This is a genomic window from Bacillus sp. FSL R5-0560, assembly GCF_037966305.1.
GTDB classification, from domain to species: Bacteria; Bacillota; Bacilli; order Bacillales; family Bacillaceae; genus Bacillus; species Bacillus mojavensis.
Genome location: NZ_CP150195.1, coordinates 3,648,759 through 4,110,131, shown reverse-complemented (window position 1 = coordinate 4,110,131; position 461,373 = coordinate 3,648,759). Strand labels below are relative to the sequence as shown.

450 protein-coding genes, 17 pseudogenes, 4 riboswitches and 3 other annotated features (1 of these 474 cut by a window edge) are annotated in these 461,373 nt (G+C 44.3%); of the genes and pseudogenes, 311 read left to right on the top strand and 156 right to left on the bottom strand.

Annotation, left to right across the window (positions count from 1 at the left end):
• The 3 genes in view from gntP to gntR are tightly spaced (at most 28 nt apart) and all read right to left on the bottom strand, a layout consistent with a single transcriptional unit that may run on beyond the window.
• On the bottom strand, positions 1 to 1,011 hold the 5' portion of the coding sequence (gene gntP, locus NST56_RS21435; protein WP_168749245.1) for a gluconate permease GntP. The gene continues 336 nt to the left of window position 1, outside the view; the window shows 1,011 of its 1,347 coding nt (coding positions 1-1,011); its start codon is at positions 1,009 to 1,011; its stop codon lies beyond the left edge, outside the window.
• A gap of 28 nt (positions 1,012 to 1,039) precedes the next feature.
• On the bottom strand, positions 1,040 to 2,581 hold the full coding sequence (gene gntK / locus NST56_RS21430; RefSeq protein ID WP_326204241.1) for a gluconokinase: 1,542 nt from the start codon (positions 2,579 to 2,581) through the stop codon (positions 1,040 to 1,042).
• Positions 2,574 to 3,305 carry a gluconate operon transcriptional repressor GntR gene (gntR, locus tag NST56_RS21425; RefSeq protein ID WP_010332563.1) on the bottom strand — a complete coding sequence of 244 codons (732 nt, stop codon included), beginning with the start codon at positions 3,303 to 3,305 and terminating at the stop codon, positions 2,574 to 2,576. Before gntR ends, gntK begins: the two co-directional genes overlap by 8 nt.
• A 193-nt stretch (positions 3,306 to 3,498) precedes the next feature.
• On the opposite strand from gntR, the gene NST56_RS21420 reads away from it, so the two are divergent.
• Both NST56_RS21420 and NST56_RS21415 read left to right on the top strand, forming a co-directional pair.
• Positions 3,499 to 4,647 carry a glycerate kinase gene (locus NST56_RS21420; protein WP_339179067.1) on the top strand — a complete coding sequence of 383 codons (1,149 nt, stop codon included), beginning with the start codon at positions 3,499 to 3,501 and terminating at the stop codon, positions 4,645 to 4,647.
• A gap of 88 nt (positions 4,648 to 4,735) precedes the next feature.
• Positions 4,736 to 5,767, top strand: a complete 1,032-nt coding sequence (locus tag NST56_RS21415) for a polysaccharide pyruvyl transferase family protein (protein WP_339179066.1) — start codon at positions 4,736 to 4,738, stop codon at positions 5,765 to 5,767.
• A gap of 146 nt (positions 5,768 to 5,913) precedes the next feature.
• Here NST56_RS21415 and NST56_RS21410 read toward each other — a convergent pair whose 3' ends face one another.
• Positions 5,914 to 6,324: a hypothetical protein gene (locus NST56_RS21410; RefSeq protein ID WP_010332560.1), complete on the bottom strand. Its 411-nt coding sequence runs from the start codon at positions 6,322 to 6,324 to the stop codon at positions 5,914 to 5,916.
• Positions 6,325 to 6,338: 14 nt separating this feature from the next.
• Positions 6,339 to 7,799 (bottom strand): lipase, encoded by a 1,461-nt coding sequence (locus tag NST56_RS21405; RefSeq protein ID WP_339179064.1) that lies wholly within the window; start codon positions 7,797 to 7,799, stop codon positions 6,339 to 6,341.
• A 60-nt stretch (positions 7,800 to 7,859) separates the two neighbouring features.
• Here NST56_RS21405 and NST56_RS21400 point away from each other — a divergent pair, with 60 nt between their 5' ends.
• Both NST56_RS21400 and NST56_RS21395 read left to right on the top strand, forming a co-directional pair.
• Entirely contained in the window at positions 7,860 to 8,378 is a 519-nt protein-coding gene (locus tag NST56_RS21400) for a DUF1433 domain-containing protein (protein ID WP_010332558.1), read from the top strand.
• Between the two features lie 194 nt (positions 8,379 to 8,572).
• A pseudogene (locus NST56_RS21395) lies at positions 8,573 to 8,800 on the top strand (MarR family transcriptional regulator); the annotation flags it as partial.
• Between the two features lie 66 nt (positions 8,801 to 8,866).
• Here the strand turns inward: NST56_RS21395 and NST56_RS21390 are convergent.
• Positions 8,867 to 9,937 carry an SDR family oxidoreductase gene (locus NST56_RS21390; protein ID WP_339179062.1) on the bottom strand — a complete coding sequence of 357 codons (1,071 nt, stop codon included), beginning with the start codon at positions 9,935 to 9,937 and terminating at the stop codon, positions 8,867 to 8,869.
• Positions 9,938 to 10,068: 131 nt separating this feature from the next.
• Here NST56_RS21390 and yxaF point away from each other — a divergent pair, with 131 nt between their 5' ends.
• From yxaF to NST56_RS21375, 3 genes are all read left to right on the top strand, one after another.
• Complete coding sequence (gene yxaF, locus NST56_RS21385) at positions 10,069 to 10,644, top strand: transcriptional regulator YxaF (RefSeq protein WP_010332554.1); 576 nt, start codon at positions 10,069 to 10,071, stop codon at positions 10,642 to 10,644.
• Positions 10,645 to 10,733: 89 nt separating this feature from the next.
• Positions 10,734 to 11,747 (top strand): quercetin 2,3-dioxygenase, encoded by a 1,014-nt coding sequence (locus NST56_RS21380; RefSeq protein WP_339179057.1) that lies wholly within the window; start codon positions 10,734 to 10,736, stop codon positions 11,745 to 11,747.
• Between the two features lie 147 nt (positions 11,748 to 11,894).
• Positions 11,895 to 13,097, top strand: coding sequence for a DUF418 domain-containing protein (locus NST56_RS21375; RefSeq protein ID WP_286059224.1), 1,203 nt, complete (start codon positions 11,895 to 11,897; stop codon positions 13,095 to 13,097).
• Between the two features lie 52 nt (positions 13,098 to 13,149).
• Here the strand turns inward: NST56_RS21375 and NST56_RS21370 are convergent, their stop codons facing one another.
• Positions 13,150 to 13,605, bottom strand: coding sequence for an RDD family protein (locus tag NST56_RS21370; RefSeq protein ID WP_010332551.1), 456 nt, complete (start codon positions 13,603 to 13,605; stop codon positions 13,150 to 13,152).
• Positions 13,606 to 13,762: 157 nt separating this feature from the next.
• Between NST56_RS21370 and NST56_RS21365 the strand changes: the two genes are divergently transcribed.
• Complete coding sequence (locus NST56_RS21365) at positions 13,763 to 13,915, top strand: hypothetical protein (protein ID WP_286059225.1); 153 nt, start codon at positions 13,763 to 13,765, stop codon at positions 13,913 to 13,915.
• Positions 13,916 to 14,147: 232 nt separating this feature from the next.
• Positions 14,148 to 14,573, top strand: coding sequence for a DUF5391 family protein (locus NST56_RS21360; protein ID WP_339179054.1), 426 nt, complete (start codon positions 14,148 to 14,150; stop codon positions 14,571 to 14,573).
• 123 nt (positions 14,574 to 14,696) lie between these two features.
• Here the strand turns inward: NST56_RS21360 and NST56_RS21355 are convergent, their stop codons facing one another.
• Positions 14,697 to 16,034 carry an aldehyde dehydrogenase family protein gene (locus tag NST56_RS21355; RefSeq protein WP_339179052.1) on the bottom strand — a complete coding sequence of 446 codons (1,338 nt, stop codon included), beginning with the start codon at positions 16,032 to 16,034 and terminating at the stop codon, positions 14,697 to 14,699.
• Positions 16,035 to 16,175: 141 nt separating this feature from the next.
• On the opposite strand from NST56_RS21355, the gene NST56_RS21350 reads away from it, so the two are divergent.
• Positions 16,176 to 17,336 (top strand): TetR/AcrR family transcriptional regulator, encoded by a 1,161-nt coding sequence (locus tag NST56_RS21350; RefSeq protein ID WP_339179050.1) that lies wholly within the window; start codon positions 16,176 to 16,178, stop codon positions 17,334 to 17,336.
• Between the two features lie 34 nt (positions 17,337 to 17,370).
• On the opposite strand, the gene NST56_RS21345 is transcribed toward NST56_RS21350, so the two are convergent.
• The 6 genes from NST56_RS21345 to NST56_RS21320 form a co-directional block, all read right to left on the bottom strand.
• On the bottom strand, positions 17,371 to 17,559 hold the full coding sequence (locus NST56_RS21345; RefSeq protein WP_339179048.1) for a hypothetical protein: 189 nt from the start codon (positions 17,557 to 17,559) through the stop codon (positions 17,371 to 17,373).
• A 100-nt stretch (positions 17,560 to 17,659) separates the two neighbouring features.
• Positions 17,660 to 19,129 carry an HlyD family efflux transporter periplasmic adaptor subunit gene (locus tag NST56_RS21340; protein WP_339179047.1) on the bottom strand — a complete coding sequence of 490 codons (1,470 nt, stop codon included), beginning with the start codon at positions 19,127 to 19,129 and terminating at the stop codon, positions 17,660 to 17,662.
• Between the two features lie 2 nt (positions 19,130 to 19,131).
• Positions 19,132 to 21,324, bottom strand: coding sequence for a peptide cleavage/export ABC transporter (locus tag NST56_RS21335; RefSeq protein WP_010332543.1), 2,193 nt, complete (start codon positions 21,322 to 21,324; stop codon positions 19,132 to 19,134).
• A 367-nt stretch (positions 21,325 to 21,691) separates the two neighbouring features.
• Complete coding sequence (locus NST56_RS21330; RefSeq protein ID WP_010332541.1) at positions 21,692 to 21,940, bottom strand: Blp family class II bacteriocin; 249 nt, start codon at positions 21,938 to 21,940, stop codon at positions 21,692 to 21,694.
• A gap of 39 nt (positions 21,941 to 21,979) precedes the next feature.
• Positions 21,980 to 22,210, bottom strand: a complete 231-nt coding sequence (locus NST56_RS21325) for a Blp family class II bacteriocin (RefSeq protein ID WP_010332540.1) — start codon at positions 22,208 to 22,210, stop codon at positions 21,980 to 21,982.
• Positions 22,211 to 22,566: 356 nt separating this feature from the next.
• Positions 22,567 to 23,385, bottom strand: coding sequence for an SDR family oxidoreductase (locus NST56_RS21320; protein ID WP_339179043.1), 819 nt, complete (start codon positions 23,383 to 23,385; stop codon positions 22,567 to 22,569).
• Positions 23,386 to 23,501: 116 nt separating this feature from the next.
• On the opposite strand from NST56_RS21320, the gene NST56_RS21315 reads away from it, so the two are divergent.
• Both NST56_RS21315 and htpG read left to right on the top strand, forming a co-directional pair.
• On the top strand, positions 23,502 to 23,753 hold the full coding sequence (locus NST56_RS21315) for a hypothetical protein (RefSeq protein ID WP_168749226.1): 252 nt from the start codon (positions 23,502 to 23,504) through the stop codon (positions 23,751 to 23,753).
• Positions 23,754 to 23,942: 189 nt separating this feature from the next.
• The gene (gene htpG / locus NST56_RS21310) at positions 23,943 to 25,823 is read left to right on the top strand and encodes a molecular chaperone HtpG (protein ID WP_339179040.1); all 1,881 of its coding nucleotides are present in this window, start codon (positions 23,943 to 23,945) and stop codon (positions 25,821 to 25,823) included.
• Positions 25,824 to 25,867: 44 nt separating this feature from the next.
• Here htpG and NST56_RS21305 read toward each other — a convergent pair whose 3' ends face one another.
• From NST56_RS21305 to iolR, 7 genes are all read right to left on the bottom strand, one after another.
• Positions 25,868 to 27,253, bottom strand: a complete 1,386-nt coding sequence (locus NST56_RS21305; RefSeq protein ID WP_326218681.1) for a sugar porter family MFS transporter — start codon at positions 27,251 to 27,253, stop codon at positions 25,868 to 25,870.
• A gap of 128 nt (positions 27,254 to 27,381) precedes the next feature.
• Positions 27,382 to 27,870 carry an HPP family protein gene (locus tag NST56_RS21300; RefSeq protein WP_167319242.1) on the bottom strand — a complete coding sequence of 163 codons (489 nt, stop codon included), beginning with the start codon at positions 27,868 to 27,870 and terminating at the stop codon, positions 27,382 to 27,384.
• A 140-nt stretch (positions 27,871 to 28,010) separates the two neighbouring features.
• Positions 28,011 to 28,574: a CGNR zinc finger domain-containing protein gene (locus NST56_RS21295; protein ID WP_339179036.1), complete on the bottom strand. Its 564-nt coding sequence runs from the start codon at positions 28,572 to 28,574 to the stop codon at positions 28,011 to 28,013.
• A gap of 184 nt (positions 28,575 to 28,758) precedes the next feature.
• Positions 28,759 to 29,067, bottom strand: coding sequence for a DUF2653 family protein (locus NST56_RS21290; RefSeq protein ID WP_326191363.1), 309 nt, complete (start codon positions 29,065 to 29,067; stop codon positions 28,759 to 28,761).
• A 3-nt stretch (positions 29,068 to 29,070) separates the two neighbouring features.
• Positions 29,071 to 29,721: a hypothetical protein gene (locus NST56_RS21285; RefSeq protein ID WP_326204256.1), complete on the bottom strand. Its 651-nt coding sequence runs from the start codon at positions 29,719 to 29,721 to the stop codon at positions 29,071 to 29,073.
• A 264-nt stretch (positions 29,722 to 29,985) separates the two neighbouring features.
• The gene (locus tag NST56_RS21280; protein ID WP_010332531.1) at positions 29,986 to 30,918 is read right to left on the bottom strand and encodes an aldo/keto reductase; all 933 of its coding nucleotides are present in this window, start codon (positions 30,916 to 30,918) and stop codon (positions 29,986 to 29,988) included.
• Between the two features lie 53 nt (positions 30,919 to 30,971).
• On the bottom strand, positions 30,972 to 31,727 hold the full coding sequence (iolR, locus tag NST56_RS21275; protein ID WP_010332530.1) for a myo-inositol utilization transcriptional regulator IolR: 756 nt from the start codon (positions 31,725 to 31,727) through the stop codon (positions 30,972 to 30,974).
• A gap of 408 nt (positions 31,728 to 32,135) precedes the next feature.
• Here iolR and iolA point away from each other — a divergent pair, with 408 nt between their 5' ends.
• From iolA to NST56_RS21200, 15 genes are all read left to right on the top strand, one after another.
• Positions 32,136 to 33,599: a methylmalonate-semialdehyde dehydrogenase gene (iolA, locus tag NST56_RS21270; protein ID WP_339179030.1), complete on the top strand. Its 1,464-nt coding sequence runs from the start codon at positions 32,136 to 32,138 to the stop codon at positions 33,597 to 33,599.
• Between the two features lie 74 nt (positions 33,600 to 33,673).
• Positions 33,674 to 34,489, top strand: coding sequence for a 5-deoxy-glucuronate isomerase (gene iolB, locus NST56_RS21265; protein WP_286059233.1), 816 nt, complete (start codon positions 33,674 to 33,676; stop codon positions 34,487 to 34,489).
• Positions 34,490 to 34,512: 23 nt separating this feature from the next.
• Positions 34,513 to 35,490, top strand: coding sequence for a 5-dehydro-2-deoxygluconokinase (gene iolC, locus NST56_RS21260; protein ID WP_010332527.1), 978 nt, complete (start codon positions 34,513 to 34,515; stop codon positions 35,488 to 35,490).
• 32 nt (positions 35,491 to 35,522) lie between these two features.
• Positions 35,523 to 37,436 (top strand): 3D-(3,5/4)-trihydroxycyclohexane-1,2-dione acylhydrolase (decyclizing), encoded by a 1,914-nt coding sequence (gene iolD, locus NST56_RS21255; protein WP_326331384.1) that lies wholly within the window; start codon positions 35,523 to 35,525, stop codon positions 37,434 to 37,436.
• Positions 37,437 to 37,451: 15 nt separating this feature from the next.
• A complete protein-coding gene (gene iolE / locus NST56_RS21250; protein ID WP_339182341.1) occupies positions 37,452 to 38,348 on the top strand; it encodes a myo-inosose-2 dehydratase in 897 nt (298 codons plus the stop codon).
• Positions 38,349 to 38,367: 19 nt separating this feature from the next.
• On the top strand, positions 38,368 to 39,684 hold the full coding sequence (gene iolF, locus NST56_RS21245) for a myo-inositol transporter IolF (RefSeq protein ID WP_010332524.1): 1,317 nt from the start codon (positions 38,368 to 38,370) through the stop codon (positions 39,682 to 39,684).
• Between the two features lie 22 nt (positions 39,685 to 39,706).
• Positions 39,707 to 40,741 (top strand): bifunctional inositol 2-dehydrogenase/D-chiro-inositol 1-dehydrogenase, encoded by a 1,035-nt coding sequence (iolG, locus tag NST56_RS21240; RefSeq protein ID WP_339179027.1) that lies wholly within the window; start codon positions 39,707 to 39,709, stop codon positions 40,739 to 40,741.
• Positions 40,742 to 40,759: 18 nt separating this feature from the next.
• The gene (locus tag NST56_RS21235; protein ID WP_339179024.1) at positions 40,760 to 41,629 is read left to right on the top strand and encodes a sugar phosphate isomerase/epimerase; all 870 of its coding nucleotides are present in this window, start codon (positions 40,760 to 40,762) and stop codon (positions 41,627 to 41,629) included.
• 87 nt (positions 41,630 to 41,716) lie between these two features.
• On the top strand, positions 41,717 to 42,553 hold the full coding sequence (gene iolI / locus NST56_RS21230) for a 2-keto-myo-inositol isomerase (RefSeq protein WP_326331388.1): 837 nt from the start codon (positions 41,717 to 41,719) through the stop codon (positions 42,551 to 42,553).
• Between the two features lie 20 nt (positions 42,554 to 42,573).
• On the top strand, positions 42,574 to 43,446 hold the full coding sequence (gene iolJ, locus NST56_RS21225; RefSeq protein ID WP_268504227.1) for a 6-phospho-5-dehydro-2-deoxy-D-gluconate aldolase: 873 nt from the start codon (positions 42,574 to 42,576) through the stop codon (positions 43,444 to 43,446).
• A 107-nt stretch (positions 43,447 to 43,553) separates the two neighbouring features.
• Positions 43,554 to 44,243, top strand: coding sequence for a two-component system response regulator YxdJ (yxdJ, locus tag NST56_RS21220; RefSeq protein ID WP_339179021.1), 690 nt, complete (start codon positions 43,554 to 43,556; stop codon positions 44,241 to 44,243).
• Positions 44,240 to 45,217 carry a two-component system sensor histidine kinase YxdK gene (yxdK, locus tag NST56_RS21215; protein WP_339179018.1) on the top strand — a complete coding sequence of 326 codons (978 nt, stop codon included), beginning with the start codon at positions 44,240 to 44,242 and terminating at the stop codon, positions 45,215 to 45,217. The genes yxdJ and yxdK overlap by 4 nt, the downstream gene beginning before the upstream one ends.
• A gap of 144 nt (positions 45,218 to 45,361) precedes the next feature.
• Positions 45,362 to 46,135 (top strand): ABC transporter ATP-binding protein YxdL, encoded by a 774-nt coding sequence (gene yxdL / locus NST56_RS21210; protein WP_010332517.1) that lies wholly within the window; start codon positions 45,362 to 45,364, stop codon positions 46,133 to 46,135.
• On the top strand, positions 46,110 to 47,978 hold the full coding sequence (yxdM, locus tag NST56_RS21205; RefSeq protein WP_339179013.1) for an ABC transporter permease YxdM: 1,869 nt from the start codon (positions 46,110 to 46,112) through the stop codon (positions 47,976 to 47,978). Before yxdL ends, yxdM begins: the two co-directional genes overlap by 26 nt.
• A gap of 13 nt (positions 47,979 to 47,991) precedes the next feature.
• Positions 47,992 to 48,339, top strand: coding sequence for a YxeA family protein (locus NST56_RS21200; protein WP_339179011.1), 348 nt, complete (start codon positions 47,992 to 47,994; stop codon positions 48,337 to 48,339).
• A gap of 42 nt (positions 48,340 to 48,381) precedes the next feature.
• Here the strand turns inward: NST56_RS21200 and NST56_RS21195 are convergent, their stop codons facing one another.
• Positions 48,382 to 49,347, bottom strand: a complete 966-nt coding sequence (locus NST56_RS21195; RefSeq protein ID WP_168749207.1) for an iron-hydroxamate ABC transporter substrate-binding protein — start codon at positions 49,345 to 49,347, stop codon at positions 48,382 to 48,384.
• 174 nt (positions 49,348 to 49,521) lie between these two features.
• Between NST56_RS21195 and NST56_RS21190 the strand changes: the two genes are divergently transcribed.
• Complete coding sequence (locus NST56_RS21190) at positions 49,522 to 49,920, top strand: hypothetical protein (RefSeq protein ID WP_286059243.1); 399 nt, start codon at positions 49,522 to 49,524, stop codon at positions 49,918 to 49,920.
• Between the two features lie 43 nt (positions 49,921 to 49,963).
• On the opposite strand, the gene NST56_RS21185 is transcribed toward NST56_RS21190, so the two are convergent.
• Both NST56_RS21185 and cotNE read right to left on the bottom strand, forming a co-directional pair.
• A complete protein-coding gene (locus tag NST56_RS21185; protein WP_326191374.1) occupies positions 49,964 to 50,317 on the bottom strand; it encodes a hypothetical protein in 354 nt (117 codons plus the stop codon).
• 247 nt (positions 50,318 to 50,564) lie between these two features.
• Entirely contained in the window at positions 50,565 to 50,930 is a 366-nt protein-coding gene (gene cotNE / locus NST56_RS21180; protein ID WP_010332511.1) for an inner spore coat protein CotNE, read from the bottom strand.
• Positions 50,931 to 51,034: 104 nt separating this feature from the next.
• On the opposite strand from cotNE, the gene NST56_RS21175 reads away from it, so the two are divergent.
• The 18 genes and pseudogenes from NST56_RS21175 to NST56_RS21090 all read left to right on the top strand — a co-directional run bounded on the left by NST56_RS21175 (position 51,035) and on the right by NST56_RS21090 (position 67,545).
• Complete coding sequence (locus tag NST56_RS21175) at positions 51,035 to 51,457, top strand: DUF3255 family protein (protein WP_168749530.1); 423 nt, start codon at positions 51,035 to 51,037, stop codon at positions 51,455 to 51,457.
• Positions 51,447 to 52,007: a hypothetical protein gene (locus NST56_RS21170; protein ID WP_168749201.1), complete on the top strand. Its 561-nt coding sequence runs from the start codon at positions 51,447 to 51,449 to the stop codon at positions 52,005 to 52,007. Before NST56_RS21175 ends, NST56_RS21170 begins: the two co-directional genes overlap by 11 nt.
• A gap of 39 nt (positions 52,008 to 52,046) precedes the next feature.
• Positions 52,047 to 52,859 carry a sugar-phosphatase gene (gene yidA, locus NST56_RS21165; RefSeq protein ID WP_010332508.1) on the top strand — a complete coding sequence of 271 codons (813 nt, stop codon included), beginning with the start codon at positions 52,047 to 52,049 and terminating at the stop codon, positions 52,857 to 52,859.
• A gap of 151 nt (positions 52,860 to 53,010) precedes the next feature.
• Entirely contained in the window at positions 53,011 to 53,997 is a 987-nt protein-coding gene (gene yxeI, locus NST56_RS21160) for a penicillin V amidase (protein ID WP_339179003.1), read from the top strand.
• Positions 53,984 to 54,202, top strand: a pseudogene (locus NST56_RS21155) (hypothetical protein). Before yxeI ends, NST56_RS21155 begins: the two are co-directional and overlap by 14 nt.
• Positions 54,203 to 54,390: 188 nt before the next feature.
• Entirely contained in the window at positions 54,391 to 55,716 is a 1,326-nt protein-coding gene (locus tag NST56_RS21150; RefSeq protein WP_286059245.1) for an LLM class flavin-dependent oxidoreductase, read from the top strand.
• Between the two features lie 13 nt (positions 55,717 to 55,729).
• Positions 55,730 to 56,227, top strand: coding sequence for a GNAT family N-acetyltransferase (locus NST56_RS21145; protein ID WP_326203849.1), 498 nt, complete (start codon positions 55,730 to 55,732; stop codon positions 56,225 to 56,227).
• A gap of 23 nt (positions 56,228 to 56,250) precedes the next feature.
• Entirely contained in the window at positions 56,251 to 57,045 is a 795-nt protein-coding gene (locus tag NST56_RS21140; RefSeq protein ID WP_339178998.1) for an amino acid ABC transporter substrate-binding protein, read from the top strand.
• 22 nt (positions 57,046 to 57,067) lie between these two features.
• Entirely contained in the window at positions 57,068 to 57,742 is a 675-nt protein-coding gene (locus NST56_RS21135) for an amino acid ABC transporter permease (protein ID WP_268504245.1), read from the top strand.
• Between the two features lie 12 nt (positions 57,743 to 57,754).
• Positions 57,755 to 58,504, top strand: a complete 750-nt coding sequence (locus NST56_RS21130; protein WP_168749192.1) for an amino acid ABC transporter ATP-binding protein — start codon at positions 57,755 to 57,757, stop codon at positions 58,502 to 58,504.
• A 15-nt stretch (positions 58,505 to 58,519) separates the two neighbouring features.
• The gene (locus tag NST56_RS21125; RefSeq protein WP_339178993.1) at positions 58,520 to 59,662 is read left to right on the top strand and encodes a M20 peptidase aminoacylase family protein; all 1,143 of its coding nucleotides are present in this window, start codon (positions 58,520 to 58,522) and stop codon (positions 59,660 to 59,662) included.
• Positions 59,659 to 61,005: an MmgE/PrpD family protein gene (locus tag NST56_RS21120; protein WP_339178990.1), complete on the top strand. Its 1,347-nt coding sequence runs from the start codon at positions 59,659 to 59,661 to the stop codon at positions 61,003 to 61,005. Before NST56_RS21125 ends, NST56_RS21120 begins: the two co-directional genes overlap by 4 nt.
• Positions 61,006 to 61,077: 72 nt before the next feature.
• Positions 61,078 to 62,190 (top strand): ethanolamine utilization protein EutH, encoded by a 1,113-nt coding sequence (gene eutH, locus NST56_RS21115; RefSeq protein ID WP_339178988.1) that lies wholly within the window; start codon positions 61,078 to 61,080, stop codon positions 62,188 to 62,190.
• Between the two features lie 69 nt (positions 62,191 to 62,259).
• Entirely contained in the window at positions 62,260 to 63,090 is an 831-nt protein-coding gene (locus NST56_RS21110; protein WP_229148368.1) for a DUF1206 domain-containing protein, read from the top strand.
• A gap of 132 nt (positions 63,091 to 63,222) precedes the next feature.
• Positions 63,223 to 64,164 carry a DNA-binding transcriptional repressor DeoR gene (gene deoR, locus NST56_RS21105; protein WP_339178985.1) on the top strand — a complete coding sequence of 314 codons (942 nt, stop codon included), beginning with the start codon at positions 63,223 to 63,225 and terminating at the stop codon, positions 64,162 to 64,164.
• A gap of 105 nt (positions 64,165 to 64,269) precedes the next feature.
• Entirely contained in the window at positions 64,270 to 64,941 is a 672-nt protein-coding gene (deoC, locus tag NST56_RS21100) for a deoxyribose-phosphate aldolase (protein WP_339178983.1), read from the top strand.
• 92 nt (positions 64,942 to 65,033) lie between these two features.
• On the top strand, positions 65,034 to 66,215 hold the full coding sequence (nupC, locus tag NST56_RS21095) for a nucleoside permease NupC (RefSeq protein WP_010332495.1): 1,182 nt from the start codon (positions 65,034 to 65,036) through the stop codon (positions 66,213 to 66,215).
• 28 nt (positions 66,216 to 66,243) lie between these two features.
• Positions 66,244 to 67,545, top strand: a complete 1,302-nt coding sequence (locus tag NST56_RS21090) for a pyrimidine-nucleoside phosphorylase (protein WP_010332494.1) — start codon at positions 66,244 to 66,246, stop codon at positions 67,543 to 67,545.
• Positions 67,546 to 67,587: 42 nt separating this feature from the next.
• Here NST56_RS21090 and NST56_RS21085 read toward each other — a convergent pair whose 3' ends face one another.
• The 6 genes from NST56_RS21085 to hutP form a co-directional block, all read right to left on the bottom strand.
• Positions 67,588 to 69,015 (bottom strand): amino acid permease, encoded by a 1,428-nt coding sequence (locus tag NST56_RS21085; protein ID WP_339178980.1) that lies wholly within the window; start codon positions 69,013 to 69,015, stop codon positions 67,588 to 67,590.
• Between the two features lie 75 nt (positions 69,016 to 69,090).
• Positions 69,091 to 70,044, bottom strand: coding sequence for a formimidoylglutamase (hutG, locus tag NST56_RS21080; protein ID WP_339178978.1), 954 nt, complete (start codon positions 70,042 to 70,044; stop codon positions 69,091 to 69,093).
• On the bottom strand, positions 70,037 to 71,302 hold the full coding sequence (hutI, locus tag NST56_RS21075) for an imidazolonepropionase (RefSeq protein WP_339178976.1): 1,266 nt from the start codon (positions 71,300 to 71,302) through the stop codon (positions 70,037 to 70,039). The genes hutG and hutI overlap by 8 nt, the downstream gene beginning before the upstream one ends.
• Positions 71,303 to 71,314: 12 nt before the next feature.
• Positions 71,315 to 72,973: a urocanate hydratase gene (hutU, locus tag NST56_RS21070; protein WP_326331398.1), complete on the bottom strand. Its 1,659-nt coding sequence runs from the start codon at positions 72,971 to 72,973 to the stop codon at positions 71,315 to 71,317.
• Positions 72,970 to 74,496, bottom strand: coding sequence for a histidine ammonia-lyase (hutH, locus tag NST56_RS21065; RefSeq protein WP_268471884.1), 1,527 nt, complete (start codon positions 74,494 to 74,496; stop codon positions 72,970 to 72,972). Before hutH ends, hutU begins: the two co-directional genes overlap by 4 nt.
• A gap of 112 nt (positions 74,497 to 74,608) precedes the next feature.
• On the bottom strand, positions 74,609 to 75,055 hold the full coding sequence (hutP, locus tag NST56_RS21060) for a hut operon transcriptional regulator HutP (protein WP_069838380.1): 447 nt from the start codon (positions 75,053 to 75,055) through the stop codon (positions 74,609 to 74,611).
• A gap of 162 nt (positions 75,056 to 75,217) precedes the next feature.
• Between hutP and NST56_RS21055 the strand changes: the two genes are divergently transcribed.
• The 9 genes and pseudogenes from NST56_RS21055 to NST56_RS21015 form a co-directional block, all read left to right on the top strand.
• Positions 75,218 to 75,700: a hypothetical protein gene (locus NST56_RS21055; protein WP_339178971.1), complete on the top strand. Its 483-nt coding sequence runs from the start codon at positions 75,218 to 75,220 to the stop codon at positions 75,698 to 75,700.
• 72 nt (positions 75,701 to 75,772) lie between these two features.
• The gene (locus NST56_RS21050) at positions 75,773 to 77,191 is read left to right on the top strand and encodes a glycoside hydrolase family 43 protein (RefSeq protein ID WP_268444870.1); all 1,419 of its coding nucleotides are present in this window, start codon (positions 75,773 to 75,775) and stop codon (positions 77,189 to 77,191) included.
• A 347-nt stretch (positions 77,192 to 77,538) separates the two neighbouring features.
• Positions 77,539 to 77,904: a DUF5082 family protein gene (locus NST56_RS21045; protein ID WP_024123405.1), complete on the top strand. Its 366-nt coding sequence runs from the start codon at positions 77,539 to 77,541 to the stop codon at positions 77,902 to 77,904.
• Between the two features lie 11 nt (positions 77,905 to 77,915).
• Positions 77,916 to 78,185, top strand: a complete 270-nt coding sequence (locus NST56_RS21040) for a YwqI/YxiC family protein (RefSeq protein WP_010332483.1) — start codon at positions 77,916 to 77,918, stop codon at positions 78,183 to 78,185.
• 19 nt (positions 78,186 to 78,204) lie between these two features.
• Complete coding sequence (locus NST56_RS21035; protein ID WP_268444867.1) at positions 78,205 to 79,917, top strand: T7SS effector LXG polymorphic toxin; 1,713 nt, start codon at positions 78,205 to 78,207, stop codon at positions 79,915 to 79,917.
• Between the two features lie 19 nt (positions 79,918 to 79,936).
• Positions 79,937 to 80,323: a hypothetical protein gene (locus NST56_RS21030; RefSeq protein ID WP_268444863.1), complete on the top strand. Its 387-nt coding sequence runs from the start codon at positions 79,937 to 79,939 to the stop codon at positions 80,321 to 80,323.
• A 24-nt stretch (positions 80,324 to 80,347) separates the two neighbouring features.
• A pseudogene (locus NST56_RS21025) lies at positions 80,348 to 80,570 on the top strand (hypothetical protein); the annotation flags it as partial.
• An 81-nt stretch (positions 80,571 to 80,651) separates the two neighbouring features.
• A complete protein-coding gene (locus NST56_RS21020; protein ID WP_339178964.1) occupies positions 80,652 to 80,969 on the top strand; it encodes a contact-dependent growth inhibition system immunity protein in 318 nt (105 codons plus the stop codon).
• 19 nt (positions 80,970 to 80,988) lie between these two features.
• Positions 80,989 to 81,188 (top strand): annotated as a pseudogene (locus NST56_RS21015) (universal stress protein); the annotation flags it as partial.
• A 121-nt stretch (positions 81,189 to 81,309) separates the two neighbouring features.
• Here NST56_RS21015 and NST56_RS21010 read toward each other — a convergent pair.
• Positions 81,310 to 82,074, bottom strand: coding sequence for a TerC family protein (locus NST56_RS21010; protein WP_326232277.1), 765 nt, complete (start codon positions 82,072 to 82,074; stop codon positions 81,310 to 81,312).
• Between the two features lie 1,087 nt (positions 82,075 to 83,161).
• On the opposite strand from NST56_RS21010, the gene NST56_RS21005 reads away from it, so the two are divergent.
• From NST56_RS21005 to NST56_RS20930, 16 genes and pseudogenes are all read left to right on the top strand, one after another.
• Positions 83,162 to 84,100: a DMT family transporter gene (locus tag NST56_RS21005; protein ID WP_339182337.1), complete on the top strand. Its 939-nt coding sequence runs from the start codon at positions 83,162 to 83,164 to the stop codon at positions 84,098 to 84,100.
• A 170-nt stretch (positions 84,101 to 84,270) separates the two neighbouring features.
• The gene (locus tag NST56_RS21000; RefSeq protein ID WP_339178959.1) at positions 84,271 to 91,275 is read left to right on the top strand and encodes a DNRLRE domain-containing protein; all 7,005 of its coding nucleotides are present in this window, start codon (positions 84,271 to 84,273) and stop codon (positions 91,273 to 91,275) included.
• A gap of 36 nt (positions 91,276 to 91,311) precedes the next feature.
• Positions 91,312 to 91,671 (top strand): YxiJ family protein, encoded by a 360-nt coding sequence (locus tag NST56_RS20995; RefSeq protein ID WP_121643646.1) that lies wholly within the window; start codon positions 91,312 to 91,314, stop codon positions 91,669 to 91,671.
• Positions 91,672 to 91,789: 118 nt separating this feature from the next.
• Positions 91,790 to 92,653 (top strand): annotated as a pseudogene (locus tag NST56_RS20990) (RHS repeat-associated core domain-containing protein); the annotation flags it as partial.
• A gap of 181 nt (positions 92,654 to 92,834) precedes the next feature.
• Positions 92,835 to 93,323 carry a hypothetical protein gene (locus tag NST56_RS20985; RefSeq protein ID WP_339178954.1) on the top strand — a complete coding sequence of 163 codons (489 nt, stop codon included), beginning with the start codon at positions 92,835 to 92,837 and terminating at the stop codon, positions 93,321 to 93,323.
• Positions 93,316 to 93,504 carry a hypothetical protein gene (locus NST56_RS20980; RefSeq protein WP_339178952.1) on the top strand — a complete coding sequence of 63 codons (189 nt, stop codon included), beginning with the start codon at positions 93,316 to 93,318 and terminating at the stop codon, positions 93,502 to 93,504. The genes NST56_RS20985 and NST56_RS20980 overlap by 8 nt, the downstream gene beginning before the upstream one ends.
• A gap of 303 nt (positions 93,505 to 93,807) precedes the next feature.
• Positions 93,808 to 94,692 (top strand): hypothetical protein, encoded by an 885-nt coding sequence (locus NST56_RS20975; protein ID WP_339178949.1) that lies wholly within the window; start codon positions 93,808 to 93,810, stop codon positions 94,690 to 94,692.
• 50 nt (positions 94,693 to 94,742) lie between these two features.
• Positions 94,743 to 95,069: pseudogene (locus NST56_RS20970) on the top strand (DNA-binding protein); the annotation flags it as partial.
• A 72-nt stretch (positions 95,070 to 95,141) separates the two neighbouring features.
• On the top strand, positions 95,142 to 95,594 hold the full coding sequence (locus NST56_RS20965) for a hypothetical protein (protein ID WP_339182334.1): 453 nt from the start codon (positions 95,142 to 95,144) through the stop codon (positions 95,592 to 95,594).
• 15 nt (positions 95,595 to 95,609) lie between these two features.
• A complete protein-coding gene (locus NST56_RS20960; RefSeq protein WP_339178946.1) occupies positions 95,610 to 96,098 on the top strand; it encodes a DUF2716 domain-containing protein in 489 nt (162 codons plus the stop codon).
• 25 nt (positions 96,099 to 96,123) lie between these two features.
• Positions 96,124 to 96,882, top strand: a complete 759-nt coding sequence (locus NST56_RS20955) for an Imm26 family immunity protein (protein WP_339178943.1) — start codon at positions 96,124 to 96,126, stop codon at positions 96,880 to 96,882.
• 30 nt (positions 96,883 to 96,912) lie between these two features.
• Positions 96,913 to 97,395 (top strand): hypothetical protein, encoded by a 483-nt coding sequence (locus tag NST56_RS20950; protein ID WP_268447930.1) that lies wholly within the window; start codon positions 96,913 to 96,915, stop codon positions 97,393 to 97,395.
• Positions 97,396 to 97,421: 26 nt separating this feature from the next.
• Complete coding sequence (locus NST56_RS20945) at positions 97,422 to 97,751, top strand: hypothetical protein (protein ID WP_339178938.1); 330 nt, start codon at positions 97,422 to 97,424, stop codon at positions 97,749 to 97,751.
• Entirely contained in the window at positions 97,744 to 98,040 is a 297-nt protein-coding gene (locus tag NST56_RS20940; RefSeq protein ID WP_339178935.1) for a YxiJ family protein, read from the top strand. Before NST56_RS20945 ends, NST56_RS20940 begins: the two co-directional genes overlap by 8 nt.
• A 13-nt stretch (positions 98,041 to 98,053) precedes the next feature.
• On the top strand, positions 98,054 to 98,506 hold the full coding sequence (locus NST56_RS20935) for a hypothetical protein (RefSeq protein WP_339178933.1): 453 nt from the start codon (positions 98,054 to 98,056) through the stop codon (positions 98,504 to 98,506).
• A 17-nt stretch (positions 98,507 to 98,523) separates the two neighbouring features.
• Positions 98,524 to 98,652 (top strand): annotated as a pseudogene (locus NST56_RS20930) (hypothetical protein); the annotation flags it as partial.
• A gap of 213 nt (positions 98,653 to 98,865) precedes the next feature.
• Here NST56_RS20930 and NST56_RS20925 read toward each other — a convergent pair.
• On the bottom strand, positions 98,866 to 99,387 hold the full coding sequence (locus NST56_RS20925) for a DUF2812 domain-containing protein (protein ID WP_339178930.1): 522 nt from the start codon (positions 99,385 to 99,387) through the stop codon (positions 98,866 to 98,868).
• Entirely contained in the window at positions 99,384 to 99,725 is a 342-nt protein-coding gene (locus NST56_RS20920; RefSeq protein ID WP_095712674.1) for a helix-turn-helix transcriptional regulator, read from the bottom strand. The genes NST56_RS20925 and NST56_RS20920 overlap by 4 nt, the downstream gene beginning before the upstream one ends.
• 164 nt (positions 99,726 to 99,889) lie before the next feature.
• Here NST56_RS20920 and NST56_RS20915 point away from each other — a divergent pair, with 164 nt between their 5' ends.
• Together NST56_RS20915 and NST56_RS20910 are read left to right on the top strand one after the other, a co-directional pair.
• Entirely contained in the window at positions 99,890 to 101,038 is a 1,149-nt protein-coding gene (locus tag NST56_RS20915) for a GDSL-type esterase/lipase family protein (protein ID WP_339178925.1), read from the top strand.
• A gap of 81 nt (positions 101,039 to 101,119) precedes the next feature.
• Positions 101,120 to 102,559: a DEAD/DEAH box helicase gene (locus tag NST56_RS20910; protein WP_326219002.1), complete on the top strand. Its 1,440-nt coding sequence runs from the start codon at positions 101,120 to 101,122 to the stop codon at positions 102,557 to 102,559.
• An 18-nt stretch (positions 102,560 to 102,577) separates the two neighbouring features.
• Here the strand turns inward: NST56_RS20910 and NST56_RS20905 are convergent, their stop codons facing one another.
• A complete protein-coding gene (locus tag NST56_RS20905) occupies positions 102,578 to 103,861 on the bottom strand; it encodes an MFS transporter (protein WP_326191400.1) in 1,284 nt (427 codons plus the stop codon).
• A 322-nt stretch (positions 103,862 to 104,183) separates the two neighbouring features.
• Here NST56_RS20905 and NST56_RS20900 point away from each other — a divergent pair, with 322 nt between their 5' ends.
• Positions 104,184 to 105,290 (top strand): hypothetical protein, encoded by a 1,107-nt coding sequence (locus tag NST56_RS20900; protein WP_339178920.1) that lies wholly within the window; start codon positions 104,184 to 104,186, stop codon positions 105,288 to 105,290.
• Between the two features lie 44 nt (positions 105,291 to 105,334).
• Here NST56_RS20900 and citH read toward each other — a convergent pair whose 3' ends face one another.
• Entirely contained in the window at positions 105,335 to 106,615 is a 1,281-nt protein-coding gene (citH, locus tag NST56_RS20895; RefSeq protein ID WP_168749144.1) for a citrate transporter CitH, read from the bottom strand.
• A gap of 209 nt (positions 106,616 to 106,824) precedes the next feature.
• On the opposite strand from citH, the gene NST56_RS20890 reads away from it, so the two are divergent.
• From NST56_RS20890 to NST56_RS20880, 3 genes are all read left to right on the top strand, one after another.
• On the top strand, positions 106,825 to 108,885 hold the full coding sequence (locus NST56_RS20890; protein WP_339178916.1) for a catalase: 2,061 nt from the start codon (positions 106,825 to 106,827) through the stop codon (positions 108,883 to 108,885).
• A gap of 50 nt (positions 108,886 to 108,935) precedes the next feature.
• Entirely contained in the window at positions 108,936 to 109,226 is a 291-nt protein-coding gene (locus NST56_RS20885) for a hypothetical protein (protein ID WP_024123376.1), read from the top strand.
• 147 nt (positions 109,227 to 109,373) lie between these two features.
• Positions 109,374 to 110,048, top strand: coding sequence for a DUF3298 and DUF4163 domain-containing protein (locus tag NST56_RS20880; protein ID WP_326203892.1), 675 nt, complete (start codon positions 109,374 to 109,376; stop codon positions 110,046 to 110,048).
• A gap of 42 nt (positions 110,049 to 110,090) precedes the next feature.
• Here the strand turns inward: NST56_RS20880 and NST56_RS20875 are convergent, their stop codons facing one another.
• Complete coding sequence (locus tag NST56_RS20875) at positions 110,091 to 111,284, bottom strand: NupC/NupG family nucleoside CNT transporter (protein WP_010332441.1); 1,194 nt, start codon at positions 111,282 to 111,284, stop codon at positions 110,091 to 110,093.
• A 128-nt stretch (positions 111,285 to 111,412) separates the two neighbouring features.
• Positions 111,413 to 111,514, bottom strand: a riboswitch (purine riboswitch).
• A 703-nt stretch (positions 111,515 to 112,217) separates the two neighbouring features.
• Here NST56_RS20875 and NST56_RS20870 point away from each other — a divergent pair.
• The 6 genes from NST56_RS20870 to NST56_RS20845 all read left to right on the top strand — a co-directional run bounded on the left by NST56_RS20870 (position 112,218) and on the right by NST56_RS20845 (position 118,383).
• Positions 112,218 to 113,060 (top strand): methyltransferase domain-containing protein, encoded by an 843-nt coding sequence (locus tag NST56_RS20870; RefSeq protein WP_268445167.1) that lies wholly within the window; start codon positions 112,218 to 112,220, stop codon positions 113,058 to 113,060.
• A 228-nt stretch (positions 113,061 to 113,288) separates the two neighbouring features.
• Positions 113,289 to 114,728 carry a GntP family permease gene (locus NST56_RS20865; protein WP_339178912.1) on the top strand — a complete coding sequence of 480 codons (1,440 nt, stop codon included), beginning with the start codon at positions 113,289 to 113,291 and terminating at the stop codon, positions 114,726 to 114,728.
• A gap of 24 nt (positions 114,729 to 114,752) precedes the next feature.
• Positions 114,753 to 115,466 (top strand): CoA transferase subunit A, encoded by a 714-nt coding sequence (locus tag NST56_RS20860; RefSeq protein WP_268444819.1) that lies wholly within the window; start codon positions 114,753 to 114,755, stop codon positions 115,464 to 115,466.
• Positions 115,463 to 116,119: a CoA transferase subunit B gene (locus tag NST56_RS20855; RefSeq protein WP_024123370.1), complete on the top strand. Its 657-nt coding sequence runs from the start codon at positions 115,463 to 115,465 to the stop codon at positions 116,117 to 116,119. Before NST56_RS20860 ends, NST56_RS20855 begins: the two co-directional genes overlap by 4 nt.
• Positions 116,120 to 116,136: 17 nt before the next feature.
• The gene (locus NST56_RS20850; RefSeq protein ID WP_268504283.1) at positions 116,137 to 116,910 is read left to right on the top strand and encodes a 3-hydroxybutyrate dehydrogenase; all 774 of its coding nucleotides are present in this window, start codon (positions 116,137 to 116,139) and stop codon (positions 116,908 to 116,910) included.
• Between the two features lie 78 nt (positions 116,911 to 116,988).
• Complete coding sequence (locus NST56_RS20845) at positions 116,989 to 118,383, top strand: sigma 54-interacting transcriptional regulator (protein ID WP_339178907.1); 1,395 nt, start codon at positions 116,989 to 116,991, stop codon at positions 118,381 to 118,383.
• Between the two features lie 46 nt (positions 118,384 to 118,429).
• On the opposite strand, the gene NST56_RS20840 is transcribed toward NST56_RS20845, so the two are convergent.
• The 8 genes and pseudogenes from NST56_RS20840 to NST56_RS20805 form a co-directional block, all read right to left on the bottom strand.
• Positions 118,430 to 119,569, bottom strand: a complete 1,140-nt coding sequence (locus tag NST56_RS20840) for a 5-methyltetrahydropteroyltriglutamate--homocysteine S-methyltransferase (RefSeq protein WP_339178905.1) — start codon at positions 119,567 to 119,569, stop codon at positions 118,430 to 118,432.
• Between the two features lie 78 nt (positions 119,570 to 119,647).
• Positions 119,648 to 119,757: riboswitch (SAM riboswitch) on the bottom strand.
• Positions 119,758 to 119,825: 68 nt separating this feature from the next.
• Positions 119,826 to 120,959 (bottom strand): 5-methyltetrahydropteroyltriglutamate--homocysteine S-methyltransferase, encoded by a 1,134-nt coding sequence (locus tag NST56_RS20835; protein ID WP_339178903.1) that lies wholly within the window; start codon positions 120,957 to 120,959, stop codon positions 119,826 to 119,828.
• Positions 120,960 to 121,043: 84 nt separating this feature from the next.
• Positions 121,044 to 121,150: riboswitch (SAM riboswitch) on the bottom strand.
• Positions 121,151 to 121,216: 66 nt separating this feature from the next.
• A pseudogene (locus NST56_RS20830) lies at positions 121,217 to 121,408 on the bottom strand (hypothetical protein); the annotation flags it as partial.
• 80 nt (positions 121,409 to 121,488) lie between these two features.
• Positions 121,489 to 121,767 (bottom strand): annotated as a pseudogene (locus NST56_RS20825) (hypothetical protein).
• A gap of 277 nt (positions 121,768 to 122,044) precedes the next feature.
• Positions 122,045 to 122,170: a hypothetical protein gene (locus NST56_RS20820; protein WP_010332428.1), complete on the bottom strand. Its 126-nt coding sequence runs from the start codon at positions 122,168 to 122,170 to the stop codon at positions 122,045 to 122,047.
• 106 nt (positions 122,171 to 122,276) lie between these two features.
• Positions 122,277 to 123,509: a peptidase T gene (pepT, locus tag NST56_RS20815; RefSeq protein ID WP_339178902.1), complete on the bottom strand. Its 1,233-nt coding sequence runs from the start codon at positions 123,507 to 123,509 to the stop codon at positions 122,277 to 122,279.
• Positions 123,510 to 123,558: 49 nt separating this feature from the next.
• Positions 123,559 to 124,041, bottom strand: a pseudogene (locus NST56_RS20810) (response regulator transcription factor); the annotation flags it as partial.
• Positions 124,042 to 124,132: 91 nt separating this feature from the next.
• Positions 124,133 to 125,011 carry a LysR family transcriptional regulator gene (locus NST56_RS20805; protein WP_339178901.1) on the bottom strand — a complete coding sequence of 293 codons (879 nt, stop codon included), beginning with the start codon at positions 125,009 to 125,011 and terminating at the stop codon, positions 124,133 to 124,135.
• A 126-nt stretch (positions 125,012 to 125,137) separates the two neighbouring features.
• Between NST56_RS20805 and NST56_RS20800 the strand changes: the two genes are divergently transcribed.
• Both NST56_RS20800 and galE read left to right on the top strand, forming a co-directional pair.
• Positions 125,138 to 125,644, top strand: coding sequence for a YbhB/YbcL family Raf kinase inhibitor-like protein (locus tag NST56_RS20800; RefSeq protein WP_010332425.1), 507 nt, complete (start codon positions 125,138 to 125,140; stop codon positions 125,642 to 125,644).
• A gap of 114 nt (positions 125,645 to 125,758) precedes the next feature.
• Positions 125,759 to 126,778, top strand: coding sequence for a UDP-glucose 4-epimerase GalE (gene galE / locus NST56_RS20795; RefSeq protein WP_010332424.1), 1,020 nt, complete (start codon positions 125,759 to 125,761; stop codon positions 126,776 to 126,778).
• A gap of 73 nt (positions 126,779 to 126,851) precedes the next feature.
• Here galE and NST56_RS20790 read toward each other — a convergent pair whose 3' ends face one another.
• Positions 126,852 to 127,391, bottom strand: coding sequence for a DUF4352 domain-containing protein (locus NST56_RS20790; protein ID WP_168749525.1), 540 nt, complete (start codon positions 127,389 to 127,391; stop codon positions 126,852 to 126,854).
• A gap of 391 nt (positions 127,392 to 127,782) precedes the next feature.
• A riboswitch (guanidine-I (ykkC/yxkD leader) is annotated at positions 127,783 to 127,885 on the top strand.
• Between the two features lie 66 nt (positions 127,886 to 127,951).
• Between NST56_RS20790 and NST56_RS20785 the strand changes: the two genes are divergently transcribed.
• The 5 genes from NST56_RS20785 to NST56_RS20765 all read left to right on the top strand — a co-directional run bounded on the left by NST56_RS20785 (position 127,952) and on the right by NST56_RS20765 (position 132,894).
• Complete coding sequence (locus NST56_RS20785; RefSeq protein WP_168749119.1) at positions 127,952 to 128,788, top strand: YitT family protein; 837 nt, start codon at positions 127,952 to 127,954, stop codon at positions 128,786 to 128,788.
• Between the two features lie 217 nt (positions 128,789 to 129,005).
• Positions 129,006 to 129,899, top strand: coding sequence for a helix-turn-helix domain-containing protein (locus NST56_RS20780; RefSeq protein ID WP_339178896.1), 894 nt, complete (start codon positions 129,006 to 129,008; stop codon positions 129,897 to 129,899).
• Positions 129,900 to 130,018: 119 nt separating this feature from the next.
• On the top strand, positions 130,019 to 131,116 hold the full coding sequence (gene msmX, locus NST56_RS20775; protein ID WP_268444785.1) for a maltodextrin ABC transporter ATP-binding protein MsmX: 1,098 nt from the start codon (positions 130,019 to 130,021) through the stop codon (positions 131,114 to 131,116).
• Positions 131,117 to 131,226: 110 nt separating this feature from the next.
• Complete coding sequence (locus NST56_RS20770; RefSeq protein WP_268447970.1) at positions 131,227 to 131,955, top strand: ZIP family metal transporter; 729 nt, start codon at positions 131,227 to 131,229, stop codon at positions 131,953 to 131,955.
• A gap of 99 nt (positions 131,956 to 132,054) precedes the next feature.
• Entirely contained in the window at positions 132,055 to 132,894 is an 840-nt protein-coding gene (locus NST56_RS20765) for a polysaccharide deacetylase family protein (RefSeq protein ID WP_010332418.1), read from the top strand.
• Positions 132,895 to 132,906: 12 nt separating this feature from the next.
• Here NST56_RS20765 and NST56_RS20760 read toward each other — a convergent pair whose 3' ends face one another.
• From NST56_RS20760 to cimH, 3 genes are all read right to left on the bottom strand, one after another.
• Entirely contained in the window at positions 132,907 to 133,110 is a 204-nt protein-coding gene (locus NST56_RS20760; RefSeq protein WP_026014625.1) for a hypothetical protein, read from the bottom strand.
• A gap of 56 nt (positions 133,111 to 133,166) precedes the next feature.
• The gene (locus NST56_RS20755; protein WP_268447973.1) at positions 133,167 to 134,855 is read right to left on the bottom strand and encodes a M56 family metallopeptidase; all 1,689 of its coding nucleotides are present in this window, start codon (positions 134,853 to 134,855) and stop codon (positions 133,167 to 133,169) included.
• Between the two features lie 123 nt (positions 134,856 to 134,978).
• Entirely contained in the window at positions 134,979 to 136,328 is a 1,350-nt protein-coding gene (gene cimH / locus NST56_RS20750; protein ID WP_010332414.1) for a citrate/malate transporter CimH, read from the bottom strand.
• A gap of 555 nt (positions 136,329 to 136,883) precedes the next feature.
• Between cimH and cydA the strand changes: the two genes are divergently transcribed.
• The 5 genes from cydA to NST56_RS20725 all read left to right on the top strand — a co-directional run bounded on the left by cydA (position 136,884) and on the right by NST56_RS20725 (position 143,634).
• Positions 136,884 to 138,290, top strand: a complete 1,407-nt coding sequence (gene cydA / locus NST56_RS20745) for a cytochrome ubiquinol oxidase subunit I (protein WP_339178891.1) — start codon at positions 136,884 to 136,886, stop codon at positions 138,288 to 138,290.
• Positions 138,274 to 139,290 carry a cytochrome d ubiquinol oxidase subunit II gene (gene cydB, locus NST56_RS20740; protein ID WP_010332412.1) on the top strand — a complete coding sequence of 339 codons (1,017 nt, stop codon included), beginning with the start codon at positions 138,274 to 138,276 and terminating at the stop codon, positions 139,288 to 139,290. The genes cydA and cydB overlap by 17 nt, the downstream gene beginning before the upstream one ends.
• Positions 139,290 to 140,993, top strand: coding sequence for a thiol reductant ABC exporter subunit CydD (gene cydD, locus NST56_RS20735; protein ID WP_339178889.1), 1,704 nt, complete (start codon positions 139,290 to 139,292; stop codon positions 140,991 to 140,993). The genes cydB and cydD overlap by 1 nt, the downstream gene beginning before the upstream one ends.
• Positions 140,990 to 142,717, top strand: coding sequence for a thiol reductant ABC exporter subunit CydC (gene cydC, locus NST56_RS20730; RefSeq protein ID WP_339178887.1), 1,728 nt, complete (start codon positions 140,990 to 140,992; stop codon positions 142,715 to 142,717). The genes cydD and cydC overlap by 4 nt, the downstream gene beginning before the upstream one ends.
• A gap of 86 nt (positions 142,718 to 142,803) precedes the next feature.
• On the top strand, positions 142,804 to 143,634 hold the full coding sequence (locus tag NST56_RS20725; RefSeq protein ID WP_339178885.1) for an NAD(P)H-hydrate dehydratase: 831 nt from the start codon (positions 142,804 to 142,806) through the stop codon (positions 143,632 to 143,634).
• A 12-nt stretch (positions 143,635 to 143,646) separates the two neighbouring features.
• Here the strand turns inward: NST56_RS20725 and NST56_RS20720 are convergent, their stop codons facing one another.
• Positions 143,647 to 145,020: a cytosine permease gene (locus NST56_RS20720; protein ID WP_127696338.1), complete on the bottom strand. Its 1,374-nt coding sequence runs from the start codon at positions 145,018 to 145,020 to the stop codon at positions 143,647 to 143,649.
• A gap of 213 nt (positions 145,021 to 145,233) precedes the next feature.
• On the opposite strand from NST56_RS20720, the gene sigY reads away from it, so the two are divergent.
• The 6 genes from sigY to NST56_RS20690 are packed head-to-tail and all read left to right on the top strand — an operon-like array spanning position 145,234 to position 148,138.
• The gene (gene sigY, locus NST56_RS20715) at positions 145,234 to 145,770 is read left to right on the top strand and encodes an RNA polymerase sigma factor SigY (RefSeq protein WP_229148472.1); all 537 of its coding nucleotides are present in this window, start codon (positions 145,234 to 145,236) and stop codon (positions 145,768 to 145,770) included.
• On the top strand, positions 145,763 to 146,080 hold the full coding sequence (locus NST56_RS20710; protein WP_168749099.1) for a YxlC family protein: 318 nt from the start codon (positions 145,763 to 145,765) through the stop codon (positions 146,078 to 146,080). Before sigY ends, NST56_RS20710 begins: the two co-directional genes overlap by 8 nt.
• Positions 146,080 to 146,283 (top strand): sigma Y negative regulator YxlD, encoded by a 204-nt coding sequence (yxlD, locus tag NST56_RS20705; protein ID WP_268471794.1) that lies wholly within the window; start codon positions 146,080 to 146,082, stop codon positions 146,281 to 146,283. Before NST56_RS20710 ends, yxlD begins: the two co-directional genes overlap by 1 nt.
• Positions 146,283 to 146,471, top strand: a complete 189-nt coding sequence (yxlE, locus tag NST56_RS20700; RefSeq protein ID WP_024123344.1) for a sigma Y negative regulator YxlE — start codon at positions 146,283 to 146,285, stop codon at positions 146,469 to 146,471. Before yxlD ends, yxlE begins: the two co-directional genes overlap by 1 nt.
• A 6-nt stretch (positions 146,472 to 146,477) precedes the next feature.
• Positions 146,478 to 147,365: an ABC transporter ATP-binding protein gene (locus NST56_RS20695; RefSeq protein ID WP_326218614.1), complete on the top strand. Its 888-nt coding sequence runs from the start codon at positions 146,478 to 146,480 to the stop codon at positions 147,363 to 147,365.
• Positions 147,362 to 148,138 carry an ABC transporter permease subunit gene (locus NST56_RS20690; RefSeq protein ID WP_339178876.1) on the top strand — a complete coding sequence of 259 codons (777 nt, stop codon included), beginning with the start codon at positions 147,362 to 147,364 and terminating at the stop codon, positions 148,136 to 148,138. Before NST56_RS20695 ends, NST56_RS20690 begins: the two co-directional genes overlap by 4 nt.
• Here the strand turns inward: NST56_RS20690 and NST56_RS20685 are convergent.
• The gene (locus NST56_RS20685; RefSeq protein WP_268471785.1) at positions 148,135 to 149,337 is read right to left on the bottom strand and encodes an MFS transporter; all 1,203 of its coding nucleotides are present in this window, start codon (positions 149,335 to 149,337) and stop codon (positions 148,135 to 148,137) included. The two genes, NST56_RS20690 and NST56_RS20685, sit on opposite strands and share 4 nt — an antisense overlap.
• A gap of 99 nt (positions 149,338 to 149,436) precedes the next feature.
• On the bottom strand, positions 149,437 to 151,080 hold the full coding sequence (gene katX, locus NST56_RS20680; protein ID WP_339178870.1) for a catalase KatX: 1,644 nt from the start codon (positions 151,078 to 151,080) through the stop codon (positions 149,437 to 149,439).
• Positions 151,081 to 151,207: 127 nt separating this feature from the next.
• Here katX and NST56_RS20675 point away from each other — a divergent pair, with 127 nt between their 5' ends.
• The 7 genes from NST56_RS20675 (at position 151,208) to licH (ending at position 157,563) form a co-directional block, all read left to right on the top strand.
• A complete protein-coding gene (locus tag NST56_RS20675; RefSeq protein WP_010332399.1) occupies positions 151,208 to 151,798 on the top strand; it encodes a DNA-3-methyladenine glycosylase in 591 nt (196 codons plus the stop codon).
• Positions 151,799 to 151,830: 32 nt separating this feature from the next.
• A complete protein-coding gene (locus tag NST56_RS20670; protein ID WP_010332398.1) occupies positions 151,831 to 151,986 on the top strand; it encodes a hypothetical protein in 156 nt (51 codons plus the stop codon).
• A 166-nt stretch (positions 151,987 to 152,152) separates the two neighbouring features.
• Positions 152,153 to 154,072 (top strand): transcriptional regulator LicR, encoded by a 1,920-nt coding sequence (licR, locus tag NST56_RS20665; RefSeq protein WP_339178866.1) that lies wholly within the window; start codon positions 152,153 to 152,155, stop codon positions 154,070 to 154,072.
• Positions 154,073 to 154,205: 133 nt separating this feature from the next.
• A complete protein-coding gene (gene licB, locus NST56_RS20660; protein WP_010332396.1) occupies positions 154,206 to 154,514 on the top strand; it encodes a PTS lichenan transporter subunit IIB in 309 nt (102 codons plus the stop codon).
• A 15-nt stretch (positions 154,515 to 154,529) separates the two neighbouring features.
• Positions 154,530 to 155,888 (top strand): PTS lichenan transporter subunit IIC, encoded by a 1,359-nt coding sequence (gene licC / locus NST56_RS20655; RefSeq protein WP_326196511.1) that lies wholly within the window; start codon positions 154,530 to 154,532, stop codon positions 155,886 to 155,888.
• 17 nt (positions 155,889 to 155,905) lie between these two features.
• A complete protein-coding gene (licA, locus tag NST56_RS20650; protein ID WP_024123334.1) occupies positions 155,906 to 156,238 on the top strand; it encodes a PTS lichenan transporter subunit IIA in 333 nt (110 codons plus the stop codon).
• Positions 156,235 to 157,563, top strand: coding sequence for a 6-phospho-beta-glucosidase LicH (gene licH, locus NST56_RS20645; RefSeq protein WP_326226122.1), 1,329 nt, complete (start codon positions 156,235 to 156,237; stop codon positions 157,561 to 157,563). Before licA ends, licH begins: the two co-directional genes overlap by 4 nt.
• Positions 157,564 to 157,593: 30 nt before the next feature.
• Here licH and NST56_RS20640 read toward each other — a convergent pair whose 3' ends face one another.
• The 7 genes from NST56_RS20640 to NST56_RS20610 form a co-directional block, all read right to left on the bottom strand.
• Positions 157,594 to 158,685, bottom strand: a complete 1,092-nt coding sequence (locus tag NST56_RS20640; protein WP_339178858.1) for a branched-chain amino acid aminotransferase — start codon at positions 158,683 to 158,685, stop codon at positions 157,594 to 157,596.
• Positions 158,686 to 158,825: 140 nt separating this feature from the next.
• On the bottom strand, positions 158,826 to 159,584 hold the full coding sequence (locus NST56_RS20635; protein WP_339178856.1) for an SDR family oxidoreductase: 759 nt from the start codon (positions 159,582 to 159,584) through the stop codon (positions 158,826 to 158,828).
• Positions 159,585 to 159,672: 88 nt separating this feature from the next.
• Positions 159,673 to 160,851, bottom strand: a complete 1,179-nt coding sequence (gene dltD, locus NST56_RS20630; protein WP_010332390.1) for a D-alanyl-lipoteichoic acid biosynthesis protein DltD — start codon at positions 160,849 to 160,851, stop codon at positions 159,673 to 159,675.
• A complete protein-coding gene (gene dltC / locus NST56_RS20625) occupies positions 160,851 to 161,087 on the bottom strand; it encodes a D-alanine--poly(phosphoribitol) ligase subunit DltC (RefSeq protein ID WP_003227325.1) in 237 nt (78 codons plus the stop codon). The genes dltD and dltC overlap by 1 nt, the downstream gene beginning before the upstream one ends.
• 16 nt (positions 161,088 to 161,103) lie before the next feature.
• Positions 161,104 to 162,291, bottom strand: coding sequence for a D-alanyl-lipoteichoic acid biosynthesis protein DltB (gene dltB / locus NST56_RS20620; RefSeq protein ID WP_229148499.1), 1,188 nt, complete (start codon positions 162,289 to 162,291; stop codon positions 161,104 to 161,106).
• Positions 162,288 to 163,796 carry a D-alanine--poly(phosphoribitol) ligase subunit DltA gene (dltA, locus tag NST56_RS20615; RefSeq protein ID WP_268444716.1) on the bottom strand — a complete coding sequence of 503 codons (1,509 nt, stop codon included), beginning with the start codon at positions 163,794 to 163,796 and terminating at the stop codon, positions 162,288 to 162,290. Before dltA ends, dltB begins: the two co-directional genes overlap by 4 nt.
• A 17-nt stretch (positions 163,797 to 163,813) precedes the next feature.
• Positions 163,814 to 163,963, bottom strand: coding sequence for a teichoic acid D-Ala incorporation-associated protein DltX (locus NST56_RS20610; protein ID WP_010332387.1), 150 nt, complete (start codon positions 163,961 to 163,963; stop codon positions 163,814 to 163,816).
• A gap of 448 nt (positions 163,964 to 164,411) precedes the next feature.
• Here NST56_RS20610 and NST56_RS20605 point away from each other — a divergent pair, with 448 nt between their 5' ends.
• Positions 164,412 to 165,347 (top strand): 1,4-dihydroxy-2-naphthoate polyprenyltransferase, encoded by a 936-nt coding sequence (locus NST56_RS20605; RefSeq protein ID WP_010332386.1) that lies wholly within the window; start codon positions 164,412 to 164,414, stop codon positions 165,345 to 165,347.
• 139 nt (positions 165,348 to 165,486) lie between these two features.
• A complete protein-coding gene (ywaC, locus tag NST56_RS20600) occupies positions 165,487 to 166,119 on the top strand; it encodes a GTP pyrophosphokinase YwaC (RefSeq protein WP_010332385.1) in 633 nt (210 codons plus the stop codon).
• Between the two features lie 30 nt (positions 166,120 to 166,149).
• Here ywaC and NST56_RS20595 read toward each other — a convergent pair whose 3' ends face one another.
• From NST56_RS20595 to NST56_RS20585, 3 genes are all read right to left on the bottom strand, one after another.
• On the bottom strand, positions 166,150 to 167,517 hold the full coding sequence (locus NST56_RS20595; RefSeq protein WP_339178849.1) for a M28 family metallopeptidase: 1,368 nt from the start codon (positions 167,515 to 167,517) through the stop codon (positions 166,150 to 166,152).
• A 152-nt stretch (positions 167,518 to 167,669) separates the two neighbouring features.
• The gene (gene tyrS, locus NST56_RS20590) at positions 167,670 to 168,908 is read right to left on the bottom strand and encodes a tyrosine--tRNA ligase (RefSeq protein ID WP_339178847.1); all 1,239 of its coding nucleotides are present in this window, start codon (positions 168,906 to 168,908) and stop codon (positions 167,670 to 167,672) included.
• A 43-nt stretch (positions 168,909 to 168,951) separates the two neighbouring features.
• Positions 168,952 to 169,162: a binding site (T-box leader), on the bottom strand.
• Entirely contained in the window at positions 169,157 to 169,672 is a 516-nt protein-coding gene (locus NST56_RS20585; RefSeq protein ID WP_339178845.1) for a MarR family transcriptional regulator, read from the bottom strand. (Overlaps the previous feature by 6 nt.)
• A gap of 153 nt (positions 169,673 to 169,825) precedes the next feature.
• On the opposite strand from NST56_RS20585, the gene NST56_RS20580 reads away from it, so the two are divergent.
• Positions 169,826 to 170,539 carry a TIGR02206 family membrane protein gene (locus tag NST56_RS20580; RefSeq protein WP_229148507.1) on the top strand — a complete coding sequence of 238 codons (714 nt, stop codon included), beginning with the start codon at positions 169,826 to 169,828 and terminating at the stop codon, positions 170,537 to 170,539.
• 110 nt (positions 170,540 to 170,649) lie between these two features.
• On the top strand, positions 170,650 to 171,510 hold the full coding sequence (locus NST56_RS20575) for a glycosyltransferase family 8 protein (RefSeq protein WP_339178844.1): 861 nt from the start codon (positions 170,650 to 170,652) through the stop codon (positions 171,508 to 171,510).
• A gap of 52 nt (positions 171,511 to 171,562) precedes the next feature.
• Here the strand turns inward: NST56_RS20575 and NST56_RS20570 are convergent, their stop codons facing one another.
• The 3 genes from NST56_RS20570 to NST56_RS20560 all read right to left on the bottom strand — a co-directional run bounded on the left by NST56_RS20570 (position 171,563) and on the right by NST56_RS20560 (position 176,219).
• The gene (locus NST56_RS20570; protein WP_010332379.1) at positions 171,563 to 172,405 is read right to left on the bottom strand and encodes a PRD domain-containing protein; all 843 of its coding nucleotides are present in this window, start codon (positions 172,403 to 172,405) and stop codon (positions 171,563 to 171,565) included.
• A 51-nt stretch (positions 172,406 to 172,456) separates the two neighbouring features.
• The gene (locus NST56_RS20565; protein ID WP_010332378.1) at positions 172,457 to 173,836 is read right to left on the bottom strand and encodes a sucrose-specific PTS transporter subunit IIBC; all 1,380 of its coding nucleotides are present in this window, start codon (positions 173,834 to 173,836) and stop codon (positions 172,457 to 172,459) included.
• Between the two features lie 445 nt (positions 173,837 to 174,281).
• Positions 174,282 to 176,219: a S8 family serine peptidase gene (locus tag NST56_RS20560; protein ID WP_339178842.1), complete on the bottom strand. Its 1,938-nt coding sequence runs from the start codon at positions 176,217 to 176,219 to the stop codon at positions 174,282 to 174,284.
• Positions 176,220 to 176,445: 226 nt separating this feature from the next.
• Here NST56_RS20560 and celB point away from each other — a divergent pair, with 226 nt between their 5' ends.
• Together celB and NST56_RS20550 are read left to right on the top strand one after the other, a co-directional pair.
• Positions 176,446 to 177,780, top strand: a complete 1,335-nt coding sequence (celB, locus tag NST56_RS20555; protein WP_339178840.1) for a PTS cellobiose transporter subunit IIC — start codon at positions 176,446 to 176,448, stop codon at positions 177,778 to 177,780.
• Between the two features lie 87 nt (positions 177,781 to 177,867).
• Positions 177,868 to 178,545 (top strand): DUF2711 family protein, encoded by a 678-nt coding sequence (locus NST56_RS20550; protein ID WP_339178838.1) that lies wholly within the window; start codon positions 177,868 to 177,870, stop codon positions 178,543 to 178,545.
• 38 nt (positions 178,546 to 178,583) lie between these two features.
• Here NST56_RS20550 and glxA read toward each other — a convergent pair whose 3' ends face one another.
• Complete coding sequence (gene glxA, locus NST56_RS20545; protein ID WP_010332375.1) at positions 178,584 to 178,964, bottom strand: glyoxalase GlxA; 381 nt, start codon at positions 178,962 to 178,964, stop codon at positions 178,584 to 178,586.
• Between the two features lie 121 nt (positions 178,965 to 179,085).
• Between glxA and NST56_RS20540 the strand changes: the two genes are divergently transcribed.
• On the top strand, positions 179,086 to 180,273 hold the full coding sequence (locus NST56_RS20540; protein WP_339178836.1) for a class I SAM-dependent rRNA methyltransferase: 1,188 nt from the start codon (positions 179,086 to 179,088) through the stop codon (positions 180,271 to 180,273).
• A gap of 34 nt (positions 180,274 to 180,307) precedes the next feature.
• Here the strand turns inward: NST56_RS20540 and NST56_RS20535 are convergent, their stop codons facing one another.
• From NST56_RS20535 to NST56_RS20520, 4 genes are all read right to left on the bottom strand, one after another.
• A complete protein-coding gene (locus tag NST56_RS20535; RefSeq protein WP_010332373.1) occupies positions 180,308 to 180,505 on the bottom strand; it encodes a YwbE family protein in 198 nt (65 codons plus the stop codon).
• Between the two features lie 34 nt (positions 180,506 to 180,539).
• Positions 180,540 to 181,742 carry a major facilitator superfamily domain-containing protein 6 gene (locus NST56_RS20530; RefSeq protein ID WP_229148517.1) on the bottom strand — a complete coding sequence of 401 codons (1,203 nt, stop codon included), beginning with the start codon at positions 181,740 to 181,742 and terminating at the stop codon, positions 180,540 to 180,542.
• Between the two features lie 106 nt (positions 181,743 to 181,848).
• Complete coding sequence (locus NST56_RS20525) at positions 181,849 to 182,526, bottom strand: CidB/LrgB family autolysis modulator (RefSeq protein WP_010332371.1); 678 nt, start codon at positions 182,524 to 182,526, stop codon at positions 181,849 to 181,851.
• Positions 182,508 to 182,894: a CidA/LrgA family holin-like protein gene (locus NST56_RS20520; protein WP_003227375.1), complete on the bottom strand. Its 387-nt coding sequence runs from the start codon at positions 182,892 to 182,894 to the stop codon at positions 182,508 to 182,510. The genes NST56_RS20525 and NST56_RS20520 overlap by 19 nt, the downstream gene beginning before the upstream one ends.
• Before the next feature lie 105 nt (positions 182,895 to 182,999).
• On the opposite strand from NST56_RS20520, the gene NST56_RS20515 reads away from it, so the two are divergent.
• From NST56_RS20515 to NST56_RS20485, 7 genes are all read left to right on the top strand, one after another.
• Positions 183,000 to 183,908, top strand: a complete 909-nt coding sequence (locus NST56_RS20515; RefSeq protein WP_268444687.1) for a LysR family transcriptional regulator — start codon at positions 183,000 to 183,002, stop codon at positions 183,906 to 183,908.
• A 7-nt stretch (positions 183,909 to 183,915) separates the two neighbouring features.
• Positions 183,916 to 184,734: a hydroxyethylthiazole kinase gene (thiM, locus tag NST56_RS20510; RefSeq protein WP_339178832.1), complete on the top strand. Its 819-nt coding sequence runs from the start codon at positions 183,916 to 183,918 to the stop codon at positions 184,732 to 184,734.
• The gene (gene thiE, locus NST56_RS20505) at positions 184,731 to 185,399 is read left to right on the top strand and encodes a thiamine phosphate synthase (RefSeq protein WP_168749060.1); all 669 of its coding nucleotides are present in this window, start codon (positions 184,731 to 184,733) and stop codon (positions 185,397 to 185,399) included. Before thiM ends, thiE begins: the two co-directional genes overlap by 4 nt.
• A 155-nt stretch (positions 185,400 to 185,554) precedes the next feature.
• Positions 185,555 to 187,000, top strand: coding sequence for an FTR1 family protein (locus tag NST56_RS20500; protein WP_339182330.1), 1,446 nt, complete (start codon positions 185,555 to 185,557; stop codon positions 186,998 to 187,000).
• Positions 186,997 to 188,154, top strand: coding sequence for an iron uptake system protein EfeO (efeO, locus tag NST56_RS20495; RefSeq protein ID WP_339178829.1), 1,158 nt, complete (start codon positions 186,997 to 186,999; stop codon positions 188,152 to 188,154). Before NST56_RS20500 ends, efeO begins: the two co-directional genes overlap by 4 nt.
• A gap of 18 nt (positions 188,155 to 188,172) precedes the next feature.
• Positions 188,173 to 189,423: an iron uptake transporter deferrochelatase/peroxidase subunit gene (efeB, locus tag NST56_RS20490; RefSeq protein ID WP_268448023.1), complete on the top strand. Its 1,251-nt coding sequence runs from the start codon at positions 188,173 to 188,175 to the stop codon at positions 189,421 to 189,423.
• A gap of 89 nt (positions 189,424 to 189,512) precedes the next feature.
• Positions 189,513 to 190,115 (top strand): DsbA family protein, encoded by a 603-nt coding sequence (locus tag NST56_RS20485; RefSeq protein ID WP_168749056.1) that lies wholly within the window; start codon positions 189,513 to 189,515, stop codon positions 190,113 to 190,115.
• Positions 190,116 to 190,159: 44 nt separating this feature from the next.
• Here NST56_RS20485 and NST56_RS20480 read toward each other — a convergent pair whose 3' ends face one another.
• From NST56_RS20480 to NST56_RS20470, 3 genes are all read right to left on the bottom strand, one after another.
• The gene (locus tag NST56_RS20480; protein ID WP_059335200.1) at positions 190,160 to 191,701 is read right to left on the bottom strand and encodes a cation acetate symporter; all 1,542 of its coding nucleotides are present in this window, start codon (positions 191,699 to 191,701) and stop codon (positions 190,160 to 190,162) included.
• Positions 191,698 to 192,012 (bottom strand): DUF485 domain-containing protein, encoded by a 315-nt coding sequence (locus tag NST56_RS20475; protein WP_339178826.1) that lies wholly within the window; start codon positions 192,010 to 192,012, stop codon positions 191,698 to 191,700. The genes NST56_RS20480 and NST56_RS20475 overlap by 4 nt, the downstream gene beginning before the upstream one ends.
• A 422-nt stretch (positions 192,013 to 192,434) precedes the next feature.
• Positions 192,435 to 192,593 (bottom strand): anti-repressor SinI family protein, encoded by a 159-nt coding sequence (locus tag NST56_RS20470; RefSeq protein WP_010332361.1) that lies wholly within the window; start codon positions 192,591 to 192,593, stop codon positions 192,435 to 192,437.
• A 352-nt stretch (positions 192,594 to 192,945) separates the two neighbouring features.
• Between NST56_RS20470 and NST56_RS20465 the strand changes: the two genes are divergently transcribed.
• The 4 genes from NST56_RS20465 (at position 192,946) to galT (ending at position 196,818) form a co-directional block, all read left to right on the top strand.
• The gene (locus NST56_RS20465; RefSeq protein WP_229148540.1) at positions 192,946 to 193,617 is read left to right on the top strand and encodes a helix-turn-helix domain-containing protein; all 672 of its coding nucleotides are present in this window, start codon (positions 192,946 to 192,948) and stop codon (positions 193,615 to 193,617) included.
• Between the two features lie 17 nt (positions 193,618 to 193,634).
• The gene (locus NST56_RS20460; protein WP_010332359.1) at positions 193,635 to 194,018 is read left to right on the top strand and encodes a GtrA family protein; all 384 of its coding nucleotides are present in this window, start codon (positions 193,635 to 193,637) and stop codon (positions 194,016 to 194,018) included.
• Positions 194,019 to 194,100: 82 nt separating this feature from the next.
• Complete coding sequence (locus NST56_RS20455; protein ID WP_339178821.1) at positions 194,101 to 195,273, top strand: galactokinase; 1,173 nt, start codon at positions 194,101 to 194,103, stop codon at positions 195,271 to 195,273.
• A gap of 3 nt (positions 195,274 to 195,276) precedes the next feature.
• Positions 195,277 to 196,818 (top strand): UDP-glucose--hexose-1-phosphate uridylyltransferase, encoded by a 1,542-nt coding sequence (galT, locus tag NST56_RS20450; RefSeq protein ID WP_339178819.1) that lies wholly within the window; start codon positions 195,277 to 195,279, stop codon positions 196,816 to 196,818.
• 63 nt (positions 196,819 to 196,881) lie between these two features.
• Here galT and NST56_RS20445 read toward each other — a convergent pair whose 3' ends face one another.
• Positions 196,882 to 197,127: a GlsB/YeaQ/YmgE family stress response membrane protein gene (locus NST56_RS20445; protein ID WP_010332356.1), complete on the bottom strand. Its 246-nt coding sequence runs from the start codon at positions 197,125 to 197,127 to the stop codon at positions 196,882 to 196,884.
• 514 nt (positions 197,128 to 197,641) lie between these two features.
• On the opposite strand from NST56_RS20445, the gene qoxA reads away from it, so the two are divergent.
• Genes qoxA through qoxD form a run of 4 tightly spaced genes read left to right on the top strand, consistent with a single transcriptional unit; the run spans position 197,642 to position 201,588 of the window.
• On the top strand, positions 197,642 to 198,607 hold the full coding sequence (qoxA, locus tag NST56_RS20440) for a cytochrome aa3 quinol oxidase subunit II (RefSeq protein WP_081720819.1): 966 nt from the start codon (positions 197,642 to 197,644) through the stop codon (positions 198,605 to 198,607).
• A 27-nt stretch (positions 198,608 to 198,634) separates the two neighbouring features.
• Positions 198,635 to 200,584 carry a cytochrome aa3 quinol oxidase subunit I gene (qoxB, locus tag NST56_RS20435; RefSeq protein ID WP_010332354.1) on the top strand — a complete coding sequence of 650 codons (1,950 nt, stop codon included), beginning with the start codon at positions 198,635 to 198,637 and terminating at the stop codon, positions 200,582 to 200,584.
• Positions 200,585 to 200,597: 13 nt separating this feature from the next.
• Positions 200,598 to 201,212, top strand: a complete 615-nt coding sequence (gene qoxC, locus NST56_RS20430; RefSeq protein WP_010332353.1) for a cytochrome aa3 quinol oxidase subunit III — start codon at positions 200,598 to 200,600, stop codon at positions 201,210 to 201,212.
• A gap of 1 nt (position 201,213) precedes the next feature.
• Complete coding sequence (gene qoxD / locus NST56_RS20425; protein WP_024123290.1) at positions 201,214 to 201,588, top strand: cytochrome aa3 quinol oxidase subunit IV; 375 nt, start codon at positions 201,214 to 201,216, stop codon at positions 201,586 to 201,588.
• A 54-nt stretch (positions 201,589 to 201,642) separates the two neighbouring features.
• Here the strand turns inward: qoxD and ywcE are convergent, their stop codons facing one another.
• Positions 201,643 to 201,909, bottom strand: a complete 267-nt coding sequence (gene ywcE / locus NST56_RS20420) for a spore morphogenesis/germination protein YwcE (RefSeq protein WP_081638379.1) — start codon at positions 201,907 to 201,909, stop codon at positions 201,643 to 201,645.
• Between the two features lie 519 nt (positions 201,910 to 202,428).
• Here ywcE and rodA point away from each other — a divergent pair.
• The 3 genes from rodA to NST56_RS20405 all read left to right on the top strand — a co-directional run bounded on the left by rodA (position 202,429) and on the right by NST56_RS20405 (position 205,646).
• The gene (rodA, locus tag NST56_RS20415; RefSeq protein WP_339178815.1) at positions 202,429 to 203,610 is read left to right on the top strand and encodes a cell shape-determining peptidoglycan glycosyltransferase RodA; all 1,182 of its coding nucleotides are present in this window, start codon (positions 202,429 to 202,431) and stop codon (positions 203,608 to 203,610) included.
• A 103-nt stretch (positions 203,611 to 203,713) separates the two neighbouring features.
• On the top strand, positions 203,714 to 204,463 hold the full coding sequence (gene nfsA, locus NST56_RS20410; RefSeq protein WP_268444650.1) for an oxygen-insensitive NADPH nitroreductase: 750 nt from the start codon (positions 203,714 to 203,716) through the stop codon (positions 204,461 to 204,463).
• A gap of 178 nt (positions 204,464 to 204,641) precedes the next feature.
• On the top strand, positions 204,642 to 205,646 hold the full coding sequence (locus NST56_RS20405; protein WP_268448035.1) for an LLM class flavin-dependent oxidoreductase: 1,005 nt from the start codon (positions 204,642 to 204,644) through the stop codon (positions 205,644 to 205,646).
• Positions 205,647 to 205,702: 56 nt separating this feature from the next.
• On the opposite strand, the gene NST56_RS20400 is transcribed toward NST56_RS20405, so the two are convergent.
• On the bottom strand, positions 205,703 to 208,123 hold the full coding sequence (locus NST56_RS20400; protein ID WP_339178809.1) for a S8 family serine peptidase: 2,421 nt from the start codon (positions 208,121 to 208,123) through the stop codon (positions 205,703 to 205,705).
• A 528-nt stretch (positions 208,124 to 208,651) separates the two neighbouring features.
• On the opposite strand from NST56_RS20400, the gene NST56_RS20395 reads away from it, so the two are divergent.
• Positions 208,652 to 208,954, top strand: a complete 303-nt coding sequence (locus tag NST56_RS20395) for a hypothetical protein (protein ID WP_010332348.1) — start codon at positions 208,652 to 208,654, stop codon at positions 208,952 to 208,954.
• 41 nt (positions 208,955 to 208,995) lie between these two features.
• Complete coding sequence (gene sacT / locus NST56_RS20390) at positions 208,996 to 209,826, top strand: sac operon transcriptional antiterminator SacT (protein WP_010332347.1); 831 nt, start codon at positions 208,996 to 208,998, stop codon at positions 209,824 to 209,826.
• 38 nt (positions 209,827 to 209,864) lie between these two features.
• Here the strand turns inward: sacT and NST56_RS20385 are convergent, their stop codons facing one another.
• Complete coding sequence (locus NST56_RS20385) at positions 209,865 to 210,632, bottom strand: formate/nitrite transporter family protein (protein WP_286059320.1); 768 nt, start codon at positions 210,630 to 210,632, stop codon at positions 209,865 to 209,867.
• A 296-nt stretch (positions 210,633 to 210,928) separates the two neighbouring features.
• On the opposite strand from NST56_RS20385, the gene scrA reads away from it, so the two are divergent.
• From scrA to NST56_RS20370, 3 genes are all read left to right on the top strand, one after another.
• A complete protein-coding gene (gene scrA, locus NST56_RS20380; RefSeq protein ID WP_268504350.1) occupies positions 210,929 to 212,311 on the top strand; it encodes a PTS system sucrose transporter subunit IIBC in 1,383 nt (460 codons plus the stop codon).
• Complete coding sequence (gene sacA / locus NST56_RS20375; RefSeq protein ID WP_339178803.1) at positions 212,311 to 213,750, top strand: sucrose-6-phosphate hydrolase; 1,440 nt, start codon at positions 212,311 to 212,313, stop codon at positions 213,748 to 213,750. The genes scrA and sacA overlap by 1 nt, the downstream gene beginning before the upstream one ends.
• A 92-nt stretch (positions 213,751 to 213,842) precedes the next feature.
• Positions 213,843 to 214,091 (top strand): hypothetical protein, encoded by a 249-nt coding sequence (locus tag NST56_RS20370; protein ID WP_168749046.1) that lies wholly within the window; start codon positions 213,843 to 213,845, stop codon positions 214,089 to 214,091.
• A gap of 91 nt (positions 214,092 to 214,182) precedes the next feature.
• Here the strand turns inward: NST56_RS20370 and NST56_RS20365 are convergent, their stop codons facing one another.
• Positions 214,183 to 214,998 (bottom strand): bifunctional hydroxymethylpyrimidine kinase/phosphomethylpyrimidine kinase, encoded by an 816-nt coding sequence (locus NST56_RS20365; protein WP_010332342.1) that lies wholly within the window; start codon positions 214,996 to 214,998, stop codon positions 214,183 to 214,185.
• Between the two features lie 144 nt (positions 214,999 to 215,142).
• On the opposite strand from NST56_RS20365, the gene NST56_RS20360 reads away from it, so the two are divergent.
• The 5 genes from NST56_RS20360 to NST56_RS20340 all read left to right on the top strand — a co-directional run bounded on the left by NST56_RS20360 (position 215,143) and on the right by NST56_RS20340 (position 218,278).
• Entirely contained in the window at positions 215,143 to 215,481 is a 339-nt protein-coding gene (locus NST56_RS20360) for a PadR family transcriptional regulator (protein ID WP_010332341.1), read from the top strand.
• A complete protein-coding gene (locus NST56_RS20355; RefSeq protein WP_229148558.1) occupies positions 215,474 to 216,109 on the top strand; it encodes a permease prefix domain 1-containing protein in 636 nt (211 codons plus the stop codon). The genes NST56_RS20360 and NST56_RS20355 overlap by 8 nt, the downstream gene beginning before the upstream one ends.
• 48 nt (positions 216,110 to 216,157) lie before the next feature.
• Positions 216,158 to 216,685 (top strand): hypothetical protein, encoded by a 528-nt coding sequence (locus tag NST56_RS20350; protein WP_168749044.1) that lies wholly within the window; start codon positions 216,158 to 216,160, stop codon positions 216,683 to 216,685.
• A 95-nt stretch (positions 216,686 to 216,780) separates the two neighbouring features.
• Positions 216,781 to 217,587, top strand: a complete 807-nt coding sequence (locus NST56_RS20345; protein ID WP_168749043.1) for a glycosyltransferase family 2 protein — start codon at positions 216,781 to 216,783, stop codon at positions 217,585 to 217,587.
• A 13-nt stretch (positions 217,588 to 217,600) separates the two neighbouring features.
• Entirely contained in the window at positions 217,601 to 218,278 is a 678-nt protein-coding gene (locus tag NST56_RS20340) for a uracil-DNA glycosylase (protein ID WP_268471588.1), read from the top strand.
• 24 nt (positions 218,279 to 218,302) lie between these two features.
• Here the strand turns inward: NST56_RS20340 and NST56_RS20335 are convergent, their stop codons facing one another.
• Complete coding sequence (locus NST56_RS20335) at positions 218,303 to 219,673, bottom strand: aldehyde dehydrogenase (protein ID WP_339178795.1); 1,371 nt, start codon at positions 219,671 to 219,673, stop codon at positions 218,303 to 218,305.
• 166 nt (positions 219,674 to 219,839) lie between these two features.
• On the opposite strand from NST56_RS20335, the gene NST56_RS20330 reads away from it, so the two are divergent.
• The 3 genes from NST56_RS20330 (at position 219,840) to NST56_RS20320 (ending at position 221,933) form a co-directional block, all read left to right on the top strand.
• Complete coding sequence (locus tag NST56_RS20330; RefSeq protein WP_010332334.1) at positions 219,840 to 220,157, top strand: YwdI family protein; 318 nt, start codon at positions 219,840 to 219,842, stop codon at positions 220,155 to 220,157.
• 19 nt (positions 220,158 to 220,176) lie between these two features.
• Entirely contained in the window at positions 220,177 to 221,499 is a 1,323-nt protein-coding gene (locus tag NST56_RS20325) for a purine/pyrimidine permease (protein ID WP_168749039.1), read from the top strand.
• A gap of 62 nt (positions 221,500 to 221,561) precedes the next feature.
• Entirely contained in the window at positions 221,562 to 221,933 is a 372-nt protein-coding gene (locus NST56_RS20320; RefSeq protein WP_010332332.1) for a DUF423 domain-containing protein, read from the top strand.
• A gap of 47 nt (positions 221,934 to 221,980) precedes the next feature.
• On the opposite strand, the gene gerQ is transcribed toward NST56_RS20320, so the two are convergent.
• Positions 221,981 to 222,538, bottom strand: a complete 558-nt coding sequence (gene gerQ, locus NST56_RS20315) for a spore coat protein GerQ (RefSeq protein WP_339178790.1) — start codon at positions 222,536 to 222,538, stop codon at positions 221,981 to 221,983.
• A 320-nt stretch (positions 222,539 to 222,858) separates the two neighbouring features.
• Here gerQ and spsA point away from each other — a divergent pair, with 320 nt between their 5' ends.
• The 14 genes and pseudogenes from spsA to NST56_RS20245 all read left to right on the top strand — a co-directional run bounded on the left by spsA (position 222,859) and on the right by NST56_RS20245 (position 236,851).
• Entirely contained in the window at positions 222,859 to 223,629 is a 771-nt protein-coding gene (gene spsA / locus NST56_RS20310) for a spore coat dTDP-glycosyltransferase SpsA (protein ID WP_268448051.1), read from the top strand.
• Between the two features lie 4 nt (positions 223,630 to 223,633).
• A complete protein-coding gene (locus tag NST56_RS20305) occupies positions 223,634 to 225,058 on the top strand; it encodes a CDP-glycerol glycerophosphotransferase family protein (RefSeq protein ID WP_339178786.1) in 1,425 nt (474 codons plus the stop codon).
• An 8-nt stretch (positions 225,059 to 225,066) separates the two neighbouring features.
• A pseudogene (locus tag NST56_RS20300) lies at positions 225,067 to 225,406 on the top strand (DegT/DnrJ/EryC1/StrS family aminotransferase); the annotation flags it as partial.
• The gene (locus tag NST56_RS20295) at positions 225,407 to 226,276 is read left to right on the top strand and encodes a GNAT family N-acetyltransferase (RefSeq protein ID WP_168749035.1); all 870 of its coding nucleotides are present in this window, start codon (positions 225,407 to 225,409) and stop codon (positions 226,274 to 226,276) included.
• Positions 226,276 to 226,443 (top strand): annotated as a pseudogene (locus NST56_RS20290) (spore coat protein); the annotation flags it as partial. The gene NST56_RS20295 and the pseudogene NST56_RS20290, both read left to right, overlap by 1 nt.
• A 198-nt stretch (positions 226,444 to 226,641) precedes the next feature.
• Complete coding sequence (locus NST56_RS20285; protein ID WP_168749033.1) at positions 226,642 to 227,379, top strand: sugar phosphate nucleotidyltransferase; 738 nt, start codon at positions 226,642 to 226,644, stop codon at positions 227,377 to 227,379.
• A gap of 2 nt (positions 227,380 to 227,381) precedes the next feature.
• Positions 227,382 to 228,329: a dTDP-glucose 4,6-dehydratase gene (gene rfbB / locus NST56_RS20280; RefSeq protein WP_286059327.1), complete on the top strand. Its 948-nt coding sequence runs from the start codon at positions 227,382 to 227,384 to the stop codon at positions 228,327 to 228,329.
• Between the two features lie 13 nt (positions 228,330 to 228,342).
• Positions 228,343 to 229,194, top strand: coding sequence for a dTDP-4-dehydrorhamnose reductase (gene rfbD / locus NST56_RS20275; protein WP_286059328.1), 852 nt, complete (start codon positions 228,343 to 228,345; stop codon positions 229,192 to 229,194).
• The gene (locus tag NST56_RS20270; RefSeq protein WP_010332322.1) at positions 229,187 to 229,642 is read left to right on the top strand and encodes a dTDP-4-dehydrorhamnose 3,5-epimerase family protein; all 456 of its coding nucleotides are present in this window, start codon (positions 229,187 to 229,189) and stop codon (positions 229,640 to 229,642) included. The genes rfbD and NST56_RS20270 overlap by 8 nt, the downstream gene beginning before the upstream one ends.
• Positions 229,643 to 229,970: 328 nt before the next feature.
• Entirely contained in the window at positions 229,971 to 230,435 is a 465-nt protein-coding gene (bslB, locus tag NST56_RS20265) for a biofilm surface layer hydrophobin BslB (RefSeq protein ID WP_010332321.1), read from the top strand.
• Positions 230,436 to 230,613: 178 nt separating this feature from the next.
• Complete coding sequence (gene rocG, locus NST56_RS20260; RefSeq protein WP_010332320.1) at positions 230,614 to 231,888, top strand: glutamate dehydrogenase; 1,275 nt, start codon at positions 230,614 to 230,616, stop codon at positions 231,886 to 231,888.
• A gap of 231 nt (positions 231,889 to 232,119) precedes the next feature.
• Positions 232,120 to 233,667, top strand: coding sequence for an L-glutamate gamma-semialdehyde dehydrogenase (gene pruA, locus NST56_RS20255; protein ID WP_229148587.1), 1,548 nt, complete (start codon positions 232,120 to 232,122; stop codon positions 233,665 to 233,667).
• A gap of 71 nt (positions 233,668 to 233,738) precedes the next feature.
• A complete protein-coding gene (locus tag NST56_RS20250) occupies positions 233,739 to 235,439 on the top strand; it encodes a M20/M25/M40 family metallo-hydrolase (protein ID WP_339178777.1) in 1,701 nt (566 codons plus the stop codon).
• On the top strand, positions 235,439 to 236,851 hold the full coding sequence (locus tag NST56_RS20245) for an amino acid permease (protein WP_268448061.1): 1,413 nt from the start codon (positions 235,439 to 235,441) through the stop codon (positions 236,849 to 236,851). Before NST56_RS20250 ends, NST56_RS20245 begins: the two co-directional genes overlap by 1 nt.
• 30 nt (positions 236,852 to 236,881) lie before the next feature.
• Here the strand turns inward: NST56_RS20245 and NST56_RS20240 are convergent, their stop codons facing one another.
• On the bottom strand, positions 236,882 to 238,081 hold the full coding sequence (locus NST56_RS20240) for a multidrug effflux MFS transporter (protein WP_339178774.1): 1,200 nt from the start codon (positions 238,079 to 238,081) through the stop codon (positions 236,882 to 236,884).
• Positions 238,082 to 238,300: 219 nt separating this feature from the next.
• Here NST56_RS20240 and NST56_RS20235 point away from each other — a divergent pair, with 219 nt between their 5' ends.
• The 7 genes from NST56_RS20235 to NST56_RS20205 all read left to right on the top strand — a co-directional run bounded on the left by NST56_RS20235 (position 238,301) and on the right by NST56_RS20205 (position 245,606).
• On the top strand, positions 238,301 to 239,539 hold the full coding sequence (locus NST56_RS20235) for an MFS transporter (RefSeq protein ID WP_010332315.1): 1,239 nt from the start codon (positions 238,301 to 238,303) through the stop codon (positions 239,537 to 239,539).
• Positions 239,540 to 239,699: 160 nt separating this feature from the next.
• Positions 239,700 to 240,314: a bacilysin biosynthesis protein BacA gene (locus NST56_RS20230; RefSeq protein ID WP_168749025.1), complete on the top strand. Its 615-nt coding sequence runs from the start codon at positions 239,700 to 239,702 to the stop codon at positions 240,312 to 240,314.
• The gene (locus NST56_RS20225; protein WP_339178770.1) at positions 240,304 to 241,014 is read left to right on the top strand and encodes a cupin domain-containing protein; all 711 of its coding nucleotides are present in this window, start codon (positions 240,304 to 240,306) and stop codon (positions 241,012 to 241,014) included. Before NST56_RS20230 ends, NST56_RS20225 begins: the two co-directional genes overlap by 11 nt.
• Complete coding sequence (bacC, locus tag NST56_RS20220; protein WP_268444577.1) at positions 241,014 to 241,775, top strand: dihydroanticapsin 7-dehydrogenase; 762 nt, start codon at positions 241,014 to 241,016, stop codon at positions 241,773 to 241,775. The genes NST56_RS20225 and bacC overlap by 1 nt, the downstream gene beginning before the upstream one ends.
• Before the next feature lie 22 nt (positions 241,776 to 241,797).
• Positions 241,798 to 243,216: an ATP-grasp domain-containing protein gene (locus NST56_RS20215; protein ID WP_339178765.1), complete on the top strand. Its 1,419-nt coding sequence runs from the start codon at positions 241,798 to 241,800 to the stop codon at positions 243,214 to 243,216.
• A complete protein-coding gene (locus tag NST56_RS20210) occupies positions 243,213 to 244,394 on the top strand; it encodes an MFS transporter (protein WP_339178763.1) in 1,182 nt (393 codons plus the stop codon). Before NST56_RS20215 ends, NST56_RS20210 begins: the two co-directional genes overlap by 4 nt.
• 12 nt (positions 244,395 to 244,406) lie before the next feature.
• On the top strand, positions 244,407 to 245,606 hold the full coding sequence (locus NST56_RS20205) for a pyridoxal phosphate-dependent aminotransferase (RefSeq protein ID WP_339178760.1): 1,200 nt from the start codon (positions 244,407 to 244,409) through the stop codon (positions 245,604 to 245,606).
• Positions 245,607 to 245,619: 13 nt separating this feature from the next.
• Here NST56_RS20205 and bacG read toward each other — a convergent pair whose 3' ends face one another.
• Both bacG and hemQ read right to left on the bottom strand, forming a co-directional pair.
• On the bottom strand, positions 245,620 to 246,399 hold the full coding sequence (bacG, locus tag NST56_RS20200) for an NADPH-dependent reductase BacG (protein ID WP_339178757.1): 780 nt from the start codon (positions 246,397 to 246,399) through the stop codon (positions 245,620 to 245,622).
• A 132-nt stretch (positions 246,400 to 246,531) separates the two neighbouring features.
• On the bottom strand, positions 246,532 to 247,296 hold the full coding sequence (hemQ, locus tag NST56_RS20195) for a hydrogen peroxide-dependent heme synthase (protein WP_003235942.1): 765 nt from the start codon (positions 247,294 to 247,296) through the stop codon (positions 246,532 to 246,534).
• 269 nt (positions 247,297 to 247,565) lie between these two features.
• Between hemQ and pta the strand changes: the two genes are divergently transcribed.
• The 4 genes from pta to NST56_RS20175 all read left to right on the top strand — a co-directional run bounded on the left by pta (position 247,566) and on the right by NST56_RS20175 (position 251,501).
• Positions 247,566 to 248,537: a phosphate acetyltransferase gene (gene pta, locus NST56_RS20190; RefSeq protein ID WP_024123241.1), complete on the top strand. Its 972-nt coding sequence runs from the start codon at positions 247,566 to 247,568 to the stop codon at positions 248,535 to 248,537.
• A 129-nt stretch (positions 248,538 to 248,666) separates the two neighbouring features.
• Positions 248,667 to 249,566, top strand: a complete 900-nt coding sequence (gene cysL, locus NST56_RS20185) for a cysJI operon transcriptional regulator CysL (protein ID WP_168749018.1) — start codon at positions 248,667 to 248,669, stop codon at positions 249,564 to 249,566.
• Positions 249,567 to 249,613: 47 nt separating this feature from the next.
• Positions 249,614 to 250,459 carry a biotin/lipoate A/B protein ligase family protein gene (locus NST56_RS20180; RefSeq protein ID WP_010332305.1) on the top strand — a complete coding sequence of 282 codons (846 nt, stop codon included), beginning with the start codon at positions 249,614 to 249,616 and terminating at the stop codon, positions 250,457 to 250,459.
• 151 nt (positions 250,460 to 250,610) lie between these two features.
• A complete protein-coding gene (locus tag NST56_RS20175) occupies positions 250,611 to 251,501 on the top strand; it encodes a carboxylate/amino acid/amine transporter (RefSeq protein ID WP_268448076.1) in 891 nt (296 codons plus the stop codon).
• A gap of 98 nt (positions 251,502 to 251,599) precedes the next feature.
• On the opposite strand, the gene NST56_RS20170 is transcribed toward NST56_RS20175, so the two are convergent.
• A complete protein-coding gene (locus tag NST56_RS20170) occupies positions 251,600 to 252,376 on the bottom strand; it encodes an RsfA family transcriptional regulator (protein ID WP_010332303.1) in 777 nt (258 codons plus the stop codon).
• A gap of 214 nt (positions 252,377 to 252,590) precedes the next feature.
• Between NST56_RS20170 and NST56_RS20165 the strand changes: the two genes are divergently transcribed.
• The 8 genes and pseudogenes from NST56_RS20165 to NST56_RS20130 all read left to right on the top strand — a co-directional run bounded on the left by NST56_RS20165 (position 252,591) and on the right by NST56_RS20130 (position 260,092).
• Complete coding sequence (locus NST56_RS20165; RefSeq protein ID WP_010332302.1) at positions 252,591 to 252,815, top strand: DUF1450 domain-containing protein; 225 nt, start codon at positions 252,591 to 252,593, stop codon at positions 252,813 to 252,815.
• Positions 252,816 to 252,975: 160 nt separating this feature from the next.
• Entirely contained in the window at positions 252,976 to 254,277 is a 1,302-nt protein-coding gene (locus tag NST56_RS20160; protein WP_326196557.1) for an HD domain-containing protein, read from the top strand.
• Positions 254,278 to 254,313: 36 nt separating this feature from the next.
• A complete protein-coding gene (locus NST56_RS20155) occupies positions 254,314 to 254,814 on the top strand; it encodes a YwgA family protein (RefSeq protein ID WP_326331894.1) in 501 nt (166 codons plus the stop codon).
• Between the two features lie 111 nt (positions 254,815 to 254,925).
• Positions 254,926 to 255,399, top strand: a complete 474-nt coding sequence (locus NST56_RS20150) for an Rrf2 family transcriptional regulator (RefSeq protein ID WP_339178749.1) — start codon at positions 254,926 to 254,928, stop codon at positions 255,397 to 255,399.
• The gene (locus NST56_RS20145; protein WP_339182324.1) at positions 255,396 to 256,793 is read left to right on the top strand and encodes an MFS transporter; all 1,398 of its coding nucleotides are present in this window, start codon (positions 255,396 to 255,398) and stop codon (positions 256,791 to 256,793) included. Before NST56_RS20150 ends, NST56_RS20145 begins: the two co-directional genes overlap by 4 nt.
• Before the next feature lie 77 nt (positions 256,794 to 256,870).
• Positions 256,871 to 257,054 (top strand): annotated as a pseudogene (locus tag NST56_RS20140) (hypothetical protein).
• A gap of 47 nt (positions 257,055 to 257,101) precedes the next feature.
• Positions 257,102 to 257,327: a binding site (T-box leader), on the top strand.
• 32 nt (positions 257,328 to 257,359) lie between these two features.
• Positions 257,360 to 257,584: a binding site (T-box leader), on the top strand.
• Positions 257,585 to 257,636: 52 nt separating this feature from the next.
• Complete coding sequence (gene thrS, locus NST56_RS20135; RefSeq protein ID WP_339178747.1) at positions 257,637 to 259,553, top strand: threonine--tRNA ligase; 1,917 nt, start codon at positions 257,637 to 257,639, stop codon at positions 259,551 to 259,553.
• A 119-nt stretch (positions 259,554 to 259,672) separates the two neighbouring features.
• Positions 259,673 to 260,092, top strand: a complete 420-nt coding sequence (locus NST56_RS20130) for a MarR family transcriptional regulator (RefSeq protein WP_326331440.1) — start codon at positions 259,673 to 259,675, stop codon at positions 260,090 to 260,092.
• 42 nt (positions 260,093 to 260,134) lie between these two features.
• Here the strand turns inward: NST56_RS20130 and NST56_RS20125 are convergent, their stop codons facing one another.
• A complete protein-coding gene (locus tag NST56_RS20125; protein ID WP_003222038.1) occupies positions 260,135 to 260,323 on the bottom strand; it encodes a 2-hydroxymuconate tautomerase in 189 nt (62 codons plus the stop codon).
• Positions 260,324 to 260,432: 109 nt separating this feature from the next.
• Between NST56_RS20125 and NST56_RS20120 the strand changes: the two genes are divergently transcribed.
• The 3 genes from NST56_RS20120 (at position 260,433) to NST56_RS20110 (ending at position 262,196) form a co-directional block, all read left to right on the top strand.
• Positions 260,433 to 261,092 carry a site-2 protease family protein gene (locus NST56_RS20120; protein WP_326330012.1) on the top strand — a complete coding sequence of 220 codons (660 nt, stop codon included), beginning with the start codon at positions 260,433 to 260,435 and terminating at the stop codon, positions 261,090 to 261,092.
• A gap of 12 nt (positions 261,093 to 261,104) precedes the next feature.
• On the top strand, positions 261,105 to 261,623 hold the full coding sequence (locus tag NST56_RS20115; RefSeq protein WP_010332295.1) for a YwhD family protein: 519 nt from the start codon (positions 261,105 to 261,107) through the stop codon (positions 261,621 to 261,623).
• A gap of 150 nt (positions 261,624 to 261,773) precedes the next feature.
• Positions 261,774 to 262,196: a hypothetical protein gene (locus NST56_RS20110; protein ID WP_339178743.1), complete on the top strand. Its 423-nt coding sequence runs from the start codon at positions 261,774 to 261,776 to the stop codon at positions 262,194 to 262,196.
• 32 nt (positions 262,197 to 262,228) lie between these two features.
• Here NST56_RS20110 and NST56_RS20105 read toward each other — a convergent pair whose 3' ends face one another.
• Positions 262,229 to 264,304, bottom strand: a complete 2,076-nt coding sequence (locus tag NST56_RS20105) for a transglycosylase domain-containing protein (RefSeq protein WP_168749009.1) — start codon at positions 264,302 to 264,304, stop codon at positions 262,229 to 262,231.
• Positions 264,305 to 264,504: 200 nt separating this feature from the next.
• Between NST56_RS20105 and speE the strand changes: the two genes are divergently transcribed.
• Together speE and speB are read left to right on the top strand one after the other, a co-directional pair.
• The gene (gene speE, locus NST56_RS20100) at positions 264,505 to 265,335 is read left to right on the top strand and encodes a spermidine synthase (RefSeq protein ID WP_229148621.1); all 831 of its coding nucleotides are present in this window, start codon (positions 264,505 to 264,507) and stop codon (positions 265,333 to 265,335) included.
• Positions 265,336 to 265,395: 60 nt separating this feature from the next.
• Complete coding sequence (gene speB / locus NST56_RS20095) at positions 265,396 to 266,268, top strand: agmatinase (protein WP_268446831.1); 873 nt, start codon at positions 265,396 to 265,398, stop codon at positions 266,266 to 266,268.
• 134 nt (positions 266,269 to 266,402) lie between these two features.
• Here speB and NST56_RS20090 read toward each other — a convergent pair whose 3' ends face one another.
• On the bottom strand, positions 266,403 to 266,522 hold the full coding sequence (locus NST56_RS20090; protein WP_010332289.1) for a PhrC/PhrF family phosphatase-inhibitory pheromone: 120 nt from the start codon (positions 266,520 to 266,522) through the stop codon (positions 266,403 to 266,405).
• Complete coding sequence (locus NST56_RS20085) at positions 266,506 to 267,651, bottom strand: tetratricopeptide repeat protein (protein ID WP_010332288.1); 1,146 nt, start codon at positions 267,649 to 267,651, stop codon at positions 266,506 to 266,508. Before NST56_RS20085 ends, NST56_RS20090 begins: the two co-directional genes overlap by 17 nt.
• Positions 267,652 to 267,878: 227 nt before the next feature.
• Between NST56_RS20085 and NST56_RS20080 the strand changes: the two genes are divergently transcribed.
• Both NST56_RS20080 and NST56_RS20075 read left to right on the top strand, forming a co-directional pair.
• On the top strand, positions 267,879 to 269,231 hold the full coding sequence (locus NST56_RS20080) for a YncE family protein (RefSeq protein WP_339178734.1): 1,353 nt from the start codon (positions 267,879 to 267,881) through the stop codon (positions 269,229 to 269,231).
• A gap of 40 nt (positions 269,232 to 269,271) precedes the next feature.
• Positions 269,272 to 270,627: a YncE family protein gene (locus NST56_RS20075; protein ID WP_339178732.1), complete on the top strand. Its 1,356-nt coding sequence runs from the start codon at positions 269,272 to 269,274 to the stop codon at positions 270,625 to 270,627.
• 6 nt (positions 270,628 to 270,633) lie between these two features.
• Here the strand turns inward: NST56_RS20075 and NST56_RS20070 are convergent, their stop codons facing one another.
• From NST56_RS20070 to sboA, 8 genes are all read right to left on the bottom strand, one after another.
• Positions 270,634 to 271,335 carry a bacteriocin biosynthesis protein AlbG gene (locus tag NST56_RS20070; RefSeq protein ID WP_339178730.1) on the bottom strand — a complete coding sequence of 234 codons (702 nt, stop codon included), beginning with the start codon at positions 271,333 to 271,335 and terminating at the stop codon, positions 270,634 to 270,636.
• Positions 271,332 to 272,609, bottom strand: coding sequence for a pitrilysin family protein (locus NST56_RS20065; RefSeq protein WP_339178728.1), 1,278 nt, complete (start codon positions 272,607 to 272,609; stop codon positions 271,332 to 271,334). Before NST56_RS20065 ends, NST56_RS20070 begins: the two co-directional genes overlap by 4 nt.
• Before the next feature lie 5 nt (positions 272,610 to 272,614).
• Positions 272,615 to 273,778 carry an insulinase family protein gene (locus NST56_RS20060; RefSeq protein ID WP_339182321.1) on the bottom strand — a complete coding sequence of 388 codons (1,164 nt, stop codon included), beginning with the start codon at positions 273,776 to 273,778 and terminating at the stop codon, positions 272,615 to 272,617.
• Positions 273,768 to 275,081, bottom strand: a complete 1,314-nt coding sequence (locus tag NST56_RS20055) for a bacteriocin biosynthesis protein AlbD (protein ID WP_339178725.1) — start codon at positions 275,079 to 275,081, stop codon at positions 273,768 to 273,770. The genes NST56_RS20060 and NST56_RS20055 overlap by 11 nt, the downstream gene beginning before the upstream one ends.
• On the bottom strand, positions 275,074 to 275,793 hold the full coding sequence (locus NST56_RS20050) for an ABC transporter ATP-binding protein (protein ID WP_010332280.1): 720 nt from the start codon (positions 275,791 to 275,793) through the stop codon (positions 275,074 to 275,076). The genes NST56_RS20055 and NST56_RS20050 overlap by 8 nt, the downstream gene beginning before the upstream one ends.
• Complete coding sequence (gene albB / locus NST56_RS20045) at positions 275,790 to 275,951, bottom strand: antilisterial bacteriocin subtilosin biosynthesis protein AlbB (protein ID WP_010332279.1); 162 nt, start codon at positions 275,949 to 275,951, stop codon at positions 275,790 to 275,792. Before albB ends, NST56_RS20050 begins: the two co-directional genes overlap by 4 nt.
• A gap of 12 nt (positions 275,952 to 275,963) precedes the next feature.
• Positions 275,964 to 277,310 carry a subtilosin maturase AlbA gene (gene albA / locus NST56_RS20040; protein ID WP_339178719.1) on the bottom strand — a complete coding sequence of 449 codons (1,347 nt, stop codon included), beginning with the start codon at positions 277,308 to 277,310 and terminating at the stop codon, positions 275,964 to 275,966.
• A 134-nt stretch (positions 277,311 to 277,444) separates the two neighbouring features.
• Positions 277,445 to 277,576 (bottom strand): subtilosin A, encoded by a 132-nt coding sequence (sboA, locus tag NST56_RS20035; RefSeq protein ID WP_003222002.1) that lies wholly within the window; start codon positions 277,574 to 277,576, stop codon positions 277,445 to 277,447.
• A 311-nt stretch (positions 277,577 to 277,887) separates the two neighbouring features.
• Between sboA and NST56_RS20030 the strand changes: the two genes are divergently transcribed.
• The 4 genes from NST56_RS20030 (at position 277,888) to NST56_RS20015 (ending at position 282,132) form a co-directional block, all read left to right on the top strand.
• Positions 277,888 to 278,316 (top strand): DUF1934 domain-containing protein, encoded by a 429-nt coding sequence (locus tag NST56_RS20030; RefSeq protein WP_333513467.1) that lies wholly within the window; start codon positions 277,888 to 277,890, stop codon positions 278,314 to 278,316.
• Positions 278,313 to 279,983: an arginine--tRNA ligase gene (gene argS / locus NST56_RS20025; RefSeq protein ID WP_339178711.1), complete on the top strand. Its 1,671-nt coding sequence runs from the start codon at positions 278,313 to 278,315 to the stop codon at positions 279,981 to 279,983. Before NST56_RS20030 ends, argS begins: the two co-directional genes overlap by 4 nt.
• A gap of 134 nt (positions 279,984 to 280,117) precedes the next feature.
• A complete protein-coding gene (locus NST56_RS20020) occupies positions 280,118 to 281,305 on the top strand; it encodes a nitrate/nitrite transporter (RefSeq protein WP_339178708.1) in 1,188 nt (395 codons plus the stop codon).
• 110 nt (positions 281,306 to 281,415) lie between these two features.
• The gene (locus NST56_RS20015; RefSeq protein WP_339178705.1) at positions 281,416 to 282,132 is read left to right on the top strand and encodes a Crp/Fnr family transcriptional regulator; all 717 of its coding nucleotides are present in this window, start codon (positions 281,416 to 281,418) and stop codon (positions 282,130 to 282,132) included.
• Between the two features lie 32 nt (positions 282,133 to 282,164).
• Here the strand turns inward: NST56_RS20015 and NST56_RS20010 are convergent, their stop codons facing one another.
• Complete coding sequence (locus NST56_RS20010) at positions 282,165 to 282,884, bottom strand: YwiC-like family protein (RefSeq protein WP_339178703.1); 720 nt, start codon at positions 282,882 to 282,884, stop codon at positions 282,165 to 282,167.
• Between the two features lie 146 nt (positions 282,885 to 283,030).
• Here NST56_RS20010 and NST56_RS20005 point away from each other — a divergent pair, with 146 nt between their 5' ends.
• From NST56_RS20005 to NST56_RS19965, 9 genes and pseudogenes are all read left to right on the top strand, one after another.
• Complete coding sequence (locus tag NST56_RS20005; protein WP_229148637.1) at positions 283,031 to 283,507, top strand: Crp/Fnr family transcriptional regulator; 477 nt, start codon at positions 283,031 to 283,033, stop codon at positions 283,505 to 283,507.
• A 155-nt stretch (positions 283,508 to 283,662) separates the two neighbouring features.
• The gene (locus NST56_RS20000; protein ID WP_339178696.1) at positions 283,663 to 287,349 is read left to right on the top strand and encodes a nitrate reductase subunit alpha; all 3,687 of its coding nucleotides are present in this window, start codon (positions 283,663 to 283,665) and stop codon (positions 287,347 to 287,349) included.
• A complete protein-coding gene (narH, locus tag NST56_RS19995) occupies positions 287,339 to 288,802 on the top strand; it encodes a nitrate reductase subunit beta (RefSeq protein WP_268446858.1) in 1,464 nt (487 codons plus the stop codon). The genes NST56_RS20000 and narH overlap by 11 nt, the downstream gene beginning before the upstream one ends.
• A 25-nt stretch (positions 288,803 to 288,827) precedes the next feature.
• Positions 288,828 to 289,382, top strand: a complete 555-nt coding sequence (gene narJ, locus NST56_RS19990; protein WP_339178691.1) for a nitrate reductase molybdenum cofactor assembly chaperone — start codon at positions 288,828 to 288,830, stop codon at positions 289,380 to 289,382.
• On the top strand, positions 289,379 to 290,050 hold the full coding sequence (gene narI, locus NST56_RS19985; RefSeq protein WP_168748993.1) for a respiratory nitrate reductase subunit gamma: 672 nt from the start codon (positions 289,379 to 289,381) through the stop codon (positions 290,048 to 290,050). Before narJ ends, narI begins: the two co-directional genes overlap by 4 nt.
• A 153-nt stretch (positions 290,051 to 290,203) precedes the next feature.
• Positions 290,204 to 290,833: a YitT family protein gene (locus NST56_RS19980; protein WP_339178687.1), complete on the top strand. Its 630-nt coding sequence runs from the start codon at positions 290,204 to 290,206 to the stop codon at positions 290,831 to 290,833.
• 104 nt (positions 290,834 to 290,937) lie between these two features.
• Entirely contained in the window at positions 290,938 to 292,440 is a 1,503-nt protein-coding gene (gene cls / locus NST56_RS19975; protein ID WP_339178684.1) for a cardiolipin synthase, read from the top strand.
• An 88-nt stretch (positions 292,441 to 292,528) separates the two neighbouring features.
• Positions 292,529 to 294,256: an ABC transporter ATP-binding protein gene (locus NST56_RS19970; RefSeq protein WP_339178682.1), complete on the top strand. Its 1,728-nt coding sequence runs from the start codon at positions 292,529 to 292,531 to the stop codon at positions 294,254 to 294,256.
• A gap of 2 nt (positions 294,257 to 294,258) precedes the next feature.
• A pseudogene (locus tag NST56_RS19965) lies at positions 294,259 to 294,613 on the top strand (dihydrofolate reductase); the annotation flags it as partial.
• Positions 294,614 to 294,654: 41 nt separating this feature from the next.
• Here the strand turns inward: NST56_RS19965 and NST56_RS19960 are convergent.
• The 3 genes from NST56_RS19960 to cls (NST56_RS19950) all read right to left on the bottom strand — a co-directional run bounded on the left by NST56_RS19960 (position 294,655) and on the right by cls (NST56_RS19950) (position 297,182).
• On the bottom strand, positions 294,655 to 294,927 hold the full coding sequence (locus NST56_RS19960) for a hypothetical protein (protein ID WP_010332264.1): 273 nt from the start codon (positions 294,925 to 294,927) through the stop codon (positions 294,655 to 294,657).
• A gap of 80 nt (positions 294,928 to 295,007) precedes the next feature.
• On the bottom strand, positions 295,008 to 295,970 hold the full coding sequence (uvsE, locus tag NST56_RS19955; protein WP_339178679.1) for a UV DNA damage repair endonuclease UvsE: 963 nt from the start codon (positions 295,968 to 295,970) through the stop codon (positions 295,008 to 295,010).
• A 12-nt stretch (positions 295,971 to 295,982) separates the two neighbouring features.
• Positions 295,983 to 297,182, bottom strand: coding sequence for a cardiolipin synthase (cls, locus tag NST56_RS19950; RefSeq protein WP_339178676.1), 1,200 nt, complete (start codon positions 297,180 to 297,182; stop codon positions 295,983 to 295,985).
• 155 nt (positions 297,183 to 297,337) lie between these two features.
• Here cls (NST56_RS19950) and NST56_RS19945 point away from each other — a divergent pair, with 155 nt between their 5' ends.
• From NST56_RS19945 to pyrG, 4 genes are all read left to right on the top strand, one after another.
• Complete coding sequence (locus tag NST56_RS19945; protein ID WP_339178674.1) at positions 297,338 to 299,455, top strand: heterodisulfide reductase-related iron-sulfur binding cluster; 2,118 nt, start codon at positions 297,338 to 297,340, stop codon at positions 299,453 to 299,455.
• On the top strand, positions 299,452 to 300,591 hold the full coding sequence (gene acdA, locus NST56_RS19940) for an acyl-CoA dehydrogenase AcdA (protein ID WP_168748985.1): 1,140 nt from the start codon (positions 299,452 to 299,454) through the stop codon (positions 300,589 to 300,591). The genes NST56_RS19945 and acdA overlap by 4 nt, the downstream gene beginning before the upstream one ends.
• Before the next feature lie 182 nt (positions 300,592 to 300,773).
• Positions 300,774 to 301,310, top strand: coding sequence for a DNA-directed RNA polymerase subunit delta (gene rpoE / locus NST56_RS19935; RefSeq protein WP_326196588.1), 537 nt, complete (start codon positions 300,774 to 300,776; stop codon positions 301,308 to 301,310).
• A 240-nt stretch (positions 301,311 to 301,550) separates the two neighbouring features.
• Positions 301,551 to 303,158, top strand: a complete 1,608-nt coding sequence (pyrG, locus tag NST56_RS19930) for a CTP synthase (glutamine hydrolyzing) (protein ID WP_010332258.1) — start codon at positions 301,551 to 301,553, stop codon at positions 303,156 to 303,158.
• Between the two features lie 82 nt (positions 303,159 to 303,240).
• On the opposite strand, the gene NST56_RS19925 is transcribed toward pyrG, so the two are convergent.
• Positions 303,241 to 303,762 (bottom strand): DUF2529 domain-containing protein, encoded by a 522-nt coding sequence (locus tag NST56_RS19925; protein WP_268504413.1) that lies wholly within the window; start codon positions 303,760 to 303,762, stop codon positions 303,241 to 303,243.
• A 165-nt stretch (positions 303,763 to 303,927) separates the two neighbouring features.
• On the opposite strand from NST56_RS19925, the gene spo0F reads away from it, so the two are divergent.
• From spo0F to NST56_RS19870, 11 genes are all read left to right on the top strand, one after another.
• Positions 303,928 to 304,302, top strand: a complete 375-nt coding sequence (spo0F, locus tag NST56_RS19920; RefSeq protein WP_003227621.1) for a sporulation initiation phosphotransferase Spo0F — start codon at positions 303,928 to 303,930, stop codon at positions 304,300 to 304,302.
• Positions 304,303 to 304,482: 180 nt separating this feature from the next.
• A complete protein-coding gene (locus tag NST56_RS19915) occupies positions 304,483 to 305,340 on the top strand; it encodes a class II fructose-bisphosphate aldolase (protein WP_003235826.1) in 858 nt (285 codons plus the stop codon).
• A 117-nt stretch (positions 305,341 to 305,457) separates the two neighbouring features.
• Positions 305,458 to 306,096: a fructose-6-phosphate aldolase gene (gene fsa, locus NST56_RS19910; RefSeq protein ID WP_010332256.1), complete on the top strand. Its 639-nt coding sequence runs from the start codon at positions 305,458 to 305,460 to the stop codon at positions 306,094 to 306,096.
• A 376-nt stretch (positions 306,097 to 306,472) separates the two neighbouring features.
• Positions 306,473 to 307,762, top strand: a complete 1,290-nt coding sequence (locus tag NST56_RS19905) for a UDP-N-acetylglucosamine 1-carboxyvinyltransferase (protein ID WP_010332255.1) — start codon at positions 306,473 to 306,475, stop codon at positions 307,760 to 307,762.
• 31 nt (positions 307,763 to 307,793) lie between these two features.
• A complete protein-coding gene (glpX, locus tag NST56_RS19900; protein ID WP_010332254.1) occupies positions 307,794 to 308,759 on the top strand; it encodes a class II fructose-bisphosphatase in 966 nt (321 codons plus the stop codon).
• Between the two features lie 213 nt (positions 308,760 to 308,972).
• The gene (locus NST56_RS19895) at positions 308,973 to 309,134 is read left to right on the top strand and encodes a hypothetical protein (protein WP_032731180.1); all 162 of its coding nucleotides are present in this window, start codon (positions 308,973 to 308,975) and stop codon (positions 309,132 to 309,134) included.
• Positions 309,135 to 309,164: 30 nt separating this feature from the next.
• Positions 309,165 to 310,448, top strand: coding sequence for a transcription termination factor Rho (gene rho / locus NST56_RS19890; protein WP_010332253.1), 1,284 nt, complete (start codon positions 309,165 to 309,167; stop codon positions 310,446 to 310,448).
• Between the two features lie 118 nt (positions 310,449 to 310,566).
• Positions 310,567 to 310,767, top strand: coding sequence for a 50S ribosomal protein L31 (rpmE, locus tag NST56_RS19885; RefSeq protein WP_003151132.1), 201 nt, complete (start codon positions 310,567 to 310,569; stop codon positions 310,765 to 310,767).
• An 88-nt stretch (positions 310,768 to 310,855) separates the two neighbouring features.
• Complete coding sequence (locus NST56_RS19880; protein ID WP_339178665.1) at positions 310,856 to 311,443, top strand: thymidine kinase; 588 nt, start codon at positions 310,856 to 310,858, stop codon at positions 311,441 to 311,443.
• Between the two features lie 288 nt (positions 311,444 to 311,731).
• Complete coding sequence (gene malS, locus NST56_RS19875; protein ID WP_029441290.1) at positions 311,732 to 313,429, top strand: oxaloacetate-decarboxylating malate dehydrogenase; 1,698 nt, start codon at positions 311,732 to 311,734, stop codon at positions 313,427 to 313,429.
• 80 nt (positions 313,430 to 313,509) lie between these two features.
• Complete coding sequence (locus NST56_RS19870) at positions 313,510 to 314,466, top strand: AEC family transporter (RefSeq protein ID WP_010332250.1); 957 nt, start codon at positions 313,510 to 313,512, stop codon at positions 314,464 to 314,466.
• Between the two features lie 35 nt (positions 314,467 to 314,501).
• Here NST56_RS19870 and racA read toward each other — a convergent pair whose 3' ends face one another.
• Both racA and NST56_RS19860 read right to left on the bottom strand, forming a co-directional pair.
• Positions 314,502 to 315,056 carry a chromosome-anchoring protein RacA gene (gene racA, locus NST56_RS19865; RefSeq protein WP_168748979.1) on the bottom strand — a complete coding sequence of 185 codons (555 nt, stop codon included), beginning with the start codon at positions 315,054 to 315,056 and terminating at the stop codon, positions 314,502 to 314,504.
• A 121-nt stretch (positions 315,057 to 315,177) separates the two neighbouring features.
• Positions 315,178 to 315,567 (bottom strand): VOC family protein, encoded by a 390-nt coding sequence (locus NST56_RS19860; protein WP_268448233.1) that lies wholly within the window; start codon positions 315,565 to 315,567, stop codon positions 315,178 to 315,180.
• A 121-nt stretch (positions 315,568 to 315,688) separates the two neighbouring features.
• Between NST56_RS19860 and prfA the strand changes: the two genes are divergently transcribed.
• From prfA to NST56_RS19845, 3 genes are all read left to right on the top strand, one after another.
• The gene (prfA, locus tag NST56_RS19855) at positions 315,689 to 316,759 is read left to right on the top strand and encodes a peptide chain release factor 1 (protein WP_010332247.1); all 1,071 of its coding nucleotides are present in this window, start codon (positions 315,689 to 315,691) and stop codon (positions 316,757 to 316,759) included.
• Position 316,760: 1 nt separating this feature from the next.
• Positions 316,761 to 317,627 carry a peptide chain release factor N(5)-glutamine methyltransferase gene (gene prmC, locus NST56_RS19850; protein WP_268471610.1) on the top strand — a complete coding sequence of 289 codons (867 nt, stop codon included), beginning with the start codon at positions 316,761 to 316,763 and terminating at the stop codon, positions 317,625 to 317,627.
• Positions 317,628 to 317,700: 73 nt separating this feature from the next.
• Positions 317,701 to 317,988 (top strand): DUF5316 family protein, encoded by a 288-nt coding sequence (locus tag NST56_RS19845; protein ID WP_010332245.1) that lies wholly within the window; start codon positions 317,701 to 317,703, stop codon positions 317,986 to 317,988.
• A 15-nt stretch (positions 317,989 to 318,003) separates the two neighbouring features.
• Here NST56_RS19845 and NST56_RS19840 read toward each other — a convergent pair whose 3' ends face one another.
• Complete coding sequence (locus tag NST56_RS19840) at positions 318,004 to 318,369, bottom strand: UPF0715 family protein (RefSeq protein WP_010332244.1); 366 nt, start codon at positions 318,367 to 318,369, stop codon at positions 318,004 to 318,006.
• A gap of 140 nt (positions 318,370 to 318,509) precedes the next feature.
• Here NST56_RS19840 and spoIIR point away from each other — a divergent pair, with 140 nt between their 5' ends.
• From spoIIR to NST56_RS19750, 18 genes are all read left to right on the top strand, one after another.
• Positions 318,510 to 319,184 (top strand): stage II sporulation protein R, encoded by a 675-nt coding sequence (spoIIR, locus tag NST56_RS19835; protein ID WP_010332243.1) that lies wholly within the window; start codon positions 318,510 to 318,512, stop codon positions 319,182 to 319,184.
• 67 nt (positions 319,185 to 319,251) lie between these two features.
• Complete coding sequence (locus NST56_RS19830; RefSeq protein WP_010332242.1) at positions 319,252 to 319,695, top strand: hypothetical protein; 444 nt, start codon at positions 319,252 to 319,254, stop codon at positions 319,693 to 319,695.
• A gap of 156 nt (positions 319,696 to 319,851) precedes the next feature.
• Entirely contained in the window at positions 319,852 to 320,892 is a 1,041-nt protein-coding gene (locus NST56_RS19825) for an L-threonylcarbamoyladenylate synthase (RefSeq protein WP_286059409.1), read from the top strand.
• 77 nt (positions 320,893 to 320,969) lie between these two features.
• Positions 320,970 to 321,527, top strand: coding sequence for a manganese efflux pump MntP family protein (locus NST56_RS19820; protein ID WP_010332240.1), 558 nt, complete (start codon positions 320,970 to 320,972; stop codon positions 321,525 to 321,527).
• A gap of 74 nt (positions 321,528 to 321,601) precedes the next feature.
• A complete protein-coding gene (locus tag NST56_RS19815) occupies positions 321,602 to 322,054 on the top strand; it encodes a low molecular weight protein arginine phosphatase (RefSeq protein ID WP_010332239.1) in 453 nt (150 codons plus the stop codon).
• A gap of 157 nt (positions 322,055 to 322,211) precedes the next feature.
• Positions 322,212 to 322,661 carry a ribose 5-phosphate isomerase B gene (gene rpiB / locus NST56_RS19810; protein ID WP_003221910.1) on the top strand — a complete coding sequence of 150 codons (450 nt, stop codon included), beginning with the start codon at positions 322,212 to 322,214 and terminating at the stop codon, positions 322,659 to 322,661.
• Between the two features lie 12 nt (positions 322,662 to 322,673).
• On the top strand, positions 322,674 to 323,216 hold the full coding sequence (locus tag NST56_RS19805) for a TIGR01440 family protein (protein WP_168748973.1): 543 nt from the start codon (positions 322,674 to 322,676) through the stop codon (positions 323,214 to 323,216).
• Between the two features lie 208 nt (positions 323,217 to 323,424).
• On the top strand, positions 323,425 to 324,672 hold the full coding sequence (gene glyA / locus NST56_RS19800) for a serine hydroxymethyltransferase (protein WP_044159736.1): 1,248 nt from the start codon (positions 323,425 to 323,427) through the stop codon (positions 324,670 to 324,672).
• 134 nt (positions 324,673 to 324,806) lie between these two features.
• Positions 324,807 to 325,436: a uracil phosphoribosyltransferase gene (upp, locus tag NST56_RS19795; protein ID WP_010332236.1), complete on the top strand. Its 630-nt coding sequence runs from the start codon at positions 324,807 to 324,809 to the stop codon at positions 325,434 to 325,436.
• Positions 325,437 to 325,856: 420 nt separating this feature from the next.
• Complete coding sequence (gene atpI / locus NST56_RS19790) at positions 325,857 to 326,240, top strand: ATP synthase subunit I (RefSeq protein WP_010332235.1); 384 nt, start codon at positions 325,857 to 325,859, stop codon at positions 326,238 to 326,240.
• A gap of 7 nt (positions 326,241 to 326,247) precedes the next feature.
• Positions 326,248 to 326,982: a F0F1 ATP synthase subunit A gene (gene atpB, locus NST56_RS19785; protein ID WP_010332234.1), complete on the top strand. Its 735-nt coding sequence runs from the start codon at positions 326,248 to 326,250 to the stop codon at positions 326,980 to 326,982.
• 45 nt (positions 326,983 to 327,027) lie between these two features.
• The gene (gene atpE, locus NST56_RS19780) at positions 327,028 to 327,240 is read left to right on the top strand and encodes a F0F1 ATP synthase subunit C (RefSeq protein WP_003151167.1); all 213 of its coding nucleotides are present in this window, start codon (positions 327,028 to 327,030) and stop codon (positions 327,238 to 327,240) included.
• 162 nt (positions 327,241 to 327,402) lie between these two features.
• On the top strand, positions 327,403 to 327,915 hold the full coding sequence (gene atpF, locus NST56_RS19775) for a F0F1 ATP synthase subunit B (RefSeq protein ID WP_105990810.1): 513 nt from the start codon (positions 327,403 to 327,405) through the stop codon (positions 327,913 to 327,915).
• A complete protein-coding gene (locus NST56_RS19770) occupies positions 327,912 to 328,457 on the top strand; it encodes a F0F1 ATP synthase subunit delta (RefSeq protein ID WP_168748971.1) in 546 nt (181 codons plus the stop codon). Before atpF ends, NST56_RS19770 begins: the two co-directional genes overlap by 4 nt.
• 16 nt (positions 328,458 to 328,473) lie before the next feature.
• Positions 328,474 to 329,982: a F0F1 ATP synthase subunit alpha gene (atpA, locus tag NST56_RS19765; RefSeq protein ID WP_010332231.1), complete on the top strand. Its 1,509-nt coding sequence runs from the start codon at positions 328,474 to 328,476 to the stop codon at positions 329,980 to 329,982.
• Between the two features lie 76 nt (positions 329,983 to 330,058).
• Positions 330,059 to 330,919, top strand: coding sequence for an ATP synthase F1 subunit gamma (gene atpG, locus NST56_RS19760; RefSeq protein WP_010332230.1), 861 nt, complete (start codon positions 330,059 to 330,061; stop codon positions 330,917 to 330,919).
• A gap of 25 nt (positions 330,920 to 330,944) precedes the next feature.
• Positions 330,945 to 332,366 (top strand): F0F1 ATP synthase subunit beta, encoded by a 1,422-nt coding sequence (gene atpD / locus NST56_RS19755; RefSeq protein WP_010332229.1) that lies wholly within the window; start codon positions 330,945 to 330,947, stop codon positions 332,364 to 332,366.
• Positions 332,367 to 332,389: 23 nt separating this feature from the next.
• A complete protein-coding gene (locus NST56_RS19750) occupies positions 332,390 to 332,788 on the top strand; it encodes a F0F1 ATP synthase subunit epsilon (RefSeq protein ID WP_010332228.1) in 399 nt (132 codons plus the stop codon).
• Positions 332,789 to 332,822: 34 nt separating this feature from the next.
• Here NST56_RS19750 and NST56_RS19745 read toward each other — a convergent pair whose 3' ends face one another.
• The gene (locus NST56_RS19745) at positions 332,823 to 333,296 is read right to left on the bottom strand and encodes a hypothetical protein (protein WP_010332227.1); all 474 of its coding nucleotides are present in this window, start codon (positions 333,294 to 333,296) and stop codon (positions 332,823 to 332,825) included.
• A gap of 177 nt (positions 333,297 to 333,473) precedes the next feature.
• Here NST56_RS19745 and NST56_RS19740 point away from each other — a divergent pair, with 177 nt between their 5' ends.
• The 22 genes from NST56_RS19740 (at position 333,474) to NST56_RS19635 (ending at position 352,341) form a co-directional block, all read left to right on the top strand.
• Positions 333,474 to 333,704 (top strand): DUF1146 family protein, encoded by a 231-nt coding sequence (locus NST56_RS19740; protein WP_010332226.1) that lies wholly within the window; start codon positions 333,474 to 333,476, stop codon positions 333,702 to 333,704.
• 142 nt (positions 333,705 to 333,846) lie between these two features.
• Entirely contained in the window at positions 333,847 to 334,587 is a 741-nt protein-coding gene (locus NST56_RS19735) for a YwmB family TATA-box binding protein (protein ID WP_168748969.1), read from the top strand.
• Between the two features lie 33 nt (positions 334,588 to 334,620).
• Positions 334,621 to 335,931, top strand: coding sequence for a UDP-N-acetylglucosamine 1-carboxyvinyltransferase (gene murA / locus NST56_RS19730; protein ID WP_010332224.1), 1,311 nt, complete (start codon positions 334,621 to 334,623; stop codon positions 335,929 to 335,931).
• A 193-nt stretch (positions 335,932 to 336,124) separates the two neighbouring features.
• Positions 336,125 to 337,156, top strand: coding sequence for a stage II sporulation protein D (gene spoIID, locus NST56_RS19725; protein ID WP_010332223.1), 1,032 nt, complete (start codon positions 336,125 to 336,127; stop codon positions 337,154 to 337,156).
• A gap of 423 nt (positions 337,157 to 337,579) precedes the next feature.
• Positions 337,580 to 338,263 (top strand): VWA domain-containing protein, encoded by a 684-nt coding sequence (locus NST56_RS19720; RefSeq protein ID WP_010332222.1) that lies wholly within the window; start codon positions 337,580 to 337,582, stop codon positions 338,261 to 338,263.
• 324 nt (positions 338,264 to 338,587) lie between these two features.
• Positions 338,588 to 339,262 (top strand): VWA domain-containing protein, encoded by a 675-nt coding sequence (locus NST56_RS19715; RefSeq protein ID WP_339178642.1) that lies wholly within the window; start codon positions 338,588 to 338,590, stop codon positions 339,260 to 339,262.
• A gap of 95 nt (positions 339,263 to 339,357) precedes the next feature.
• Positions 339,358 to 339,519, top strand: a complete 162-nt coding sequence (locus tag NST56_RS19710; RefSeq protein WP_010332220.1) for a hypothetical protein — start codon at positions 339,358 to 339,360, stop codon at positions 339,517 to 339,519.
• Between the two features lie 100 nt (positions 339,520 to 339,619).
• A complete protein-coding gene (fdhD, locus tag NST56_RS19705) occupies positions 339,620 to 340,408 on the top strand; it encodes a formate dehydrogenase accessory sulfurtransferase FdhD (RefSeq protein ID WP_326191528.1) in 789 nt (262 codons plus the stop codon).
• 13 nt (positions 340,409 to 340,421) lie between these two features.
• On the top strand, positions 340,422 to 341,447 hold the full coding sequence (moaA, locus tag NST56_RS19700) for a GTP 3',8-cyclase MoaA (RefSeq protein WP_339178641.1): 1,026 nt from the start codon (positions 340,422 to 340,424) through the stop codon (positions 341,445 to 341,447).
• Between the two features lie 203 nt (positions 341,448 to 341,650).
• Entirely contained in the window at positions 341,651 to 342,784 is a 1,134-nt protein-coding gene (locus NST56_RS19695) for a tetratricopeptide repeat protein (protein WP_229149848.1), read from the top strand.
• 180 nt (positions 342,785 to 342,964) lie between these two features.
• On the top strand, positions 342,965 to 343,444 hold the full coding sequence (locus tag NST56_RS19690) for a hypothetical protein (protein WP_168748964.1): 480 nt from the start codon (positions 342,965 to 342,967) through the stop codon (positions 343,442 to 343,444).
• Positions 343,445 to 343,517: 73 nt separating this feature from the next.
• Positions 343,518 to 343,706, top strand: a complete 189-nt coding sequence (locus NST56_RS19685) for a CsbD family protein (protein WP_026014623.1) — start codon at positions 343,518 to 343,520, stop codon at positions 343,704 to 343,706.
• Positions 343,707 to 343,906: 200 nt separating this feature from the next.
• Positions 343,907 to 345,163, top strand: a complete 1,257-nt coding sequence (urtA, locus tag NST56_RS19680) for an urea ABC transporter substrate-binding protein (RefSeq protein ID WP_339178636.1) — start codon at positions 343,907 to 343,909, stop codon at positions 345,161 to 345,163.
• Between the two features lie 32 nt (positions 345,164 to 345,195).
• A complete protein-coding gene (gene urtB, locus NST56_RS19675) occupies positions 345,196 to 346,098 on the top strand; it encodes an urea ABC transporter permease subunit UrtB (RefSeq protein WP_339178633.1) in 903 nt (300 codons plus the stop codon).
• Between the two features lie 10 nt (positions 346,099 to 346,108).
• Positions 346,109 to 347,179 (top strand): urea ABC transporter permease subunit UrtC, encoded by a 1,071-nt coding sequence (urtC, locus tag NST56_RS19670; RefSeq protein ID WP_268448127.1) that lies wholly within the window; start codon positions 346,109 to 346,111, stop codon positions 347,177 to 347,179.
• Positions 347,154 to 347,903 (top strand): urea ABC transporter ATP-binding protein UrtD, encoded by a 750-nt coding sequence (gene urtD / locus NST56_RS19665; protein ID WP_326218525.1) that lies wholly within the window; start codon positions 347,154 to 347,156, stop codon positions 347,901 to 347,903. Before urtC ends, urtD begins: the two co-directional genes overlap by 26 nt.
• Positions 347,900 to 348,601: an urea ABC transporter ATP-binding subunit UrtE gene (urtE, locus tag NST56_RS19660; RefSeq protein WP_339178630.1), complete on the top strand. Its 702-nt coding sequence runs from the start codon at positions 347,900 to 347,902 to the stop codon at positions 348,599 to 348,601. Before urtD ends, urtE begins: the two co-directional genes overlap by 4 nt.
• Positions 348,602 to 348,701: 100 nt before the next feature.
• A complete protein-coding gene (gene ureA / locus NST56_RS19655) occupies positions 348,702 to 349,019 on the top strand; it encodes an urease subunit gamma (RefSeq protein ID WP_010332209.1) in 318 nt (105 codons plus the stop codon).
• Positions 349,016 to 349,390, top strand: coding sequence for an urease subunit beta (ureB, locus tag NST56_RS19650; RefSeq protein WP_010332208.1), 375 nt, complete (start codon positions 349,016 to 349,018; stop codon positions 349,388 to 349,390). Before ureA ends, ureB begins: the two co-directional genes overlap by 4 nt.
• Positions 349,387 to 351,096 (top strand): urease subunit alpha, encoded by a 1,710-nt coding sequence (gene ureC, locus NST56_RS19645; protein ID WP_010332207.1) that lies wholly within the window; start codon positions 349,387 to 349,389, stop codon positions 351,094 to 351,096. The genes ureB and ureC overlap by 4 nt, the downstream gene beginning before the upstream one ends.
• A 133-nt stretch (positions 351,097 to 351,229) precedes the next feature.
• Complete coding sequence (locus tag NST56_RS19640; RefSeq protein ID WP_010332206.1) at positions 351,230 to 351,631, top strand: Rrf2 family transcriptional regulator; 402 nt, start codon at positions 351,230 to 351,232, stop codon at positions 351,629 to 351,631.
• A 68-nt stretch (positions 351,632 to 351,699) separates the two neighbouring features.
• Positions 351,700 to 352,341, top strand: a complete 642-nt coding sequence (locus NST56_RS19635; protein ID WP_268446903.1) for an NAD(P)-dependent oxidoreductase — start codon at positions 351,700 to 351,702, stop codon at positions 352,339 to 352,341.
• Between the two features lie 36 nt (positions 352,342 to 352,377).
• On the opposite strand, the gene NST56_RS19630 is transcribed toward NST56_RS19635, so the two are convergent.
• On the bottom strand, positions 352,378 to 352,767 hold the full coding sequence (locus NST56_RS19630; protein WP_168748956.1) for a DUF5362 family protein: 390 nt from the start codon (positions 352,765 to 352,767) through the stop codon (positions 352,378 to 352,380).
• Positions 352,768 to 352,967: 200 nt separating this feature from the next.
• Complete coding sequence (gene cls, locus NST56_RS19625) at positions 352,968 to 354,416, bottom strand: cardiolipin synthase (protein WP_010332203.1); 1,449 nt, start codon at positions 354,414 to 354,416, stop codon at positions 352,968 to 352,970.
• A gap of 242 nt (positions 354,417 to 354,658) precedes the next feature.
• Here cls (NST56_RS19625) and NST56_RS19620 point away from each other — a divergent pair, with 242 nt between their 5' ends.
• Positions 354,659 to 355,096 carry a DUF5392 family protein gene (locus NST56_RS19620; RefSeq protein ID WP_168748955.1) on the top strand — a complete coding sequence of 146 codons (438 nt, stop codon included), beginning with the start codon at positions 354,659 to 354,661 and terminating at the stop codon, positions 355,094 to 355,096.
• Positions 355,097 to 355,344: 248 nt separating this feature from the next.
• On the opposite strand, the gene pseI is transcribed toward NST56_RS19620, so the two are convergent.
• The 9 genes from pseI to NST56_RS19575 form a co-directional block, all read right to left on the bottom strand.
• Positions 355,345 to 356,394 carry a pseudaminic acid synthase gene (gene pseI, locus NST56_RS19615; protein ID WP_010332201.1) on the bottom strand — a complete coding sequence of 350 codons (1,050 nt, stop codon included), beginning with the start codon at positions 356,392 to 356,394 and terminating at the stop codon, positions 355,345 to 355,347.
• A gap of 84 nt (positions 356,395 to 356,478) precedes the next feature.
• Complete coding sequence (pseH, locus tag NST56_RS19610) at positions 356,479 to 357,063, bottom strand: UDP-4-amino-4,6-dideoxy-N-acetyl-beta-L-altrosamine N-acetyltransferase (protein WP_339178619.1); 585 nt, start codon at positions 357,061 to 357,063, stop codon at positions 356,479 to 356,481.
• A gap of 15 nt (positions 357,064 to 357,078) precedes the next feature.
• A complete protein-coding gene (pseG, locus tag NST56_RS19605) occupies positions 357,079 to 358,170 on the bottom strand; it encodes a UDP-2,4-diacetamido-2,4,6-trideoxy-beta-L-altropyranose hydrolase (RefSeq protein ID WP_339178618.1) in 1,092 nt (363 codons plus the stop codon).
• A 13-nt stretch (positions 358,171 to 358,183) separates the two neighbouring features.
• Positions 358,184 to 358,942: a glycosyltransferase family protein gene (locus NST56_RS19600; RefSeq protein ID WP_326218521.1), complete on the bottom strand. Its 759-nt coding sequence runs from the start codon at positions 358,940 to 358,942 to the stop codon at positions 358,184 to 358,186.
• Positions 358,943 to 358,953: 11 nt separating this feature from the next.
• On the bottom strand, positions 358,954 to 360,150 hold the full coding sequence (pseC, locus tag NST56_RS19595) for a UDP-4-amino-4,6-dideoxy-N-acetyl-beta-L-altrosamine transaminase (protein ID WP_268448142.1): 1,197 nt from the start codon (positions 360,148 to 360,150) through the stop codon (positions 358,954 to 358,956).
• A 13-nt stretch (positions 360,151 to 360,163) separates the two neighbouring features.
• Positions 360,164 to 361,108: a GDP-mannose 4,6-dehydratase gene (locus NST56_RS19590; protein WP_339178611.1), complete on the bottom strand. Its 945-nt coding sequence runs from the start codon at positions 361,106 to 361,108 to the stop codon at positions 360,164 to 360,166.
• Between the two features lie 19 nt (positions 361,109 to 361,127).
• Complete coding sequence (locus tag NST56_RS19585) at positions 361,128 to 362,132, bottom strand: SDR family NAD(P)-dependent oxidoreductase (protein WP_010332195.1); 1,005 nt, start codon at positions 362,130 to 362,132, stop codon at positions 361,128 to 361,130.
• 437 nt (positions 362,133 to 362,569) lie between these two features.
• Positions 362,570 to 363,088 carry a DUF5362 family protein gene (locus NST56_RS19580; RefSeq protein ID WP_339178608.1) on the bottom strand — a complete coding sequence of 173 codons (519 nt, stop codon included), beginning with the start codon at positions 363,086 to 363,088 and terminating at the stop codon, positions 362,570 to 362,572.
• Positions 363,085 to 363,576, bottom strand: coding sequence for a GNAT family N-acetyltransferase (locus NST56_RS19575; protein ID WP_229149865.1), 492 nt, complete (start codon positions 363,574 to 363,576; stop codon positions 363,085 to 363,087). The genes NST56_RS19580 and NST56_RS19575 overlap by 4 nt, the downstream gene beginning before the upstream one ends.
• Positions 363,577 to 363,718: 142 nt before the next feature.
• On the opposite strand from NST56_RS19575, the gene spoIIQ reads away from it, so the two are divergent.
• Both spoIIQ and NST56_RS19565 read left to right on the top strand, forming a co-directional pair.
• Positions 363,719 to 364,591, top strand: a complete 873-nt coding sequence (spoIIQ, locus tag NST56_RS19570; protein WP_010332192.1) for a stage II sporulation protein spoIIQ — start codon at positions 363,719 to 363,721, stop codon at positions 364,589 to 364,591.
• A 110-nt stretch (positions 364,592 to 364,701) separates the two neighbouring features.
• Positions 364,702 to 365,124: a VanZ family protein gene (locus NST56_RS19565; RefSeq protein ID WP_010332191.1), complete on the top strand. Its 423-nt coding sequence runs from the start codon at positions 364,702 to 364,704 to the stop codon at positions 365,122 to 365,124.
• A 35-nt stretch (positions 365,125 to 365,159) separates the two neighbouring features.
• Here NST56_RS19565 and bcrC read toward each other — a convergent pair whose 3' ends face one another.
• From bcrC to amtB, 3 genes are all read right to left on the bottom strand, one after another.
• Complete coding sequence (gene bcrC, locus NST56_RS19560) at positions 365,160 to 365,741, bottom strand: undecaprenyl-diphosphate phosphatase BcrC (RefSeq protein WP_229149818.1); 582 nt, start codon at positions 365,739 to 365,741, stop codon at positions 365,160 to 365,162.
• A 182-nt stretch (positions 365,742 to 365,923) separates the two neighbouring features.
• Positions 365,924 to 366,274 carry a P-II family nitrogen regulator gene (locus NST56_RS19555; protein WP_010332189.1) on the bottom strand — a complete coding sequence of 117 codons (351 nt, stop codon included), beginning with the start codon at positions 366,272 to 366,274 and terminating at the stop codon, positions 365,924 to 365,926.
• A gap of 11 nt (positions 366,275 to 366,285) precedes the next feature.
• Positions 366,286 to 367,500 carry an ammonium transporter AmtB gene (amtB, locus tag NST56_RS19550; protein ID WP_010332188.1) on the bottom strand — a complete coding sequence of 405 codons (1,215 nt, stop codon included), beginning with the start codon at positions 367,498 to 367,500 and terminating at the stop codon, positions 366,286 to 366,288.
• Between the two features lie 282 nt (positions 367,501 to 367,782).
• On the opposite strand from amtB, the gene NST56_RS19545 reads away from it, so the two are divergent.
• The 5 genes from NST56_RS19545 (at position 367,783) to NST56_RS19525 (ending at position 373,518) form a co-directional block, all read left to right on the top strand.
• The gene (locus NST56_RS19545; protein ID WP_010332187.1) at positions 367,783 to 368,244 is read left to right on the top strand and encodes a hypothetical protein; all 462 of its coding nucleotides are present in this window, start codon (positions 367,783 to 367,785) and stop codon (positions 368,242 to 368,244) included.
• Between the two features lie 188 nt (positions 368,245 to 368,432).
• Positions 368,433 to 368,999 (top strand): hydrolase, encoded by a 567-nt coding sequence (locus NST56_RS19540; RefSeq protein ID WP_168748950.1) that lies wholly within the window; start codon positions 368,433 to 368,435, stop codon positions 368,997 to 368,999.
• Complete coding sequence (locus tag NST56_RS19535) at positions 368,996 to 370,357, top strand: MFS transporter (protein ID WP_339178600.1); 1,362 nt, start codon at positions 368,996 to 368,998, stop codon at positions 370,355 to 370,357. The genes NST56_RS19540 and NST56_RS19535 overlap by 4 nt, the downstream gene beginning before the upstream one ends.
• A gap of 179 nt (positions 370,358 to 370,536) precedes the next feature.
• Positions 370,537 to 372,009: an allantoin permease gene (gene pucI / locus NST56_RS19530; protein WP_229149812.1), complete on the top strand. Its 1,473-nt coding sequence runs from the start codon at positions 370,537 to 370,539 to the stop codon at positions 372,007 to 372,009.
• A gap of 99 nt (positions 372,010 to 372,108) precedes the next feature.
• Positions 372,109 to 373,518, top strand: a complete 1,410-nt coding sequence (locus tag NST56_RS19525) for a right-handed parallel beta-helix repeat-containing protein (RefSeq protein ID WP_339178595.1) — start codon at positions 372,109 to 372,111, stop codon at positions 373,516 to 373,518.
• 88 nt (positions 373,519 to 373,606) lie between these two features.
• Here the strand turns inward: NST56_RS19525 and NST56_RS19520 are convergent, their stop codons facing one another.
• Positions 373,607 to 374,803 (bottom strand): MFS transporter, encoded by a 1,197-nt coding sequence (locus NST56_RS19520; protein WP_268504455.1) that lies wholly within the window; start codon positions 374,801 to 374,803, stop codon positions 373,607 to 373,609.
• Between the two features lie 21 nt (positions 374,804 to 374,824).
• On the bottom strand, positions 374,825 to 375,238 hold the full coding sequence (locus NST56_RS19515) for a MarR family transcriptional regulator (protein WP_010332181.1): 414 nt from the start codon (positions 375,236 to 375,238) through the stop codon (positions 374,825 to 374,827).
• A 222-nt stretch (positions 375,239 to 375,460) separates the two neighbouring features.
• Here NST56_RS19515 and NST56_RS19510 point away from each other — a divergent pair, with 222 nt between their 5' ends.
• The 5 genes from NST56_RS19510 (at position 375,461) to NST56_RS19490 (ending at position 378,862) form a co-directional block, all read left to right on the top strand.
• Positions 375,461 to 375,571: a protein usd gene (locus tag NST56_RS19510; protein ID WP_081720816.1), complete on the top strand. Its 111-nt coding sequence runs from the start codon at positions 375,461 to 375,463 to the stop codon at positions 375,569 to 375,571.
• A 14-nt stretch (positions 375,572 to 375,585) separates the two neighbouring features.
• On the top strand, positions 375,586 to 375,867 hold the full coding sequence (spoIIID, locus tag NST56_RS19505; protein ID WP_010332180.1) for a sporulation transcriptional regulator SpoIIID: 282 nt from the start codon (positions 375,586 to 375,588) through the stop codon (positions 375,865 to 375,867).
• Between the two features lie 179 nt (positions 375,868 to 376,046).
• On the top strand, positions 376,047 to 377,048 hold the full coding sequence (gene mbl, locus NST56_RS19500) for a cell shape-determining protein Mbl (RefSeq protein WP_010332179.1): 1,002 nt from the start codon (positions 376,047 to 376,049) through the stop codon (positions 377,046 to 377,048).
• 159 nt (positions 377,049 to 377,207) lie between these two features.
• The gene (locus NST56_RS19495; RefSeq protein WP_010332178.1) at positions 377,208 to 378,020 is read left to right on the top strand and encodes a flagellar hook-basal body protein; all 813 of its coding nucleotides are present in this window, start codon (positions 377,208 to 377,210) and stop codon (positions 378,018 to 378,020) included.
• Between the two features lie 32 nt (positions 378,021 to 378,052).
• Complete coding sequence (locus NST56_RS19490) at positions 378,053 to 378,862, top strand: flagellar hook-basal body protein (protein ID WP_339178587.1); 810 nt, start codon at positions 378,053 to 378,055, stop codon at positions 378,860 to 378,862.
• Between the two features lie 21 nt (positions 378,863 to 378,883).
• On the opposite strand, the gene NST56_RS19485 is transcribed toward NST56_RS19490, so the two are convergent.
• The gene (locus NST56_RS19485) at positions 378,884 to 379,948 is read right to left on the bottom strand and encodes a tetratricopeptide repeat protein (protein ID WP_339178585.1); all 1,065 of its coding nucleotides are present in this window, start codon (positions 379,946 to 379,948) and stop codon (positions 378,884 to 378,886) included.
• 193 nt (positions 379,949 to 380,141) lie between these two features.
• Between NST56_RS19485 and fabZ the strand changes: the two genes are divergently transcribed.
• Together fabZ and mscL are read left to right on the top strand one after the other, a co-directional pair.
• Entirely contained in the window at positions 380,142 to 380,567 is a 426-nt protein-coding gene (gene fabZ / locus NST56_RS19480) for a 3-hydroxyacyl-ACP dehydratase FabZ (RefSeq protein ID WP_010332175.1), read from the top strand.
• Between the two features lie 71 nt (positions 380,568 to 380,638).
• The gene (mscL, locus tag NST56_RS19475) at positions 380,639 to 381,031 is read left to right on the top strand and encodes a large conductance mechanosensitive channel protein MscL (protein ID WP_010332174.1); all 393 of its coding nucleotides are present in this window, start codon (positions 380,639 to 380,641) and stop codon (positions 381,029 to 381,031) included.
• Between the two features lie 59 nt (positions 381,032 to 381,090).
• Here the strand turns inward: mscL and NST56_RS19470 are convergent, their stop codons facing one another.
• Both NST56_RS19470 and NST56_RS19465 read right to left on the bottom strand, forming a co-directional pair.
• Positions 381,091 to 382,071 carry a histidine kinase gene (locus NST56_RS19470; RefSeq protein ID WP_339182314.1) on the bottom strand — a complete coding sequence of 327 codons (981 nt, stop codon included), beginning with the start codon at positions 382,069 to 382,071 and terminating at the stop codon, positions 381,091 to 381,093.
• Positions 382,072 to 382,251: 180 nt separating this feature from the next.
• Positions 382,252 to 383,562 (bottom strand): annotated as a pseudogene (locus NST56_RS19465) (ATP-binding protein); the annotation flags it as partial.
• Positions 383,563 to 384,365: 803 nt separating this feature from the next.
• Here NST56_RS19465 and NST56_RS19460 point away from each other — a divergent pair.
• The 3 genes from NST56_RS19460 (at position 384,366) to NST56_RS19450 (ending at position 392,512) form a co-directional block, all read left to right on the top strand.
• The gene (locus tag NST56_RS19460) at positions 384,366 to 385,442 is read left to right on the top strand and encodes a response regulator (protein ID WP_339178582.1); all 1,077 of its coding nucleotides are present in this window, start codon (positions 384,366 to 384,368) and stop codon (positions 385,440 to 385,442) included.
• Positions 385,443 to 385,776: 334 nt separating this feature from the next.
• Positions 385,777 to 391,758: a SpaA isopeptide-forming pilin-related protein gene (locus NST56_RS19455; protein WP_339178579.1), complete on the top strand. Its 5,982-nt coding sequence runs from the start codon at positions 385,777 to 385,779 to the stop codon at positions 391,756 to 391,758.
• 94 nt (positions 391,759 to 391,852) lie between these two features.
• Positions 391,853 to 392,512, top strand: coding sequence for a class A sortase (locus NST56_RS19450; protein ID WP_339178576.1), 660 nt, complete (start codon positions 391,853 to 391,855; stop codon positions 392,510 to 392,512).
• Between the two features lie 81 nt (positions 392,513 to 392,593).
• Here NST56_RS19450 and blaOXA read toward each other — a convergent pair whose 3' ends face one another.
• Positions 392,594 to 393,397 (bottom strand): class D beta-lactamase, encoded by an 804-nt coding sequence (gene blaOXA, locus NST56_RS19445; protein WP_326218507.1) that lies wholly within the window; start codon positions 393,395 to 393,397, stop codon positions 392,594 to 392,596.
• Between the two features lie 53 nt (positions 393,398 to 393,450).
• On the bottom strand, positions 393,451 to 393,861 hold the full coding sequence (locus NST56_RS19440) for a YwpF-like family protein (RefSeq protein WP_010332168.1): 411 nt from the start codon (positions 393,859 to 393,861) through the stop codon (positions 393,451 to 393,453).
• Between the two features lie 173 nt (positions 393,862 to 394,034).
• Between NST56_RS19440 and NST56_RS19435 the strand changes: the two genes are divergently transcribed.
• The 4 genes from NST56_RS19435 to NST56_RS19420 all read left to right on the top strand — a co-directional run bounded on the left by NST56_RS19435 (position 394,035) and on the right by NST56_RS19420 (position 396,703).
• Entirely contained in the window at positions 394,035 to 394,418 is a 384-nt protein-coding gene (locus tag NST56_RS19435; protein ID WP_010332167.1) for a hypothetical protein, read from the top strand.
• A gap of 77 nt (positions 394,419 to 394,495) precedes the next feature.
• Entirely contained in the window at positions 394,496 to 394,837 is a 342-nt protein-coding gene (ssbB, locus tag NST56_RS19430; protein ID WP_010332166.1) for a single-stranded DNA-binding protein SsbB, read from the top strand.
• A 226-nt stretch (positions 394,838 to 395,063) separates the two neighbouring features.
• Entirely contained in the window at positions 395,064 to 395,840 is a 777-nt protein-coding gene (locus NST56_RS19425; RefSeq protein WP_339178570.1) for a DeoR/GlpR family DNA-binding transcription regulator, read from the top strand.
• A gap of 5 nt (positions 395,841 to 395,845) precedes the next feature.
• Positions 395,846 to 396,703: a Cof-type HAD-IIB family hydrolase gene (locus tag NST56_RS19420; RefSeq protein WP_326191553.1), complete on the top strand. Its 858-nt coding sequence runs from the start codon at positions 395,846 to 395,848 to the stop codon at positions 396,701 to 396,703.
• A 122-nt stretch (positions 396,704 to 396,825) separates the two neighbouring features.
• On the opposite strand, the gene NST56_RS19415 is transcribed toward NST56_RS19420, so the two are convergent.
• Entirely contained in the window at positions 396,826 to 399,600 is a 2,775-nt protein-coding gene (locus tag NST56_RS19415; protein WP_339178564.1) for a DEAD/DEAH box helicase, read from the bottom strand.
• The gene (locus NST56_RS19410; protein WP_339178561.1) at positions 399,587 to 401,197 is read right to left on the bottom strand and encodes an SWIM zinc finger family protein; all 1,611 of its coding nucleotides are present in this window, start codon (positions 401,195 to 401,197) and stop codon (positions 399,587 to 399,589) included. Before NST56_RS19410 ends, NST56_RS19415 begins: the two co-directional genes overlap by 14 nt.
• A gap of 203 nt (positions 401,198 to 401,400) precedes the next feature.
• Here NST56_RS19410 and NST56_RS19405 point away from each other — a divergent pair, with 203 nt between their 5' ends.
• From NST56_RS19405 to NST56_RS19355, 11 genes and pseudogenes are all read left to right on the top strand, one after another.
• Positions 401,401 to 401,544 carry a hypothetical protein gene (locus NST56_RS19405; RefSeq protein WP_010332161.1) on the top strand — a complete coding sequence of 48 codons (144 nt, stop codon included), beginning with the start codon at positions 401,401 to 401,403 and terminating at the stop codon, positions 401,542 to 401,544.
• 221 nt (positions 401,545 to 401,765) lie between these two features.
• Positions 401,766 to 402,512 carry a YveK family protein gene (locus tag NST56_RS19400; protein WP_010332160.1) on the top strand — a complete coding sequence of 249 codons (747 nt, stop codon included), beginning with the start codon at positions 401,766 to 401,768 and terminating at the stop codon, positions 402,510 to 402,512.
• Positions 402,502 to 403,215 carry a CpsD/CapB family tyrosine-protein kinase gene (locus NST56_RS19395; protein ID WP_010332159.1) on the top strand — a complete coding sequence of 238 codons (714 nt, stop codon included), beginning with the start codon at positions 402,502 to 402,504 and terminating at the stop codon, positions 403,213 to 403,215. Before NST56_RS19400 ends, NST56_RS19395 begins: the two co-directional genes overlap by 11 nt.
• A gap of 52 nt (positions 403,216 to 403,267) precedes the next feature.
• Positions 403,268 to 404,032 carry a tyrosine-protein phosphatase gene (locus NST56_RS19390; protein ID WP_010332158.1) on the top strand — a complete coding sequence of 255 codons (765 nt, stop codon included), beginning with the start codon at positions 403,268 to 403,270 and terminating at the stop codon, positions 404,030 to 404,032.
• Positions 404,033 to 404,214: 182 nt separating this feature from the next.
• The gene (locus NST56_RS19385; RefSeq protein ID WP_339178557.1) at positions 404,215 to 405,537 is read left to right on the top strand and encodes a UDP-glucose/GDP-mannose dehydrogenase family protein; all 1,323 of its coding nucleotides are present in this window, start codon (positions 404,215 to 404,217) and stop codon (positions 405,535 to 405,537) included.
• 105 nt (positions 405,538 to 405,642) lie between these two features.
• Positions 405,643 to 405,878 (top strand): annotated as a pseudogene (locus tag NST56_RS19380) (DUF1963 domain-containing protein); the annotation flags it as partial.
• A gap of 586 nt (positions 405,879 to 406,464) precedes the next feature.
• Positions 406,465 to 406,887 (top strand): DUF5082 family protein, encoded by a 423-nt coding sequence (locus NST56_RS19375; protein ID WP_010332155.1) that lies wholly within the window; start codon positions 406,465 to 406,467, stop codon positions 406,885 to 406,887.
• 9 nt (positions 406,888 to 406,896) lie between these two features.
• Positions 406,897 to 407,157, top strand: a complete 261-nt coding sequence (locus tag NST56_RS19370; protein ID WP_010332154.1) for a YwqI/YxiC family protein — start codon at positions 406,897 to 406,899, stop codon at positions 407,155 to 407,157.
• 18 nt (positions 407,158 to 407,175) lie between these two features.
• Entirely contained in the window at positions 407,176 to 408,975 is a 1,800-nt protein-coding gene (locus tag NST56_RS19365; protein ID WP_339178555.1) for a T7SS effector LXG polymorphic toxin, read from the top strand.
• Entirely contained in the window at positions 408,962 to 409,438 is a 477-nt protein-coding gene (locus NST56_RS19360; protein ID WP_339178553.1) for a toxin-antitoxin system YwqK family antitoxin, read from the top strand. Before NST56_RS19365 ends, NST56_RS19360 begins: the two co-directional genes overlap by 14 nt.
• A gap of 527 nt (positions 409,439 to 409,965) precedes the next feature.
• Positions 409,966 to 410,682, top strand: a complete 717-nt coding sequence (locus NST56_RS19355; protein ID WP_268504472.1) for an endonuclease V — start codon at positions 409,966 to 409,968, stop codon at positions 410,680 to 410,682.
• Positions 410,683 to 410,775: 93 nt separating this feature from the next.
• Here the strand turns inward: NST56_RS19355 and NST56_RS19350 are convergent, their stop codons facing one another.
• A complete protein-coding gene (locus NST56_RS19350) occupies positions 410,776 to 410,883 on the bottom strand; it encodes a hypothetical protein (RefSeq protein ID WP_339182311.1) in 108 nt (35 codons plus the stop codon).
• A gap of 353 nt (positions 410,884 to 411,236) precedes the next feature.
• On the opposite strand from NST56_RS19350, the pseudogene NST56_RS19345 reads away from it, so the two are divergent.
• The 6 genes and pseudogenes from NST56_RS19345 to NST56_RS19320 all read left to right on the top strand — a co-directional run.
• Positions 411,237 to 411,698: pseudogene (locus NST56_RS19345) on the top strand (transposase); the annotation flags it as partial.
• A gap of 20 nt (positions 411,699 to 411,718) precedes the next feature.
• Positions 411,719 to 412,222: a hypothetical protein gene (locus NST56_RS19340; protein WP_339178549.1), complete on the top strand. Its 504-nt coding sequence runs from the start codon at positions 411,719 to 411,721 to the stop codon at positions 412,220 to 412,222.
• A 197-nt stretch (positions 412,223 to 412,419) separates the two neighbouring features.
• Complete coding sequence (locus NST56_RS19335; protein WP_339178546.1) at positions 412,420 to 412,815, top strand: hypothetical protein; 396 nt, start codon at positions 412,420 to 412,422, stop codon at positions 412,813 to 412,815.
• Positions 412,816 to 412,856: 41 nt separating this feature from the next.
• Positions 412,857 to 413,408 (top strand): hypothetical protein, encoded by a 552-nt coding sequence (locus NST56_RS19330; RefSeq protein WP_339178544.1) that lies wholly within the window; start codon positions 412,857 to 412,859, stop codon positions 413,406 to 413,408.
• Positions 413,409 to 413,484: 76 nt separating this feature from the next.
• A complete protein-coding gene (locus NST56_RS19325; RefSeq protein ID WP_339178543.1) occupies positions 413,485 to 414,138 on the top strand; it encodes a hypothetical protein in 654 nt (217 codons plus the stop codon).
• A gap of 768 nt (positions 414,139 to 414,906) precedes the next feature.
• Positions 414,907 to 415,056 carry a hypothetical protein gene (locus tag NST56_RS19320; protein ID WP_339182307.1) on the top strand — a complete coding sequence of 50 codons (150 nt, stop codon included), beginning with the start codon at positions 414,907 to 414,909 and terminating at the stop codon, positions 415,054 to 415,056.
• Positions 415,057 to 415,082: 26 nt separating this feature from the next.
• Here NST56_RS19320 and NST56_RS19315 read toward each other — a convergent pair whose 3' ends face one another.
• From NST56_RS19315 to chrS, 3 genes are read right to left on the bottom strand one after another with little or no spacing between them, the layout of a single operon-like run.
• A complete protein-coding gene (locus NST56_RS19315; protein WP_069486818.1) occupies positions 415,083 to 415,619 on the bottom strand; it encodes a chromate transporter in 537 nt (178 codons plus the stop codon).
• The gene (chrB, locus tag NST56_RS19310; protein WP_268448181.1) at positions 415,616 to 416,209 is read right to left on the bottom strand and encodes a chromate efflux transporter subunit ChrB; all 594 of its coding nucleotides are present in this window, start codon (positions 416,207 to 416,209) and stop codon (positions 415,616 to 415,618) included. The genes NST56_RS19315 and chrB overlap by 4 nt, the downstream gene beginning before the upstream one ends.
• 13 nt (positions 416,210 to 416,222) lie before the next feature.
• The gene (chrS, locus tag NST56_RS19305) at positions 416,223 to 416,699 is read right to left on the bottom strand and encodes a chromate efflux transcriptional regulator ChrS (protein WP_339178539.1); all 477 of its coding nucleotides are present in this window, start codon (positions 416,697 to 416,699) and stop codon (positions 416,223 to 416,225) included.
• 213 nt (positions 416,700 to 416,912) lie between these two features.
• Here chrS and ggt point away from each other — a divergent pair, with 213 nt between their 5' ends.
• Positions 416,913 to 418,490 (top strand): gamma-glutamyltransferase, encoded by a 1,578-nt coding sequence (gene ggt / locus NST56_RS19300; protein WP_339178536.1) that lies wholly within the window; start codon positions 416,913 to 416,915, stop codon positions 418,488 to 418,490.
• A 4-nt stretch (positions 418,491 to 418,494) separates the two neighbouring features.
• Here ggt and NST56_RS19295 read toward each other — a convergent pair whose 3' ends face one another.
• The 7 genes from NST56_RS19295 to NST56_RS19265 form a co-directional block, all read right to left on the bottom strand.
• Positions 418,495 to 418,836 (bottom strand): DUF4181 domain-containing protein, encoded by a 342-nt coding sequence (locus NST56_RS19295; protein WP_333513389.1) that lies wholly within the window; start codon positions 418,834 to 418,836, stop codon positions 418,495 to 418,497.
• 74 nt (positions 418,837 to 418,910) lie between these two features.
• Positions 418,911 to 419,609: a D-allulose 6-phosphate 3-epimerase gene (gene alsE / locus NST56_RS19290; RefSeq protein WP_339178533.1), complete on the bottom strand. Its 699-nt coding sequence runs from the start codon at positions 419,607 to 419,609 to the stop codon at positions 418,911 to 418,913.
• Between the two features lie 18 nt (positions 419,610 to 419,627).
• Positions 419,628 to 420,890 (bottom strand): PTS ascorbate transporter subunit IIC, encoded by a 1,263-nt coding sequence (locus NST56_RS19285; protein ID WP_339178530.1) that lies wholly within the window; start codon positions 420,888 to 420,890, stop codon positions 419,628 to 419,630.
• 33 nt (positions 420,891 to 420,923) lie between these two features.
• A complete protein-coding gene (locus NST56_RS19280) occupies positions 420,924 to 421,190 on the bottom strand; it encodes a PTS sugar transporter subunit IIB (protein ID WP_010332137.1) in 267 nt (88 codons plus the stop codon).
• A gap of 11 nt (positions 421,191 to 421,201) precedes the next feature.
• Positions 421,202 to 423,292 (bottom strand): BglG family transcription antiterminator, encoded by a 2,091-nt coding sequence (locus NST56_RS19275; protein ID WP_339178527.1) that lies wholly within the window; start codon positions 423,290 to 423,292, stop codon positions 421,202 to 421,204.
• A gap of 221 nt (positions 423,293 to 423,513) precedes the next feature.
• Positions 423,514 to 424,134 (bottom strand): flavin reductase family protein, encoded by a 621-nt coding sequence (locus NST56_RS19270; RefSeq protein ID WP_010332135.1) that lies wholly within the window; start codon positions 424,132 to 424,134, stop codon positions 423,514 to 423,516.
• 162 nt (positions 424,135 to 424,296) lie between these two features.
• Complete coding sequence (locus tag NST56_RS19265; RefSeq protein WP_168748917.1) at positions 424,297 to 424,908, bottom strand: spore gernimation protein GerQ; 612 nt, start codon at positions 424,906 to 424,908, stop codon at positions 424,297 to 424,299.
• 138 nt (positions 424,909 to 425,046) lie between these two features.
• Between NST56_RS19265 and cotH the strand changes: the two genes are divergently transcribed.
• The 3 genes from cotH to NST56_RS19250 all read left to right on the top strand — a co-directional run bounded on the left by cotH (position 425,047) and on the right by NST56_RS19250 (position 428,329).
• Positions 425,047 to 426,135: a spore coat protein CotH gene (gene cotH / locus NST56_RS19260; RefSeq protein ID WP_010332133.1), complete on the top strand. Its 1,089-nt coding sequence runs from the start codon at positions 425,047 to 425,049 to the stop codon at positions 426,133 to 426,135.
• A gap of 127 nt (positions 426,136 to 426,262) precedes the next feature.
• A complete protein-coding gene (locus NST56_RS19255; protein WP_339178521.1) occupies positions 426,263 to 427,591 on the top strand; it encodes a spore coat protein CotH in 1,329 nt (442 codons plus the stop codon).
• A 63-nt stretch (positions 427,592 to 427,654) separates the two neighbouring features.
• Positions 427,655 to 428,329 (top strand): DUF2642 domain-containing protein, encoded by a 675-nt coding sequence (locus NST56_RS19250; protein WP_168748915.1) that lies wholly within the window; start codon positions 427,655 to 427,657, stop codon positions 428,327 to 428,329.
• Between the two features lie 65 nt (positions 428,330 to 428,394).
• On the opposite strand, the gene NST56_RS19245 is transcribed toward NST56_RS19250, so the two are convergent.
• Complete coding sequence (locus NST56_RS19245) at positions 428,395 to 429,723, bottom strand: arsenic transporter (protein WP_268448198.1); 1,329 nt, start codon at positions 429,721 to 429,723, stop codon at positions 428,395 to 428,397.
• 211 nt (positions 429,724 to 429,934) lie between these two features.
• Positions 429,935 to 430,843 (bottom strand): acetoin biosynthesis transcriptional regulator AlsR, encoded by a 909-nt coding sequence (alsR, locus tag NST56_RS19240; RefSeq protein ID WP_010332129.1) that lies wholly within the window; start codon positions 430,841 to 430,843, stop codon positions 429,935 to 429,937.
• 158 nt (positions 430,844 to 431,001) lie between these two features.
• Here alsR and alsS point away from each other — a divergent pair, with 158 nt between their 5' ends.
• The 3 genes from alsS (at position 431,002) to NST56_RS19225 (ending at position 434,170) form a co-directional block, all read left to right on the top strand.
• The gene (alsS, locus tag NST56_RS19235; RefSeq protein WP_168748913.1) at positions 431,002 to 432,714 is read left to right on the top strand and encodes an acetolactate synthase AlsS; all 1,713 of its coding nucleotides are present in this window, start codon (positions 431,002 to 431,004) and stop codon (positions 432,712 to 432,714) included.
• Between the two features lie 62 nt (positions 432,715 to 432,776).
• Entirely contained in the window at positions 432,777 to 433,544 is a 768-nt protein-coding gene (gene budA, locus NST56_RS19230) for an acetolactate decarboxylase (RefSeq protein ID WP_326192735.1), read from the top strand.
• Positions 433,545 to 433,642: 98 nt separating this feature from the next.
• Complete coding sequence (locus tag NST56_RS19225) at positions 433,643 to 434,170, top strand: NAD(P)H-dependent oxidoreductase (RefSeq protein ID WP_168748912.1); 528 nt, start codon at positions 433,643 to 433,645, stop codon at positions 434,168 to 434,170.
• 40 nt (positions 434,171 to 434,210) lie between these two features.
• Here the strand turns inward: NST56_RS19225 and NST56_RS19220 are convergent, their stop codons facing one another.
• The 8 genes from NST56_RS19220 to NST56_RS19185 all read right to left on the bottom strand — a co-directional run bounded on the left by NST56_RS19220 (position 434,211) and on the right by NST56_RS19185 (position 440,970).
• Entirely contained in the window at positions 434,211 to 434,507 is a 297-nt protein-coding gene (locus NST56_RS19220) for a DUF3892 domain-containing protein (RefSeq protein WP_010332125.1), read from the bottom strand.
• Between the two features lie 165 nt (positions 434,508 to 434,672).
• Complete coding sequence (locus NST56_RS19215; RefSeq protein WP_010332124.1) at positions 434,673 to 435,209, bottom strand: SH3 domain-containing protein; 537 nt, start codon at positions 435,207 to 435,209, stop codon at positions 434,673 to 434,675.
• Positions 435,210 to 435,316: 107 nt separating this feature from the next.
• Positions 435,317 to 436,234 (bottom strand): ribose ABC transporter substrate-binding protein RbsB, encoded by a 918-nt coding sequence (gene rbsB, locus NST56_RS19210; RefSeq protein ID WP_010332123.1) that lies wholly within the window; start codon positions 436,232 to 436,234, stop codon positions 435,317 to 435,319.
• Between the two features lie 11 nt (positions 436,235 to 436,245).
• Entirely contained in the window at positions 436,246 to 437,217 is a 972-nt protein-coding gene (rbsC, locus tag NST56_RS19205) for a ribose ABC transporter permease RbsC (RefSeq protein WP_168748908.1), read from the bottom strand.
• A gap of 1 nt (position 437,218) precedes the next feature.
• Positions 437,219 to 438,700, bottom strand: a complete 1,482-nt coding sequence (locus NST56_RS19200; RefSeq protein WP_326218485.1) for a sugar ABC transporter ATP-binding protein — start codon at positions 438,698 to 438,700, stop codon at positions 437,219 to 437,221.
• A gap of 14 nt (positions 438,701 to 438,714) precedes the next feature.
• A complete protein-coding gene (gene rbsD, locus NST56_RS19195; RefSeq protein ID WP_010332120.1) occupies positions 438,715 to 439,110 on the bottom strand; it encodes a D-ribose pyranase in 396 nt (131 codons plus the stop codon).
• Positions 439,107 to 439,988 carry a ribokinase gene (gene rbsK / locus NST56_RS19190; protein WP_339178506.1) on the bottom strand — a complete coding sequence of 294 codons (882 nt, stop codon included), beginning with the start codon at positions 439,986 to 439,988 and terminating at the stop codon, positions 439,107 to 439,109. Before rbsK ends, rbsD begins: the two co-directional genes overlap by 4 nt.
• On the bottom strand, positions 439,981 to 440,970 hold the full coding sequence (locus NST56_RS19185; protein WP_010332118.1) for a LacI family DNA-binding transcriptional regulator: 990 nt from the start codon (positions 440,968 to 440,970) through the stop codon (positions 439,981 to 439,983). Before NST56_RS19185 ends, rbsK begins: the two co-directional genes overlap by 8 nt.
• Before the next feature lie 798 nt (positions 440,971 to 441,768).
• Between NST56_RS19185 and pgsB the strand changes: the two genes are divergently transcribed.
• The 5 genes from pgsB (at position 441,769) to NST56_RS19160 (ending at position 446,155) form a co-directional block, all read left to right on the top strand.
• Positions 441,769 to 442,950 carry a poly-gamma-glutamate synthase PgsB gene (gene pgsB, locus NST56_RS19180; protein WP_010332117.1) on the top strand — a complete coding sequence of 394 codons (1,182 nt, stop codon included), beginning with the start codon at positions 441,769 to 441,771 and terminating at the stop codon, positions 442,948 to 442,950.
• Between the two features lie 14 nt (positions 442,951 to 442,964).
• Entirely contained in the window at positions 442,965 to 443,414 is a 450-nt protein-coding gene (pgsC, locus tag NST56_RS19175) for a poly-gamma-glutamate biosynthesis protein PgsC (protein WP_010332116.1), read from the top strand.
• A gap of 18 nt (positions 443,415 to 443,432) precedes the next feature.
• Positions 443,433 to 444,575, top strand: a complete 1,143-nt coding sequence (pgsA, locus tag NST56_RS19170) for a capsular polyglutamate synthetase PgsA (protein ID WP_339178504.1) — start codon at positions 443,433 to 443,435, stop codon at positions 444,573 to 444,575.
• A 14-nt stretch (positions 444,576 to 444,589) separates the two neighbouring features.
• Entirely contained in the window at positions 444,590 to 444,757 is a 168-nt protein-coding gene (edmS, locus tag NST56_RS19165) for an extrachromosomal elements maintenance protein EdmS (RefSeq protein ID WP_010332114.1), read from the top strand.
• Between the two features lie 156 nt (positions 444,758 to 444,913).
• Complete coding sequence (locus tag NST56_RS19160; RefSeq protein WP_326196644.1) at positions 444,914 to 446,155, top strand: C40 family peptidase; 1,242 nt, start codon at positions 444,914 to 444,916, stop codon at positions 446,153 to 446,155.
• A gap of 32 nt (positions 446,156 to 446,187) precedes the next feature.
• Here NST56_RS19160 and NST56_RS19155 read toward each other — a convergent pair whose 3' ends face one another.
• Together NST56_RS19155 and NST56_RS19150 are read right to left on the bottom strand one after the other, a co-directional pair.
• Positions 446,188 to 447,048 (bottom strand): Cof-type HAD-IIB family hydrolase, encoded by an 861-nt coding sequence (locus NST56_RS19155; protein WP_010332112.1) that lies wholly within the window; start codon positions 447,046 to 447,048, stop codon positions 446,188 to 446,190.
• A 156-nt stretch (positions 447,049 to 447,204) separates the two neighbouring features.
• Positions 447,205 to 448,191 carry an LCP family protein gene (locus NST56_RS19150; protein WP_339178499.1) on the bottom strand — a complete coding sequence of 329 codons (987 nt, stop codon included), beginning with the start codon at positions 448,189 to 448,191 and terminating at the stop codon, positions 447,205 to 447,207.
• Positions 448,192 to 448,515: 324 nt separating this feature from the next.
• Here NST56_RS19150 and NST56_RS19145 point away from each other — a divergent pair, with 324 nt between their 5' ends.
• Positions 448,516 to 449,895: a sugar porter family MFS transporter gene (locus NST56_RS19145; protein WP_256203214.1), complete on the top strand. Its 1,380-nt coding sequence runs from the start codon at positions 448,516 to 448,518 to the stop codon at positions 449,893 to 449,895.
• A gap of 36 nt (positions 449,896 to 449,931) precedes the next feature.
• Here the strand turns inward: NST56_RS19145 and NST56_RS19140 are convergent, their stop codons facing one another.
• From NST56_RS19140 to NST56_RS19130, 3 genes are read right to left on the bottom strand one after another with little or no spacing between them, the layout of a single operon-like run.
• On the bottom strand, positions 449,932 to 451,056 hold the full coding sequence (locus NST56_RS19140) for a Ger(x)C family spore germination protein (RefSeq protein WP_010332109.1): 1,125 nt from the start codon (positions 451,054 to 451,056) through the stop codon (positions 449,932 to 449,934).
• The gene (locus NST56_RS19135) at positions 451,053 to 452,159 is read right to left on the bottom strand and encodes a spore germination protein (protein WP_339178497.1); all 1,107 of its coding nucleotides are present in this window, start codon (positions 452,157 to 452,159) and stop codon (positions 451,053 to 451,055) included. The genes NST56_RS19140 and NST56_RS19135 overlap by 4 nt, the downstream gene beginning before the upstream one ends.
• A gap of 5 nt (positions 452,160 to 452,164) precedes the next feature.
• Positions 452,165 to 453,616: a spore germination protein gene (locus NST56_RS19130; RefSeq protein WP_286059556.1), complete on the bottom strand. Its 1,452-nt coding sequence runs from the start codon at positions 453,614 to 453,616 to the stop codon at positions 452,165 to 452,167.
• 263 nt (positions 453,617 to 453,879) lie between these two features.
• On the opposite strand from NST56_RS19130, the gene manA reads away from it, so the two are divergent.
• Positions 453,880 to 454,830 carry a mannose-6-phosphate isomerase, class I gene (gene manA, locus NST56_RS19125; RefSeq protein ID WP_286059557.1) on the top strand — a complete coding sequence of 317 codons (951 nt, stop codon included), beginning with the start codon at positions 453,880 to 453,882 and terminating at the stop codon, positions 454,828 to 454,830.
• 131 nt (positions 454,831 to 454,961) lie between these two features.
• Positions 454,962 to 457,604, top strand: a complete 2,643-nt coding sequence (locus tag NST56_RS19120) for an N-acetylglucosaminidase (RefSeq protein WP_339178496.1) — start codon at positions 454,962 to 454,964, stop codon at positions 457,602 to 457,604.
• A 104-nt stretch (positions 457,605 to 457,708) separates the two neighbouring features.
• On the opposite strand, the gene NST56_RS19115 is transcribed toward NST56_RS19120, so the two are convergent.
• From NST56_RS19115 to NST56_RS19105, 3 genes are all read right to left on the bottom strand, one after another.
• The gene (locus tag NST56_RS19115) at positions 457,709 to 459,031 is read right to left on the bottom strand and encodes a teichoic acid biosynthesis protein (protein ID WP_339178494.1); all 1,323 of its coding nucleotides are present in this window, start codon (positions 459,029 to 459,031) and stop codon (positions 457,709 to 457,711) included.
• 126 nt (positions 459,032 to 459,157) lie between these two features.
• Positions 459,158 to 460,300, bottom strand: coding sequence for a CDP-glycerol glycerophosphotransferase family protein (locus tag NST56_RS19110; RefSeq protein WP_339178492.1), 1,143 nt, complete (start codon positions 460,298 to 460,300; stop codon positions 459,158 to 459,160).
• A 31-nt stretch (positions 460,301 to 460,331) separates the two neighbouring features.
• Positions 460,332 to 461,102, bottom strand: a complete 771-nt coding sequence (locus tag NST56_RS19105; RefSeq protein ID WP_010332102.1) for a WecB/TagA/CpsF family glycosyltransferase — start codon at positions 461,100 to 461,102, stop codon at positions 460,332 to 460,334.
• Between the last annotated feature and the right edge of the window lie 271 nt (positions 461,103 to 461,373).

Genomic DNA, 461,373 nt, shown 5'->3' with positions numbered 1-461,373 from the left:
ATCTGCTACGTAGTCGCCGACACCACCGTTGATTAATACTTGTTTAAAGGCGCCGCCTCCCCCGATGATCAACAGCATCATGCCAATTTGCGAGATGGCTGTAGAACAAGAGTCCATGACGGTTTTGATTGGAATGTTGCGTGCGATTCCCATTGTGTAAACAGCAACGAGCAGTGAGATGATCATGGCAGTCGATGCATTCCCGATTAAACGGATGAAAGCCAGGAAACTGTTATCCGCAAATCCTATTGTTTCCTGAAGCAAATCAATGATGGTAGCGATCGACATGATGATAATCGGAAGCATTGCTGTAAATACACTGATTCCAAAGCCTGGTGTTTCTTCAAGCTTGAATGTTTTTTGTGTACCGAGTGACGATATATTTCCGTTTTTCGCAAATGATGCAGGAACGATTTTTTTCGCCAACTTTGTAAATATTGGCCCTGCAATCAGCACTGTCGGAACAGCAACAATGAAGCCGTACAGCAGCACTTCACCGATGTTTGCGCCGTATTCCCCGGCAATCGCTGTTGGTCCCGGGTGCGGCGGCAGGAAACCGTGTGTGACGGATAATGCTGCGACCATCGGTATACCGAGATATAAAATAGAAATCTTCAATTCTCTTGAAATCGCAAATACAATCGGGATTAAGAGAACCAATCCTACCTCAAAGAACAACGCGATTCCGATAATAAATGAAGCAATCACAACAGCCCACTGTATATTTTTCTCGCCGAATTTGTTGACGAGCGTCATTGCTATACGCTGTGCGCCGCCTGAATCAGCAATCAGCTTGCCCAGCATCGCACCGAGTCCGAAGATGAGTGCGATGTGGCCAAGTGTCCCCCCTATACCTTCTTCAATGGAACTGACAACTTTATCAAACGGCATCCCAAGTGCCAGTGCCACGCCGAATGATACGATCAGTAATGAGATAAATGTGTTTAATTTTAAGCCCATAATCAAAATCAGTAAAGCTAGGATCCCAAGTGCAACAATGATTAACGGCATGGTAATGCCCTCCCCTTCATGTCATGTGCTATTTGTGTGTAATTAGGCTTCTTTGATAATTTGCAATTTGGGTATATTGATTTTCTAATGATCTTGATAGATTAATGAAAATCGGCATTAATGTTCTATATTCTTTGGCCGAATCTTCAATTGGCGTATGTCTGTACGTGCTGCCGACCATGTCGGACACGGCATCGAACGAATCGATTGTCCCTGTCGCATACAGGCCTAAAATGCAGGCGCCAAGACATGAACTTTCATAGCTTTCCGGAACGACAACCTCTGATTCAAAGATATCCGACATCATTTGCCGCCAAACCTCTGATCTTGCAAAGCCGCCAGTCGCTTGAATTCGGGTGACCGGTCCGTCCATGCATTCTGTTAGCGCCAGGAACACAGTGTACAGGTTGTAAATGACCCCTTCTAATGCTGCACGTATCATATGTTCTTTTTTATGTGACATGGTCAGGCCGAAAAATGAGCCGCGTACATCCGAGTTCCATAACGGAGCGCGTTCCCCGGCGAGATACGGATGGAACAGCAGGCCGTCAGAACCCGGTCTGACGCGTTCAGCAATCTTCGTCAGCACGTCATACGGGTCAATTCCCAGTCTTGTCGCTGTTTCGATTTCTGATGAAGCAAATTCATCTCTGATCCAGCGAAGAACGATGCCCCCATTGTTCACCGGACCGCCGATAACCCAATGCTTGTCCGTTAACGCGTAGCAGAAAATTCTCCCCTTTTCGTCGGTTTGCGGCTGGTCGATAATGGTTCGGATAGCGCCGCTCGTACCGATCGTAACGGCGATTTCTCCTTTTTTAATGGCATTGACGCCGAGATTGGACAGTACGCCGTCGCTTGCGCCGATGACAAAAGGTGTGTCCGGATTGATTCCCATCTGTATCGCTAATTTCGGGCTGCAGTGCTGAAAGATCTGGGTTGTCGGCACGAGTTTGGATAAGTGATCCGGCGTAATGCCTGCGACCGTCAGTGCTTCCTCGTCCCAATCCAAGCTTTTCAGATTCATCATCCCTGTCGCTGATGCCAATGAGTAATCGATTACATACTCATTAAATAGCTGTTTGAAAATGTACTCTTTGATGCCGATATATTTTTTGGCTTTAGAAGCAATTTCTTTTCGTTCGTTTGTGATCCATGTAATTTTGCTTAACGGTGACATCGGATGAATGGGTGTTCCTGTTCGTTTGTAAACCTCATGCCCATTGAGCTCATCTTTAATCTTATGCGCCCAGCCTTCGCTTCGGTTATCTGCCCACGTGATGCATGGCGTCAGCGGCTGATCATTTTCGTCCATGGCAATGACGCTGTGCATGGCGCTGCTGAAGGAAATAAATGAGATTTGTTTTTCCGGGTGCTGTTTCGTGATTTTTGCTGTTGTATGGATGACAGCCTGAAAAATCTCTTCCGGATTTTGTTCAGCTGTTGAGATGTCCGGTGTATGGAGCGGGTAGCCGATGCTTTCTTTCTGTACCACGTCTCCGTTTTCAGTGAATAATACAGCCTTTGTGCTGGTCGTACCGATATCGATTCCTAACATATAACTAGTCATTTTGGTGTTCAGCTCCTTTTGCCAGCATTTGTTGTGAGAGCCAGAGGTCCTCTACTTTTTCTTGCACATCGTCAAAATTCTGGTGCAGAGACTGAACCATCAGCGCCCTGTCCTTTGTTTTGATTGCTTGAATATATAGCTCATGGTTGTCCAGAATCCTTGAGAAATCTTCGTACTTTTCCTTTAACCGCACCCGCATTGATAAAAGAATAAAGCTTTCCATTACGGGTTTTAGATTGTTCCAGATCATCTGAATGTATGAGTGATCAATGGCGCGGATAATCGTTTCATGGAATAACACATCCTGAAATGAAAACTCGTCCGCGTCCTCGTATTTGATGGAGACTTTCATGATTTCTAGAATCTTGCTGAGATCTTTGACTAAAGGCTCAACGTCGATTTTGACAAGCCGTTCAAAGACAAACGTTTCTAATAATAAACGCACGTCATATATTTCTGCGATTTCCTTTTCAGTTAACCCAATCACAACCGCTCCCATTCGTTCTAAACGAATGATTTTTTCGGAAGCCAGTATTTTTAACGCTTCGCGAACCGGCGAACGGCTTACTGAAAACTCAGCCGCGATTGTATTTTCTGATAGAATGGTACCGCTTTCAATCATGCCTGAAATAATTCGCATTCTCAGCTCGCAAGCAACGCGAACGCCGGTTGACGCTTTTGAAAGCCATTTTGCGGGATATAACAGGTCCTTGGAGTCTAGCATACGCTCACCTTCTTCACTAAGGAGTATACTTGTATACAAGTATGATAACGTGAATGTTTTATTAATGCAAACACTTTCATTTCTAATTTTTAATAAAATTTTTACTGATAAATTGGTATATATCTCCAAAAGTAATTATGGTAAATTGAAGAAAAGACACTGTAAATCATCACTTTTTGAAAGAGGCGATTGGATGAAAATCATTATTGCACCAGATTCTTTTAAGGAAAGCTTATCAGCGTTGGAGGCGGCTCATGCCATAGAAAGAGGCTTCAAAACAGTTTTCCCTAATGCTGAATATCGGAAGCTGCCGATGGCGGACGGCGGTGAGGGAACGGTACAGTCATTAATCGATGCCACAGGCGGAATCATAAAAGAGCAGATGGTTACGGGTCCGCTCGGGGAACCGGTAAAAGCGTTTTTTGGCCTAATGGGAGACGGAAAAACGGCTGTGATTGAGATGGCTGCCGCATCGGGATTGCACCTTGTGCCCGCAGAGAAGAGAAATCCGTTTGCCACTTCTACTAGAGGAACGGGAGAATTAATCGGAGCTGCTCTTGATGCGGGTGCAGAGCATTTGATCATCGGAATCGGCGGAAGCGCCACAAACGATGGCGGAGCCGGGATGGTTCAGGCGCTGGGCGGGAGGCTTCTTGATGAATCAGGCCATGAAATTGGACCCGGAGGCGGTGCGCTTTCTCAGCTTTCTTCAATAGATTTGGCAGGACTTGATCCCAGATTGCGAAATATAAAAATCGAAGTCGCCTGCGACGTGGATAACCCGTTAACAGGGCCAAGAGGGGCTTCCGCTGTTTTCGGTCCTCAAAAAGGCGCCACGCCTGACATGGTGCGTATCCTTGACCAGAATCTGTCCCGCTTTGCGGATGTGGCAGAGAAAACGCTTGAAACAAGCTTCAGGGAAACAGAAGGCGCCGGTGCAGCAGGCGGTCTCGGATGGAGTCTTCTTGCTTTTCTCCGTGCTGATTTGAAGAGAGGCATTGACATCGTCCTCGATGCGGTCCAGTTTGAAAGCGAGGTTCAGGATGCAGATCTTGTGATTACCGGCGAAGGGCGGATTGACAGCCAGACAGTTTACGGGAAGACGCCGATTGGCGTGGCCAAAGCGGCTAAGGCATACGATGTGCCTGTCATTGGACTTGCGGGATCCGTTTCGCGAGACAGTGATGCGGTCTATGCACACGGGATGGATGCCCTTTTTAGCATCGTGCCGGGAGCCGTGCCCCTTGCAGACGCACTTGGGCATGCAGCCGAGAATATGGAAAGAACGGCAAGAAACATTGCGGCATCCTTAAAACTGGCGAAAACGATGTATCTGATATAAAGCCGGGGCAAGCACATGCCCGTGCATATTCACCCTCCTTTCTGGGTACAGACAGGTAACAAGCACAACCTAGAAGGAGGACGCAGACATGGCTATACAAGAAATCAAAGGCAAAAAACTAGGTAAAGGGATCGCGCCGAATGTAAAACCCGAAGCCTTATTAAATGATAAACGAAAAGTATTTTTGTTTGGTTCCCCGAGTTACACAAACATCGGAGACCAAGCGATTGCGTATGCGGAAGAGAAATTTATTAAAAATCGTTTTCCGTACTATGAATATATTGAAATTATGGACTATGCGACGGATGAAGGCATCGAATTAGTGAAGGAAATCATCCGTGAAGACGATATTGTCTGCTTTACCGGCGGAGGAAATTTAGGCAATCTTTATCTCGATATTGAGGAGGACAGAAGGAAGGTCTTTGCAGCGTTTAAAGACTATAAATCCATTTCTCTTCCTCAATCCGTCTATTTTGAAGATACAGAGGACGGAAACAAAGAAAAGAAAAAAACACAGGATGCGTACCATCAAAATCCACATTTAACGATTGCCGCGCGGGAGACGCAGACGCTCGATGTTGTGAAAGAAACCTTTAATTCAGATGTGATCTTTACACCGGATATGGTGCTGTCTTTGGATATCGTACCGAAAGTGCTTGAACGGGACGGCGTTCTTTTTATTTTAAGAGCGGACAAGGAGAAGGTAACCGATGAAGATTTTATTTCACACATGATGAAATGGGCAGAAAAAACAACCTACGCGGAGCGTACAGACACGGTGCTTGATACGGTCGATATGATTGATTACGAGGATCGGGAAAAGCATTTTATGGAGATGCTTGACCGCATCGGTTCAAGTAAATTGGTCATTACCGACCGCCTTCACGCAATGATTTTCTCGATTATCACCAAAACACCATGCCTCGTCTTTGGAAATAGCTACGGCAAAGCTAAACATTCCTACCGGGATTGGCTTGAAAGCTTAAACTTCATTGAATACACAGATAAAAATGATATTGAGGAATTAGAGCAAATGATTGACCGCCTGCTTCAAGCAGAGCCGAATGACGTTGATTTGTCTAAGGATTTTCAGCCGCTGATTGATTTCTTTAGATCGTAATGGGAAAAGCAGACTGGGAACAGTCTGCTTTTTTCTGTGCTAATGATCGTTTTCCAGACGCACAGTTTCATTCGTGATTCGTTCTCGCTGCGCCACTTTGTCGGAGATGATATCTTCCTTATTTTAAGCGATATTGACTCTCTACCTTATAAGCCAATGGAATTGATTACACTCGAAACATCAGAATGAACTTTATCAAATGAAAGGTGATCTTTCATTTTATCAGTGACACTATCTATTGCTTTTCCAGACATATGATGGTTGAGGATTTCTCGTTTTGTCTTTATAGCCTGCTCGGCATCTGTAATGTTTTCAAGGATCGAAGACAAATTCTTACGGTCTTCCTGGAATGCATAGCTTAATTGTTTTTTGATTGAATTCATTAACGCCAATTTTTGTTCTTGTCTCTTCCTCTCTTTGAACGCAGCCAATTGTTCAGGTGTCATTTCAGAGGTATTTACACCAGCATTTGAAAAAATCGAAGTGCTTGAATGCTGACTCGTCATTCTTTGCATAAAACGGTCAGCGTCTGTTGGTTTCTTATTCATAAAATCCATGTTTCTTTCTCTCCTTATGAAATCCCCATTCGACTGGCCGCTGCCAGATCTGCATCATGATACGCATGTCCCATATGTCCGAGATCATCTGCAATCATCTGTAGAAAGTGTTGCAGATTGAGCGCTGCATCTACTGCCTGATCATATTTTTCTTTTGAGTAAAAAAGGTGGTGCGGTTTGTTCATTTTGATCTTATTGATCAGATCATCGACATCGGAAACTGATAATTCATCATAGGCGCCAAAACCAACCATTCGTGCATGCATATTCCTGACATCCTCAATTGAATCCTTTACTTTGTCATCGATTCTTTCAATCTGGCGTATCATTTTTGACCATTCCGTTTCGGCAATATGCTTCAACTGAGTACTTGTATTCATTAATACATGTGATTTGATCAGAATCGAAACACCTGTATTGGCCTTCACATTCGTTGATTTCATTTGCTTAAGCATCGCTAATGCAAAGTCAGGGTTGTTCTTTAAAACATCATCCACAGTTTGGACAGAGCCATCTGAATGGAAGTTGTATCGATCCAAGCCGTGACTTCCCATCAAGGCTTCAGCAAATAGTGTAATATCAAGAGATTGATTGCCATAATGTTTAAGTCCAAGGCCCAGCATTTTCACTTCATCAGGGAGGCTATTATTCTGTACACCATTCGGCAAAGCTTCGTCATACATCACTTTTACTTTGCCTACTTCAGCAGCATCCCGATTCAGCAAGGATAATCCATCATTTAAATTAATATATTCTGTTAAACGGCTGCGAAACTCTCCCTTTAACGCTCGGGCTTTTACATCCTCAGGCAGGTTTTCATATATGTTAGGATTTTCGAAAGTGACACCGCGTTCTATAAAATCATTCATCACTACGACATAGCCTGCATTAGAACCGCCTAATGAGTGACCCGTTACTTGAATGTCAGCATTTTTAAAATTTTGATGTATTGTTTTTGCATATTGATCTGCCTGAATGGCCTGATTATTTGTTCCATCATCAAACGGCTTTTTGCCAACTAGATAACTAGTATCCATGTGAAGCCAATCCTGCAAAATCTCATTTGAATATTCACGAAGCCCTTTTGCTGAATCATAAAAGGAACCATCTTCATCTTCAGGAATGTTGATTCCCTTTTTCTCTACTTCTTTAATAAGCTGTTCCCGCTCATCACGATATTGTTTTATTGTATCTTGGAATTGGCCGGGGCTGATGGGTTCTGATCCACGGTATGCGATGATGGCGTTTTGGATTTTTTCTTTGTCTTTTCCATGGTTGGAAATTTTGTAATCTTTTTCGGATACTAAAGTAAGGGCATCAAGCCCTTTTTTCGTTTTTTTATGATCAACTACATATAACTTTTGTCCATTACTTATCTCAATGTTAGTACCAATACGATAGTTTCTAAGATTATATGCAGCACTTGATGCTTTATTATAATCTTCGTCTGTAAGTGAATTCTTTTTTCTAGACATAACTTCACTCTCCAAAAACTTGTATATATTGTATAATAAATTAAAAAAGGATGAAATACCATGTCATTTGTAAAAAAAATACTTATAATAGGTACGATCGTATTGATTGTTGTATTAGGTATTTCTTACGGAATAGTAAAAAAAATGAATATATCAGATCGAACAACAGAAGAGACTGGAGGTAAACAGACAGTGAAAAAAGAAGAAAAAAGCGATAAAGAAAAAGCAGAAGAATATGTAGAAAAGATGAAACCAAAAATTAAAGAACATCTAAAGGAGGAAGATATTCATAATTTTATTAAAAAAATTACTTTCGAGGATAAAGTTGAAATAAACCCAATGGGAAGAATAATAGTAAATGGATATATAAATGACAATCCAGATAAGTTTTACTTCTCAGCAGATTTAATTTATGATTCCAATAAAGTGGACGGAATGAGTTACCCTGAGGATGTAGGTAATCGTTTTACAGATTGGAGCGAATACACCAAGAAAGAAAAAGAAGAATACATCAAAACCGCTTACCCCGATAAAAAAGAGCGTGAACAATATTTAAGAGATATCGGAGAACTAAAATAAACAGGCCAAAATGCCTGTTTACTTTCGCCGATTCGTATCCCAAAAAAGACTGCCCTCCTCCGGGGCAGTCTTTCTTTATTAAATATGAAACAGCCAGATGACAAGCGGTCCGAAAAATGAGCCGAGAACCGCATAGAGTGTCATGGAGACAGAACTCATGGATACGGCTAGTTCTCCATATTCAAATGCTTTTGAGACAAGCTGCAGCTTTAGAAGCCAAGGAGCTCATCTATCGTTTTACCGATCCTTCCGATAGAAGAGTCAGTCTGTTTACTATTACAAAACTCGGCAAACAAGCATTAAAGGCAGATCAGCAGATGCGCCTAGAACGTTATGAACAGATGCTGAAAGAGTGGTCAATGCATGAAAAAGAGATGTTTGGCGAACTTCTGCAGCGTATGAACAAGGCCTTTGTCGATTAACATCAAAAAACCCATGCATGTTAAATCTGCATGGGTTTTTATGGTGTGCAATCAAATGGGAAGCTCTTATTTGGTGCGTTTAACGGCAGCCCAGACACAAGCAAGCCCGACAGCCGCAGCCGCAGTTACCGCCGGGCGCTTTGTGGCCTTTGCATAATAGCTTCTTGACCGAAGCCACCCTTTATTTGTCCCCCTGTCATGCATGCCGTAGCCCGCATGGTAAAGCGCGCTTTCTTCACGCGGTTTGGACGGTCTTTCCGCATGCTGGCTGTAGTACATGATTTTTTCCATCAGTCTGTCGGTCAGCCGGGGAAAGAGAGCACCCAGCATGGCGATGGCTTTTGCCTGCGAGCCGATGTACATGTCGCGTTTCGGATGTTCAGCGGCAAACAGGATGGCTTCGGCTGCAGCTTCCGGCGGATAGATCATAGAGCGGGAATGAGCCGGCTGTTTGTCCAGGTAGCTTCTGGCGTGTTCGTTGTAGGGTGTGTCGATTCTGCCTGGATGGATGAGTGTGACCGAGACGGGTGCCTGTTCTTTTTCAAGCTCCATTCGAATGCTTTCTGTCCATCCGTGAAGCGCGAATTTCGCAGACGCGTAGGTGGATTGAATGACGGTTCCTCTGTCGCCGAATAGGCTTCCTACATTGATGAGAGCACCCGGACCGCCTCTGCTTGTAAAGTGTTTGACGGCTGCCCTTGTTCCATAGACCGGACCCCAGAAATTGGTGTCAAACACGCGCTTCATGTCTTCGGTGGTCACATCCATGGCGTGTCCGAAAACCGAAACAGCAGCGTTGTTAACCCATGTGTCAAAATGGCCGAATGTACTGATCGCGGTTTCTGCGATGCGGTTGATGTCTTCTTCTTTTCCCACATCCGCTTTTACATAGATGGCTTCGTGCCCTTTTTTCTTTACTTCGTCAACGAGCTCCTGAAGGGTCTCTTCATTTCGGGCTGCTGCGACGACTTTTGCTCCTTTTTCGGCTGCCATTCTCGCGGTGACGAGGCCGATTCCGCTTGTAGCACCGGTAATGACGATGACTTGATCCTTTACTTTTTTCAGTTTGAGCTTCGTTTTCGGGTTTTGCTGTTTTTCAAGCTGTTCAGTATTGGTGACCGTATCATCATTTGGCATCGAGAATCCCCTCCTAGACATGTTTGTCTACATTTACCCCAACCGGGAGGCCACTACCCCTTTTTGACAATCCCAAGGTTCTTTTTTATATTATATAAGTCGCTCTACCATACCTAGGAGGGAATGTTTCAATGACTAGCAGAGGAGATTCACGTGAAAAAATCCTTCACACAGCGTCACGTCTGTTCCAGCTGCAAGGATATCACGCGACGGGCTTAAACCAGATTGTGAAAGAAAGCGGTGCTCCTAAGGGATCGCTTTATCACTTTTTTCCGAATGGCAAAGAAGAATTAGCAATTGAAGCGGTTTCATATACAGGAAAGATCGTTGAACATGTGATACAGCAAAGTATGGATGAATCCTCTGATCCAACAGAAGCGATTCAGCATTTTATCAAAAAAACCGCCAGCCAGTTTGACAATACGGAAAGCATTCAAGGGATTCCAGTCGGCTTGCTGGCGAGTGAAACGGCGTTAATCAGCGAGTCGCTGCGCACGGTTTGCATGAAGGTGTTTAAAAGCTGGGAAGCGGTTTTCGCCAGAAAATTAAAGGAAAACGGATTTGCAGAAGAAGAAGCAAATCAGCTTGGGATGCTGATCAATTCGATGATTGAAGGCGGTATTATGCTTTCGTTAACGAATAAAGACAAAACGCCCCTTCTTCTCATTGCCGAACAAATTCCAGTATTGGTGAGGAAAAAAGGGTAGCAATTTGTTATCCTTTCCCCTACAATTATATAGAACGGTCTAGTTAGAAACCTAAAATATATAGACTGGTCTAAATTGGAGGAAACAACATGAAAACGTTAAGTAAACATTCACTGCCCAAAGAAAAAGTGCCTTACTTGCTCCGCAGCGGAGAGGGAGAGCGCTACTTGTTCGGCAGACAGGTTGCGACAGTGATGGCAAACGGAAAGAGCACGGGAGATTTGTTCGAGATCGTACTGCTTTCTGGGGGAAAAGGGGATGCCTTTCCGCTTCATATTCACAAAAATACGCATGAAGGGCTTCTTGTTCTGGACGGTAAGCTTGAACTGACACTTGATGGTGAACATTATCTTTTAGTAGCTGGTGATTATGCGAATATTCCGGCCGGAACGCCGCACAGCTACCGGATGCATAGCCACAGAACACGGCTGGTGTCTTACACAATGAAAGGGAATGTCGCACATATGTATTCCGTGCTTGGAACGCCGTATGATCATGCTGAACATCCGCCGCACGCAAGCGAAGAGGTATCAAAAGAGCGTTTTGCAAAAGCGATTGAGGTGGCGGACATTATGTTTGCGGAGGATGAAAACCCTGCCGGTGCTCCAAAACTTGTGGAGAATACAGAACTTCCGGATGGCGTTGTTCCATATGTGCTTGAGTCTGGAGAAGGAGACCGTTTGTTGACGGGCGATCAGCTACACCGGATAGTGGCTGCGCAAAAGAATACAGACGGGCAATTTATCGTTGTATCATCTGAAGGCCCTAAAGGCGATCGCATCGTTGATCATTACCATGAGCATCATACAGAAACATTCTATTGTCTTGAAGGGCAAATGACGATGTGGGCCGATGGTGAAGAAATTCAGCTTAATCCAGGAGATTTTCTGCATGTTCCTGCCAACACTGTACACTCCTATCGCTTGGATTCTCACTATACAAAAATGGTGGGGGTATTGGTTCCGGGCTTATTCGAGCCGTTTTTCCGCACGTTAGGAGATCCGTATGAAGGGCATATCTTCCCGAGTGAACCTCAAGCTTTGCGATTCGACCGTGTCTTGCAGAATATCGACACATTAGATTTAAAGGTCATGAAACCATAATATCTCCGGGCTTCCTGTGAAGCCTGGTTTTTTATTGTGAAGGTGACAGGACTGTAAGGTTTTTCCTTTGTGTTGCCATCTAAATCGATGTTTCTTCGCTTCTTTTTTTCATACGCTTGAGGTATAGAAAAAAGGAGCGTGATCCATATGGCTTCATTACAGCCGATTCTGACAAATGAGCGTATTGGTGTGCTTGACGTGTTAAGAGGAATTGCCATTTTCGGCATTCTATTTGTGAATTTGGCGCACTTCAGTTATCCGGATATGTATTTGTCTATGCTTGAAAAGGATAATTTTTTCACGGAAAAGTGGTCTGGTGCCGACTTTGCTGCAGCAGACATATTGAAATTTTTGATTCAAACCAAATGTATTTTACTGTTTTCATTTTTATTTGGGTTTGGCATGGTGGTGATGATGGAGAGAGCGTTAAGCAAAGGAAAACGTTTTGTCCCGCTTTATATCAGAAGATTATTGGCACTCTTCATCTTTGGAACCATTCATGCTTTTTTGATATGGGACGGGGATATCTTAACGGAATACGCCCTGCTTGGCTTGGTTTTCCTTTTGTTCAGAAAAGCAAAGCCGAAAACACTGTTGATATGGGCAGCCTCTTTGTATCTCCTGTTTTCGCTTCCGTTCATTTTGGCAAGCTTTCATCAAGCGAACGGTCAAGAATGGGCACAGGCGGCCAGTCAGCAGGCGAAGCAGGCGCTGCATGCTTACGGAAACGGCACCCTGAAAGACATTGCGGAACAGCGAATCCACGACCGTCTTGTTTATATGTCAATGAATGGCATGCTGACCTATAATCCGCTGAATTTCTTTTTTGCCTCCATCCCATATTTCAGTATGTTTTTACTGGGCGCCGCGGCGGCAAAATCAAGATTGCTGCATCAGCCGGGAAAGCACCGCAAAGCGTTAAAAAGAGTATGGCTGTCTGGTCTGGTCATTGGCATCAGCGCTCATATATTGTACAGTGTGACCGAAAAAGAAGTATGTTTGCTGGTTGGAGCGCCTTTTCTTATGTTTTTCTACGTCACTACGATTGTGTATCTATATCATAAGACAAGACTGGCTAAGCCGCTGCAATACTTTTCTGCAGTCGGGAGAATGGCATTTACCAACTATCTCATGCAATCGATCATCTGTACGTTGATTTTCTATCATTACGGGTTGGGGTTATACGGCAAAGTGTATCCGGCTGCGGGCGTGCTGATCACGATCGCGGTATGTGCCCTTCAAATGATTTTCAGCCACCTGTGGCTTCGGGCATTTCGAATGGGGCCGTTTGAGTGGCTTTGGAGGAGCCTTACGTATATGAAATGGCAGCCGATCTTGAAGAAATCATAGATAAATAAAAGTCTAGACTCATATTGGAGTCTAGACTTTTTCATGTTTTCAATTATTTATATACAACCCGTGTGCGGCAAATGATGTCATGCAGGCCCTTTTTCTCTCCGAATGCCACCATGATAAAACCGATATAAAAGATAATTCCAGATAATATGTACGCAAAGTAACGGCCGATTGCCTGCCCGATAGACACGCGTCCGCCTTGTTCATTGACTACTTTCAGCCCGAGAATTTTCTTGCCGAGCGTGCCTTGCATTTTAGAAGCTGTAAGCAGCCCGTAATATAACACACTGATGACGATCATGATCAGCATGGTTGGCAAAAAGGCAAGCGTTAAGTATTTCACCATATATTCGTCTTTTGTCATGTATGGGTCTGTTGCGATGGATCCAGCGATAAATACAGAATTGATAATAAATAGAATAATATAGCTAGGAACAGATACAATAATGCCATCAATCAAATAAGCTAAAACACGAATCCAAAATCCTGCCGGTTTTTCCATGTATATTTCTCTCTCCTTTGAATTAATCTGGAACAGTATACTTTGTAAAAAAAGCTTTTGCAATATGATATGGTGATAAAATCCTGATATTACTGAAAAATGAGTCTTTTATCCTTTCTTTTCTACTATATAAATATACCAGAGATGATTAAAAAACATGTCTTATACATTATTAGAAGCCATAAAGCAGGGCCAAATGACTGAGGATGCAGTTCGTTATGATGAGAAAATCGGCTTGCTTCTGCCGGATAAACGAAAGGCGAAGGGCATCGGGTGTTTAGTGAGGACGATAAGAAACGACTGCTGTTGATCGACAGACGGGTTGGATGATATGAGCACGAGCTGCAAGCAGGTATGGGAGCTAATTGAAGCGAATCTGGAGAGCGAGGAAGGGTTTGGACCCTCGCATACTGGGTATTTACACCAGGTTTTGGCATAGAACACAACACTGAAATTAAGGTAGAAACACCATCGATTTCTATTAGTTTTTCCTTTACGATAATAAAGGTTAATATTTCTATTTTAGGAGGTATCAATTGATCATGTCCAGAAAAAATCGCGTGGTGATCATGACTGCAATTTCTGCATTCCTTTTTTGCGCTATGATTTTTGCGGCTTCACTTTCTCCGCTGGCAGACACGGGGTCCTCAGCCAATCAGTTCAACTCTATCGGTATGTGGTCGGCAATTGGTATGATACTTGTTTTCTATCTCATTCCCATCCTCATGTACATGCTGGGTGTGGATGCGATGAAATTTGTGATGGCGGCGCTTTGCGGCATGGGTTTGCTGATTCACTTATCTACTGCTGCCATTGTACTGATGGTGAGTGTATTCGGTGACCATCCGCTTTCTGATGTGATTACTGTGATGGGGCTCTGTCTCGCTTCAGCGGCTGTAAACATCATTTGGTTTTTTGCCGCTTTTCGTTCTTCGTCAAAGAAACCTGTCACAAGGAATTTTACATAGTTTTCTATTTTCGCTGATGCATGATTTTTCTGTGAACTACATTTATTCACAAACTGGAAATGACTGAACTGTGGATGATAGAAAAAGAGAATCTGCAAGGGATGCAGATTCTCTGAACCATGTTTATTTAGCTGCTTGAATAAACACACCTTTTTCATGGGAGAACTCTTTAAATCCATATACCCCATGATAGGAGCCGATTCCGCTTGTGTTGACGCCGCCGAATGGCAGGTTGACGTCACTGAAATGAACGACGACATCATTGATCGCTGCATTTCCTGATGTGGTGTGCTGAAGGACGTTGTCGATCAGGTCTTGGTTGTGGCTGAATACATAAAGCGCGAGCGGTTTATCGCGGTCATTTACGTAATCAATGACCTCATCGATTTCTTCATAGTTCATCATCGGCAGGATCGGTGCAAAGATTTCTTCCTGCATGATCTTCATATCTGGCGTAACGTTTTTTAAAACGGTTGGCGAGATCGTACGGTCGCTTGCATCAAATACGCCGCCGAACACGACTTCCGCGCCTTTCTCGATGGCATCGTCGTATAAAGCTTTGACGCGGTTAAAGTTGCGGTCATTGACAATTTGCGTAAATTTTTTTCGATCCGGCGTGTAATCATCTTCCATAAATCCTGCGTTGACAATGGTTTGTAAAATGCCTGCGAACTTGTCCTGCACGTCTTTTTTAATGAAGACATAATCCGGCGCGATGCAGGTTTGACCGGCATTTACGAACTTGCCGACAGCAATTTTTTTCGCTGCGTCCATTAAGTCGTATTCACTGTCGATGATGGTCGGACTCTTGCCGCCAAGCTCAAGCGTGACAGATGCCAAGTGCTTGGCGGCTGCTGTCATGACGATTTTTCCCACATTTGTGCTTCCGGTGAAGAAAATGTGGTCGAACGGCTGATCAAGAAGCTCAGTGGCCACTTCAACCTCTCCTTCAAAAATGGCAACTTCTTTTTCGTCGAAAGCATCTCGGATGACTTTTGCGGCAATGTTGCTCGTGTTCATCGTAAAGTCTGACAGCTTCACAATGGCACTGTTTCCTGCTGCGATAGAAGCGGCAAGCGGCGCCATCGTCAGCATAAACGGGTAGTTCCACGGACCGAGTATAAGCGTAACGCCTTTAGGCTCGTACATGAGGATTCCGTTGGCATCAGAGCTTAAGGATGAACCGACTTCTTTGGGTGTCATCCATGTTTCCAGGTTGTTCATATTATCTCTGATCGCTTTTTTTGTACCTTCGATTTCTGCTTTTTTGACCTCGTGATACGGCTTCCGCACGTCTTTGCGGATCGCTTCAATGATTTCCTCTTCATGTGCGATGACGGAATCCAAAAAGCGCTGAAGCTTTTCTTTGCGCTGTTCCGCTGTTGAAGCACGCAGCACTTTTTGCTGTTTTTTCTGAAGCTGGAAGACGCGCTGAATGTCGTCTTTTACTTGCTGTTCCATTGTAAAATCCCCCTCATTTGCTTTCTGCTTATCTCGGAACTATTATAAAGTGGTATCTTTTCTATAAGAAAGACAACGGAGAATCATCTATACGTTACCGTACATATATCGAACATCTGTCTAAGTTTGGAGGTGACTCTTTTGCCGGAATCTGCTGAGGCTCAAATCAAACAGGCGCTTCTGGATTTATTAGAAAAAAGGGATATTCGACAGATTACAATGAAAGAAATTGCTGAACACGCACAAGTGAGCCGCGGGACACTCTATCTTTATTACGAGGATAAGTTTTCCATCATTGAGGATTTGATGGGTGACATGCAGGAAGGATTGAGCGAAGCGCTCTATGAAGCGTTCAAGCATATGGATACACTTCATCTCAGCCAAAAGCGGCAAACCGTGCATCCGACATTGTCTTTTGTTCATCAGCATCAATCTTTCTTCTCAGCAATGATGGTTAGAGACAACGTACCGTATCAAAATTTCCACCGATTTTTTAAAGATGTGTTTCAGCAGGATGTCATGCTGTCTCCGATTCATGTCAATTTGACGCCCATGGAGCAGGAGATTTACGGACATTACAGGGCTTTGTATACGTATGCGATTATTTTGTACTGGCTGAATGAGGATGCGTCTGCGTCTCCAGAAGCCATCAGCCACAAGGTATGGGAACTTGTTTCTCAGAAACGGTTTTATTGGCTGTTTGGACAGGCTGTTGAAGCGGGGCCGGAGGAGAACAAGCAAATTGACCGTCGTGTTGTCCGCACGAGACAGGCACTGCAGGAGGCGTTGCTGGACGTATTGGCGGAGAAAAAAGACTATGCGGCGGTGACGATTTCGGATATTACCAGAAAAAGCAACATTCGCAGGGCGACCTTTTATGATCACTATGCCAATAAAGATGAGCTGGTACAAGCGATGATTCATCAATCGTGTGCAGATATGATTGACCGGCTGACGGTGAGTGCCAGTCCGGATGAGCTTTCTTTAGCGGAAGCTGAGACGGCGCTTGCCAGCCTGCTTTCTGCGTTATCGGAGCGCTCGCCTATTGTCCGGTTTCTCAATCCTGAATGGGGAATTCCTCATGTGATACCCAGCATGTTCAAAGCGCTGGAATCTTTTTACCTGCATCAGCAGCTTGATATCCGCGCGGGAAAGAAACTTTATGCTTATTATGTTTCCGCTATGATTATCGGTTTGATGTTGTATCGGCTGGATGAGGGAAAGGCGCACGATCCGAGGGTGCTGGCCAGGGAGTTTTTGCAGTTTTTGGATGTGAAGAAGTATAAGGTTGTATTGCTTTGAAGCGGCCCGGAGACTTGACCCGGGCTTTGTGTTGTTAAGATACTTGCTCTTTTGATTTTCTTTCTTTTAAAGTGAGATTGAGAAATAGAAGAGCCAAAAGAATAAAAGCAATATTCACCGTCCAAGACTTCCAGCTTCCAGTGGGGACTAAAATCGTATTGAAGAGCAGGCGAACGCTTGAAGAAAATGAAAAGAGTAAAAATAATAGTTTGTTTTGAGACATGATTCTATACGTCCTATACCTTTCTTATAAAAAATAAAATGCCTCAAAGCAGATTCTCATCTGCTTTTGAGACATATATGAACATTTCTCTAAATGGAAATTAACGTAAGTGTAATACATCTAAAAAATAATCAATATATCTTTTTGAATCAACGATAATTGATACATCTGTCTGCATGCCATTTTTTAAATGTATTTTTGTTCCGTTATCTTTAACAATTTCTTTGCTTTCTATCGTGCTTTCAGCAATATAAAATTTTTGCCCGTTTTGATCACTAATACTGTCTGGACTTATTTTTGTAATGACACCTTTAATGGTTTGATTTGTATTTTCAATATGGAATCTAACCTTATCTTTTTCATTAATATTTGTGATCTCATGACTCGGAATATAAATGTTACCTTTAAGCTTCTCTTTATCAGGGACAATAGTCAAAATAGCAGTGCCTGCTTGTAAATTGTCACCTGGAGATATATTTGTTAATACATTAACATAGCCATCACTTGTTGCTTTTATTTTATATTTTTCTAATTGTAAATCTATCATCTTTAGATCATCTTCTCTTGATTTAAGAGTGGTTTGAAGATCTGTTTGCTTTTGAGATGTTTGATTTAGCAAGTTTGTTTTGAGTTGCTCAATTGAAAGCTTATAATTTGTTTGCTCTGAGTTATCGGAATCACTGTCAAAATCGTTACTTTTCATTGAACTGTTAATCTCATCAAGAGATTGATTTAATTCGTCTTTTTCTTCACTTAGTTTTACTAACATATCTTGTTTTAAACTTTCTAGCTGTCCGTTCAGATTCTCTTTCTGCTGTGAAAAACTGTTTTTATCGAGCTCATCTTTCATCTTCTGTAGATCATCAAGCTGCTGCGCCACATTTTGTTTGTTAGTTTGATAACTATTATAGTAAGAACTATACTTATCATCCTGTTTGGCAAAGGATTTATTGTTTTTAATGGAGTCTTGCAGATCAGAAATTCGTTGAAGCTTTAATTCCACTTTGTTTTTTTTCTTATCGAGACTATTTTTTGCGGTTTTTTTCTGCTTCTCAAGTTTATTCTGTTGAGTTTTTGCATTTTCTTCTGATGACTCTAACAAATTACTCTGTTTTTTGTAAGAGAGATATTGATCTTGATAACCCCAATGATCATCCTCACTGAATAAGTTTTTGTCATTTTCAATACTTTTTTTTAGAGTTTTGTTTAACGCAGCTTGTTCTTTTAAATCTTTGATATCTGCTTTAACCGCCTTTTTCTGCGCTTGAATTTCAGTATTTTCTAGCGTAAGCAGTGTATCTCCCTTTTGTACCTTATCAACTTGTTTAAAAGTAACTGTCTTTACTTTCCCGGCTACTTCGTTTGTTACGTTGCTGTCAGGTATAGTATATTGGATGTCAGCTGTTGTTTTTAGAATCACTTCTTTCTTTCCATAGAAACTAAAAACAATAACAGCTATTAATAAGGCCATGAGTAAATAGACAAAGATTAGACCAATTGGTTTTGGTTTTGATTCATAGAGTTCTCTGCTGTCTTTTAATTCTTCTATATTAAAAAAGTTATATTTCATAACTAATTAGTCACCAACTTTTCTGATGACGTTTGATTATCCCACAAATTAAAATATTTACCTTCTAAGCATATTAATTCCTGGTGATTACCTTGTTCTAAGACTTCTCCGTTTTCAATTACAAAAATTTTGTCGCAATTTTTTACTATACTTAATCTATGAGCAATTATTATAGCGGTAATATCTTTTGAAAGGTTTCTAATAACTTTAGAAATCTCTATCTCAGTTAACGAGTCTAAATTACTTGTCGATTCATCCATTATTAGAATAGAAGGTTTTCTTAGCAATGCCCGTGCAATTGCAAGTCTTTGTTTTTGGCCACCGGACAAATTTGATCCATTTTCTTCAATAACTGTTTCGTAGCGGAAGGGTAGATCATTGATAAAGTCATGAATCATTGTTAATTTACAAATTTTAACTATTTCTTCAAAAGTATAAGACTTTGAAGATCCTAATAATAAATTCTCAATAATTGTTCCATTGAAAAAATAAGGTTCTTGTGGTATGTAACTAATTGCTTCCCTTAAAGTAGTTATACTTATATCTTTTAAATTATTTTCGTTAATTAAAATATCTCCACTTTCTACCTTATAAAAATTCATTAACAGTTTGGCTAGAGTAGACTTACCGGATCCGCTTTCTCCTACAAAAGCAACCTTTTCTCCAGATTTTATATTTAAAGTAACCTCGTTTAATATTTTTCTTTTTAAATCATATTGAAAACTGACTTTATTGAATTGAATAGGCCCTTTTATTAGTTCAGTATTAGTTATTTTAGTTCTAGCATTTTCTGTGTTTATTAGTTCTGGCTCTATCTCTAGAACTTCTTCTAGTCTTTTGGAAGCAACAGTAGCTGATTGGAGTTTAGATTGTAAACCAAGTAAACTTTGCAAAGGATCAAAAAAGTAAACTAGTAAAGCATTATAAGCAATAAGTTGTCCGATTGAAAGGTTGCCTTTCATCACTTGAATTGATCCTATCCAAAGGATAACAATGCCGCTTGTTAAATCAATAAAAACTTTTATCGAATTTTGGAAGTTATCAAGAACTCCATGTTTATATGCTGATCGTAGATATTTTACTAATTTTTTTTCTGTATCAGCAGTTACTTTATATTCGGCATTGTGAGCTTTAATTGTTTCCATGCCCTCTAGATAATCAACAATTGTAGAAGTTAGTTGTGCATTATTCTCCATTTCTTCATCATTTATCCTATGATAGGGTTTTACAAATAAAAGTACCACAAATATATATACAGGGACTATTGCTAAAACAACAAAGAATAAAGTTGAATTCTGCAAAAATAAAAATATTCCAGCTAACAGAAGCATAAATGTATCTAGAAATACAGAAATAGAAACACTTGCAATTGCATCAATTACTTTCGTAGCATCATTAAATCGTGATATAATCTCTCCTATTTTTCTGGTATTGAAAAATTTCATAGGGAGTTTTACTACATGTTTAAAGTATCCAAACATGATTGATATACTCAATTTTTGCCCTAAAATAATCATGAGATATTGCCTGAATGCAGTTAAAACTACTTTAAATAAAAACATTATCAGCATTCCTATAGAAAGGATGTGTAAAGTTCCTACTGAATTGTTAGGCAAGATATCGTCAATTATGTACTGAAAATAAAAAGCCCCCGTAATACCGAGGATTGTTATAATTAATGAAGTTAAAATTGTATGGATTATAAGCGATTTTTGATGTGCTATCAAGCGAAAAATATCTTGCTTTACTGTACTTCTCTCGTTATATTCCTTATAATTTGCTGCAGGGAGCATTAGTAGTAATACTCCAGTCCATATGCTTAAAAATTCTTCTTTTGTATACCTTACTAATCCCCTTCCAGGATCCGCTATAATTATTTCGTTTTTTTTGATTTTATGAATAACAACGTAATGCATTAAATTACCATCAAGAACGACATGAGCAATAGCAGGTAGCCCAAAGGGTTGATCTAAAACTGTATGATCTCCCCTGACCCCTTTGGCGGAAAAACCCAACTTTTCTGCAGCTTTAACTATACCTAAAGCGCTTGTTCCCTCTTGATTTGTGCCAGCAATGTCACGAATTTTCGACAAAGAAATTCGTGATCCATAATGCCTTAAAATTGTAGCTAAACATGCTGCTCCACAATCTTTTTCATCAAGTTGTTTTACACAATGATACTTTTTAAATAGCATTTTTTTCTCCAATAATTACTGAAAGTGAAATATTTATAATGAAAAAATTATATTTTCATAGGTGAAATTTCATTTGCTTTTTAATTGATTTAGTTTTGCCTCAAGAAGTGTATAAAAATATGTTCCTACAAAACACAAAATTGCTATTACGGACAAGTCCATACATGCACCTAAGTAATCATGGGTCCTAAAGTAGGAATAAAAATCTTTATAATGCATGCCGCAAAAAATGAAAAAGAATGGCAAGCCCCATCCAAGTAAATTTAGTTTAAAATCCTTTTTAGTCATTTTCTTCAAATTAAACACCCATCTCATTATTCTTAAATCAAATTATCCCTCTTCGAAGAAGAGAGATAATTTACTATAATTAATGACGAATTGATTTATAGACACCATAGCCTGCACCAATGGCTCCCCCAAGAATCATGCCACCAACTATACTAGAACCTCCGGATACAGGAGCGCCTACCATACCGCGAATAAGTCCTTTACCTGCTCCTGTAATAGCACCACCTACAGCACCACCTACAGCATCACGTGCTACTGTTTTCCAGCCTCCTCCGTCTATTTCTAGTAATTCTTGTTCATTTAGTTCTAAACAATTTAAGTTTTTCAACAATATACCCTCCTATATTATGTTAATATGTATACTTTATCAATCCCCAGTAATCAAATATTTTACTGAGCTTCCGATTGCTCCGAAATGAGCTCCTACAAAAGCGCCTGCAGGGCCAGCAATTAAAGCGCCTGATCCGGCGGAGAAGGCAGTACCTGTTAATAACGTTTTAGCATAACCTTTAGCCGAATACTTACCTCCATCGATATTCATCAGTTCTTTTTCATCTAAAGCAATAAAGTTTGTATTCAGATCTTTTTCAACAGACATTTGAAAAAACCTCCTTTTCATAAATATATCGACGTCGCAAAAAGATTATATAGAAAAAATATACATAAATCAACATTTTATTTCAATTTTATGATCTTATATAACTGTTTATATGTATTTTTATAGACTTAAATACCCCCAAAAAGTTCGTGAGAATTCATCTTTAATAAATATTTAGGATTAAGTTTAGTTTGGATTTTTCAGGTTGCTCAATTATTATAAAGTAGTTAACCCTACATAAAATCACTATGGTTTTTTCTGATTATCTGTACAATTTTATTTACCTTATATTAAATAAGACGAGTCTAAGATTATTAAAATAAGCGTAATAAAAAGAGAGAGGGACATTCCCTCTCTTACTTCTCTTCCTTCCATTTTTCATCAATCAGCATCTTCCCAGGCCATGTATACGCCATGATGCCGCCGTCTGCGGTGATGTCTTCGCCTGTGACGTATGAGCTGTCGTCAGATGCGAGGAACAGTGCCACCGTCGCCATTTCCTTCGGTTTGCCGAGTCGGCCGAGCGGCGTGATCCATTTGTTGGCTTCGCGGAATTTCTCGCCCATTTCCTGTTCTTTGGTGCCGGCTAATTTGTCAATCAGCGGTGTTTCAATCGTACCCGGTGAGATGGAATTGACGCGGATGCCGTTTCTTGCGTAATCAATTGCCATCGCTCTTGTCAGGTTTGTGATACCGCCTTTTGCGGCGTTATAGCCGGAGCGATCAAGGTCCGCAGCCCTGCCTGACATGGAGGAGGTGTTGATGATGGAGCCTCCTTTTTCGAGCATGAGCGGAATCAGGTATTTGCTGCAAAGGAACGTGCCGCGCAGATCGACTGCGATAATGCGGTCAAACAGGTCAACGGGATATTCGTGGACTTTTCCGCCTTCCTGATCGACGCCGGCGTTGTTAAAGAGAATATCAATTGTGCCGTACGCGTCTTTGAGTTGATCAGCAAATTGTTTCACATTTTCTTCATCTGACACATCAAGGTGAAAAGCCTCAGCCTGTCCTCCGTTTTGTCTGATCGCTTCGACTGTCTCTTTCATTTGATCTTCATTAATGTCGCCGACAATCACACGCGCGCCTTCATTGGCAAAAACCTCTGCCGTTGCTTGTCCAATGCCTGTCGCAGCGCCTGTGATCACAGCTATTTTGTTTTCTAATCGTCCCATAACAAGAATCCTCCTTTTTTATTTGTCTTCCCGCTGTGTGCAGTGATAAACATGTGAAAAAAGTAATACCTGCATATGGTAAGATGAATGAGAAATTGTGGGAGGTTTTATGTGTTTTGAAGATACAGCATAAGAAGGAACTCAAATTTTATTGTCTTGTCACGATTCCGGCTGCGTTTGCTGTGCTGACTGTCATCTCTTTTTTATTGCAAGAGATTACGTTTCCGGTTACAGCAAGCGCACTTCTGAATGCTTCATGGCATAATCTATTGTTTCTGATACCGTTCTGTTTGTTTTTCTATCCGGTGCATATTTGGATGAAGCGGGAGTTTGGCCGTTGGAATGATGCAGGACAAAAGAGAGGCTGATCCTCTCTTTTTCTTATCCGATTGTCTAGAAAAAATAGTGAAAACTCACCCAACTAATGTTAAATTGACATATATATGCATCTATCGTTCTTTGATGAAAACCATATTGACAGAAGTCATCATTTGTGATAAATAGATGCTGAAAAGAGTTTACATAACATCACAAAGCATGAAAAAGGAGCGAGCGGAATGGCCAAAAAAGAGTTTAAAGCAGAGTCCAAACGACTGCTGGATATGATGATTAATTCCATTTACACCCAAAAAGAAATTTTTCTGCGCGAGTTAATTTCCAATGCGAGTGACGCGATTGACAAAATCTATTACAAAGCGCTGACGGATGATGCGCTAACCTTCGATAAAGACAATTACTACATAAAAGTTGCGGCTGACAAAGGTGCGCGAACGCTGACGATCACGGATACAGGGATCGGAATGACAAAGGACGAGCTTGAACAGCACCTCGGTACGATCGCGAAAAGCGGCTCTCTTGCGTTTAAAAAAGAAAACGAATTGAAGGACGGTCATGACATCATCGGGCAATTCGGTGTCGGATTTTATGCGGCGTTTATGGTTGCCGACATGGTGACCGTTATCAGTAAGGCGCTCGGCAGCGAAGAAGCGTATAAATGGGAGTCTGCAGGCGCGGACGGCTACACAATTGAGCCGTGTGAAAAGGATTCTGTCGGCACAGACATTATTCTGAAGATCAAAGAGAACACGGAAGATGAGAGCTATGATGAATTTTTAGAAGAATATCGTTTAAAAGCAATCATCAAAAAGTACTCCGACTTCATTCGCTACCCGATCAAAATGGATACAACAGTTAACAAGCCGAAGGAAGGCAGCGAGAATGAATTTGAAGAGGTACAGGAAGAACAGACGGTCAACAGCATGGTGCCGATCTGGAGAAAAAACAAGAGCGAGCTGACAGATGAGGACTATGAAACGTTCTATTCTGAAAAGCATTACGGATTTGATAAACCGCTCACACATGTTCATATCAGTGTGGATGGTGCCGTTCGTTACAACGCGATTCTATTTATTCCTGAAAACATGCCGTTTGACTATTACTCTAAGGAATATGAGAAAGGCTTGGAGCTGTATTCCAACGGCGTGCTGATTATGAACAAATGCGCGGATCTGCTGCCGGACCACTTCAGCTTTGTAAAGGGTATGGTCGATTCTGAGGATCTGTCGCTGAACATTTCCAGAGAAATGCTGCAGCATGACCGCCAGCTGAAGCTGATTGCGAAAAACATCAGCAAAAAGATCAAAAGCGAGCTGCAGAGCCTGCTGAAAAAAGACAGAGAAAAATATGAGACCTTCTACAAATCATTCGGCAGACAGCTGAAGTTCGGCGTGTACAATGATTTTGGCGCGAATAAAGATCAATTGAAGGATCTCTTATTATTCTACTCTTCCAAAGAGAAAAAACTGGTCAGCCTAGACGAGTATGTATCCAGAATGCCTGAAGAGCAGAAATATATTTACTACGCGACCGGTGATTCATACGATCGCATTGAAAAACTGCCGCAAACGGAAATGGTAGCGGACAAAGGCTATGAAATTCTTTACTTTACAGAGGATATTGATGAATTTGCGATCAAGATGCTCGCTTCATATCAAGAAAAAGAGTTTAAATCTGTATCAAGCGGCGACCTTGGCATTGATTCAGATGAGGATCAAAAGCAGTCTGAAGAAGAAGAAAGCAAGTACAAGGATCTGTTTGAGGAAATGAAGAATATTCTGTCCGGCAAAGTGAAAAACGTCAGAGTATCCAAACGCCTCAAATCTCATCCGGTCTGCCTTGCAGCTGACGGTGAAGTGACAATCGAGATGGAAAAAATCTTAAATGCGATGCCGGACAGCCAAAATGTAAAAGCGGACAAAGTGCTGGAAATCAACCCGAATCACGAGGTATTCAAGACGCTGCAGAACGCTTTCGAACAAGATAAAGAGAAACTAAGCCTGTACACATATCTCCTGTACAATCAGGCGCTTCTGATCGAAGGTCTGCCAATTCAGGACCCTGTGGAATTTACGAACAATATGTGCAAAGTAATGGTGTAAGAATAAAAAAGGAATCGTCCAAATGAGACGATTCCTTTTTTTATTTATGACGTCCGTTCATTGAGTACACGGCTTTGTCTGTTGTTCTTTCTTTTAAAACGTTGTTTCAAGCTTGCTTCAATTTCTTCCAAGCTTTTCCCTTTGGTTTCAGGAACCATGTAAAGGGCGAAGAAAAATGAGAGAAGACAAATGACTGAGAAAATCATAAAGACCCATGCGATGCCCATTACGCTGAGCATGAGCGGGAAGACGAGCGACACGATCAGGTTGGCTGCGGATAGCACCAAAGTGGTGAACCCTGTCGCTGCTCCGCGTGCTTTGGACGGGAAGAGCTCAGGCATGAGCACCCAAACCACCGGCCCCCATGTCGCCTGGTAGAATACGATATAAACTCCGAGAAATACGACGGTGAGCCAAGCTGTTGATGTAGAGAGCCCCAGCATCAGGAGCACAGCCGATAGTGCGGCCAAGCTCAGCGTAATGCCGACACTTCCCCAGATCAGAAGCTTTTTGCGGCCGACACGGTCAATTAAGATCATGGCGGTGATACACATGATGACGTTGAGGACACCGATTCCCATTGTGCCGAGTGCAGAAGCTGACGTACCAAGGCCAGCCTTTGTAAAAATGGTCGGCGCATAGTATATCACCGTGTTAATGCCGACAGCCTGCTGGAATATAGCAAGACCGATCCCAATCAAAAGCATGGGACGAATCCATTTGGCTTTTAACACGCCGAGTGTTGTTTCTTTTTTCTCAGCTTCCCCTTGCTTCATCTCCGCCAATTCTATTTCAATATCTTTTGGATCATGAGTGATTTTCATGATTCGTTTTGCTTCATCTTCACGTCCGCGCTTCACGAGCCATCTTGGCGATTCCGGCATAAACGCGATCCCGATTAATAAAAGCACGGCAGGAACCGCAGCCAGCCCCACCATCCAGCGCCATGCTTCAAACGGTGTGAATAGAAAGTTTACGATATATGCAAGTAAAATACCGGTGACAATCATTAGGTTGTTCATCGTGCCGAGTGTTCCGCGGATTTTTGTCGGCGCCATTTCTGAAAGGTAGACAGGCACCAGCGCCGTTGAACCGCCTACGGCTAAACCGAGAATGACCCGAGACATTATTAGCATGGTGACGGTTTGAGAAAACGCACAAGCGAGCGCTCCAATGATAAAAATGATGGAAAGGACAAATACGACTTTTCTCCTGCCCCAGCGATCGGAGCACGTCCCGCTGAATGCGGAACCAAAAATCGCGCCGAGTAGCAGCATGCTGACAACCAATCCTTCTGTCAGTGTTGTTAAAGGGATATCATTGTTGATAAATAGCAGTGCGCCCGAGATGACGCCCGTATCGTAACCGTAAAGCAGCCCCCCTAAAGCGCCGAAAAAGTAGATCAAATATTTCCTTATATTTGTCTTCACAAATGTTCCTCCTCAGTCTTTGAGCCAATGAGTATGTACTATATTTAACAAAGTTAATAGAGTAGTACCCTTTTCCTAATCGATTTGAAACATTTGTTTGAAGAAATCTTGATTTCACAAAAGGAAATTCAAAGCCAAAACGAGGGATATTGGCGGTTTTTACGCAAGTTATTGATCACGATAGCGAGGATCACAATGATGGCAGATCCAATGAAAACAGGAAACAGTAAATAACTCCAAGCATACGCCCCTTGAATGACAACAATGGGATCTGCGCCGGCAGGAGGATGAGTGGTTTTGGTCAGCATCATAAAGAAGATGGCAAGCCCTGTCCCCAATGCAAAAGTCCAGGGATGAGCCCCGAATATATGAAGGACAGCCAGTCCTGTAAGGGCAGATATAAAATGGCCGCCAATCACATTTCTCGGCTGCGATAAAGGTGCATTCCAAGCGCTGAATACCAGTACGCAGCTAGCTCCAAAAGGGGCCATTAACCATGGGCTTGCTGTATAAGAGGTTAATACTGCAAGAGTCAGAATGGTGATGAACCCTCCTAAAAATCCTGTGACGGCATCCTTTCCGTTTACCTGTAAAGGTGTTTTTCCTTTTCCTTTCATTTTCAAAAAGAAGTTATTTTCCACATTTATCCCTCCAGTATGTATAGGATAATAGCTAAAAACTAACCTGTCAATTTTATTTTTAATGGTTAGTTTTTGACTTCAATAAAAAAAACCGTTCTCTGGGGACGGTTTTTTACTCATAATTGATTTTTTTTTTGATGGCGAGAGACTTTTTGCCTGTTACCGCATATCTTCATGGAGCACCATTTTCGTCTTCCTGTTTTATCAAGAAAAAGCAAAATGCACTTTTCGTTTGCGCACCGTTTCAGCTGTTGGATGTCGTTTGTATGAATCAGCCATAAAGCATCGTAAGCGATAAGCGATAAAATGGAATCATCTAGTTTTCCATTTGGAATACGGGCAAGTTTGTCATCTAAGATTTGATAAGAAAAAGGAGCGGCGGCGATTTGATCTTGCAGGAAAGCGATAAAAGCTTGAGAAGGTTCACTGCCTTCGGCAATACTCTCAAAATGTTTTCTCAGCTCCGCGCGGAATTGGTGAATCCGTTGCAATGGTTCTTGGACTTGCTGTAGTGTAAAAGAACTGAGAAAAGGAGCAGTTTCTCCCATTAATTCTAACCATGCCATCAGATCTTTTTCTGACTGGATAAGATCGTGCCGTTTATCATAGCTTATGATTTCAGTATTAACGAGATCGAGAGAAAGGTTTTGTGTGATAAGAGGGAAATGAGCATTTGTCATTGGAATCATTCCTTTCACAATCATTGTAAGCGCCAAAACCTTTTTCACGCAAGGATATGAGTAAAAGGCGGTGCTCATCCCGTTAACGGAAAACAGGCCGTTTCTGTACCTGCATTTCATGGACGGGAGGAAAAAACATAAAAAAACCTTACTCGCCCGGAGTAAGGTTTTAATTAGGACATTTTTATGCTTCTCCCTCGTTGACGAAAACCAAGGCGGAGAATCCTTTTTTCTTATCAAACTGCAATTCAACGACGGTAACGTCTGGATTGAAGTTATGGTACTCCTCTAAGAACTGAATAATGCCTTCTGAAATGTCATCTGACTCAAGCTGCTTGTAATGCAGGCCATATTTGGCTTCAGCGAAGAATCCTGTACGCTTGTTGTAAGACAGCTCTTTTACTTCAACGTCTTCAGGGTAAATCTCTTCTTCATTAGAAATATACACACAAATCCCGTCTACAATTTCTTGCTCGTTTAATACCAATTTCATTACCTAAAAGCTCCTTCTGTATGTCTTCGGTGTTTTAAATGCGCGAATGATTGCAATGACAATGATTAATATAATGATCAAAGCAATGACATCAACGATCCAGGCAATAGGCGAAGCGCCATAAGAAACATAGCCTGGGCCCCCGACTGGATGATAGGTGTAACCCCAAGGGTGCAACATGCTGATCATGAACATGCTCGTTGTGAATCCGCTATAATAGCCAAACCATCCTGATGGCGAGAATCCTGCATTGTAATAATGATTCACTGAAACATAACGTCCGCCAACATAAGCTTTAGATGTTTTTCCGCTGTATGTCTTTCCGCTTACTTTTGATGTGGCGCCGGAAAACGTGCCTGACGATGTTTTAGAGCTTGATGAGCTTGTCTTATCGGAAGATTTCTTTTTCAGCGAAATCGATGATGATGAATCATCAGACGTTTTGGAGTTTTTGCTTGAAGAGCTTGATCCTGAACTGTAGCTTGATTTCGGGCTGGATTTATAGCTTCCGCTGTATGACGAGCTTGAACTTCGGCTGCTGTGACTGGATGATGAGCGGCCACTAAAACTTTTTGCATGAGAAATGGTTGATGGCAGCAGTACACCTAAAGCAACGGTTACTGCAACTAAGGCTTTTACATATTTCAGTTTCATTCTGTTTCCTCCATAGGCTGTAACGGCCCGTTATTTCTGGTTTGAATCATCAGCAAAAGTGAAAGAGGGGGTCAGACAGATGAGCTTATTCTAGCGTCATATCAATCTTTCATATCGTATTTAGCTATTTCAATCACTTTCTTTCTGAGATAAACTCCCTTTATTTTATCGGATTCATGGCTCTTTTTGTAAGTTTTACATCAAAATCAAACCAATTTATGGGCAAATAAAAACAGCCTTCCCAATGGAGAAGGCTGTTTTTTCTTATGCGAACAGCTGATCAATAAATGAAATATCCTCTTGAGAAAGCGTCACGTCAGCTGTTTTGATGTTATCCAGCAGCTGATCGGCACGTTTTGCGCCAGGGATTAAAATATCGATTTCCGGTCTTGCCAAATACCAAGCCAATACGATGTGAGGGATGTCCACGTTGTGCTTTTCAGCAATTGGCGCAAGCTTGTTGACCTTTCTGATGTTTTCTTTGAAACGCTCGCCCTTGAAGTGTTCCTGTTCGTTTCGCAGGTCTCCTTCAGGGAACGTTGTATCTTCTGTATACTTTCCTGCCAATAATCCAGACACGAGCGGGAAGTAAGGAATAAATGAAATATTATGCTCCTTTGTATACGGGAAGAATGTGTTTTCCGCTTCACGGTTTAACAGGTTGTATTCGCCTTGCAATACATCTACTAATCCGTCTCTGTTTGCTTCTTTCAATTGCTCTAAAGAGAAATTGGATACACCGATGGAACGGATTTTTCCGGCTTGCTTCATTTCATTCAGTGCGTTAACCGCTTCATCCTTCGGCGTATGTTCATCCGGGAAGTGAATGTAGAACAGATCGATATAGTCAGTTTTCAAACGCTTCAGGCTTTCATCAACCGATTTTTTAAGAAATGCTGGTGAATTATCAAAGACAAAGTCATTTCCTTCTTTTCGGTGTGCAGCTTTCGTGGCGATGACGACATCTTCGCGGTTGAATTCGCGCAGCACCTCACCAATTAATTCTTCGGAACGGCCGATCCCATAAATGTAAGCGGTATCTAACATGGTCACGCCATTGCGAATGGCCTCGCGAACCAATTCTTTTCCGGTTTCTTCATTCAGATTCGGGTAGAGGTTATGTCCTCCTACAGCATTTGTTCCTAATCCGATAGGGAATACCTGCAGGTCTGATTTTCCGAGCGTTGCTTTTTTCATGATCTACCTCCTGGAATAAAATTGATGAAAGACTCTCAATACTATTGTAAACGTTAAGCTAGATGAATGCCGATTTGGTGCTCATGGCAGTACTGCGTGTACTCGTCATCTAACGGCTGAGATGTCACAATACAATGCAGTCTGTCAAAGGGCGCATAGGTCAGCAGCGTTGATTTTCCGAATTTAGAATGATCGGCCAATAAATACACTTCTTTCGCTTTTTCAGAAATCCTCTTTTTAATGTCATACTCGAGCAGATCCGAATTGGTCAATCCGTGTGTCAGTGTTGTTCCGGTTGCAGACATAAAGGCTTTGTTGATATTGTACTTCTCCAAGGTACCGGGATCATCCATGCCGACAAAGGAGCGTGTTTTTCTTTTATAGTTGTTTCCGATGATGATTAAGTTGATATGTTTCAAAGCCGCCGCCGCATTGATAATGTCCAAACTGTTGGTTAAAATGGTGACATTTTTGTTCGGATCAAGCGTATCGAGAATCGATTTGGTCGTTGTTCCTGAGTCAATGAAGATTAAGTCATGGTCTTCAATAAAACGAGAGGCGTAATGGGCAATTTTTGTTTTCTCATCTTGGTGCTGGATGGTGCGATTCTCAAAAGGAACCAATGCGGTTTTCTCAATTGATGTTACGCCGCCGTATACTTTTTCGATGGCACCCTTTTCCGTTAGCTTGTTGATATCGCGTCTGACTGTGTTTTTCGAGACATTGAAAACCTGGCACAGCTCATCTAAGGAAACAGTGCCATGCGATAAAATGTACTCCTCCATTTCCTGTATCCGCATCAGTTTCATACAAAAAACTCCTTCTTGAATCTTAAAGTAATGTAAATATATAATAAAAATCAAAAGTTAATCAATAGTTGCTTAAAAAATGATAACATTGGTATAATTTTTTTTCAAGACTCACCGAACTTCCAGGCGATCTCTTCTATTGTTGAAAGATTAGTATAATAAAAATAATGAGAAAATTTAGTGTTTATGATTGACTTATGGGTAATATACGATTAGAATATAACCAAGAAATGACCAAGAAGTAACCTGACATATGTGATTTCAGTGATGAGATGGTTGCTTGCATAACACATGTATCTAACCATTGATTTTTTTGGTTTTTTTGAAAGCGTTTAATTCTTATCATATGAATCTATCCTGAACCATCCATACAAGTGTATGTGTTTACTAATGAAGGAGGCAATAAGAATGGCAGAAATCAGAAAATTAAAAAACTATATCAACGGTGAATGGGTTGAAAGCAAAACAGATCAATATGAAGACGTTATCAATCCGGCAACGAAAGAAGTGCTGTGCCAAGTGCCGATTTCTACAAAAGAAGACATTGATTACGCGACTCAAACAGCGGCTGAGGCATTTAAAACATGGTCGAAAGTGGCGGTTCCGCGCCGTGCGAGAATTCTATTTACCTTCCAGCAGCTGCTGTCTCAGCATAAAGAAGAACTTGCTCATCTAATCACCATCGAAAACGGCAAAAACACAAAAGAAGCTCTGGGAGAAGTGGGACGAGGGATTGAAAACGTTGAGTTCGCGGCAGGCGCGCCTTCTCTGATGATGGGAGACTCACTTGCATCTATTGCGACGGATGTTGAAGCGGCCAACTACCGCTACCCAATTGGAGTTGTCGGCGGAATCGCACCATTTAACTTCCCGATGATGGTTCCTTGCTGGATGTTCCCAATGGCCATTGCACTCGGCAACACTTTTATTTTAAAACCGTCTGAGCGTACGCCGCTGTTAACGGAGAAATTGGTTGAGCTCTTCGAAAAAGCGGGCCTTCCTAAAGGTGTTTTCAACGTCGTATATGGTGCACATGATGTGGTAAACGGCATTCTGGAGCATCCTGAAATTAAAGCGATTTCATTTGTTGGCTCTAAGCCTGTTGGCGAATACGTCTACAAAAAAGGTAGCGAAAACTTAAAACGTGTCCAATCTCTGACAGGCGCGAAAAACCACACGATTGTCCTGAATGATGCGGATCTCGAAGACACGGTCACAAACATCATCGGAGCAGCCTTCGGTTCAGCCGGAGAACGCTGCATGGCTTGTGCGGTTGTGACAGTTGAAGAAGGTATCGCTGATGAATTCATGGCGAAGCTGCAGGAAAAAGTGGCTGAGATTAAAATCGGAAACGGCCTTGATGACGGCGTGTTTTTAGGACCGGTTATTCGCGAGGACAACAAGAAACGCACGCTCAGCTATATTGAAAAAGGGCTGGAAGAAGGCGCGAGACTCGTTTGTGACGGACGTGAAAACGTATCTGACGACGGCTACTTTGTTGGTCCGACAATCTTCGATAACGTCACGACAGAGATGACGATCTGGAAAGATGAAATTTTCGCTCCGGTCTTATCCGTCATCCGCGTGAAAAACCTGAAAGAAGCCATTGAGATTGCCAACAAGTCTGAGTTTGCGAACGGCGCCTGCTTGTTCACATCGAACTCAAATGCCATCCGCTACTTCCGTGAAAACATTGATGCGGGAATGCTCGGCATCAACCTGGGTGTGCCGGCACCGATGGCGTTCTTCCCATTCTCAGGCTGGAAATCTTCATTCTTTGGAACGCTGCATGCGAACGGTAAAGACAGCGTTGACTTCTACACGCGTAAAAAAGTGGTGACGGCAAGATACCCGGCACCTGATTTCAACTAAACGACGAACAGCCGAACGGCGTGTCTCTGCGCTGTTCGGACTCATTCTTACCATAGAAAGAGGAGGGCTTAACCATGAGTCATTTGTTGCGTAAGCCGCAGTCGAATGAAGTATCAAAAGGCGTCAACCTTGTGCATGACGTAACGAAATCAAACTCAGATCTTACCTATGTAGAGTTTAAAGTGTTAGATCTTACATCCGGTGCAAGCTATGCAGAAGAATTGAGAAAACAAGAAATCTGCATTGTGGCAGTGACGGGAAAAATCACAGTGACGGATCATGAATCTACGTTTGAACATATCGGTACGCGTGAAAGCGTATTTGAGAGAAAACCGACAGATAGCGTCTATATCTCCAATGACCGTGCCTTTGAGATTACGGCAGTGAGTGATGCGAGAGTGGCGCTTTGCTATTCGCCATCAGAGAAACAGCTTCCGACAAAGCTGATCAAGGCGGAAGACAACGGGATTGAACATCGCGGAAAGTTTTCGAACAAACGGACCGTTCACAACATTCTTCCGGATTCAGACCCTTCAGCTAACAGCCTTTTAGTGGTTGAGGTGTATACAGACAGCGGAAACTGGTCCAGCTACCCGCCTCATAAACACGATCAAGACAACCTGCCTGAGGAATCCTTCTTGGAAGAAACCTACTACCATGAATTAGATCCGGGCCAAGGCTTTGTATTTCAGCGCGTATACACTGACGACCGCTCCATTGACGAGACAATGACTGTAGAAAATGAAAACGTTGTCATTGTTCCTGCGGGATATCATCCGGTTGGTGTGCCGGACGGATATACTTCCTACTATTTAAATGTCATGGCAGGGCCGACGCGAAAGTGGAAGTTTCATAATGATCCGGCTCATGAGTGGATTTTAGAACGCTAACAAGTGAGGAGTGGCTGTTTACGATGAAGTATACATTCAATGAAGAGAAGGACTTTGATATTGTTGCCATCGGTCGGGCGTGTATTGATCTGAACGCGGTTGAATACAATCGTCCAATGGAAGAAACAATGACATTTTCGAAATACGTCGGCGGTTCGCCTGCGAATATCGCGATTGGCAGCTCAAAGCTCGGCTTAAAAGCGGGCTTTATCGGCAAAATTCCAGATGACCAGCATGGCAGATTCATAGAGTCCTATATGAGAAACACCGGCGTAGACACAACGCAAATGATCGTTGATAAGGAAGGGCATAAAGCTGGTCTTGCTTTTACTGAGATTCTGAGTCCGGAAGAATGCAGCATCTTAATGTACCGTGATGACGTGGCGGATCTTTATCTTGAGCCATCGGAGGTAAGCGAGGACTATATCGCCAATGCGAAAATGCTGCTCGTTTCCGGTACAGCGCTCGCCAAAAGCCCGTCTCGGGAAGCGGTGATAAAAGCCATTCAATATGCAAAAAAGCATCAGGTAAAAGTCGTATTCGAACTGGATTATCGTCCATACACTTGGCAGTCAGCGGATGAAACAGCGGTTTACTATTCTTTGGTCGCTGAGCAGTCCGATATCGTCATCGGAACACGGGATGAATTCGATGTCATGGAAAACCGCACAGGCGGCAGCAATGAAGAGTCTGTTAATTCTTTATTTGAGCATTCAGCCGATCTCGTCGTCATCAAGCACGGCGTAGAGGGCTCTTACGCATACAGCAAATCGGGCGAAGTCTTCCGCGCCCAAGCGTACAAAACAAACGTGCTGAAAACCTTTGGGGCCGGTGATTCGTATGCTTCGGCCTTTATCTACGGGCTTGTCAGCGGAAAAGACATTGAAACCGCATTGAAATACGGCAGCGCGTCAGCCTCCATTGTTGTCAGCAAGCACAGCTCATCGGAAGCCATGCCGACAGCGGAAGAAATCGTACAGCTTATTGAAGCACAGTCATAATTGAAAAAGATCGAGTAAAGGTGGGATCGTTTGTGGGTAAGAAAATTCGCTTAACAACAGCACAAGCACTGATTAAATTCTTAAACCAGCAGTACATCCATGTTGATGGAAAAGAAGAGCCTTTTGTTGAAGGGATTTTCACGATTTTCGGCCATGGAAATGTATTAGGGATTGGGCAGGCGCTTGAGCAGGATGCAGGCCATTTAAAAGTGTACCAAGGGAAAAATGAACAAGGAATGGCGCATGCCGCAATGGCGTACAGCAAGCAAATGCTGAGAAGAAAAATTTATGCGGTCTCAACATCTGTCGGACCGGGAGCGGCCAACTTAGTGGCGGCAGCCGGCACGGCATTGGCAAACAACATTCCTGTTCTCTTGATTCCGGCAGATACATTTGCGACAAGACAGCCAGATCCTGTACTGCAGCAAATGGAGCAAGAATACAGTGCGGCGGTTACGACAAACGATGCATTGAAACCTGTATCGAGATACTGGGATCGCGTTACACGCCCTGAGCAGCTGATGAGCAGCTTGCTTCGCGCTTTTGAAGTCATGACTGATCCGGCCAAAGCAGGCCCGGCGACCATTTGCATTTCTCAGGATGTCGAAGGTGAAGCGTACGATTTCGATGAGAGTTTCTTCGTCAAACGGGTTCACTATATTGATCGCATGCAGCCGAGCGAGCGCGAGCTTCAAGGTGCGGCGGAGTTGATTAAAGCCAGCAAAAATCCTGTGATCCTCGTCGGCGGAGGCGCAAAATACTCCGGTGCGCGCGATGAATTGGTTGCCATTTCTGAAGCGTATGACATTCCGTTAGTTGAAACGCAGGCAGGAAAATCGACAGTTGAAGCTGATTTTCCGAACAACCTCGGCGGAATGGGCATCACAGGTACACTTGCAGCAAATAAAGCGGCCCGCCAAGCTGATTTGATTATTGGTATCGGCACAAGATATACGGATTTTGCGACATCCTCTAAGACTGCTTTTGATTTTGATAAAGCGAAGTTTCTGAACATCAATGTCAGCCGAATGCAGGCGTATAAACTCGATGCGTTCCAAGTGGTAGCGGATGCAAAAGTGACGCTTGGCAAACTGCACGGCTTGCTTGAAGGCTATAAGAGTGAATTCGGTTCAACGATCAAGGAGCTGAAGGACGAATGGCTCGCTGAACGTGAACGCCTCAGCAAAGTGACGTTTAAACGGGAAGCATTTGATCCGGAAATCAAACATCATTTCTCTCAAGAGGTTCTAAATGAATATGCTGACGCATTGAATACGGAGCTTCCGCAAACAACGGCACTGCTGACGATCAACGAGACCATTCCTGAAGACAGCGTCATTATCTGTTCGGCAGGCTCTCTTCCTGGAGATTTGCAGCGTCTGTGGCATTCTAATGTTCCGAATACGTATCACTTGGAGTACGGATACTCCTGCATGGGCTATGAAGTGTCCGGGACACTGGGGCTTAAATTAGCCCACCCTGATAGAGAAGTGTATTCCATTGTCGGGGACGGCAGCTTCCTGATGCTTCACTCCGAGCTGATTACGGCGATTCAGTACAACAAGAAAATCAATGTGCTGCTTTTTGACAACTCTGGTTTTGGATGTATCAACAACCTGCAAATGGACCACGGAAGCGGCAGCTACTACTGTGAGTTCCGCACAGATGACAACCAAATCTTGAATGTCGATTACGCGAAAGTCGCTGAGGGTTACGGTGCGAAAACGTACCGTGCTAACACAGTGGAAGAGTTAAAAGCGGCGTTAGAGGATGCGAAGAAACAAGACGTTTCAACGTTGATTGAAATGAAAGTGCTGCCAAAAACAATGACGGACGGCTATGACAGCTGGTGGCATGTCGGAGTAGCTGAAGTATCTGAACAAGAAAGCGTTCAAAAAGCATACGAAGCAAAAGAGAAAATGCTCGAATCTGCTAAGCAGTATTAGAGGGGAGGCAACATGATGGGCAAACATGAAATCCTGTGGGGGATCGCTCCCATTGGGTGGCGGAATGATGATATGCCTGAAATTGGAGCGGGAAATACACTTCAGCATTTGTTAAGTGATATTGTCGTCGCACGTTTTCAAGGGACGGAAGTCGGGGGCTTTTTCCCCGAGCCTGCCATCCTCAACAAAGAGCTTAAGCTTCGCAATTTGCGCATTGCCGGAAAATGGTTCAGCAGCTTCATTTTGCGTGACGGACTTGGTGAAGCGGCGAAGGCTTTTACCCTGCATTGTGAGTATTTGCAGCAAGTGAATGCGGATGTCGCAGTTGTCTCTGAACAAACCTACAGTGTGCAAAGCCTTGAGAAAAATGTGTTTACAGAGAAGCCGCATTTTACTGATGAGGAATGGCAACGGCTTTGTGAAGGATTAAATCATCTTGGGAAAATTGCCGCTCAGCAGGGCTTAAAGCTGGTATATCATCACCATCTCGGTACCGGCGTCCAAACAGCGGAAGAAGTGGACCGCCTGATGGAGGGAACAGACCCTGCACATGTGCATCTCCTCTATGATACAGGCCATTCATATATTTCTGACGGCAATTACATGGGCATGCTGGAAAAGCATATTGACCGCATTAAACACGTGCATTTTAAGGACGCCCGTCTGAATGTCATGGAACAATGCAAACTCGAAGGGAAATCGTTTCAGCAATCGTTTTTACAAGGCATGTTTACGGTTCCCGGTGACGGATGCATTGATTTTAAAGAAGTGTATCAGCTTCTGTTAAAGCACAATTATTCCGGGTGGATTGTTGTTGAGGCTGAACAGGATCCCGATATCGCAAACCCGCTGGAGTACGCATTGATCGCCAGAAACTACATTGATAAGCAATTGTTGGGTGTGGCGAAATAACTAGAGGGGGAGTGAATATATGGGCAATACCATTGCAGATTCGGCCCTCAATAAACGGACCATCGCGGCAGCATTGGCCAACTATATTGATGCCGGTTCGATTGTGGCTGGATCTGCTGGTTTATCGTTATGGGTCAGTTACCTGAAACTGTCAGATACCCAAATCGGTCTGCTCGGCGCGTTGAGCGCAAACGCCATTTCTGCCGCTGTCGGCGCTTTGCTCGGCGGATTTCTGGCGGATAGAGTTGGGCGGAAAGCTGTTTACACCAACAGCATGCTCGTTTACGCGCTGGGGATTTGTTTAGTCCTGTTTGGAGTCAATTTCCCCATGTTGTTAAGCGGTTACATGATTATCGGGTTATCGGTTGGCGCTGATATCACCGCATCGTGGACCATTATCGCGGAAAACGCCCCTAAGAAAAACCGGGCCCGCCATTGCGGAGTCGCACAGGTCGCTTGGGCCGCGGGGGCAGTCGTTGTGCTGCTTCTCTCCGTATTGGTCGGTGACTTAGGCCTCTTGGGAAATAAAATCGTGTTTGCCCACCTGCTGGTCATTGCGCTGATTACGTACGTCCTCAGAATCAGACTTCCTGAGTCAGATGCATGGCAGCAGAAAAATCAGCCCGCAGACACACAAACAGAGAAGCCGGCTGTATTAAACAAAACATCGTACTTTGATTTGCTCAAGCCTATGTATCTAAAAAGCATCCTGTTTTTGATGGGTGTGTACCTGGTTTGGAATTTAGCTGCCGGGGTGATGGGCTTTTTTATGCCATACATTTATCAGCAGGTCGGCGGAGTATCTGCCAATATGGCAAATCTTTTGCAAATGGGACTGTTTATCTTTACCGGACTGGGGGTCGCCTTGATCTTCATGCCTTTTGCAGATCAATATAGAAAACGTGTTTTTGGAATCGCAGCTTTTATGGCAGTGATCGGCTGGTCGCTGTTTCTGCTGCCAGTTGAAGGCCTGCCGGTTCTGCTCCTGTTTATTGTCGTGATCGGCATCAATAACGGAGCCGGACAGCAAGCGAACTATCAGTTATGGGCCAGTGAAATCTTTCCTACGCAATATCGTGCTTCTGCACAAGGACTGATGTTTTTCCTCGTCCGTATTTCAATAGGGATTTGGAGTCTGTTTGTCCCAATGATTATGACCAATTTCGGCATTGGAACGATGGCTGCAATTCTCCTCGGATGTGTGACGGCCAGTATGATCATCGGGCTTCTCTTCGCGCCGAATACGTCTGGCAAGTCGCTTGAACAAATTCAAGAGGAACTCTACGGATCGCCTTACAATCACGTAAAGCAAGGCAAAGAAAGCAAAATGATGTAACCAACAGAAGGAGTGGCTGTCAATGAGTTTACGTATTGGTGTTATTGGAACTGGAGCAATCGGAAAAGAACACATTAACCGCATCACAAACAAACTGTCCGGCGCAGAAATTGTGGCTGTAACAGATGTGAATCAAGAAGCCGCACAGAACGTCGTCGAGCACTACCAATTAAATGCAGCAGTATATCCTGATGATGACAGCCTTCTGGCAGCTGAAAATGTAGATGCTGTCCTAGTGACAAGCTGGGGGCCTGCGCATGAATCGAGTGTTTTGAAAGCCATTAAAGCCCAGACATATGTATTCTGTGAAAAACCGCTTGCGACAACTGCTGATGGATGTATGCGTATCGTCGAAGAAGAAATGAAAGTGGGGAAACGCCTCGTTCAAGTCGGCTTTATGCGCCGTTATGACAGCGGTTACGTACAGCTGAAGGAAGCGCTCGACAACAATGTCATCGGCGAGCCGCTGATGATTCACTGCGCGCACCGCAACCCGACTGTAGCGGAAAATTATACGACTGATATGGCAGTTGTTGATACGCTCGTTCATGAAATTGATGTGCTGCACTGGCTCGTCAATGATGACTACGAGTCCGTTCAAGTCATCTATCCGAAAAAATCGAAAAACGCCCTGCCGCACTTAAAAGATCCGCAAATCGTAGTCATTGAAACAAAAGGCGGTATCATCATCAATGCTGAAATCTTTGTGAACTGTAAATACGGCTATGACATTCAATGTGAGATTGTTGGAGAAGATGGCATCATCAAGCTTCCTGAACCATCAAGCATCAGCATGAGAAAAGAAGGGAAATTCAGCGCAAACATTCTGATGGATTGGCAGAGGCGCTTTGTGGATGCGTACGATGTGGAAATCCAAGACTTCATTGATTCGATCCAGAAAAAAGGCGAAGTCAGCGGGCCGACGGCATGGGACGGCTATATTGCTGCCGTTACGACTGACGCGTGTGTAAAAGCCCAGGAATCTGGACAAAAAGAAAAGGTTGAATTGAAGGAAAAACCGGAATTCTATCAATCGTTTACAACAGTAGAAAACTAAAAAAAGAGGAGTGATAATATGAAATTAGCATTAGATCCATCAATGTATCGAGATGATTTAACGTTAGAGGAAATGGTCTATAAAACGGCGGAGCTTGGCTATGAATATATTGAACTGTCGCCGCGCGAGGATTTTTGCCCATTCTATAAATATCCGAAAGTCGATTCAGCAAAAATCAAACAATTAAAGCGGCTTTTAAGGGATACAGGTGTTAAGCTTTCATCACTCCTTCCGCTTTACCACTGGGCGGGTCCTGAAGAAGACCGCCGCCAGGCTGCGGTACGCAACTGGAAAAGAGCGATCGAAATTGCGGTTGATCTTGAAGTGGATTTGATGAACAGTGAATTCAGCGGTTCAAAATATGATTCTTTAACAAGTGAAGAAAAATTCATCAAATCCATGGATGAGCTTCTGCCCGTCTTTGAAAAAGAAGGCATGAAACTCAATCTTCAAGCCCATCCATACGATTTTATCGAAACGCACAAAGGTGCGATGGATATGATCCGCGCGCTTGACAAGGATTGGATCAATCTTGTCTACTCGACTGCCCATACGTTCTTCTATGATGACGGCAAAGGCGACATCGAGACCATGTTTGACGAAGCCGGCGACCGCCTCACACATGTTTTATTTGCGGATACCTTTAATCATAAAGCGGCTCATGGCCTCCGCTACATCGTCAATCCGCCTGACGCGAAAGTAACGGTTCACCAGCATTTGGACATTGGTCAGGGTGAGGTTGATTTTGAGACGATTTTCAGAAAGCTGAGAGAGATGAAGTTCGACGGAATTGCGACGAATGCCGTTTTTGCTTGGATCGATGAAAGAGCGGATGAATCAAGCCGATTTATGCTTAAAAAAATGAAAGAAGAATTAGGTCTGGCATAAGCTGAGCATGGAGTTCGGCGGGATATGGCGAACAGCCTTCCTGCCGAACTCCCTTCATATCTAAAATTGCAGATGGGGGAGTCTGGCATGAAACTTTGTTTTAACGAAGCAACAACATTGGAAAACTCAAATCTTAAACAGGATGTAGAACTATGCGAAAAGCACGGCTATGATTATATTGAAATCCGCACAATGGATAAGCTGCCGGAGTACTTAAAAGATCATTCATTGGATGATCTTGCGAAATATTTTCAAACCCATCACATCAAACCGCTTGCCTTAAACGCACTCGTGTTCTTCAACAACCGTGATGAAAAAGGCCGCAATGAGATCATCGCTGAATTTAAAGACATGATGGAAACGTGCAAAACCCTCGGTGTGAAATATGTCGTAGCCGTACCGCTTGTGACTGAGCAGAAGATTGTAAAAGAAGAAATCAAAAAGAGCAGTGTAGAGGTACTGACTGAGCTTTCAGATATCGCAGAGCCGTATGGCGTAAAAATCGCGCTTGAATTTGTCGGCCACCCGCAATGTACGGTCAATACGTTTGAACAGGCGTACGACATCGTAAACACAGTCGAGCGTGACAATGTCGGGCTTGTCCTTGACAGTTTCCACTTCCACGCCATGGGTTCCAATATCGAAAGCTTAAAGCAAGCGGACGGAAAGAAAATTTTCATCTACCATATCGATGATACAGAAGATTTTCCAATCGGGTTTTTAACAGATGAGGATCGTGTATGGCCGGGCCACGGGGCGATTGACTTAGATGCCCACTTATCGGCTCTGAAGGAAATCGGCTTCTCTGATGTTGTATCGGTTGAGCTCTTCCGGCCTGAATACTATAAGCTGAGTGCTGAGGAAGCCATTCAAACAGCGAAAAAAACAACGGTTGATGTCGTATCAAAATACTTCAACATGTAATGGATAAAGGAGGGGTGGACATGGCTTTTGTATCGATGAAAGAGCTTCTTGAAGATGCAAAGCGGGAGCAATACGCGATCGGCCAGTTTAATATCAACGGTTTGCAGTGGACGAAGGCGATTTTGCAAGCGGCGCAAAAGGAGCAATCACCAGTCATCGCTGCGGCTTCCGATCGTCTTGTCGACTATTTAGGCGGATTTAAAACGATTGCCGCCATGGTCGGCGCGTTAATGGAGGACATGGCGATTACCGTTCCCGTGGTGCTTCATCTTGATCACGGAAGCAGTGCGGAACGCTGCAGACAGGCCATTGATGCCGGATTCAGCTCAGTGATGATTGACGGCTCTCATCAGCCGATTGACGAGAATATCGCGATGACAAAAGAAGTCACCGATTATGCCGCAAAGCACGGCGTGTCAGTAGAAGCCGAAGTCGGCACGGTCGGAGGAATGGAAGACGGGCTGGTCGGCGGGGTCCGCTATGCCGATTTCACGGAATGTGAGCGGATCGTCAAAGAAACCAATATCGACGCGCTAGCCGCTGCCCTCGGCTCTGTACACGGCAAATATCAGGGTGAGCCGAATCTCGGATTTAAGGAAATGGAGGCTATCTCCCGCATGACTGATATTCCCCTCGTTCTTCACGGGGCATCCGGGATTCCGCGGGATCAGATCAAAAAAGCCATCACGCTCGGCCATGCGAAGATCAATATCAATACGGAATGTATGGTAGCCTGGACAAACGAAACACGCCGCATGTTTCAGGAAAACAGCGATCTGTACGAACCGCGCGGCTATATGACACCCGGCATTGAAGCCGTGGAAGAGACAGTGCGAAGCAAAATGAGAGAGTTCGGATCAGCCGGTAAAGCAGCTAAGCAGCAGGTCGGCTGAAGAGACCTGAAACCGCCGAGATGGCGGTTTTTTTGTGCGGTGTTGCGTCCGTACCCCCGAAACGATTATGATGATGGCAGCAGTGTAAGAAACGGGAGTGGTTCAGTTTGAATAAAATCATGATTGTAGAAGACAGTGAAGACATTCGCGGACTATTGCAGAATTACCTTGAAAAATACGGATATCAAACAGTGGTCGCCGCGGATTTCACGACTGTTCTTGATGTCTTTTTGCGAGAAAAGCCTGATGTGGTGCTGCTTGATATCAACCTGCCGTCCTATGACGGCTATTATTGGTGCCGCCAGATCCGCCAGCACTCCACAAGCCCGATCATTTTCATTTCAGCCAGAAGCGGGGAAATGGATCAGGTGATGGCGATTGAAAACGGCGGAGACGATTATATCGAAAAACCCTTTTCCTACGATATTGTGCTGGCGAAAATCAAAAGCCAGATCCGCAGGGCATACGGAGAGTACGCCGCAAAACAGGGGGAGAAAGTGGTTGAATATGCCGGCGTGCAGCTCTTTGTGGAACGGTTTGAACTGCGCTTTCATGACGAAAAAAGCGAGCTTTCTAAAAAAGAAAGCAAGCTTTTGGAAGTGCTGCTTGAGCGGGGAGAAAAGGTGACGAGCCGGGACCGTCTCATGGAAAAGACGTGGGATACCGACATATTCATCGATGATAATACACTTAACGTGTATATCACGCGGCTCAGAAAAAAACTGCGGGAGCTGAATGCGCCTGTTTCTATTGAAGCGGTGCGGGGCGAAGGCTACCAGCTGAGGGCGCAGTCATGAAGCTGTTTCTCCGGTCTCATACAGTGCTGATTCTGCTTTTTCTCCTCCAAGGGCTGTTTGTGTTCTTTTATTACTGGTTTGCGGGTCTTCATTCTTTTTCTCACTTGTTTTACATATTGGGCGTGCAGCTTCTTATTTTGGCGGGCTATCTTGCCTATCGCTGGTACAAAGACCGCGGCGTGTATCATTGGCTCAGCTCGGGGCAGGAAGAGACGGACATCCCGTATCTCGGTTCTTCAGTGTTTTGTTCAGAGCTGTATGAAAAGCAGATGGAGCTGATGCGGCTGCAGCACCAGAAGCTCCATGAGACTGAAGCCAAGCTTGACGCGCGGGTGACATATATGAATCAATGGGTGCACCAAGTAAAGACGCCGCTGTCGGTCATTAATTTAATCATTCAGGAAGAGGATGAGCCCGTTTTTGAACAAATCAAAAAAGAAGTCCGGCAGATTGAATTCGGGCTGGAGACGCTTCTTTATTCTTCAAGGCTGGACCTGTTTGAACGGGATTTTAAAATCGAAGCGGTTTCCCTGTCCGAGCTTCTCCAATCAGTCATTCAAAGCTATAAACGATTTTTTATTCAATACCGCGTTTATCCGAAAATGAACATTTGCGATGATCATCAGATTTACACTGATGCAAAATGGCTTAAATTTGCGATCGGCCAAGTGGTCACAAATGCGGTCAAGTATTCAGCGGGCAAGAGTGACAGACTTGAGCTGAATGTCTCCCGCGATGAAGACAGGACGGTGCTTGAAGTCAAAGATTACGGTGTCGGCATACCCTCGCAAGACATCAAGCGGGTGTTTGACCCTTATTATACTGGTGAAAACGGGCGGCGTTTCCAAGAATCTACGGGAATCGGCCTCCATCTCGTCAAAGAAATTACGGACAAGCTCAATCATACGGTGGACATCAGCTCGTCTCCCGGTGAAGGGACATCGGTTCGATTTTCATTTCTTACAAAAGTGTAAGGCTGCGTTAAGAAAACAACATAGCTCGTTTTGTTTCCCCTTGATAACATGGATTTACGTCAAGGGGAATTTTTATGTCGAACGTCCCGATACTACATGAAAGCAGCCCAGACCAACAAGAATAGAACCATAAGGAGGATTTTCATGGCGAATATGCTTGAAGTCAAACATATAAATAAAACCTATAAAGGACAAGTGTCCTATCAAGCCTTAAAGCAAATTTCATTTTCAATAGAAGAAGGAGGATTCACGGCGGTGATGGGACCGTCCGGTTCCGGAAAAACAACGCTTTTGAATATCATTTCAACGATCGACCGGCCGGATTCAGGCGATATCCTGATTCACGGAGAAAACCCGCACCGGCTGAAGCGGACAAAGCTCGCTCATTTCCGCCGAAAGCAGCTCGGATTTGTGTTTCAGGATTTCAACCTTCTGGACACGCTGACGATTGGTGAAAATATCATGCTGCCGCTAACGCTTGAAAAAGAAGCACCGTCTGTAATGGAAGAAAAACTGCAAGGCATCGCGGCAAAGCTCGGAATCGAAGACCTGCTCAACAAACGGACGTTTGAAGTGTCCGGAGGCCAGCGCCAGCGGGCCGCCATCGCAAGAGCGGTCATTCATAAGCCGTCACTCATCCTGGCCGATGAACCGACGGGAAACCTTGATTCCAAAGCGTCAAAAGACGTCATGGAAACGATGCAGAGCCTGAATCAGGATGATCATGTCACGGCTTTAATGGTGACCCACGATCCTGTTGCGGCAAGCTACTGCAGCCGCGTCATCTTTATAAAAGACGGCGAACTGTTTAATGAGATTTACCGCGGGGAAAACCGCCAAGTATTTTATGAACAAATTCTTGATGTGCTGTCTATGCTGGGGGGAAACGCAAATGACCTTTCTTCAGTTCGCTTATAAAAACGTCACCAGAAACAAAAGGGCCTATCTTGCATTCTTTTTAAGCAGTGCCTTTTCCGTTTTGATTTTCTTTACCTTTGCGATGTTCCTGTTTCATCCGGCATTAAAGGAAGGCTACCTGAATAGCATCGCCAAAAAAGGCTTAACCGCTGCGGAATGGATGATCTTTATTTTTTCTTTCTTATTTGTTCTGTATTCGGTTAATGCATTTTTGAAATCGAGAAATAAAGAATTCGGCATCCTGCTCATGCAGGGCATCACGCCAGGACAGCTAAGAAAGCTCATTACTGCGGAAAATATGATCATCGGCGTCATGTCAATTGCAGCCGGCATTATCGGAGGATTCATTTTTTCAAAGACGTTCTTTACGGTCGGCGCTTATATTTTAGAAATGGACGCGCTGCCTTTGTATATGCCTTGGAAAGCGCTCGGTATTACGGCTGGCGGATTTCTGCTCTTATTTTTCCTTTTATCGCAGTTTACGATCCTTTTTGTCAGATCAAATACGGTTATCAAATTAATAAAGGGCACTGACAAGATTAAGCCGGAGCCAAAGCCGTCCGTGCTACTGTCCTTATTCGGCATCGCCTGTCTGTGCGGCGGGTACGGCATGGTCCTTAAAGGCAATATCCACGGGACCGAACCGTTTATCATTTTACTGCTCACCGTCATCGGAACGTATTTCTTTTTCAGCCAAAGCAGCATCTGGATTCTGCGCGCGCTGAAGAAGTGGAAAACCTTTTATCTGCGCGGGAAAAATATCATTTGGGTTTCTGACCTTGTCTATCGTTTAAAAGACAACGCCCGCCTGTTCTTTATTGTCAGCATTATTTCCGCGGTTGCGTTTACGGCTACGGGCGTGCTCGCGATGTACAAATCGACCGTCGGGGCGGAAGAGTCCGCTTATGAGATGGAGTATATATCTTACAGCGGCAATCCAAAAGAAGAGACTCATTTGAAAAAAATTGACCATGAACTGAAAACACACGGTTTTACGTATAAGAAAGACGAGATAAATGTTTCTTATGTTCGCTATCAGGAAGGAGAAACGGTTCCCCCTGTTTACATGATCAGCGAATCGGATGTATCAAAATACTTCCATGTCAAGCTGAACGGCCTGAAAAATGATGAGGCTATCTTTTTCCCGGGCACGTATGACCGAAATTTCAAAAACGAAGCGCCGGTTCAGCTGAAGCTGCTGAACCAAAAAGGCAAGCCGTCTGACCAAAAACTGACGGTAAAAGAAGTCAAAAAACCGCTGATTTCATTAAATGCCATCATCGCGGTGAACGATCAAACCTTTGATCAGCTCAAATCACTCGGTGAGAATGCGTCATTATACGGCTACAGCTATGATCATTGGAAAGACAGTCTAGGGTTCAGCCAATCCTTGAAAAATGAGATTTACGGCAATTATATCGACGTGCATTCTGATTTTATGGCAAAAGCCGGGACTTACTATGATACGGTGCAGCTGCCGAGCTTAAGTTTATTCATCGGACTGTTTATCGCGATCGTCTTCTTTATCGCGGCAGCAAGTTTCTTATATTTCAGGCTGTTCACCGATTTAGAAGAAGATCGGGAGCGCTACCGTTCGCTGGCCAAAATCGGTTTGAGTGAGCGTGAGATGTCACAAAGCGTGACGATACAATTGGCGATTCTCTTTTTCTTTCCATTTGTCATTGCTGTCATGCATACGCTGTTTGCCTTGAGAACATTGGCCGTGGATGGCTATTCCGTAGTAGCGGGACCGCTCAGTCTCACCATCGGAGGGTTTTTCATTTTTCAGCTTCTGTTCTTCCTCGCGGTGCGGTCGAGCTATTTGAAAAAAATGAACAAGTAAGGGGCGTGCAAAGATGAAAAAAGCATTGGCAATCCTGGCCGTCGTAGCGGCCGCTGCCGCAATATGCGGGCTTCTCTTTTTTCATAACGATGTTACAGACAGGTTTAATCCGTTTATTCACCAGCAAAATGTCTATGTCCAGATTGATCGAGATGGCAGACATCTTAGCCCGGGCGGTACTGAGTATACATTAGACGGATACAATGCATCCGGAAAAAAAGAAGAAGTGACCTTTTTCGCCGGTAAAGACCTTCGAAAGAACGCGTATTTGAAGGTGAAGGCAAAAGGAAAGTATGTCGAGACTTGGGAAGAAGTCAGGTTTGAAGATACGCCGCACTCCGTACAGTCAGCATTAAAGTGAATCATAAAAAAACGGCACAGTGTCATAACTGTGCCATTTTCTTTATTTTTTATTTTCTTCGGCCCGTTTGATCAGCATGTCGGTGATGATATCCACCTGTTTGCTGACAGAAATCGGATCGTACGGGTAGAACGTGTCAAAGTCATTGATAAACACGCGATTATGTTTGACAGCGTCTAGGTTTTTCCAGATAGAGGAGTCCTTCAGCTTGTCGAGTGTTTTGCTTTCGCCTTTCGGATTGTAGTCCGTAATGAACATATAATCTGCGGCATACTCGGGAATGACCTCTTGAGAGAGCTGTTTCATCTCTCCTTTTTTGATGACATCTTGTTCAATTTTTTCAGGCGCTTTTAACCCAAGCGCGTTGTATACAGCTTGGCCGCCGCGACCGCCATTGTCATTGAAGACCCAGAATTCGCCTTTGTCTGTGTTTTCATAAATGCCGAAGGTCGCATCTTGGTCGATGACGCCGGCAATCTTCTTTTTGGCTGCTTCCGCTTTTTTGTTAAAGTCAGCCATAAATGCTTTTGCTTTATCCTTGGCGCCCGCAATATCTCCGAACATTGCAACGGTATCCTCGATGTTTTTTGCGGTGTTATAAGGAACGACAACGGTTGGAGCGATTTTCTTTAATTTATCGACGTTCTCTTCATTCATGACAACAATTAAGTCAGGCTGAAGCTCCATGACTTTCTCGACGCTGATCGGATCACCAACATCCTTTACATCTTTCAGCTTTGATTTTAAAAATGGATTATCAAATGACCATGAGCCCGAGCCGACCACATTCGCCCCGACAGACAGCAATTCCCCAGCATAAAAATCAGTAACGATGCGTTTCGGATGTGCAGGAATGTTGACGTTCCCTTTTGTTGATTTGTATGTTCTCATTTCTGTCTTATCTGAAGCTGAATCACCTGAGCTTCCTTTCGAAGCCGTGCCGCTGCAAGCACTGACAAACACGAGAAGCAGCACCAGCATGCCTGCGAGCAATATGTTCTTTTTCATCAAGAACCCCCCAATATGTATGTTCGTTCATTAGTAATGATTATCATTATCAACTAATAATATAGCAAGAAACCTGTTCTCCGTCTATCACTATTTTAAAGGGAAAAAGTTTTTGTTATACAAGTGACGCGGTATTCATTATCGATTATTATAGGTAAATAGGAGGAGGAGAATATGGAAATCACAAAAAGAGGTGCCGCGTGGGAATGGCTTCATAGCTGGTGGATGCTGTTTATTTTCATGCCTTTTGCCATTACCAGTTTTTTTGCCTTTTTATTTATTGGCATCAAGGTGAGAAATAAAAAGTGGATCATGTACGGAATTATTTATTTTTTGGTATTTGCATTTGCTTTCGTGCTGCCTGACCCGCCCGGACTACTTATTGTGCTCCCGTTGTGGGCTGTGACCATTATTCACGGTTTTAAAGTGCGTCCGCTGTATTTGATTCAGCTGGATGTCTACAAAGACAATGTGGAGGCACGGGCCTTTGCCGAGGCAAGAAGTGAAGCCGAGAGCAGATTTCATGCGCCGAAACAGACTATCCAAGATATACATATTCGCAAAGACCGGTAAGAAAAAAGCTCAACACTAAACATTGTGTTGAGCTTTTTATTTGCTACTGCTGATAGGAATGCTGGTGGAATGGCGTGTTTTGGCCGAATGGAAGTGTAGATACATTTGTATTCATCATACTTGATTGTCCATTGAGTTCCTGCTGCATCTGGTTGCACATGTTGACAACCTGCTGGCATTTTTGAATGGCTGCGTCATGCCCTTGCAGCGCTTGCTGAATGGTATGTGCAGCTTGTTGTTCGTGATTGAGGATCTGCTGCAGCATTTGAATGTTTTGCTGCTCTTGATGAAGCATTTGACGATATTGGTTGCTGCTTTGCTGTGTTTGCTGAATAAGCTGCTGCGCTGTCTGGCGGCATTGGTTCAGCTGCTGCAGACTGTGTTGCGGATTGTGCATGTATAATCCCTCCATGTGTTCAATTGACATTTGTCGGTCTTATCATGCAACCCGAACCAGAAGAAATTCGGCAAAAGGAGAACTACAATTATTTTCCTTGCACCCCTCATCCTTTGAATGACATCGGCAAAAATTGTATACTTGTAAAAACCCTTTTTATGTAAATGTCCCGCCCTGCACATAAGAATAGCGGAAAACGAAACTCCGACATCTGGAGAATCGTATTCCGCTTTTTTCTTTTCTTGCTTCAGAAACCGCCTTCGCCCGCAGTAAATGGGATATTTAATCTGTTTTCTACCGTACGGAGACGCTGATTGAGCCGGTTTAAGCGGCGTGTATGGCGTTCAACAGCCTGGCTTAGCTGATTGACCTGATCGGCCATCCTTGCAATTTCCCGGTTTTGACGGCGATCCTCATTCGACAGACGGGTTAATTCTCTTGTCTGCTGTTCGTTTTGCCGTTCAAGCGCAGCAATTCTTCTTTCCAATGCCGGCTGTCTGTCCGTCTGGTATGGCTGGTATACATCCTGCTGCGGATATGGATTGTATTCATATTGGCTATAGTAAGGTTCCTGCTGAGGGAGCTGCGGGCTGTAATATTGATAAGGGTTCATGTAATCAATCTCCTTAAAAAGAATGTGGGTGAATTCCTTATAATCTATGTAGTCATTGGCACAGTGCCACGGCATTCGCCTAAAAAGGGGCAGAAAGGAAGGTGATGACATTGTGCAGAAAAGGACCTATCATTTTGTTCTTGTCTGCTGTATGTCTCATGCTTACGGGCTGCCAGCAGCCAAAAGAAGAGACGCCGTTTTATTACGGAACGTGGGATGAGGGCATTACCCCCGGTCCCGCGGACGGCGTGAAATCAGCAACGGTCACATTTACCAAAGACAAGGTGCTGGAGACGGAGGTGATTGAAGGGAGAGGAGAGGTGCAGCTACCCTTTATGGAATACAAGGTGATGTCTCAAAGCACTGACGGCTCCATTGAGATCCAGTACCTTGGCTCCTATTATCCGCTCAAAAGCAAACTGAAAAGAGGAAGAGACGGAACGTTGATATGGGAACAAAATGGTCAGGCCAAAACGATGACAAGAATCGAGTCAAAGGCCGGCAAGGAGGAGAAACATGAGAAATAAAAAAGCGGAAAGTCTAGTGGTGACAGGCCTTATTTTACATATCATTCAGTGGATATTCGTATTATGGGCTTTTCTCAAAATCAAACATTTATTTAGTGGCTATACGATCTACAATCCGAATGTCATTAACGGGTCGATGCAGTCGTTATCATTTATGCAAATGCTGCGTTCTATGATGTACTCGGGCGCACTGGTGAATTATGTTCTGTTTTTTGTGATTGTATTGCTTATGTATTGTTTAGTGCTGCATGCGATCATGATTATTCTCGAAATAGCCGCTTATGTGATGATCAGACGGAACCCTTCATCTTCTTGGGCATATTTTTTGACGGCGGCGGGTGTGAAGCTTGCCATCTTCAATATCACGGGTATTCCATTTTTAGCTGCCGGCTTCCTGCTGATGAAACAGAAACAAGCAGAAACCGGCGAAAAGGCTCCAGAAAGAAAACGCAAGCCGCGCACGCGGATCCGGAGACAAGGCAGACGTCTAAACAGAAACAGGAGAAAATCATCTCTTGCGGTTGAATATCAAAAAGAAAAAACGATATGATGGGACTATAGCCTGAAAACGACACGAAGGAGATGCAGAATGTACAAATTAATAGCAATCGATATGGACGGAACACTTTTAAATGATCATCATGAAGTGACGGCGGAGGTCCGTGACGCGCTGCATGCCGCAAAAGCGGAAGGGGTAAAAATTGTCCTTTGCACCGGCCGGCCTATCGGGGGTGTTCGGAGATACTTAGATGAACTCAATTTAATTGAGGAAGGCGACTATGTGATTGCCTATAACGGGGCGCTTGTCCAAAATACGCATACAAAAGAAGTGGTGACGGAATTGTCTCTAGGATATGATGATTTGGCATCATTATATGACCTGAGCTTAGAGCTGGAGACACCGATGCACTTCTTCGACTCAGCCAACCTGTATACGCCTAACCGTGATATCAGCGAATTTACCGTATATGAGTCGTACGTGACACAGGTGCCGCTTCATTACCGCAAAATTGAGGAGATGCCTAAAGACATTCTCATTCCGAAAGTGATGTTTATTGATAAACCAGAGCACTTAAGCCACGTCATTACATCGATACCGAAAGACGTGAGAGAAAAGTATACGATGGTCAGAAGCGCGCCTTTCTTTTACGAAATTCTGCATCCGGAAGCAAGCAAAGGAAATGCTGTGCGTCAGCTGGCGAATCTGCTCGGAATCGAGCAGGCTGAAGTCATGAGCATAGGCGACAACGGCAACGATCTGACAATGATCGAATGGGCCGGCTGCGGTGTTGCCATGGCAAACGCCATTCCGGAAGTGCTTGAGGCCGCAAACTTTCAAACGCGCTCTAATAATGAACATGGCGTTGCACATGCGATTCACGAGCTTGTTTTGGCTAAATAAAAAGTCCAGCCTTCTAAAGGCTGGATTTTTTCGTTTTATTAGATGTAATGTCAATTCTTTGACGAATCGATTTGACTTTCGTTATGCTGATAAAACCAATTCGTTCTCAATATGTATGATATTAATCTGAATTGAAAAGGGGACTGATCAAATGTGCACAAGTCTTACATTGGAAACTGCTGACCGTAAACATGTATTAGCAAGAACAATGGATTTTGCATTTCAGCTGGGGACAGAGGTGATTCTCTATCCGCGCCGTTACAGTTGGAGTAGTGAAGCTGACGGAAAGGCCCATCAGACACAGTACGCTTTTATCGGTATGGGGAGAAAACTTGGGAATATTTTATTTGCAGACGGTGTTAATGAAAACGGTTTATCGTGTGCTGCACTTTATTTTCCGGGCTATGCGGAGTACGAAAAAACGATACGGGAAGACACCGTTCACATTGCCCCGCATGAGTTTGTGACATGGGTGCTGTCAGTCTGTAAGTCTTTGGAAGACGTGAAAGAAAAGATTCGATCTTTAACGATTGTAGAGAAAAAATTAGATCTATTGGATACAGTTTTACCGCTTCACTGGATATTGTCAGACCGGACGGGACGCAGCCTGACGATAGAACCGAGAGCAGACGGCCTCAAAGTCTATGACAATCAACCTGGTGTCATGACGAACAGCCCCGACTTTTTATGGCATGTGACCAATTTGCGGCAATATATTGGAATCAGACCGAAGCAATTAGAGAGCAAGGAGATGGGCGGATTACCGCTGTCCGCTTTTGGCCAAGGCTCTGGGACTGTGGGCCTTCCGGGGGATTATACACCGCCTTCCCGGTTTGTCAGAGCTGTTTATTTGAAAGAACATCTAGAGCCGGCGGCCGATGAAACGAAAGGGGTAACAGCCGCTTTTCAAATTTTGGCGAATATGACGATACCCAAGGGCGCAGTGATAACGGAGGAAGATGAAATCGATTATACGCAATATACTTCCGTGATGTGCAACGACACTGGAAACTATTATTTCCACCACTATGACAATCGGCAAATCCAAAAAGTAAATTTATTTCATGAAGACCTTGACTGCTTAGAGCCTAAAGTGTTTTCTGCTAAAGCAGAAGAAAGTATTCATGAGCTTAATTAATTCACATCAATCAGCTGATTCCGGTTTGAATCCGGAGTCAGCTGTTTTTTTATTAGATAGTTACGATAGGCGGTTTGCAAAAGAGAAGAAAAGGCAAAGGAAATGTTAAAAACTGCATTTCTATAAAATGTTTGGATAGAAACTGAGTCGCTGCTTCATCAGACTCAGTTTCTTTGCCGTTATGGAGGTTGCACTAGTTGAATGAACCAATGTTATTCCATCATGTTCACGCAAGGGTCTCTTCAGCTTGTATAGAAAAAATTGATCTCAACTCATTGACAAACTCGCCATACAAATGTACATTTTGATTTATTCACATTAAACAACTAGGAATATAGGAGTTTATTTTTCGGACTTTTCAGCCTAAAACATGATAAAAGGAGTAGTAACGTCATGACAAGCAAAAAGAAGCAAATCAAATTAGGAGTTTTTCTTGCGGGAACCGGCCATCATGTTGCGTCTTGGCGGCATCCGGACGCGCCTGCGGATGCGAGCATGAACTTGGATTATTTTAAAGAGCTGGCGAGAACAGCAGAGCGGGGCAAGCTGGATATGCTGTTTTTAGCAGACAGCCTGTCAATTGACAGCAAATCGCATCCAAATGTGCTAACAAGGTTTGAGCCATTTACTTTGCTCTCCGCTTTGGCGCAGGTGACATCAAGCATTGGCCTGACTGCGACAGCTTCCACTACTTATAGCGAGCCGTTTCACATTGCCAGACAATTCGCGTCACTGGATCACCTGTCTAACGGCCGTGCCGGATGGAATGTCGTGACCTCATCCATTGAGTCAACGGCACTGAATTTCAGCGGGGAAAAGCATCTCGAACACCACTTGCGCTATCAGCGGGCAGAGGAATTTGTCGAGGTCGTAAAGGGACTCTGGGATTCATGGGAAGAGGACGCCTTTATCCGCAATAAAGAAACAGGTGAATTCTTTCATAAAGAAAAAATGCACGAGCTCAACCACAAAGGAGAGTATTTCTCAGTCCGTGGGCCTCTGAACGTTTCAAGGTCGCCGCAGGGCCAGCCTGTCATGATTCAGGCGGGTTCATCAGGGGACGGGAAAGCGCTGGCTGCCAAAACGGCTGAAGTGATTTTCACGGCACAAAACCATTTGGAATCGGCACAGGAATTTTATGAATCAATTAAAAAGCAGGCAGCCGAGTTTGGCCGCGATCCTGAAAAAATCGCGATCATGCCGGGCATTTTTCCGGTCATCGCGGATACTGAGGAAGAGGCGCGGGCTAAATATCAAGAGCTTCAGGATTTAATCATTCCATCTGTCGGTCTGCAAATCCTTCAGAATTATTTAGGCGGAATTGATTTGTCTGCTTATCCGCTTGACGGGCCGCTGCCAAAGCTTGACGCGGATGCATCCAACGCGGTGAAGAGCCGATTTAAGCTTGTTCAAGAGATGGCTGAACGGGACAATATGACGATACGTGAGCTTTACAAATACGTTGCAGGCTCCAGAGGCCATCACATTTTTGTCGGAACGCCGGAACAGCTTGCCGACAAGATGCAGGAATGGGTGGATCATAAAGCTTGTGACGGATTTAATATCATGCCCCCGCTTCTTCCGGAAGGAATTGAACTGTTCGTTGACAAAGTGGTTCCGATTTTACAGGAGCGCGGCGTGTTCAGAAAAGAATATGAAGGCACAACATTGAGAGAGCATTTCGGTTTAGAAAAACCGGTAAACCGTTATGCGAGGTAAGGAGGAACGCTCGATGAAGACGCAATATCGCCTGGCAACTGAACGTGATGCCGAACAGCTGCTCGAGCTGACAAGGCGCGCCTATGAACCGATTCGAAATCTCGGCATTCGTTTTGCCGCGGCCCAAGCCGATCTAGATCTGGTCTTAAACAATATCCGAAAAAACGCCTGTTACGTCATGGAAGAAGACGGGCGGATCATTGCGACCATCTCCTTAAGAATGCCTTGGGGACAGCAGCCTGGACCGTATGGCGTTCCTCATATCTGGTGGTTCGCTGTTGATCCTGAAACCGGACAAAAGGGAGTCGGGACAAAGCTGCTTCAATGGCTGGAGCAGACCATCCTACGGGATACGTTAAAGGTTCCGTTTGTATCGCTTGGAACAGCGGATAAGCACCCGTGGCTGATTGAGATGTACGAAAGAAAAGGATATGTCCGAGCAGGCCAGCAGGATCTGGGCAAAGGACATATGACAGTCTATATGAAAAAACAACTGCGACATGACCTATAAAAGATAAAAGGCGGGAAAATCAAATGAAAATGAGAAAATGGACTGTGCTGGTAGTTGCTGCGTTATTAGCCGTGCTATCAGCTTGCGGCAATGGGAACAGCAGCAGTAAAGAGGATGACAACGTACTTCATGTGGGTGCGACCGGTCAGAGCTACCCGTTCGCTTATAAAGAAGACGGAAAGCTGACAGGTTTTGATGTAGAAGTAATGGAAGCTGTTGCAAAGAAAATCGGCATGAAACTGGACTGGAAGCTGCTCGAATTCAGCGGTCTGATGGGAGAGCTTCAAACAGGCAAGCTTGACACCATTTCCAATCAGGTAGCGGTGACAGATGAACGAAAGGACATGTACAACTTCACAGAACCGTACTCTTATGCAGGAACACAGATTGTCGTCAAAAAAGACAACAATGACATCAAATCAGCAGACGATTTAAAAGGAAAGACAGTAGCTGCTGTATTAGGTTCAAATCACGCGAAAAATCTTGAAAGCAAAGATCCTGACAAAAAAATAAATATCAAAACATACGAGACACAGGAAGGCACGCTGAAGGATGTCGCATACGGACGTGTGGACGCTTACGTAAACAGCCGAAGTGTGCTGATCGCGCAAATTAAGAAAACAGGCTTGCCGTTGAAGCTTGCCGGAAATCCGATTGTGTACGAACAAGTCGCATTCCCATTTGCCAAGGATGACGCGCACGACAAGACCCGTAAAAAAGTCAATAAAGCGCTCGATGACCTGCGCAAAGACGGAACACTTAAAAAGCTTTCAGAAAAATATTTTAACGAAGATATCACAGTAGAACAGAAGCATTAAGAAACGGCGGTGAACCACCAGAATGAATACGATTGATTGGGAATTCATGATCTCAGCATTCCCGACTTTAATTCAGGCCCTTCCGATTACATTGTTTATGGCTGTAGCAGCCATGGTTTTTGCGATTATCGGCGGACTTATTCTCGCACTCATTACAAAGAATAAAATTCCAGTGCTTCATCAGCTGTCAAAGCTGTATATCTCATTCTTCCGGGGCGTGCCGACACTTGTGCAGCTGTTCTTAATTTATTACGGGCTGCCGCAGCTGTTTCCGGAGATGAGCAAGATGACAGCTCTCACAGCTGCCATTATCGGTTTAAGTTTAAAAAACGCCGCCTATTTGGCAGAAATTTTCCGCGCTGCCCTCAACTCTGTTGATGAAGGTCAGCTGGAGGCGTGCCTGTCTGTCGGTATGACGAAGCTTCAGGCCTACAGACGAATTATCCTTCCGCAGGCAGTCAGAAATGCGATACCGGCAACGGGTAATACATTTATCGGCCTCCTAAAAGAAACCTCATTGGCATTTACTTTGGGTGTCATGGAGATGTTTGCGCAAGGTAAGATGTATGCATCGGGAAATCTGAAGTATTTTGAAACCTATTTGGCGGTTGCGATTGTCTATTGGGTTCTTACAATCATTTACAGCATTCTGCAGGACTTGTTTGAACGCACTATGAGCAAGCCATACCGGACTTAGAGGTGAAATCAGTTGATAAAAGTAAAAAATATACGCAAAGCGTTTAAAGATCTGGTCGTGCTGGACGGAATCGACCTTGAAGTCAAACGCGGAGAAGTGGTGGCAATCATCGGTCCGTCCGGTTCCGGAAAATCAACGCTTCTTCGGTGCTTGAATCTACTGGAGCGTCCCAATCAAGGCATCATTGAAATTGGAGAAGCCAAGCTGAACGCGGAAAAGTTTACACGCAAGGAAGCATACCAGCTCCGTCAGCAAACGGCCATGGTCTTCCAAAATTACAATCTGTTCAAAAATAAAACCGCCCTGCAAAACATTACGGAGGCTTTACTCACGGCTCAAAGAAAATCACGCGATGAAGCGAACCGCATTGGGATGGAGATTCTGAAGCAGGTCGGTTTAGAGCATAAAGCGGACAGCTACCCGATCACAATGTCCGGCGGCCAGCAGCAGCGAATCGGCATCGCGCGGGCACTAGCGGTCAATCCGCATGCGATTTTGCTGGATGAACCGACTTCGGCGCTTGACCCTGAGCTTGTGGCGGGTGTGCTTCAAGTCATCAAATCGATTGCTGAAAAACAAACAACAATGATCATCGTCACGCACGAAATGGCATTTGCAAGAGAGGTTGCAGATAAAGTGATTTTTATGGCGGACGGCCATATTATCGAGCAGGGAACGCCTGAAGAACTGTTTGACCATCCGAAAAACGAACGGACAAAACGATTTATCAAGCAGGTGGGAGAGCCTGCAGAGCTTATTTAGAAGGGAAGAAGAAGAATGGCCGAAGAAACGTTTCGTACACGTTTAATCAATATGCGGCGTGACCTTCATGCACACCCTGAACTGTCATTCCAAGAGTTTGAAACGACAAAAAAAATTCGCCGCTGGCTTGAAGAAGAACATATAGATATTGTTGACGTTCCTCAATTAGAGACTGGCGTGATTGCCGAAATCAAAGGGCAGGAAGACGGTCCCGTTATTGCGATACGAGCGGATATTGATGCGCTCCCGATCCAAGAACAAACGAATCTGCCGTTTGCCTCTAAAATAGACGGCACGATGCATGCGTGCGGGCATGACTTTCATACCGCTTCCATCATCGGCACGGCGATTTTGCTGAATAAAAGAAGAGACAAGCTGAAAGGCACAGTCCGCTTTATCTTTCAGTCTGCGGAAGAAATCGCCGCAGGAGCAAGGAAAGTCATAGAAGCAGGCGTGCTGGATGATGTTTCCGCCATTTTTGGCATGCACAATAAGCCTGATTTGCCTGTCGGCACCATTGGGATAAAGGAAGGTCCGCTCATGGCAAGTGTTGACCGATTTGAGATTGTTGTGAAAGGGAAAGGCGGACATGCCGGTATCCCAAATAACAGTATTGATCCAATCGCTGCAGCAGGACAAATTATCAGCGGCCTGCAATCTGTGGTCAGCCGCAATATCAGCTCATTGCAAAACGCGGTTGTCAGCATCACAAGATTACAGGCAGGCAGTTCATGGAACGTGATTCCGGACCAGGCTGAGATGGAAGGCACCGTTCGCACCTTCCAAAAAGAAGCGAGAAAGGCCGTTCCCGAGCATATGAAACGAGTGGCTGAAGGAATCGCCGCGGGCTACGGGGCACAGGCCGAATTCCGGTGGTTTCCTTATTTGCCGTCCGTTCAGAATGACGGCACATTTTTAAACGCGGCATCCGAAGCTGCGGCACGGCTTGGCTATCAAACGGTGCAAGCGGAGCAATCCCCGGGGGGAGAAGACTTCGCTCTTTATCAAGAAAAAATTCCTGGCCTCTTTGTCTGGATGGGAACAAACGGCACAGAAGAGTGGCATCATCCGGCGTTTACATTGGATGAAGACGCACTGCAAGTTGCATCCAGCTACTTTGCTGAGCTGGCTGTACTTGTATTGGAGTCAACCAAATGATCCGAACAGAACTGACAGCAGGTCTTGCTGAGGCTGTAAGATTATCACAACCTGAGGACGCCATTGACGCGATGCGTGAAGCCAAAAAGGGATTGCTTGATTTTACAGCCGCATCATTCGCAGGAAGAGAAGAAAAAGGCATTCAAAAGCTTTTGCACCTGATCGAAGAGGAAGGCGGCACGCCCCTTGTCCCTGTTATCGGGCAAGGAAAAAAGGCAGCGCCATTACAATCTGCGCTGCTCAATGGATTTATCGCCCATGCTCTGGATTTCGATGATGTCCATTCCGATGTAAGGGGACATCCAAGTGCAGTGATTTTGCCGGCACTCATTGCTTCAGCTGCCGCTCGCGAAAGTGACGAGCGGCTTCTTGGCGCTTATATTGTCGGTGTGGAAGTGATGGCAAGGCTTGGAGAGTCGATTGGCAGCCTGCACTATGAAAAAGGCTGGCACAATACGGGAACGCTCGGAGCCATAGCTGCCGCCTGTGCTGTAGGGTACGCGGAGGAACTCACTCAAGAAGAACTGGAAAAAGCAATCGGTTTTGCCGCAACGCAGTCTGCCGGAATGAGGGTGCAATTCGGTACAGAAATGAAACCGCTGCACGCAGGGCTGGCAGCTCAATCAGGCTTGCTTGCTGTTAAGCTGGCCCAATCTGATGTTGGAGGCACTCGTACGGCATTGGATGGAGAAAAAGGTTTCTTCGGCCTATACGGTGATGTAGACAAGGCGCAAACCACGCTGTTAAGCCATTGGGGCGAACCATGGAGAATCGTGAAGCCAGGGCTATGGTTTAAAATCTATCCATTCTGCTCCGCGGCACACCACGCGGCAGATGCCATTCGCCAGCTTATCTCTCAGGAAGCTATTTCTGCTGACAATACAGAACGGATTGAAGTCGTCTTTCCGCCTGGCGGAGATGCTGCGTTAACGGCAAGATCACCAAAAACAGGAGAGGAAGGCCGCTTTAGCGTTGAATATGTCATTGCCCTTGCCCTGCACGGACAGAAGCTGATTGTTGAACATTTCAACAGCGACCCGATACCAAATCACATGCATGCCGCAATGCGCCATATTCAGCGTGTGTATGACAATCGCATTCAGCCAGCCTCTCAAGCGGTTCCAAAAGGCCGTTTCACCATTGTTCGTGCATTTTTATCAGATGGCCGCATATGTGAAGCGCGTGTGGACTGCCCAAAGGGAGCCCCCGGAAACGGTCTGTCTAAAGAAGATGTAAAAGAAAAATTGAAATCAGCGCTGCCAAGTGATGTGCAAAAAGCAGAGCATATCATAGGAGCCATTGAGCGCGCTGACATGAAAGAATTTTTATCGCATTTAGATTAGAATCCGCCTCCCATCCCCTCCTTCAGATGATATGATAAAGCCAAATCTTACGTTTGAAAAAGGAGAAAGGCCATGACGGTAAATGATGCGGTTGTATGTATTCTGGCCATCTTTTTATTATTGGGAGCAGCCGATTATTGCTTGGGAAACAGGTGGGGGCTTGGCGAGCGGTTTGCGGAAGGCTTTAAGGCCATGGGGCCGCTTGCGCTGTCAATGGTTGGGATAGTGTCGCTTGCGCCAGTGCTTGCGGGAATACTAATTCCCGTCGTGTCCCCGGTCTATGCCGCCATTGGCGCAGATCCATCCTCCTTTGCCAACACCATTCTGGCCATTGATATGGGAGGCTATGCGCTGGCAGCAGAAATGGCGAAAGATCCGGACGCGGGCGTGTTTTCATGGGTATTTCTGGGGACAATGATGGGGCCGACAATCGTGTTCACCATTCCTGTCGCTCTTGGCATGATTGAAAAACAGGATCACCCCTATTTTGCAAAAGGTATTTTAATTGGACTGTGCACTGTACCGATCGGATGCTTCGTAGGTGGAGTAGCTGCGGGTTTTGAGATGGGATTGATCCTGAAAAACATTCTGATTCCCATTCTTTTTTCTGCGGGTATCGCTTTTGGATTATGGCGCTACACCGACAAGACAATCCGTGTATTTCACGTTTTTGGGAAGGCTGTCAGTATTGTTGCGATCATTGGGCTTGTTGCTGTCTCGATTGAAACGATGACAGGCATTTTACTGATACCAGGCCTCGAAAAGATTGAAACAGGCATACAAACCGTAGGCACCATCGCGGTTGTATTAGCGGGCGCTTTTCCGCTGACAGCTTTTATCACAAAAGCTTTTGGTAAACAGCTCCATACTTTGGGCAGAGTATTACACCTAGATCAGGCAGCGACAGCAGGAATGGTTGCTTCTTTGGCACACCATATCCCAATGCTCGCCACCTTAAAAGACATGACGCCGAGAGGAAAGGTTATCAATGTCGCGTTTGCGGTCAGCGCCGCCTTTGTGCTCGGCAGCCACCTCGGCTTTGTGGCGGGAATGAAAAAAGAAATGGCAGCAGCCATGATCATCGGGAAATTAGCTGGCGGTATTACAGCTGTCGCGGCAGCTGCGTGGGCCACGCCCGCCTATTCGGCCGGGCAGCAAAGACAAGACTCTCTTAAACAAAACTGAGGAAGGCTGTTTCAACTCTCCTCATTAGGGAAATGATACAGTAACGATTCCGGAAAGAGGGTTGGGCACATGGATGCGAAGGACCAGTGCATCTCTAAAATAAAACAGGAATCCAAGCCTTGGATAAAGCGGTTCGGAAGGCTTGGTTATTTTACATTCGGCGGTGTTTTTATCTTGCTCGGCATTCTGGCATTGATGACGGCTGCCGGTTCTGGCAGCGGGGCAAAGGATTCAAGCGGGGCACTTCAAACCTTATCACGCATGCCGTTTGGGTCGATTTTGCTTTTCTTCATCGGAGTCGGACTCATCGGGTATGTCATATGGATGGTGCTGAGTGCGGTTAAGGATACAGAGGGCCACGGCACAGGAAGAAGGGGCCTGTCACGAAGAACGGGAAATTTGTTCAGTGCCGCCGTATACGCATCAATTGCGTGGAATGCCCTTCGGTTTGTCTTTGATCATGGGAGCGGCAGCACTTCAGAACAGACGTGGTCTGCTTATATATTGGCGCAGCCGTTTGGGCAGTGGCTGACGGGACTCACAGGAGCGGGCTTTTTCCTATTTGCAGTGGTTCAATTCATAAAAGGTATCCGTGCTTCTTTTATGAAAGAATTCAATACGTCAAAAATGAGCAAAGAAATGATATGTATTGCAAAAAACACAGGACGCGCAGGCAACATCGCCCGTGCTATTATTTTCTCAGCCATCGGCTTCTTTCTCATAAAAACCGCTCTTACTTCTGATCCAGACGACACAAGAGGCTTTGACGGGGCGCTCGCTGAACTCGCGCAGCAGCCGCATGGCAGACTGATTCTGATCTTCTTGGCGTGCGGGCTTGTGTTATATGGAATATACGCCATCATGAAAGGCATTTATCAATATATGAAGTGGGAAAAATAAGCTCTGGGCAGATCTGTGCCAGAGCGTTTTTCAGTTTCTCATAAAACAGGTGGATGAAAGCCGTTGCCAGCCTGTATAATAAAAGCAAATCGAAAGCAGGTTCACCACGAACTGATCCAAGGGAGGTGCGGAATGGATCGGGAAAAACAACAATTAAGCATAGAAGCGGCAAGGCTTTATTATCAGTCTGACTACAGTCAGCAGCAAATCGCAGAGCAGCTCAGCATTTCAAGGCCGACCGTTTCCCGATTGCTGCAATACGCAAAAGAAAAAGGATTTGTCCAAATTCGCGTGATGGACCCTTTTGAAGATTTAGATGCGCTGGGTTCGATGCTGGAAGAGAAATATGGGCTTCTCGAAGCACACGTTGTGTTTTCTCCGACACCGGACTATGCAGCAATCACACATGACTTGAGCCGTTACGGTGCAGAATATATGCATGAAACGGTAAAAGACGGCGACATCGTCGGCGTCAGCTGGGGAACCACCATGTATCAGATCGCGCAAAACATGCAGCCAAAGCAAATTAAGGGTGTAGAGGTCGTCCAGCTGAAAGGCGGCATCAGCCATTCCCGGGTAAACACCTATTCGGCTGAAACGATTCAGCTGTTTGCAGAGGCTTTTCAAACGATGCCGCGCTATCTCCCGCTTCCCGTTGTTTTTGATAACGCCGATGTAAAGCGAATGGTAGAGAAGGATCGCCATATCGCACGCATTATCGAGATGGGCAAGCAGGCCAATATCGCTCTCTTTACAGTTGGTACCGTCCGGGACGAGGCGCTGTTATTCCGGCTCGGCTATTTTAACGAAGAAGAGAAAGCATTGCTGAAACATCAGGCTGTTGGAGATATCTGTTCGCGGTTTTTTGACAGGGAAGGGAATATTTGCAGCACCGCCATCAATGACCGGACCATAGGCGTCGAGCTTGAAGATCTGAGGCTGAAGGAACGCTCTATATTAGTGGCCGGCGGAAGCCGAAAAGTGCCTTCGATCCACGGTGCGTTAACAGGAAAGTATGCCAACGTGTTAATCATTGATCAGCATACCGCAAGGACACTTGTTAATGATTTGTGACACCTTTAGACCGTTCATTGAACAAAATTTCAATTACCAATTTACATATGTTCAAAAGTCGGTTATGCTAAAAAATATCTTAACAAAAAAGGAAGTGTGCGAAGGATGACATTAGCCAATAAAATTGATCATACAGCTTTGAAACCGCATACACAGAAAGCGGATATTCTGAAATTAATAGAAGAAGCGAAAACATACAAATTCGCTTCTGTATGTGTAAACCCGACATGGGTGCAGCTGGCTGCAAAAGAGCTTCAGGGAACAGGAGTTGACGTATGTACAGTCATCGGCTTCCCGCTCGGCGCCAACACAACAGAAACAAAAGCGTTCGAAACGAAGGATGCGATTTCAAAAGGCGCCACTGAAGTGGACATGGTTATTAACATCGCCGCTTTGAAAGATAAAGAAGATGACGCAGTGGAAGCGGATATACGCGGTGTGGTGGAAGCTGCAGCCGGAAAAGCGCTTGTCAAAGTTATTATTGAAACATGCCTGCTGACAGATGAAGAAAAAGAGCGTGCATGCCGTTTAGCAGTTTCTGCGGGAGCGGATTTCGTGAAAACCTCAACAGGTTTTTCAACAGGCGGCGCAACGAAGGAAGATATCGCTTTAATGCGCAAAACAGTAGGTCCTGATATCGGCGTAAAAGCATCCGGGGGTATCAGAACGAAAGAAGATGTAGACACGATGATCGAAGCAGGTGCAAGCCGCATTGGCGCAAGTGCAGGCGTTTCCATTGTAAAAGGAGAGAACGGAGCCGGCGGAGACAATTATTAAGAAGCAGACGGAAGGCAAATTGCTTTCCGTGCCCTGCTTTTCTTTCCGGGGAAATAATAATGTAAGCGAATACAAATAAAGGAGAAACACATATGAAGTATTTGATCGGGATTATCGGTTTAATCGTGTTTTTAGGCCTTGCGTGGATCGCGAGCAGCGGCAAAAAAAGAATTAAGGTCCGCCCAATTATTGTCATGCTCATTTTGCAATTTATTCTCGGTTACATTCTCCTTAATACGGGGATTGGGAATTTTCTCGTAGGCGGATTTGCACAAGGATTCAGCTACCTGCTTGGCTATGCGGCAGAAGGAATCAACTTTGTGTTTGGCGGTTTGGTGAATGCGGATCAATCGACATTCTTTATGAACGTTCTCTTGCCGATTGTATTTATTTCTGCACTCATCGGAATTCTGCAAAAATGGAAGATCCTCCCGTTTATTATTAAATACATCGGCCTTGCCCTCAGCAAGGTAAACGGAATGGGAAGACTTGAGTCGTATAATGCTGTCGCATCTGCAATTTTAGGGCAATCAGAAGTCTTTATCTCCTTAAAGAAAGAACTCGGTTTACTGTCACAGCAGCGTTTGTACACGCTTTGCGCTTCTGCGATGTCAACCGTATCCATGTCAATCGTCGGCGCTTACATGACGATGCTGAAGCCTGAATACGTCGTAACGGCTCTTGTATTGAACTTATTTGGCGGTTTTATCATTGCCTCTATCATTAATCCTTACGAGGTCGCAAAAGATGAGGATATGCTCCGTGTAGAAAATGAAGAAAAACAATCCTTCTTCGAAGTGCTCGGAGAATACATCTTAGATGGTTTCAAAGTAGCGGTTGTTGTCGCAGCAATGCTGATTGGATTTGTCGCGATTATTGCTTTGATCAATGGTATCTTTAACGCTGTACTCGGTATTTCCTTCCAAGACCTGCTTGGATATGTGTTTGCTCCATTCGCTTTTCTTGTTGGTATTCCATGGAATGAAGCGGTTAACGCCGGAAGTATTATGGCAACAAAAATGGTATCGAACGAGTTTGTCGCTATGACGTCTCTTTCGCAAAACGGTTTTCACTTCAGCGGCCGCACAACAGCGATTGTATCAGTATTCCTCGTTTCGTTCGCGAACTTCTCTTCCATCGGTATCATTGCCGGTGCTGTAAAGGGTCTGAATGAAAAGCAAGGAAACGTTGTTGCTCGTTTCGGTCTGAAATTATTATACGGTGCTACGCTTGTCAGCTTTTTAACAGCGGCAGTTGTAGGTCTGATTTACTGAACATAATCGAAAAGGATCGGTGACTAAAATGAGAATGGTAGATATTATCATCAAAAAACAAAACGGAAAAGAACTCACCACAGAAGAAATCCAGTTTTTCGTGAACGGCTATACGGACGGCAGCATTCCTGATTATCAGGCAAGCGCGCTTGCCATGGCGATTTATTTTCAGGATATGAGTGATCGTGAACGGGCGGACTTAACAATGGCTATGGTGAACTCCGGTGAAACGATTGATCTTTCTGCCATCGAGGGAATTAAAGTGGATAAACATTCAACCGGCGGCGTCGGCGACACGACAACACTCGTCCTCGCACCGCTTGTCGCGGCTCTTGATGTGCCGGTTGCCAAAATGTCCGGCCGCGGCCTCGGTCATACGGGCGGAACAATTGATAAATTAGAGGCGATCGACGGGTTTCACGTGGAACTGTCTAAGGACGAATTTATTAAGCTTGTGAACCGCGACAAGGTTGCCGTCATTGGCCAAAGTGGCAACTTAACGCCGGCGGATAAAAAACTGTACGCCCTGCGTGATGTAACGGGTACGGTAAATTCCATCCCGCTTATCGCTAGCTCCATTATGAGCAAAAAAATCGCTGCCGGAGCGGACGCGATCGTGCTTGACGTGAAAACGGGAGCTGGCGCCTTTATGAAAACAGAGGAAGATGCGGCTGAACTCGCGAAAGCAATGGTACGAATCGGCAACAAAGTCGGCCGCCAAACGATGGCTGTCATCTCCGACATGTCCCAGCCGCTCGGCTTTGCGATCGGAAATGCGCTTGAAGTGAAAGAAGCGATAGACACGCTCAAAGGCGAAGGCCCTGAAGACCTGCACGAGCTAGTCTTAACACTCGGCAGCCAAATGGTCGTGCTTGCGAAAAAAGCAGGTACATTAGACGAAGCAAGAGCGAAGCTTGAAGAGGTCATGAAAAACGGAAAAGCGCTAGAGAAATTCAAAGACTTCTTAAAAAACCAAGGCGGTGACAGCTCGATTGTTGACGATCCGTCTAAGCTTCCGCAAGCGGCTTATCACATTGATGTGCCAGCAAAAGAAGCGGGTGTGGTCTCCGAAATCGTCGCGGACGAAATCGGCGTTGCTGCCATGCTGTTAGGAGCCGGACGCGCCACAAAAGAAGACGAAATTGATTTAGCCGTCGGCATCATGCTCCGCAAAAAGGTCGGCGACAAGGTAGAAAAAGGTGAACCACTTGTGACGCTTTACGCCAACCGCGAAAACGTCGATGAAGTCATCGCGAAAGTCTATGACAACATCCGCATCGCAGCGGAAGCGAAGGCGCCGAAGCTGATTCATACATTAATTACGGAATAAAAATAAAGCACATCCCATCCTGAGTGGGGTGTGCTGTTTTGATTACAGGATATGATCAACCTGATAATCCTCTTGTTCGATTTTTTTTGCTTTCGTAAGATTTTTTCTGAAATAGTAGATGAGATAGCATAGGATGATACAAGGAATTCCGCAGAAGAGAGCGATTCTTTGATTGGGATCAAAAGCCAGACCGATACAAGAAGCTGAACATAATAAAAGAGCGGCTATAGGCATAAGAGGATAAAGCGGTGTGCGAAATGTCAGATCTTTTACATTCCCCCCTTTTTTAAGAAATCTCTTTCGGAACAAGAGTTGAGACAGCGCAATGCTCATCCAGACCACAACCCCCGCAAATCCAGCAATCGCTACCATCACCACATATACAGTTCCAGGTGCCACAATACTGGATACGAGAGATAAACAAGATACAGCCATACTGATGATTAAGGCATTGAGTGGAATGCCTTTAGATGTGACTTTTTTAAAACGAGAGCTGATCATGTTTTCATTTGCTAACGACCACAGCATACGGGTTGAGGCATACAGGCCTGAATTGGCCACGGACAGCAAGGCTGTTAATATAACAAAATTCATAATATCTGCGGCGTAAGGGATTCCAATCTCTGCAAACACTGCTACAAAGGGGCTTTCAATTACTCCTGCTTCTTTCCATGAAATCAGTCCGGATAATACGAAGATGGCACCAATGAAAAAAATGACTGTCCTCCATGCGACATTACGGATGGAGCGCGGAATATCCTTTTGAGGATTTGCGGATTCTCCTGCTGTGACGCCGATTAATTCTGTTCCGGAAAAGGCAAAACTCACAGATATCATGGCGATAAATACAGCGAGAAAGCCGTTCGGAAACAATCCTCCATGACCGGTGAAATTTGAAAACATAGGGGCATCAGCCATCCCGTTTAAAGAGATCAAGCCAAACATGGCGGCGCCTCCTAAGATGATAAATAAAATGATGGTGACAATCTTCACGCTCGAAAACCAAAATTCGGTTTCCGCAAATAATTTGACTGAAAATGCGTTGCATACGAAAAGGAGAGCTGCAAAAATCGCGCTCCACATCCATACGCTGCTGTCAGGGAACCAGCGCTGCATGAGAATACCGGATGCGGTAAACTCAGAACCTACCGTCACCACCCAATTCACCCAGTACATGATGCCGACCATAAAACCGGTAGATGGCCCGATGAATGTTGTAGCGTATTTTTGAAAGGAACCGGTCACCGGCATGGCGACTGACAATTCACCCAGACATTGCATGACGAGGTACATCATCAATCCGCCGATTAAATAAGCGAGTATCGTCCCACCGGGCCCGGCTTGGCTTAGCGTATAGCCCGTACTGAGGAAAAGTCCTGTTCCTATGACGCCTCCCAATGAGATCATAAATAAGTGCCTGCTTTTCATTGTCCGTTTCAGCTGATGGCCGCTTTTCTCCTGAAGACCCACCGTCTCGTCCTCCTTTTAGCTGCCGTTTATCAGGCAGATGAGTTTCTTGTTACCAACATACAACCTGCCGGAAGATCACTTGAATCGGGAGCGTTTTATCCCTTTTAATGCGTGTAACAGAACGTGAGCTGCGGCTCTGCTTGTCATATCCCGAAAATCGAGGGTGGGATCAACTTCAACGATTTCGATCCCTGCGACATTGGGCTCTTGTGCGATGTACTTGATTGCTTCGAGTAATTCGTCTGTATAGAGGCCGCCCGGCCCAATCGCTGGACAGCCGGGTGCGTGAGACTGGTCTAAGACATCCATATCAACAGATATAAAAATAAAGTCTGTTTGAACAGCAGGCAGGATTTCTTTAATAGTCGGGATCAGGCCTTTCTCACGAATCATTCCCATCGTGTGGATGTCCACGTGATGATTTTTCGCGTATGTTTCATAAGCCAAGCTGTTGCTGAATTCTCTGATACCCAGTTGAATCAAATGCTGACCTTCTATGATCTCTTCATCCAAAAGGCGGCGGAAGGGGGTGCCGTTTGTCGGCCCCCCGTCCTCCGTGTTCCGCACATCATGATGGGCATCAAATTGAATAACGGCTGTCGTTCCTTTCGTTTGCGCAATCGCTTTTATGGTGGAGTAGCTGATGGAGTTATCTCCCCCGAGTATGAGCGGCACCCAATCTGGATAATCCGAAAGCAGAGCATGCATGGTTTGGAAGATTTGATCATGTGATTTCACGATATCAGTCACATGAATATCGACATCCCCCAGATCATAAAGAAAATCTGATACGACATGTTCCCCAAGCTCAGCAGAATAGGCTGATGAATGTTTTAGAGCCTGGCGTATTGTTCCGGGGGCAAAGGAAGCGCCGGAATGACTGATGGACGATTTTGATAGGGGGACACCTATCAGACCCGGCCCCTTAATGCTTTGGCCGTTCCATTTTTTTATCAGATCGCTCATTTTTGTGACATCCCGGTCTTTAAACGAAGAACCTGCCTCTCTGAGAAAAGGGTATTTATCCAAGAATGGCTCCCTCCCTGTTGACTACAATTGTTCCGTTTTTCATGACTTGGTGTACATGATTGACGCCGTAGTGATACGGAATATACATGTAATTCGAGGCTTGCCAAATGACAAGATCTGCAGAGCGTCCAGCTTTGAGCTGCCCTGCTTCATCACCTTTTCCTATGGCATATGCGGCATTGACTGTGACGGCATGCCATATTTCTTCTGCGGTCATTTTCAGGTGAAGCGCGGCAATCGACATGATCAGCTGAATATTTTCAGTTGGGGAGCTGCCCGGATTAAAGTCCGTTGCCAAGCTGACACGTACCCCCGCATCAATCATGTCTCTTGCTCTGGCATATGTGTGTTTGCCAAGATAAAACGTCGTGCCCGGCAAGAGGACAGCAATGGTTCCTGATTCAGCCATTTGCTGTATGCCTTCATTTGAGGCGCCCACCAAGTGATCGGCTGAGACAGCTCTTAGCTCAGCCGCTAATTCAGCTCCTCCAAGAGGATCAATTTCATCAGCATGGATTTTTAATCCAAATCCCGCCTCAGCCGCTTTTTTTAAGTAACGTCGGGATTGGCTGACTGTAAAAACGCCTGTTTCTGTAAAAATATCTGCAAAGGCTGCGAGCTCTTCCGCTTTTATTTCCGGCAAGAGGGCCAGCATGCGATCTAAAAACTCATCGGGGCGCTCCTTATCTTCAGGAGGAATGGCATGAGCGCCCATGAAAGTGGAGACAAGGTCAATGGGCTGGCTCTCATGCAGTTGTTTCGCGACACGCAATTGTTTCAGCTCTGTATCTTTATCTAAGCCGTAGCCGCTCTTCACTTCAGCCGTGGTCGTGCCATATGACAGCATTCTTTTCAGATGTAAATGGCCTTTTTGCAGCAGCTCTTCCTCCGAGGCAGCCCGGGTGTCTTTGACAGTGGACAAAATCCCGCCGCCCTGCGCCAGAATTTCTAAATAGGAAATGCCCTGAAGCTTTAGATTCATCTCCTTTTCCCGAGATCCGCCAAATACAAGATGGGTATGCGGATCGACGAGGCCCGGCGTTACAAGCCGTCCCGAACAGTCAATGATTTCGTCTGCCTCGTAATCGGCTTCAGCTCCTTTTTTTCCGGCGAACACAATCTTCTGTTCATGGATGCCGACAACAGCGTCTTCGATCACATGAAGATCCTGCATGCTTTTGCCCGCACGGGGGCCGTTGCTTTCCATCGTCAAAAGCTGACCAATGTTGATGAGTATCGTATCAATTTGTTTCGGCATGTCATCACTCCTTTATTTTTGCATCGGCACGATAATGTCTTGTTTTTTCGCTACTTCAACAGCACGTTCATAACCCGCATCCGCATGACGGATAATGCCCATTCCCGGATCGCTCGTTAAGACTCGGGCGAGCCGTTCGTCAGCCAGCTTGCTTCCATCGGCAACTGCGACCATACCGGCATGCAGCGAATAGCCCATTCCAACGCCGCCGCCATGGTGGAAGGAAACCCAGCTCGCACCCGCCGCTGTGTTGACAAGCGCATTTAGCACAGCCCAATCGCCGACAGCGTCACTTCCGTCCTTCATCGCTTCTGTCTCCCGGTTTGGTGAGGCGACAGACCCGCAGTCCAAATGATCTCGTCCAATGACGACTGGTGCTTTTAGCTCCCCGTTTCGAACCAATTCGTTAATGGCAAGCCCCATCTTTTTTCGTTCTCCGTATCCAAGCCAGCAAATACGGGACGGCAAGCCTTGGAAAGCGACTTTTTCCTGAGCCATATCGATCCAGCGGTGAAGGGCTTTATTTGCCGGGAACAGTTCTTTTAATAACGCATCCGTACGGTAAATATCTGCCGGATCACCGGAAAGCGCCGCCCAGCGGAATGGCCCTTTTCCTTCACAGAATAAGGGGCGGATGTAAGCAGGGACAAACCCCGGAAAATCGAAGGCATTCTCCAGGCCTTCATCCTTTGCAACTTGCCGAATATTGTTGCCGTAGTCAAATACAACTGAGCCCTTTTGTTGAAAGGCCAGCATGGCTTCCACATGTTTTTTCATGCTTTGTTTCGCAAGGCGCACGTAAAGGTCTGGATTGTCTTGGCGCAAACGATCAGCTTCATCAAGTGAATAGCCCTCAGGAACATAACCGATTAATGGGTCATGGGCAGACGTCTGATCGGTGACGATATCAATGGTGACGCCGCGGTTCAGAAGAGTATGGTGAACCTCTGCCGCATTTCCAAGGAGAGCGATGGAGAGAGGTTTTCCTGCTAGCTTTGCTTCTTCAGCCCACGCTAAGGCTTCCTCAATCGACGCTGTTTTCCGGTCACAGTATTTTGTTTCCATTCGTTTATCGATACGTTTCTCATCAACCTCGACGGCAATCACAACTCCATCATTCATCGTGACAGACAGCGGCTGGGCGCCTCCCATTCCGCCGAGCCCGGCTGTCAGCGTCAATGTCCCTTTTAAGCTTCCTCCGAAATGCTGTCTCGCGAGCTCAGCGAAGGTTTCATAGGTTCCTTGCAAAATGCCTTGTGAGCCAATGTAAATCCAGCTGCCTGCTGTCATTTGCCCGTACATCATTAACCCTTTTTTCTCAAGCTCGTGGAAATGCTCCCAGTTCGCCCACTTCGGAACAAGCACAGAGTTTGCTAAAAGCACGCGCGGCGCCTGCGGGTGTGTACGGAACATGCCAACGGGCTTTCCGGATTGCACGAGCAATGTCTCATCATGTTTTAGTGTTTTTAAGGATTGCTCAATGGCATGAAAAGCGTCCCAATCCCGTGCGGCTTTGCCAATCCCGCCATATACAATCAGGTCCTCCGGCTTCTCGGCGACTTCCGGATCAAGGTTGTTTCGAAGCATCCGAAGCACCGCCTCTTGCTCCCACCCTAAGCATTCAAGTTCTGTTCCTCTATTGGCACGGATTGATTTTTTTACATCAGTCATATGTTCATCCCCCTTAGTTCTTCTTTCTGATGATTAGGTAATAAAGATTCCTTCTTCAGCCAGACAGTCAAGCGTTCAATGTCATAGGAAAAAACACGGTCCTGCTGAATGGACGGCACGACTTTTCTCATTTCTTGAAAAAGCTGTTTGGTGTAGGAGGCTGCATGTTCTATGCCTCTGTATTCAACAGCCTGCAATGCGCAAATTGCTTCAATCGCAATCACTCTTCTTGTATTCGCGATCACCTGATAAGCATGCCGTGCGGCGATGGTTCCCATGCTGACATGGTCTTCTTGGTTGGCGGATGACGGAATAGAATCAACACTTGCAGGGTGGGCCAGTGTTTTATTTTCAGAAACAAGTGAGGCCGCGGCATACTGCATGATCATTGCACCGGATTGCAGACCGGGATGAGGGCTTAGGAATGGCGGCAGGTCATTCAGCTGCGGGTTTACAAGGCGCTCTATCCTGCGTTCTGCGATATTCGCAAGCTCTGATACTGCGATTTTTAGAAAATCCATGGCAAAGGCGATCGGCTGTCCGTGAAAGTTTCCGCCAGAAATGACTTTGTCCCCGTCATTGAAAATAAGAGGATTGTCCGTAGCTGCATTCATCTCAATCTCTAATTTTTCTTTCACATAGCCTAACGTCTGCCAGGTCGCACCGTGCACTTGCGGAATACAGCGCAATGAATACGCATCCTGAACCCGCAGTTCCCCCTGAGAGGTCGTCAAGCTGCTGTCAGATAGATAAAAACGGATTCGCTCTGCGACATCGATCTGCTCCTGATAGCCGCGGGCGGAGTGAATATCCTCGTCAAACGCATCGATAATTCCGCGGAGCCCTTCAATCGTTAAGCTGGCAATGCGCTCTGTTTGATAGGCTAGTTTTTCCGCTTCAATGTATGCGACCACACCCATAGCAGTCATGGCCTGAGTCCCGTTAATCAAGGCAAGCCCTTCCTTGGATGTCAGTGATACCGGCTGAATGCCGGCTTTTTTCAAGCCTTTCATTGCCGGCATCCTTTCTCCCTCAAAAAAGACTTCTCCTTGCCCGATCAGCGCAAGCGCCAGATGGGAGAGCGGCGCCAGATCCCCGCTTGCGCCAAGTGATCCCTGCTGGGGGATGACAGGATGGACGCGTTTATTTAAAAAGGCAAGCAATTGTTCGATTAGCTCAGCGCGTACACCGGAAAAGCCTTTTAACAGCGCATTGGCGCGCAAAAGCAGCATTGCCCTGGAAACACACTCAGGAAAAGGATCGCCGACTCCGCAGGCATGTGAAAGGATTAAATTCAGCTGCAGCGCCGCCGAGTCTTCTTTTTGAATCAAGACATCACTGAATTTGCCAAATCCGGTTGTGATGCCGTAAATTGTCTTTTCCTCGTGTACAATCCGTTCCACTGCCGCTCTGCTTTTCTTCACGCGTTCCATACTTTCCTCGGAAGCCGCTGCCTCTTCAAAATCAAACAGCACACGAGCAACGTCCACTGTTGTCAATGAAGAACCGTCTAAAGTCACCATAAGCCCAACTCCTTTTTCTTTACTTTGGTAAAGCACCCATACAAAAAGGGGCTATGCTGTGAAAATTTGATTTCACGCATAGCCCCCTATCGTCTAAGATCTATGGGCTGTTTCATATGTGATTGATTCCAACGCCGAATGTTTCATGCTCAAGTCCCTTAATCGGCGCTCCTATTGTTCCGTAAAGCGAGACAGCGATCCAATCGCCTTCCGCTTCACTTTCATAAGGATTTCCCCTCAAAACGGCAAACCTCAAGCCTACCGTCCGAAGCAGCGATCCAAGCAGCATTTCACCTCTGGTCACGCCATGCAAAGCCTCCATCGTCGCATGATAAAGCGCATGTGACTCGCGATAGCCCTCAGATTGAATGACACCGCTCTTTTTGGAAGCGGTTTCAATTGCAGCTACTACTTTATGCGCGTCCATTGATCCTACCTTGCCAAGACAGACCTTCCATCCATCTCGCTCCAGCTCCTCGACCTGTGTACGTTCTTCAGCTTCATTAAGCAGCAGAAGAACAGACAGCCGGCCGATCCGGCGCTCTTTATGCAGTGTCATATGAATCACTCAATTCCTAAAAATTCTGATAACTATTAACTGAGTATTATATTAATTGTTTCAGCAATAGAAGTCAAAAGGTTTTTTACAGTCTTTAACAAGTTAGATTGGTATTGTAATATCGTAACGCAGAAATCTCACATTGCACATCACGCCAGATAGGTGTGTGGATGGCTGCGCACTCTCTTAGACACATGCGCCTATCCGCTCTCGTTCGCAAGGTATTTTCTCACGAGCCAGTCAAATGAAATCCTCAGCACGGCCAAGCCGACTGTAGACGAGCAGTCGGGCGTCATCTTAAAAAACACTGACAACGAAATGGCTGTCATATCGCTGACCATGCGCGCAAAAATGCCAAAAAGGGGAGTAGTCACTGAAGAAAACGGCTTTATCACAGTCGACAACTTTACAAGGCCGGACAAAGCAGTCATTACATACGCCAATGGAAAAACAGAGATGATTGAAGAAGGAGAAACCGCAAAAGGGTTGAACTATGAAGTAGAGGATATGCAAGCAGCAGTCCTGCACCAAACAGGCAGCCAGACCATCAGTCTCTCCCTGGAATGTCAGGAGCATCATGGACAATGTAAGAGACAGTGGGGCATTACCTACCCATTTGAATATGAAAACATCCGGCCTTCATAGCGGGCCAGTGTTTCTTCATAGAAAAATGTAAGCGCTTAAAAATTTGATAAAAAAGTGAGGCGAATTGTTTAGATGTTCAACCGATTGCTCCGTGTATGTTTTCTTGCAGCCCTTATCATGGCCTTCACCGTGCCAAACTCTGTCTATGCGCAAAAGGCAGAAAAACCCGTCTTTAAAGAAGTCAGTGTCCATGATCCTTCCATCATTGAGTCAAACGGCACCTTTTATGTTTTTGGATCTCATCTCGCTTCAGCAAAAACGAATGACCTCATGCAATGGCAGCAGCTGACCACCAGCGTTAGCAACGACAACCCTCTTATTCCCAATGTCTATGAGGAATTAAAAGATACCTTCGAATGGGCGCAATCCAATACCCTGTGGGCGGCTGATGTCGCACAGCTAGCAGACGGCAAATACTATATGTATTACAACGCCTGCCGCGGTGACTCTCCAAGATCTGCCATGGGAGTGGCCGTCGCTGATAACATCGAAGGCCCGTACAAAAACAAGGGCATCTTTTTGAAATCAGGCATGGAAGGCACAAGCAGTGACGGAACACCTTATGACGCAACCAAACACCCAAATGTCGTAGACCCGCACACCTTTTTTGATAAAAACGGCAAGCTGTGGATGGTGTACGGTTCATATTCAGGCGGCATTTTCATTCTGGAAATGAATCCGAAAACGGGCTTCCCGCTTCCTGGACAGGGCTACGGCAAAAAACTGCTCGGCGGCAACCACAGCAGAATCGAAGGCCCATATGTGCTCTACAATCCAGACACCAAGTATTACTACTTATACCTATCATATGGCGGTCTTGACGCAACAGGCGGTTATAACATCCGTGTCGCCCGCTCCAAGAAACCAGACGGCCCGTATTATGATGCAGAGGGTAACCCAATGATTGACGTCCGCGGCAAAGAAGGCACATTCTTCGACGACCGCTCCATCGAACCATACGGCGTCAAACTCATGGGCAGCTATTCATTTGAAACAGAAAATGAAAAAGGAACCGGCTATGTCTCACCGGGCCACAACTCCGCATACTATGACGAAAAAACCGGACGCTCCTATTTAATCTTCCACACCCGCTTCCCGGGCAGGGGTGAAGAACATGAAGTCAGAGTCCATCAAATGTTCATGAATAAAGACGGCTGGCCGGTAGTGGCGCCATATCGTTACGCAGGAGAAATACTGGAAAAAGCAAAACAAAAAGACATCACAGGAACCTACAAGCTCATTCAGCACGGTAAAGACATCTCAGCAGACATCAAAAAAACCATCAACATTCAGCTCAACAAAGACCACACCATTTCCGGGGAAATGACCGGAACGTGGAAGAAAACCGGAAAGAATACAGCTGAACTTACGTTAGCAGGCAAGACGTATTATGGCGTATTTTTACGCCAGTGGGATTCGGTGAGAGAGAAGAACGTGATGACGTTTAGTATATTGAATGGCAGCGGTGAGGCTGTATGGGGATCTAAATAAGATGGAGACGGCGCCTTCTATGGAAAGGCGCTTTTTCCTTTTACATAAGATGACGTTTCCAGATTATAAATGTTTTATCACCTATATTGACGATAAGAAATGGGGAAGGACAGAAAGCGAAAGAGAAAAGGTTAGGGGGAATAAGACCTATTCTTATAGTCCTGTTATGTTGAATGTCACTACTTATTATAGAGGATCAATAGGTTTATAGCGATTTAGACCCTCTACATTTCTGTTTAACACAAACCTTTTTACCTATTTATCCAATATGATCCATCATGTAATATGAAAATAGTCTGTATTGTCAAAGATTAACACAGTTTGATAGAAACACGAGGTGTTGCGGCATGCATAGTGAAATGTTGTTACATTCGGTCAAAGCCGACTTACATGAAAAACAGGAACAGATCCATCAGTTAAAACGAGTGCTGCACGAAATCAGGCAAATCAAACACGAATTTTCCGAGGTCCAGCATCTCATTCATCGGCCTCATCTTAATGGGAATGCATGGAGAGGAACACATGCTGAGCGGTTTGAAGATATTCGTGAAGGAATGAACAAAGCATATCGTCAAATCAAAAGCGAACAAGTCAACGGAATCATCGAAAGTATAGATGAAAAAATTCATTCTCTAGAGGGTGACGTCTATTCCATGAGACGCCAAATCACGAGAATAGAGCATGAAATAGAGAAGGAAAAACATAAAAAGTGAGGTGAGCGCAAATGGCACAGGAAATCAAAATGGTCTATGGAACCGTCAAACAGGGACTTTCTCAGCTTAAGAACTCAGCTGAACTCAAGTCCTCCTTGCCCGGCCATATCTCAGGACGAAACCATTTGAATGTTGTAAAGTCCATCGAGCAATTAAATGAGGACATCAAAGAGCTCACTGAAGCATATGCGTCCGTTCTGGCCAAGCATATCGCACAAACGGAAAGTGCGGTAAACGCCATGAAGGAAACGGACGAAAACATATCATCTTCCATGAAATAAAGCGCGGGAGGACAAGGGATTGAAAACATTAGATGTCCACGCTCTTCACGAGGGCATTCAGCATACGATTGAGAAACTGGACAAGCAAAAACAGCAGCTGGAGAAGCTGGAAAAAAGCGTTGAGCACCTGGCAGGCATGAAGGATGCGCTAAAAGGAAAAGGCGGAGATGCCATCCGTACTTTTTATGAAGAGTGCCATAAACCTTTTCTCCTTTTCTTTGGCATGTTTATCGACGAATACAAAAAAGTGCTGAAGCAAACACAGCATGCGATTTCCTCTGTAGAATCTGACTCCCACGGCATGATTGCGGAGGCTTTTCTCTCACACGATGCCAGACATGGGATCAAGCATGCACGAGAAGTGACAGAGCAGCTCACAGACGCAGTCAATCGTCAGACGTCGGCCATTGATCACATCGTCAACCTGCCGACAGTCAAAGATTCCTTTTTTCGGATGGAAACAGAGGAGGCTGAGCGACTGATTTCGGACACCCTGAATAAGCTCTTTCAATTTGACGGCCAGCAAACCAACGCATTAGAAACGGCAAAATCTGATTTTCAAACGATGAAAAAATACATAGATCAGCTCGAAACGATGTACACCGGGCCAAGAATTGAAATTACGGGCTACAAAAGCGGCTCCATCTTAAAATCACAGGAAGAAGAAAACATCAACCAAACCTTCGGCGCCATCAATCCGCAAATGAAACAGCCGGATGATTCACCGATGGAGATGATGCTGAAGAAACTGGAGAAACATAAGCAATCAAACGTTGATTCTGTGATGATGAATGACGAACAACAGAAGATCGGGCGCGAGATTTATGGTGATGACAGTAACTTGACGGTACTGCAGAAAGAAGCAGCTAAGATATCTCTAAAAGTAGCTGGAGATATTCGAGTGATAAATGGTAAACTTTATAACGTTAAGGGCTGGAAAGTGGTCCAAAGAGTAGATGTTGCTGATGAAACTGTGAGGGATCAAGCAGATATTAACTATATCGGCGGAGTATACAGTATCTACGAAAATGGACAAATCGTTCGGCGATATCTTAAAAATGGTAAACCTAGTATAGAAATTGTTGAAAAGATTCCAGAAGGCAGAAGTGTTGGTGGAGTTAAAAATATTGATGAAGAAGTACCTGGTTTAGGGAAAATAACGGATACAATAGGTGAATTTTTTGTTGTTAATGATGGAATTCGGGCAACAACTGGCGAGGATCCTAAAACTAATAAAAAAGTGTCGGTTGATGAACGAATATTGAGTACTCTTTTTATTATTCCTATTGCTAAGATTGGAAAGTATGTTTTTGTGTGGAGCAAGGGAGAGAAAGCACTAAAGAGAGTTCCGAGTGTAGAAAAAGAAATAGGCAAAATTAATATTCCTTATAAATTTGCAAATCGAAATAAATTAGAAGGACATTTCAAAAAACATGGTAATGAGTTTAAAGGTATTTATAAAAATGCTGAACAATACCTGAAAGGTGCACAATATATAGTTAATAACGGTACAAAAGTTCAGTATCGATATAAACTAAAAGACGGCACGATTGAAATCCGAACAGGTTATGTTAAATTTATGGGAACTACAAGGAAAGGCGCAGCTAAATTCGAATTTGTAGGTACAAATAATCAAGGGTATATCACCACTTATCATGTTGAGAGTGACAAGGACTTTTGGAAGATGTTGAATGGCGACAAGCATATGAAGGTGATTAATCCTATTCATTAACTAAAGAGGTGATACTGTTATGTATAGTGCATATGTAAAGGGATTTAATTCAGATATAGAAGAAGAAGTAATATTAGAAGTAAACGGTGTAGAAATAATAGGTTTCATGCCATTTGGTATTCATTTTGAACCGAAAAGGGGTATCCAGTATCCAATCTCGATGTCTTTAGTTGTTTTGGACGATTTAGATATTCAAGAGGTAAAGGACTTTGAATTTGGGTTCTACCGTATAGATGAAAGTTATTCCTATAAGATCAAGGGTATCTTAAATTGCGAAAAAAAGACTATTAACGCTGGATTTGAGTTAAGCCTTGAAGATGAAATGCTCGAAGACTTGTGGCAATATGATAATAAAAACATCCAAATTAAGGTTGATAGGATTAACATCGAATTTGCAGAAGAATAATAGATGAAACATATAAAGGTTATAGTAAGAGACTTTCGATTGAGAATAAATGATTTTGAATTTTATCCTGAATAAATTAATATTTTTTGAAGGTAGTGAATCGGCATTAATGTCAATTGATTTAAAAGATAACAATGAAAATCCAATTTACTATTATGATATTCAAATTGCAACTTCTCTTACCGAATTTTTAAGAAAAATAGAAGAGAACGATCAGTATTATCTTGATTTATTAGATGATGAATGATTTACACATTATAGCTTTAAAATGAAATATCTAATATGGGATAGTTATCCCATTATCTCTCCCTAAAAGGAGCGAGATGACATGTTATCGATCAGTAAACAAGAGGAACCTGTTTTTCAGTTTTTGGCTGGAACATTCCATCAGGATATTGAATCTCCTGATGACGCTTTACAAGAGTTATTAACAGAGGAAAGTAAGGAATATTTGGAGTATGCTATTGTCTTTTTAACGGATTTTATTGAAAGTGAGCATTCAGATAAGGAGAAAAATGATTACATTCAATCTTGTGCAGATGGCGTGTATTTTCCTGCGTTTAATTTAGATCCAATTGAATGGCTAAAAAATGTAATAGTACAAATAAAGAAGTCTTTAATTAATTTAAACGATGACGATTCTTAAGCTTTTCAAGTTTGTTTAAGCCAAGAACGACGTTCAAGCCGAAATCATTTACACGCAGGGCGAGCCCGCACACGAAATTTTAAATACCGCAAAAGAGAAAGGCGTCAGCCTGATCGTAGTCGGCAGCCGGGGCATCAGCGGCCTGAAGAGCTGATGTTTGGTAGCATCAGCCACAAAGTGTCTCAATTATCGCCTTGTCCTGTATTAATTGTTCGATAGATAAAAATGTACATGTTACCCAAAAGAGGCGCTCCCTTCATCAGTAAGGGGACGCCTCTATCTTGTTTGGCTTCAAATATTAATACGCATATGTTTAAATGACCAATATACTTTTATATCTTTATTTCTCTGTTGATTTATTGGCCGGCGCAAACCAGCCGAATAAAGCAATGGCTACTAATACGCCGTAGAAGATTAGCGTCCAGGTGGTGCTGTGTGGAAAGTGATGATCTAGGATTCCAATGTCTTCATGGGCAAGGGTAATGACCACCAGTTTGACGCCGACCCAGGCCACAATGGCATATGCGGTTGTTTCCAGTGCAGGGCGTTGATTAAGAAGCTTTACAAACCAAGTTGCTGCAAACTTAATTAGGATAAGGCCTGCAATCCCACCTAGGACAACAATAATAAATTGTCCTCCATCCATGCCGCCGAAATCATCAAGTGGTGAATCAGGAAGCCCGAGAGCTAAAGCAACCGCAGCCAGAATCGAATCAATGGCAAAAGCGAGGTCCGCTAAAGCAATTTTTCCGACTGTGGGCCAGAAACCTTTCCCGGCAGCCTCCTCTTTGTCCTCCTCATGAATATTCTTACTTTTTTTCCCGAAACGGGCCTTAATCACATGCTTTAAGCCCAGGTAAAGAAGATACGCTGCTCCTATCGCCTGAATCTGCCAGACGTTTGCGATAAACGAAATGGCAAAAAGCGCCGCAAATCGGAAGGCAAATGCCATTATGATACCATAATTTATCGCTTTCTTTTTCTGATCATTGGGTAAATGCTTGGCGATAACTGCCAGTACAAGAGCATTGTCAGCCGATAGCAGTCCTTCTAATCCGATTAAAATGAACAATGTCCAGACATATTCAAGCCAGATAGACTCCATCCACATCTTTCCTTTCTAAATTGTAAAGTATGCCGTAAACGTTTCAATATCAACAGTATTTCCCTTCTCATTTATAGTTAACTCTAAAGAGTAGTTCGGTATTTAATGGATTTTTCTTTCTTACTAGGAAAAATAACCTGGAACAAGAAAGGAGTCCGGGGCTTTTTTGAAACAGATACAGATGTAAAATGGTCATTTGATCATTTCATCGTGCACCTGAAGCTTGAACCATAATGATCTCTCTCCTTAAAAAACAGGTGAGTTTTTTGGTAAATGTCTGTATGATAAACATATGGAAAATAGAGGATGGGTGGCGATCCTACATGATATTACAAACTATAATATGCAAGCTTATGTAAAATTATCAAAATGAGTAAAAACAGAAAATGGCAAAAAAAGAATGACTAATTACTGGGGCAAATAGAGAAACGGCAATCAGCTTTTCGGCGGTCACATAGTCTTTAGCGGACAGCTTTCGGGTCGATGGAGTAGATATTCAAACAAATAAAAAGTCAGAATTTATAGTAAACAGGAAGAATCAGACTTGTCTGAAGTCCAGCAGGCGGGATCTTTGATGCCAAAGCTTGAAGAAAAGCCAATTACATCCGGATATCTTATTCCACGCAGCAGGAATAAAGGAAATCACCCCTGTTCTAGAATGATCAGCCGCATCATTCAAATAGTCATATACATGATAGCAAGGCTGTGATCTGAGGGGGAAAAGCAAGGTGTATGATTAACATCGCTCTGTGTCCACTTGATGGCAGAGCCTGCGCGGGCTATCTATATGTCTTCCAAGACAAAGTAGCTCGCTATGTTCAAAGGGTATCAGCAATAGCATTTCAACGGGTGTGATCCAAACAGAATTAACGGAAGAATCGTTTCAAGGACGATGAAATGGTTCAGTTATTATAGATAATCATGCCCTCATACGCGAGGGCAGTCAAGTAAAATATCGTTTCTCTATGACGTTAATGCTTCTAATGCGGTTACAGCTCAAACTTAGCCATAGACGGCTGGACGGCTGGCAAGAAACTATAATAAAGGGTACATTTCCATATACATAACTGGAGGTAGAATACGTTTGATGCAGCAAAATCTTTTATTATTACCAAAACAAAAATCAACAGCCGTGCTGAAAATGCTCATCTCTATGGTGATTTTCGGTTCCATCGGCTTTTTCTCTGAGCATACCAATCTGCCGTCGTTTGAATTGGTATTCGTTCGCTGTCTGTGCGCGACATTATTTTTAAGCTTTTGCTGGCTGGCGTCCGGTCAGCATAAAACTGAAAAATGGAGCAAGCGGGAAGTCCTGCAAACATTAGCATGCGGTTTCTTTCTGGTATTCAATTGGGTCTTCTTATTTAAGTCTTTTGAAGAAACCTCCATTACGATCGCTATTTCCGTTTATCACCTTGCACCGGTGCTTGTTCTTCTCCTGGGGAGCATCATCTATAGAGAAAAATTGAATGTCATCTCCGTCAGTTCCATTATGATCTGTTTTCTTGGAACGGGGCTGATTTCCGGCATTAACGGCAATACTTCATTCAGCCAGCTGATGGGATCGGGGATCATTTGGGCAGTTCTCGCCGCACTGTTTTACGCATTCACAACGTTATTAGGAAAGGGCATTCACAATCTGAGCCCCTATACGACAACCTTTTTGCAGACCGGATTAGGTGTCATCATCCTCCTTCCGTTTATTCATTTCGGCGCTTTTGCTGACCTGTCTCAGGGAAACTGGATCATGGTCGTCTCCACTGGTATTATTCATACAGGTATTGTGTATTTGCTGTTTTTTGACAGCTTGCGATTTTTATCAACGAAATTTATTTCGATCATTGTCTTCCTCGACCCCGCTGTCGCGATCGTGCTCGATACCGTGTTTACGGGATTCCGCCCGGATCTTTTTCAGACACTCGGCATTGCAATGATCTTTGCGGGTATGGCTTTGACGCTTGTTAGGAGGCAGGGGAAGGCGGATGCAGCTGCTGAAGAAAAGGATTTAGAACAATTTCAATCATGATAGAAAAAAGTGTAAAGGCCTTAAATGGGCCTTTTTTTGGTTTTTTGGGTCTTTTTGCTCTGTTTAAATCTTAAAATAAGATAAATTTTCTAGAAAAATATTGTAATAATATTTCAGTGACGTTAACATTGTTGAGTAAATATTACTTTTATTACAAAAGGAGAGAGAAAATGAAAAAAAGAAAGAGGCGGAACGTTAAGAGATTCATTGCCGTATGTTTAGTGTTGGCGCTAATGATTTCATTATTGCCAGTAGATGTACTTGCAAAAACTTCAGAAGAAGAGTCCGGAAATCGTGTCGCAACTGCTGATCCGGAAGAAACCCTTCAGAATGATCAAACAGAGAAAGCTGTACCATTTAATGAGAAGGATATAAACAAAGAGGGAGAAATCACCTCAGAAAGAACGGAAAACACAAAGCTTTATTATGAAGGGGACGGTGTTTATAAACAGGAAGTATACCTTGATCCTATTCATACAAAGGAAACATCGAATGCAGACTGGGAGGAGATTTCTCCTGAATTAAAAGAAACGACAAGCAAACAAGTCGAAACTGAAAATGCTGTTTTGAATTCAGATTTTCAAAAGCAAATGAAGAACGGACTTTATGCGACTTTTGAGCACAATGATCACAAGCTTACATATTCACTTGTAGAAGCAAAAGGTCCAAATAAAACTTCACTTACTCCGAAAGATACTCCAGCAGATTATAAGACTGATGGTAATGAGATTGTTTATCCGGATGTTTTTCCGAACATTGATCTTCAGACTTTCACATTCAACGAAAACATAAAAGAAGATTTAGTCCTTCATCAGTATGATGGATACAACACATTTTCATTTCAGGTCAAAACCGATTTGCAGGCAAAAGAACAAGAGGACGGATCAATAGATTTTTCTGATGAAAAAGGAAAAGTTGTTTTTTCTGTGCCTAAACCTTTTATGACTGATTCAAAACTGGATGAGCTTTCCGGTGAGGTGGGACGATCAGAAAAAGTCAGCTATAAGCTGGAAAAGAATGATGAAGGGTATTTGCTTCATCTCACGGCAGACGAGAACTGGCTGAAAGACCCTGAACGCGTGTATCCAGTGTCTATCGACCCGTCAACGTCTTTATCTGTTTCATCAGATACGTTTGTCATGAGTGCCTACCCAACGACCAACTATTCGGCATCTTCACAGAAATGGGATGCTAACCTGAAGGCCTATGTACTGAAAACGGGTTATTACGACAAAACAACAGGCACAAACTATGCGTTCATGAAATTTAACAACCTAAAACCGATTCAAAATATGACTGTCAGCAAAGCTACATTAAAAACATACGTCGCCCATTCCTATTACGGAACAAAGGCAACTGGTCTTTGGCTGGATACAGTCAACAGCAATTATGATCATGCAAAAGTAACATGGAACACCAAACCGGCATCTAAAAATATCGGAAAAGCCGACGTCCATAAAGGACAGTGGGCGAGTTACGATGTGACCGCCGCTGTAAAGGCATGGAACTCCGGCGGGGCCAACTATGGATTCAAGCTTCATGCAAACGGAAACGGTAAGGAATACTGGAAAAAACTAATTTCCTCAGCGAACTCAAACAATAAGCCTTATATTGAAGTGACATACACCATCCCGAAGGCGAGCACACCTGCTGTTAAAGCATACAATAACGGGAACGGCACTGGTTTTTTCAATATCAGCTGGAAAAAGGCCGAGGGTGCAAAAGGCTATAAGGTATGGATTTATAATGGGAAAGAATATCAAGCGATCTCAGTCGGCAACACGACATCCTGGAGCACAAAAGGGAAAAACATTTGGCCGACAAGTGCAGAAATTTCATCCGGTAAGTACAAGCTTCACCTTGATGGCAAAGGCGGTACTGAATTAGCGCTAGATCCATCTCCAGTGTATAAAAACTCCGGCGGAAGCTATGCCACAAGCAAAAACTATTGGATTGGCGTCAGTGCAATCTTTGATCAGGGAGAAGGAGCGATGTCCGCACCGGCAAAGCCTGTTATCCCTAATGTAGGAAAAGCACAAGCACCGTCAACAAAGGGCTTTAATAATGGGAATGCCACAGGATACTTCGATCTTTCTTGGAAAGCTGTATCCGGTGCAACAGGCTATAAAGTCCAAGTGTTCAATGGGAAAGGCTTTGAGACACTTGATCTCGGAAATCAGACGTCTTGGACTACCAAGGGGAAAAAGATCTGGCCGACAAGTGCAGAAATGAAAGCGGGAAAATATGCTCTACACCTAAAGGATGGAAACGGAGCAGAGCTGCCGATCAATCCCGGACCAACCTATAAAAACGCCGGTGGGGATGCAGCCAAAAAAAATTACTCATTTAAAATAATCGCCTATAACAAAGATGGCGAAGCCATTGCATCACCGGCTGCCAACCCGACACTTCCTGATATCGCTAAACCAAAGAACTTATCCGGTTATGTGTATACAAACACAAAATCAAGCCAAACCGGTTATGTGAATTTGATATGGGAAAAGGTTCAAAATGCGAAAGGCTATAAAATTAATATCTATAACGGAAAAGAATATCAGTCCTATGATGTTGGGGACGTGGATCATTGGACAACCCAAAATAAAAACATTTGGCCGACTTCTGAGGAAATAAAAGCCGGAAGCTACAAGCTGCATACAGATGGAAAAGGCCGTGAATTGGCACTTGACCCGTCACCTGTCTATAACAATGCAAATGGAAATTATAAAGGGAAGAAGAATTATTCCTTCACTCTTTCCGCCTATGATGCGAATGGTGAAACGATCCCGACAGCACCCTTTAACCCAACGTTCCATGAAGGCGCAGAATTCCTTGGAACAGAAGAATACTGGTCTATCATTGATATCCCAAGCGGCCAGTTAAACGGTGCGACAGGAAATGTCATTGTGAATGAAGAAGATCTGTCAATTGACGGGCGCGGACCGGGACTGGGCTTATCGAGAACCTACAACAGTCTTGACAGCTCCGATCACTTATTTGGACAAGGCTGGTATGCTGATGCAGAAACATCTGTCATCTCGACGGACGGCGGGGCAATGTATATTGATGAAGACGCTACTACTCATCGCTTTACTAAAAAAGCCGATGGCACGTATCAGCCGCCGACCGGTGTCTATCTTGAATTAACAGAAACAACTGACCAGTTCATATTAAAAACAAAGGATCAAACAAACGCCTATTTCAATAAAAAAGGCGGCAAGCTTCAAAAGATAGTGGATGGCCACAACAATGCAACCGTCTACACTTATAATGACAAGAATCAACTGACAGCCATTACAGATGCATCAGGCCGCAAGCTCACACTCACATATGATGAAAATGGCCATGTGACTTCCATCATCGGGCCTAAGAATAAGAAAGTCACCTACTCATATGAAAATGATTTGCTGAAGAAAGTCACGGATACAGATGGGACTGTCACAAGCTATGAATATGATGGTGAAGGACGCCTTATCAAACAATATTCAGCCAACAGTACCGAAGCAAAGCCTGTCTTTACCGAATATCAGTATAGCGGGCACCGTCTCGATAAAGCGATTAACGCTAAGAAAGAAACATATGTCTATAGCTATGATGCTGATAAAAAGACGCTTCTCATGACACAGCCGAATGGCCGGAAAGTACAGTACGGCTATAATGAAGCGGGAAATCCGATTCAGGTCATTGATGATGCGGAAGGGTTAAAAATTACAACGAATACAAAGTATGAAGGCAACAATGTCGTAGAAGATGTAGATCCAAACGACGTCGGAACAGGAAAAGCAACGGAAAGCTATCAATATGACAAAGATGGCAACGTTACGTCTGTTAAAGACGCATATGGAACTGAGACATACGAATACAACAAAAACAACGATGTCACAAAGATGAAGGATACCGAGGGCAATGTCACGGATATTGCCTATGACGGACTAGATGCTGTATCCGAAACCGATCAGAGCGGAAAATCATCTTCAGCGGCTGTTTATGATAAATACGGAAATCAGATTCAATCCAGCAAAGATTTATCAGCCTCAACCAATATTCTGAAAGATGGAAGCTTTGAAGCGCAAAAATCCGGCTGGAATTTGACTGCATCTAAAGACAGCGGCAAAATCTCAGTGATCGCCGATAAAAGCGGAGTTCTTTCTGGATCAAAGGCATTGGAAGTCTTGAGTCAATCAACGTCTGCCGGAACAGATCACGGGTATTCGTCAGCGACTCAAACAGTTGAACTGGAGCCGAATACAACCTATACATTAAGCGGGAAAATCAAAACAGATCTAGCGAAATCAAGAGCCTACTTTAACATTGATTTGCGAGACAAAGATCAAAAACGAATTCAATGGATTCACAATGAATACAGCGCATTAGCCGGAAAAAATGACTGGACAAAACGGCAAATCACTTTTACGACTCCTGCGAATGCAGGAAAAGCCGTTGTGTATATGGAAGTCGATCATAAAGATAAAGATGGCAAAGGAAAAGCATGGTTTGATGAAGTCCAGCTGGAAAAAGGCGAAGTATCATCAAGCTATAACCCAGTTCAAAACAGCAGTTTCACATCAGCAACGGAAAACTGGAGCGCAAGCGGGGCATCCGTTGATTCTGAAGAAGGCTTTAATGATGATGTATCATTAAAAGCTGCCCGGACCAGTGCGTCCCAAGCCGAATCAGTAACAAAACAAACCGTTGTCTTAGGGCAAAGCGCAAACGACAAACCGGTTTATCTCACGCTGACAGGCATGTCGAAAGCCAGCAGCGTCAAGTTCACAGATGAAAAAGACTATTCTCTGCAGGCGAATGTCACTTACGCGGACGGAAGCACAGGCGTATACAACGCGAAATTCCCTTCTGGAACACAGGAATGGAACCGCGCAGCTGTTGTTATACCAAAAACAAAGCCGATTAATAAAGTCGATATCAGCATACTGTTCCAAAAGAGTGCGACAGGAACAGCGTGGTTTGATGATATCCGTCTGATTGAAGGAAGCCTTTTAACAAAAAGCACGTATGATAGCAATGGAAACTATGTGACCAAGGAAGAAGACGAACTAGGTTACGCTACTTCAACTGATTACGATGAAACGGGTAAGAAAACGGCTGAAACGGATGCAAAAGGTGAAAAAACAACCTATACGTATGATCAGGCAGACCAGTTGACAAACATGACGCTCTCCAACGGCACGTCTATCCTTCACAGCTATGATAAGGAAGGCAATGAGGTAAGCAAAACCATTCGGGCGGGAGCAGATCAAACCTATCAATACGAATATGATGTCATGGGCAAGCTTGTGAAAACAACTGACCCTCTGGGCAATGTGCTAGCAAGTGAATATGATGCCAACAGCAACCTGACCAAAACCATTTCACCGAATGGCAACGAAGTGTCTCTTTCTTATGATGGAACAGACCGGGTGAAATCAAAATCGTATAACGGTACAGAAAAATACAATTTCACATATGACAAAAATGGAAATGAAACTTCGGTCGTTAATAAAGAGCAGAACACCACAAAGAAACGGACATTTGACAACAAAAACCGTTTAACCGAATTGACTGACCGCGGCGGCAGCCAAACTTGGACATATCCTAGTGACTCCGATAAGCTGAAAACCTTCTCATGGAGCCATGGGGACCAAAAAGGAACGAATCAATTTACGTATAACAAACTGGATCAAATGGTTGAGATGAAAGATAGTACATCTTCCTATTCATTTGATTATGATGAAAATGGCAACGTCCAAACCTTTATTACGGGCAACGGCGGCGGAACAAGTTTTTCATATGACGAAAGAAACCTTGTAAGCTCGCTTCATATCGGCGACAAAAATGGCGGAAGCATTCTGACAGAAAGCTATGAATATGATGCCAACGGCAACCGCACAACGATAAACAGCTCAGCAAGCGGCAAGGTGAAATATGAGTATGGAAAGCTGAATCAGCTTGTCAAAGAAACCCACGAAGACGGTACTGTCATTGAATACACATATGACGGATTCGGGAACCGAAAAACTGTTACAACTGTAAAAGACGGTTCAAGCAAAACGGTGAATGCTTCCTTCAACATCATGAACCAGCTGACAAAAGTCAATGATGAAAGCATCTCTTACGATAAAAACGGCAACCGCACATCCGACGGCAAATTCACATATACGTGGGATGCAGAGGATAACCTGACTGCCGTTACAAAAAAAGGCGAAGACAAGCCGTTCGCAACATACAAATATGATGAAAAAGGAAACAGAATCCAAAAAACCGTCAACGGAAACGTCACGAACTACTTCTACGACGGAGACAGCCTGAACGTCTTGTATGAAACGGACGCGGACAACAAAGTCACAAAATCATACACATACGGTGACAGCGGCCAGCTATTATCCTACACAGAAAATGGCAAGAAATATTTCTATCATTACAATGCACACGGAGACGTCATAGCGATCTCAGACAGCGCTGGAAAAACCGTTGCCAAGTATCAATACGACGCATGGGGAAATCCAACAAAAACCGAAGCAAGCGATGAAGTAAAAGACAACCGCTACCGCTACGCAGGCTACCAATACGACGAAGAAACCGGCCTGTACTATCTCATGGCCCGCTACTACGAGCCAAGAAACGGCGTGTTCCTATCGCTCGACCCAGACCCAGGAAGCGATGGAGATTCACTAGATCAAAACGGATATACCTATGGAAACAACAACCCGGTCATGAATGTCGATCCAGACGGCCATTGGGTATGGTTTGTTGTCAATGCAGGATTTGCGGTATATGATGGATACAAAGCTTATAAATCAGGCAAGGGTTGGAAAGGCGTAGCGGTTGCAGCCGCATCAGGATTTGTAGGTGGTGGAAAGTTAAAATTAACAAAAAAAATCGGAAAATGGGCCACCTCAAGACATTGGTATAAAGGAACATTTAAAACTAAAAGAAAGTCATTGGACTATCATCATAATAAACATATTGTGAGAAATGGTAAATCTTACAGTAAAAAGAGATATACAAAAGTTGCTAGAGCATTTTATAGATCTAATAAGCATTTACGCGAAAAAGTAATACTAGCTACTGGAAAAAAAGGTTACAGGATTAAGAATGGAAAAAGAACTGGTTATTACACAAGAAGTGGAAAGGTAGTTACATTTGTGAATAATAAATGGAAGAAAAAGAAAAAGCGTTAATTTTAATTTCTACAATATAGAAGGGCCTGAATATGGATGAAATTTTTTAAAAGATATAATATTGATCAAAAAACATTAGATGAGTTCAAAAAATATTATGTATTATTACATGGTCCGTTTCCAAATGATATGTATGATTTTGAAGAAGAAACAAATACTTCTTTAGATGAATTTTATGAATTTTTTGCCTTAATAACTGGAAGTTTAAATTATATAATTGAAGATAAAAAAATTCCTAGATATCAAAGAGAAATGTTAAAAAAAACGTTCTATGAACATTATCCTCATTTTAGGAATTATAAAAGTGATATTTTAAAATATCAAGAATTAAGTGAATGCTTAGAATTTCATGAAAAAATTAGGATTTTGATTAATAAGCTTATAACAGGAGTATGAATCTTTAAACTAAAATAATAAACAAAAACAGCTGTCAAGTATATTTGACAGCTGTTTTAATTAATTCGGGAAAGACACAATTTATTTTTACAGCGACAGTCTGAATGTGTATACTTTCACAAAAGCATACACATACGGTGATAGTGGACAACTGCTAGCATTCACGCAAAATGGCAAGAAATATTTCTATCACTACAACGCACAAGGTGACGTCATTGCAATCTCAGACAGCACGGGAAAAACCGTTGCCAAGTATCAATATGACGCATGGGGAAATCCAACAAAAACCGAAGCAAGTGATGAAGTAAAAGACAACCGCTACCGCTACGCAGGCTACCAATACGACGAAGAAACCGGCCTGTACTATCTCATGGCCCGCTACTACGAGCCAAGAAACGGCGTGTTCCTATCGCTCGACCCAGACCCGGGCAGCGACGGAGACTCATTGGATCAGAATGGGTATGCTTATGGAAATAATAACCCAGTGATGAATGTTGATCCGGATGGGCATTGGGTATGGATGGTAGCAGGTGCTTTAATTGGAGGAGTCTCTTCTTACAAAGCTGCCAAGGCAAAGGGAGCAAGAGGTTGGAGATTAGTTGGATCTGTAGCCTTAGGTGCTGCTGGCGGAGCAATCGGAGGAAACTATTTACGAGTAGGACGTACTCTATATAAGGCTGGAAAATTATCTAAAACGTATTGGAATGCTAGAAAAGTTGCAAAGGCAAACAAAGGTGTAATTAAAAGGGCTAAAACTAAAAAAGGTTGGGTAGTTACTACTAAAAAACATACAGTAAGGTTAATGGGGAAGAATTCTGGTCAACGAAAGAAACCATACTATAGAATGTCAGTTAGAAATAAAGGTCCTTTAAATGCAAAAGGGCATTTCTCAAATAATCCTTCTGAGACTCATATAAAGTTAAGATGGTCATCATATAGAAATATAAATAAACGCTTGCGCAGTAAGTCACACAGAAGATAATAGTATCAGTGTAATTAAATCTATAAATCAAATGTAAAGATCATTTAGGGGTTAATAATAGCAATTAACATAGTTAGAGATGCAGATGGTTATACAGGTGAATTCTACTTAAGAATTGTCTAAGTTTCCATCTGTATTTACAAACCTTTTTACTTAATTAAAGTGAGGAGAATGTTATAACATGAACAGTATTGAACAATGGATAGACTATATAAATCACGATGTTAATTGCTTTATGTACGATATTAATTTTGAATACTTAGAGAATAGATTAACTCTTTATCTTAAGTTATATGAAGAAGGAGAAAAAGCCACTTTAAAAGAAATTTCATTTAAGGATATAAATGGGATTTATTGCAATTTTAATGTTCATAACAAGTTTGATAAAACTATACCCATTGATACTAATTGGTACCTTGAAGAAATCAGTTATTTCAAAGAAGGAATTGGAAAACTACAAAATGGTATATTAGGTAATCAAGTCTTTAATGCTAATTTTCTTATAGAGATTAACGGGACTTTACTTGCCATAGAATCAAAAAGTGTATCCTTTGATTCTAAAGAATATCAAGTGCTTAATTCTCATGAAAAAACTGAAAAAAACCAAAGAAATCATATAGTGGATGGGATCAAGAAATTTTTTTCAAGGAGGGAGGATTCAAGTGAATAATCCATTACAAAAGTATCTGATTGATTCGGAATTCATCATATTAAAAACAGATTTTCATTTTTTAAAAAAAGAATTTATTCTTTATTTAGAAATGGATACGAAGGGAAAAAAGCAACAGCATCGTATTGAATTCAAAAATGTATCATCATTATTTTTTATGCCGGCAAGGAATCGTCTTTAAAAGAATTTGCTGATGGGGAAAGGTGGATACTAAATTCATTCTCTTACTATCCGCAGGGTATTGGAACATTATATCATCCTTTAATTGAAGATTATGAATCGAATGCAAACGTTTTGATTGGGATTAATCAAGCAGTTTATGCGGTTGAAACTAAAAGGGTTTTCTTTGATTCAACTGAAATATATGCTTCAGTATAAGAAGCGATCGTAAGGATGACAATAAATTTTATCTGTAAAAAAGGCAGAATCAAAAGGGAGTATACTTGATGAGATTTTGTCGATAGCTTCTTGAAAGGTGGCATATATGTCTGATTTACTTTTTAAAAAATCACATAAAGTAACAGAGAAAGGCAAAATTTTATTATCAATGAATGATTCAGAATTCATTGTGCTGAACCAGGAGGAACGAAATGATTATGGACACATAAATCATATAGCTCTTTATTCAAACATTGATGGCCGATTCTTAAACAGCTATAGCGTACAAACCAAAAAGCAAGTTATAAATGTACAAAAAGTTGATGATTCATTTTTATTATTAATTGATAAAGAGTACGAGGATGGAATAAGTAACGTAGAACCCAACATATACGTGTGGAGTCCGCTCAAAGGATTCTATCAATCTTTTTATGGAGGACGATACATTAATTCAATGATGATAGATCAAAATGAGAATCTATGGGTTGGATACGATGAATTGGGCATATTTTCAGGCGTTGATCAGGAAATAAGCGCAAGAGGAATGAATAAATTCATTTTGAAAAATGGAGAATATGAATTGGACTCCGATGATGTTAGTTCATACGTAATTGACCAATATTATTCTACTTTTGTAAGTGAAGATGCCATCTATTTGCATTACAGATCGATGGGAGAGGACTATATACAAAAACTCAAATTATTAGGAGAAACATTAGGACAATATAAGGCTGAAATAGAGTTTCATTCCTGTATCCAAAACGGCTCGTATCTTTACCTATTCATTTGGGATGACTTATATCATATAAAAAAAGCAGTTAAGTCAGATGATATGCAAAGCTTTGCAGAACATAAGATGTTGAATGAAAATACTGGTGAAGATCTATGTTTTGCCCAAGTAGCTGTATATAAAGATAAGTGTGTAGGAATTGATCGTCATCATAATCTTTTTCTGTTAAATAATAAACAGCTTATAAATGTGACCCTTTAAATTTTTGTTCATTTGATATGCAAATTTTTAAAAACCTGGGAGCATAACCAATGAAAAACTTAAAAATGAATAAAATCATCAACACGAATACCCACGATTGTTTTTTCCATGCTGATGCACAAGGACGTGTCTACATTGGAAAAGGTGTGAAAGGTGATCTCACTATTTCAATCTATGATCCTTCTGGTGATGCTCGGGATTTTAAAGTGAAAGAGCAGATTACATGCAGCGATATTCTGTTCTTTCAACAATGTGCAAATGGCTATGTCTTCGTTTATTACGAATCGTATGAGCCGAAGGTAAAGGTTTTTTCAGAAGAGGGAAGAGTGAGAAGTGCTTTTCGTTTGCCTTCAGGGGTTTCCTGCTGTCTTTTGGATGAAAAACAACAGCTTTGGGTCGGTTTATGTGATGAAGGGATTTATCATGATGAGAATCCGAAGGGTGAAAGTGTGTGGTGTTTTACATTAGATGGTAAGCAGAAGGAAATGTATATTGATAGAAAGCTTGAAGAAATGGATGCACCGGCTGTAGATGAATGTTATGGGCTTGCAGAAAAAAACGGATTGATTTATATGTTGTATTACGGAGATGTAGTCATTGCCGCATTTGATGAAACGGTTGTGAGACGGGTGTGGATTCTGTCGGATGAGGCACCTAAATCAGAAGCATTTGATCAGCTCACAGTAGCTAAAGAAGGTTTTTGGATCGGGACGGTCAGCTGTTACAGAGCAGACCTTAAGCCGTCTCTTTATTTGATTTCTACCGATGTGAGTCAAGAGATGGAAGAGATAACTTGCTGTGACTCGAACGGTGAAACCCTAGACATTCAACAGCTGAAACTGACAAGTAACGCTGTTTACGCAGTGACCTCTTCTGGTGTTTATAAGCAGGATATCCAATAAGGTGTTGATGAGATCATGATGAATTGGCGCATTTTAAGTCAGACAAAACAAGACCGCATCTGGTCAGAAGTGAACCAGCTCATAAAATGGAAGCCAGGAAGCAGATGTCATCACATCATCCCGCCTGATCCATATCGAGTGTTTGATATCTCGAGCGCGATGAGCAGTAAATCCGGTCATGATGATGTGAGCGAAGTGCTGAATGATTTAGAGACTTCTATTTTAAAAGCATTTCAATCATGTACTGGAAAGAACGATGTAATGTACGCATTAGATTGGCAGCATGACGGATATATGTTTAGCCCTCATCAGACAATGCCTCAGGATGAATTTGGCGATTGGCCTGTTCCCGTATTTCCGAATGGAGACTATTATTTCTTTTTTTATCAGGATTTTTCTTGGGGGCTTTTGGGTGATCCGTGGAAATGTACAATCACTGTGTTTGGTGAAGAATTATTGAAGGCGATAGATAAATATCCGCCTATCCTGTTTCAAAATAGATGAGTGTTCTGAAAAACGGAGGTGAAACATGGGCTTTTGGGAAGAGAAATATAAGAATAAAAAGATATTCGTAAGTGATGATGGTTTGGATATTTGTCACGACGCCATCGAAGATTTTCACGCTGTGTTCCTTGAACAATTGGATCGCAAGCCTACTCTAAATGAATTTGTTTATACTCTCTTTCAGGTATTAAACTCAGATGGCGATTCATTTTTTAAAGAATTAGAAGGAAAACAAGTCACCGATATCAACCTAAAGATGAAAAAAAGAACTACTTTAAGTGAAGTTAGGCCTGGTGCTGTCATTGAAATCCCTTTACAGCAAATCAATCAGTTTACATATGCATTAGTGGTGAAAGGAAATTTAACTAAAGATAAAAATGATGATCTTCTCATTCAGTATTTTGATACTTTTACAGAGGAACGCTTGAGTAAAAAAGACATTTTTCTCATGATGGCAGAAAAGCAAAGAGCCCTTTTTATTGCGAATACAGGATATACAGGCTTTCTTCAGGGGAACTGGAAGGTTGTTTCCAAGGTGCCGATAGATCTGATGAAGAAATTTGATCAATCTGCTATAACATTTGTTATGTATGAAGATGGAAAATACCTCATTAGCCATAACGATTCACTAGCGGCAGAGAGTGATTTAATAGAAGTTGACGAAAGACACGGGAAGACCTTTAGCAATCCGATTGGACTATTTGGTCATTTGAGTCTTGAGGATGTACTTAATCAATATTTCAAGGGAACCTCGATGGAGGAATTGATCAAGTATGAGTTGTAAAAAGGGACTTTTATTGGGGGCGAGGTACATATGAGCAGGTATTGTCTGGAATATGCGAATTCTGATCTTTTTCTTTTAAATGATTTTTTCAAACAATTCCCTCTCCCTATCACTGAGTATAATTGGGTCATTGGCGATATTTTGAATATGATGGATTTATCCGAGGATAAGAATCATTGGAACGATATCATTGGCGAGCGTGAAGACTATCTTTTTATCACAGGTGAGGAATTTCATCGTATATTAAATGAATTTGAGATTTATGTGATATTTTCTATTTTAACTGCTGTGCCTAAAGAGACGATACCGTACGATTTAACACAAGTTCCGTTTGTTGATGGGAATGCTGACTTTTATGAAGATGACTATATCTCCCCTGTGAAAGAATGTGTTTTTGAGGTCGGTTTTTTTGATTCGTCAGATCTTATTTTTACCGTTAATGAAGAAGGAATAGAAAGGATGTTAAAGGCTGCATTCCCTGATTTGAAGCCTTACTGTGAGTATCGAGTATAGGGAAGCATCAAACGGAGGAATCAAAATTGGCAACTGAATTGAATATTTCTGGAGTTTCTCCAATTTTGTTACAGCATATCAAGAAATGGCGTCTTTATCGAGAAACAGATAGAGATGCCATTTATATGATTGAGTTAGCAGTTATTTATCATTTCCGTTCAATTATTTTTACATTCAAAGACGTTTCAGCCGTTACGATACGAGATTTGGAAACCCTAAAGGACATGTCTGATGTGCTTCTCCGTATAAAACCGCAGCCGCAAGGCATCTACCTTGTGGAAGAATGGGAGGAGCAGACGTTCCGCTTTTATTGCCGGCAATATGAGGTGGCGGAAGGGAGAGGATCGCGTGTTTGAAAAACTGAGAAAAAGACAGCAAGAGCTTGAAGAAACGCCGTATCCTGATGAATTGTACGGCTTTGAAGCGGAAGTGTATGAGTTTTTTATGCTTATTGCCGGCAGTTTGGGTTATGTGCTGGCGAATAAAAGGCTGCCCCGGCATCAGCGGCATTCGTTGCAGAAAAGCTTTTTTGAGCTGTATCCTGACATCCCGCTGGATATGATCAAACACGATAATGATTTGTATCATCACATTCTTTTGTACGAGCAAGTCAGACAAGAGATTTGCGCTGCGCTATCCAACTAATAAGGAGGATTTTATGAAAAAAACCTCTATAAGCAGTATCGGCAATTTGGACATGGTCGAGCTTAAGCCCGACCAAACCGTTACGTCATGCGAACTTGGAGATGCTGAGTCTTTTTATCGTTTTTGGCAGGGGCTTGCCTATGAGCAAATCATGATACAGGTGATAACAGGTGGTTCATTTATAGAAGACCTGTCAGAGTTTTTCAAAGGCTATGCTTACAAAGTGACGAAGCTGGCGAAAAGGCAATTTCATTTCCAATGCGTAGTACATGAAACAGACCGGGGCATTGCAGATTTTCTCTTTCTGTTAGCTTCCATCAATGATGATGTTTTTCTGATCACTGACCCTCAACCGAAAAACTATCTTTCCGAAGGCAAACTCCAGTGCCTAACGGAATCAGGCGAACGGATCATGTGGTTTGAATACGATGCTGCGGAGATCTATATGGTTGGCGATGAAACATAAAAGGAGGAGGAATCCATATGAATATCACACAATACGAGAAAATGAAAAAACATCTTTCTGATGCGGATACAGGTCCATTTACATTAAACGAGTTTACTTTCTATATGAAAGAAGATGATCGTTATATTCATATTCCTGTGTTTGAATTAAAACTATCTGCTCAAACCTGTGACATTCATTTGCGGTTTGAAAACATTAGTGCATCGAAGCTGGATGATCTTGAATCCATCGATTCGGTTGACTTGGAGCTTTTACCGACTGACGACCAATGGGAGAGGCTCCGTTATTATGTGTATGACGAAGAAAACCAAATAAGCTTCTATTGCGGAGGATGGGATGTAATCAAGTGTGACAAGAAGTCACACTGATTTTCCCCACTTTCCCAGCGTTCTTGCTTTTGTTGCCGCATATGTCACGAGAAACGGGATAGTCACAATCAGAAAAAACAAAGGCACCCAATTTGATAATCCGTTTACATAATGGAGTGTAATGGACAAGAGAGTCAGGAAGCTCAAGGTGCAGGTGACATTTCGAATGTCTTTTTCACTTCTTTTATATTTCTCTCTCATGGTGGATTGATCACTGTATATCGGTGAAGTTCCGGGCTCAGCCGAAAAGATATGCATACCTTGTGAAGAGCAAACACGCTCCCATCCGGCCGCTTCAAACATCTCAGTGTATTCCGCCAAGCTTTCATCCCCAACATCATGATAATCAATACTGTAGATCAATTTCCGCGGCTCAGCTTTTCTAAGCTTATATCCTATAAACGCAAAAGAATCGAGCACCCAGCCCTTGCTGGCCATATCACTGAGTTTCTTCATATCTTTTTCTTCTGAAAACGCCAATCCTTCAGACATCATATATTTTTTCTGTTTCATGATGAATCCCCTTTCAATTGTTGAAAAGCGCGTTCGCCGTGTTCCGCCATCATTTTTCTGCGCTGCATTTCTTTTTTGAGTAATTCTTGGCCGTGCAGGGTGGTCTGGTACACTTTGCGGCGCGGGTTGTCGTTGTTGACAAGCTCAATGATCTCTTCCTGCAATAATTTCTTTAACAATGTATATAAGGTAGCCGGGCCGATCGTAAAGGAGGCATCGGTCATGTCTTCAATCTCCTGCATGATCGAATAGCCGTGTTTTGGCTCCAGCAAGGTTAAGACAATATAATAGGCTGGATCGGTGAGCTGATCCATTTCCTGCGGACGTTGCTTTGGCAAGCGGTCACCTCATTTCTTATATCAACTAATGATATATCAATTATTGATATAATAAAATCTTCCTTTTCTTTTGTCAATGCAATTTTTTTCTTCCTTCAGTCATCATAAAGAAACAATCACCGAGTATGCATTAATGAATGCGTTTTCATAGAGGGGGATTCTTAATGAAAAAATGGATAACGGCGGGTTTTGTGATGATGTTGATGTTGTGTTTCAGCGGGGCAGAGAGTTTGAAGGCGTCTGAGCCGAAGGTGTATCAGTTTGACTTTGGGAGCGGTTCGGTTGAGCCTGATTACATTGGGGTAAGGGCGTCTGACCGTTATAACCTATCAAAGGGCTACGGTTTTCAAACGCCGGAACATATGAAGGATGTGGCGGCATCCGGGACGGGCGTGAAAAGTGATGCGGTTCAATTTTTGGCGTATGGGACGAAAAGCGACAACACGTTTAATGTGGATCTTCCGAATGGTCTTTATGAGCTGAAGGTGACGCTGGGCAATACGGCGAGGGCAAGCGTGGCGGCGGAGGGTGTGTATCAGGTCATCAATATGACGGGAGACGGTGCGGAGGATACGTTCCAAATCCCTGTCACCGACGGGCAGCTGAATCTGCTGGTGACTGAAGGCAAGACGGGTACCGCTTTTACGCTCAGCGCGCTAAAAATCAAGAAATTGTCTGATCAGCCGGTGACAAACCGAACGATCTATATCGGCGGCGATTCGACGGTGTGCAATTATTATCCGCTCAACAGCAGCAAGCAGGCGGGCTGGGGACAAATGCTGCCTCACTATGTCGACAAGCGTACCTTTCAAGTGAGAAACATGGCATCAGGCGGGCAGATTGCGAGAGGGTTTCGAAATGACGGACAGCTTGAGGCGATCTTGAAGTACATCAAACCGGGTGATTACTTTATTTTGCAGCTCGGCATTAACGATACAAATCCGAAGCATAATGAATCTGAAGCGGAATTTAAGGAGATTATGCGTGATATGATCCGGCAGGTGAAAGCAAAGGGAGCGGAAGTCATCCTTTCAACACCTCAGGGCCGGGCGACCGATTTCACTTCTGAAGGCATCCATTCGTCTGTAAACCGATGGTACAGGGTATCTATTTTGGCTTTGGCCGAAGAGGAAAAAACACATCTCATTGACTTGAATGTCCTCAGTTCGGCATACTTTACATCGATTGGTCCGGAAAAAACGCTCGCACTTTATATGGATGGCGATACACTGCATCCGAACCGCGCGGGGGCCGATGCACTGGCGCGATTGGCCGTTCAGGAACTAAAAAGACAGGGGATTGATGGCTTCTAAAACGTCATTTTTCGGCAAAACACATACGATGCCGTAAATTAGAGTATAATGAGAACATCTGCAAGAGACAGGAGTTTATACATGAGTCATTTTAAAAACTATCAAATCAGTCATGACATTTTACGAGCATTGGAAGGACTGGGGTATACAGAACCGACCGAGGTGCAGCGAAACGTGATTCCGGCTGCCCTTGAACGAAAAGATCTTGTCGTCAAATCACAGACGGGAAGCGGGAAAACGGCTGCGTTTGGCATTCCTCTTTGCGAGCTGGCGGATTGGGACGAAAATAAACCGCAGGCACTGGTGCTGACACCGACCCGTGAGCTTGCCGTGCAAGTAAAAGAGGATATCACGAACATCGGAAGATTTAAACGAATCAAAGCCACAGCTGTGTTTGGAAAATCATCTTTTGATAAACAAAAAGCCGAGCTGAAGCAAAAAAGCCATATCGTTGTCGGCACACCGGGACGCGTCCTAGATCATATTGAAAAAGGCACGCTGCCGCTGGATCGCCTTTCCTATCTGGTCATTGATGAAGCGGATGAGATGCTGAATATGGGCTTCATCGATCAGGTGGAGGCGATTATCAAGCATCTCCCGACCGAGCGTACGACGATGCTGTTTTCTGCGACACTGCCAGAGGATATTGAGAAATTAAGCCGCCAATATATGCAAAACCCAGAGCATATCGAAATCAAAGCGGCCGGCCTCACCACAAGGAATATTGAACATGCGGTGATTCAAGTCAGAGAAGAGAATAAGTTTTCTTTGCTGAAGGATGTACTCATCACTGAGAACCCGGACAGCTGCATCATTTTTTGCCGGACGAAAGAGCATGTGAATCAGCTGACCGATGAATTGGATGACTTAGGATATCCATGCGATAAAATTCACGGCGGGATGATTCAGGAAGACCGCTTTGACGTTATGAATGAATTTAAAAGAGGCGAGTACCGTTATTTAGTCGCGACAGACGTCGCCGCACGGGGGATCGATATCGAAAATATCGCCCTTGTCATCAACTATGATCTGCCTCTTGAGAAAGAAAGCTACGTACACCGTACAGGACGGACAGGGCGAGCCGGGAATCAGGGAAAAGCGATTTCATTTGTGGCGCCGTTTGAAAAGCGGTTCCTAGCTGAAATAGAAGACTATATCGGATTTGGGATTCAGACATTAGAAGCCCCGTCCCAAGAGGAAATCGCAAAAAAGAAACCGGATTTTCTCGCTAAACTGAAGGACCGTCCGAAAATCAAAAAGGACAAAAGCGAAGAGCTGAATAAAGACATCATGAAGCTGTATTTTAACGGCGGAAAGAAAAAGAAAATCAGAGCCGTTGATTTTGTAGGGACGATTGCCAAAATTGATGGTGTGTCAGCTGATGACATTGGCATCATTACAATCATGGATAACGCCTCGTACGTAGAAATTTTAAACGGAAAAGGCCCTCGTGTTCTCAAAGCCATGAAGGATACAACCGTCAAAGGGAAAAAGCTTAAGGTGAATAAAGCGAATAAATGATGAATGACCTGCTCCCAGTTAAAGGGGCAGGTCATTTTTGTGATGGCTGACATCGGCACTGTTCTCTTCCGGCACAAACGCGAGGATCGCAATTCCGATCACAAACAAAATGATCAGGCTGAACACCGCAGTCGAGGATTTCCCGGTCAGCTGGGCGGTAACGGCAATGAGCAGCGGCCCCATAATCGAGGCGAATTTCCCGAAAATATTGTAGAAGCCGAAGAATTCATTTGCATGGTGTTTCGGGACGAGCTTGGCAAAATAGGAGCGGCTTAATGCTTGAATGCCGCCCTGCGAGGTGGCGACAAGCATGGCTAGAATCCAGAAATCAAGCGTCGTTTCCAGAAAATACGCATATACGCAGACAATCATATATATGACGATGCCAACGTACAGCATTGTTTTCCCTGTGAAGCGTTCCGCCAGTCTTCCGTATAAAATGGCAAACGGCGCGGCGACGACCTGAGTGACAAACAGGATGATCAGGAGACTTGTGGAACTGATACCCAAGTCTGACCCGTAGGACGTCGACATCGTAATAATGGTGCCGACCCCGTCGATATAAAAGAAATAAGCGAGCAGAAAGAAGAACAGCGCCCGGTACTGCCGGATCCGTTTCATCGTTTGCCCGAGGCGTTTAAAGCTGTTGGCTATGATGCGGGGTTCTTTTTTGATGTAATAGCGCTGATGCACGTTTTTCAGCATCGGAATGGTAAACAGCCCCCACCAAGCGGCCGTTATAAAAAAGGACAGCTGGCTTGCGGCAGACACGGACATCGGAATTGTTTCTGCTTGTGCAAGCAGGATGACGGCGATGCTGAGGATAAATGGGATCGTGCTGCCGATATAGCCTAAACCAAAGCCGCGAGCGGAAACAAGATTCATTCGCTCCTCAGGCGTGACGTCAACGAGGAAGGCGTCGTAGAATACATTGGCGCCGGAAAAACCGACAGCCGATATGGTGTAGAACAGCAGCAAAAGAAGCCAATGTTCACTTGGAATAAAGGCAAGCGCCGCGGTGCTGGCGACACCGGCAGACACAAAGAAGCCGAAGAACTTTTTTTTGCAGCCTTCATAGTCGGCGATGGTTCCTAAAATCGGGCCGAGCATGGCGAGAATAAAGGTAGAAATCGCTATCGTATAACCTAAATAAGCAGTTGATTGAGCAGCGCTGACACCGCCTTCCGCAGCGGCTGATTTATAAAACAACGGAAATACCGCGGTTGTGACGACAATGGAATAAGCAGAGTTTGCCCAGTCATATACAACCCAGCTGTTTTCTTGTTTCGTAAAACGTTTCATCTGCAGAGCCCCTCCCCAGTAACGATACTTCTATTGTACGAGAAACCACGTAGAAAAGGATGGAACTGCCGTCAATTTTTACAAAACGTTTAGTCAATGACCGCTACAGCTGCCATTGATCATGACAGAAAACGGGTTAGGCGCTTTCGATAAATTCGAAGCTGCAAGAAAAGCTTTTATTGGTATAAAGAGCTGATGGCTTCGAATGGCAGGCCATTAAATAAATAGAAAAAATAAACAATTCATGAAAAAAATATATTTATGTAAATGATCTGAGTTCCTCGCCGATATGTATAGTATAAAATTGGAAAGGGGTTTGTATATGAAGAACAAAAAAATTGTTTCACTGCCTTTTTTGTGTACTGTGTTGCTTGTTGTTTTTAGTTTAGGTATGAATTCAAATGCTGCCTCAGCGCAAAGTGTGTTAAAAGAAAAAACAATCATGGAGCAGCAGGAAAAACTGAAAAAACAAAAGGAAACTGAGGGTGTTTCATTAAATCAAGCGAAGCAAGTAAGCCTTAAAACAGACAATAAAACAGAAAAGATGAAAGTGAAGAAGCCTTCGAATGAGAATGGTTTTAAAACAAGTTCCATGTACAACTCCGATGACCAGGTTTTCAATACAACCTCTGTCCTTGATGAAAATAATCCTGATGATATGTACTTTTTCAGTACTTCGTCAGATCGAACCCTTATCACAAGAATTCTTTCAAACAACAGCAATTACCATCTGAAATTGTATGTTGTCAATTGGGATACAGGAGAAGCTCAGCCGTCTAATATATCAATGGCAGCAGGGAACTTAGTGCTTTTAAAAGAGCTTCCCGCTGGCGATTATATGATCCGGGTTTACTCTGAAGGATCAACGGGAGATTCATATAACATTCAGTTAAATGCGAAAAACCCTTCAAATTATTCAAGTGTAAAATCGGTAACGTCTAATTTACAAGCCTTTGTTGCTGAGTATGGAGACGGTTCCGTTTATGCGAATGGTACACTGCTGTACAATTCTAATACGAAAACATCTTCATTAAACTGGGAAAGAGTATATTATTTTTCCTATGGTGGCGGGTATAATCAGCGCACCCATTCCATTTCTGATGTGAAGGTTAAAAATATTTCTGACCCTGTCACTTATCGTTCAAGTTATGCAAGTTCAAGCTCAGCCATCATGGTTTACTTAGACACAGGCACGCTTTTTATGCATCATGTATCAGCTTATCAGTCCGGGGTAGGTTATGATGATTCATTCCTTGATACGTTAGGTAAAAAAACACCGAGAAGGCTTGATGCGGATGATCAGAACTATGGGGATCATATATTAATCGTTGATCTAAAAACCGGCAAAGCGGTAGACTTTTTCAGTGTTTTAAATTACTACTATGCTTCAGGTGTTGAAAGCTTGCCTGTCATAAAATATATCAATTAAATGACCAAAAAAGGATTTCCGGCAGCGGAAATCCTTTTCTCACGTTAAAACGAAATAATCCCAATCAGCAGTGCCGCAATCGTCATCACAATGGTTGTTCCCACGGCCCATTTGATCGTGAATTTTTGATGGTCGCCAAAGCTGACGCCCGCCATTCCGACCAATAAATAAGTGGAAGGCACGAGAGGACTGAGCAAATGCACAGGCTGGCCCAGCAAGGAGGCTCTGCCGATTTCTGCGGCATCGATCCCGTAAGCAGCGGCGGCTTCTGTGATGATCGGCAGAACACCGAAGTAAAAGGCATCATTCGACATAAAAAAGGTAAATGGCATGCTGACGATGGCTGTAATCAAGGGCAGGTGCGGGCCCATGGCGTCAGGGATGAGTGATACGAGAGAATGCGCCATGGCGTCTACCATTTTAGTACCCGACAAAATGCCTGTGAAAATACCGGCGGCAAACACCATGGAGACAACGTTTAAGGCATTTCCTGCATGCGCTGAGATTCGCTTTTGCTGCTCTTTTACATTTGGATAGTTCACCATCAAGGCGATAGCAAATGCGATCATAAAAAGAACAGGGAGCGGGAGCAGGCTGGTGATCAAAGCGGCCATCAGCACGACAGTCAGTAGCAGGTTAAACCACTGGAGAGCGGGGCGTTTGAGTGGCGCTGTATCCGGATCGGATGCGTGCTGGTGTTCAATTGAGATGACGCCGAGCCGTTTCCGTTCTTTTTTTCCTAGAATATAGGCTACGGCAAGCACCCAGAGAATGCCGACAATCATAGCAGGAATCAACGGAGTGAAGACCTCTGACGTGTCCAATTTTAAAGAAGCCAAAACCCTTGCAGTAGGCCCTCCCCACGGAATAATATTCATGACTCCCGACCCGAGCATTGCAATTCCCGCCAACACGAGCCGGTTCATGCCGAGCCGTTTGTATAGAGGAAGCATCGCCGCAATGGTAATCATGTACGTTGTTGTCCCATCTCCGTCCAGCGAAATGGTCATCGTCAGTACCGCTGTGCCGACAGCGATTTTTAATGGATCTCCTTTGACAAGGGATAAGATTTTGGCAATGAGCGGATCGAACAAACCTGAATCAATCATGATGCCGAAATACAGGATCGCAAATAATAGCATGATGCCTGTCGGAGCGAGGCCTGTTACACCCTGAAGCATCATATCGCCCAGGTCTTTGCCGAATCCGCTGATCAGGGCAAACACAACAGGAACGACAATTAAAGCAATAAGAGCGGAAAGCCGATTTGACATAATAAGATACATGAAGACAATGATCATCACAAAACCGAGTATCGCAAGCACGATATGACCTCCCCCATTCAACAGCACAATTTTTAGTAAGCGCTTCCACATTTCAGGAAGGCTTATTTCAAATATTTATGACCTCATGTTGACAAGTAGACCTAAAAACCTAGAGAGCAGATGAGCAGTTTATATGCAGGTCGCCAAGGGTAAATGTGCTGTAGAATGTTTATTTTTTGAGATCTGGAATAGGAAAAGGGGGAGCAGACATGAGTGATGATCAAAACAAACGAGTCAATGAACACTCAAAAGACGAGCAGCTCGAACAGTACAGGGTTGATAACAGTGGAAAGAAAATGACGACAAACCAAGGCGTACGGGTGTCTGAGGACGAACATTCGTTAAAAGCCGGAGTTCGCGGCCCGACGTTGATGGAGGATTTTCACTTTCGGGAGAAGATGACCCATTTTGACCATGAGAGAATCCCTGAACGGATCGTGCATGCGCGCGGGTATGGCGTGCATGGCTTTTTTCAGGTGTATGAGCCGATGACAGAATTCACCCGGGCGAAATTTCTTCAGGACCCTTCGGTGAAGACACCGGTATTTGTCCGGTTTTCAACGGTTGCGGGCTCCAAAGGCTCCGCTGACACGGTGCGTGACGCCAGAGGATTTGCGACGAAATTTTATACGGAAGAAGGAAATTATGATCTTGTGGGAAATAACATCCCGGTGTTTTTCATTCAGGATGCGATCAAATTTCCGGATTTGGTTCACGCATTTAAGCCTGAACCTCACAATGAAATGCCTCAGGCCGCGACCGCTCATGATACGTTTTGGGACTTTGTCGCCAATAACCCTGAGTCGGCACACATGGTGATGTGGACGATGTCTGACAGAGGCATCCCCCGCAGCTACCGGATGATGGAGGGCTTTGGCGTTCACACGTTCCGGTTTGTCAATGAACAAGGAAAGGCGCGTTTCGTGAAATTCCATTGGAAGCCGGTGCTCGGCGTGCATTCTCTCGTATGGGATGAAGCGCAGAAAATTGCCGGAAAAGACCCCGACTTCCACCGCCGCGACCTGTGGGAAACAATTGAAAACGGCGGCACGGTTGAATATGAGCTAGGCGTGCAGATGATAGAGGAAGAAGATGAATTCAAATTTGATTTTGATATTCTTGATCCGACGAAGCTTTGGCCGGAAGAGCTTGTGCCGGTGAAGATCATTGGGAAAATGACGCTGAATCGCAATCAGGATAATGTATTTGCGGAAACGGAGCAAGTCGCATTCCACCCGGGAAATGTTGTGCCGGGCATCGACTTCACAAATGATCCGCTCCTGCAGGGACGGCTTTTCTCTTATACGGATACACAGCTGATCCGTCTTGGCGGCCCGAACTTCCACGAGATTCCGATTAACCGCCCGGTATGTCCGTTCCATAATAACCAGTACGACGGTTATCATCGGATGACCATCAATAAGGGGCCGGTCGCTTATCATAAAAACTCTCTGCAGAACAATGACCCGTCTCCTGCGTCAGCCGAAGAAGGCGGTTACGTCCACTATCAGGAGAAAGTAGAGGGCAGAAAAATACGTCAGCGGAGCGACAGTTTTAATGATTATTATTCACAGGCAAAACTGTTCTGGAACAGCATGTCCCCGGTTGAGAAAAAGCACATTATCTCCGCTTTTTGCTTCGAGGTCGGGAAGGTCAAAAGCAAAGATGTGCAGCGGCAGGTCGTCGATGTCTTCAGCAACGTAGATACTGTCCTGGCAGAAGAAATCGCCAAAGGAGTAGGTGTGGCGCCGCCGGCGAAACGCAAAGCATCAAAAGAAATCCTTACCTCACCTGCATTAAGCCAAGCCCGTACAGTGAAAACAGCGTCAACGAGAAAAGTCGCGGTTCTCGCCGGCAATGGTTTTGATGAAAAAGAACTGCAAACAGTGCTGGACGCCTTAAAACAAGAAGGGATCACAGTGGATATCATCAGTCAAACGCTAGGGTACATCACAAGCGGTGCCGGACAGCAGCTTGAGGTCGACGGCACATTCCTGACGACAGACTCCGTTCTATATGACGCCGTCTATACCGCAGGGGGATTTGAACTAAAAGAAGATAAACAAGCGATGGCGTTTATTAGAGAAGCCTACAATCACTATAAGGCGGTCGGTGCGGCAAACGAAGGAATTGGCCTCCTCAAATCAGCTGTCGGCGCAACAGAGGGGCCGGGAATTGTGACAGCAGAAGACGAAGAGGACTACACCGGCTTCAGCAAAGCGTTTATCGAAGCAGTTGCCGCCCACCGCCATTGGGATAGACGAATTTGATTCGCTCCTGTATCGTAGAGGAAGATACTTATGGATAAGGAGCATGACATATGAACGAAAAACAGCTCGCAGAGGCTTACGAGCGCGACGAAAATATGATGATATTAGTATTCGCCCAATGGTGTGTCAACCATGATCTTGATCCGTTGGAGCTGTATGCCAAAGCGTATCCGCAGCAAAAGCTGAATGAAAGCTTGAAAAAAACAGTGGAAGAACTGATCGTGCCGAAGAACGAGTCAGAACACATACCTGACCAGACCGTCATTGCGGTGTTAGAGATGTTTGGAAATATTGATTTGGCACAAGCGGTTCACGAAGTGATTGCTGAGCGTAAACAGTAAAAAAGAGACAGTATGTTGTCTCTTTTTTATTTGGGAAAAAATCGAGCAGATCGACCTAGAAACTTCTTTTCACTTCATCGGTCTATAAAAGTGTGCGCTGCAGAAAAAAGGGAATGATAAACAAAGAAAATCAAAGGAGGAGATTGTATGAAATGGAATAAAATGATGAAATTTGCCGTAGCTGCTGCTGTCCTGCTTTTTAGTGTATTTGCATATGCGGCCCCATCTGTAAAAGCGGTTCAAGCGAAAACGCCGACTGTCAGCAGCCATACGTACAAAAAGATCAAGGAATTAAAGTATCCTCAGGTGCATCACATCGGGAATGCCGCGTTTGAAAAAAACATCAATCAAGAGCTGAAAGCCTACATTGAACAATCGTATCAAGAATACCTGAAAAACAAAAAAGCCGGTGAACAGCAGGGCTTCAAAGCGGAATATCAAACATCCTTCAGCGTCAAATATAATGCGGCGGGCAAGCTCAGCATTCAAACGCTCAATTATATCTATTCAGGCGGCGCCCATGGTTTAACGTCTGTTCAGTCCTTCAACTACGACTTGAACACACACAAGCGGGTGACACTGAATCAGATTCTGAATACCAAAACTAAAGTCAGCAAAACGAAAGATTACCTATACAGCTATATCAAAAAACATGACACGCTGTTTTTCCCTGATGTAAAGAAAGAGGATATTATCCTTAACCAAGACACAATGTTTTACTTTACAAAAAACGGGATCGCCATCGTCTTCGGCCAGTATGACTTGGGACCTTATGCAGCTGGAATCCGTGATGTACAGGTGCCTTCCTCTGTTTATCAATAATCAAAAAAGCCATATCCTTAAAAGGGATATGGCTCCATTTTTCTACCACACAAACAGACCGACAATCGCAGCACTTAGTAAAGATACCGCAATTCCGCTGACGAGCAGTTTCCACACGTTTTTCCCGATGACCGTTGACTTTTCGCCGTCAAGGATCGAGTTGTACGTTCCGTAAATCATGCCGACAGTACTGAAGTTGGCAAATGACGTCAGGAATGTCGTCGCTACCGCAACTGTGTGAGGGGGCAGTGTTTTAAGATTGTTTTTCAAGTCAAGCATCGCAACAAACTCGTTCGTTGCCAATTTCATTCCCATCAGCTGCGCAACATACATCGCATCGTGTACCGGCAGCCCAAGCAGGAATGCGAACGGACTGAAGAGATAAGCAAAAATCGTCTGAATGGTCAGGCCGTGTACGAAAACACCAAGAATGCCATTGACTGCTGACGTTAATGCCACATATCCGATGACCATTGCCAAAATAACGATCACCATGTTCATGCCGACAAGCATACTGTTAGAAATTGTAGAGAAAAAGTCTTTCTTCTCTTCTTTAGGCGGCGTATAGATGATGTCTTCATCCTCCGGCACATGCACAGGGTTCAGCAGGTTTGCGATAATCAAGGCGTTTAAGCAGTTTAATGGAATGGCTGTAAACACGTATGTCGCCGGCACCATTGACAGGTAAGATCCGATAATAGAACCGCTGATGCTGCTCATGCTCATTAAGCCGAATGTGAGCAGGCGGTTGTTGTTTAATACTGTGAGCTGCTGGCGGATGACTGCCAGAGCTTCTGTATTTCCCAAAAACATCATTTGAATAGAGAAAAAGCTCTCTAATTTCGGCAAGCGGGAAGCCTTTGAGATCACCCAGCCGATTTTATCAATCAGCCATGGCAAAATGCCGAAATATGTTAAAATGTCAAAGAATGTGACGATGAAAATAATTGGAAGAAGTGCGCTGAAGAAAAAGTCTACCGTTTCATTTGCCATCACAGAAGGGAAGGCAAAGGCGATCCCGTCACTGGCACAAGCAATCAGCCAAGTGAAGAAATTTCCAATTTGTCCGATGGCCCAGCTGCCAATTTTTGTCCCCAGCATAAACCATGTAATCAAAAGCTCCAGAACAATTAACGTAATGATCGGACGCCACTGGATTTTCTTTTTCTGCGGGGAGCATAGGAACACAACTGCCATAATCACAATGAGGCCGACAAGGTTTAATAAAAAGTACATGATAGCAACTCCTATGAGGTTTATTATGGAAATGAAAAAAAGCCCTTATTCTTCACAAATTCTGGAAGTTCAGAAAGCGTGAAAAATAAGAGCAAACAGAAAAGAACTTGTCCTTTTCAACTCGTTCAAATTTATTCAAACTTTCTTGTAGTCTAGTTTTTTACGGTTACTAGGTAGAAACAATCAGACCATATTACTGATCATATACAAGAATGTCTTTTTTCTAAGATGATAGCAGTATTTTATCCTTTCACTTTTTGAAAATCAACCTTTTTAACTATTTTCAAAATAATAAATTTATATTTCGAAGTCGAGAAAATAAAGGAAAATCATATTGGATTGCTATGCTGAAATTGTGATCAGGAGGAAAAAACAAAGCATATCACCATCACAGGCACGCCAATACATGCGGACCATCGGATTTACTGTATTTCAAGACAGAATAATCAAAAGCTGATCGACTTGGATAGCAGTGATTTGAGAGATAGCCACGGGATCGAGGCGCTCTTTGATGATTTGTTTCAGCACATCAGCCTTGATACGGAGCCGGAAGCGTTTATGTAATCAATAATGCTGGTGTACTGGCTCCATTGGGCCGATCGAACAACAAAACGGAGGAGCTGAAGAAACAGCCCGCTTATTAATTGATCTTTTAAACAGTGAGGAGTACCGCCTGTCGCTGAGAATCTCGTTCCTATTCCTGGATGATTGTTGTATCATAATAGCGGGGAAACCCTCTATGCAGCAAAAAGGAGTTCTTTTTTATGATTATTCAATTCATTCGTTATAGATAATGACAGGTATAGACGACTTTCCAGGCCTGGCCAAAAAGTTAGATAGGCCCAGGTTTATTTGTCTATGCCTTTTTCATTTATTTAAAAACGAATGAATGAGGTGTTTTTTGTGTCAAACATAAAGAAGCATGCTGCTTATATGAATCAATTTGTCTCTCTATTTCGATGCCCGATTTGCGATTCTTCAATGAAGGTCACATCTTGGAAAAGTTTGGTTTGTTTCAAGAGCGGGCATACGTTTGATATATCCCGGCATGGGTACGTAAATTTCCTGACAAAGCCGGTCAAAAGCAGCTATCGGGCGGGGCTTTTCGAAGCAAGAAGCCGGCTGATGGCAGAATATCACTTTTTTGCACCGCTTCATCAGGCATTAGCTGACTTGATCAGTGACCGGAAGTCTGAAAAAGAGACGTTAACCATTTTAGATTGCGGATGCGGTGAGGGGACCCACTTGAAAGCGGTTTGCGAGCTGCTTCAAGAGAAGAAAACAGTGCACGGCATTGGGATTGATATTGCCAAGGATGGCATATTACGAGCGGCAAAAAATATTGGCGGGAAGCTGTGGGCCGTAGCTGATGTAGCTAATGCGCCCTTTCAAGACCGGCAATTTGATGTCATTCAATCGATTTTCTCACCTTCAAATTATGCAGAGTTCCACAGACTGCTGAAAAAAGATGGTTTGGTTATAAAGGTTGTCCCTCAAAAGGATTACTTAACAGAACTAAGGCAGGTTTTATATGCAGATTCAGAAAGACGAACCTATTCCAATGCACCTGCAATTGAGCGCTTTACCACACATTTTCAGCTCGATCATCTGATGAGGCTGCGTTATACCAAAACGCTTCATCAGCAAGGCATAGAATGGCTTCTGAACATGACACCGTTAGCCTGGTCCGCATCGGCTGAAAAAATCAACCAGTTTAGAGAAATGAAATCGGCTCAGCTGACAGTTGATGTTGATATATTAATCGGAAAGAAATGAGTGAAAGAGGAAAGCTCCCATAAAGAGCTTTCCTTTTGTTTTCCGCAAAAACGGAATTTTCCACTGGATTGGAATAGTTATCGCTCATTTTCCGTAAATATGGAAGAGGAAAGGCTTGAAATGGTATTCTGGTGACTGGCACAGAACTTGCATTAGAAATGACGGAAAGGGAGGGGATATTTTGTAAACGCTTTCCTTTTCTCAGACAAGCGGAAAAGAGGGATGTTTGTGGACATTATGATTATTCTTTTGGCTTTGGGTTTGCTGATGTTTGTCGCCTATCGGGGGTTTTCTGTCATTTTGTTTGCTCCGATTTGCGCCTTATTTGCTGTGCTGCTGACAGATCCAAGCTTTGTGCTTCCTTTTTTCTCAACCATATTCATGGAGAAGATGGCAGGCTTTATTAAGCTGTACTTTCCAGTATTTCTGCTTGGCGCCATTTTCGGAAAGGTCGTCGAGATGTCCGGTTTGGCGGCTTCCATTGCGAAGACTATTGTCAGATTGGTCGGGGCGAAACGAGCGACACTCGCTATCGTATTGATGGGCGCTATTTTAACGTATAGCGGAGTCAGCCTGTTTGTTGTCGTCTTTGCTGTATACCCCTTTGCGAAAAATCTGTTTAAAGAAGCTGACATCCCGAAGCGCCTCATACCGGGAACGATTGCTCTCGGGGCATTTACTTTTACGATGGACGCACTGCCGGGTACACCGCAAATCCAAAATGTAATTCCTACGACGTTATTCAAAACAGACATTTATGCCGCCCCTTGGCTTGGTATGATCGGCGCGGTATTTGTGCTGGCGGCGGGTATGTTCTACTTGGAATCGAGGTGCAAAAAAGCAGAAAAAACAGGAGAAGGCTACGCCGGTTTTCGATCGGAGATTTCTGCCGCGCGTGAGCCAACTGATCTTGCCCCGGAACAAAGCTCACCGGCCTTAGAGCCTGACACAAGCAAGGTCCGGCACGCACTCGCTTTTGTCCCTCTTATTCTCGTTGGTGTGATGAACAAATGTTTCACCACGATCCTCCCCAAGTGGTATCCGAATGAATTCGATTTTACCGCCATAGGATTGGGAGAGTTCGGGAAACTTGATATCTCCTCCGCGGTTGCCATTTGGTCAGTGGAGCTGGCCCTCCTGATCGGAATCATCGCAACCATTTTGTTTGATTGGAGAAAAGTGTTTGGACAGCTAAAGGAAGGGCTGAATGAAGGGATCGGCGGTGCCCTGCTGGCATCAATGAATACAGGTGCCGAGTACGGTTTCGGCGGCATTATTGCTGCGCTGCCGGGGTTTCATAAGCTGAGCAGCGGCATTTCACATACGTTTACGGATCCGCTTGTAAACGGAGCGGTAACGACAACAACGCTGGCAGGGATCACCGGATCGGCTTCAGGGGGAATGGGAATCGCGTTAAGCGCGATGTCTGATCAATATGTGAAAGCGATCCAGACCTACAACATACCGCCTGAAGTGATGCACCGGGTCATTTCGATGGCGTCAGGAGGCATGGATACGCTTCCGCATAATGGGGCGGTGATCACCCTGCTGGCTGTGACGGGTTTGACTCATCGCCAATCGTATCGGGATATTTTTGCGATTACTCTCATCAAAACCGCCGCCGTATTTGTGATTATCGCGATTTACAGTTTGACTGGCCTTGTATAGGACAAAACGAAAGGGGAATCAGATATGGGAAAAGTGCTGTCATCGAGTAAGGAAGCCGCGGAACTCATTCGGGAGGGGGATACACTGATCGCGGGCGGATTCGGCCTGTGCGGAATTCCCGAGCAGCTCATTCTGGCGATAAGGGATAAAGGGGTAAAAGATTTAACCGTCGTCAGCAATAATTGCGGAGTTGATGATTGGGGGCTCGGTCTGCTGCTGGCAAACAAGCAAATCAAAAAAATGATCGCTTCCTACGTCGGAGAAAACAAAATTTTTGAAAAGCAATTTTTAAGCGGAGAATTGGAAGTGGAATTGGTTCCCCAAGGGACCCTCGCTGAAAGAATCCGAGCCGGAGGAGCGGGTATACCGGGATTTTACACAGCCACAGGCGTCGGAACATCTATCGCTGACGGGAAAGAGCATAAAACCTTTGACGGACGCACTTATGTGTTAGAAAAAGGGATTACTGGGGATGTCGCCATTGTAAAAGCATGGAGAGCGGACACCATGGGGAATTTAGTTTTTCGGAAAACGGCAAGAAATTTCAATCCGGTTGCCGCCATGGCGGGAAAGATCACAATTGCCGAGGCAGAAGAAATTGTTGAGGCGGGAGAGCTCGATCCCGACCACATCCATACGCCTGGTATTTACGTACAGCATGTTGTGCTCGGCACATATGAAAAGCGGATTGAAAAACGAACTGTTCAGCAAGCGGAAGGAAAGGAGGCGGCACAATGAAGGAAGCCAGAAAACGAATGGTCAAACGTGCTGTAAAGGAAATAAAAGACGGTATGAACGTCAATCTTGGGATAGGGATGCCGACACTTGTCGCAAATGAAATACCGGAGGGCGTTCATGTGATGCTTCAATCAGAAAACGGTTTGCTTGGGATAGGCCCGTATCCGCTGGAAGGAACGGAAGACCCGGATTTGATCAATGCGGGGAAAGAAACGATCACCGCCGTAACAGGCGCATCCTATTTTGACAGCGCAGAATCCTTTGCGATGATACGAGGCGGTCATATCGACCTGGCTATCCTCGGGGGCATGGAGGTTTCTGAGCAAGGGGATTTGGCGAACTGGATGATCCCGGGGAAAATGGTGAAGGGAATGGGCGGCGCTATGGATTTGGTCAACGGGGCTAAGCGAATCGTTGTCATCATGGAGCACGTCAATAAACATGGGGAATCGAAGGTGAAAAAACAATGCTCCCTCCCGCTGACAGGACAGAAAGTCGTTCATCGGCTGATCACTGATCTGGCTGTTTTTGATTTTGATAACGGCCATATGACACTGACTGAGCTCCAGGACGGCGTCACGCTGGAAGAGGTATATGAGAAAACTGAAGCTGACTTCGCCGTAAGCCAGTCAGTCATCCGGCAAAAATCTTAAGCAGGAAGGTGTATGACATGAAAACACAAGTCGCTCTTGTGACAGGCGCAGCCGGCGGAATCGGATTTGAAATCGCAAAGGAATTCGCCCGGGAAGGCGCCGAAGTCATTATTTCAGATGTAAATCAAAAAGCGTGCGGGGAGGCCGCCGCCAAGCTGAACGAGGAAGGCTTTAATATCACGGGCATTCCATGTGACGTAACAAAGGAAGAGCAAATCGCTGATATCGTCCATACTATCAAGACCCGATACGGACGTTTGGATACTTTGGTGAATAACGCAGGCATGCAGCATGTCGCGCCGATTGAAGAGTTTCCGACAGAACGGTTTGAACAGCTTATTCGCGTCATGCTGACCGCGCCATTCATCGCGATGAAGCATGTCTTTCCCCTTATGAAAAAACAGCAGTTCGGCAGGATCATCAATATCGCGTCTGTGAACGGACTGGTGGGGTTTGCGGGAAAAGCCGCTTATAATAGCGCAAAGCATGGCGTCATTGGGCTGACAAAGGTGGGGGCGCTGGAAGGCGCGCCCCACGGGATTACGGTGAATGCACTCTGCCCGGGATATGTGGACACACAGCTTGTCCGCAATCAGCTGAGTGATCTTTCTAAAACAAGAAATGTTCCCTATGAATCGGTTCTGGAAGAGGTGATTTTTCCGCTTGTGCCGCAAAAACGTCTTCTATCGGTGAAAGAAATTGCTGATTATGCTGTATTTTTGGTGAGTGAAAAGGCGAAAGGCGTCACAGGGCAGGCGGTCGTGCTGGATGGAGGCTACACAGCTCAATAATAGATTCTTGTATTCATAGGAGGCTCTCGTTTATCATAAGGTTGAAAGCGATTACACATTGACGGGAGCGACAGGGAGATGAAACATTCTATTAAAAGATTACCCTATGAATGGCTGGATGAAATCATCAACCTTGCGGCGGAATGTATTGTTGTGGTTGATCATGAGGGGAACATTCTCTATATCAATCCGGCATACTGTGACTTTCTGAAAAAAACAGAGAACGAAGCGATAGGAAAACCCGTTCAGGACGTGATTGAAAATTCGAGAATGCATATCGTGGCGAAGACGGGGCGTACAGAGGCTGCCGCTATTCATCCAATTAACGGCAGTGAAATGATTGCCAACCGGTATCCGCTCTATGTGAACCAGCAGCTTGTCGGAGCGGTCGGAACCGTTATGTTTCGCAATCCGCAGGAATGGATGGATTATTCAAGAAAAATTAAACCCATCCTCAATGAACTCAATTACTATAAAAATAGATACGAAAAAGAGCTTTTCAGTAAATATCACTTTGGCGACTTGATCGGAAACAGCCCTCTCTTTATGGATGCGAAACGGCTGGCTGAACGGGTATCTGACAGCCAATCGGCCGTTTTGCTTTTAGGAGAATCAGGTACGGGAAAAGAGCTGTTCGCCCACGCCATCCATCAGAACAGCCGCCGCCGGTATGCTCCCTTTCTGCGCGTCAACTGCGCTTCGATCCCGGAGCAATTGTTTGAATCAGAAATGTTCGGATACGAAGACGGAGCGTTTACGGGGGCGAAAAAAGGCGGGAAAAAAGGAAAATTTGAACTCGCGCATCAAGGAACCATTTTCCTTGATGAAGTAGGTGATATGCCGCTGCATATGCAAAGCAAAATCCTTCGCGTCCTGCAGGAGAAAGAGATAGAGCGGGTCGGCGCAGGAAGCCCGGTCCCGATAGATGTACGAGTGATTGCGGCGACACACCGAAACCTCGAAAAAATGGTCCGGGAAGGAGACTTCCGGCAAGACCTCTATTACCGATTGAATGTAATCAAAATTCAAATCCCGTCCCTAAGAGAGCGCATAGAGGATGTTGTGCCCATCGCAGGGCTTCTATTAAAAAAACTTGAACGGAAATTTGGATTTGATGGCTTGGAGCTTTCTAAAGAAGCGATTGCAGTGCTTCAGAGCTATTCTTGGCCGGGCAACATACGTGAACTGGAAAACGTCCTAGAACGGGCTGTCAACGTCCTCGAAGGCAAACGAATCGAACCGAAACACCTGAATCTCACTCCTGAAGATCAACCCATCCAAAGAACAATCAAAGTCCGAGAATATCAATCGATACAGCCATTAAAAGAGACAATCGCTGAGGCGGAAAAAAACGCGATCATCGAGGCGCTTGCCGCAGCAGACGGCAATAAAATAAAGGCAGCAAAGCTATTAGGCATAGGAAAAACAAGCTTATATGAAAAATGCAAAGCCTATCAAATTGAGCAGGCATAAAAAACACACTTGTCCCGCCAAGGAATCAAGTGTGTTTTTCTGTTCTTTATTTCCAAACATCGTTAGCGATCTCAACAACATGGCGCAGCTTCGCCCATTGCTGTTCTTCGGTCAGCTTGTTGCCTTCCTCAGTCGAAGCGAACCCGCATTGCGGACTCAGGCATAGCTGGTCTAAGCTGACATAACGTGACGCCTCTTCAATACGGCGTTTCACGTCGTTCGGATCTTCGAGCTCACCGAATTTAGATGTAACTAAACCGAGGACAAGCTGAAGATCAGTGCGTTTCACATAACGGAGCGGTTCGAATCCGCCTGAGCGTGAATCATCATACTCTAAGAAAAGCCCGTCCAGATTCAAGCCGTCAAAAATGGTTTCGGCCGCCGCATCATAACCGCCCTCAGCTGTCCATGTGGACTGAAAGTTGCCGCGGCAGATATGCATGGTGATTGTCATATCATCCGGACGATCAGCAATGGCGTCATTGATCGACTTCGCAAACAGCTGGCGAAGCTCGTCAGGCGTTGTTCCGAATGCTTCCACTTGTTTTAAGCCTTTTTCAGATAAGAAAACAGCCCATGCTGTATCGTCAAGCTGGAGGTAGCGGCAGCCTCTGTCATAAAACGCTTGAATCACTTTCTTATATGCTTTTGATACATCATGCTGGAAAAGAGCATAATCGTTCTTGTAGGCATCCTTTTCCAGTCTCCCCCGGAAAAAGAGCATATTCGGACTCGGAATTGTCATTTTTGGCGTGGCATCACCAGCGATGCCATGTAAAAATGAGTAATCTTCGAGCATCGGGTGGTTTGAGAAATCAATATCGCCCGTCACTTTGATGCCGCGTGCTTTTGTCTGCACATTATGGAACTGGATACCCTGTTCAGGTATAAACGGCTCAACGCCATCCAGATTTTCCAGGAAATCAAAATGCCACCACGCTCTGCGGAATTCTCCGTCTGTCACGACGTTCAGGCCGGTTTCCTTTTGTTTTTCCACAATGCGGATGATTTCATCGTTTTCAATCTGGCGAAGCTGTTCGGCAGTCATTTCGCCGGCCGCCTTTTGCAGGCGCGCTTTTTTGACGGGCTCAGATCTCAGCAGGCTTCCGACTTGATCCGCGCGAAACGGCGGTTTTTTTCTCTGGAGCGATTGTTTTTGTTCTGCGGGTGTTGTTTGCTGTGACATGTTGTTCATTCCTTCTTTCCATTCGAATATAAAAAAGCTCTTCCTCTGGATAAGGAAGAGCTTGCGTGAACAATCTCAACCTTATCTACAAGAGCACAAATCTGCTCTAAAGGATTTAGCACCATTCTGTGTAAAACAGCGGTTGCCGGGTATCGCAGGGCCAGTCCCTCCACCTCTCTTGATAAGGAAAACCTTTTTATGAAATTTTCTGATAGTATCTATTATTCACACATTTTTCGTTTCTGTCAACGATAGATTATTTCCACACATCATTGGCAATGTCGACCACATGACGGAGCTTCGCCCACTGCTGCTCCTCAGTCAAAAGGTTTCCTTCTTCTGTAGAAGCGAAACCGCACTGCGGGCTCAAGCAAAGCTGATCTAAGCTGACAAAGCGCGCAGCTTCATTGATTCGGCGTTTGACATCCTCTGGATCTTCAAGCTCTCCGTATTTTGATGTAATCAAGCCCAAGACAATCTGCAGATCCTTGCGTTTGACAAAGCGAAGCGGGTCAAAGTTTCCGGAACGGTCATCATCGTATTCCAGGAACAAGCCGTCAAGGTCTAAACCGTCAAGAATCGTTTCCGCTACAGCGTCATAGCCTCCTGATGCGGCCCAAGTCGAGCGGAAGTTGCCGCGGCAGATGTGCATCGTAACCGTTAGGTCATCAGGACGGTCCGCCACTGCATCGTTAATTGTTTTGGCAAACAACGCAGGCAATGTTTCCGGATCACCGCCGAGGGCACGGACAACCTCTCTGCCTTTTTCTTCAAAGAAGAGAGACCATGACGTATCATCGAGCTGAAGATAGCGGCAGCCCGCATCATAGAAAGCGGTAATCGCTTTTTTGTACGTCTGGGCCAGGTCATGAAAATATTCCTCCTGATCGGGATATACGCCTTGATCAGCTTTTTCACCGAAAAACAGCATATTCGGACTTGGAATCGTCAATTTTGCTGTCGCATCTCCGGCAATGCTGTGTAAAAATTGATAATCGGCAAGCGCCGGATGGCTTGTGAAATCCAGTTTTCCTGTGACTTTAATGCTGCGGGCTTTTGTTTTCGCATGATGGAATTGAATCCCTTCGGCCGGAATGAAGGGCTCTACACCATCAAGCCCTTCAAGAAAATCGTAATGCCACCAAGAACGGCGGAACTCTCCGTCGGTTACGACGTTTAGGCCGATTTCCTTTTGCTTTTCGACAATGCGGGTGATTTCTTTATTTTCAATATCGCGAAGCTGTTCTGCCGTGATCTCGCCGGCCGTTTGATTTTGCCGCGCCTCTTTTACTGGTGCGGATCGTAATAAACTGCCGACATGATCAGCGCGGAAAGGAGCTTTCTTCTGTTTATCTGATTTCTGTGCTGCAAGGTTTACTTGTTGAGCCATATCATTCGCCTCTTTTCTGAAATGTTTGCTGCATGAAAAAAGCTCTTCCTTTGTGTAAGGAAGAGCTTGAACGATCAAATCTCTGCCTCATCTGCAAGAACGCGATGTTCTTAAGGATTTAGCACCATTCTGTGTAAAACAGCGGTTGCCGGGTATCATAGGGCCAGTCCCTCCACCTCTCTTGATAAGGTAAATCTTCATATTGAGTTTTCAATTATCTTAATATTATTATTTTTGCATGAATTGTCAACAGTTTTTTAGAAGTTTGGCTTATCTTCATCGTCAACCCATACCATATCCAGCACAATCGCGATGGCTGTGCAAATCAGCACATCTTCCCCATGTGCAATCTGCAGGCGATACGTATCACCCCAGCTGAGCCGCTTTTAGCTGACAGACATTCGCCCATTCTGGCCGTCCGTCAGCTAAAATTTGTCCTTCCATCAATCATTCGATCATTACTGAAGTCTAGTTTCAGGAATAACGAAAAGGCTGCATATCTGCAGCCTTTTCATTTATAAGGTATGTCTTAGGAAAGGTGCATCCGGCGTTTTTGGCGGATGGCGTCAAGGTCGATTAGGTTGTTATGATGAGGAACGGGTGCAGGCAGAGGGCTTGTCTTTTGCGGTTTTCGTCTATTGTCTTTGCTGAACGAAAAGAGAAGATAGCCACATAATGCGATGATAATAAATAAGATCATTTTACATACCTCCCAAAAAAAGTTTTGGTATTCTCTATTGTACGGATAAAACGTCTAAAAGTATTCAAAAAATTCCAAATCTAATAAAAATGAATGCGTGTTCCTCAAAATTCCTTTTCGTCGATGACCTGAAAATAGTCTTGCATTAAGCTGGTGTTTTTTCTTTTGATTGGTTCTATAGTTACTATCGACGTTAAAATGAATTCCTTTATATAACTTTTAACCTAAATTTCTGTAATTCAAATTAACTATATATGGATAATGTGTTCTTCTTTGTTTGATATATACCCTATTTTGAGGAATTGAACACAAAAAACCCAAATTACGGAGCATTTGGGCGGGAATTTGGAATGGATGCCTGATTTGAGGGGAGTCCGGGGAAGGGTCAGAAAAAGCGTTTGAACATTCTTCTAATTTTTTTAAATGGGTTTGATCGTTTTGTTTGCATTTTGAGCGGGCGCGAAATCATCCATTTTTTGAACAGGCTTTTTGCGGCAATTGTATTCTTCATCTTTGCATTTCCTCCTCATCCGTCGATAGTTGTTTTACGGACAGAGCTTTTAAAATGTTTCATTTTCACGCAAAAAACCAGTCCTTTTTCGGACTGGTTTTTCAGCTTACGCCTGTTCTTCAAACAGCTTTGCAATTTCAACGATAACATTTACGGCTTTGACCATGTTGTCGGCAGAAATGTATTCAAATTTGCCATGGAAGTTTTCCCCGCCGGTAAAGATGTTCGACGTCGGGAGTCCCATGTAAGAAAGCTGCGAGCCGTCCGTGCCGCCGCGGATTGGAGAGATTTTCGGTTCGATGCCGAGGTTTTCCATTGCTTGTTTGGCAATGTGGACGATTTCGATGACAGGCTCAATTTTTTCTCTCATGTTGTAGTATTGATCGTTCATATCAAGCTGAATGCGATTTTGTCCGTATTCGTTTTGGAGCTCTTCAACGATGCGCTGCATGGTTTCTTTTCTGTTTTGGAAGATGTCTTTGTCAAAGTCTCTGATAATGTAGTTGAGCCTGGTCTCTTCTACGTCTCCCTGAATGGACAGCAGGTGGTAGAAGCCTTCGTAGCCCTCTGTATATTCAGGTGCCTCATCTGCCGGCAGCATGCTGTTCAGCTTCATTGCGATTTTTGCAGAGTTGATCATTTTGCCTTTTGCCGTGCCGGGATGTACATTGTTGCCTTTAATTGTGATTTTCGCCGCGGCAGCATTGAAGCTTTCATATTCAAGCTCACCGAGCGGACCGCCATCAACGGTATAGGCAAAGGAGGCATTGAATCGCTCAACATCAAATTTGTGCGGGCCCCTGCCGATTTCTTCATCAGGTGTAAATGCAACTCTAATGGTGCCATGCTTGATTTCAGGGTGTTTGATGAGATAATCCATGGCAGTCATGATTTCAGCGATGCCAGCCTTATTGTCAGCGCCAAGAAGGGTTGTGCCGTCTGTGGTGATCAGAGTGTGTCCTTTGTAGCCCGACAGCTCAGGGAATTGATCAGGCGATAGGATGACCTGAAGCTTTTCATTGAGCGTGATGTCTTTTCCATCGTAGCTTTCAACGATTTGCGGATTGACATTTTTGCCGGTAAAATCTGTGGCGGTATCGACGTGGGCGAGAAAGCCGATTGTCGGCACATCTTTGTCAGTATTGGAAGGAAGAGTCGCCATGACATAGCCGTTTTCATCAATGGCTGCGTCTTCTATGCCGATTGACTTTAATTCCTCAACAAGCATGTTTCCTAACGTCAATTGGCCGGGTGTGGATGGGCAGGTGTCGACTGATTCATCTGACTGCGTGTCGACCTTTACGTATGTAGTAAACCGTTCAATGATGTCTTCTTTCATTTCCAATCATCTCCTTTGTCTTATTCTATCATGCTGTGATGAGAGATTTCTATTTCACAATGCCGTTTCGAATGGCAAAAACGACTGCCTGTGTCCGGTCTTGGGCATTGCATTTTTGCAGAATTCGATGCACGTGGGTTTTGACGGTGCTTTCGCTGATAAAAAGCTTGTCGGCAATATCCTCATTTCTCAAGCCATAGGCCATTTGCTGAAGAACCTCAAGCTCTCTTTTGGTAAATGGCTCTGCCAGCTCTTCAGCATGAGGCTGTTGCTTTGCGCGGAATGTCTCAGTGATGATTTTAGCGGCTGTGACTGTGCGGAAAATCGCTTTGCCTCTGAAGGCAGCCCGAATGGCGTCTATCAGTTCTTCAGGAAGCGTGTCCTTCAGCAGGTAACCGACAGCGCCGGCGCGGATGCCTTCAAATACGTATTCTTCAGTGTCAAAGGTCGTTAAAATGACGATTTTTGTATCCGGGAGGGCGGACATGATGTCCTTGGCCGCTTCGATGCCTGAGCAGGACGGCATTTGGACTTAACAGCAGCAGCGGGCAGTTTCCCGGGCTTTACAGTTCTTTCTCGGTACATCGATAAAATAAAAGAAAACGTCAACCGGCAGATTGATTTTAGACCTGTTCGGACTGCATGAAGTCCTGCAGCATGGCGTGAAAATGCTGAATGTCCTCGCTATTTCTTTTCCACATCATAAATGTCTGGGACGCCGGCAATTCAAGATGCGGCGGCGTAATTACAGCCATCAGCTTTTTTTCGTCCTCTTCCTGTTTGATGATGTAGGTGGGGAGGAAAGAGGCACCCATTCCCGCTTTTATCATTTGAACAGCCGTATCAGTCTGCCCGACAGCCATCGTTTGAATATGCGGGTAATGTGAACGGATGCGGTCCAAAAAGGCATCCCCATATGACGGATGATCATGTGTTAGCAACCGATAGCGGCTAAAGACAGATGCAGCATCCGCAGGCCTGCTTTTTTGAAAAGGAACAGCCAGACACAGCGTGCCTTCGCATATGTGCTGATAATAAAGAGTGCCGGAGTTCGGGTCTTTTCGAGACAAACCAATATCAGCTTCATTGTGTTCTACCGCTAGTTTGATATCGTCAGATTCAGCTACATGAGTTGAAAGCTCGACATGCGGATGTTTTTGGATATAGGCGGGCAGAAAACGAGGCAATATATAGGACGCGATGTAGGGGTGTACGGCCAGCGTAAGTGCCCGGCTGTACCCCTGCTTCCATTGGCTGACTTTGTGCTTTCCGGCTTGGTATGCATTGATTATTTCTTTGGCATAAGGCAAAAACAGCCTACCTTCGTCAGTCAGGACAACCCTTCTTCCGCTATGCAAAAACAGCTGCATGTCCAGTTCATCTTCCAATTTCCTCATATGTTGAGAAACAGCCGGCTGTGTGAGATAAAGACGCTCAGCCGTTTCCCTGAAGTTTTCTGATTCCGCTGCGGAAATAAAGGTTTGCAGCCATTTTAAATCCATGAAATACCTCCTTCACTGCTAATTGATAACAAATTGTTAATTGAAAATGCGTATTTGCTTATCACTGATTATACTTCCATTCGTTTAGTATACCTATAGAACGAAAAAATGGAGAGAGGGAATCACATGAACATATACGTAGAAGCAAATCCATATTTACATGACAAATACTCAAAATATGCAGATGAAAAATATAAGAGAGACGGGAATCCATTTGTATCCTTTCCGATTCGCTTTGAGGAAGTCCCGCTCGGTGCAAAGACGCTCGCACTGACTTTCATCGACCATGACGCCATTCCCGTATGCGGATTCAGCTGGATTCACTGGATAGCGGCGAACATCCCGGCGCACATCGGAGAGCTTCCTGAACATGCAAGTGAGGAAAGACAGGACTTGATGATACAGGGGCAAAACAGCTTTGCTTCAGCGCTTGCGGGAAGCATCAATCCAAAGGTGATTCACCAGTATTGCGGGCCGACGCCGCCTGACGAGGATCATACATATACGCTGACGGTCTATGCTTTGGATGCTGAACTGAATCTTCAGCAGGGCTTTTATATGAATCAGCTCTATCAAGAAATGAAAGAACGCATTCTCGCTGAAGCCTCTATTGAATTGCTGGCAAGGGTTTAGGGCAGAAAATATGAAGAAACGATTAATAAACGATTAAACTTCATGAAAATGGATGTAGACCAGTTCTAAACACTATATAATAATAGCAGGTCATTTTTTAGGAGGGTTTACATCATGGCAATACTTGTTACAGGCGGCGCCGGATATATCGGAAGTCACACATGTGTGGAGTTATTGAACAGCGGCTATGAGATTGTCGTACTTGATAATCTGTCCAACAGCTCAGCTGAGGCGCTGAATCGCGTCAAGGAGATTACGGGAAAAGAGTTAACGTTCTATGAAGCGGATCTATTGGATCGGGAAGCGGTAGATTCGGTTTTTGCTGAAAATGAAATTGAAGCTGTGATTCATTTTGCGGGATTAAAAGCAGTCGGTGAATCTGTTGCGATTCCGCTCAAATATTACCATAACAACCTCACGGGAACGTTTATATTATGTGAGGTCATGGAGAAATACGGCGTCAAGAAAATCGTGTTCAGTTCATCTGCAACAGTATACGGCGTTCCGGAAACATCACCGATTACGGAGGACTTTCCATTAGGCGCGACAAATCCTTATGGACAGACGAAGCTCATGCTTGAACAAATATTGCGTGACTTGCATACGGCCGACAACGAGTGGAGTGTTGCCCTGCTCCGCTACTTTAATCCGTTCGGCGCACATCCAAGCGGACGAATCGGTGAAGATCCGAATGGCATCCCAAATAACCTCATGCCATATGTGGCGCAGGTAGCCGTCGGCAAGCTGGAGCAATTAAGCGTATTCGGCAATGACTATCCGACAAAAGACGGGACAGGCGTGCGCGATTATATTCACGTCGTCGATCTCGCAGAAGGCCACGTCAAAGCGCTTGAAAAAGTATTGAACTCCACTGGAGCAGATGCATACAACCTCGGAACAGGCACAGGCTACAGTGTGCTTGAAATGGTCAAAGCCTTTGAAAAAGTGTCAGGGAAAGAGGTTCCATACCGTTTTGCGGACCGCCGTCCTGGAGACATCGCCACCTGCTTCGCAGATCCTGCAAAAGCCAAGCAAGAACTGGGCTGGGAAGCAAAACGAGGCCTTGAGGAAATGTGTGCCGATTCTTGGAGATGGCAGTCTTCTAATGTGAATGGGTATAAGAATCAGGAATAAGAATGGAGGCCTTCTCAACAGAGAAGGCCTTTTTCCTAAAAAAGGGTGCCTTCGCAGGCACCCTTTTCAGCTACTATTTGATTTTTACAATAACATCATTACTGAATTTAAGTTTCCAAGTTCCTTTAGAGTAAGCATCCTTGTCCACTTCGAATACTTCAACATTGGTTACTTTAATATTTGGATTTAGATCACTTAAAATTTTTGAATCATCGATTTTTGTTTCTGCCGCATAGTTAGAAGATGCATCTATGTCAGCATCATATGATGTATCAGTGGAATCTACAAGTTTAACAGTAGGAATTGAAAAAGAGCTTATAGGCTTTTTAGACACGTTTTTTACTGTGTATTGTACAGCAACTAAAATACCGCCGTCAGACGCCTTTTTGTTTAGGAACTCGTTACCAACTGAATCTCGTTTTTCTACCTTCGTAACTGTCACTTCAGTTTTCTCAGTCTTAACAGTATCACCGATATTGTATGTTTTTTCAGTTTCTGCTTTGCTGCTGCTTGATGTTTTGGAAGTGGCTTCTGAACCGCCTCCGCCGCCAATGTTAGCAATAATAATGATGACAACAACTGCGAGAATAAACGTAATAATTTTATGTCTCATAAAAAAGTTACGCTGATCCTTACCACAGTTAGGACATTTTTTTACACCTTTTGCAATTTCTTGACCGCAAGCTTTACAAGGGACTAGTTTTCCTGCCATTATATTTCCTCCTATGTCATTAAATACACAAAACATATGTACTATAATGCCTATATTATTTCACTTAGTCAATACAAAATTATGAATTTATTATATTATTTAGCATTCATAGTTATATTTTCTTGTGAAAATACATGCTTATTTTCTTATCGTCTATATCGCACATATGTTAATAGCTAATTTGTATTTTCTTGAATTTTCACTTGTAACTAAATCTCCGCAAATACCCCTTGAACCAATTTGCTCAGTCCCTTATAATGCTAATATTGGAAAGTGAAAAGGATATGCTAAAACATTGGTTTTCTAGGGTTCCGCAATGCATATTGGCCTGTGACCGAGAGAAAACACATAACAGCCTGGCTGTTATGACACGGTGGGATAAAAGCCCAGGAGTTTCTGCTCTTTTGCGAGAGCGTACTCCTGGGTTTTTTTGTTGATACGATCTGAAGGAGGAGTTTGTGATGAAAAAGAAAATGCTTGATGTGCTGATGCTTGTGATTGGCGCTTTTTTCTTCGCGCTTGCTGTGAATTTATTCGCGATTCCCAATGACCTTGGGGAAGGCGGCGTTACGGGGATTACGCTGATTTTGTACTATGTGTTTCAATGGTCTCCCGGGGTGACAAACTTTATATTAAACGCTTTTCTGCTATTGATCGGATATAAATTTCTCGACGGGAAAACTACGGTTTATACGATTATCGCCGTGGCAGCAAACTCGCTTTTTCTGCATTTGACACACGGGTGGAGCACACCGTCTGATGAGCTGATCATTAACACGATTTTCGCAGGCGTGTTTGCGGGTGTCGGGATCGGCATGATCATTCGGGTCGGCGGCACAACAGCCGGTTCCGCCATTCTGGCCAGAATCGCCAATAAATATTTAGATTGGAATATCAGTTACGCGCTGCTCTTTTTTGATTTAATTGTCGTCTTCAGCTCTTATTTTATTATTGGTGTGGAAAACATGATGTTTACGATTGTGATGCTGTATATCGGAACGAAAGTGATGGACTTTATTATTGAAGGACTGAATACAAAAAAAGCAATTACTGTCATTTCGGAAAATAAAGGTGAAATTGCCGAGCAGGTCAATACGCTGATGGACCGGGGCGTCACCATTTTATCAGGTAAGGGAAACTATACCGGCCAGTCAAAAGAGATTTTGTACATCGTCATTAACAAACAGGAGCTTTCTATGCTGAAGAAAATCATCAGAAGCTGTGATAAAAAAGCGTTTGTGATTGTCCATGACGTGCGCGATGTGTTTGGTGAAGGGTTTGTGGATATTTCAAAATAAGGGGGTCCCTCTGCGCATCTGCAGAGGGATTTATTTGTTTAGAACGGATATGTGCGGTATTGTTTCTGCATTCGTCTCAGTTCATGCATATCCTCTATTGCCGTTGAAGCAAGGCTGTAAACGAAAGAGGGCCGTCTTATGTGAAAAAGAAGCTGGAGAACATGTGTATTTCGCCTTATACTGAAAATACATATCCTTACATAGGAGAGGAGACCATATGAAGTCGCTGCTGGCTATTTATCCCGGTTCGATTGTGTCTGACAAGCTTTGTACAATGGAAGACTGTCTATGTTTTTTTGATGAAAACAGTCAGAAATATATCTCGATCCCAAAAACGGAGATCAGCCAAAAGGAGACGTTGCTGCTCCAGTCATTTTTAACGCTAGCGGAAGAGGCAGATCACATGTCGTTCAAATCGCCAGAAGAAAACAAGTGGTTTGCGTTTCTATTCTCGAAAGGAGAAGTGCCCCCGAATATCACTAAGAGGACAAGGTTCATTCATTTTCATTTGATTGGCAAAACAGAACGGGCATCATTTGCGGAAGCGATGCGCCATTTTTGGCCGGTGTCTTTTGTGATCGTTTGGATGCATGAGGACAGAGGCGTGATTGTCGAGCAGGAAAGTGAAGCGGCAGCGGGGAAAGACGAACTGGAGTCGCTCGCCAGGGTTCTTGAAAGTGATTTCTACTTCAGTGTCCGTTTTTACGCCGGAAGGTTTTATGAAACAGATGAGCGCTTACGAAAACATTATGCCCGTGAACAAACGTATTTTCTATTTGCTGAAAAGCGGCTGCCGCAGGTTCAGAGTGTCACGTTTGATATCATGTTCCCTTTTTTATTATTGGAAGAAGAAAAGGGACGGCTGAAATCACTGCTTTGTGAAGAAGCCGAGCTATTATTTGTAAATGAACCTGAGCTGAGAAAAACGATCAAGCTGTTTATTGAAAACAACTCAAACGTGACATTAACAGCGAAAAAACTGCATCTGCACCGCAACAGCCTGCAGTACCGAATTGATAAATTTATCGAGCGGTCAGGAATAGACATTAAAACGTATACAGGCGCTCTGCTTGCGTATTTTATCTGCCTGCAAAGTGAAGGTTCAGAATAAACTGGAAATATGCACGAAAACGGCCGTGTGATTTTATGAATGCTGCCCATTTCAGTGTTGGATAAATGCTGATACACTTGATTTAAGAAAGCGTTTACAATACTAAAGGGGGATGTTAGATGGCTGAATTGCGGATGGAGCACATTTATAAATTTTATGATCAGAAGGAAGCGGCGGTAGACGACTTTAATCTTCACATAGCGGATAAGGAATTTATCGTATTTGTCGGCCCGTCCGGCTGCGGTAAATCAACAACACTGCGGATGGTCGCAGGACTTGAGGAAATTTCGAAAGGTGATTTTTATATTGAAGGAAAACGGGTAAATGATGTGGCGCCAAAGGACAGGGATATCGCGATGGTGTTCCAAAACTACGCGCTCTATCCGCATATGACGGTATACGATAATATCGCCTTCGGGCTGAAGCTCCGCAAAATGCCGAAGCCTGAAATTAAAAAAAGAGTGGAGGAAGCCGCTAAAATTCTCGGGCTGGAAGAATATTTGCACCGCAAGCCAAAAGCGCTCTCAGGCGGGCAGAGACAGCGGGTTGCGCTGGGAAGGGCGATCGTGCGGGATGCAAAGGTATTCCTGATGGATGAGCCTTTGTCGAATCTGGATGCAAAGCTTCGGGTGCAAATGAGAGCCGAAATCATTAAACTCCACCAGAGACTGCAAACCACCACGATTTACGTCACGCATGATCAGACAGAAGCATTGACGATGGCGACTCGAATTGTGGTCATGAAGGACGGCAAAATTCAGCAGATCGGGACGCCGAAGGATGTATACGAATTCCCTGAAAATGTATTCGTTGGCGGTTTTATCGGGTCACCAGCGATGAACTTTTTCAAAGGGAAGCTGTCTGACGGCACAATCAAAATCGGTTCTTCGGTGTTGAGCGTGCCGGAGGGGAAAATGAAGGTGCTTCGTGAAAAAGGCTACATTGGCAAAGAAGTCATTTTCGGCATCCGCCCTGAGGATATTCATGATGAATTGATTGTCGTGGAATCGTATAAGAGCTCTTCAATTAAAGCGAAAATCAATGTTGCGGAGCTGCTGGGGTCTGAGATCATGATTTATTCGCAAATCGATAACCAGGATTTTATTGCGAGGATCGACGCCCGTCTCGATATTCAGTCAGGTGATGAGCTGACAGTTGCGTTTGATATGAATAAAGGCCATTTCTTTGACAGTGAAACTGAAATCAGAATCCGTTAAGCTGGAGAACCGGACATGGTGCGATGTCCGGTTTTTTGCATTCCCTCTCTATCTCAAGGTTTACAGCAAAAACTGCGGCGGGTAGTGGTTTGTAGAAAGGAGAGATCGAGATGTGGAATGCAGCGATGTGGGGCGGGATTTCCGGCTCTGCTGTTTTGCTGGGCGCGCTGGCGTCGATGTTTCTTCCGATTCGCAAGCGTATCATCGGTTATATCATGGCTTTTGGCACAGGGGTATTAATCGGCGCTGCCGCCTATGAACTTCTTGAGGACGCGGTGAAGGATGGCGGAATGGTCTCGACAGGCGCCGGATTTATAGCAGGAGCTGTCGTGTTTACCCTTTTTGACTACGCGGTTTCAAAAAGAGGCGCGTCACAAAGAAAAAGATCGAGACAAGCAGCTGCAGGCGGCGGGGGGATCGCGATTTTTATCGGCACCATCATGGATGCTGTCCCCGAGTCTATTATGATTGGAGCCAGTCTTCTTGAGGAACAATCCGTCAGTTTCCTTTTGGTGGTCGCGATTTTTATCAGCAATATACCTGAAGGGCTGTCCAGCACGGCCGGCATGAAGAACAGCGGATATTCAAAGGCGAAAATCTTGCTGCTTTGGGCGGCGGTACTGATGATTTCTATTTTTGCCTCATGGTCAGGATATTACTTCCTCGATGATGCTCCTGAGGAGATGATGTCGGCAATCGCCGCTTTTGCGGGCGGAGGAATCATCGCAATGATTGCATCCACGATGATGCCCGAGGCATATGAAGACAGCGGTCCGATGACAGGGTTAATTGCTGCTCTTGGTCTTTTAACGTCTTTGATTTTGAATCAGTTTTCCTAATCTGCACCGGACATGGCTACATGTCTGGTTTTTTCACTTGAAAATCCCGCAAATCAACCGATGAAAAGGAGGAAGAAATAGACAGAAAGCAGGAAAACGATGAAACGATTTATCTTAAGCATCTTTCTTTTGGGCAGCTGTTTGTCTCTTGCCGCTTGCGCTGAAAAAGAAGCAAACGCAGAGCAGCAGATGCCAAAAGCGGAACAAAAGAAACCGGAAGAAAAGACAGTACATGTGCAGAAAAAAGAAGATGATACATCCGCATGGATCAAAACAGAGAAACCGGCAAAGCTGCCGATTTTGATGTACCACAGCATCTCTTCGGGCAACAGCCTCCGTGTGCCAAAGAAAGAATTTGAGGCACATATGAAATGGCTGCACGATAACGGCTATCAGACATTAACCCCAAAAGAGGCGTATCTCATGCTGACTCAGGACAAGAAGCCGAGTGAGAAATGTGTGCTGATCACGTTTGATGACGGATACACCGATAATTACAAAGACGCGTATCCGGTATTAAAGAAGTACGGCATGAAGGCGACGATTTTTATGATCGGCAAATCAATTGGACATAAACATCATCTGACAGAGGATCAAATGAAAGAAATGGCGCAGCATGGCATATCGATTGAAAGCCATACGATTGACCACCTTGAGCTGAACGGTTTAACACCAGAACAGCAATATAGCGAAATGGCAGATTCAAAAAAACTGTTTGATAGGATGTTCAATCAGCAAACGGCCATCATCAGCTATCCGGTTGGGCGCTACAACGAAGATACGCTGAAGGCCGCTGAAGAAACCGGTTATCAAATGGGAGTGACGACTGAACCTGGTGCAGCCTCCAGAGATCAGGGGATGTACGCCCTCCATCGCGTACGTGTATCCCCGGGAATGTCAGGGGCGTCCTTTGGGGCGTACATTGAGTCGATGAAATAAAAATGGCGGCGATTAATCGCCGCCGCCCCCTCCGCCGTCACAGCCGGAATCCCCGAAACCTCCGTCACTGCCACATCCATCATGGCGGGAATCACCATCGGAAAATCCGAAAAAACCGCTGTCCGCCCGCTGGCGTCCTTTGGTTTCTGAATCAGATGATCGAGCCGATTGATAAATGACGATCATTCCGAAGATCAAAGCGATAAGAATCACAATCATATGGCTCCCCCCTTAAACAATGATTTTTCATACGTTTTAAAATCTGAAAAGTTTCACTTGAGGGAGACAGATTCTTTCAGCCGATCTCTCAGCCAGCGCTTGACCATGCCGTTTCCTTTGTTCGAAAGCAATGCGCTGACACGCCAATACATAGGCGGATGAGGAGAAAACTGAAAGTCTATGATTCTGAAAAGCCAGCTGTTATCCCGGATGAGAGAGTTCACCTTAACTTCGTCTTCATCTATATCAGAGCTGTAGGTGTTTTGTTTTTGCAGAGCTTCATCCTGACGAACCGCCAGGATCTTTAAGGATTCAGCCATCTGCCTGTATCCGCCCTCCAGCAGTGAAGCGCCAAGGTGATCGGCGCGCACCTCCATCCATTGGGAACAAAATGACTGATAAAGCTGAAATAGAATGATGATTCCCATGATTAGCGCCCAAAGTGCGATTTTGTAAGCGCCGGGATGGGCGATGTAATGCTCAAGTAAAAGAATGATCCCGATGACTGCCCCAAGATAAAGAAAGCGCAACAGTTGCATGGACAGCACATCACGTTTTTTAATATGAACAGCTTCATGGGCAAGAATACCCTCAATGACATGAGGCGGAAGGGTTAATGTAGCGCTTGTCAGAATCACCATTGATCTTCCTACATTCATTCCGACTGCCATGCCGTTATATTCATCACTATCCGTTTCATATATATCCACATGCGAAATGCCTGCTTTTCTAAACATCTTATCTGCCGCTGCCTGAACGTCTGAATTCAGACAAGGCCTGGCATCCATTGCTGTCCGCAGCACCCGGTCAGATAGATACATATTCAAAGCCCAGTACAACATCACGGCACCAGCCATGACCCAAGGTGAAGCGTGTAAGGCATATAAAGCGAGCACCAATATGGCGTAAGCAGATATCCCTTTTACGCTTGCGGCAAAATAAAGTTTACCTAAAAGCCGTTTCACATTTTTCCGATGATAAAGCGGCAGGACAGCAATAACCGTTTCCTCTTTGTTTTCTGTATCTAGAAATTCCCCGAGGATCGCTTTCCATTTTTCTGGTTCCTTCACGGTCAGATATAGTGTTTCGCCGGGAAGAGAGAGCCTTATGACTTGCTGAAAGCTTGTCGTCATATCGAGCCGGGATGAATACATTGTCAAAAGCGGGTGAAGCTTTAATAGATCTGCCGTCGATTCAAGCCGGATGTCTTTCAGGTCTGAAAGCGGGTAGGTGCGGGTTTCATATCGTGAGCTGATATGCCATGTTTCTAAAGATGAAGAATAAAAGACTTTTACACTTAGAAAATTTAATATGCGTTTTACCAGTGCCGCGCCGCCCGAGATGAAACCGAACAGGATCACATATTTTAGAACGCTGGTGTCAGGCCCGTAAATGAAGAAAACAATAGCGCCCGCAAACACAATGACAGTCAGGGCAATGTCCGAGAGGAGTCGTGTGTGGTCTCTTGCAAGCTCAATTTCCTGCCAATCGCCTGATGGCTTTTCAACACGGCTGGGGACAGTCAGATCCAATGCGGTCCAGTAGCTGGTGAACATCAATGCCAGAGAGACGATGCCGTCTATGAAAGACTGTTGAGAGAAGATAAAGCTAGCAGCACCGACCCAAAGAACAATATCAATCCAGAGTTCTAATGCCGGAAGAAGCTTTGCTGCAAGGGCTGATATCAGCTGAATGCCCAGCCCGAGAATGATAAAGAAAAAAAGACTGGTTCCCATAGGCATGCTAGAGTCCTTTCTATCATAATCTTTCCAACTACTACTATAGCATGCGGCGGGAATTTGTAAAAACACGGAAATGCAAAAAAGCAAGCTCTTTCGTCATACGAAGAACTTGCTTTCAGCCTATCAATAAAACTGGTGTAACAGCAATAACGTGAGGGACACTGTGATGGCCCCTCCAATTCTAGTGGACACCTGGGCAAAAGGCATCAGCTCAAGCCTTTCTGCGGCGCTTAATATCGCGACGTCACCGGTGCCTCCTTGCCCTGAATGGCACGCATTAATAATAGCTGTTTCGATCGGGTACATGTTCAGCCATTTTCCCGTGAAAAAGCCGACCGTCATCATTGTCACAACGACAGACAGAATCGTAATAATATTACTGAGATTAAAGGCGGCCACAAGCTTGTCCCATGGCGTCATGGACACGCCGATTGCAAAGAGCAGCGGATAGGTGACTGCCGTTGAAAAGAAGCGGGACACGCCAAACGCGCCGTTTTCAATTGAGGCAGGGACCAGTCTGAACAGCTTGATCAAAACAGCTAACAGCAGCATGGCAACAGGAGCAGGAAAACCGAAAAAGTCGTGGGCGAGCATACCGACCAAATACAAGGAGACGGCAAGAATTCCCCCGGACGCAAACAGAGAAAGGTTGAACATGTGCTGGCCGTTTTGCGATTCCTCCAGCGCAGGTGAATCTTCTGAACGGTCAACTTTACCGTTGCCGGTCCATTCCGGTTTTTTCTTGCCGATTCTGTTGAGCAGGCCCGCTAAAATGATTGCACATAGACTGCCGAGCATGATCGATGGAAGAACAAGTGCAAACGCTTCCCCTTGAGACATCGGCATGATATCGGAATAACCGATGGACAGAGGGATGGCGCCTTCTCCGACGCCGCCAGCCATAATAGGAATCACGACGTACAGAAGGGTGTGCTGAAATCCGAGGCCGAGCAATGTACCGACAGCCAGTCCCACAATGGCGGCCGCGACAGAACCGGCGATAAGCGGTATAAAAATTTTCATAAATGCTTTTACAAGTGTTTCTCTTTTCATGCCGAGGATGCTTCCGACAACAATTCCGGCAATAAACAAATAAAGAAAGTTTGAGTTTTCTGTAAATTCTGTGGTGGATTTGACAATATCATTTGGCAGCAGGTGATAGTAGACGACAGCAGATGGAATAAAAGTAGCAAGGATGGCCGGACCGCCGATAGAGCGCACAATCGGTATCGATTTTCCGATTTGGGCAAAGGTAAATCCGAAAAACGCCATGACGGCAATGGATGTCAAGATGTCGCTTTTTACATCGTGATGCAATACAAAAATAGTAATTAATATAAACAGCAGGGCATAAACAGGAAGCGGTATAATGCCTACTTTTATATTCATAGCCTTCGCAAACCAATTCTCTTTTCGAACCCCTTCGTGAATTGTATCCGTTTGCATTTGCAATTGAGTTTGAAGCTCTCCCATTAAAAAACCTCCCCCTAATCTTGTTGCCAGTGAAATTGTTCACTATGTTAAGTATACTAAAAAATTGAAATTATTAATATATTAAAAATTTACTATTCAAACTTTTCTTTTTTAGGATTCAGATGAAAAGAGACGTTCTGACTAAATTCCGGATGTGCCGGAGTGCCGAGAACCCAGTGCTGATGCCGGTCAAGCATTTTATTCGCAAGGAGCGAAGTGTTGATGTACGATAATAAAGGGTCATTTATCCTAGCGACCGCCATCAATCAGCAACAAAATAGACAATAATCCGTCACATAGCGCAGGACTTTTTAGGTATTTTGGGCTTTATTTTTGAAACAGATCGTTGTAAAGTACTTAATATGAACCATTCAGGGATCGTGCCATTCGTCAGTCTGGCAATCTTGAATCATATTGGACGACTTTTTGATGTATTTGTGAAATATTGAGCATTATTTTTTTTCGTCTATTTTGTGAAATGCTGATCAAAGTTTTGGTTCTGCTTGTGAAGTAGTGAACAATATAACATTTTCAACCGGAAATGGAGGATAAAGCATGAGTGAATTAGTATTAGCCCGCCTTCAATTTGCATCAACAACGTTGTTTCATTTCTTGTTTGTGCCAATGTCAATCGGGCTTGTGTTTATGGTTGCATTGATGGAGACTCTTTATCTTGTGAAGAAAAATGAGCTGTACCTCAAAATGGCGAAGTTTTGGGGACACTTGTTCTTAATAAATTTCGCAGTCGGTGTTGTTACGGGGATTTTGCAAGAATTCCAGTTTGGACTGAACTGGTCTGATTATTCCCGTTTTGTCGGAGATGTATTTGGCGCGCCGCTTGCGATTGAAGCATTATTGGCGTTTTTCATGGAATCGATTTTTATCGGATTGTGGATTTTCGGCTGGGACCGCCTGCCTAAAAAAATTCACGCGCTCTGCATTTGGCTCGTGTCATTCGGAACGATTATGTCGTCCTTCTGGATTTTAACAGCGAACTCCTTTATGCAGGAGCCGGTCGGCTTTACGATCAAAAACGGACGCGCGGAAATGAATGACTTTGGCGCGCTGTTGACAAATCCGCAGCTATGGGTTGAATTCCCGCACGTCATTTTCGGTGCGCTTGCCACCGGGGCCTTCTTTATCGCGGGTGTCAGTGCTTTTAAACTATTAAAGAAAAAAGAAGTGCCATTCTTTAAACAATCTTTCAAACTCGCAATGATTGTGGGTCTTTGTGCAGGCCTTGGCGTTGGCCTGAGCGGCCACATGCAGGCTGAACACTTGATGGAATCACAGCCAATGAAAATGGCTGCCAGTGAAGGGCTTTGGGAAGACAGCGGCGACCCTGCTGCTTGGACGGCCTTTGCCACAATTGATACGAAAAATGAAAAGAGCTCAAATGAAATCAAAGTTCCATACGCATTGAGCTACCTGGCTTACCAAAAATTCAGCGGCAGTGTCAAGGGAATGAAAACACTTCAGGCAGAGTACGAAAAAGTGTATGGAAAAGGCGACTATATTCCGCCTGTCAAAACGACGTTCTGGAGCTTCCGTATTATGGTTGGAGCAGGTGTTGTCATGATTCTTGCTGCGTTAGGCGGCCTTTGGCTGAACCGCCGCAAAAAGCTGGAAAACAGCAAATGGTATTTGCGCATCATGATCGCATTGATTTCCTTCCCGTTTATTGCGAACTCCGCTGGCTGGATTATGACAGAAATCGGGCGTCAGCCTTGGACGGTCATGGGTTTGATGACAACGGCTCAATCCGTGTCGCCTAACGTAACGGCGGGCTCCTTGTTATTCTCAATCATCGCATTCGGTGTGATGTATATGATTTTAGGCGCATTGCTCGTCTTCTTGTTCATCCGTGAAATTAAAAAAGGCGCGGAGCATGATGATCATCATGATGTTCCTGTATCAACAGATCCTTTTAGTCAGGAGGTATACCATGGCATCTCTTCATGATCTTTGGTTTATACTCGTTGCTGTATTGTTTATCGGTTTCTTCTTTTTGGAAGGCTTTGATTTCGGGGTCGGCATGGCGACCCGTTTTCTTGGCCATAATGAATTAGAGCGCAGAGTGCTGATCAACACGATCGGGCCGTTCTGGGACGCGAATGAAGTATGGCTTTTGACTGGTGCGGGTGCTATCTTCGCGGCGTTTCCAAACTGGTATGCAACGATGCTGAGCGGTTATTACATTCCGTTTGTCATTGTGCTGCTTGCATTAATGGGCCGCGGGGTCGCGTTTGAATTCCGCGGCAAGGTTGATCATTTAAAATGGGTAAAGGTTTGGGACTGGGTGGTTTTCTTCGGCAGTCTGATTCCTCCGTTTGTGCTCGGTGTGTTATTTACGACATTATTCCGCGGTATGCCGATTGATGCCGATATGAACATTCACGCGCATTTCTCTGATTATATAAATGTATATTCTGTACTTGGCGGCGTGACCGTAACACTTCTCTGCTTCCTGCATGGATTAATGTTCATCACGCTGCGTACGATTGGTGATTTGCAGCAGCGCGCCCGACAAATGGCGCAAAAGATAATGGGTATTGTTTTTGTGGCAGTGCTTGCTTTTGCGGCTCTTTCTGCTTATGAGACAGACATGTTTACACGCCGCGGCGAGATTACAATACCGCTTGTTGTTTTGATTGTCATCTGCTTTATGCTTGCAGCTTTATTCATCCGTAAGAGTAAAGACGGCTGGACATTTGCGATGACAGGCGCGGGTCTTGCTCTGACCATAGGAATGATTTTCATTTCGCTATTCCCTCGGGTGATGGTCAGCTCGATTCAAAGCGCATTCGATTTAACAGTAGCTAACGCTTCTTCCGGTGATTATTCGCTTAAAGTCATGTCAATTGCAGCATTAACGCTATTGCCGTTTGTCATCGGCAGTCAGATCTGGAGCTATTATGTCTTCCGGAAGCGCGTCAGTCATAAGGAGCCTATGACTTATTAATGGGAAAAGACCTGTTTCGATATAAAGGAATGAAGCGGATTCTCACCGTGATTACTTGCTTAACGCTGATTCAGACAGCCGCTATTATCATGCAGGCAGAGTGGCTGAGTGAAGCTGTAACCGGACTGTTCAACGGGAAGAGCATTGCCTCCCTGTTTCCGGTGATCAGCTTTTTCCTCATCGCTTTTGTCGCGCGGCACGGGGTGACAGTGGCGCGTCAGAAACTCGTCTATCATTATGCCGCCCAGACGGGAGCTGATTTGAGAAAAAGTTTTCTCGATCAGCTGTTCCGTTTAGGCCCCCGCTTTGCAAAGAAAGAGGGGACAGGACAAATGGTGACGCTGGCGATGGAAGGCATCAGCCAGTTCCGCCGCTATCTTGAACTGTTTTTGCCGAAAATGGTCAGCATGGCGATTGTGCCTGCTGCGGTTGTCATCTACGTGTTTTTTCAGGATCGGACGTCGGCGATTATTTTAGTCGTGGCCCTGCCGATTCTGATTATATTTATGATTCTTCTTGGCCTTGTCGCACAGCGAAAAGCGGATCGCCAGTGGAAATCATATCAGACATTGTCCAACCATTTCGTTGATTCTCTTCGCGGATTGGAGACATTGCGTTTTTTAGGATTGAGCAAATCGCATAGCAAAAACATTTTCCACGTCAGTGAGCGGTATCGCAAAGCGACAATGAGTACACTGCGGGTGGCGTTTTTATCTTCATTTGCTCTCGACTTTTTCACGATGCTGTCTGTGGCGACAGTTGCTGTGTTTTTGGGACTGCGTTTGATTGACGGCGATATTTTGCTTGGCCCTGCATTAACGGCGCTTATCCTGGCACCTGAGTATTTTCTGCCGGTGCGGGAAGTGGGGAACGATTATCACGCAACGCTAAACGGGCAGGAGGCAGGCAAAACCATTCAAGAGATTTTGTCGCAGCCTGGCTTTAAAGAAGAGGCGCCTCTTCAGCTTGGGATGTGGTCCGATCAAGATGAGCTGAAGCTGTCAGGTGTGTCAGTTGGCCGGTCGGTGTCTAATATTGATCTGTCATTCAAAGGCAAGAAAAAAATCGGCATTATCGGTGCAAGCGGTGCCGGAAAATCAACATTAATTGATATCCTCGGCGGGTTTTTGGAGCCGGATAGCGGTGTTATTAATGTGAACGGTTCAAGCCGTTCGCACCTGCAGGACGGGAACTGGCAGAAAAACCTTCTCTATATTCCGCAGCATCCTTATATTTTTGATGATACGCTGGCGAACAATATCCGCTTTTATCACCCAAGCGCTTCTGCTGAAGAAACAGCCCGCGCTGCTGCCTCAGCGGGATTGACGGAGTTTGTAAACACTCTTCCTGAAGGATTAGAGGGACGGATCGGAGAAGGCGGCCGGGCGCTCAGCGGCGGTCAGGCTCAGCGTGTCGCGCTTGCCCGCGCTTTTTTGGGAAACCGCCCGATTCTGCTGCTGGATGAGCCGACCGCCCATCTGGATATCGAAACAGAATATGAAATAAAAGAAACGATGCTGGATTTATTTGATGATAAGCTGGTCTTTCTCGCGACACACCGCCTCCATTGGATGCTTGATATGGATGAAATGATCGTGCTGGACGGAGGCAAGGTTGCAGAAATCGGGACTCACGATGAATTGCTGGCGAAAAACGGTGTGTACACCAAACTCGTGAAGGCACAACTGGGGGAAAGAGCATGAAGAAAGAAGAATGGATTCTGCCGTATATCAAGCAAAATGCCCGTCTGTTTGTTCTTGTTGTCTTTTTGGGCGCGGTGACGATTTTTTCCGCTGCTTTTCTCATGTTTACGTCAGGGTTTTTAATTTCAAAAGCGGCGACAAGACCGGAGAACATCCTGCTCATTTATGTCCCGATTGTCGCCGTTCGAACCTTTGGGATTGCCCGGTCTGTGTCACGCTATGTGGAGCGCCTGATCGGCCATCACATCATTTTGAAAATCGTGTCCGACATGCGCGTCCGCCTTTACAACATGCTTGAGCCGGGCGCTTTGATGCTGCGATCCCGTTTTCGCACGGGAGATATGCTCGGCATTTTATCTGAGGATATTGAGCATTTGCAGGATGCCTTCTTAAAAACCATTTTCCCTGCCATCTCAGCCTTGCTTTTGTATGCTGTTTCAGTGATTGCGCTTGGTTTCTTCTCCTGGCCGTTTGCCATTTTGCTGGCGGTGTATCTGTTTGTTCTGGTTGTGCTGTTTCCGGTCGTGTCTTTGCTTGTGACGCGGGCGAAGAATGCCAAGCTGAAAAGCGGGCGGAATGTGCTGTACAGCCGTCTCACAGATGCCGTGATGGGTGTCAGCGACTGGATGTTCAGCGGACGCCGGCATGCTTTTATTGATTCCTATGAAAAAGAAGAAAATACGTGGTTTGAGCTGGAACGAAAAAAACATCGTTTTACTAGATGGCGGGATTTCGCCGCGCAATGCCTTGTCGCCGGTCTCATTTTGCTGATGCTGTTTTGGACGGCGGGGCAGCATGCAAATGGCGAACTCGCCAGAACAATGATTGCAGCCTTTGTGCTTGTTGTGTTTCCGCTGACAGAAGCTTTTCTGCCGCTTTCTGATGCCTTGGGCGAAGTGCCGGGTTATCAGGATTCTATCAAAAGAATGAACAAGGTGGCTCCTCAGCCTGAGTCTTCACAAACAGAGTCTGCGGCTGATAGGCTTGATCTCAAAGATGTCACCTTGGCGTTTCGAGATGTGACGTTTTCTTATGACAACACCAGCCAAGTATTGAACCATTTTTCCTTTATGCTGCGCCAAGGAGAAAAAATGGCACTGCTCGGCCGGAGCGGATCAGGAAAATCAACGTCACTCGCATTAATTGAGGGCGCCTTGAAACCTGACTCAGGCTCGGTAACGTTAAACGGAGTGGAAACGGCGTTTTTAAAGGACCAGATTGCTGATGCGGTGGCTGTGTTAAATCAAAAGCCTCACTTGTTTGATACAAGCATTTTGAATAACATCAGGCTTGGAAACGGAAAGGCGAGTGACGAGGATGTGCGCCGCGCCGCAAAGCAGGTGAAACTGCATGATTACATTGAGTCGCTGCCTGACGGGTATCATACTTCAGTTCAGGAAACCGGAATCCGTTTTTCAGGAGGAGAGCGGCAGCGGATCGCGCTCGCCCGGATTTTGCTGCAGGATACGCCGATCATTATACTTGATGAGCCTACAGTAGGCTTAGACCCTATCACGGAACGCGAACTGATGGAAACCGTGTTTGAGGTGCTGAAAGGTAAAACGATTCTTTGGATTACACATCACTTGGCGGGAGTGGAAGCAGCCGATAAAATCGTCTTTCTGGAAAACGGAAAAACAGAAATGGACGGAACGCACGAGGAACTGCTGGCGACGAACGAACGATATCGCCGTCTTTATCACCTCGACGTTCCTGTAAAATAGAAGACAGCCTTTGGGGCTGTCTTTTTTTGTTTGAAAAGGATGAAGTGCAGGAAAAATAAGAAGAGATAATAAGAGGAGGTATGGATATGAATGTTCCGATTTGGACGGAAGAGCATGTGAGGGCTGCGCTCCCTGAAAGAGATGCAGCGAGCCATAAAGGCACGTACGGTACGGCTTTGCTGCTGGCGGGAAGCGATGACATGCCGGGCGCTGCGCTTTTAGCCGGGCTTGGTGCCATGCGGAGCGGTCTCGGTAAGCTTGTCATCGGCACGTCTGAAAGCGTGATCCCGCTGATTGTTCCGGTTCTGCCGGAGGCCACGTATTGGCGTGACGGCTGGGAAAAAGCGGCGGGCTCTCGGCTTGAAGAGACGTACCGGGCGATTGCGATCGGTTCGGGGCTTCCGCAAACAGAGAGAGTGCAGCAGGCCGTTGATCATGTGCTTGAGATGGACTGCCCTGTTATTTTGGATGCCGGAGCGCTGACAAAGCGCACGTATCCGAAACGGGAGGCGCCCGTCATCCTCACGCCGCATCCAGGTGAGTTTTCCCGAATGACAGGGGTCCCGGTGAAAGACTTACAAAACAAAAGAGCGGAATATGCCAAGGAGTGGGCGGTTCAGCTGCAAACGGTGATCGTGTTAAAAGGAAATCAAACCATCATCGCGTTTCCCGATGGCGACTGCTGGAGCAATCCGACCGGAAACGGGGCACTCGCCAAAGGAGGAACCGGCGACACGCTGACGGGAATGATATTGGGCATGCTTTGCTGCCACAAAGACCCGAAACATGCCGTATTAAATGCTGTATACTTGCACGGTGAATGCGCCGAGCTTTGGACTGACGAACACTCTGCTCATACGCTGCTCGCCCACGAGCTCTCTGACATGTTGCCTCGTGTATGGAAACGATTTGAATGAAAAAAGCTGTCTTCATAGGGAAGACAGCTTTTCTTGATAAGCCGCTCGTTTTTTCAGGCGCGGTTTCATGAGTACATAATATAGAACAGAAGGCACGGCTAAGCCGATAATCCATGCGATATCCCCGCCGCCAAACATTTTTGCCAATGGCCCGATGTAAAAGGATGTATTGATAAACGGAATTTCTAACAAGATGGATAGAATGAAAGCAATCGTTGTGATCCAATTGACTCTTCCATATGGCCCGTTGACATCAAACATCGCTTTGACCTCATAGTTCCCATGGCGGACGAAGTAGTAATCCACTAAATTGATCGCCGTCCATGGAATTAAGAAATAACTGATAAAAAAGATAAAATTCAAAAACAGCTCCATAAAATTGCTTTGCCCGAGAAGGCTTAGGACTGTTCCGACGATTGTGACGCCAAGAATCATGATGATTCTGATTTTCGGTGTGACTTTTAATTTCAGAAACGGCTCAAGCGTAGTCGTCGTGGACATAAAGGCTCCATACAAGTTAAAGACATTAATCGCCATCTGGCCAAATAAAACAATGATCAGCATAATGAACGAGAAGGGGCCGAACAATTGCACAATCTGGGTACCTGAGTTTGTCGTAAAATCAGGAAGTGCTGTGGTCAGCAGCGCGCCGAGCAGCATCATCCAGATGGAGCTGACAGATGTTCCTGCGTAGCTGTACCAAAACGTTTTGGACGCCGGTGTTTTAATGGGCAGATATCTAGAATAATCGGCGACATAAGGCGCATAGGCAAGCTGCCAAGTCGCTACTGCGCTGACTGCCACCAAGAAAACGGGCAAGTCGACCGTTCCGGGCACCCAGCTGCCTGCCGGAATCGGTAATTGGAAAATGAGTATCGTTGCAGCAAAAAATACGGCAAAAGAGGTCCAAGAAAGGATTTTTTGCATTTTATGAATCAAATCATGACCGAAAATGGTGAGTAAAAAACATGCGGCGCTTAAGCCTATAATGCTCCATGATCCCGGGATGGGAACAAAGCTGCTTAAGGTACCGGCCGCCAGAATCGTACTGCTTGCGAAGAAACCAAGGTAGATAAACATGACTAAGAAGAGGGGAAGAATCGCTCCGATTACGCCGAATTGGGCACGGCTTTGAATCATTTGCGGGATGCCGAGCTGAGGTCCTTGCGCGGAATGAGAAGCCATAAATATGGCACCAATTAAGGTTCCGCAAATAATAGCGGCAACACTCCAAAACAGATTAAGTCCCATTGCAACGGGAAGGGTACCGGTTACTAACGTGGTGATATGCATATTGGCCCCGAACCATACGGGAAATAAATCTTTCGCTTTACCATGTCTTTCTTCATTTGGAATATATTCAATCGTTCGCCTTTCTACTTTCAATGCATCGTCCTCCATATATAATGAAATTTTGATATAGACATAAAAACATAGCTTAACAGACTGTACTTCGCTTTACAAATTTTGATGCTCACAAAAACCAATGAGAAGACAGTGAAGTCAATAGATCAAAAGAATTATAAAAAAAATTGAACGCTTTGGAATCCGGTGTCGTCTCATAAGGCAAGATAACATAAAAAGGGGGGATCGCGTGCATTGGATACAAATGAAGAAAAGCAATTGATTCAGCAGGCGAAAGAGGGAAGCGACGAGGCGTTTACAGCTCTTTTTCAGCATTATTATTCTTTTCTATACAAATACTTGTTAAAGCTTTCCCTTCACCCTGACATCAGCGAGGATCTGGTTCAGGAAACCTTTCTGAAAGGGTACGTCCATCTAGGGAGTTTTCAAGGCCGATCCAAATTCTCCACTTGGCTGATCTCTATTGCGTCAAGACTCTACCTTGATCACCAGAAAAAGAGAAAGAGAGAATGGAAACGAAATCAGGCTGTTACAGAGGAAACGATACGCAAGATCAAATGGGACGTGTCAATGAAAGGCTCCGAGTGGAGCGAGACGCTTGATCTCTTTTCTCAGCTTGACCCGAAGCTGCGCACGCCCGTTTTATTAAGGCACTATTACGGCTATACCTATGCGGATATCGGGGTGATGCTGCATATCAAAGAAGGCACGGTAAAGTCCAGAGTCCATAAAGGGCTCCAACAAATCAGAAAGGAGTGGACTGATGAATAAAGAAAAGGGATCTGTTCATTTAAAATCGGAATTGCAGAAAATTGACCAATGCGCCAACCCGAATATACCGAGTCAAAAAGAATTGCTTGATCAGCTGTCACAAATGAAAGCCGAACGAAGAAAAAGCGTGCTGAAAGAAGTTATCTTATTTGTGTTCTCTGCACTGATGGTGGTAAGCGCGGCGATTCTGGCATTTACTCAAGTTCCCGCTGCTTTTGTCGTGCTTCAGGTCTGTGCGCTGGCTGTCCTGCCGATTTTGATTGCAGCTGAGAAAAAACGATACCTTGGCGAACGTGAGGTGAAACACTGATGTCCCAAACAGAATTGACGATTTTTGTGTTTGCTTATCTGATTGTATTGGCACAGGGCATCTTTTTATTCATTGATGCGAAAAAACGGGATCGTCTGGCATGGGTGTGGGGAATTGTCGGACTGATTCAAGCGCCGATGCCTCTGATTTGCTATTACTTTTTTGTGATAAGGCCGGACCGAAAAAATAGGAGGATCAACTAATGAATATTTCTTGGGAAATGATTGTACCGCTGATTGTGTTACAGGCCGTGCTGGCAGTGTTTGCCCTGATCAGCTGTGTGAAAGAAGAGCGGACAAACGGGCCGAAATGGATGTGGGCAGCAGTGATTATATGCATCAATATTATTGGGCCGATTTTATTTTTTACCGTCGGCAGAAAGCAAAGGTGAGCGAGCATGTTATCTATTGAGTCATTATGCAAATCATATCGGCATCATCAAGCTGTACGGGATGTCAGTTTTCAAGTCAAGGAGAACGAGTGTGTCGCTCTATTAGGACCGAATGGGGCTGGTAAGACCACAACGCTTCAAATGCTGTCCGGACTGCTGTCACCTACCTCCGGGACGATCAAGCTGTACGGGGAGCAAAAGGCAGATCGCAGTATGATTGGCTATCTTCCGCAGTACCCGGCTTTTTATTCCTGGATGACGGCTAATGAATTTTTAACCTTTGCCGGGAGACTGTCTGGCCTTTCAAAGAAAAAAAGCCTTGAGAAAATAGGCGAAATGCTGGAGTTTGTCGGTTTGCAGGACGCGGCAAACAAGAAAATCGGCGGTTATTCTGGCGGCATGAAACAAAGGCTCGGCCTGGCTCAGGCTCTGCTTCATAAACCGAAGCTTTTGATTTTGGATGAACCGGTATCTGCCCTGGACCCTTCTGGGCGTATCGAGGTGCTGGATATGATGCGGGAGCTGAAAAAACATATGGCTGTTTTGTTTTCTACTCACGTTTTGCACGATGCGGAGCAGGTGTGTGATCAAGTCGTGATCATGCAAAATGGTGAGATTTCATGGAAAGGCGCTTTACAGCAGCTTAAAGAACAGCATCAAACGAATGTTTTCACTCTTACTGTAAAAGAGAAACTGAAGGGGTGGCTTGAAGAGAGGCCTTATATATCCGATGTTGTCTATAAGAATCCGTCTCAAGCTGTTTTTGAGCTAAGCGATACAGGCTCTGGCAGGACATTGCTGAGTGATTGTATCCAAATGGGATTGACAATCACCTGTTTTGAACAAAAAACCGAGTCTCTCGAAGACGTCTATCTTAAGGTGGTGCACGCATGAATGTCATGATGACGCTATTACAAAAGGAATGGCTGGAAGGCTGGAGAAGCGGCAAGCTGATCTGGCTGCCCATCGCGATGATGATCGTGGGGCTGACGCAGCCGCTGACCATTTATTACATGCCGGAAATCATTGCGCATGGGGGGAGCCTTCCAGACGGTATGAAAATCAGTTTTACCATGCCTTCCGGATCTGAGGTGATGGTGAGCACGCTTTCCCAATTCAACACACTTGGCATGGCGCTGATCATCTTCAGTGTCATGGGCAGTGTGGCGAATGAAAGAAATCAAGGTGTAACGGCACTGATCATGTCACGACCTGTGACGGCAGCCCAGTATATATTGAACAAATGGATCACCCAAAGCATGATCGGAATCGCCTCGTTTGCAGCTGGGTACGGACTTGCTTATTATTACGTCCGGATCTTGTTTGAACACGCATCATTCAGCCGCTTTGCAGCAAGCCTCGGCCTCTACTCTCTTTGGATGACGTTTATTGTTACTGCAGGGCTAGCCGGAAGCGTGATGTTTCGGTCTCTCGGAGCAGCCGCGGCAGCCGGAATTGGGCTGACTGCTGCCGTTTCCTTTGCTGTCTCGCTTTTTCCTGATGGTGCGAAATGGCTGCCGGCTGAGCTTTGCAAGCAGGCGGAGCATATTCTGATTCATGGAGAGCGGGCGGACTTTTTCGGGTGGTCGCTCACATTCTCCATTCTGTGCATCATGCTTCTGGCCATTTTTTCTGTGTGGCGCTTCCGGCAGTATGAAAGCTATTAACCGATCATTTTTCGCTTTGTGGCCAGCATCATCAACAAAGCGGAAAATGCCATCAATCCCGCTCCATAAAATACCTCTGCCAAACCGAAAACCTGTGCGATTTTTCCGGCGAGAAGGGGGCCGATAAAGATGCCCAGCGCATAAAACGATTGATAAAATCCCATGGCTGACATTTTTAAACGAGCTGAGCTGATATCGACGACCCGGCTTAACAATAGGGGAAACACAAAGCCAAGCGCCAGACCGATGAAAGCATGGGTCATGCAAACCGTGGACAATGAAACTGAAAAAGGGACGAACATCAAACAGACTCCAATGACAGCAAAACAGATCAGCATGGTGCCATAGGCGATTCTTCCGGTAAAACGCAAAAACAAAAAGCTCAGGGTAGCCGCTGCATGAGGGAGAAAAAAGGCGCTCATCACCCAAAGCAGTTCGATGTCTCCCATCCCGAGCTGATTTGTATAAAGCGGCGTAAAACCAAACACCGTCATAAATAGCACGGCATGAGCTGTCATAGATAGAATCGTGAAAAGCTTCAGCTTCGGCAGCCGCAATGTTTCTTTGATGTATTGCGTTATACGGAGAGCCTTACGTTGCCCAGGAGAAACGGACGGATCTTTAATAAAGCAGCATATCACAAGGCCGACGCACGAGGCAGCCAGTGCCATCCAAAACGGAACCTGCCTGCCTAAATGCGCTGCTGCAAGCCCGCAGAACACAATGCTGACAAACTGAGGCATGACGGTGAAAAACTGCATAATGCCCATTGCTTTTGACGCACTGCCATCTTTGAAATAATGAGCGTATAGAATCGTTGCCATCACCCACATGGATGCTGTTAACCCCGCGAGAAGCCGGGCGGTCAGGACGAAGAAAAAAGAATCAAACGCAAGAAAAAGCACGCTGCTAAGAATGGAACACCCAAAGCCGGCAATTAACAATGGCTTACGCAGAGAAAAAAGAATTTCTGACAGAACCCCAAGCGGGAACCGCAGCAGGATTTGGGTCACCCCGTAGCTTCCGAGAATCATGCCAATCGCTCCGTATGAAAAGTGCAGATCCTCCAAATACAGGCTGAAAACAGGAACGTAAATATAGCCCGAAAACCAAAAACAAAATACCATGCATAAGAAAACGGCGTGATCTAAAGTGCCGATTGTTTTTTGCTGAGGAATCAGCGGCTGCTGAATTTCCATGCTCTCACCACCTCTTTCCTTCCAGTACAACACAATTTGTGGAAACGTTTCAATAGAGAATTGAAAAAACAGGACTTCAAAAAAGTCCTGTTCTTGGTGTTAATACGGATCAGACGGATGGCTTTCCTGTTCGGCCTGCTCGACGGCTTGAGCCGTTTCTGTCGTGCCAACCGGTCCGTTGCTGTTATTTTCTGAAGCCTTTTTCAGCCCTTCCGCCACGCGTTTTCCGTAGTCCGGATCGGCTTTTGTGAAATTCTCAATCATTTGCTCCTGAATTTCTTTTCTGCAGGTTGAAAGCGTATTGACCAGATTTGTGATGAGTTCAGTACGCTCAAACTCAGTAAATCTCCGGTACGTTTCACCGGCTTGTCCGAAATTGTTCGTTCTGTCAATCGCTTCCCGCTTCAGGTCGCCTTCGACATGCGGGGTATGGTCTTTTGCCTGCTGGTTTGCTTCCTTTAGTCCGCCCATAATAGACGGTTCATAGTTGACGTGCGGATTTTGACCTTCGCCGATATCCACGCGGTATTGCATTTGACCCCCCTGCTGGTTGGTCGCGACGTGTTTTTTCGGTGAGTTGATTGGCAACTGCAGGTAGTTTGCGCCAACTCTGTACCGCTGCGTATCGGAATAGGCAAACGTCCGGCCTTGAAGCAATTTGTCATCAGAAAAATCAAGGCCGTCGACAAGGACCCCTGTACCGAATGAAGCCTGTTCTACTTCAGAATGGTAATTCTCAGGGTTTTTGTTTAACACTAATTTGCCGATCGGCTTCCACGGGAAATCATCCCTATACCACAGCTTAGTCGGATCAAGCGGATCAAAGTCGAGCTCCGGATGCTCGTCATCACTCATGATTTGGGCATACACCTCCCACTCCGGATAATCGCCGTTTTCAATCGCTTCATACAAATCCTGTGTCGCGTGGTTGAAGTTTTTCCCCTGAATCTCTTCCGCTTCCTTCTGTGTCAGGTTGCGGATGCCCTGTTTCGGTTCAAAATGGTATTTTACAAGAACGGCCTTGCCTTCCTCATTCACCCATTTGTAGGCGTGAACGCCTGAACCCTGCATTTGCCGGTAGTTGGCAGGAATGCCCCAAGGCGAAAACAAAAATGTGATCATATGTGTCGCTTCAGGAGATTGAGAAATGAAGTCGAAAATACGTTCACCATCTTGGATATTGGTCACCGGGTCAGGCTGAAACGCGTGTACAAGGTCCGGGAACTTCAGCGGATCTCGAATAAAAAAGATTTTCAGGTTGTTCCCGACCAAATCCCAGTTTCCGTCTTCGGTATAAAGCTTAACGGCAAAACCGCGGGGGTCCCGTAAGGTTTCAGGTGAATGTTTTCCGTGATTGACCGTAGAAAAACGGACAAATGCCGGCGTTTTCTTGCCTTTTTCCTGGAAGAGCTTCGCTCGCGTGTACTTTGAAATCGGCTCGTCTCCAAAACTTCCGTAGGCTTCAAAATAACCGTGTGCGCCTGCGCCCCTGGCATGCACAACACGTTCAGGGATGCGTTCCCGGTCAAAGTGGCTGATCTTTTCAAGAAAATCGTAATTCTCCAGCGTTGTTGGTCCCCTGTTCCCGACTGTTCTCACATTCTGGTTGTCAGTGACGGGATGCCCCTGTCTGTTCGTTAAGGTATCCTCTGACTCGTTTTTCCCGGATGTCTTATGAGAAAGCGCATCCTCACTGCCTTCGACATTTGTGCCGTGATACTCTTTTTGATGATCATCTTTCATTGATGGATCCTCCTTTTTGAACAGTAACAATATTCCCTTGATGGAAGAATTTTAAAACTGAAGTTTTTTTTTAGCTGCTTCGGGAATGGTACAATTACTAAAACGAAAAAAGGAGAGTACGACATCCGTGACCAGAAAAAGAAATCCGCTGCCCATCACGTTTTATCAAAAAACGGCCCTAGAACTTGCTCCCTCTCTTCTCGGCTGTCTTTTGGTAAAAGAAACGGATGAAGGGACAGCTTCAGGTTATATCGTGGAAACAGAGGCCTATATGGGAGCCGGGGACAGAGCAGCCCACAGCTTTAACAACCGCCGGACGAAACGGACTGAGATTATGTTTGCTGAAGCTGGCCGTGTGTATACGTATGTGATGCACACCCATACATTGCTGAACGTCGTTGCCGCCGAAGAGGATGTTCCGCAAGCGGTATTAATCAGGGCGATTGAGCCTCAAGAAGGCCAGCTGTTAATGGAGGAAAGAAGGCCGGGCCGGCGTCCGAGGGAATGGACAAATGGTCCCGGAAAGTTGACGAAAGCGCTTGGCGTCACGATGAATGACTACGGACGCTGGATCACGGAACAGCCGCTTTACATTGAAAGTGGGTACACACCGGAAGAAATATCAACCGGCCCGCGGATCGGCATTGACAACAGCGGAGAGGCGCGCGATTATCCGTGGCGTTTCTGGGTGACGGGAAACAGGTACGTATCGCGTTAGCATGTTTAAGCAAAGGGGAATCTGGGGAATAGTTGAGAAAAAAAGAAGGGAGAATCGGAGTCTTGAAAAAAATGGTCAAAACCGTTATCAAATGGGCGCCGGTCATTTACCCGATTGTTCGAAAAATCATGAAGGACCGCAAGGCTTCTAAACAAAAGAACATGTCCGCATCCCGAACAGCCGGCTGATTCCGGCTGTTTTTTTATGGGTCTGTTTTCCCTCTTGTCCTCCCGATGTTCATTGACTTGCATTTCTCCCCATTATAGAATTTATATACATTTCGCTTTCCCTTCACCACATCCTTTCTGCCTACTTATGTAATTCCTGCATCTATCATGATAGGAGGTTTTTCTCATGCTGCATGGGCGACTTCGTGAAATTCTGCGCTTATTGATGGCGGCAGAAGCTCCGGTGACAAGCTCGGTATTTGCCGCACATTTACATGTGACGACGCGGACGGTCCGCAATGATATAAAGGAACTCCAAGATGTGATAAGCGCCCATGGCGCTTTGGTTCAATCGGTAAGAGGCTCGGGATACAAGCTGCGCATTCATGACGACCAGACCTTTAGAAAGCTGCTGCAAGACGAGTTTCATCAGAAAAAAGGACTGCCGGTAATTCCCGAGGAGAGGATTACATATCTCATGAAACGGCTGCTGCTGGCGGATCATTATCTTAAGCTGGATGAGCTGGCTGAAGAACTATTTATCTCAAAATCCACACTTCAAACCGATTTAAAGGAAGTGAAGAAACGGCTGCTCCCTTACCGCATTGTCATGGAAACACGCCCGAATTACGGTTTCAAGCTGCGCGGAGATGAGGTGCAGATGAGGTATTGTATGGCGGAGTACATTGTCGATGAAAGAGAAACAGAGATCGATTTACTGAATGAAAAGGCTGATATATTGCCGAAGGAACAAATTGATATCATCCATTCTATTATTATGAAAAAGGTCAAAAACGACCGGATTCCTCTGTCTAACCTTGGATTGAATAACCTCATCATTCATATCGCCATCGCCTGTAAGCGGATCAGAACGGAACACTATGTGTCTCTTTTCCCGGAAGATATGGAACACATTCTGCATCAAAAAGAATACCAGACTGCAGAAGCCATTGTGAAAGAACTGGAATCAGCCCTTGACGTCACGTTTCCGGAAAAAGAAACAGCTTATATCGCCATGCATCTTCTCGGCACGAAACGAATGACACAGCCGCAGTGCGGGGACGGCGAATTTTCAATTGATGAAGAAACAGATCGGCTGACTGCCGACATGATCGAAGCGGTCGATCGAGAATTAAAGCTCGGCATCCTGCATGATCAAGAGCTGAAAATCGGCTTGGCACTGCATGTAAAACCCGCGGTCACCCGCAACCGGTATGGTATGAATTTGAGAAATCCGATGCTGTCAGCGATCAAAGAAAATTATCCTCTCGCCTTTGAGGCCGGAATCATCGCCGGAATCGTCATAAAAGAGAAAACGGGCATTGATATCCATGAAAATGAAGTCGGTTATTTAGCTCTGCACTTCGGCGCCGCAATTGAACGGAAGAAAACAGAAAGCCCGCCGAAGCGCTGCATCATCGTTTGTGCATCAGGTGCGGGAAGCGCCCAGCTTCTGAGGGAAAAACTTCGCTCCCATTTCGGCAAACGGATTGATATTCTCGGCACGGCTGAATATTACAGTCTTGACCAGATGTCTTATGAATCGATTGATTTTGTCGTCAGCACCATTCCGATCAAAAAAGAACTCCCTGTGCCTGTACTAAAGGTAAACACCATCTTAGGCGGAACCGATTTTACAAAAATAGAATCCATCCTCAATGATGAGAAAGAAAAAGCGATCAGCTATCTCAAAAAAGATCTCGTTTTTTTCCAGAAGGATCTGCGTTCAAAAGAAGAAGTGATTCAATTTTTAGGTCAGAAAGCAGTGGAAGTCGGCTATGCGAATAAGGAAATCATAGATTCTATATTTGAAAGAGAAGAGATGTCGCCAACGTGCTTCGGCAACCTCGTGGCCATTCCGCACCCGCTCGTCCCGCAGACGCAAACGACATTTTGGGCCGTCTGCACGCTCAAAAAACCGATAGACTGGGAGAATAAACGGGTTCAATTTGTCTGCCTGCTTTGTGTCGAAAAGGAAAACAAGGCGGATTTGCAAAGCATGTATAAACTGCTCGGCAGCATTTTGGATGACCCGGCCGCGGTAAGCCAGCTGTTAAAAAGCCGCACATATCAAGAGCTCTCCGATGTGTTTGACAAAAAACGATAAACTGACAGCCTGGATATACCTTTTTTCCGTTTCCTGCGGAAAAACCTTGAGTGTATATGAAAGCGATTTCATAATATGATGTTATCAACAGCAGGACATACAAATTCTATCAAACTCTTAGGGGGTCTCTTACATGAATATATTACTCGTTTGTGCAGCAGGCATGTCAACAAGCTTACTCGTCAGCAAGATGGAAAAAAGCGCGCAGGAACAAGGAAAAGACTATACCATTTGGGCAGTATCAGGTGATTCTGTACAAAATCATATCGATAAAGCGGATGTATTGCTCCTCGGCCCGCAAGTCCGTTACTTGCTTCCTCAGCTGAAAAAACTAGGTGAATCAAAGGGTGTTCCGGTAGACGTCATTAACACAGTCCATTATGGGACGTGCAACGGAGCGGAAGTGCTGAAATCGGCTGAACAGCTTGGAAACGCGTCATAGAGAGGGGCGGGCTATGTGAATAAAGTCAATCAGTTGTTAGAAGAGAAGGTCATGCCTATAGCAGGAAGAATTGCGGGACAGCGTCATTTGCAGGCGCTCCGTGACGGTATCATTTTAACAATGCCGCTTATTATCATCGGCTCCTTTTTCCTCATCATCGGCAACCTCCCGATTCCCGGATATGCCGATTTTATGGCAAAAACGTTTGGAAGCGCTTGGTCAGAGAAGCTCGCTTACCCGGTTGACGCCACCTTTGAAATTATGGGGCTTGTCGCCGCATTCGGCATCGCCTACAGGCTGGCAGAGAAATACGGGGTTGATGCCTTGTCGGCAGGTGCCATTTCTCTTGCGGCTTTCCTCTTAGCGACACCGTATCAAGTGCCGTTTACACCGGATGGCTCGACAAAAGAGATGATGGTCAGCGGCGGTATTCCGCTATCGCTGATGGGAAGTAAAGGCCTGTTTGTCGCCATGATTATCGCAATGGTGTCAACAGAGATTTACCGTCTCATTATTCAACGCAATATGGTTTTTAAAATGCCGGATGGCGTTCCGCCAGCGGTCAGCAAGTCATTTGTCGCTTTAATCCCCGGCTTTGCCGTCATCTTCCTGATTTGGGGAGCCCGACTGATTGTGGAAGCGACGCCTTTTGAAAGCCTTCATAATGTTGTAAGCGTTTTACTGGGGACGCCGCTCTCCATCCTTGGCGGAAGCCTCGGGGGAAGCCTTATCGCAGAAGCTGTCAAAATGCTTTTATGGGCCTGCGGTCTTCATGGCGCCAACATTGTCGGCGGCGTCATGGCACCGATTTGGTACGGCGCCATGGATGCCAACCGGATCGCCTTCCAAGCCGGTGAGGAACTGCCTAAGATTTTCACCCAGCAATTTTTCGATATCTGGATCAATATCGGCGGAAGCGGTGCCACTCTTGCACTGGTTGTCACGATGTTCCTTCGCGCCCGAAGCAAACAAATGAAGCAGCTCGGAAAGCTTGCGATCGGCCCGGCGGTCTTCAATATTAACGAACCGATCATTTTTGGAATGCCGATCGTCATGAACCCGATGCTCTTAATTCCGTTTATCGTCACGCCGCTCATCACACTGACACTCACATACATCGGAATGAGCACCGGACTTGTCGCCAAACCGGCGGGTATCGCAGTCCCTTGGACCATGCCGCCGATCTTTTCAGGCTATTTGGCGACAGGAGGCAAAATATCGGGCGCGGTCATGCAAGCCATTAATATCACCGTTTCCTTTGTTGTCTACTACCCGTTCTTCAGAATGTGGGATAAACAGAAGCTGAAAGAAGAAAACGAATTAGAGCTCGTTCAAACGCCTGCTGTTTCAGACGACAAAGAGGCAGCTTTGTAAAGAAAGGAGTGAATCGCGTGAATGAGAAAATGGAGCAAATTATTTTTCAAATCATTCTTCACGGGGGAAACGGAAGGAGCTCCGCAATGGAAGCGATCGCCGCCGCGAAAAACGGCGATAGCGAAGAGGCGCGGAGTAAGCTTCAAGAAGCTGCTGATGAATTATCAAAAGCCCATCATTATCAGACAGAACTGATCCAAAGTGAAGCGGGCGGAGAAAAAACAGAAATGACACTGCTGATGGTCCACGCACAGGATCATTTAATGAATGCCATGACAGTCAAGGATTTGGCGGCTGAATTCATTGAGCTATATGAAAAAATCACCGTGCAAGGGGGAGCAAGCATATGACAAAAGGATTGAAAATTGTAACGATTGGCGGAGGTTCAAGCTACACACCGGAGCTCGTGGAAGGTTTAATCAAACGGTACGAAGAGCTGCCCGTACGTGAATTATGGCTCGTTGATATTCCTGAAGGCGAGGAAAAGCTAAACATTGTCGGCACACTCGCCAAGCGGATGGTTGAAAAAGCTGGTGTCCCGATTGACATTCACCTCACTTTGGACAGAAGGGAAGCGCTGAAAGATGCAGACTTTGTGACGACTCAATTTCGGGTCGGATTGCTGCAAGCGAGAGCCAAGGATGAGCGCATTCCATTAAAATACGGCGTCATCGGCCAGGAAACAAACGGCCCGGGAGGACTCTTTAAAGGGTTGCGCACCATCCCGGTCATTTTAGAGATTGCCAAGGACATCGAGGAGCTTTGTCCGAATGCATGGCTCGTTAATTTTACAAACCCTGCAGGTATGGTGACGGAGGCCTTGCTTCGCTACTCCAACCTGAAGAAAGTTGTTGGTCTCTGCAATGTTCCAATCGGCATGAAAATGGGCGTAGCGAAAGCGCTCGATGTAGAGGTTGACCGGGTAGAGGTTCAATTTGCCGGATTGAATCATATGGTGTTCGGAATGGACGTCTTTTTAGATGGCGTCAGCGTGAAGGATCAAGTCATTGAAGCGATGGGTGATCCGAAAAACGCGATGACAATGAAAAACATCTCCGGCGCTGAGTGGGAGCCAGAATTCTTAAAGGCACTCAACATGATCCCTTGCGGCTACCACCGCTACTATTTCAAAACAAAAGAAATGTTGGAGCATGAGCTTGAAGCATCACAAACGGAAGGCACCCGTGCTGAAGTAGTGCAAAAGGTAGAGCAAGAGCTGTTCGAGCTCTATAAAGATCCAAATTTGGCGATCAAACCGCCGCAGCTTGAGAAACGCGGAGGGGCATACTACAGTGACGCAGCGTGTAATCTCATCAGCTCCATTTACAATGATAAACACGACATTCAGCCGGTGAACACGATCAATAACGGTGCGATTGCAAGCATTCCAGATGATTCCGCTGTTGAAGTGAACTGCGTGATGACGAAAAACGGACCTAAGCCAATCGCCGTAGGCGACCTGCCAGTATCTGTCCGCGGCCTTGTCCAGCAAATCAAATCATTTGAGCGTGTTGCGGCAGAAGCGGCTGTCACAGGCGACTACGAAACAGCGCTGCTCGCCATGACGATTAACCCTCTCGTACCATCCGACACAGTGGCCAAACAGATCTTAGATGAAATGCTGGAGGCGCACAAAACACATCTGCCGCAGTTCTTTAACAAAATTGAAGCATAAAAAAACGGCCCGTTTCGGGCCGTTTTTTGTTTATTTGCTTTCAGTGAGCGCTGCGACTTCAGTCGTCCATCCAAATTCATCAGGAACTGTACCCTTCTGAATGCCTGTAATCGTGTCATACAGCTTTTTGGAGATTTCTCCTGTTTCTCCGTTATTGATCATCAGTGTTTCGTCATTCCAGATCAGCTCGCCGACTGGAGAAATAACAGCTGCTGTACCCGTTCCGAAGGCTTCTTCAAGAACACCGTCTTTATGGGCTTGGATGACTTCATCAATGGCGATTCTTCGTTCTGATACCGGAAGCCCCCAATGCTTAAGCAAGGTAATGACGGAATTGCGCGTGATGCCTTCCAGAATGCTGCCGTTCAGCATCGGTGTCACAATTTCACCGTTGATTTTAAAGAAAATGTTCATGCTGCCGACTTCTTCGATGTATTTTTTCTCAATGCCGTCCAGCCAGAGAACCTGAGAAAATCCTTTCTCTTCTGCTACCTGTTGCGCTTTTAAGCTTGACGCGTAGTTTCCTGCGGTTTTCGCATCTCCCGTTCCGCCTTTTACCGCACGGACAAATTCACTTTCCACGGCAATTTTGACAGGCTTAATGCCTTCTTTGTAATATGAGCCGACCGGAGAAAGGATGATAAGAAGCTTATACGTATGAGATGCCGCGACACCAAGGAAAGGTTCGGTTGCGATAATGAATGGACGGATGTAAAGGGACGTGCCCTCCGCATTCGGAATCCAGTCTTTATCAATAGCGATCAGCTGTTTTAAACCTTCAAGAACCTGTTCTTCATCAATTTGCGGAATACAGATGCGGTTATTTGATTTGTTCAGGCGCTCCATGTTTTTTTCCGGTCTGAAAAGCAGAACATGGTCATCATCTGTGACGTAAGCCTTCAAGCCTTCAAACACCGTTTGGCCATAGTGATAAACCATTGCGGCCGGGTCCATTGAAACGGGTTGATAAGGAATGATTCTCGGATCGTACCAGCCTTTATCGGATGCATAGTCCATTACAAACATGTGGTCTGTAAACACTCTTCCGAAAGAAAGCTGATTTGGATCTGGTTTCGGTTTTTTTGCTGATGTTAATTCAACTCGAATCGTTTGTTTAGTCATGGTCAATCTCCCTGTTGTTAAATTGTTTATATTATCAAACTTATTTGAAAATATTTTATATTCTATTGTATACCTTCACCAAATAATCGCAATAGGTTTGCTCAAATTTGTAAAAAATTTATAAGAAAAAGCAGGAGAATTTAATTCTCCTGCGCATTCATTTGTTCAAATACTCTGTCGTAATCGGCACGGACTGCATTCCGCAGACCTTCGACACGTTCATTTGTAATCTCTTGTTTGCCTTCTTTTAAGCCGTCTAAGAAATATTGAACATATTCTTCAGGTGTAATGCCGCGGTACGTCAGACCTTGCTTATCGCGTGATTTTTGATTTAATCCCGTGTCAACCATAGGAGGCGCCATCTCAATCACTTCAACGCTTGTATCGCGAAGCTGGTGTCTGAGCGTGAGTGAGAAGGAGTGGAGCGCCGTTTTTGTTGCACAGTACACCGGATAAACAGCTAACGGGTTAAACGCGAGCCCGGATGTTACCTGAACAATTGCCGCTTCCTGCTGATTCATCAAGTGGGGCGTAAAAAGAGCTGATAAATGGACAGGCGCTTGGAAATTCAGCTCAATTTCATCCCCGTCCACAAAAAGCTCCTCAGTCCCTTTTTTAAAGTCGATTTCCTTTTGAATGCCCGCATTGTTAACGAGAACGTTCAGTGTTGGAAATTCCTTCTGGACCCATTCAAACAATGACTGACGCTGTGTGCGGTCTGAGACATCGCATTGTTTTGTATGGAGGGCTGGGAGCTGTTTTTTTGCTTCTGCAAGACGCGTTTCGCTGCGTCCGCAAATGATCACTTCATTCTCGAGCTCAAGCAGCCGTTTGGCCAGTTCAAGCCCGATGCCTGCTGAACCGCCTGTGATCAAAACCGTATTGCCTGTCATCTTCATTGATGTAACACCTCTTATCAAGCTGGCTGTGATTTCTTTACTATTTCAAATCTTAGCAGGAAATATACAGCCGCGTCCTAATAGATGCTCACGATGAAGTAACCTTTCCGGTTTTATAAAACTCATCAATTGCCTTATCCACATACACCCAGCCTTTCCAGCCGATGTGGATGGTATCTTTCATAAAATAAGGGTCATATTCATGACCAGAAAAATCAGCGACTTGGAAGCCCTTCGCTTTAATCTGTTTATTGACCTTTTCATAATAGTCAGTGCGACCTTTTTTCGGGAAGCCTGTGTAGTCATACCATTTTCCGTTAACAGGGATGGTGACAAACATAGGCTCTGCGCCCGCGTCTTTCAGGATATGAAGCATCAGCTCAAAATCGCCGTATTCCGGTGACTTCGCATACGATCTGCCTTTGTTCTTCCCTTTCAGCTTAGGCACTTTCGGCTTCAGCTTCTTATAAACAGGATTGTCGATGTGAAAATCGTTAGACCCGGAGTGGCGTTTGCCTGATTCATCGGCCAGTTTATTTAATTCCGACCATGACTTATCCTTCACGGATTGTGAGATATAACGCTTTGGTCCTGTGGTTTCCGTCGTTGAATAATAAAGGTCTTTCTTTTCGAGCATCTTGTAATATACTTTTGCCGCCGGCTTCAGCGCGTTCACTTTCCATGTCTGGCCGTTCACCATCGCCTTATAAAGCTCGGAAAGTACAGCATCGTTTTGAACAGCTTTAAAGCGCAGCATGCGCTTCATCATTTTCTTTTTCACGTCAGGATCGATCTGCTCGTTAAATGCCAGATCCAGCCCTTGAAGCGCGGAATAGTTCGGCGCAAAATGCTGTTCATCAGACCCGCGCTTAATAAACCACTGCGGAGAAACGATGAAAACAATTTTTTTGCCCTTCAGCTGATCCATATGGGCAGCGAAGTTTAAAGAATGTATCAATGACTGGGACCCGCCTTTGCCGACAAGGTAAGGCGTAAATCCCTCATTGTTTACTTGAAAATAATTAGATGGGTGGAACTCGTCCAGCCGGGAAAGCTCAGAAGACCCGTAAATCGGAAGATATTTCGGATCATTGAGCATCTGATTTTGTAAATAAAGCCCCTGAAACATACTCGGGTTTAAGGTTGTTGCTGACTCTTCAACCCGTTTATCGGTAATAAAACGAGTCAGCCATGAAGATGGAACTGCGATGGCGCCTGCGAATAGAATAAACGCCAAAATAATTGGACCGAAAAAACGCTTTTTCATTATTTCAACTCAGACAGCTGGTTTACAATGTTATTAGGCGTATTCCATACATCCCGGTCGAATTCAGTGATAGGCACCAGAATATCAAAACGGTTTTCAATCGCAAGCAGCAATTCTACTGTTCCAAAAGAATCAAGCAAACCTTCTTCAAAAATTTCAATATCAGGGTTTTCCTTTACGATGTCATCCTGGCAAACCTCTGCTAAAACGTCTAATACCTCTTGTTTAAAATCCATAGTTTTCTAATCTCCTTTAATGATGGTGATGAAATGGTTTTCCTGAGAAAATATAAAACCCAAAGCAAACAAAATGGAACGTGATCACAATGGCGAGAATCGTTGTCCAGCGGTTGGACGGCAGCCATTTATATTTCTTATTCCACTTCTCGAAAAAGTTGTAACACGTCATCAGGACGGCGTGATAGAGGCCGTAGATGATATATTGCGGCGCAAGGCCGTGCCAAACCCCCATCAGCATAAACAGCAGGAAATACCCGATATTTGAGACGGCCATACGGTTTTTGATCCACTTTTTCTTTGTCATCCAAAATACAAATCTCATAAATACATAGTCTCTGAACCAAAATGACAGAGACATGTGCCAGCGGTTCCAGAAATCTTTAATATTTTTGCTGATAAACGGTTTATTAAAGTTTTCCGGCGATTTAATCCCCATAATATAGCTGACCCCGACGGCAAACATCGTGTAGCCGGCAAAATCAAAGAATAAATACATGCTGTAGCCGTACATGTACAGCAGATTCCCGAGGATCTTATTGTGCGTGATCGCGGGAAGGTTCATGATGAAGTATGTGTTGATTGCATAGCCGATAATGAACTTGTAAAGGAATCCAATGAAAATCTTATGAATCCCCGTATACAGCAGATCGGCATATTCCTCTTTTGTCCAGGCCTTCTGCTCATCCTTGACGAATCTGCGGTACCTGTCAATCGGACCGGAAGAAATCGTCGGGAAAAACAGGATGAAATACAGCAGGCGGTGAAGCGGCAGCTGTTCCTTCAGCAGCCCGTCTCTCGCTTCCATAATCAGCTGAACGCCTTTAAAGGTTAAATACGAAATCCCTAAAAAGCTGATCAGGTTATGCGCCGGATGATGCGGCTGCGGATGAGAAAGAAACGGCCATATTTTTGACAAGAATAAAGGCAGAATAGACGCGATAACAGCCGAGCAAAAGACAAAGCCGCTGTTCGCTTTCTGCCGGTACGCCAGGTAGCCGCTGATCAGGAGCACCTGCCATATGGTAAACAGACACAGGGCGATGACGCCGTGTAAGTCATGCGAGAAAATCAGAGCCAATATAAGAATGGATATAAACATGTTGTATGCTTGGAATCTTTTCCCGTTCAGGCCGAGAATAATGGTCGGCAGAAGAAGAATGCCAAGCAATATAAAGAATAAAAACGAGCTGTAAGGCGTCATACAAGAACCTCTTCGCGGATGCGTTTCCTGTCAATTTTGCCGTTAGCCGTCATTTGAATGTGATCCTGATAAATGAACTTTCTCGGAATCATATAAGCCGGCAGGGAAGCGGCAAGCTCTTTTTTAATCGCACTTGTCAGCTGGAACTCCTTCTGGAATTCATGCTCCTCAGGCACAATTGCAGCTATCAGATATTCAACTGTTCCGTTTGGCTGATACGGAATCACAACAGCTGAGCGCACGTACTGAGACTGTCTCACATGAAACTCAATTTCCTCCAGCTCCATTCGGTACCCGTGAAGTTTAATCTGGAAATCCAAGCGGCCTTGGCAGAAAATCTGACCATCTTGTGTATAACCAGCATCGCCAGTTCGGTATGCCCATTGGCCTTCATAAGAGAAGAACGCTTTATCGGTCAGCTCAGGCTCACCGAGATAGCCGCGGCTTACACTCGGACCTGCAATGACGATTTCGCCTTTTTCTCCATCCGGGAGCTGATTTCCCTGTTCATCCATAATCAAAATGTTCATATCTGGTTTGGCGAAGCCGACTGGCAGAGATTCGTGCCGGCTGATGATGTCATTTGTAATTTCAACGGACGTAACAGCGACTGTCGCCTCAGTCGGACCGTACGTATTAAAGATTCTTGCTTTCGGGAAACGCTCAAGCAGCGATTCGGCTACAGAAACCGGGAGAACCTCTCCGCAAAACATAAATGTGTCCGCCTCAGGAAGCAGATCTTGTGAAAATCCAGGGTCCATCAGGCACATTTGCACAAAGGATGGCGTTGATGTCCATATATTCAGCCCGGACTTTTTGAGCTCTTCGAATAAGATCTTCGGCTTATTCACGGCGTCCTTTGTCACACAGTGTAAAGTACCGCCTGACTGAAGGCACGGATAAAGATCCATGACGGATAAATCAAATGAAAACGGCGCTTGGTTTAAAAACGTTTTGCCTCCGTTGATCGGGAAGTCCGCGCAAATCCAGTCTGTGAAGCTTTGAAGGTTCGCGGCTGAAATCTGCACGCCTTTCGGATTGCCCGTGCTTCCGGAAGTGTAAATAATATAATACGTTTCGTGTCCCGTCACCCATTGATCACGGCTGACAGTGCCTTCGTTTTCCAGCAGTTCTTCCGCTGAAACTGTCTGAATCAGCCCGCTGTCAATATCAACAGGAAGACCAGATACATGAATCAGCAATTCGGCGCCCGAGCTTTCAATAATTTTCGCAATCCGCTCGGATGGAATGGACAAGTCAACCGGGATATAAGGGTGTCCCGCCTTGACGCTTCCTAAAAAGGAGACAATCATGTGCGGCTCCATATGTCCGTACACCAGAACAGGAGAACCCTTTTCTCCGGAAACGCGTTTTTTGATTGCGGCAGCCGCGCGGTCAGACAGTGCCCAAAGTTCCTGATATGTGAGCGACTGGCCTTGAGAGCGGAAGGCTTCGGTTTGCGGATAAGTTTCCGCATGTGTTTGAATAGCATCTAAAAGTTTCATTGTTATTCTCTCTCCAATTAGAAATCGTTATAAATATAAGAACCGGTATTCGCGGTGTGAAAACCATACATAAAAAACAAAACAAGCAGTATCAACAAATAAAAGCCTGTATGACAAGTCCACTTGACAGCGGGTTTTTCATACAGCTGTTTCATCAATTGCAGCATATCTAAATTCCCTTCCCGTTTTTTCGATAATTACATGAGTATATGACGAGCGGATGCGCAAAAAGTTTCATATTTTCCCTAATCTCCCTCAAATTTATATATCGGCTTCTGCCTTCAGAAGTGAATTTTTATCTCAGAAAGAGAGTATGAATGAAGCTTCTCTGACTGATTCATTATAAAGGAAAGATCAAATGTAATGAAGAGAACTTTTTAACTTTTAAAAAGCGAAAATGTATTTAAAAAAATTTTTCCGCTCCTGTTTGTAAAGGCACAGGCAGAACCCTAATGAAATCAGGGCAGAAAGGGTATAATAAGAAGGAAAACGCCCGCTCAAGGTATCTTGTGAAATGGTGGAGAAGTCATTATGATAGATAAGGAAGCAAAACGCAAGTCTCATCAAGTGGCCGGCTGAAATAAAGTAAGCCTTTTAATAGAAAGGAAGAGGAAGATGAACCAAACAAATAAGGGTGAGGGTCAGACAGCGCCGGAAAAAGAAAGTATGGGGCAGATTCTTTGGCAATTAACGCGTCCGCATACATTAACGGCGTCGTTTGTTCCTGTGCTTTTAGGAACAGTTTTGGCGATGTTTTATGTGAAGGTTGATTTGCTGCTGTTTCTGGCTATGCTGTTTTCTTGCTTATGGATCCAGATCGCGACGAACTTATTCAATGAATACTACGATTTTAAACGCGGGTTAGATACAGCTGAATCTGTCGGAATCGGCGGCGCAATTGTTAGACATGGTATGAAGCCCAAAACGATTCTGCAATTAGCTCTCGCTTCATACGGCATTGCCATTTTGCTCGGTGTGTATATTTGCATGAGCAGCAGCTGGTGGCTGGCTGTCATCGGCCTCGTGGGAATGGCGATCGGTTACCTGTATACAGGCGGGCCTCTGCCAATTGCATATACACCGTTCGGTGAGTTATTCTCAGGCATTTGCATGGGTTCGGTATTTGTGCTGATTTCATTTTTTATTCAGACAGATAAGATCAATATGCAAAGCATTTTGATTTCGATTCCGATTGCGATTCTTGTCGGCGCGATTAACCTGTCGAACAACATTCGCGATATCGAAGAGGATAAAAAAGGCGGACGCAAAACATTGGCAATCCTGATGGGGCATAAAGGAGCTGTCACTCTGTTGGCTGCATCTTTTGCTGTGGCGTATATTTGGGTTGTCGGCTTGGTCATTACAGGAGCTGCAAGCCCATGGCTGTTTGTCGTCTTTTTGAGCGTACCTAAACCAGTTCAGGCGGTGAAAGGCTTCGTCAAAAAAGAATTGCCAATGAATATGATTGTAGCGATGAAATCTACAGCGCAAACCAATACATTTTTCGGATTCCTGCTGTCAATTGGATTATTGATCAGTTATTTCCGGTAAGAAAGAAGACCGCTTTTTCTGCGGTCTTTTTTTGTTACATTCGACAGGATTTTGTAAAAAAATTCATAGAACCTAGCAGCAGGCAGGCACGTCTAGTACATGGACAGCGGATAAAGATCCGTTAAAGGAGATGACGAAAATGGATTTATCTGTAACACATATGGACGATTTAAAAACTGTCATGGAAGACTGGAAAAACGAACTGTTGGTTTATAAATTCGCACTTGATGCACTTGATACAAAGTTTTCGATTATCAGTCAGGAATACAATTTAATTCATGGCCACAATCCGATTGAGCATACAAAATCGCGTGTAAAAAGCTTTGAAAGCATCGTAAATAAACTCATGAGAAAGGGCTGCGAGATTACGACACAGGAAATGAAGGAACATATCAACGATATTGCCGGTGTGCGTATCATTTGTTCCTTTATTTCTGATATTTATAATGTCGTGAACGTCCTGAAGCAGCATGAGGATTTGCGGATCGTGAAGGTAAAGGATTATATTCAGAATCCGAAACCGAACGGCTACCGAAGCCTGCATTTGATTATTGAAATGCCTGTGAACTTAACGAACAGAGTGGAATACGTCAAAGCAGAAATTCAAATCCGCACCATCGCCATGGATTTCTGGGCGAGCTTGGAGCATAAAATCTACTATAAATTGAACAACGACGTTCCTAAACATTTAACCGATGAACTGAAGGAAGCGGCGGAGATCGCCCATTATTTAGATGAGAAAATGCTGGGGATTAAGAAAGAAGTGGATTAAAAAAAGACGGCAGCGATGTGCCGTCTTTTTTTATTTCATATCTTCATAAATGTCAGAGGCTTTTACCTTCATTTGTTTCTTATTGGCTTTCGTTTTTTTCTCTTTTTTCACAGCTTCATAGACAGAGGCTGTCACAAGGTCGCCGGCCTGCTGAAGGCGTTCTTTGCTGATATGCTTGATCGAGTCTTCAGGGGTATGATACCAAGGCTCAACCTCTTCGGTTTCCGGATCTCCCCAAATAAAGTTAGCGGAATCTATACCGGCTTCATGGAACGGCACGTGATCGGATGAGCCTCCTTGTGTCAGAGACAGGCTGTCGAATCCAATTTTTTCAGCGGCCGTATGGCTGGATTCCCAAACATAGTTAGATTGTCCATCCAATGTGTTGACATACAGCTCAGACGCATTCTCCCAGCTTGTACCCACCATGTCTAAGTTGAAGTTCACTTCGCTTCGTTTCAACTCTTTTTCTGATAGATGATCTACATAATGAGAGGAGCCGAGCAGGCCGAGCTCTTCAGCGCCAAAAGCGATAAAGCGGATTTCCTTGTCGGAAGGAATGCTTTTCAAGACGCGTGCCATTTCCAGCATGACAGAGGTTCCTGATCCGTTGTCATTTGCGCCGGGCGAGAAAGGAACACTGTCATAATGTGCTGTGACATACACAATATCAGGATTTTTGATGTTCTTTGGTTTTTTGACACCGATGATGTTCTGGGAGGTTTGATTTGAGAGCGCGTTTATTTGTAAGGTTGCTTCTTTTTGCTGGATAAGGGTTTCACCGTCTTCTTTCTTAATTCCGACGACAGGGATGCTGACTGTATTTCCGGATAGATTTGGGGTGACAGGCACAAGGCTTTCTTTGTTGTTATAAATGATGACAGCCTTCGCCCCGGCGTCTTCGGCGTTCTTGGCTTTCTCGTAAAATGTCAGGTCTCCTCTTGAAATCAAGGCGATTTTGCCCTTGGCATCAGCGGTGAAGTCCTTTGGATAGCCTAAGCCGGCATTGTAAAGCGGAGCCGTCAGCCCTTTTTCCTCAGTCGGGGCTGAGCCGGATGCCGCCCGGAGAAGAATGTCGCGTCCTTCTGAAGACAGCGTTCCCTCAAGCCGGTCAGGAATGCCGAATCGTTGAACCTTCACATCAAGCTTTAATTTTCTCAAGGTTGAGGCGATCCATAAGGCACTCTTTTTTTCAGCGGCAGTTCCGGCTATTCTGGGGCCGATTGTTTCACTAAGCTGAGAAATGGTTGAGTACGCACGCTTTGCTTTGAATGGAAGCTCCCGCTGGCTTTCTGATACTTGGACAGCGTGCGCAGCAGGGGTGACACTCTGTGCCGGCAAGAGAACCGTGCCGGCCGTTAAAACGGCCATCGTCATCACAGTCAAAAGCTTTTTCATAAACATGAACCTCCCCTAATGTGTGGATGGGGAATATTTCGGGATGCTAAAGGGTTTTCCTGCAACCTGAAGCGCATTTTTGAAAAGACAGTGCTTTATACCTGCAAAAAAACGCTTATGAAAGCCGATTTCATAAGCGTCAGGACATCAAATTATTGGATTTTTAAAAACTTGCGTTTGCCGACCTGGATGATCATATTCTCTTTTATCTCTGCATCGGCGTGAATGTCTGTTATTTTCTCTCCGTTAATCCGGACACCTCCGTTTTGAATCATGCGGCGCGCCTCGCTTTTCGAAGAGAGAAGATCAAGAGTGACGAGCAGATCGATCATCGCTATTGTTTTCTCGCCTTTCCAGTTCACAGCCGGAATATCCTCAGGCAGGCTGTTTTCCTGAAAGACTGTTTTGAAAGATTGTTCGGCTGCTTCAGCGGCTTCCAATCCGTGGTACATTCGGACAATCGTTTTGGCTAAAAGCATTTTGGCATCCCTTGGATGAACGGCGCCGGTTTCTAAGTCCTTTACGAGCTGTTTTTTTTCTTCAAGCTCAAGGTCCGTTGCCAAATGGATGTATTTTTTCATCAGGCTGTCGGGCAGTGACATCGTTTTCCCGTACATGTCGTTTGGATGGTCGTCAATGCCGATGTAGTTGTTTTTTGATTTCGACATTTTCTCAACACCGTCCAAGCCTTCCAAAAGCGGCATCAGGATGACGACTTGTTTTTCTTTGTTGTATCGTTCTTGGAAATGCCGTCCCATCAGCACATTGAAATGCTGATCTGTTCCGCCTAATTCAATATCGCTTTCCAGAACGACGGAATCGTATCCCTGCATCAACGGGTAAAAGAATTCATGCAGGGAGATCGGTTTTTGCATGGCAATGCGTTCTTCAAAGTCATCGCGTTCCATTAGGCGTGCTACTGTTATTTTGCCTGCCAAGTCAATGACATCCTCCAGATGCAATGTCTTCAGCCATTTCGAGTTGTAGTGAAGCTCGACTTTTTCTGGATCAAGCACTTTCCCGAATTGCTGGAAGTATGTTTTGGCGTTGTGCTTGACTTCTTCATTGGTCAGCTGTTTTCTGGCTGCGGACTTGCCTGTCGGATCACCGATTTTTCCTGTGAAATCGCCAATCAAGAGCTGCACAATGTGGCCGTTTTCTTGAAATTGGCGAAGCTTGTTTAAAACGACCGTATGTCCCAGATGAACATCCGGTGCAGAAGGGTCTAATCCGAGTTTGATTTTTAGTGGTGTGCCTGTCGCAATCGATTTGACAAGCTTAGCCTTTAATTCCTCCGGCGGTATGACTTCTTGGGCGCCTGTCATATATAAATCAAGCTGTCTTTCGACTTCTTTTTGCTGTGCTGCTGTGAGCTGATCAAATGTTTTCATCGTTTTCCTCCTTTTTTAGAAACACAAAAAGAGCCGCATCCCGATAAGGGACGTGGCTCAATGCACGCGGTACCACCCTGGTTGAAGACATTGTCTTCCGCTCATTCGATAACGGTTTCCCGTCCTTTGCTACTAACGTTCACAAAGAAAGCTCGGGGAGGTAATTCGCGTTTGCCTGTGTGCCGGCTCGCACCTTCCGCCGGCTCTCTGAAACAGGGAGACAACCGCTACTGGATTCCCGTCAAAGCTTATGATGTATGAAGATTGTCCGCTACTTTTCTAAGCAGTCCTGTCAGGGTTTTCTGCTCCTCTTTTGTCATGCCCGTAATCAATTCCGTTTCCCCTTTGTGAAACTCGGGGTAGAGTTCTTCGATCGCTTGTTTGCCGGATTCAGTAATTGTGACAAAAACAAGTCGCCGATCTCTGGTATCGATGCTTTTGGAGCAAAAGCCCTTTTTTTCGAGCGTTTTGGTCACGTTGCTTGCTGTAGCTGTTGAAATGCCTGACAGCTCAGCGATTTTTCTCGTTTCGAGTTTGCCCCATACCCATAGATCGTAAAGAATGGAGAAAGCGGTCCAAGATAATTTGTAAGAAGAAAGAACCTCAGTCTCCATTTTGACACGGAGCCTTTGCGCAGACCGATACAGATTCGTCGCGATCGAAATGGCTTCCAGGTTGAGTGACTCAACGGGCATTTGTCTAAGCTTGCTGAGTGTGTCATGCTCTTCTTTGCGAAGCTGCTGCTGTGTATTGAAACGTACCATTTATCAGGCCTGCCTTAAATTATCAGAATCATTAGCTATGAAATGAATTGTAGCAGAGACGATGGTGAACTTCAAGCCTATATTTTTCAGTTGAATAAAAAAAGCCAAAAGAACACCACAATAAAGAAAAATCCGCTAACGAGGGGTGCAGTTGTGCAAAAATATGTTCAAGGCGTGTATAGACACGATCCGTTTCATCTGTTTTCGACAGAGCATGCAGTGACACTAGGCTTGATCGGCGTGCTTGCCATCCTATTGTTTCTGTTCCGCCGGTCAGTGAAGCAGCCTGCATTCAGTCAATTTCTGCGCTATTTATTTGTGTTTCTTTTGCTTGCTTCACAAATTGGTTACCAAATTTGGATGATCGCCACGGGCAGGTGGTCGGTGCGGACTTCTCTGCCTCTTCAGTTGAGTGACCTGTCTGTGTATTTATCAGCGATTATGCTGGTGACAAAGAGCAGAAAGCTGTTTGTGTTTTTGTATTTTGTCGGTATAGGAAGCTCGCTTCAGGCGCTTCTGACCCCAGATCTTGGTATGTTTTCATTTCCGCATGTACGATATATTCTCTTTTTTATTTCGCACGGGTCCGTATTTCTATCCTGTTTGCTTATGGCAGTAATTGGCGCGTACAGACTCAGACAGCGCTCTTTATGGGTGACTGTTTTGATTGTCAATCTGTACGGAGGGATCATTTATCTGGTTGACCGCTGGCTGAATGCGAATTATATGTATTTAACGAAAAAGCCGGGCGGCTCTTCACTTTTGGATGTTCTCGGGCCTTGGCCATGGTATATCGCCTCAGCTGAAGCGATTGCAATCGCGAGCTTTTTCATTCTTTATTGGCTTTATCGCATGTTCAAAAAATAATAGCCTTTTTGTTGTATAGCACATTCTATTAAAAAAAATATTGGAGAATGGTGTTTAATTTTCTGAAAAAGGGAATGTAACTTGTACAACACAAAGGGAGATGAATACCATTGAAGAAAGATGAATTTATGCATATCGTATCATGCGCAGATGATAATTATGCTCGTCATTTAGGTGGGATGTTCGTTTCTTTATTGACAAACATGGACCAGAATAGAAAAGTAAAGCTATATGTGATTGATGGGGGAATTGAGCCTGATAACAAAAAAAGGCTGGAAGAAACGACATTGAAGTTCGGCGTGCCGATTGAGTTCTTAGAAGTGGATGCCAACCAGTATGAACATGCTGTGGAAAGCAGCCACATTACAAAAGCGGCGTATTACCGCATTTCGATTCCTGACTTAATTAAGGATGAGAGCATTAAGCGGATGATTTATGTCGATTGTGATGCACTTGTCCTTGAGGATATTTCGAAACTATGGGACTTGGACATCGCTCCATACACCGTTGCTGCTGTGGAAGATGCGGGGCAGCATGAACGTTTGAAAGAAATGAATATCACGGACACAGGAAAGTATTTTAACTCAGGTATTATGATTATTGATATGGAACCTTGGAGAAAGCAAAACATCACAGAAAAAGTTCTCAACTTTATCAATGAAAACGGTTCTGAAGATTTTCTTGTGTTACATGACCAAGATGCGCTGAACGCGATCTTATATGATAAGTGGTATGAGCTTCATCCGCGCTGGAACGCTCAAACATACATCATGTTAAAACTGAAAACACCACCGACACTGTTAGGGCGGAAGCAATATAATGAAACGAGAGAAGACCCGGCAATCGTCCACTTCTGCGGCGGAGAAAAGCCTTGGAACTCCAATACCAAGCATCCGTACCGCGATGAGTATTTCCATTACATGTCCTATACGAAGTGGAATACGATCGGGAGCCCGGCCATCAACCAATAATCTATATATGAAAAAAACGCTTTTGAGATCATCAAAAGCGTTTTTTTGTTTGTCAGCGCGCCACTGACCGATGATAAAACCGCTCAATATGCATGGCGATGTAGCACAATTCTTTTTCAGGAAACTCAAAGCCATACTCCTTTTTTACAAATGTGCCGATGCTTTTGGCGCATAGGAAAGCATCCTTGAATCTTTCTTTAATGATGGCAATCATCTCTGAATCCAGCTCGTAAATGGTTTCGCCTGCTTTGATATGCTGAATGGCAAAGCGCAAATGGGTTACGAGCCTTTCATAAGAAATGGTATCCTCCACAATGTTGATCGACAGCTGGGTTTCAATAATGTTGATAATGTCACGGATCATCGTTGTTATATCAAGTGTCTGTGTCATGTCGCCGGCGTTGTTTCTGGCTGTGTGAATATGCATGGCGATATTGCCGATTTCATCCTCAGGAATCTCAATGCCCAGCTTCTCTTTAATCAGCGCTCTAGCCCACATGCCGATTTGGAATTCCTTCGGATAAAGAACTTTGATCTCATTCAGCAGCGGATTTTTGATGACCATTCCGTTGCTCAGGCGTTCAATCGCAAATGAGAGGTGGTCTGAAAACGCGACGTGAATCCGTTCATTGATTTTGATGTTCAGTTCTTGTTCAGCATGGGAAATAATTTGCTCGGAGATTTGAATATGGTCTTCCGGCAACGTTTCTAAAATCTCTTCGAATTGTTTATAGTCAGGTGTATCTTTTCTGACGAATGTTTTTTCTATTTTAGACGGATCGACAATATCATTTTTCCTTTTATCGAACGCAATTCCTGCACCCAAGAGAATCTTCTCTTCATTTTGATCCTTTACGACGATTGCATTATGATTTAAGATTCTTTTAATTTTCATAGCTTTTTTCCTTTCATCCCCCGTTTTATGAATGAAATCGAATAAATCCAGTTATTCTGTCTCTTCTTTAAACCCGAGAAACAATGTAGCTATAAAAGCAGAGACGGCCGCGATCAAAAAACCGATCATATAATGAACAAAATTCGCAACGCCAAATGGCAGCACGATTGAAATCATCGGGATGCCGGTCAGTCCGTAGGAATTCGAGACGACGTGTGCCCCAACTACATACGCCCCGCCGAGAGCACCGCCAATAGCGGCTCCGATAAAGGGGCGGATCAGCTTCACATTTACCCCGAACACAATCGGCTCCACAATGCCTAAAAACGCGGTAAGGGAAGCGGGGAGCGCGATTTTCTTCAGGCTGGACTGCTTCGTTTTGAAAAAAACCGCCAGTCCCGCTCCGCCTTGCGCCACATTCGCCATTGACCATATCGGCACCAAAAAGTTTACACCCACATGAGGGTCGGCAAGCAAAGTCGCTTCAATCGCATAAAAGCTATGATGCAAGCCTGATAGAACGATAGTGGAATAGATGCCCCCGAAAAGTGCTCCGGCAGCAATGCCTGCGTGGTGATAAATGTATTCAATCGATTGCGATATGACCTGGCCGATAATAACTGCGGCGGGGTTCATCACAATCAGCGCGAGACACCCTGTCACCATCACAGTGATAAAGGGAATGATCACGACATCAAGTGACTTGGGCACAATCGTTTTTAAAAGCTTCTCAATTTTGCTCATGATATAAACGGAGAGAAGAATCGGTATAATGGCGCCCTGATAGCCCATCAATGGAATATGCAGCCCCCATATGTCCAAGGAAGCGGGGGTTTTGCTGCCGAGCATGGATGGATCAAGCAAATCAGGATGAGTCAGAAGCCCTCCTATCAATGCCCCTAAAAATGGGTTGCTGCCAAATTGTCTGGCGGCACTAAAGCCAACCAAAATCGGCAGCAGAATAAATGCGGTGCTGGATACGAGATCCAGCATTTTGATCCACGGGCTGTCGGCAGAGAACCAGTGAAAAACCTGAATCATGCCGATCAGCCCCATGAGCAACCCGTTTGCTGTTATCGCCGGGATAATCGGCATGAAAATATCGGACAGCGTTTTAGCAAATGTTGTGACGGGGTTCAGTTTGCGGCTGGCATGTTTCTCTTGAACAGCCTCTTCAGAAGGCGATGCCTCCCACACACAAACGACTTCTTTATAAATTTTGTTGACGACACCTGCCCCAAAAATAATTTGGAACAGGCCATATCTGAAAAAGGTGCCCTGCACACCTTGCAGATTTTCAATAGCACGTATGTCGATTTTCGTTTCATCCTTGACTTCGAAACGAAGACGAGTTGTACAGTGGCTGATGCTGTTAATGTTGTTTTTTCCTCCTGCGAGGAGCAATAATTCTTTCGCAATCTCTTTTTGCAAACAATAAAAACCTCCTCTGCTGAAGAAAAGTCGGCTTGTTCATCGTATCAAATGAAAAGTTGACAATCAAAATGAAAAAAGTGAGAAAAACTATAAATCATGCAGAGCCATCAAAAAATGCCCTCGTCGGGTGACGGGGCATTACGAAACATATAAAGCAGAAATGTCCATGGCACCGTTACGAGCCCAACACGAAAAGAAGAGTTAAAATACCTTTCTTTTTCTAGGCACTAATACTCCCTTTGCATCGTTGGGTCTTGCCTGCTTGCCAGTCACAATCCCGCATTATGCAGTTGATATCTGTAATAACGTTCATTTTATGCTGTTCACAGCAGGATAGCAATAGTATGAAAAGCCTGTGAAACAAATGGGAAAAAGGTTGCGTACACAATGTAACAGATGAAAAAACCTTTAAGACGAGCATTACGCCTTAAAGGTTTTTCAATTATTTCTTCGGCTTAACGGCGTTCAGCCGTTTTTGCAGCTTTGTTTTTTCATGGGATGTTTTTAATTGATTTACTGCGGACTGAGCGGCTGTTTTTGATTTTTTTGTCTTGTCTTTTTCCGCTTTTTTCACTTTGGCTTTGGCTGTTTCGACTTTCTTGGCTTCAGCTGCCGCCACTTTTTTCTTCACTTTATCTAACCGTTTTTGCAATGACGTTTTGTCTTTTCCGGACTGAAGTTCATTGACGGCTTTTTGGGCTTTTGCCGCGTTTGCGTCAGTTGATTTCTTTTCCGCTGCGGCGACTGATTGCTGCGCCTTTTTTACATTGCTGCTTTTCACTTTGTTGAGACGCTTCTGCAGGGACGTTTTTTCTGAGCCTGCCGGAAGCTTGCTGACTGCCGATTGAGCGCTGCTGACATCTGTTTTCTTTTTGCTTTTTTCCGCTTTGGCGACTTTGTCCTTTGCTTGCTTTGATGCGATATAGCGCTTGACCTGATCTAAGCGTTTTTGCAGGTTCTTTTTATCCGTACCGTTCGGCAGTTTGTTGATTGCGGCTTGTGCTGTATCAACGGTTTGCTTGGTTTTATACTTTTCTGCCTTTGCCACTTTGTCCTTCGCGTCTTTTACATTTCTGTATGCCTGAACGTTATCTAGTCTTTTTTGCAAAGCTTTTTTTGCGTTGGAATCTGGCAGCTGGCTGACGAGCTTTCTCGCTTTGTCAATATCGGCTTGTGCCTTTGTCTGTTCAGCTTTTTTGACCGCTTGCTCAGCAGCCGCGTACGCTTTATCTGCCTGCTGGGCTTTATACTGGATCAGGCCATAGCCGAATTGCTGATCGCGCCCCATCATTCCGAGATCAACGATGTTTTTCTGCATGAGGGCGCGAAGCTGCACGTTCGTGTTACCAGGATCACGCTGTTTTAATAAAGCAAACATGGCAGCGGCGTGCGGTGTCGCTTGGGATGTGCCGCTTCCCGTCGCGTAATATTGATGTAAATACGTGCTCGTGATGTCTGTTCCCGGTGCTGAAAATTCAACTTCATTTCCTGTTGTCGAAAAGGATGCGAGCTGATTGTGTTGATCTGTTGCTGACACTGCAACGACACTGCTGTATGCCGCAGGGTAATTTACTGGCTTTCCGTTTCCGTCATTTCCGCTTGCGGCAACGAGCAGTACGCCTTTTTCATATGCTTTGTCCATGGCGTCATGAAGAATCTGGCTGTCTGAAGACGTGCCAAGGCTCATATTGACGATATCCATCCCATTCGCTATCGACCAGTCGATCCCTTTGAGAAGGCCTTGAAGATCTCCCGAGCCGTTCTGATCAAGCGCTTTAACCGCATATATTTGTGCTTCCGGTGCGACGCCGTCAATTCCGTAGCCGTTATGCTTAGCGCCGATAATCCCGGCGACATGCGTTCCGTGGCCGTTATCGTCTTTGTAAGAAGAGGTGTAACTGACAGCTGAGTACCCGCCGGAAATCGACAGGTCGTCGTGGGGGGAGATCCCGCTGTCGATGACAGCGATTTTGACGTTTTTCCCTGTCAGCCCTTCCTTCCAAGCTTGTTTGACCTGAATCGGTTCAAGGTTCCATTGTTCGAAGTTGTCAGAGGTGTCGGCGTCCTCTGACAGTATTTTGAGGTCTGTATTGTCCGCTGCGGTGAACGTGACATTGTTTTCGACATACAAAATATCAGGGTCCTGTTTGAATTCTTTTACTGTCTTTTGATCTGCTTTGACCGCTACCGCCGGAAGATGCTTATACTGCTGCTCAACCTCAGCATCACTGTCTAGTACAGTTTCTTTGCCGTCTTTGTTTTTATAGACCACAATGATTTCATTCTGGCTGCTGTTTTCTGCATGTGCAAGTGGCCCTAGGGCGAGAAAACTGAAAAACAGAGTGGCTGATACAACAAGTTTGCAAAACGTGTTTTTCATAGTTCTTCTCCTTTTTCTATGATGTTTGATATATATATCGGAGGATAATGTGATTTTGATAGTAAGAAGGAAAAATTTTTTCATTGATAGGATGGCTCAGAAGAATTCAGATTTTTTCCGCAGGAAGAGGAAATTTTCCACATGAATTTGTAAGCGTTTTCAAAATAAGATAAAGAAAACATTGCAAAGGTTGTTCACAAAGCAATGAGAAAAGGGGGCTTTTCAGATGAGCGCGTTCACTCGGGTGATGGAAGAAAAAATCATGCCTGTCGCTGGGAAAATTGCCGGACAGCGGCATCTCAGCGCATTGCGTGACGGAATTGTTTTGACCATGCCGCTGATTATTATCGGTTCAGTCTTTTTGATTTTAACCAGCCTGCCGATTCCCGGTTATGCTGATTTTATGGCAAGTGTGTTTGGAGAACAGTGGGCGGATAAGCTCGGCTATCCTGTCAATGCTTCATTCGATATTATGGCAATGATTGCGGCTTTCGGGATCGCCTATCGTCTGGCGGAAAGCTACGGTGTTGATGCGCTGTCGGCCGGAGCGATTTCAATTGCAGCCTTCTTATTGGCAACGCCGTTTGAGGTGCCTTTTACGCCGGATGGCTCAACAGAATCAATCATGGTCGGAGGCGGAATTCCCATCACATTGCTCGGCAGCAAGGGACTGTTTGTCGCCATGATCATCGCCTTGTTTTCAACTGAAGTCTATCGGTACATCATTCAAAAAAATATTGTGTTTAACATGCCTGATGGCGTGCCGCCGGCAGTAAGCAAATCATTTGTCGCGCTGATTCCCGGCTTTATCATCGTATTTCTTATATGGCTGGCGCGTCTTTTGGTTGAAATGACGCCTTTTGAAAGCCTGCACAATGTCGTCGGAGACCTGCTCGGCACACCGCTTTCCATCCTTGGCGGTAGCCTCGGCGGGAGTCTGATTGCTGAATTCGTGCAAATGCTGCTTTGGTCGTGCGGCATTCACGGCGCTTCGATCATCGGCGGTATTATGGCGCCGATTTGGTATGGCGCCATGGATGCAAACCGTCTCGCGTTTCAAGCGGGCGAGGCGCTGCCGAGTATTTTTACGACTCAGTTTTTTCAAATTTGGATTAATGTCGGCGGAAGCGGGGCGACGCTGGCACTTGTACTCACTATGCTTGTGCGGTCCCGGAGCAAACAGATGAAGCAGCTCGGCCGCTTAGGCATCGGGCCCGCGCTCTTTAACATCAACGAGCCGATCATTTTCGGCATGCCGATTGTGATGAACCCGCTCCTTATCGTTCCGTTCATTATAGCCCCGCTCCTCACCATTACCGCCACTTATATTGGCATGAGCACCGGACTGGTGGCAAGGCCCGCCGGGATTGCCGTGCCATGGACCATGCCGCCGATCATTTCAGGGTACCTGGCGACAGGCGGAAAAGTATCGGGCGCCGTCATGCAGCTGGTGAACCTGCTCATTACATGTGCTCTCTACTATCCGTTTTTTAGAATTTGGGATCATCAAAAATGGAAGGAAGAGAGTGCGGTTGAATCCGGGGATAAAAATATGTCTTGATGTAATGTTATAGATCATCAGCTGTTAAAGGGCTGATGATCTTCTTTCAACTATAGGTGAATGTTAGAATATGTAAAGGAGGTACGCATGCTAGAATACATATGGTTAGATGACGAATCACCAATCTTAAAACAACTACCAGTTGAATATACATCAGCTGCTATTTTATTTTCTCCTTTTATTCAAATGCCGGAAGGGTGGGAAAAAGCTAAGAGAAAAAATGAGTATGAGCATATTTATCCGAATGATCAAGAAGTAAGAGAAAAAGGAAAAGCAGTTACATGGAAAGAAATCATGTCTTCATGCGGATTCCAAACACATGCAGAGCTGGGGCTGGCTTTGAAGACATCGATATTTGCTTTAAGGGATGAGTACGCGAGAGAGGATTTAGCTGAACGTTTACATGCGAACTTAAAAGGAGATCTCTTTTATCCTAGTGAGGACCATATTTCAAATTTTCATATTCCCGGTTTGGTAAAAGTGCTTCGTTACAACGGGTCCAATCGGTTTTATTACTCAGAACCAATTGTGGAAAACAGCGGCTTTCTGGACACAACTGAGGCTAACTTGCGGATGGTTCTTGATGAAGCCGCCGCAGAGCTCATGTTGACTGATGAGAAAATGGATTTTGTGTTTATGAGTGTATACGACTCATTCATAAATGTTTTTCTTGCGAAAGATGAAAAGATTCATGACATGGTTCAGGGTATGGGCTGGGAAGCCATGTTTTGCGATGAATCAACGTATATCAGTTGGTATAGATAAACAAAGAACGTACATGAAAAATGTACGTTCTTTGATTTTTACCGCTGAAAGAACTCAATCCACTCGCCGTCAGGGCCTTCGATATAAAAATAACGATACCCGTTTGGAAGTGTTGTAATCTCTTCGTCGATAAATTTCGCATTCATTCTTTCCGCTTTTGTATATTCGGCCGCGATGTCATCAGTCAGCAGGGCAATGTGATGCACTTTACCTTCGGCGGGAAGCTCGCTGCTGTAGCCTTGAATCAGTTCGATTTCTGTTTCCGGACCATCTTCAAAGCCAAGAAAAGCAAGCTCGATAATACCGTTCGTATGAGTGATGCGGTCTTTCAATTTCATGCCGAGAACCTCTTCATAAAATGAAATAGACGCGTTAATATCTCTTACCATAATGCCTGTATGGTCAATTCGTTTTGCCATGCTGTTCCTCCTAGAAACTCTTTTTGTCTATCGTAGAAAAACCTTTCCTTTCTGTCAATGCAGACATCTTGGCGTTTTGTGGTACGATAAGAAAAAGCAAACAGAAAGAGGACGAACATATATGAAGCTACTCACCCTAAAGAAAGCACACGCTGCAAAAATCAAAAAAGGCTATCCGCTCATCGAAAAGGAAGCCCTCACCGGCAGTGCGGGGCACGTCAAAGAAGGCGACCTCGTTGATGTCATGTCTGAAAGCGGCGAGTTTCTCGCAAGGGGCTATTACGGCCTGCAAAATAAAGGGGTCGGCTGGACGCTCACACGCAATAAAAATGAACATATCGACCAAACATTTTTCCTCAGCAAATTAACAAAAGCGGTACAAGCGCGTGCAAGTCTTTTCGCGGCGCCTGATACAACGGCTTTCCGAATCTTCAACGGGGAGGGCGACGGCATCGGCGGCGTCACTGTTGATTATTATGACGGGTACCTGCTGCTCCAATGGTACAGCAAAGGCATTTACACCTTTAAAGAAACGCTGATTGCCGCTCTGGATGAACTGGATATTGAATATAAAGCGATTTACGAAAAGAAACGCTTCGATACGGCTGGACAATATGTCGAGGATGATGACTTCGTGAAGGGAGAAAGAGGCGAGTTCCCGCTCATCATTCAAGAAAACGGGATACAATACGCGGTTGATTTAAACGAAGGCGCTATGACAGGCATCTTTTTAGATCAAAGACATGTGCGCAAAGCGATCAGAGACCGCTATGCCAGTGGAAAAAACGTCTTAAACACGTTTTCTTATACAGGTGCGTTCTCAGTGGCGGCAGCGCTTGGCGGAGCGGAGAAAACAACAAGCGTGGACGTGGCAAATCGAAGCCTGGCCAAAACGATCGAGCAATTCAGCGTGAACAAGCTGGATTACGAGGCGCACGATATTAAAGTGATGGATGTTTTTAAATACTTCTCATATGCGGCGAAAAAGGATCTGCGCTTTGATCTAATTGTTCTCGACCCGCCATCCTTTGCCCGCACAAAAAAACGCACCTTCAGCGCGGCCAAGGATTATAAAAATCTGCTGAAGGAAACGATCGCCATTACAGCCGACAAGGGCATCATTGTCGCCTCTACAAACAGCAGCGCCTTCGGAATGAAGAAATTCAAAGGCTTTATCGATGCCGCGTTCAAAGAAACAAATGAAAGCTATACGATTATAGAGGAATTTACATTGCCGGAGGACTTCAAAACGATATCGGCATATCCAGAAGGCAATTACTTAAAAGTTGTCTTTCTGCAGAAAAAATAAAAAGAGAAAAGCTGCCCGGTTCAGGGGCAGCTTTTTATGTAGAAATGATCTGCTGGACGCGTCCGATACGGCCATCTTCAAGACGGACTTTAATGCCGTGCGGATGATAGCTAGATTTCGTTAAAATATCCTTCACTGTACCTCGCGTCAGTTTTCCTGTTTTTTGATCCGCTTTCAATACAATATCGACCTGTAATCCTTTAGAAATGCTGCTCCGTTCTTGCCCGTTCATAGCACACTTCCTTCCTTTTTATTCATTATAGTCGTTATGGTTTAAAAGTAACAGCCGTCTGATGAAGCGAATGCTTATTTTTTTCTGCTTTTATTAAATATAATGTCAGCCCTGCGCCTGCTATGCTAAGAATGGCGAAGAGCAGATAGACTGCGAAAATGGAAACGTAGTCAAAAATGTATCCGCCAACAAACGTACAGAACCAGTTGCCGAATCCGTTGCCGATGGCGGCGTACATGGTTAGCGCTGTCGCCTCCACGTGGCTTGGGGTAATTTTTTTGACGTATTGCAGCGCCGCCGGAATAAATAAACCAATGGAAACGCCCTGGAGACATACCGTCGCATAAATAATCCATAACGAAGGCTCTGTGAAGTAAAGCATCCATCTGAATAATGAAACGCCGCCTGACAGCATAATGACAGTGAGCAATCCCATTTTATCTATGAATTTCTGTGCAAACCTCATAAACGGAATCTCTGAGATCACTCCGATAAAAAATAAAAGGCCAATGGCGGAAAGAGACGCGCCGCTTTTGTCGAGAAACAGACTGAAGTATGTATTGTTCGCTAAATTTGGTGCAAATGACGTAAAGGTGATGATCATAAAGATGAGGAAAGGTTTGTTGCTGATCAGCTCCCGGAACCCTTTGCGGATATTGATCTTTGTTTTGGTTTTCTGCTGTCCCGGCATTTGTGAGGCCAATATGGCTGCCATGCACAGAAAGGCACAGCCAAAGATAAAAATGACGTGAATGGGGTACAGCTGATTCGTCACCTGTCCCATGACAAACACCGCAATGCCGAAGCCGAGAGAACCAAACAGGCGGATTCCGCCGTAGTTTCCGTTTGTTTGTTGTGTGTAGCGTAAAGAAATGCTGTCTGACAATGGAATGATAGTGCTCTGAAAGGCTGCAAAACAGGCCGCAACCAGAATAAACAGCGGAAAGCTTTCAAATAAGATATAGCCGAGCCCGATTACACCCGTTACTGATGTGCAAACCGCAAGCAGGCTTTTTGTTTTTTGCGTATAATCGCTCAGCATACCCCAAAACGGCTGGAAAAAGATCATCACAATCGGGCCGAGTGACATAATCAAGCCGACTTGTGAGCCGCTTACATGCTGTTCCTTTGTTAAATACATGCTGAGCAGCGGAATGATACTGCCTGTGCCCAGGAAAGCAAACAAATAAAATCCTTTTAACGCTGCGTAGTGCCGTTTCACCTGCAAGTTGTGCATGGGGGTGCCTCCTTTGGTATCCACAAATTACATTATATTGTAATTTCTCAGCTTTTCAATGGAAGGAGACATAAAAAAAAACTGCCCTTGCCAGGACAGTTTTTTCTTACATAAATGAAAGTAAAAACGGCGCCGCGCAAAGCGTCATAATCGCAGCTAAGATCATCGACACACTGGAAATCGTGCCGGACACAGAGCTGAGCTCAAATGCTTTAGACGTTCCCGCTCCATGTGCGCTTGTGCCGAGAAGCACGCCTCGCGCAATTTCGTTATCAATGCGGAAATAGCGGATGACTATCGGGCCGATGACGGTGCCGAACAAAGCGGTCAAAATGACAAATATGGCTGTGACCGCAGGCATTCCGCCAATCATTTCAGATACGTTCATGGCGATCGGCGTTGTCACTGATCTTGGAACGAGGCTGTCAATCAAGCCAGTTCCGAGGTGAAGCCATTTCGCAATAAGAGCTGTAGAAATAATCGCGATGCATGAGCCGAAGGCGACGTTCAAAATAATTTCCACTGCGTATTTCTTTAAAACAGGGAAATATTTATAAAGCGGGATCGCAAATGCCACGGTAGCCGGCTGAAGCATATCGGTCAGCACTTCACCGCCGAGATTATATGTCTCGTACGGGACATTCACCAGCAGCAGCAGACCGACTAACACAGCGGGCGTCACCAATAGCGGCGACGTATAGACTCGCGGAAAACGCGAATATACTTTTTTTGCTCCTAAATACACCAAAACCGTTAATAACAAACTTACAATTCCGATGAACACGTATGTTTTTTCTCCTTTCTTTTTGCAATAAGTTGTGTAAGCGTTCCTGTGGACACCATCACGACAAACGTGCTGATGATGACAACAAGCAAAATGCTGACACCGAATTTTGACATAATGTCTCCGTATTCAATCACTCCGACGGCAGACGGGATAAAAAATAAAAGCAGCTCCCCAAGAAGCCACGCCGCGCCAAGCTCTATCCATTCAAGCTTGATGATGTTAAAGTGTAATAATGTGAAAAGAATCACAATCCCAATTATACTGCCGGGAATATTTATATGAAGAAGGGCTGTCACCCAATTGATCAGCCGAGCGAATATAAATAACAGAGCGATTTGAATAACGGTAAGCAACAGTTTTTTCATTTTGATGCCTCCCTTATATTCATATTGTACATGAGGTTACGCTATAGGTAAAATATATATTAAGCATAATAAGTATTCCTTTTGTCTATAGAAAGGGTGAAACAAATGGACATTCGCCATTTAACATATTTTCTGGAGGTCGCCCGTCTGAAAAGTTTTACGAAGGCGTCTCAATCACTTTATGTTTCTCAGCCGACGATATCGAAAATGATCAAAAATTTAGAAGCGGAGCTTGGGATCGAGCTTTTTTACCGAAATGGCAGGCAGGTGGAGCTGACGGACGCCGGTCATAGCATGTATGTACAGGCGCAGGAAATTATTAAATCATTTCAAAACCTGACATCCGAGTTAAATGATATTATGGAGGTCAAGAAAGGGCATGTGCGAATCGGGCTGCCGCCGATGATCGGATCAGGATTTTTCCCGCGAGTGCTCGGCGATTTTCGGGAAAATTATCCGAATGTGACCTTTCAGCTCGTTGAGGACGGCTCTATCAAAGTCCAAGAAGGCGTTGGAGACGGTTCTCTTGACATTGGCGTTGTTGTTCTTCCCGCAAACGAAGACATTTTTCATTCATTTACGATCGTAAAAGAAACATTAATGCTTGTCGTACACCCTTCCCACCGGCTGGCGGGTGAGAAAGAGAGCCGATTACAGGATTTGAAGGAAGAGCCTTTTATTTTCTTCAGGGAGGATTTTGTTCTCCATAATCGAATTATGATGGAATGTATCAAGGCCGGATTCAGACCTCATATCATTTACGAAACCTCACAATGGGATTTTATCAGTGAGATGGTGTCAGCCAACCTGGGGATCGGACTTTTGCCGGAACGCATATGTCTCGGCCTTGACCCGGAAAAGGTCAAAGTCATTCCGCTTGTCGATCCGGTCATCCCTTGGCATCTTGCGATTATATGGAGAAAGGACCGCTATTTGTCCTTTGCGGCAAGAGCCTGGCTTGAACATACGAAATCGTATTTATGGGATCCGAAAAAAAGAGAGAGTAAAGGATGATGCTAACATGGATGCACAATCAGCAGCAAAACGACTAACAGCCGTCCGGAAGCATAGCCCTCTGGTGCACAGCATAACAAACAATGTGGTGACGAATTTTACAGCGAACGGTCTGCTCGCCCTCGGGGCATCTCCCGTAATGGCTTATGCGAAAGAAGAGGTTGCCGATATGGCGAAAATCGCGGGCGCGCTCATTTTAAATATTGGAACGCTAAGCAAGGAAACCGTCGAAGCTATGATCATTGCGGGTAAATCAGCGAATGAACATGGCGTACCCGTCATTCTTGATCCCGTGGGGGCTGGTGCCACACCGTTCCGCACTGAATCGGCGCGTGAGATTATACGTGAGGTGCGCCTCTCTGCAATCAGAGGAAATGCCGCTGAAATTGCACATACCGTGGGTGTTGCGGATTGGATGATTAAAGGAGTCGATGCCGGTGAAGGCGGAGGCGACACTGTCCGTCTGGCTCAACAGGCGGCGCAAAAACTGAACACGGTCATTGCGATTACTGGGGAAGTCGACGTAATTGCCGACGCATCTAACGTATACACTCTTCATAACGGCCACAAGCTGCTGACGAAGGTGACAGGCGCCGGATGTCTTCTGACTTCAGTAGTCGGTGCGTTTTGTGCAGTGGAAAAAAATCCGTTATTCGCTGCCATCGCTGCGATTTCCTCATATAGTGTTGCGGCTCAGCTTGCCGCGCAGCAGACAGCTGACAAAGGTCCGGGGAGCTTTCAGATTGAATTGCTGAACAAGCTGTCTTCTGTCTCTGAACAAGATGTATCAGAGTTAGCGACAATAGAAAGGGTGACAGTCTCATGACACGTATTTCTCGGGAAATGATGAAAGAGCTATTATCTGTTTACTTTATTATGGGTTCAAACAATACAAAAGCCGATCCTCTGGCAGTTGTACAAAACGCATTAAAAGGCGGTGCCACTCTGTACCAGTTTCGCGAAAAGGGCGAAGGCGCACTGACAGGGGAGGAACGGATTGACTTCGCCGCAAAGGTTCAGGCGGCATGCCGTGAAGCCGGAGTCCCTTTCATTGTCAATGATGATGTGGAGCTGGCACTGAAGCTGAAGGCAGACGGTGTGCACATCGGCCAAGAGGATGCGAAAGCAAAAGAGGTACGCGACGCCATTGGCGATATGATCCTTGGCGTGTCCGCCCATACGATGTCTGAGGTAAAGCAAGCCGAGGAAGATGGAGCAGATTATGTCGGTCTCGGGCCGATCTACCCGACGGAAACGAAAAAGGATACAAGAGCTGTGCAGGGTGTGTCTCTCATTGAAGCGGTGAGACGTCAAGGCATCAGCATCCCGATTGTCGGCATCGGCGGTATCACAATAGAAAATGCCGGTCCTGTAATTGAAGCGGGGGCTGACGGTGTCAGTATGATCAGCGCTATCAGTCTGACGGAAGATCCGGAAGAAGCCGCACGCAAATTTTACGATGTTATTCACACATATAAGACCGGCCGATAACCCGATTTTGCTTTCAAGAGGCTGTCCTGTAAAGGGCAGCCTTTTTGCTGTTTTGCCAAGGTTTTCAGACCTTCAAATTTTCATTGACAAAGATCGGGAACTGGCTATGATTATGATATATAATGATAATCATTTTCAATTATAGGAGGAACATGATGGCTCGGGTGCTGGCACTTATATTACTCAGCTTGTTGATATTTTTCGGTTCAGCGGCGCATGCGGAAAATGATCCAATTGCTTCCCTGCTTGAATTAAACAAGCAAATGATTAAATCAGTACAAGATGGAGATATAGAGTCCGCACAGCAAACATTTGAGACCTTCAAAACGGTGTGGAAAAAGGAAGAACCATCTATTAAGAAGGAAAATCTTTCTTCCCACAGCAAAATGGACTCGAATATCGCTATGATTTCTCTTTCTTTCATTAATCAAGACGCGAACAAACTCGAAACACAGCTTGAAGAGCTTTCTTCTCACTTAGAAACCTACCAGCAGGCTGTTGTGCTGAAAAAGACATCCTCGGGTCAATCAAGGACGTCCTTAACAGCCTATATTCAAAGCTTAAAAGAAACAAAACAATTGATAGAAAAAGACCAGCTGGATGAGGCGTCAGCCGCTATCGACAACTTAATCACATCTTGGCTGGCCGTAGAAGGAGACGTCGTATCCCAATCCAAAGAAGCCTATACCACATCGGAGGAAAATCTGGCACTCATGAAGGCTGAAATCGGCAGCCATCCCGATGAGGTATTAAAGCAAATTGACGAAATGATTCAATTGCTTGAGCCGATTGCTTCGAGCAGCTACAGCTGGTGGGACGCGGCATTGATCCCAATTCGAGAAGGAATGGAGGCGCTGCTTGTCATCGGGGCGCTTTTGACCATGACAAAAAAAGCCCGTGTCACCCGTTCTTCTGCTTGGATCTGGGGCGGCGCGTCAGCCGGCATGTTTGTTTCCTTAGCAGCCGGAATCGGCGTCACCCTCCTGTTCTCCTCGAAGGTATTCGGAGAAAACAATTTCTTGCTAGGCGGAATCACCGGTGTGCTGTCCGCTGTCATGCTTTTGTATGTCGGGGTGTGGCTGCATAGGAACGCCTCGATGGACAAGTGGAGAGAAAAAATCAATATCCAGAAATCACAGGCGCTGAAAAAACGAAGCCTGCTTTCCTTTGCGCTCATTGCATTTCTGGCAGTCGTGAGGGAGGGGCTCGAAACAGTCATCTTTTTCATCGGCCTTGTTGGAAAGCTCTCTCTCCCTGAGCTGATCGGCGGGACAGCCGCGGGCCTTGTCGTTCTCATCATTGTCGGTATTCTTATGATAAAGCTCGGAATGCGTATTCCATTGAAGCCGTTTTTTCTGCTGTCAATGGCGGTTGTCCTGTATATGTGCGTGAAATTTCTTGGAACAGGCGTTCACAGCCTGCAACTCGCGGGGATTCTTCCGTCTGACGCAGAAAGCTGGCTTCCGTCTGTATCCGTTCTCGGAATCTACCCGTCCGTGTACAGTACGATTCCGCAATTGCTAATTTTACTATTTTTACTGATTGCGCTTGTCTCAGAAGCGGCAAAACATTTTACAAATGGAAAGGAACTGACAAAATGAATATCACAAAGATTGCTGTAACAGCCGGATGCATCCTTGCACTGTGTGCAGGATGCGGAGCCAATGACACTTCGTCAACTAAAGAAAAAGCTTCATCTGAAAAAAGCGGAGTAAGCAAAGAGATCACGGCTTCGGTCAATAAAATGGAGAACATGATTTCCGAGCTGAATGAATCAGCAGAAAAAGCCAATCAAAAAGAGATTCAAAAGAAGGGGAAAGAATTAAACAGCTACTGGCTTTCTTTTGAAAATGATATTCGCAGCGACTATCCGTTCGAATACACAGAAATCGAAAAGCACCTTCAGCCTATCTATACAGAAGCGCAAAAAGCCAAACCGAATACAGACAAAATCAAGACAGAATCCGAGTCACTGAAAGCGTCCTTAGAAGACCTGACAGAAGCGAAGAAGAGCAGCAAAAAGGCAAGCGATCAGCTGGCAAAAGCGGCAGATGAATATAAAGAATACGTCAAAGAGCAGAGTGATGAGCTTGTGAAGGCGACTGAAGCATTTACAGCTGCCGTGAAGGCCGGCGATATTGAAAAATCAAAGACGTTATATGCGAAAGCGCGTGTCTATTACGAGAGAATTGAACCGATTGCGGAAAGCCTCGGAGATCTTGACCCGAAAATTGATGCCCGTGAAAACGATGTAGAAGAAGGGGACAAGTGGACAGGGTTCCACAAGCTTGAGAAAGCCATTTGGAAGGATAAACATATTTCCGGGGAAAAGGCGACGGCTGACCAGCTTGTCAAGGATGTAAAAGAGCTTGATGGTTCGATTGAATCATTGACATTAACGCCAGAACAAATTGTGGCGGGTGCGATGGAGCTTCTGAACGAAGCAGGTATTTCTAAAATTACGGGTGAAGAGGAGCGCTACTCACGAATCGATTTAGTCGATCTTATGGCAAATGTTGAAGGCTCTGAGGCCGTGTATCAAACTGTGAAAAGCGCGCTCGTAAAAGACCACTCTGACCTGACGGAAAAGCTGGATACCGAATTCAGTGAATTTGAAGTTTTAATGGCAAAATACAAAACAAATGATCAGGCCTATACGTCTTATGATAAATTAAGTGAAGATCAAATCAGAGAGCTGAGCACAAAGCTGACGACTCTTTCTGAAACCATGTCGAAGATTGCGAATGTGCTATAAAAGGAGTTTTGTAACAGCATGAGCGATGAACAAAAAAAGCCAGAACAAATTCACAGACGGGACATTTTAAAATGGGGAGCGATGGCTGGGGCGGCCGTGGCGATTGGCGCCAGCGGCCTCGGCGGTCTTGCTCCGCTTGTTCAGACCGCGGCTAAGTCATCGAAGAAGGACGAAAAAGAGGATGACCAGATTGTGCCATTTTACGGAAAGCATCAGGCCGGAATCACCACTGCCCATCAGACGTACGTGTATTTTGCCGCGCTTGATGTGACGGCGAAGGAGAAAAGCGATATCATCACGTTATTCAGAAACTGGACCAGCCTGACACACATGCTGACGTCAGGCAAAAAAATGTCGAGCGACCAGAAGAATCAATACCTGCCGCCGCAGGATACAGGTGAATCGGCTGATTTACCGCCTTCCAACTTAACGGTTACATTTGGCTTCGGGCCTGACTTTTTCGAAAAAGATGGGAAGGATCGCTTCGGACTGAAAAGCAAGAAACCGAAACACCTTGCTGCCCTTCCGGCTATGCCGAATGACAATCTAGATGCGAAGCAGGGAGGCGGAGACATCTGCATCCAAGTATGCGCAGATGATGAACAGGTGGCGTTTCACGCGCTGCGAAACCTATTGAATCAAGCGGTGGGCACCTGTGAAGTCCGCCTGATAAACAAAGGCTTTTTAAGCGGAGGCAAAAAAGGAGAAACGCCGCGCAATCTATTTGGGTTTAAAGATGGAACAGGAAACCAAAGCACCAAGGATGACACCTTGATGAATTCGATCGTGTGGATTCAGTCCGGCGAGCCTGACTGGATGACCGGCGGAACTTATATGGCTTTTCGGAAAATCAAAATGTTCCTTGAAATTTGGGACCGCTCTTCCCTGAAGGATCAAGAGGATACTTTCGGCCGCAGAAAAAGCTCAGGGGCACCTTTTGGCCAAAAAAAAGAAACAGACCCTGTCAAGCTGAATCAAATCCCGTCAAATTCGCACGTCAGTCTTGCGAAATCTACGGGGAAACAGATTTTGCGAAGAGCCTTTTCTTATACAGAAGGCATTGACTCAAAAACCGGCTATATGGATGCAGGTCTCCTGTTTATCAGCTTTCAAAAAAATCCCGACAATCAGTTCATCCCCATGCTGAAGGCACTTTCGGCAAAGGATGCGTTAAATGAATATACGCAAACGATTGGTTCTGCTTTATATGCAATCCCCGGCGGGTGCAAAAAAGGAGAATATATTGCTCAGCGGTTGCTTGAATCGTAAAGAGAAGCCATGCAGGCTTCTTTTTTAAAAAAACAGTTGTAACTTTTATTGTTACAGTTTAAAATCAACCTATACGAAAGGAGACAATCATGACCGTACAGATAAAAGTTTATTCAGATTACGTCTGCCCATTTTGTTTCATTGGAAAAGCCGCTTTTGAAGAGGCGATAAAAGGAAAGGATGTTGAAGTCGAGTGGATGCCGTTTGAATTGCGTCCAAGTCCTTCACCGCAGCTTGATCCTGTAAACGATCCTTCCAAGAAATATATGTGGCAAACCTCGATCAGACCGATGGCGGAAAAATTGGGAGTCGACATCAAATTTCCAAACGTCTCGCCTCACCCATATACAGATTTGGCTTTTGAAGGCTTTCACTTTGCCAAAGAATACAACAAAGGACATGCATACAATACCCGTGTATTTGCAGCATTTTTCCAAGAGGGCCAAAACATCGGAGAGATTGAAATCTTGACGAAGCTGGCCGAGGAAGTCGGCTTAGACGGAGCATTGTTCAAAGCTGCACTGGAAGCAAGAACATATCAGGATGTGCAGCGGCAAGCTCTGAAGCACGCCTATGAAGAAGCTGACATTACAGCCGTACCAACCTTTGTCATCGGCGACACCGTGATTCCAGGAGCAGCCGGCAAGGAAGTATTTGAAAACGCGATTTCTCAGGAACAACAGAAAACGTAACCTAAGAAAGCTCTCTAAACAAAAATCTGTTTAGAGAGCCTTTTTTAATCCTGATCCATATGAATCCCGGTATGTGCCTTCACCTGTATTTCCGCAAATGTATCTTCATGAGCAGTTTTATCAGAAGACAGAAGCGTTCCAAGCCACGCACCGAGGAAACCTAGCGGAATCGAAATGATGCCCGGATTAGAAAGCGGGATGAGCGGCTCGCCTACAAAAATAGCACCTCCGGCCGGGTCCCACACGCTCGGGCTCATCGACACGAGGACAAGAGCACTGATCAGCCCAGTCAGGCTGCCCCATAATGCGCCTGAGGCATTAAATCTTTTCCAAAACACAGTAAACACAATCAGCGGAAGGTTTGCGCTGGCGGCAACGGCAAATGCCAATGCGACAAGAAATGCAACATTTAAGGATTGTGCAAAAATCGCAAGAATGATAGACAGCACTGACACGGCAACAGATGCCCATCTAGCCGCTTTCATCTGTTCTTTCTCAGTTGCTTCTCCTTTTCTGATAATCTGGCTGTAGATATCATGGGCAAACGCTGAAGCGGCAGAAAGCACCAAGCCTGTCACCACTGCCAAAATCGTGGCAAAGGCGATGGCTGATACAAACGCGAACAGGAAATCCCCTCCGAGTGCTTTTGCCAGAAGCGGCGCCGCCATGTTTCCCGCTGGATCGGCCGCTGTAATCGCGTCAAAACCGACAAACGCGGCCGCGCCAAATCCGAGAAATACCGTCATAATGTAAAACACACCGATGATCCACGTTGCTGAAACAACCGATGCCCGGGCAGTTTTGGCATCCTTAACTGTATAAAAGCGAATTAAGATGTGCGGAAGGCCGGCGGTCCCCAGCACAAGTGCCAAATTCAACGACAGGGTTTCAAGCGGGACCTTGTATTTGTTGCCTGGATTTAAAAAATCAGCGCCAAGCGGAGTAGCCGTTTTCATGTGCTCAAACATTGTATTGAGGTTAAAACCGAATTTAGAAAATACAATGATTGAGATGACGAGGGTGCCGGCCATCAGCAAAACGGCTTTAATAATCTGAACCCAGCTCGTCGCGATCATTCCGCCGAACACGACATAAATGGTCATGAGCACTCCGACAATCAGAACGGCCGCGGTATAATCGAGCCCAAGCAGCAGTTTAATCAGCGCCCCTGCTCCCACGAGCTGAGCGATCATATAAAAGGTAGAGATGGCGATGGTATTGAGAGCGGCGACACCGCGGATCTTCTTTTCTTTAAAACGCGCCGCAATCATGTCCGCCATCGTATACTTTCCGAGATTCCGAAGCGGCTCCGCCACGATATAGAGGACAACGAGATAAGCGACAAGAAAACCGATGCTGTAAAAAAATCCATCGAAACCATATAATGCAATCATTCCGGCAATGCCGAGGAACGACGCGGCAGACATATAGTCGCCGGCAATTGCCAGTCCATTCTGAACACCGGTGAGCCCGCCGCCGGCCGTATAAAACTCACTCGTCGTTTTCGTCTGTTTCGCGGCAAAATACGTAATCACAAGCGTTAGTCCGACAATCGCTACAAATAACAGAAACGCTGTCAGGTTCATGTCTGTTCACCCTTTAGCTCTTCTTTTAAAGCGTTTACAAATTGGTCGTAACGAGCTGCCTTTCGGGAATACACCGTACTGAGTGTCCAGGTCATAGCGAATTGAGCGATGGCAAACAGCCAAGCCCATGAAACAGCACCGACTGCCGGAGTATTCAAAAAGGTGAAATAAGACGTTAAAACAGGGAGTGAAAAATAAAAGACAAAAAAGAAAATCGCAGTTGGAACAACAAAGGCCTGTTTCTGCTTCAAAAAGGCTTGAAAAGACGGAGATCCAGCAATCTTTTGGTAATCAGCTTGCGATCTGTACATGGCTTTCCTCCTTATTATCCTGCTGAAAAATAAGCATAAAGGTACACCAATAGGTATGTACAGAAAGTCTGATTTATTCTTCGGGATCATAAAGGGGATGAAAAAAGCAGGAAACGTGAAGATTAGACGCGGGGGTTATAAAACGGGCGAAGGTTTTCCAGCTGTTTGCTTTCAAAACCTCACCAAATGCAGCTTATGCAAAGCTGCCCTTTTTTCTAAAGTCCGGTTTTATGCTCGCATCACCTCTTTATGACAATGCATGTGCCAAGAGGTGACCGCATCACCAGCTGTCTGTCATATTTTAGGCTGAAACACCGTTTGTCCTCAAAATCCCACAGTATATAAGCTATCGAATAGAGGAAATGGTGAAAACTCAGATCAGATGATAGAAAAGCCAGAGGTAAAAGATCCGCCTGTCCGGATTAGTCTTGGCGGACGGCCTTTTTGTGATTGGTTTTTCTCATCGCTGTTTCAGATTCTAAAAACTGCCTCACATCATGAATGCCCAATCCAATGGATCTAGCTTCTTGAATCAACATATGCCAATCTTTGTCCAAATCTTTTTTAACTTGAGTTTTCATAGTAACCTCCAATTGTATAAAATGTTTTCCTGCAACATCCAGGCAATAAAAGGCAAGCCGGTGTGATGATGAGGCGAGTACAACAAATTTCACACATAGTTGCTCGGTGTTCACAAACTGAAGGAAGAATCACCTACCTATTCCCTAAAAAAATGACTAATATAACCAATGGGCCTTATTTATAATAATAAACAATTAAATACTGACTGGATAGTATGTAAATGAAAATAAATCGTATTGCCTATTAAATATGACCCCTCCACAACCGAATAGCATACCTTTGGAAAGAAATAAATACCGCAAAAGATTGATCCGGTGTAAGATAAGGGTAATCATACGGCTGGAGAAAAATATGAAAAAAAACAAATTTCAAATTAAAAGAGAGCAAACATTTGAAAGGTTTATAGAGGCTGGCCTGAATTTATTGATTGACCGAGCATATGACCCTGTGTCTGTGGAAGAAATCAGCAGAGCTGCCGGGTACAGTAAAGGCGCATTTTATGTTCATTTTGACAACATGGAAGACTTCCTGCAGCATATCTTCGAAAATCATCAAATGAAAAAACAGATTATCATCGGCTACCTGGATGAAATCGAGCGGACATCTGCGAAACCGCTGACTCTTCATGACGCTGCAAAACATGCCGCAGAGCTGCTGTATTCTTACTACAAAAATAAACCATCGTGGGACATCACCTCGTTTGCAATGAATATGCCGACCTTTAAAGTTGTCCAAAAATGCAAGGCTTATGTGGGGCTGTACGAATTGTGGGTGGAAGAAAATACGTCATATATTAATTGGCTGAAGGAGAGAAAGCTGGTTGACGACAGTATTGATCCGGAATATACGGCTAAAATAATATGTGCGGTGCTTGACGGAATCATCAAACAATCGCGTGTATTGGGCCATCCGGCCACATTCCGCAGCTTTTTTGACGCGCTTTCCGTTTTTGTTTCTTTTAACCGCGAATACGCAAAGCTAAGAAATTTGAAAAGTTTTTCAGAAAGCGAGGAACATCAGTGAAGTATAGAGAATTGATTATGTATATCATTATGGGGGTTTTCACGACAATCGTGAATATCGCCAGCTTTTATATATTGGTAGAGATCATGAATGTGGATTATAAAGCTGCAACAGTAGCTGCTTGGATTTTGTCTGTGCTGTTTGCTTACATAACAAATAAAATATATGTGTTTCAGCAGAAAACAGATGACCTGCAAAGCCTGCTGAAAGAGCTCACTGCCTTTTTCAGCGTCCGGGTGCTGTCCCTCGGAATAGACCTTGGCATGATGATCCTCCTTGTGGGACAGTTCCATACCAATGAAACGCTGGCCAAAATACTCGATAATGCGGTAATTGTTGTCGTCAACTATGTCGCAAGCAAATGGCTCGTTTTTAAAAAGACAAAAGAAGAAGGGGTATGACAGGGGCGGCAGCATATGATCTTCCGTTTTCGTTACAGAAAGACCGGGAAACAAAAAATAAAAACCATGAAAGGTGATGCACATGCGGGAAGAATTGAAGGGGATATTTGCAAGTGTATTCGGAGAAAAAGAGGGATTGCGTTTTTTTTTCGCACCGGGAAGAGTGAATCTGATTGGAGAACATACGGATTATAACGGCGGGCACGTGTTTCCGTGCGCGCTGACAATGGGTACATATGCTGCTGTTGCAGAAAGAAATGACGGGCTGGTCAGGATGTATTCGGACAACTTTCAGGAAGCCGGCATAAAGGAATGCAGTCTTGACGGCATCCGTTATCAAAAAGAAGACGACTGGGCCAATTATCCGAAAGGCGTCATATATGAATTTCAACAAAGGGGCTATTCGATTCCGAATGGCTTTGACATCGTGTTTTCAGGGAATATTCCAAACGGGGCAGGGCTCTCGTCTTCCGCTTCCATTGAGCTGCTGATGGCGGTCGTGCTCCAAAGCTATTTTCATCCTCAACTCGATGCGCTGGAGCTTGTCAAAATGGCACAGCATGCGGAAAACACATTTATCGGGGTCAATTGCGGAATTATGGATCAATTCGCAATCGGAATGGGGAAAGAACATCATGCGATGCTTCTGAACTGCGATACGCTGGACTATGAATATAGCAAACTCGATGTCTCCGGGCTTGCGCTGGTTATTGCGAACACGAACAAAAAAAGGACATTGGCGGACTCAAGCTATAATGCGAGACGCCAAGAGTGCAGCGACGCATTGCTGGATCTGCAAAAGGAGCTCGACATTACATCACTTGGCGACATCAAGCCTTCTGTTTTCGACGCATGCTCTGACCTGATCCGAAATGAAACGAACAGACGCCGCGCAAAGCACGCCGTATATGAAAACCACCGCGCCATCAAGACAGCCGACATGTTTAAAGAAAACAACATTCGCGAAATCGGGCGGTTAATGAAGGAATCCCACCTTTCATTAAAGGATGATTATGAGGTGACATGTCCGGAACTTGATGAGCTCGTATTTGCGGCGTGGGAGCAAGAAGGAGTGATCGGCTCAAGAATGACGGGAGCGGGATTCGGCGGCTGCACGATCAGTATTGTAAAGGATGAGTTTGTTGATGACTTTATCCAAAAGGTTGGAGATAGGTATCAAGAAAAAACAGGCCTCAAAGCTGATTTTTATGTCGCTGATATTGGTGAGGGAGCGAGAGAACTAAAGGGGGAATGACACATGAGCATTTTTGAACATCTGGAACAGCTGATCGAGTATGGGCTGGAACGAAAACTGATATCGATCTGGGATCAGGAATATACGAGAAACCGACTTTATGAAGTGCTGGACATCAAACATCCCCAGCCGGTCTCAAGCACACCTATTAAGCAGAGCCAACGTCTTCCTGACTTGCTTTCTCCTATTTACGAGTGGGCGGCAGAAACCGGCCGCATAGAAGCAAATACAGACACCTATCGAGATTTGCTCAGTGCGAAGCTGATGGGCTGTTTTGTCCCGCCTCCCTCTGAGGTCATCCGCAAGTTTGAAGAGACAAAGGCGTTATACGGACCGAAACAGGCGACAAAAGAGTTTTATCAATATGCAGAGGATGTCTATTATATTAGGTCGGACAGAATCGCTAAAAACGTTCATTGGACGGTGCCGACCGAATATGGCGAGCTGGAAATAACAATCAACCTGTCAAAGCCCGAAAAGGATCCGAAAGCGATTGCGGCTGCCAAAGAACAGACGCAGACGAATTATCCGCCTTGTGTGCTTTGTAAGGAAAATGTCGGCTTTGAGGGAAGTGTGAACCATCCGGCCCGGCAGAATCACAGAATCATTCCTGTTATTCTCAGAGACGAGCAATGGTATTTGCAATTCTCGCCATATGTGTATTATCCGGAGCATTGCATCGTTTTAAAGGGTGAGCATGAACCGATGGAGATCAGCAAAAAAACGTTTGAAAGACTGCTCTCATTCCTCGGGCAATATCCGCATTATTTTATCGGATCAAACGCAGACCTGCCGATTGTCGGGGGCAGCATCCTAAGCCACGACCATTTTCAAGGCGGGGCGCACGATTTTCCGATGGCGCGTGCCGAAATGGAGGAGAGATATGAATTGATGGGTCATCCCGGTGTGTCGCTGGGCTTAGTGAAATGGCCAATGTCTGTGCTCAGGCTCCAGGGGGACGATCCAGATAGAGTCGCTGACGCAGCGGACCATATATTCCGTACATGGCAGCAATATTCTGATGAAAAAGCCGGCATAGCCGCCTTTACAGGGGATACGCCGCACAATACGGTCACGCCGATTGCAAGACGCAGGGGAGGCTCGTATGAACTCGACATCGTGCTGAGAAACAATCGGACGGATGAGGAGCATCCATTAGGAATCTTTCATCCTCATCAAGAGGTTCATCATATCAAAAAAGAAAATATCGGTTTGATTGAGGTCATGGGCTTAGCGATATTGCCGGGCCGTTTACAGGAAGAAATGAAAGCAACGGAAGCGGCAATGTGCTCTGCTGATCCGAAAACAGCATTAGAAGAAAATGAGCTGACCGCTAAACATAAAGATTGGGCTCTTCGTCTGATGGAAAGAAGAACCATAACAAAAGGGAATGCGGAACAGGTCATAAAAGAAGAGCTTGGTCATGTATTCGCACGCATTCTTGAACATGCCGGCGTATTTAAACAGACACCCGAAGGAAAACAGGCCTTCAACAGGTTTATCCATTGTTTAGGCGTCAAACAAGGAAAAAGCCTCAACCGTTAAGGGAAGAGGCTTTTTCCTATTAAAAAAGAGCCCAAAACGCTCACGCTTTGGGCTCTGTTGTTTCTATCCTCTTTTTCTTGCTAAGAGGCTTACGAGAAAGACAACAATTGCTGAACCGATAATCGCCGGGATAATGGCAAATCCGGCAAGATGCGGTCCCCATGTTCCAAGCAGCCCGTGCCCGATCCAGGCACCAATAAGACCTGCGATCATCGACCCGATAATTCCTCCGGGCATATCTCCTTTTACAAACAGGCTACCAACCCATCCGATAATAATAGCTACGATAAGTGAAATTATGAAACTCATCATGCAACACATCCTATTTTAGATTTATTTGCTTATATCATTCCTCCTTTTTGTATAGGATAAACAATTGAATGTGCTAATCAAAAAGAGGGAACAGTTCAGAGCATATCGCCGCTCTATTGAGCCTTTTCTTTCAATATGCATTGCGTTAAAATGGTAATCGTGTGAAAAGATGCTAGCCAAGGAAAAATTAATTCCCTTGTAGAAAGTTTAACAAAATGAAATTTTTGATTGACCTAGGTTTTTTATTGTGGTAAACCTTTATTTGTCAGAAATAGTTCTTCATCTTCTTTCTTTACTTATATGCGGAAATAACTAGAAACTTTTCATATTAAGCGATAGATGTGAATAAAGTTGGAGCAAATTTTGTCGATTTTATGACATTTAAGCGAAAATGGGATGAAGTTTATAAAAAAATAAAGCTAATAAGTGAAGTTTTTGATAGCATAACAAAGTAGAGAAAAGATTTTGAGGAAGTATGCACTTCAGATTTATTACATCAATAGGAAGGATGGTGATCTTCTTGTTCAGAGCATTAAAACCGTTACTTGTATTAGCGCTGTTAACTGTGGTTTTTGTCCTTGGGGGATGCAGCAATGCTTCAGTACTAGATCCGAAAGGGCCTGTGGCTGATCAGCAAAGTGATTTAATCCTGTTATCTATCGGATTTATGCTGTTTATCGTCGGGGTCGTCTTTGTTCTTTTTACCATTATTTTAGTAAAATACCGCGACCGTAAAGGCAAAGATAATGGATCTTATAACCCAGAAATTCATGGTAACACGTTCTTAGAAGTAGTCTGGACAGTGATCCCAATTTTAATCGTCATCGCACTTTCTGTGCCAACCGTACAGACGATATATTCGTTAGAAAAAGCTCCTGAAGCAACAAAGGATAAAGAGCCTCTTGTTGTTTATGCTACTTCGGTAGACTGGAAATGGGTATTCAGCTACCCTGAACAGGATATTGAAACGGTCAACTACTTAAACATTCCTGTCGACCGCCCGATCTTGTTTAAAATCTCATCTGCAGATTCAATGGCTTCGCTATGGATTCCTCAGCTTGGAGGACAAAAATACGCGATGGCTGGAATGCTGATGGATCAATACTTACAGGCTGATGAAGTGGGAACTTATGAAGGCCGCAACGCGAACTTCACAGGTGAACATTTTGCCGACCAAGAGTTTGATGTGAATGCTGTAACAGAAAAAGACTTTAACAGCTGGGTGAAAAAGACTCAAAATGAGGCTCCTAAGTTGACAAAAGAGAAGTATGATCAATTGATGCTTCCTGAAAATGTGGACGAATTAACGTTCTCTTCTACTCACTTAAAATACGTTGATCACGGACAAGACGCAGAATACGCGATGGAGGCCCGCAAACGCCTTGGCTACCAAGCCGTTTCACCGCACTCTAAAACAGATCCGTTTGAAAACGTAAAGGAAAATGAATTTAAGAAGTCTGATGATACAGAAGAATGATATTGATCAGGAAAGGAGGAAGCCCGCATGAAATTTAAATGGGATGAATTTTTTGTAACAGGTGACCCATTAATTCTGGGCGCACAAGTTTCCATTGCACTATCTACCATCGCCATCATTGTTGTACTGACCTACTTCAAGAAATGGAAATGGCTCTGGTCTGAATGGATAACAACTGTTGACCACAAAAAACTCGGAATCATGTATATTATATCTGCTGTAATTATGTTATTCCGCGGCGGTGTCGACGGTTTGATGATGCGTGCCCAGCTAGCGCTTCCGAATAACAGTTTTTTAGACTCAAACCACTATAATGAAATTTTTACGACTCACGGTACGATCATGATCATCTTCATGGCGATGCCGTTTTTAATCGGTCTTATTAACGTTGTTGTACCTCTTCAAATCGGTGCTCGCGACGTTGCATTTCCTTACTTGAACAACCTGAGTTTCTGGACGTTCTTCGTAGGGGCTATGCTTTTCAATATTTCTTTCGTTATCGGAGGTTCTCCGAACGCAGGCTGGACAAGTTACATGCCGCTTGCAAGTAACGACATGAGCCCTGGACCGGGTGAGAACTACTACCTCCTCGGACTTCAGATTGCCGGGATCGGTACCCTGATGACAGGGATCAACTTTATGGTCACAATCTTAAAAATGAGAACAAAAGGCATGACACTGATGCGTATGCCAATGTTCACATGGACAACACTGATCACAATGGTTATTATCGTGTTTGCTTTCCCTGTGCTTACAGTAGCTTTAGCACTCTTATCATTTGATCGTTTGTTCGGCGCTCACTTTTTCACACTGGAAGCAGGCGGTATGCCGATGCTTTGGGCCAACCTGTTCTGGATTTGGGGACATCCTGAAGTATATATCGTTATTCTTCCGGCGTTCGGTATTTTCTCAGAAATCATCTCAAGCTTTGCAAGAAAACAATTGTTTGGTTACAAAGCGATGGTTGGTTCGATTATCGCCATCTCCGTATTGAGTTTCTTAGTTTGGACTCACCACTTCTTCACAATGGGGAACAGTGCGTCCGTTAACTCATTCTTCTCAATTACGACAATGGCAATCTCGATTCCGACCGGGGTTAAAATCTTTAACTGGCTCTTTACCATGTATAAAGGCCGAATCAGCTTTACAACGCCTATGCTGTGGGCGCTTGCATTCATTCCTAACTTCGTTATCGGCGGGGTTACAGGGGTTATGCTTGCGATGGCAGCAGCGGATTATCAATACCATAATACGTACTTCCTGGTATCTCACTTCCACTACGTGCTGATCGCGGGTACTGTATTTGCTTGTTTCGCAGGATTTATTTTCTGGTATCCAAAAATGTTCGGCCACAAACTGAACGAAAAAATCGGAAAATGGTTCTTCTGGATCTTTATGATCGGGTTCAATATTTGTTTCTTCCCGCAATATTTCTTGGGGCTTCAAGGTATGCCTCGCCGTATTTACACATACGGACCGAATGATGGCTGGACAACATTGAACTTTATTTCAACAGTCGGAGCTTTCATGATGGGTGTAGGATTCTTAATCCTTTGCTATAACATCTACTACAGCTTCCGTTACTCTACTCGTGAAATCAGCGGAGATTCATGGGGTGTGGGACGTACGCTTGATTGGGCGACTTCATCTGCGATTCCGCCGCACTACAACTTTGCGGTGCTTCCTGAAGTCAAATCCCAAGATGCATTCCTGCACATGAAAGAAGAAAAAACTGAATTATACCCTGAAAGCAAATTCAAGAAAATCCATATGCCAAGCAACTCAGGCAGACCGTTCTTTATGTCTGTTGCCTTTGGTATCGCAGGCTTTGGACTTGTCTTTGAATGGTACTGGATGGGCGTAGTCGGATTAATCGGAGTCCTGCTCTGCATGGTGCTGCGTTCATTCGAATACGACAATGGCTACTACGTTAGTGTTGATGAAATAAAAGAGACGGAAAGAAAGATTTCCGAATAAGGAGGCGTGAGTTATGGAACATGCAGAACACGGCAATTCTAACGCGCCTATGGAATATCAATCTGAAACCGGCAGACTTAATATTCTCGGGTTTTGGATCTTTTTAGGGGCAGAAATTGTGTTGTTCTCAACACTATTTGCAACCTTCTTCGTTCTTCAAAACAGAACAGCAGGAGGTGTCTTACCGGACGAACTGTTTGAAGTGAATCTGGTAATGATTATGACGTTCTTGCTGCTTATCAGCAGCTTTACCTGCGGGATCGCTGTTCATGAAATGCGCCGCGGAAGTTTAAAAGGCGTCGTCATTTGGACAATTATCACTCTTCTTCTCGGCGCCGGCTTCGTCGGTTGTGAGATCAACGAGTTTGTCCATTATGTACATGAAGGAGCATCTCTCGGTACAAGTGCGTTCTGGTCTGGATTCTTTGTTTTACTTGGAACTCACGGAACTCACGTAACAATCGGTATTTTCTGGATTGCAGGCATTCTGATTCAGTTGAAGAAACGCGGCTTAACTCCGCAAACTTCATCTAAAATCTTTATCTCAAGCTTGTACTGGCACTTCTTAGATGTTGTATGGATTTTCATCTTTACAGGTGTCTATCTCATGGGATTGGGGGGTCTGTAAAATGGCAAACAAATCTGCTGAACACAGTCACTTTCCATGGAAGCACATTGTAGGTTTTGCACTTTCTATTGTTTTGACCCTGCTGGCTCTATGGGTTGCAGTGTATACTGAATTGAGTCCATCAGCAAAACTTTGGATCATTTTCGGCTTCGCCTTCATTCAGGCGGCGCTCCAGCTCCTCATGTTCATGCACATGACAGAGAGCGAAAACGGCGGTATCCAAGTCGGAAACACGCTGTTCGGATTCTTCGGCGCGATCGTTATCGTGCTTGGATCCATCTGGATTTTCGCGGCTCACTATCATCACGGTGACCACATGGATGGAAATCCTCCTGGAGGCGCTGAACACTCAGAGCACTCAGGCCACAACGAATAAGCAAAAAACCCTCTTCGTCCAGAAGAGGGTTTTTTTGCTGTTTCAGCTGCTGTTTCAGCTGCTGCTTCGCTTTCTGCGAAGATAAGGAAGGCCATAAATGATAAAAGCCGCAATATGAGCGACAATGACGTTGACGGCAAACAGGATAATCATGAGAGTGTGTCCGAGTGGAGAAAGGCTTTCTGTTGCGTAAAAGAAGAAGAATACCCACATTAAAATAATTGGCGGAATAGCAGAGAGTGCGACTTTTTTGTTATCGAGCCATATAAAGAGGGGAGTAGCACTGGCAACCAATAAATAAGCAAAAAACATGTCCATCATACCCGTCTCCTTTCATTTTGTGACAGCGTTTACAAAAATGAAGTAGAGGAAATGAATTGTGTCTGTTTTGTGGTTGTTTTGTGAACGTTTTGTTACAATTATTATACCATGTTTTCCAGAAATTGATACAGGTAATTGTGGAAATGGTCTGGCACTATTGCCTTATTTTTTATCGCCTATCCGCTAGGAGAATGTATGGAAACCGAGAGAATGGAGCAGTTTGTTTACTTCTGCCTTGGTTTTCTAGCAACTTGCTGTACGAAAGGAACCTTCAATAAATACATATTTAATAAGAGACTGCATGCATGACCCTTTAGAAATAGGGGTTTTTTCATTTGAAAAGTTTTGTGTCAATCGAAACATTTCGGTTTATGATACGTCATATTTCGTGTAGCTGAAAAAGCGCCACAACTGCGCGCAAAAAACAAAAAAGGAAACGAGCTTCACGTGTCATCTTGAACGTGGTTCATGTATAATAAACATTAGTGATTTTCCGATGAAAATGTAAGGCGGGATAGAATGAGTCGATATAAGAAACAGCAAAGCCCCTTTTATCAGGGGGATTTGATTTTTATATTTGGTGTGTTTTTTATCATAAGTGTAGTATCAATTTATGCTGCCGGTCAGTTTGGGCAGTATGGGAATACGGATTGGATACAGCAAATTGTGTTTTATTTTTTGGGCGCTGTTGCTATTACAGTTCTTCTGTACTTTGATTTAGAACAGCTTGAAAAATTAAGTTTATATATTTTTATCATTGGTATTTTATCTTTGATTATTCTTAAAATCAGTCCTGAGTCCATAGCACCTGTTATTAAAGGCGCAAAAAGCTGGTTTAGGATTGGAAAGATAACTATACAGCCGTCAGAGTTCATGAAGGTTGGTTTGATTATGATGATTGCGTCAGTCATTGGAAAGGCCAATCCTAAAGGGGTTCGGACGCTCAGGGATGATATTCACCTTTTATTAAAAATTGCGGGTGTAGCTGTTATCCCTGTTGGTCTTATCCTGATGCAAGATGCTGGGACGGCAGGAATATGTATGTTTATCGTTCTTGTAATGATTTTTATGTCAGGGATAAATTGGAAGCTGATCACGATCATTGCCGGTTCAGGTATTCTATTTATTTCACTCATTTTATTAGTCATGATTAATTTTCCTGACGTTGCTAAATCAGTTGGGATACAGGATTATCAAATTAAGCGGGTCACTTCTTGGGTTTCTGATTCAAGTGAGACGCAGGAAGATGCAAATAGCAGCTGGCAGGTTGATCAAGCTATCATGGCTATAGGATCTGGTGGCATTATAGGAAATGGTATTTCTGATTTGAAGGTTTATGTTCCGGAAAGTACGACTGACTTCATCTTTTCTATAATAGGTGAATCATTTGGCTTTTTAGGCTGTGCCTTTGTTGTTATCATGTTCTTCTTCTTAATCTATAGACTTGTCGTTTTGATTGACAAGATCCATCCATTCAACCGTTTTGCTTCATTCTTTTGCGTAGGTTATACGGCGTTAATTGTTATCCACACATTCCAGAATATCGGGATGAATATCGGTATTATGCCTGTTACCGGGATTCCGCTGCTGTTTGTCAGCTATGGGGGAAGCTCGACGCTTGCCACGTTAATTGGTTTCGGTATTGTGTATAATGCGAGTGTTCAGCTGACGAGATACAGAAGTTATTTGTTTAATTCATAAAATGCAGACAGCCTTTAAGGGCTGTCTCTTTTTTTGTAGAGCATTTCACTTTTGAGTTCGCTTTTTTTCGGATATGATAAAAACAGATAAGGAGGTTCTTGTGATGAACAACACAATTGAAACCATTTTAAACCATCGGTCGATCCGATCATTTACTGATCAGCTTTTGACAGCTGAGGAAATTGATACATTAGTGAAAAGCGCGCAGGCTGCGCCTACGTCCAGCTATGTGCAGGCTTATTCGATTATCGGTGTTTCCGATCCGGAGAAAAAACGTGAGCTGTCTGTGCTTGCGGGGAATCAGCCTTATGTTGAACATAACGGTCACTTTTTTGTGTTTTGCGCGGACTTGTACCGTCATCAAAAACTGGCTGAAGAAAAAGGCGAACATATCTCTGAGCTGCTGGAAAATACGGAAATGTTTATGGTCAGTTTAATTGATGCTGCGCTTGCGGCTCAAAATATGAGCATCGCCGCAGAATCAATGGGGCTTGGCATATGTTATATCGGAGGCATTCGGAATGAACTGGACAAGGTGACAGAGGTGCTGCAAACGCCTGACCATGTGCTCCCGCTTTTTGGCCTGGCTGTAGGACATCCTGCCAACCCATCCGGCAAAAAACCGAGATTGCCGAAGCAGGCTGTATATCATGAAAATACCTATAACGTGAATGACGAGGATTTTCGTAAACATATGAGTGCATATGACAAAACCATTTCTGATTATTATAGAGAAAGAACAAATGGTCAGCGGGTGGAAACGTGGTCTGATCAAATTCTGAACTTTATGAAGCAGAAACCGCGTACGTACTTAAATGAATATGTGAAAGAAAAAGGCTTTAATAAGAACTAAATGTGAAACCTCTCCGCTGGCGGAGAGGTTTTTATGTTTCACGTGTAACATATTCCGACAAATAGAGACAAGTTGACACAAATAAATGACGATTGATCGGGAGACACTGATGAACAGTGTGAGCGGCTTAGAAGAAAAAATAATGGATCAGTGATACGATGAGGACGAGGTGGTAGGGATGTTATCATTAAGTATATTAGATCAATCTCCGGTGTCCGAGGGAAGCTCGGCAGAAACGGCATTACGGGAAACCGTTGAGCTTGCCCAGGCGGCTGAGGGTCTTGGATATAAGAGATTTTGGGTTTCAGAGCATCACTTTTCAAAGCGCCTGGCAGGGTCCAGTCCAGAGGTGCTGATCAGCCACATTGCGGCGAAAACGAACCGGATCAGGGTGGGGTCAGGCGGTGTTATGCTGCCGCACTACAGTGCCTATAAAGTAGCGGAGAATTTTCGTGTGCTGGAAGGCTTGACGCCGGGAAGAATTGATCTCGGCCTAGGCAGAGCGCCGGGAGGAATGCCGATTGCATCTTGGGCGCTCAATGACGGCGGAAAGCGCAATGCTGATCAGTACCCGCAGCAAATCAAGGAACTGACGATGTATTTGCATGATTTGGCGGATGACAAACACCGTTTTCCGAATCTGACGGCTGCGCCTCATATATCCAGCGCACCGGATGTGTGGCTGCTCGGTTCATCCGGAGAAAGTGCCTTGCTTGCCGCTGAATCGGGTGCCGGCTATATGTTTGCCCACTTTATTAATGGCGAGGGCGGAGAGGATACGGTCAGACAATATAAGAGACGATTTAAGCCAACTGTGTTAGGAGAAACGCCTCGGGCGGCAGTTGCTGTTTTTGTTCTATGTGCGGATACAGAGGAGAAAGCGGAACAGCTTGCTGCGGTGCTTGATTTTACTCTCTTGGCGGGGGAGCAGGGCATTCCTTTAGAAGGCGTTCCTGATTATGAAGCTGTCCGGAACAATACGTACTCTCCTTATGAACAAAGACGAATTGCTGATAACAGAAATCGAATGATTGTCGGTACGAAAAAACAGGTCAAGGACCAGCTGATGTCCTTGAGTAAGGCTTATGATACAGAGGAAATCATGGCGGTAACCATTACGAATCGATTTGAGGATAAACTTCATTCTTATCGCCTTTTACAGGAGGCGTTTGCCGAGGCATGAAGCCGTTAAAGCCTGTATGGAAAAGCCCCGCCGATGTTTCTCGGCAGGGCTGCTTTTTATTCAACAGTAAAAGGCTCTTCGGTCAGAACTTGACTTGATTTTCCTTTGTTGGCTGCATAGGCGAGCATATAATATTCACCGGCTGGAAGTGTTGTACCCCCATTAATCGTGCCGTCCCAGTCAAAGTACTGGTAGCCTTTATCTTGATGTTTATAAATACCTGCTTGGCCTGCAAAGTCAAGGTTGCTGTCATAGACAAGGAATGCCAGCTCTTCCGCTCCCGCAGGAAGGTAGGTTTCAATTTCATAGGTGCCTTGCTTAGAGCCCTCATTAACTGATACAGACGTTACCCTCGGATAATCCGGCTCTTTAACGATCAGCAATGTAGGTACCTTGGCGACGGTTTTTCCGCCTTCTCTTACGATGACAGTTCCTTCATAGGTGCCTGCTTTTGTTTTCTTTGTATTGACCTTTACTGTTGCAGTGGCTTTTCCGGTTTTATGAGCCGGAATCACAACACGGCTTGTGCCGGATGTGGAAATACCGCTTCCGTTGAATGAGTATTCCAGGGTGTATGACTTCCTAATGGAAGATTGATTTTCAATTGTAAAGGTTTTTTTCTTCGTTTCGTTTCCTTTTTCCTTCAAAAATGTGCCGTACGAGTAGCTTCCCGGTGAGACGAATGAGTCGGCTTTGATCGCGTTCATGATTCTTGCGCTGCCTGCGCCCTGGGCATTATGCGGATATACTTCTCCATCGCCATCCTTTAATGTGACAGCGGTATTCATGATGGCAGCTTTGATCTGTTCTACGCTCCATTTCGGTTTAGCTTGTTTGATGACGGCAACTGCTCCGGCGATATGAGGTGATGCCATGCTCGTTCCTTGTTTTGACCCGTAGCCATATGGGCTGTCAGGATCATGTGTTGGAATGGTGCTGACGATATTGACGCCTGGCGCGGAAATATCCGGCTTAATCATCCACGTATCCATCACAGGACCGCGGGATGAGAAATCGGCAACCTGTTCACCGAGCGCTTTTGAGACCGTCAACTTGAATGTTGCTTTTGTCTCGCCAGCTTTCATGGCGCTGATGAGCTTTTCACCGTCTTCTAATGAAAGCTTAATCGTTGGCACAGACATGCCAGGCACATTGGCTTCAATTTCCCCAGCTAAATTGTTATACACAACCATGCCGATGGCGCCTGCTTTTTTGGCGTTGTCTGCTTTATCCACAAAAGCAATGCTGCCCCGTTTGACGAGTGCCACTTTGCCTTTCAGATCTTTTCCTTCAAAGTCCTTTTCTTCGCCGAGACCAGCGTCGACAAGCTCGACCTCTTTATTGTGAAGCCCCTTAACGTCATCTTCTTTGTCATAGCCCATGACTTTTGCTGAAGAGTAAGAGCCAAATGAGACAGCGTATTCATTGAGCGGAAGCTGCGTTGCACCGACAGAAATCGCTTCTCTGGATGTGCCAGGCGATCCGACGGTCCAGCCATTCGGTCCGCTGTTGCCATTTGATGTAACGGCGACAACGCCCTCTGACATGGCCCAATCAAGCGCTGTGCTCGTCGCCCAGTCCGGGTTGTTTAATGAGTTTCCGAGAGACAGGTTCATCACATCTGCTCCGTCCTGTACAGCACGTTCCACGCCTGCAATGACGTTTTCTGTTGTGCCGCTTCCTCCCGGTCCGAGAACGCGGTAAGCGAGAAGTGTTGCATCAGGAGCTACGCCTTTAATCGTACCGTTCGCAGCGACAGTTCCGGCCACGTGTGTTCCGTGGTCAGTGGCTTCGCCTCTCGGATCGCCCGTTGGTGTTTCTTTCGGATCGTAATCATTGTCTACAAAATCGTATCCTTTATATTGTCCGAAGTTTTTTTTCAGATCAGGGTGATTGTACTCAACCCCTGTATCAATAACAGCGACTTTGACGCCTTTCCCAGTGTAGCCTAAATCCCAAGCGTCGTTTGCTCCGATATATGGCGCGCTGTCATCCATTTGCGGAGATACAGCGTCCTCGGAGATGGTGACATCTTTCTCCTTTATATTGTCTGTTTTGTAAGTGACGTTCGGGTACACAGCTTTAACGTCATCTACTGCTAGGAGTTTTGGAATTTCATTAGCTGGGAGCTTCATAGAAAATCCAGAGAAAACCTGCTCATATTCCCTTTTTACTTTTCCGTTTTTCACCGCTTTCACAGCTTTGTTTTTTGCTTTTGAGCGGGCGTTTTTGAGCTTGCTTTTCGTTTGGTTTACTCCCGCTTCCTTCGCCTCTGCCAAGGATTTTTCTTTTAATTCCACAATCACCGTTGTTTGTTTGCTTGTTGTCATGTCAATATCACCGAATACCTTGGCTTTTTCCAGGTCTGCCGATCCTTTTGAAGAAACCGGTGCTGCCTGTACCCCTGTCATTCCTGTGGATAACGTAAAGAATAAAACAAGACCTAGAAGCAGAAAGCGAATAATCCCGTTTTTCAATGTGTTTCCCCCTTTGAGTTAAGAAAAAATGTTGAAGATCTAGTATATATTTCTTGAAAATTCAAAAAAATCCTTGTGTCATTTGGACCATTTATTGGATTTTGGTTGTGTATAAGGAAGGAGTTATACACAGAACCCTGTGTATAAGTGAATAAAGCTGTGTATATATATAGTTGGGAATATATGTTCTTATACAAAATATAGATGGGGTTTGTGGACATGTGGATATCTCTTGTGATTAAGTTGTTCTTATCTTTGGGATAACTTGTGTATAAACTTTTTAAAGCGGTTCTCCAATTTTCATTTCATTTCTTTCAGCTTTCAACAAAACTTCTAAAAACTAGTTGGTTTTTTCACTCATATTGTGACAAAGAATTCTCTTTCCACGGTCTATCATAGAGTCATGAGTTTTGCTAGAGCTGCTAGTTTGCGAGAAAAGAAATCGGCCGTCTTTTCCTGTGAGCTGCGGCTGAAAAAACGGGCTGCTAAAAAGGCTGCCTGCCAAAAAGAAGCGGAGGGATGTTTTCTATGAAACGTTTGCTTGTATCTTTACGGGTGTGGATGGTCTTTTTGATGAACTGGGTGGCGCCGGACCGAAAACATGCGGCTGCCGCTATTTATTCGGCTCAGCGTACATATCAAAGAAAAGCGGCGGTGCAAGCCGCAGGACTGGTTTCGTTTTATGAATGGCGGATGGCTGTGAATGACGAAGAAAAACAGAAAGCGAAAGCCGCCGCTCTCTATAAAAGAAGATGTCTGCAAGCCTTCAAGGAATCGCCAAAGCAGGAGAGGGCCGGCCCGCATCTTTACATGGCGGTCAAAAGGAGGTAAAATCCCAGTCATAAAAGCTAATTGGCGGGAGAGAGAGCCTCTTGAAAATCTATAAAGTATTAAACAACAATGCGGCTTTAATTAAAGAGGATGATCAGGAAAAAATTGTGATGGGACCGGGAATCGCTTTTCAAAAAAAGAAAAATGATCTTATCCCTATGAATAAAGTAGAAAAGATATTTGTCGTGCACGACGAGAATGAAAAGTTTAAACAAATCCTGCAAACGCTGCCGGAGGAGCATATTGATATAGCTGAGGATATCATCAGCTATGCGGAAGGGGAGCTCGCGGCGCCGCTGAGCGACCATATTCATATCGCGCTTTCTGACCATTTGTCCTTTGCGATCGAAAGGATTCAAAATGGGCTGCTTGTGCAAAATAAATTATTGCATGAGATAAAGGCGCTCTATAAAAAAGAATACGAGATCGGCCTGTGGGCGATCGGTCATGTAAAAGAGACATTGGGCGTGTCTCTGCCTGAAGATGAAGCGGGTTATATTGCCCTTCACATCCATACGGCAAAGATGGATGCGGAGAGTATGTATTCAGCGCTGAAGCATACGACGATGATAAAAGAAATGATAGAGAAAATAGAAAACTATTTTAATCGAAAGGTGGATGAGAATAGCATTTCCTATCAACGCCTTGTCACGCATTTGCGATACGCGGTCAGCCGGTTGGAATCAAATGAAGCGTTTCATGTCATGGACGAAGAGATGCTTTATTTCATCCAAAAAAAGTATTCATTTGCCTATCAATGTGCGCTGGAGCTGGCGGAGTTTCTGAAAAATGAATATCAATTACATTTGCCGGAGTCCGAGGCCGGCTATATCACGCTGCATGTCCAGCGTCTTCAAGATCTCTCGGAATAACCGCTTTGACTTGCAGGGAGTGATCTCTGGAAGTTTTTTTATTTATCGGCATTCAGCGTGTGATACATCCAGCCCATCATCACAATTCCTGCGGCCAGATTGCCGAGCGTAACAGGAATTAAGTTTCTGACTGCTCCCGCCAGTGTGACTGTATCAGGGTGATCAATCATAAGTGAGATCGCAAATGTGCACATATTGGCAATGCTGTGTTCGAAACCGGAAATAAAAAAGCAGAAAACGAAAAGCATCATGGCAAACAGCTTTGCTCCTTCTCCTTTGAGAGACATCGGAATGAAAAAAGCGAGACATACAAGCCAATTGCACAGCATTCCTCGGAAAAAGAGCTCTGACGCCGGCGGCTCCATCTTATGCTCTGCCAATTGAATCAAAAAGGAATGGGATGCCCCCTCGAAAAGCCCGGTTGCGCTGATAAGAATCGCAAATAAAACGGCTCCGATCAAATTGCCGATATAGCTGAAAGCCCACAGATACACGGTATCGCGCCAGCGGATTCTTTTCCGGAGTGCGGTATAAGTGAAATAAAAGGTGTTGCCGGTGAATAAATCCCCGCCTCCGTATGCAATTAATACAATAGCAGCTCCAAATGTCACAGCGGCAGCCGGTAAGGCAAACGGTGAGTCGGCAATAGAGAAATAGCTGCCTGTTTTGCTTGCGGCTGTAATGCCAAAACCGATAAACATGCTGGCCAAAATGGATCTGAGCAAATAACGGATTTTGCTTGAAACGAATATGTCTTGTTTTCTTAAAGCATACTGTTCAACCTTTTGCAATGCTTGGGTTTCCATTGTCTTTTCCTGCTTTCTTTGATAGATGAGCATAGTATAGCATGATATTGTGAAGTATTTCACAAATAATTTTTACGAATTTTTGTCTACATGATCTATCAAACTTTTTAACTAAAAAACAGTTGACGAAAACGCTGTCATGTTTTATGATGAAAGCGTATTCTCAATCTGAATAAGCGGGATTGTGACTGGTAAAGCAGGCAAGACCTAAAATTTGCGTAAATGAAAAAGGATCGCTGTGTCCTTTTCGTTGGCGAATTTTAGGTCTTTTTTGTTTATAAAAGGGGGAGAAGAAGATGGATTACAAAGAGACTGCAAAACGCCTCATTGAGCTTCTCGGGGGAAAAGAAAACATTATCAGCGCGGCTCATTGTGCGACAAGACTGCGTTTAGTGATTAAGGATGAATCAAAGATAGATCAAGCACAAGTAGAAGAGCTTGAAGGCGTCAAAGGCGCTTTTAGCAGTTCAGGCCAATACCAGATTATTTTTGGAACAGGCCTTGTCAATAAAGTGTATGATGCTTTTTCTAAGGAAGCCGATGTAGAGCGTGAAGAACATGTGAATCACCAGGATGCTGCTAAAGAGAAACTGAATCCTGCGGCGAGATTTGCGAAAACGCTTTCGAATATTTTTGTTCCGATCATTCCAGCCATCGTAGCCAGCGGCCTGTTAATGGGGTTATTGGGAATGATCAATGCCTTTCATTGGATGAGTAAGGACTCTGCGCTGCTGCAGCTCCTTGATATGTTTTCAAGCGCGGCATTCATCTTCCTGCCGATTTTGATCGGGGTCAGCGCTTCAAAAGAGTTTGGAAGCAATCCGTATTTAGGAGCGGTCATCGGGGGAATCATGATACACCCGACGCTTTTGAATCCATGGGGTTTGGCGGAAGCGTCACCTGATTATATGCATCTTTTCGGGGTTGATATCGCGCTTCTCGGTTATCAGGGAACCGTCATCCCTGTCCTGCTGGCAGTTTACGTCATGAGCAAGGTAGAGAAATGGACAAGAAAAGTGGTTCCGCATGCGGTCGATTTGCTGGTTACGCCTTTTGTTACTGTCATTGTCACCGGGTTTGTCGCATTTATTGCCATCGGCCCTTTAGGAAGAGCGCTTGGCTCCGGTATTACTGTTGCTTTAACATATGTGTATGATCATGCCGGTTTTGTCGCAGGCCTTCTTTTTGGAGGCACCTATTCACTGATCGTCCTCACAGGTGTTCATCACAGCTTCCATGCGATTGAGGCGGGGCTTATTTCAGATCTTGGCAGGAACTATTTATTGCCGATTTGGTCTATGGCAAATGTCGCCCAAGGCGGGGCCGGCCTTGCCGTCTTCTTTTTAGCGAAAAAGGCAAAAACGAAGGAAATCGCTCTTCCGGCGGCATTTTCTGCTTTTCTTGGCATTACTGAGCCCGTCATTTTCGGGGTAAACCTTCGCTACCGGAAGCCGTTTATCGCCGCGATGATTGGAGGCGCGTTGGGCGGCGCGTATGTCGTCTTTACACATGTTGCTGCAAACGCTTACGGGTTAACAGGCATTCCGATGATCGCCATTGCAGCACCGTTTGGATTTGGAAATCTAGTAAACTATATGATTGGAATGGTTATTGCAGCAGTATCAGCGTTCATTGCGGCGTTTGTCATGAAAATTAACGAAGATGAGGAGAGGAAATAATGACAGCACATGATCAGGAGCTGCGTCGCCGGGCTTATGAAGAAGTTGTGAAAAAAGAACATATTGCTGACAGCGATCCGCACCGCCAGCACTTTCACATCATGCCCCCGGTTGGTTTGCTGAATGATCCAAATGGCGTGGTGTATTGGAAGGGAGTCTATCATTTGTTTTTTCAGTGGCAGCCGTTTCAGACGGGGCACGGGGCAAAGTTTTGGGGGCATTATACGACATGCGATTTTGTGAGCTGGAAGCGGGAAGAGATTGCGCTGGCTCCGAGTGATTGGTTTGATAAAAACGGCTGCTACTCGGGCAGCGCTGTTGTCAAGGATGACCGGCTCTATTTGTTTTACACAGGAAATGTCAGGGACCAGGATGGGAATCGGGAAACGTATCAGTGCCTTGCTGTATCGGACGATGGGCTGACCTTTGAGAAAAAAGGTGTCGTGGCCCGTCTTCCTGAAGGCTATACAGCTCATTTTCGTGATCCGAAGGTGTGGGAGCATGAAGGAAAATGGTATATGGTGATCGGTGCGCAAACCGAGAACATGAAGGGCCAAGCTGTTTTGTTTACTTCCGATAACTTGACAGAGTGGACGTTTCTCGGCCCGATAACAGGTGCCGGCCTCAACGGACTGAATGATTTCGGATATATGTGGGAGTGCCCTGACCTGTTTTCTCTTCAAGGCTCCGACGTGCTGATTGTCTCGCCCCAAGGACTTGAAGCTGACGGCTATCGTTATCAAAATGTGTATCAATCTGGATATTTTGTAGGCCAGCTTGATTATGAAAAAACGGGGCTGATGCATGCTGCGTTTACGGAGCTTGATCAAGGCTTTGATTTTTACGCGCCGCAGACACTTGAAGACGATCAGGGGCGCCGGATACTGTTTGCGTGGATGGCTGTACCTGATCAGGATGAGAAGTATCATCCGACGAAAGATTATCACTGGATTCACTGTATGACGCTGCCGAGACAGCTGACGCTATCAGGGGAGAAGCTGATACAGCAGCCGCTTCCTGAGCTGAAAGCGATGCGGAAAAATGGGCAGGAAGTTCAAATCAACATGTATGGATCGTCTGGTACGCTGCCAGTTGAAAATCCTGAAAGAGCTGAAATTTTGATTGAAGACATTGATACGGAGTCTGGTTTTGAAATCAATATCCGCGCCACTGCCACATTCTCTTACCGGAAGGAAGAGGGGCTTATCACACTAGAGCGCACAAGCTTTGACGGTACAAAAACAGAAGCGAGACATTGCCGCATCAGCAATCTGCACACAGTGCACATGTTTATCGACGCGTCATCAGTGGAAGTCTTTATCAATCATGGGGAAGAGGTATTCAGCGCAAGATATTTTCCTTTCCCGGGAAATGATCAAGTGACTGCGAGATCAAACGGAAGATCTGAAATGAAAGTCGGAATTTGGACACTTATGTAGAAAATCCTTCTTTTTTCTTATGTGAAATCTGTGCCATCTGTGCTATTCTTCAACGATAACCTACATTTTTTTCTGTAAAAGGAGTTGTTTTCTTGAATATACATGAACAGAAGATAACACCGGAATGTTTAGAAAAGGCTGCGGACCAAGTTGAGGATAAGCGGGAAGAATATAAGGATGTGCTGCTTCAGCTGAAAAAAATGCTACGGGGAACAACACCGCATAGTGAAGCGGCAGAAACCCTTTCACGGGCATATGAACAAATGAAGGAATATGCACTTTTTGTTCAATCCATAGAGATATTTTTGAGGTCATCTGCAAACAATTTAAAGACCAAATAAACAGGCTGCCGATGTGATCGGCAGTTTTTTCTGTGAAAAGTCTCCGAGAATATAAAAAAAGGCTGCCTCTCTGGAAGGCAGCCGATTTTGTTTATGATTGTTTATTCAGGCGCAAAGCAGAATGCTTCGTAGGTCCGACATACTGATTCAGCGGGAAGGACTCTTGAATCGCAGCAGTAATAAATTCTTTCGCCGCGTAAATTGCTTCTTTGACTTCCGCGCCTTTCGCGAGTTCTGCCGTCACCGCTGCGGAGAACGTACAGCCGGCGCCATGTGTATAAGGCGTATCAATCATTTCGCTTTCAAGGACTTCCGCTGTTTCTCCGTCATATAGAACGTCTACAGCTTTTTCGTGCTTCAGCTTGCCTCCGCCTGTAATCACAACATATTGAGCGCCGAGGGCGTGGATTTTTTTCGCGGCTTCTTTCATGTCTTCAATCGTTTTTAATTCGCCCATGCCGCTGAGCTGGCTGGCTTCGAACAGGTTTGGCGTAATCACGGTAGCGAGCGGTGCCAATTGTTCACGCAGGGCTTGCGCGTGCTCCGGATAAAGAACCTCATTTGCCCCTTTGCACACCATAACCGGATCAATCACGACGTTTTGCAGTTGTTTTTCTTTGATCGTTTTCGCCGCAAGCTCGATAATCTCAACGGTTGGCAGCATTCCCGTTTTCATGGCGTCCACACCAATGCCGTCTACAATCGTTGCGAGCTGTGCGCGAATCGTGTCTGGATCGATCGGAAAGACTTGATGATCCCAGCTGTTGTTCGGGTCCATTGCAACGATCACCGTTAAGGCTGTCATCCCATATACGTTTTTTTCTTGAAATGTTTTTAAATCAGCTTGAATTCCCGCGCCGCCGCTGGAATCGGAGCCGGCAATCGTGAGTGCTTTATGCATAGACATGTGTTGAACCTCCATCAATGTTTTATATCTCATTATAGTTAGATTTTCTGCTTATCACAATACGAAAGGTTTATAGGAATCAATTGACAGTTTCAGGGTGATTTCGTACAATGCTACATAAGAAAACTAGGTAGGGGTTTTGTCATGTTAAATCGTGAGCTGATTAAAGGCAGCACTGTGATATTGGTATTAACGCTCCTGAATGAGAGGCCGATGTATGGCTATGAGCTTGTAAAAGAGATGGGAAGCCGCAGCGATAATGAACTGCAGATGAAAGAGGGAACATTGTATCCTTCCCTTCATAAACTTGAACGGCAAGGATATATTTCTTCATATTGGGAGAAGCAGGAGAAAGGCCCGGATCGTAAGTATTATCGGATTACAGAAGACGGCAGAGAGATCCTGGCAGAGCGCACAAAGGAATGGAGCGTGTTTTCAGCTATGATGGACCGAATGCTGAAGCGGGGCGGACAGAATGGATAAAGAGACTTATATATATAAAGTGAAAAACGGGCTTAAAGGGGTTTCTGATAGTGAAGCGATGATCGAAGAGATCGAAAACCATATTGAACACCACTTGTTTCACTCCATTCAAGAGGGGAAGAGTGAGGCAGAAGCCATGGAATGTTTGCTTCGGGAATTTGGCACACCGGATGAGATTGTATCATCCTTTCAGAAAGAACAGCCTGTATCCGCCCGTACGTTTTTATTATTCCATCTATTCTGCAATAGTGCTTTATTTGCAGCAGGTATTACCATTACAGTATTGCATGCATGGTTAGAATCTCCCTTTGTTCATGCAGTGTGGAAAGGCATTTCTGTTTCTGTGTGGCTGATTTTAGCTGCTTATATTCTCTATTGGGTGCTGATTGGGTACCAAGGCGTTAGGGAGTTCGGTCAACGCGGTGAACGGCTTGTTTTACATACGATTCTTATTTCTATGGTGCCGAACGTTATTTTTATGTTTGTTTTTCTGTTTGATCTAGTTCCTGCTGCGCTGTTTCAATCCTTGCTGACACCTTGGTTTATAGGGGCGTGTGCTTGTGCTACGCTGTTATTTCCGGCGTGCGGGCGAATAGGCTGTTATTTTGGCAGGCGCCAGCTTGCCTGATTTTTTAGGTATGTACATAGAAATTCTATGTAATGAAGGGGGATTGTCATGAGACTCGGCTCTTGTTTATATGGTTTTGTTATTCATGTGGCTGTATTTTTGTTTGTGGGTGCATCCATGCTTTTGGTTATGGCCATGTCCGTACCGCTTGTTTTTTTGCTCGATAGGATGCCAGATGTTGTTTTTACTGCTGGTGCAATCGTTTTTCTATTATTATTCTATTCTATTGGCTGGTTTTGGGCACTCTGGATTGCTTGCCACCAACGCATGCGGCTGTTTGATGTTCAATTGGGATCCTTTGTTTTGCTGGCCTTGTTGATTGGTTTGTTCTTGTCAGATGGAACGAGTGTTTCTGAAATTGTGAGAGATTGGGACGATGCAGGCTGTGCTTTTGTTCCGCCGGCATTCACTTTTTTGTGCCTTTCTTACGCATTGGTGCTGCTGCCGGTCTATCAATCTAAGCTATGGCATCTCTTCCTGCCGAATGGCGTCCGCCTGAAAGATGTCGTTCGTGTATGTGGAGAGCTGATGCTGATTATGGTGCTTCTGGTAGGCGTCACTTTGCTGTTTCTGTAGTTTCCATTTCACAGTTCGGTAGGATATTCCCACTGATCTCCCGTCCAATATATGTTTTAATAGTACATGACTATGAAAATGAGAAGGAGAGCATCATGAAGATTTCTATCGTAATTGTGACCTATAATCGGATTCCGGCTTTGTGCGAGTTGTTGGAGTCGATTTCACAGCAGACTATGAAGCCGTATGAAGTCATTATTGTCAATGATGCCGGGGAGTCGGTTGAGCAGGCCAAAGCACTGTATCCGGAGCTGCCGATTGCTGTGATTGATTTAGAAAAGAACTCAGGCCATGTGGAAGCGAGAAATGTGGGTGTCAAAGAGGTATCAGGCGACTGTATCATGCTTTGTGATGATGATGATTTCTTCACGCCGGGCCATCTGGAAAGAATGGCGAAGGAAATGGAAACGGCAGATTTCGTTCATTCTGATGCCGAAATTGTGTCGTTTGAAGAGAGGGAAGGGACAAGATATCCGATTTCGCGGAAGTTATTTGCGTATACCGCTGATTATGAGGATATGAGAGTGTTCTCGACCTACGTGCCGTCGGGCAGCATGTACAGACGTTTCCTGCACGATGAGATCGGGTATTTCGATGCTGATGTGCATAATTATTGGGACTGGGATTTTTACTTGCGTGCAGCGAAGGATTACCGGATCAAGCGTGTGCCTTGTGCCAGTGTGATATATGCATTCAGTGACGCGGGAGACAATCAGTCCGCAGACCTTGGCGCCAAGCGGAAGCAATATTTGGATCGTTTAAGTGAGAAGCACGGACTAGGGGAACTGCCGACGAAAAACTTTGCCGTCCTGCTTGAAGAGCCTGACATGAAGAGGCGGGAAGCACAAAGTGAGATTGTTTGGGATGGCAAACCTGTCTATTCCAGACTTCATCGTTCGTAAGGAGGTTTGCATCTTGAAACAGCTTTTGCAGGACAGCTGGTGGGAACAGCTGAAGGAAGAGTTTGAAAAACCGTATTATCTAGAGCTGAGAGAAATGCTGAAGCGGGAATACATGGAGGAGACGATCTATCCGGACAGCCGCGATATCTTTAATGCGCTGCACTACACGCCGTACGATGATGTCAAGGTGGTTATTCTCGGTCAAGATCCGTATCACGGGCCTGGACAGGCTCAAGGCTTAAGCTTCTCCGTAAAGCCGGGTGTGAAGCAGCCGCCTTCATTGAAAAATATTTTTCTTGAGCTTCAGGATGATATCGGCTGCAGCATACCGAATCACGGGTCGCTCGTCAGCTGGGCGAAGCAGGGGGTTCTTTTGCTGAATACCGTGCTCACAGTGCGGCGCGGACAGGCGAATTCCCATAAGGGAAAAGGCTGGGAGCAGCTGACTGACCGGATAATTGACGTGCTAAATGAAAGAGAGCGGCCGATTATTTTTATACTGTGGGGCCGGCATGCCCAAATGAAAAAAGAACGGATCGACACGTCCAAGCATTTTATTATTGAATCGACGCATCCCAGCCCGTTTTCAGCAAGAAACGGATTTTTTGGCAGCAAGCCATTTTCGCGGGCAAATGCCTACTTGGAGAAAATGGGGGAGGCTCCGATTGATTGGTGTATAAAGGATTTATAAAAAGCGCAGATGACCTGCGCTTTTTTATTTGAGTATTTTCCGTATCAAACGCAGGCCGTTTTTGGATGATGGATAACGGAAAGCGAAGTCGAAGCGGTTCGTTTGCTTGACGACGCTTTTTTTGTGCGTAAATGTGTTAAAACTGTCAAATCCGTGATAGCTGCCGATTCCGCTTTTTCCCACGCCGCCGAATGGCAAATACGGTGTCGCGACATGCATCAACGTATCGTTGACACAGCCGCCGCCAAACGACAGGTTTTCTATTATCTCTCGTTCAATTGTTTGGTTTGTTGTAAACACATACAGGGCAAGCGGCTTGGGACGCGACTTGACTTTCTCAATGACTTCATCGATGCCGCGATATGCAAACAGCGGAAGAATGGGTCCGAAAATTTCCTCTTGCATCACTGGGGAATCATCTGTGACCTGATCGAGAATGGTCGGCGCTATTTTGTGGTGCCGGTGGTCTGCTTGGCCGCCGATTAGCGCGACGCCGTCTTTCAGAAAGCTCAGCAGCCGCTGATAATGGCGTTCACTGACGATTTTGCCATAAGACGGATTCAGTTCGGGCTGCAGTCCGTAAAACTCACCAATGACACGCTTCATTTCTTCCGTAAGCTCTGTTTTGATGTCTTCGTGAACGAGCAAGTAATCCGGTGCGATGCAGGTTTGGCCCGCATTTGTAAATTTCCCAAAAACGATGCGTTTGGCGGCAAGCTTGATGTCAGCATCTTTATGGACGATGCAGGGACTTTTTCCTCCGAGCTCTAAGGTGACGGGAATTAATTGTTTGGCCGCCGCTTCCATGACAACTTTTCCTACGGCCACGCTTCCAGTAAAAAATATGTAGTCAAACGGCTGCTGTAATAGAGCTGTGCTGATGTCCGGCCCGCCTTCCGCCAAAGCGACATAATCACCCGGAAAAACGTCACGGATGAGAGCGGAAAGAACAGCCGAAACAGCTGGCGTATATTCTGAGGGTTTGAGAACGACCGTGTTTCCGGCCGCAATGGCTCCGATCAGCGGAGAAAGCGCCAGCTGCAGGGGATAATTCCATGGCGCAATCACCAAGACGGTGCCATACGGCTCGGGGAAAATAACACTTTTGGAACCGATATGGGTCAATGGCGTTTTGACTCTTTTCGGCTTGGCCCATTTTTTCAGCCGTTTCATCACAAAGCTGATTTCCTCAAGAACAATGCCGATTTCCGTTGTGTACGCTTCTTGTTCAGATTTGTGAAGATCCTGATAGAGAGCGGCTGTGATGTCCGCTTCATACGCTTTGATGGTGTGTTTCAGCTTTTTTAAGACGTCCAGTCTTGAGTCAATTGATTTTGTATGCCCTGCCGCGAAAAATGCTTGATGGCTGCTGACAATCGAGGGGATGCTGTTCATAATCTCTCTCCTTCCTGCAGGTTATGGTGATTCATTATGTGAAAATTGGCTTCTGTTTGTCAAATGCGAGATTCCTGTCAGAAAAAATAACAAACTCATATCTGCGTTTGCGGCAGGAATTTGATAAAATGCAGGGAGACTACATTTTATTTTTGGAGGATTTTTTATGAACATTCATATATCCGCTTTGATTCAGAAGATGGAAGAGGAATTGAAGAAAGCAAAGACGGCCGAACATGATGAGGAGCTGAAGCGCCACGTGGCCGTCGTCCGTTCTTTGTGCGACGTCGTGCTGGATCAGCCGGAGACGGGGAGCACGCCGCGCATTCAGCCGAGTGTTACGGCAAGTCCGTCGGCGCCGCCTTCAACAGACCAGCTGCTGATGGAAAAAATGATGGGCAGCGCCGGATTAAACAAGTATCGGAAGCAGGAAAAAGATAAGCAGGAAGAGGATGGAAACGGAGAGTCTTTATTTGATTTTTAATCAGAAAGGTTGAGCTTACGTGAAATTGGTTCTTGGCGCTCTGCAATGGGCAGCGTTTATGATTGCCGCGGCGATTGTTGTTCCGGTGGCGGTTGCCCAATCGTTTCATCTGGATCATTCAGATTCTGCACGGCTGATTCAAAGCACTTTTTTTGTATTGGGAATTGCCGCAGTTATTCAGTGTTTGAAAGGGCACCGGCTGCCTATAAATGAAAGCCCTGCCGGCTTGTGGTGGGGAGTGTACACAATCTACGGCGGCCTGACCGGAACGGTGTTTGCGACATATGGCGAAACACTGCGCGGCTTGCAGGGGGCGCTTCTTGTAAGCGCTGTATGTTTCTTTTTGTTAAGTGTCTTTAAGGTCATTGATCGGCTTGCTGCCTTGTTTACTCCGGTTGTGACAGGGGTCTATTTGCTGCTGCTCGTCATGCAGCTGAGCCAGCCGATTATAAAAGGGCTTCTTGGCATCGGCTATTTAAAAGACAGCGTGGATGGTCTTGTATTTGGCCTGGCGCTGGTTGTCGTCGCCGCGGCTTTTATCATGTCAAATTCTAATATCGTTTTTTTAAAGCAATATTCTATTTTATTGGCTCTTTTCGGCGGATGGGTGCTGTTTGCGGCTGCGGGTGTTGCAAAACCGATCGAATGGCCAGATCGGCTGTTTCAGCTGCCATCTCTGTTGCCGTTCGGTGCCCCATTATTTAACAGCGGCCTAGCCATCACATCGGTTTTTATTACGATTCTGCTGATCGTTAACATGCTGGCAAGTATGAAGGTTGTGGACATTGCGGTGAAAAAATTCGGGAAACAGACGGATGGGAAGCGTCATGAGCGCCATGCCGGATTTGCGGCTTCATTCAGTCATTTGCTGAGCGGTTTGTCTGGAGCCATTGCACCGGTTCCGATTTCGGGAGCGGCGGGTTTTATTGAAACAACCAAGATGTCTTCTAAAAAGCCGTTTGTTCTCGGCAGTATGCTGGTCGTTTTCATCAGCGTGATTCCGTTTTTTATGAATGCGTTTGCGAGCCTGCCGTCACCCGTTGGGTTTGCGGTAAACTTTGTTGTGTTTTCTGCAATGGTTGGTTTGGCGTTTGCTGAATTTGATTCCTATGAGACATCAGAGCTGAAAAGAGTGCGGGCTGTGATCGGCATTTCACTGCTTACAGGTGTCGGCATTATGTTTGTGCCAGGAAGTGCATTAAAGGATATGCATCCGGTGTTTATTTCTCTGTTAAGCAATGGGCTTGTCTTAGGGACGCTTGCTGCAATAGCGATGGATCAGTTTCAGCTATGGCGCAGGAGAAAATCCGACAATCTCGTGTCATCGGAGAACAAACATTGAATTTTTATACAGGTGCGATATGATAATTGATAGGAGTTTAACGAAAAGGCGGGAGAGAATAGATGAAAGTATTTATCATATTAGGCGCTATTAATGCCATGCTTGCCGTGGGACTCGGGGCATTTGGCGCACACGGATTAGAAGGGAAAATTCCTGATAAATATCTTCAGGTTTGGCACACAGGCGTGCAGTATCATATGTATCACGCGCTGGGACTTTTTGTTGTCGCGTTTCTCGCTGATAAATTATCCGGCATCGGCAGTGTCACAACAGCCGGCTGGCTGATGTTTGCGGGGATTGTGCTGTTTTCCGGAAGCTTATACATCCTCAGCGTGACGCAAATTTCCATTCTTGGCGCAATCACGCCGCTCGGCGGTGTGGCATTCATTATTTCTTGGATCATGATCGTTGTCGCAGCTGTCAAATATCTATAAAGAAAAAAGCCAATCTCTCATATCATGAGGATTGGCTTTTTTTTTCTTTATCTTGGTGAATAGGATGACATCGAGTATGGGTACGTGTATGCAATTTCTTCATCAAAGGTGACGTAATCAAGATAGATCGTCAGCAGAAGGTAGCGGGTTCCTGTTTTCGGATCGCTGATAATAATGTGATCCCGGCCCGCCGCCTCGATGACGCCGCGGAAAATCTTTGATCCCCACTCCTTGCTGTTTTCAAATGTCATATAGATGGTAGCCGTTTTTCCCCTGTTCAGGCGCAGTATATTCTCGATGTATGATTCCTCGACAGGCAGCATGCCGGGAATGTTTTGGCCGCCCGATGGTGTCTGCCCCGATGGAATTTGAAATCCGCCGCCCTGGCCTTGCTGCTGAGTAGGGAATCCGAAGCCTTGCTGCCCCTGCTGCATGGGCATTTGCTGCATTTGTCCCATCGTCTGCATTTGCGGACCTTGCATTGGGCCTTGCATTTGCAGGCCTTGCCCTTGAGGCTGCGGATACGGATTTGCGCCAAATTGAGGAGAATACCCCTGCATATCATATCCCTGCATTTGCTGATATTGGTTTTTTTTCGGTTTCATATCGTTCCTCCTTTTTATGAAAACCATTCAGAACATGTTCCTGATGTATAAATAAACGCTCCGAGATGACTCACCCCCGATGACAAACGATCTTAGTCGCTAGTGCGATTTTTATCTCTTTCACCTTATGAGGCCAAAGCTTGGAATATGCTGAAAAAAAGAACAGTGAGCGTGCCGATTTCTCTGGCCGATCACTGTTTTTTCAATCGATGTACACAATCTTTTCGCATATTAGTCTGTCTTCCTAGCGCAACTTGCGCTTAAGCAACATAAGATAACGTTAGTTTCAGATGTGAAAATTCAAGGAGGAGGTGTAGGATTTGCCGAAAGTCTCAGTGATAATGACGAGCTATAACAAAAGCGATTATGTGGCAAAGTCCATTTCAAGCATACTCTCACAAACTTTTTCTGATTTTGAATTGTTTATTATGGATGACAATTCAAATGAAGAGACGCTGAATGAAATACGTCCCTTTTTGAATGATAACCGTGTGCATTTCTATCAAAGCGATATATCTGGAGTGAAGGAAAGAACGGAAAAAACGAGATACGCGGCGCTGATCAATCAAGCGATTGAGATGGCGGAGGGTGAGTATATCACCTATGCGACGGATGACAACATCTATATGCCGGATCGGCTGTTAAAGATGGTGCGTGAACTCGATGATCACCCGGAAAAGGCTGTGATCTACTCAAGTTCGAAAACCTATCATTTAAACGAGAATCAAGACATTGTAAAAGAAACCGTCAGGCCCGCCAGTCAAGTAACGTGGAACGCCCCGTGCGCAATTGACCATTGCTCGGTGATGCACAGGTATACGGTGCTTGAGAAGGTGAAGGAGGCGTTTGGCTCTTATTGGGATGAAAGCCCGGCGTTTTATCGGATCGGTGATGCCCGGTTCTTTTGGAGAGTCAATCATTTTTATCCGTTTTACCCGCTGGCCGAGGAGCTTGATCTGAACTATATTACAGACCAATCCATTCATTTTCAGCTGTTTGAGTCAGAAAAAAACGAGTTCGTACGGAATCTTCCTCCGCAACGCAACTGCCGCGAACTGCGTGAATCATTAAGAAAGCTTGGAATGGGGTGAGAGTTTGTCGGCCTATTTAAGCAATTATTGGGTGCTGTACCGGAAGTATGCGGAGCTTTTTGACAGGCTTCGCTACAAGGGGATTCCGCTCGGGCTTATCAGTAATTTTTACCAATACATCAGCCCTGAGCTGAGAGTGATGATGGAAGAAGAACCGGAATTATTCGGACCTGCGGAGCAGCATATCGATGAAGGTCAGATTCAGACGTTCTTTGAGGAGAAAAAACAGAGCATTGCCAAAACAAATGACGCGCCCGTTAAGGGAAAAGTGATCTTGCATTTTGATCACCTTCGTTTTGTAAACGATAATTACTACCAATTTGATCCTGAGAAAACTGCTGTTTTGGCAAGATGGAGTAAGCCAAATTATTGCGATTTGCCTGTGATCAGCAAGCCTGAAGTGGCCGCTTCTTGTGAAAAAGGCGATCCGAAGCCGTATCTTGAAAAGGCTTTTTCAATTCTTTCGGCTTATGATGACCACCCGGCATTCGGTGATCAAGCATTTCGAGAGCGGCTTTTCAAGGATATTCCTTTGTTCATGGAGGCCATTGACACAGTAGATGCTTTATTCACGAAAGAGAACATTTCTGCCGTTGTTGTTGGAACGACAGAAGACATTTACAGCAGGGTGCTCGCTCTGACATGTGAAAGGAGAGGGGCCGTGAGTTTCTGCCTTCAGCATGGAGCGCTGATGGGAGATGAAGCCTTCTTGCCCGTTTTTACAACCTATCAGGCTGTTTTTGGCGCGTATGAAGCTGGCTGGTATCAACAAAGAGGCTGCAAACCAGAACAGATTCTCATAACGGGACATCCCCGCTTTGACGACATTTTCAACAGGACACCTATGGACATGTCAGTATTTTATCGAAAGCTGGCCTTTCACCCGTCTAAAAAAATCGTTTTGATCGCGACACAGCCCTTCTCGGAAGAATTTTATTCAAGTGTGTTAGATGAGCTTTCCACGCAAAAACAGCTGCAAATTATCATTAAACCTCACCCTTGGGAAATCGGAAAAAACAAGCTGGATATATATCATGCGGCGGCAAAAAAACATAAAGCATGCAGAATCATCAAAAAAGAGATGGATCTGTACGATATCCTGGCGTATGCTGACGCCGCTGTAACGCAAACCTCAACGGTGGGTCTTGAGGCCATGCTGTTTCAAAAACCCGCACTAATCGGAAAATCGACCGGAAACCGCACGTACCCGTATTACGAGTCTCTTGGCGATTTTATATTTGAAAAGCCGGAGGAATTAGCGCATACCCTGATTGAGGTTCTTCGAAATCCTGCCATGTATCAAAGGGCAGAAGCGGCGCGTCAGTCATTTACGGCTTCCAATTACCCTGTTACTGAGTCGACACTCGCCTTGTTTTCGGCACTGGAAACGAAAACAGGGGTTGATTACAGGCGGAATCATTCTGAATAACATTGCCGCGTTTGTCAGAGCTGATCACGCCGTCTGTTCATAATGAAGGCCGGCATGCCTGGCATGTATATGTCCTGCAAGCCAATGGAAAGCAGGCCGGTGTCACTCGGAATGAAGTGTTTACGGCTTTAAAGGATGAATACAATATCGGCACACAGTGTTCATGTTATCCCAGTGCATATTCCTCCGTATGATCAAAAGCAATTTGGGTTTAAGGAAACAGACTACCCGCGCGCCATGAATAATTACAAACGTACCCTGTCACTCCAGCTGTATCCATCAATGTCTGACGAAGATGTCAACGGCGTGATTGAGGCCGTGCGGGACACCGCAAAAGGGGCTGGTTAGGTGTATACGATAAAAGAGAATGTTTCCCAAGAGGCAATCATGGAATTTCTCCAAAGCAAACAGATGACGCTTGACGGATCGTATCAATTTTCGCTCGGCCTGTTTGAAAACAGTCAGCTTCAAGGCGTGATGCTGTATGAAGACGCCCTTTGGGAAAGCAAAATGCTTCAGAAAAAAGTCATGAACGTAAAGCTTCTCGCGGCCAACAGCACAGGGCAGCTAAAACAGCTGTTTCAGGCCCTGTATTCTGTTCGGCAAATGGATGAAACAGATTTTGTGTTTGTGCGTGTACCGGCAGAGGATATTGGAGCAGTACATGTCATTCAGCAGCAGCCGTCCTCTTATTTTGTCGGCAGTTTGCTTAAACTGGTGAACACGCCGTCTCCATATGAAAAAACGCCGCCATTTTTTGAACTGGTTCAGCCTGAACCTGGAGACACCGAAGAGATTTGCCAGTTAGCCAGCGACGCATTTGCGAAAAGCAGATATTTTCACGATCCTTTTCTTAGCCGTGAGGCGGCGAACAAAATCTTTCAAGAGTGGACACGAAACAATCTGTCGGGGAGAGCAGATATCAATATTGCTGCTAAATATAATGGAGAGATGATTGGCTACCTGCAAGGTTTATCAAAAGGTGATGAGTATGTGCTTGATTTGATGGCTGTGAAGCCGGGGTATGAAGGCAAGCGTGTCGCGTTTCATTTATTGGCGCATCTCATAGAACAACCGGAGACATTGAAGCATAAAACGGTAACAGCGGGGACGCAGCTTCATAATGTAAGAGCGATCCGCCTATATGAAAGAATGGGATTTACCGCTGTTCAATCGTATTATAATTACCACATTTGGCCGGGCAAGAAGGCGAAATAATGGCGGGTTTTCAGATCACGAACAAAACTGTCGGCAAGCACGCTCCCGTTTTTAATAGTTTCGAGACAGGAATTAATCATGACGGAAAATGGGATCAGGCCTTTGCACGGATTGATGCCGTGGCGGAAGCGGGTGCGGATATCATTAAATTTGTTATTCAAATGTTTTAAGTCAACAAAACGGCGGCCGGAAGACTATCACTTGGTCTCAGTCCTCTATCAAAAAGCAGGCGAGCGCCCTGTTGTCTCGGCTGCAGAGTGAATCGGCCTGCCGTCGTAAATGGAAAAGGACTGAACCGGGTATCACCCATCCATTATGATTTGCTTGATGATAAGATATAAAAATGCATGTAAGGAAGTGTTAATGTGAAAGGTGTCATTTTAGCCGGAGGAAACGGCTCACGCCTTATGCCCTTAACCAAAGCCGTCAACAAGCATTTGCTTCCTGTAGGCCCTTATCCGATGATTTACTGGTCGATAATGAAGCTCGAGGAAGCCGGAATTAAAGAGATTTTACTTATCAGCCAAAAAGAGCACATGCCTCAGTTTTATAAGCTGCTGGGAAGCGGAGAGGAGCTTGGCGTCTCCGTCACTTATCAAGTGCAGCCCGCCGCCTCTGGAATTTCAGATGGGTTATCGTATGCAAAACGCTTTACTGGAAAGAACCCTTTCATTTTATTATTAGGTGATAATATATTTGAAGATTCATTAAAGCCTTATACGGAGCGATTTCAACAGCAGGGAAAAGGGGCGAAGGTGCTTCTGAAAGAAGTGGATGATCCAGAACGTTTTGGAATTGCTGAGATTGATGAGAAAAACAAACAAATTCGATCCATTATTGAAAAGCCTGCAAATCCGCCGACCAACCTTTGTGTAACCGGCATTTACATGTATGATGCAGAAGTGTTTTCGTATATTGAACAAATATCACCATCAAAGCGCGGCGAGCTGGAAATCACTGATGTAAATAATTTATACATTGAAAACAGCAAGCTGACGTATGATGTGTTATCGGGCTGGTGGGTCGATGCAGGAACACACGAATCGCTTTATCTCGCCTCCCGGCTGGTACATCAGGCTTTACAGAAAGGACAGGACGAATAGCTATGGCAAAATCATATCTCATTACAGGCGGGGCCGGATTCATAGGGCTCACGTTTACAAAGCTCATGCTGAAGGAAACGGATGCGCGCATTACCGTTTTAGATAAATTAACGTATGCCAGCCACCCGCAGGAAATCGAAAAACTAAAGGGAAACAGCCGTTTTCGGTTTGTAAAAGGGGATATCAGCATTCAAGAGGATATCGACCGGGCGTTTGACGAGACCTATGACGCCGTGATTCATTTCGCCGCGGAATCGCATGTAGACAGAAGCATCTCCCAAGCGGAGCCGTTTATCACAACGAATGTCATGGGCACATACCGTCTGGCTGAGGCAGTCTTACAAGGAAAAGCCAAAAAGCTGATTCATATTTCAACAGACGAGGTGTACGGGGATTTAGAAGCGAATGATCCCGCATTTACGGAAACAACGCCGCTTTCTCCTAACAACCCTTATTCCGCGAGCAAAGCGAGCTCTGACCTACTTGTGCTATCGTATGTGAAAACGCACAAGCTGCCGGCTATTATAACACGCTGCAGCAACAATTACGGCCCATATCAGCATAGTGAAAAAATGATCCCAACGATTATCCGCCATGCAAAACAAGGCTTGCCGGTTCCGCTCTACGGTGACGGGCTTCAGATCAGAGACTGGCTTTTTGCAGAGGACCATTGCCGCGCCATCAAGCTGATTTTAGAAAAAGGAACCGACGGTGAGGTGTATAATATCGGCGGCGGAAATGAACGCACGAATAAAGAGCTGGCGAGTATCATCATGAAACATTTGGGCTGTGAGGAATTGTTTGCTCACGTCGAAGACCGAAAAGGGCATGACCGGCGCTACGCGATCAATGCGTCAAAGCTGAAAAATGAGCTTGGATGGCGGCAGGAAGTGCCGTTTGAAGAAGGTATTGCGCGTACGATTCGCTGGTATACAGACAATGACCGATGAGAAGGTGATCCGATTGACAAAGGTATTGGTGACCGGTGCGAGCGGACAGCTTGGCTTGGAGCTGTGCCGGCAGCTGAAGCAAGCCGGATATGAGGTCATTGCGTTAACAAAGCAGATGATGAACATCGCCGATCAGCGTTCTGTACGGCATTCGTTCGGGCATTATCAGCCGGATATCGTGGTCAATACCGCCGCGTTTACGTCCGTTGACAAATGCGAGACGGAGCTGGATAAAGCATACTTGATCAACGGTATTGGCCCTTACTACACAGCGCTGGAGTCATCCCGCATCGGAGCGCAATATGTTCATATCAGCACGGATTATGTGTTTGACGGGAAGGGGACCCAGCCATACAGGGAAGACGACCACCTCGACCCGAACACCATCTACGGCAAAAGTAAAAAACTCGGAGAAGAGCTGATCCAGTTAGCAAGAACAGACAGCACGATCATCAGAACATCGTGGGTGTACGGACAAAGCGGCAGCAATTTTGTTCATACGATGCTGAAGCTCGCTGAAACAAAACAAGAGCTGCGGGTTGTGAACGATCAAATCGGCTCGCCGACCTATACGAAGGATTTGGCGGAAGCGGTCATCAAGCTGTTCAGCCATCCGCCGGGCATCTACCATGTCAGCAATTCAGGCATATGCAGCTGGTATGAGTTTGCAAAGGCTATTATGGAAGAAAGCGGGCTGAACACAACGATTACACCTGTAACGACAGAAGAATATGGGAATTCGACACCCCGGCCGGCTTACTCTGTGCTGAGCCACAGGGCTATTGAAGAAGCCGGCATACGACCGCGTCATTGGCGTGACGCTTTACGGGAATATTTGCAGGAAAGGAGCAGTGCTTGTGATTGAAGGAGTCAAGGTGAAGAAACTGACAAAGCATTGTGATGACAGAGGTTTTTTTGCTGAACTGGTTCGCGATGATGAGAACCTCCTTGAGCATTTTGGGCAGGCGTCTTGGTCCAAAAGCTATCCGGGTGTGATCAAAGCGTTTCATTATCACGAGAAGCAGGACGATCTCTGGTTCTTCCCGACCGGCCACGCTCAGGTTGTCCTTTACGACCTGCGGGAGGATTCAGAAACAAAAGGAGAAACCGATGTCTATTATATGGGAGAAGACAACCCGATGCTGTTGTTGATTCCAAAAGGCGTCGCTCACGGATACAGAGTGCTGGGCGAAACGCCACTGACAATTATCTATTTTACAACAACCTCGTATAACCCTGATCAGCCCGATGAAAAAAGAATTCCATGGAATGATGAGACAATCGGTTTTAACTGGAATACCGAATTTAAATAGATCATAGAGCAGCTATCCATCGAAGATCATCAGGCATCTTCGACTTTTTTTGTCCTGTTTTGTTATCGGGACAAAAGATAGAAAAAATAGGCGCATATTTTACTAGATACAGGTCGAAAACAGTCTATTAGAATCTTGTGAAAATGGGATGAATTTATTATTTTCATTTAAGTGTTAATATTCCTAAAAAAGCATTTACTTCCATGGAAATTGGTGATAGATTAATTTTTAAGAAAAAGAATTGGTAATTCGCGAATTACGGGTTAAATGCTTTTTCTGCAGAGGACGCTCTGGCCAAATTCAACAGTGATTTGAGGGGGAAATTGTCATGTTAAAAAGAACTTCATTCGTATCTTCATTTTTCATCAGTTCAGCTGTCTTGCTATCAATCTTGCTTCCTTCAGGCCAAGCTCATGCGCAGTCTGCAACAATTGAGGCAAAAACGATAAACAGTACAAAAGAATGGACAACTTCAGATATTGAAGTGACTTATAAACCAAACGCAGTGCTTTCTCTGGGAGCAGTTGAGTTTCAATTTCCTGACGGATTCCACGCGACAACAAGAGATTCTGTAAATGGAAGAACACTGAAAGAAACACAGATTTTAAACGATGGAAAAACGGTCAGACTCCCGCTTACGCTTGATTTGTTAGGCGCAACCGAATTTGACCTCGTGATGGTGCGCAAAACGCTTCCGCGCGCAGGCACTTACACGATTAAAGGCGATGTAGTAAACGGTTTGGGAATCGGCAGTTTAAATGCTGAAACGCAGCTGGTGATTGACCCTCGTTAATAGGAATAGAAATGATCAGGGGCTGATGTGGTATCAGCCTCTTTTTTGTATGTTTTAAAAACTGGTACGAATCTTGCATGTAGATAAGGTGAACCCAGTGAAGAAAGGAATTGATCTATTTCAGTTTTTAAAAGCGCTTACATTTTCCTGAAGATAAAATAATGATGAGGTGAAAAACATGTCAGAAAAACAAATCACAAAGGATGAAGAAAAAGAAGCTCTCAATTTATTTCTGTCTACGCAAGCGATCATAAAGGAAGCCCTGCGGAAACTGGGCTATCCGAGCGGAATGTATGAATTAATGAAAGAGCCGATGAGAATGCTCACTGTACGAATTCCGGTGAAAATGGATAACGGCAGCGTGAAAGTCTTTACGGGCTATCGTTCACAGCACAATGACGCGGTCGGCCCGACAAAAGGGGGCGTGCGTTTTCATCCCGAAGTGAATGAAGAGGAAGTAAAGGCATTATCGATTTGGATGACGCTCAAATGCGGCATCACGAATTTGCCATACGGCGGCGGAAAGGGCGGCATTATTTGTGATCCGCGGACGATGTCATTTGGAGAATTGGAACGGCTGAGCCGGGGGTATGTCCGCGCCATCAGCCAGTTAGTCGGCCCCACAAAGGATATTCCCGCTCCCGATGTGTACACCAATTCGCAAATTATGGCGTGGATGATGGATGAATACAGCCGGCTTCGGGAATTCGATTCTCCGGGTTTTATCACAGGAAAACCGCTCGTTTTAGGCGGATCACAGGGCCGGGAAACAGCAACAGCACAAGGCGTAACCATTTGTATAGAAGAAGCCGTTAAGAAAAAAGGAATCAAGCTGCAAAACGCGCGCATCGTCATACAGGGCTTTGGGAACGCCGGCAGTTTTCTGGCTAAATTTATGCATGATGCCGGCGCAAAGGTTATCGGTATTTCGGATGCCCACGGCGGTCTGTACAACCCGGATGGCCTCGATATTCCTTATTTGCTCGATAAGCGGGACAGTTTCGGAATGGTCACCAATTTATTTACAGATGTCATTACAAATGAAGAGCTGCTCGAACAAGAATGCGATATTTTAGTGCCTGCGGCTATCTCAAATCAAATCACAGCCAAAAATGCCCATAACATTAAGGCCTCAATTGTGGTCGAAGCGGCTAACGGGCCGACGACAATCGACGCGACAAAGATTTTGAATGAAAAAGGGGTACTCCTGGTGCCCGATATACTGGCGAGTGCAGGCGGTGTAACGGTTTCTTATTTTGAATGGGTTCAAAACAACCAAGGGTATTATTGGGCAGAAGAAGAGGTTGCGGAAAAGCTGAGAAACGTGATGGTCAATTCATTTGAAACGATTTATCAGACTGCGGCCACACACAAAGTCGATATGCGCTTGGCGGCTTACATGACGGGCATCAGAAAGTCTGCAGAGGCGTCTCAATTCCGCGGGTGGGTTTAGGTGGGGATAATACCTCCCTTCTCCTGCAAAAACATTTTGCTTTTTTTGTTTGCGTATGGATGAAAATCGCAAAGTGATTTTGCACTTTCTATTCATAGAAGGCAATATGTTTAGATTTCTGACAAATTTCTCTGCGATTCTGCAAGTTTTTTTGTGAAAAGGTGAAGCACTGGTACGAATCTTGCTTTTATCTTTATGAGAAGACATATTACATAACGAGGGGGACTACATATGACCGTTTCATATGCGCACGAACCATTTACTGATTTTAAGGAAGCGAAGCATAAAACAGCCTTTCAAGAATCACTGGCCTTTGTAAATACTCAGCTCGGCAAGCATTATCCGCTTGTCATTAATGGAGAAAAGATCGAAACGGATCGCAAAATTGTTTCGATTAATCCGGCCAATAAAGAAGAAGTGATCGGCTACGCCTCAACGGCTAATCAAGAGCTTGCTGAAAAAGCGATGCAATCGGCGTTACAGGCATTTGAATCGTGGAAAAAACAAAGACCGGAGCATCGCGCGAATATCCTTTTTAAAGCTGCGGCTATTTTACGCAGAAGAAAGCATGAATTTTCAAGCTATCTCGTAAAGGAAGCGGGAAAACCTTGGAAGGAAGCAGATGCTGACACAGCGGAAGCTATAGACTTTTTAGAATACTACGCGCGCCAAATCGTAAAGCTGAAGGACGGGGCTCCGGTAAAGAGCCGGGCAGGCGAGCATAATCAATATCATTATGAAGCGCTTGGCGTCGGCATTGTCATTTCGCCATTTAATTTCCCGCTCGCCATTATGGCAGGAACGGCTGCGGCTGCGATTGTCACGGGGAATACAATTCTGCTGAAGCCGGCAGATGCTGCGCCAGTCGTGGCCGCTAAATTTGTCGAGGTGATGGAGGAAGCGGGTTTGCCAAACGGCGTTCTCAATTACATTCCGGGAGATGGAGCCGAAATTGGCGATTTCTTAGTTGAACACCCTAAAACAAGATTTGTATCATTTACAGGCTCCCGTGCTGTCGGCTGCCGAATTTATGAGCGTGCCGCAAAAGTGCAGCCGGGCCAAAAATGGCTGAAACGCGTGATTGCTGAAATGGGCGGGAAAGATACAGTGCTTGTCGACAAAGATGCTGATTTGGATCTTGCTGCCTCTTCTATCGTTTACTCCGCATTCGGGTACTCAGGGCAAAAATGTTCAGCGGGCTCCCGTGCAGTGATTCATCAGGATGTCTATGATGAAGTCGTAGAAAAAGCAGTTGCGCTGACCAAAACGCTGACAGTCGGAAGTCCGGAAGATCCTGATACGTATATGGGACCTGTCATTCATGAAGCATCCTATAATAAGGTCATGCGCTATATTGAAATCGGCAAGTCTGAAGGCAAGCTTTTGACCGGCGGAGAAGGTGATGATTCTAAAGGCTACTTTATTCAGCCGACGATCTTTGCAGATGTTGATGAACATGCACGCCTCATGCAGGAAGAAATCTTCGGGCCGGTTGCTGCCATCTGCAAAGCGCGTGATTTCGACCATATGCTTGAGATTGCAAATAACACAGACTACGGACTGACAGGCGCTCTGCTGACAAAAAACCGTGCGCACATTGAGCGGGCTCGCGAGGATTTTCATGTCGGAAACTTATACTTTAACAGAGGCTGTACCGGAGCTATTGTCGGCTATCAGCCATTCGGCGGATTTAATATGTCTGGAACAGACTCAAAAGCAGGAGGTCCGGATTATTTAATTCTTCATATGCAGGCGAAAACAACATCCGAAGCGTATTAATTGAGAAAACGGAAATAGTGCGATTGTGTTTAGATCGCACTATTTACATTTTGGGATGAGGGGGATGATGTATGCTCTATACAAAAATCAGTCACATGATGCCGGCTGAACGGATTGAGGCACTGACAAAGTCTCTGGTCAGCCTCAGCAGTGTGAATGGCACCATCGGGGAAGGGACGAAAGCTGATTTTATCAAAGAAGTCATCATGAGCTATCCTTATTTTCAGGAACATCCTTGCCATGTATGGGAGCAGGCTATACCTAACGACCCGTACAACCGGAAAAATATGTTTGCGTTTGTGAAAGGCAGCGGGGAAAGCCGAAATACCGTCATTTATCACGCCCACTTGGATACAGTGGGAATTGAAGATTTTGGACCGCTAAAGGATATCGCTTTTGATTCTGAAAAATTGGCTGAGTATTTCTCCAGCTATGCTTTTGATGAAGACGTTCAGCGGGACGCCAAGTCGGGTGAATGGGTGTTCGGCAGAGGCTCTGTCGACATGCAAAGCGGCATCGCAGTGCATTTGTCCAATCTCCTGCACTTTTCAGAGAACCGCGAAGCATTGCCGGGAAATCTATTATTTATGGCAAATCCGGATGAAGAAAGTCAGCATGCCGGTATTCTCGCCAGTATTTCTGAGCTGAACCGATTAAAAAAGGAGAAACAGATTCAGTATCTGGCTGCTATTAATACCGATTTCATTACGCCGCTATACGATGGTGATTCAACAAGATATATTTACACCGGAGCCGCGGGAAAGCTGCTGCCTTGCTTTTATATATCAGGCCGGGAAGTGCATGTCGGAGATACGCTTGCTGGCATCGATCCAAATCTCATTTCTTCTGAAATCACAAGCCGCATCCACAACAATATTCATTTAGCAGAAAAGATTGAAGGCGAATTGGTTCTGCCCCCATCCTGCTTGTACCAGCGTGATAACAAGGAATCCTATAACGTCCAAACCGCCGTCAGCAGCTATTTGTATTTCAATTATTTTATATATGAAAAAACAGCAAAGGAAGTCATGGACCAGCTTACCCAAGTCGCTGAGGAGGCGTGCCGGAACACAAAACAAAAATTATCTGATTATTATGAAGAATATCTAAAGCGAACAAATCTTCCAAAGAGACATTTGTCTTGGGATATTCAAGTCTTCAGTCTGGATCAGTACATGGAAAAGCTAAGAAGCCGCGGTATCGATCCTGAGCAGTGTATAGAGCAAGCATTCAAAGCCAATGAGCATCTTGAACTGCGCATGAGATGTTTTAATGCAGTTGAAGAACTCCAAAAACTTGATCCCGATCAGGGCGCAAAAGTCATTCTGTTTTATGCTCCTCCTTATTTACCGCATAACTATTTAAAAGAAGAAAGCACAAGAGACCAGCTATTGCAGCATGTGATCAAAGAAGCGGTGGACAAAACCGCCAAAACGACAGGTGAAACCTTTGTTTTCAAAAAGTTTTTCCCTTACTTGGCAGACGGCAGCTTTTTGTCGCTGCACGAAACCGATGACGAAATTGATTCCTTTATCAGAAACTTCCCGGGGTGGGAGATGATTGGAACCATTCCGTTCAAAGACATACGGAAACTGAACATTCCTTCCATTAACATGGGGGTATACGGCAAAGATGGACATAAATGGACTGAAAGAGTATACAAGCCGTACACATTTCATATATTGCCTGATCTGATACAGCAGACCACTGTTCACCTTTTGCAAAGCTATCGGATGAATATCAGCACAAAAGAGCCGAAGGGAGAAGGATGATGCAGGATCATAAAAATGAATTGCAGCGCAGTATGAAAAGCCGGCATTTGTTTATGATTGCCTTGGGCGGCGTCATCGGCACCGGGCTGTTTTTAGGTTCCGGCTTTACGATCAGCCAGGCGGGGCCGCTCGGAGCGATTGTTGCCTATATGATTGGCGGGTTTTTAATGTATCTAGTCATGCTTTGTTTAGGGGAGCTGGCTGTTGCCATGCCGGTCGCCGGATCGTTTCAAGCTTATGCTGCAAAGTTTTTGGGGCCGTCGACAGGTTTTATGATCGGCTGGCTGTATTGGTTCAGCTGGGCGAATACAGTCGGCTTGGAGCTAACGTCAGCGGGCATTTTGATGCAAAGATGGCTGCCCTCCGTGCCAATCTGGATATGGTGCCTCGTTTTCGGTATCATCATCTTTTTAATTAATGTGCTGTCAGTCAGAAGCTTTGCGGAAATGGAATTTTGGTTTTCGAGCATCAAAGTGACAGCGATCATATTATTTATCGTGATCGGCGGGTGCGCTGTGTTTGGCTTGATTGATTTTAAAGGCGGCCAGGAAACGCCTTTTCTATCTCATTTCATGACCGATAAAGGACTGTTTCCAAATGGTGTGCTGGCTGTTATGTTTACGCTGGTTATGGTCAATTTCTCATTTCAGGGGACGGAGCTGGTCGGAATTGCGGCAGGGGAGAGTGAAAGTCCGGAAAAGACACTGCCGAAGTCCATTCGAAATGTCATCTGGCGAACGCTGTTTTTCTTTGTGCTGGCCATGTTCGTCTTGGTCGCCATTCTTCCGTACGAAACAGCGGGGGTGATTGAAAGTCCGTTTGTAGCGGTGCTTGATCAAATCGGCATCCCGTTTGCGGCTGATATGATGAACTTTGTCATATTAACGGCGATTTTATCTGTTGCCAATTCTGGTTTATATGCAGCCTCGCGCATGATGTGGTCGCTTTCAACAAACAAAATGGGCCCGGCTCTTTTAACCAGACTGACCAAAAAAGGGGTGCCGATTAATGCCCTGCTGATTACGATTGGGATTTCCGGCTGTTCGCTGCTGACTAGTGTCATGGCTGCAGAAACCGTGTATTTATGGTGTATATCAATCTCAGGCATGGTGACAGTTGTCGCGTGGATGTCCATTTGCGCCTCGCAATTTTTCTTTCGCAGGCGGTTCCTCGCTGAAGGCGGGAACGTGAACGACCTGGAATTCAGAACTCCTCTTTATCCGTTGGTGCCGATTCTTGGGTTTGTATTATACGGATGCATATTGATAAGCCTTATTTTCATCCCAGATCAAAGAATCGGCTTGTACTGCGGTGTACCACTCATTATTTTCTGCTATGCGTACTATCATCTGAGCATCAAGAAACGCTTACAAAAAGAACCGCTGAAAAAAGAGCAAACAGAAGCGCAATAGAAAAAGCTCTCCGGGAGGCCGGAGAGCTTTTTATGCGTTACGTCTGACAAGAAACACATAGGACAATATCGCGAGCACATCAAAGCCAAATATACTCAGCGCCATCGGCCACGCGCTTTCTTCCCCGGCAACACCGACGAGCGGAGCGGCAATGGCCCCTCCGATAAAGGGCAGAAGCCCAAGGAGCGCCGCGGCGCTGCCCGCCCCTTTTTCCTGCTTTTGCATCGCCAGCGTAAAACCTGTCGTTGTGACGATACCGACACTGGAGACGATAATAAATAAAGATGCGCAGACAGCGAACAGCCCGAGGTCAAAAGTGAACGACAAAAGAAGTGCGGCGCTTCCGATGATGGAGATCAATAGACCAGAGATGAACAGCTTGCGCTCATCAACATTTTTGGCCAGCCGCCCCGTCATCTGTGTAGCCGCAATAATGCCCGCCCCGTTGATGGCAAACAGCATGCTGAACATCTGGGCCGACACACCGTATATGTTTTGCAGGACAAATGGCGAACCGGAAATATAAGCAAACATGCCGGTCATGATAAAGGCCTGGCTGAAAGCAAAACCCATAAACGCCCGGTCGGCAAGCAAGTGCCGAAATGTAGCCAGCGTCTCCCGGAGTCCGCCCTTTGTCCGTTTTTCAGGAGGCAGTGATTCAGGCAATGCGGTAAGAACCGCGACAAAAATAAGACACCCGATCCCGGCCAGCACGATAAACACGGTTGACCAGTCAGTAAATTGAAGGATGAATCCTCCCGTAATCGGGGCTAAAATTGGCGCCGCACCGTTTACGAGCATTAACAATGAGAAAAAAGCGGTCAGGTCTTTGCCTGAGTACATATCGCGGGCAGTGGCGCGGGCGATGACAATCCCCGCCGCTCCGGTAAAGCCCTGGATAAACCTCATGATAATTAAAAACGCGACAGAAGGGCTGAACGCGCATAATAAGGATGAGAGTGTATAAAGCACCATTGATATGATCAGCGGTTTCCGGCGCCCTTTCATATCACTGAGCGGTCCGACGATAATCTGTCCGAGCGCAAGCCCGAGCAGACAGAACGTTAAGCTCAGCTGTGCGAGTGACGCGGTCGTATGCAGGTCGGCAGCGACTTGGGGAAGAGCAGGCAGATACATATCAAGCGACAGCGGCCCGAATGACGCCAGCGTGCCGAGAATGAATACCATGCCGAGCCTGAAACGCGCGGCTGTTGAATAACCTTGATTCATCACATGACCCACCTTAACAAATGATCCTATTACTATAGCATATCCCAGGATATGTTTTTATTTTATTTTAAAATTGAAACAATAAATCTCTTATTCATATTCGAATGTAAATAATAAAAAGAAATTCATTTTCGTTCGAATTGTAAATTGTAAATAAAGGATGCTAAACTATAATTCAACTTTATATTTAAAAGATTCCGGAAGAGGTGTTAAGGGAGAATGAAGAGTAAACAAAACAATCACAGCAAATCAAAACATCATTTTCCGCTATTTCTTGCGTTGGCTTTAACAATGGGCGTATTTGCGGCTGGATCTGAAGAGCTTGTCATTTCACCGCTGCTGCCTGATTTAGCAGATGCCTTCAACTCAGATGTCAGCGTGCTTGCGCTATCTATCAGTATATATGGGATTATGATTTTTATCGGTGCCCCGCTGCTGGTTCCTTTAGGGGATAAATACTCGAGAGAACTGAGTTTAATGTTGGGACTTGTGATCTTTATTATAGGAACCGTGATATGCGCTTTGGCACACAATATCTTTTTCTTCTTTTTAGGCCGGGCGCTTTCAGGATTGGCAGCAGGTGCATTTGTCCCAACCGCTTACGCAGTTGTCGGGGATCGTGTCCCGTATACATATCGAGGCAAAGTGATGGGACTGATCGTATCAAGCTGGTCGCTTGCACTGATTTTCGGTGTGCCGATCGGATCATTTATAGGCGGCGTCTTACATTGGAGATGGACGTTCTGGATTTTCGCCTTGATGGGTGCGCTTGTTGTTTTGCTCATTCTATTTGAAATGCGCCGCCATAACGATAATAAAAACAGCAGCCTCGAGGAAAAAGAGGAGCCGGCGGGGACATTTCGAGACGCGCTTAAAGTGCCGCGTGTTCCCGTTTATATCATAATCACCTTTTGCAATATGATTGGCTTTTACGGTATGTATTCGTTTTTAGGCTCTTACCTTCAGGACGTTTTTGCTGGAGGTAATACGGCTGCCGGCTTATTTATCATGATTTATGGCATCGGATTTTCCATGAGCGTCATTACTGGTAAGATTGCCGACCGTATTGGAAAAATGCGCTCTCTGGTCATTGCGCTGGCGGTCATCAGCGTTCTGCTGGCTTGTATCGCGTATGCGCCTGCATCAATGCCTCTGCTCATCATCAGTCTATTCATCTGGGGATTAATGCAGAGCTTGACGGTGACGCTGCTCAGCACCATTTTGAGTGATTGCTCAGAGCGTCATCGCGGGAAAATTATGGCGTTTTACAGCCTCGCCTCGAATCTTGCCGTGACGTTGGGTTCTGCTTTGATGGGACCGGTATACGTGGGATATGGTTATACAGCTGTCGGGTTCATATGTGCAGGCATTACAGTACTGGGATTGGGACTCAGTATTTTTGCCTACAGAAAGTACGGCATTCATGATCAGAAAGCGGATCATTCATTATATCAATAAACAAAGCTTCTAAATTCCTATAAATAAGCGATGTATAAAACCCTATTTTTAGGGTTTTTTCGTTTGTATAGGGATATTTATCAATATTTCCAAATAATGTTGACAGTCTTATCTCCGCTGGATAAAATTTACTTAAAATTTAAAAGATTGGTTGGTGCTCATGATTATATTGGATAATAGCATTCAGACAAAAAACAAAGCTTATTCAATATCAAAACTGATTACAGTCAACACGCTCGGCCCAGAAGGGACAAGCAGTGAGTACGCAGCAAAACATTTCATCTCCAATTTTACTCTTCTCCAGGGGCTAAACAGTAAATTATCTTTGCATGATACATTTGAATCATGCATCGAAAGGACTCTTCAAAGCCCGCTGGAATACACCATCGTTCCACATGCTTACGACGGCATTAAGCATTTCTACATGAGGCCGGATTTGCAGCTTTTGCAAATCTTCAGGTGCGATACACCGATGTACGGCCTGGCAGTCCGTCCTGATTTCACATTCAGCGACGACATGCTTGACACATCTGTTATTGTTTCACATCCATCACCTATCAATTTAATAAAATATTTTACCCGCAAAGACGTTAGGTTTGAGCTGGTCAATTCAACCAGCGCCGCAGCAAAAAAAGTAAAAGAAGGTCTTTCAGACATTGCTTTAACCAATGAACTGGCAAGGCAAAAATACGGGCTCAAATTTGTTAAGACCTTTAAAAGCATTCCTATGAGCTGGTCATTATTCGGAAAAGGAGACGTTGAGTATGAAAACTGAACAAGATTTGAAGGAGATTTATTTCCCGACACCAAAATTAATAGAGTGGGAGAACGGAGTGAGACAGTATTCCACCGTCCGCGGCGATACTGAAGTGCTAATGTCTTACGTTCCGCCGCATACTAACGTTGAACCGCATCAGCATCAGGAAGTCCAAATCGGCATGGTCGTTTCAGGCGAGCTATCCATGACTGTCGGAGATGTCACAAAAAAAATGACAGCCTTGGAATCGGCATATATCGCGCCGCCGCATGTGCCTCATGGAGCAAGAAATGAAACAGACCAAGAAGTCATTGCCATTGATATTAAACGGTATAAAGCTGATGAAACATATACAAGTCCTGAAGATTATTTTTTGAATATTTTTAAAACAAGAGATTTAATGCCCGGAATGGAAGTCACGTTCTTTGTTGAGGATTGGATAGAAATTATGTTGGCTAAGATTCCTGGAAACGGCGGCGAAATGCCTTTCCATAAACATCGCAATGAACAAATCGGCATCTGCATCGGCGGCGGATATGATATGACCGTTGAAGGCTGCACAGTGGATATGACATTCGGCACTGCCTATTTCTGCGAACCTCGTGAAGACCATGGCGCCATCAACCGTTCTGAAAAAGAATCTCAATCCATTAACATCTTCTTTCCGCCGCGCTATAACAGATCAAAGACGAAAAAGGTAAAGGCGGATGAATCATAATGAACCTCATCGATAAAACCGTCCTTATAACAGGAGGCGCATCAGGCATTGGCTATGCCGCGGTTCAAGCTTTTTTGAACCAGCAGGCAAATGTGGTTGTGGCGGATATTGATGCAGCACAGGGAGAAGCGATGGTCCGGCAAGAAAATCATGACCGGCTGCACTTTGTGCAAACAGACATCACGGACGAAGCGGCCTGCCAGCATGCTGTTCAATCGGCAATCGATACATTCGGAGGATTAGACATTTTAATTAATAATGCGGGGATCGAAATCGTCGCGCCTATTCATGAGATGGAGCTGAGCGATTGGAATAAGGTGCTCCAAGTCAATCTGACGGGCATGTTTTTAATGAGCAAGCACGCACTCAAGCATATGCTGGCTGCCGGCAAGGGCAATATCATTAATACGTGCTCTGTCGGCGGAGTCGTGGCATGGCCTGATATCCCGGCATATAACGCTAGCAAAGGCGGCGTGTTGCAGCTGACAAGGTCAATGGCTGTTGATTACGCCAAACATCAAATCCGCGTTAACTGTGTATGTCCGGGAATTATCGATACGCCGTTAAATGAGAAATCCTTTATTGAAAATAATGAAGGCACACTTGAAGAAATCAAGAAAGAAAAGGCGAAGGTGAATCCGATGCTAAAACTCGGAAAACCTGAAGAAATAGCAAACGTGATGCTGTTTTTAGCCTCTGATTTATCAAGTTACATGACCGGAAGCGCCATCACCGCAGACGGAGGATATACCGCACAATAGAGAGAGAAGGAGTGTTTTACATATGGAGAGAAAAACAGTTTTGGTTATCGCTGATCTAGGAGGCTGCCCGCCGCACATGTTTTATCAAAGCGCTGCTGAAAAATATAACCTGGTCAGCTTTATTCCAAGGCCATTTGCCATTACAGCTTCCCATGCGGCGCTTATTGAAAAATACTCGGTCGCGGTCATAAAGGATAAAGATTATTTTCAGAGCATCGCAGATTTTGAGCATCCCGATTCCATTTACTGGGCGCATGAGGATCATGACAAACCCGAAGAAGAGGTAGTCGAGCAAATCGTCAAGGTTGCTGAAATGTTTGGAGCGGAAGCCATCACAACAAACAATGAATTATTCATCGCTCCGATGGCGAAAGCCTGTGAACGACTCGGCTTAAGAGGAGCTGGTGTACAAGCTGCCGAAAATGCCAGAGATAAAAATAAAATGAGGGCAGCGTTTAATAAAGCCGGGGTCAAAACAATCAAAAACAAACGGGTCACAACCCTTGAAGATTTCCGCGCCGCGCTGAAAGAGATCGGTACACCGCTCATCTTAAAACCGACTTATTTGGCGAGTTCAATCGGCGTGACGCTGATTACGGACACCAACACAGCAGAAGCTGAGTTTAACCGAGTCAATGACTATCTGAAATCCATTAATGTGCCAAAGGCGGTTACGTTTGAAGCCCCGTTTATTGCGGAGGAGTTTTTACAGGGAGAATACCCGGACTGGTATCAAACCGAGGGATACTCCGACTATATCAGCATAGAAGGGATCATGGCAGACGGAGAATATGTTCCAGTCGCGATTCATGACAAAACACCGCAAATCGGATTTACAGAAACGTCGCATATTACGCCGTCCATCTTGGATGATGAAGCGAAAAAGATCATTATTGAAGCGGCCAGAAAGGCAAATGAAGGGCTTGGCCTGGAAAACTGTGCGACACATACAGAAATCAAGTTAATGAAAAATAGAGAAGCCGGTTTAATAGAGTCTGCGGCCAGGTTCGCCGGATGGAATATGATTCCGAATATTAAAAAGGTCTTCGGCGTCGACATGGCGCAATTATTGTTAGATGTTCTCTGTTTCGGAAAAGACGCCGATCTTCCGGATGGATTGCTGGAACAAGAGCCTTGCTATATTGCCGACTGTCATTTGTACCCGGAGCATTTCAAACAAAACGGGCAGCTTCCTGAAGCGGCGGAGGATATGATCATTGAATCCATCAGCATTCCGGACGGGCTGCTGAAGGGAGATACGGAACTTGTTTCTTTCTCGGCTGCGGCACCAGGTACGTCTGTTGATTTGAGCCTGTTTGAAGCCTTCAATTCCATTGCCTCATTTGAACTGAAAGGCAGCAATTCACAGGATGTAGCCGATTCCATTAAACAAATCCAGCAGCATGCGAAGTTGACTGCGAAGTATGTGCTGCCGGTATGAAACAGTTAAAGCCAAATTCTAAATACTTGCTTTACGGGCAGGCGCTTTCGTTTATGGGAGACTATTGTGTTCTCCCGGCCCTGCTCATTTTGTCTACATATTATCACGATTATTGGGTGACGTCGGGAGTCATCGCGGTCAGAAGCATTCCGATGGTGTTTCAGCCATTTTTGGGGGTGCTCGTTGACCGATTGGACAGAATTAAAATTATGCTGTGGACAGATGTCATCAGGGGCGTCATCTTTTTGGGGCTCACCTTTCTCCCAAAAGGCGAGTATCCGCTGATTTTTCTTGCTCTGCTGTTTGTCTCTTACGGGAGCGGCGTGTTTTTTAATCCGGCGCGTCTCGCGGTCATGTCTTCATTGGAATCAGACATTAAAACGATCAATACCTTATTCGCTAAAGCCACAACCATTTCTATCATTGTCGGGGCGGCCGCCGGAGGGTTATTCCTGTTAGCCGGGTCTGTAGAGATGGCTGTTGCCTTTAACGGTGTGACATATCTGGTTTCGGCATTTTTTATCAGGCGAATTAAGCTGCAATTTGTCCCGATTCAGTCTGAAAATGTAAAAGAGGCCTTTCAGTCTTTTAAAGAAGGGCTGAAGGAAATCAAAACCAATTCATTCGTGTTAAACGCCATGTTTACGATGATTACGATGGCGATGCTCTGGGGGATCGTGTACAGCTATTTTCCGATTGTCAGCCGCTTTTTGGGTGACGGGGAGATCGGCAACTTTATCCTTACCTTCTGCATCGGCTTCGGCGGTTTCATCGGAGCGGCGCTTGTCAGCAAATGGGGCTTTAACAACAATAAAGGCTTGATGTACTTTACCATTTTATCAATCGTCTCACTGGCACTGTTTTTATTCACGCCCATTTTCGCTGTATCTGTCATTAGCGCCATCCTCTTTTTCATCGCCATGGAATATGGGGAAGTGCTTGCAAAGGTTAAAGTTCAGGAAAACGCGGCGAACCAGATTCAAGGGCGTATTTTTTCGGTGGCTGAAGCGTCCATTGGCTTGTGCATTTCGGTTGGTTCCATGCTTATCAACGTGTTAGAGGCTCCTGTCATCATGGGGCTGATTGTCATCATGGTAAGCGGTTTGTTTTGGCATACGAAGCTGGTGAACAAGTCTTTTTTGGAACGGGATAAAAAAACTGAGCAAATTCACTTATAAGGAGTCTTTCAGATGGAAATAACACCGTCCGACGTCATCAAGACACTTCCAAGGCAAGAATTTTCTCTCGTTTTTCAAAAGGTAAAAGAAATGGAAAAAACGGGGGCGCAAGTCATTAATCTCGGACAGGGGAACCCTGACCTTCCTACTCCGCCGCATATCGTGCAGGCATTGCAGGAGGCGGCTGTGAACCCTTCTTTTCACGGGTACGGGCCATTCAGAGGTTATCCCTTCCTAAAGGAAGCGATTGCCGCTTACTATAAAAGAGAATACGGAGTGACAATCAATCCTGAAACAGAAGTGGCGCTCTTCGGCGGAGGAAAAGCAGGCTTGTATGTTTTAACACAGTGCCTGCTCAATCCGGGAGATATCGCTCTGGTCCCGAACCCAGGCTATCCTGAATATCTTTCGGGTATTACAATGGCAAGAGCAGAGCTGCACGAAATGCCGCTGCACGCAGAAAACGGCTATCTGCCTGAGTTTGAGAAAATAGATCCCGCTGTGTTACAAAAAGCGAAACTGATGTTTTTGAACTATCCGAATAACCCGACGGGAGCTGTGGTGGATGCGGCTTTTTATGCAAAAGCGGCCGCATTTGCAAAAGAGCACCAGATTCATCTGATTCATGACTTTGCGTACGGCGCATTTGAGTTTGATAAAAAACCGGCCAGCTTCCTGCAGGCGGAGGATGCAAGAACTGTGGGCGCAGAGCTTTATTCATTTTCAAAAACATTTAACATGGCCGGCTGGAGAATGGCGTTTGCCGTCGGGAATGAAAAGATTATACAAGCGGTCAATGAATTTCAGGATCACGTCTTTGTCGGCATGTTTGGCGGTCTGCAGCAGGCCGCCAGTGCGGCGCTATCAGGAGATCAGGACCAAACAGATCGCTTGAAACGCATCTATGCGGAACGGATTGACTTTTTTACGGAGCTATGTGAAAAAGAACTGGGCTGGAAGATAGAAAAACCAAGAGGAACATTTTATGTATGGGCTGAAATTCCAAAAATGTTTGAGTCTTCTCACCAATTCGCTGACTACTTGCTGGAGCAGGCCCATGTTGTCGTAACACCGGGAGAGATTTTCGGCAGCAACGGAAAACGGCATGTCAGAATATCAATGGTATCGAAGCAGGAGGATCTGCGTGAATTTGTCATGCGGATTCAAAAGCTGAACCTGCCGTTTTCCTCATTACAAGAAGTATCCCGCTAAAAAGCGGGATTTTTTATATGCTTTTCATGCTGCCGCCGTCAGCGGAAATTTGCTGTCCTGTGATATAGGAGGCCTCCTCAGAGGCGAGAAACGCGGCGAGCGCTGCGGTTTCTTCGGCTGATCCGACCCGTTTCATCGGAATCCCGGAAGCAATCTGTTCTTCTGCTTCTTGTTTGGATATTCTGTTCTTTTTCATCACATTCTCCACAAATTGATGATAACGGTCTGTCGCGATAAAACCAGGATTCAGGCAGTTGACTGTAATGTTGTGAGGAGCAAGCTGAATGGAAATATTTTTACTGGCGTTAATTAAAGCGGCATTCATCATACTGTTTGTAAACATATTGGCGCCGGGTTCTTTCCACAGATTTCCGACAATGTTGATGATTCTGCCAAACTCGTTTTGTTTCATCAGTGAGGCAGCACGCTTGATAGCGTCAATGTAGGCAACGGTTTTCTGTGTGAACGTGGCCGTCATATCCTCTATATTGCAGTTATCAAATGTGTCAGGCGCGCCGCCCGGAATATTATTAATCAGAACATCAAGGCGTCCGCATTGAGATTCGATTTTTTGAAAAACGTCGGCTCTCGTTTGTTGGTCAGACATATCACCCGCAAGGACAATGATGCTCGCTTCAGGATGCTTGGCCAATATGTCTTCTTTGACTGATTCAATATTGTCCAAGTTTCGCGAATTAATGACGATGGAAAAATGGTGGTCTGCTAGCTTCAGAGCGATTGCTTTTCCAATCCCTTGACTGGCTCCCATAATAAATGCGGTTCGTTTTGACAAATAACTGCACCCCTTTGAAAAAATTGGATTATTATCTACATCGTAAGAAAAAACAGAGAGAATAGCAAATTTTATTTAAATTCTGATAAAGGAGAATCGAAAAACTCCCACCGTTTGCGGCGGGAGGAGATATTATACATATAGGAATTGAGGAAGTGTATCAAGCGAAAGGCGGTTGCCTACAAAGAACGAGCCAAATTCGCCGTAGCGCGCGCTGACTTCGTCAAAACGCATTTCGTATACAAGCTTTTTGAATTGAAGCACATCATCACTGAACAGCGTAACGCCCCATTCGTAATCATCAAAGCCGACTGAACCTGTGATGATCTGTTTCACTTTGCCAGCATAGCTGCGTCCGATTAAGCCGTGGCTTCTCATTAAGTTTCTTCGTTCTTCCATAGAAAGCATGTACCAGTTGTCATTGCCGGATCTTCTTTTATCCATTGGATAGAAGCATACATATTTTGATTCCGGCAGTTCAGGGTAAAGGCGCGCACGTACATGCGGATTTTCATACGGGTCGCCGTCGCCGCTCGCCAAATAGTTGCTCAGTTCAACAACTGACACGTAGGAGTAAGCCGGAATGGTGAACTCAGCAAGTCTTGATTTGTTGAATTCGAGCTCAATTTCATTTAATTCTTCCATTGTAGGGCGAAGAATCATCAGCATAAAATCAGCTTTTTGGCCGACGATGCTGTAAAGGGTTTGCGAGCCTTTCCCTTCTTTTTGGGCGACTCCCCATTTTTCAAGCAATCCTGTAAATTCATGAATGATAGACTGGCGCTCATCACTGGACAGGAGCTTCCAGGAAGTCCAGTCCATTGTGCGGAAATCATGAAGCGCATACCAGCCGTCCAGCGTTTTTGCCGCTTCATTTGTCATTTGCTGTTCACTCATTTATCTTCACTCCTATTATCTTTTCGTTATTGCCTTCACTATATCATAGTTTATCCGATTCTACTGTGGAGAAACCTTGAACATCCGATTCGTATATCTCCTCAAAAATAAGAGAACATATAAGGAAAGAATCAGTTGCTTAAATTAGTTAGAAAAATAAGATTTTTTGATGAAAGCGCTATAATAAAAGTTGGCTGTTTGAATTTCACTGGAAGAAGAGTATGCTAGTAAAAGAAAGCGTTTTTGTAACTTTTTGAGGAGGTTTTATTGTGGCAGATTTATTTTCAACAGTGCAAGAAAAAGTAGCTGGAAAAGGCGTTAAAATTGTATTTCCTGAAGGCTTGGACGAACGTATTTTAGTTGCGGTCAGCAAGCTTGCAGACAATAAAGTGCTGAATCCGATTGTGATCGGCAATGAAAATGAGATCCAAGCAAAAGCAAAAGAACTGAATGTGACGCTTGACGGCGTTGATATTTATGATCCTCATACATATGAAGGCATGGAAGATCTTGTACAGGCATTCGTGGAACGCCGTAAAGGCAAAGCAACAGAAGAACAGGCTCGAAAAGCGCTCTTAGACGAGAACTACTTCGGCACAATGCTTGTGTACAAAGGCCTGGCTGCCGGTCTTGTGAGCGGAGCGGCTCATTCAACTGCCGACACTGTCCGTCCGGCTCTTCAAATCATCAAAACAAAAGAAGGCGTGAAAAAGACTTCCGGCGTCTTCATCATGGCACGCGGCGATGAGCAGTACGTATTCGCGGATTGCGCGATCAACATTGCGCCTGACAGCCAAGATCTTGCGGAAATCGCGATCGAAAGCGCCAATACGGCAAAAATGTTCGACATCGATCCTCGCGTAGCAATGCTCAGCTTCTCTACAAAAGGCTCAGCAAAATCTGATGAAACAGAAAAAGTAGCGGATGCTGTGAAAATCGCGAAAGAAAAAGCGCCTGAATTAACGCTTGACGGCGAATTCCAATTTGATGCTGCGTTCGTTCCATCTGTAGCTGAGAAAAAAGCACCGGACTCCGAGATCAAAGGAGACGCGAACGTATTCGTATTCCCAAGCTTGGAAGCAGGAAACATCGGCTACAAAATTGCTCAGCGTTTAGGCAACTTTGAAGCTGTAGGACCAATCCTGCAAGGCTTAAATATGCCTGTTAACGATCTTTCAAGAGGTTGTAACGCTGAAGATGTTTACAATCTCGCATTAATTACAGCGGCACAAGCACTGTAAGGAAAGCGATAGCAGCTCTCTCGCAGAGGGCTGCTTTTTTTGCGCCTTCTTTACCAGGGCAGATGATATGAGTAAAATAAAGAAAACTGATCATCATCATAAATCTTATTCATGACAGGGGTGGGGCCTTTGTATTACGACGTGCTGAAAACCTTTATCGCGGTGGTGGAAGAAAAAAACTTCACAAAAGCAGCAGAAAAGCTGATGATTTCCCAGCCCAGCGTCAGTCTGCATATCAAAAATCTTGAAAAAGAATTTCAAACAGCTCTGCTGAATCGGTCGCCGAAGCATTTTACGACAACACCGACAGGGGACATTCTGTATCAAAGGGCAAAGCAAATGGTATTTCTCTACGAGCAGGCCAAGGCTGAAATTTACGCGCATCATCATTATGTAAAAGGTGAATTGAAAATAGCCGCCAGCTTTACAATCGGAGAGTATATTCTTCCGCCGCTCCTTGCCCAGCTGCAAAAGCTGTATCCTGAGCTGAATCTGGACGTCATGATTGGCAATACAAAAGAAGTAAGCGAACGTGTCCGAATGCTTCAGGCTGATATCGGGCTGATTGAAGGGCATACCGACGAGAACGAACTGGACATTGAACCGTTCATGGAGGATGAAATGTGCATCGCAGCACCGAACCAGCATCCGCTTGCCGGAAAAAGAGATATTTCAATCAGCGATTTGCAAAATGAAGCGTGGGTGACAAGGGAAAAAGGCTCCGGCACAAGGGAATATCTCGATCATGTGCTGAGCTCGAACGGACTGCGGCCAAAGTCGATGTTCACCATCAGCAGCAATCAAGGTGTAAAAGAAGCGGTAATCAGCGGCATGGGTTTATCGGTCTTATCAAGAAGCGTGCTGCATAAGGATTTGATTCACCGCGACATTTCAATTCTCCACATTAAAGATTTCTCATTAAAGCGCAAGCTGTCTTATATTCATTCTCCTCTCATGGAGAATACAAAAAATAAAGAAATTTTCATTACGATGCTGAAAAGCAATTTTCAATCATCACGGCTGAAATGATATAATAGTTTTCGTTCATAAGCCTAACATGAAAGGGTTTTACATAGATGGCAAACCAACCGATTGATTTACTGATGCAGCCGACATGGAGAGTCATTGACCAATCCAGTCTCGGCCCTTTATTTGATGCGAAGCAATCCTTCGCTATGGATGATACGCTGTGCGCGTCTGTAGGAAAGGGCGTGTCGCCGGCGACAGCACGCTCTTGGGTGCACCACGACACGATTGTCCTCGGTATTCAGGATACACGCCTCCCGTTTTTGCAGGACGGCATTGCCCTGCTGGAAAATGAGGGATACCGTGTCATCGTACGCAATTCCGGCGGTCTGGCTGTTGTTTTGGATGAAGGCGTTTTAAATATTTCTCTCATATTCGAGGACCAAAAGAAGGGCATCGATATAGACAGAGGATACGAAGCAATGGTTGAGCTGATGAAACGGATGCTCAAGCCGTATGGTGCAGAGATTGAAGCCTATGAAATTGAGGGCTCCTATTGTCCAGGCAGCTATGATCTCAGCATTGACGGCAAAAAGTTCGCCGGCATTTCTCAACGACGTCTTCGCGGCGGGGCAGCCGTTCAAATTTATCTCTGTGCAGATAAAAGCGGCAGCGAGAGGGCGGATCTGATCAGACGATTCTATCAAGCCGCCCTGAAGGATAAACAGAACGACAAAAAAGGCATCTACCCGGATATACATCCGGAAACCATGGCATCGTTAAGTGAGCTTCTGCATACCGATATCTCCGTACAGGACTTAATGCTCGCTTTGCTTACGGAATTAAAAGCGTTAAGCACTCACCTCTACTCAGCCGGACTGTCCATTGACGAGGAATTGGAATTTGAGAAAAACCTTGTCCGGATGACAGAACGGAATGAAAAGGTGTTTGGATAAACGTCACTTGCATGTCAGCTGATACGGCTGGCATGCTTTTTTTTTCGCTATCATCTTGTCTTTAGATAAATCTTTCTTATAAACAGAAAACAATTACAGCAAAAAAAGCGATAAAATAACAGCAGCATCTGCATACAAAGGGGAGAGGCAAATGAAAGGTAATGTTTACAGCTTGTTTGTGCTGGTCGCGGCTTTTTTCTGGGGAACAACCGGCACCGTTCAGGCGCTGGCTCCAGAAAGCGCCACTCCGCTGGCATTTGGAGCGGTCAGATTATTGATAGGAGGCAGCGCCATGCTTCTTGTGGTCTGGATCAGCCGTGAGCTTCACGTAAAAAATTGGTCATGGCCGCCCGTGTTTTTAGCAGCGATTTGTATGGCCTGTTATCAGCCGCTTTTTTTCACCGCCGTAAAAGAAACAGGGATTGCGGTCGGGACAGTGATTGCCATCGGCAGTGCGCCTATTATTGCTGGGAGCTTAGAGTGGGCCGTTTTAAAAAAACGGCCGCGAAATTCCTGGTGGATTGCAACTGTATTTGCTTTGGCGGGATGCTGGCTCCTGTTTTCAGACGGCTCCAATGTTCGGGTTGATGTGTCAGGGGTTCTCATGGCGATTGGAGCGGGTGCTTCTTTTGCGGGTTATACCTTGATCAGTAAATCAATGATGAAAACACAGCCGCCGAGAGCGACCTCAGCTGTTGTCTTCATGCTCAGCGCCATATTGCTGACGCCGCTACTGTGGCAGTCGGATCTCTCTTGGATGCTGACCCCAAAAGGATGGGGAACGAGCCTTTACATCGGGTTCATTGCGACATGCGCGGCCTACTTTTTGTTTGCAAAAGGGCTCACCGGAGTGCCGGCTTCGGCAGCAGTTACACTGTCCTTGGCTGAGCCGCTGACCGCCTCATTGCTGGGCGTGTTTTTCATAGGTGAAATGCTTTCTCTTTCCTCATGGCTCGGCATCGTGCTGATGATGTTAGGGCTTCTGGTCATTTCAGGAGCGCCTCGCAAGCAAAAGACAGCTGATGCGGCTCATGTGTCTTAATAGATTAGCATAAGCTTGTGCTCATTTTACAAGACTAACGGAGCCGCCGCAAAAACAGAAAATCCTCTTTTCCAAAAGGAAAAGGGGATTTTTTTAAGCTATTCCGCCATTTTTTCTAAATTTCCGTTCCGGTCCATTTTGAAGGACGGAGAGGCATGTTCGTCTTCTTCGAATAAAACTAGTTTTCTTGCTCTATTCATGATTTTTACCAAGGTTTCATAATCTTCTTGGATCGTTTTTTGATCTTTTTCAAGTTTTTGAACGTCTGCTTCCAGCTGTTCTATTTTGCTTTGTAATTCTTGATTTTCTTTCTTTAAACGCTCATTTTCCATTTTAAAAGCTGAGGATTGCTCATGATTGCCTTCGTAATTCTGCAGGAATCTGATGACATCACCCATCGTCATATCAGGCGCAGACGTTTGAGGAGACAATAAGTGTGATAGACTAGCTAACTCTTCCTTAAAGCTTTCATCCACAAAAGGCATGTGCTCGCCTGACATCAAAACCTGCTTCTCATTTTCGGCAGTCGGGGTTTCAGGCTTTACCTGCTCCTCCTGCACTGCAGTTTCTTGAATTGTTTCAGGATCAACAGCAGGAGGCTGATATAACAGTCTTTTCTTCGCAGGCTGCCCGTTTCCGAGAGCTCTCATGCGCTGTTTTCGCTGCTTTTTTGCAAGCTGAAGCGCTTTTTCATATTGGTGGCGCACTACCGCGTTCCATCTGAATCCGCAGGCTGCGGACGTCCGATTTAATTTATCGCCGACCTCTTCAAAGGCATTCAGCTGAGTGCTGCCTTCTCTTACATGCCGAAGCACAGTTTCGGCTAAAAGCAAATCATTTTCTTCTGACCAAGCGTCCTGTCGCTGTTTTGTCATTTATCTCAACTCCCATTTTTCTTTTCATGATATTAGAATGTCCAGAATGGAAAATATTTATACAAGTTGGCTGAAAGAATAGGAGATACGGAGGCTGGAGCGGCTTGCAGGAACAGTCGAATCCTTGTACAATGAAGAGCGATGTGATTTTTTTGATAAAGCGATTTTAGGTTTAAAACATAGATGAACATAGAAATGAAGGGAAGCGTACGTCATGGCTAATGAATTTCGAGTGTGTGATGATTGCCAAGCCACTAATATCAAAACATTGCTGCCGCGGTTAAAAGAAGTAGACCCGGATGCAAAGGTTGAGATAGGGTGTCAATCTTATTGCGGGCCCGGACGGAAAAAATCGTTTGCTTTTGTGAACAATCGCCCGCTGTCAGCTCCGACAGAGGATGAGCTGATTGACAAAGTAAAAAAGAAATTAAAAAAGTAAAACATATTTTTTCATAGCCTCGGCCCTCTGGTCAGGCTTTTTTGCTTCACATGATGTGTTTTTCGGAAAGATGGAACAAATCGCCGGACAAATTCAAGGATGTTTTCAAAGAATAGAGTCGATATAATAGAAACACGGCTAAAAAAAAGAGGGAATGACGATGGCGTATCCAAATGGAAAATTATCAGAAGAAAAAGTGTTTAAAGATCCGGTGCACCGCTATGTTCATGTGCGGGACAAGCTGATATGGGATCTGATCGGAACCCGCGAATTTCAGCGTCTCCGCAGAATCAAGCAGCTCGGCACGACGTATTTGACGTTCCATGGCGCTGAGCACAGCCGGTTCAACCATTCTCTTGGTGTCTACGAAATTGTCAGGAGAATGGTTGATGATGTCTTTAAAGGCCGTCCTGAATGGGATGACAGTGAGCGCGAACTCTGTTTGTCCGCGGCGCTGCTTCATGATCTCGGGCACGGGCCGTTCTCGCATTCATTTGAGAAAGTCTTTCATCTTGACCACGAAGATTTTACAAGAGATATCATTTTGGGAGACACAGAGGTTAACCAGGTGCTCAGAAAGGTGAGCCCGCGTTTCCCGCAGGATGTTGCTGAAGTCATTGCCAAAACATATAAAAACAAACAAGTGGTCAGCCTGATTTCGAGTCAGATTGACGCGGACCGCATGGATTATCTGCAGCGCGACGCTTACTATACAGGCGTCAGCTACGGCCATTTTGACATGGAGCGGATTCTCCGGGTAATGCGCCCTCGTGAGGATCAGATCGTCATTAAACAAAGCGGAATGCACGCTGTAGAAGACTATATCATGAGCCGCTACCAAATGTACTGGCAGGTCTATTTCCACCCTGTGACGAGAAGCGCGGAGGTTATTTTAACGAAGATTCTCCACAGAGCGAAGCAGCTTCATGATGAAGGTTATGTGTTCACTCATGCTCCGGTTCATTTTTATTCTATTTTTGAAGGGAAACTGACGCTGGAGGATTATTTGAAGCTGGATGAATCTATTATTTTGTATTACTTCCAGGCCTGGGAGGATGAAGAAGACCCGATTTTATCCGATTTGTGCCGCAGATTCATTAACCGCCAGCTGTTCCAATACGTTGAATTTAATCCGAATGAAGAGATGTCGGCCTATTTTGAGCTGACCTCATTATTCAAAGAGGCTGAAATCGATCCGAGCTATTATTTGGTCGTGGATTCTTCTTCAGATCTGCCATACGACTTTTACCGTCCAGGAGAGGAAGAGGAGCGTTTGCCGATCCATCTCTTGACGCAAAACGGTCAAATTAAAGAGCTGTCCAGACAGTCGGCTATTGTGGAATCTATCTCCGGAAAGCGGCGGACGGACCATAAGCTGTACTATCCGAAGGACCTGATTTGTGACGGCTCTGAACACCCGGAAGCGAAAATGAAAATCCGGCAGCTGCTGGGACTGACATAGAAATTGGTAAAGAAGGAAAAAGGAGATGTCGGGAATTTGTTGAAAGAACATGCAAAACTGATGAAGGTGTTCTCGGATTCTGGAGAAATCATCGGGCGAAAGAAGCTGCAAAAAATGATTTATATTGCGAAGAAAATGCAGTTTCCTTTCTATGAGAAATATGATTTTCATTTTTACGGGCCGTATTCGGAGGAACTGACGCTCCAAATTGAAGAGCTGTGCAACCTTGGATTCCTGCATGAGGTAAAGGAAAAAAAGGGCGGCTACTTTCAATACCGTTATTCGCTGACAGAGACGGGCTCCGCGTTTTTAGACCACGCCGATCTTGATATGCCTGATATCAAGCGCTATATTGACAGTGTAAACAGCCGTTCATCACGGTTTTTAGAGCTGGTCTCCACGATTCTATACTTTGACGGGCTTGGGGCCGAGGAAAAGAAAGAAAAAGTATTTACAATCAAAAGCAAGCAAAAGTATACCAATGAAGAATATGACGAAGCGCTTCAATACATAGAAGAGCTGAAGCAGATGTGTTAACCATAACAAGCAAAAGAAACGAAACGTTTCTTTTGCTTTTTTTATTGACAAATCCTGCTAATGGATCTATTGTGGATAATAGTTATCCATAATGAACCAGGGGGGAGCATAATGAAAATGAAATCGGGAATGGAGCAGGGAGTTTCTGTACTGCTGTTACTGTCACGGCTGCCCGTGCAGGCCTCTTTAACATCAGAGGCGATCAGCCAGCGCTTGCACATGTCTCCGTCTTATCTGAAAAAGCTGATGAGAACTTTGGTGCAGGCTGGTTTGGCAGAATCTATACCAGGAACGAAGGGTGGCTTTACGATAACGAAGCCTTTGACGGAGATTACCCTCTATGATGTCTATCTAGCTGTTGAAGGAAGAGGTTCCATGTATCAAGGGAAAGGTCTTTTGCCATCTGTATTTGAGAGCGGAGATCCCTGTGTGCTGGAAACGGTAATGGGGGAGATTGAGCATAAATGGGCTTCGCTCATGAAGGAAGAAACCTTACAGGGTGTCATGAACAGAATCGGGGAGCTTTATGACCTCAAAAAAATCGATGATTGGGTACATCATCAGCTGAAAGGGCAATGGCAATGAAAAACAGCGGGCCTTTACATCAATCAGGATCAACAGGCATCTCAGTGTTAATCGTGCTCGCTCTCGGTTTTCTCATGGCTACGCTTGATGTGACCGTGGTGAATGTTGCTATTGCTGATATGAAAAACGCTCTTTCCCTTTCACTTTCAGGTGTGACGTGGGTTGTAGACGGGTACATGCTTACATTTGCTTCGCTTCTGCTTGCCGGCGGCGCGCTGGCTGATCGTTACGGCTCAAAGAAGATTTATATGCTGGGTTTGGCCGTTTTTGTTCTTGCCTCTTGTCTATGCGCTGTAGCAGCAAATGGCCAAATGCTTATCGCAGGCCGTCTATTGCAGGGACTTGGCGCGGCTTTGTTTATGCCGAGTTCACTCAGCCTTTTGGCTGCCTCTTACCCCGATGAACGGGTGCGGGCCAAAATGTTTGGCTTGTGGGCCGCTCTCGTCTCCGCCGCCTCCGGACTGGGGCCTTTTATCGGCGGTGTTCTGGTGAATGCGGCAGGGTGGCAGAGTATTTTTCTGATCAATGTGCCGTTAGGGGTTGCGGCGCTTATTTGTGCCTATCGAACGCTCAGCAGTATCCCGGGAAAAGGCAGCCGGGTGAATATCACAGGGCATTTGCTTGGAATGGCGGCTCTCGGATTTCTTTCATTTGCGCTGATACAGGGCGCTTCAATAGGCTGGAGTTCGCCCTCCATTCTCGGTGCTTTCGCGGCGGCCGTTTTGGCGTTTGTGCTTTTTATTCTGAGAGAGATTTTTTCAGCAACATCTATTCTGCCTGCGTCATTATATAAAAACGGACGTTTCTCGGCAGCGCAGTTCGTTGGGTTTTTGCTGAATTTTGCTCTTTTCGGCGGCATGTTTATGCTCAGTCTATTTTTGCAGGAAGCAAGAGGCGCAAGTTCCTTTTTAGCTGGAGTTGAACTATTGCCGATGATGGCAGTCTTTGTGGTCGGTAATCTGCTGTTTGCCCGGCTGGCGAACCGTTTTGAAGCGGGGCTTCTTATGTTTGTTTCAATGGCTGTCAGCTGCATCATGGCATTGCTGCTATTTGTCATGGTTTCTCCGGATTTGCCTTACTGGCAGCTTGCGGTTCTGACATCTGCCATGAATCTTGGTGTTGGCATTACGGTTCCTGCCATGACGGCTGTTATTATGAAGACAGCGGGACAGGAGCATGCAAATATCGCAGGAGCAGCTTTAAATGCCAACCGGCAAATCGGGGCATTGGTTGGCGTGGCGGTTTCCGGAATGGTCATTCATCTGTCCGCCACTTGGTACGCCGGAGCTGGGTTTACGTTTTTGATGATGGGCGCGGCATACAGTCTTGCCGCATTCCTTGTGTGGCGGTTTCTGACTTTTCATAAAGAAACATCCGCTTCTGCATCATCTTAAAATCGTCCATTGTCTTTTCAAGGAATTTATAGTAAGATATATGAAATTATTGAAACAGGCACTGATAAGGACATGAGATGCTTTTTACGGTTTCCAGAGAGGGAAGGACCAGCTGAAATCTTCCTAACGCAGAGAAAGCAGCTTACCGCCTTTGAGCCGTATCGGGGAAATCAAGTATCTGATACCGTCATGCTGCGTTACAGCACCGAGCCGACGAACATGTATGTTTGTTGGGAATTTGGGTGGAACCACGAATATTAACACATTCGTCCCTTGCGAGGGATGGATGTGTTTTTTTATATGAGTCAATAAATGCGATGAAAAGGACATGAATGATATTTACGGTTTTCAGAGAGGGAAGAAAAGGTGCGAGCTTCCCAGCTTAGGAATATCATTTACCGCCTTGGAGCAGCGTTGGGGAACAGTCAGTATCCAATGCCGTTTATGCTGCGTTACAGCACCGAGCCGATGAACATGAACGTTCGTTGGGAACTTGGGTGGAACCACGGGTTTAATCACACACTCGTCCCTTACAGAGGGACGGGTGTGTTTTTTTATATAAATATAGAAATGCGATGAAAAGGACATGAATGATATTTACGGTTTTCAGAGAGGGAAGGAAAGGTGCGAGCTTCCCAGCTTAGGGATATCATTTACCGCCTTGGAGCAGTATTGGGGAACAATCAGTATCCAATGCCGTTTATGCTGCGTTATAGCACCGAGCCGATGAACATAAGTGTTCGTTGGGAACTTGGGTGGAACCACGGGTTAATCACACACTCGTCCCTTACAGAGGGACGGGTGTGTTTTTTTATATACAAAAATTAATAAGGAGTGTTTGAAATGAGTAAACATGTAAGTATTCAGCTTCCGGACGGACAGGTAAAGGAATATCCGAAAGGCACTACAGTCAAAGAGGTGGCTGCCTCCATCAGCTCCAGTCTGGAAAAGAAAGCAGCAGCGGGACAGGTTAATGGCCGGCTCGTTGATGTCAGCTTTAAGCTGGAGGAAGATGCTGAGCTTTCAATTATCACACTGGATTCTCCAGAAGGCTTACAGGTGCTTCGCCATACATCAGCGCATGTGCTGGCTCAGGCAGTGAAACGGCTGTACGGCGAAGTGTCCTTGGGAATAGGGCCTGTCATTGAAGACGGATTTTATTATGATATGAAGCTTGATCGGAGTCTGACTTCCGGAGATGTAGAGGCCATCGAAAAAGAGATGAAGCATATTATAAACGAAAATATGAATATCAAGCGAATAGAGGTTTCTTACGAGGAGGCTGAAGCGCTTTTTGCAGGAAAAGGCGAGCCGTTTAAGCTGGAGATTTTGAAAGACATTCCGCGCGGCGAGAACATTACGCTGTATCAGCAGGGAGAATTTGTTGACCTGTGCCGTGGGCCGCATCTTCCTTCAACAGGAATGATCAAGGCGTTCAAATTAACACGGGTGTCAGGTGCTTATTGGCGAGGAGACAGCCAAAATGAAGTCCTTCAGCGGGTGTACGGTATTGCGTTTCAAAAGAAAAAAGATCTTGAGGCGCATCTGCATATGCTGGAAGAAGCAGCGAAACGGGATCACCGCAAGCTGGGAAAACAATTAGAGCTGTTTATGTTCTCGGAAGAAGCGCCGGGAATGCCGTTTTATTTGCCAAAAGGGCAGATTGTCCGCAATGAGCTGGAACGCTTTTCGCGTGAGCTGCAAACAAATGCCGGCTACGCCGAGGTGCGTACGCCGTTTATGATGAATCAGCGGTTATGGGAGCAGTCGGGGCACTGGGACCACTATCGCGACAATATGTATTTTTCAGAAGTAGATCATACTGCATTTGCAATGAAGCCGATGAACTGCCCCGGCCATATGCTCATCTTTAAAAACAGCCTGTACTCTTATCGGGATCTGCCGATTCGTATGGCGGAGTTCGGCCAGGTGCACCGCCATGAATACAGCGGTGCTCTAAACGGAATGCTCCGCGTCCGGACGTTCTGCCAGGATGACGCACATATCTTTGTTCGGGAAGATCAAATCGAGAGTGAAATCAAAGAGGCCATTCGGCTGATTGACGAGGTATACCGCACATTCGGTTTCGAGTATACGGTTGAACTTTCCACTCGCCCTGAGGATTCATCAGGTGAAGACAGCGTGTGGGAAATGTCTGAAAACGCCTTGAAACACGTCCTTGAGGACCTGGATCTTCCTTATGAAGTAAACGCAGGGGATGGAGCGTTTTACGGAGCGAAAATCGATTTTCATATTAAAGACGCTCTGAAACGGAGCCACCAATGCGCCACAATCCAGCTTGATTTTCAAATGCCTGAAAAATTCGATTTAACATATATAAATGAGCACAATGAAAAGGTTCGTCCCGTCGTCATTCACAGGGCGGTATTCGGCTCAATTGACCGTTTCTTCGGCATTTTGATCGAGCATTTTGGCGGAGCTTTCCCAGTCTGGCTTGCGCCGACGCAGGTCCACATTATACCGGTTTCTCACGTTCATATGGACTACTGCAAAAAAGTGCAGAGTGAGCTAAAGCGGCTCGGGATAAGGGCCAATATTGATGAACGCAATGAAAAGCTTGGCTACAAAATCAGAGAATCACAGATGCAGAAAATCCCGTACATGCTGGTGCTTGGGGATCAGGAAGTGAATGAAAAGGCGGTAAACGTCCGTCAGTTCGGACATCAGAAGAGTGAACAAGTTCCTTTTCAGGTATTTAAAGAGAATATTGTCAAACAGGTGAAAAATCGAAGCATGTAGGAGAAAAGTTGCGAATTCGCTGTTTGCTTTTTTGACTTTCCCTGTCTGGTATCAGTAAAATAATAAGTAAATCATATCGTTCGTATGTTATGAATGCATCTCGAAATGGGGAAATCTACATGGACCATGACAAACTGGAAGCAAATTTGCTGGATCACGCACTTACAAAATATTTGAAAAGCACGAAGCAATTAGATGAAGCCACCGTTCCAAAACACGTGAATAATGTAAGAGGATTTATTCTGCGGATCATATACAGACATGGGAGCTGCACCATAAAGGATATTCTGAAGGAGGTCACACTGTCTCCCTCTGCCACCACAACCGCTCTGAATCACTTAGAGCAGGAAGGGTTTATTAAGAGATCCAGAAATAACAATGACCGCCGCACCGTATGGATTACGCTTTCTGAATCGGGGCAGGCAGCGGCTCTTCAAATGATCCAAAACCGCCAGCAGCTGATTGACGGCATGTTTGAACGTTTAACTGCCGAAGAGAAGGCATCGTTTTTAGCCATTATTGAAAAAATGACGAAATAGAGATGAAAAAGCCGGCTTGCGAAGCGCCGGCTTTAAAAAAGATTATTCCATATCGCTGAGGCGTTTGCCTGCGACCGCGTAATGGTCTTTTCTCATTTCTTCTATAAAGACAACAATTTTTTCTTCAGAGGCACCGGTCGTTTCTTTCACGGCTTCTGTTACTTTCTCAACTAGATTGCGTTTCTGCTCGTCTGTACGGCCTTCAAGCATTTTGACGGTTACGTATGGCATAGGTGTGAGTCCTCCTTTATATCGTTTTCCTCTCTTTAGGAAAAGAGGCTTCTTATAGTATACTGAATAAAGTAAATTCTTGCATTTTTAGAAAGAGGGATCATTTCACTTGGACCGTTTTTTATATTATCCGTTGTCTCTAATGCCATATCTGGTCATTACTTTAATTGTTTCGTTTACAATGCATGAGCTCGCTCACGCCTATGTCGCATATAAATTTGGTGACAATACGGCGAAAAGAGAAGGAAGACTGACGCTGAATCCTATCAAACACCTTGATCCGTTCGGAACCATTTTGATCCTGGTGGCCGGCTTTGGATGGGCTCGCCCTGTTCCCGTCAATCGCCGTTTCTTTAAGAAACCTCGTTTGGCCGGCGTACTCGTATCCATTGCCGGGCCGATCAGTAACCTGATTCTTGCGTTTATCGGCTTCTCTTTGTTAGTGTTGATGCATGCTTACGGAATGGAATTGCTTGCGGCATTCAGTACAGGACTGGATCAGTTCTTTTCAATCTGGATACAGCTGAACCTCGTTCTGTTTTTATTTAATCTGCTGCCGCTGCCGCCGCTCGATGGCTATCGTATTATTGAAGATCTCGTCCCGCCGGGGGCGCGTGTTAAGATGACGCAAGCGGAAAGCTACGGCTTTATCGTCTTTTTGGTACTGTTTGTGACACCGCTCGGATCCTACGTGCTTTGGCCACTGCTAAATGCCGGAAGAGATCGGATTTTACAGCTGTTTTCAGCGATATTTCAACCGCTTTTGTAGGAGGTAGAACTCATGGAAGAAAAAAAGAAAAAATCAATCGGGTTTAATATTATCAAAAGTGATCCGACAGACGGACACGGCGGATTCGGCGTAGGGGCACTCAGCCTTGATAACATTTCCCCTGTATTCGTCGATGTAGAGGAAAAAGAAGCGTTCGTTGACATCGGCGCGATGCACGCCCGCAGCGTCGTTGAAAAAGGAATTAAATTTCTGCCTAATAAAGAAGAAGTTCCAAACGGCAAACCATACTGGCTTGTATGGGTGACGATTGACAGAAGAGAAGAGGGCCCTTATTACGCAGGGGTAACAGCCTGTGAAATGACGGTCGACAGAAGCATCAGAAGAGGCTACAAATCGCTGCCGGAGCATGTGAATCTGATGGATAAATCGATGAAACGGAACATTATCATTGATCAAATGGATGACAGCTCGAAGCGAGTGCTTGGCGAATTTCTGAAAAACCATGACCAAGGCCTGTGGGAACGCTCTTCTGATGAATTGAAAAAAGGACTGCTTCCAGAAGAAAATTAGTTTGTGAACTTTCTGTGAACTTTTAGAAAATTTGAATTATTTTCTGTGAACATTGAGTAAACTGGTGATACAGAAATAGGACATGGAAAATCCCGAGCCGAACCAAGACTCGGGGTTTTTCATTTTTTTTTGGCAGATAGGAGAGATATCATGTTTCAAACCATGAGGATTGGTGATTGGGTCATTGAAGCGGACGTGGAGGAAACGAGAAGGCAGTATGCAAAAGATATTAAGGATATGTGCGAATGTCTTCTTTGTGAAAATTACCGGGAAGTAATGAAAACACTGCCGCGTGAGAAGGCGCAAATGTTTGAGGATTTAGGTCTTCAGCCGTTTGTTTGTACCGATATTAATGAATTTGGACAGGAGGGTGACCGTCATCTTTATGTGGCCAGCTATTTTATTGTCGGACGTATTATAGAAGGGAAAAAAGAATGGGATCCGGACCGTAACTGGTATATATCATTTGAAGTGCCGAGAGATGACCACTTTATCCCCGAAGGATTCCCGAAACCGGTTCTCCAGCTTGACTGCGTGACGCTGCTCCCATGGATAATCGAAGAACCATATTAAATAACCCGGCATTCTAGCAGCCGGGTTATTTTTTACTGATTCCGTCCCAGCCATTTGTCCCACCACTTTTTCGGGGAGGCGGGCTTTTCCTTGACTGGATGCTGGTCTTTTGTTTGTTTGACAGGCTCTGAACCGTAGCACACATTCGCTGGCTCTGTGCCTTTCACAAAATACGTGTAATGCTTGGCTGCGCAGCCGGGGCCGGAGGAGTAGCCTGTTGCCGGATCGATGTAGACGCCGGTCACGCCTTTTGGCGGTTTAAAGGCCGTTTCGGGTTCTCCTTTGAGCGCATCCTCCATAAACTCCGCCCAAATGGTTTTGGCATAGTTTTTTTCTTCGACTGAGTCGATGGTGCTGTTTTTGTCATAGCCCGTCCACACACCCGCAGCCAGCTTCGGATTGAAGCCGATCATCCAGCTGTCCGCGCTTGTTGTGCCTGATTTTCCCGCATAGGTTCTAGTCAGGCGGTCCGTGATTGTCCGTCCTGTCACGGATGTATAGCCGTTTAAATCGGTATCAAACATGCCTGTCATCATGTTAGCGGTCACAAAGGCAGCTTTTTCATCAAGCACTTGTTTATGCTGATTCGGGCTTTCGTACAGTACATGGCCGGCCGCATCAGTTACCCTCGTGATAAAGGTTGGTTCAATTTGCTTCCCGCCATTTGCAAGCATAGCGTAAGCATTGACCATCTCAATCGGGCGCACCGGTTCCGTGCCGAGGGCCAAGGATGGCAGCGCTTGGAGCTGCGCGGTGATGCCAAATTCCTTTGCCGCCTGAACGAGCTTGTTCATCCCGAGAAAGAGATGGGTCTTCACAGCGTAAATGTTGTCAGACAGCGCCAGCGCCTGAAGAAGCGTAATCGGTTTGTTTGCGTAATAACCGTTATAGTTGCTTGGAGAATAGGTTTCTCCCTTTGCGTCTATTTGAAACTCGGTTTCTTCGCTTTTCATCAGTGTCACTGGCGTAAACCCGCTCTGGATCGCTTTATAATACAGTAACGGTTTGATTGTCGAAGCGGGCTGGCGTTTCGCCTGTGTCGTCCTGTCAAATGGGCTTTTTTGATAATCTCTACCGCCGACTTGAGCGAGAACATGTCCTGTGCGTGGATCAATGGCTGAAAATCCGACTTGAATGTCAGAACCGGCGTTAACCGTTTCGGTAATGGTTTCCTCGGCAATGCGCTGAAGCCGTTTATTTACGGTTGTATACACATTTAACCCGCTCGTTTCAATTTGCTCCCGCGTCATGCCGAGTTTTTTTTCCAAATCTCTCATCGCATTATCATAGAAATAAGGCGCTTTTCTGCTGATGGCGTGTTTATTCAACGGCTGATAGGAAAGAGGCTCTTTGATCAGCTCGTCCGCTTTTTTGCGGCTGATCATCCGCTGCTTTTCCATCATCCGCACAATTGTTTTTTGGCGATCCTTAGCCTTTGTTTCATTGACATAAGGCGAATAGCCGGAAGGGCCTTTCGGAATACCGGCCAAAAGCGCCGCCTCCGCATCTGTCAGGTTTTTGGCATGCTTGCCGAAATAGAGGCGGGATGCGGCTTCAATGCCATAGGCGCCGTGTCCGTAGTAAATCGTATTTAAATAGCCTTCTAATATCTCGTCCTTAGAATAGTTTTGTTCCAGACGGATTGTATAGAACGCTTCATTCCATTTGCGTTTCCACGTTTTGTCGTGTTCAAGATACAGGTTTCTCGCGTATTGCTGAGTGATGGTGCTGGCGCCCTGAACCTTGGCCAGCGCTTTTAAGTCGGCCAGCGCCGCACCGGCCATGCGTTTATAATCAAAGCCATGGTGATCATAGAAGTTCTGGTCTTCAATTGCCACCGTCGCTTTTACAATCGTCGGATTCATGTCCTTTAAGGGGACCCAATAGCGTTTTTCGCCATAGTTCGTCTCCCCGAGTTTAGAGCCGTCACTTGCAAATAAAATCGTGGATTGCGGCACTTGAACTGAGGGAGCGCCCTGGTATTTAGCTATCAAAATGACAGTCATAAACACAGCAGCTGCCGCTAAGCACGCGAAAGCCCCAAGAAAGATAAAGGCGCGAACGGTTTTGAGCGTCAGTCTCAGCCGTTTATTTGTCATTGCATCCACAATGGTTCCCCCTTTTTTTATGTTTCTACTATTATGAGAAAAAAAGATTGTTTTTAAACATCGCATACAGGACGCATCTTTACTTTTTCCCCGCCATCCTCTATACTTTTTCCTTAGGTGAAAATGCGATTTCAACCGGGAATAAAAGCTGAAAAGACGCTTACAATAAATGAAATACAGCCTTGAAAGGGAGATGACAATTGAGCGAACTTTGGTACACAGAGAAGCAGACGAAAAACTTTGGCATTACATTGAAGGTTAATCAAACATTACATACAGAACAAACTGAGTTTCAGCATTTAGAAATGGTGGAAACAGAAGAGTTCGGCAACATGCTGTTTTTGGACGGTATGGTCATGACGTCAGAAAAAGACGAATTCGTTTATCACGAAATGGTGGCGCATGTGCCATTGTTTACGCACCCGAATCCTGAGCATGTGCTGGTTGTCGGCGGCGGTGACGGCGGCGTCATCAGAGAGATTCTGAAGCATCCGAGCGTGAAAAAAGCGACACTTGTTGATATTGACGGCAAGGTCATCGAATACTCTAAAAAGTTTCTTCCTTCTATTGCAGGAAAACTTGACGATCCGCGTGTTGACGTGCAAGTGGATGACGGATTTATGCACATTGCGAAATCTGAAAATCAATATGACGTCATTATGGTAGATTCAACTGAACCAGTCGGACCTGCTGTTAACCTGTTTACAAAAGGGTTCTATGCCGGAATCGCGAAGGCGCTGAAAGAAGACGGCATTTTCGTCGCTCAGACGGACAACCCATGGTTCACACCGGAATTAATCACAAATGTACAGCGTGACGTGAAGGAAATCTTCCCGATTACAAAGCTGTATACGGCGAACATTCCGACATACCCAAGCGGTTTGTGGACATTTACAATCGGTTCGAAAAAATATGATCCGCTTGAAGTGGAAGACAGCCGTTTCTTTGACATTGACACGAAATATTACACAAAAGATCTTCATAAAGCGGCGTTTGTTCTGCCGAAATTTGTGAGTGACCTGATTAAATAATGAATGTATGGCGCAGGAGCGAATCTTGCGCTTTTTTACAGGAAAGCGAGGGTTTTATAGATGAGATTTGATGAAGCTTATTCAGGAAAAGTATTTATCGCGAGCCGTCCAGAGTGGGAAGAGGCGGACGCCATCCTTTATGGCATGCCGATGGACTGGACAGTGAGCTATCGTCCGGGATCACGCTTCGGCCCGGGAAGAATCCGCGAAGTGTCAATCGGCCTTGAAGAATACAGTCCGTATCTGGACCGTGATCTGGCCGACCTGAACTTCTTTGACGCCGGCGACATTCCGCTGCCATTCGGCAACCCGCAAAAAAGTCTTGATATGATTGAAGAATATGTGGGCAGCATTTTAGAAAAAGGGAAATTCCCAATGGGCATGGGCGGGGAGCACCTCGTGTCATGGCCTGTCATTAAAGCGATGTACAAGAAATACCCAGACCTGGCGATTATCCATTTTGACGCACATACAGATCTTCGCGTTGATTATGAGGGAGAACCGCTTTCTCACTCCACGCCGATCCGCAAAGCGGCAGAATTGATCGGACCGCAAAATGTGTATTCATTCGGAATTCGTTCCGGCATGAAAGAAGAGTTCGAATGGGCAAAGGAAAACGGCATGCACATCTCTAAGTTTGAAGTGCTTGAACCGCTGAAAGAGGTACTTCCGAAGCTGGCAGGCCGTCCGGTATATGTCACAATCGACATTGATGTATTAGACCCTGCACACGCACCGGGAACAGGAACTGTTGACGCCGGCGGCATCACGTCTAAAGAACTGCTTGCATCGGTCCATGAAATCGCGCGCTCAGAAGTAAATGTGAAGGGCGCTGACTTAGTGGAAGTCGCACCAGTGTACGATCACTCAGAACAAACGGCAAACACAGCCAGCAAAATCATCCGTGAAATGCTGCTTGGGTTTGTGAAATAAGAGAAACATCCAGACTCTTGTCTGGATGTTTTTTGTTCCCGTGCTTTGCAAACATCTTATTCAAGGGTCAAGACAGCATGGATGGGGAGACTGGAAAGAGGGGACAAAAAAACCGCCGATGAAGGCGGTTTATCTTAAATCATTCCTCGCTGAGCAACTTCCATTTGATGTGCAGGTGCAGTTGCAATACTTGTTGCGACAAACACTGTGCTTAGGGCCAGACAAGAGAGTAATATTTTAGACTTCAATTTCATACAATTTCACTCCTCCTTGAATAAGCTGTCTTACTTGTTCCACCTTCAGAAAATACGCGGAAGCTTTTTGAAAATTTTCACGTCCATGATAATATTTTGCCACATCAAGCGCAAAATCTTCAAGATCAGCATACATCATTTTACTTTCGAGAAAATCGAAGAATGTTTGAATTGCCTCTTCATCCGGGCCAGATAAGTATAAAGATTTCAAAAATTCAAACTCTGATAAGTAAATGATATCTCCGGCCTCTTTAGAATAAGCAATTCCTTTACTATGATATTCATGAGCTTTATCCATTTTTCCTAATTTATAATGAATTTGTGTAATCAAAAAATAAGCTTGGGGCAGAGAAGGAAGAATGTTAGCTTCTTCAAAAACGGATATGGCTCTTTTGAAATATGTGATTGCTGACTCATACTGCTCTTGGCTGTTTTTGCAAAGCCCAATGTTGTACAGCGTTCTTCCCATTAATTGGGGCTGTTTTTCGGATTCAGCCATTGTATAAGCTTTTTTGAAATGTGATATGGCGTCCTCATATTGCTTGAGATCTAAGAAGTTGGTAGCAAACAAAGAATGGCATTGAAGCAATCTAATATTATATGCCGTGTGCTCTTTGTATATTTCATATGCCTGCCGTGCATAGTCCATGGAAAAATACGTTTGTTTCATATAGTAATAAGATTCAGACATTTTAAAGAAAAACTCAGCTTTTTCTATTCGATCCTTTACAAAAATCAGCTTGCTTTCGGCTTTTTTGAAAAATTTAATAGCAGACAAGTACTCCCGCTGGTCCAGTTCGTACATGCCCCTGAAAAAATTAAAGTAATAATCAAGGACTCCGGTTAAACGAGCCTGTTTTTTATCAATTTCAAGCAGCAAATCGGACAGTCGCGGCTGTTCCTCTATCCGCATTTTTTCTAACGGTTCAAGATACTCAAGCATCAGATTGTGCCGGAATTCCATCAGTGAATAATACAAATGAAGATCCTGGTCTTCTTCTATTTGAGCCAGCTCTTGTTTGATTTCTCTTCGTAAGTATTCCGCATCCGGTATGCTGAATCGGCGTATGTACATGTACCATTCATTAATCTTTTCTCCCACAGAAGAAGAAGATATAACACTTGTCACCTTTGAAAATCCCTCCCTTCACCATTCTATATATGTCATATTTTATCATTTTCATTCAGATCAAAAGCGCAAAAAAACCGCAATTTTTTTTTCGTTACACCGCATGGTGGCCGGAATTTCTTCAAAAACAGCTTTTACCCTCGGCTGTTTGTACAAGCAAACACATTCAATTTCCATATTCTGTTGTATCTGCGTGAGCAGTGTATGTCTGAAAAGGAAGTGATGAAATGAGGAAAAACAAGCTTTCCTTTAAAGAAAAAGCAGAAGCTACACAAGATTGTTTGTGTTTTTGTGAGGAAGAAGTCAGCCGTGAAGCCATGTTTCAAGCGCCGATAGAATTGCCCGAGGGGTTTGTTGTTGATCCGGCTGAGGCTGTTGCAAACGTCACATGGAATGCAGACAGCCTTTCTTGTGTCAGTGAACGCTGTTTAATTCAAACGGGGCCTGAGCCTGATGAGGTCGGTGTTCAATTTGCAGTCCGCCTGCAGGGAACCGTCACGCTTCTTGTTAGTGTCTCACCTGTGCGAAATCAATATGGACAAGGGGAGGGGGCTATTTCTGTCATTCACAATGTAGAGATCGATCAAGTTGTCTATTATTCTGATGAACCGGATGATTGTCCGGATGTCAGTGACATTACGATCGAGAACCTTGTTGTCGTCCCGCCATTTTACGGCAGTCCTTTATCGGTGACGGGAACGATTGTGCTTGTACCGGGACCGGAGCCTGTTTATGCGTTTACAGCGAATCCAGATGATCAGTCGGTTTCTGTGATTGATACCAATACTCATACCGTGGTGACAACGATTGCTCTTCCGTACGAGCCGACAGGTATTGAGATGACCCCGGATAAAAGCTCTGTGTTTGTCTTGCATTTTAACAATAATATGATTTCTGTCATCGATTATGACACATTGACTGTTACTGCATCCATACTGCTAGATCAGCCGCCTGAAACAATTAAATTTGGGCCTGAGCACGATTTCGCTTATGTTCTCGCCGGTAATGCCATTTATGTGATCAGAATAGAAACTTCAACTGTAGAAAGGTCTATTCCTGTTGAAGGGTATGATATTGCAATTGATCCTAATGGGTTGTTCGCCTATGTTCTTGATTTTGGTTTAGTGCAAAAAGTGGATTTATCTACCGGTGACGTTACAGGAACGATTGAACGAGAGCTTATTGTCAATTCTATAGAAACAAAGCCGCCGGAGCGGTATGCCTATGTATTAGAACAAGATCACTTCTTAAATTATTTGACGATTATTGATTTAGATACGTTTACGATCAGTAGCACCCAAGAGCTGGAGTATGAGGGTGAGTATCAAATGTTTAAGAGCGGTTCAGGATTGTATTTGTTTGATGGTTTCACTCACAATCTATATTCCGTCAGTCCAAGTGGTGCAGGCGTAATAGGAAATCTTCCGCAATCGGCAAGAGATTTTGCGTTTACCCCGAATGGCGAATTTCTGTATGCAACTCGTTTTATAGAGCAAAGCATCATTGTTTACAACACGGATGACTATTCTGTGGAAACTGTCATATCGCTTGGCGTTTCACCGAGTGACATTGCGATTTAACCAATTGTATATTGTGCCTTTCTAAAAGGGATGTGAAATCATGAAAAAGAATGACCTTTCTGCTTTACAGGAAAATTGTTTCTGTTTTTGTGATGAAGAAGATAGCCGTGAAGCACCATTTCAAGTTCCTATTGAAGTGCCGCTAGGTTTTACTGTTGATCCGGCTGAGGCAGTTGGGAATGTGACGTGGAATACTGATAATCTTGCATGTATCAGTGAACCTTGTATAACCGAGGCAGGGGTTGTTTATGGCATTCGCCTTCAAGGTACGATTGAATTATTGGTTAGTGTTGAACCCGTACGAAATGAATATGGACAGGGAGAGGCAGCAATCTCAGAGGTTCATACAGCGGAACTTGATCAAATTGTTTATTATTCCGGACAGGCAGAGGACTGTCCGGATCTGAGCCAAGTCACAGTAGAAAATATAGTGATTGTTCCACCTTTTTACGGAAATCCACTGACCGTAACGGGAACAATCATTCTAGTGCCGGAGCAGGAGAAACGTTCTTACGTGTTTACTGCCAATACTGGAGACAGCACGGTTTCAGTTATTGATGCAGAATTAAACACTGTTGTAAAAACGATTCCATTTTCTGCTGTCCCGACTAATTTAGGCGTTACTTTTGATAAAGCATACACGTACGTCCTTCATGGGAATACAAACCTTGTCTCAGTAATTGATAACAACACACTAACGATTATAAATACCATTACTGTTGGAGGAGGGCCTAGAAAGATTGAATTTGATGCAACAGACGAGTTCGCGTATGTGATGGCCGCTGGCTCTATTTATATAATTAACATGGCTTTCCAAACGGTGATTAATGTCTTCCCAGTACCTGGTGCCTCAGATTTTGCCCTAGATCCAAATGGACAGTTTGTCTATATCGCCAATACGAGTGGATGGTCGGTTGATCAATATGATGTGAATACAGGCCAGTTGGTAGCAAGTATTATTAATACATTTGAATATCCAAGCTTAATTCAAACCCCTTACGCTGGTAATTTTGCTTACGTGATGAATAATGAACTGTGGCCGAAAAATGTAACAGAAATCAGTTTGTCACCATTAAGCAGGGGAGGCGACTTTGACCGCCTATTTGACACCCTGAGGACGATTGTATTTTCTGCGGATAGCACTAGAGCTTACTTTTTAGAGACTTATAGTGAACCGTTTCTCATTGACAATTTACATGTCGTTGATACCGCTACACAAAGTATCATTGCAAACGTATCATTTCCTAATGCCTTTGATTTAACAGTCACACCCGACAATCAATACATTTACGCGGCACAGCCCGGCGACAATGCAGTGACCGTGTACCGCACGAGTGATTATACAGCCGTGACGGTCATTCCGGTTGGCGCGGGTCCGTCTGCGATTGCGATGTAGCTTACTTCACAGGTCGAGAGAAGCGGATCTGCGATAAGAGAATTGTTTATAAATAAAAGATCCGATCTGCTGGATGGCAGCTAAGATGATCAGAAACAGCAGTTCACTTATAGTAAAACTGAACATCCACCATATCCCGGCTCCTGTCAGCACACCCACAAGCACTTTTCTGAACAGGCTGCCATGCTGGAATAGCTGCAGCAAGTACGTTCTCATATAAAACAATAAGTACAAAATTAGTAACACTGCTAGCCCCATTGTAACGGCAGGGGGCGTGTGAAAGCTGAAGGGAACGGCTTTAACGATTTCGAACATGCAGCCGAAAACGATGACCTGATATAATACAGCAGCCATCACATATGATTGTCGGATGCCCCTATAGCTGTCGCGCAGCAATTTTACATCGCCGGCATAACGGCTGCACAGCTTGCGATGCTGAAAGTCACAGCAGCTTTGATGAGACTGTGTGAGTTTCTGAAAAGCTGCTGTCATGTTTTTGACAGATTGCGTCACATAGTGAAGATAGAGAAAGGCTGGCAGCATTAGTACGGAAGCGGCACAAGCCAACAGCCCAAGGCGGGCAGCGTCATTTTTAATCAGCTGTACATATCGGCCTGCGGCTTCGGCACCTGAGTCAAACCAGCCGAAGGAATAAGCCGCCATGGCCGCAAGCAGCAATAATAAAGTAAAGACAGTGCTTTTTTTCATTGCCTCATCACTTCTTTCTGGGGTACATGAATGACTGCTTTGTTAGAAGAAACCATTGCTTCAATGAGAGCCAAAAAATCATGAGAATTCATCTGCTGAATGGTGCGGTAAAGGCCGAGAAACGAGCAATCATACTGTTCACACTCTGCCGCCCATTCAAAGCATTTACGGACGTAATCACTGTCATAGATGATCGCGTTGACGAAAGAATCCTTGCCGTATTCAAGCCAGGCTTCGGTACGGTTTTTCTGCTGCGTGATATAGTAAGATGCTACATCAATGTATGCGGAAGAATGTGCCCCTTTACTGTGAAGGATCAAAAAGCCGCCATCCTCTGATAAGTGAACATCCGCTGATAGGCTTTGGATATTCAAGCGGTACGTTTGCCGGATCTCTTGAAAAAACGGCGATTCCATGTGAAACAGGATGCGAGAGGCAATGTCCCAGTACAGCTTCAATGTCAAAAGTCCGTTTTCTCCTGGGAGCGCCCCGATTTGTATTCCGGTCCAAGTGTCTTCCGGCTGCTCCTCATCACCCTTTACGACTTTTTGTGAGAGGGGAGGGCATGCAGGAATGATTTTTCTGTCAGAGCGGCTGCCAGAGCGATTTTCCAGCCTGAGCTGAGAAGGCAAAAGAGTTTCCGCATCTTCTGTGCCGCCGATCAGAAATAGCGTCATCTGATGGGGCTGGTAGGCGGCCGCATAGGCTTCCTGCAGATCACAGACCGTTAGAGCCTCAATGTCTTTTTTTCTGCCCGCGGGGAAGACTGCGGCTGGTGAGGCAGGAGACAGCATCTGGATTAGCTGATAATGGTAATGAAGCTGGTGGTTAAGAAGCGCCGTTTCTATTTCACTTGTAATCACGGCTTTTTCCTGAGCAATGATCTGCTCATCAAACGAGTGGTTCCATAAAGCGTCAAGCAGGATTGGAATGGTTTGTCTAAGCCGATCCGGCAATGAGGTAAACATGAAATTTGTATCAGTGTAAGTAGTGAATGCATTCAACAGCGCTCCGTGTTCAAAAAAATCACTATACAGATTGCGGCCGTTATGCCAAAAGAGGAGGTGTTCTAAAAAGTGCGCTGTGCCATATGGCAGCAGCCTGCCGCCGGTTTCTGACTGTAAGCGGACATCCCGGCTTCCAAAGCCGGTTTTGACATTGCACAGTCTTAAATGGGCGCGGGGGAATTGTAACCTAAATATTTTCATTCCGTTGTCTGCGTATCTGATATCGGTTCGTTCATCCAGCTGTTGAAAAAAGGCTTCCTTTTCCATATCTCTCATCCCCTTACTACATGAGCTCCGATATATGTAAGTTTCTTGATGAATTGCAGCAAATCAAGGCAAGTGACCGCTGAGATGCTGTACAGCAAGTCTTCTTTTTTGCAAGAGAAACGGCGCAGGATTCCCATATAGGCTAAGAGCCCTTCAGGAGAATCAAATTGCAGCAGGATTTCATTGATTAAAAATTGCTTTGCCTTGTTTAATTCGGGTTCATCCGTGTGAAAACCTGATACAGCTTCCAATATTCTTGGAGGAATCTCGTTTTCATAAATCTGGTCGGTGCATAGGGAAACAAGCAGCATATTGCTCATGATGTCATAGCGGGTGATCACATGGTAAACAGCCAAATCTTTTTCGCGAAAATGCCGAAATAAAGCGGAATGGCCGTACTTGCCGAGCAATCCGTCTATCAGCTGGATGGCTAAATAATCGCGGATATCTTTCATGTCTCCGCAGTCAAAGCCAAGTGTCATAACGGACGGTCCCGCTGTACTGCGTGTCTCTGTTTCAAAAATATGCTGATTCACAGGTTTTCTTACAGCAGACACGGCGGACGCCTTTGAGGCATGTCCCTGAACATCACATGACTGTATATTTCCTAATATGTTCAGCTGTTTCTGCTGAGAAAATAAATCAGCGATAAATTCCGACGCATCCAGAAAACGTTTAGGATGCACAGCTATTAGCTTTTCTTTTCGGCCAAACATAGCAGTGCCATACATCGGGTTTCCAAAGGCTTCTTCCGCCAGACGGGCTGCTGAATAGGAGAACGGGTCAGCGAATTTCTTTTCCATTTTCAGCAGCAGTTCGGCTTTTGCCTTTTCCGCTGCGCTGGCAGAAAGAGAAACCGGAAAAGAGGACATGTCAACAAAAGTGTTCAGAACGGTATCTGTTTGAAACCCCTCACCATATAACGGGTGAATCATGCGGGTCCCGTACGTTTTCAGCTGCTGGTCAAAAAAGAGATTTGCTGAATACATGAAGCGGCGGCCGGCGGCATAGCCGAAGGTGTCGATGATATTTTGCTTCTGGTGTGCAGCCGCGCCGTAAAAATAGATTGCTTCCTCCTCAGGTTCCGCCGCGCTTTCGATCGGCTTCAGAAAGCTCGCGGCGATCGAGATGGTTGAAAATTGATCAGTCGTCAGCAGGTTAACTTCCAAGCCGTTCTCTTTTTCCGCTTGTATCAAAGAAACCACCATCCTGTTTTTGCAGTAAATAGACAATGATCAGCCCGGCAATCGGAATGACTGCCAAGGAAATAACAGTGCCTGTTAAAGTTGCTAAAAAAAGAGGAATACAAAATACATAGGAACGGTATTTAGAGAAACCGCTCCAGAGCTGCTGCTCCGTTTGCCAGCTGAAGGACGGCTTTTTTTCATCTGAAATTAACCGAATATAAGCCCCCGCCAGCAGCAATTCCATACACTGCAAAAAAGTCAAAAGTGAAATCGGCCGGCCGCTGATCAAGCCCATTATCATGGCAATCAAAATAAACCCGCCGGCCAATAAACCGGAATAAAAGCGATATTTCGCCCAAAGCATCGTTCTGCGTTTAATCGGAAGCGTGATCAGCAGCATCCGGTCATTTTTTTCAAGAGAATACAATAAAGCAATCGGTGAGCAGATCAGCAGGAGAGCGCTAATTACGATATAGACGACATGCTGATCGGCAATGCCGGTGTTCATCATCTGAAACGAGAAGAAGCCGCTGAATGCCCCCATCACGATATAATTTAACAGCATCGCTTTAGAGGAAATAAACCGGTTCCATTCTCTTTTATAAAACGAAAATTCTGATGACCGCATAAAAGAATGCATCTTGCTCTGCTGCTGAGGCGCCTGCAAAAATGAAGGGAAGTCAATCGCAATAGCCCAGAGCATGTGAATCGTACATAGCGGGATCGTCACGGCAGGCATCAAAGCCGCACTGAAGCACACGCAGGTGAATACCGCCGCATGCAGCAGGAGTGCCGTTCTCCTTTTTTTAACGAAGAGATTGCTTAACAAAACGCCGAAAATAATTGAATAGACAGTAAAAAACGAAAATCTGCCGAGCCAATACAGGGTTTGTGCTCCTGACAGCGTTCCGTTTCCGAATAAGAACAGCGGTAATATGAAAAAGAAGAGCGTCCTTCTCAAGCAAGTATCAACAAACAAAACCACACTCTGAGCGAGCCAGAAGCTCCGGGAAGAGATCGGCAACAGACAGCTCAGCTTCATGTAGGATTCCTTCCATTGGGATGTAACAGAGAGAAATACCATGTATGCATTCATAAACAGAAGCGCGAGTGTGATGTATGTTTTTCCTAAAGTTGATTCATCAATGCCTGCCTGGCGAATCAGCCCGATTTCAAACAAGGCCAGAACGGCAAGCCCTGCGGTGATACGAATGGCGTCTTTTTTTCCTTGGCGGCCGTAAAGCTGCTTGAACAGCAATGACAGAATCGGAAACAGGTTATTCATGGCCGATCACCTCAAAAAATTCACGCCGAAGATCGGTCTCCTCTCCAATCGGAATGACCTTCCGGATCTGTTTGTGATGAAGGATGGCCGCATAATCACAAAATCTCTGCACCACATCGAGCAGATGGGAAGAAAACAAAATCGTTCCGCCTGCCTTGCAATACTCTTTCATTTTCTGATAGAAGACCTCTATTGACTCCACATCCAAGCCGACAAGCGGCTCATCCAAAATAAACAGGGGAGCCCCGAGCAATAGCCCAGTCATCAACACAACCTTTTGCCTGTTGCCGAGGGACAGCTCGGAAATTCTCCGGTTTGTGTATTGGGAAAAGTGAAATTCCTCTGCCAAACTGTTAAACTGCTGCTCTGAGAAATCTTTCTGATACAGAGAATGAACGAAAGAAACATAGTCCTTCGCCGTAATTTCTGTAAAAAGAAGCGGATAATCGGCAGCGAAGTAGCGGCGGATCTTCAGCTCATCTGATGTTTTCTGCGGCATGCCGGCGTTCGCTTCAATACCGCACAGCGTAAAGTGTCCGCTGAAATTGCGGTTAACCCCAGTCAGCGTATTGATCAGCGTTGTTTTTCCGGCGCCGTTTACCCCGAGCAGTCCGTAAACGGCGCCTTTTTCTAAATGTAAATCTACGTTTTCTAAGATAACGTTGTCTTGCTCGTACCACACGGATACATCGTGTATATCCAAAATGCTCATCGCGAGTCAGCCTTCCGCGCGCGCATACCGAAAATAATGGCGATGGCGATAGAAATCAGCGTAAACACATAATCGCTTTTTACGAAGTAGACGACCGCGCCGATGACAAAAATAATTGAAAGGATATACAGTAAAATTTTTCTTTGTGCTGGTGACAAATTGTTTCCCTCCTAAATAAGCTGGACCACATCTTCTAATTGTTCATTTTTGGCCCAGGAGCAGATGTTTTTTCTGTGGTATTTGTTGGAGTTCAGCCCTTTTAAGTAACAGCCTCCGCAATAGCCGCTGAACGGGCATTTGTCTTTCATGCAATGCTCGCTGAACCGCGGCGCCTGCGCTTTCCACAGTTTATGGACAAGAGGGGAGTCAAAGATGCTTTCATATGAATCATGAAATATATTTCCCAATGAAAATTCCTTCGGGAAGAGCGCGCACGGGCGTACTTCTCCGAATGGGCTGATCACAATCGATTTCCAGCCGGCGCCGCAGTTCGCCGCGCGTTTTCTTTCATACGGAATGATCGGGATCAAATCTTTAAATTCATCAATGACATTTTGCTCATACTCCATAAATTTGCGGTGCTGTTCGGCATCTTTCGTCGGATGGACAATATCTCTGCCTCTTCCGAAATCATCAACCCAATTGTAAGAGAACGCTTTCGCACCGAGATCGCGCACCTTTTGGGCCATGTCGTGGATTTCCCACATGTTTTTTTCGAAAACCGACATGGCGACTCTGACAAAAATACCATGATCACTCAACAATTTTATCGTTTTACAGGTTTGGGCAAAAGAGCCTTTTCTCCCTCTAAATGAATCATGCACGTCGGACTGTACGCTATCCAGTGATATGCCAACGATGATTTTTTGCTTATAGGCTTTTAACATCTCCAGGCTTTCTTTTCGCATCAGCGTTCCGTTGGTTAAGACGGCGACCTTTTTGAATTTCTTTAACACATATTCAAGAATTTCATTGGCGTTCGGATGAACGAAAATTTCGCCGCCTGTGATTTCACACGTTAAAACGCCGTTGTCATACAGCATATCAGCTGTTTTCTTAAATTGATCAACGGATACGGTGCCGAGCGCTTCCGGCGAGCTTTCTAAATAGCAGTGAGCGCACTTTAAATTGCAGCGGTGTGTCAGCTCAAAGGTGGCATGCAGCGGCATTGGAAATTCATTGCTTCCGCTGGTGGCGATTTTGTGAAAGCGTGCCCGGTTTTCAAGCTGAATGACCTGCTTATTCAAAAGCATGCTGAGCATGTCATAGTACCAGTCCTTATGGTCTTCCGGCGACTCATCATACTTTGCGCATTGCTCTTCTAAAATCTGTTCAGCCGTTTTTTGACCGTCCATCAGCATACAAAGCTCGTAAGCCGTTTTGTTGAGATCTAAGTATTCAAAATCAGAGATCGAGACGTTATCACGCAAGTAGTCAATTTCCAGCACACCGCCCTCAGGCAACTGGTGGACTCTTACACTTTCATTAATAAATGGAAACATCTGCTCTATAAACAAAATACCATCCCCTATACATATGATTCAAATGTAAAAATCATTGTGTATGTATAACCAAGATGTAGATTTTAGTTAAATTTTGTATTTTAGTTAAAAAGGGCATAGTAAATTACTATGCCCTTTTCCGGAGAACCTTATCCCCAGAGACCGAATAGACCTGTTGCACCGGCAATTTCAAAATCAGGGATAGGGCCGTCCACTAAACAAGCGGCTCCGATTGAGCATGTTGCACAACCTTTGTTTTCTACAATGACAGCTTTTTTCATAATTGAATCCTCCCTTTTTTTGTTTTTCTAGCAGATCTTTGATGTACTTTTATATTAAAACTATCAAATTACCAATTCAATACATATATTTTGAAGAAAATGTGAATTGTAAACGGTAGAATTCGGAAAAATGTAATATTTCCTCAAGGTAATTAGTGGTATGATTTTCTCTTCTATAAAGGAATTGCTTTTTCTGAGGTTTATCTTCAAATCTGATGAGCAATGATGGTAAGATAGAAGCAGTTGAAGTTTACAAACCGAATGATTATACTATTCAAGTCAAAGTGGAAAGATGAAAAGGACGTGTCAGAATGAAGCAAGAGACACCGATAACAATCCATGTGAAATCTGTAGTCGAGGATGACGGAAACGAAGAAGTGATCGAATTCCGCACCACCGGATTTTACTATGTGAAACAGAATAAAGTGTATCTATCTTATTATGAAGAACACGACTTAGGCAAAGTGAAAACGATTGTGAAAGTAAGCGAAGGCGAAGTGCTTGTCATGAGATCAGGCGCTGTCAAAATGAACCAGCGTTTCGTACCTGGAGCTTCCACAATCGCCAAATATAAAATGTCATTTGGTGAGCTTGAGCTGAAAACGAGCACAAAATCGATTCAATCTGATCTCGGCGAAGAACAAGGCCGTATCAGTATCGCATATGATATGCATGTCGGAGACGAGCAGCAGCATTTACATAATATGACGATTACGTATGAGGGAGGAACTCACGCATGAACATTGCGGAACAAATGAAGGACGTGCTGAAAGAGGAAATTAAAGCAGCCGTTCTGAAAGCGGGACTGGCTGAAGAAAGCCAGATTCCTAACGTCGTTTTAGAAACACCGAAGGATAAAACACACGGCGATTATTCAACAAATATGGCGATGCAGCTTGCGAGAATCGCAAAAAAAGCGCCGCGCCAAATCGCTGAGGAGATTGTCACTTCTTTTGATAAAGGAAAGGCTTCTATTGAAAAGCTTGATATCGCCGGTCCTGGTTTTATCAATTTCTATATGGACAATCAATATTTAACGAAGCTGATCCCATCTGTACTGGGAGCAGGGGAAGCATACGGGGAAACGAACATCGGAAACGGTGAACGAGTTCAGGTAGAATTCGTATCAGCGAATCCGACGGGAGACCTTCACCTCGGGCATGCGCGCGGTGCGGCTGTCGGCGATTCCTTGTGCAATGTGCTTGCAAAAGCGGGTTATGATGTGAGCCGCGAATATTACATTAACGATGCCGGAAACCAGATTAACAACCTGGCGCTTTCTGTGGAAGTCCGTTACTTTGAAGCGCTCGGATTGGAAAAACCGATGCCGGAGGACGGCTATCGCGGCGAGGATATCATTGCGATCGGAAAGCGTATCGCTGAGGAATACGGCGACCGTTTCGTCAACGAAGAAGAAAGCGAACGCCTTGCATTTTTCCGTGAGTATGGTTTGAAATACGAGCTGGAAAAGCTTCGCGTAGACTTGGAAAACTTCCGCGTGCCGTTTGACGTGTGGTATTCTGAAACCTCACTGTACCAAAACGGAAAAATTGATAAAGCGCTGGACGCGCTGCGTGAGAAAGGCCATGTCTATGAGGAAGACGGTGCGACATGGTTCCGTTCCACAACGTTCGGTGATGACAAAGACCGCGTACTGATCAAAAAGGACGGCACATACACATACCTGCTTCCTGATATTGCATACCATAAGGACAAGCTTGACCGCGGCTTTGATAAGCTGGTCAATGTATGGGGCGCCGACCATCACGGCTACATCCCGCGTATGAAAGCGGCAATCGAAGCGCTTGGCTATGAAAAAGGAACGTTGGAAGTAGAAATCATTCAGCTCGTGCACCTTTACAAAAACGGCGAGAAAATGAAAATGAGCAAACGGACGGGGAAAGCGGTAACGATGCGCGACCTGATTGACGAAGTTGGCTTGGATGCCGTACGTTATTTCTTCGCGATGCGCAGCGCTGACACGCATATGGATTTTGACTTGGATCTTGCTGTATCAACATCTAACGAAAACCCTGTGTATTATGCGCAATACGCACATGCCCGCATTTGCAGCATGCTTCGCCAAGGGGAAGAACAAGGACTCACACCGGCGGCGGATCTAGATTTCAGCCCTATTCAATCAGAAAAAGAATATGATCTGCTGAAAACAATTGGCGGCTTCCCAGAGGCAGTGGCGGAAGCGGCGGAAAAACGAATTCCGCACCGTGTGACGAATTATATTTATGACTTGGCTTCAGCTCTGCACAGCTTCTATAATGCGGAGAAAGTCATCGACCCTGAAAACGAAGAGAAAAGCCGTGCGCGCTTAGCTTTAATGAAAGCAACGCAAATCACGCTGAACAACGCGCTTCAATTGATCGGCGTATCGGCTCCTGAAAAAATGTAATCATGCTGAAAGGACAAAGCCAGAGGGCTTTGTCCTTTTTTTGTTACAGAATCGTGTGATATAGTTCACAAACTTCTTCACCGAGTTTTTGTATGATAAGGCTGATTATTGAATCAGTGAAAGGGGCAAGCCGAATGATTAACCGTCAACACTTTCAATTATCGCTGCAGTCATTGAGCTTGGTGGCAGGGTTTATGGTTTGGGTGCTGATTTCGTCACTTATCTCCCAGATCACATTAGATATTCATTTGAGCAAAGGCGAAATTTCCTTGGTAACGGCCATACCTGTTATATTAGGTTCGCTTCTCCGCATTCCGTTGGGATATTTGACCAACAGATTTGGCGCGCGGATCATTTTTATGATCAGCTTTATATTGCTTTTATTCCCTGTATTTTGGATCAGTATTGCAGATTCTCTGTTTGATTTAATCGCGGGCGGTTTTTTCTTAGGGATTGGGGGAGCCGTTTTTTCCATTGGGGTTACATCTCTTCCGAAGTACTATCCTAAAGAAAAACATGGCGTTGTAAACGGTATATACGGCGCCGGGAATATCGGAACCGCGATCACTACATTTGCAGCTCCCGTGATTGCACAAGCGGCGGGGTGGAAAAGTACGGTGCAAATGTATATGGTCCTGTTGGCTTTATTTGCTTTGCTGCAATTTTTCTTCGGTGACCGGCATGAGAAGAAAGTGAAGGTGTCCGTAAAGACTCAAATCAAAGCTGTTTACCGAAATCATGTGCTGTGGTTCCTGAGTCTCTTTTATTTTATTACATTTGGCGCTTTTGTCGCGTTTACAATCTATCTGCCAAACTTTCTTGTTGAACAGTTTGATCTGAGTCCTGCGGATGCCGGGCTGAGGACGGCAGGTTTTATTGCTGTATCCACGCTGCTCAGGCCGGCGGGCGGGTGGCTGGCTGATAAAGTGAGTCCGCTCCGCATCCTGATGTTTATCTTTGCCGGCCTGACATTATCGGGCGTGATTCTGTCGTTTTCGCCGACGATCGGCATTTATGCCTTTGGGGCGCTAACGGTTGCGGTGTGCTCAGGGATTGGAAACGGGACGGTTTTTAAACTGGTTCCTTTCTATTTTTCTAAACAAGCGGGAATTGCCAACGGAGTTGTGTCTGCCATGGGCGGATTAGGCGGTTTTTTCCCTCCGCTGATCCTAGCGAGTGTATTTCAGGCGACGGGACAATACGCCATCGGATTTATGGCGCTTTCGGAAGTCGCGTTAGCAAGCTTTGTCATTGTCATATGGATGTATTGGCAGGAAAGAATGAAAACACATACAGAGAGAAGCGGGCACAGCGTAAACTGAAGGGCCGCCAGCGACTGGGGAATTCACGAGATTGTAAGTTTTTTCTGAAAAGCGCAAATGATTTCACGTTACAATAAATACACAACGTGACTTTTCTTCGAGGTGAGCTCATGAACTTTCTCTCTGTTCGAACATCTGATAAGGATCTTATTTCCAGTGATCTTCATCAATTGCTGGAATCCATCAGCACAAAAAGAAAAATCGAAAAACACACATACCTGTTTCGAGAAGGAATGGATGCAGAAGAGCTTTATCTGATTCAGTCAGGACTCATTGAAATCGGGAAACTGACGTCTGACGGCAAAGACCTGACGCTTAGAATCTGCCAAAAAAATGATATTGTCGGTGAATTAACACTTTTCACAGAAGAACCAAGATATATGCTCAGTGCAAAAGTGCTGGAGGATGGCGAAGTGCTTGTCATCAATAAAGGCAGACTTGAAAAGGAACTAATCCACAATGGTGCTTTGACATTTGAATTTATGAAATGGATGAGCACCCATTTGCGCAAAATTCAATCCAAAATCAGAGACCTTCTTCTTCATGGCAAAAAAGGGGCACTCTATTCCACCCTTATCCGCTTGTCAAACAGCTATGGAGTGAACCGGAGTGACGGCATTCTCATTAACATTGCCCTGACAAACCAGGATTTGGCGAAATTTTGCGCGGCGGCAAGAGAGAGCGTCAACCGCATACTGGGTGATCTCCGCAAACAAGGGGTTATTTCAATAGAGGAATCCGGAAAGATTGTACTGCATCAGCGGGACTATTTACGGTGTGAGATTGAATGCGAACATTGCCCGTTAGAGATTTGCAATATTGATTAAGTGGAAACAAGGACAGCAATATGTCCTTGTTTTTATCTTGTTAGCCAAATGCACATGATGGCGAAAAAGAAGCACGCATTGACGATTTCAAGAATGCCGATCGTTTGAACAGGCCACTTCTTTCCGTGAAAAAACCAAGCACGCAAACTGCTGGGGATAAAGGCGAGAACGGCCCAGCCCGCGCCGAAAGCTGCGGAAAGTAAGGGGAGGAGCAGGTGATAGACCCACGACCAGTAGGCAAATCCTCTATTATTCTTCTCCCGGATCACCGACTTCACATAAAATGAACTTCCGATAAAAAACAAAGCAGATTGTGCAAAAATAAACCATGCCCAGCCGTCAAGAGTTTCCGTCCCCAGCCAGCAGCTGGCGAATCCTCCTGCACAAAAGAAAAAGACGCCCGCAAAATCATTCAGCAGCGCTCGTTCATTTTTTCGCCGGGCATAATACACATGAATGAGAAACAGCGGCAGCAAAGAAAAGGCAAGCCAGATAAAAGACGGCTTATGGATGACAGCGGCAAGCAAAAAGCTGCAGGTTGGAACACTGTAATAAAATATCCACTTTTGATAGGCGTTGATTTGTTTCTTTTTTAATGCCAGCGTAACAGGATGAACAGCCAAATAAAGAAACAGCCAGCCTAAAAATAGGGGAATATGCCAAAGAACCGCTCCTCCCTTCACCGTACCGAGGCAAAATGGAATGAGCAGCATGGCCCAAGCGCCGTGCTGCTTCGGAATAAGCGCCTTCATCGAAACACTCCTTTCTTGTTTCATTATAAAAGCGACAATACCGACAATATGTGACATTCATCATTTCATCTGTGAAATACATCACTGCTGTCATGGATCGGCCGGGCTACACTAAAGCTATCCTTAGCACCACAGGAGGCTTCCCTATGAATCAGTGTGACTATTTATTTTTTTTGAAACAACTTCCTATGTTTAATGAAGTGCCTCTACCCATTGTCGAAACATTGCTGAATAACGGGACGTTTATCCGCGGGTCATGTGATCAGGATCCATCTTTTCTCCATTCTCAATCCATTTATATTGTATTAAAAGGCAGTATTCGTTTTATTGACAGCAGGCTGCCTGAAGGGTCGCAAACCGTTGCGCTGTGGGAAAAAGGCGATGTGTTTCCCGTCGATCAAAAAGGCGGGCTGTTCTTATCTCCATTCATTTCAGTCCGCACATCCGAAGACATTCTTATGCTCAATATCCCTTTTTACATATTAAAAAAAATCATGTCCTATTACCCGAAGCTGCAGATGAATTTTCTGGTGATGCTCCAGCAAAATGTCTTTTTCTCTTATGAGCTTTTTTTGCGTTATCTGCATAGATCTCAGGATGAAAACGCTGAACCCGATTCCTAAAAGGAGTCGGGTTTTTTGATCAGTCTTTCCATTCCTTCTTCTTCATGTGAACTTTCTGTGAAAAAAGGGGAGTGTGTGACATAGTTCACAAGGAAATATCCTGCCTCTGTATATAGTGAACTTAGAATACCTGACTCGGAAGGAGTGAAATACTCATGAAAAAAAAGAAAATGAGTCCGTTGTTTAGGAGATTAAACTATTTCTCTCCTATTGAGCATCAATCAAATAAACATAGTCAAACAACCTATGAAGATCGTGATTGGGAGAATGTATACAGAAACAGATGGCAGTACGATAAGGTCGTCCGCTCCACCCACGGCGTTAACTGCACAGGGTCCTGCAGCTGGAATATATACGTGAAAAACGGCATCGTCACGTGGGAAGGGCAAAACCTGAATTATCCGTCAACCGGATCGGATATGCCTGATTTCGAACCGAGAGGCTGTCCGCGAGGGGCCAGTTTTTCATGGTATATCTACAGCCCGCTCCGTGTGAAATATCCATACGTGCGCGGTGTGCTGATCAATTTGTGGCGTGAAGCATTGCAGGCTCATCAAAACCCTTTGGAAGCATGGAAATCGATTGTTGAAAATCCGGATAAAACGAAGTCCTATAAACAGGCGCGGGGAAAAGGCGGTTTTGTGCGCGCTGAATGGCCGGAGGTACTGAAGCTGATTTCAGCCTCTCTGCTCTATACAGTCATGAAATACGGGCCTGACCGGAATGTCGGGTTTTCCCCGATTCCGGCCATGTCCATGATCAGCCACGCGTCAGGCTCGCGGTTTATGTCTTTGATTGGCGGCCCTATGCTCAGTTTCTATGATTGGTATGCGGATCTTCCGCCGGCATCCCCGCAAATCTGGGGCGATCAGACAGACGTCCCGGAAAGCAGTGATTGGTACAACTCAGGCTATATCATCACATGGGGCTCCAATGTCCCGCTCACAAGGACGCCTGATGCGCACTTTTTGGCAGAAGCCCGCTATAAAGGGGCAAAAGTCATCTCAATCAGCCCGGATTTCGCGGAATCCTCAACATTTGCGGATGACTGGCTGAGCATTCGCCAAGGAACAGACGGCGCGCTTGCGATGGCGATGGGGCATGTGATCTTGCAGGAGTTTTACGTTAATCAGAAGACAGAGCGTTTCATAAAGTACGCAAAGCAATACACGGATTTCCCGTTCTTTGTCACTCTAACTAAAGAGGATGGCGTGTATACAGCCGGGCGTTTTCTTCATGCAAAGGACATCGGGCGGCAGACGGGGCATGATCAGTGGAAGCCTGCGGTGTGGAATGAACGTACAAGCGCATTCGCGATCCCGCAAGGAACAATGGGCTCCCGCTGGGACGGCCAAAAGAAATGGAACCTGCACATGATAGATGAAGAAACAGGCGAACCGATTGAACCTCGGCTCTCAGTGCACGGCATAGAGGACGAGATCGGCACGGTTCGAATCCCTTATTTCTCACATGAGGGAAACAGAGTGCTTGAGCGAGACCTGCCTATTAAAAAACTGGCCATGGACAATGAAGATGTGTATGTCACAACCGTGTTTGACTTGATTTTGGCTAACTACGGCGTGAATCGGGGGATCGGGGAGAAATCAGCCTGCTCGTATGACGATCCTGAACCGTTTACGCCAGCCTGGCAGGAGCAGGTGACAGGGATCAAAAAAGAAGCCGTCATTAAGATAGCTAGAGAGTTTGCCCAAAATGCGATCGATACAGACGGCCGATCCATGATTATTGTAGGGGCGGGGATCAACCACTGGTTCAACTCTGACACGATCTACCGGGCAGTATTAAATCTCGTATTACTGGTAGGCGCCCAAGGCGTAAACGGCGGAGGCTGGGCTCATTATGTCGGTCAGGAAAAACTCCGCCCTGCTGAAGGCTGGCAGACAATTGCAAATGCAAAGGACTGGGAGGGCGTGCCCAAGCTGCAAAACGGCACCTCATTTTTCTACTTTGCGACAGATCAGTGGCGCTACGAGGATCAGCCGGTCAGTGACTTGGCATCACCGATCGCTGGGTCATCCCGCTACAAGCATCACGCTGACTACAATGTGCTGGCAGCAAGACTCGGATGGCTTCCGTCTTATCCGACATTTGATAAAAACGGAATTGACCTGTACAAAGAAGCTGAAAAAGCGGGGGCAACAACACCTGAAGACGTTGGTGGGTACGTGGCCTCACAGCTTCAAGAGAAAAAGCTGAAATTCGCCATTGAAGATCCTGACAATGAAGTGAATTTCCCAAGAAATCTCTTTGTATGGCGGGCGAATCTGATTTCCAGTTCGGGAAAAGGACATGAATATTTTCTCAAGCATCTCTTGGGAACGACGAACGGCTTGATGAATGACGACAGCGACAGCATCCGTCCTGAAGAAATCAAATGGAGGGAGCAGGCTCCGGAAGGAAAGCTCGATTTGTTAATCAATCTTGATTTCCGAATGGCCGGTACCGCGCTGTATTCCGATATCGTGCTACCAGCGGCGACATGGTATGAAAAACACGATCTCAGCAGCACCGATATGCACCCGTTCATTCATCCTTTTGCTCCGGCGATCTCAGCTCCGTGGGAATCGAAGGCAGACTGGGATATTTTCAAGGCGCTGTCTAAAGCCGTTTCTGATCTGGCAGAAGAAGTCGATATGGACCCGGTGAAAGAAGTAGTCGCGACGCCGCTCCTTCACGACACCATGCAGGAATTGGCCCAGCCGTTCGGCAAAATCAATGACTGGAGCAAAGGCGAATGTGAAGCCGTTCCGGGGAAAACGATGCCGAACATTCAAGTCGTTGAAAGGGACTACAAGCAAATCTTTCATAAAATGACTGCGCTCGGCCCAAACGCCGCCTTAAAACCGAGCGGAACAAAAGGCATGAGCTGGTCGATAGCCGATGAATATGAATCACTCAAAAAGAGATTGGGAGAAATCACCTCGGACAGCGTTGCAAAGGGGTGTCCGAATATAAGTGAAGCAAAGCAGGCGGCAGAAGCAATTTTAACCCTATCGTCCACTTCTAATGGGAAAGTTGCCGTAAAAGCATGGGAATCGCTTGAAAACATCACAAACCTGGAGCTGAAAGACCTGGCGGAAGAACGGGAGGAAGAATGCTTTACGTTTGAACAAATTACAGCCCAGCCGAAAACGGTCATTACCTCTCCGGCATTTACCGGCTCTGAAAAAGGCGGGCGCAGGTATTCACCGTTTACGACGAACGTAGAAAAATTAATTCCGTGGCGAACACTGACAGGCAGACAATCCTATTATGTCGATCATGAACTGATGATGGAATTCGGGGAAACGATGGCGACCTTTAAACCGATCCTCCAGCATCGTCCGTTTCTAAGCAAGCGGCCTGATCAAGAGGGCAAAGAAATTGTCCTCAATTATTTGACGCCGCATAATAAATGGTCCGTGCACAGCATGTATTTTGATTCCTTGCCGATGCTTACGCTATTTCGCGGCGGGCCTACGGTATGGATGAATAAAGATGATGCGGGGGATGCGGATATCAAAGACAACGATTGGATTGAATGCTTTAACAGAAATGGGGTTGTCGTAGCGAGAGCGGTGCTGTCTCACCGGATACCAAAAGGAATGGCGTTTATGCATCATGCCCAAGACCGACATATCAACGTGCCCGGCACAAAACTGACCAATAACCGCGGAGGCACCCATAACAGTCCGACAAGAATTCACGTCAAGCCGACACAGATGATCGGCGGCTATGCCCAGCTCAGCTACGGCTTTAACTACTACGGACCTACGGGGAATCAGCGCGATCTGAATGTGGTCATCCGCAAGCTGAAGGAGGTCGATTGGCTTGAAGATTAAAGCGCAAATCGGAATGGTCATGAACTTAGATAAATGCATCGGCTGCCACACGTGCAGCGTAACCTGCAAAAACACATGGACAAATCGTTCCGGTGCCGAATATATGTATTTCAATAATGTAGAAACAAAGCCGGGTATCGGCTACCCGAAGCAATGGGAGGATCAGGACAAATATAAAGGCGGCTGGACTTTAAAAAAAGGAAAGCTCGAGCTGAAATCAGGCCCGAAAACCAACCGCCTTGCAAATCTTTTCTATAATCCGAATCAGCCAACCATTGATGATTACTACGAGCCTTGGAACTATGATTATGAAACGCTGACTAACAGTCCGCAGAAAAAACACCAGCCTGTAGCGCGGCCAAAATCGTCGCTGACGGGAGATTTTATGAATATTGAATGGGGGCCGAACTGGGAGGATGATCTGGCGGGCGGCCACATTACGGGGCTTGAAGATCCAAACGTTCAAAAGATGGAGGAGTCTATTAAAACGGAATTCGATGAAGTTTTTATGATGTATCTTCCGCGCATCTGCGAGCATTGCATCAACCCGGCGTGCGTGTCCTCTTGTCCATCCGGTGCCATGTACAAACGCGAGGAAGACGGTATTGTACTCGTGGATCAAAACGCATGCCGTTCATGGAGATACTGTGTTTCATCCTGCCCTTATAAAAAAGTATATTTTAACTGGCAAACGAACAAAGCCGAAAAATGCACACTCTGCTTTCCGCGTTTGGAGGCGGGACTGCCGACCATCTGCTCTGAGACATGCGTGGGGAGAATCCGTTATTTGGGCGTCATGCTGTATGACGCGGATAAGGTGGAGGAAGCGGCATCTGCTGAAAATGAAAAGGATCTCTATCATTCTCAATTAGAAGTGTTTCTTGATCCGAATGATCCCGAGGTTGCTAAACAAGCAAAAGAACAGGGCATCCCGACAGAATGGATAGAGGCTGCACAGCAATCGCCCATTTATAAGATGATCATCGAATGGAAGATTGCGCTGCCGCTTCATCCTGAGTACCGTACGCTGCCGATGGTTTGGTACATTCCACCTTTGAGCCCGATCATGAATGTTTTTGAAGGAGAGGGAAGCCGGCAAACAGCGGAAGACATTTTTCCGGCTATTGACCAAATGAGAATTCCGATTGACTATTTGGCGCAGCTATTAACGGCAGGTGATACAGATCATATTCGGTCGACATTAAAGAAAATGTCTGTCATGCGCCAGTATATGAGGGCGGTCCAGACGAATAAATCCATCGACCCGGCACTGATCTCCAGCGTCGGCTTAACAGCACAGCAAATTGAAGACATGTATCGGCTGCTTGCGATCGCCAAATATGATGACCGCTTTGTGATTCCGAGCAGCCACCGTGAAAACATTTCTGATTTATACACTGAACAAGGGAGCTGCGGCTTATCATTTTCCGGCGGCCCGGGCTCTTGTTTCTAACTTTTGATAAATGAGGTGTAAACAGATGAACACCACAGATCGGCAAATCGCATTCTCTGCTCTTTCCTGTCTTCTTTCGTATCCGGATGAAGAGTGGAAAGCTGAGCTTCCCGATTGGAAGGCTCTGATTCATGAAATTGGCAATCGGCAAATCCGTGAGAAGCTGCTGCGCTTTTTAGAGGCGTTAGCCTGTTTTTCACCAGAAGCGCTGATTGACCACTATGTCTATACGTTTGACTTCGGGAAAAAAACGAATATGTACGTCACTTACTTTCATTCAGGTGAGCAAAGAGAACGCGGCGTTGAATTGCTGCATTTAAAAAACACATACCAGCAATCAGGCTTCCTACAGACTGACAAAGAGCTGCCTGATTACCTGCCGCTTATGCTGGAATTTGCAGCGGTTGCGGAGATGGAAGCAGCGAGAAGCGTGTTTGAGAAATATAGGTCCAATGTGAGGGAACTGGCATCCCGCCTCGAAAAAAATAAGAGCATATATGCTGAGCTGCTGCACGTGCTGCTGGCCGCGCTGGAAAACATCGGCGTGTGTGAAAGCGTTGAAGGGGCTGTTCAGGCATGAGCGGGCAGATCCTGTGGGGCGTAATGCCATACATTGTTTTAACGATCTTTATCGGCGGCCATATTTACCGCTACCAGCATGACCAATTTGGCTGGACGGCGAAATCAAGCGAGCTGTTAGAAAAGAAAAAACTCGCGGCGGGCAGCATACTTTTTCACTGGGGCATGCTGTGCGTTATCGGCGGGCATCTAATGGGAATTTTGATGCCGGAAGCCTTGTACACCTCCATTGGCATTTCAGAGCATGTTTATCACAAAATGGCGATTGGCGCAGGCCTGCCGGCTGGGGTTGCGGCATGTACCGGACTTTTCATTCTGACGTACAGAAGGCTGTTTGACAAAAGAATCCGCAAAACCAGTTCGCCATCGGATATCCTTATTCTCATCCTGCTGCTGTTCATGATGTTGACAGGCGTTGCCGCCACGTTTCTCAACATTGATTCGAGAGGATTTGATTATCGGACAACAATCGGGCCGTGGTTCAGGGAGATCTTTTTGTTCAGGCCTGACGCCTCCTTGATGGAGAGTGTCCCCCTATGGTTTAAGCTTCATATCATGATAGGATACATCGTTTTTATCCTGTGGCCATTTACGAGATTAGTTCACGTGTTCAGTCTGCCGCTCAAGTATTTGACACGAAGCTATGTCGTGTATCGGAAACGCTTGTAAAAACCCCCCCCTCAAAGAGGGGGATTTTTTATGATAAATCGTTTGATGAAAAAATAAAAACATAAGATATTTTCTGCCAAGGTAATGGCTGGGCAGTCAGGAATCCTGTTATGTTTGTATTTGGACATAACATGTGAAAAAGGAGATTGAAGAATGAAGCTGATGTTACTCATTTTCACTGCTTGTCTTATGACAGGCGCCGGGGTCCTGACACTCAGACATTCTCACGTATTAACCGGCGGGACAGCCGGATTGTCACTAAGCCTGACATACTTGTCTCACTCCTCGTTTGCCATAATCTTCTTTCTGATCAATATCCCGTTTTATGTATTTTCTCTCATCAGAATGGGCGTCAAATTCACCCTATCCACTGTATTTGCAGTCGCAGCGCTGACTCTGTTTACAAGCGTTGATCACTGGCTGCCGTCTGTCTCTTTTTCACCGTTTGCCGGCGCGATTTGCGGCGGAGCATTAATCGGGTTCGGCCTGTCGCTCATGTTTTATCATCAGGCATCCCTTGGCGGTGCTAATATTCTCGCTTTATTTTTGCAAAAGCGCTATGGCTGGAATCCGGGTACGGTGAATTTCCTCTTCGATTTTGGCGTAGTGCTGGTCGGCATTGTCTCCGTCGGATTGCTGAAAGGGCTCTTCTCTTTAGTGTCGATTGCGGTCACGGGCCTGATCGTCAGCTTCTTCAAAAATAAAATCAAAAGCAGCTACTCCCTCAATCCGGCTTTGCTCCAGAACATCACACCCGGCCAAACACAGGAAGCATCATCATAAGCCTTTCCGCCCCGTGTGCGGAGAGGCTTTTTTCATAGAAAGGTTTAAAGGTTAGAAATAAGAGGAAATACGAAGGTAATCGGATCGGATTGGAGAGGGGACAAATGCTGAAAAGGAGACTGGAGTTTTTCTTTTTATATATCATGCTCATTGGGGCATACATCATATGGGTTTTTCCGGTTTCCAGACTTGAGTTTTACGGAGGATTGCTTTGCTATGCCGGTATTATTTTGTTCAGCATTTATTCGTTAATCCTTGAAAATCGAACATCACAGCACACGCTGTTATGGATACATATTCTTGTCTTTTTTCCGATCGCGGGCTACATGTTTTATCTGTTTTCCGGTCAGCTGTATGTAAAAGGAAAGCTGTTTAAAACAAAACGAATGTACAACAGGGAGAAGCTTCGGAAGCAGTTTGACATGGAGGAAACGCCTGAAGTGACCGGATTGAAGGACAATCAAGAAAGGTTTTTTACCTATTCCATCAGGGCTTCACATATGAATATCAACACGAAAAGCAAGGTAAAGGTTTTGAAAAACGGGGAAGAAACCTTTCCTGATATTTTCAAAGCAATGCGGAAAGCAAAATCTTATCTGCATATCGAATACTATATGTTCAAATCGGACATGCTTGGCCGCGGCATGATGGAGATTATGATGGAGAAGGCGCGTCAGGGTGTCGAGGTACGTTTTTTGTATGACGCTGCGGGCAGCATCAAATTGGCAAGTAGAGATATTATGAAAATGAGAAAAGCGGGTGTGGACATCATTCCTTTTTCTCCGCTGAAATACGGGTTCTTCAATCAGAAATTAAATTTTCGAAATCACCGTAAAATCGTGATCATAGACGGGAAAATTGGCTTTGTCGGCGGATTGAATGTCGGGAAGGAATATATCAGCAGAGACCCGGGCATCGGTTTTTGGAGAGACACTCATCTGCGGCTGGAAGGAGAAATTGTGCAAACGCTTCACGCTATCTTTATGCTGGATTGGGAATATGTCTCTAATGAAGTGTTAATTGATCAAAACGAATACAATACGCCAGTTCCCGTGGAGGGAGGAGGCATTTATCAAATCGTCGCGACAGGGCCTGACATGAAGGAGAGCATGAGTGACCTCTACTATGAAATGATCTCTACAGCGCAGAAATCTGTGTGGATTGCCACACCTTATTTTGTCCCAAATGAATCCATCCGCACGGCTTTGAAAGCCGCGGCGACAAAAGGGGTCCAGGTGCGGGTTATGGTGCCGGAGACGAATGACAGCTTTTTAACGCAATACGCGTCGAGATCGTATTTCCCTGAGCTGCTTCTAGAGGGGATTGAGGTATATTCATATCAAAAAGGCTTCATGCATCAAAAAGTGATAATCATTGACGGCGATATCGCCTCAGTCGGAACCGCAAACATGGATATGCGCAGCTTTCAGCTCAATTTTGAGGTGAATGTTTTTTTCACGGATGCCGAAGCAATCCGCACCCTAGAAGACCATTTCGAAGAGGATATGATGGAAAGTGAGAAACTTAGTCCTGTCGGTTTTTATAAAAGAGGAATGGCTGATCGGACAAAGGAGTCAGTTGCCCGACTCTTTTCAAGCGTTCTGTAAGAAAAAAGTAATACTGTCTTTTCATACAGCCCGTGTATAGTATAATTGAGAAATCTTATCAGTTATTGATGCATTGGGGGAAGATAGAGTGCTGCGGCAATTTTTTGCGTATTATAAACCATATAAAACATTGTTCTTTCTCGACTTTTTCTCGGCGATTGCAGGAGGCTTAATGGAGCTGAGTTTTCCTTTGATCGTCAACTATTTCATTGATACCTTGCTTCCGGGGAGAGACTGGGGCCTGATCATCGCGACCTCAATCGGATTGTTTGTCGTTTACGCGCTCAGCTCGGCTCTCCAATATGTCGTCACGTATTGGGGGCATATGCTCGGAATCAATATCGAAACCGATATGAGAAAATCGCTATTTGACCATCTGCAAAAGCTGTCCTTCAAATTTTACGACAACAACAAGACGGGAACGTTAATGTCGAAGCTGACGAACGATTTAATGTACATCGGCGAAGTCGCCCATCACGGTCCAGAAGATTTGTTCATCGCCATTATGACGATTCTCGGGGCGTTCGGGGTTATGCTGTTTATTAACTGGCAGCTGGCATTGCTGACGTTTATTATCATGCCGATTGTCATTTGGCTGGCGCTTTACTTCAACAAAAAAATGACCAAAGCGTTTACGACGCTGAACAAGGATATCGGAGACTTCAGCGCGCGGGTAGAAAATAATATCGGCGGCATCCGGCTCGTTCAGGCGTTCGGCAATGAATCGTTTGAAAAAGAGCGCTTTGCTGTCAACAATCAGCGGTTCCGGATCACTAAGCTGTCATCCTATAAAATTATGGCGAAAAACGGTTCCATCAGCTATATGCTGACACGGTTTGTCACGCTGTTTGTCCTCTTATGCGGAACATGGTTTGTGATTCGCGGCTCCTTGTCATACGGAGAATTTGTAGCGTTTGTGCTGTTAACTAATGTCCTGTTTCGGCCGATTGACAAAATTAACGCCATTATTGAAATGTATCCGAGGGGAATTGCCGGCTTTAAAAGCTACATGGAGCTGATGGAGACAGAGCCGGATATTCAGGATTCTCCTGAGGCGAGAGACGTTTCCGGGCTGAAAGGCGATATCCGCTATCAGCATGTTTCGTTTGGCTATGATGAGAATCAACATGTCCTTCATGACATTAACCTGACCATTCGGGCGGGGGAAACGGTAGCGTTTGTCGGACCGTCCGGAGCGGGGAAATCAACGCTTTGCAGTCTGCTTCCGCGCTTTTATGAAGCATCGGAGGGCGACATTACCATTGATGGCGTCAGCATTCAAGACATGACGCTGTCTTCCTTGCGCGAGCAGATTGGCGTTGTGCAGCAGGACGTTTTCTTATTCTCGGGCACACTGAGAGAGAATATTGCATATGGCCGTTTGGGCGCATCAGAAGAGGAAATCTGGCAAGCTGTAAAGCAGGCTCACTTAGAAGAACTTGTCAATAACATGCCGGATGGATTGGACACCGTCATCGGAGAGCGCGGCGTAAAGCTTTCCGGCGGGCAAAAGCAGCGCCTTTCAATTGCGAGGATGTTCTTGAAAAATCCATCTATCCTAATTCTCGATGAAGCAACTTCTGCTCTTGATACAGAAACAGAAGCGGCGATCCAAAAGGCGCTTCAAGAATTGTCGGCGGGGCGCACGACGCTGGTGATCGCCCACAGACTGGCGACGATAAAACATGCGGACAGAATTGTCGTCGTGACAAAAAACGGTATTGAGGAACAGGGGCGGCATCAGGAACTGATCGAAGCCAGCGGTATTTACAGCAGACTGCATCAAGCACAGTTTGGAGAGATGGTGCAGCAATAGGAGGAAAGGGTGATAACGGGTACAGTGAATTTTATCAGACCGTTGGTACTGTCATATTAGGACGGAACACATATGAACATATTAATATTCTCACACCCAATATTCCGTACGGGGAGCGTTTTACGGGAACGTCCGACACTATCATGATGAACACGTGATGCTTATCAGCGAAGACGTCAGGCATTCACGGCCGCTTAACATCTTTGAAAGAGGACGTCATCGACGATTTCAACATCACTGTTATTCCCGTTGTATTAGGGAGCGGATCCCGCTGTTTCATGAACAAAATACCGAAACAAAGCTGGGTTTACCGAACGATTTGGACAGGCGGCGCAGCTCCATCATAAACGAGCATAAGGAAAAGGATAGACATCACTGTCTATCCTTTTTTATGTAAGTTAGAGCGCTTCTCTCTCAGCGGGCTCGATCATATTCTGAAACTTTTCAACCAGCTGAGATGCTTTTGTCCCTTCAACCACAATCAGATATTCCTTTTCATTATGAGCCATGCGGAATGTCTCCAGCTCGATTAAGCTTTTGATTTTGCACATCGTTTTCTTTGAGTAAATATAAACCTCGTGGCTTCCGGAATGGCACATTTTATAAAGATGAATCAAATTTCTTAAAGTGAATGCCTGTGCGGCTACCTTTAGAGACTTGATGTTTTTCATGTTCTTTCTCCTCCATCGATTCTTGTCTTATATAGCGTATGTTCCCAATGTGTACAAACTGTAAACCTTTTTTTTTATACTTATGTTTTCCATTGCAGAGCGCCGCCGCCAATCCGTTTCACGCCGCGGATTGAGCTCAATTCATCCATCAGCCGGAGAAGCGCCTTGTCCTTCTGTTTCGCCTCGATCATGAAATCAATATTGGTTCCCCATTGCCTGAAGCGCTCCAAAAGCGGCAGCAAAAAGTTGGCATCTACATAATCCGCATGGCTGCGCACCGCTTGCTCCGACTTTGGGGAGGAAAGATGGACCTTCGGCTGCAATCCGATCCGCTGCCATGTGTTGATCATTCGCGGAAGTGCTTCATTCAGGTCCGCATGATCATCCGAGTTGGCGTAAAAATGGTGAAAATCAAAGACAAACGGAACATTCTCTAGCTCACAGACCTGAAGCGTCTCTTCCGTGGTATACGTCTTATCGTCATTTTCCAGCGTCATCCGCTGCTTGATCTCTTCCGGCAGCAGTTTTATGTTTTGATGAAATTGTTTCAGAGCGTTTTCTTTGTTTCCGTAAGCGCCGCCGATATGGATGTTGATAATCGAGCGGTCTGCAATCCCCATTGCTTCAAACATGCGGTAGTGATAAGCCATATCGGTTACTGCATTTTTTGTAATAGATTCCTTAGGGCTCGTAAACAAGGTAAATTGGTTAGGATGAAAGCTTGTGCGCAGATTGTATTTTTTCACAAGCTCCCCAATCTCACGGAACTCCTTGCGAAATGGCGTCACAAAGTCCCACATTACGTCAGGATGAGTGGCCAGCGGCACAATTGAGCTGGAAAAACGGTACAATGGAATATCGTGGCCGATGATGTAGTGAAGGGTTCTCATTGTATTGCGCAAGTTAGCTTTTGTCGCAGCCAAAAGGGCTTCTTTTCTCTCATCCTCGGACAGCTTTGAATAACGGGCGAATGTCAGTGTTTTGGCGGGAGACGCATCCCAAAGGCTCATCGCATTTGAGACGAACCCGAATCTGAAAATCATAGGAACTCTCCTTTATAAAAAATAAGATAATGCTTTACCGAGCCATTCCGCCGGGCGCTGCCTGAACGTGCGCTTTTTGAAATTTTCTGTTGTCAGCAGGTCCGACTTTTTAATATCCTCTTCAATCGTGGCATAGACTTCTTTTGTAAATGCAGCATCATCGATTTCAACGTTTACCTCTTCATTTAAAAACAGGCTTCGCTGATCAAAATTGGCTGTGCCGATTATGCTGAAGTGATCGTCAATGATCAAGGCTTTCACATGATAAAACCCTTGGTAAAAACGGTAGATGAGACAGCCGGCATCAAGCAGCTCCGAATAATATGTAAAAGCAGCCTCTCTGACCAGAGGGTGATCAGATTTCATGGGCACAATCAACGTAACGTCCACACCGTTTTTTCTTGCTTTGACCAAAGCCTGCTGAAGCGGTTTAGTCGGAATATAATAAGGCGTGCAAATCGTAATACGCTTTTTCGCCCTTGCGATATTTGCCAAATACGTTTTTTCAAGAGCATAGCCGTCAGTCGCATAAATCTTATGAGGGATATTCCCTTGCGGAAGTTCGGGCCAAACATCCGGACCGAGTTCGGCTGATCCGGTATTTCGTTTCAGGTCGGCTGTAAAAAGCGTTTGCAGATCGTGGACACCTTCGCCCGTCATACGCAGATGATAATCCTCCCAATTGCCGAACTTCGCCTTCTTGCCAAGGTATTCCTCCCCAATGTTAAACCCGCCGACATAGCCGACTTTTCCGTCTATCACAGCAATTTTCCGATGATTTCGTTTTTGTATATGAAAAAAGAAATAAGGGAAACGAGGCCGGTTCAGAAAATGAACGTGAACGCCGGCGTTTTTCATCGTCTCCAGCGCCGGTTTTTTAATTTTTTGGCTGCCCGACCAATCCAGAAGCAAATAAACCGAAACACCGGCCTGGGCTTTTGTTTTCAGCAGTGTAAACATATTGTGGCTGACCTCATCGTTTTTCATAATAAAAAACATCACGTGAACAGAAGAGACGGCATCGCGTATATCTTGCATCATCCGTTCAACAAGGTCAGCGCCGCAGTGAATTAATTCGATATCACTTTTCTTTTTTGAAAAAACAGGCTCGTACGCTCTCTTTCTGTAAGCGGCGCGGCCTATAAAGATATCCAGCAGGATTATAGCCAATAGTATGATGACAATAATGAGAATCACGAAAAATACCTTCATCCCGGCACTCCTTTCCGTAGTAGTAGATATTGTGCCCGAACAGCGGGAATTTAATTATTGACTGAACACTCATTCATTATTTATCATAAAGATAACCTTATACAGATTCTGGGGCAGGGGATCACGGTTTTCATCAGTAAAAAGGGGGAATTGGAATGAGCGGCTTTCTTATTGTCAATGCATTATTATTTCTGATTGTAACCGCTTACGCTGTTTATTTGTTTGTTTATTTGGTCAAAACAAGGGTTGCTTACATCAGGCTTGGCCAAAAGGAACAATTCGATAAGCGGATCAAGGAACGGCTTCAGGCCATATGGGTGAATGTATTCGGACAGAAAAAACTGCTCAAGGATAAGAAAAGCGGGATCATTCACGTCATGTTTTTCTACGGCTTTATATTGGTTCAGTTCGGAGCGATTGATTTTATCATCAAAGGGCTGGTCCCGGATCAAAATCTGCCGCTTGGCCCAATCTATCCCGCCTTCACTTTTTTTCAGGAAATCGTTACGTTTCTGATCTTAGTTGCGGTTGGCTGGGCATTTTACAGACGGTATATCGAAAAGCTCGTCAGGCTGAAACGAGGCTTTAAAGCTGGACTTGTTCTCATTTTTATCGGCGGTTTAATGCTAACGGTTTTACTAGGGAACGCAATGAATCTGATCTGGCATGATCACGGGCTTTCTTGGAGCGAGCCAATTGCCTCAGGAATCGCTTTTCTGCTTGGCGGCATCGGGGAGACGGGTGCTGCGGTGATTTTCTATATCGCATGGTGGATGCACCTCCTGTTTTTACTGAGCTTTTTAGTGTATGTGCCGCAGTCAAAGCACGCTCATTTAATTGCCGGTCCTGCCAACGTCTTTTTCAGCAGACTTGAAGCGTCCGGAAAGCTCGAAAAAATTGATTTCACTGACGAAACAAAAGAAAGCTACGGAGCAGGAAAAATTGAGGATTTCAGGCAGTCCCAGCTGATTGATCTGTATGCGTGTGTCGAGTGCGGCCGCTGTACCAATATGTGCCCTGCGACAGGCACCGGAAAAATGCTGTCGCCGATGGATTTAATTTTACGCCTCAGGGACCACCTCACAGAAAAAGGTGCTGCCGTCACTTCGCGCTCGCCATGGGTGCCGGCTGCAGCATTCAGCCATACGAGAGGGAACCAGCTGGCAGCGGCAGCCTCAGGGAGCGGATCGCGGGAAGCCGCCGCCGCGCTTGATTACAATCCGAGCTTGATCGGCGACGTCATTACCGAAGAAGAAATTTGGGCCTGCACCACTTGCCGAAACTGTGAGGATCAGTGCCCCGTCATGAACGAGCATGTTGATAAAATTATTGATCTCCGCCGCTATCTCGTGCTGACTGAAGGAAAAATGGACAGTGACGCACAGCGGGCAATGACGAGTATTGAGCGACAGGGCAATCCGTGGGGCCTCAACCGCAAGGAACGTGAAAATTGGCGCGACGCAGCTCCAGATGCCGAGATTCCGACAGTAAAAGAAGTAAAAAAAGAGGAAAAAGAATTCGAATACCTTTTCTGGGTCGGTTCCATGGGTTCGTACGACAACAGAAGCCAAAAGATCGCCATCTCCTTTGCTAGACTGCTGAACCAAGCAGGTGTGACCTTTGCGATCCTCGGCAACAAAGAAAAAAATTCAGGGGACACCCCGCGCCGCCTCGGAAATGAATTTTTATTTCAAGAACTGGCCGAAAAGAATATCTCAGAATTCGAAAAAAATAATGTGAAAAAAATCGTTACGATTGACCCGCACGCATACAATTTATTTAAAAACGAATATCCAGATTTCGGCTTTGAAGGCGAAGTATATCATCATACGGAAGTGCTGGCTGAACTGGTAAAGAGAGGGGAATTAAAACCGCAGCACCCAGTTCATGAAACGATCACCTTCCACGACTCGTGCTATTTGGGACGGTACAACGAAGTCTATGATCCGCCGAGAGAGATTCTAAAAGCCATTCCGGGCGTGCAGCTTATTGAAATGGAGAGAAACCGGGAAACCGGCATGTGCTGCGGAGCTGGCGGTGGCTTAATGTGGATGGAGGAAGAGTCAGGAAACAGGATTAATGTCGCCAGAACAGAGCAAGCGCTGGCAGTCAATCCGTCGGTAATCAGCTCCGGCTGTCCGTACTGCCTCACGATGCTTGGGGACGGCACAAAGGCAAAAGAAGCGGAAGATCGTGTCAAAACGTATGATGTCGCGGAGCTTCTGGCTCAATCTGTCTTGGGCGCTGATATGACAATGGGGGAAAAGCGATGAATTTTTCATTAACAGAAGAACACGAAATGATTCGGAAATTGGTTCGTGATTTTGCGAAGCATGAGGTTGCACCGACAGCGGCAGAACGTGACGAACAAGAACGCTTCGATCGTGACCTGTTTCGGGAAATGGCGGATTTAGGATTAACAGGGATTCCGTGGCCTGAAGCTTACGGCGGAATCGGAAGTGACTATCTGGCATACGTCATAGCGGTGGAGGAACTGTCAAAAGTCTGCGCCTCCACCGGCGTGACGCTTTCCGCCCATATATCGCTTTGCGGCTGGCCGCTGTTTGCATTTGGCACAGAAGAACAAAAGTCAGAATACTTAACACAGCTGGCGCTTGGGCAGAAAATCGGGGCTTTCGCTTTGACTGAAGCAGGCTCCGGTTCAGATGCCGGCGGGATGAAAACAACTGCTGAGCGAATCGGTGATGACTATGTATTAAACGGATCAAAAGTGTTTATCACAAACGGCGGCGCCGCTGATATTTATATTGTATTTGCAGTCACTGACGCTGAAAAAAAGAAAAAAGGCATTTCTGCTTTTATTGTTGAAAAGGATTTTGAAGGATTTTTGACAGGCAAGAAAGAAAAGAAACTAGGCATCCGTTCTTCTCCGACAACAGAAATCATCTTCGAAGACTGTGTCGTTCCCGCAGAAAATCTTCTCGGTGAAGAAGGAGAAGGCTTCAAAATCGCGATGAAGACGCTGGACGGGGGAAGAAACGGCATCGCGGCACAGGCTGTTGGCATCGCCCAGGGAGCGCTTGATGCGGCGCTTCAATACGCAAAAGAAAGAAAACAGTTCGGCAAATCGATCGCCGAGCAGCAGGGCATAGCTTTTAAACTTGCAGATATGGCGACAATGATAGAAGCTTCAAGGCTATTGACCTACCAAGCGGCATGGCTGGAATCGTCAGGCCTTCCGTATGGAAAAGCCTCCGCCATGTCCAAACTGCTGGCAGGGGATACGGCGATGAAGGTCACGACCGAAGCTGTACAGATTTTCGGCGGCTATGGCTATACGAAGGATTATCCGGTAGAACGCTATATGCGCGACGCGAAAATTACGCAAATCTACGAAGGCACCCAAGAAATTCAAAGGCTGGTTATCTCCAGAATGCTCGCAGAATAAGGCAAAATATCTATCAGTCGGATCACTCTTGTAAATTTATTTAAATTAACGCTGTTAAGGGTAGCATATTCTGTTTTATTTTGTTTATAATGAGAGGTATGGTTTGTATAAGAACGATACAATATCGCTTTCATTATTGATAAAACAGATACATATAAGTAATAGAAAGGGAGTGTCCGACCTTGGGTATCAAACAATATTCACAGGAACAGCTAAAGGAAATGGCTTTAGTTGAAATCGCTCACGAATTATTTGAAGATCATAAAAAACCAGTTCCTTTTCAGGAGCTTTTAAATGAAATTGCATCATTGCTCGGCGTGAAAAAAGAAGAGTTAGGAGACCGCGTCGCACAATTTTATACAGATTTAAACATTGACGGCCGTTTCTTGGCGCTCTCTGACCAGAATTGGGGTCTTCGCAGCTGGTATCCGTACGATCAGCTTGATGAAGAAACACAGCCGACAGTTAAGGCGAAAAAGAAAAAAGCCAAAAAAGCCGTCGAAGAAGATCTTGATCTTGATGAATTTGAAGTGGTTGACGAAGACGACCTCGATTTAGCTGAGGTTGAGGAAGAACTTGATCTCGATGCTGATGAGTTTGACGATATCGATGAAGACGACGATGACGAGCTCGAAATTGACGAGGATCTCATTGATGACGATGAAGAAGAAGAAGATGATGATGACTATGATGAAGGCGATGAGGATAAAAAATCGTAAAAGAATTTCATCCCCAAATCGATCTTGACTTTCATAGTCGAACTAGGTAGTATGTATTTTGGGCTCTTCAAAAACGAAGAGAGAACATAGAACGTTATGCTCCCTTTCAAGAAATTGAAAGGGAGCTTTCTTATTTTCACCCCTCATTTTTCTTATAAATCATTTAAAAGGCTAAATGATTTTTTATAAAACGGTACATTTTAAGAAATGTAGCTTAGAGCGAAGAGAGGAGCAAACGAAATGACGAAATATATTTTTGTAACTGGGGGAGTCGTATCCTCACTTGGAAAGGGTATTGTAGCAGCTTCATTAGGGCGTTTGCTGAAAAACCGCGGACTGAACGTCACAATTCAAAAATTCGACCCATACATCAACGTTGATCCGGGAACGATGAGCCCGTACCAGCACGGTGAAGTATTCGTAACAGATGACGGCGCTGAAACAGACTTAGATCTGGGGCACTATGAGCGTTTTATCGACATCAACCTGAATAAATTCAGCAACGTAACAACAGGAAAAATCTATTCAACAGTTCTTAAAAAAGAACGTCGCGGAGATTACCTCGGCGGAACAGTGCAGGTTATTCCGCACATCACAAACGAACTGAAAGACCGCGTATACCGTGCGGGTAAAGAAACAAACGCGGATGTCGTGATTACAGAAATCGGCGGTACTGTAGGAGACATCGAATCCCTGCCATTCCTTGAAGCCATCCGCCAAATGAAGAGTGACATCGGCCGTGAAAACGTGATGTACATCCACTGTACACTTGTGCCTTACATTAAAGCTGCCGGTGAACTGAAAACGAAACCGACACAGCACAGCGTAAAAGAATTAAGAAGCCTGGGCATTCAGCCAAACATTATCGTTGTTCGTACAGAAATGCCGATTTCTCAAGATATGAAGGACAAAATCGCTTTATTCTGCGACATCGATACAAAAGCGGTTATTGAATGTGAAGATGCGGACAACCTCTATGCCATTCCGCTTGAGCTTCAAAAACAAGGACTTGATAAGCTTGTTTGCGAGCACATGCAATTGGCATGCAAAGAGGCGGAAATGTCCGAGTGGAAAGAGCTTGTGAACAAGGTCAGCAACCTGTCTCAAACAATCACAATCGGACTTGTCGGAAAATATGTTGAGCTTCCTGACGCTTATATCTCTGTCGTTGAATCACTTCGTCACGCGGGCTACGCGTTTGACACAGATGTAAAAGTGAAATGGATTAACGCTGAGGAAGTAACAGAAAGCAACATCGGAGAGCTTACTAGCGGCACAGACGGTATTATCGTACCGGGCGGCTTCGGAGACCGCGGTGTTGAAGGTAAAATCATTGCGACACAATATGCGCGTGAAAACAACATTCCGTTCCTGGGCATTTGCTTAGGTATGCAGGTTGCATCTATTGAGTATGCCCGAAATGTATTAGGCTTAAAAGGCGCTCACTCTGCTGAGATTGATCCGTCAACTCAATACCCGATTATCGACCTTCTTCCTGAACAGAAGGATGTTGAAGATCTTGGAGGAACACTTCGCCTCGGCCTTTACCCTTGTAAGCTTGAAGAGGGCACGAAAGCATTTGAAGTGTATCAGGATGAAGTGGTGTACGAGCGTCACCGCCACCGTTATGAATTCAACAACGAATTCAGACAGCAAATGGAAGACCAAGGCTTCGTATTCTCAGGCACCAGCCCGGACGGACGCCTTGTTGAAATTATCGAGCTGAAAGACCATCCTTGGTTCGTGGCTTCTCAGTTCCACCCAGAGTTCAAGTCTAGACCGACAAGACCTCAGCCATTATTCAAAGGCTTTATCGGAGCGTCTGTTGAAGCTGCAAATCAGAAATAATAAAAAAAGACTTGCCGTTTGTCAAAAGCGGACAAGTCTTTTTTATTTGTTTCCGGCAAGATACAGCATGTACAATAAGTGATTATGCATACTCTTGCAGAATTTCTTTTAATGTAAATGATAGAGCATGGTAGACATACAATGCTGTCATTAATGAAGGGAAGCCATAGCGGGTGCCGTCTTCATCGGGAACAAGCGGCATTTTCAGCTTTGAATCAATATGCACATCGCAATATTGTTCGATTCCGGCGCTGTCTTTGGATGCCGGTGATATGCAGACGACCCCCGCGCCTTTTTCATAAAGCTCTTTCGCGAGCGCTTGTTCTTCATCTGTACCTGTCCCTGAGCAAAACATCAGCACCCTGTCGCTTTCTGTCACATCATCAGCGTTAGCGGGAAACGCTTTGACGGAAGGAAGCGGTTCTTTGCTTTCGGTTGCCTCATGTAAGATGCCCTGAAGCTCATTAGCCCCGTATATATAGATGGAATGCCCGCTGATCACCGCTTGAGCGAGCAATCGCGCCCCATCTTCAATCGCGTCAGATTCCTTATCCTGAATGCGGGAAAAAATACCTGTTAACTGTGTTGTAAATATTTTCAACATAAGTGAATCCTCCTTTATAACGTACAATAACAGTATACAACAAAAGAGAAAATGCTCAGAAAATGTCGTAAAGTAGACTATTATAATTAAAGGAAATAGGAAAATCAAACAGAATACATAAACTACTGCTTACTTTTGACGAAAATCATAATATTGGGGTGTAAAATGATGAATGAAAAAATTTTAATCGTTGATGATCAATACGGAATACGTATTTTGCTTAACGAAGTGTTCAATAAAGAGGGCTATCAGACATTTCAGGCTGCGAACGGCCTTCAAGCGCTTGATATCGTGACAAAAGAACGCCCGGACCTTGTCCTTCTGGATATGAAAATTCCGGGTATGGACGGAATCGAAATTTTAAAACGGATGAAGGTCATTGATGAAAACATACGCGTGATCATCATGACGGCTTACGGAGAACTCGATATGATCCAAGAATCAAAGGAACTGGGCGCATTGACGCACTTTGCGAAGCCGTTTGACATCGACGAAATCAGAGACGCCGTCAAAAAATATCTGCCCCTGAAGTCTAACTGACAAAAAGAAGAAACAATTGAATGAGGTCATTGTGTTGCCGATTTGTCGAAAAGTTGGTATTCTAGTTATGGAGAAAAAGCGATCTGTGTATTTACATATGACAGCAAATTATGGGTCATGCTAGGGTGGAAAGCTTTTTTCGCTAGAAGACAATCAGGCTACATAAGGAGGACATTCGACATGCCTTTAGTTTCAATGACGGAAATGTTGAATACAGCTAAAGAAAAAGGTTATGCTGTAGGACAATTTAACTTAAACAACCTTGAGTTTACTCAAGCGATTTTACAAGCAGCTGAAGAAGAAAAATCTCCAGTGATCCTTGGTGTTTCCGAAGGTGCGGGACGCTACATGGGCGGCTTCAAAACAGTCGTAGCTATGGTAAAAGCACTAATGGAAGAGTACAAAGTGACAGTTCCTGTTGCGATCCACTTAGACCACGGTTCAAGCTTTGAATCTTGTGCGAAAGCGATTCATGCAGGTTTCACATCTGTAATGATCGACGCTTCTCACCATCCATTTGAAGAAAACGTAGCAACAACTTCTAAAGTTGTTGAGCTTGCTCATTTCCACGGAGTATCTGTAGAAGCTGAGCTTGGAACAGTCGGCGGACAAGAAGACGACGTTATCGCTGAAGGCGTAATCTACGCTGATCCTAAAGAGTGCCAAGAGCTTGTTGAGCGCACTGGCATCGACTGCCTTGCACCTGCATTAGGTTCTGTTCACGGCCCTTACAAAGGTGAGCCAAACCTTGGTTTCAAAGAAATGGAAGAGATCGGAAAGTCTACTGGTCTTCCGCTCGTTCTTCACGGCGGTACTGGAATTCCGACTGCTGACATCAAAAAATCAATCTCACTTGGTACAGCTAAAATCAACGTAAATACTGAAAACCAAATTTCTTCTGCAAAAGCTGTTCGCGAAACATTGGCAGCTAAGCCTGACGAGTACGATCCACGTAAATACCTTGGACCTGCTCGCGAAGCGATTAAAGAAACTGTTATCGGTAAAATGCGTGAATTTGGTTCTTCAAACCAAGCTTAATTCAATTGGAACTTTTTATAGCCGCCTGACAGCTTGACAGGCGGTTTTCCGTCTATCTTTAGAAAGCGCAATCATATTCACAGTTCTGAAAATTCTTACTCTGGGAGGCTTTTGTAAATGTTATTTTTTATTGATACAGCCAATATCGATGAGATTAAAGAAGCGTATGAATTAGGAATCCTTGCCGGTGTAACAACGAATCCTAGTTTAGTAGCAAAAGAAGCTAACGTATCGTTCCATGACCGTCTTCGTGAAATCACAGAAGTTGTTCCGGGCTCTGTAAGTGCCGAGGTTATTTCTCTGAAAGCTGAGGAAATGATCGAGGAAGGAAAAGAACTGGCGAAAATCGCTCCGAACATCACGGTGAAAATCCCGATGACGGCTGACGGTTTAAAAGCCGTAAAAGCACTTACTGACTTAAACATTAAAACAAATGTTACATTGATCTTCAATGCAAACCAAGCGCTTCTTGCTGCAAGAGCGGGTGCTACCTATGTATCACCATTCTTGGGGCGCTTAGATGATATCGGCCATAACGGGCTTGACCTGATTTCAGAAGTTAAGCAGATTTTTGATATCCACGGGCTTGATACGCAAATCATTGCGGCGTCAATCCGCCATCCTCAGCATGTAACTGAAGCTGCATTAAGAGGGGCTCATATCGGCACAATGCCGCTTAAAGTCATTTATCAGCTGACAAAGCACCCGTTAACAGACAAAGGAATCGAACAGTTCCTGGCAGATTGGAACAAGTAATTTAAGCGGTGGCAAACAGAGTGTATGCCTGTTTGCCGCGGCCTTTGTTTTTCACCATCCTGATACAGCGGACCTTCAGATGCATGCCGCTTACAGAGCAGGAATCATTGGGCTGCAGAAGCTGATATCGGAATGAGGGTTGCGTGCTGCTTTTGCCGGATGACGAAGATGTCTCTATAGCCGGCGGGTCTCTGTCGATTTTTTGAAACCTATGCCCCCCGCAAAGCTTCGCTATTTTCTTCCTGATATTTTACAATGTATTGTATTCTTTCTCTTCGAATTGGCTAGATTTTGGACATGAGCTTTATTTGCAGAGACAGAATAAAATGCCATTTTATTTAGCTCCGCAGCTATCTTCTTATGGAAGGAGACTATCATGGAAAAGTTGAATATTGCCGGCGGTGACTCGTTAAACGGTACAGTACACATCAGCGGCGCTAAAAACAGTGCTGTTGCATTAATACCAGCAACCATTTTGGCAAATTCCGAGGTGACAATAGAAGGGCTTCCTGAGATTTCAGATATTGAAACGCTGCGTGACCTGTTACAGGAAATCGGCGGCAATGTGCATTTTGAGAATGGGGAAATGATTGTCGACCCCACATCAATGATCAGCATGCCGCTTCCTAACGGAAAAGTGAAAAAACTGCGCGCGTCTTATTATTTAATGGGGGCGATGCTCGGCCGCTTTAAACAGGCCGTCATCGGATTGCCTGGCGGCTGCCACCTGGGCCCCCGTCCGATTGACCAGCACATCAAGGGTTTCGAAGCGCTCGGAGCTGAAGTGACCAATGAACAGGGCGCGATTTATTTGCGCGCTGAAAGGCTGAGAGGCGCACGTATTTATTTAGATGTCGTAAGCGTCGGGGCAACGATTAACATTATGCTTGCGGCTGTTTTGGCAGAAGGAAAAACCATCATCGAAAACGCTGCGAAAGAGCCGGAGATTATTGATGTCGCGACATTGCTGACCAGCATGGGCGCAAAAATCAAAGGTGCTGGAACCAACGTCATCCGAATCGATGGCGTAAAGGAACTGCACGGCTGCAAACATACGATCATTCCGGACAGAATTGAAGCCGGAACATTTATGATTGCAGGAGCTGCGATGGGCAAAGAGGTCATCATTGATAATGTCATCCCGACTCACCTTGAGTCCTTAACAGCAAAACTGAGAGAAATGGGCTTTCACATTGAGACAAGCGACGACCAGCTGCTCATTGTCGGAGGGCAGAAAAATCTTAAGCCGGTTGATGTAAAAACCCTAGTATACCCGGGCTTTCCGACTGATTTGCAGCAGCCGATGACGGCGCTTTTGACGAGAGCAAAAGGGACAAGCGTCGTGACTGACACCATCTATTCTGCGAGATTCAAACATATTGATGAACTGAGACGAATGGGCGCTAATATGAAAGTAGAGGGCAGATCTGCAATCATTACGGGTCCTGTCGAGCTTCAAGGCGCTAAGGTGAAGGCAAGCGATCTGCGGGCCGGAGCCTGTTTAGTGGTTGCCGGGCTGATGGCCGACGGTGTCACAGAAATTACAGGTCTTGAGCATATTGATCGCGGATACAGCAGCCTAGAGAAGAAACTAGAGGGTTTGGGAGCCACAATCTGGCGCGAGAGAATGACTGATGAAGAGATAGAACAGATGCAAAATTCTTAATTGGTTATTTGCGAGAGGAGATCGTGTTGAGATGGAAAGAAGTTTATCAATGGAATTGGTTCGTGTGACTGAAGCTGCGGCATTAGCATCTGCAAGATGGATGGGCAGGGGAAAGAAAGACGAGGCTGATGAAGCGGCAACAAGCGCAATGAGAGACGTTTTTGATACAGTCCCGATGAAAGGAACTGTTGTGATCGGAGAAGGAGAAATGGACGAAGCGCCGATGCTTTATATTGGGGAAAAACTCGGAAACGGGTACGGTCCGCGCGTCGATGTCGCTGTTGATCCTCTCGAAGGCACAAACATCTTAGCAAGCGGCGGCTGGAACGCGCTGACTGTTATTGCAGTTGCTGACCACGGCACGCTTTTAAATGCTCCAGATATGTATATGCAGAAAATCGCGGTCGGTCCGGAAGCGGTGGGCTGCATTGATATTGAAGCTCCAGTCATTGATAACCTTAGAGCGGTAGCAAAAGCGAAAAACAAAGACGTCGAGGACGTCGTTGCTACCATTTTAAACCGCGATCGACACGAAAAAATCATTTCTGAGCTTCGTGAGGCCGGCGCCAGAATCAAACTGATCAATGATGGGGATGTCGCAGGCGCCATTAACACGGCTTTCGACCACACAGGCGTAGACATCCTGTTCGGATCAGGAGGAGCTCCTGAAGGCGTCCTATCTGCTGTCGCGTTAAAAGCGCTAGGCGGAGAAATTATCGGTAAACTTCTTCCGCAAAGCGAGGAAGAAATCATACGCTGCAACAAAATGGGACTTGATTTGAGCAAAGTGCTGCGTATGGAAGACCTTGTGAGAGGCGATGACGCTATTTTTGCGGCTACCGGCGTAACTGACGGGGAGCTGTTAAAAGGCGTTCAATTCAAAGGGTCTGTCGGCACGACTGAAAGCTTGGTCATCCGTGCGAAATCAGGCACCGTCCGTTTTGTTGACGGCAGACACAGCCTGAAGAAAAAACCAAATCTCGTAATCCGTCCATAACAAAGAGAAAAAGCGGGTGTTGACCCGCTTTTCTTTTGCAAATAAGAGACAACCCTATCAATTGCGTGTCAAAACCTTATTTCAGTTGAATAATTTTTTGAAATAAGGTAAAAATAAAGAGTGCTGCGATTTTTAACTGCGTAATTCCTTCTTTTAAGCACTAGGAAAGTTTCAATTTCTACCGCATCAGACGATATAAGTATTGATCTTCTCATGTTTTTGTCCTCGCTTCCTTCAAAACTCATTAAGACAATCCTTTTAACAAAAGCGCCGATCATGGGTGGAAGTGTTACCGATAGAAGTTCCTTTATGTTAAAAAAAGAATGTGCTTTGGCGGATGTTGTGCAAAAGCAGCAGATTACATGTGTAAAGTAAGATATTGACTATGAAAAGCGTGGTGTTTTTATGAAAGACGTATCTATTTCCTCTTTGGAAAATATGAAATTGAAAGAGCTATATGAACTTGCAAGACATTATAAAATCTCCTACTACAGCAAACTGACAAAAAAAGAACTGATTTTCGCTATTCTGAAAGCGAATGCAGAACAGGAAGATCTTTTGTTTATGGAAGGTGTTCTTGAGATCATCCAATCAGAGGGATTTGGCTTCCTGAGACCGATCAACTATTCTCCAAGCTCTGAAGACATTTACATCTCAGCTTCACAAATCCGCCGCTTCGATTTGCGGAATGGAGACAAAGTATCAGGTAAGGTTCGCCCGCCAAAAGAAAATGAGCGTTATTATGGACTTTTGCACGTTGAAGCAGTAAATGGAGATGATCCGGAATCCGCAAAAGAGCGTGTTCACTTCCCAGCCCTTACTCCACTTTATCCAGACCGCCATATGGTGCTCGAAACAAAACCGAATTTCTTGTCTACAAGAATTATGGACATGATGGCGCCGGTAGGCTTTGGCCAGCGCGGCTTGATTGTAGCGCCGCCGAAAGCCGGGAAAACGATGCTGCTGAAGGAAATCGCCAACAGCATTACAGCGAACCAGCCTGAAGCAGAGCTGATTGTCCTATTGATCGACGAAAGACCGGAAGAGGTTACGGACATTGAGCGTTCTGTTGCGGGGGATGTCGTCAGCTCAACGTTTGATGAAGTGCCGGAAAACCATATCAAAGTAGCCGAGCTTGTGCTTGAACGCGCTATGCGCCTCGTTGAGCACAAGAAAGACGTTATTATCCTGATGGACAGTATCACACGCCTTGCCCGTGCCTACAACCTAGTGATTCCGCCGAGCGGAAGAACACTGTCCGGAGGGATTGACCCGGCAGCGTTCCACCGTCCGAAGCGTTTCTTCGGGGCAGCGAGAAATATCGAAGAAGGCGGAAGCTTAACGATCCTCGCCACTGCTCTTGTTGATACAGGATCTCGTATGGATGATGTAATCTATGAAGAATTCAAGGGAACGGGCAACATGGAGCTTCATCTTGACCGCTCTCTGGCAGAACGCCGCATCTTCCCTGCAATCGATATTCGCCGTTCTGGAACGCGTAAGGAAGAGCTGCTTGTGCCTAAAGAGCATCTTGACCGTTTATGGTCTATCCGCAAAACGATGTCAGATTCGCCTGATTTCGCGGAAAAATTCATGAGAAAAATGAAAAAAACCAAAACAAACCAGGAATTTTTCGATATTCTCAATCAAGAATGGAAGCAAGCAAATCTATCATCAGCCAGACGATAAAATCTATTTGCAAAAGAAGTAAATCACTGATATAATTTTCTCATATGCGTTTCGGACATTGCTCCGAAATAATAACTCTGTTTCCACACGGGATTCAGGGCGGAAGGAGATGGATACAATGAAAGCAGGAATTCATCCTAATTTCAAAAAAGCAACAGTTAAATGCGCTTGCGGAAATGAATTTGAAACAGGCTCAGTAAAAGAAGAGGTACGCGTTGAGATTTGCTCTGAATGCCACCCATTCTACACTGGCCGTCAAAAATTCGCTTCTGCTGATGGTCGTGTTGATCGCTTTAATAAAAAATACGGTCTTAAGTAATAATAGATTTTTCAACAGGCAAGAAGCAGTTCTTGCCTGTTTTTTGTATGTCAAAAACACAGCTGACAGAGAGAGGGGAGCAGAGCCAATGTACATAATGAAGCAAAGCGGGTGGCTTGAGCTGATTTGCGGCAGTATGTTCTCGGGGAAATCTGAAGAGCTGATCAGAAGAGTGAAGAGAGCAACTTACGCCAAGCAGGAGGTCAGGGTCTTTAAACCTGTGATTGATAATCGATACAGCGAAGATGCTGTTGTCTCCCATAATGGAACATCTATGACGAGCTATGCCATTTCTTCGGCTGCGGACATTTGGGATCATATCAGTGAGAGCACGGATGTGATCGCAGTTGACGAGGTTCAATTCTTCGATCGGGGTATCATTGATGTTTTATCAGCACTTGCCGATAAAGGATATCGTGTGATCGCAGCAGGTCTTGATATGGATTTCAGAGGAGAGCCGTTCGGCGTTGTGCCGGATATTATGGCCATCGCTGAAAGTGTGACGAAGCTGCAGGCTGTCTGTTCCGTCTGCGGATCACCGGCAAGCAGAACACAGCGGCTCATTGACGGAAAGCCGGCTTCTTATGATGATCCGGTCATTCTGGTGGGTGCGTCTGAATCCTATGAAGCAAGATGCAGACACCACCACGAAGTTCCGGGAAAATCTAAAAACTAATGCAAAACATGGGTAAAAAGATAGAATGCACCGGCCGAAAAGCTGGTGTTTTTTTATATATTCTGACAACAATCAATTAAAAAATTTAAATAAGTGTATTAAAAAATTAAGTAATTTTCTTCCCTTGAATTTTGATTTTGACAGGCATAAAATAACTAACGTAATGTAAATAGTTTTGAGACATTGTTCGAATAATTGTCACAAAGTCGCATAAAGATCATGATCGGTTATTTTTAGATGAGTTATTACTTAACCTGGTTAACTATTTCAAGAAAGAAGGAGATTTGCTTGAATAACATAAAAAAAACTAAGGAAGGCCATTTAGAAACAACATTAAGAGGAAAAGAAGTTTTGTCTATTCCTACTTTAAACAAAGGTGTTGCTTTTACGTTAGAAGAAAGACAAGAACTTGGCTTAGAAGGACTTCTTCCGCCAACTGTACTTTCTCTTGATCAACAAGCAAAACGCGCATACGAGCAATTTAAAGCTCAGCCAGACCGCCTTCGTCAAAATGTTTACTTAAATGATCTTGCTAACCGCAATGAAGTTCTTTTCTATAAATTGCTGCAAAATCACCTGCGTGAAATGCTTCCTGTTGTATACACACCAACAGTTGGTGAAGCAATTCAAGAATACAGCCATGAATACAGAAGACCTCAAGGTATCTACTTGTCAATCGACAACATTGACGGTATTGAAAAGGCTTTTGAAAACCTTCATGCGACAGCAGGCGATATTGATCTTATCGTTGCAACTGACTCTGAAAGTATCCTTGGTATCGGTGACTGGGGAGTAGGCGGTATTAACATCGCTATCGGTAAATTGGCTGTTTACACTGCTGCAGCTGGTATTGACCCTAGCCGTGTTATTCCTGTAGTGCTTGATGTCGGTACAAACAACGAAAAACTTTTAAATGATCCTTTATACATTGGTAACCATCATGAACGTATCTCTGATGAACGTTACGAAGAATTCGTTGATGCGTATGTAAAAGCTGCGCTTAAATTCTTCCCTAAAGCGCTTCTTCACTGGGAAGACTTTGGTAACAAAAACGCGCGCAATATCATGAAAAAATACAACAACGAAATCCTGACATTCAACGATGATATTCAAGGTACAGGCGCAATTACACTAGCTGGTGTGCTTGCTGCTATGAAGAAAACAGGCGCTTCTATTAAAGATCAGCGTGTAGTTGTCTTCGGTGCAGGTTCAGCTGGTATCGGTATTGCTGACCAGATCCGTGACACAATGGTGCTTGCTGGATTATCTGAAGAAGAAGCAAACAAAGCGTTCTTCACACTTGATTACAGAGGCCTGTTAACAGACGATATGGAAGGCATCCTTGATTTCCAAAAACCTTACCTTCGCAGTGCAGCAGAAGTGAAAGACTGGAAACGCGATGAAAAAGGCCAAATTCCATTCGATGAAGTGGTTCGCCAAGCGAAACCAACGATCTTAATCGGAACTTCAGGGGTTTCAGGAGCGTTCACAGAGGAAATTGTGAAAGAGATGGCATCTCACGTAGACCGTCCGGTGATCATGCCGATGTCTAACCCGACTCACCTTGCAGAAGCTGTTCCTGAAGATCTGTTCAAATGGACTGACGGAAAAGTGCTTGTAGCAACAGGAAGCCCATTTGACAATGTAGAGTACAATGGCGTTTCTTATGAAATCGGACAATCTAACAACGCATTCGCATTCCCTGGTCTTGGCCTTGGTTCAATCGTAGCTGAAGCGCGTGTTATTACACCTGCTATGTTTGCTGCAACAGCTGATGCGATTGCTGAAATGGTTGATTTTGAAACACCTGGAGCTGGATTGCTTCCAAGCATCGACAAGCTTCAAGAAGTATCTATTCAAGTTGCCATTGCTGTAGCTGAAGCAGCGATTAAAGATGGCGTAGCAAATCGTCAGCCTGAAGATGTAAAACAAGCTGTTCTTGATGCAATGTGGACACCTGAATACAAAAAAGTCATCGCAAAATAATAAGCGTGTAATTTTTCTGTCCGAGGGAAAGCTTTGTATAAAGCTAAAGTATACGGACATAGGATTTGGAGGAGAATATTTTGAGCATCTTAGATATCTTAATCCTCCTGGCACCGATCTTCTTTGTTATCGTGCTGGGTTGGTTTGCAGGACATTTCGGAAGTTATGATGCCAAGTCAGCAAAAGGGGTAAGTACGTTAGTAACGAAATACGCACTTCCAGCTCACTTTATCGCTGGTATTTTGACAACTTCCAGAAGTGAATTTTTATCACAAGTTCCATTAATGGTTTCTTTACTTATCGGGATTGTTGGTTTCTATATCATCATTTTATTGGTTTGCAGATTTGTCTTTAAGTATGATTTAACGAACTCATCCGTGTTTTCTTTGAACTCTGCACAGCCGACATTCGCATTTATGGGTATTCCTGTATTGGGAAGCTTGTTCGGTGCGCAAGAGGTTGCGATTCCGATCGCTGTAACAGGTATCGTTGTTAACGCGATTCTTGATCCGCTTGCGATTATTATAGCTACAGTGGGTGAGTCTTCTAAGAAAAACGGAGAGAGCGGCGACAGTTTTTGGAAGATGACAGGGAAATCCATTCTGCATGGTCTTTCCGAGCCTCTTGCAGCAGCTCCTTTAATCAGTATGATTCTAGTGCTTTGCGGTGTCACTCTTCCTGAGCTGGGTGTTAAGATGCTTGATCAGCTTGGTAGTACAACATCTGGTGTTGCTCTCTTTGCTGTCGGTGTTACCGTTGGTATTCGTAAGATTAAACTCAGTCTGCCGGCTATCGGTATTGCGTTACTCAAAGTTGCGGTTCAGCCTGCGTTAATGTTCCTGATTGCTCTTGCAGTCGGACTTCCAGCTGACCAAACAACAAAAGCAATCCTTCTTGTTGCATTCCCTGGTTCTGCCGTTGCAGCCATGATTGCGACTCGTTTCGAGAAACAAGAGGAAGAAACTGCGACTGCGTTTGTGATCAGTGCGATTCTGTCATTGATTTCACTTCCAATTATTATTGCGCTTACTGCGTAATCAAAAAAGCTCCCTTTACGGGGAGCTTTTTTACTTTACGTTTGAAATTTAAACAGTGACAGCAGCGGTTTTTTTCTTGTTTTTATTTTTTCGGATGAAGCAGCAGTCTCAGGGGTCGGCTGAGCGGTGAATTCTTTCATTTGTGAGGTCATTGATTGCAGGTCGGCAAGAATGTCATCGATTTCTCTTCTGTGCTGCAGAAGCTGATAGGATACGCCTTCATCGGCTTTTTGTTTAAGCTGGCGTTCCAATTCCTCAATTCTTGCCAGCAGCCCGTTTTCTTCCTGTTTTTGCTGTAATAAGGTGTCCAGCTTTTGTTCGAGCTGTTCGATTCTTTTCTCTGTGTCACTGTTTGTTTTTTGGACAAGGAAGCCTGTGCGCTTCTTATTGCTCCGCGGCACATTAATATCCTGAAGCGCCGTGCCTTCAGAAATTTGTTTTTGAACAGATTTCAGGATTTGCACATCTTCAGCCGTAAACGAATAGTGTCCGAGCTCGTTCCGTTCAGCCGGAAGGTTCAGCTGCTTCACCCACCGCTGCACTGTTTTTGCGGAGACGCCGAGTTCACTTGCTACCATATTTGTATTCATGATCCCATACCTCCTTTTTAGCTAGGTATTCGACCATGGGGAGCGGTTCCCTTCCCATTAGACAAAACAAGAAAAGATTCGGCAAAGAAAGTGGGCATCCCCCTTTTTTCCTCAAAAACCATTATTGCTCATACAGCTCTAACGGAAGTTGATCGGGATCAAAAAAGAAGGTGAACCGCTTGCCTGTCAGCGGGTCTGTCCTAATCGGCTCTGTCTCGATTCCTTTTTCGTGAAGCTCCTGAACAGCCTGATCTAAGCTGCTGACCGTAAAGGCAAGATGTCGGAGCCCTGCACCTTCAGGCCGGGTTTGACGTGCGGGCGGATCAGGGAACGAAAACAGCTCAATGACGTACGAGCCGTTAAGCGACAAATCTAGCTTATAGGAGTCGCGCTCTTCTCGGTATGTTTCTTGTATCACCTGAAAACCGAGCTTATGTACGTAAAAAGCTTTCGACTTTTCATAATCCGAGCATATGATTGCAATATGATGTATAGATGTAAACAATACGATCCCTCCTCTTTTTCAGTATAGCAGAGGAGGCTTTTTTAACTGGGATTGAAATGCTTTTGACTGGCGATAGTCCCTATACTATAATGAGAATGTTACGCACAGGAAAACAGAGGTGAAGACCGTGTTAGACCGTTTAAAGTCAATCGAAGAACGATATGAAAAATTAAATGAGCTTTTAAGCGATCCAGAAGTTGTCAACGATCCCAAAAAGCTTAGAGAATATTCGAAAGAGCAATCTGATATACAAGAAACAGTTGACGTATATAGACAATACAGAGATGCGTCAGAACAGCTGGCTGATGCAAAAGCGATGCTTGAGGATAAGCTTGATGCTGAGATGCGCGACATGGTGAAGGAAGAGATTTCTGAACTCCAGAAAGAAACGGAAACACTGTCAGAACGTCTGAAGGTGCTCCTGATTCCGAAAGATCCTAATGATGATAAAAACGTTATCATGGAGATCCGCGGAGCGGCAGGCGGAGAGGAAGCCGCTTTATTTGCAGGCAACCTGTACAGAATGTATTCCCGCTATGCCGAGCTTCAAGGCTGGAAAACCGAGGTCATGGAAGCAAGTGTAACCGGAACGGGCGGCTACAAAGAGATCATCTTTATGATTACGGGCAGCGGCGCATATTCTAAGCTCAAGTATGAAAACGGCGCTCACCGTGTTCAGCGTGTTCCGGAAACAGAATCAGGCGGCCGTATCCATACATCTACTGCAACAGTAGCATGTCTTCCTGAGGCCGAAGAGGTAGAGGTTGACATTCATGAGAAGGATATCCGTGTTGATACGTTTGCTTCTAGCGGACCGGGCGGACAAAGCGTGAACACGACAATGTCTGCCGTTCGTCTGACGCATTTGCCGACAGGCGTTGTCGTATCATGTCAGGATGAAAAATCTCAAATCAAGAACAAAGAAAAAGCGATGAAGGTTCTCCGCGCCAGAATCTATGATAAATTTCAGCAGGAAGCACAGGCTGAATATGATCAGACACGGAAATCGGCTGTCGGATCAGGTGACCGCTCTGAGCGTATCCGCACATACAACTTCCCGCAAAACCGTGTGACGGATCACAGAATCGGCCTGACCATTCAAAAGCTTGATCAGATTCTTGAAGGAAAACTGGACGAAGTGGTTGAAGCACTGATCGTAGAAGATCAGGCAAGCAAGCTTCAGCAGGCGGATAGTTAAGATGAAGACAATATTTGAAGCCCTGAAATGGGCTTCTTCTTATTTAACGGAAGCGGGAAGAGAAGAAAATGCAGCTGAGCTGCTTTTGCTTTATGATACCGGAATGGATAGAAGCAAGCTGCTCGCCAGCTTACAGGAACCGATCGGCGAAGATGAACTGTATCGCTTTGAACGCCACGTCGATATGCACAAAGAGGGCGTACCGGTTCAGTACATTATCGGAAGAGAGTTTTTTTACGGCCGTGAATTTATAGTAAATGATGACGTGCTGATCCCGCGCCCGGAAACGGAAGAGGTTGTCTACCATCTTCTTGAGAAATATAGAAGTGTCTTTTCTGAAGGAGAACAGCTCGATGTGGTAGATGTCGGCACGGGAAGCGGCGCAATAGCCGTCACGCTTGCACTGGAAAACAAAAACTTTTCTGTCTCAGCGATTGATATCTCCAAAGAAGCGCTGGACGTTGCTTCAGCCAACGCTGAAAAGCTCGGAGCGGAGGTGCATTTTCTTCAAGGCGACCTGCTTGAACCCTTTATTAAGGCAGGAAAAAAAGCTGATATTATCGTCTCAAACCCTCCGTATATTTCTGAAGAAGAAATGGCCGATTTATCTGAGATTGTCCGTTTCCATGAACCTTTGCATGCTCTCACTGACGGCGGAAACGGGCTGAAATTTTATAAGCGGTTTATGGAAGCCATTCCGCTGGTGATGAAGAATACCGCGCTTGTCGTCTTTGAAATCGGGTGGAAGCAGGGCGCAGCTGTAAAAGAGCTGATTCTGCATGCGTTTAAGGATGCGGAAGTTGAAGTCCTGAAGGATATTAACGGAAAAGACAGAACCATATGCGCGGTAATTCATAAGAATAAATAAGCAGCTTGCTGGTGAGTTGAGATAAGAACGGGACCATCAAGCTGTTTTAACACCAGCAAAGGGGATGTAAAAGATGAAAAAGGCCCTGACAGCAGGAATTTTACTTATTGCCATTGAAAGTATGGTGGGTTCGATTTTTGCGCATGCGATTTCTTATGAATTCATTTTCGGCATTGCATCTCTTGTTTTGATCGGGCTTGCCATTGTGACATCGGGTTTGGCTGTAAGCGGAAGCGACCAGCGGGCAAATTATCATTCAGAAACCAAAGAAGGCCGGACAGCCCGTTTGAAAATATCAGCTGCTTTCTTTGTTGCTGCCATACCTTCTATTCTATGTTATCTATTGACCGTTTTGATCTAATGAAAAAGGAAGCCCTTAAGAGGCTTCCTTTTTTTGCAGCAAAACAGAATCCCATATCCAGTAGACAACAGCTGTTAATACAGCGAAGATGTAAAAAGCTGTATTTTGAAGAAGGGATTGCCCGGAAGGCTGCAGCACGCCAAAGATGATCGCGTTGGCGATAAACGCCGCGGCAAGATAATACAGCAAGTACAAAGGGCTGAACCGTTTCGGCTTTTTATTCATCATGATTTGAAGCGGCAGCGCGAATAGTAGGTAAGGAAATAAGAAATAAAAGGCCATCGTTACGAGAGCAGCTATAATAAAGGAATGAATGTAAATAATCGAATAAAGAACTGACATCGTGAACGCTGACAGCAGCACTGTGTAATGATATTTCATTTTAAACCTCCTAAAACACTATCGTACCATAAATTAGATTCAAAGCTTGCTAGATTTTTTTGCCGCTGCAGGTTTACTCCATACGTTCCTTGTCCATAATAGGGCTAGATACAAAGCACGGAGAGGAACGGTGGGGACCGATGAAAAAAACAGTTATCATTTGTATATATATGTTTCTTTTATTATCTGGGGCACTCGTAGGGTTGGCGAAAGAAGAGACGGCACAGCAATCTGAAAATGAGCCGGTTGTCATTCCGGACGAGGCGATTCGCCTGAGAATATTGGCAAACAGCGATCGTGACGAGGACCAAGAATTAAAGCGTCGTATCAGAGACGCCGTCAATAAAGAAATCACAACATGGGTTAAGGATATTACTTCTATTGAAGAAGCGCGGCGTTTGATCCGCTCAAAGCTGCCTGAGATCAAGGAAATTGCAAAAGAAACCATGGAAAAAGAAGGCGCCAGCCAATCGATATCTGTTGATTTTGACAAAATCTCATTTCCGACAAAGCTTTACGGCAGCATGGTATATCCTGCTGGAGAATACGAAGCCATCCTGATCACGCTTGGTAACGGTGAAGGCGCGAATTGGTGGTGTGTATTATTCCCGCCGCTCTGCTTTCTTGATTTTTCAAACGGAGAAGCCGTAAAAGAACAAGAAGATAAAGAAGCCTCAAAAAAACAAACGGAAAAAGCTCTTGAGGACTTAACAGCCAAAGCGGAAAAAGCTGAAAAAGAAGATGAGAAAGAGAAAGAAGACGATACAGAAGTGAAATTCTTCGTTGTAGAATGGTTTTCCGATCTTTTTTCTTAATCACCAGGTCTAAAAATAGATTTGCCTCATAGATTGGAAGAAAGAACGCTGAAAACGGGGTGAACGAATGTTTTATCAACTGCGGGTGGCAAGGGAAAAGGACGGAGACATACTTGAGGAATTTTTAAAACAGGCCAAAACGAATCATGAGGGCGTAAGGGAAGGGTTCACGCAGTTTCTGATGCTGGAGGACAGCGAGAAGAACATAGCCGGCTGTCTAGGTATCGAAAAAATCAGCTGCGATCAAGCCCTGCTTCGCTCACTTGTGATATCGGACAAGCTTCACCAAGGTCATATTGTGTCGCTCTTTCAAAGCATGGAGGTGCTTTGTGAAAAGCATGAGATCAAAACGGTATATTTGGTAGCCAATCAGCATTCTTCAGCTGATTTCCTGGGGGCGATGGGATTTGAACGGGCGGAGAGTGTGCCGGAAGAGCTGTTTGCCTCGGATCATTTCTGTGAATCAAGGCAAGCGGAAGGGGCCGTCTTAATGAAAAAAGCATCTGGATAAGTGAGATTTATGCACAAACTTATCCACTTCTTTATATGCGTTGTCCACAATTTGTGGATAACGCTTGTTTTATTACAGGACATCTTTTATACTTTCAAAAGGATTACACGCGTAAAACGATCGTTTTATTGTTGTGAATAAGGAGTTTGGTCAGAAATGAAAACGAAAAGATGGTTTGTGGATGTAACTGGGGAGTTATCCACAAATGATCCACAAATTACACAAGCAGCCGCTTTGCTCCGAGAAAATGAGGTTGTCGCCTTTCCAACAGAAACTGTATATGGTCTCGGCGCAAATGCGAAAAGCACAGATGCTGTCAAAAAAATATATGAAGCGAAAGGGCGGCCGAGTGATAATCCCCTGATTGTCCACATTGCGGATATCAGCCAGCTTGACGGCTTAACCGGTCCGGCGCCAGAAAAAGCGAAAATATTAATGAAGCGCTTTTGGCCAGGGGCGCTTACACTTATTTTACCTTGTACACCTGGTGCGCTGTCACCCCGTGTAACCGCAGGACTGGATACAGTGGCCGTCAGAATGCCTGATCATCCTCTGGCTCTGGCACTCATCCGTGCCGCGGGTCTCCCGATTGCAGCGCCGAGTGCTAATTTATCGGGCAAACCAAGCCCGACAAAGGCTGAACACGTGGCTCACGACTTGGAGGGCCGCATAGCGGGAATAATGGATGGGGGAGCTACTGGAATCGGTGTCGAATCAACCGTACTTTCATGTGCAGGAGACATTCCTGTGCTCCTTCGTCCGGGCGGCATTACAAAAGAACAAATAGAAGCTGAAATCGGACCGATTCTTGTGGATAAAGGGCTTGCCGATCAAAATGAGAAGCCGATTTCTCCGGGAATGAAATATACACATTACGCGCCGTCAGCGCCGCTTGTTATTTCTGAAGGCAGCCCTGAGCGCATTCAAACGCTCATTCAAGAATATCAGCGGGGCGGAAAACGGGTCGGCGTCCTGACGACAGAAGAAAACGCAGATTTTTATTCAGCTGACTATGTGAAGAGCTGCGGCAGAAGAGATCAGCTTGAAACAGTCGCGGCAGCTCTTTATGATGCTCTGCGCAGTTTTGATGAAGAGAAGGTTGATTTTATTATTGCAGAATCGTTTCCTGACACAGGCGTCGGACTTGCTATTATGAACAGGCTGATGAAAGCAGCCGGAGGAAGAGTGATTCGCTGATACAGTCAGAAGTTCTAACCCTTTTTGGACATGCATAGGCTAAAAAAGCGGGCGTGTCCAAGGGGGTTATGTATGTGATGTCGGAAATGTTTATAGGCGAACTGATTACCTTAAGCATCATGGCGTTTGCTTTAGGAATGGATGCTTTTTCTGTGGGCCTGGGAATGGGTATGGTCAAACTCAGAAAAAAGCAGATATTCTATATTGGATTCATTATCGGTCTCTTTCACGTCATCATGCCTCTCGGAGGGATGGCGGCGGGAACTATGCTGTCAGGGCTCCTCGGTATGGTAGCTGTATATATCGGGGGTTCACTGCTGTTTGTTCTCGGTGTTCAAATGGTGATCGCATCTTTTAAACAGTCAGAAGAACGTTTGATGTCGCCGGCTGGGCCTGGCTTATTGTTATTTGCAGTCGGCGTCAGCCTCGATAGTTTCTCCGTCGGTCTGAGCCTAGGAATATATGGCTCGCACCCGCTTCTCACCATTACCCTGTTTGGGCTTTTCAGCATGATGTTGACTTGGCTGGGCCTGCTGATCGGAAAACAAGTGCAGTCCTGGCTCGGCTCATACAGTGAAGCGCTCGGAGGAACCATATTAATCGTATTTGGCCTCAAGCTGCTTTTGCCAATTTAATATACCAATAAAAGAAACGATGTCGCCGTTTCTTTTTTCTTCATATATAATAGAAAAAACAAGGGGTGACTGACATGAACATCATTTTTGTCTGTACTGGAAATACGTGCCGCAGTCCAATGGCTGAGGCGCTTTTTAAATCAATCGCTGAAACGGAAGGGCTGGATGTCAGCGTCCGCTCGGCAGGCGTATTTGCCTCACCTAACGGAAAAGCGTCGCCTCACGCGGTCGAAGCGCTTTTTGAAAAACGCATTGCCCTTAATCATGTTTCTTCGCCATTAACTGAAGAACATATGGAATCGGCAGATTTGGTTCTGGCAATGACCCACCAGCACAAACAGGTCATCGTCAGCCAATTCGAACGTTATCGTGATAAAGTGTTTACGCTAAAAGAATACGTGACAGGCAGCCGAGGCGATATTATAGACCCGTTTGGCGGCACCATTGAGATCTATAAAAAAACGAGAGATGAGCTTGAAGCGCTTCTTCAGCAGCTTGCAGAACAATTGAAAAATGACGGTAAATAACTTGTCAGAGAATCTGCAAACAGGTCATTTGCAAATCCTGCGTGAAGGAGTAGAATATAGTGAAAAGCACATCGATATGGTGTGAATCAAAGAGCGGACAGGCTGCGCGGTCAACAAAGCGGGCGGGCCGCATTACATACGCTGGGAGGAAAAGCTGATGAAAGTAGCCATAGCATCGGATCATGGCGGCGTCCATATTCGAAACGAAATCAAAGAACTAATGGACGAATTGCAAATTGAGTATATTGATATGGGCTGTGACTGCGGCAGCGGATCTGTCGATTATCCGGACTACGCTTTTCCGGTGGCCGAGAAAGTAGTAAGCGGTGAAGTGGACAGAGGGATTTTAATTTGCGGGACAGGCATTGGCATGAGTATTTCCGCCAATAAAGTCAAAGGCATCCGCTGTGCGCTGGCACATGATACATTCAGTGCAAAGGCGACGAGAGAACATAATGATACAAATATCCTCGCGATGGGCGAACGCGTGATTGGACCCGGTCTGGCACGGGAAATTGCGAAAATCTGGCTGACCACTGAATTTACTGGCGGAAGACATCAGACCCGCATCGGAAAAATCTCGGACTATGAAGAGAAAAACCTGTAGGGGTGCTGTTCTATGAGTGAGATCACACAAACATGGAAGACGATGCTGTCAGAGTTTCAGGACAAAGCGGGATTGAGAGAAAATCAGATATTTGTCCTTGGGTGCAGCACAAGTGAAGTGGCCGGCAGCCATATCGGCACATCAGGCAGTACAGACATCGCGGCAAGCATCTACAGCGGACTTGCAGAGCTGAAGGAACAAACGGGAATCCATCTGGCGTTTCAATGCTGCGAGCATTTAAACAGAGCGCTTGTAGTGGAGGAAGAAACGGCCGAGCTGTTTAGGCTTCCGGCCGTTTCCGCAGTGCCTGTGCCAAAAGCCGGCGGGGCGATGGCTTCTTATGCGTTTAAGCAGATGAAGTCTCCTGTTCTGGTAGAAACCATTCAGGCAGATGCCGGAATAGATATAGGCGACACGTTTATCGGCATGCACTTAAAGCCGGTAGCTGTTCCTGTACGCATCTCTCAGAACAGTCTCGGTGCAGCCCATGTGACATTGGCGCGGACACGGCCAAAGCTGATCGGCGGAATGCGGGCAGTTTATGAGTGTGAATGAGAAAGGACTGCATGGGCCAGTCTTTTCTTTAATTTGCGCGGCTAAAATAAATTCCGAACTTTAAATTAAATTTAAGTAATAAATATTCGTTTTTGCCAATAAAATTTTTGTTTTTTTGAAAATAATCTTTTACATGGGGCTAAAAAACCATGTACAATAGTGGTGGTAAAAACAAAGAACAGGATACGGATAGGAGAGGATCTCGCTGATGAAACATTTACCTGCGCAAGACGAACAGGTGTTTAACGCCATTAAAAATGAGCGTGAACGCCAACAGACGAAAATCGAATTGATTGCTTCTGAAAACTTTGTAAGTGAAGCGGTTATGGAAGCACAAGGTTCTGTTTTAACAAACAAATACGCTGAAGGATATCCTGGCAAACGCTATTATGGCGGATGTGAGCACGTCGATGTCGTTGAAGATATCGCTCGTGACCGCGCGAAGGAAATCTTTGGAGCGGAGCATGTAAACGTTCAGCCTCATTCAGGCGCACAAGCAAACATGGCTGTCTATTTCACGATTTTGGAACAAGGCGATACTGTACTTGGGATGAACCTCTCCCACGGCGGTCATTTAACACACGGAAGTCCAGTTAACTTCAGCGGTGTTCAATATAACTTTGTTGAGTACGGCGTAGATAAAGAAACTCAACATATTGATTACGATGACGTGCGTGAAAAAGCCCTCGCTCACAAGCCTAAGCTAATTGTGGCAGGAGCAAGTGCGTATCCTCGTACAATTGACTTTAAGAAATTCCGTGAAATTGCTGATGAAGTCGGCGCTTACTTTATGGTGGATATGGCGCATATCGCAGGACTTGTTGCGGCAGGCCTCCATCCAAACCCGGTTCCTTACGCTGATTTCGTTACAACAACGACACATAAAACACTTCGCGGACCTCGCGGCGGTATGATCCTTTGCCGTGAAGAGTTCGGAAAGAAAATTGATAAGTCCATCTTCCCTGGCATTCAAGGCGGCCCGCTGATGCATGTAATTGCCGCAAAAGCTGTTTCATTCGGCGAAGTATTGCGTGATGATTTCAAAACGTACGCACAAAACGTGATTTCAAATGCAAAGCGTCTTGCAGAATCATTAACAAAAGAGGGCATTCAGCTCGTTTCAGGCGGAACTGACAACCACCTCATCCTGGTTGATCTTCGTTCTCTCGGACTGACAGGTAAGGTTGCAGAGCATGTGCTTGATGAAATCGGGATTACATCAAACAAAAACGCGATTCCATACGATCCTGAAAAACCGTTCGTAACAAGCGGTATCCGTCTCGGAACAGCTGCTGTGACAAGCCGCGGTTTTGACGGAGAGGCATTGGATGAAGTCGGTGCCATCATTGCGCTTGCATTGAAAAACCACGAAGATGAAGGAAAACTTGAAGAAGCAAGACAGCGCGTAGCTGCTCTGACTGGCAAGTTCCCTCTATATAAAGAATTAGATTACTAAGATTGAAAAACCCGCTCGGGCTTATGCCCGGCGGGTTTTTTGACGATGTTCTTGAAACTCAATGTCTTTTTTTGTAGAATCAATAGAAGTGTGAAATTGTCGATGGGACAATAAAAAAGGAGCTGAAACACAGTATGGGAAAGGTTTATGTATTTGATCATCCTTTAATTCAGCACAAGCTGACATATATTCGGAATGTAGAGACAGGCACGAAGGATTTTAGAGAGCTTGTAGACGAAGTAGCCACGCTTATGGCGTTTGAAATTACCCGTGATCTCCCTCTAGAGGAAGTGGATATCAACACACCGGTTCAGGCTGCAAAATCGAAAGTCATCTCAGGGAAAAAACTGGGGGTAGTTCCTATTCTCAGAGCAGGTTTAGGAATGGTTGAAGGCATCTTAAAACTGATCCCTGCTGCAAAAGTGGGACATGTCGGTCTGTACCGTGATCCTGAAACCTTAAAACCCGTGGAATACTATGTGAAGCTTCCTTCTGACGTGGAAGAGCGTGAATTCATCGTGGTTGACCCGATGCTAGCTACAGGCGGTTCCGCAGTTGAAGCGATTAACAGCCTCAAAAAACGCGGTGCGAAAAACATCCGTTTCATGTGTCTCGTAGCTGCTCCTGAAGGTGTGGAAGAATTGCAGAAGCATCATTCTGACGTGGATATTTACATAGCGGCGCTTGATGAAAAATTAAATGAAAAAGGTTATATTGTTCCGGGTCTCGGAGATGCAGGAGACCGTATGTTCGGAACAAAATAAAAAAGAAAACCCGCCAACGGGTTTTCTTTTTTATTATCCAGTTTTTTGCTATTCGGTGAATCTCTATACAATTATAGGTGAAAATGTGAACATTCTGTGGAGGCTTACAGTATAAAAAGTTTTTTAACTTTAAACAGATTGACACATGTTAGGGGCTATTGTATGCTAAACGAGGGTATTATGAGAAGGTTTTCATAGCTTTCATTATAGTCCTCATCCCCAATGTAAATCCTCCCAGAAAACCCGTTTTATGAGGATTTATTCAAGCGAATGAAACAGCATCCCTGCAAGGCTTGCGGATGAATGATTTTTTCGAACAGGCCCGTTTTGCCGGACAAAAAAGGTCTTCTACTAGGGTTAACCGCTGATTTTGCCGTATCCAAGAAATACATTATTTTTTCATCAGGAGACAGATAGTTGATGGACGATCCCAAGCTACAATTTAGCAGACAACGAAAATATCTATTGTTCATTTTAGCAGCGTATGTACTGGGTTATGGTTTAACAGCGTATAAAACCGTTTTTTTAGGCCTTATTCTGGGAACTGTTTTCAGTTTGTTTAATTTTTTACTGCTCGTCAGAAGAATGAATGCTTTTGACAGGGCCGTTGCGAAAGGCAAGTCCATACGATCCCTTGGGAGCGCAGCGCGGTGGTGCAATGCGATTCTTGCTGCGGCTGTTGCCTATAAATATCCCGAGCATTTTCATATGGCAAGCACAGTTATTGGATTAATGACAATTTATCCTGTCATTATGATAGATTCTTTTATCCAGCTTAAACGTTCATCAATGGAAGAGAGGTGAAAACCCTTTGAATCATGAATACAGAACTATTGAATTACTAGGTCTTACTTTTAATCTGACAAACATTCTGATGATTACTGTGGCGAGTGTGATCGTGTTATTGATTGCCATCCTTACCACAAGAACGCTTTCGATCCGTCCGGGAAAAGCCCAGAACTTTATGGAATGGATTGTTGATTTTGTCCGCAATATTATCGGCAGTACAATGGATTTGAAAACAGGGGCTAACTTCTTGGCACTTGGTGTCACATTGCTGATGTACATATTTGTGTCGAATATGCTGGGGCTGCCGTTCTCTGTGACAATCGGACATGAGCTCTGGTGGAAATCTCCGACAGCCGATCCTGCCATTACATTAACGCTTGCCGTAATGGTTGTCGCTTTAACCCATTATTATGGTGTGAAGATGAAAGGGCTCAAGGAATATTCCAAGGAGTATTTGAGACCTGTTCCGTTCATGCTCCCGATGAAAATCATAGAAGAGTTTGCAAATACGCTGACTCTCGGTTTGCGGCTTTATGGTAACATCTTCGCCGGTGAGATTCTTCTCGGCCTGCTTGCGGGATTAGCGACAAGCTTCTATTCGCAAAGCGTGGTTCTCGGACTTGTCGGTACAATCGGCGCCATTCTGCCGATGCTGGCATGGCAGGCATTCAGTTTATTTATAGGTGCCATCCAGGCGTTTATCTTTACGATGCTGACGATGGTGTACATGTCTCATAAAATCAGTAATGATCATTAAAACATTATATCCAAACGGATAACATTTTAAAGGAGGAACTTTTTCATGAATTTAATAGCAGCTGCGATTGCAATTGGTTTAGGCGCACTTGGTGCAGGTATTGGTAACGGTTTGATTGTTTCACGTACGGTAGAGGGGATTGCCCGTCAGCCGGAGGCAGGTAAAGAACTTAGAACTCTTATGTTCATGGGTATCGCATTAGTTGAGGCCCTTCCTATTATCGCTGTCGTTATCGCATTCTTAGCGTTCTTTGGCTAAGCATAAAAGCCTTATATGAACTAAAAATGGCGAAGATCATTCCAAGAGAACCTTCGCCATTGCTTTATGTCTGATAAGCATCCCGCCTTGCCGGCTGAAAAGAGACAAGTGCGGCTGCTGGATCAGCAAAGAAAAACCTGCAGAAGGGAGTTGCCGTAGTAGATGTCTCAATTACCACTTGAACTAGGACTGTCGTTTAACGGCGGAGATATCCTGTTCCAACTGTTAGCTATGTTAATTTTATTAGCGCTTCTGAAGAAATACGCTTTAGGGCCGCTATTAAACATAATGAAACAGCGTGAAGATCATATCGCTGGAGAAATTACGTCTGCTGAAGAAAAAAATAAAGAAGCGCAGCAGCTGATTGATGAGCAGCGCGCTCTGTTAAAAGAAGCAAGACAGGAATCCCAAACGCTTATCGAAAATGCGAAGAAACTGGGAGAGAACCAAAAAGAAGAGATTATTCAGGCTGCGCGTGCAGAATCTGAACGTCTGAAAGAAGCAGCCAGAACTGAAATCGTGAAGGAAAAAGAACAGGCGGTTTCTGCTCTCCGTGAGCAAGTAGCGTCTCTTTCTGTCATGATTGCGTCGAAAGTAATCGAAAAAGAACTGGATGAACAAGCTCAAGAGAAATTGATCCAGGACTATCTTAAAGAGGTAGGAGAAAGCCGATGAGTGGATCAGCTGTCTCTAAACGATATGCATCAGCTCTTTTCGATATTGCCAATGAGTCCTCTCAGCTCAATCAGGTAGAAGAAGAGCTAAAAGTTGTAAAAGAAGTATTTCAAAATGAAAAAGCGCTAAATGATGTGTTAAACCATCCGAAGGTGCCGGGCACAAAGAAAAAAGAGCTCATCCAAAATGCTTTTGGATCTTTATCACAGTCCGTGCTCCATACGATTTTTCTTTTGATTGACCGTCATCGGGCAACAATTGTGCCTGATCTCACAGATGAGTTTGTGAAACTCGCAAATGAGGCCCGTCAAACAGAAGACGCAATTGTATATTCAGTTAAACCACTGACGGATGCGGAAATTTCTTCATTATCACAAGTGTTTGCAAAAAAAGCCGGAGTCGCTTCACTGAGAATCAGAAATGAAGTGCAGACGGATTTAATAGGCGGCATTAAAGTCCGCATTGGAAACCGGATTTTTGACGGCAGCGTAAGCGGAAAGCTTCATCGCATTGAACGTCAACTTGCCGGGGAAAATCGATAGAAGGGGTGAAACCTAAGTGAGCATCAAAGCTGAAGAGATTAGCACGCTGATAAAACAGCAAATACAAAATTATCAATCTGAAATTGAAGTTCATGACGTAGGTACAGTCATCCAAGTCGGTGACGGTATTGCTCGTGTACACGGTCTTGACAACTGTATGGCCGGTGAACTTGTTGAGTTTTCAAACGGCGTTTTGGGTATGGCTCAAAACCTTGAAGAATCAAACGTAGGTATCGTTATCTTAGGACCTTACACAGAGATCCGTGAAGGGGACGAAGTAAAAAGAACAGGCCGCATCATGGAGGTTCCTGTCGGTGAAGAGTTAATCGGCCGTATTGTGAACCCGTTAGGTCAGCCGGTAGACGGTCTTGGCCCGATCCTCACAAGCAAAACACGTCCGATCGAAAGCCAGGCACCTGGTGTTATGGACCGTAAATCCGTTCATGAACCGCTTCAAACTGGTATTAAAGCAATTGATGCACTGATTCCAATCGGCCGCGGCCAGCGTGAGCTGATCATCGGTGACCGTCAAACAGGTAAAACATCTGTTGCGATCGATTCGATCTTAAACCAAAAAGGCCAAGACATGATCTGCGTTTATGTAGCGATCGGTCAAAAAGAATCTACAGTCCGCGGCGTAGTTGAAACATTGCGTAAGCACGGCGCGCTTGATTATACAATTGTCGTAACGGCGTCTGCGTCACAGCCGGCACCGCTTCTGTACCTTGCTCCGTATGCAGGGGTTACAATGGCAGAAGAATTTATGTACAATGGCAAGCACGTTCTTGTTGTATACGATGATCTTTCTAAACAAGCGGCTGCTTATCGTGAGCTGTCCTTGCTTCTTCGCCGTCCGCCAGGCCGTGAAGCGTTCCCGGGGGATGTATTCTATCTTCATTCCCGTCTGCTTGAGCGTGCAGCAAAGCTTAGCGACGCGAAAGGCGCAGGATCAATTACAGCTCTGCCGTTCGTAGAAACTCAAGCCGGAGATATCTCAGCGTATATCCCGACAAACGTTATTTCCATCACTGACGGACAGATCTTCCTGCAATCTGATTTGTTCTTCTCAGGCGTACGCCCAGCGATCAACGCCGGATTGTCTGTATCACGTGTCGGCGGTTCCGCGCAAATCAAAGCGATGAAAAAAGTATCAGGAACATTGCGTCTTGATCTTGCATCATACCGTGAGCTGGAAGCATTCGCTCAATTCGGATCTGACCTCGACCAAGCGACTCAGGCGAAACTGAACCGCGGTGCGCGTACAGTTGAAGTGCTGAAGCAGGATCTGAACAAGCCGCTTCCGGTTGAAAAACAGGTAGCCATTCTTTATGCGCTGACAAAAGGATATCTTGATGATATTCCTGTAGCGGACATCAGACGTTTTGAAGAAGAGTACTACATGTACCTTGACCAAAACCATAAAGAACTGCTTGACGGAATTGCAAAAACAGGGAACCTTCCTGCTGATGAAGACTTCGCAGCTGCAATCGAAGGCTTCAAACGCACATTTGCACCAAGCAACTAACTCGAATGCTGATGAGAGAAAAAGGTTCTCTTTTTCTCTCTTTTTACGCAAATGAAGAGAAAAGGTGGTGAAATCTTTGGCCTCATTACGCGATATTAAGTCAAGGATCACGTCAACGAAAAAAACGAGCCAGATTACAAAAGCCATGCAGATGGTATCTGCAGCTAAGCTGAATCGTGCTGAAAACAACGCAAAATCATTTGTGCCATATATGGATAAGATCCAAGAGGTTGTATCAAATGTCGGAAAAGTATCCGGCAGCGCGAAACATCCGATGCTTCTCAGCAGAGAAGTGAAAAAGACGGCATACCTCGTCATTACATCTGACCGCGGTCTTGCTGGCGCTTTTAACAGTTCGGTTTTACGAAGTGCTTATCAGGCCATTCAAGAACGTCATCAGTCTAAGGATGAGTATGCAGTGATCGTTATCGGACGAGTGGGCCGTGATTTCTTTAAAAAACGCGATATTCCGATCATTTCCGAGTTAACAGGACTTGGAGACGAAGTGTCGTTTTCAGAAATTAAGGACCTTGCCCGTCAAACGATTCAAATGTTTATAGATGGTGCATTTGATGAATTGCATCTTGTATATAACCATTATGTCAGCGCCATTTCTCAAGAAGTGACGGAGAAAAAACTTCTGCCGCTATCTGATTTGGGCGGCGGCGGAAAAAGAACGGCGTCTTATGAATTTGAACCGTCTGAAGAGGAGGTTCTGGAGGTTTTGCTTCCTCAATACGCAGAAAGCTTAATCTTCGGTGCGCTTCTTGACAGTAAAGCAAGTGAACATGCTGCGAGAATGACGGCGATGAAAAACGCGACAGACAATGCGAAGGATCTTATCGATTCACTTTCGCTTTCTTACAACCGCGCTCGCCAAGCAGCGATCACGCAAGAAATTACGGAAATTGTCGGCGGAGCAGCCGCTTTAGAATAGAAAGATTTTGTCAGGAGGGATAGCGATGAAGAAAGGACGCGTTAGCCAGGTATTAGGGCCAGTTGTCGACGTACGTTTTGAAGATGGTCACTTACCTGAAATATATAATGCGATTAAAATTTCACAGCCGGCTGGAAGTGAAAACGAAGTAGGTATTGATTTGACGCTTGAGGTCGCTCTTCATTTAGGCGATGACACAGTCCGTACAATCGCAATGGCATCTACGGATGGTGTGCAGCGCGGAATGGAAGCTGTCGATACGGGAGCGCCGATTTCAGTTCCGGTTGGTAATGTGACACTCGGCCGTGTATTTAACGTACTCGGAGAAAATATTGATTTAAATGAGCCGGTTCCTGCGGATGCGAAGAAGGATCCGATTCACAGACAGGCTCCTTCATTTGATCAGCTTTCAACAGAAGTTGAAATCCTTGAAACAGGAATTAAAGTTGTTGACTTGCTTGCTCCATACATCAAGGGCGGTAAGATCGGATTGTTCGGCGGTGCCGGTGTAGGTAAAACCGTATTAATCCAGGAATTGATCAACAACATCGCGCAAGAGCACGGCGGTATCTCTGTATTCGCCGGCGTAGGAGAGCGTACTCGTGAAGGGAACGACCTTTTCTACGAGATGAGCGATTCAGGCGTAATCAACAAAACAGCCATGGTATTCGGACAAATGAACGAGCCGCCGGGCGCACGTATGCGTGTTGCACTGACAGGTCTTACAATGGCTGAGCATTTCCGTGATGAGCAAGGACAGGACGTACTGTTCTTCATCGATAACATCTTCCGTTTCACACAAGCGGGTTCAGAGGTTTCTGCCCTTCTCGGCCGTATGCCTTCTGCGGTTGGTTATCAGCCGACGCTTGCAACTGAAATGGGTCAGCTTCAAGAGCGTATCACGTCTACAAACGTTGGGTCCGTTACATCTATTCAGGCGATCTACGTGCCTGCCGATGACTACACTGACCCGGCGCCGGCAACGACGTTCGCTCACTTGGATGCGACAACAAACCTTGAGCGTAAGTTAACTGAAATGGGTATCTACCCTGCGGTTGATCCGTTGGCTTCTACATCACGCGCCCTTGCTCCAGAAATTGTCGGAGAAGAGCATTATGCGGTTGCCCGTGAAGTTCAATCAACGCTTCAGCGTTACAAAGAGCTTCAGGATATCATTGCGATTCTCGGTATGGATGAATTGAGTGACGAAGATAAACTTATCGTTCAACGCGCACGCCGCATTCAGTTCTTCCTTTCTCAAAACTTCCACGTGGCTGAACAGTTCACTGGCCAAAAAGGTTCTTACGTGCCTGTAAAAGAAACGGTTCAAGGTTTCAAAGAAATCTTAGCCGGCAAATACGACCATCTTCCTGAAGATGCGTTCCGTCTTGTAGGCCGTATCGAAGAAGTTATTGAGAAAGCAAAAGAAATGGGTGTAGAAGTTTAAACTGGTCCTAGGAGGGTAAAAGCATGAAGACCGTTCAAGTCAATATCGTTACTCCCGACGGCCCAGTATACGATGCGAATATCGAAATGGTGAGTGTGAGAGCCGAAAGCGGCGATCTCGGTATTTTGCCAGGTCATATTCCAACCGTGGCTCCTCTTAAAATCGGTGCTGTTCGTCTGAAAAAAGACGGACAGACTGAATTGGTTGCCGTCAGCGGCGGATTTATAGAAGTCCGTCCTGATCAGGTGACCATCCTTGCCCAAACTGCTGAGACAGCGGAAGGCATCGATAAAGAGCGCGCTGAAGCTGCACGTCAGCGGGCGCAGGAGCGTTTGAATTCTCAATCAGATGATACTGACATTCGTCGGGCTGAGCTTGCATTACAGCGGGCTTTGAACAGATTGGATGTAGCAGGGAAATAATAAAAAATCCTTCTCTTAATGAGAAGGATTTTTTTTATGACTGCACAAGAGAATCAAACAGTGACAGCAGCGGCTGACTCTCTTTTTGACGCAAGTATAACCTGTCACAGCAATTCACGGTATGCCATGATTTACGGTTTCTTCTAAAGCCCATTGTATAAGCCCCGTCTGTATACGGATAAGGCTTTACGATCCATTCAGCATCTTCGTGGTGGGCAATCACACAATCTATAAGATAAACACTGATCATCTTCTCGAATTCTTCAATAGGAAGATTCCAATCAGCAAGCAAAAGCTCTTGTATACTTTGAAAATAAAGATTTTCAAGCTCTTCTAGGCTTTCTCTCGTATGGGTGAGAGAAATGTTATAAAACTGACACAATTCATTCAGTTCTTCAATCTGTGACTGTCTATAATCATAATAGAATGCAATTGCTTCCCATTCCTGCTCAAATACAGGCAAGTCCTCACCATATTGCTTTTCAGGCTGAAAAAAAGAATGATTCATAATTGCCAGCTCCTTTCCAAAAAAGTATACCATGCAAAAGAGCCGCTGTTTAAGCGGAGATTAGCCCTAGTTTTGGATGAATATTCCGTTCTGTATAAAATGTATCATCTTTATCTCTTCTTCTTATATAATAAGAAAGGGTATAAAGCGGAGAATGGATGAAAGGAGTGCGGATAGATGAGCGTATTGGGACAGCAGGCTGCAATTGGCATTATCGTTCACTTGATTTTTATCGCGGTTACTTGGTGGGCGCTGCAAGCCGTCAATATTGATCCGTTAATCAGAAAAGGCAAAGTCGTGCAGGCAAGACTCCTGATGATTTTGCTGACCATTGCAATCGGAACGACTGTCGGAAACTTCTTTTTAGATTACCTTAATTATTCACAGCAGCTTCCCTATTTATTTTGATAGGTTTTGATTGCCGAAAACATGGGAATGGCTGGGGAAGCGGGTTAAAATGCTTCCTGGAATAACGCGAGTTTTGACGAAGATTTCCACGTATGGCGCCCCTTGCCTCCGGTAAAACTGGAGATTAGGGGGAGAGACCATAATGAAGAAAAAACAAGTAAGCCATGCTATTATTGTATCTGTTGTGTTAAGCTTCGTCATTGCTGTTTTCCATACGATTCATGCGAGTGAGTTAACGCCATTAGCTCAAATTGCACAGGGAATGGAACGCCAGAATGTGTCAATTGATAAGTGGACATTGCATGCAAAACAAAATATGTCTCTGAACGAAAAAGAATTTTATAAAAAAGTGCAACGTTTAAAATCAGAGTATCGTCAATATAATTGGGCACTTGCACAGGAAGATTCAATAGTAAAGGCCATTGGCACGTATACTGACAAAAAAAATCATACTTCTTTTAAACTGCAGCTTGTCACAACCCTCAAAAAACACAACCCAACTTCGTATTTATTATATGAGCAAATGAGTCTTGAGACACCGATTAGCTGGAATGATACATATGAACAGTTTGAACGGCAGGCACTCGGGATATTCCAAGAAAAAGTAGTTATTTTTACTTGTCTAAATGGTCACTTAGATGATAATATGAATATTGTTTTGCAAAAAAAAGCAAATCAGTTATTAAATGAATTTCAAGCAAGATCTGTTGAACATGTAGTCGAGCCAAGTTTCGTTTCTATTTCTGCGTATACAGATGAGTGGAAAGAGTCTATCATGACCTCAAAACATAAAATGAATTTGCAAATTGCACTTAGAAGTGCAGGAATGGGCGGAAAACATATCGTTACGGTTGGCACACCAATCGTTACGACTGAATATTAATATAGAGAATTTAGGGACGCGGAGGGGAATACCTTGGAAAAAATCATCGTCCGCGGCGGTCAAAAGTTAAACGGCACAGTCAAAGTTGAAGGCGCTAAAAATGCTGTTTTACCAGTTATCGCTGCATCTTTATTAGCAAGTGAAGAAAAAAGCGTAATTTGTGATGTACCTACGCTCTCCGATGTATATACAATTAATGAAGTGTTGCGTCATTTAGGAGCAGATGTGCATTTTGAGAATAATGAAGTCACTGTAGATGCTTCATACGCTTTGCAAACTGAAGCACCTTTTGAATATGTGCGTAAAATGCGTGCGTCTGTGCTTGTCATGGGACCGCTTCTAGCGCGTACAGGTCATGCAAGAGTAGCGCTTCCGGGCGGATGCGCAATTGGATCTAGACCAATAGACCAGCATTTAAAAGGTTTTGAAGCAATGGGCGCAGAAATTAAAGTCGGTAATGGCTTCATTGAAGCTGAAGTAAAAGGCCGTCTGCAAGGCGCAAAGATCTATCTGGATTTCCCAAGTGTGGGAGCAACAGAAAACCTGATTATGGCAGCTGCTTTAGCTGAAGGAACAACAACGCTTGAGAACGTGGCGAAAGAGCCTGAAATCGTTGATTTAGCAAACTATATCAACGGCATGGGCGGAAAAATCCGCGGAGCGGGCACCGGCACCATCAAAATTGAAGGAGTCGATAAGCTTCACGGCGTAAGACACCATATTATACCTGACCGTATTGAAGCGGGCACATTTATGGTTGCCGCTGCAATCACTGAAGGAAATGTTTTAGTTAAAGGAGCAGTACCTGAACATCTCACTTCTTTAATCGCAAAAATGGAAGAAATGGGTGTTACGATTAAGGATGAAGGAGAAGGCCTTCGTGTAATCGGTCCGAAAGAATTGAAACCGATTGACATTAAAACAATGCCTCATCCGGGATTCCCGACTGATATGCAATCACAAATGATGGCGCTTCTGCTTCGTGCAAGCGGCACAAGCATGATTACAGAAACTGTTTTTGAAAACCGTTTTATGCACGCGGAAGAATTCCGCCGTATGAATGGTGATATCAAGATTGAAGGACGTTCTGTGATTATTAACGGCCCTGTACAGCTTCAAGGAGCTGAAGTTGCAGCTACTGACTTGCGTGCAGGCGCAGCGTTGATTCTTGCGGGGTTAGTGGCTGAAGGTCATACACGTGTTACTGAACTGAAACACTTAGACCGCGGTTATGTTGATTTCCATCAGAAGCTTGCCGGTCTTGGCGCAGACATCGAACGTGTAAACGATGAGTCTGCTTCTGAGCAAGAAAGCAAAGAAGTAGTCTCAGACTTAAACGCATAAAGGATTAAAAATCAGTATGTCAATCTGGCATACTGGTTTTTTATTTTTAGTGTATTATCATCATTATGCGCAAAATAGCAAAAAAGAATACGTAAATGACAAATAAAGTTTCTGTCCAAAAGGAGAGTCATATTAGCTTGTCCCTGCCCATAGACTAGACTAGAGTCGAATCCCGAGCAGGAGGCAGCTAAATATGAAACAATTCGCAATCACACTATCCATACTATGTGCATTGATTCTCTTGGTCCCCACACTCTTAGTGATTCCGTTTCAGCATAATAAGGAAGCGGGGGCCAGAGGAGAATCAGGAAAGACAGCAGTCAATACGATACAAGAATCTAAAGGAGCGGAAACATTGAAAGCTTCGCCTGTTTCTATCCCAGTCTATCGAACCGCCAATCAATCCGTAGAAGATATTCCGCTTGAAGAGTATGTCATCGGAGTCGTCGCCTCCGAAATGCCGGCTACCTTTGAACCTGAAGCGCTGAAGGCTCAGGCTCTCGCCGCAAGAACGTTTATTGTCAGGCTGATGGTCTCAAATTCCGCAGTAGAGGCCCCTAAAGGCTCGCTGGTCGATGATACTCAGATGTTCCAGGTGTACAAAAGCAAACCGGAGCTGAAGAAACAGTGGGGCGCGGATTATGAAGCAAAGCTGAAAAGAATCACAGATGCGGTTGCCAGTACGCAAGGCAAAATCTTAACGTACAACAACCAGCCGATTGAAGCCTCCTTTTTCTCCACAAGCAACGGTTATACAGAAAATGCGGAAGCATATTGGACAAGTGCCATTCCTTATTTAAAAAGCGTCAAAAGCTCTTGGGATAAAAAATCTCCGAAGTATAAGGCCACCAGAACCTTTACAGTGGCACAATTTGAACAAAAGCTTGGCGTCCAGCTGAATGGGTCAAATACTGTCGGAGAGATCACCGGAGAAACACCGGGCCATCAGGTGGCAACAGCCGTCATTAACGGCAAGAAGCTGAAAGGAAGGGACATACGCGAAAAGCTTGGCCTTAATTCAGCTGATTTTGAATGGAAACGAAATGGAGACACCATTACCATTACCACGAAAGGCTTTGGCCACGGTGTGGGAATGAGCCAGTATGGAGCTAATTTTATGGCCAAAGAGGGCAAAACAGTTGATGAGATTGTGAAGTATTATTATCAAGGAACACAGATTTCAACCGCTGATTCGTTTTTGAATAAATATATGGCGAAGAAATAAAAGGACGCTTCATAAAGCGTCTTTTTTGCCGTTTATAAGCGCATATTCTGTTCCTAAGCCCTTTTTATTTAAAAGCGGCTAAAGACCGCCTAAAGGCCTTCTGCGTATTTTATAGTCTATATGAGGATGAGGGAATCAGTTCCTTTTTCATATTTGCTGGCACTGAGCTTGTGGTAAAGAAATCCACATTGATCGACTGACTTCGACAGACTCATATAACGAAAGGCGAAAGGCTGACAATCATGATTTTTCATCCTGCTGTTAGGCGGAAATCACTAATAAAAACAAAGATTTCTATGCAAAAGTAAACAGAGGCAATGGGGAAGCCCGCCCTATTTATTTCTCTGTTTTTGTCGATTACGATTAGTTATGTTCAGCGTTGAACATCTGCACGCAGAAACAAACTTGAAAAGGGGCAAGAACATGAAAAAAAGATTTTCACTGATCATGATGACAGGATTGCTATTTGGACTGACGTCACCTGCTTTTGCTGCTGAAAAAACAGAACCGAAGGCTGAAGCTCCGGCAAGCGTGGCGGTTTTGCTTGATGCCAGCGGAAGCATGGCGAAAAGAATAGACGGTGTATCTAAATTTAATTCAGCCAAAAAAGAAATTTCAAAGTTTGCAAGCTCACTGCCTGCAGACACTCAAGTGAAAATGAGTGTGTTTGGTTCAGAAGGAAACAATAAGAATTCCGGAAAAGTTCAATCATGCGAAGCGATTCGCAACGTATACGGCTTCCAAAGCTTTAACGAACAGAGCTTCCTCAATTCTCTTAACACAATCGGGCCGACTGGCTGGACACCGATCGCAAAAGCGCTGAACGAGGCGAAATCTTCTTTCGATCAGCTTGATGCAAAAGGAGAAAAAGTCGTTTATCTGCTAACAGACGGTGAGGAAACATGCGGCGGCAACCCGATCAAAACAGCAAGAGAACTTCATAAAGACAACATCACAGTAAATGTAATTGGATTTGACTATAAAGAAGGGTATAAAGGCCAGCTGAACGCAATTGCGAAAGTAGGCGGCGGTGAATACTTCCCTGCTTATACTCAAAAAGATGTTGAGAAAATTTTCACTCAGCAATCTCTGATGTTATCTAAATAAGAACAAAGAAGAGGCTGAAAGGTCAGCCTCTTTTTTGTTTTTAACAAAACGTTCAAAAGTAAGCAGCTGCCCGCCTGTAGCATAGTAGCAGATTTCAGCTTTTCTCTTCTGATCACGGAGAAAAAAGAATGAACGGTGTCACATTCTTTCTATATTTTTTGGGTGGAAATGGCTAAAAACGATTGAGGTTCCCACCGATTTTGAATAGAGAGTAAAAGGGAGATAAAAGGCAGCTTGCCCTATATCAATTTGAGGTTTCATATTCTAGCATTAAGAAGAATCCAACAAGACGTTGGAAAATATGATAAAGAAAGGAAGTTGAACATGAAAAAATTACTGACTGCAAGTATGATTGGACTGTTGACTGTCTCCATTGCGTCCCCGTCTTTTGCCGCTGAGAAAAAAGTCGACACGAATGTAGCTGTCCTGTTTGATGGAAGCGGAAGTATGGTTCAAAAAACAGGAGGAGAACGAAAGATAGACATTGCCAAAAAATCTGTAAAGTCTTTTGCCGAGCTGCTTCCTGAGGATACAAATCTGATGCTTCGTGTCTTTGGACATGCCGGAAACAATAAACTTTCCGGAAAGGCTCTTTCATGCAGCACAACAGAAACGATTTACGGCCTCCATCCATATGAAGGAACGCTCTTTGACCATTCATTAAGCGGCATCAAACCGACCGGCTGGACGCCAATTGCCAAAGCGCTTTCTGATACTAGAAAAGAATTTGAAGCGTTTGATGCAGACGGGAAAAACGTGGTGTATTTAATTACTGACGGCGAAGAAACATGCGGCGGAAATCCTGCTGATGAAATTGAAAAGCTTCGTGAAGCAAATGTAGATACGATTGTAAACATTATCGGCTTCAACTTTGATGTGAAAGGAAACGCGGAAATGAAACAGGCGGCTGTTGCTGGAGGCGGAGAATATATTTCAGCAGACAGTGCGGAAGAATTCGAGCAGGCCTGGGAAAAAGAAGCACAAAAATTTACGGATTAACCCAATGAAAAGGCGCTGCCCCAGGCGCCTTTTTCTATTGGTTTAGTTTAAAAACAGTGCCTGCGGGAATGATACCGGTAAAAGGGGTTGAAAACATGAGATTGTTAGGATTGATATTTCTTATAGCGGCCGTGGTTTTCATATTGCTCGGTGTTTTTCTGAAACTGGCAGCTTTCTTTTTTGTCAGCATGCTCACTTTGATCGCAGCTCTTGTGCTGTTTATGATCCTGAAAAAGAATCAGCATAACCAAACGTAGAGTCCTTTAGAATGGGCTCTTTTTTTTATAACAGGATTCGACAAAATCTGAGGAGTGTGAAAAAATATAAAGGCAGGAACATTGCGGAGGGGAAGAGACATTGAATGATAAAGTAACTGCGGTCAGGGAGATATGGCGTTATGAACAAGGGGAAATGAGCAGGCAAACCGACCGGATGGTGACGGAATATCCGTTGACGGTGATGGTGAACGGCAGTGAGTTTGTCACGCTCGTTTGCACGCCGGAGCATATCAAAGAGCTCGTCATCGGATTTCTCGCATCTGAGGGCGTTATTCGATTTCAAAAAGAGATTAAAAGGTTTACAATAGATGAAAGTCTCGGTTTTGTGTATGTCGATCTTGTTCATCCTGGGACATTGGATCAACAGGAATATACGAAACGGGTGATCGGCTCGTGCTGCGGAAAGGGTCGCCATTTTTATTTTCAGCAGGATGTCAAAACCGCCAAGACGGCTGTCAGCCAAATCAAGATTTCGCCTGAAACTTGTTTGGCGCTTATGAAGGATATGCAAAAAGAAAGCGGGACGTTTCAGGAGACGGGAGGCGTGCATAACGCGGCGCTTTGCGATACGGAGAAAGTGCTTTTGATGCGCACAGATATCGGCCGTCACAACGCGCTTGATAAATTATACGGACATTGTCTGCTGAATGGGATCTCCGTCCGCGATAAACTGATTGTCTTCAGCGGGAGAATCTCATCAGAAGTGCTGTTAAAAGCGGCAAAAATCGGCGTGTCGATTGTGATTTCAAAATCGGCTCCGACAGAGCTTGCGATTCAAATGGCAGAAGAATTAAATATCACAGCGATCGGTTTTGTGAGAAACGGATCTTTTAATGTATATACACATCCCGAAAGAATTGGGGGATAGGAGGGGCTGCGCAATGAATACAGAATCTCGCCAGATGTTAGATAAAAGGAACAGACCGCTCAGAGATCTTCGCATTTCTGTTACAGACCGCTGCAACTTCCGATGCACGTACTGTATGCCAGCCGAATTATTTGGCCCGGATTATCCTTTTTTAAAGAAAGAAGAGCTGCTTTCATTTGAGGAATTGGAACGGCTTGCGACGCTGTTTGTCACCAGGTTTGGGGTGGAAAAAATCCGCTTGACCGGCGGAGAACCGCTTATGAGAAAAGACATGCCTGAATTAATCAAAAAACTGGCCCGCATTCCGGGTCTCCGTGATATTGCGATGACGACAAACGGGTCGCTGCTGCCTGTTTATGCTGAGAAACTCAAAGAAGCCGGCTTGAAAAGGGTTACCATCAGCCTTGATTCATTAGAGGACGAACGCTTTAAAATGATCAACGGGCGAGGGGTTTCTGTCAGTAAGGTGCTTGAAGGCATTGAAGCGGCGAAACAAGCGGGGCTCGGCGTTAAAATCAACATGGTTGTCCAAAGGGGCGTCAATGAAAAAGATATACTGCCTATGGCGCGCTATTTTAAAGAAAATGGGCATATCCTGAGATTCATCGAATTTATGGACGTTGGCAACACCAACCAATGGGAAAAGAAAGATGTCATGACAAAGGCGGAAATCATTGATGTAATCAATGAACACATGCCGGTTGAACCGATTAAGCCTAACTATAAAGGGGAAGTTGCTTCAAGATTCCGCTACTTGGACGGCTCTGGTGAAATCGGTGTGATTTCTTCTGTATCTGATGCGTTCTGCGGCTCGTGTAACAGGGCCCGCCTGTCTGCGCGCGGTGAGTTGTTTACTTGCCTATTCGCTTCAAGCGGATATGACCTCAGAGCGCCGGTTCGGCAGGGATTAAGTGATGGCGAGCTGACAGAGATGATCGGCACAGTATGGCAGAATCGGATAGACCAATATTCAGTTGACCGGACGCTTTCAAAAACAGCGGGGAAAAAGAAAGTGGAAATGTCTTATATCGGCGGTTAATATGATAAAAGCTTATCGGCTAAGTCCGGTAAGCTTTTTTTGTGTCAAAAACTGTAATGCGCAAAAAAGTGCAAAAAATCCATTCATAAACCGAAAGATATAAGGATAGGCAAAAAGAAGGAATCACTGGAAGGAATTTTAATTCCAAAGCCATACAATATGATAAAATATAACCACTAGTTCATAGAAAGGGTTGGAGAGGCATGGCCGCTTACGAGATCCCGTCATCTCAAGTAGGAGTTAAAATCAATCAGTGGTATAAGCACATTTTAGCATTTCAAGTGGCTGATGCCGTTCAGCTGAAGGAAGAGATTGATCATGATATAGAACATATGGAAGAGGATCAGCTGCTTCTGTTGTACTATCAGCTGATCAGCTACCGTCATCAAATTATGCTTGATTATGTAAAGCCCGACCTGCACGAGGAATCTCAGCTCCAATATCGTGAATTAATCGAGAGGCTGGAAAGCAGCAAGGACAGCATCTCGGGATTATCTGAGTATTATTTTCATTTGTTCAGAGGGATGTATGAATTTGAACAGAACAATTACATCTCAGCCATATCTTTCTATCGAAAAGCTGAGAAAATGCTTGCGTTTGTAGAGGATGATATTGAAAGAGCGGAATTTCATTTTAAAGTAGCGGAAGTATTTTATATTATGAAGCAGACCCACTTTTCTATGAATCATGCGATACAGGCGCTTGAGACCTACAAGGCTCATGATTTTTACAGGGTGAGAAGAATTCAATGCCACTTTGTCATTTCTGGAAACTATATAGACTACAGAAATTATGAAAAAGCGCTTGAGCATCTCGATGACGCTTATCGTTTGGCTTTATTGGAAGGACAGCCCCGCTTGATCGGATCAGCCCTCTACAACATGGGGAACTGTTATGATGAAAAAGGAGAGCTGGATCAGGCGGCTGCCTACTTTGAAAAAGCGCTGCCCGTCTTTGAGGAACATCAGCTGGAGCAGCTCCCGAAAGCGCTGTTCAGCTTAACGCGTGTTCTCTTCAAAAAACAAGCTGAACAAGCGGCTATGCATTATTATGAAAAAGGGATTGCCATCGCCCGAAAACGAAACGACAGCTTTAGTCTGGAAAAATATAAATTTCTGCAGGCTCTATATGTGGAATCCGTTAACATGGGTATGATTCAAGAGGTATTTGATTATATGGAGGCCAAGTCCCTGTATGTGTATATTGAGGAATTTGCTCTGGATGCAGCTGCATATTCCAGCCTTCACGAAAACTATCAAGATGCGGTGTTTTTCTATGAAAAAGCGGTCAGCATGAGAGCGCTGATCCAGAAGGAAGACTGTTTATATCAAGTGTAAAAACCATCTGACGCCAGATGGTTTTTTTTATATACAAAAAAAGGGGAGCATCGGGACGTTTATTTCCGTGGAGAACAGGAAAAATCGCTACATACTGTTTTGGAACACAAACGGATGGTTAGCCGCGATTTTGTGAAATGGGAAATGGCGTTGTTTATGACAAGCGTGAGGGGGAATTCAATGTTTGGATTTGATGATATGGTGAAATTTCTGTGGTCTTTCCTCATCGTTCTGCCGCTTGTATCTATTATACATGTTGCCGGGCACAGTTTTATGGCTTTTATTTTTGGCGGGAAGGGTTCATTGGATATCGGGATGGGCAAAAAGCTGTTCAGGATCGGGCCAATACAGGTCAGAACCATTTATTTTATGGATTCGTTTTGCCGGTACGGCGAACTGAAGATCGACAACCGATTCACACACGCACTTGTTTATGCCGGAGGCTGCCTGTTTAACTTAATCACCATTTTCGCAGTGAATTTGCTCATTATACACAGTGTATTGAAGCCAAATGTGTTTTTTTATCAGTTTGTCTACTTTTCTACGTATTATGTGTTTTTTGCCCTGCTGCCGGTCCGTTACTCAGAAAATAAATCATCTGACGGGCTGGCGCTCTACAAGGTGCTCCGTTACGGAGAGCGTTATGAAATCGATAAATAATATTCAAATGTTTACCGCTGCTCAGATCGGGAAGGTAACAAGTACACACATAAATGAAGGGAGAGAATTACACATGGGTAACGATAGTGTAAAAGATAAAATGAAAGGCGGCTTAAATAAAGCCAAGGGAGAAGTGAAGGATAAAGTTGGAGATATGACCGACAAAACGGATATGAAGGCTGAAGGCAAAAAAGATAAGGCAAAAGGCGAGGTCCAAAAAGATATCGGTAAAGCGAAGGATACATTCACAGATAAAAATTAATCAGAGCGGCAAGGCAAGAAACAATGTTTTTTGCCTTTTTTTTATGTGAATAAATATGACAAAAAAGACAATCGATTTGGTTAAAGTATCTAAATTTTTTAAATATTCTTTAAAGTAATGCGTCTGTTCTATATAATAAATGACATAAGTTGTTAACTTTTATAACATCAGTTGACTCAATCAGACAAAGGAGGTTGTGCATGAAAAGCAAAGGGGTTAGAATACTGGCTTTCTTTCTGATGGTTTTTATCACGATTCTGATCACGGGATGTGCGGCGCCGAAAAAAGTGTCGGAAGCCAGCGTGGATGCGAAAAAAACAGTTGATATTGACACAAGCGGGGATGCAGTGAAGATTGGGATTCTTCACTCATTAAGCGGGACAATGGCAATCAGCGAGGTATCCGTTCATGATGCAGAGCTGCTGGCTATTCATGAAATCAACCAAAAAGGCGGCGTTCTCGGCAAAAAGCTTGAACCTGTTGTGGAGGACGGGGCTTCTGACTGGCCCACATATGCCGAAAAAATGAGAAAGCTGCTTCAGCAGGACAAAGCGGCGGCTGTTTTCGGAGGATGGACATCAGCGAGCCGCAAAGCGATGCTCCCGGTTGTGGAGCAAAATAACGGGCTGCTGTTTTATCCGGTGCAATACGAAGGCATGGAGTCATCACCGAATATTTTTTATACCGGAGCAACGACAAATCAGCAAATCGTGCCGGCTGTCGATTGGCTGCTGAAGAATAAAGGCAAGACATTCTTTCTGATCGGCTCTGATTATGTGTTTCCGAGAACAGCCAATAAAATCATTAAAGCGCAAGTGAAAGCCGCTGGGGGAGAAATTGTCGGTGAAGAGTATACGCCGCTCGGCCACACGAATTACAGTACGCTGGTCAGCAAAATCAATGAAAAGCAGCCGGATGTTATTTTTAACACATTAAACGGCGACAGCAATGTGGCATTTTTTAAGCAGCTGATAGATGCGGGTGTGACAGCTGATGAAATTCCTGTCATGTCGGCGAGTGTCGCAGAGGAAGAAATTCGGGGGATCGGTCCTGATGTGCTAAAAGGGCATTATGCGGTGTGGAATTACTTCCAGACAACCAATACAAACGAAAATCAGACATTCGTGAAGCATTATAAAAAGATGAACGGCGATAGCCGGGTGACGAGCGATCCGATTGAAGCCGGTTATAATGCGGTGTATCTCTGGGCAGCGGCTGTTGAAAAAGCCAAGTCCTTTGATATCGATAAAGTGAAGAAAGCGGCTGACGGGATTGCATTCAAGGCCCCGGGCGGCACGGTGAAAATCGATGGGGAAACACAGCATCTTTACAAAACAGTTAGAATCGGGCAAATCACGGGGGATGGACAGTTTAAAGAAGTATGGAACTCAGGTGATCCGGTAAAACCTGATCCGTATTTAAAAACGTACGACTGGGCAAAGGGGTTATCTAAATAATTCAAAGCCGTTTGCGGGAGAGGAGGCGGAAAATGTCTGTCATCGTAACGCAATTGTTTAACGGAATCAGTCTCGGTTCTATTTTGATTCTCATTGCGATTGGATTGGCCGTTACATTCGGGTTGATGAACATTATCAATATGGCGCACGGTGAGCTGATAATGGCGGGGGCATATACGACATATGTCGTTCAGCAGCTGTTTTTAAGCTATTTGCCGGCTTCTTTGTTTTCTTACTATTTTTTAATTGCTGTTATCATGGCATTTGCGGTTGCGGCGTTTATTGGAATTGTTATTGAAAAGGTGATTGTCAGGCGGTTGTATGACCGTCCGCTCGACAGCCTTTTGGCAACATGGGGGCTAAGCTTGATCCTGCAGCAGGCGGCCAGATCGACTTTTGGCGCACCAAATGTGGCTGTCAAGTCTCCTGAATGGCTGACGGGAGGAGTAACACTGTTTTCCGTTACCTTTCCGTATAAAAGGCTGTTTATTTTGGCGCTCGTTCTTTTTACACTGGCGCTGCTCGGATTCTATTTGTATAAAACCTCTGCGGGGCGGCGGATGCAGGCTGTTACGCTGAATCGGAGCATGGCATCATGTCTTGGTGTATCTGTGAGAAAAACAGATACATTGGCTTTCGCGCTCGGAAGCGGGCTGGCCGGTATTGCGGGGAGCTCACTCACATTGCTGGGGTCAATCGGGCCTACTCTCGGTTCGTCCTATCTGGTTGATGCTTTTATGATTGTCATTTTAGGAGGTATCGGAAAATTAAAAGGGACGATTATTGGGGCTGTGCTGGTGGGATTACTCAGTACATTTGTGGAGTATTCGGCAAGCGCCACCATAGCCAAGGTTGTGGTGTTTGCGTTTATTATTCTCTTTCTGCAATGGCGGCCTTCGGGTCTCGCAAGCGTCAGAACGAGATTACTTGATTAGGGGGTGCCGGATGAAGCAGTTTTCGCAATTCAGTCCGTATCTTGTGATGTTTGCCCTTTTTATCGCCGCTCCGTTCTTTCTTCAGGAGTTTCGATTGGGGCTGTTGGCGAAGTTTTTATGCTTTGCGATTGTAGCGGTCGGCATTTGCCTCATTTGGGGATATACAGGCATTTTGAGCTTGGGGCACGGCGTCTTTTTCGGATTGGGTGCCTACTGCATGGCGATGTATTTAAAAATAGAAGCCTCACCATCCGGTATTCCTGATTTTATGGAGTGGACGGGAGTCAGCGAACTGCCGTGGATCTGGGCTTTGTTCAGGCATCCTTTTGCTGCAATTGCGGCGGCTGTGGCTGTGCCTGTGCTACTGGCGTTTTTGCTCGGCTATTTTACGTTCCGCAACAATATAAAGGGAGTATATTTTTCATTGATATCACAGGCAGTCGTCGTTGTGGTGGTCACACTGTTCATCGGCAGCCAAGAAATCACCGGCGGTACCAATGGACTTACCAACTTCTATACGATTTTTCAATATTCTTTGGCTGATCCTGCGTTGAAGCGGATCCTGTATTTTACCACAGTCTTTTTTCTCGGCCTTACTGTTGTAATCGCTTTGTTTCTTACGAGAAGCCGCTTTGGCCGGCTTTTGCAGGCGGTTCGCGAAGGAGAAAACAGGGTGCGTTTTTTTGGTTATCATTCCACTGTTTTTAAAGTGTTTATTTACTGTGTGTCCGCTGCGATGGCGGGAATTGCCGGGATGCTGTTTGTGCTTCAGGACGGGATGATCTCGCCGGAAATGATGGGCATCATCCCTTCAGTGGAAATGGTGCTGTGGGTGGCGATCGGCGGCAGGCACTCTATTTTCGGAGCTGTGCTGGGCGCGCTGTTAACAAACGGCATGAAAAGCTATTTAAGCGAATATTATCCTGACATTTGGCTGTATTTCCTCGGTGCGCTGTTTATGATCGTCGTGCTTTATTTGCCAAAAGGGATTGTCGGACTGTTTGAGAAGCTTGGAACCCGGCTTTCTTTCTCGAAAAAGAAAGGAGCTGCTGCATATGAAACCGATACTTATCTGCCGTGACGTGAAGGTTCAGTTTGATGGGTTTTGGGCGCTGCGGGGGGCGGATATCAGTGTGCAGGAACGTGATATTCACTTTTTGATTGGGCCGAATGGCGCCGGGAAAACAACCATGCTGGATATTATTTGCGGGAAAACAAAGCCGCAGTCGGGTGAGGTTGTTTTTCAAGAAACCGCAGAACTGACAAAGGTTCCGGAATATCAGATCGCCAAAATGGGCGTCGCCAGAAAGTTTCAGGCTCCGAGTGTCTTTTCGCAGCTGACCGTGTTTGAAAATATCGAGCTTGCCATGAAGCAGAAAAAAACGATTCTCTCCCTGCTGGTGGCGCGTATGACAAGAGAACAGCGTGACAGGGTGACAGACATCCTGAAGCTAATCGGTTTAGAAGGAAAGCGGGACATAAAAGCCGGCAGCCTGTCACACGGACAGAAACAATGGCTCGAAATCGGCATGCAGCTCGCCATGGAGCCGAAGCTTTTGCTGCTGGATGAACCGATCGCCGGAATGACGGGAAAAGAGCGGGATAAAACCGGGGCTCTCCTTGAGGAAATTGCCAAAACGTGTTCCGTTTTAATTGTTGAGCACGATATGGATTTTGTCCGCTCGTTTTCCAGAAAAGTGACGGTGATGCATGAAGGAAAAGTGCTTTGTGAAGGATCGATGGATGAGATTACAAGCAATGAAGAGGTGGCAGCGGTGTATTTAGGAAGGAGCGGGGCGTCATGATAGCGGTTAGTAATGTGACTTCCGGTTACGATCAATCCATGGTTTTGCATAACCTCAGCATGGAAGTCCGCCCTGGGCAGATCGTCGCTGTATTAGGCCGAAACGGAGTTGGGAAATCTACTTTGCTGAAGACGATCATCGGCCTGATCCCGGCCAAACAGGGACAAATTCGTTTTCATCAAACGTTTGTTCAAAACGAAAAGACGGAAAAACGGGCAAGAGCAGGAATAGCGTACGTGCCGCAGGGGAGAGACATCTTTCCCGCTTTAACCGTTCGCGACAATCTTTTGCTCGGAGAAGAACCGCTTCCTAAGAAGGAGCGGAGAGGGCGGATCAAGGAGGAGATTTTTCAGTGGTTTCCTGTTTTGAAGGACATGCTCGACCGTAAAGGCGGCGATTTGAGCGGAGGACAGCAGCAGCAGCTTGCGATTGCCAGAGCGCTGATAGGTAATCCGAAAATGATTTTACTAGATGAACCAATGGAAGGAATTCAGCCCTCAATCGTGGAATTGATTCAAAAAGTTATCATAGAAATTTCCAGAAAAGAAGAGACTGCAGTTGTTTTGGTGGAACACAGCTTAGAGAACGCCTTAACGTGTGCTGACTATCTTTACGTCATGGACAGGGGAACGGTCGTCGCTCACGGAAAGGCTGACGAAGAAACGGCTCGCCGTTTTGAAAGGCATCTCACTGTTTGATCAGCATCCTGAAAAAGGGAGGTGATGGCCCGCCTGCATCGTTCCGGAGATTCATGTAACGCAATCCGCTTTAGAATGACGATAATAAGGAGGACCTAAGATGAAACTGACACCTGTTGAACAAGAGAAATTGCTCATTTTTGCAGCGGGAGAATTAGCCAAGCAGCGAAAGGCGCGCGGCGTTCTGCTCAATTATCCCGAGGCTGCCGCTTATCTCACCTGTTTTATCATGGAAGGCGCGCGCGATGGTAAGGGAGTGGCGGAGCTGATGGAAGCCGGCCGCCATGTATTGACTGAAAAAGATGTCATGGAGGGCGTGCCTGAGATGCTGGACAGCATTCAGGTGGAAGCTACATTCCCTGACGGAGTGAAACTTGTCACAGTACACCATCCGATTTCTGCGGAGGTGAAGTCATGAAGCCGGGAGCATTTCAGATTGCTGAGGGAACCATTACGATTAACGAAGGCCGCCAGACACGGGAGATAGCGGTGAAAAACACCGGATCACGTTCCGTTCAGGTCGGTTCCCATTTTCATTTTGCGGAAGCCAATGGTGCGCTATCGTTTGACCGCGAACAAGCCATCGGCATGCGTATCGACATTCCGTCAGGCACATCGGTCCGTTTTGAGCCAGGTGAGGAGAAAACGGTCACGCTTGTTGAATTCAGAGGGCGAAAAACAGTAAGAGGACTGAACGGAATGGCCGATACGTATATCGATGAACGCGGCAAAGAAAAAACGTTAGCCAACTTAAAGAAAGCCGGCTGGATGGAAGGTGTGATTCGATGAAAATGTCACGGGAGCAATACGCGGAGCTGTTTGGTCCGACAACGGGCGATAAAATTAGATTGGGCGATACGGACTTATGGATCGAAGTCGAAAAGGACTTCACTGTATATGGTGAAGAAATGATCTTTGGAGGCGGAAAAACGATTCGTGACGGCATGGGCCAAAACGGCAGCATCACAGGAAAAGACGGCGCTTTGGATTTGGTGATCACCAACGTCGTGTTATTGGATTACACAGGCATTGTCAAAGCGGATGTCGGTGTAAAGGACGGCCGGATCGTGGGTGTCGGAAAAAGCGGCAACCCAGATATCATGGATGGAGTCGATCCGCATATGGTCATCGGTGCGGGTACAGAGGTGATTTCCGGGGAAGGCAAAATTTTAACGGCTGGAGGAGTGGATACGCACATCCACTTTATTTGTCCTCAGCAGATGGAAGTTGCACTTTCCTCAGGAGTGACGACTCTTCTTGGAGGCGGAACGGGACCCGCTACAGGAAGCAAAGCGACAACATGTACGTCAGGTGCATGGTATATGGCAAGGATGCTGGAAGCGGCCGAGGAATTTCCGATCAATGTCGGCTTCTTGGGAAAAGGGAACGCATCCGATAAAGCGCCGCTGATCGAACAGGTGGAAGCCGGCGCCATCGGCCTGAAGCTTCATGAAGACTGGGGCACGACGCCAAGCGCTATCAAAACGTGTATGGAAGTTGTGGAGGAAGCCGATATTCAAGTCGCAATCCATACGGATACAATCAATGAAGCGGGCTTTCTGGAAAACACGCTTGATGCAATTGGGGAGCGGGTAATTCATACCTATCACATTGAAGGAGCAGGCGGAGGCCATGCCCCGGATATTATGAAGCTCGCCTCTTATGCGAACATTCTGCCGTCATCCACAACGCCGACAATCCCTTACACCGTCAATACAATGGATGAGCACCTTGACATGATGATGGTCTGTCACCATTTAGATGCGAAGGTGCCCGAGGACGTGGCGTTCAGCCATTCCAGAATCAGGGCTGCGACAATTGCGGCAGAGGACATTCTTCATGATATTGGTGCGATCAGCATGACGTCATCGGATTCCCAAGCGATGGGGCGGGTTGGCGAAGTCATTATCCGCACTTGGCAGGTGGCTGACAAAATGAAAAAACAGCGCGGCGCTCTCACTGGAGAAAACGGAAACGATAACGTACGTGCGAAACGCTACATTGCCAAATATACGATTAACCCTGCAATTACTCACGGCCTCAGCCATGAAGTCGGTTCTGTAGAAAAAGGAAAGCTCGCTGACCTTGTCCTGTGGGATCCTGTATTTTTCGGCGTGAAACCGGAATTGGTCTTAAAGGGCGGCATGATAGCACGCGCGCAAATGGGGGATCCAAACGCGTCTATCCCGACTCCGGAGCCTGTGTTCATGCGCCAAATGTATGCTTCGTATGGTAAAGCCAACCGCTCAACCTCCATTACGTTTATGTCCCAGGCGGGCATTGAAAGGGGCGTGGCGGAAAGGTTAGGGCTGGAAAAAAGAATTTCTCCTGTGAAAAACATCCGCAAGCTGAGCAAGCTGGATATGAAATTAAACGCTGCTTTGCCGAAGATTGAAGTCGATCCGAAAACGTATCAGGTCTTTGCTGACGGAGAAGAATTATCCTGCCAGCCTGTCGATTATGTTCCGCTGGGACAGCGATATTTCTTATTCTGACAAGACACGGCCGGAGTGCATCCGGCCGTTTTATTGACTAAACGGATGTCCAAGAAGCGCAAATTTAGTGTATATTATATGTTGACAAATGAATTAAATGTAACTATTATAGTTACAACGGTGGTGAAAAAACATGATTAACAGCCGTCTTGCTGTTGCCATTCATATTTTATCGCTCATTTCGATGGATGAAAAAGCGTCTTCGGACATTATCGCTGACAGTGTCAACACCAATCCGGTTGTTGTAAGAAGAATGATCAGCCTGCTGAAAAAGGGCGATATTCTCACATCACGCGCCGGGGTGCCGGGCGCGAGCCTCACAAAAGATCCAGCTGATATTTCTCTTTTAGAAGTATATCGGGCTGTTCAAAACCAAGAGGAACTATTTGCGGTTCATGAAAACCCGAACCCGAAGTGTCCGGTAGGCAAAAAAATTCAGTGCGCACTGGATGAGACATTTGAAAGTGTTCAAAAAGCGATGGAAAATGAGCTGGCAAGCAAGTCATTAAAAGATGTAATGAATCATCTCTTTTGATCAAAAGAGATGACTTCTCACCGCCAACATGTAACTAAAATTGTTACAAATAAGGAGGAAATCAAAAAATGAAAATAGGAATTATTGGTGCAAGCGGAAAAGCGGGAAGTCTGATTTTGAAAGAAGCGAAGGAAAGAGGCCATGAGGTAACAGCCATTGTCCGAAATGCATCTAAAGTGCAAGAGCAGGACACAGCGATTTTGGAGAAAGATGTTTTTGAACTGACAGCGGAAGATCTCAAGCCTTTCGATGCACTCGTGAACGCTTTTGGAGCTGCGCCTGGCCAGGAACATCTTCATGTTGAAGCAGGCAGAACATTAATCAGCCTGCTAAAGGATGCAAAACATACAAGATTGTTTGTCGTCGGCGGAGCGGGAAGCCTGTTCGTTGATGAAGCCAAAACAACACGTTTAATGGATACACCGGAATTCCCGAAAGAATATCTTCCGACTGCATCAAATCAAGGAGAGAACCTGAAAGACCTGCAAAAGGCAGACTCTATTTCCTGGACATTCCTCAGCCCGGCGGCGTTTTTTGATGCGGCAGGAAAGCGGACGGGATCTTACCAAAAAGGAAAAGACAATGTGATCGTAAACGCAAAAGGCGACAGTTATATCAGCTATGCCGATTATGCGATTGCTGTTTTGGATGAGCTTGAACATCCGTCACACAAAAATGAACGCTTCACAGTAGTAAGCGAAGCGGAATAACAAGAAAAAACCCGGAGGAAGCTCCGGGTTTTTTACTTAATAGCTGCTGTACGTATCATAATCGTTGAATATGCCGTCAGCGATTCCAAGCATTAGAAAGATGAAGAATGCGATGATCGCCAGGATCGATACAGCGATGCTCACGATTAAATAAATCCCTTGCATCTTTACAAATTTCGCATAGTTCTCCAGCATTAAATCTTCAGATTGCCCGCTATGCTTTTCAGCCATTAAGCCTGCTTCTTTTGCTGACCGCATCAAAAAGATGCCTGAAATGATTTGCAGTACGCCGGGCACTGCGCCGATAAGAAAAAAGAACGCGCCTGAAAGCGCAGTAAAAGCGCCCATAATAATAAATAAAATGCCTGTTGCTTTTCCCCATTTTGAAATACTGATGAGGGTTTTGTTGACCGTTTCCGGATTCATTGCCACGGGTCCCCTTTACAAAAAAATACTCACTTTTCTTTTATACACTATTTGTGAGAAGTTTTGTATAAAGAAATAAAAATAGTGAATTTGATTTTGAAGCGGCACGCTAGATGGGAAAGGTCACGCGCGTTTTTACGGGATGCGTGATGATGCCATGCTGAAAAACCCCGGCCATAAGGCCGGGGGATTGGCACATCTTATAAAATCGGCGACAGCAGCCGTGATACGGATTCCTTAATGCGGATCCATAATGATCGCTGCTGATATTCCTCGTAGGTGTATTTTCTCGATACGAGCAAATCTTCTTTAAATGTAGAAACCAGTTTTTTGGCAATGTTGATATCATAAATAAATGCATTAACCTCAAAATTCAGCCTGAAGCTTCGGACGTCGATATTCGCTGTACCGACTGACGCAATTTCGTCATCCACAACGATTGTTTTCGCGTGGATAAAGCCATTATCGTATATATAGACGGTGGCTCCGGCTTTTAAAAGATCCCCGATATACGAAAGTGTGGCCCAGTATACAAAGGCATGGTCGGGCTTGTTCGGTATCATAATGTTGACATCAATGCCGGACAGGCATGCAATCCTTAATGCATCCAGCAGGCTTGCGTCCGGAATAAAGTAAGGTGTTTGTATCAAAATGCTACGTTTGGCGTTTGAAATCATTTTGATGTAGCCGTTTTTAATTTGTTCCCATTCGGAATCGGGCCCGCTCGTAACAATCTGCATCCCGACATTTCCCTTTGGGCTGCAATCGGGAAAGTGGTTCGGAATATAGGTGAGTGTATGATGATGTGAAGCTTGGTTCCAATCAAGGATGAATCGTGTCTGAATGGCGTGGACGGCCGTTCCCTGCAATCGAATATGGGTATCGCGCCAATAGCCGAACTTCGGATTGAGACCGAGGTATTCATCCCCGACATTAAACCCACCGACATAACCGGTTATGCCGTCTATGATGACGAGCTTTCGGTGGTTGCGGTAATTCAGCCGAAGGTTAATCGGCCTGAGTTTTGAAGGGAAAAAGACCTCCACATGCCCGCCGGCCTCACGCAGTTTTTTAAAAAACTTTTTGCGTAGCGTTCTGGACCCGAGCTCATCATACAAAACCCTGACCTGCACACCTTCTTTCGCTTTTTGAATGAGGGCGTCCCGCAATTTTTTTCCTAATTCATCACCTTTGTAAATATAATATTGTAGATGGATATGATCCTTTGCCTTTGATATGTCATGTAAAAGCCGCTGAAACTTATCACGTCCGTCTGTAATGACATCAACTGAATTATCCTCTGTAAAGACAGCATGATTATTCATGATGAGCATGTATATTAAATCCTTATTATCAAAGGTTGCCCGGTTGTTGAACTGAAATTGCCTGTTTTCTAATTCTTCAAGCTGATGCTGCAGCAGCTTTTCGATTCCGATTTTCTTGCGATCCTCCCATTGAAACAAATGCTTGCGTCTGAGATTATGACCGAATAATAGGTATAAAATAAAGCCTAAAACGGGTATAAAGAAAAGAACAAGCAGCCAAGCCCATGATGCACTGGCATCGCGCCGTTCTTTGAATATGACAATGATGGCCAAAAGAATATTCAAAATGAAAAAAAGTGATAAAAGGATGGAAGAAATACTCACTTTGTAACCCCGCTAATTCATATTTATCAAGAAGATTGCCATTAGTATTCCATGAATAACAGCAATCTGATTCCCATTACAAATTATAACACTGACTTTTTAAAAGAATAAAGTGTGTTGATCCAGATTCTTTGTGAAAAACACGGGCAGATTTCTTTAAAACCAGCTTGCACCTGCGTTAAAATAAACTCATATGATAACGTTCGTAAAGCCTTGCAAAATCAAATAAAGGGGGAGAATAAATGAACTTTTACAGAATAGAACAAATGCCGGGGTTCATTAAAACAGAAATGCAAAAAATTCAAAAGGCTGTACAGCCTTTAATGAAGAAAACTGTCATCTACCGTTTTCTTGCTGTTCCGCTTGCTGCATTCTCTCTCTTTAATTTGGCTGCTTTCCTTTTTCATGCTTCAGCAGACAGAGAGTCCTTGATCAGCGCCGGTCTTTTTGCGCTTCTTGCTGCACTTGGATTAGCATTTTTTAAAGAAGCGGGCTATCAGCATAAACAAATCCAAAAGACCGTTCATATTTATATGCTGAACAGAATCAAAAAGAGCGAAATTCTTTCAGAAGAGCGCAAAAACACGTATACGCGCCAGATCACGGAGGAACCGTTTGCGATGCGGAGCTTTGTAGAGTTTTTGACTGAAGAAGATAGACGCAAGAAAATGCTGTATTAATACTGTAAACGGCACCCTGACTGTTAGCGGATTTATCTAACAATCAGGGTGCCGTCTTTTCATTTCATCGAATTCGTGTGTGAAACAACCGGATATTCATTCTGTATTTTTAAAATGTATATATCTATTTAAGATAACGGATACATGGCAATTCTTTCTTATCGTTAAATTAGATCTGTGGCCCGTGCCGTATACGATTTCTATGAGCATTATTATGATTCCTTTACATAGAAAAATAGGGGATAAAACTATATAGAATCCCATCCCAGCGGTGTCCCTGCTGAAAGATGTTTCGTTGCTGTTTTTCCGATCATTACATCAAAGTACTTTGGTTCCAAACCATAACCAGGTCGTATCACCTTAATATTTTCTTTGGTGAAAATCTCTCCGGCTTTTATATCGTTTGTTACATAAATAGAGCGGCGAAATTTAAGCGAAGCTTTTTCCTTGTCAGTTGGTCCATAAGTGATCTGTCCTAACGCTTGCCATGCCCTTTCCGTTTCAACGACAAGTTCTTTCAATTCGGGTGGTTCCAGTGAAAAGGCAGAATCTACACCGCCATCAGCTCTTGATAAAGTGAAGTGTTTCTCAATCACAGTTGCACCTAAGGCGACACTGGCAACAGCAACTCCAGTTCCCATTGTGTGATCTGATAAGCCAACTTGGCAGTTAAATAATTCCTTCATATGAGGAATCGTAGAAATATTGGTGTTTACTGGTGATGCCGGATAGGTGCTTGTGCATTTTAGAAGGATTAATTCTTTACAGCCTGCTTCCTTGGCAGCCGTTATTGTTTCATCAATTTCTGCTACTGTAGCCATTCCAGTTGAAATGATAATGGGTTTACCTGTAGCAGCCACCTTTTTGATAAGAGGGATATCAGTATTTTCAAATGAGGCTATTTTATATATAGGCACTCCCAGGTCTTCCAAAAAGTCGACAGCCGATTCATCAAATGGCGTACTCAAAGGAATCATTCCAAGCTCCCGGCATTTATCGAAAATGGGTTTATGCCATTCCCATGGGGTGTAAGCCTGCTGATATAATGTATAGAGCGTACTGCCAGACCATAGACTATCGTTATCCTCAATTTTAAAATCTTTCGTATCTATATTTAACGTCATCGTATCAGCGGTATAGGTTTGTATTTTTAATGCATGTGCACCTGCTTTGGCTGCTGCTTCTATAATGTGAAAAGCACGTTCTAACGATTGATTATGGTTCCCGGACATTTCAGCAATAATAAATGGGGGATGATGCGGGCCAATACTTCTTCCATCTATATTGATTTCGTTCATCTTTGCACTCCCTTCTATTCACAGGAATACCGGCCGTAAAACAATAGACTTTGATGTCATCTATATGAAATGATTGTTCAAAGTCTAAAGTTTACTAAAACCTGTATCAATGTCCTTGATATCTATTCCTTTTTCAGACAATTTCTGGATCACTTTCGGCTTTTCTGCAATCCATTCTTCTTTTAAGAGACCATATCTGATTACATCAAGATATTGATGATTTCTTACTATACGGTTTCGAAAATGACCTTCTTTACAAAAACCGAATGTTTGGTGAAATGATAAGCTTCTTTCGTTATTCAAAAGTACTTCTCCGTATACTTTCTCAACACACAACTTTTGAAACGCCCATTCTAACGCTAAAAACCCCATGATAGAGCCAGAGCCTTTTGGACTATCGGGCTCTCCAATATAAAAACCCCAATAGCAGTGGTTATGTTTATCATCAACATCTTTAAAGCTAACAAAGCCAGTTTCTTTATGATCAATTGTAAATATAAAATAATGTTCTGTTTTGGATGTATTTATTTTCTTGAACCATTGATAATGCTGTTTTTCATTAATTATTTGGTCATGGTACATTGATTTTCTGATTCTCTCATCGTTACGCCAACGGAGAACTGTGTCTAAGTCTTTTTCTTTTAATGGTCTAAGGGAATATTTGAACACAGATTTATTCCTTCCTTACTTTAAAATTTCTAATAAGAGGTTCTGGCGATGATCCATATTTTTTTCCAGCAGCAGTCGGGCTTTTCTTGACATTTGTTGGAGTGACAAGGGGTTATTCATCATGTCTTGAATGGCTGAGACGATATCTGATTCATTGACTGATTCTTTAGGTCCCAGATATTTAATCGCGCCTAATTGATCAAGCGTTTGAGCAATCGATTCTTGATTTTCAGCGACGGTGATGACGATCGCTGGAAGGCCGAGATAGCAGCGCTCCCAAGTAGTCGTTCCACCCGCACCTATTGCCAGGTCAGCATTGCACATTAATTCTGCAATATGATTCACTTGGCAGTGAAAGTTGCAATAGTCATGGATGTTACAAATGGATTCAATTTCATTCTTATGAGTATTGGTATTTCCAATCACGATATCAAGCTCAATATCATGGGGGGAAAGCTGCTGAAAGGCTTTCATCACCTTTTTCGTTTCATTAGTGGGATCACTGCCTCCAAAAAAGACAAGAATCTTTTTTACACTTCCATCGCGGTTTATGTGATGGGGTAAAAATGAATAAAACTCGTCTCGCAATAAGACATATTCTGGTCCTAAGTATTGTTTGCAGCTTTCGGGGACTAGATTGACATAACGATCTTTATAATGATGATAAAGATTCTGATCCAATAATATATCACAATCATGTAGACGATCAGCCAAGTCATCAATCACCATCATTCTTTTCACATGTTTTTTCACATTCATCTCCCAATTGATATCAATTGCGTAGTGATCAATGATAAGGAGGGAGATGTCCTTGTTCATGTCTTTTATCGCGCTAATGGTTTCAGCTGCGTCAACATACCAAGGGACACCAAGCCAATTAGAATGCGGAGTTGTTTTAGGAATGAAAACATTCTTTTTAGGTTCTGGCAGCATAATGAGATCAAACTGTTTCTCTCGGATGACCTCCGCTAGATTCCCTTGTAAGTTTCGGCAAACAAATGTAATATTTGAACCTTTTTTCCGCAACGCATGAGCAAGCGTGAGGCATCTCATGACATGACCTGTTCCTATTTCAATTGAAGCATCTGTTCTGAAAAGGATGTTCATCACAGCACCTCAATCACTTGGATTTATTGTCGGCTTCATTGATGATTTCTTTTTGTTCTATCCGGGCATTGAGCAATGACCATTCTGGAAACTCGTTCAATAATGTTAGGGTATCCTCTAGGCTGAAGTCAGGTTTAGTTGGGTAAAGTTTTTCAATAATGTTTTTGATTAATAAAAAATCCTCTTGCGTATCTACAGTCCATCTATGCTGTTTCTGATTTTCGGTATAGGTGATATTAGCTAAGCTGAATCGATCTGGATTCAGGTAAATAAAGGGTGTGACATGTTCCCGTTCGTAGTCAAGGCTGGACTCGTGATAAGCTTTCTCTAACGAAGAAGCTGAAAAAACCTCTATATCCATTCCGCGGGGATACGTTCGCTGTAAGGTGTTAGACACATAATCATATTGGCCCTTTGAATCCAGGTAACATTTTATTACCTTATCAATCACACGATAATCAATAATAGGGCAGTCAGAGGTTAGTCGGACGACATTTTCCGCGTTGCTTATTTTTGCTGCTTCGTAGTACCTTGATAAAACATCGGTTTCTGACCCGCAATAATAAGTAAGAGACAATCTCTTACTTAACTCAACAATGGGTTGATCTATCGCATTTGTAGTCGTGGCGATCACAATATCATCAATAAGTGCTGCTCTTTTGATTCTTTCAATTTGATATTCCAGCAAAGGCCTATTCAACACTTTTTTCAACACTTTACCCGGCAATCGGCTGGAGCCCATCCGTGCTTGGATAATAGCCGTTACTTTCACCTAACCACCTCCTACGAATAATAATTCACTACTTTCTTTAGTGCTTTTATAACATCGTCTGCATCTTTTTCGTTCATCGATTGAAACAGAGGCAAGGTGATCATTCCTTTATACAGCTTTTCGGCATTTGGGCATAAGCCCTCTTGATAACCTAAACGTTGATAATAAGGGTGTAAATAAACAGGTATATAGTGGACGTTAACACCTATATTCTCTTTTTGCAGAGCGTTGAAAATATCATCGCGATTTCCTTTAAGCGAATCTAGCTTTAACTCAATGACGTAAAGGTGCCAGCTGGAAGTTGAGGCTGCATCTTGAATTGGGAGATGAATGTGGGAGATTGTTTTTAATTTTTCGTTGTAGATCCTGGCAAGATGTCTTCGTTTTTCAATAAAATCATCTAATTTTTGCAATTGGCTGATGCCTAATGAAGCTTGGATATCTGTCATCCGATAATTGAATCCAAGAAAGTGCATTTCATAGTACCACGATCCATGGTTTTGGCTTAGCTTTTTAGGGTCGCGGGTAATTCCGTGACTGCGGAATTGGAGCAGCTTCTCATAATATTCTCTATTATTAGTTGTTATCATTCCGCCTTCACCGGTTGTAATATGTTTAACAGGGTGGAAACTAAACATCGTCATATCACTGATTGAACCGATTGTTACCCCTTTATACGAAGCGCCTAATGCATGGGCAGCATCTTCAATAACGATCAAGTTATGGGCTTTTGCAATTTTTTGAATCTGATCATGATTCACCGGCTGTCCTGTAAAATCTACCGGTATAATAGCCTTTGTTTTTGGAGTGATCAGCTTTTCAATGGAATCAGGGTCAATATTGTATGTGTGCGGATCAATATCTGCGAAAACCGGTTTGGCTCCCATGTACAAAATGCAATTGGCACTTGCCGCAAATGTGATGGGTGTCGTAATGACTTCGTCTCCCTGTGAAATTCCCGCAGCAAAGCAAGCCGCATGTAAAGCAGCTGTTCCGCTGGAAAATGCAACAGCATAGCGGCTGCCAACATAGTCTGCGACTTTTTCTTCGAATAAGTCGATTGCTGGTCCCGTCGTCAAATAGTCTCCCCGTAAAACGTCAACTACTGATTGTATATCATCTTCATCTAACCATTGCCTGCCGTATGGAAGATATGAATCTCTGACAGGCTTACCGCCTGTCATTGCTAATTTATTCTCACTGGTCATTTTCATTCTCCTATTAAATGAGATTCGTTCTCTTAATCCATTCTTCTGTTTTTCTTATTCCTTCCTCCAAACTGACCTGCGGGCTCCAATTAAGAATTTTTTTTGCTTTTTCGTAGTTACATAACAATTTTGGAATTTCACTTTGAGGATGTATATGCTCTACATGGTGAATGTTTTGTTTATCGCCTGCAATTAATTCTGCTAATTCATTAATCGATATATCTCTTCCAAGGCCTGCGTTTATAATTTCACCGTTTGCTTTTTGGGAATAACCAGCCTGCACGACGAAATCAGCACAATCCTCTACATATAAAAGATCACGGGTTTGTGTGCCGTCACCATATATATGCAGCTTTTTACCGTCCAATTTGTTTTTTATAAAAATAGCAACTACTCCGCCTTCACCGCCTGTTTTTTGGTAAGGCCCATACGTATTAAACGGACGTATAACAACCGCAGGGAGACCGTATGCGTGATAATAGGAGAGCACCATATTTTCAGCCGCGATTTTTGACCCGGCATAAGGTGAAGCGGGTTTAATAGGATCTGTTTCTTTAATACCTTCAGCAAATGCAGCTCGGTCATATACCATGCAGGTACTCATAAAAACAACTTTTACATTATGCTGCTTACATAATTCTAAAATGTTAAAAGTACCGATTGTGTCATTTTCAAATGTGGTTTTCGGATCGTCGATGCTATCTTGTACGTTGATGCTTGCACCTAAATGGTAGCAAATATCAAATTTTGTCGAGAAAAGATCCTCTAATGTTTTTACATCCTTTATATCACCATGGATAAATTCGATAAAACCAGGGTCGTTTTTCAGGTCTTCTATATTTTCTAAACGCCCGTTCGATAAATCATCCAATACCCATACTTGATGACGGTCTTCTAATAATTTTTTCACAACCCATCTGCCGATAAAACCTGCTCCTCCAGTGACGAGAACTTTCATGATCATCTTCCTTCCCGAATTAAAGTAATGTTTGCGATTTTAATAATGCAAGGACCTCTTCTTTTGAAATTTGCTTTTGGTCATTTGAACTATAAGTCCCTTCAGTTGCTTTTTTCGCTTGGGTATAATGATTTTTCTCCCCATAAGTTGAAGGGATAACAAACATGTCAGGCAGCTCCAAAGCCATTGTCGACTCGTCATAAGTCATCAGTTCTTCATACATTTTTTCTCCGGGCCGCAAACCGATTTCTTGTATTTCTATTTCATCAATATTCATATTCTGTTTTTTGCATGTTTCTTCCACGACGACTGACACTAAGTCATGCAGTGATATGACAGGCATTTTTAATATGAAGATTTCGCCGCCCTGAGATTCCTTTAATGCACCAATTAATAAAGATGTCGCCTGATCCAGTGTCATCATAAAGCGATTCATCTTTAAATCCGTAACAGTCACCTTTTTTTGCGTTAAGATTTGTTCTATAAACAAGGGAACCACGGAACCCCTTGAACCAATTACATTTCCAAACCGAACACAAGAAAAAACCGTCGAAGCTTTTCCCTTACTGTATTCTGCTGCAGAAATTAATCTTTCAGCTGTGAGTTTTGTTGCTCCATATGCATTCGTTGGTGATATTGCTTTATCTGAACTTGTAAACACTACTTTTTTTACGTTTTGGGCCACTGCCGCTTTAATGACATTATTGGTTCCTATAATATTGGTGAGGACTGCTTCATAGGGATTGTATTCGCAAGCAGGAACATGCTTCATGGCAGCAGTATGGAAGACGTAGTCAATGCTGTCCATAGCATTTAACACCCGGTCATAATCTCGCACATCTCCTATTAAAAATCTAATATCCTTTCTGGGACCGATTTCATTTTCCAACATAAATTGTTTATATTCATCTCTGCTAAATATACGAACAACCTTTGGCTGATCCTTAAGAATTTGTTTTAGAAGACTTTTTCCAATCGTACCTGTTCCGCCAATTATGAGTATTTTTTTATCTTTGAAAAACACAAGTATATCCACTTCCTTTTTCTTAAATGGATGAAAAAATGTCGGTTATTGAAGTATATGCTTGTTACAAAACTCTGTGTTTGCTCTAGCCTAATCGATTCAACTATTATTTTTGAAAAACCATAAAACATAGAGAGTACATCTGCGGGGCGGTGGGGGAATAGCTGCTTAATGGTCTAAATAGAAACAAATATTTTGAATGAGAAATCATATAACTGTCTGTGTCCTGCGATGTAAATGGAGAGATGTCCTGATTGTTTCTAACATATAAGATAGGGATGCTATACAAAGTATGTCACACCGAAGAGCGTGCCTGGATGAATGACGATAACGCAGAAAATTTGAGGAGAACATAATAAAAAGGCATGAGTCCGGTTCAATACCGAACTCATACCTTTGCTATTCGTGTCTTTCTTTCGGAGGTCAGATCCACACCTTTATTCAAAGACGGGCCCATCTTCATAATAATAGGAATCCGGGTCTTCATACGTATCCATATCCTCAAAAGCGGCGATGCCGACAAATACGAGGAAGAAAATAAGCAGAATGATTCCGATGAGGCCTGCGGCGATACTTGATGCAGCGTAGAATAATTGCATTTTGATAAATTTCCCGTAGTTCTCCAGCATGCTTTCACCCGCACTGCCGGTCAGGTTTCCGCTTGCCTCTCTTGCTGCTTTTGCCGACCGCATCAGAAATACGCCTGAAATAATGAGCAGGACGCCTGGAATAGCGCCTATGATTGTCATTAAAGCCGACAGGGCAGTCAGCGCACCCATGACGATTAAAAGAATTCCTGTGATTTTGCCCCACTTTGCAATGTCTGAAAGCGATTTGACAGCAGCAGCGCTCAGCTCACGTTTTTCGCCCTCTGTGCTGTTGTTCTCCTGCTCGGTCACGCTGTTTTCTTCGTGGTGAGTTTCAATATGGTTTTCATCTTTATCAAGACTAATCATGATAGCTCTCTCCCTAATATTTTTAAGTCATATCGCTTGCCGTCCATTTCAGCAATGCCGGGGAATAACCCCCATTCCTTGAAACCGTGCTTTTCAAACAGCTTCAGGCTAGGCTTATTATGTCCGAAAATGAAGGCCATAAGCGAGCGGATGCCAAGCTCCGGCGCGATGCGGAGCGCTTCCTGAAGCAAGTGATTTCCGGCGCCTTTGCCGCGGCATGATTCATGAATGTATATGCTGATCTCGGCTGTTTTATTATAAGCAGGCCTGCCGTAAAATCTTTCAAAGCTGATCCAGGCAGCCACGTCCCCGCTTTCATCCTCAGCAACATACAGCGGCCGTTCGTCTGTATGTCCCAAAAACCACGCCATCCGGTCTTCCGTTGTTACCGGTTCAGTATCGGCTGTTACCATCCGTGAGGCAATCGTTGAGTTATAAATCGCAACAACCGCTTCTATATCCTTTTTTTCAGCAAGACGTAATGTCAAGTTCATACGTATCTGGTTCTCCTCTCAAAAAAAAATGACATACTTTCTTATCAGCCTGCACAAACTATATCTAAAAAAGTTTTTTATATCAGTGTATATATTTTCAGAAAAGTGTTCAGAATGTTGCTGAGGTGATGAAACAATGAGAGAGGAAGAAAAGAAAACTTCTCAAGTCAAAAAACTTCAGCAGTTTTTTCGTAAACGCTGGGTGTTCCCTGCAATTTACTTAGTCAGTGCGGCCGTCATTTTAACAGCTGTCCTTTGGTATCAATCTGTATCAAATGATGAGGTAAAGGATCAGTTAGCTGATAACGGCGGAAGCTCCGCGTATGACAACAACGACGATGCAGTTGAAGTAGGAAAGTCTATGGAAAATGTCGCAATGCCGGTTGTTGATTCTGAAAACGTTTCTGTTGTGAAAAAGTTCTATGAAACTGATGCCGCAAAAGAAGAAAAAGAAGCAGCACTCGTTACCTATAATAACACGTACAGCCTAAGCAAAGGAATTGACTTAGCTGAGAAAGACGGAAAAGATTTCGATGTTTCTGCTTCTCTAAGCGGTACGGTTGTCAAAGCTGAAAAAGATCCAGTGCTGGGATATGTTGTGGAAATTGAACATGCTGATGGTTTATCTACTGTGTATCAATCACTTTCTGAAGTAGGTGTTGAGCAAGGCGACAAGGTGAAGCAAAATCAAGTCATCGGAAAGTCTGGCAAGAACCTTTACAGCGAAGAAAGCGGTAACCACGTACACTTTGAAATCCGTAAAGACGGAGTTGCTATGAACCCGCTGAACTTTATGGACAAGCCGGTTTCTTCTATTGAAAAAGCGGCAGCTGCAGAAGAGAAAGCTGCAACTGAGGAAACAGAAGAATCCATTCAGCAATCATCTGAAAAAAAGGATGGTTCAACTGAAAAAGGAACTGAAGAAAAATCCGGAGACAAAACGGATGATTCAACTGACAAATCTGGTTCCAAAGAAAGCAGCACAACAGAAGACACTGAACAGTCTTAATGAAGAAAACGTCTATCGGTGTGATAGGCGTTTTTTTTGTTACTTTTTGTTTCACTGTGCCGTCTATGTATTTACATGCACAAGATGCTGCTGGAAAGGAGGCTGTTTAGATGAATCGTCTATTACTTGCGGGCTGGACCTTCTTCATTTTACTCTCTGTCTGCACAGAAAGCTTCAGCGATATGGTGGTGTCGCAGACAGTGACATTTCATTTTCATCCGCATCCTGATCTATACCAATTTTTAGACATGGATTTTGCTCAGCTGACTACGCCTGAAGCTGTAATTCAAAAAATCGGGCACGCGTTTTCTTTCTTCGTGCTGACATATTTGCTGTGGAAGCAATGGAACAATATCAAATGGGCCTCGGCCGGAGCATTCATGTTTGCCGTTTTTACAGAAATCATTCAGCTTTTCTTCAGCAGAAACGGCTGCATCCGGGATGTACTCATTGACAGTGTTGGGATTGCCCTGTTTATTGGATTATTTGGTCTCGCAAAACGGAAAAGACATGAGATGTATGAAAAATATTAAAGCCGGCGCTCTTCCATTCAGAGGCCGGCTTTATCTTAGAAATTTTGATCGGTTGGTTTTTTCGTTATTTTATTGATAATCGCTTCATAGATTCGAACGATTAAATCAACGAGCGGGCGAAGAAAATCTGAAAATCTAAAGAACAGGAACCCGATAATGATCGCGACAACAAGACTGCCCAACACATCTACAGGATAGTGATGTCCCACCCAAATTCGTGAAAAACCGGTCAAAAGCCCGAAGATGACGAGCGGCCAGCCGATTTTACGGTTTCTGAAAAGCATTGCAATCGAAATAGCTAGCGCTCCCGTTGTGTGGTCACTCGGAAAAGAAGCATCTGCATCGTGCGGAATCAGCGTATGCACTGTGTGAGCGACGAAAGGGCGCGGTTCAACATAAACTTGTGTAATCAAGAAATTAATCACAAGACCCGCAATTCCTGTAATTCCTGCGTAAAGCACGTTCTTTCTGCTTTGTGTGTTCCCGAACAGCCACATCACCAATAAGATAAGCGCATAGGCAACGATCGCGTATTCCGTTATGAAAACCATAATGGAATCGAGAACAGAATTGTGATGAGATAATCCATGGATAGCTTTAAATATTTCGTAATTCAAATAATCACCTTTTACATTTTTATATTAAGTAGACTCATCTTACTCAGAAAAAGTTTCAAATAAAAATAGAGATTGTCTGAAATCATGGTGCTTGAAGAGGATTCGAATGGGTACCACGTTTTCTGGGGGTTTTTTCTGTTCGCAAAAAAAGAGATCCGGAGTGTCCGAATCTCTTAACGATATTACAGCGCTTCAGGTCCTTCTTCGCCGGTGCGGATATTAATCGTATTGCCGATTTCATAGACAAAGATTTTACCGTCACCCGGTGATCCCGTTTTCAGAACCCGCTTAGCGGTCTCAGTTACTTGATCAACAGGAACCTTGCTGACCACGATTTCGATTTTTAACCGTTCATATACATTGCTTTCTATTTTTACCCCTCGATAAAGCTCCGTATGTGCTTTTTGAAGCCCGCAGCCGTGAACATTGGAGAAGGTCAGAGAGGTGACTCCGATTTTTCCGAGTTCCTGCTTCAGCTTTTCAAAATTTGCCGGACGCGTTACAATTTCTACCTTGAACATTTGACCGCTCATAGCGTCACTCCTCACATAGAATCTTGATATGCTTTTTCCCCGTGCATTGTTAAATCAAGCCCGAGTGATTCTTCTTCTTCGGTTGCGCGTAGGGGAAGGAAGAGGCCTACAATTTTAATAATAACGAATGTGACAATAAATACAAAAACATAAGTTGCGGCGATCGCTACAATTTGTTTCCAGATTAAACTTGCATCCCCGTAGAATAAACCATCTGCACCAGCGGAGTTGACTGAAGTTGTTGCGAACAATCCTGTCGCGATGCCGCCCCATGTGCCGCCGATGCCGTGCAGGCCAAAGGCATCAAGCGCGTCATCATATCCGAATTTCTGTTTCAGCGAGAAGACACCCCAGAAGCAAACCGCTCCGCCAATGATGCCAATGATAATAGAAGAAAACGGTGTGACAAACCCGGCCGCCGGCGTAATGGCCACAAGTCCTGCGATCGCTCCTGATACCGCGCCGAGCATCGTCGGTTTTTTGTTGATGATCCATTCCACCAATATCCAGCCGGCAATCCCCGCTGCAGCTGCCGTGTTTGTATTAATAAAGGCGTACATGGCCACATCGTTTAATGTCAGGGCGCTGCCGACGTTAAAACCGAACCAGCCGAACCAAATCAGGGCGCCTCCTAAGAAGGTGTAAATGAGGTTATGCGGAGAAGACGCTGTGCCGTCTTTTCGTTTGCCGAGCACGATGGCCAGAACAAGGCCAGCCACCCCGGAAGAAATATGAACAACGTTTCCGCCTGCGAAATCAAGCGCGCCAAGCTGGCCGATCCAGCCGCCGCCCCATACCCAGTGAGCAACCGGCGTGTAAACCAATGAAACCCATAAAACCGAGAATAAAAGAAAAGCGCCGAATCGCATCCGCTCTGCGAAAGCCCCGGAAATGATGGCAGTTGTCAGAACCGCGAACGTCATTTGGAACATCATAAATAATGAATGGGGAATCGTGTCGCTGTAATCACCCGGATCAAATCCGACCCCCTTCAGACCTGCCCACTCCAGTCCGCCAATCAGTGAGTTGCCTGGAGCAAAGGCAAGTGTATATCCGAATAAAACCCAAACAATGGATACGATGGCAATGGAAGAGAAACTGTGCATTGCTGTACTCAGCACATTTTTGCTTTTTACCATTCCTCCATAAAATAACGCTAACCCCGGGGTCATCAGCCACACGAGTAAAGCGCAAAAGAACATAAATACTGTATCGCCCATTTGCATGTCTCATTCCTCCGTATCTTTCAGAATAAAAGCAATTATTATATTTCTTCATTATAGAGAAAAAAGAATGATAAAACATTTTCATGTTAGATTTCCTAACATGCTTTTTTAGTGTGTGTTATCGATGCGGAAGAGGGAAGAAAAAACGGTATTTACTATACAAGACTTTGTGTCTATAAAATAACTCTAATTTTATGAGAAAAAAGGGAATTGACAAAAAATAGAATGTCGTATACTGTATCAAGTGTATTAGTTGATATAATACACTGAGGAGGATGCGATATGAATAAAGGCAGCAGGCTGCTGAGAGCGTTAAGAAAGTCCATTCCGGCGACATTCCGGTTGTTTTTGGCCTTTAATTTTGTTGTGTACGGCCTGGCGAAAGTGGTCATAGGGCAGTTTGGTGAAGTAAGGCCTGAAATTGAAGCTGCAGCGGGAAAGGGATTTACAATTGCGTGGACATTTTTTGGTTATTCTCATGTCTATGAAGTATTTATAGGCTTTGGAGAAATCATTGCTGCAGTTTTGCTGTTGATTCCAAGAACATCTGCGTTAGGTGCCGTTGTATTTATGCCGATTATTGTGAACATCGTCATGATTAACTATTGTTTTGATATTGGCGTGCAGGATCTCAGTACGATATTAATGATCATGTGTTTGATTCTGCTTTGGATTGACCGCCGCAAATTTATGGGCATGTTTAATCAGCAGCCGATTAACGGCAGGCAGGTGACGAAGCTATGACAACTTTTATGATCGCAGTGCTTGCCGGTATGTTTGTATGCACCACCTTTTATTTTTATATAAAAGAAAAATCGTGAGATAAGTGCTTCTCCTGAGAACTTCACAAGCGTCATGCAAGAATTCATGTGAAGTGAAGAGTAAAATATGGGATGTGAGAAACACTAACCAGCATCAGGAGGAAACGCAAAATGAACACACTTACCATTGATTTTCAAAACACAGCATTGGTTATCATTGATCTGCAAAAAGGAATTGTGCCAATAGACAAAAGCGGACAGGTTGTCCCGAATGCGAAAAAACTTGTTGACGAATTCCGAAAGCATAACGGCTTTATCAGCTTTGTGAATGTAGCCTTCCATGACGGAGCAGATGCGCTAAAGCCGGAAACGGATGAACAGGCGCAGGAAGGTTCAGGTGAAATGCCGGCGGACTGGGCGGAATTTGTTCCGGAAATCGGTGTGCAGGACGGAGATTATACAGTGACCAAACGCCAGTGGGGCGCGTTTTTCGGCACGGACTTAGATTTGCAGCTGAGACGCCGCGGCATTGATACCATTGTACTATGCGGCATTGCCACGAATATCGGAGTGGAAAGTACGGCTCGCGAGGCCTTTCAGCTTGGCTATCAGCAGATTTTTATTACTGACGCGATGTCCACGTTCAGTGAGGAAGAGCATGAAGCGACACTGCGCTTTATTTTCCCGAGAATCGGCAAATCGCGGACAACAGAAGAATTTTTATCACAAGTGAAATGAAAATATCAAAAAAGAGCCGTGCTGTCTTTTTAACAGCGGTAGCTTCAGGAACGATGCTGAATCCGCTGAACTCGTCTATGATTTCTCTGGCGCTCCACAGCATCCAGCATGAGTTTCACCTGTCATTTACGACGGTTTCCTGGCTGATCTCCTCTTTCTATTTGGCGAGTGCTGTGGCCCAGCCTGTGACGGGAAAGATTGGCGATTTGATTGGGCGGAAAAGGTTGTTTTTATTCGGGCTTATTCTTGTGGCGGTTTCCGCCATCGGGGCGCCGCTTGCGCCAACCTTTATGACATTATTGGTCATGCGGCTGTTTCAATCGGTGGGGAGCAGTGCGATTTATCCGTCGGGAGTCGGGCTGATACGAAACCACATACATGAGCGCCAGGCTTCAGCCATGGCGGTTCTGTCCATATTTGCATCTGCAATGACGGCGCTGGGGCCGACAGTCGGCGGTTTTTTGATTGTCTGGGGCGGCTGGCCGGCAATTTTTATCGTCAATCTGCCGTTTATTATCCTCAGCTTCCTGTTAGGGATGTATATGTTCCCAAAGGATCAGAAAAAAGGGGTGGGGATCAGAGCGGTTATCCGGCAGCTAGATGTTCCGGGAATCCTTTTGTTTGCCGGCGGGATCATTTTGCTCCTGTCCTTTTTGCTTTCGTTCAGCACATCCCCGCATATGTCAGAAGGTGTGATTGGTGTCATTCTGCTTGCCGCATTTGTCTGGCGTGAGCTGAAAACGGAGAAGCCGTTTATTGATGTCCGTCTGTTTAAAACGCAGCGAAGTCTGTCAGCGGTATACGTTCAGTTTATTTTACTCAACGTATTCTTCTACTGTTTATTTTTCGGGCTGCCGAGTTATTTTCAAGATGAAATGCATCTTTCTGTCCAAACGAGCGGTCTGTTTATGCTGTTCATGTCGGGTATGAGCATCGCTATATCGCCCATTACAGGCAAGTGGATTGATCGATCGGGAGTCATTAAGCCGATATTGGCGGGATCGCTTCTGATGACCGCGGGCGCTGTGCTATTAACGGTCTTTTTTATCAGCGTTCCGGTTATCGGGAAAGGCTTGATCCTGTCGCTGCTCGGCATCGGTTATGGACTTGGAAACGTAGCGCTTCAGGCAGCGATGCTGAAAACGAGCCCTTCAGACATGGTGGGAACTACCTCAGGCCTGTTCCAAACGTGCCGTTACCTTGGTTCGATTTTGTCATCGGTGATTCTGGGCCTTCTGTTCGGTAAAGAGATTACAGCGGCTCATTTTGATATCATGGGAATGATCCTTATTGCTGTAGGCGGATTGAGTTTGTTTATGGCTTTGAGATTCACCGCCTTAATGAAAACAAGTTCATGAGAAAAGAGACAGATATACGAGTCTGTCTCTTTTCTTGTTTAGGATGCTCAAAAATGAATAAAAGGTTTGTGTATCATAGCCAATGTATTTGTCTGACTTTTCAGTTATATTAAGTCACATGTGATGTTAGAAAACTATACATATGACGGAAGATAGACAAGCTGAAAGGGGAGCCGGCTATGGAATTAAAAGAGGGCCATCTGCAATCAAATAGGCTGAGCAATGAGGATCTGCTGCCTTTAGGACAGGAAAAACGCACGTGGAAAGCAATGAACTTTGCCTCCATTTGGATGGGATGCATACATAATATACCGACCTACGCGACAGTGGGAGGATTAATTGCGATTGGGCTTTCACCGTGGCAGGTGCTGGCGATCATTATTACGGCCTCGCTTATTTTGTTCGGCGCACTCGCTTTAAACGGGCATGCAGGGACAAAATACGGGCTGCCATTTCCTGTGATTATCCGGGCTTCTTACGGAATTTACGGCGCGAACATTCCGGCGCTTCTGAGGGCTTTTACAGCCATTATGTGGCTTGGTATTCAAACCTTTGCCGGGAGCACGGCGCTGAACATTTTGCTGTTAAATATGTGGCCCGGCTGGGGAGAGATTGGCGGGGAGTGGAATATTCTGGGTATCCACTTGTCTGGTTTCCTCTCTTTCGTATTCTTTTGGGCTGTGCACTTACTTGTATTGCATCACGGTATGGAATCAATTAAGCGTTTCGAGGTTTGGGCAGGTCCTTTAGTGTATGTGGTGTTTGGCGGCATGGTATGGTGGGCGGTCGATATAGCCGGAGGACTCGGGCCGATCTATTCGCAGCCTGGGAAATTTCACACGTTTTCAGAAACGTTTTGGCCGTTTGCTGCCGGAGTCACCGGCATTATAGGTATCTGGGCAACGTTAATTTTAAACATACCTGATTTTACACGGTTTGCGGAAACGCAAAAAGAGCAGATTAAAGGCCAGTTTTACGGCTTGCCGGGAACCTTCGCGTTATTTGCGTTTGCCAGTATTACGGTGACCTCCGGTTCACAGGTTGCTTTCGGCGAGCCGATTTGGGACGTGGTTGATATTTTGGCGAGGTTTGATAATCCTTATGTCATCGTATTATCTGTGATTACGCTCTGTATTGCCACCATTTCAGTTAATGTCGCAGCAAACATCGTGTCTCCCGCTTATGATATTGCGAATGCTTTGCCGAAATATATTAATTTTAAACGAGGCAGCTTTATCACAGCCCTGCTCGCTTTATTTACGGTTCCGTGGAAGCTCATGGAGAGCGCAACCAGCGTTTATGCGTTTCTCGGTTTAATCGGCGGCATGCTCGGTCCGGTGGCAGGCGTCATGATGGCTGATTACTTTATCATTCGCAAGCGGGAGCTCTCGGTTGATGACCTATATTCCGAAACCGGACGGTATGTGTATTTTAAAGGCTATAACTACCGGGCATTCGCGGCCACGCTTTTAGGCGCACTCATCTCATTAATCGGGATGTATGTCCCCGCATTAAAGGGCTTATATGACATCTCATGGTTTGTAGGTGTACTGACATCATTTCTTGTCTATATTGCTCTGATGCGGATTCACCCGCCAGTATCATCTGCTGTCGGAAAGTATGATTCTGAACAGGTGCTTCGTGCGGAATAAGCGTTTTCTGCAGTGGAATGGATTTGAGATGGTTTTCCATAAATGGATAACCTATAATGATAGAAGAAAATCCATTCTAAATAGAAATGAGAATCCCATATGAAGCTACCATTTTTTATTTCTGCTGCAGTTGTTTTAACTGCTGTGATCATCGCTTTAATCTATGATAAGACGACAGCAAATGAACATGAATCAGTGAACTGTTTATATGTTTCTCCTAACGGCAATGATCAAAATGAAGGGACGAAAACTAAGCCATTTCGTACACTGGCGCACGCCGCTAAGGAAGCTGTTGCCGGAACAACCGTATTAATCCGTGAAGGCACGTATGATGAACCGCTTGATGTGAAGCATAGCGGCACGGACGGGAAGCCTGTCACGTTTCGAAACTATCAGAACGAAAAAGCAGTGATTACCGGGAAATCTATTACGAGCGCAAAATATGAAACGCCGTTAATCGGCATAGACAATAAACATTACATCACAATCAGCGGTTTAACGATTGAGAATCTCTCTGTTTCATCTGAAGAAGCAACCGCCATGGGAATTTATGTGACTGGCTCCAGCAGCCATATCACGATTAAGGGTAATCATGTTCGGAATATAAAAACAACGGCAGATGAGGGCAATGCCCACGGAATTGCAGTGTATGGAACGGGAAGCATGAAAGACATTAAAATCATGGATAATACCGTTGAAAAGCTGACACTCGGAGCGAGTGAAGCGGTTGTGCTAAACGGAAACATTGACGGCTTTACAATTGCGGGAAATTTGGTCCGTGATAATAACAATATTGGCATCGATCTTATCGGATATGAAGGAACGGCAGATCAAAACGATTATGTGAGGAACGGCATCGTAGAAAACAATACTGTCTATCATCATTCAACTTTCGGAAATCCGGCTTATGGAGATGAGTACTCAGCGGGCGGAATCTATGTCGACGGAGGACGCAGTATTGACATCAGGAAAAACACGGTATACAGAAACGATATCGGAATTGAAGCAACCTCTGAGCACAAAGGGAAATATGCTGAGGATATAAAGATTACCGACAACAAGGTGTATCAGAATGCGTATACGGGGATTTCAATCGGCGGATACGACAAGGAGCGTGGCGGCACCGCCGGTTCTGTGATTGCTCACAACATGATGTTCCGAAACGACACAAAAGGGCTGTATGGCGGTCAGCTATTGCTGCAGCATGATACAAAAAACAACATAATAGAAAAAAATATTATGACGGCAAGTGACTCTAGGCTGTTTATTGCCAACGAATTTAAAACCAATGAAGGAAATACAGTCAATCATAACGTTTACCATAAGGAAGCAGATAAAGACGGCTTATGGATGTGGAAAAAGACAGAATACGACTCATTTCCGTCCTATCAAAAAGCAACGAAAAACGATGTTGGCTCTCTCTATGCAGATCCGATGTATCGCGACGAAGAGTCTTTTGATTTTACATTAGATCCGGATTCACCTGCGCGTCCGATTATTGAATCATGAACAAGCGGCATTCTATTCCGTTAAACGGAGCAGAATGCCGTTTTTTATGCAAAAAAAGACTGCCGGCAAATTCCGGCAGTCTGACTAGCTATTCTGCAATCGACACTTTTCCTTCAGGTTCGGCTACAGCAGGTTTTTTCTGGCTCCATGCATAGAGAAGAAGAGAAATCAGAACGAATAGACCCGCTGATAAGTAAATAGATGAGAAGCCTGCGGAAGCAACGAATAATCCGAACACATACGATCCTGCGGCAATTCCGCTGTCAAAGAACGTAAAGAACGTTGCTGTCGCAAACCCTGAACGGTGTGCCGGTGAATTTTGTATCGCCAGCGTTTGCATGCACGGCACGATTGAGCCGTATCCGAGCCCGATCACAGCTCCGGATAATAGCAGCATCAAGCTGCTGTGCGTAAAGGCAAGCATGCAAAGTCCGACAGAGAAAATCAGGATTGAAGGGTAAATCACAATCCCCGCTCCGACTTTATCGAACAGTTTGCCTGTAAACGGACGCGCAACCATCATCGTAACAGCAAAGCAAACAAAGAAGTAGCCGCTGACATTTAATAGATCAATAGACTTAGCAAAAACGGACAAAAATGCTGTAACTGTTGAATAACAGAATGATATAAACAGCCCTACAATCGCAATCTTAAGCGCGCCTTTTTCAAACATATCCGAAAGAGAGAAACGGAATACAGTCGTTCCGCTGCTGAGGCTGTTTGGCACTTTAATGAGTAATGTAACAAACAGCCCGACAATCATAAACACCGCAAAAATTGTAAAGAAGACAGAGAAAGGCACAATTTTCACTAGGCTCAATCCAAGAAACGGACCGATAGCCATTGCGAGGTTCATAGACATGGCAAAGTATCCAAGCCCTTCGCCGCGGCGTTTAACTGGAATGATATCGGCTGCGATCGCGCCGGTTACAGTGGTTAAAATACTGAACCAGATTCCTTGGAAGAACCGCAATCCAAGCAGCAAATAGAAGTTATGAATCGGCAGGTAAAGAAAAGACGAAAGGGCAAAAATCGCCATCGATACAATCGCCATCCTCTTTTTCCCAAACCGTTCTATAATAGCCCCTGAAAAAGGACGAGTGAAAATGGCGGATAACAGGAACAGACTGATCAACAGCCCTCCCTGAGATTCAGTACCGCCAAGCTCCTGCATCATATAGATAGGCAGAACAGTCAAAAATGTATAAAAGAACACAAAAACAAACAAGTTCACGAGAACGACCATAATGAAATCTTTGGTCCAAATTGGTTCAGACTTTTTCAAATGTATGTCACTTCCTTATTTTCATTGTTGTAAAAACAAACGAAATAGAAGAGAAAACGCTTCTTTATCTTCATCACGGAAATCTGCGAGCAGTTCTTCCTCAAATTTAAGCATTTTCACATTGATTTCTTCGTATTTCTTCTCTGCTTCTTTTGTGAGGACAACGAGTTTTTCCCGTTTGTCTTCACCTTGCCGTCTCTGTACCCAGCCGTTTTCTTCAAGGCGTTTGATCGTCCGGGTTACGGTCGGGGCTTCCACATTTAAATAGGACCAAATCTCCTTTTGAGTCATTGGTCCGATCGTACGCAAACAATATAAAACTGACCATTGAGATGAGTAAAGGCCGAATGGCTCCAGCTGTTCATTGGCTTTTTTGGCAATCAGGCGGGCGCTTTGGTTGATTTGATGAATGAGGTGTCTGTTGACGTAGGTCATTTCGGTCTCCTTCTAAAAAACTTACCTAAGTAACTAATTGCTTTTTCATTTTACAGGAGCGATGAACGGATGTAAAGATAAAAATTTAGTGACGCGAAATAGTTAGCGGAAGCCGAAAAATTCGTTTCACCCCTTGTCCTTATTGAGTTTTTAGCATATTCCCAAAAGAATGCTAATACACTGTTACAAACCTAACAAAGAGAGTGTTTGAGGTGAGGGATCGTGGGCATATTTCACAAACTTACTTGTAAAATCATACAACAAAGAAGCTGCATAATGAATGACTCTTTACAGAATACGGATCTCATTTCACACTTCTCACATCCATTTTAGGGAGGTCGAGTGGTGTGCACGATTACATCAAAGAGCGAACAATCAAGATAGGAAAGTACATCGTGGAGACAAAGAAAACCGTTCGTGTCATTGCGAAGGAATTTGGTGTTTCCAAAAGTACAGTACACAAGGATTTAACAGAGCGTCTGCCTGAAATCAATCCTGACTTGGCAAACGAAGTGAAAGAAATACTCGATTATCATAAATCCATCAGGCATTTAAGAGGAGGAGAAGCAACAAAACTCAAGTATAAAAAGGATGAAATTCTCGAAGGAGAGCCCGTTCGCCAGCCATAATCACCCAGGGCAAATCAGCCTGCATTGTCTTCCGGAAATCGTTTGTAGATCATCCGCAAAAATTTGTAAAGAACTTAATGTGCTTCCAACTTTTTTTCTATATTTTATGATAATATATATAATTAGGGCACAATGTGGATATTTACTGTGAAACAGATTTTCAAGGAGGATATAAATAGATGTTTGCAAGGGATATTGGTATTGACCTCGGTACAGCAAATGTACTGATCCATGTTAAAGGTAAAGGAATTGTTCTGAATGAACCTTCCGTAGTTGCACTTGATAAAAACAGCGGCAAAGTGCTGGCGGTTGGCGAAGAGGCAAGACGAATGGTTGGACGTACACCTGGGAATATTGTTGCGATTCGCCCGCTGAAAGACGGAGTTATTGCTGACTTTGAAGTAACAGAAGCAATGCTGAAACATTTTATTAACAAGCTGAACGTAAAAGGCCTGTTCTCAAAACCGCGCATGCTTATTTGCTGCCCGACGAATATTACATCAGTTGAGCAAAAAGCCATCAAAGAAGCTGCTGAAAAAAGCGGCGGTAAACATGTGTACCTTGAAGAAGAACCGAAAGTTGCCGCTATTGGCGCGGGTATGGAAATATTCCAGCCGAGCGGTAACATGGTTGTAGACATCGGAGGCGGGACGACGGATATCGCAGTCATCTCAATGGGCGATATTGTCACCTCCTCTTCTATTAAAATGGCTGGGGACAAGTTTGACATGGAAATCTTAAATTACATCAAACGCGAGTACAAGCTGCTGATAGGCGAACGTACTGCGGAAGATATTAAGATTAAAGTCGCAACAGTTTTCCCAGACGCACGTCACGAAGAAATTTCCATTCGCGGACGGGACATGGTTTCCGGTCTTCCAAGAACAATTACAGTAAACAGCAAAGAAGTAGAAGAAGCCCTTCGTGAATCTGTAGCTGTTATTGTGCAGGCTGCGAAACAAGTGCTTGAAAGAACACCGCCTGAACTGTCCGCTGATATCATTGACCGCGGCGTTATCATTACCGGCGGAGGCGCACTCTTAAACGGCCTCGACCAGCTGCTCGCTGAAGAGCTGAAGGTTCCGGTGCTTGTCGCTGAAAATCCAATGGATTGTGTGGCAGTCGGAACAGGTGTTATGCTTGATAATATGGACAAGCTTCCTAAACGCAAACTAAGCTGATCACTCAAACCTCATTCTGAAAAAGAATGGGGTTTTTTTATGAAAACTCTTCACGAATTGATGGGAAATGCCGATAATAGGATAAAATACTGATTTATATTATAGAACGAATGTTCCTATATGACAACTGGAAAAAATGCCATTTTAGAGGTGGAAAACTTGTTAAAAGGATTATATACCGCAACATCCGCAATGATTGCCCAAGAGCGCAGAACGGAAATGCTTTCAAATAATATCGCAAACGCAAATACATCCGGATATAAAGCAGACCAAGGCTCGCTGCGCGCGTTCCCTGAGATGCTTCTTAGCAGAATTGAATCAAAATCTCCGGCTGGCACATCGAAAACAGAAATCGGTTCCGTTAATACCGGTGTCTATATGCAGGAGCTTAAGCCTCTTTTTACACAGGGAAGCCTCAAGTCGACGGATCAGCCTACAGACATCACATTGGTTGAAAATCAAGTTCCGGTTCATGCGGAAACAAATGAAAATGCCGCCCTTTTTTATCCGGTTCAAACGGAGAATGGGGTCCGTTATTCAAAAAGCAGCACGTTTTCTTTAAATGAGAATAATCAGCTGACGATTAACGGAAATGCCATTTTATCAACGACAGGACAGCCGATTACGGTCGAAAATGAAAATTTCACCGTGTCTGAAAACGGTACTGTTACTGTGAACGGACGAACAGCCGGACAGATTGATGTCAGAATGGCAGAGGATGTCAGAAATCTAAAAAAAGATGGCAATGATTTGTACAGCACGGCTGACGGAAATGACCTGCCGAGCGCGGCTGGCAATAACCAAGTATCTTATTCATTAAAACAAGGCGTTTCTGAGCTTTCGAATGTTGATGTGACGAGCGCCTATACAGAAATGACTGAAGCGTACAGATCGTTTGAAGCAAACCAGAAGGTCATTCAAGCTTATGACAAAAGTATGGACAAAGCAGCCAATGAAATCGGAAAAATATAAGATAACGGAAGAAAAAACGGGGGACATCAACTATGCTCAGGTCAATGCTAACGGCATCAACCACCTTAAACCAGCTGCAGCAGCAGATTGACACAATCAGCAGCAACCTTTCCAACAGCAACACAACCGGCTATAAGGCTAAGGATACAAATTTCTCTGAGCTCGTCAGACAGCAATTCGATCAGGTTGATGAAAAAAACGAAGAAGTGGCACAATCCCGCAAAACGCCGCCCGGCTTGCGCCTTGGCGTCGGAGCGATGATGAATTCACGGCTTGTATCTGATCAAGGAAGCATTCAGAAGACGGAGCGCGATCTGGATATCGCCTTTACGTCTCCTTACCAATACCTGCAGGTTAACGTGAATGGCAATCGCCAGTATACGAGGGACGGGGCGCTTTATTTATCGCCTTCAGCTGATAATGCCGACCAGCTTCAGCTCGTGACAGGCAACGGTCATCCCGTGCTTGATGAAAACGGCAATGCAGTAAACATAGACAGCTCAATGAAAAAAATTACGGTCAATGATAACGGGACCTTAACCGCGTCTAACGGGAATACAGTACAGCGGTTTAATCTCGGAGTTATCCAAGTGAACAATCCTCAAGAGCTGAAATCCGAAGGAAATAATCTTTTCTCCATTGATAATGCGGCAGCCTTTGAAGAGCTGAATGGCGCATACAGACAAAACATCGGCATGCAGCAGGGTGCACTTGAAATGTCAAATGTGGATATTTCTAAACAAATGACAGATTTGATTACGTCTCAGCGTTCTTATCAGCTGAACAGCAGAACGATCACAATGGGTGATCAGATGCTCGGTTTGATTAATTCTGTCAGATAATAGAGAGAGGGGCGTTTTCAATCAGCCGCGCAGTATAAAAAAGGCGGCTTTTTCGAAATCGTCCTTTTTTTTGTAGTATTCCGTGATGTCCTCCAAAAGCACCTCTAAATCCACCCAAGCTTCGATTTTTTCTAGTTCAAGCACATATTCAAGCAAGGTATCATAAGGGTCTTCAGCAGACGTATAGAGCGCTTCAAGTGTTTTTAATTTCAATTGAATTGTTTGAATGTTTACTTTTTCAGATAATTCTTTGCCTTTTTGCAAAACCGCTTTTCCTTCTGAGATCTTTTCTGTTTTAAAAAGGGCTCTGACGGATTCATACACACAGTGAAGATAGGATACTGGAGAATTGGTTTCAAATTCCTGATTCTTCAATACCTTTTTAAAGTATAGAAGTGCTTCATGGTCTTTCTTTTCGGTTGCTTTTAAAAAGCCTAAATTATAATAAGCATGGCATAGCAGGTTATCGTCATTTAACTGCTGGGTTTTCTTGATGATTTCTTTGAAAAGCTGTTCAGCCTCATCATAGCGTTCTTGATCAATATAGTTTACAGCGAGCAGCAGTTTGCAGCTGATCACCTTTTTTACATAGCCGAATTGATGCAAGTAGATATTTAAAGCTTTTTCAACATATTGGATGGAAAGCGGCGGTGATTTCATCAAGTAATAGGCGCCGGCGGTTTGATAATAAAAGTCAGCGGCTTCAAATGAGTTTTGAATCGCGTGCAGGTGCTGCTCAGCTTTTTTAAAACCATTCACCGCATGCTTCGGAGCGGTTTTTACCATTTCATATAATCCTGAGAAAAAGTGCAGATAATATTTCAATTCATCATCCATTTTTTCTTCCTGTTCATGTAAATCATGGAATAATGAATCCAGACCGTCCTGGTTTTCATAAAGCAGCTGATGCCGTGCGAGGAACAATTGATAACGCATCCAAAGTTTTGTGTTCCTTTTAAGCTTCGGAAGGTTCTGATCGATTTCCTCTTTAAGTGCTGCTGCGTCATCCATTTTGCGTTTGCCGATAGCGGTATACCACTCGTCTAACATTTTTTGCATTCTTTTTTCTATAAACTTTGAAATCATTTTCCTACCTCTTTGCTAATGGTAAAATCTATAATTATCATATCACAACTTTTGACGGCTCTCATTGACAGTTGGTTACACTTTGGGTGCAGGTTGAAAAAGAGATTCATTCATAATATACTTTTCAAATGTACAGATTGGATCATAAATGATTGCTATACATACTAACGCAGATGAAGGAGATGTCAAGAGAATGCTTGATACTCAGCAAATTAAAGAAATTATTCCTCACCGTTATCCGTTTTTGCTCGTAGACCGGATTACGGAAGTTGAAGAGGGCAAACGGGCCGCAGGATATAAAAATGTAACCGCAAATGAAGAATTTTTTAACGGCCATTTTCCTCAGTATCCGGTTATGCCCGGCGTATTAATCGTAGAGGCACTTGCCCAAGTCGGCGCTGTTGCCATGCTGATTAAAGAAGAAAACCGAGGCAGATTGGCTTTCTTTGCCGGCATTGACAATTGCCGGTTTAAAAAACAAGTGAAACCTGGTGACCAGCTTCACCTTGAGGTTGAGATCATTCGTGCGCGAGGCACAATCGGGCGCGGAAAAGGCGTTGCCAAAGTTGACGGCGAAGTGGTTTGCGAAGTGGAACTGACTTTTGCCCTTGGCGAGTAAGTGAAAAAAAGACAGATGGGCAGCGGCACATTTGTCTTTTTTCTTTCAAAACAAAAAAGCAGGTGATTGTAATGTGGAAAGAGTTTAAGACCTTTGCCATGCGCGGGAACATTGTTGACCTTGCGATTGGTGTTGTCATAGGGGGCGCGTTCGGTAAGATCGTCACATCCCTCGTTAATGATATCATTATGCCTTTAGTTGGCTTGCTTCTGGGCGGGCTTGATTTTTCGGGACTGTCATTTACATTCGGTGATGCGGTCGTCAAATACGGCAGCTTCATTCAAACCATTGTGAATTTCTTGATCATATCGTTCTCTATTTTTATTATGATTCGGACTTTGAATCAATTGAGGCGCAAGAAAGAAGCGGAAGAAGAGGCCGAGGAGGAAGCGGCGGATGCGCAAGAAGAGTTATTGAAAGAAATCAGGGACTTGCTGAAGCAGCAGACAAGATCTCCAGAATAAAAAAAGACTGCCGCTGGAATGCGGCAGTCTTTTTTATAGGTCAAGGATTACCGTATTCTTTATTGTTCCTCCGCATCCGGAGACGTGCTTATAAATTTAGGAGAATCTGTTGTTTCAGTAATGTGTATGACCATCGAAACAGCTGTACCGGCATCCGGGATGCTGCGGATGTTCAATTCACCGCCGCAAAAATGCTTGAGACGCTGGTTGATATTTTTCAGTCCGACGCTGCGATCGAAGTCTTGAGACAGGATATCCTTTTGTTTTTCCGGCGCAATGCCAACACCGTTATCTTCAACTTCGACGTAATATTCGTTCCTGCTTTGTTTTTTTACGGTCAGCTTCACCCATCCTCCACCTCTTTTTTTGCTTACGCCATGATGGACTGCATTTTCCACCAATGGCTGAATCATTAAAGGCGGAAGGATGAAGTCAATGTCTTTGTCTATATCGAAAAGAATGTCCAGCCGATCGCCGAAGCGCGTCTTTTCTATGGAGAGATAGGAATTGATAATAGAAAGCTCGTTTCTGAATGAACTGATGGCTGATGTATTTTGGAAATCAAAACTCATTCTTAAATAGTTAGTAAATTCAGCTGTTATCTCTCGCGCTTTTTCAATATCCAAATGACTGAGTGAAATAATTGTGTTTAACACATTGTAGAGAAAGTGTGGTTTGATTTGCGACTGCAGAAATGCCATCTCCATATTTGTCGCTTGGTTTGCTGTATGCTTCATCATAATCAGGTTTTTGATACGCGCCATAAATTCAGAGTAATGATAAGGTTTTTGCAAAATGTCATTCGCTCCGGCATGAAAAGCCTTGTATTTGTCGTGGCCGATGATGGCTGCTGTAATGATCAGAACCGGAAGATCAACCATACTGAATCGTTCACGAATTCTCGCACAGACTTCGAAACCAGTCATATCCGGCATCATCAAGTCCAGAATCACCAAATCAAGCTTCGTGCAAGAAACCACTTCTAATGCTTCCGTTCCGTTTTTTGCAGCAATTACATTGTAGGGCACGCCTTCAAGCATATCGCTTAAAATTTTTAAACTGTCAATGTTATCATCGACAATCAGAATGGTTGGAGCGTCAATTTTCTCAGAGTAATAGGGCGTGCTTAAAGAGATACCTGACATCTCTAGCCCGGATTGTAATTCTGGAAGACTTGTTTTGGTTTCAGGCACAGATTCATGATGGACAATGGGCAATGTGAAATGGAATGCCGACCCTTTTCCCTCTTCTGATTCAACCCAAATGTCCCCGTTTTGGAGCTGGACCAGCTGTTTGACAATACTGAGGCCAAGACCGGCTCCGTCGTCTTTATTCATTTCTGCTTGCTGAAAAGACTCAAAGATGGTTTGGCGATCGGCTTCGGAAATGCCGCTTCCGGTATCCGTAACTGTCACCTTGATCATGTTATCGTTCAGTTTTGAAGCAGAAAGTGTGATTTGGCCCTCCGCTGTATACTTGATTGCATTGTCTACTAAATTGGTTAATATTTGGCGGAAGCGGTTTTCATCTGCGAACACTAAAGGAAGGTCTTCTGGAATATGATTCATCATATTTAAGTTTTTATGTCTCGATAAGAGATTATAGAAATTCATTTCCGAACAAACTAAAGCATAAATATCAACAGGCACCGGGTGAATCTGAAGCATGCCTTGCTTTATTTTTTCTAAATCCAGGATGTCATTCACCAGATTGGACAGCCTGTAGCCCATGCGGATAACAAGCTGCATGTTTTCTTTCTCTTCTTCTATCGTTCTTTTTCCTTTGCCGGCCAGCAACGTTTGGCATATATTAATAATGCTGTTCAGCGGAGTTTTAAATTCATGCGATGTCTTCGCTATAAACTCATCCTTCAGCCGGTCAACCCTGAGTAATTTCCACGACAGCACTTCATTTTCGCGGAATGCACCGGCAAATTGCTGTGCCATGAGAAGAACAATCGCCAGCAACGCAATGACTGTCGGCAATGAATAGATCGAATTAAAAGAAAAAGCCGTTTTTCCTGTGTAAGCGGAGATGGTCGTTAAAATGACAAAAGCACTCATTGATATAGAAGCGATTGTCAGATACAGGCTTCCTTCCATTTTGCGGATCGTTGCGATCGTAAAAATATATGTGATATAAACCAGGGTCGAAACGGCTAGCACGGAATGTAGTATGTATGAGGAGTGGCCGATAAACCCAACGGTTAAAAAATCTATGATCAAGACCAGCCCGCAAGAAACAGTGGCTATGAGCATAAAACGTTTTGACACAATCTCTCTGTAAGCAAAATAGAGATAGAGAAAAACCGCTATACTGACAAACACAGTTGAGATTGCCCTCATTGAATTTAACAATGAAAATGAAATGGACGGAAAGAGGAGGAATATAATCCGCTCTTTTCCGATCATCAGAATAATGAATGAAAACAGAAGGCACATAACAGAAAAAAACAGCAAATGTTTATCCTTTTTTCTTTGCAGGTAAAAGCCCAGAAAATATAATCCGGTAATGAAAAATGCTGTAATCATGACCGTATCATTAAGAAAGGAAATTTTGTTTTCACGCACTATTTGGTCCTGAGTTCCAAAGGTAATCGGCTTTGCGATTCCCCACCCCGGCGTTTTTCCGAAGTTCGAAAACTGTACGACAAGTTCATTATCACCCTTGTGAAGCGGGAAAAAGCTCGTATACGGTCTGTTTTGTGCTGTAAAATCAGGTTTATTTGAGGGGCTGCCGCTTTGGCCTATGACTTGTCCATTAAAATAGCTGCGATTTGCACTGTAAATAAACGACGTGCTGATCCCGAAAACCTGATTGTCTAGCTTTGATTTGATCGTCAGCTTGTACGTTCCGTAATCCACGTTGATACCTTGCTTGGCCAGCTTCACATTACTGGGGACATCAACGAAGAGGGGATCTTTTCCTTTTGCTGAAGCAATCTCTTTTGGCGATAAAATCTGATTTGGATATAATGTCCACTTTCCGTTCAGCTGTACATTCCCATCCTTCTGAAAATCCCAGTTCTCCAAGTTCATGACCCCATGCTTTGCTTCAGGAAGTGTTGATCCAAAAAGATGATCAATCGCTATAAAAACCATAAACAAAGCGGCATAACCGAAAATAATCGAAATGAAAATAAATTTTTCTTTCATAACAATGCTCCTTTTTAATAGGTTCATTCTACATTCCTATTTTTTATAAATATTGTAAATGTAAACTTTCAAAAGCTACAATAGAAAGAAAAAGAATCCAATTAAAGGGGCTATTTGGCATGATATAATAGAAGATATTTACTAATATCTCGATTTTACATATAGGGTGGGATGTGTTTTTGAACGCGTTAATTGTTGATGATGAGCATCTGGCATTGCTTCATTTTAAGAATATGCTTGAACGGACAAACGCCTTTCAATCTATTACGGCATTTCAAGATCCGATTGAAGCTCTGGAGCATGCGGCGATTCTTGCTATAGATACGGTGTTTCTTGATATTGAAATGCCCGGAATTAATGGCATTGAGCTTGCTGAAGCGATTCAAGCGCAGAATGAAAACGTCCAAGTCGTTTTTATCACGGCTTATAATGAGTTTGCTATCAAAGCGTTTGAGCTGAATGCCATTGATTATTTGCTGAAGCCTGTCATTTATAAGCGGCTTGAGACAACAGTTGAACGTATCAGAACGAATAACAAGCTCAGGGCCCCTGCAGAAAATACCGAGGCGCATTATTTCATTCAATGTTTTGGAAGCCTGCAGTTTTATCAAACCTTAAATAGTGTCAAGACAAACATACCGGTCAAATGGAGAACGTCCAAGGCGCGTGAAATCTATGCTTTTTTACTTCAAAATCAAGGACGTGTCGTCAGTAAAGACCTGTTAATCGACCTTTTTTGGCCCAACTATGATGTTTCAAAAGCAAGCACCCAGCTTTACTCAACCATTTACCAAATACGGAAATTAATCGGCCAGGTTCCTTTCGGCCAATCAATCGAGAAAACCGAAACAGGGTATATTCTTCGTTTTTCAGGAGTAAAAATTGATGTTGTTGAATGGGAAAGGTCACTAAAAGAGGCTCCGCCGCTTAATACATCTACCTTACACCAGCACATGGATATGTTAATGTCATACGAAAACCATTACTTTATGGAGTACGGCTACTTGTGGGCAGAACCGGAAAAAACGCGTCTTGCCCAACTGTGGATCGGCAAGGCATATGAATTGATTGATTTTTTCATGCATGAAATGAACTACAGTCAAGCGATGGACATTTGTCTGCAGGTTGAGAAAATTGAACCTTTCGATCACAAAATTATGCAATACAAAATGCAGATATTTAACAAAAACGGGAAGGTAGAAGATGCGATAAAGGAATATCAGCGCTACAAACAAATGAAAGATCAGATTAATTAAAGAAGCAGAAAACTTATCCAAACCAGTGAGTGTCGATTGCCTTTCGATGCACACTGGTTTTTTTGTACATGTCACCTAAAGGGAAGGCCCTCGCCATATGTCTGAAACTTCGAATCTCCAATTATATCCATTTCACTTGAATCATACATGATTTTTTGTTGTACAGAAATTGTATAGTTCCATTTCATACAATGTAGTTTGGTTCGGATGGCAAATCTTAGTTTTAAAACTCATTCGGCATTAGTAGTTTAATTGTGGGGGATGGAACGTGGTTTTATGGTCTCGTGTATCAATCGGCAAGTGAAAAATAGATATGAAAGGGAGGAATGAAAAGTTGAGAACGAGGAGTTTTCCCTTAGGGCTGAAAAAAAGCGGGCGGATCGTTATGATCATAAGCCTTGCCATCTTTTTCTTCTTCAGTCAGATCGCCAGCTATACTCTTACCGCACAGGCTGTGGATGTAACGTCAAGTGACAGCCAATTCTTCGATTCGGTGACTGTCAAGGACGGCAAGAACCAGATTGTAGACGGATCAAAAGGAAACGAACCGGCATTAACGCCGGGGGATGAAGTGACACTGACATATGAATGGTCATTGAAAAAAGATGTAGAAACAGATAGTGAACAGGATATCAATGTGGAGATCCCTAAAAACTTTACATTTGATAAAGGTGCAGAAGGTGAAATCAAATCTGCTGATCAGGTCATCGGCAGCTATCAAGTGCCGGCGGGCAGCAGCACCATGACGGTAAAATTAACAACTGGATTCGCGGATTCTCCGAATGCCAAGGGGACCATTACACTGTCAGCCGCGTTTGCTGCAGATGCAAAAGACGATGAACATACAGTAGCAGCCCTTTTTCAACTAGGGGGAGGCAAAACCCAGCAGGTGATTATTCCTGTTAAGAAAGATGAATCACCAGATGCCGAGGAGGAAGAGCCAAAAAACGACCCTTCTGATACTGATGGTGATCAGAAAGAGACAGATGACAAATCTGCACCTCCAGTCAGCAAGGATCAAAAAGAGGAAGAACAGCAACCGTCAGCCGACTCTAAGAGCGGTGATTCCTCAAAGGATAAAGATTCAAATAAAGTGTCATCCTCAAGTCAATCAGCTTTCAGAAGTTTGCAAACTGAAGAAAAACAAATCACGCAAAATCTTTTAACCGGCGTGACATTGACGGACGAAAACGGAAAGCCATATGACAAGGGCAATCGTGCCGATACGAATTCTCCGGTGAAAATTTCAATTGATTGGGCCATTCCTGACGATTTGGGAAAAACAATCAATGCCGGCGATAAATATGAATTTGATTTACCTAAAGAATTTATTATGCATAATGACATTGTGAACCTGCCGTTAAGCGCCGGAGACACCACATACGGGACATTTTCTATTGATACGAACGGACATGTGGTGATGACATTTAACGGCGAGGTAAAAGAAAGTTCTAATGTCAAAGGCACATTGGTTATCAATACGCAGTTCAATGAGAAAAAAATAACGGGTTCGACAACACAGAAGATTCCATTCCCTGTGAATTCTGATACTCCTGAAACAACAGTTTATTTTAAACCAAATGTGAGTAAAACCATTGATAAATCAGGTGCACTGGATAAAGGCATCAACCCCGGTAAAGTAACATGGACGGTCGATGTCAATAAAAAGTTGGATCAAGTCAAGAATGCCAAACTCACGGAAAGCCTTCCAGAGGGTTTAACCTACCGTTCAGTTAAAGTATATGAACTCAATGTGAACATTGATGGTTCTGTCAGCAAAGGAAATGAAGTTTCTTCCGGCTACAGCGTTGATTCAAAAGGAAATGTCACATTTGATGGGACAATTGATTCAGCCTACCGCCTTGTGTACGAAACCGACATTGACAATAGTGCAAAGCCGAGTGAAGGCGGAAATATATCGCTGACGAACAAGGCGGCATTCAGCGGAGACAATCTGGAACCAATTTCTGCAGAAGCCACTGTTGCGGCCAAATATGGAAAAATGATCGCGAAATCATCGACCGGATATGATGGAGAATCTCAAACATTCAGCTGGGCTCTTTCATACAACTATGGTGAGAAACAGATCGACCAATCCAAGGCCAGCATTAAGGATTCTTTTGGAACTGGCGATTTGCACCTCGTAAAAGATTCCTTGAAGGTTATTCCTATTACCTTTGGACAGAATGGCAGCGAGCAAGCGGGCACGCCTTTAAAGGAAGGCGAGGATTACACGCTGATCGATAATGGAAGCGGATTTGAAATCAAATTTAATAAAACCGTTACCAGCGCTTACAAAATCACATATCAAACAAAGGTCAACAGCGGAGTGATCATTGATAAATCGACAACATACACCAATAGCGTGGTGACCGGAACAGGGGATTCTAAAGAAGCTTCTGGAATAGCCATTCAGCAGAACCTCATTAAAGGGTATTCAAACGTTGATTATGAGAAGAAGACGGTTGATTGGACGATTACAATTAATAAAAACAAATATGAGATGAACAATTGGACGTTGGATGACCAATTCGAAAGCGGCGGATTGGTTCTGATTGATGAATCGTTCAAGATTCAAGACACAACGAACAACAAAACGTTGCAGAAAGACAAAGACTACACATTGACAAAAAAACCCGACAATAAAGGCTTTACTTTGGCATTGATCGGGGATTACAAAAAAACAGACAGTCAGTTTAAGATCACTTACACAACAACATTCAATGCTGATTATTCTAACGAAAGCGTCAAGAATACAGCACATTCAACATGGACTGATCAATACGGCAATGACCGCACAAATAAGGTATCAAGCGGTTTTACACCGAATCATCAGACTTCAAATAATGGTTTCAAAAACGGTTCATATAACGCAGTTTCAAAGGAAATCACTTGGAAAGTCGGCATCAATTATAATGGCGAACCGACAAAAAATCCTTATATAAAAGATGCCATAATAGATCCTCAGCAATTTGTGCCGGGTTCCGTTGTGGTAAAGAGCTATACGATCAATAAAAACGGCTCCATCACAGAAGGAGATGTCCTTGATCCTTCCAAGTATGAGGTCGAAGAGCCTTCAGAAAAAAATGAACGCACTCTGACAGTACACCTTAAAACGAGCGATTCTGTGCCATACCTGATTGAGTTTAAGACATCGCTCAAAGGAAAGGTCATTGACCAGAATCAGTACACAAACAAGGCAACATACCATAATGACGGGTATGCAGACCGCACGTTGACGGGTTCTGTTTCGGTTGTGAACGGAGGAAACCTGGTTTTCAAAGGCGGCAAACAAAATGGAAACTACATCGATTGGAATATCAACGTCAACTCTAGCCAATCAACGCTGGATGACGTGAAAGTTACTGACACGCCAGATGATAATCAAATACTAGATGCAGCGTCTTTTAAAGTATATCAAGCAAAATATGATGAAAACGGAGTGGTCAAAGACAGCAGCGGAAATCTGACCGCAGGCGATGTCGAGCTTCAAAAAGACAAAGACTACACGGTAGACATCAAAACCGACAATACAACAGGTGAACAATCGTTTGTCCTGCAATTCATAGGCAGCTATAAGCAAATTGACCGTGCCTATGTGATCAAATACCGGTCTCTGATTAATATAGCCGGCACGAACGGCCATGTTAAGAATAAGGTGTCCATTTCTGGAACAAATGTGAAAGAGCAGACTCAGGAAAACAGCAGCTCGATCTTAGTTGCCATTTCAAGCGGAGACGGTTCCGGATCAGGAGAAAAAGGAAGCCTGACGATTTTAAAGACAGGAGAGGACGATAAAGCTCTTGGAGGAGCAGAGTTTCAGTTATGGTCTGAAGACGCCAAGCAGCTCCTGCGCAACGGCACAACAGGTACCGATGGTAAGCTTACATTCGGAAATATTCGCTACGGCTCTTACGTATTAAAAGAAGTAAAAGCGCCTGACGGATATACCATCAGCGATGCTTATGCAAAAGGAGTCTCTGTTAAGATAGACAGCAACTCATCCAAGACAGGAACGCTGTACAAAGTCGTAAATCAACAGAACAAGGTGACGCTTATCAAAAAAGACGAACAAAAAAATCCTTTAGCTGGTGCTGTTTTCAAGCTGGAGAAAAAAGCGGGCAACGGCACCTATACTTTGATAGAAACGGATATCAAAAGCGACAAAAACGGAAAAATCGAAATGAATGGTTTGCCGGCGGGCTATTACCGACTCACCGAAACGAAAGCTCCTGCCGGGTTTATCGTGAATACAAAAGCGATTCATTTCTCAATCGCAAAGAATGATAAGAATCAGGTGTCTGACGTAGAATTAGGAGAAATGGTCAATTATCAAGGAAGGGCCTATTTAACGAAGGAAGATGCCGCAGGCCAGAAACTCGAAGGAGCGGTCTTCAAGATTATCGATGACGAAGGAAATACGGTTCAAGAAGAGCTGACGTCGGATAAAGACGGAAAAGTAGAGGCTTCAGGCCTTGCGCCGGGACGCTACGCCTTTGTCGAAACAAAAGCGCCTAAGGGATACGTATTAAACACCGAGAAACAAGAGTTTACCATCTCCGAATCAGCAGAAGGGAAGCCGGAGTCAGCTGATGCCGGAGCAGCCGTTAACTATAAAGGTTCTGTGCAGCTGGTGAAGGAAAATGCCAAAGGGCAGAAACTTGAAGGGGCTGTTTTCAAGATTGTCGATGACGAAGGAAATACGGTTCAAGAAGAGTTGACCTCAGATAAGGATGGAAAGGTCACAGCTTCAGGCCTTGCTCCTGGACGCTACGCTTTTGTCGAAACGAAAGCGCCTGAGGGTTATGTATTAAACTCCGAGAAACAGGAGTTTACCATCTCTGAATCAGTAGAAGGAAAGCCGGAATTAACTGATGCCGGGATAGCTGTTAACGATAAAGGCTCCGTTCAGCTGGTGAAGGAAAATGCTGAAGGGCAGAAACTTGAAGGGGCCGTCTTCAAGATTGTCGATGACAAAGGAAATACGGTTCAAGAAGAGCTGACCTCGGATAAAGATGGAAAGATCACAGCTTCAGGTCTCGTACCTGGACGCTACGCCTTTGTCGAAACGAAAGCGCCTGAAGGATATGTGCTGAACACTGAGAGAAAAGAGTTCACCATCTCCGAATCAGCAGAAGGAAAGCCAAAGTCAGCTGATGCCGGGATAGCCATTAACTATAAAGGCTCCGTTCAGTTAACGAAAGTAGACCAAGATGAAAAAGGAGTAGCCGGTGCCATTTTCAAAATCGTTGACAACAATGGAAACACAGTAAGAGATGACCTTGTCTCAAAAGAAGGCGGCAACATTGAGGTTGACGGTTTGGCTCCGGGAAGCTATCAATTTGTTGAAAAACAGGCGCCAGACGGATATCTCCTATCCGAAAGCCCGGTGCCGTTCACCATTAAGGCTGAACATGACGGCCAACCAGAACAAGTTGAAGTAACAGCTGTCAACATCGAGAACCATGTCGTTCTTACAAAAGTGGATCAACATGATAAAGAGAAAGTTCTTCAAGGAGCGGAGTTCAATCTGACTGATGCCAACGGCAAAGTTTTGAAATCCGGTCTCATCACGGATGACAAAGGACAGATTACCGTACACGGTCTCAAAGCGGGAGAATATCAGTTTATCGAAACAAAAGCACCTGCGAATTACAGTTTGAATAAAACGCCAATATCGTTCAAGATCACCAATACTGAAACAAAGCCAGTCGAAATCACCGCGGAGAACATACTGACACCAGGCGACGTGAAACTGACAAAAGTGGATCAAGATGATAAAAAAGCCGTTTTGGAGGGTGCTGAATTCAAGTTATTGGACGCGAGCGGCAAGCCTGTAAAAACTGACGGCTACGGCAAAGATCTACCTAAATTGTGGAAAACAAATCAAAATGGACATTTCACTATCAAAGGCCTTGCGCCGGGACGCTACCAGCTTATCGAAACAAAGGCGCCCGATGGCTATAAACTGGATGAAACACCAATCGATTTCACAATTGAAAAAGGACAGTCAAAACCTGTTGAGATTGTTGCTTCTAATCAGAAATTAAAAACGCCAACGCCGAGCAATGATACACCGGATAAACATGTGAAGGGAGATGGACAGCATCCAAAAACCGATGGCACAGATGGTCATGTAAAAACAGACAATTCACATCCAAAAGCCGATGATCCAGCTGGCCATACCAAAACAGACAATTCCCTTCCAAAAACCGGTGATACAGACAGTACGGTGCCGGTTATGATCGGCATTCTGCTGCTCTTAGCAGGCGGAGCTATGGCTCATGTCTCTAGAAAGAGACAAAGAAAGGCTTAAATGTGATGGCACCTGATCATTGAAGATTTGATCAGGTGCTTTTTTAAAACAGATCATACCCCATAGCATGACGCAAAAGAAAGGGATGTACAGTATGTATAAAAAGATAATCATAGCGGTGTTAATTCTTTCCGGCCTGCTGCTTATCTTTTCTCCTTTCATAAAAGGAAGTCTCATCGCCTACCTTAGCAAAAACCAGTATGAGTCGGAATTGACTACGAAGCAGCTGCAAGAAAATCATGAAAAAGAAGCAGAATTTGATTTCAATTCCATTCAGCCGCCCACGCTAAAGGAAGCTATAAATGCGGGCTTCGATCGGGAACCGAAGGCCATAATCGGCCGGATCACCATTGAAAGTGTGGATCTGGAGCTCCCCATATTAAAAGGAACCACCAATGAAAACCTGTTGATCGGAGCGGCTACAATGCGCCCGGATCAGAAAATGGGCGAGGGAAACTATCCATTGGCAGGCCATCACCTGAAGCGGAAGAGCCTTTTATTCGGACCTCTGGCTAATATAAAAAAAGGCGCCAAAATTGTCATCACAGATTTCAAAAACGATTATATGTACTCTGTGACATCAATAAAAAATATTTCTGAAATAGATGCAGATGTGATTCAGGATACAAAAGAAAAGGAAATCACATTAATCACATGCGACAAAGCTGTGGAAACCGAAGGACGTCTCGCAGTGAAAGGGAAATTGATTGAGATTGTCGGTCATACAAATGACAGATCGAGTAGCGGAATGTGAGAATGTGTGTAGACCATTTATTTTTCATTTGATTATAGGAGAATGAAAAAGCCTGCCTTGTGATAAAAGGCAGGCTTTATTCTAATACAGAATATATTTGTTTAATATGTCCATTGTCATGCTTTTCGCTTCTGTGCCGGTACCATCAATGTTCGTCACGAAACTATACACTCCGTTTTCGGTTTTGACAAAGCCTGCATACCAGCCGATGCCTGAACCTGAACCGGTTTTTCCATAAAGGGTATAATGATCTTCATCCTCCTGAATCATCATCCGCTTCACCGTTTTCATTACGCTTTTATCAAATGGCAGTTTTTCTTTGTATAAGGCTTCCATAAAGTCAGTCTGTTCCAGAGGAGAAATCTTAAGCGTGCTGCTTAGCCAAAATTGGTCAATGCCGCCGCTGATATCTTGATTGCCATAAGCTATTTTATCAATCCATTCCTTCATTCGATCTTCTCCGATGTCTCGTGCCATCGCTTGATAATACCAAACAACAGAGTATCTCATGGCAGATCCGAGCGTGTGATCCTGATTCCAGATATCGAGCTCACGTTTCACACCGTCCCAGTATTTGATGTCATATTCATCTTTAACGGCGCCTGTTTGTAATCCAATGAGCGCGTTTGGGACTTTAAAAGTGGATTGCGGCGCAAATCTTTGTTTCGCGCGTTGATTGTCATAGATGAATGTTTTTTCGTTTTTTAGATCACGTAAAATAAATGTTCCGTTGTGATCGGTGAAGAATTCATCGACATTCATCTTCCTTAGATTGGGCCTCTTCTCGGCAGCATCAGCTTCTCTAGGTGTTTGCAAACTCGATGTTAGAAGGACAGCCGCGCCGATAAGTGATAATAAAACCGTTTGAATTTTACGCTTACTCATACCTATCACCTCAGCACATGTAAAATAAGAGAGGGGATGATTTCCACTCTCTTTTATATCTTCTGTTTAAACGCCTCGATCAGCTTCGCTCCTGTATAGCCCTCTTTCACAAGAGATTCCAGAATGGTTTCAGTGCCTTGCTGTTTTCTTGTCACCATTTGTCCGTAAATTAAAACCGAAATGCTTTCTTCGAGTTCAGCAATGTTCTTCACAGCTGCAGTCAGCTGGGCGGGGCGGTTGCTTTTTTTCGTAATCGTCACAAATACTTTGACCTCAGCTTGCTTTTTTTGAAGCTGGTCAAAAAAAGACATGTGCTCCTTCGGAACAAGCGCTTCAATCAGCCAGTGATTTTCGCCGTCTTCTTTATTGATAATCAGTCCGTCAATAAGGGGAAACTGTTCAATTGATTTTTCTTCCTTGTCCACTCGTTCCACGTTCAGATCAACCAGTTTAAAGGTTTTCATTTTATCTCACCCCATTTACTTACAAAGAATTCTTAAAATGAATTATAACACATATTCATTTTTCCGTGAAAACGCTGTAATGCTGGGGGCAATTTATTTTGTTTGGTACAACATTTAATAATTTCTATTTTTTCATTATACTGTAACTGACTATGGATTACGGAGAGGTGTGTATGAATCGATTTCATTTAAAGGAAATTTATATTGACGGCACTCGGGCGGATCAGCCTTTGGTTCCAACGAGCGAAGTTTATATGTTAAGCCGTAAAGATATTTTTGAGGTTCATCTCTATAGGAAAGAGAGGATGATTTTTTTATACGAAACTTACGATGGGATGGAACAGTACAAAATCCAGCTGTCGCTGCCGGAAAAGAAGCTCAGCTTTCAGTGGTTTGCATGGGACGGCTCTTCTTATGTCTGTATGAATACGCAGCATTGGCTGACATCTAAATTGTTTTTCCGGTTTTTAAAAAATACATATTTCTTTAGAGGGAAAAAACATAAGCTGTTTTTAGCTGAGGGAAAAATGAAAACGAAAGATAAAAACAGAGGCTGATATTCAATTTTAGGCGTTTTTCTTTTCTCGATGCATCGTCTACAATACGTGTAACCGCAAGGAGAGGAGGAATCGCAATGTTCAATCAGGTCATGCTTGTCGGACGTTTAACAAAAGACCCTGAGCTTCGATACACTTCCGCAGGCGCGGCAGTCACACACATTACGATCGCGGTTAACCGCAGCTTCAAAAATGCTTCGGGGGATATTGAAGCGGATTACGTCAATTGCACGCTTTGGAGAAAAACGGCCGAAAACACGGCGTTATATTGCCAAAAAGGATCTCTCGTCGGCCTAAGCGGAAGAATTCAGACAAGGAGCTATGAAAATGCGGAAGGTGTCAAAGTATATGTAACTGAAGTGATGGCTGACACTGTTCGTTTTATGGATCCTAAACCTCGGGAAAAAGCTGCCGATTGACATACCCCTGCTCCTCCCGCTTTATATTCCATTCACGATTACTTATCTTCGCATCACCCCCTCTGAATTGACCAGTCGACCAGACTGGTTTTTTCTTTCTGTTTGCTCTAGGAAAAATTGGTTCTTACGATGCATTTTTACTTAATTTCACTTAAAAATATTGATTGTTCATATATAAAAACTTATAATCACTTAAAGATAACGACATATAAAAAGGAATGAGGGCGTGTACCAAGAAGAAAGATTAGTAGCGATTGTGGATTATCTAAAAGAGCATAACCGCATTACAACGGAGCAGATCTGTACGCTCCTTCAGGTGTCCAGAGATACAGCAAGGCGGGATCTTGTGAAGCTGGAGGAACAGAATGCCATTATCCGCACAAGAGGCGGCGCCATTCTGCCGTCTGTGCATCAGAAAATCCAAGGGTATTCCGGCCGGCTGAAAACAGTGTCCGAGGAAAAAAATAAGATTGGCCAACTCGCAGCATCGCTGATCCAAAATGGCGACCGGGTTATTTTAGATGCGTCTACAACCGTTCAGGCGTGCGCTAAACACCTAAATGCAGATGACTGCACGGTTATCACCAACTCCATTAATCTAGCGGAAGTGCTCTCAGACAAAGGTGGTATTGAGATCTATCTTCTCGGAGGCAAGCTTGAAAAGGAGCACCGTTTTTTGTACGGCGCCTCTGTGATTGAAAAGCTTTCAAGCTATCACGTCGATAAAGCGCTGATCGGTGTTGTCGGCATTTCTGAACACGGCATTACGATCGCGCATGAAGAAGATGGGCTAGTGAAGCGAAAAATGATTCAGCAGGCGAAGCAGGTGATCGCCCTTGCGGATTATTCAAAGCTGGGGAGCACCGGTTTTTATCAGTACGCTGAGCTGAGTGAAATTGATCTCTTAATCACAGACCGGCTGCCTGATCAGGCGTTTTGCGACTTGCTTGATCTTAATGGCGTCGAACTTCTCGTGACAGAGCAAGATGAAAGAAAGGGCTGATCAACGTGAAATTGATTGCGATTGACTTAGACGGAACCTTGCTGAACAGCAAACATCAAGTAAGCACAGAAAATGAAAATGCTCTGCGGCAGGCACAGCAGGACGGGATTGAGGTTGTTGTATCAACGGGACGCGCTTATTTTGATGTCGTGTCCATTTTTCAACCGCTCGGGATCAAAACGTGGGTCATCAGTGCGAACGGCGCCGTCATTCACGACCCTGACGGCAGGCTTTTTCATTCGGAAACAATCGATAAAAAACGTGCGTATGACATTCTCTCATGGCTCGAGTCAGAAAACTATTATTACGAGGTTTTTACAGACTCAGCCATTTACACGCCGCAAAACGGCAGGCAGCTCCTTGACGTTGAGCTTGACCGGGTCAAAAGTGCGAATCCAGAGGCTGATCTTTCTGTTCTGATACAGGCAGCCGAGGTGCAATACAGTCAATCGGGCTTCGCTTATATCAACACGTTTCAAGAGCTCTTTGAGGAGGATAAACAGATTGATTTTTACAACATTCTTGGTTTTTCTTTCTTCAAAGAAAAGCTGGAGGCCGGCTGGCAGAGATACCAGCATGATAAAGATCTGACACTTGTCAGCTCTGCTGATCATAACTTTGAGTTATCCTCCAAAAAGGCATCCAAGGGGCAGGCGCTGGAAAGACTGGCAAAGCGGCTTAACATCCCAATGAATGAAACAGCAGCCGTGGGCGACAGCTTAAATGACAAATCCATGCTGGAAGCTGCCGGAAAAGGTGTAGCGATGGGCAATGCGCGGGAGGACATCAAAGCGATAGCCGGCGCTGTAACCCTGACCAATGATGAACACGGCGTTGCCCATATGATTCGGCATTTGCTGTAAGGTTTATTTTTCGAAAAAAAGTGCATCCTGAACATAACCGGCGTAACGGATTCTGTGAAGTTCGGCGTGACGGCTATGAACGGAAAAAAGCTGGCTCTTTTTAGGAGCCAGCTTTTTTGTGGTTATTGTGCCTGCGCTGAGGCGCTTAATGTGAATAATTCTTCGAGCTCATCTGTGGACAGCTCGGTAATCCAGTTTTCGCTTTGGATAATTTTGTCATTCAGTGTTTGCTTTGTTTCAAGCATCATATCAATTTTTTCTTCAATTGTTCCTGTTGTAATCATTTTATGAACATGGACAAATCGCTCCTGCCCGATGCGGTATGCCCGGTCAGTGGCCTGGTTTTCAACAGCCGGATTCCACCATCTGTCATAATGAATGACGTGATTGGCGGCTGTCAGATTAAGCCCGGTTCCGCCCGCTTTCAGCGATAGAATCAGTGTCGGGTATTCTTTCTTTTGAAATTTCTCAACGAGTGTATCGCGGTCTTGCTTAGAAAGACTCCCGTTCAAAAACTGCACAGGTTCGCCGAAGGTTTTTTCAAGCAATCGCTTCATCATGTTCCCCATTTGAATATATTGCGTAAAAATGAGACAGCTTTCGTTTTGGGCGCGGATCGCAGTCATCAGCTCAAGCAATTTTTCAAGCTTGACTGATCTTCCGGCCAGCAGCTCGGTTTGGTCTTCCTTCAAATAAAGCGCGGGATGATCGCATATTTGTTTAAGCCGTCCGAGCATGCTGAGGATCAGTGCTTTTCGCTGCATGCCTGTCAGTGACGTCATATGTTCAAAAGTGTCTTTCACCAGCTGCTCATAGAGAGACGCCTGTTCGGCTGACAGCGGAATAAACTCTTTTTGCTCCAGCTTGTCGGGAAGGTTTAATGCGACGTCCTCATCCCGTTTTGTCCGCCGCAGCAAAAACGGCCGGATTAATTGCTGAAGCTGTCCGATTCTCTTTTCGTCCCGGTCCTTTTCGATCGGCAATACATAGCGTTTATGGAAACCAGTCAGACTGCCGAGATAGCCTTTATTCATGAAGTCGAAAATCGACCATAGCTCAGTCAAACGGTTTTCCATCGGTGTTCCGCTCAGCGCAATATGGTGAATGCCCTTCAGCTTTCTGATTGCGCGTGATTGCTTCGTGTGCGCGTTTTTAATATTTTGTGCTTCGTCAAGGCAAATTGTGCTCCATGTCACGGTAGAAAGCTCTTCAGAATCGGCATGCGACAGTCCGTAGGAGGTTAATACAACATCCGCGTTATCATAATAGCCGGTGAAGTCTTCTCCCTTCGGACGGCGAGGGCCGTAATGGAGAGCGACCGACAGATTGGGCGCAAAGGTTTGAAGCTCCCGCTGCCAGTTGCCGAGGACGGATGTTGGCGCGATGATCAGATTCGGCGTGTTTTGCCGTCCGCTTTCCTTCACATGAAGAAAATAGGCGATCATCTGAATGGTTTTCCCAAGTCCCATGTCATCGGCCAGACAGGCGCCAAAACCGCTTTGCCGCAGAAACAGCAGCCAATTCATGCCGTATTTCTGATACGGACGGAGCGTGCCTTGAAAGGAGGGGCTGACCTCATGCTCCGGCAGATTTTCCGCAGTTGTCAGCTTTCGAATCAGTGATCTGAGCTGTTTTGACAGGTCGAATTGAATACCGGCAAAAGCGGATGTATCCATGAGGTCTGAATCCTCAAGCCCGCCTTCCCGCTGATCCATCAGCTCGCGTGCCAGAATATCAGACATATGGAGCCCTTCTGATTCCGCTTTCTCCATCAGCCGTTTCATCTGTTTGATAAACTGAGGATCTATTTTCACCCATTGCCCGCGAATATTGACAAGGCGCCTGTTGCTCGCGACAAGCTCGTTAAATTCATCCTCTGTCAGCTCAATGCCGTTTGTCGCAAACCGCCAGTTAAAATCAAGCAGCGCATTCATGCCGACAAATGACTCGCCGCGCGGGGCGGAAGATACCTTTGCTTTAAGCATCATGCTGCTGTCTCTGACAATCTGCCACCAGGATGGCAGAAGAATTTCAACGCCCATATCAACAAGCGTCTCACTTGCCTCAGACAGGAAAATCCAGGCTTCTTCCTCTGAAATCAGCGTCGTGCCGGAATCAAATGACAGCCACGGAACCGTTCTATGAAAGCGGTCCTGCTCCCGTGCGATTTTATCGCTGTAGGCCTGCCACGATTTTTTGAGGCTCTTCAGCCCATCAAAAAATACAACCGCGCCGCTCTTTTTATCGCGTAAAAACATTTCGATTTTCCAATCATCGCCGTCAAAGTCTGGTTCGTTCAAGCGGAGGCCGACCGTAAACGGGGTTTGATCGTCAACCCAGCCGATGCCTTCGAGAAAATCCTCTTCATCCAGAAAATGTCCGCGAAATGTTGTGACCGCAGGTGATTTCTCTTTGATATTTTCCCATTTCTCACGCAGTTCGTCGTCATATTGAATATAATCCTGCACCGCGGCTGAAAACCATTCCGCAGTAAAGCCATCCAGTATGCTGTCCCGATCCTTCCAGCGAAAAACACCGTTTGTCCATGCTTCGTAGTCAGGCAGGAAATCGCCGTCCGCGATAAATTCGTAAATGGTGGACGCTGCCTCAATCAGCGGTTCCGTTTCTTCTGTGAGCTGCACGGAGCTGAATGAGTTGAACGAGTTCTTGCCGAGAAGCTCTACAGTCATCCATGGAGAAAGCAAAACCGCGGTTGTCCCGATGAAGCTGACATCCTCAAGGAAGGTTCCGTAAAATGAGGATTCGTGCCATTGAAACAAATGCTTTTTCATGTGACTGTAGGGAAGGGGCTGCTCATTCTCATCAAAGGCTGAGAGCGTGAATGACCCGTCTTCCATTTGTTCGACGTGAATAAGTATTTCTTTAAGACTCGCCATCAATCAACTTTCCTTTCTGCAGTTCTTCTTGAAGGGCGCGCAGGCGCTTGTAATGTGAGCTCAGCTGCTGAATATAGCGTTCCCATACCTTCAGTTTTTTCGCTTTTTTGTAGAGCGTCCGCAGTTTTTTCAAATACCGGGCCGCTTCCTTGTAAGAGCTGCGGTTTTTCTGGTCGATGAAAAAGGCCACTTCTCTGTGGTAAGCGGGTATAAGGGCCTCGGGATCGCTCGCCGCAATTTCTTTGAGCATCGTTTTATCTATTTCATAGATGGAAAAGCCAACAAGACTGTGGATTTCAATCCACTCGGCATAACGCTTTTTCTCATACAAATGATGGCTGTATTCTGTGAAAGTATACGGCAGACAGCCTGCTGCATAGCGTTCAAACAGTGCTTGGTCATTGGTTTGCTTCACATACGCGTTCAGCAGAAGGAACAGCTCGCCAATTACATCGCGAATTTCTTTGAACGGCTTATCCAGCTTCGTATAACCAATCGCAATCGATTCAATACGGAGGTACCATGCCTTGAGCCGTTTCCAATCCTTTTTCGCGGTGATTTCACTCAGCCATTGGAACGTATACGGCAGCGCTTCCGGAGGGAATTGGTCGGTTTCTGCAAAAATCGCATCATCATGTTTCTGCAAAAATTCCATATGCAGACGCCCGAATTGCAATTCAGGAGAAAACCGCCGCCCAGCTTCTTTTTGCAGGATATCTTGCTCACGCGCCACCCATTTCGGCCGCGGCAACAGCGCGCTCCAAATTTCACCGAAAATGCGGATGCGTTCATATTGAAAAATATCCTCCTTCAATAAGAGATTCCGAATGACATCCGGCGTTTTCTCCAGAAAAGGATCGAGTGCAAACGACAGTGCGTACGTCTTTAATTTATCAATTGAGCTATAGATCGTATCCATCAGCTGTTCAACATAAGGATTGAGGGAATAAAAATCGCGCTCGGGGTCCAGTTTTCCTTCTTCAATCAATGTAAACATGCGAAGCCACACCGCGATCGCTGAATGAATCTGATATAGACTTTTCAGCTCCGGCTTGATCGGGGCATGCTTTTTCAAAGCAGACAGATAGCCGTAATAGAGGCCCTGCATATTTTGGCTGCCTTCAGGCGTGCGTGCCTGCCAAAGAGAAAACTCTGAATCGAAAAAAGCAAGCCAGCTTGAAAGCGACTCTTCATTAGGCAGCACCTTCTCTTGGAATTGTCGCCGGACGAGCTCTTTGCTTTCTTCAAGCTTTTCCCTCTCCAGCCAGTGCTCTGTAAAAGTTCCCACTCGTTCAAACATTGCATATACATATAAAAAAACAGCCAGCTTATGGCGGCAGATTCTCCCAGACGGACATGAACAGCCGCTTTTGGCTATGACAAATAAGTTCAATGTGACCCGCACAGGCACAACATCCTGCACGTAAGCCGTAACTTCCGTCGGACTCACTGCTTGTAAACGATAGACTGAATCCTGCCGATATAAAATAAGGGCTTTTTTGATCAGCTGAACAGTTTCCTCGCTGTAAAGAAGAAGCTCTTTTAATTGTTCAGCCGATGCCAGCACATCGTCTTTAGAAATCATATTCTGAAGCATGATTATCGCTCCTAACCGAGTCACGTAATAAAAAGATCCAATTTCTCTATTATATCGCAACACAACGGCATGAAAAAGTTTTTCCTAAAATAGGACATAAAAAATGGGATGTGTCGAATGATGTATTAGAGATTGCAAAACGAGAGCCGGCATCATATAATAATCGTGTTTTCAACTTAATGGAAGCTGAAAGGAATAAAATGATGAGTGAAAAGAAATTGAATCAAGAAGAATTTCTGAAAATTTTGATGCATGCACATGATATTGGTGAGCAGTCATCCGAGATGACCACTAAGGAAATGCTTGAAAATTTGATTTCTCATATTAAAAATGGATATGCAACATAAAAATCCCGCTGGTTTTTGGCGGGGTTTTTTTCTGATTTATGACCGGAAGGAGAAAAAGATTCAGCTCTGGCAAGACAATAAATAGAGCGCTTACATGAGAGAGGCTGAAAACTGATTTTGTAAATTTTTGTCGAATATTGTCACGTGAAAAGATGGAGAAATGCTGTTTTAACGTTGTATAATCGTATGGAAAAGGATGTTTAAGCTGATTTGGAGGTATCATGGGAGAATCTATTAGTTTAAAAGACATATTATCAACGTTAAGAAAACGCATACTTTTGATTATGATTGTAACCGCAGCTGCGACTGCTGCCGGCGGATTCATCAGTTTCTTCGCACTTACACCCATCTATGAAAAGTCAACTCAGATCTTGGTCAATCAATCGAAAAACGACCAAAAAGAAGTCCAATTTAACGATGTCCAAACCAATCTTCAATTAATCAATACGTATAACGTCATCATTAAGAGCCCTGCTATTTTAGACGAAGTGATTAAAGAGATGGGCTTGTCGATGACTTCACAAGAACTGAATGAAAAAATTACTGTTTCCAGTGAGCAGGATTCCCAAGTGGTCAATATTTCTGTCAGAGACGGGAGCGCGGAAACAGCGGCTCACATTGCCAACACTGTCGCATCTGTCTTTAAAGACAAAATCACTTCGATTATGAATGTTGACAACGTAAGCATTCTGTCAAAAGCTGAGGTTTCTGACCATCCGTCGCCTGTATCGCCAAAACCGCTGCTGAACATCGCCATTGCGTTTGCGGCAGGATTGGCAGGAAGCATCGGACTGGCCTTCCTGCTTGAGCATTTAGATAATACGATCAAATCGGAAGAGCAGCTCGAAACATTGCTGGACATACCGGTATTAGGAACGGTTTCCACCATTGCCAATGAACAGAAAACAGAAAAGAGCTTAAAAGGCATTCAATCTGATAAAGCGGGGAGTGGACATTTTGGCGCTTAGAAAAAGCAAGGGCTCATGGAGTCGCAAAAATGTCATTGCGCTGACAGAGCCGAAATCCTTGAATTCAGAACAATATCGAACGATTCGAACAAATATAGAATTTTCTTCAGTGGATCGCCAAATGAAATCAGTAATGATCACCTCGGCATGCCCTGGAGAAGGAAAGTCTACCACAGCTGCTAACCTTGCTGTCGTATTTGCACAGCAGGGAAAAAAGGTTTTGCTCATCGATGCAGATTTGCGAAAACCTACAGTACATACCACCTTTCAACTAGAAAATATGACAGGCTTAACATCCGTTTTACTGAAAAAATACTCACTGAAGCATGCTGTGCAAACGTCTAAGGAACAAAACCTTGATGTGCTGACGAGCGGCCCGATCCCGCCGAATCCGGCCGAGCTGCTTTCCTCCAAGTGGATGGAAGAGCTTTCGGAGGAAGCGTGTGCGGCCTATGATATGGTGATTTTCGATACGCCGCCTATTCTCCCTGTAGCAGACGCGCAAATTTTAGGGAACGTTGCAGACGGTTCCGTTTTGGTTGTTTCAAGCGGGAAGACGGAAAAAGAAAAAGCCGCAAAAGCAAAAGAGGCGCTCGATTCGTGCAACAGCAAGCTCCTCGGAGCCATTATGAACGGCAAGAAGCGCTCGAAGCACTCTGATTACGGCTACTACGGAAGGGAAGACAATTTCATACAAAAATAAATAACGTGCATGCTGCCCGTTATTTATTTTTGCGAAAAAAGGAGGCTTAGAAATGATTGATATTCACTGCCACATCCTCCCGTCAATGGATGACGGGGCGAGGAGCCTGGCAGACAGCATCGAAATGGCCAGGGCGGCTGTTCGTGAAGGAATCAGAACCATCATTGCAACCCCGCATCATAAGAATGGTTCATATGAAAACGAGCAAACCGCTGTCAGAGAAGCGGCAGACCTGTTAAACAAACGTTTAATGAAAGAGGAGATCCCGCTCACCGTACTGCCGGGACAGGAAATCAGAATTTACGGGGACTTGAAACGGGAATTGGCTGAGGGCCGGCTGCTGTCACTGAATGACACGAAATATATCTTGATTGAGTTTCCGTTTGATCATGTACCGCGATATGCCGAGCAGCTTTTTTATGATTTGCAGCTGAAAGGATACATTCCGGTTATCGCGCATCCCGAACGCAATAGCGAGATCCGCGAAAATCCGTCCTTGCTGTATCATCTTATAGAAAAAGGAGCGGCATCTCAGTTGACAACCGGAAGCCTCGCAGGAGTTTTCGGGAAACAGATGAAAGCATTTTCGCTGCGGCTGGCTGAAGCCAATCTGATACATTTCTTAGCTTCAGATGCTCATAATCTGAAAACAAGAGATTTTCGCTATCAGGAGGCACTCCGTGTTCTTGAGAAAGAATTCGGTACGGAATATTCTTATATGCTCACAGAAAACGCTGAGCTTCTACTGCAAAATCAAGCGATTTACAGGCAGGCACCGCAGCCGGTCAAAAGAAAAAAACGATTCGGGCTCTTTTGATCTGCAATTCTCATTTCCCCACTTTCTTTGTGAGAACGATATAATAGTATATTGTATGATTGAATCATATTTCAGAAATCTGTACAGGTTGATTCCGGGAGATCATCCGCATTCATGTCAGGAAGTTCTCATACGATAATACGGAAGCTGTAAAGCAGCAATTTAACTGTTGGAGGGAAACCATGAATATAACAGTCATCGGAACAGGCTATGTCGGTCTTGTGACAGGTGTTTCTCTTTCTGAGATTGGCCATCATGTAACTTGCATTGATATTAACGCTCAAAAGATTGAAGAAATGAGAAAAGGGATTTCCCCCATATTTGAACCGGGTCTTGAAGAGCTGATGAGAAAAAATATAGCTGATGGGCGGCTGAGCTTTGAAACGAGCTACGAGAAAGGCTTAGACCAGGCAGAGATTATTTTTATAGCGGTCGGCACACCGCAAAAGAACGACGGGCATGCGAACCTGGAGCATATTACAGATGTGGCCAAGCGTATTGCCCGGCACGTGACGCGAGATACGATCGTCGTAACAAAAAGCACAGTGCCTGTCGGAACAAATGATTGGATTTACGAGCTGATTACCAAACATCTTGCGGAGCCTGTCAGCATATCGATCGCATCCAATCCGGAATTTTTACGTGAAGGGTCAGCCATCCATGACACGTTTCATGGAGACAGGATTGTGATCGGAACAGCCGATCAGGACACCGCCAGAATGCTTGAAGAGCTCTTTCTTCCGCTTGATATCCCGATTTACCAAACGGATATCAGAAGCGCCGAGATGATCAAATATGCCTCAAATGCCTTTCTGGCTACTAAAATCAGTTTTATAAATGAAATTTCGAATATATGTGAAAAGGTCGGCGCTGATATTGAATCTGTCGCATACGGCATGGGACAGGATAAGCGGATCGGGAGCCAGTTTTTAAAAGCGGGCATTGGCTACGGCGGTTCTTGTTTCCCAAAGGACACAAACGCCCTTGTGCAAATTGCGGGCAATGTCGAGCATGATTTTGAGCTGCTGAAATCGGTCATCAAGGTCAACAACAATCAGCAGGCGATGCTGGTTGATAAAGCGCTGAACAGGCTTGGCGGAGTGACGGGAAAAACGATCACCCTTTTAGGGCTGTCATTTAAACCGAACACGGACGATATGAGAGACGCGCCGTCGATTGTCATTGCTAACCGCCTCGCCGCACTAGACGCCCATATCAAAGCCTTCGATCCCATTGCCGTCAGCCATGCGAAGCATATATTGCCGCAGGCTGTTGAATACAAAAAAACGATGGCGGAAGCCGTTAAGGGATCAGACGCCGTCATGATTTTAACGGACTGGGATGAGATTAAACAATTTCCATTAGCAGATTATCAAGATTTGATGGAGCAGCCGCTGATTTTCGACGGCCGAAATTGCTATTCATTAGAAGAGGCTGCTGCCGCCGGAGTGGAATACTACTCTGTAGGCCGGAAAGCGGTTGTTCCGGCAGGTGCAATGTCATAGATGTAAAGGAAAGACTGGCGGGATGCCGGTCTTTTTTTGTATCCATCTTTTATTGTATACGATGGATATATTCGCTAAGGTTTACCTATTGTTTGAAACTAGAGGGTGCTGCCTACAGATTTTCAGTTTGAGCAATACGCGAGCATAGGGACAGTTGAATTCTTTGATTCATTCGGTTGGAATACGCGTATAAAGAACATCCCATCATGCTTTTACAAATTGATTCAGACGATGATATTGATTTGTTGTAGGGAGACGTCGGCATCGCAAATTTTTTCATCACACCTGATGATTTAAGGGGAAAAGACTTTTCAAACGTTCTGTACAATTGGGACTGCAGCTCATACAAGCTTTTGATCCAAAGGGTCACCCCTGCTGCCAATAGGGTCAGAAGCGGAAATGAAATAAGCCACACAACAAAATCAGGCGTTGCCGAGTCAATGCTGAACATAAATATGACCAATAAGCAGAGCACTGTAAGAGGCATTGACCAAAGGCCGTGTTTTCTAAACAATAAAGTGCCTGCCATTCCAAATACAAAGAAGGACAGAAAAGGAAAAACCACGAAAAATAACATCATCGGACTGAAAAAACTCATTGTCATCCCTCCGTTTCACCTCTTAATCTTTACAAGATTTTACCATATAAGAAAATGAGCAGATCATCAAATCTGCCTCTTTCAAGTGTCTTTTTGACTAAGACTTTAGAATTTCTAACCATATAAAACGCTCGTATTGACCTTATAACGAACAAAAAAGAGACTTTAGACCTTCGTATTCAGAGCATTTTAAGCCTAAATTAAGCCATTTACCCTATTTAAGCCGCCTTCCGGCTATTTTAAAATATAATATATGGAAATAAAGTATGGAAAAGTCTATCTTCATCAGCCCCTCCATACGACTTTTTGAGTATTAAGAGGTGATACAGATGGGTTATGAAAGTATGCTAGCGGATATCAAAAGTTCGCTCAACGGAAAAATTTCCGACGTGGAAGACAAGATCGAAAAGCTGAAAAAAGCAAAAAAGGACATAGACACACTGCAAGAAGAGGCAATCACTGAAATAAAAGAAATTGTGAAACCGGAATTAGGCAAGCATTGGACGGGAACAAAAGCTGATGATTTCGACAAGGGAAGAGAAGAGGCGAAATCGGAAGCTTCTAAGATTGTGAATGATAAATATAACGAGTATATGGCTTCGATTCAAAGCAAAATATTCTGGCTTGAGACAGAGAAATTTGAGCTGAATTTGACAAAAAGTGCAGCGAATGCCGCAGGCGACCTTCTTGCTAAAGGAGAAGATTTCGTAGAAGAAGCAGGAAGACAAATTAGTAAACTAAAATGGTGGTGATCTTTTTTTATGTCAGAAATTAAGCTGAAGTACGACACAGTCATCAAAACATTAGAGTCTGTCAAAGATGCGCTTGCTGACGTATCAATCGGCGCCGCAGGATCCAACGGAAAAAACAGCCTCGATTATACGAAGAAATATCATGAGCGTGAGGAGAACATCAAAACCATGCTCGGAGACTACAAAAAAGCGGTACAGAAAAATATCGAGGATACGAAGGATAATGTTGATTCACTGAAAGAGCAGGATGAGGCGATCGCAGTAAAATAGAAGAGAAAGGGCAGTGCGATGAGTAAAGTATTTGAATCACATTCTTTAATCGATGAAGCGAAAAATAGAAAAAAGCAATATGAGACGCTGGAAGAGCAGCTGAACACGCTAAAAAAGGCGTTTCAGGAAGTTGCTGAGTTAGGTGACAATTTTAAAGGAAAAGGCGCGGACAATATTAAGGACTTCTTTCAGGGACAGGCGGAAATCGTCGACAGCTGGCTGACACTTGTCTCTGCTCAGATTGCATTTTTGAACGGCATTTCAGGAGATATTAAAGATCAAGAACTGAATGATTCATATGTGGAAACTTCTTTTTTGGATCATGAACTGCCCAACGGAGATTTAAAAGCCTCGGAAATTGTCTCCGCTCATAAAGCAGAAATCGATTCTATTTTGTCAGGCATCAGCGATATTATTGATCTCGACATGTACACGCTTGACGACTATGCAGATAAGATGGGCGATGCCCAGAAAATCAGACGTGACACGATCACGGCAGTCGATAAGCTTGATGAATCCCTGACCACTGAATATCAAAATTTAGAATCTTTGGACAACGCAGTGCTCACCAAATATTCTGTTCTTATGCAGGCCACCAGCAATGGGAAAAGCGCATCCCCTATGTACTATGACAAAAAAGCCTTCCACAGCAATGAAGTTTACAAAAGCGTGATTGAAGTAGAAAAGCAAGGAACGACCTATATTGATGCAAAAGCCCAGCAAGCCGAAGCAAGACGGCTTCAGGAAAAGGCTGAAGAAGAAGCGAATAAACCGTGGTATGAAAAAACATGGGATGGAGTTTGCAACTTTACTGGAGAAGTCACTGGCTATTATGATTATAAAAGAGCGACGGAAGGCGTTGACCCGGTTACCGGAGAAAAACTCTCTGCCGCAGAACGTGTGACAGCAGGAGCAATGGCTGCAGCCGGATTCATACCGGTCGTCGGCTGGGCAGGCCGCGCTTTCAAAGGCGGAAAAGCCATCTACAAAACCGGAAAAGCGGCTATCGCGGCCGAACACGCTTTAGATGCCTACAAAACAGGCAAATCCTTAGACATTCTCAAAATGTCAGAAATGGGCGCATACGGCCTTGTTGCGTCAAACGGATTCTCTGAAGCCGTGACAGGCAGAGATATGTTTGGAAACAAAGTGTCTGAGGAGAAGCGGAAGACGGGAGCGCTGGAAGCGGCATTGAGCTTGGTTGGAATTAGTTCTGCTCATTATGTTGATAAATTGCAAAGAGTAAATGCTCCATATAATAATGTATCAATGCCCATTACAAAAAATACGGATATTCCACAAAGAACTAGTAGAATTGAATACTTGCGAAATAAATATGGAAAATTATCAAAAGAGGAAATCCATCAAAGAATTAATCTAAGAGGTGAAGTACATCAAGAACTAAATAGATTAATTAGTAAAGGAATAGGTAAGAAGCAAAGAGGACCTGCTGTTGCTGGCGTACTTGATAAAAAAACTGGTAAGTATTTTTTTGGTATCAATGAAGCTAAAGGGTACTCTCCGGAAATACAGCATGAAATTATAAAAAATAGAATAGAAAATATGCCAATCGATTTAAAAACAGGTTATGAAAAAACTTTAGGTGCGGGTTCTCATGCTGAAGTCTATGCTTTAAATGATGCTCTATTGTCAAGACCTGATGCAAAGTTGGATGAATTTATGGTATATGTTATAAGTGCAAGGAAGATTAATAAGTTCATGCCACAAGGGTCCCCGATGCCTAGATGTCCGCACTGTGAATACATTACGAATGAAGCTCATTATATACCAGAGGTGCTTAATTATGGAAGAAAATGATAAATACACTAAAGACTTTGTTATTAAAAATGGTGTTAACTTTGATGATTTATGGTATACATCATACAGTGATGAGATTCTGGATAATCCTGAAGATGAAGGGGGAAAACCTTTTACGGGGTTAGCATACGAATTGTTTGAGAATGGTAGTCTAATGTATTTTTGTCACTATAAAGATGGTTTAGCTCATGGCTTAAATCGTGAGTTTTATAAAAGCGGTAATATAAAGTGTGAAGAACATTTAAAGTATGGGTTAGTTAATGGTAAGAGTGTTTGTTGGCACGAGAATGGAAATATTAAATCAATAAGTGAAGTTGAACTTTCAGTTAATTTAGTTTATAAAGAATGGGATGAAAACGGAAAACTTCTAAATGAAAAAATATTAGAGCAAGATAAAAATAATGCTCAATATGTGACGTTATTAAAAAGAAGAGAAATTAATCAAAGTTTAGGAAGATCTTAAGATATTTAATAGTATATACTAAACTATTTAGAAAAAGTTTATCCTTTTAACATGGGATTAACTTTAAGAGTACTTTATTTACTGATAATTTTATTTACTGTAAATTTGTTTGAACTTGCCGAGATTAAATCGGCAAGTTTTTTAAATAATGATGCATAATAATAGACAGATTCCATTAAAAAGCTGAAAATTTGAAGTGTGGTAGAGAAGCAGACATTACACAGTGATCAAAATCTAACGTTCAATAAAGATCCTTTGATGGCTGTGCAATGGTGGAAAATGATTTCAAGCTAGAAAGCCAATTGAAAGAAGGACGGGCTTTACTAAAAAGATTTTGTGGCTTCAATAGAGTCGTTATTTTGGCAATTGGGAGCGGCAGGAAACTACGAATAGAGCTGATCCAAAACGGAGACTGTGTGAATTATTTGGAAATATATTGTTTTGCCGGACTGGATGAATTAATGGAAAAGTTACATTTGATTTTAAAAAAGGTGTTGCATAATCAAAATGAGGGGAGAGCAATTTTAATGCATGTTGAACAATTACATGATTTTAACTTAAACAAAAAAGATCAGTTTATTGAAATTCAACAATCACTTAAACATAAAATCAATATATCAAATCACATCGCTATAGACTCTATCGAAACCTGCGCAGGCGTTGACCTTGCCTACTGGGAACAAAACGGCGAACCGCACGGGGTCTGCAGTATAATCGTTATTGACGTCGATACAAAAGAAGTCATCGAAAAAGTCCACAGCATAGGCAAAATCAGCGTGCCGTATGTGGCCGGATTCCTTGCGTTTCGTGAGCTGCCGCTGATCATCGAGGCGGCCAAAAAACTGGAGACGGAGCCGGATGTGTTTTTGTTTGATGGCAATGGATATCTGCATTACAACCATATGGGTGTTGCCACACACGCCTCTTTTTTCCTCAACAAGCCGACAATAGGCATTGCCAAAACCTACCTCAAAATCAAAGACTGTGATTTCGTCATGCCTGTAAATGAAGTCGGCGCTTATACTGACATTGTCATTGACGGCGAGGTGTACGGCCGGGCGCTTCGTACGAGACAGGATGTAAAGCCTATTTTTCTGTCATGTGGAAACGATATCGATTTAGACAGCAGTTATCAAATTACAATGAGCCTGATTAATCAAGAAAGCAGGCTGCCGATACCCGTTCGTCTTGCTGATCTTGAAACACATATCTTGAGAACGTTATATCAGGAGAATCAAGTCTAAGCACTTGCTGGCTAACACTGCAAGTGTTTTTTACATGGAGAGAATATAATTCGGATTTTATTTGTGGGAGACATGCTTCTCTCTGTCTTCAGATTAATTCCTGTATATCTGGCTTAAGTATACAGACGGGGACACTCCAGTGACTTTTTTGAACACTCTGCTGAAAAAATAAGGTTTAGAATATCCTGACGTGTTGCTTATTTCCGTTATGTTTTTATTACTCTTTTAATAGCCTGTTCAACAGTTCATATTTGTATGCTGTGATCCTTTTTCTGAATAAGGAGGAAAGGTAGGCATAGTGCACTTTTAATATCTTTGCAGGCCAGCTTTTTATTTTTGCCATGATGGAGTAATTCAATGATTTGGCTAATAATATAGAATTGCTGTAGAGAACGATGAAAAACTGATATGTTAACGAGCAGACCAGCAGTGTTCTGAAAACAAAAGACGACTCAAATGCTTTTAAGATATTGGCTAGCTGTCTTTCTGCATAATCTTTAGGGGACAAGCTGCCGCTTTTGGGGAATGTCTGAAGAAGAAGCCAACAAACCTTGGTATGAAAAGTAAAAGAATTCAAAGAGCCGACGAATGTAAAAATTCGTGTCCATAAGACTGTCACACCGGATGGAGCAACTTTCCCAATTGTTCACGCTGATGTGGAAACGAAAGCTGTAAAAGATCTTGGAATTGTGAAGATGGCTAGTAGTGGTAGCGGGAATAGTAAGAAACTTTTCGGTCAAAATGGAACTCAAATTGCAAGTAAGACAACATGGCAAAATGGGAAGACAGAAAGAATAGACATTGAAAACCCAAATCCAGGGCAAAGAGAAGGTCAAATTCACTATCATGAGCCAAATAATAAAAAATGGTACTTTGATGTTGAAACAAAAAAGTCTTATGACCAAAAAACAGGTGAAGATGCACCTAGCAAAATTCAAAAAGTACTTAAAGACAAAAGTGTTCAGAAAGCTATAAATAAGGGATTGAAATTTTTAGGTGAGGATCCTGTATTTTAGTATAGGAGTGTAGATTATATATGGAATATACAAATAAAAATATGAAAAGACTAAAAGAACGACTTGAAGATCTGAGCAATACAAATAAAGTTGACCTATCTAATTTAAAGGATATTATTTCACCTAATATAGTTAAAGTAGACGATTGCTTTATTCTAGATCTAGAGTATGAGTTACCTGATAATCCAACTATAAATTGGAATAGAATTTTAAAAATGTATGGGGATAAAACGGGGTATGAAGCATCGTGTAATGAGCTTCGCATAAACGATTATTTAGACTACAGTGATTTGTCCGGTGAAGAGATTTTACTTTATGCGCTTCAGGTAGTGGATGGTTGGGAACATCATTTAAAAGAAAAATTTCCTGAACATAAATTTATTGTGATTATAAGTATTGATGAAGGTTTTGCGACAATTAGATTTTATAAATATAGAGAAAAGGAAAGCAGTTGGCTAAAGGCCGATATTGAAGAGTACGGAAACGAAGCTATTCTTGTAAAAGAAATTAACTTTGGTAATTAAATTTAACTAAAAAGAAGCAGGTAGTTATACTGTACCTGCTTTTTTAGTTTTTACTTTGAGAGCAAGAAACATTACAAATGATCAAGCCTTTACAGAATTAATAGTAAAACTAATTCAAAACTGTTGATTTATGAAAAAAATAAAGTTTAAGTTTTGTAAAAGGTAAAATTAAATGATTCAAAAATATAAAGGAGAGAATGACTGAAAACGAAACTAAAGAGGTTTTGTTAATGAGAAAACATGTTAAATTAGATGTTCCAAAAGCAGATTTACATCCCCTAAAAATAACACAAGGTTGGAAAGTGAATTATAATCATTTTGTTGAAATAGATCCAAGAACTTTAGAACCGAATGATGATTCCTGGTTTTTGTTCACAGACAGTTTGTTGCAGCTTTATCATGAACAATCCTCAATAACGCTTGATTTAGGCTGGGTTCCTGACATTTCTGCTGAAGGTAACTATCTGGTTTCAATAGTTAAAAATAATGATTGGGAAACCCCTATTAAAGAATTTTCATCAGACGACTATAAAAAAGTGATTGCACATATTGAATATCATTTAAAAGAAGTAACAACAACTTGGTGGAAATAGTTAAATAATTAATGGATTAAGGGATGGAGTGATTATTATTTATGGAAGATGGAATCAGATTTATTGTTGAATATCCTGAAATCGGTGACTTGCTTCATCGGCTATTTGTGAATAGGGAATTAGATGAATGGTACAAGAACAAATGTGCAGAGAAAATAAAGGTACCTGATGAATTTAATCAAATAAAAGGTTTGAAAAAAATTGAAGTTAGAGATTTAAACAATCCTTCAGGAGAAATCAATATCCACTTGCAAGATCTTTCTGGAGAAAATGGATTTCATTTAGAACAGCAAATCAATATGAAAGTATCTAAATTGGTTCCTGTTTATGTACTAAATTATAGTTATTCCCTAAGACACGATTTAATTGATGGCGCTTATGATATTGTAGGGACCGCTGAATCTTTAGAATTCATTCAGGGAACGAACTATATCAATAAGATAATGCAAGAGAAAGGGTTTATCGAACTCAGTTATTTGTATGATTACTACGATACTGTGTATGAGTGGAGTGAATTGCCACATATACAGCCTTTCAACAGAAGATTAACATTAGGAGATGCCTTGTTTACTGATGTATTAGAATTGCTATAGTTAGAAACTTGCCGTGTTGTCATCGGCAAGTTTTTTTATAGATAGGATAACAATGTGGAGTACAAGGAGAAGCGAGATGAGCAGAGATCATATTTCTCAATTGCAGCCATTAAAAATCTGTGATGGCTGGTATGTAGTACTGAACAATTTAAACTCAGAAAAAAGAACGGTAGAAGAATATGAACTACTAATACTGCAAAATGAAAAACATAATGCCATTATTAAGGTACTATATCAAGCTGATCAATACCATATTAAAGTGGTTGGCTTAAAAATAGATAAGATTTATGACGTAGAATCTTTTGATAAAATAGAACATGTATTAGAAGAATTAGAATATCAAATCTGGAGTGTGGGAAGCGGGGTTTTAGAAGATTTGCAGCCGCTAACCCAACAGGTTCCCGATTTCTTAAGGCTAAAGATACCGGCTGGTTGGACTGTCGATTATATTACATTAAAAGATACTGACCCTAAAACATTAGAGGCAAGTGATGATGCTTGGTTATTTGACTTTAATCAGGATCTCCTGCAAATTTCTCATAAGACTAAAAACTTGTTGCTTGATGTAGGGTGGTACCCAGAAGGGGATCCAACCGGTAATTATGGCATTGAACTTATAAAAAACGAAGATTGGGAAAATCCATTAGAAGATATTATGTGCACTGAGCTTAAAGAATTAATTAAACAATTAGATAATATTTTTATGAAAGAAATTAAAAACGAATACTAATAAAGAAGCAGGTTGTACTACCTGCTTTTTTTATGAGGCTTAATTTATCTAATTAGTCTTTTGAGACAGGAGTCTTCGTAAGTCAGAGGTAAAAATACCTCATAGAGCAAACTAGTTACTAAAGAGGTCATGATTTGAGAAAACATGTTAAATTAGATGTCCCAAAAGTTAATATACACCCCCTAAGAATAACACAAGGTTGGAAAGTAAATTATAATCATTTTGTTGAAATAGATCCAAGAACTTTAGAACCGAATGATGATTCCTGATTTTTGTTCACAGACAGTTTGTTGCAGCTTTATCATGAACAATCCTCAATAACGCTTGATTTAGGCTGGGTTCCTGACATTTCTGCTGAAGGTAACTATCTGGTTTTAATAGTCAAGAATAATGATTGAGAAAACCCTATTAAAGAATTTTCTTCAGACGACTATAAAAAAGTGATTGCATATATTGAATATCATTTAAATGAAGTAACAACGACTTGGTGGAAATAGTTAAATAATTAATGGATTAATGGATGGAATGATTATTATTTATGGAAGATGGAATCAGATTTATTTATTAGTGAATATCCTGAAATCGGTGAATTACTTCATTGTCTACTTGTGAATAGGGAATTAGACGAATGGTACAAGAACAAATGTGCAGAGAACACAATTATTAGAAGAATTAGAATATCAAATCTGGAGTGTGGATAGTGGGGTTTAAGAGGATTTGCAGCCGCTAACCCAACAGGTTCCCAATTTCTTAAGCTAAAGATACCGACTGGAATGGATACACGTCAAAACAAACTCGCCTCAAGAGAAGCAATTTGCCAGAATGTCAGGAAACACGCTGCAAATCAAAAACGTGATCAAAAATGATGCAGGCCAAGAAACAATTTATATGACAAATGGCATTTCTGGCCCAAAATAAAAAGCACCCCCTGAGGGTGCTTTTTTCTATAAATGAGGAACTACTAGCCCCCCATATAAAAATGCCGCGATAATCAGGAAAGCCGGATGCAGTTTGAATTTTGTCATGCAAAGGAGGGAAATACCCGCAATCACTAAGGATTGAATCCAGCCGATGGCTTTGATGCCGTCGGCGCCGATTTGCCAAGTGAGAATAAGCATCATGACAGCGATAACAGGCTGGACAGACAGTGTCATGCCTTTGATCACGGGTGATTGGCGAAAACGCTGAATGATGCGAAGCAGGACGATCAGCGCGAACGCGGACGGTACAACAGTTGCGATTAGCGCAATCAGAAAGCCGGGCCAGCCGCCTGCGCTGTAGCCGACATAAGCGGCGATTTTGGTTGCGATCGGGCCCGGCAATGCATTCGCAAGTGCGAGCATGTTAGAGAATTGGTCGTTTGACAGCCAGCCGTATCTGTTTACGACTTCTTCAAACATCAGCGGGATAGAGGCTGGGCCGCCGCCATATCCCAGAACGTTTGCGATAAAAAATGCTGTGAATAAAAACATAATGATCATGAGGCGGACATTCCTTTATCTTTTGAATGTTTATTCGTCATTTTGTCTTTCAGTTTAAAATGAAATGCCCCGTATGCTAAGAAAATGATAATAACGATACCGGGGTTGATCTGTAACATTTGCAGTCCGATAAAAGCGATGATAAAAAACAGGATTCCGGTGACCCAGCCAAATCCTTTGAGCGCTTTTTGCCCAAACTCGTATGCCATGATACCGAGCATTACGGCGATAACCGGCGTTACTGCGCCAATCATGCCGGCAACAACTGCCGAGTGGCTTAAGACGTTTACAGCCGCAAATAAGGCAACCATTGCAAGGCATGTAGGCAGAATGTGGGCCAGAGTGGCAACAATCGCGCCTAGCGTGCCTTTTAGTTTGAATCCCAGATACGCCGCCATCTTGGTAGCGATCGGTCCGGGGAGTGCATTGGCGATGGCTAATATTTCTCCAAATTCATCATCATCTATCCATTTATACTTATTCACCGCTTCATGGCGGATCAGCGGAATCACCGATGGCCCGCCCCCGAAGCCTAAGATTCCGGTGCGCACCATTGCGGCGGTCATATCCCGATAAGGATGGTTTTTCATCAGTTTCTCTCCTTTACAGCTTCATTCCCATACGGCTTTTGTACCGTTTGATCAGCATTTGGCAATCAACGCTGACGACGCCCTGAAGCGGATACAGCCGTTTCGTTAAAAACTCTTCCATTTCCTGATCATCCGCGAAGATCCCGTGCATGTGAAGCTTGCTCGGACCAGTCATGTGATAAAGGCTGGTGACCGCAGGTTCTTCTTCAAGCTTTAGGGCGACTTCTTCTAGGAATTGCGGCTCTACCTCCACATTAAAAAACACGGATACATGAATGCCGATTTTAGCTGGATTGATCACGGCTGTGAATTTTTCAATAACACCTGCTTCAATCAGCTGATTAATGCGTGATTGAACCGCAACACGTGATAATTCAATTCTTTTGCCAAGATCCGTATAAGAAATCCTCCCTTCCTCATGCAAAATGGTAAGAATCTGTTTGTCTATCTCATCAAGAACAAGGTTAGGAATTTGATATTCATTGCCCATTTGTTTCACCTGCTTTCGTTTGACTTTTAGTCAATATTTTATCATATAAGTTTCATTTCGTAAGAGAAAATTTATATTTATTTTCGCAATGAATATAAAAGTATTTTTATGTTTGCGAAAAGGAGAAAGTTCGTCAGCTTTTCTTCCGGATCAGTAGATGCGAAAAAACAGGGTCTCTATAATGAAGAAAATCTCTTGCAAAGGGGACTTGTGATGAACAGATCTATTATCGGCACTAAGCAAATGGTCGTCAGTCCGCATTACCTCGCATCACAAGCGGGAAACCGCATTCTGGAGAAGGGAGGAAACGCATTTGACGCCGCTGTCGCCGTGAGCGCTTGTCTGGCGGTTGTCTATCCGCATATGACGGGGCTTGGAGGAGATTCCTTTTGGCTGACCTTTCATCAAAAAACAAAGGAGGTAAGAGTGTACAATGGCAGCGGCCGTTCAGGAAAAAATGTGACGAGAGACGTGTATAAGGGGAAAACTGAGATTCCGCTGCGGGGGATCGACAGCGCAATTACCGTACCGGGAATGGTCGATAGCTGGGATGCCGTGCTGAAGACATACGGACGGATGTCGCTTTCTGATGTATTGGAGCCTGCACTCCATTATGCTGAAAATGGTTTTCCTGTATCTGCAGATCAGTGCCGGCATACAGCGACGAATCTTGAATTGCTGGCGTCAACACCTTACACCGCTGATATCTTCACGAAAAACGGCAAAGCACCGGTCCCCGGCGAACGGTTTGTGCAAAAAGAGCTTGCGAACAGCCTGAAAATGATTGCTGAAAAAGGAAGAAGCGCGTTTTATGAAGATGATATCGCACAGCGGATTGTCTCGTATTTACAGCATAATGGCAGCTATATGACACTTGATGATTTTACAGCACACAAGGGTGAGTGGATGGAGCCTGTATCCTGTGATTACCGGGGGTACATTGTGTACCAGGCGCCGCCGAATTCCCAAGGTTTTACGGGTTTAATGACGCTGAACATTCTGGAAAACTATGATTTCAGCCAAATTGAACATGGTTCATTTACCTATTATCATGTGCTCGTGGAGGCACTGAAAAAGAGTTTTCTAGATCGGAATGCCGTTCTGACTGATCCGGCGTTTGCTGATATTCCGCTGGAAAGCCTCTTGGACAAAAGCTATGCCAAGCAGCTGGCGGAAGAAATTGGTTATATAGCTGAACCGGCGGAAAGCAGACCGGTAGGCAGTGATACCGCCTATGCGGCGGTGATGGATTCGGATGGCAACGCGGTGTCGTTCATTCAAAGCCTGTACTTTGAATTTGGCTCGGCTGTTACTGCCGGGGATACAGGCATTCTCATGCAAAATCGCGGCTCATTTTTCTCATTGGATGAAAACCATGTCAATACACTTGAGCCGAGAAAGCGCAGCTTCCATACGCTGATGCCGGCTATGGTCTGTAAGAATGGGGAACCGAAGATTCTGTACGGCACGCAAGGGGGCGAAGGCCAGCCGCAGACTCAGACGGCAATCATCACCCGGATGCTGGACTATGGAATGCATCCACAGCAGGCAATTAGCGAGCCGCGCTGGGTATGGGGCAGAACGTGGGGCGAGGATTATGAAGGTCTCAGAGTTGAGAACAGAATTGCAGAGAAGACGGTCGAAATGCTAAAAGAAAGCGGCCATCTCGTGGAGACAGTCAGTGATTATGACCCGCTGATGGGCCACGCCGCAGCAATCGCAGTGGATGAGGAGGGCTTTCTCCAAGGAGGAGCCGACCCAAGGGGGGATGGGGCGGCTGTTGGGATTTGACTAGCTAGAAAAATATACATATGTATATTAAGAGAGCAAGAAACAGGCCAGCCTCAATCAGGTGGTACATATACTGTTTATCTTCAGGTCTATACCTCCATTCTATAAAAAAGCGTAGAGAATCAATCGAAATAAAAAATAAAAGAAGCATATATCCCACAGGGAAAAAGATCATAGAAAAAACAAATAAAATAAGTAAACAAATTTCTATTAATCTCTGTGTGCTGCTAACTGGCTTATACAGCCAGCCGGATTTATGGATACCGAACTTTTTCTTGATAAGAAATTGCAGTGCTGTGCTGAACGATACTATGACCAGAAATACCAGCCAAAAATGAGTACTCATACCAATCCCTCCCATACTCATCTCTTTATACGTTCGTGGGAGAGAAAATGTTTCATAGAAAACACCCGGGGGGATTACTCCGGGTGTTGCATTTTTATAGGGTGTGTCTGCTGCTGGAAAATGGTTTTCATTTTATTCCATGCGATTTCTGTGTTTTCATCGAGGTCAAAGAGGCCTGAATTGCCGATGATAAAAATGTCATTCCCAGCTTCTGCAAGCGTGCGGAAGGTTTTTTCATTACAGGAGCCGTCAACCTCAATGGCATACGTATAATGATTTGTTTCTCTCCATTCTTTGGCCGCCCGGATTTTTTTCGTCATTTCTGCGATAAACGGCTGCCCGGCAAAACCCGGATCAACGGTCATAATCGTCAGTTTATCAATCAAATGAACATAAGGGCTGATCCACTCTAGCGGAGTGGCCGGGTTCAATACAATCCCGACCTTTGCGCCATGATCTTTGATTTTGTGTATCAGCCGAAATGCCGCCCGGTTAATCGTTTCGGCGTGCACGCTAATGTAATCAGCGCCGGCCTCTGCTGTCATATCGATAAAATCCTCCGGCTTCTCAACCATCAGGTGGGCATCAATCGGGAGAGCTGTCACTGTTCTGAGCTGGCTGATGAAAAATGGGGACAGCATAATGTTTTTGACAAAATGGCCGTCCATAATGTCAACATGATACATATCGGCACGGCTGTTTAGAATGGTGATCTGCTCGTTGAATTTTGTTAAATCCATACACATCAGAGAAGGTGAAAATAAATGTTTCATGACGCAGCATCCCTCACTTTAAGTACATAATTGTATGATCCAGCCAAGAAGAATCCCGATAATGCCAAAGTCTGAATCACCGTAAGTTGTGCCTTCAAATCCGAGCGAGCCAAGAACCGGCAGAAGAAACGCAGGCAGAAAAGAAATGAGAATGCCATTGGCAAACGCACTGAGTACAGCACCCCGCACGCCGCCGGTTGCATTTCCATAAACTCCCGCCGCCGCTCCTGTAAAGAAATGCGGTACAAGTCCCGGGACAATAACGCTGAGACCGAAGACCGGAAGAAGAAAAATAGATACAATACCCGCCAGGAAGCTGGATAAAAAACCGATAATCACAGCGTTGGGCGCAAAAGGAAAAACGGTCGGACAGTCAAGAGCGGGTTTGGCGCCTTTCACTAGCTTTTCTGCGATGCCTTTAAAAGCAGGGACAATTTCCGCAATTACCATCCGAACCCCCGCCAAGATGACATATACCCCAGCAGCGAACGTAATGGCCTGCATAAAGGAATAAACGAGAAAATGGCTTCCGCCGCTCAACGATGCTTCAATATAGTCCTTTCCGGCGAAAGGAGCGACAATAAAGAAAAGGAGTGCCATCGTTAAAGAAATGGAGACTGACGTATCCCGCAAAAATCCTAATGATTTCGGAACTTTGATATCCTCAGTGGAATGAGATGGATTGCCCGCATGTTTGCCGATGAATCCAGCAATAAAATAGCCGGCAGAACCGAAATGCCCGAGAGCAAGATCATCGCTTCCTGTAATTTTTTTTGTATACGGCTGAAGGATGGCGGGTGACAGCACCATCAGCCCCCCAAGAATAATGGCGCCCGCAGCAATGAGAGGAACACCGCTGATGCCGCCGGTAATCAGCACGGCCGAAATCAATGAAGCCATGTAGAGAATATGATGGCCGGTTAAGAAAATATATTTAAATGGCGTTAGACGCGCCAGCAATATGTTAACAATCATTCCGAAGATCATAATGAGTGCCGTTTCTGTACCAAACGTTTTTTGAGCAATGGCTGAGATTGCATCTGTATTGGGTACGACGCCTTTAATGTGAAATGCTTTTTCGAACATGCTGCCGAATACCGCAAGTGAATCTGAGACAATCGCCGCCCCGGCACTGAGGATGACAAATCCCATGGCCGTTTTCAGTGTGCCCGATACGGTATCCGCAGCATTTTTCTTTTGCAGAAGCAAACCGGCTAAGGCAAAAAGTCCAATTAAGATAGCAGGAGTTCCCAGGAAATCGTTTATCAAAAAATCAAGCATCAGATGCACCCCCGTCGTCTATGTTTTTTTGTGTTACAAGTTGGAAAGGATGGCTTCTTTGATTTCTTTCTGGTCCAGCAGGTTTTTGAGTCCGACCACGTTACGCGTTCCATCGTCAAGGCCTGACACAATATCGGCTGATCCTAAATACAGATCCGCTTGCTCTGTTTTGCTTGAGGTGAGGTCTGTATGTGTCACATCAGCGCTGATGTTCAGTTCTTCAATGATTTTTTTTACATTCATTTCAACAATAAAGCTTGATCCGAGTCCATTTCCGCAAACAATTAAGATTTTTTTCACTTGAATCACTCCTAATGTGAGTATTTTTGTATCATTGGCAGCACATCTTCCGCCGATTGAGCGTTAATCAGCAATTGAATGTTTTCCGGATCACCCAGCATATTCGTGAGCTGGGAGAGGGCTTTCAAATGGGTGTCATTGTCGATTGCCGCGAGCACGATAATCAGCTGGACTGAATGCTCGGGCTTCTCTGAAAAGGAAACGGCTTGTTTCAGTCTCAGAAAGCTCATACCGATTTGATTCACACCGTCTTCAGGCCTTGCGTGCGGGATGGCGACGTTCGGCGTAATGACGATATATGGGCCCAGTGTCTGAATCGTGGCAATCATGGCATCGACGTATTGAGGGGTAACAGACCCGTCATCCAATAGCGGCTTTGCCGCCATGCGGACGGCATCTTCCCAACCGGGGGCAGAGTCGGCCATCGTTATATGGTTAGGTGTCATTAATTCAGCAAGCATTGGTTTGCGGTTCGCCTCCTTTTCATGTTTGTGCGGCTGTCCTAAATACTCGGTCAGTTCGCGCATCAGCTCTGTTTTATGAATGCCTTCTGCGTGTTTTTCGATGATGCCCATGATGTCATGGACACTTGGATGGAAATGGGCAGCGCTGTTTGAGAGGGCATCTACTTTTTTCAGCAGGCTGATCTTTTCCCTGCTGTTCAGTATGGGATTGACGATGAGTACAGGCACCCCTCTGTCTGGGAGCGGAACGGTAGAGATCAGGACATCCGTTTCAAGCGTCATTGTTTCATAGACACGGCTTGACACGGTTTCCAGAATATCGACATTCGGCAGAAGATCTTCAATTTGGCTTTGCAAAATTTTTGATGTGCCGATGCCGCCCGGGCAGACAATAACCGCTGTTTTTCTAAGTGAGGGCGCGACCCCTTCGCGTTTCATCCAGCCTCCGAAATGCATGGCGATAAATGCTGTTTCTTCACTGCTGACAGGCTTTCTTAATTCTTTTTGAAGATGATGAACGACTTTTTTCGTTAAGCAGAAAATATCACTGTATTTCGTTTTGATGGAGGCAGCTATATCACTCTCATGAGGGGTGATATCATATTTAATCCTGTAATAAGCTGATTTCAAATGAAGCACCAGATGTTTTTTTAGATTTTCCGGGTCTTGAAAAAGCACGCAGGCGTAACGCTGGAAATCGACAATCATTCGGTCCGCGATATCATGTACCGCATCCAGCTCACCTGCAATGAGACTTGAAGCGGGGAACTGACTGATTTTAGCCCCTAGCAAATGGATTGTGAAGTAGCACATTTCTTGATCAGAAATAAAGGCTTTTTCCGGCAGTTCCGCCGCTTCCACCGCTCGAACGGCCGCTTCATATTCCTTCGTTTGCCTGATGGCGTATTGCTCTTCTTGTTCTAAAGTGATTTCTTTTCCCGCCTGTATTCTGATCAGAAATAACGTAAAGTGCACACTTAAGCCCGTGAGAACATGATCAGCAAATTTCATGTGAAGAAGTTTTTCGAACGTCAGCAGCATAGAGCGCATGATTTGGATTCGCTGCTCACAAGCAGCTGGATCGGGGCAAAGATCTGTAACCGCCGCAGTGCTGCTGCTCTTTTGCATGAGCTGATTTGCATATTCAGCCAGCATTTTTCGCTTTTGCTGCTCTAATCCTGAGAAAAAATAACCCTTTTCTTTGGTAAAGCAAAGAATGATACCGAATGTCTTCAGCTTTTCGCGAATATGCTTTAAATCCTGAATGGCGGTGTTGCGGCTAACGTGATTTTCGTCAATGAAGTGTTGCAGAAGCAACCGTCTGTTTCTCATTAAGATACGTAGGATCACTCTTGCCTGTCGCTCTGAAGGAGAAAATTCATATCTTGAATTTGTCAGCGTTTTCATTTCTGATGTCAGCATTTTTTTCGTTTGGTCTTCTAAATAAAATCCTGCTGAACGCCTTCTTTTGATCGGTGTCAGTCCTGTCTCTTTCAGCCAGCCGTTAATTTTTTCAATGTCATAATACAGCGTTCTCCTTGAAATGTTTAATTGCTCCGTTAATTCGCCGCAAGTAACATAGCTTTTTGTGTTGAGAACCTGGTGAAGTATGGCTGATCTTCTTTGGTCTAAAAGCATGCCCATCAGCTCCTTATGTGCAGGTGATATCAGTCTGCCGTCCTTCACTTCGTGCGGGCTTATTTTAATTGTAATGGGCAACATCTGAATTTATAAGACCAAATCAGTGCAAACGATTTGTGCAAATATCATTCCTTCACACAAAAAAAGCCAGGCACATGCTGTGCCGGCTTTTTATGACAGTGTCTTTTTGACTAGTTTCTTCTATATAAATAGTCCTTTTATGAACCCGGACGAATCAATGTAAATTCTTCACCGAGCTTTGCATAATGGTTTCCGGCTAATCTGGAAGCCGGCTTTAATTCGTCCGTCAAAATATACCCTTTATCTGCGTCATACACCTTCTCATCGAGGTGAAAACAGACAACTCTGCCAATAAGCAGATCAGCCGTGGTTACACCATGATCATTGTCGAATGTGATATGCCGTTCGAGTTTGCATTCAAAACGAACGCGGGCTTCTTGAATGCCAGGCACCGAGACAGCTGTGCTCTCTACAGAATGGAGAGAGGTGCGTGTCATTTCACTTTCATCCGGCCCTAAACTTGCCGCCGTTTCATTGATGTCTTCAATGATAGCTTCATCACTGACATGGACGACAAATTCACCGTTTTCTATCGCGTTTCTGGCTGTATCTTTTTGCCGTCCTTCTGATCGGTTAACAGAAATACTGAGTAGCGGAGGATCTGAGCTGACCACGTTATAGAAACTGAAAGGCGCCGCATTGATTGTCCCGCTTGAAGAAAGTGTTGTAACAAATGCGATCGGGCGCGGAATAACAGCTCCTGACAGCAGCTTATACGTGTCCTTGGAACTAAGCTCTTCTGCTTGAAATATGTACATAACAACACCGCCTTTATTGTAAGGATACCATGAGTATAACGAAATCCATTCAAAGAAACCAAATAATGCGGGTTGCATATGCTATGTCATGACATATAACTGATATAGGGGAATTAGAAAATAGGCTACCGTACGTATGCCGGAGCCTATGACAGTTTTGTATTATTTATATTTCTTTTTGACTACCCAGCAATTGCCGTCTTTCCAGAATTCTTTTTTGCTGTCGTAATCATCTTTTTTGTGGTGCTGAAATTTTCTGCCGTGTTTTTTGTGAGATCTTTTCTTATGAGAACAGAACGATTTTTTGTAGCTGCGTGATCTTTTCTTATGAGAACAGAACGATTTTTTGTAGCTGCGTGATCTTTTCTTGTGAGAGCAGTAAGACTTTTTGTAGCTGCGTGATCTTTTCTTGTGAGAGCAGTAAGACTTTTTGTAGCTGCGTGATTTTTTGCGAGAACAGAACGATTTCTTGTAGCTGCGAGACTTTTTGTAAGAACGGTATGATTTTTTGTGGCTGCGAGATTTCTTGTGAGAACAGTAAGATTTTTTATGGCTGCGAGATTTTTTGTGAGAACAGTAAGATTTTTTATGGCTGCGAGATTTCTTGTGAGAACAGTAAGATTTTTTATGGCTGCGAGATTTCTTGTGTGAGCGGTGCGACTTTTTATGACTGCGTTTTTTTCCACGAGGCTCTTGGTATAAATAAGTTTTTAAACCTTCTTTTTTTGCGGATTTCACCGCTTCTTTGATATCAGAATGGGAATAGTGGCCCAATTGAAATCCTCCTTTTTGTAATTGGTTTAAGGATGAAGATCCTTACTACACACATAGTACGCACGATTGTAAAAAGTGTATAAGTGTTCCGCTGAGATCTCACAAAAATAAAAGCCTAATTTTGAAGGGGGACTACGGATGAAGAATCAATCAAATTTGCCTCTGTATCAGCTGTTTATTCATCCAAAAGACTTACGGGAATTAAAAAAGGATATATGGGATGATGAACCGGTTCCGGCTGTGCTGAAAGTGAATCAGAAAAGATTTGATATCGACATCGCTTATCGCGGATCTCATATTAGAGATTTCAAAAAGAAGTCGTACCATATTTCCTTTTATCAGCCGAAAACATTTCGCGGGGCCCGCGAGGTTCACTTGAATGCGGAATATAAAGATCCTTCCATGATGAGAAACAAATTGTCTCTCGATTTTTTCTCAGAGCTGGGGACGCTGTCTCCGAAGGCAGAATTTGTGTTTTTAAAGGTAAATGGGAAGAATGAAGGAGTGTATCTAGAGCTTGAATCCGTCGATGAATATTATTTAGCGAAAAGGAAGCTGGCGGACGGAGCCATTTTTTACGCGGTTGACGATGATGCTAATTTTTCTCTCGTGAGTGATTTGGAGAGAGAAACGAAGACGTCGCTTGAGCATGGGTATGAAAAGAAGACAGGGACCGAGGAAGATGATTTTTATTTACAGGATATGATTTTTAAAATTAATACTGTCCCTAAAGCTCAATTTAAATCAGAAGTGACAAAGCATGTGAATATCGATAAGTATTTGCGCTGGCTGGCCGGCATTGTGTTCACCTCAAACTATGATGGGTTTGTCCATAATTACGCTTTGTACAGAAGCGGGGAAACCGGATTATTTGAAGTGATTCCTTGGGACTATGATGCGACCTGGGGCAGGGATATCCATGGAGAGCGGATGGCTGCAGATTATGTAAGAATCCAAGGGTTTAATACATTAACCGCTCGCATTTTGGATGAACCCGATTTTCGCAGGTCCTACAAGCATCTGTTAGAAAAAACGCTCCAATCTCTCTTTACCATTGAATATATGAAACCAAAAATATTGGCGCTTTATGATCAGATCAGGCCGTTTGTCCTGATGGACCCATATAAAAAGAATGATATTGAACGTTTTGACCGTGAGCCGGAAGTGATTTTTGAGTATATTAACAATCGTTCACAATACATTAAAAGCAATTTAAGTATTTTGTGAATGCATGATTATAGGTATTCGCTGAAAATCAGACAATTAGGCTATTCAATTAGTTCAAGAAATAAGTGTGACACGTATATATGCAATATATTTATCATCTATGTATAAATGACTAGGAGGGTAATGAATGAGCAAGAGGAGAATGAAAAATCATTCAAATCATGATATATCTTACTATAATTTTTTGCATTCAATGCAAGATAAAATTGTCACTGTATATCGAGGAGGTCCGGAATCTAAAAGAGGAAAATTGGTAGCTGTAAAATCAGATTATATCGCCTTACAAACTGAAAAAAAAACCATTTATTATCAATTGGATCATGTCAAAAGTATTACAGAGGATACCAATAATAGCACAACAACAATTGAGACGGCAGAAATGGCTGATGCTGATGATTTTCACAGCTTAATCGGACAGTTAATGAACCAATCAGTGCAATTAAATCAAGGCGGTCCGGAATCTAAAAAAGGAAGTTTGGTATGGCTAGGAGATGATTTCGCTGCGTTAGACACAAATGAGGATGGCGTAGTTTATTTTAATATTCATCACATCAAAAGCATAAGTAAACATGATGACGCTGTAAATAAAGAAGGACATACGCCAGGTGTCTTGGAAGCTGATCATTTAAACGAAGTTTTTAAGAGTTTAACTCATAAATGGGTTTCGATTAATCGAGGAGGACCAGAAGCAATTGAAGGGATCCTCGTAGATAATGCGGATGGTCATTATACTTTAGTGAAAAATCAAGAAGTGCTTCGGATATATCCTTTTCATATCAAGAGCATCAGCTTAGGCCCAAAAGGCTCTTACAAAAAAGGTGATCAAAAGAAAGAACATGATGATAAAGAAGAAAGCAAATATGATATAGACCAAAAACAAAAACACGAAGAAGAGGGGGACAGTAGTTCGTTAACCTCTTCAACATCATATAGCTCATCAAGTTCGTCCAAATTATATCGGTCACCAAGATCCTCAGACTATCAATCGTCAACATATGATCGGTCATCTGATTCCAAAAGTTCATCCAAATCATATCGGTCACCAAGATCTTCAGATTATCAATCATCAACATATGATCGTTCATCAGATTCCAAAAGTTCTTCCAAATCATATCGGTCACCAAGATCTTCAGATTATCAATCGTCAACATATGATCGTTCATCAGATTCCAAAAGTTCTTCCAAATCATATCGGTCACCAAGATCTTCAGATTATCAATCGTCAACATATGATTGTTCATCAGACGCCAAAAGTTCGTCTAAATCATATCGGTCACCAAGATCTTCAGATTATCAATCATCAACATATGATCGTTCATCAGACACCAAAAGTTCGTCCAAATCATATCGGTCATCAAGATCTTCTGATTTTCATCGTACCGGAAGCCAAAAGGAAGATTATAGCTATGAAACGATTGTTAAAACAATAGACTATCATTGGAAGCGCAAATTTTAATAGATAATGAAGGTGCATCAGATAAAGTGATGCCCTTTTTCATTCAATTAAAGGGGGAGAATGGTGAAAGGTTTGAATCAATTTCTTGACACAGATGTTGAGGTTGTCATTTCAGGAGATACAAGATTTGTTGGCACACTTATAGATATTGGACAGGATATTTTTGTTATATTTGATGGCTGCAATTATCTTTATATTCCCTTGCTGCATCTTCATCAAATGAACAAAGCAATAAATACGAATACTGAGAAACCAATTTTAATAGATCCGGAAGATCCAATGATGGAGGCGGAAAATAATAGTTTTTCTTATAGAAACACATTAAACAAGGTGAAAGGCAAATTTATTGAAATTTATGTAACGGGGGATCGGTCAATACATGGATATGTTACAAGTGTTTTAAATGATTATATTGTATTTTTTTCACCTGTTTTTAAAACACTTTTCATATCTATGCATCATTTAAAATGGTTTACCCCTTATTCAACAGAACAAACGCCGTACACTCTTGATAACTCTCAATTGCCCGTCGTACCTTCCAGTGTTTCACTTGTGCGTAATTTCGAGGAGCAGATCAAAAAATATGTTGGCCAATTGGTCATATTTGATATGGGGGAAGTGCCAGAGAAAGTCGGTCTATTAAAAGATGTGTCTAATAATATCATTGAGCTTATTAACGCAAGTGGAGAGTCAATCATTTGGAAGTTAAATCATCTAAAGACAATGCATCTCCCTTAGCGCAGCCTATACTGAAAATAAACTGCCCTCGAATAGCAGAAGGCAGTTTTTTGTTTCATACTCTGCTAAAGAAACAACCAACTGATCCAAAAATATAAACATGTTAGTGTAAAAAGAACAGTCAGCGGAATGATTAATATGGTCGTTTTTAAATATTCACCCCAGGAAATACTTTCATCATGCTGTTTTAATATATGCATCCAAATAAGTGTTGCTAATGTTCCTATAGGTAATAATAAGGAACCAATATCACTCCCAATGATATTTGCCAAGTAGATGATTTTTGCTGTTGAAGGATTCAGGCTCATTTCCGTTAAAGTAAAAGTACTGATCATTAAAGCCGGATGGTTGTTGAATAGATTCGAAAAAACAGAGGTAGAGATACCTGATACGAAAGTAGCGTAGGAGAGGCTTCCAGAAACCATTGGTTCAAAATAATTGACAAGTAATTCAGTAAATCCAATATTGTGCAGCCCATAAATGAGGACATACATAGTAAAAGCGAAAATAAAAATGTGCCAAGGTGATTTGTATAACAAGTCTTTAGGAGAGGTTTTGAAATAAACCCATCTCCAGGCCAAAAGGATAATCGATCCGATGACAGCGACAAGAGGAACGGAGATACCGGTATATGACGCGGCAAATAAGCTGATTCTGACGAGAAAAACAAATGCGAGTACAAATAACATTATTTTTGTTTGATTTCGTTTTGGTAATGGAGCTGATGGCGAATAAAGGGGATGGTACCTTCTATGTTGCAGAGACTGAAAATGGTTCGGTATATCCGGCAGGCTTTTAGGAAGACGTTTATAAAAGAAAATAAACAGTAGACAAGCCATAAAAAGGAGTCCCATCATACTAGGGACAAACATCATGGCAGTGTGCAGATATAGATCCATGCCAATCATTTTGAGAGAAATTAAATTTACAATATTACTTACGCCAATCGGTGCGCTGGAGGCTGTAGCTATTAAAACGCCGCTTATTAAATAAGGGGTTTTTTGATGTTTTTTCAAACCTAAATATTTTAAAACCAGCAAAAGGATGGGGGTTGTGATCAAAACGCTCCCATCATTATTTAGGAAAATGGTCATTAAAAAGCAAAGTGAATTGGTTAACCAAAAAAGCTTGATGCCTGATCCCCTGGATTGTTGGAGCAGCTTGGCGGCCACCCAATAAAAGAACCCGAAACTTTCCAATGCAATGGCCATGATCATAGTGGCAAGAATTGTGACCGATGCACCTGTGACTTTTGATCCTATTTCTCCTAAGTCTGTCAATGACACACTTCCGCATAATATCACCATGAAAGCGCCTATTGTTGCGGGGATAGCTTCATTTAACCCTTTCGGTCGCCAGAAAATAAAAAGCATTGTTATGAAAAAAGCGAGCAATGTTAATATACTCGTGAACTGTGTAATATATGTCACCTCTCTATCTATCATTCTTAACATCAAACGATTGTCATACGCTTACTAGTATCCTTGCCAACTATTTGTACTGTATGTATACGTATACCGATAAGAAGTTGTACTAAGCGATTATATTATATTAATTAAAATTCCATGAGAATCCCAAAAGAAAAAAGAGTTCGCAAGTATCATTTCAGGTACTTGCATCACTCTCTTTAGTTCTTAACTGCTGACAATTTGAAATATTAATAAATTGCTTTAAAAGCGGATTTTGATTGTCTTTGCGATAGGCGATAACCCATTCGGCATTCAGCTGTATTTTATCTATTGTTCGATAAGTCACATCCAAGTTAAATAACTTTTTAGCTGAGGAAGGTACAAATGTAATCCCGATGCCGGCGCTGACTAACCCAATGACCATTTGATATTCAGTCGCTTCCTGTACAATGTTTGGTTTAAAGCCAGCCTGCTCACAAAATTGGATGAAATCAATGTATAAAGTAGGCCATGCTTCCTTGGCTACAGTAATAATCGGTTCATCTCTCAAATCTTCAATTGTAATGGCTTCCTTAGATGTTAACGGGTGTTGTTTAGGCAAAGCTAAAACACAAGGACTGCTTTGGGCGATTTCAGTATGTAATGCTGTATGCTGCAACGGAGGATGAAGTATACCAATATCAATGTTTCCCTTTAGTAGCTCATCCTGCTGCCTAAATGAGGATATTTCCCGTAATTCAATTTTTACTGATGGGAATTTTTTACGGTATTCCCGGACAATCGGCGGCAGAAATTCATATGTAGCTGATCCGACAAAACCGATAACGAGATGGCCGTGCTCGCCGCGAGCCGTACGCTGTGCCAGTTCAATCGCTTGATCAATTTGCATCAAAGCCGTACGGCAGTGAGTTAAAAATATTTCTCCGGCTGCGGTTAGCTCCACAAATCGTTTTGTCCTCTTCAGTAGCGTCACCCCGACTTCTTTTTCCAGCTGTTTAATCTGCTGGCTGAGGGGAGGCTGTGTCATGTTCAGCCGAAGTGCAGCTTTTCCGAAATGAAGCTCTTCGGCAACTGCGATAAAGTATTGAAGGTGGCGAAGCTCCATCAATCATGCATTCCTTTCGTAGGTTAATAATTCGTAATACATATTAATCATAAGTCGAATTGATATTGGAGGTCAATTTCCAAAGAGTGTATAGTGAAACGTATCACAAGATTTATTTAAATTTTTATGTTTAAAATGCATAATAAGGAGTGAGGGTGTTGACAAAAGCAACAAAAGAACAAAAATCCCTTGTGAAAAACAGAGGGGCGGAGCTTGTTGTTGATTGCTTAGCGGAGCAAGGTGTCACACATGTATTTGGCATTCCAGGTGCAAAAATTGATGCGGTATTTGACGCTTTACAAGATAAAGGGCCAGAGATCATTGTTGCACGGCATGAACAAAATGCAGCATTTATGGCGCAGGCTGTAGGCCGTTTAACTGGAAAACCGGGAGTCGTTTTAGTCACATCAGGACCGGGTGCTTCTAACCTGGCAACGGGACTGCTGACTGCAAACACTGAAGGTGACCCTGTCGTTGCGCTTGCTGGGAACGTTATCCGTGCCGATCGTTTAAAACGAACTCATCAATCATTGGATAATGCGGCGTTATTTCAGCCGATTACAAAATACAGTGTAGAGGTTCAAGACGTGAAAAACATACCGGAAGCTGTTACAAATGCATTTAGAGCAGCGTCAGCAGGTCAGGCTGGGGCCGCTTTTGTGAGCTTTCCGCAAGATGTTGTGAATGAAGTCACAAACACCAAAAACGTGCGTGCAGTGGCAGCGCCAAAACTTGGCCCTGCACCTGATGATGCAATCAGTGCTGCTATCGCGAAAATCCAAACAGCAAAACTTCCTGTGGTTCTAGTCGGAATGAAAGGCGGAAGACCTAAAGCGATCAAAGCGGTTCGCAAGCTTTTGAAAAAGGTTCAGCTTCCATTCGTAGAAACATTTCAGGCTGCCGGCACTCTTACAAGAGATTTAGAGGATCAATACTTCGGCCGTATCGGTTTATTCCGCAACCAGCCTGGTGACCTGCTGCTTGAGCAGGCTGATGTTGTTCTGACAATCGGCTATGACCCAATTGAATACGATCCGAAATTCTGGAATGTCAATGGAGACCGGACGATTATCCATTTAGATGAGATTCTGGCTGACATTGATCATGCGTACCAGCCAGAGCTTGAATTGATCGGGGATATTCCTTCTACTTTGAATCATATCGAACATGATGCTGTAAAAGTGGATTTTGCGGAACGTGAGCAAAAAATCCTTTCTGAATTAAAAGAATATATGCATGAGGGAGAGCAGGTGCCTGCAGATTGGAAGTCAGACAGACTGCATCCTCTTGAGATCGTTAAAGCATTACGGAATGCAGTCGAGGATAACGTCACAGTGACATGCGATATCGGTTCACACGCGATTTGGATGTCCCGTTATTTCCGCAGCTATGAGCCATTAACATTAATGATCAGTAACGGTATGCAAACACTTGGTGTTGCGCTTCCGTGGGCAATCGGTGCTTCATTAGTGAAACCGGGTGAAAAAGTCGTTTCTGTCTCTGGTGACGGCGGTTTCTTATTCTCAGCAATGGAGTTAGAGACAGCGGTGCGCTTAAAAGCTCCAATTGTACACATTGTATGGAACGACAGCACATATGACATGGTTGCATTCCAGCAATTGAAAAAATACAATCGTACATCTGCAGTCGAGTTTGGAAACATTGATATCGTGAAATATGCGGAAAGCTTCGGGGCAACCGGTTTGCGTGTCGAATCACCAGACCAGCTGGAAGGTGTTCTGCGTCAAGCCATGAATGCTGAAGGCCCTGTTATCATTGATGTCCCAGTTGACTACAGTGATAACGTTAATTTAGCGAGTGACAAGCTCCCAAAAGAATTTGGAGAACTGATGAAAACAAAAGCTCTCTAGCACTCTGCGCACCAAGACACTGTTTTTGAAGAACAGCACATTACTAAAGGAGTGAAGGGAATATGAAAAACGAAAGCAATATTCAAATGCTGAGCCGCGGCAAAAAAGAACAGCCCGTGAGCCAAATTTATCAAGTATCAACAATGACTTCTCTTTTAGACGGAGTATATGACGGCGATTTTGAACTGTCAGATATTCCGAAATACGGTGACTTCGGTATCGGAACTTTTAACAAGCTTGATGGAGAGCTGATTGGGTTTGACGGCGAATTTTATCGTCTTCGTTCCGACGGCACTGCGACACCGGTGCAAAGCGGAGACCGCTCTCCGTTCTGCTCATTTACGTTTTTTACACCGGACATGACGCACAAAATTGATGCGAAAATGACACGTGAAGAATTTGAAAAAGAAATCAATAGCATTCTGCCAAGTAAAAACCTATTTTATGCCATCCGTATTGATGGATTGTTTAAAAAAGTGCAGACAAGAACGGTAGAACTGCAAGAAAAACCTTATGTGCCAATGGTTGAAGCGGTCAAAACACAGCCGATTTTCAACTTTGACAACATCAGAGGGACAATCGTTGGTTTCTTGACTCCTGCTTATGCGAACGGAATCGCTGTTTCTGGCTATCACCTGCACTTCATTGACGAAGGACGAAATACAGGCGGACACGTCTTTGATTATGTGCTTGAGGATTGCACGGTGACGATCTCTCAAAAAATGAACATGAATCTTAGACTTCCAAATACAGCAGATTTCTTTAATGCGAATCTGGATAACCCGGATTTCGCCAAAGATATCGAAACCACTGAAGGAAGCCCGGAATAAAAAAAGAAAGCCCGCACATGTGCAGGGCTTTCTTTTCATTTGGCACTTTACCTGATTTTAGTTAAAATAACATTAAAACGATAAAGGTGTGGGTCTCCTTGAAAGTACTGGTTTTGGCTGTTCATCCGCAAATGGATACCTCAGTCGTCAATAAGGCGTGGGTAGAGGAATTAAGTAAACATGACAATATCACTGTACGGGAGCTTTATAAGGAATATCCGGATGAAGCCATCGATGTTGCCAAAGAGCAGCAGCTGTGCGAGCAATACGATCGGATTGTTTTCCAATTTCCGCTTTATTGGTACAGCTCTCCGCCGCTTCTTAAAAAATGGCAGGATCTTGTGCTGACATACGGCTGGGCCTTCGGGTCAGAAGGGAAAGCTCTGCATGGCAAAGAGCTGATGCTGGCTGTTTCCACAGGAAGCGAAGCGGAAAAGTATCAGGCAGGCGGAGGGAACCATTATTCGATCAGTGAGCTCCTGAAGCCGTTTCAGGCGACAAGCAATCTGATTGGCATGACATATCTTCCGCCATATGTGTTTTATGGTGTGAAATACGCAAATGCTGAGGATATTGCAATCAGTGCAAAACGGTTAGCAGATTATATCCAGCAGCCTTTTTCTTAAAAAGAAAAGCCCTGTCCGGTGTGGGACAGGGCTTTCTCTATTAAAAATCGGGTAATTCAGATAGGTTGTTATCCTTAATGCCGTCTGGCTCACTTCGTAAAATGTCACGTCCGTATTTATGAAATACATCAACGTGAGCGAGCTTCCCAGCTTTTGCTTCTGATAGCGCAGTGGGATAGTCCAGTTCTCTTCCTGCGTTCGTTTTCACCGCGATAATATTGTCTTCCTCATTTCTTCTGACCGCGATAATTTCTTCTTTTCCGGACGTATCAACTGGCTGATCGATATTTGTTTGTTTGGATTTATACGAGTCATATGCAGCTTCAAATTGATCCATTTTTCCACCTCCATCCCTTAACGTAAACAAAAATGCTGTTGATCATGTATAGGTTTCGACATAGCAGACGACAATATTTCCTGAGAAATATTTTGAATGCGACAATTCAATCCATAATTAGCGAAGAAAAAAGGGATTCCGTTCTGTAAACGGAATCCCTTTTGGTTATTTTGTCATTTGCAGGTCCTTTGTTTTGATATAACCTGTTTTACCGCCGTAATCTACATAGACCCAATCAAAGTCAAAGCCGCCTTTTTTTGTTTTACTCCAGCCTAAAAAAGATACGCTTGTGTTAGCCGGGAGTGTCTTGATGCTTTTTCCTTCAGCAGATGTATATGCTTTCGTTTTTGTTTTGGTTTTTACCGTTGTTGCTGCCTTTACAATGTAATGAGTGGAGACAAAGCCTGTCTTTCCGTTTTTGTAATGAACCTTTGCCCAATCAGCGTTTGAAAACGAAATGAGCTTTAAGCTGTCGCCCAGGTGAAGTGTATCGGCTTTAGAGCTTGTAGCGGAGGCCTTTGTTCTGACATTCAGAGCCTCTGCTGAAACCAAGTATGAATCAATCGGGTAGCTGTATAAATCATCAATGCTTACGTTTGTTACTGGCTGTTGTGCATGAATTGTGTTTGCACCGCCAGCAGAAGCGGCAGTTATTCCAGCTGCAAGTGCAAGTGTAGACAATATTTTCGTGGATTTGTACATTGCGTTCCTCTCCTCACATAAGAGAAATAATCATTTCTATTATCCCTTTCACGTTTTGGCCGGTTGCTAAACATAAAAAAGGATCAGATAAGATCTGATCCTTTACATTATTTTTTCGTTTCCAGCTTAAGCGGCGCTGATATTGTTTTCTTTACTTTCTTTCCATGTAAAATCTGATCTGCTGCTTCCGTTGCCAGTTTACCGATTAATTCAGGCTGCTGAGCGACAGTGGCTGAGAGCTTACCGTCTTTAATCGAAGAAATCGCATCCTTATTTCCGTCAAAACCGACGACTAAAATGTCTTTACCGGAGCTGTTAATCGCTTCGAGAGCTCCAAGCGCCATTTCATCATTATGAGCGAAAACCGCTTGGATATCCGGGTGTCCTTGGAGCAGGTTTTCCATGACAGTCAGGCCTTTAGTGCGGTCAAAGTCAGCTGATTGTTTTGTGACAACGTCCAGCTTTTGATCCGCGATTTTGTGAAAGCCTGAACCGCGTTCCCGTGTAGCGGATGCACCCGGAACGCCTTCAAGCTCCGCCACCTTAGCTCCATTTCCAAGCTTGTCTGCGATGAACTCTGCGGCCATTTCTCCGCCTTTTACATTGTCTGAAGCCACGAGGGTTTCCACTTTGCCTTGTTCAGCGGACCGGTCAATTGAGACGACAGGCACACCGATTGAATTTGCAGACTCTACTGCCGTTGAAATAGCCGATGAATCAGTCGGATTAATTAACAGCGCATCGACGCCCTGCTGAATTAAGTCCTCCACATCACTTGTCTGCTTGGAGGAATCATTTTGTGCATCGACGATGATGACCTTCATTCCGCGCTTTTCCGCTTCTTTTTCAATTCCCTTTTTTAAAGAGACAAAAAAGGGATTGTTAAGCGTTGAGATCGACAAGCCGATGGTAAATTCCTTTTTATTATCTGAGTTTGAAGGCTTCGCCCATTGGGGAGGCTCAAGCGAACAGGCGCTCAATACAAACAGTGACAGTGCCAAAATGACGGATACAGCCTTTTTCATGTAAAACCCTCCTATGCTGACTTTTTGCGGTCTAATAATACCGCGATTAAAATGACAATCCCTTTAACAACCAGCTGATAAAATGATGAGACGCCAAGCAAGTTGAGACCATTATTGAGTGTGCCGATGATCAGCACCCCAATTAACGTTCCGATAATGCGCCCGCGGCCCCCGGATAGACTCGTTCCGCCTAAGACCACCGCCGCAATGGCATCCAGTTCATATGATTCTCCAGCTGTCGGCTGTGCTGAGTGGAGGCGGGAAGTCAAAATCGCGCCGGCAAGGGCGGATAATAGACCGGCTAAAGCGTAAATCATGACTTTTACACGTGTGACTTTAATGCCTGAAATGAGCGCCGCTTTTTCATTGCCGCCAATTGCGTATGTCCGGCGCCCGAACGGCGTTTTGTGAAGCAGCACCCAAAGGATAACAAAGGCGAGAACCATTGTAATCGCCGGTACAGGAATTCCTAAGAAATAACCGCGGCCGAACAGCTGAAAGGCATAATGAGTGCCAAGCCCTGTGATCGGGTTTCCGTCTGTATACACAAGAGTAAGTCCGCGGAACACAGTCATGGTCGCAAGTGTCGCAATGAAAGGGGCCATTTTCCCTTTTGTGATTAACAATCCGTTGATCATCCCGAGCAGAGCGCCAATCAGGCAGCCTATGATGACGGCGAGTATCGGGTCGACACCAGATACAATCATCCCCGCGACTAAGGCGCTGGACAGGGCGAGAATAGCCCCGACAGAAAGATCAATGCCCCCAGTTAAAATAACGAAGGTCATGCCGAATGCGATTAATCCGTTAATCGCCACCTGCCGAAGCAGGTTTAAAATATTTAGAGGCTCCAGGAAGCTCGGGTTTAAAATTGATACGATCATAACGAGAATAAATAAACCGAGAAACGGGCCGAGCTTCTGCATGACGCCATCGAAGTGAATCTGTTTTTTTTCTGATTGCTTCAGTTGTTCCGTTTTCATGTTACCGCCCTCCCGTGGCAAGTGTCATAATTCGTTCTTGTGTCGCTTCACGCGCTTCAATGTTTCCGCTGATTCTGCCTTCATGGACAACGATGATTCTGTCACTCATTCCGAGTATTTCCGGCAGCTCTGATGACACCATAATGATGCCGACACCGCGGTCAGTGAGCTCATTCATCAGCGTATAAATCTCCCGTTTCGCACCTACATCCACGCCTCTTGTCGGCTCATCCAATATGAGCACTTTTGGGCCGATGCCGATCCATTTTGCGATCACGACCTTTTGCTGGTTGCCGCCGGACAATTGTCGCGCGTGCGTTTCCGGTGAAGCCGTTTTGATGGTCAAGCGTTTTATGAGAAGGTCTACAAACTCTGCTTCCCGCTTGTAATCAATGATGCCCTTTGGAGAAAAACTGGCCAAATTGGGCAGCGCAATATTTTCACGAATGGATGTGTCGAGCAGCAATCCCTCATCTTTGCGGTTTTCCGTAATGAAGCCGAGCCCTTTTTTCACAGCATCATACGGATTCTTAATAGCAGTCTTTTTTCCTGCAATCCAAATTTCTCCCGAATCGAGCCGGTCAATGCCGAACAGCCCTCTCATCATTTCTGTACGTCCGGCTCCCATTAAACCGGAAACGCCGACAATTTCACCGGAACGGACATAAAAGCTGATATCTTCAAAGCGCCCTTTTGAGGAGGCGTTTTTCACCTCGAATATTTTGTCTCCGAGTGAAGGGACGCGTTTAGGGTATCGTTCCGTCAGCTCACGTCCGACCATTTTTTTCACGACCTCGTCAAAATTGGTTTCTGAAATGTTTGTTGTATCGACCGTTTTACCGTCACGCATGATGGTGATTCTGTCGCAAATCGTGAAAATTTCTTCCATTCGATGTGAAATGTATACAATGGAAACACCGTTCTTTTTTAAAGCCGTAATGACGTCAAACAGCTTGCTGATTTCCCGTTCAGTCAAAGCTGCGGTAGGTTCATCCATTATGATTACCTCCGCATTTGTCATGAGCGCTTTTGCAATTTCAATCATCTGCTGCTGTCCGACGGAGCATTCACCTGCTTCTTGATCAAGAGAAAGAGAGACGGATAGTTTATCAAATTGCTCTTTTGCTAGCGCTTTCATTTTTCTGGTTTGTAAAATACCAAATTTCGTTGACATTTCTTTTCCGATAAATAGATTCTCAAGAACGGACATGTCCGGCCAAATATTCAGTTCCTGATGGATGAAGGCGATTCCGTGCTGCTCGGCTTCCTTTGGGTTGGAGAAATACGTCTCGTTGCCATTTATGGTGATCCGACCTTTGTCCAGTTTGTGCAGACCAGTCAGGATGTTCATCAGGGTGGACTTGCCGGCGCCGTTTTCTCCCATCAATGCATGAACTTCGCCAGGCTTGAGCTGGAAGGATACACCTGAAAGCACCTGGTTTTTCGCGAATGCTTTATGAATGTCATTCATTTCGATTTGCATATCGATCCTCCTTTCTAGAAAAGCACACCCGCCTGCAGGATGCAGTTGGCGTATGGTGTGAATTCTCCTGTTCGTATGACAGCTTTAGCTTCTTTGGTCAGCTCCTTAAATTCCTCGTGGGGAAGGCAGTCGACTGCCTCTTCAGAAAAAAGGGTTTCTATAAAACTCGCATTCTCTGGATTGGACACCTTTATTTCGGATGCGACTATCACCTTTTCAACCGCCATTTCATCTGCCAGCACTGCGGCTACATCCCGGAAAGCCGGAAAACCCGGCTTCAGTGAGAGATCAATTTTCAGAACGCTGTCAGGAACGGGCAGCCCTGCATCAGCGATAACAATTTTGTCAGTATGGCCAAGGTCAGCCAATAGCTTGGCAAGATGACTGTTCAAAATACCGTGTTTTTTCATGACAGCAGCTCCTCTACTTCTTTTCTGGATGGCATTCCGCCTTGAGCGCCGAAGGAACATACAGATAGGGAAGCGGCGCGGTTTGCGAACCGTAATGAAGCTTCAATATCTTTACCCTCCGCCAGAGCCACTGCAAGAGCCGCGTTAAACGTATCACCTGCTCCGGTCGTATCGACAGGCTCAACAGGGAAGGAAGGGATGATCCGCTCTTTGCTGCCGGCTGAATAGCGCACGCCTTGTTTGCCTTCAGTGATAAAGAGCTTCGCCGGATAAAGCGCCAATGCTTCAGAAACCGTCAGCTCCGGGAATAAGATCGCCGCCTCATGTTCATTCGGCGTAAGATAGGTGGCATGGTCAATGGTTTCCTGCTTCAGCGGGCGGGCCGGTGCCGGGTTAAGCATGATCGGGATGTCGTGAGAATGGCAGTATCTGCATACCTCATCAACTGTTTCTTCCGGGATTTCCTGCTGAATCAGGACCATATCGATATTTTCAAGCTTTTCGAGAGCGTCTATCGCATAAGATGGGGTGATCTCATCATTTGCGCCTTTAACGACGACGATGCTGTTATCACCTTCGGCAAGCACGATGTGGGCGGTGCCGCTTTCTTTATGTGTAACCGGTTCCATATAGTCGGTGTGAACACCGTTTGCTTTTAAATTATTCATGATGGCTGTTCCATAATGATCGTCACCGACCTTGCCAATCATAAAAACATTTGCGCCAAGTCTGGCAGCGGCAACAGCCTGATTCGCCCCTTTACCGCCCGGCACAGTTTGAAATGAAGTACCCAGTACAGTTTCGCCCGAGTTTGGGCGTTTGTCTGAGGTGACCACTAAATCCATAGAACAGCTTCCAATCACACAAATATTACGCATCCTTTTCTTCCTTTCTTGTCGTATTTCTTCTTATATACATGACGGGCATTTGAATCGCCGTTTCTGCGAGCGGCTGTTTTTTTATGATACTCAAAAGCAGTTTAGCCGCTTCTTTACCCATGTCATATGCCGGCTGTTTAATTGTTGACAGCGGCGGAAACAGCAGCTCGCTTTGGGGAATGTCATCGTAGCCGATAATTTGAATATCCTCAGGCACTTTTTTTCCGCGCCGCAAAGCTTCATGCAAAACAGCCGCTGCTTGAATATCATTACTGGCAATTATCCCGTCTGTCTCAGGATATATGGCAAACAGCTCCTTTGCCAGTGCTTGTGCATCCTTAAAAGAAAAGGACGCCGTCTCGATGATCTGAAAATCAACACCAGCCTGCTGTAATACCTCTAAAGCGCCGTGAAAGCGGTCTTGGGCAGTCGGCAGGTGAGCAGGACCCTTCAGGAGCGTAATGTGTTTGCTTTTTCCATGAACGATTGCTTCTGCTGCTAATTTTCCCCCGGTATGTCCGTCACTGGATACAGAAGGAGCGCCTTCAGGTGTTCTGTCCAGGAAAACGACTGGCTGATCAATCCCGCTGTATTCTTCAAGATGAGGATAATTTGTTGCAGCAATAATACCTGCGACATGATTTTGTTTAAAGGTTTGAAGGTATTCAAGTTCTTTATTTAATTCCTCGTCACTGTTGCCAAAAATAAGCCGATAGCCTTCCCGGTTCAATTCATCCTCCGCGCCGCGGGCAAGCTGGGGGAAGAAAGGGTTCGTAATATCCGGAAGCAAAAGCCCGATTAGCCTGGATTCTCTTTTATAAAGAGACCTGGCGACTTCATTCGGATAATAGTTCAGCTTCTCCATGGCGGCCATCACACGTGTTCTCGTTTCTTCATGTACATAGCCGTTGTCATTCAGGACGCGGGAGACCGTTGCAACCGAGACGCCCGCTGCTCCCGCGACATCTTTAATTGTAGCCAACACAGCTCCTCCTCGTTTGTGTAACCGTTTACATAGATAGATTATCATGACATTTCGTTATTGGCAATAAGAAAAAAATAAACCATGGCGATATAGCAAACCAAACTGTAAATTGTGTATAAATACGAGAATGTAAAGGTAATCACGGTTTTTTTTGACAAAGTCTTCACAAATCTGGATGAACTTTTCATGAACGAATATTAAGTTTTATTAAAATTGTTTCAAAGTCATGCGTTTAGACCTGTAAATAGGATAAAACAGAAAAGACTATCCGCCCAGAAAATGTTTAATTATGTTAGAGAACCTGGACCTGTTTGTTTGCCGTTTTTATTGCCGGGGCCAGTAGTCAATTTGGTATGGGCCTAATATTGTCTATTCCGTGCAGAAAGGACGACATTATGACCTTATCCTTAAGAAACAGGCAAATATAATTTTGTGTTCATAAGAACCGGAAACATGCATTGTATCAGCAAAAGCCTGATATACCGGGCTGGAAAAAAGATTGATTTGAAATGCATATTAAACTGAACATTCAAGGTGTGACTAAACGTCTAGAAGGAAATCATTTGGTAAATGAAAGCGCATTCCTTTTTGGTGTTAAAAAAATCGATAAGATGTAAGTCCTGTCAATTTCCAAAAAAAGAAAACGGCTTGTGGGTATAAAATCTCTTTCAAAAGAGAAGTTTGGCTCAGTAGATTAGGGGAGATTATGTTACATAATGCCGATTGAGAATTCATAGTGATTCTATATACTGATGAATGAATTTACAACAATATAGAAGGAGATGTCGATAAGCAATGTGGTTACTCATTATAGCCTGTGCTGTCATACTGGTCATCGGAATATTAGAAAAACGGCGACATCAGAAAAACATTGATGCCCTCCCTGTTCGAGTGAATATTAACGGCATCCGAGGAAAGTCCACTGTGACAAGGCTGACAACCGGAATATTAATAGAAGCCGGTTACAAAACTGTCGGAAAAACGACAGGAACGGACGCAAGAATGATCTATTGGGATACACCGGAGGAAAAGCCAATTAAACGGAAACCTCAAGGACCCAATATTGGTGAACAAAAAGAAGTCATGAGAGAGACGGTAGATAGAGGAGCCAACGCCCTCGTCAGTGAATGTATGGCCGTTAATCCGGACTATCAAATTATCTTTCAGGAAGAACTTCTTCAAGCCAATATCGGCGTCATTGTAAACGTGCTGGAAGATCATATGGATGTTATGGGGCCGACGCTTGATGAAATTGCAGAAGCGTTTACGGCTACTATTCCTTATAATGGCCATCTTGTCATTACAGATAGTGAATATACCGAGTTCTTTAAACAAAAAGCCAAAGAGCGTAACACAAAAGTCATCATTGCTGATAACTCGAAAATTACTGATGAATATCTTCGTAAATTTGAATATATGGTATTCCCTGATAACGCTTCTCTCGCACTGGGTGTGGCTCAAGCACTCGGCATTGATGAAGAAACAGCGTTTAAAGGAATGCTGAATGCGCCGCCAGATCCGGGAGCAATGAGAATTCTTCCGCTGATCAGTCCGAGTGAGCCTGGGCACTTTGTTAATGGGTTTGCCGCAAACGACGCTTCTTCTACTTTGAATATATGGAAACGTGTAAAAGAAATCGGTTACCCAACCGATGATCCGATCATCATTATGAACTGCCGCGCAGACCGGGTGGATCGGACACAGCAATTCGCAAATGACGTATTGCCTTATATTGAAGCAAGTGAACTGATCTTAATCGGTGAAACAACAGAACCAATTGTAAAAGCATATGAAGAAGGTAAAATTCCTGCAGACAAACTGCATGATCTAGAGTACAAATCAACGGAAGAAATCATGGAATTGTTAAAGAAAAGAATGCACAACCGTGTCATATATGGCGTCGGCAACATTCATGGTGCCGCAGAGCCATTAATAGAAAAAATCCACGAATACAAGGTTAAGCAGCTCGTAAGCTAGGAGGAAATGCAGACATGTTCGGATCAGATTTATACATTGCACTAATTTTAGGTGTACTACTCAGTTTAATTTTTGCGGAAAAAACAGGGATTGTGCCGGCAGGGCTTGTTGTACCGGGATATTTAGGACTTGTGTTTAATCAGCCGGTCTTTATTTTACTCGTATTGTTAGTCAGCTTGCTCACCTATGTCATTGTGAAATTCGGTTTATCCAAGTTTATGATTTTGTATGGACGCAGAAAATTCGCTGCCATGCTGATTACAGGGATCGTCCTGAAAATTGCCTTTGATTTTCTATACCCGATTGTGCCATTTGAAATCGCAGAATTTCGAGGAATCGGCATTATCGTACCGGGTTTAATTGCCAATACCATTCAAAAACAAGGATTAACGATTACGTTCGGAAGCACGCTGCTATTGAGCGGAGCGACCTTTGCTATCATGTTTGTTTACTACTTAATTTAATGTAAGGTGTGTCAAACGATGAAAAAAGAACTGAGCTTTCATGAAAAGCTATTGAAGCTGACAAAACAGCAGAAAAAGAAAACCAATAAGCACGTATTTATCGCGATTCCGATCGTTTTTGTCCTCATGTTTGCTTTTATGTGGGCAGGCAAAGCAGAGACGCCAAAGGTTAAAACCTATTCAGATGACGTTCTTTCAGCCTCATTTGTAGGCGATATTATGATGGGGCGCTATGTTGAAAGAGTAACGGAACAAAAAGGGGTAAGCAGTATTTTTCAATACGTTGAGCCTATCTTTAAAGCATCAGACTACGTAGCCGGAAACTTTGAGAACCCGGTAACCTATAAAAAGAACTATAAGCAAGCAGAAAAAGAAATTCATCTGCAGACAAACAAGGAATCAGTAAAAGTCCTGAAGGATATGAACTTCACGGTCCTTAACAGCGCGAATAACCACGCCATGGATTACGGCGCACAGGGTATGAAAGATACACTTGAAGAATTTTCAAAACATAACCTCGATATCGTTGGGGGTGGATACAGCTTGAGCGATGCGAAAAAGAATATCTCATACCAAGAAGTTAATGGGGTAACAATCGCAACCCTTGGATTCACGGATGTATCCGGCAAAGGTTTTGCGGCTAAGAAGAATACACCGGGCGTACTTCCCGCAGATCCGGAAATCTTTATCCCAATGATTTCAGAAGCGAAAAAACATGCGGATGTCGTAGTTGTACAGTCACACTGGGGTCAAGAGTATGATAATGATCCGAATGACCGCCAGCGCCAATTGGCTAGAGCTATGTCTGATGCAGGTGCTGATATCATCGTCGGCCATCACCCGCACGTCCTTGAACCGATCGAAGTCTATAACGGCACCGTCATTTTCTACAGTCTGGGGAACTTTGTGTTTGACCAAGGCTGGACAAGAACTAGAGACAGTGCGCTGGTGCAGTATCATTTAAAGAAAAATGGAACGGGACACTTTGAGGTAACGCCGATTGATATCCATGAAGCGACACCAGCCCCTGTTAAAAAAGGCAGTCTGAAACAGAAAACAATTATTCGCGAACTGACGAAAGACTCTAATTTTGCATGGGAAGTAGAAGACGGAAAACTGACTTTTGATGTCGATCACAGTGACAAACTAAATTCTAAATAATGGAGTGATATAAGATGAAATTTGTCAAAGCCATCTGGCCGTTTGTTGCCGTTGCAGTCGTGTTTATGTTTATGTCAGCTTTCAAATTCAACGATCAGCTGACTGATCAGGAAAAGCAGAAAATCGATACGGAAATTCATAAAATTCAACAGCAGGAAGAAACGGCAAACGCCGCTAAATAACAAATAAAAAAAGAGAATGTCTTTCGAGACATTCTCTTTTTTTATTTGCCATTTCGAAAGCCAGCATATTCATTCTGTGAAAATATGAAAAAGTCTCTTAACATATCTAGAAAAATACCGATGTTAAAACTGCAAATAGAGGAGGAGATAGTAAAAGTGAACACACTGGCAAACTGGAAGAAGTTTTTGCTTGTGGCCGTTATGATTTGTTTTTTGGTTCCTATTATGACAAAAGCGGATATTGCGGAGGCTGATACAAAATTTGATCTGGTCATCAGTGAAGCAAAGAAATGGCTTGGGTATAAGTATAAATACGGCGGTGAAACACCGAAAGAAGGCTTCGATTCGTCTGGATTGATTCAATATGTTTTCGGTCAGGCTGATATTCATCTGCCGAGATCGGTGAACGACCAGTCAAAAGTCGGGACAGCAGTAAAACCGGCAGATCTAAAGCCAGGTGATATTTTATTTTTCAAAAAAGCGGGAAGCAGCGGGACTGCACCGACACACGCCGCTCTTTACATTGGAGACGGGCAAATGATTCACAGCACGCTATCAAAAGGTGTTATTGTCACAAATTACGAAAAAAGCAGCTATTGGAGCGGCTCTTACATTGGGGCGAAACGAATTGCCGCCGATCCGGCAACTGCTGATGTCTCTGTTGTGCAGGAGGCCGAAAAATACCTCGGCATTCCGTACGTCTTTGGCGGAAGCACACCGTCAGAGGGCTTTGATTGCTCAGGGCTTGTGCAATATGTCTTTAAACAGGCGCTTGGCATATATCTGCCGAGATCGGCAGAGCAGCAGTGGGCAGTGGGCGAGAAGGTGGCGCCACAGAACATAAAGCCCGGCGATGTCGTCTATTTCAGCAACACGTACAAAAAAGGAATCTCACATGCCGGGATTTATGCTGGCGGAGGAAGATTTATTCAGGCGAGCAGGTCAGAAAAAGTAACCATTTCCTACTTATCAGAGGATTATTGGAAATCTAAGATGACAGGCATTCGCCGCTTTAACAACCTGACGATTCCGAAAGAAAATCCGATTGTGTCGAAGGCGACGCTTTATATCGGGGAAGTTCCTTACAAAAAGGGCGGGGTTTCTCCGGAAACAGGTTTTGATACTTCTGGCTTTGTTCAATATGTTTACCAGAAAGCGGCGGGCATTTCACTGCCCCGATACGCGACTGGCCAATATAAAGCGGGAACAAAGGTTGATAAGGCTGATCTGAAACCTGGCGACATTGTCTTTTTCCAATCAACAAGCTTAAACCCGGCCATCTATATCGGAAATGGGCAAGTTGTTCATGTCACATTAACAAATGGTGTAACCATTACGAATATGAATACGAGCACGTATTGGAAAGATAAATACGCGGGAGGTATTCGGGTGCAATAAAAAAAGGCTCCAGTTTCTCTGGAGTCTTTTTTTTATGCATATTGGCCGGATAGAAGCTGGTCTATAAAATAGGCCACGCCATTTTCATCATTGCTTTTCGTCACGTAAGTGCTTTTTTCTTTCAGTTCATCAATTGCATTTTCCATGGCGATTCGGTGTCCTGCCACTTCGAACATGGATAAATCATTCGGGCTGTCACCAATCGCATAGATATCTTGCGTCTCAATTCCGTATTTGCCGGCAAGCTCAGTCAACGCGCGCCCTTTGCCGGAAGAGGCTGGGAGAATTTCGATAATGTGCTTTCCGGAAGAGGTTTGCGCCAGTTTTTTATGATGCTTTAGTTCTTCCTTTGCATGTCTCAGTTTTTCCATATCAAAAGAGAAGCAAAGGAGCTTGTAAATGTTTTCGCTGCCGTCAAAAATCGATTCGATATGCGGGATTGGTTTGATGCCAAACTGCTTGAACTGAGTCATGGCCCCTTGCCACAATTCATCCGTGTTTTCATTTGGGTTTGCGCTCTTTAAAATATCAAGCTCTGCTTGAAGCTTAGATTCGCCGTCAAAAGGAGAAAGCAGATGGTCGTCAGTATATACTTCAAAGTAAATATTTTTTGAGAGCAGGTAATCAGCGATCGCTTTGCCGGCCTCTTGATCCATTAATGTCCGGCTGATCAGGCGGTAGCCTTTGTCATGAACCGTTCCGCCATTTGCCGCGATGATAGGGATATCCAAGTCTTCCAGCAGCGCTTTAACATCAAACGTTGCTCTCCCTGTGCAAATGGTAACGAGGATGCCTGCATCAAGCGCCCGCTTGATAGCCGCTCTGTTTTCCTCAGAAATAATGCTTTCTTTATTCAGCAATGTACCGTCTAAATCAATGGCTATTAATTTCATATGTAGGGGAAACCTCCTTAAAAATGAAACTGCTTCGTGTAGTATGTTCAGCTTTCATACGAAACATAAATCGTATAGGTCAAGGCTAAACCTTACGATCCTATTTTTCAACAATAAGAACAAAAAAACGGAATGGTAAAGACCATTCCGTTAAAATCAATTACTTATGTCATTCTTTAATTCGTTTTTTATTTCTTCCAACTTTTCATTATCAAGTTTTAAATAATAAAGTTTTTTCCGCTCACGAGAGCTATAGAGATAAATATCAGAACCAGTAAGCTGTTCAGTATCAACTGTTTTTAAAGAGGTTATAAAAGGAAATAAACCGATTGCATCATTTAAAGATAAATTCATCTTAAGGTTTTTCCCTAAACTATCAACAATATCATCATATGCTGGAATAGAGCTTAATGATTTAGATTTTTTTATTATAGCATCTAAGACTTCCATCTGTCTTTGTCCTCGTTGGAAATCTGTATCAGCTTTACGTGTCCTTACATATGCAAGCGCTTCTTCACCATTTAGAGTTTGAACGCCAGGTTTTAAGACGACTTTTCCTTTTGTATCTTTTTTAATTTGATTAGCAATTTTTTCGCTCTTCACATCTATACTGACTCCATGTAATTCATCAACGACGTCTTTAAAGGCATCAAAATTACCTTCTATAACATAGTCGACTGGTATATCTAGAAGGTTTTCAATGGTTTTTGCTGAGAGTTTTACCCCTCCATATGCGTGTGCATGTGTAAATTTATCATAACCATAACCGGGAATGTTGACATAAGAATCCCTAGGAATACTTAACATTGTTGCTGTTTTATTTTTTCGATTAAAAGTAACTAAGACATTAGCATCACTTCGAGCATCATCAACCGTCTCACCTTTTGCAACTCTTGAATCAATACCTAAGAGTAATACAGTAAATGAGTCTTTCTTTGGGTCAAATTCTTTGATGCGTTTAACTGATTGACCATTATCATTTAAATCAATATGTGCATGTTTTGTTGCATTGTTTAACTTTACATAAGCGTAGGTACCAATAGAACCAGCTGCAATTATTAAAATAACAATAAAACCAATTAATAATTTAACCCATTTTCTCAGACGTCTCTTTTTCTTCTTGTGCTGTGATCGTTCTTCCATATCAATACCTCACGTTTCATTAATAGTTGAAGCGTACCATTCATTTTGCCATACGGCAACTCCTGATAAGACAATATTCGATAAAAATTCCTATATTTATATGTTTTTGTTTTTTAAGATGAATGATAATGTGCTGAATCACCTTATATTGGACGCCGCTGGAGAAAAAAATGTTTCGGTAAAGTTGAAAAAAACGCCAGTAAATTAATGGATATGTGATGTTTGTACGTCTTCATAGGTTTACTTGTCAGAAAAATAGGCTAATAGATTTCTAAAAAACTCCGTGGACAGTACCATTGGATCACTGATAGGAGAAAGGGAGTCATTTCTATGAAGAAGCAGTCAAATATATGGCTTTATTTTTTCGGCGCTCTTGGTGGCGCTTTATACGGCTATGATACCGGCGTCATTTCGGGAGCCATTTTATTTATGAAAAAGGATTTAGGCCTCAATGCCTTTACAGAGGGACTTGTTGTCAGCTCCTTATTAATCGGAGCGATACTCGGTTCCGGAGCGGCTGGCAAGTTGACGGACCGTTTTGGCAGAAGAAAAGCGATTATGGCTGCCGCGCTGCTGTTCTGTATAGGCGGCTTGGGTGTTGCGCTTGCACCAAATACAGGAGTGATGGTGCTGTTTAGAATCCTTCTGGGACTGGCAGTCGGAACATCGACAACGATCGTGCCGCTGTATTTGTCTGAACTTGCGCCAAAAGAGAAACGGGGTGCGTTATCGTCCCTCAACCAGCTGATGATTACGGTCGGCATCCTGCTTTCCTATATCGTCAATTACATATTTGCCGATGCAGAAGCGTGGCGCTGGATGCTTGGACTTGCTGCCGTGCCATCATTGCTATTGCTGATTGGTATTTTGTTTATGCCGGAGAGCCCGCGCTGGCTGTTTACGAATGGCGAAGAGAATAAAGCGAAAAAGGTTCTCGAAAAATTGCGTGGCACAAAGGATATTGATCAAGAAATTCATGATATTCAAGAAGCGGAAAAAGAGGACGAAGGCGGTCTGAAGGAGCTGTTCGATCCATGGGTGCGTCCCGCTCTGATTGCCGGCCTGGGACTGGCGTTTCTGCAGCAATTTATCGGAACAAATACAATCATTTATTATGCGCCGAAGACCTTTACAAACGTTGGGTTCGGAAACTCCGCCTCTATTTTAGGAACGGTTGGAATCGGAACAGTGAATGTTCTGATGACTCTTCTCGCCATTAAAATCATTGATAAAGTCGGCAGAAAACCGCTGCTGTTATTCGGGAATGCCGGCATGGTGATCAGCTTGATCATCCTGGCTATGGTGAATCTCTTTTTCGATAACACCCCGGCCGCATCTTGGACGACAGTCATTTGCTTAGGCGTGTTTATCGTTGTATTTGCCGTCAGCTGGGGCCCGGTTGTCTGGGTGATGCTTCCTGAATTGTTCCCGCTCCATGTCAGAGGAATTGGTACCGGTGTATCGACTTTGATGCTGCACGTTGGGACACTGATTGTTTCACTCACCTATCCAATATTAATGGAAGCGATCGGTATCAGTTATTTATTCCTGATTTATGCCGCGATCGGTATCATGGCGTTCTTATTTGTCCGGTTTAAAGTGACAGAGACGAAGGGAAAAAGCCTTGAAGAAATTGAGCAAGATTTAAGGGACAAAAACGGACAGGGAGGATCTGCCGGAAAACAGCAGACTGTCGGAACATAAAAAAGGGTGCGCGAGCATGCGCACCCTTTTGATTTCTCACTGTCCTACTGTGCCGAAGTTAACGATTTTGAAAGAAATATCGTATTTAAAATCAGCATCAGAAAATATGTCATCCCAATGTCCTTTTACTTTATGCCAGTATTCAGGGTGTTGAATCCGGATGTAGTCCGATAAAAAGATCGGATCGCTTTTATACTCATGCTGCAGTTTATCCATAACCTTCTTTATATCGCGTTCAAGCTTTTTCTCAAAAATGTTCTCAATCCTGTGCAAATAGCTTTTACGAAAGGAATTTTCATTCGGATTTTGATCTTCTGTCAGGATACCCTTTGTTTTGACAGAGATCTGAAAGACAGGCTTTCCGTTTTCAATCGCCGGTTTGATTTTAGATTTTGACTTTTTAATCTCAAATGTAATCGGATGCCCTTTATCTGTCGTCGGCATGACGCCTCCTTGGATCGTCCCCATGACCCATGTCAGTGTCTGGATTTCATCAGCTGAAAGAAATCCAACGAGTTTATTACTGCCGCTTTTGATAATGCCTGCCCCGTCATACTTTGCTTTTCCCTTTTGGTTATTAACGGCTTGAATGAGAAAACTGTAGCCATTTTGGCAATAGATTGAGGCTCTCCCGATGCGAAGCGGCAACATAATCTTCCCGTTATAACCGCTGTTATTGGTCAGATCAATCAGCTTTTCGGAAGGCATCGGCATCTGCTGCTTCGGACTTCCTTTCGTAAAAACATCTCCGGCTTTCCCTTTGGCAGCCATCAAATAGCTGCTGCGCCGCAGCTCATCGTCCCGGATGAAATGGTTGAAGACCTGATCAATGTTTTGATTCCTCATTAGCTTTTCTCCCAAAAGAATGACTTTTAAATGATCGCTATAGATAGGAGGGTCCTTGATGGATACATCACTGACTGCTTCTAAAATAGTTTTCCCGTAGGACGTCACATTGACAAATTCGGGTTTTCCGGCTGCTTGGCTGTCTTCACTTTGGGGAAGAAGATTTTGATACGTTAATTGATACTGATGGTCATCGGTCTCATCGATGGCAAGTCCTCTGGCAAAAGACAGTTTTTCAATATCTTTGACATCCCAGCATCCGCAAAGCATCTGCAGCATCAGAACCATTGCTGCAAGCTTCATCGTTGTCTTCATTGCAGCTGATCCCTCCCCAGTTTTTTCTGTACCCAGCTTAAAAACCAGATAAAAAATGGTATTGCAATGACACCTAGAAATACATAACCGAGAAGTGTACCGTAATAAAACACGGCATTCAGATCTTCAGGAAACATTGATAGAAAAAATGTAACAGCCAGCAATGCAGTAAGCAGCCATGGATTGTTTTTATTTTTTAAGTGAAAGATATCTGTTAATCCGATATGCGCCCCTTTAAAGGAGCCAAGCATACATGCAAATTGCTGGGCTGTCCAAGTTAACTGTAAAAACAGGTCAAACCGTTCAATAAAAATCCCTGGAATTTCTAATGCATGGATGAGAGAAATGGTCGGCCACGTCACTGTTTTTGCCTCAGCTACACTCATACAGCCAATGACCATAAACAAGGTAATGCTATAGAAAACAGTCGAGGTTGCAATGCCTAAAGCGACAGCTTTTTTTACCTGCTTGGGATCTTTCATAAAGGGAATGAGATAAAAAATGACTTCAAATCCTGAAAAATATAAAAGAGTTTTAGGAAATAAAGAGAAAAAACTTCGATAGCCGCCTTCAAATACAGGTCGGATAAAATCCAGTTGAAATAACCGAGAGCTAAACATCAGAAGCATAAGGAAAATAATAATAGTGATAGGAAAGATATACGCATATACCTTCGCAATGGGGTAAACGCCCCCAGCCACATGATAGATGGCAACCGCCAGAAAAATAAACACGACAACTGCCATCGGTGTGTTTTTTAAAAGAAAAAATCCGACAACCTCACCCAAAACTCGCGCTTGAAAGCATACGATACCGATAAAATAAATGGAAATAAATACATTCAAAAAGAAACCGATGAATTTTCCGGCTGCAATACTGTTTAGCTCAAAAATCGTTTTCTCCTTGTTTCGTTGAAGAAAAGGCAAAAAAAGCAGTGCAATAATAATAAAAATAACGCCCTGTAGCAGGATCATGATCCATCCGATTGGACTGTCTGTTTCAGCTGCTGAGCGGGGAAGGGTTAAGACGCCGGCACCGATCATTGTACTGCTTACCATAATAAGCGTCTGCATAAATGTAAGCTTGTCCTCTGATTGCATCATAGCTATCACCTTTGTCTGATTTTATCTTTTGTGTCTTTGCGGGTCGGCCTTCTTTTTAAAAATAGGGTAGGGACGCGAATCACAGTGTCCTTTAAATCTTGTCCGGGCTGTGCCATTATCGGAATAATATAATCCTGGCCAAAGCTTTTCAAACGCATTAAATGGCCGATCACTAACAGAAAGACCATGATGACGCCATACATGCCCAATACTGCCGCGCTTAACATTGCCGCGATACGAATAATCCGCAACGGGAAGTTAAAGGCGTATGACGGAACGGTAAAGGATGCCAATGCGGTAATTGATACAACAATGACCATTAATGCGCTGACGATTTGGCCTTGTACTGCTACTTGTCCGATAACAACCCCTCCGACAAACCCAATCGTCTGTCCGATCGGCTTTGGCAGCCTTAAACCGGCTTCCCTGATCAGTTCTATCGTAAATATCATATTAAAGGCTTCGACAAAAGGCGGGAAAGGTACATTCAGCCTGCTGCCTGCAATCGAAATGGCCATTCTCGTTGGCAAAAGCCCGGTATGGTAGGTAACGAGAGAAATATATAAGCCAGGCAAATAAATGGTAATCAGAATGCTCGTATAGCGAATCAAACGAATAAGAGACATTGGAATCCAGCGCTGGTTGTAATCATCCGGTGAATGAATAAATTCATCAACCGTTGCCGGTACAATCAATGCAAATGGCGTACCATCAACTAAAATCGAAACCCGTCCTTCTAACAACGAGCTTTCTACACGATCAGGACGTTCTGTGCTTAATATTGTGGGAAAGACGGAAAAAGGTTCATCCTCAATGAGCTGTTCAAGTGAGCCTGATTCGGGCAAATCATCTGTCATGATGGACTTTAGCCGTTTAAACACTTCTTTTACGACATAATCAGGAGCAATATCCTTAATATAAGCGACAGCTACCTTTTTTTTCGTCCTTTTGCCTATTGTCATTTCTTTTATGACGAGATTAGGGTCACTCGTCCGCTCCCGCAAAAGCGCCGTGTTTATTCGCAGCTTTTCAATAAAGCCAATCTTTGGCCCGCGTTCCAAGACTTCAGATGTAGGCTCTTCAAGGTTGCGCGACTTTAATGTTTTTGTGTCAAATGCCAGCCCCGCGCTGTAACCATCAGCCAGCAGAATGGTATGTCCGGAAAAAACGAGCTGCTGAATTTCGTTTATTGAAGAAACAACGCTGTGATGATAGCCGAAAAAGAAAGCGGATAAATCCTCAATTAAGCCATCTTTTTGAGCTAACGCTTCTTTTTGTAAAGGAGAAATGACGTATTGCGCCAGAAGCTTATTTTCTGTCAAACCGTCAATATACAGCAGGCAAGCCTTCTGTCTGCTGTCTCCGAAAGAAAACGTATAAAACATAATATCGTCGTTTTGCCCCAATTTTTTTTTCAATGTTTCTACATTACGCTGGAGATCAGAGTCGATTTGCATAGTTTCTCCCCTTTATAAAACATATTGACGGTTTTTCTTAATTTGTATCAAAAAAGGAGAATTATTCTTCATAAGGAAAAGGCTGAAACAAACCTTCTTTTCAAAGTGATATAATAAAAAGGAAGCGTTTTCTCAAGGGGTCATGGATACATCATGCTGTGTACATATGTTGTCATTGAAAAGCAGACAGACATACGGGCGTTTGTAAGGGGCACGCACCGGGAAAATAATGATCAGCCATTTAAAGGGGAGGGGTACGGATCATGACGCAATCACCGATTTTTTTCAAGCCAGTGTTTAAAGAAAAGATCTGGGGCGGCACCGCTTTACGCGATGCCTTCGGGTATGACATTCCATCAGAAACAACAGGGGAGTGCTGGGCCATTTCCGCTCATCCAAAAGGACCGAGCACTGTTGCGAATGGCCCGTATAAAGGAAAGACATTGACCGAGCTTTGGGATGAGCACCGGGAATTGTTTGGAGGCGTGGAGGGAGACCGGTTCCCGTTACTGACGAAGCTGCTGGACGTAAAAGAAGATATGTCGATCAAAGTCCATCCCGATGATTATTATGCTGGAGAGAATGAACAGGGGGAGCTCGGCAAGACGGAGTGCTGGTATATTATTGACTGCAAAGAAAACGCAGAAATTATTTACGGACATACGGCCCGCTCAAAAACTGAGCTTGTCACAATGATTAACAGCGGCGACTGGGAAGGGCTGCTGCGAAGAATCAAGATTAAGCCAGGTGATTTCTATTATGTGCCGAGCGGTACGATACACGCTTTATGTAAAGGGACACTTGTGTTAGAGACCCAGCAAAATTCAGATGCCACATATCGGGTCTACGACTATGACCGTCTCGAAACAAGCGGCAAGCCAAGGGAGCTTCATTTTGCAAAAGCCATTAACGCGGCGACCGTTCCCCATGTGGACGGATATATAGACGAATCAACCGAAACAAGAAAAGGAATAACAATTAAAACGTTTGTCCAAGGGGAATACTTTTCCGTCTATAAATGGGACATTAATGGGGAGGCTGAGCTTTCGCAGGATGAGAGCTTCTTGATATGCAGTGTAATAGAAGGAAGCGGTTCGCTTACCTATGGAAAAGAAACATGCCCGCTTCAAAAGGGCAATCATTTTATTTTGCCTTACAATATGTCCGACTTCACAATTAAAGGCACATGCACACTGATTGTGTCTCACATGTAAACTTAATCTCACTTTGAGATTAAGTTTTTTTATTTTTCAAAAATGGAATGGATTGACCTATAAATAGAGCATATGTGTGCCGATAAATAAACTAGTTTTATATACTCATTGAATAAGAAAGAGGAGAAGGAATGAAAAAGAGATTAATCGCACCGATGCTTCTGTCCGCCGCGTCCCTTGCCTTTTTTACCATAACCGGCTCAGCACAGGCTGCAGCGTATACGGACTACTCGATTTATAAGGTGGAGCCGGCAAAAACATTCAGTACAGAAATCCAAGCCTCTCAGGCTGCCGCCAAACTCGAAAAAGACACAGGTTGGGATGCATCCTATCAGGCTTCAGGCACAACAGCAACTTACCAGATTACCGCTACAGGCATACATAGCGAAGCAGAAGCTAAAACTTTGCTGAGCGGACTGACAAAGCAGACAGCCATTACAGGCACATCCAGTCCAGTCGGCAGCAAACAGCCGTATATGACCATCACGTCCGGCGCAATATCAAGTGAAAAACAGGCAAACACCCTGCTGGCCAAGCTTAAGCAGGAAACAGGTGTCACCGGCGCTGTGAAGATGTCCGGCACAGCCCAGTTTTACATGAACGTGGTTACCTCGGAAATAGCGGATGAGAAAAAGGTCAAGGAGCTTATCCAAGGCCTGTCAAAGAAAACGGGGATAAAAAGCACGTACCAGCCTGTCACACATGAAGTATCTGTGACAAGCATTCAATCTGGCGCTATGATCGGAGACAGCAAGGCTGCGCAAGTTAAAAATGCATTCCAAAAAGAATCGGGACTGAAGGCATCGTTAAAAGAAACAGTGAAAGGCCAAGCCTATTACACGTTTACAACAGCCCCTATATCAGGCGAAGCAAATGCAAAGACTTTGTTACAGCAGCTGAAACAAAGCACCGGAATTACGGGAAGCTACAAGTCAATCAATCAAAAAACAACAGCGGACGTATACAATGTCCAATCGGCTTATTTCAAAGGGCTGAATACAGTGAAGGACGCCGTCAGCCAGATCAAGAAAAACACTGGGGTGTCCGCATATTATCAAAAGGTTGGCAAAAGCACATCATATACTGTAAACATGAAGAATTTGACGAAGCAGCAGCTTCAAAAGGTCAATGCATTCTTCAAAAAGAAAAAATGGCATTACACATCATCTGCCGTGAAAAAAACGACAACGTCATCTGCCTATCAAATTACAACTGCACAGATTTTAGGTGAGCAGCAGGCCAACAAAGCTGCGGCCTTCTTTACACAGAAAAAAGTAAAGGCAACGAAAAAAGCGACTGGAAAAACAACCGAAAACCAATATCAGCTCATTTCTGAAGAAACAACAGACCAAGCAAAAGTTACAAAAGGTTTGAACGTTTTAAAGAAAAATAAGCTGAGTGCTACAGCAAAAACAGTAAAAAAACAAACTGCCAACACGTTTAAAATTACAACTGAATCTTTGCTGGATAAGGCAAAAGTCAATGAAGCCATAACGTTTTTTAAATCGAATCAAATTTCAGCCGCAAGCAAAAAAACGGGTCAAACAACAGGAAGTAAATATCAAATCACCACTGAGGCGATCATCAACAAAGAGGACATCGATCGTGTACTTGCTTTTCTCAAAAAAAATAACGCCTCTGGCACGGCCGCGAAAACAGGCGCGACAGCATATACACAATACAAAATCCTGACATCTCAGCTTAGCAGCAAAACAGCATTGAACAATGGACTGAACTATTTTAAAGCTCAACAGTTAAGCGCGAACTACACAACCAAAAGCAACACGCTTTATAAAATTAGTCTTAACGAGCAATTCACAGGCAATAGTGCAGCCTTAGCGGCATCAGCGAAGCTTAAGCAATTATATGGATGGACATCATCCACTGTAAAAATCAAAAACGGTCCGCAAATCATGAAAACGAATTATAATCTATCGCTTCGTGATATGGTTCAAAAACAAATGAAAGTCAGCCCGCAAACCGACGGTGCAGCTTACGTATCACTCACATATATCAATACTGCAACCTCAACGGTCACAGCTGATGTCCTTAACATCCGGTCAACACCGGCAGTCAGTCCGACGAACGTCATCGGCCAATTAAAAAAAGGTGATAAAGTGAGAATCATCGGCCAGACAAACGGCTGGGCTAAAATCAATATGGGGTGGAGAAACGCTAGCAGTGATGAAGTAGGACAATACGTTGACCCAAACAACTTTTCCATGGACAGCAAATACTACTTCCAATTTCTTAAGCTGTCACAGACAGCCGGCCTCAGCGTTGCCGAAGTCAATCAGAAAGTGCTTGCGGGCAAAGGCATCCTGACAGGGAAAGCAAAGGCATTTATCGATGCCGCAAATAAGTACAGCATCAACGAGCTATATTTAATCTCACACGCTCTCCTTGAAACAGGCAACGGAACATCCGATTTGGCCAATGGTTTAACCTATAACGGAAAAACCGTTTATAACATGTACGGAATCGGCGCATACGATAGTAACCCGAACTACTACGGCGCCAAATACGCATACGAGCAAGGCTGGTTCACTCCAGAAGCCGCCATTATCGGGGGCGCCAAATTCATAGGAACATCCTACATTCATAACACAGCCTACAATCAAGATACGCTATACAAGATGAGATGGTCAGCCACAGCTGCGCACCAATATGCAACAGACATCGGCTGGGCATACAAACAAGTAAACCGCATGTACAGCCTGTATTCATTGCTGGATGGATACACGCTGTATTATGATGTTCCGGAGTATCAATAATAGCAACTGAAAAACTTATGATTCGTTATGCAATCTCTATTTGTTATCTTTTTACTTTTTAAAAAATAGGCTGAAGCTCTGTATGCTTCAGCCTATTCTTAATTTCATACTTCAATCTTGTCAGCAACAATCATAAATACGCTCATTCTTGAACCATTTGGAATGGCAGCATCATCAGGTCTGATTTTTGTGTTTCCTTTGATAAAACCTATCTCAAGAACATTTGATTTTTCACCGCCGGCAAAATACCAAGATCCCATGCGGATATCCTTCTGTTTTAAACGAAAATCTCCCTCTATTGATTGATGGAGTAAACTGATATAGCGTTCATTTAAACTAACTTGGAGGTTTCCCTCTGAGTTGATAGTTAAGTTTTTGACTAAATTTGATGTGTATGATGGTAAATAACCTGAAGCTGGAACCGCCCATTTTTTATTTTGGGCATTATATTCTAATATGAATGTTTGAATAAAAGGTTGGAATCTCTCTGGTGATTTCTCTTGATGACCGACAGTTTTTAATAAAGGAGTCCGAATGATAGGCACATGATTCATGAAATTTTCATAAGAGTGGTACGCATAAATTCTGCTTATTCTATTGCCTTCTTTACCGCTGGTGATTCCCACCATCAGAGATTTTGCTCCAGTTTCGGGATTAGTGTACATGCAAATCCCTTCAGGTTCACGGAAATTATTTTCATATCGATAAGAAAGGTCACTGCCAACAGAAATTTCTTTCTGTAACAAAATCTTACCGGAAGTATCGAACACAGTAATGAGGTTGGGATACGTTTTACTGTTAGTATCTCCTGTATACCAATATAAATAGCCGTCATCTAAAAAGAACCCTTGTAAGTAATGAAGTTCTTCAGGAATGTTTATCGTATATAGAGGGTTATTTTTATTTGCAATTGCATCATCCAGGTTAAAGACAGTAACCCATTGTTTATTTTTGAGTGTATCATATTGTCTAAGTGCCAGCTGTCTATTCTTCATATCAAGTGAAGGTGTAACTCTATGGTTTAAAGGGAGATTAGAGAAGCGCTGAAGTTCCTTGGATTTTTCGTCTAAAGTAGCGCCAGCTTTATATGGAAAACAAACTAAATCACTTTTATCTGTTTCATTTGGTCTATCGTATAGTGACCAGATATAAATGGTGCCGTTTCGGTTTTCAATCCCGATATTTGTGCCGTGTCCTCCATGTTTCAATAGCATGCTGTCCAATTGCAATCCTTCAAAAGAAAGACGGGTTATCCGATAACTTTGAGGGCTACCGCCTCCCATCCCGGTTGCCACTTGTGTTGTATAAATTTGGTGGTTTTTTTCGTCGAAATTAAATGATTGAAGGACTGTTTTGTCAGCAACACGAAGTTCAGTAAATAATTTTGGAGTTATTTTTGTGAAATTAAACAGGTCTTTTTGGGCCATATGTTCATCACCTCTATCAATTTTTGCTGCCAGAAGCAACTATGTATATTAAAGCAAACATATGTTCGGTAGTCAAGAGAAAAAAGAACACTTGTTCTGCTTTTGAACAAGTGTTAAACAAATGTATTATATTTGATCTTTTATAAATTGTAATAGATTCTTACTGGAATTACCTCTAGAATACATATTCCACTTTGCTGAAAAATCTTTAATTGCGGGAATATTAAAGGAAGCTCTGAGGATTTCATGCATCAATGACTGACTGTCATAACAGGCTCTTCCCGGTATGACTGAAAGATAATTATCAATCAACCCACGTTCTTCATTATATTTCTTAAGATCATATGTGTAGAAAAGAATCGGCTTATTTAAAATAGAATATTCAAATGGAATCGAAGAGTAGTCAGTGATTAATATGTCTGCCGTTATGAGTAAATCATACAGAGAGTAGTCTGAAACATTTTTAATATAATGACTAGAAGAGGTAAAGGCTATATTGTTTTGAACTGCGGGATGCAGTTTAACGAATAAAACATATTCTCCGTTTAACTCATGAATGAGTTGCTCTTCGGTTAAAGGCAATTGTATTGTATTCATATCATAATCCCTAAAAGTCGGTGCGTAGAGAATAATTTTCTTTTTGTTTTTTTGAAAATCAGCAGCCTTGTTTTTGCTATCAGTGTAATATGGATCAGTTAAAGGCACGCCTGTTCTTAATAATTGATGATCCTTTACCCCAAAAGATTTCTTAAAGATATCTGCCATTTCTTCAGAACCAACGGTTATATAATCAAAAGACCTGTATACCTTTTTGAACCTTTTCAAATCAGTTTGTGTTCGTTGCAGGTTTGTTATATCCTCTAAACCAAATTTTTTTAAAGAGCCGTTTGCGTGCCAGACTTGGATACACTTCGTTTGAGGCCGTTTATTTAGCACACTTGTTAACAAGAAATAATTATCTGTAAGAACGACTTTACTGCTAAACATGAGATAAACGGCTCTAAAAAGATGAATAGGACTTTTTTCTTTTAAAGAATATGTTTGGATATGAGAAAATCTCTCAGCTATAGAGGATGCCTGCTGTGTATACAAAATGTTTAACGTAAATGGGTACTGTTTTCGTTCATATTCCTCCAATATCGCTTTTGCGTTTGCTTCAAACGAGATAAGAAGTGTTACAGTATTCCTAGGTTTAACCCATTGCAGAAAAAAGGCGATTGCTGATAACAAATACAAATAGCAATTCGCCAATAATGATCTTATTTTCATTTTTATCAATCCACTTGTTTATATATTTTCGTTATAACTGTTTTGTATGATCTTTTTCAGGTTTCGGATAAAAAGGCTTTCCGGTTTTTTCTTCCTTTAACACAGCTAAAGCGTATTTTGGAATGCTGAGCATTCTTTTCCAACGCCATGGATTTGTCACTAAACGATAAAACCATTCCAAATTCAAACGAATCATCCAGGAAGGAGCCCGTTTGACATTGCCACTAAACACATCAAAACTTCCGCCGAGTCCTATTGAAACAGCCTGAGGGAATAAATGTCTGTAGTTATGAATGAACTTTTCCTGATGAGGGTATCCTAATGCTACGAATACCATATCTGGCTTTGCACTTGCAATTTGTTTTGCTACTTTGCTTCTATCTTGGACATATCCATCTGAATAGCCCGTGATTTGTATATTTGGATATTCAGCAGAAATTTTGGATACGACATTCTCTATAACATCTTTCTTCGCACCGTATAAAAATATACGTTTTTTCTTTTTGTTAGCAATGCCGAGCAACTCTTTAAACACGTCGAATCCTGCGATTCGGGATTGAAGTCTGCTGTTAGTCAATCGGGACATCATGACTACTCCAATGCCATCAGGCAAAATAAAGTTTGAAGAGGACAATACATTAAAGTAATCTCTATCTTTAATAGCCGCATATCCTATTTCAGGATTAACCGTAGAAATAAAAGCGCCGATTTCTTGATCAATATAATGTTGTTCAAGGTAATTCATAAAGGATGTAAGGTCGCTGTTTACATAAGGAATATGATGAATAGTTTCAGTTTGCATGTCCGGATCCTCCTTCCCTTAATAAAATTTACTTATATAGTTAAAATCCGAAGAGATAAAAAAACAAAATAACCTACCGTATATTTTAACATAAAACCCGAACAAAGGCTTAACATTATCTTTACATTAAATTTAAATATGTTTCCATTTTTACAATTGGATGAACGGATGAACGATAATCCTTGCTAGCAAAGCAGTTTTAGTTTGTTTACATATTTTGGAACTTTTTTCTCTGCATGAGTACTTAACCTTTTGTGGGCTGTATGCTATA

What these genes read in the sequence shown, in the direction of transcription:
- NST56_RS20355 (WP_229148558.1), top strand. Translation starts at nt 215,474, where the DNA reads ATGGATAAAGAGACTTATATATATAAAGTGAAAAACGGGCTTAAAGGG.
- NST56_RS20240 (WP_339178774.1), bottom strand. Translation starts at nt 238,081, where the DNA reads ATGAATCAAGGTTATTCAACAGCCGCGCGTTTCAGGCTCGGCATGGTA.
- NST56_RS19695 (WP_229149848.1), top strand. Translation starts at nt 341,651, where the DNA reads ATGGCCGCTTACGAGATCCCGTCATCTCAAGTAGGAGTTAAAATCAAT.
- bslB (WP_010332321.1), top strand. Translation starts at nt 229,971, where the DNA reads ATGTTAAAAAGAACTTCATTCGTATCTTCATTTTTCATCAGTTCAGCT.
- thiM (WP_339178832.1), top strand. Translation starts at nt 183,916, where the DNA reads ATGGATGCACAATCAGCAGCAAAACGACTAACAGCCGTCCGGAAGCAT.
- NST56_RS19405 (WP_010332161.1), top strand. Translation starts at nt 401,401, where the DNA reads ATGAGTGAAAAGAAATTGAATCAAGAAGAATTTCTGAAAATTTTGATG.
- qoxB (WP_010332354.1), top strand. Translation starts at nt 198,635, where the DNA reads ATGAAATTTAAATGGGATGAATTTTTTGTAACAGGTGACCCATTAATT.
- alsE (WP_339178533.1), bottom strand. Translation starts at nt 419,609, where the DNA reads ATGAAACATTTATTTTCACCTTCTCTGATGTGTATGGATTTAACAAAA.
- rbsB (WP_010332123.1), bottom strand. Translation starts at nt 436,234, where the DNA reads ATGAAAAAGGCTGTATCCGTCATTTTGGCACTGTCACTGTTTGTATTG.
- NST56_RS19710 (WP_010332220.1), top strand. Translation starts at nt 339,358, where the DNA reads ATGAGATTGTTAGGATTGATATTTCTTATAGCGGCCGTGGTTTTCATA.
- NST56_RS20465 (WP_229148540.1), top strand. Translation starts at nt 192,946, where the DNA reads ATGAAAAAAAACAAATTTCAAATTAAAAGAGAGCAAACATTTGAAAGG.
- rbsK (WP_339178506.1), bottom strand. Translation starts at nt 439,988, where the DNA reads ATGCGTAATATTTGTGTGATTGGAAGCTGTTCTATGGATTTAGTGGTC.
- NST56_RS20350 (WP_168749044.1), top strand. Translation starts at nt 216,158, where the DNA reads ATGAGACTCGGCTCTTGTTTATATGGTTTTGTTATTCATGTGGCTGTA.
- iolE (WP_339182341.1), top strand. Translation starts at nt 37,452, where the DNA reads ATGGGCAAACATGAAATCCTGTGGGGGATCGCTCCCATTGGGTGGCGG.
- NST56_RS21150 (WP_286059245.1), top strand. Translation starts at nt 54,391, where the DNA reads ATGACAAGCAAAAAGAAGCAAATCAAATTAGGAGTTTTTCTTGCGGGA.
- NST56_RS20070 (WP_339178730.1), bottom strand. Translation starts at nt 271,335, where the DNA reads ATGAAAAAAAGCACTGTCTTTACTTTATTATTGCTGCTTGCGGCCATG.
- NST56_RS21125 (WP_339178993.1), top strand. Translation starts at nt 58,520, where the DNA reads ATGGCCGAAGAAACGTTTCGTACACGTTTAATCAATATGCGGCGTGAC.
- NST56_RS20820 (WP_010332428.1), bottom strand. Translation starts at nt 122,170, where the DNA reads ATGAAGAATACAATTGCCGCAAAAAGCCTGTTCAAAAAATGGATGATT.
- licH (WP_326226122.1), top strand. Translation starts at nt 156,235, where the DNA reads ATGACAAAAGGATTGAAAATTGTAACGATTGGCGGAGGTTCAAGCTAC.
- NST56_RS19410 (WP_339178561.1), bottom strand. Translation starts at nt 401,197, where the DNA reads ATGCTTCAGAATATGATTTCTAAAGACGATGTGCTGGCATCGGCTGAA.
- dltC (WP_003227325.1), bottom strand. Translation starts at nt 161,087, where the DNA reads ATGGATTTTAAACAAGAGGTATTAGACGTTTTAGCAGAGGTTTGCCAG.
- NST56_RS21090 (WP_010332494.1), top strand. Translation starts at nt 66,244, where the DNA reads ATGAGAATGGTAGATATTATCATCAAAAAACAAAACGGAAAAGAACTC.
- NST56_RS19150 (WP_339178499.1), bottom strand. Translation starts at nt 448,191, where the DNA reads ATGGAAGAACGATCACAGCACAAGAAGAAAAAGAGACGTCTGAGAAAA.
- NST56_RS19590 (WP_339178611.1), bottom strand. Translation starts at nt 361,108, where the DNA reads ATGAAAGTTCTCGTCACTGGAGGAGCAGGTTTTATCGGCAGATGGGTT.
- pucI (WP_229149812.1), top strand. Translation starts at nt 370,537, where the DNA reads ATGGAATTAAAAGAGGGCCATCTGCAATCAAATAGGCTGAGCAATGAG.
- NST56_RS19440 (WP_010332168.1), bottom strand. Translation starts at nt 393,861, where the DNA reads ATGAAAACCTTTAAACTGGTTGATCTGAACGTGGAACGAGTGGACAAG.
- NST56_RS20805 (WP_339178901.1), bottom strand. Translation starts at nt 125,011, where the DNA reads ATGGATTTAAAATGGCTGCAAACCTTTATTTCCGCAGCGGAATCAGAA.
- amtB (WP_010332188.1), bottom strand. Translation starts at nt 367,500, where the DNA reads ATGCAAATGGGCGATACAGTATTTATGTTCTTTTGCGCTTTACTCGTG.
- NST56_RS19580 (WP_339178608.1), bottom strand. Translation starts at nt 363,088, where the DNA reads ATGATTAGTCTTGATAAAGATGAAAACCATATTGAAACTCACCACGAA.
- NST56_RS20850 (WP_268504283.1), top strand. Translation starts at nt 116,137, where the DNA reads ATGAAAACACAAGTCGCTCTTGTGACAGGCGCAGCCGGCGGAATCGGA.
- NST56_RS20635 (WP_339178856.1), bottom strand. Translation starts at nt 159,584, where the DNA reads ATGAAGATGACAGGCAATACGGTTTTGATCACAGGCGGTTCAGCAGGC.
- NST56_RS21400 (WP_010332558.1), top strand. Translation starts at nt 7,860, where the DNA reads ATGTCATTTGTAAAAAAAATACTTATAATAGGTACGATCGTATTGATT.
- NST56_RS19315 (WP_069486818.1), bottom strand. Translation starts at nt 415,619, where the DNA reads ATGATCATTATGTTTTTATTCACAGCATTTTTTATCGCAAACGTTCTG.
- NST56_RS20890 (WP_339178916.1), top strand. Translation starts at nt 106,825, where the DNA reads ATGAGTGATGATCAAAACAAACGAGTCAATGAACACTCAAAAGACGAG.
- NST56_RS20130 (WP_326331440.1), top strand. Translation starts at nt 259,673, where the DNA reads ATGGACCATGACAAACTGGAAGCAAATTTGCTGGATCACGCACTTACA.
- NST56_RS20765 (WP_010332418.1), top strand. Translation starts at nt 132,055, where the DNA reads ATGAAACGATTTATCTTAAGCATCTTTCTTTTGGGCAGCTGTTTGTCT.
- NST56_RS20365 (WP_010332342.1), bottom strand. Translation starts at nt 214,998, where the DNA reads ATGTCTATGCATAAAGCACTCACGATTGCCGGCTCCGATTCCAGCGGC.
- rho (WP_010332253.1), top strand. Translation starts at nt 309,165, where the DNA reads ATGAAAGACGTATCTATTTCCTCTTTGGAAAATATGAAATTGAAAGAG.
- NST56_RS20595 (WP_339178849.1), bottom strand. Translation starts at nt 167,517, where the DNA reads ATGAAAAAGCTTTTGACTGTGATGACGATGGCCGTTTTAACGGCCGGC.
- gntK (WP_326204241.1), bottom strand. Translation starts at nt 2,581, where the DNA reads ATGACTAGTTATATGTTAGGAATCGATATCGGTACGACCAGCACAAAG.
- NST56_RS20500 (WP_339182330.1), top strand. Translation starts at nt 185,555, where the DNA reads ATGGCTCGGGTGCTGGCACTTATATTACTCAGCTTGTTGATATTTTTC.
- hutI (WP_339178976.1), bottom strand. Translation starts at nt 71,302, where the DNA reads ATGCCGAAACAAATTGATACGATACTCATCAACATTGGTCAGCTTTTG.
- pgsC (WP_010332116.1), top strand. Translation starts at nt 442,965, where the DNA reads ATGTTCGGATCAGATTTATACATTGCACTAATTTTAGGTGTACTACTC.
- NST56_RS21410 (WP_010332560.1), bottom strand. Translation starts at nt 6,324, where the DNA reads ATGGATTTTATGAATAAGAAACCAACAGACGCTGACCGTTTTATGCAA.
- nfsA (WP_268444650.1), top strand. Translation starts at nt 203,714, where the DNA reads ATGAACAACACAATTGAAACCATTTTAAACCATCGGTCGATCCGATCA.
- NST56_RS21145 (WP_326203849.1), top strand. Translation starts at nt 55,730, where the DNA reads ATGAAGACGCAATATCGCCTGGCAACTGAACGTGATGCCGAACAGCTG.
- racA (WP_168748979.1), bottom strand. Translation starts at nt 315,056, where the DNA reads ATGAATACAAATATGGTAGCAAGTGAACTCGGCGTCTCCGCAAAAACA.
- NST56_RS20570 (WP_010332379.1), bottom strand. Translation starts at nt 172,405, where the DNA reads ATGAAAATTAAAAGAATCTTAAATCATAATGCAATCGTCGTAAAGGAT.
- NST56_RS19565 (WP_010332191.1), top strand. Translation starts at nt 364,702, where the DNA reads ATGAATCGTCTATTACTTGCGGGCTGGACCTTCTTCATTTTACTCTCT.
- NST56_RS21010 (WP_326232277.1), bottom strand. Translation starts at nt 82,074, where the DNA reads ATGGAGTCTATCTGGCTTGAATATGTCTGGACATTGTTCATTTTAATC.
- NST56_RS20320 (WP_010332332.1), top strand. Translation starts at nt 221,562, where the DNA reads ATGAAAGTATTTATCATATTAGGCGCTATTAATGCCATGCTTGCCGTG.
- NST56_RS20080 (WP_339178734.1), top strand. Translation starts at nt 267,879, where the DNA reads ATGAGGAAAAACAAGCTTTCCTTTAAAGAAAAAGCAGAAGCTACACAA.
- dltB (WP_229148499.1), bottom strand. Translation starts at nt 162,291, where the DNA reads ATGACGCCTTACAGCTCGTTTTTATTCTTTATATTGCTTGGCATTCTT.
- pruA (WP_229148587.1), top strand. Translation starts at nt 232,120, where the DNA reads ATGACCGTTTCATATGCGCACGAACCATTTACTGATTTTAAGGAAGCG.
- cls (WP_339178684.1), top strand. Translation starts at nt 290,938, where the DNA reads ATGCTGAAAAGGAGACTGGAGTTTTTCTTTTTATATATCATGCTCATT.
- NST56_RS19155 (WP_010332112.1), bottom strand. Translation starts at nt 447,048, where the DNA reads ATGAAATTAATAGCCATTGATTTAGACGGTACATTGCTGAATAAAGAA.
- pseI (WP_010332201.1), bottom strand. Translation starts at nt 356,394, where the DNA reads ATGAACGAAATCAATATAGATGGAAGAAGTATTGGCCCGCATCATCCC.
- rbsC (WP_168748908.1), bottom strand. Translation starts at nt 437,217, where the DNA reads ATGAAAACGGAACAACTGAAGCAATCAGAAAAAAAACAGATTCACTTC.
- NST56_RS19750 (WP_010332228.1), top strand. Translation starts at nt 332,390, where the DNA reads ATGAAGACCGTTCAAGTCAATATCGTTACTCCCGACGGCCCAGTATAC.
- NST56_RS20690 (WP_339178876.1), top strand. Translation starts at nt 147,362, where the DNA reads ATGAATGTCATGATGACGCTATTACAAAAGGAATGGCTGGAAGGCTGG.
- yxlD (WP_268471794.1), top strand. Translation starts at nt 146,080, where the DNA reads ATGTCCCAAACAGAATTGACGATTTTTGTGTTTGCTTATCTGATTGTA.
- NST56_RS20235 (WP_010332315.1), top strand. Translation starts at nt 238,301, where the DNA reads ATGAAGAGTAAACAAAACAATCACAGCAAATCAAAACATCATTTTCCG.
- licB (WP_010332396.1), top strand. Translation starts at nt 154,206, where the DNA reads ATGAATATATTACTCGTTTGTGCAGCAGGCATGTCAACAAGCTTACTC.
- fabZ (WP_010332175.1), top strand. Translation starts at nt 380,142, where the DNA reads ATGCTTGATACTCAGCAAATTAAAGAAATTATTCCTCACCGTTATCCG.
- NST56_RS19335 (WP_339178546.1), top strand. Translation starts at nt 412,420, where the DNA reads ATGACTGAAAACGAAACTAAAGAGGTTTTGTTAATGAGAAAACATGTT.
- NST56_RS21325 (WP_010332540.1), bottom strand. Translation starts at nt 22,210, where the DNA reads ATGTCTGTTGAAAAAGATCTGAATACAAACTTTATTGCTTTAGATGAA.
- celB (WP_339178840.1), top strand. Translation starts at nt 176,446, where the DNA reads ATGAGCGCGTTCACTCGGGTGATGGAAGAAAAAATCATGCCTGTCGCT.
- NST56_RS20335 (WP_339178795.1), bottom strand. Translation starts at nt 219,673, where the DNA reads ATGAACAGCATCCCCTCGATTGTCAGCAGCCATCAAGCATTTTTCGCG.
- NST56_RS21005 (WP_339182337.1), top strand. Translation starts at nt 83,162, where the DNA reads ATGCAGCAAAATCTTTTATTATTACCAAAACAAAAATCAACAGCCGTG.
- NST56_RS19845 (WP_010332245.1), top strand. Translation starts at nt 317,701, where the DNA reads ATGAAAAAGGCCCTGACAGCAGGAATTTTACTTATTGCCATTGAAAGT.
- NST56_RS20230 (WP_168749025.1), top strand. Translation starts at nt 239,700, where the DNA reads ATGATTATATTGGATAATAGCATTCAGACAAAAAACAAAGCTTATTCA.
- NST56_RS21030 (WP_268444863.1), top strand. Translation starts at nt 79,937, where the DNA reads ATGTATAGTGCATATGTAAAGGGATTTAATTCAGATATAGAAGAAGAA.
- pseC (WP_268448142.1), bottom strand. Translation starts at nt 360,150, where the DNA reads ATGACCAGTGAGAATAAATTAGCAATGACAGGCGGTAAGCCTGTCAGA.
- NST56_RS19135 (WP_339178497.1), bottom strand. Translation starts at nt 452,159, where the DNA reads ATGATGCAATCAGAGGACAAGCTTACATTTATGCAGACGCTTATTATG.
- NST56_RS21050 (WP_268444870.1), top strand. Translation starts at nt 75,773, where the DNA reads ATGTTCAACCGATTGCTCCGTGTATGTTTTCTTGCAGCCCTTATCATG.
- NST56_RS20205 (WP_339178760.1), top strand. Translation starts at nt 244,407, where the DNA reads ATGGAAATAACACCGTCCGACGTCATCAAGACACTTCCAAGGCAAGAA.
- scrA (WP_268504350.1), top strand. Translation starts at nt 210,929, where the DNA reads ATGGATTACAAAGAGACTGCAAAACGCCTCATTGAGCTTCTCGGGGGA.
- NST56_RS19735 (WP_168748969.1), top strand. Translation starts at nt 333,847, where the DNA reads ATGAAGAAAAAACAAGTAAGCCATGCTATTATTGTATCTGTTGTGTTA.
- efeB (WP_268448023.1), top strand. Translation starts at nt 188,173, where the DNA reads ATGAGCGATGAACAAAAAAAGCCAGAACAAATTCACAGACGGGACATT.
- NST56_RS20115 (WP_010332295.1), top strand. Translation starts at nt 261,105, where the DNA reads ATGGAAGAAAAAAAGAAAAAATCAATCGGGTTTAATATTATCAAAAGT.
- NST56_RS20835 (WP_339178903.1), bottom strand. Translation starts at nt 120,959, where the DNA reads ATGGCTCAACAAGTAAACCTTGCAGCACAGAAATCAGATAAACAGAAG.
- NST56_RS19635 (WP_268446903.1), top strand. Translation starts at nt 351,700, where the DNA reads ATGAAAATAGGAATTATTGGTGCAAGCGGAAAAGCGGGAAGTCTGATT.
- NST56_RS20840 (WP_339178905.1), bottom strand. Translation starts at nt 119,569, where the DNA reads ATGTCACAGCAAACAACACCCGCAGAACAAAAACAATCGCTCCAGAGA.
- NST56_RS20160 (WP_326196557.1), top strand. Translation starts at nt 252,976, where the DNA reads ATGGCGTATCCAAATGGAAAATTATCAGAAGAAAAAGTGTTTAAAGAT.
- iolR (WP_010332530.1), bottom strand. Translation starts at nt 31,727, where the DNA reads ATGAAACTGATGCGGATACAGGAAATGGAGGAGTACATTTTATCGCAT.
- NST56_RS20460 (WP_010332359.1), top strand. Translation starts at nt 193,635, where the DNA reads ATGTATATCATTATGGGGGTTTTCACGACAATCGTGAATATCGCCAGC.
- NST56_RS19330 (WP_339178544.1), top strand. Translation starts at nt 412,857, where the DNA reads ATGGAAGATGGAATCAGATTTATTGTTGAATATCCTGAAATCGGTGAC.
- NST56_RS19120 (WP_339178496.1), top strand. Translation starts at nt 454,962, where the DNA reads ATGAAAAAGAGATTAATCGCACCGATGCTTCTGTCCGCCGCGTCCCTT.
- ureA (WP_010332209.1), top strand. Translation starts at nt 348,702, where the DNA reads ATGAAACTGACACCTGTTGAACAAGAGAAATTGCTCATTTTTGCAGCG.
- NST56_RS20860 (WP_268444819.1), top strand. Translation starts at nt 114,753, where the DNA reads ATGGGAAAAGTGCTGTCATCGAGTAAGGAAGCCGCGGAACTCATTCGG.
- iolC (WP_010332527.1), top strand. Translation starts at nt 34,513, where the DNA reads ATGAAGTATACATTCAATGAAGAGAAGGACTTTGATATTGTTGCCATC.
- NST56_RS19980 (WP_339178687.1), top strand. Translation starts at nt 290,204, where the DNA reads ATGAAGCTGATGTTACTCATTTTCACTGCTTGTCTTATGACAGGCGCC.
- NST56_RS20695 (WP_326218614.1), top strand. Translation starts at nt 146,478, where the DNA reads ATGTTATCTATTGAGTCATTATGCAAATCATATCGGCATCATCAAGCT.
- NST56_RS19880 (WP_339178665.1), top strand. Translation starts at nt 310,856, where the DNA reads ATGTACATAATGAAGCAAAGCGGGTGGCTTGAGCTGATTTGCGGCAGT.
- eutH (WP_339178988.1), top strand. Translation starts at nt 61,078, where the DNA reads ATGACGGTAAATGATGCGGTTGTATGTATTCTGGCCATCTTTTTATTA.
- urtA (WP_339178636.1), top strand. Translation starts at nt 343,907, where the DNA reads ATGAAAAGCAAAGGGGTTAGAATACTGGCTTTCTTTCTGATGGTTTTT.
- NST56_RS20960 (WP_339178946.1), top strand. Translation starts at nt 95,610, where the DNA reads ATGATGAATTGGCGCATTTTAAGTCAGACAAAACAAGACCGCATCTGG.
- NST56_RS20485 (WP_168749056.1), top strand. Translation starts at nt 189,513, where the DNA reads ATGACCGTACAGATAAAAGTTTATTCAGATTACGTCTGCCCATTTTGT.
- speB (WP_268446831.1), top strand. Translation starts at nt 265,396, where the DNA reads ATGAGATTTGATGAAGCTTATTCAGGAAAAGTATTTATCGCGAGCCGT.
- cotH (WP_010332133.1), top strand. Translation starts at nt 425,047, where the DNA reads ATGAAGAATCAATCAAATTTGCCTCTGTATCAGCTGTTTATTCATCCA.
- NST56_RS20935 (WP_339178933.1), top strand. Translation starts at nt 98,054, where the DNA reads ATGAAAAAAACCTCTATAAGCAGTATCGGCAATTTGGACATGGTCGAG.
- NST56_RS19630 (WP_168748956.1), bottom strand. Translation starts at nt 352,767, where the DNA reads ATGAATCCGGAAACGGTCAACAAAACCCTCATCAGTATTTCAAAATGG.
- NST56_RS21135 (WP_268504245.1), top strand. Translation starts at nt 57,068, where the DNA reads ATGAATACGATTGATTGGGAATTCATGATCTCAGCATTCCCGACTTTA.
- budA (WP_326192735.1), top strand. Translation starts at nt 432,777, where the DNA reads ATGAAAAACGAAAGCAATATTCAAATGCTGAGCCGCGGCAAAAAAGAA.
- NST56_RS19820 (WP_010332240.1), top strand. Translation starts at nt 320,970, where the DNA reads ATGTCGGAAATGTTTATAGGCGAACTGATTACCTTAAGCATCATGGCG.
- NST56_RS20875 (WP_010332441.1), bottom strand. Translation starts at nt 111,284, where the DNA reads ATGTACTTTTTATTAAACCTTGTCGGCCTCATTGTGATTATGGCAGTT.
- NST56_RS21020 (WP_339178964.1), top strand. Translation starts at nt 80,652, where the DNA reads ATGTTATCGATCAGTAAACAAGAGGAACCTGTTTTTCAGTTTTTGGCT.
- NST56_RS20685 (WP_268471785.1), bottom strand. Translation starts at nt 149,337, where the DNA reads ATGGAAATTCAGCAGCCGCTGATTCCTCAGCAAAAAACAATCGGCACT.
- NST56_RS21290 (WP_326191363.1), bottom strand. Translation starts at nt 29,067, where the DNA reads ATGAAATTGGTATTAAACGAGCAAGAAATTGTAGACGGGATTTGTGTG.
- qoxC (WP_010332353.1), top strand. Translation starts at nt 200,598, where the DNA reads ATGGAACATGCAGAACACGGCAATTCTAACGCGCCTATGGAATATCAA.
- NST56_RS19325 (WP_339178543.1), top strand. Translation starts at nt 413,485, where the DNA reads ATGAGCAGAGATCATATTTCTCAATTGCAGCCATTAAAAATCTGTGAT.
- chrB (WP_268448181.1), bottom strand. Translation starts at nt 416,209, where the DNA reads ATGAAAAACCATCCTTATCGGGATATGACCGCCGCAATGGTGCGCACC.
- deoR (WP_339178985.1), top strand. Translation starts at nt 63,223, where the DNA reads ATGGATCGGGAAAAACAACAATTAAGCATAGAAGCGGCAAGGCTTTAT.
- manA (WP_286059557.1), top strand. Translation starts at nt 453,880, where the DNA reads ATGACGCAATCACCGATTTTTTTCAAGCCAGTGTTTAAAGAAAAGATC.
- NST56_RS20755 (WP_268447973.1), bottom strand. Translation starts at nt 134,855, where the DNA reads ATGCCTATGGGAACCAGTCTTTTTTTCTTTATCATTCTCGGGCTGGGC.
- NST56_RS21300 (WP_167319242.1), bottom strand. Translation starts at nt 27,870, where the DNA reads ATGAAAGGAAAAGGAAAAACACCTTTACAGGTAAACGGAAAGGATGCC.
- blaOXA (WP_326218507.1), bottom strand. Translation starts at nt 393,397, where the DNA reads ATGAGTAAGCGTAAAATTCAAACGGTTTTATTATCACTTATCGGCGCG.
- NST56_RS19220 (WP_010332125.1), bottom strand. Translation starts at nt 434,507, where the DNA reads ATGGATCAATTTGAAGCTGCATATGACTCGTATAAATCCAAACAAACA.
- rpiB (WP_003221910.1), top strand. Translation starts at nt 322,212, where the DNA reads ATGAAAGTAGCCATAGCATCGGATCATGGCGGCGTCCATATTCGAAAC.
- NST56_RS20395 (WP_010332348.1), top strand. Translation starts at nt 208,652, where the DNA reads ATGAAACGTTTGCTTGTATCTTTACGGGTGTGGATGGTCTTTTTGATG.
- prmC (WP_268471610.1), top strand. Translation starts at nt 316,761, where the DNA reads ATGAAGACAATATTTGAAGCCCTGAAATGGGCTTCTTCTTATTTAACG.
- NST56_RS20215 (WP_339178765.1), top strand. Translation starts at nt 241,798, where the DNA reads ATGGAGAGAAAAACAGTTTTGGTTATCGCTGATCTAGGAGGCTGCCCG.
- mbl (WP_010332179.1), top strand. Translation starts at nt 376,047, where the DNA reads ATGTTTGCAAGGGATATTGGTATTGACCTCGGTACAGCAAATGTACTG.
- NST56_RS19620 (WP_168748955.1), top strand. Translation starts at nt 354,659, where the DNA reads ATGAACTTTTACAGAATAGAACAAATGCCGGGGTTCATTAAAACAGAA.
- NST56_RS20610 (WP_010332387.1), bottom strand. Translation starts at nt 163,963, where the DNA reads ATGCTGCAATTGATGAAACAGCTGTATGAAAAACCCGCTGTCAAGTGG.
- NST56_RS20055 (WP_339178725.1), bottom strand. Translation starts at nt 275,081, where the DNA reads ATGAATAACCTGTTTCCGATTCTGTCATTGCTGTTCAAGCAGCTTTAC.
- rodA (WP_339178815.1), top strand. Translation starts at nt 202,429, where the DNA reads ATGAGTCGATATAAGAAACAGCAAAGCCCCTTTTATCAGGGGGATTTG.
- dltD (WP_010332390.1), bottom strand. Translation starts at nt 160,851, where the DNA reads ATGAAAAAGCGTTTTTTCGGTCCAATTATTTTGGCGTTTATTCTATTC.
- NST56_RS21235 (WP_339179024.1), top strand. Translation starts at nt 40,760, where the DNA reads ATGAAATTAGCATTAGATCCATCAATGTATCGAGATGATTTAACGTTA.
- NST56_RS19355 (WP_268504472.1), top strand. Translation starts at nt 409,966, where the DNA reads ATGCATGTTGAACAATTACATGATTTTAACTTAAACAAAAAAGATCAG.
- NST56_RS19535 (WP_339178600.1), top strand. Translation starts at nt 368,996, where the DNA reads ATGAAAATATCAAAAAAGAGCCGTGCTGTCTTTTTAACAGCGGTAGCT.
- NST56_RS20225 (WP_339178770.1), top strand. Translation starts at nt 240,304, where the DNA reads ATGAAAACTGAACAAGATTTGAAGGAGATTTATTTCCCGACACCAAAA.
- NST56_RS19815 (WP_010332239.1), top strand. Translation starts at nt 321,602, where the DNA reads ATGAACATCATTTTTGTCTGTACTGGAAATACGTGCCGCAGTCCAATG.
- NST56_RS20445 (WP_010332356.1), bottom strand. Translation starts at nt 197,127, where the DNA reads ATGAGTTTCATAATTTCACTTATCGTAGCTATTATTATCGGATGGGTT.
- cydC (WP_339178887.1), top strand. Translation starts at nt 140,990, where the DNA reads ATGAAGAAAGAAGAATGGATTCTGCCGTATATCAAGCAAAATGCCCGT.
- cotNE (WP_010332511.1), bottom strand. Translation starts at nt 50,930, where the DNA reads ATGAACCCTTATCAATATTACAGCCCGCAGCTCCCTCAGCAGGAACCT.
- NST56_RS20560 (WP_339178842.1), bottom strand. Translation starts at nt 176,219, where the DNA reads ATGAAAAACACGTTTTGCAAACTTGTTGTATCAGCCACTCTGTTTTTC.
- NST56_RS20000 (WP_339178696.1), top strand. Translation starts at nt 283,663, where the DNA reads ATGAAAAAAAAGAAAATGAGTCCGTTGTTTAGGAGATTAAACTATTTC.
- NST56_RS21415 (WP_339179066.1), top strand. Translation starts at nt 4,736, where the DNA reads ATGGCTATACAAGAAATCAAAGGCAAAAAACTAGGTAAAGGGATCGCG.
- NST56_RS19115 (WP_339178494.1), bottom strand. Translation starts at nt 459,031, where the DNA reads ATGGCCCAAAAAGACCTGTTTAATTTCACAAAAATAACTCCAAAATTA.
- NST56_RS19490 (WP_339178587.1), top strand. Translation starts at nt 378,053, where the DNA reads ATGCTCAGGTCAATGCTAACGGCATCAACCACCTTAAACCAGCTGCAG.
- NST56_RS19540 (WP_168748950.1), top strand. Translation starts at nt 368,433, where the DNA reads ATGAACACACTTACCATTGATTTTCAAAACACAGCATTGGTTATCATT.
- NST56_RS21175 (WP_168749530.1), top strand. Translation starts at nt 51,035, where the DNA reads ATGACATTGTGCAGAAAAGGACCTATCATTTTGTTCTTGTCTGCTGTA.
- NST56_RS20475 (WP_339178826.1), bottom strand. Translation starts at nt 192,012, where the DNA reads ATGTACAGATCGCAAGCTGATTACCAAAAGATTGCTGGATCTCCGTCT.
- NST56_RS20995 (WP_121643646.1), top strand. Translation starts at nt 91,312, where the DNA reads ATGAAATTTTTTAAAAGATATAATATTGATCAAAAAACATTAGATGAG.
- cls (WP_339178676.1), bottom strand. Translation starts at nt 297,182, where the DNA reads ATGAAGGTATTTTTCGTGATTCTCATTATTGTCATCATACTATTGGCT.
- NST56_RS20640 (WP_339178858.1), bottom strand. Translation starts at nt 158,685, where the DNA reads ATGACTAAACAAACGATTCGAGTTGAATTAACATCAGCAAAAAAACCG.
- rpmE (WP_003151132.1), top strand. Translation starts at nt 310,567, where the DNA reads ATGAAAGCAGGAATTCATCCTAATTTCAAAAAAGCAACAGTTAAATGC.
- chrS (WP_339178539.1), bottom strand. Translation starts at nt 416,699, where the DNA reads ATGGGCAATGAATATCAAATTCCTAACCTTGTTCTTGATGAGATAGAC.
- gntR (WP_010332563.1), bottom strand. Translation starts at nt 3,305, where the DNA reads ATGCTAGACTCCAAGGACCTGTTATATCCCGCAAAATGGCTTTCAAAA.
- NST56_RS20455 (WP_339178821.1), top strand. Translation starts at nt 194,101, where the DNA reads ATGCGGGAAGAATTGAAGGGGATATTTGCAAGTGTATTCGGAGAAAAA.
- NST56_RS21200 (WP_339179011.1), top strand. Translation starts at nt 47,992, where the DNA reads ATGAAAAAAGCATTGGCAATCCTGGCCGTCGTAGCGGCCGCTGCCGCA.
- NST56_RS19415 (WP_339178564.1), bottom strand. Translation starts at nt 399,600, where the DNA reads ATGGCGAGTCTTAAAGAAATACTTATTCACGTCGAACAAATGGAAGAC.
- NST56_RS19130 (WP_286059556.1), bottom strand. Translation starts at nt 453,616, where the DNA reads ATGCAAATCGACTCTGATCTCCAGCGTAATGTAGAAACATTGAAAAAA.
- ssbB (WP_010332166.1), top strand. Translation starts at nt 394,496, where the DNA reads ATGTTCAATCAGGTCATGCTTGTCGGACGTTTAACAAAAGACCCTGAG.
- NST56_RS19770 (WP_168748971.1), top strand. Translation starts at nt 327,912, where the DNA reads ATGAGTGGATCAGCTGTCTCTAAACGATATGCATCAGCTCTTTTCGAT.
- ureB (WP_010332208.1), top strand. Translation starts at nt 349,016, where the DNA reads ATGAAGCCGGGAGCATTTCAGATTGCTGAGGGAACCATTACGATTAAC.
- NST56_RS19140 (WP_010332109.1), bottom strand. Translation starts at nt 451,056, where the DNA reads ATGAAGACAACGATGAAGCTTGCAGCAATGGTTCTGATGCTGCAGATG.
- NST56_RS19285 (WP_339178530.1), bottom strand. Translation starts at nt 420,890, where the DNA reads ATGCTTGATTTTTTGATAAACGATTTCCTGGGAACTCCTGCTATCTTA.
- NST56_RS20530 (WP_229148517.1), bottom strand. Translation starts at nt 181,742, where the DNA reads ATGCACAACTTGCAGGTGAAACGGCACTACGCAGCGTTAAAAGGATTT.
- NST56_RS19385 (WP_339178557.1), top strand. Translation starts at nt 404,215, where the DNA reads ATGAATATAACAGTCATCGGAACAGGCTATGTCGGTCTTGTGACAGGT.
- mscL (WP_010332174.1), top strand. Translation starts at nt 380,639, where the DNA reads ATGTGGAAAGAGTTTAAGACCTTTGCCATGCGCGGGAACATTGTTGAC.
- NST56_RS20360 (WP_010332341.1), top strand. Translation starts at nt 215,143, where the DNA reads ATGTTAAATCGTGAGCTGATTAAAGGCAGCACTGTGATATTGGTATTA.
- sacA (WP_339178803.1), top strand. Translation starts at nt 212,311, where the DNA reads ATGACAGCACATGATCAGGAGCTGCGTCGCCGGGCTTATGAAGAAGTT.
- spo0F (WP_003227621.1), top strand. Translation starts at nt 303,928, where the DNA reads ATGATGAATGAAAAAATTTTAATCGTTGATGATCAATACGGAATACGT.
- yidA (WP_010332508.1), top strand. Translation starts at nt 52,047, where the DNA reads ATGTACAAATTAATAGCAATCGATATGGACGGAACACTTTTAAATGAT.
- atpD (WP_010332229.1), top strand. Translation starts at nt 330,945, where the DNA reads ATGAAGAAAGGACGCGTTAGCCAGGTATTAGGGCCAGTTGTCGACGTA.
- katX (WP_339178870.1), bottom strand. Translation starts at nt 151,080, where the DNA reads ATGAAAGATGATCATCAAAAAGAGTATCACGGCACAAATGTCGAAGGC.
- glyA (WP_044159736.1), top strand. Translation starts at nt 323,425, where the DNA reads ATGAAACATTTACCTGCGCAAGACGAACAGGTGTTTAACGCCATTAAA.
- NST56_RS19200 (WP_326218485.1), bottom strand. Translation starts at nt 438,700, where the DNA reads ATGCAAATCGAAATGAATGACATTCATAAAGCATTCGCGAAAAACCAG.
- NST56_RS20075 (WP_339178732.1), top strand. Translation starts at nt 269,272, where the DNA reads ATGAAAAAGAATGACCTTTCTGCTTTACAGGAAAATTGTTTCTGTTTT.
- NST56_RS20950 (WP_268447930.1), top strand. Translation starts at nt 96,913, where the DNA reads ATGAGCAGGTATTGTCTGGAATATGCGAATTCTGATCTTTTTCTTTTA.
- NST56_RS21185 (WP_326191374.1), bottom strand. Translation starts at nt 50,317, where the DNA reads ATGCACAATCCGCAACACAGTCTGCAGCAGCTGAACCAATGCCGCCAG.
- urtC (WP_268448127.1), top strand. Translation starts at nt 346,109, where the DNA reads ATGAAGCAGTTTTCGCAATTCAGTCCGTATCTTGTGATGTTTGCCCTT.
- NST56_RS20020 (WP_339178708.1), top strand. Translation starts at nt 280,118, where the DNA reads ATGATTAACCGTCAACACTTTCAATTATCGCTGCAGTCATTGAGCTTG.
- NST56_RS20800 (WP_010332425.1), top strand. Translation starts at nt 125,138, where the DNA reads ATGAACATATACGTAGAAGCAAATCCATATTTACATGACAAATACTCA.
- NST56_RS21040 (WP_010332483.1), top strand. Translation starts at nt 77,916, where the DNA reads ATGGCACAGGAAATCAAAATGGTCTATGGAACCGTCAAACAGGGACTT.
- moaA (WP_339178641.1), top strand. Translation starts at nt 340,422, where the DNA reads ATGAATACAGAATCTCGCCAGATGTTAGATAAAAGGAACAGACCGCTC.
- NST56_RS19545 (WP_010332187.1), top strand. Translation starts at nt 367,783, where the DNA reads ATGAATAAAGGCAGCAGGCTGCTGAGAGCGTTAAGAAAGTCCATTCCG.
- NST56_RS20885 (WP_024123376.1), top strand. Translation starts at nt 108,936, where the DNA reads ATGAACGAAAAACAGCTCGCAGAGGCTTACGAGCGCGACGAAAATATG.
- NST56_RS21370 (WP_010332551.1), bottom strand. Translation starts at nt 13,605, where the DNA reads ATGGAAAAACCGGCAGGATTTTGGATTCGTGTTTTAGCTTATTTGATT.
- NST56_RS20515 (WP_268444687.1), top strand. Translation starts at nt 183,000, where the DNA reads ATGGACATTCGCCATTTAACATATTTTCTGGAGGTCGCCCGTCTGAAA.
- yxlE (WP_024123344.1), top strand. Translation starts at nt 146,283, where the DNA reads ATGAATATTTCTTGGGAAATGATTGTACCGCTGATTGTGTTACAGGCC.
- NST56_RS21340 (WP_339179047.1), bottom strand. Translation starts at nt 19,129, where the DNA reads ATGAAATATAACTTTTTTAATATAGAAGAATTAAAAGACAGCAGAGAA.
- NST56_RS20010 (WP_339178703.1), bottom strand. Translation starts at nt 282,884, where the DNA reads ATGAAGGCGCTTATTCCGAAGCAGCACGGCGCTTGGGCCATGCTGCTC.
- NST56_RS19905 (WP_010332255.1), top strand. Translation starts at nt 306,473, where the DNA reads ATGGAAAAGTTGAATATTGCCGGCGGTGACTCGTTAAACGGTACAGTA.
- urtB (WP_339178633.1), top strand. Translation starts at nt 345,196, where the DNA reads ATGTCTGTCATCGTAACGCAATTGTTTAACGGAATCAGTCTCGGTTCT.
- NST56_RS20535 (WP_010332373.1), bottom strand. Translation starts at nt 180,505, where the DNA reads ATGAACGGGCAAGAACGGAGCAGCATTTCTAAAGGATTACAGGTCGAT.
- NST56_RS19720 (WP_010332222.1), top strand. Translation starts at nt 337,580, where the DNA reads ATGAAAAAAAGATTTTCACTGATCATGATGACAGGATTGCTATTTGGA.
- cydA (WP_339178891.1), top strand. Translation starts at nt 136,884, where the DNA reads ATGAGTGAATTAGTATTAGCCCGCCTTCAATTTGCATCAACAACGTTG.
- cimH (WP_010332414.1), bottom strand. Translation starts at nt 136,328, where the DNA reads ATGGGAGAGCTTCAAACTCAATTGCAAATGCAAACGGATACAATTCAC.
- NST56_RS21000 (WP_339178959.1), top strand. Translation starts at nt 84,271, where the DNA reads ATGAAAAAAAGAAAGAGGCGGAACGTTAAGAGATTCATTGCCGTATGT.
- NST56_RS19960 (WP_010332264.1), bottom strand. Translation starts at nt 294,927, where the DNA reads ATGAAAAACATCAAGTCTCTAAAGGTAGCCGCACAGGCATTCACTTTA.
- NST56_RS20605 (WP_010332386.1), top strand. Translation starts at nt 164,412, where the DNA reads ATGAACCAAACAAATAAGGGTGAGGGTCAGACAGCGCCGGAAAAAGAA.
- NST56_RS20165 (WP_010332302.1), top strand. Translation starts at nt 252,591, where the DNA reads ATGGCTAATGAATTTCGAGTGTGTGATGATTGCCAAGCCACTAATATC.
- NST56_RS19435 (WP_010332167.1), top strand. Translation starts at nt 394,035, where the DNA reads ATGAATCGATTTCATTTAAAGGAAATTTATATTGACGGCACTCGGGCG.
- NST56_RS21110 (WP_229148368.1), top strand. Translation starts at nt 62,260, where the DNA reads ATGGATGCGAAGGACCAGTGCATCTCTAAAATAAAACAGGAATCCAAG.
- NST56_RS19390 (WP_010332158.1), top strand. Translation starts at nt 403,268, where the DNA reads ATGATTGATATTCACTGCCACATCCTCCCGTCAATGGATGACGGGGCG.
- NST56_RS19485 (WP_339178585.1), bottom strand. Translation starts at nt 379,948, where the DNA reads ATGATTTCAAAGTTTATAGAAAAAAGAATGCAAAAAATGTTAGACGAG.
- nupC (WP_010332495.1), top strand. Translation starts at nt 65,034, where the DNA reads ATGAAGTATTTGATCGGGATTATCGGTTTAATCGTGTTTTTAGGCCTT.
- cydD (WP_339178889.1), top strand. Translation starts at nt 139,290, where the DNA reads ATGGGAAAAGACCTGTTTCGATATAAAGGAATGAAGCGGATTCTCACC.
- NST56_RS20790 (WP_168749525.1), bottom strand. Translation starts at nt 127,391, where the DNA reads ATGAGACATAAAATTATTACGTTTATTCTCGCAGTTGTTGTCATCATT.
- galE (WP_010332424.1), top strand. Translation starts at nt 125,759, where the DNA reads ATGGCAATACTTGTTACAGGCGGCGCCGGATATATCGGAAGTCACACA.
- NST56_RS21195 (WP_168749207.1), bottom strand. Translation starts at nt 49,347, where the DNA reads ATGAAAAAGAACATATTGCTCGCAGGCATGCTGGTGCTGCTTCTCGTG.
- pgsB (WP_010332117.1), top strand. Translation starts at nt 441,769, where the DNA reads ATGTGGTTACTCATTATAGCCTGTGCTGTCATACTGGTCATCGGAATA.
- NST56_RS19470 (WP_339182314.1), bottom strand. Translation starts at nt 382,071, where the DNA reads ATGCTTGAAGGCGTGCCCTACAATGTAATTGCTGCAAAAAACGGAACG.
- NST56_RS20975 (WP_339178949.1), top strand. Translation starts at nt 93,808, where the DNA reads ATGTCTGATTTACTTTTTAAAAAATCACATAAAGTAACAGAGAAAGGC.
- NST56_RS20210 (WP_339178763.1), top strand. Translation starts at nt 243,213, where the DNA reads ATGAAACAGTTAAAGCCAAATTCTAAATACTTGCTTTACGGGCAGGCG.
- NST56_RS21375 (WP_286059224.1), top strand. Translation starts at nt 11,895, where the DNA reads ATGGCTTCATTACAGCCGATTCTGACAAATGAGCGTATTGGTGTGCTT.
- edmS (WP_010332114.1), top strand. Translation starts at nt 444,590, where the DNA reads ATGAAATTTGTCAAAGCCATCTGGCCGTTTGTTGCCGTTGCAGTCGTG.
- NST56_RS21335 (WP_010332543.1), bottom strand. Translation starts at nt 21,324, where the DNA reads ATGCTATTTAAAAAGTATCATTGTGTAAAACAACTTGATGAAAAAGAT.
- NST56_RS20110 (WP_339178743.1), top strand. Translation starts at nt 261,774, where the DNA reads ATGTTTCAAACCATGAGGATTGGTGATTGGGTCATTGAAGCGGACGTG.
- uvsE (WP_339178679.1), bottom strand. Translation starts at nt 295,970, where the DNA reads ATGATTTTCAGATTCGGGTTCGTCTCAAATGCGATGAGCCTTTGGGAT.
- NST56_RS19555 (WP_010332189.1), bottom strand. Translation starts at nt 366,274, where the DNA reads ATGAGCGGTCAAATGTTCAAGGTAGAAATTGTAACGCGTCCGGCAAAT.
- NST56_RS20150 (WP_339178749.1), top strand. Translation starts at nt 254,926, where the DNA reads ATGAAAATGAAATCGGGAATGGAGCAGGGAGTTTCTGTACTGCTGTTA.
- NST56_RS20385 (WP_286059320.1), bottom strand. Translation starts at nt 210,632, where the DNA reads ATGGAAACCCAAGCATTGCAAAAGGTTGAACAGTATGCTTTAAGAAAA.
- hutU (WP_326331398.1), bottom strand. Translation starts at nt 72,973, where the DNA reads ATGACTGATGTAAAAAAATCAATCCGTGCCAATAGAGGAACAGAACTT.
- NST56_RS19105 (WP_010332102.1), bottom strand. Translation starts at nt 461,102, where the DNA reads ATGCAAACTGAAACTATTCATCATATTCCTTATGTAAACAGCGACCTT.
- hemQ (WP_003235942.1), bottom strand. Translation starts at nt 247,296, where the DNA reads ATGAGTGAACAGCAAATGACAAATGAAGCGGCAAAAACGCTGGACGGC.
- NST56_RS19365 (WP_339178555.1), top strand. Translation starts at nt 407,176, where the DNA reads ATGAGTAAAGTATTTGAATCACATTCTTTAATCGATGAAGCGAAAAAT.
- NST56_RS20330 (WP_010332334.1), top strand. Translation starts at nt 219,840, where the DNA reads ATGAACATTCATATATCCGCTTTGATTCAGAAGATGGAAGAGGAATTG.
- NST56_RS20470 (WP_010332361.1), bottom strand. Translation starts at nt 192,593, where the DNA reads ATGAAAACTCAAGTTAAAAAAGATTTGGACAAAGATTGGCATATGTTG.
- NST56_RS20550 (WP_339178838.1), top strand. Translation starts at nt 177,868, where the DNA reads ATGCTAGAATACATATGGTTAGATGACGAATCACCAATCTTAAAACAA.
- glxA (WP_010332375.1), bottom strand. Translation starts at nt 178,964, where the DNA reads ATGGCAAAACGAATTGACCATACAGGCATTATGGTAAGAGATATTAAC.
- yxdM (WP_339179013.1), top strand. Translation starts at nt 46,110, where the DNA reads ATGACCTTTCTTCAGTTCGCTTATAAAAACGTCACCAGAAACAAAAGG.
- NST56_RS19375 (WP_010332155.1), top strand. Translation starts at nt 406,465, where the DNA reads ATGGGTTATGAAAGTATGCTAGCGGATATCAAAAGTTCGCTCAACGGA.
- NST56_RS20770 (WP_268447970.1), top strand. Translation starts at nt 131,227, where the DNA reads ATGTGGAATGCAGCGATGTGGGGCGGGATTTCCGGCTCTGCTGTTTTG.
- NST56_RS21295 (WP_339179036.1), bottom strand. Translation starts at nt 28,574, where the DNA reads ATGACAAATGCTCATTTCCCTCTTATCACACAAAACCTTTCTCTCGAT.
- deoC (WP_339178983.1), top strand. Translation starts at nt 64,270, where the DNA reads ATGACATTAGCCAATAAAATTGATCATACAGCTTTGAAACCGCATACA.
- NST56_RS20050 (WP_010332280.1), bottom strand. Translation starts at nt 275,793, where the DNA reads ATGAGCATTTTGGATATACACGATGTATCCGTGTGGTACGAGCAAGAC.
- NST56_RS21045 (WP_024123405.1), top strand. Translation starts at nt 77,539, where the DNA reads ATGCATAGTGAAATGTTGTTACATTCGGTCAAAGCCGACTTACATGAA.
- NST56_RS20090 (WP_010332289.1), bottom strand. Translation starts at nt 266,522, where the DNA reads ATGAAATTGAAGTCTAAAATATTACTCTCTTGTCTGGCCCTAAGCACA.
- NST56_RS19255 (WP_339178521.1), top strand. Translation starts at nt 426,263, where the DNA reads ATGAGCAAGAGGAGAATGAAAAATCATTCAAATCATGATATATCTTAC.
- hutH (WP_268471884.1), bottom strand. Translation starts at nt 74,496, where the DNA reads ATGGTGACTTTAGACGGTTCTTCATTGACAACAGTGGACGTTGCTCGT.
- fsa (WP_010332256.1), top strand. Translation starts at nt 305,458, where the DNA reads ATGTTATTTTTTATTGATACAGCCAATATCGATGAGATTAAAGAAGCG.
- NST56_RS20910 (WP_326219002.1), top strand. Translation starts at nt 101,120, where the DNA reads ATGAGTCATTTTAAAAACTATCAAATCAGTCATGACATTTTACGAGCA.
- urtD (WP_326218525.1), top strand. Translation starts at nt 347,154, where the DNA reads ATGAAACCGATACTTATCTGCCGTGACGTGAAGGTTCAGTTTGATGGG.
- iolJ (WP_268504227.1), top strand. Translation starts at nt 42,574, where the DNA reads ATGGCTTTTGTATCGATGAAAGAGCTTCTTGAAGATGCAAAGCGGGAG.
- alsR (WP_010332129.1), bottom strand. Translation starts at nt 430,843, where the DNA reads ATGGAGCTTCGCCACCTTCAATACTTTATCGCAGTTGCCGAAGAGCTT.
- NST56_RS20925 (WP_339178930.1), bottom strand. Translation starts at nt 99,387, where the DNA reads ATGAAACAGAAAAAATATATGATGTCTGAAGGATTGGCGTTTTCAGAA.
- NST56_RS20710 (WP_168749099.1), top strand. Translation starts at nt 145,763, where the DNA reads ATGAATAAAGAAAAGGGATCTGTTCATTTAAAATCGGAATTGCAGAAA.
- pyrG (WP_010332258.1), top strand. Translation starts at nt 301,551, where the DNA reads ATGACGAAATATATTTTTGTAACTGGGGGAGTCGTATCCTCACTTGGA.
- NST56_RS20915 (WP_339178925.1), top strand. Translation starts at nt 99,890, where the DNA reads ATGAAAAAATGGATAACGGCGGGTTTTGTGATGATGTTGATGTTGTGT.
- iolI (WP_326331388.1), top strand. Translation starts at nt 41,717, where the DNA reads ATGAAACTTTGTTTTAACGAAGCAACAACATTGGAAAACTCAAATCTT.
- NST56_RS20005 (WP_229148637.1), top strand. Translation starts at nt 283,031, where the DNA reads ATGAATCAGTGTGACTATTTATTTTTTTTGAAACAACTTCCTATGTTT.
- rbsD (WP_010332120.1), bottom strand. Translation starts at nt 439,110, where the DNA reads ATGAAAAAACACGGTATTTTGAACAGTCATCTTGCCAAGCTATTGGCT.
- NST56_RS19370 (WP_010332154.1), top strand. Translation starts at nt 406,897, where the DNA reads ATGTCAGAAATTAAGCTGAAGTACGACACAGTCATCAAAACATTAGAG.
- urtE (WP_339178630.1), top strand. Translation starts at nt 347,900, where the DNA reads ATGATAGCGGTTAGTAATGTGACTTCCGGTTACGATCAATCCATGGTT.
- NST56_RS19340 (WP_339178549.1), top strand. Translation starts at nt 411,719, where the DNA reads ATGGAATATACAAATAAAAATATGAAAAGACTAAAAGAACGACTTGAA.
- NST56_RS20985 (WP_339178954.1), top strand. Translation starts at nt 92,835, where the DNA reads ATGAACAGTATTGAACAATGGATAGACTATATAAATCACGATGTTAAT.
- NST56_RS21380 (WP_339179057.1), top strand. Translation starts at nt 10,734, where the DNA reads ATGAAAACGTTAAGTAAACATTCACTGCCCAAAGAAAAAGTGCCTTAC.
- NST56_RS20870 (WP_268445167.1), top strand. Translation starts at nt 112,218, where the DNA reads ATGAATCAATTTGTCTCTCTATTTCGATGCCCGATTTGCGATTCTTCA.
- iolF (WP_010332524.1), top strand. Translation starts at nt 38,368, where the DNA reads ATGGGCAATACCATTGCAGATTCGGCCCTCAATAAACGGACCATCGCG.
- NST56_RS21170 (WP_168749201.1), top strand. Translation starts at nt 51,447, where the DNA reads ATGAGAAATAAAAAAGCGGAAAGTCTAGTGGTGACAGGCCTTATTTTA.
- NST56_RS19360 (WP_339178553.1), top strand. Translation starts at nt 408,962, where the DNA reads ATGGAAGAAAATGATAAATACACTAAAGACTTTGTTATTAAAAATGGT.
- NST56_RS20345 (WP_168749043.1), top strand. Translation starts at nt 216,781, where the DNA reads ATGAAGATTTCTATCGTAATTGTGACCTATAATCGGATTCCGGCTTTG.
- iolG (WP_339179027.1), top strand. Translation starts at nt 39,707, where the DNA reads ATGAGTTTACGTATTGGTGTTATTGGAACTGGAGCAATCGGAAAAGAA.
- spoIIQ (WP_010332192.1), top strand. Translation starts at nt 363,719, where the DNA reads ATGAGAGAGGAAGAAAAGAAAACTTCTCAAGTCAAAAAACTTCAGCAG.
- NST56_RS19830 (WP_010332242.1), top strand. Translation starts at nt 319,252, where the DNA reads ATGTTTTATCAACTGCGGGTGGCAAGGGAAAAGGACGGAGACATACTT.
- NST56_RS20725 (WP_339178885.1), top strand. Translation starts at nt 142,804, where the DNA reads ATGAATGTTCCGATTTGGACGGAAGAGCATGTGAGGGCTGCGCTCCCT.
- ureC (WP_010332207.1), top strand. Translation starts at nt 349,387, where the DNA reads ATGAAAATGTCACGGGAGCAATACGCGGAGCTGTTTGGTCCGACAACG.
- NST56_RS20520 (WP_003227375.1), bottom strand. Translation starts at nt 182,894, where the DNA reads ATGAAAAAACTGTTGCTTACCGTTATTCAAATCGCTCTGTTATTTATA.
- NST56_RS19525 (WP_339178595.1), top strand. Translation starts at nt 372,109, where the DNA reads ATGAAGCTACCATTTTTTATTTCTGCTGCAGTTGTTTTAACTGCTGTG.
- cydB (WP_010332412.1), top strand. Translation starts at nt 138,274, where the DNA reads ATGGCATCTCTTCATGATCTTTGGTTTATACTCGTTGCTGTATTGTTT.
- ggt (WP_339178536.1), top strand. Translation starts at nt 416,913, where the DNA reads ATGAACAGATCTATTATCGGCACTAAGCAAATGGTCGTCAGTCCGCAT.
- yxdL (WP_010332517.1), top strand. Translation starts at nt 45,362, where the DNA reads ATGGCGAATATGCTTGAAGTCAAACATATAAATAAAACCTATAAAGGA.
- dltA (WP_268444716.1), bottom strand. Translation starts at nt 163,796, where the DNA reads ATGAAACTTTTAGATGCTATTCAAACACATGCGGAAACTTATCCGCAA.
- NST56_RS19275 (WP_339178527.1), bottom strand. Translation starts at nt 423,292, where the DNA reads ATGCTTTTAGACCAAAGAAGATCAGCCATACTTCACCAGGTTCTCAAC.
- ywcE (WP_081638379.1), bottom strand. Translation starts at nt 201,909, where the DNA reads ATGATGGACATGTTTTTTGCTTATTTATTGGTTGCCAGTGCTACTCCC.
- qoxD (WP_024123290.1), top strand. Translation starts at nt 201,214, where the DNA reads ATGGCAAACAAATCTGCTGAACACAGTCACTTTCCATGGAAGCACATT.
- NST56_RS20955 (WP_339178943.1), top strand. Translation starts at nt 96,124, where the DNA reads ATGGGCTTTTGGGAAGAGAAATATAAGAATAAAAAGATATTCGTAAGT.
- narJ (WP_339178691.1), top strand. Translation starts at nt 288,828, where the DNA reads ATGAACACCACAGATCGGCAAATCGCATTCTCTGCTCTTTCCTGTCTT.
- NST56_RS19685 (WP_026014623.1), top strand. Translation starts at nt 343,518, where the DNA reads ATGGGTAACGATAGTGTAAAAGATAAAATGAAAGGCGGCTTAAATAAA.
- gerQ (WP_339178790.1), bottom strand. Translation starts at nt 222,538, where the DNA reads ATGAAACCGAAAAAAAACCAATATCAGCAAATGCAGGGATATGATATG.
- acdA (WP_168748985.1), top strand. Translation starts at nt 299,452, where the DNA reads ATGAATTTTTCATTAACAGAAGAACACGAAATGATTCGGAAATTGGTT.
- NST56_RS21355 (WP_339179052.1), bottom strand. Translation starts at nt 16,034, where the DNA reads ATGGAACAGCAAGTAAAAGACGACATTCAGCGCGTCTTCCAGCTTCAG.
- NST56_RS19715 (WP_339178642.1), top strand. Translation starts at nt 338,588, where the DNA reads ATGAAAAAATTACTGACTGCAAGTATGATTGGACTGTTGACTGTCTCC.
- NST56_RS21190 (WP_286059243.1), top strand. Translation starts at nt 49,522, where the DNA reads ATGGAAATCACAAAAAGAGGTGCCGCGTGGGAATGGCTTCATAGCTGG.
- msmX (WP_268444785.1), top strand. Translation starts at nt 130,019, where the DNA reads ATGGCTGAATTGCGGATGGAGCACATTTATAAATTTTATGATCAGAAG.
- thiE (WP_168749060.1), top strand. Translation starts at nt 184,731, where the DNA reads ATGACACGTATTTCTCGGGAAATGATGAAAGAGCTATTATCTGTTTAC.
- NST56_RS19745 (WP_010332227.1), bottom strand. Translation starts at nt 333,296, where the DNA reads ATGAATCATTCTTTTTTTCAGCCTGAAAAGCAATATGGTGAGGACTTG.
- atpI (WP_010332235.1), top strand. Translation starts at nt 325,857, where the DNA reads ATGGACGATCCCAAGCTACAATTTAGCAGACAACGAAAATATCTATTG.
- NST56_RS21285 (WP_326204256.1), bottom strand. Translation starts at nt 29,721, where the DNA reads ATGAAACTGAAATATGTAAAAGCCTTAGTTGCAGTAACCGTTGCTTTA.
- NST56_RS19915 (WP_003235826.1), top strand. Translation starts at nt 304,483, where the DNA reads ATGCCTTTAGTTTCAATGACGGAAATGTTGAATACAGCTAAAGAAAAA.
- NST56_RS19295 (WP_333513389.1), bottom strand. Translation starts at nt 418,836, where the DNA reads ATGAGTACTCATTTTTGGCTGGTATTTCTGGTCATAGTATCGTTCAGC.
- NST56_RS20245 (WP_268448061.1), top strand. Translation starts at nt 235,439, where the DNA reads ATGCAGGATCATAAAAATGAATTGCAGCGCAGTATGAAAAGCCGGCAT.
- atpE (WP_003151167.1), top strand. Translation starts at nt 327,028, where the DNA reads ATGAATTTAATAGCAGCTGCGATTGCAATTGGTTTAGGCGCACTTGGT.
- NST56_RS19740 (WP_010332226.1), top strand. Translation starts at nt 333,474, where the DNA reads ATGAGCGTATTGGGACAGCAGGCTGCAATTGGCATTATCGTTCACTTG.
- sboA (WP_003222002.1), bottom strand. Translation starts at nt 277,576, where the DNA reads ATGAAAAAAGCTGTCATTGTAGAAAACAAAGGTTGTGCAACATGCTCA.
- NST56_RS20145 (WP_339182324.1), top strand. Translation starts at nt 255,396, where the DNA reads ATGAAAAACAGCGGGCCTTTACATCAATCAGGATCAACAGGCATCTCA.
- NST56_RS20125 (WP_003222038.1), bottom strand. Translation starts at nt 260,323, where the DNA reads ATGCCATACGTAACCGTCAAAATGCTTGAAGGCCGTACAGACGAGCAG.
- NST56_RS19515 (WP_010332181.1), bottom strand. Translation starts at nt 375,238, where the DNA reads ATGACCTACGTCAACAGACACCTCATTCATCAAATCAACCAAAGCGCC.
- NST56_RS20845 (WP_339178907.1), top strand. Translation starts at nt 116,989, where the DNA reads ATGAAACATTCTATTAAAAGATTACCCTATGAATGGCTGGATGAAATC.
- spoIID (WP_010332223.1), top strand. Translation starts at nt 336,125, where the DNA reads ATGAAACAATTCGCAATCACACTATCCATACTATGTGCATTGATTCTC.
- argS (WP_339178711.1), top strand. Translation starts at nt 278,313, where the DNA reads ATGAACATTGCGGAACAAATGAAGGACGTGCTGAAAGAGGAAATTAAA.
- NST56_RS20405 (WP_268448035.1), top strand. Translation starts at nt 204,642, where the DNA reads ATGTTATCATTAAGTATATTAGATCAATCTCCGGTGTCCGAGGGAAGC.
- pgsA (WP_339178504.1), top strand. Translation starts at nt 443,433, where the DNA reads ATGAAAAAAGAACTGAGCTTTCATGAAAAGCTATTGAAGCTGACAAAA.
- ywaC (WP_010332385.1), top strand. Translation starts at nt 165,487, where the DNA reads ATGGATTTATCTGTAACACATATGGACGATTTAAAAACTGTCATGGAA.
- NST56_RS19840 (WP_010332244.1), bottom strand. Translation starts at nt 318,369, where the DNA reads ATGAAATATCATTACACAGTGCTGCTGTCAGCGTTCACGATGTCAGTT.
- NST56_RS19945 (WP_339178674.1), top strand. Translation starts at nt 297,338, where the DNA reads ATGAGCGGCTTTCTTATTGTCAATGCATTATTATTTCTGATTGTAACC.
- rocG (WP_010332320.1), top strand. Translation starts at nt 230,614, where the DNA reads ATGTCAGAAAAACAAATCACAAAGGATGAAGAAAAAGAAGCTCTCAAT.
- narI (WP_168748993.1), top strand. Translation starts at nt 289,379, where the DNA reads ATGAGCGGGCAGATCCTGTGGGGCGTAATGCCATACATTGTTTTAACG.
- NST56_RS20030 (WP_333513467.1), top strand. Translation starts at nt 277,888, where the DNA reads ATGAAGCAAGAGACACCGATAACAATCCATGTGAAATCTGTAGTCGAG.
- pepT (WP_339178902.1), bottom strand. Translation starts at nt 123,509, where the DNA reads ATGAAAGAAGACATCATTGAACGGTTTACTACATACGTAAAGGTCGAC.
- NST56_RS20065 (WP_339178728.1), bottom strand. Translation starts at nt 272,609, where the DNA reads ATGGAAAAGGAAGCCTTTTTTCAACAGCTGGATGAACGAACCGATATC.
- NST56_RS20180 (WP_010332305.1), top strand. Translation starts at nt 249,614, where the DNA reads ATGGCAAACCAACCGATTGATTTACTGATGCAGCCGACATGGAGAGTC.
- NST56_RS21120 (WP_339178990.1), top strand. Translation starts at nt 59,659, where the DNA reads ATGATCCGAACAGAACTGACAGCAGGTCTTGCTGAGGCTGTAAGATTA.
- yxdK (WP_339179018.1), top strand. Translation starts at nt 44,240, where the DNA reads ATGAAGCTGTTTCTCCGGTCTCATACAGTGCTGATTCTGCTTTTTCTC.
- NST56_RS21365 (WP_286059225.1), top strand. Translation starts at nt 13,763, where the DNA reads ATGTCTTATACATTATTAGAAGCCATAAAGCAGGGCCAAATGACTGAG.
- NST56_RS20175 (WP_268448076.1), top strand. Translation starts at nt 250,611, where the DNA reads ATGAAAGGTAATGTTTACAGCTTGTTTGTGCTGGTCGCGGCTTTTTTC.
- NST56_RS19925 (WP_268504413.1), bottom strand. Translation starts at nt 303,762, where the DNA reads ATGTTGAAAATATTTACAACACAGTTAACAGGTATTTTTTCCCGCATT.
- tyrS (WP_339178847.1), bottom strand. Translation starts at nt 168,908, where the DNA reads ATGAAAACATTTGATCAGCTCACAGCAGCACAGCAAAAAGAAGTCGAA.
- efeO (WP_339178829.1), top strand. Translation starts at nt 186,997, where the DNA reads ATGAATATCACAAAGATTGCTGTAACAGCCGGATGCATCCTTGCACTG.
- iolB (WP_286059233.1), top strand. Translation starts at nt 33,674, where the DNA reads ATGAGTCATTTGTTGCGTAAGCCGCAGTCGAATGAAGTATCAAAAGGC.
- glpX (WP_010332254.1), top strand. Translation starts at nt 307,794, where the DNA reads ATGGAAAGAAGTTTATCAATGGAATTGGTTCGTGTGACTGAAGCTGCG.
- NST56_RS21420 (WP_339179067.1), top strand. Translation starts at nt 3,499, where the DNA reads ATGAAAATCATTATTGCACCAGATTCTTTTAAGGAAAGCTTATCAGCG.
- atpF (WP_105990810.1), top strand. Translation starts at nt 327,403, where the DNA reads ATGTCTCAATTACCACTTGAACTAGGACTGTCGTTTAACGGCGGAGAT.
- NST56_RS21405 (WP_339179064.1), bottom strand. Translation starts at nt 7,799, where the DNA reads ATGTCTAGAAAAAAGAATTCACTTACAGACGAAGATTATAATAAAGCA.
- NST56_RS20015 (WP_339178705.1), top strand. Translation starts at nt 281,416, where the DNA reads ATGAACTTTCTCTCTGTTCGAACATCTGATAAGGATCTTATTTCCAGT.
- htpG (WP_339179040.1), top strand. Translation starts at nt 23,943, where the DNA reads ATGGCCAAAAAAGAGTTTAAAGCAGAGTCCAAACGACTGCTGGATATG.
- spoIIR (WP_010332243.1), top strand. Translation starts at nt 318,510, where the DNA reads ATGAAAAAAACAGTTATCATTTGTATATATATGTTTCTTTTATTATCT.
- iolA (WP_339179030.1), top strand. Translation starts at nt 32,136, where the DNA reads ATGGCAGAAATCAGAAAATTAAAAAACTATATCAACGGTGAATGGGTT.
- NST56_RS21360 (WP_339179054.1), top strand. Translation starts at nt 14,148, where the DNA reads ATGTCCAGAAAAAATCGCGTGGTGATCATGACTGCAATTTCTGCATTC.
- NST56_RS21390 (WP_339179062.1), bottom strand. Translation starts at nt 9,937, where the DNA reads ATGCCAAATGATGATACGGTCACCAATACTGAACAGCTTGAAAAACAG.
- NST56_RS21345 (WP_339179048.1), bottom strand. Translation starts at nt 17,559, where the DNA reads ATGTCTCAAAACAAACTATTATTTTTACTCTTTTCATTTTCTTCAAGC.
- NST56_RS20540 (WP_339178836.1), top strand. Translation starts at nt 179,086, where the DNA reads ATGAAGCTACTCACCCTAAAGAAAGCACACGCTGCAAAAATCAAAAAA.
- NST56_RS20905 (WP_326191400.1), bottom strand. Translation starts at nt 103,861, where the DNA reads ATGAAACGTTTTACGAAACAAGAAAACAGCTGGGTTGTATATGACTGG.
- yxeI (WP_339179003.1), top strand. Translation starts at nt 53,011, where the DNA reads ATGTGCACAAGTCTTACATTGGAAACTGCTGACCGTAAACATGTATTA.
- NST56_RS20250 (WP_339178777.1), top strand. Translation starts at nt 233,739, where the DNA reads ATGCTCTATACAAAAATCAGTCACATGATGCCGGCTGAACGGATTGAG.
- NST56_RS19690 (WP_168748964.1), top strand. Translation starts at nt 342,965, where the DNA reads ATGTTTGGATTTGATGATATGGTGAAATTTCTGTGGTCTTTCCTCATC.
- NST56_RS19895 (WP_032731180.1), top strand. Translation starts at nt 308,973, where the DNA reads ATGTTTTTGTCCTCGCTTCCTTCAAAACTCATTAAGACAATCCTTTTA.
- NST56_RS19805 (WP_168748973.1), top strand. Translation starts at nt 322,674, where the DNA reads ATGAGTGAGATCACACAAACATGGAAGACGATGCTGTCAGAGTTTCAG.
- thrS (WP_339178747.1), top strand. Translation starts at nt 257,637, where the DNA reads ATGAGTAAACATGTAAGTATTCAGCTTCCGGACGGACAGGTAAAGGAA.
- NST56_RS21320 (WP_339179043.1), bottom strand. Translation starts at nt 23,385, where the DNA reads ATGGGACGATTAGAAAACAAAATAGCTGTGATCACAGGCGCTGCGACA.
- licR (WP_339178866.1), top strand. Translation starts at nt 152,153, where the DNA reads ATGCTGCATGGGCGACTTCGTGAAATTCTGCGCTTATTGATGGCGGCA.
- hutP (WP_069838380.1), bottom strand. Translation starts at nt 75,055, where the DNA reads ATGACACTGCATAAAGAGCGCCGGATCGGCCGGCTGTCTGTTCTTCTG.
- NST56_RS20900 (WP_339178920.1), top strand. Translation starts at nt 104,184, where the DNA reads ATGAAGAACAAAAAAATTGTTTCACTGCCTTTTTTGTGTACTGTGTTG.
- NST56_RS19110 (WP_339178492.1), bottom strand. Translation starts at nt 460,300, where the DNA reads ATGAAAATAAGATCATTATTGGCGAATTGCTATTTGTATTTGTTATCA.
- NST56_RS19450 (WP_339178576.1), top strand. Translation starts at nt 391,853, where the DNA reads ATGTATAAAAAGATAATCATAGCGGTGTTAATTCTTTCCGGCCTGCTG.
- NST56_RS21140 (WP_339178998.1), top strand. Translation starts at nt 56,251, where the DNA reads ATGAAAATGAGAAAATGGACTGTGCTGGTAGTTGCTGCGTTATTAGCC.
- NST56_RS20855 (WP_024123370.1), top strand. Translation starts at nt 115,463, where the DNA reads ATGAAGGAAGCCAGAAAACGAATGGTCAAACGTGCTGTAAAGGAAATA.
- upp (WP_010332236.1), top strand. Translation starts at nt 324,807, where the DNA reads ATGGGAAAGGTTTATGTATTTGATCATCCTTTAATTCAGCACAAGCTG.
- NST56_RS20880 (WP_326203892.1), top strand. Translation starts at nt 109,374, where the DNA reads ATGAAATGGAATAAAATGATGAAATTTGCCGTAGCTGCTGCTGTCCTG.
- NST56_RS20780 (WP_339178896.1), top strand. Translation starts at nt 129,006, where the DNA reads ATGAAGTCGCTGCTGGCTATTTATCCCGGTTCGATTGTGTCTGACAAG.
- NST56_RS20170 (WP_010332303.1), bottom strand. Translation starts at nt 252,376, where the DNA reads ATGACAAAACAGCGACAGGACGCTTGGTCAGAAGAAAATGATTTGCTT.
- NST56_RS20585 (WP_339178845.1), bottom strand. Translation starts at nt 169,672, where the DNA reads ATGGTACGTTTCAATACACAGCAGCAGCTTCGCAAAGAAGAGCATGAC.
- NST56_RS19825 (WP_286059409.1), top strand. Translation starts at nt 319,852, where the DNA reads ATGAAAACGAAAAGATGGTTTGTGGATGTAACTGGGGAGTTATCCACA.
- NST56_RS20785 (WP_168749119.1), top strand. Translation starts at nt 127,952, where the DNA reads ATGAAAAAGAAAATGCTTGATGTGCTGATGCTTGTGATTGGCGCTTTT.
- yxaF (WP_010332554.1), top strand. Translation starts at nt 10,069, where the DNA reads ATGACTAGCAGAGGAGATTCACGTGAAAAAATCCTTCACACAGCGTCA.
- galT (WP_339178819.1), top strand. Translation starts at nt 195,277, where the DNA reads ATGAGCATTTTTGAACATCTGGAACAGCTGATCGAGTATGGGCTGGAA.
- bacC (WP_268444577.1), top strand. Translation starts at nt 241,014, where the DNA reads ATGAACCTCATCGATAAAACCGTCCTTATAACAGGAGGCGCATCAGGC.
- NST56_RS21280 (WP_010332531.1), bottom strand. Translation starts at nt 30,918, where the DNA reads ATGAAAAAAGCAACGCTCGGAAAATCAGACCTGCAGGTATTCCCTATC.
- NST56_RS19400 (WP_010332160.1), top strand. Translation starts at nt 401,766, where the DNA reads ATGGGAGAATCTATTAGTTTAAAAGACATATTATCAACGTTAAGAAAA.
- rfbB (WP_286059327.1), top strand. Translation starts at nt 227,382, where the DNA reads ATGGCAAAATCATATCTCATTACAGGCGGGGCCGGATTCATAGGGCTC.
- NST56_RS19640 (WP_010332206.1), top strand. Translation starts at nt 351,230, where the DNA reads ATGATTAACAGCCGTCTTGCTGTTGCCATTCATATTTTATCGCTCATT.
- pseG (WP_339178618.1), bottom strand. Translation starts at nt 358,170, where the DNA reads ATGAACATCCTTTTCAGAACAGATGCTTCAATTGAAATAGGAACAGGT.
- NST56_RS19270 (WP_010332135.1), bottom strand. Translation starts at nt 424,134, where the DNA reads ATGTACATATTTCAAGCAGAAGAGCTTAGTTCCAAGGACACGTATAAG.
- NST56_RS20480 (WP_059335200.1), bottom strand. Translation starts at nt 191,701, where the DNA reads ATGAACCTGACAGCGTTTCTGTTATTTGTAGCGATTGTCGGACTAACG.
- NST56_RS19215 (WP_010332124.1), bottom strand. Translation starts at nt 435,209, where the DNA reads ATGTACAAATCCACGAAAATATTGTCTACACTTGCACTTGCAGCTGGA.